Genomic DNA, 349626 nt, shown 5'->3' on the forward strand with positions numbered 1-349626 from the left:
TGGGGCCACTGAGCGGAGCAAACCCTCAGCTCAGGTCACTACCGCGGCGCCTGAACCAGCCGGTCAGCGACAGCCGCTCGCGAGTGGCCGGCAGCACCTCGTGGGGCATCTCGGCGGAGAGGAACAACGCCAGGGTGCCGGCCTGCGGCAGCACGTCATGCTCGCGGCCGTCGGCCAGGTACAGGCGCAACGCGCCGCCCTGCTCGGCCTGCCAATCCTCGTTGAGGTAGAACACCGCCGACACGCTGCGGCGGTCGTCGTCGCGAAAGCGGTCCAGGTGCTTCTGGTAGTAGGCGCCCGGCGCATAGAACGCGAAGTGGCTCTCGTAGTCCTCGAGGCCCAGATACAGCGCCTGATTCAGCGCCCGGCGCAAGCCGTCCATCAGCTGCAGATACTGGTCGCAGGCATGGCTCTGGCCAGGCTCCAGCCATTGGATGCGATCCCCACGAATCCCCTCCTGCACCTGCTGGGCACTGCCGCGGCCGACGCCGGCGGCACTGAGTTCGCCGCTTTGTGCACGTCTGCGGCACTCGGCGGCCAGTTCGCGGGTCAGAAGCTCGGGGGCGAAAAGCGCCCGTTGCGACCAGCCCTGGCTGGCGAGGTCGTCGATAAGGCTGGCGAAGAGGTGGTGCTGGCTGGATTCGGTCATGGCGGCGATTGTATCAGCGCCAGTCAGTCCGCTCGACAAGCCCCGGCCGGCCGCCGAAAATAGCCGCCCGCTGCCCCCAGCGGACGGCCAGGCCCGTTTGCCAAGGAGTTCTCGATGCGCCTTCTGTTTGCCCTGTTGCTGTTCGGCCTGGCCCTGCCGAGCCTGGCCGACGACCACCTGCGCCTGTACCAGGCGGCCGGCTGGCCGCAACAACGCGAGCACTTCAACCAGGCCCTCGACGCCGCCCAGCAGCGCTACCGCAGCACCCTGCCGCCGGCGGTGTATCAGGCGCTGGTGGACAACAGCAACCGCCGCTTCGCCGCCGCCGCCATCGACCGCCGCGCGCAGCACAGCCTGCGCATGCAGCTGGCCGACCCGCAGCCGGCGCTGGCCTTCTTCCAGTCCGAACTGGGGCGCAAGATAGTCGCCGCCGAGCAGCTGGCCACCCGCAGCGACCAGCTGGCGCGCTACGCCGACGGCCTGCCGCGCAGCGAGGCCGATGCCACCCGGCGCCTGCTGATCCGGCACCTGGCCCAGGCCCTGCCGGCCAAGGAGGCCGGCGCCGAGGTCAGCCTGGCGCTGGCCGGCGTCGCCGCCGACAGCCTCAGCCAGATGCTCCCCGGCCTGCTCGGCGGTGCCCAGGCGCAGAGCCTGCTCAACGGCCAGCGCCAGCGCCTGATGGCGCAGATCGAACAGGACCTCGACAACACCCTGTTGCATGTCTACCGCGAGCTGAGCGACCCGGAGCTGGAGCAGTTCGTCGAATTCGCCCAGTCGGCGGACGGCCAGGCCTACTACCAGGCCGCCCTGCAAGCGCTGCGCGCCGGGCTGGCGGTGGGCATGAGCACGGCCGAGCTGGAGCCGGCGCCGCAGGGGATCTGAAGCGGCGAGGCAGACGACAGCCAGGCTGGGTTAGGCGCCTGCCGCGGCGGTCGATGCACCGAAGCCAGTCGTTGCGCCTTAACCCAGCGATGGTGCCCGCCGGTATATCGCTGGGCGGGCGGACGCCGGGCGGAGCGCTGCGCACTCCCCGTTGGGCTTCGCTGCGCTCAGCGGATCGCCGCCCGGCCCAACCTAGGCCAAATGCTCGCGCAGGAAATCGAAATAGCGCTGGCGCAGCGCCTCGCTTTCGTTGGCCAGGTGATGACGCGCTTCGGGCAGGCGCAGGATGCTCGGCCGGCCGAACTTGTCCTGCAGCACCTCGAGGTTGTGCCGCCAGTCCACCGTCATGTCCGCCTCGCCCTGCACGATCAGGGGGCTGTGCGCGCTGCGCGGCGCCGCCTCGATGCGCGGCACCCACTGCGCCAGGGCGCCGACCCAGGCGGTGGGCAGGTTGCGCGGCTGCAGCGGGTCGAGGTTATGGACGAAGTCGATGAACGCGGCGTCGCTGGAATTCTCGCTGAAGCGCCGCGGAATCTCGCGCACGAAGGGGCGCAGCAGGCGGTAGCTGAGCTTCGACCAGACCCAGGCGCGCGGCCGCACCAGCGGCGCCAGCAGGATGCTCTGGCCCAGCTCGGGGCGTTTGCCGTCGGTCAGCAGGTAGTCCAGCAGGATCGCCCCGCCGGTGCTCTGTCCACATAGATGCCAGGGCTGCGGCAGCTGCAGTTCGGCGGCCTGCTCGAACAGCCCGGCGAGCACCAGCTGGTACTCGGCGAAGTCGCCGATGCTGGCGCGCGCGCCGCTGGACAGGCCATGGCCGGGCAGGTCGCAGGCCAGCACGGCCAGATTCAGTGCCAACGCCCAGTCGATCACGTGGCGGTACAGGCCCATATGGTCGTAGTAGCCGTGCAGCAGCAGCAGGGTGCCGCGCGGCTCGGCCGGCGCCCACAGCTGCACGGCGATCTGGTAACCGGCAGCGGCGAAGCTGCCGAGGCGATGATCCAGCCCGGCGTGGCGGCCGCCCAGGTCGAGGCCGTAGAAGCTGCGGTAGGCCTGCACCGCCGGCAGCTCCAGGCGCGCTGCGGCCAAGGGTCGCAGCAGGGGGCGCAGTTGTTCGGGGTGAAACGGCTCTGGCATGGGGCCTTCCCTAGAGTGCGGCGCGAACCGCGGGGCATTCCTCGAAACCTCGATCTTCAGCTGCCGCACGCGGCGTGGCAAGCTACACGCCCTTTTCGCCCGCCGCCGTCCATGCCTCGTCCCTCGCCCAAGACCCTGCTCGCCACCCTGCTCGCCCTCGTCTGGCTGGGCGGCATGCTGCTGGCCTTCTGGTGGTTCGAGGCGCGCTACCTGCGCCCCTTCGACGAGCGCGCCGCGCTGTTTTCCGGCGCCGAGCTGCGCCTGCCGGCCGAACTGGCCGGCCCCGGGGCGATCCGCCTGGTGCACTTCTGGGACCCGGCCTGCCCGTGCAACGTCGGCAACCAGCAGCACCTGGCCGAGCTGGTCGCGCGCTACGCGCCGCGCGGCGTCGAGTTCCATGCCGTGCAGAAGCCCGGCAGCCAGGGCCGCCTGCCGGCCGAACTGGCCGCGCTCAAGCCGATCGCGGCCCTGCCCGGCAGCGCCGCACTGCCCGCCAGCCCGGCGGTGGCGATCTGGGACGCCCAGGGCCAGCTGGCCTACTTCGGCCCCTACAGCGAAGGCCTGACCTGCAACTCGAGCAACAGCTTTATCGAGCCGATTCTCGAAGCCCTGACCGCAGGACGCACAGTCGACGCCAGCAATACCCTGGCGGTAGGCTGCTTCTGCGACTGGGCCGACCAGCGACTGACGAGGCCCGAGCAACCGTAGGGTGGGTTAGCCGCCTGTCGCGCTTACCGGTCGATTAGCCCTGTTTGACGCGGCGTAACCCACCATCGGCGCAATACGATCTACCGCCTGGTGGGTTCCGCGGCGTTTGTCGATCCACCTCCAGCGTCGCTAACCCACCCTACGAGCTACGAGCGCCCTTCACCCGCCAGTTGCTCCGTGGCGCGATACAGGCCGCGCGGCGTGCTGCCCTGCCAGCGGCGAAAGGCCCGGTAGAAGGGCGACAGCTCGGCGAAACCGCAGGCCCGCGCCACCTCGCGCACGCCCAGGCCCTGCTCCAGCAGCCGCAGGGCGCGCAGCCGGCGCACCTCGTCGTGCAACGCGCGGAAGCTGCTGCCCTGCTCGCTCAGCGCGCGCTGCAAGGCGCCGCGACTGCTGTCCAGGGCGCTGGCGCAGGCCGCCAGGCTGCAGGCGGCGCCGCCCAGATTGAGTTCCAGCCAGTAGCGCACGCGGGTCAGCAACTGGTTTTCCACCAGCTCGGCCAGCTGCCTTTCGGCCTCCGCGCCGAGCACCTCGAACAGCCGCGGGCTGGCGCTGCGCGACGGTCGCGCGAGCAGCGCCCGCGGCAGGATCAGCGCGTCGTGGGCCTGGGCGAAGCGCGGCGCGACGCCGAGCAGGCGGCGGTGCTCGTGCAGACGCCTGGGCGCGGCATGGCGGAAGTCGACGCCGAGCAACGGCAACTCGCCGCCGGCCGCTGCCAGCATCTTCGGCAGCAGCACCGCCAGGCACTCCATCTGCTGGCGCAGCGAGCCGACACCGCGGTAGTTGAGGTCGATCACCAGGCGCGCCTCGTCGCCCTCCTCCTCCAGGCGCGCGGCGAAGCCGCCGGAGAGGATGTGCTGGAAACGCACGAAGGCCCGCAGCCCCTGGCGCAGATCGCGCGCCGCCAGCAGCAGGTAGCCGACCACGTCCAGCGGCCGCGGACGCATCACCTCGCCCAGATGCAGACCGATATCGGCGTCGCCGCTGATGCCTTCCAGCGCCTGCCAGAAGCGCGGCGCGTTGTCATGCTCCTCGCGCGCCTCCAGCAGCGGCGCGGTCAATGGCGCACCGGCATAGGCGCGGCGGTAGGTGTCGGTAGGGTCCAGGCCCAGCTCGGCCAGCGCCTCGTAGAGCAGGCGGCGCAGGGTCGAGGAGTGGGTCAGGGCGACCCGGGGTGCTTCGCTCATGACGTCTCCATGCGCTGATTGACCATAGACTTTCAGTGCTGCGGCATTTGGTCAATGCCGCGAAGGCCCCGCCTGCGCAGAATGCGGGCCGACCATAACAACAAGGATCGCCTGCGATGAAACGCTCCCTGACTGCACTCGCCCTGCTGGTCGCCGCCGCGGCCGGCGGCGTGACCTGGTACCTGCACGGCAAGCAGCCGCTGCGCGACGGCGAACTGCGCCTGAGTGCGCTGCAGGCGCCGGTCACGGTGCGCTTTGATGAGCGCGGCGTGCCGCATATCCGCGCCGAGCACGAGGCCGATATGTACCGCGCCCTCGGCTACGTGCACGCCCAGGACCGCCTGTTCCAGATGGAGATGCTGCGCCGCCTGGCTCGCGGCGAGCTGGCCGAAGTGCTCGGCGAACAGCTGGTGGATACCGACCGTCTGTTCCGCACCCTGGGCATCCGCGCCCATGCCGACGACTACGCCAGCCGCTTCGACGGCGACAGCCCGGCCGGCCGCGCCCTGCTGGCCTACCTCGACGGCATCAACCAGTACCAGGCCAGCCGTCCGCGGCCGCTGGAATTCGACCTGCTGGGCATCGAGCCCCGCCCCTTCACGGTCGCCGATACCCTCAGCGTGGCCGGCTACATGGCCTACAGCTTCGCCGCCGCCTTCCGCACCGAGCCGGTGCTGAGTCATGTGCGCGAGCGCCTCGGCGCCGACTACCTGGAGGTTTTCGACCTCGACTGGCACCCGCAGGGCGTGGTCGGCACGCCGCTGGCCGCCGGCGACTGGCAGGACCTGGCCGCCGTCGCCCGGCTCAGCCACGCGGCGCTGGAGGGCAGCGGCCTGCCGCAGTTCGAGGGCAGCAACGCCTGGGCCGTGGCCGGCAGCCACACCGCCAGCGGCAAGCCGCTGCTGGCCGGCGACCCGCATATCCGCTTCGCCGTGCCGGCGGTGTGGTACGAGGCGCACCTGCAGGCGCCCGGCTTCGAGCTGTACGGCTACCACCAGGCGCTCAACCCGGTCGCCTCGTTGGGCCACAACCGCGATTTCGCCTGGAGCCTGACCATGTTCCAGAACGACGACCTCGACCTGATCGCCGAGCGGGTCAACCCGGACAACCCCGAGCAGGTCTGGTACCAGGGGCGCTGGGTGGAACTCGAGCGCCGCACGGAAAGCATCGCGGTCAAGGGCGCCGCGCCGGTCGAACTGAGCCTGCGCCGCTCGCCACACGGGCCGATCGTCAACGATGCCCTCGGCCAGACCGCCGGCAGCACGCCTATCGCCCTGTGGTGGGCCTTCCTCGAGACCGACAACCCGATCCTCGACGCCTTCTACCAGCTCAACCGCGCCGACAGCCTGGACAAGGCCCGCGCCGCCGCCGAGCTGATCGAGGCGCCCGGGCTCAACGTGGTCTGGGCCAATGCCGCCGGCGACATCGGCTGGTGGGCGGCGGCCAAGCTGCCGCTGCGCCCGGCCGGGGTCAACCCGAGCTTTATCCTCGACGGCGCCAGCGGCGAGGCGGACAAGCCCGGCTGGCAACCCTTCGCCGCCAACCCGCAGGAGGAGAACCCGGCGCGCGGCTATATCCTCTCGGCCAACTACCAGCCGCTGCCGGCCAGCGGCATCGAGATCCCCGGTTACTACAACCTGGCCGACCGCGGCCAGCGCCTGGATCAGCGCCTGCGCGACGCCGCGGTGAAATGGGACAGCGCCAACAGTCAGGCGCTGCAGCTCGAGACCGGCACCGGCTACGGCCCGCGCCTGCTGGCGCCGATCCTGGGCGAGCTGCGCGCGGCCGCGGCGAACGACAGGGAGCGGGCGCTGGTCGAGCAGCTGGCGGCCTGGGATGGCGACCACCGCCTCGACTCGCTGGCCGCCACCCTGTTCAACCAGCTGACCTATCAGCTGGCCCGCGAAGCCATGGCCGACGAACTGGGCGAAGCCTTCTTCGATAGCCTGCTGTACACCCGCGTGCTGGACAGCGCCCTGCCGCGCCTGAGCGCCGATGCCGACTCGCCCTGGTGGAACCGCCAGGGCAGCAAGCAGCGCGAGAGCCGTGCGCAGATAGTCGCCGACGCCTGGCGCGCCAGCCTTGAGCACCTGCGCGGCCAGTTCGGCGCCGACTCCGGCGACTGGGCCTGGGGCCATGCCCACACCCTGACCCACGGCCACCCGCTGGGCCAGCAACCGCTGCTGGCCAGGCTGTTCAACGTCGGCCCGTTCGCCGCGCCGGGCGGCCACGAGATGCCGAACAACCTCTCGCACAAGGTCGGTCCGGCGCCCTGGCCGGTGGTCTACGGTCCTTCGACCCGGCGCCTGGTCGATCTGGCCGATGCCGAACGCGCCCTCGGCGGCATTCCGGTGGGGCAGAGCGGCGTGCCCTTCGACGCCCACTACGACGACCAGGCCGCCGCCCACGTGGCCGGCCAGTACCAGCCACAGCACCTGAGCGACGCGGACGTGGCGGCGCACAGTCGCGGCACGCTGCGCCTGCTGCCGCACTGAGAGCGGCCGATAGCGGCTAGCGGAGACAGGGCGGACAGCGCAACGCTGGTCCGCCGCCGCACCTGGCGGACAAGCCTTCGGCATGTCCGTCCTACGCGCTCAACGTCATCTGCACCAAAGGCTGCGCACGGCGCACCTCACTGCTGCGTGGTGGTGCAGCCAGCACCCTGCGCTGGCCGCACCACCATGCCGGTAGCGCGGCGATCCCAGCAAAACCGCGGCCTTCGGCCTTGGTAATAAAATTGGCACACAGCCTGCATAGGCTAAGGCAAGCCCAGTTTCGGGGACCTTGGTACAGGCAGGCCGGGGAATCCCCTCTTTTATTCGCGGCGCAGGGTCAGACGCACCCGCCAGCGCCCATCCACCTCCGCACCGCGCCACTCCCCGCCCAATGGGCGGGTCGCCACCAGCAGCAGGCGCAGATCCCGTCCCTCCCGCTGAATCCGCCAGTTGACCGGGGTGCCGCCCAAGTCGAGGCGACCCTGGCGTTCGCGGCCGTAGGCATCGACGAAGCGGTAGCTCAGCGCCCCCTGGAGGTGCTCTTCGAGCGCCTGCGGCTCACGGTTGAACCAGACCTGCAGCCCCCCGGCCCAGGGCTCGGGGCCCTCGATGCGCAGCGGCGCCGGCTCGAACAGGCGGCCGAGCAGGCTGCCGAGGAGAAAGGCCAGCAGCGCCAGCGAGGCCATGAAGCGCCAGCGAAGTCGCGGCCTGGGGTCCTCGACCGGCGTAGAATGGCCGTCGTCCCTGTGCTCGGAGCCCTGCATGTTCCACGTCATCCTCTTTCAACCGGAAATCCCGCCCAACACCGGCAACATTATCAGGCTGTGCGCCAACAGCGGCTGCCAGCTGCACCTGATCGAGCCGCTGGGCTTCGAGCTGGACGACAAGCGCCTGCGCCGCGCCGGCCTGGACTACCACGAGTACGCCACGCTCAAGCGCCACCCGGATCTGCCGAGCTGCCTGGCCAGCCTCGGCCAGCCGCGCCTGTTCGCCTTCACCACCAAGGGTTCGCACGCCTTTCACGAGGTCGCCTACCGGCCCGGCGACGCCTTCCTGTTCGGCCCGGAGAGCCGCGGCCTGCCGGAGGAGGTGCGCAACGCCCTGCCGCCCGAGCAGCGCCTGCGCCTGCCGATGCGCGCCGGCTGCCGCAGTCTGAACCTGTCCAACACCGTGGCGGTGACCGTTTACGAGGCCTGGCGGCAGAACGGCTTCGCCGGGGCGTAGGGTGGATGACGCTTTTCTCATCCACCATGCCGCGCGGTCATGGTGGATCGGTGAGCGTGATCCACACCAGAAAAACAAAACGCCGCGAACCCGATGACAGGAACGCGGCGTTTGCGAGCGGAGCGTCGCTCAGTGCGCGGTGGCGTCGCCCTGCGCCGCCTGCTGCTGACGCTGCAGCTCCTGGGCGTACAGCGCGTCGAAGTTCACCGGGGCGAGCATCAGCGCCGGGAACGAGCCGCGGGTGACCAGGCTGTCCAGCGCCTCGCGGGCGTAGGGGAAGAGAATGTTCGGGCAGAAGGCGCCGAGGGTGTGGCTCATCGAGGCGGCGTCCAGGCCCTTGATCAGGAAGATGCCGGCCTGCTGCACTTCGGCGATGAAGGCCACTTCTTCGCCGTTCTTCACCGTGACCGAGAGGGTCAGCACCACTTCGTGGAAGTCGCCGTCCAGGGTCTTCTGCCGGGTGTTGAGATCCAGGCCGACGCTCGGCGTCCACTCCTGGCGGAAGATTTCCGGGCTCTTCGGCGCCTCGAAGGACAGGTCCTTGACGTAGATGCGCTGCAGGGAGAATTGCGGGTTCTGCTGTTCGGCGGCGCCGTTGTTTGCTTGTTCGGTCATGGCCTTTGCCTGCTTGTCTTGAGGTTTATGCGGGGCTCTGCAGCAGCGCATCGAGCTTGCCGGCGCGCTCCAGGGCGTAGAGGTCGTCGCAGCCGCCGATGTGGGTGCTGCCGATCCAGATTTGCGGCACCGAGCTGCGCCCGGCCTTGCGGGTCATCTCGGCGCGCAGCGTGGGCTGGCCGTCGACGCGCACTTCGTCGAAATCCACGCCCTTGCGTGCCAGCAGCTGCTTGGCGCGGATGCAGTAGGGGCACCAGTCGCTGGAATAGATGACCACGCCTGTCATGTCACTTCACCAGCGGCAGGTTGTCGCCACGCCAGCTGGCGATGCCGCCGGACAGCTTGGCCGCGGTGTAGCCGGCCTTCTTCAGCTCGCGGGCGATGCTGCCGGCGTGCTGGCCCATGGCGTCGACCACCACTATGGTCTTGGCCTTGTGCTTCTCCAGCTCGGCGATACGCGCCGACACCTTTTCATAGGGGATATGCAGGGAATCGACGATATGCCCGGCGGAGAAGTCCTTCTGCGCGCGCACGTCGAGCACCACGCCCTTGTCGCTGTTGACCAGTGCGGTCAGCTCGCGGCTGGACAGGTTCTGCCCGCCCTTGCGCATCTCGGTGACGATCAGCGCCACCAGCAGGACGACGAACAATCCGCTCAATACATAGTGGTTAACGACGAATTCAATCAGGTTGGCGAACATCTATAGGGCCCAGGACGGTAAAATGCCGGCCAGTATACACAGGCCCACAAGTCGGCCAAACCCCGTCCGGCAGTGACGCGCCAGGCGCTTGACCGTAAAATGCCCGGCCTTGTTTCCCGCCCATCGACCCAGAGCGAGTCTGCTGCATGAGCGCCACGCCCAAACCCTTGGTTCTGATCATCCTCGACGGCTTCGGTCACAGCGACAACCCCGAGCACAACGCCATCCACGCCGCCAACACGCCGGTCTATGACCGCCTGCGCGCCAGCTATCCGCACGGCCTGATCTCCGGCAGCGGCATGGACGTCGGCCTGCCGGACGGACAGATGGGCAACTCCGAGGTCGGCCATATGAACCTCGGCGCCGGCCGCGTGGTGTACCAGGACTTCACCCGGGTGACCAAGGCCATCCGCGACGGCGAGTTCTTCGACAACGCCGCGATCAACCAGGCGGTGGACAAGGCCGTGGGCGCCGGCAAGGCCGTGCATATCCTCGGCCTGCTCTCCGACGGCGGCGTGCACAGCCACCAGGACCACCTGGTGGCCATGGCCGAACTGGCCGTGCGCCGCGGCGCCGAGAAGATCTACCTGCACGCCTTTCTCGACGGCCGCGACACCCCGCCGAAGAGCGCGCAGGGCTCCATCGAGCTGCTCGACGCCGCCTTCGCCCGCCTCGGCAAGGGCCGCATCGCCAGCCTGATCGGCCGCTACTTCGCCATGGACCGCGACAACCGCTGGGACCGCGTCGAGCAGGCCTACCAGCTGATCGTCGAGGGCAATGCCCAGTTCAGTGCCGCCAGCGCCGTGGAGGGGCTGAACGCCGCCTACGCGCGCGGCGAGAGCGACGAGTTCGTCAAGGCCACCGGCATCGGCGCGCCGGTCCGGGTGGAAGACGGCGACGCCGTGGTGTTCATGAACTTCCGCGCGGACAGGGCGAGAGAATTGACCCGCACCTTCGTCGAGCCGGGGTTCAAGGAATTCGAGCGCCAGCGAGTGCCGCAGGTCGGCTTCGTCATGCTCACCCAGTACGCCGCGAGCATCCCGGCGCCGGCCGCCTTCGCCCCCGAGGCGCTGACCAACGTGCTCGGCGAATACCTGGCGAAACACGGCAAGACCCAGCTGCGCATCGCCGAGACCGAGAAGTACGCCCACGTCACCTTCTTCTTCTCCGGCGGCCGCGAGGAGCCGTTCGAGGGCGAAGAACGCATCCTCATCCCCTCGCCGAACGTCGCCACCTACGACCTCAAGCCGGAAATGAGCGCCCCGGAAGTCACCGACAAGATCGTCGACGCCATCGACAACCAGCGCTATGACGTGATCATCGTCAACTACGCCAACGGCGACATGGTCGGTCACACCGGCGTGTTCGAGGCCGCGGTCAAGGCCGTGGAATGCCTGGACGCCTGCGTCGGCCGCATCGTCGATGCATTGGACAAGGTCGGCGGCGAAGCGCTGATCACCGCCGACCACGGCAACGTCGAGCAGATGGAAGACGAGTGCACCGGGCAGGCGCACACCGCGCACACCTGCGAGCCGGTGCCGTTCATCTACGTCGGCAAGCGCCCGGCGCGCATCCGCGAAGGCGGCGTGCTGGCCGACGTGGCGCCGACCCTGCTGAGCCTGATGGGCCTGGAAAAACCGGCGGAAATGACCGGTACCTCCATCGTCCTGCTCGACTGAACGTCGATAATCCGCCAAACGCCCCGCGCCTTGAGGCCCGGGGCGTTTTTTTTGCCCGGCGGCGCGGGCATACTAGAGCCCATTCCACCGCCAGGTGTCGCCCTGCCCATGCTCCGCATCCTCGCCCTGATCCTGCTCAGCAGCCTGATCGCCCCCGTCCTTGCCGACCAGCGCGCCGACACCCAGCGCCAGCTGGAAGCCGCACGCCAGGACGTGGCCGAGCTGAAGAAGCTGCTGGAGAAACTGCAGCAGGAGAAATCCGGCGTGCAGCAACAGCTGAAGAAGACCGAAACCGAGATGGGCGCGCTGGAAGGCCAGGTCAAGGAGCTGCAGCGCGAACTCAAGGGCAGCGAACAGGAAATCCAGCGCCTGGATCAGGAGAAAAAAAAACTCCAGAGCGCACGCACTGAACAGCAGCGGCTGATCGCCATCCAGGCCCGCGCCGCCTACCAGAGCGGCCGCCAGGAGTACGTCAAGCTGCTGCTCAACCAGCAGAACCCGGAAAAGTTCTCGCGCACCCTGACCTACTACGACTATCTCAGCCAGGCGCGCCTGGAACAGCTCGCGGCGTTCAACGAGACCCTGCGCCAGCTGGCCAACGTCGAGCAGGAAATCGCCAACCACCAGGCCCAGCTGCAGGCGCAGAAGGCCGGCCTCGACGAGCGCCACGCCAAGCTCGCCGAGGCGCGCAAGGAGCGCCAGCAGGCGCTGGCCAAGCTCAACAGCGAATTCGCCAGCCGCGACCAGCGGCTCAAGGCGCGCCAGCAGGAACAGGCCGAGCTGGGCCGCGTGCTGAAGACCATCGAAGAGACCCTGGCGCGTCAGGCGCGCGAGGCCGAGGAGGCGCGCAAACGCGCTCTGCTGGCGCAGCAGGCAGAGCAGGCACGGCCGGGCAACCCGCCGCCGAGCGGCCCGCAGGTCAGCTCCGGCGCCACCTATGGCGGGCCTTTCGCCAGTGCCCGCGGCAAGTTGCCCTGGCCGGTCGATGGCCGTTTGGTGGCACGCTACGGAACCCCGCGCGGCGGCGACGCTCGTACTAAATGGGACGGCGTGCTGATCGGCGCGCCGGCCGGCAGCCAGGTGCGCGCCGTACACGGCGGCCGCGTGGTATTCGCCGACTGGTTGCGCGGCGCCGGTCTACTGGTCATTCTCGACCATGGCAACGGCTACCTGAGCCTCTACGGTCACAACCAGAACCTGCTGAAGAACGCCGGCGACCTGGTCAAGGCCGGCGAAGCCATCGCCACCGTGGGTACCAGCGGCGGCCAGGATACGCCGGCACTGTATTTCGCCATTCGCCAGCAGGGTCGCCCCAGCGACCCGGCGCAATGGTGCCGCGCGCAGGGATAGGCGCCGTTTTTCGCTAATTAGGAGTTCGACATGTCGCATCGCTTCCGTCCCACCTGCCTGGCGCTGGCCCTCGGCCTGCTGCTCGGCGCGCCCGCCCTGCAGGCGGCCGAGCCCGCCCCCGCGGCGGCGAGCAGCAAGGCGCCGCTGCCGCTGGACGACCTGCGCACCTTCGCCGAGGTGATGGACCGGATCAAGGCCGCCTATGTCGAACCGGTCAGCGACAAGACGCTGCTGGAGAACGCCATCAAGGGCATGCTCAGCAACCTCGACCCGCACTCGGCCTACCTCGAGCCGGAGGCCTTCCTCGAACTGCAGGAGAGCACCAGCGGCGAGTTCGGCGGCCTGGGCATCGAGGTCGGCATGGAAGACGGCTTCGTCAAGGTGGTCTCGCCCATCGACGACACCCCGGCGTCCCAGGCCGGCATCCAGCCGGGCGATCTGATCGTCAAGATCGACGGCCAGCCGACCAAGGGCCTGTCGATGATGGAAGCGGTGGACAAGATGCGCGGCAAGGCCGGCAGCAAGATCGAGCTGACCCTGGTGCGCGACGGCGGCCGCCCCTTCGACCTGACCCTGACCCGCGCGGTGATCAAGGTGCGCAGCGTCAAGAGCCAGATGCTCGAGGACGGCTACGGCTACCTGCGCATCTCGCAGTTCCAGGTCAACACCGGCGAGGAAGTCGGCAAGGCGCTGACCAGACTGCGCAAGGACAACGGCGACAAGAAGCTGCGCGGCCTGGTCATGGACCTGCGCAACAACCCCGGCGGCGTGTTGCAGGCGGCGGTGGAGGTCACCGACCATTTCCTCAAGAAGGGCCTGATCGTCTACACCGAGGGCCGCCTGGCCAACTCCGAACTGCGTTTCAACGCCGACCCGGCCGACGCCAGCGAAGGCGTGCCGCTGGTGGTGCTGATCAACGGCGGCAGTGCCTCGGCCTCGGAGATCGTCGCCGGCGCCCTGCAGGACCACAAGCGCGCGGTGCTGATGGGCACCGACAGCTTCGGCAAGGGCTCGGTGCAGACCGTGCTGCCGCTGAACAACGACCGCGCGCTGAAACTGACCACGGCGCTGTACTTCACCCCCAACGGTCGCTCGATCCAGGCCCAGGGCATCGTTCCCGACATCGAGGTGGCGCGCGCCAAGCTGACCCGCGAACAGGACAACGAGGGCATCAAGGAAGCCGACCTGCAGGGCCACCTGGGCAACGGCAACGGCGGCGCCGACCGCCCGAGCAAGGCCAAAGCGGCCCAACCGCAGCGCCCGCAGGACGACGACTACCAGCTGAGCCAGGCGCTCAACCTGCTCAAGGGCCTGAGCGTGACCCGCGGCGGCTGAGGCGAAGCGGCGATACGAAAAAGCCCGGACATGCAGGCATGTCCGGGCTTTTTCTTGGCTTCGTCCTAGGGGGCGCCGTGCGCACCGAAAAAACGGCTGGTGCGCGCGGCGCCCCGAGGCTGCGGGCCCGGTTACAGGTAATTGGCGGTGATATCGTCGATATAACCCTCGGCGCGCAGCTCGTCCAGGGCCTTCTGCAGGCGCTCGACCACCTCGTCCGGGGTGTCCTTGTTCAGCGCCAGATAGAGCTCGGCATCGTTGAAGCGCAGCACGGTGGTCAGGCCGCTGACGTCCTCCTGCTTGGCCAGGTAGCGGCCCACCGGGTCGGTGGTGGCCCACAGGTCGATCTGCCCGCGCACCAGCTTCTTCACGTTCTCCTGATCGCGCAGGGCGTTGACCGGCTGCAGGCCCTGGCTCTCCAGATGCTGGCTGACCGCGTCGTTCTTGTAGGCGCCGATGCGGTACTGCGCGGCGTCCTTGAGGCTGGCCACGCTGAGGTTGTTGCCGGGCGCGGCGAGCAGCACCCAGCCGGTCTTGGCGATCGGCCCGACCCACTTGAACAGCGGCTGGCGCTCGGGCGTGAAGGTGGTGGAGAACAGGCCGTAGTTGGGCTTGTCCAGGGTCAGGCGGTAGAGGCGATCCCAGGGGAAGCGCAGGGTCAGGGTGTAGTCGATGCCGGCACGCTTGAACATCTCGCGCACGATATCGGCGCTGATGCCGTCGATGCCGTCGTCGCGGGCGAAGTTCTTGTCGTCCACCGCCATGTTGAAGGGCGGGAAGTTCTCGGTCAGCAGCACCACCTTGTAGTCCGGCGGCAGCTGCGCATGGGCGAAACCGCTGCCAAGCAGCAGGGCGACAAACAGGCTTTTCTTCAGAGTGTTCAGCATAAGACGTACCGCTCGCATGATTTGTGGTTATGGCTAGCGACATCCTTGCGTGGACCCGAGTCCGGTGATTGGCACTCGAAGGTTCTGCCGTCCATGGCAAGCGACCGGCTTTTGGCCGGTCGCAGGGTCTTACAGGTAGCTATTGAGGATATCGTCGACGAAGCCCTCGGCGCGCATCTGGTCCAGCGCGGCCTGCAGCTTGGCGACTAGCTCGTCGGGCATTTCCTTGTTCAGCGCCAGGTACAGCTCGGCGCTGTCGAAGCGCAGCACCGTCTTCAGCCCGGAGATGCCTTCCTGCTTGGCCAGGTAGCGCCCGGCCGGATCGCCGGTGGCCCAGAGGTCGATCTGCCCGGCCATCAGCTTCTTGGCGTTCTCCTGATCACGCAGCGCGGTCAGCGGCTGCAGGCCCTTCTCCACCAGGTGCTCGGCGATGGCGTCGCCCTTGTAGGCGCCGACCTTGTATTGCTTGGCTTCATCCAGGTTGTTCAGGCTGATCGGGCTGTCGCCCTTGGCCAGCATCACCCAGTCGTCCGGACCGATCGGGCCGACCCACTTGAACAGCTGCTCGCGCTCGGGCAGACGAGCAGTGACGAACACGCCGTAGCCGGGTTTTTCCAGCGCCAGCTTGTAGATGCGATCCCAGGGGAAGCGCAGGGTCAGGCTGTACTTGACCCCGGCACGCTTGAACATCTCCCTGACGATATCCACGGCGATGCCGTCGATATTGTCTTCCTGGGCGAAGTTCTTGCCGTTGATGGCCATGTTGTAGGGCGGGAAATTCTCGGTCAGCAGCACCACGCTGTAGTCCGGGTCCACTTCGGCGCGCGCGGCAGCGGTCAGCACCACAAGGGTGCCGCCAAGCGCGAGGAGCAGGCGTTTGAACATAGATCTTCTCGTTCTTCTGAAAAGGCAGACCCCGCCAGAATAACCAGCACTTATGCCGCAGCACAGTGCCGGCGTGACAATCCTGGCAAATTGCCTCAATACCGGGCCTCGATGGCCTGCAGCACACCCTCGGCGCGCAGGGCGTCCAGAGCCGTCTGCAACTTCTGCACCAGCTCGTCGGGGGTCTGCCTGTTCAGTGCCAGGTAGAGCTCGGCGGTATGCAGGCGCTGCACCACCCTGAGGTTGTCGATGCCCTCCTGGCGGGCCATGTAGCGCCCCGCCTGGTCGGAGGTGACCCACAGGTCGATCTGCCCCTTGTCCAGTTTCCGGGCGTTCTCGTTGTCGCGCAGCGTGGTCTGCACGCTCAGGCCGCGGTCGAGGAGGAACTGGGTCTTGGCGTCGCCCTTGTAGCCGCCGATGCGGTAACGCGCGGCGTCCTGCAGGTTGGCCAGTTGGATCGGGCTGTCGCCCCTGGCCAGCAGCACCCAGTGATTGGTGGCGATGGGGCCGACCCACTTGAACAGCGCCTCGCGCTCCTGGGTCCGCGCGGTGGAGAACAGGCCGTAGCCGCCGTCCTCGAGGGTCTGCTGGTAGACCCGCTGCCAGGGGAAGCGCAGGATCTGCTGGCACTCGACCTCGGCGCGCTGGCACACCGCGCGCAGGATATCGGCACTGATGCCGCTGACCCCCTCGCCCTTGGCGAAGTTGCTGCCGTTGACCGACATGTTGAAGGGCGCCAGGTTCTCGGTGAGCAGCACCAGCGCCTCGGCGCGCGCCAGACTGGCGCCGCAGAACAGGAAAACAACGGCAAATAGCCGGAAAGCGGACATAGGGACTCCGTGTCGGGAAAGTTCGGGATGCAGGGCGCGCAGCCGCACCGGGCGGCGGCCGGAGGGCCTGGGCGCAGGGGCGCCATGCTAGCGCCATCGATGGCATTGTGCCGTCGACTCGCCCGCAGCTTTGGCCGGCAGAACGCCGGCCAGCAGAGGGTCAGCGCACGACGATGCCGCGGCTGGCCAGATAGGCCTTGGCTTCCGGCACTGTGTATTCGCCGAAGTGGAAGATGCTCGCCGCCAGCACGGCGTCGGCCTTGCCTTCGAGGATGCCGTCGGCCAGGTGCTGCAGGTTGCCGACGCCGCCGGAGGCGATCACCGGCACGCGCACGGCCTCGCTGATGGCGCGGGTCACGCCGAGGTCGTAACCGCTCTTCACCCCGTCCTGATCCATGCTGGTGAGCAGGATCTCGCCGGCGCCGAGGCCTTCCATCTTGCGCGCCCACTCCACGGCATCCAGACCGGTCGGCTTGCGTCCGCCGTGGGTGAAGATTTCCCAGCGACCCGGCTCGCCAGGTGCAGACACGCGCTTGGCGTCGATGGCGACGACGATGCACTGCGAGCCGAAACGCGCCGCGGCCTCGCCGACGAACTCGGGGTTGAATACCGCGGCGGTGTTGATCGATACCTTGTCGGCGCCGGCATTGAGCAGGTTGCGGATATCCTGCACGGTGCGCACGCCACCACCGACGGTGAGCGGGATGAACACCTGGCTGGCCATGCGCTCGACCGTGTGCAGGGTGGTGTCGCGACCGTCGACGCTGGCGGTGATGTCGAGGAAGGTGATCTCGTCGGCGCCCTGCTCATCGTAGCGACGGGCGATCTCCACCGGGTCACCGGCATCGCGGATGTTCTCGAACTTGACGCCCTTGACCACGCGACCGTTGTCCACGTCGAGGCAGGGGATAATGCGTTTAGCCAGTGCCATACGGAGCTCCCGTAGGGTGGGTGCAACCCACCGATAAAGATTGCGTCAATTGCGGCGGGTTTCACCCGCCCTACGGTTCAACCCTTGAAGCTGTCGCAGAAGGCCTGCGCCTCGGCCACATCCAGGGTGCCTTCGTAGATCGCGCGGCCGGTGATGGCGCCGATGATGCCCGGCGAGCGCGCCAGCAGCAGCTTCTCGATATCGCCGAGGTTGTGGATGCCGCCCGACGCGATCACCGGAATCTTGCTGGCGGCGGCCAGCGCGGCGGTGGCTTCGACGTTGCAGCCCTGCATCATGCCGTCCTTGGCGATGTCGGTATAAACGATGGCGGACACGCCGTCGGCCTCGAAGCGCTTGGCCAAGTCGGTGGCCTGCACGCTGGACACTTCCGCCCAGCCGTCGGTGGCGACGAAACCGTCCTTGGCATCCAGGCCGACTATGACCTTGCCGGGGAAGGCCTTGCACGCCTCGGCGACGAACTCCGGCTCTTTCACCGCCTTGGTGCCGATGATCACGTAGCTGACGCCGGCGCGCACATAGTGCTCGATGGTCTCCAGGGTGCGGATGCCGCCGCCGATCTGGATCGGCAGGTTCGGGTAACGCTTGGCGATGGCGGTGACCACCTCGCCGTTGACCGGCTGGCCTTCGAAGGCGCCGTTGAGGTCGACCAGATGCAGACGACGGCAACCGCCCTCGACCCACTTGGCGGCCATGCTCACCGGGTCATCGGAGAACACCGTGGAGTCTTCCATGCGGCCCTGACGCAGACGCACGCAGGCGCCGTCCTTCAGATCGATAGCGGGGATAATCAGCATCGGTTGAACCTGCTCAAGTTTGAAAACGGTAAGGCGCTCAGCTCTTTTCGAGCGCCCAGAGGTCGCTCTCGATGCTGTCGAACCTGTCCTTCAGGTGCGCCTGCACGTCGAGAATCGCCTTGTTGTAGTAGTGCGGTGCCAGCTCGCGAGTGATCAGGTCGAGCACTTCCTGCACCTCGAAGGTGCCCAGCTGCAGCTCGAAACGCTGGTCGAGAAAGCGCTGCAACAGCAGCAGCGCGGCCTGCTCCTGGGCCGGCTCCAGCGCCAGGCTCGGCACCTTGGCGCGAACCATTACCAGCGGCCGTCCCAGGCGGCGAAGTTCTGCAGCAGCTGCAGGCCGTGGGTATGGCTCTTCTCCGGGTGGAACTGCACGGCGAAGCGCGAACCCTCGGCCAGCGCGGCGGCGAAGTCCTTGCCGTAGTGACCGCGACCGACCACCTGCTGCGGCTTGCCGGCCTCGATGTAGTAGCTGTGCACGAAGTAGAAGCGCGCGTGATCCGGAATGTCGTGCCACAGCGGGTGCTTGACCGTCTGCGCCACCTCGTTCCAGCCCATGTGCGGCACCTTGAGGCGCTCGCCGTCTTCGCTCAGGTCCTTGCCGAAGAAGCGCACCTGGCCGGGGAACAGGCCGATGCAGTCGACGCCGTCGTTCTCCTCGCTGCGCTCGAGCAGCGCCTGCATGCCGACGCAGATGCCGAGGAAGGGCCGGTCGGCGCTGACCTCGCGCACCAGCTCGTCGAAGCCCAGGCGCCTGATCTCGGCCATGCAGTCGCGGATCGCGCCGACCCCGGGGAACACCACGCGGTCGGCCTCGCGGATCACCTTGGCATCGGAGGTCACCAGCACGCGGCCGGCGCCGACGTGCTCCAGCGCCTTGGCCACCGAGTGCAGGTTGCCCATGCCATAGTCGATTACGGCTACCGTCTGCATTTACAGGCAGCCCTTGGTCGACGGCATCTGCCCGGCCATGCGCGGATCCAGCTCGACGGCCATGCGCAGCGCGCGGCCGAAGGCCTTGAACACGGTCTCGATCTGGTGGTGGGTGTTGTGCCCGCGCAGGTTGTCGATGTGCAGGCTGACCAGGGCGTGGTTGACGAAGCCCTGGAAGAATTCCTGGAACAGGTCGACGTCGAAGTTGCCGACCACGGCGCGGGTGAAGGGCACGTGCATCTGCAGGCCGGGACGACCGGAGAAGTCGATCACCACACGCGACAGCGCTTCGTCCAGCGGCACGTAGGAATGGCCGTAGCGGGTCATGCCCTTCTTGTCGCCGACGGCCTTGGCGAAGGCCTGGCCGAGGGTGATACCGACGTCCTCGACGGTGTGGTGGTCGTCGATATGCAGATCGCCCTTGCACTCGATATCGAGGTCGATCAGACCATGGCGGGCGATCTGGTCGAGCATGTGCTCGAGAAAGGGCACGCCGATGTCGAAGCGCGCCTTGCCGCTGCCATCCAGGTTGATCGAGACCTTGACCTGGGTCTCCAGGGTGTTGCGCTCGACGAATGCCGTACGTTCGGCCATCACCAGCTCCACAAATTGCCAACGGAAAAAGGCCAGCATTATAGGCGGGCCAGGGGCCGTGCGGCTACCGGCGGCGGTCGGATCGCCAGGCTATGGGCGCGATAGCCGGCCGTGACGAGCCAGCCCGGCGCCGCCGCGGGCTCACCCGCCGGACACCGGCACTCGCATCGGCCGCGCCAGCAAGCGCCACAGCCAGCCCAGACTGGCCAGGCCAGCGAGCGCGACCGCCAGTGCCCAACCCCACTGTCCCGGCGCCAGCCACTGCGCCCAGGCCAGCGCCAGCGCGGCCATGGCCAGCTGGCGCGCCAGCTCCAGGCGCCAGAAGGTGCGCCCCTCGAACAGCAGGCCGAGGCTGACGCAGCCGGCGAGGATCAGCCCCGCCAGCAGCCAGGGCTCCCAGAACGCGGCACGCTCCAGGCTGAGCAGGAAACCCAGGGCCAGCGCGTTGATCAGCAGGAACTGCACCAGGGCGTAGGCCTTGAGTGCGGCCGGATAGGCGCAGTCGAACTTCTCCGCGCCCATCTTCGGCCAGGGCAGCTGGCGCACGTCGGCCGGGCGCCAGCCGGTGGGCATCCACCACAGACGCAGGCGATCCCACCAGGAGCGGGTGGCCCGCGCATCGGCCCAGAGCAGGCGCCACCAGGAGAACTGCAGACGGATCGGGTCGAAGGTGCGCACCGGCGTGGTCACCCCGTAGCGCACCGGCTCGCGCTCCTCGGCGAAGGTGCCGAACAGCTTGTCCCAGAGGATGAACACGCCGCCGTGGTTCTTGTCGATGTAGCAGTCGTTCTGCCCGTGGTGCACGCGATGCAGCGAGGGCGTGACCAGCACCCGCTCCAGCCAGCCGAGGCGGCCGACGTGCTGGCTGTGAATCCAGAACTGATAGGCCAGCTGCACGCCGAGCAGCAGCAGGAACAGCGGCAGGGGCAGGCCGAGCAGCGCCAGCGGCAGGTAGAAGGGCCAGTCGAAGGCGGTCTGGAAAGCACCCTTGCGCAGCGCGGTGGAGAGGTTGAAGTCCTCGCTGGAATGATGCGGCTGGTGCGCGCCCCACAGCAGGTTGTAGCGATGCAGGCTGCGGTGCGCCCAGTAGAAGCACAGGTCCACCGCGACGAAGCCGAGCAGCCAGGTCCAGGGCGAGGTCGCGTCCAGCGTCCACAGCCGCGCGTGCTCGTAGAGCCAGGCATAGGGCAGGATCAGCAGCAGGCGCAACGGCCCCTCCAGCAACAGGCGCAGCACCGCGGTGTTGACGCTGGTGGCGGCGTCGGCCAGGCGCCAGGTGTGGCGGCCGCTGTGCCGCTCGTAGGCCAGTTCCAGCAGGATCAGCAGGATATACAGGGGCAAGGCGAGTACCGCGACGTTCATGGCCACCTCGTGCTTCTTGTTATGCTGCCAGCCTAATCCGCGAACGCCACCCGCGCGGCAGCCAAACCCGCCAAACAGCAGCACCGAACACGCCATGCACAGCATCGACACCCTGATCATCGGCGCCGGCGCCCTCGGCCTGGCCTGCGCCGCGCGCCTGGCCGAAGCCGGCCGCGACACGCTGATCCTCGAAGCCGAGGGCCTGATCGGCAGCCACGCCTCCAGCCGCAATTCCGAGGTGATCCACGCCGGCCTCTACTATCCGCCCGGCTCGCTCAAGGCCGAGCTGTGCCTGGAGGGCCGCGAGCGCCTGTACGCCTGGTGCGCGCAGCACGGCGTGGCGCAGCGGCGCATCGGCAAGCTGCTGGTGGCGGTGGAAGAAGACGAGATCGCCAAGCTCGAGGCCCTCGCAGCCAACGCCGAGGCCTGCGGCGTGGGCGACCTGCAGGCCGTCGACCAGGCCCGCCTGCGCGAGCTGGAACCGGCGCTGCGCGGCGTGCGCGCGCTGCTCTCGCCGAGCACCGGGATCATCGACAGCCACGCCTATCTGCAGTCGCTGCTGGCGGTGGCCGAGAGTCGCGGCGCGCAGCTGATCCTGCACAGCCGCGTCGAGCGCCTGCGCCGCGACGGCGACGCCTGGCTCGCCAGCGGTCACAGCGCCGGCGAGCCGTTCGAGCTGCGCGCGCAACGGGTGGTCAACGCCGGCGGCCCATTCGCCCAGCGCCTCGCGGCCACGCTCGACGGCCTGCCGGTGCCGCCGCTGCATTTGTGCCAGGGCCGCTACTTCGGCTACAGCGGCCGCGCGCCGTTTTCCCGGCTGATCTACCCCATGCCGGAAGCCAACACCGCCGGCCTGGGCATCCACGCCACCCTCGACCTGGCCGGCCAGCTGCGCTTCGGCCCCGACGTGCACTGGCTGGACGCCCTCGACTACCGGGTCGACGAGCGCCTGCGCGCGCCCTTCGCCGCCGCCATCGGTCGCTACTTCCCGGCGCTCGACGCCGCGCGTCTGCAACCCGGCTACGCCGGCGTGCGCGCCAAGCTCAGCGGCCCGGGGGAACCGCCCGCCGACTTCCTGATCCAAACCCCTGCCGATCACCGCCTGCCCGGCCTGGTCAATCTGTTCGGCATCGAGTCGCCGGGGCTGACCGCCAGCCTGGCCATCGCCGAGCGGGTCGCCGCGGCCCTGTAACGCTATACTCGGCGCCCATATCGACGGCCGCCCGCGCCCGACGCGCAGGCCGCCCGCAATCCGTTATCGAAACAAGGACTCGTCCATGAAAGCGCTCGGCAAGATCCTGGGTCTTTTCCTCCTCGGGCTGCTGCTGCTCATAGTGGCGCTGCTGTTCGCCCTGACCCACCTGTTCGACCCCAACGACTACAAGGACGAGATCCGCCAGCTGGCCCGCGACAAGGCCAACCTGGAGCTGCAGCTCAAGGGCGATATCGGCTGGAGCCTGTTCCCCTGGCTGGGCCTGGAGCTGACCGACGCCACCCTGGCCAGCGCCGACACCCCGGAGCAGCCCTTCGCCGACCTGCGCCTGCTCGGCCTGTCGGTGCGGGTGCTGCCGCTGCTGCGCAAGGAAGTGCAGATGAGCGACATCCGCGTCGACGGCCTCAACCTCAACCTGCAGCGCGACGCCAAGGGCCGCGGCAACTGGGAAGGCATAGGCAAGCCGGCGCAGGCCAGCGCAGCAGCGCAAACGCCGAGCGAACAGCCGCCAGCCAGCGACGCCCCGAGCGAGACGAAGACCGACAAGCCCGCCGGCCAGCCGATCAAGCTGGATATCGACAGCCTGACCCTGAGCAACTCGCGCATCGACTACCACGACGCGCAGCAGGACCAGCAATTCACCCTGGAAAACATCGAGCTGAAGACCGGCGCCATCCGCGAGGGCGCGGCCATCCCGCTCAAGCTCGGCGCCTTCTTCGGCACCAACCAGCCGCTGCTGCGCGCGCGCAGCGAGCTGGAGGGCCAGCTGCGCTTCGATCGCGCGCTCAAGCGCTACCAGTTCGAAGACCTCAAGCTGGCAGGCGAAGCCTCGGGCGAGCCGCTCAAGGGCAAGACGCTGAACTTCGCCGCCCAGGGGCAGCTGCTGGTCGACCTGGCGGCCAACGTCGCCGAGTGGAACGGCCTCAAGCTATCGTCCAACCAATTGCGCGCCCTCGGCGAGATCAAGGCACGTGAGCTGGACAAGGACGCGAAGATTTCCGGCGGCCTGTCCATCGCCTCGCTCAACCTGCGTGAATTCCTCGAAGGTGTCGGCGTCGAACTGCCGGTCATGCAGGCCAGCGATAGCCTCAGCCAGTTCGAACTGGTCAGCCGCCTGAACGGTTCCAGCAAAGGCATGATGCTCGAAGAGCTCAACCTCAAGCTCGACGGCAGCACCTTCAGCGGCAACCTCGGCGTGAGCGACTTTGCCAAGCAGGCCCTGCGCGCTGACCTCAAGGGCGACAAGCTCGACCTGAACCGCTACCTGCCGCCCAAAACCCAGGACAGCGCCGCTGCAGCGCGCAAGGCGGAGGTCAAGGACCGCATCGCCGGCGCCGGCAAGGACGGCTCCACCCCACTGCCCAACAAACCCACCCAGCAGGCATGGAGCGACGAAAAAGTGCTGCCGGTGGATCAGTTGCGCAAACTCGATCTGCAACTGGCGCTCAGCCTCGCCCAGCTCACCTACGACAAGCATCAGCTCAGCGACGTCAATCTCAAGGCCAATGGCCGTGGCGGCCTGATCACCGTGGAAGAGGCCCGCGGCAAGCTGCAGGGCGGCAGCTTCGTCAGTACCGGCCGCATCGACGTGCGCCAGGCCGAGCCGATGCTCAGCCTGGAGCAGCGCCTCAGCCGTATGCCGCTGGAGCCGCTGCTGAAGAAGGACGGCCAGCCCTCGCCGATCAAGGGCCTGCTCGACCTCGACGCCAAGTTCAACAGCCGCGGCAACAGCCAGAAGGCCTGGATCGAAGCGCTCAACGGCAACGCCAGCTTCGTCCTCAACGACGGCGTGCTGGTCGATGCCAACCTCGAACAGCAGCTGTGCCGCGGCATCGCCACCCTCAACCGCAAGGTGCCGAGCAACCCGCCGACCGGCAAGGACACGCCGTTCCGCGAACTCAAGGGCAGTCTCAACGTGCGCGACGGCGTCGCCCACAACCCCGATCTCAAGGCGCTGGTACCGGGCCTGGCGGTCAGCGGCAAGGGCGACCTCGACCTGCGCGTGCTCGGCCTCGACTACCAGGTCGGCATCACCCTCGAGGGCGACCAGCGCGAAATGCCCGACCCGGCCTGCCAGGTCAACGAACGCTACGTCGGCATCGAATGGCCGCTGCGCTGCCGCGGCCCGCTGGAGCTCGGCGCCAAGGCCTGCCGCCTGGACCAGGATGGCCTCGGCAAGATCGCCGCACGCCTGGCCGGCAACAAGCTGACCGAGAAGTTGGAAGAGAAGCTCGGCGACAAGGTCAGCCCGGATCTGAAAGACGCACTCAAGGGCCTGTTCAACCGATGAGCCCCGAGCAGTTCAACGGCGCCGTGCTGGCCTGGTACGACCAGCACGGACGCAAGGATCTGCCCTGGCAGCAGAACATCACGCCCTACCGTGTCTGGGTGTCGGAAATCATGCTGCAGCAGACCCAGGTCAGCACCGTGCTCGGCTACTTCGACCGTTTTATGGCCGCGCTGCCCACGGTGCGCGACCTGGCCGAAGCGCCGGAAGACGAAGTGCTGCACCTGTGGACTGGCCTGGGCTACTACACCCGCGCGCGCAACCTGCAGAAGACCGCGCAGATCGTCATGCGCGAGCACGGCGGCGAGTTTCCCCGCAGCGTCGAGGCGCTGGCCGAGCTGCCCGGCATTGGCCGCTCCACCGCCGGCGCCATCGCCAGCCTGAGCATGGGCCTGCGCGCGCCGATCCTCGACGGCAACGTCAAGCGCGTGCTGGCGCGCTACGTCGCGCAGGAGGGCTATCCCGGCGAGCCGAAGGTGGCCAAACAGCTGTGGGACGTCGCCGAGCGCCTCACCCCGCACGAACGGGTCAACCACTACACCCAGGCGATGATGGACCTCGGCGCCACCCTCTGCACCCGCAGCAAGCCCAGCTGCCTGCTGTGCCCGGTGCGCAGCGGCTGCCAGGCCCATCTGCTCGGCCTGGAAATCCGCTACCCGGTCGCCAAGCCGCGCAAGGCACTGCCGCAGAAACGCACGCTGATGCCGCTGCTGGTCAACGCCGCCGGCGACATCCTGCTCTATCGCCGCCCCTCCACCGGCCTGTGGGGCGGGCTGTGGAGCCTGCCGGAACTGGACGACCTCGAACAGCTCGACCGCCTCGGCCAGCAACAGCAGCTCGAGCTCGGCCGGCGCCGCGAACTGGAAGGCCTGACCCACACCTTCAGCCATTTCCAGCTGGCCATCGAACCCTGGCTGGTGCAGGTGACCGAGCAGCCGAGTCGCGTGGCCGAGGCCGACTGGCTCTGGTATAACCTCGCCACCCCGCCGCGCCTGGGCCTCGCCGCCCCGGTGAAGAAGCTGCTGAAACGCGCGGCGCAAGCCATCAATGCTGGAGAACCGACATGACCCGCACCGTGCTGTGCCGCAAATACAAACAGGAACTGCCCGGCCTGGATCGCGCGCCCTACCCCGGCCCCAAGGGCGAAGACATCTTCGCCAACGTCTCCAAGCAGGCCTGGGACGAGTGGCAGAAACACCAGACCATGCTGATCAACGAACGCCGGCTGAACATGATGAACGCCGAGGACCGCAAGTTCCTGCAGACCGAGATGGACAAGTTCCTCTCCGGCGAGGAATACGCCCAGGCCGAAGGCTACGTGCCGCCGAGCGAATGAGGATCCAGGGTGCGCACGGCGAACCCTACCCGCCACGCACCTAAGCGCCCGTAATAATTAAATATTTTTCAAACCCGCGCTTGACACTGATCCTTCAAATCCGTCTAATAGCGCCCCGTTGGCCCAGGTAGCTCAGTTGGTAGAGCAGGGGATTGAAAATCCCCGTGTCGGCGGTTCGATTCCGTCCCTGGGCACCATGAATAGCAAACGAAGAGCCTCAGCCCTGTGCTGGGGCTTTTTGCTTTCTGCCTCCGTCGATTTCCCCGCGCCATTGTTTCGCCTGCGCGACAAGCAGCTGCAGCCAGGCGACACCCCGCCCCTGGAGCAAGCCATAGGCCAGCAAACGGCTTGGCGGTCACGGAAACGCTATGCTAGCTTGGCCGCCAGCCAGGACGGCCCGCTGCACGCCGGAGCGCTTTCGAAGAAGAAGAGGATCACACCCCATGGCCGAGGCGACGCCCGCGCTGGAAATCCGCAACCTGCACAAACGCTACGGCGACCTCGAAGTGCTCAAGGGCATTTCCCTGACGGCCAAAGACGGCGACGTCATCTCCATTCTCGGCTCCTCCGGCTCCGGCAAGTCCACCTTCCTGCGCTGCATCAACCTGCTGGAAAACCCGCACCAGGGACAGATCTTCGTCGCCGGCGAGGAGCTCAAGCTCAAGACCGCGAAGAACGGCGACCTGGTCGCCGCCGACAACCGGCAGATCAATCGCCTGCGCAGCGAGATCGGTTTCGTCTTCCAGAATTTCAATCTGTGGCCGCACATGAGCGTGCTCGACAACATCATCGAGGCGCCGCGCCGCGTGCTCGGCCAGAGCAAGGCCGAGGCCATCGAGGTGGCCGAGGCGTTGCTGGCCAAGGTCGGCATCGCCGACAAGCGTCACGTCTACCCCAACCAGCTCTCCGGCGGCCAGCAGCAGCGCGCGGCCATCGCCCGCACCCTGGCCATGCAGCCGAAGGTGATCCTGTTCGACGAGCCCACCTCGGCGCTGGACCCGGAGATGGTACAAGAAGTGCTTAACGTGATCCGCGCGCTTGCAGAGGAGGGCCGCACCATGTTGCTGGTCACCCACGAAATGAGCTTCGCCCGCCAGGTGTCCAGCGAGGTGGTGTTCCTCCACCAGGGCCTGGTCGAAGAACAGGGGCCACCGGCCCAGGTATTTGACAACCCGCTATCGGCACGCTGTAAACAATTCATGTCCAGCAATCGCTAACACGGAGCAACATGCATGCAGAACTATAAGAAGATCCTGCTGGCCGCGGCCGCCACCCTGGCCTTCGGCACCAGCGCTGTCGCCGCCGACAAGCTGAAACTCGGCACCGAAGGCGCCTACCCGCCCTTCAACCTGATCGACGCCAGCGGCAAGGTCACCGGCTTCGACGTGGAAATCGGCCAGGCGCTGTGCGCCAAGATGCAGGCCGAGTGCGAGGTGGTCACCTCCGACTGGGACGGCATCATCCCGGCCCTCAACGCCAAGAAGTTCGACTTCCTGATCGCTTCGATGTCGATCACCGAGGAGCGCAAGGCGGCGGTGGACTTCACCGAGCCCTACTACACCAACAAGCTGCAGTTCATCGCGCCCAAGTCGGCCGACTTCAAGACCGACGAAGCCAGCCTCAAGGGCAAGGTGATCGGCGCGCAGCGCGCCACCATCGCCGGCACCTGGCTGGAGGACAACCTGGGCAAGGTGGTCGACATCAAGCTGTACGACACCCAGGAAAACGCCTACCTCGACCTGGCCTCCGGTCGCCTCGACGGCGTGCTGGCCGACACCTTCGTCAACTGGGAATGGCTCAAGAGCGACGCCGGCAAGGACTTCGAGTTCAAGGGCGACCCGGTATTCGACAACGACAAGATCGGCATCGCCGTGCGCAAGGGCGACCCGCTGCGCGAGAAGCTGAACACCGCGCTGCAGGCCATCATCGCAGACGGCACCTACAAGCGGATCAACGACAAGTACTTCCCGTTCAGCATCTACTGACCTGACGGCACCGCGTCGCCACCCGGCGGCGCGGCTACCCGAGCCCTCCGATGATTTTCGATCTCCACGGATTCGGCCCCGCCCTGGCCGCCGGCACCCTGATGACCATCCAACTGGCGCTCTCCGCGCTGGCGGTGGGCCTGGTGCTCGGCCTGCTCGGCGCGCTGGCCAAAACTTCGCCGTACAAGCCGCTGCAGTGGCTCGGCGGCAGCTACTCGACCATAGTCCGCGGCGTGCCCGAGCTGCTCTGGGTGCTGCTGATCTACTTCGGCACGGTCAACCTGATGCGCAGCCTGGCCGACCTGCTCGGCATCGAGAGCCTGGAGCTCTCCGCCTTCGCCGCCGGCACCATCGCCCTCGGCCTGTGCTTCGGCGCCTACGCCACCGAGGTGTTCCGCGGCGCCATCCTGGCCATCCCCAAGGGCCACCGCGAAGCCGGCCTGGCCCTCGGCATGTCCAAGGGACGCATCCTCTGGAAGCTGATCCTGCCGCAGATGTGGCGCATCGCCCTGCCCGGCCTGGGCAACCTGTTCATGATCCTGATGAAGGACACCGCACTGGTGTCGGTGATCGGCCTGGAAGAGATCATGCGCCGCTCGCAGATCGCCGTGACCGCCAGCAAGGAGCCCTTCACCTTCTATATGGTCGCCGCCTTCATCTACCTGGGCCTGACCGTTCTCGCCATGATCGGCCTGCATTTCCTCGAGAAGCGCGCCAGCCGCGGCTTCGTCCGGAGCGCCTCATGAACTGGGAAGTCATCATCAAATGGCTGCCGCGCCTGTCCGAAGGCGCGCTGCTGACCCTGGAGCTGGTGGCCATCGCCGTCATCGCCGGCCTGATCCTCGCCCTGCCCATGGGCATCGCCCGCGCCTCCAAGCACTGGTACGTGCGCGCCCTGCCCTACGGCTACATCTTCTTCTTCCGCGGCACGCCGCTGCTGGTGCAGCTGTTTCTGGTCTACTACGGCCTGGCCCAGTTCGACGCCGTGCGCCAGGGCCCGCTCTGGCCCTACCTGCGCGACCCTTACTGGTGCGCGATCATCACCATGACCCTGCACACCGCCGCCTATATCGCCGAGATCCTGCGCGGCGCCATCCAGGCGGTGCCGCCGGGCGAAGTGGAGGCGGCGCGCGCGCTGGGCATGTCGCGGGCCAAGACCATGCTCTACATCGTCCTGCCGCGCGCCGCGCGCATTGGCCTGCCGGCCTACAGCAACGAGGTGATCCTGATGCTCAAGGCCAGCGCCCTGGCCAGCACCGTGACCCTGCTGGAGCTGACCGGCATGGCGCGCACCATCATCGCCCGCACCTACCTGCCGGTGGAGATCTTCTTCGCCGCCGGCCTGTTCTACCTGGCCATCGCCTTCGTCCTGGTACGCGCCTTCCGCCTGCTGGAACGCTGGCTGCGCGTCGACGCCTGCCAGGGCCGCTGAGCAGCGCCGGGCCGTCGCCCCTCGACGGCCCGCCGCGCAAAACCTAGAATCCGCGGCTCCCGGTTCCGCCCGCCGCGTACCATGACCGAGCCCATCCTCTCCGCCGAGCAGCTGCTCGCCCGCTTCCAGGCGCTGGACGTCTTTCTCGTCCGCCACCAGGCGCTGTGGCGGCCCAAGCCCTTCGTCCAGCTGCAACTGCCCTGGGAGCGCGAACTGCCGCAGCTGGCCGCCTGGCTGCGCGCACGCACGCTGCAGCAGGCCGAGGCCAGCCACGGCAGGCCCTGGGAGCTGGACGCACCGGCGCCCTTCGCCGAACTCGCGACCCAGGCCAAGGCGCTCGCCGCATTGGGCGAACTGCCGCAGACGGCAATCGACGCGCGCCCGGCCCGCCTCGCCGTGGACGTCCCCGGACGCAAGCTGCAGCAGATCCAGGCCTTCGCCAGCCGCCTGCAGTTCGCCACACCGGCCGGCCACTGGCTCGACTGGTGCGCGGGCAAGGGCCACCTGGGCCGCTGGCTGGCGCATGAGGGGCAACGCCTGACCTGCCTGGAATACGATCCCGCACTGGTGGCTTCCGGCGCCGCCCTGAGCCACCGCCAGGGCCTGGACGCCCGCCATCTGCAGCAGGACGTGCTCGCCACCAGCGCCGCGGAGCACCTACTGGCCGAGCATACGCCGGTGGCCCTGCACGCCTGCGGCGACCTGCACGTGCGCCTGCTGCAGCTGGCCAGTGCGCGCGGCTGCCGGCAACTGGCGGTGGCGCCCTGCTGCTATAACCGCATCGCCACGCCGCACTACCAGCCGCTGTCCACGGCTGCCCAGGGCTCGTCCCTGCAGCTGTCGCGCGACGACCTCGGCCTGCCGCTGAACGAAACCGTCACCGCCGGCGCCCGCGTGCGCCGCCAGCGCGACCAGTCGATGGCCTGGCGCCTGGCCTTCGACCTGCTGCAGCGCCAGTTGCGCGGCGTCGATCAATACCTGCCCACCCCGCCGCTGGCCGCCGACTGGCTGGCCAAACCCTTCGCCCGCTTCTGCCACGACCTCGCCGCCCTGCGCGGCGTGCCGACTCCCGGCGCACAGGACTGGGCCGAACTGGAAGCCCGCGGCTGGCAGCGCCTGGCCGAGGTGCGCAACCTGGAACTGTTGCGCCACCTGTTCCGCCGCCCACTGGAACTCTGGCTGCTGCTCGACCGCGCCCTGTATCTGCAGGAGCAGGGCTATGCGGTTCGACTGGGCAGCTTCTGCGACTACCGGCTGAGCCCGCGCAACCTGCTGCTGCTGGCCGAGCGTGCCTGAGTTGCTCACAGAAGCTGTGGATAACTCTGTTGATGCTTTCTGGGCAAATGCCGCAAGCGCCCTGCCGAATGGCCTCGGAAACGACTGATCATTTTTTGATCAGTATTTTTAGCCTAGTAAAAACAATAACTTGCATAAATCCGTGACGCACCGCACAGAGACCGTGCACGAGCGTATCAAGTGCATTGCCATTGTGCATAAGCAAAACCCTGCTGATAGCCGAGCCCGCAACCAAGCGCCCCGCACAAGCTTTACTCGCCCTTGCGAATGGATATAATGGCGGCCCTTCTGCGCCGGTATAGCTCAGCTGGTAGAGCAACTGACTTGTAATCAGTAGGTCCCGGGTTCGACTCCTGGTGCCGGCACCATAGGCTTCAAAGAAAAGGCCCACCGCAAGGTGGGCCTTTTTCGTTGCGGCCGGCCGTTAGGTCTCGGCATCCGGTTTCAGGACCGCCAGCGGCCGGACCGGACGTTCCTCGGCCTGGACGTAATGGCTGCTGCGCAGCAGGAAGCGCTTCTCCACCAGATGCCACATGAGGATGGCCGCCAGCAGGGTCAGGGCGACGCTGAGCAGCAGGCCGAGCAACGGCGAGAAACTGTACAGCCCCAGGCTCACCAGAATCTGGATAATGGGAAAGTGGCAGATATAGGCGCCGTAGGAAAAGTCGCCGTACTTGCCGAAATTGCCCAGATAGCCGAACAGCGCGACGAACACCACCAGCACGCCCAGCGCCAACGGTTCGACCAGGCGCAGCGGCAGCCAGACACTGGCGACGTAGAGCGTCAGCGCCAGCGGTACCAGCCACTTCACCTGCCGCTCGAAATGGGCCAGGTAGTAGTAGAGCAGTCCGCCGGCGAGAAAATAGCGCAGCTGCCCCGGCAGTTGCTTCTCCAGAAAGGCGAACACTTCATTCTGGCTCTGCCCATAGAGATGCCAGAGCAGCAGCGAATACAGGCTGGACAGCGCGAACAGGCCGAGCAGCACGGGCAGCCGGCCGAAGCGCCGGGCGAACCAGACGATCAAGGGCACGCTGCAGTAGAACATCACCTCGATCTTGATGGTCCACAGCGCCCCGTTCACCGCCGGCAGCAGGTTGCCCTCGAACACCCCCGGCAGCGCCGGTGCGAAGAAATTCAGGAACGTCAGGTTGGCCAGCAGGTACTTGACCCAGGCCGCGGAAAAGTAGCGCTCGGCCGGCAGTTCGCTGAGGACGAAAAGACCGAAGGCGCACAGCAGGATGATGCACAGGTAGGCCGGATAGATGCGTTTGGCCCGCTTGCTGGCGTAGCTGCGCAGCGAACTCGAGCGCTCGTAGCTCATGAAGATGAGAAAGCCGCTGATGACGAAGAAGGCATCCACCGCCAGCTTGGAGGACAACACCAGGCCGATCGGCTTGAGCAGGCTCTGCTGCGACAACTCGGCGGCATGCACCAGGCAGACGATCATCGCCAGCAGCAGGCGGATCAGGTCGAAGTTGTTGTGGCGTAGACGCGGATTGCTGGGCATGCGCTCGATCCCGGGGCCGTCAACGGCGCAGTTGGCTGGACGAAGTCACGTAGTTGGCGGCGCGGTCGTAGACCGCCTTGACGTCGCAGACCGCGCCCGACGAAAAGGTCAGGGTGTTCTCCAGGCCATAGGGTTCGAAGCTGAGCAGGGCATCCTCCACATAGGCGTATTCGGCGCAGTGCCGCGTGCGGATATGAATCAGCTCGTCGGTCGTCTGGTAGTGATCCCGGTCGATGCGCTTGATGTTCATGGGAATCAGCTCCGCCGCCGGCAGCGGCAGGGACAGCGGCAACGCCAGAATCGGAACAAACAGGAAACGCGACATGCGTTCAGCCTCGTGAAAGTTGGCGAGTGAATCTTAACTAGTGCGCATCGGGCCATCTAGCAATTAAATCCGCGAGTTGTTTACGCCCTGCATCGCAGGCATGATTCGCAAGTTTGCGACATACCGCATACGGCACTGCGTCAAATAAATAAACATGTTTTTTTGACGCCACTTCCGCGCATATAAACATTGGTTGAGCGATGGCTAGGATCGACTCTCTGCAGGCATACCGCAGCTTGGCAGTGCTGGGGATCATTCTGTTTCACCTGACCTTCGTCGAAGCCAAGAATGCCGGCGGAGACCGTCTGCTACCGGCATTTCTCGACTGGGCGCAACTCTGCGTCGACCTGTTCTTCGTGATCAGCGGCTTCGTCATGGCCCTGGTTACCCGCGGCCGCTTCGGCCAAGTGCAGGAAATAAAACGCTTCGCCTTTAATCGCGCAGCCCGTGTATACCCGGTCTATTGGTTGTATTTCTTTCTGACCCTCTCGGTATTTCTACTGAAACCGCAATGGGTGAATTCTTCGCACGGCGAACCGGACTTGTGGGCCTCCTTCTTTCTTTTGCCAACTTCTCAAGTGTCGCTGGTCATGGTGTCCTGGACGCTGACTTTCGAACTCTGGTTCTACCTGGCCTTCACCCTGTTGATGTTCTTTCGCGAACGCCATCTGCCCTACTGTCTGGCCGCCTGGGGGCTACTGCTGGTGGCGGTCAACCTGTTCTACGACGTGCGTGACTTCCCCCCCTATCTGCACCTGATGCTGCACCCCTATGCCCTGCAGTTCATCCTCGGTGCGGGCGCCGGCCTGCTGTTCAGTTCGGGACGGCTGTCGCGGCTCTCGCTCGGCGCCCTGCTGGTGCTGCTGGCACTGACGTTGCTGATCGCCATGCCGTTCGCCTACTGGCTGCGCCTGTTCGAGACGCCGAGCCTGCTGCGTATGCTGTTGATCGGCGCGACCTTCGCCGCCCTGGTGATCATCAGCGCCCTGCTGGAACAGCGCGGCCATCTGCGCATTCCGACCTTGCTGCGGCACCTGGGCGACAGCTCCTATTCCACCTACCTCTCCCACCTGCTGGTGCTCGGCGTGCTCGGCAAGCTCTGGGCGGCGGTCGGCCCCTGGCCGCACAGCTCGCTGGACAACTGGCTGGTCGTGCTCACGGCCGTGGTCGCCTGCCTGGCTTATGGCTGGCTGGCCTACCTGGTCAGCGAGAAACCGCTGATGCAGGCCACCGCACGCCTGAGCAACAACTACTTTCCCCTGGCCCCGCGCGGCGCCAGCCCGGCCTGAGCTCAGGCGTTACGCCAGGGCTTGAGCCACAGGGCCAGCAGCAGCATGGCCAGGGCACCGGCGACGCCGCTGAGGGCGAGCTGCAGCCACAGCCCGTCGATCGGGTGCAGGGCGAAGGCGCCTATGGTCAACACCGGCAACGCCATCAGCCACTGCCGCCCCCAGGGCAGTTGCTCCAGCAGCGCCTGGCGCCGCATCAGCAACACGCTGGTCAACGTCAGGCCCAGGGTCATGGCCATGGGAATGCCGTTCATGCCGAAGAACAGCGGCAGAATGCCCAGCAGCACCACGTTCAGTGCCGACCCCTTGAGTTCGCAGGCCAGCGGCAGGCGCGTATCGCCGTCGGCGTAGGCGTAGCGCGCCAGCAGCGAGTTCCAGGCACCGAACAGCAGCGGCACGGCGAACCAGGCCAGCAGTTCCGACAGCGGGCCAGCCTCCTGCCCGGGGAACATCAGCTGGACCAGCGCCGGCGTGGCGCCAATCAGCCCCAACGCCGCCGGCAGGGTCAGCAGGGTGGCGATGCCCAGGCCGCGCCGCAGCAGCTGCAGGCGCTGTTCGCCCGCCGCCTGGCTCATCAGGCCGAGCAACACCTGATTGAGGCTGAGCAGCGCGATCAGCGGCAGGTTGATCAGCTTGCGCGCCAGGTTGACCCAGGCCACCGCGCCCTCGCCGAGCAGCGAGGCGACCATCCGCTCCAGCAGCGCCAGGCCCTGGCTGGCCAGGTTGCTGGCCAGCAGCGGGCCGATGTTGTCCAGCAGCTCGCGACCGCAACCGCTGGCGCCCGCCACGCGCCAGGGTCGCCAGCCGCTGCGCCACAACGGTAGACACAGCGCCAGCGGCATCAGCAGGCTGCCCAGCAGGCAGGCCTGGGCCACGCGCAGGGGCTCGGCCGCACTGCCGGCGGCGGCCAGGTAGAGCACCGGCGGCAAGTTGAACAGCAACGAGCCCAGGCCGGCGAGGACGAAACGCGAGCTCGCCTGCAGGGGCACGCTGAGCAGGGCGTGCAGCAGAAAGCCCGGCACGCACCAGGCCAGCACCAGCAGGCTGTCGCCGGCCAGCGCCAGGGCCTGATCGTTCAGCCCGGGGCCGACCACACGCACCCACAGCGGCGCCGCCAGGGCCAGCAGGGCGGCGATCGCCAGCCCGACCAGGAGAAAGCGCGAGCTCATGGCGTTGAGCCAGGCAGTGCGCGCATCGGCGGCGCGCCCCTGGTACAGCGGCAGCGCCGCGGCGGCGACCAGCCCGGCGGCCAGCGCCATGCGCAGCGCCTCGGGCAGGAACAGGGCGATGAGGAAGGCGTCGCTCTGGTTGCTCGCCCCCCAGGCGTGAATCAACAGCCATTCCCTAGCAAAACCTGCGACCAGCCCGGTGAGCGTCGCAAGGGTCAACCACAGGGTGCTTCCCAGCATGGCGGCTTACTCAGTGAAGGAGATTGAACAGGCCCTTGCCGCCGACCTTGTAGGTCAGCCCGCGATTGCGTTCGCCCAGCGCCCTGGCCGGGTTGCCGCCGACTATGGTGTAGGGCGGCACCGGTCGATTGACCACCGAGCCGCCGGCCACCACCGCGCCCTCGCCGACTTCGGCGGTGATCAGGGCGCGGGTGGCGATCCAGGCGTAGTCGCCGACGCGGATCGGCGGGCTGGCCACCGCCCAGAACTCGGGCGCCTGGATGTCGTGACCGCCGGCGATCAGCAGGCTGTACGAGGCAATGGTGACGTGGTCGCCGATGATGATTCCGGCACGCCCATCGAGCAGGCAGTCCCAGCCCACGACGCTGTCCTCGCCGATATGGATGCCGTCGATGCCCAGCACCTCGGTGCCGCGCCAGACGCTGGAGCCCTTGCCGATCTTGGCCCCGCCCAGGCGCAGCCAGGCCAGGCGAATGGTGTGGCTGGGAATCTTGTTGACGAAGATGTTGTACAGCTGCTCCCACAGACGCAGGCAGCGGTCGCGCAGGGTCGCCAGGTTGATGCCGTACATCGGTATCAACGGCCCGGGAATCTCGTCGCGCAGCAGGCAGAAGAAGCGCCGCGCCAGCGGGTGCTCGATGCTCTTCTCCAGGTTCACGTAGCTGATCAGGTACTGGGTGTCCTGGCGGTGCGGGTATTCGAACGCCACCTCGTGCTCGAGCATCCAGGCCCAGGTCTCGGCCAGTTCATCGACGCCGACCTGCAGGCGCGCCGCATAGTCGGCCAGGCGCTCCTTGAGGTCGAAGGAATGATGGATGCGGTGTTTCATGTGCGGGCCCTCCTGATTGGCAAAGCGGGGAGAATTTCGGGGTGCAGACGGACCTGCTGCAGGGTCAGGCCAACGAACAGCCAGAAGAAGGCGATCAGCACGTAGGTCAGGCTGAAGTAGTGGTCGAAGATGCCGGTCAGCAGGGCGCACAGCAGGCCGCTGCTGCAGCCGAGCCACAGCGAGTTTTCCCGGGTCACGCGCTGGGCGCCCAGGTGCGGGCGGGTCTCGCGCCACCAGAACCAGGTCACGGCGATGAACAGCAGCATGCCGGGAAGGCCGAGCTTGTAGACGAAGTTCAGCCACAGGTTGGAAATGCCCATCAGGCCGCTACCGGGCACCGGCGGATCGACCCTGAAGCCGATGCCCAGCGGATAGCGCGCCATCGCCTCGGGGAACATGGCGTACTCCTGCATGCGGATCCCGGTGGAGGCGTTGCTGCTGAGGAACATGGTGGCCAGGCGCTCCTGCAACGGCGGGTAGACCAGCACCAGCAGGCAGCCGAAGAAGATCCCCGCCACCAGGATGCGCGAGGTGTAGGGTACCCGGCGCCCGGCCATCCACATCACCACCAGCCCCAGGCTGAGCAGGGCCCCACGCGAACCGCTGAGCAGCAGCCCGGCCGAGCCCAGCAGGGCCACGCCGAGGCCCAGCGCGCGGCCCCAGCCCGGCCGCGGCAGGGCGAAGAACAGCGCCACCGGGATGATCAGCGCCAGCGCACCGCCGGTGGAGTTGGGGTGCAGCCAGGGCGTCGACAGGCGGGTGGTGCCGGCGGTGAAGGCATCCTCCAGGTAGGCCTGGTGCGGGTACTTGAGGGCCGTGAGGATCGGCGTGAGGGCGTTGGCGTCGCGGGTCTTGGCGAACATGCCGAGCGACAGCAGGAGCATCGCCAGGGTCCCCAGCAGCATGGCCACGGTGATCTTCTCCGCCGCCTTGCTGTCCTGGATCAGGCGCACGGCGAGGAACATCGCCGACAGGTTGAGCATCCAGCGCACCCAGTTCATGGTGCCGCCGCCACCGGCATCGATGGTGAACTGGCCGACGATAAAGGGAATGGCGCTCCACAGCAGCAGCCAGGACAGCGCGCGTTCGGTGCCGCTGCGCGGCTGCAGGCGCTCGCGCTTGTGCAGGAAGCCCTGCCACAGGATGCCGACCCAGGTCAGCGCCAGCAGCGCCTCGCTGGCCGTGGTGCGCACGCCCACCTCGAGGGTCGAATAGGGCAGGAAGGCGCCGACGAAGGCGAACAGCAGCAAGCCGAGCAACGGCTGGCGCATCACGCTCAGGGCGAAGGCGGCGCCGCCGAGCAGGATCACCAGCTTCGACAGCGGCAACACCCAGAGCAGGGCACCGAAGAACAGGCCACAGAAAACGGCGATGCCGATACCCACGGGCATCATGGCGCGAGCTCCTCGAGCAGGGTGGAAAGATTGCGCTGAAAGTGCTGCGGGCTGAAGCGCTGCGCCCAGTCGATCAGGGCCTGGCGCTCGCCAGCCGGTTCGCGCGCCAGGCGCCGCATCAGCGCCAGCAGCTCTTCGCCATCGTGCGGAGCAAAGCGTGGGGCCTGCGGCGGCGCCACTTCGTCCAGCGCCGTTCCCCTGGCCACCGCCACCGGCGTGCCGACCGCCAGCGCCTCGATCACCGGCAGGCCGAACCCCTCGGCATAGGACGGCTGCCACAGACGCTCGGCGCGGCGATAGACCTCGATCAGCATGGCGCCGTCGATATCGCTGAGAAAGTGCAGCCCAGGCAGCCCTCGCAGGTCGCCGGGCAGATGCTCGGGATGACCGACCAGCAGCAGCTCGGGGATCAGCGGGTCCTCCCGCCGCGCGCGCAGCCAGGTACGCACCAGCAGGGCGATGTTCTTGCGCGGCTCGCGGGTTCCCACCGCCAGCCAATAGCGCGCCGGCAGCGCCACGGGCACCGGGGCCGACGTCGCGGGCGCCAGCGGGATCGCCGGCGGCAGCACGCGCAACTTGCCGGCGAAGCGCGGGAACAGACGCCGCACCTCGCCCGCGGTGAACTGCGAGGGCACCCAGACCTGATCTGCGCGCCACAGCGCATAGAGGATCGACAGGCGATCGGTGCAGCGGTAGATCAGGCGCTTGATCCAGGAGTCGTGCAGGTTGCGCTCGGTCAACTGGAACAGGTCGTGCAGCTGCTGGACGAAACGCGTGCCGCGCGCACGGCGACACAGCGGCAGGCCCATGTTGAAGTTGCAGATATGCAGATCGATGCGCTGGCGGCGCAGGTAACCGGGCAGGAAGCCGGCCTCGAAGCGCAGGCGCTGCGGCAGGCGATGCACGCCGAGCAGACCGGCGGTTCCCCAGTCCGGACAGTCCAGGCGCTGACGCAGCGGATGGCCGAGCGGCGCCGTGCTGACCAGGCGCAGCTCGGCGACCTGCGGGCAGTGGCGCAAGCCCTCGGCCAGGGCGATGTTCTGCCGGCCGATGCCGCTATCCGGCAGGCTGGCGGCCGGGCGATAGTCGAGACTGACCCTCATGCCCGAGCCTCCAGGCGGGCGTAGATCGCCTCCAGGCTGCGCGCCGCCGCCGACCAGTCGTGTGCGCCCTGCACGTAGCGCCGGCCGGCCTCGCCGAGGGTAGCGGCCCGCCGCGGATCGTCGAGCAGGGCGAGGATGTTGGCGACGAACGCCTGCGCCGTTTCGGCGCGGGCGTAGTGCACGCCGTCCGCCACCTGCAGGCCGGAAGCGCCCTGGCCGGTGGTCACCACCGGCAGGCCCGCCGCCATGGCCTCGAGTACCTTGAGTTTGGAACCGCCGCCCTGGCGCAGCGGCGCGACGAACAGCGAGGCGCGCCGCTGCTGCTCGCGCAGGTCGGCGACGAAACCGTGCCACTCGATCCGCGGGTCGGGCCAGCGCTGGCGCCAGGCCGGCGGCACGGCATGGCCGCAGATGGCGAAACGCAGCTGCGGTCGGTGGCGCCACAGCTCGGGCAGGAGCTCGTCCAGCGCCCAGCCGACCGCGTCGACGTTGGGCGCGTACTCGAAGTTGCCGACGAACATCAGGCGCTGCGCCTGTGCATCGGCCTGCACCTCGGCGTAGTGGCGACAGTCCACGCCGTTGACCACCACGTCGGTCGGCCGGCCGCAGAGCGGAGCGAGCACGGCGGCGTCGTCCGCGGTCACCGCGATGACCCGCTCGGCCTGACGCAGCACACGCCGCTCCCAGCGCCGATAGCGCCACTGGTCGTAGTAGGCGAAAGGCGCCAGCCAGGTGGGTAGACGGTCGTAGGTGGCCGCGCCGAGGCTGGACTCGACGTTGTGCTCGGTGAGCACGAAAGGCACCCGCCGTCGCCCCAGTTCGGCCTCGTAGGGCTGAAAGCTGTAGCTGTGTTCGATCTGGACGACGTCCCAGGATTCGTCCAGCAGTTCGCGGAACTGGCGCTGCAGGCGCGGGGCCAGGCCATTGACGCTGGCCAGCAACGGATAGGGTGCCAGCAGCGCGGCGCCCAGCGTCGCGGCGCTGCGCAGCGGGCGGCGCGGCAGCACCAGCAGGCGCTCGAGCAGCGGTTCCAGATGAGCCCGCGCCTCGTCGTCCAGCGGCGTCTTCGACTGCGCCAGCAGGGTGATGCGATGACCGGCCTCGGCCAGGCTGCGCAGCAGATGGTACTGGCGCGTCTTGCCGCCGCTGCTGGTCGGCCAGGGCAGGTACGGCAGAATCCACAGGATGCGCATGCTCACCACACCAGCAACTGCAGGCTGCTCTTGAGCGGCACGGTCAGGCGCTTGCCGTCGCCGCGCAGTTCGCGCTGCTCGCCGCTCAGCGGGTCGTGCAAGCTGGCGCTGGCCACCCCGGGCAGGGTCAGCTGGCGACCGCTGGCGCTCCAGAACATCCACAGCTGCTTACCGTCGGCACGGGTCCAGGCGATGCTGTAGAGATCCTTGGGCATCTCCTCGACCTTGGGCGGATCGCGCGGTTCGAGCCTGGGCCCGGTCACGGCGAAGAAGTTCTTCAGCGCCTGGAACACCGGCTTGGGCTGCCCCTCGAGATCGAGCAGTCCGTACTTCTGGTCGCGCGGCCCGGCCATGGCCGGCAGGTCGGCGAGGTTGAACAGGAAGCTGCGATCGAAATCCAGCGCGCTCATCAGTGCCAGCCGGCGCAAGGTGTAGTCGGCCTGGCCGGCGGTGCCGATGATCGCCTGCATTTCCTTCGGCCCGGAATAGCTCGACCAGCCCCACTCGGTGGCCCAGATCTGCTTGATGCTGTGCATGCGCAGGGCCTTGTTGATGAAGCGCACGCGGGCGAGAAAATCGCGCGCGGCGACGTCGTCGCCTTCCGGCTCCTCGGTGTAGGGGTGGTAGGCGACGATCAGATCGCGCTTGGCCAGGCCCTCGTCGAGCAGCAGCTTGAGCATCAGCTCGTTGTTGGTGTAGGGCATCTGGCTGAAATAGGCCATGCCGGCGGTGGCCACCGGCATGTCGGGGTAGCGCGCCTTGATCGCCTCGGCACTGGCGAACAGCAGCTGCGCATAGGCCTTGGCATCTTCCTTCGGGCGCCAGTAGGGGTAGATGTTCGGCTCGTTCCAGATCTGCCAGACGCGAAAGTCGGGGTAGCGCTGGATGAACTTGAGCAGGCTGTCGATATACAGCTGCGGATTCTTGGGCGGGTACTGGTCGACGTGCTCGGCACCGGGCGGCGCGCTGCTGGCGAAGGGCGCCGAGCCGGCGAGGAACCCCACGGGTTTCAGGCCATGGCGACGCATCGACGCGGCGGCGGCGTCGAAGGCGACCAGGTTGAACTGGTCCTTCTGCGGCTCCAGCAGGGCCCAGTGCATGGCGATGCGCACCCACTCCAGGCCCAGGTCCCTGACCGCCTGCATCTGCCGCTCCTGCACCTCGACCGGGTAGAAGTGGAACTGGGCATTGACCCCCAGGTGCTCGCTCCACACCAGCGTATGCGGTCCACGCAATTCGGTGACCTCGGCCTCGGCGTTGCGGCTGAGCAGGACGGCGCCGGCCAGCAGCAGCGCCAACAGCAGCGACGGCAGCCAGACTATGGGTTTACGCCACATCGGAAGTACCTCGCTGCAGGGCGGTGAACAGGTGCAGAAAACGCGCGGCGGTGTGCGGCCACTGGCGTGCCTGGCCGATACGCTGCGCATGATCGGCCCAGCTCTGGGCGAGCTGCGGCCGTTCGCACAGCTCGCGCAGACGCTGCGCCAGGGCGGCGCTATCGCCCTGCGGGAAGATCGCGCCATTGCCGGCGGCCACCTCCTCGGCGAAGGCGCGCGCATCCGAGGTGATCGCGCCACGCCCGCAGGCGGCGGCCCAGGACAGCGCACCGCTGGTGCCGCGCATGGCGCCGAGCAGGGCGAGCTTCTTCGACTCGCGATAGGGCAGCAGCATCACATGATGGGCCTGGATCAGCCCCGGAATCTGCTCGGCCGGCACGTCCAGCGCCCAGTCGACGGCGTCGCCCAGGCCCAGCTCGGCGATCCGCCCGCGCAGTTCGTCGAGGTAGCTGCCGCCGGGGCCGAAGGCCATCTCCGGGGCGCTGCCGCCAGCCAGGGTCAGGCGCCAGGCGCCGGCCAGGGCGGGCGCAGCGCGCAGCATGGCGGCGAGCGCCTCGAGCAGGTCCTCGATGCCCTTGCCGCGATAGATGAAGCCGAAGTACAGCAACTTGAGCGGTTGCAGCGGCGGCAGTGGTGCCGCCGGGATGACCGGGTTGCCGTGGGCGATCACCCGCACCTTGCCCGCGCCCAGGCGCATGCGCCGGCGCAGGTGCGCGCCGCCGGTTTCGGTGAGGGTCACCAGTGCATCCAGTTGCGCCGCCAGTTGCCGCTCTTCGCGCAGGCACAGCGGATCGGCCAGCACGGTCGCGGCCTGCGGCGCCGGTGCCGGCAGCCGCTCGGCCAGCGACAGCGGCCAGGGCAGCCGGGCGCGGCGCCAGACCAGGCGCTCGGGGTCATGCACCGTGGCGCTCAGCGGCAGGCGCGGAAAACGCCGGCGCAGCTCGCGCAGCGCGGCGAACTCGGCCAGGCGGCCGCCGCCGAGCTCGCCGTGGACCAGGTCGATGCCGCTCCAGTCGAAGGCGGCGATACGCGCCAGCGCCTGGGCCGGGTCGTTGCCGACGCCGGCCAGCGGCGTCGCCACCTCGACGCCGAGGTCCTGCAACGCCGTGCGGAAATTCGCCGCATAGTCGGCGATGCCGGTCTGTTCCGGCGGCATCGGCGCCAGCAGGGCAATGCGCATCAGGCCAGGCTCCGCAGGCGCGAGACCAGGTTGAGCACCGAGTAGGGCACCTCGAAACGGCGGCGATTGACGATCACGCCGTCGACCTTCTTGAACGCCGAAGTGAGGATGGTGAGCGCGTTCGACACCACCGGAATGGTGCTCTGCCGCGCCTCGATCACCATCACGATCATGTCGGCATGGCGCAGGGCGACGAAGGCGTCCTGATTGCTCAGCAGCGCGCTGGCTTCCAGCAGCACCACCTCGCCCGGCTTGGCCGGTGCCTCGCCGCCCAGGCGTACCTGATGGCCGCGCTCGCCGATCAGCCGGGCGAGGTGCTGGATGACGAAGCTCACGCCCTCGCCCTTGCGTGCCGAGGTCAGGGCCAGCACCAGGCCCTGCTGCTCGATCTGCGCCAGCGGCAACTGCGCATAGAGCCGATAGATGCTGGCGAGGAAGGCGCTGGAGGGCGCCTCGCCGCTCTCCAGCTCCTGCAGGGTGGTCCACAGCGGCACGCCGAAGCGGCTCTCGACATGGCCGCCGTCGTGGATGCGCTGATCCAGCAGGTAGCAGATGTACAGCACCAGCAGCCCCACCATCAGGCCGGCCGGCAGCGCCAGGGCGATCATCAGCAGGCTCTTGGGGAACACCCGCGACGGGTTGAGCGTGGCTTCCTCGATGATCGCGATGTTGCTGATGCTGCTGTCATCCAGCTCGCGGTCGATGCGCGCCTTTTCCAGGCTCTCGGCGTACAGCACATAGTTGCGCTCCTCGGCGGCCAGGGCGCGCTGCAGCTGGGCCAGCTGCGGCTCGGTGGCCATGGCCTTGCTGCGCTCCTGCTCGAGGGCGGCCAGCTGGTTTTCCTGGCGTTTGAGCTGGGCCTTGAGGCGGGCGACATCCGCCTGCTGGTCGAGGTAGTTGCTCTGCAGGCGCTCGGCCACCGGATTCGGCGCGCGGTTCTCCGAGCTCTGCACGGTCGGCGGTTCGCTGGCGGCCAGCTGCTCCAGGTAGGCGATGCTCTGGTCGATGGTTTTCACCGGCGGTGCCTGCTCGGTGAAGGTGCGCAGCAGATCCTGGCGCTCGGCGCGCTTGTTGTTGAGCAGCTGCAGGACGTGCTGATGCGCCGGATTGAGCGACATCTCGCGCACCGTGCGGATCTCCGCCGGCAGCGCCTTGATCTGCCGATCCAGGGTGGCCAGGCTGTCCTCGGTGGCGGCGATCAGGCGCTGCGAATTGAAACGGTCGGTGCGCAGTTGGTCGATCCGCTCGGACAGGTTGCCCAGACGGTCGGCGATGTTGATCGCATCGATGCTCTCCAGCTTGTCGATGATCTGCTGCTTGAGGCGGTTGATGCTGCTCTCGCTGGTCTTGAGCTGCAGGTCGTAGAACTCGTACAGGCTCTTGCGTCCCAGGGCGCGGGTGCGCTCCTGCAGGTAGATGTCCACCCAGCTCTTGACCACCGCCTGGGCGACCGCGGGATCGTCCCAGACGAAGCTGATCTCCATCACCGCCGAGCCGCCGGCATGGCTGACGCTGAAGCTCTTCTCCAGTTTCTTGGCCAGACGTTCGACCGGGGTCTGCTCCTCGGTCAGGCCGAGCAGTTGCAGGATGCTGCGCAGAAAGTCGATGCAACCGGCCCAGCCCAGGCGCAGCCAGTGCTTGATGGTGGCGAAGAAGCCCTGCGGCGGCGGCGCGTTGGCGATCACCTCGAGGTAATGCTCGGCGACCTGGCGGATGATCGGCCGGCCGGTGAGCAGGCGCTCCTCGTCGACTATGGGGTCGCGTTGGGTCGCCGGCAGCACCAGCGCCTGGCGGTCGGCCACCTCGATCGGCAGGGTATTGCTGTCGCGCCCGGGCTTGACCAGCAGGCGCGCGTTGGACTCGTAGGAGGCCGGCAGGAAGAAGGCGCCGAGCACGATCATCAGCAGGGTGACGCCGACGGCGACCTGGAACTCGCGCTTGAAGATGAAGAACAGGCGCAGCAGGTCGCGGAAGGTGCGAATTTCGATCATGGAACTGTCCCTGTCTGCTCAGTCGTTGTTGTTCAGGTCGTAGTTGAAACCGACGCCCAGCGTTTTCACGAACGGGATCAGCTGGTTCATGTACAGCTCGACGCCCTCCACCCGGTTGCCGATGCCGGACTTGGGCACGAAGACCACGTCGCCGCGCTGCAGCGCCACCGCCATGCGCCCCTCGATGCCGCCGTGCATCAGCTTGGCGTAGTCGATGAAGTAGGTCTTGTACTGCCCCTCCTCGTCCATGCGCAGCAGCGCCACGTTGCTGCTGTCGGCATCGATCATGATGCCGCCGACACCGATGATCGCCTGCTCCAGGGTCGGCGCCGCGGGGAACGGCAGCGGCTGCGGATTGCGCACCGAACCGCCGACGAACACCGTGTTGCCCGGCGACTGGTTGATGTTCACCGTCACCCGCGGCTCCTGGTAGTAGGCGGCCTGGCGCTCGCGGATTTCCTCGGCCAGTTGCGCCGGCGTCTTGCCCACGGCCTTGACGGTGCCGATGAAGGGGTACTGGAAGGTACCGTCGTTCATCACCGTGTACAGCGTCAGCTCGTAGATCGAGTTGGCGGTGAAGGCCGAGATGCTCGGCATCTCGCCGCTGGTGCGGACGATACGCAGGGTGTCGCCGGCGCGAATGCGCTCCTCCGCCGGCGGCAGCTTGGCCAACTGCTCGGCGGCGGACTTGCCGGCGTCGACCCGGTCGTCGTCCGGCAGCGGAATCACCGCGGGCGTGTTGCAGCCGGCGAGCCAAACTAGGCACAAGGCGAGGGTCAGGCGCTTCATGAGTGGCGCTTCCTTTTCACAGACATGAGGGTTACTTCCAGTAAGCGGGGAACATGCTCAGGCGACGCTTGAGCGCGGTCGACAACCAGGATTCGTAGCCACCGAGGCGGTAGCCGGCGTATTTGCACAGGGTACGCAGCAGCACTTCCGGCAACCGGTGCAGGGCACCGGCCTCGCGCAGCGCGGCGATCTCGGCCAGCACGTAACGCCTGCCCTCGCCTCCGGCACTGCCAAATGCGTGCCGAATCCAGCGCTCGCGCCCGTAGAACACGCCGATATCGAAATAGCGGCGAAACTCCTCCAGCAGGCGGTAATCGTGGGAATGCTGCACCTCGGCGTCGGCGGCGTAGCGTACCGCGTAGCCGGCCAGCAGCAGCTTGGCGGCGACGTAGGCGTCCTCGCTGCCGATCACGTCCTCGGGAAAACCGCCGACCGCCTCGAGGGCGTCGCGCCGGTAGACCGAGCAGGAGTCGGAGCTGAAGCAGGTCTTGATGCCCAGTTCGGCGGCATCGCGCAGGCGTTTGCTGCGGCTGTGCGGCGGATAGTTGAAGCGACGCGCCTGGGCGGCGAGCAGGCCGGCGTCCGGGTGCGGCAGCTGGCGGCCGTAGGCCACGCCGATATCCGCCTCGCTGTGCAGGTTGGCGACGAGGCGGGCGAAGGTCTCGGGGTCGGCCGGGATGGCGTCCTGGGTCAGGTAGATCAGCACGTCGGCGGCGACCTGCTGGCTGGCCCAGCGCCGCGTGCCGCCGTGGTTGAACCGTGCCGGGTCGATCGCCTCGACGCGTGCACCGGCCTGGCGCAGGCGCGCCACCGTGTCGTCGTGCGAGGCGCTGTCGACCACCAGGAACTCGTCCGGCTGCAGGCTCTGCGCAGCCAGCGCCGGCAGCAGCCGATCCAGGTGGGCGGCGGCGTTGCGCGTGGGAATGATCAGGGCGACGGCCATCAGCTGAGCGGCTCGGCGAGCGGCACCCGGCCGTAGATGTCGGTGAAGCGCACGATGTCGTCCTCGCCCAGGTACTCGCCGCTCTGCACCTCGATCATCACCAGGTCGATGACCCCGGGGTTGACCAGGCGGTGGCTGTGGCCGGCGGGAATGAAGGTGGACTGGTTGGTGTCGAGGAGGAAATCGCGTTCGCCGTTGACCACCCGCGCCATGCCGCTGACCACTATCCAGTGCTCGCTGCGGTGGTGATGCATCTGCAGCGACAGCGACTCGCCGGGGCGCACCACGATGCGCTTGATCTTGAAGCGGCGCCCCTCCTCCAGCACCGTGTAGGTGCCCCAGGGCCGGCTGACGGTGCGGTGCAGACGATAGGCCTCGTGGCCGCGCTGCTTGAGCTCCTGGGCGATGAACTTGACGTCCTGGGTGCTGCCGGCGTCGGCGATCAGCAGCGCGTCGGGGGTGTCGACCACCACCAGGTCGCGCACGCCGACCGCACCGACCAGGCGGTGCGGCGAGTCGATGTAGCAGTTGCTGACCCGGTGCAGCACCGCCTCGCCGTTGACCTGGTTGCCCGCGGCATCGGCCGGGACCAGCTCGCGCAGCGCCTGCCAGGAACCGATATCGCTCCAGCCGAGGTCGCAGGGCACCACCGCCACCTTGGCCGAGCGCTCCATCAGCGCGTAGTCGATGGAGATGTCCTGCACCTGGGCGAAGCTCTGCCCGTCCAGCTCGCACTGCCAGCCCTGCGCCCCCTGCGCCGGATGGCTGCGCGCCAGGCAGCGCTCGACCGCCTCCAGCAGCTCCGGCGCATGGGCGCGCAGCTCGGCCAGCACGGCATCGGCGCGGAAACAGAACATGCCGGCGTTCCACAGGTGGCGGCCGCCGTCGAGGTAGGCCTGGGCGGTGGCCGCATCGGGCTTCTCGACAAAGCTGGCGACGCGGCTGCCGCCGTCGCTCAGCGCCTCGCCCTGCTGGATGTAGCCGTAGCCGGTCTCGGCATGGCTGGGGCGAATGCCGAAGGTCACCAGCCAGCCCTCGCTGGCCAGCACGCGCGCCTGCTCGATGGCGGCGACGAAGGCGGCCTGGTCGCGGATCAGGTGATCGGCCGGCAGCACCAGCAGCTGCGCCTGCTCGCCGTACTGGCGGGCCACGTGCAGGGCGGCGGCGGCGATGGCTGGTGCGGTGTTGCGCCCCTGCGGCTCGAGCAGGAAATCCAGGGCCAGGCCGCCCGCGTTCAGCGGGCGGTAGTCGTCCAGGGTGCGAAACAGCAGGTCGCGGTTGATCACCGTGAGCAGCTGGCCGACGCCGTCCAGCCCGGCGACCCGCGCGAAGGTCTTCTGCAGCAGGCTGCGCCCATCGGCCAGACGCATGAAGGGTTTCGGCATGGCCTCGCGCGACACCGGCCACAGGCGGGTGCCGGCGCCGCCGGCGACGATGCAGGGGATCAGCGCATTCATCAGTAGGCCTCACGAGTGAAGATGACCGCCGGCAGGGTGCGGAACAGGATGTACAGGTCGAACCATACCGACCAGTTCTCGATGTACTGCAGGTCGTACTCGACGCGTTTCTCGATCTTCTCCAGGGTGTCGGTCTCGCCGCGGTAGCCGTTGATCTGCGCCCAGCCGGTGATGCCGGGCTTGACCCGATGGCGCGCGGTGTATTCCTTGACCGCGTCCTCGAACAGGATGCCGGCCGCCTTGGTCGCCGTGGCGTGCGGGCGCGGACCGACCATCGACATGCTGCCGAGCAGCACGTTGAACAGCTGCGGCAGCTCGTCGAGGCTGGTCTTGCGGATGAAGCGCCCGACCCGGGTGATGCGATCGTCGTCGCGGGTGGTCTGCCGCTCGGCGTTGGCGTCGGCGCGGTCGCAGTACATCGAGCGGAACTTGAACACCTCGATCAGGCGGTTGTTGTAGCCATAGCGCTTCTGCCGGAACAGCACCGGCCCGGACGAGTCGAGCTTGATCGCCAGGGCCACCAGGACCATCAGCGGCAGCGCCGGGATCAGCGCCAGGCTCGCCAGCAGCAGGTCCTCCAGACGCTTGATCAGCGGCGACCAGCCATCCAGCGGGCGCTCGGATACGTTGAACATGGGCAGCCCGCCCACCTCGGTGATGCGATTGCGCGCATGGCGGAAGGCGAGCATGTCCGGCACCAGCAGCACGTTGACCGGCAGCTTGCGCAGCTCGTGGACGATCTGGCCGATGCGGTTTTCCGCCGACCAGGGCAGCGCCACCAGCACCTGGGTCACCCGCTCGCGGCGAATCAGGCGCTCCAGGTCGCGGCTGTTGCCCAGCAGCGGCAGTCCGGCCAGGGTCTCGGGCATGCGGCCGATGCGGTCGTCGATAAAGCCGATCAGGCCGGAACGAATGTCGCAGTGGCGCGCCATGAACTCGGCCAGGCGCACGCCGTTCTCGGTGCCGCCGAGAATCACCGCGCTCTGCAGGAACTGGCCGCTGGCGATCCAGCGACGGAATAATGCCAATAGCAGCAGGCGCTCGACGCCGAACGCCAACAAACTGACGGCAAACCAGAGAATCAGGAAGTGCCACTCCATGAAGCTGAACATGGCCAGTGCCTGGTGCATGAACAGCAGCAGGCAGAACGCCGCCGACCAGGCGAAGAACATCATGCGAAAGCGCAGCAGGTTGCTGAAGATCTCTTCCGAGTAGACCCCCAGTGCCTGGAACATCACCACCGTCAGCCCGCCGAAGAACAGCAGCACCGTGGCATAGCTCTGCGTCAGCCCGGACTCGCTCGACAACCAGAACAGCAGCAATAGACCCGGCAGCGCCGCGGTGAAGCCGTGCACCAGGCGCATCACGGCCAGGAAGTATTCGACAAACCCGGGGCGCGCCAGTAGCGAGTTACCGACCGTGAGCTGCCGCATGGATGATTACCCCCGCCACATTTTCCGTTGATGCCCCGCCCACAGGCGTCAGAAAAAAGGCAGTAGAAAATATTCGCACTCGATGGAACGACGGAATGCCGTCGCCCCTAGTTATGGCGCGACTAAACCATTTTTGTGATGGCATTTCAACATCCAGGCGACGCCTCGTCCCAGTTAAATATTGACGCCATAAAAACAGCAGAAACGAGCGCGCCAATTGAGCGCGTATATCCAGGCTCCACGCGGCCTGCGAGCCGATCCGCCACTCGCAAATGCAGTAGCGACTGGTGTACAAATTGCGCCAACGTAACGGCCGAGCCCCAGTTCCCCGAGAGTGGACACGAGAAGAGCGAAAGGTCGTCGCGCAGCCCCCGCGCCGACGCGGTTGCCTTATCATCTGCCCCCAACAGGCCTGTCCCACCATTCATTCGCCAAGGGCACTTTCCATGCGCATCCTGATCACCGGCGGCGCCGGCTTTATCGGCTCGGCTCTGATCCGTCATCTGCTGCAGCACACCGAGCACCAGGTGCTCAATCTCGACAAGCTGACCTATGCCGGCAACCTGGAGTCGCTCGCCGAAGTGGCCGCCAGCCCGCGCTACCGCTTCGTCCAGGCCGATATCGCCGACAGCGCGCAGGTGGCGCAGACCCTGGCCGAGTTCCAGCCGGACGCCATCATGCACCTGGCCGCCGAATCCCACGTCGACCGCTCCATCGACGGTCCCGCCGCCTTTATCCAGACCAATATCGTCGGCACCTACGCCCTGCTGGAAAGCACCCGCGCCTACTGGCTCGGCCTGAGCGAGGAGCGCAAGGCGGCCTTCCGTTTCCACCATATCTCCACCGACGAGGTCTACGGCGACCTGCACGGCGTCGACGAGCTGTTCGTCGAAACCACCCCCTACGCGCCCAGCTCGCCCTATTCGGCGAGCAAGGCGGCCTCCGATCACCTGGTGCGCGCCTGGCAGCGCACCTACGGCCTGCCGGTGCTGATCACCAACTGCTCGAACAACTACGGCCCCTACCATTTCCCCGAGAAGCTGATCCCGCTGATGATCCTCAATGCCCTGGCGGGCAAGCCGCTGCCGGTGTACGGCAACGGCCAGCAGGTGCGCGACTGGCTCTACGTCGAAGATCACGCCCGCGCCCTGCTCAAGGTGGTGAGCGAGGGCCGGGTCGGCGAGACCTACAACATCGGCGGCCACAACGAACAGAAGAACCTCGACGTGGTGCAGGCCATCTGCGCCCTGCTGGAAGAGCTGGCCCCCAGCAAGCCGGCTGGCGTGGCACGCTACGCCGACCTGATCACCTATGTGCAGGACCGTCCTGGGCACGATCTGCGCTACGCCATCGACGCCGGCAAGATCCAGCGCGAACTGGGCTGGGTGCCGCAGGAAACCTTCGCAAGCGGTCTGCGCAAGACCGTGCAGTGGTACCTGGCCAACCTCGACTGGTGCCGCCGCGTGCAGGATGGCAGCTATCAGGGTCAGCGACTCGGCGCACTCTAAGGAGCAGGAACAATGAAAGGCATCATCCTCGCCGGCGGTTCCGGCACCCGGCTGCACCCCATCACCCTCGGCGTGTCCAAGCAGCTGCTGCCGATCTATGACAAGCCGATGATCTACTACCCGCTGTCGGTGCTGATGCTCGCCGGCATCCGTGAGATCCTGATCATCTCCACCCCGGAAGACCTGCCCAACTTCCAGAAGATGCTCGGCGACGGCAGCCCGTTCGGTGTCCACCTGCAGTATGCCGAGCAGCCCTCGCCGGACGGCCTGGCCCAGGCCTTCCTGATCGGCGAATCCTTTATCGGCGACGATTCGGTGTGCCTGATCCTCGGCGACAATATCTTCCACGGCCAGCACTTCACCGAGATGCTGCTGCGCGCCGCCAGCCATGACAGCGGCGCCACGGTGTTCGGCTACTGGGTCAGCGACCCCGAGCGCTTCGGCGTGGTGGAGTTCGACGCCGCCGGCAACGCCCTGTCGATCGAGGAGAAGCCGAACCAGCCGAAGTCCAGCTACGCGGTCACCGGTCTGTACTTCTACGACAACGACGTGGTGCGCATCGCCAAGGCGGTCAAGCCCTCGCCGCGCGGCGAACTGGAGATCACCGACGTCAACAACGCCTACCTGGCGCGCGGCGACCTGCGCGTGGAGCGCTTCGGCCGCGGCTTCGCCTGGCTCGACACCGGCACCCACGACAGCCTGCTGGACGCCTCGCAGTACGTGCAGACCATCGAGCACCGCCAGGGGCTGAAGGTCGCCTGCCTGGAGGAGATCGCCTACCAGCACCGCTGGATCGACCGCGAGCAGCTGCTACGGCGCGCCAAGGCCTTCGGCAAGACCGGTTACGGCCAGTACCTGTACAAGCTGGCGGAGGAATGAGCATGCACGTGATCCAGACCCGTCTGCCCGAGGTGCTGATCCTCGAGCCCCAGGTGTTCGGCGACGAGCGCGGCTTCTTCTACGAGAGTTTCAATGCCCGCCGTTTCGCCGAGGCCACCGGGGTGAGCCGCGACTTCGTCCAGGACAACCATTCGCGCTCGGCGCGCGGCGTGCTGCGCGGCCTGCACTACCAGCTGCAGCAGGCCCAGGGCAAGCTGGTGCGGGTCAGCGCCGGCGAGGTCTACGACGTGGCGGTTGACCTGCGCCGCAGTTCGCCGACCTTCGGCCAGTGGGTCGGCGCGCACCTGTCGGCCGAGAACAAGCGCCAGCTGTGGGTGCCGGAAGGTTTCGCCCACGGCTTCCTGGTGCTCAGCGAGTATGCCGAGTTCCTCTACAAGACCACCGACTACTACGCCCCGGCCCATGAACGCTGCATCCGCTGGGACGATGCCAGCCTGGCCATCGACTGGCCGCTGGATGGCCTCACCCCGCAACTGTCGGCCAAGGACCAGCAGGGCCTGAGCCTGCAGGACGCCGAGACCTTCCCATGAAGATCCTGATCAGCGGCCACACCGGCCAGGTCGCCCGCGAACTGCAACTGGCCCTGCAGGGGCATGAACTGCTCAGCCTGGGTCGCCAGGCCTTCGACCTGGCCCGCCCGGCCAGCCTGCGCGAGATCATCCTGCGCGAGCGCCCGCAGCTGCTGATCAACGCCGCCGCCCATACCGCGGTGGATCAGGCCGAGCAGGAGCGCGAGCTGGCCTTCGCCATCAACGCCGAGGCCCCCGGCGTCATGGCGCAGGCTTGCGCCGAGCTGGGTATACCGCTGCTGCACTACTCCACCGACTACGTGTTCGACGGCAGCAAAGACGCGCCCTACGTCGAGAACGATGCGCCCAATCCGCTGGGCGTGTACGGCGCCAGCAAGCTGGCCGGCGAACGGGCGGTGGCGGCCAGCGGCTGCGACCACCTGATCCTGCGCACCAGCTGGGTCTACTCGCGGCACGGCAAGAACTTCCTGCTGACCATGCAGCGCCTGCTGCAGGAGCGCGACCAGCTCAGGGTGGTGGCCGACCAGATCGGCGCGCCGACCTGGGCCGGCAGCATCGCCGCCGCTACCGCCGAGCTGATCGCGGCCTGGCAGGCGGGCAACCGCCACTGGGGCACCTACCACCTGAGCTGCCAGGGCGAGACCAGCTGGTTCGGCTTCGCCCAGGCCATCGGCGAACGCCTGCGCGCCGCCGGCAGGCCCTGCGCCGAGCTGCTGGCGATCCCTTCCAGCGACTACCCGACGCCGGCGCGTCGGCCGCTCAACTCGCGCCTGGACGGCAGCAAGCTGGCGCGCGACTGGCAGGTGCGCCTGCCCGCCTGGCAGGCGGCGCTGGACGCCTGCCTGCAACGCGCGGACTGAAGGCGCCCGACGGAATGTGCATAATGCGCCGATCATCCCGGCGCAGTTTTCCATGAGCACGACCCCCGCCTCCCCGCGACGCCCCCGCTGGCGCAGCCTGCTGCTGCTGGCGCTGCTGCTCGCGCCGCTGCTGTGGCCGGTGCACTACCTGGCCGAGCGTTACTACCGCGAGGTGCTGATCGAGCAGAACCGGCAGACCCTCGACCTCTACGTCGCCAACCTGCTCGGCACCCTGCGGCGCTACGAGGTGCTGCCGCAGATCCTCGGCGACCTGCCGGGGCTGCGCGCCGCCCTGCATGCCCCCGACGACCCCGCCGTGCTGGACAGCGCCAATCGCCTGCTGACGCGGGTGCGCGAGCAGACCGGCGCCGACGTGATCTACCTGATGACCCCGCGCGGCGTCACCCTGGCCGCCTCCAACTGGGACAAACCGGACAGCTTCGTCGCCGGCAACTTCGCCTTCCGCCCCTACTTCCGCGAGGCGCTGGCCGGGCGCCTGGGGCGCTTCTTCGGCCTCGGCACCACCTCCGGCAAGCGCGGCTACTACTTCGCCTACGCGGTGCGCGAAAACCAGCAGAACATCGGCGCACTGGTGGTCAAGGTCGACCTCGACCACACCGAAACCCTGTGGGGCAACACCCCGGAACAGCTGCTGGTGACCGACACCAACGGCGTGGTGATCCTCACCTCGCGCCCGGACTGGCGCTTCCACGCCAGCCGCCCGCTGGATCGCGTCGAGCAGGCCGCCATCGCCGCCAACCAGCCCTACCCGACCCAGGCGCCGCCGGCGCTGAACCTCGACCCCGGCGCCTGGCTGACGCAGAGCCGCGTACTGGAGGAAACCGGCTGGACGGTGAGCATCCTCGCCCCGCGCATCCTCCTCGACCGCCCGGTGCGCAGCGCCGTGGCGGTCGGCGCCGCCGCCCTGATGGCACTGCTGCTGCTGCTCGGCCTGCTGATGCAGCGTCGTCGCCACTACCTCGAACGCATCGCCCTCGACAGCCGCGCCAAGGCCGAACTGGAGCAGCGCGTGGCCGAGCGCACGCACGACCTGGAGTTGCTCAACAGCCGCCTCAAGCAGGAGGTGCTGGAACGCGAACAGGCGCAGCAGGAACTGGTGCGCGCCCAGGACGAGCTGGTTCAGGCCGGCAAGCTGTCGGCCCTCGGCACCATGAGTGCAAGCATCAGCCACGAGCTCAACCAGCCGCTGGCGGCGATCCGCAGCTACGCCGAGAACGCCGCCACCCTGCTCGACCACCAGCGCGGCGAGGACGCCCGCGCCAACCTCAAGCTGATCAGCGAACTGACCGAGCGCATGGCCTCGATCATCGCCCACCTGCGCGCCTTCGCCCGCCGCGACCGTCACGCTCCGGAACGGGTGGCCCTGCAGCCGGCGCTGGACGACGCCCTGGCGCTGCTGGCCAAGCGCCGCCGGGCGATGGACGTGGAGCTGATCCGCGACCTGCCAGATGCCACCCTGTGGGTCCAGGCCGGCGAGACGCGCCTGCGCCAGGTGCTCGGCAACCTGCTCGGCAACGCCCTCGACGCCCTGGTCGCCAAAGCGCCGCCGCGACGCATCTGGATCAGTGCCCGGCAGCAGGACGACCAGCTCGAACTGCTGCTGCGCGACAATGGCCCGGGCTTCTCCGCCGAATCCCTGGCCCGCGCCCGCGAACCCTTCTTCACCACCAAGACCAGCGCCCAGGGCCTGGGGCTTGGCCTGGCCATCTGCGACAGCCTGATGCGCGCCCTGGGCGGCGAGCTGCTGCTGGCCAACCACCCGGACGGCGGCGCCCTGATCACCCTGCGCCTGCGCCTCGCCAGCCCCGGCGTCAACCTGCAACCCCCGGAGGACCCCTCGCCATGACCAGCGACAGCGCCATCGACAGCCGCACCCAGGTTCTGCTGATCGACGACGACGCCCACCTGCGCCAGGCACTCAGCCAGACCCTCGACCTGGCCGGACTCAAGGTGCTCAGCCTGGGCGACGCCCAGGGCCTGGCCGCGCGTATTCCGGCCGGCTGGCCGGGGGTGGTGGTCAGCGACATCCGCATGCCCGGCATCGACGGCCTGCAGCTGCTCGCCCAGCTGCACGAGCGCGACGCCGAGCTGCCGGTGCTGCTGATCACCGGCCACGGCGACGTGCCGCTGGCGGTGCAGGCGATGCGCGCCGGCGCCTACGATTTCCTGGAAAAGCCCTTCGCCAACGACGACCTGCTCGACAGCGTGCGCCGCGCCCTCGATCTGCGCCGCCTGGTGCTGGACAACCGCAGCCTGCGCCTGGCGCTGACCGATCGCCAGCAGCTGGCCGGGCGCCTGGTCGGCCAGTCGCCGGCGATGCAGCGACTGCGCGAGCAGATCGGCGCACTGGCCGGAATCGCCACCGACGTGCTGATCCTCGGCGAGACCGGTGCCGGCAAGGAGGTGGTGGCGCGCGCCCTGCACGACCTGTCCAGCCGCCGCGACGGCCCCTTCGTCGCCATCAACGCCGGCGCCCTGGCCGAGTCGGTGGTGGAAAGCGAGCTGTTCGGCCACGAGGCCGGCGCCTTCACCGGCGCGCAGAAGCGAAGGATCGGCAAGTTCGAGTTCGCCAACGGCGGCACCCTGTTCCTCGACGAGATCGAGAGCATGAGCCTGGACGTGCAGGTCAAGCTGCTGCGCCTGCTGCAGGAACGGGTGGTCGAACGCCTCGGCGGCAACCAGCTGATCCCGCTGGACATTCGCGTAATCGCCGCGACCAAGGAAGACCTGCGCCAGGCCGCCGATGCCGGACGCTTCCGCGCCGACCTCTACTACCGGCTGAACGTCGCGCCGCTGTCCATCCCGCCGCTGCGCGAGCGCGGCGAGGACGCCCTGCTGCTGTTCCAGCACTTCGCCGAAGGCGCCACCGCCCGCCACGGCCTGCCGCCCCGCGAACTGCAGCCGGGACAGCGCGCACTGCTGCTGCGCCACCCCTGGCCGGGCAACGTGCGCGAGCTGCAGAACGCCGCCGAGCGCTTCGCCCTCGGCCTGGAGCTGGCCCTGGACAGCAACGCGCCGAACCTGCCGCCGGTCAGCGGCGGCCTCGGCGAACAGGTCGAAGCCTTCGAGCGGGCACTGATCGCCGCCGAACTCAGCCGCCCTCACGGCTCGCTGCGCAGCCTGGCCGAGGCCCTCGGCCTGCCGCGCAAGACCCTGCACGACAAACTGCGCAAGCACGGCCTGCATTTCTCCGGCGCTGGCGGAAGCTCGCCAGAGGACTTCGACTGACTGGCGAGAAACCGCCAACGCCAGCCTCGCCCACCGCCATTTGCAGCCGCCGGCCGCCGTCGCCGGCCGCTGGCGCAACGCCAGACAGGCCCCTGACCACGGGCCCTGGCGCCTTCCCCCCGACTTACCGCGCGATCGCCTACGGCAGCCTGGCACAAGGGTTGCTCTAGGCAATGCCCAAGCGAACCCACAAGTACAAGTCCAGGCCTCGCTGCCCTCAGCCGGCGTTTTCCCCCAAGCCGCCTAGACTTGCTCTTGTCCGTTCGTCAGCAGCGCCCCTGGCGCCAATGCGATAAACACAACAAGAGGAAGCATCCGCATGTTCAAACTGACTGCCAAGGCGCTGGCTTGCGCCCTGTCCCTGTCCATCGCCGGCATGGCCCAGGCCGCCGACCCCATTGTCATCAAGTTCTCCCACGTGGTTGCCGAGCACACCCCGAAAGGTCAGGGTGCGCTGCTGTTCAAGCAACTGGCCGAAGAGCGCCTGGGCGACAAGGTGCGCGTGGAGGTCTACCCGAACTCCTCGCTGTTCGGCGACGGCAAGGAAATGGAAGCGCTGCTGCTCGGCGACGTGCAGATCATCGCCCCGTCGCTGGCCAAGTTCGAGCACTACACCAAGCAGATCCAGATCTTCGACCTGCCGTTCCTGTTCGACGACATGGCCGCGGTCGACCGCTTCCAGAAGGGCCCGGAAGGCCAGAAGCTGCTGACCTCCATGACCGACAAGGGCATCACCGGCCTGGGCTACTGGCACAACGGCCTCAAGCAGCTGTCGGCCAACAAGGCGCTGCTCGAGCCCAAGGATGCCCGCGGCCTGAAGTTCCGCGTACAGGCTTCCGCGGTGCTGGAAGAGCAGTTCAAGGCGGTGCGCGCCAACCCGCGCAAGATGAGCTTCGCCGAGGTCTACCAGGGCCTGCAGACCGGCGTGGTCAACGGTGCCGAGAACCCCTACTCGAACATCTACAGCCAGAAGATGCACGAGGTGCAGAAGTTCATCACCGAGTCCAACCACGGCCTGCTCGACTACATGGTGATCACCAACACCAAGTTCTGGGACGGTCTGCCGGCGGACGTGCGTGACGAGCTGAGCAAGATCATGGCCGAGGTCACCGTCGAGGTGAACAAGCAGGCCGACGCCCTCAACGAAGGCGACAAGCAGCGCATCCTCGAGGCCGGCACCACCGAAATCCTCACCCTGACCCCGGAGCAGCGTGCCCTGTGGCGCGACGCCATGCAGCCGGTGTGGAAGAAGTTCGAAGGCGAGATCGGTGCCGACCTGATCAAAGCCGCTCAGGCCGCCAACCAGCAGTAAGGCCGGAGAGCCGTAGGGTGGGCGACGCCGCGACTAGCGCCAGCCCACCGCGATGCCCACTGGGCATCGCCACGCTGCAACCGGTGGGTCGGCCGCACATGGCCGCCCCGCCCTACGCCCTTTCCATTCGGGAGATCCGACCATGAACGCCTTGCGGCGCGTCTGGGAGCACTTCGAGGAAGGCTTTATCGCCTTTCTCCTCGCGGCCATGACGCTGATCACCTTCGTCTACGTAATCCTCAACAACCTCTACACCGTTTTCTACTGGCTGGGCGACAGCTTCGGCGGCAACGAGTTTCTGCTCGGCATCGGCGACGCCATCCTCGACATGGCCCAGGCGATGACCTGGAGCAACGCCCTGACCAAGGCCCTGTTCGGCTGGCTGATCTTCTTCGGCCTGGCCTACGGCGTGCGCACCGCCGGCCATATCGGCGTCGACGCCCTGGTCAAACTGGCCAGCCGGCCGGTGCAGCGCGCCATCGGCATCGTCGCCTGCCTGTGCTGCCTGGGCTACGCCGGGCTGATCGCGGTCGGCAGCTTCGACTGGGTACGCACCCTGTTCATCGCCGGCATCGGTGCCGAAGACCTCGGCCACTACGGCATCCAGCAATGGCATATCGCGATGATCGTGCCCTTCGGCTACGCCATGGTGTTCGTCCGCTTCCTGGAAATCTTCGTGCGCATCCTGCGCAACGAGCAGACCGGCCTGGGCCTGGCCGACGAAGCCGCCGACGCCCTGAAGATCAATGAGCACGAGGAGCCCAAGCAATGACCGTTCTGTTCCTCTTCCTCCTGCTGTTCCTGCTGATGTTCATCGGCGTGCCGATCGCCGCCTCGCTCGGCCTGGCCGGCTCGGTCACCATCATGCTGTTCAGCCCCGACTCGGTGCGTTCGCTGGCGATCAAGCTGTTCGAGACCAGCGAGCACTACACCCTGTTGGCGATTCCGTTCTTCCTCCTGTCCGGCGCCTTCATGACCACCGGCGGCGTGGCCAAGCGCCTGATCGACTTCGCCAACGCCTGTGTCGGCCATATCCGTGGCGGCCTGGCCATCGGCGCGGTGCTGGCGTGCATGCTGTTCGCCGCACTGTCGGGCTCCTCGCCGGCCACCGTGGCCGCGGTCGGCTCGATTGCCATCGCCGGCATGGTGCGCTCGGGCTACCCGCAGGCGTTCGGCGCCGGCATCGTGTGCAACGCCGGTACCCTGGGCATCCTGATTCCGCCGTCGATCGTGATGGTGGTGTACGCCGCCGCCACCGAGCAGTCGGTGGGCAAGCTGTTTATGGCCGGGGTGATCCCCGGGATCATGCTCGGCGTGGCGCTGATGGTGGCGATCTACATAGTCGCAAGGGTCAAGAAGCTGCCGGCCCTGCCGCGCGCCAGCCTGCGCGAATGGCTGCGTTCGGCGCGCGAGGCGATCTGGGGCCTGTCGCTGATGGTGATCATCCTCGGCGGTATCTACAGCGGCATGTTCACCCCCACCGAGGCGGCTGCGGTGGCCGCGGTGTACGCCGGCTTCGTCGCCCTGTTCATCTACAAGGACCTGACCTGGCGCGAATGCCCGAAGGTGCTGCTGGAGTCCGGCAAGCTGACCATCATGCTGATGTTCATCATCGCCAACGCCATGCTCTTCGCCCACGTGCTGACCACCGAGCAGATCCCGCAGACCATCACCGCCTGGGTGGTCGACCTCGGCCTGCAGCCCTGGCAGTTCCTGCTGGTGGTGAACATCGTGCTGCTGATCGCCGGCGCCTTCATGGAGCCCTCGGCGATCATCCTGATCCTCGCGCCGATCCTGTTCCCCATCGCCATGCAGCTGGGCATCGACCCGATCCACCTGGGCATCATCATGGTGGTGAACATGGAGATCGGTTTGATCACCCCACCGGTGGGGCTCAACCTGTTCGTCACCTCGGCGGTGACCGGCATGCCGCTGACCCACGTGATCCGCGCCGCCCTGCCGTGGCTGATGATGCTGATCGGCTTCCTCATGGTGATCACCTACATCCCGGCCGTGTCCCTGGCCCTGCCGAACTGGCTGGGCATGAGCTAGGCCGCATCCACGCTGCTACTTTGGTACTTTGTGTACCCACTCCGCCCGGCCTTAGCGCCGGGCTTTTTTTGTCTTGGCGCAAGGCGGCCCCGCGACATCCGGCAGCGACGCGCCAGCGGGTGCGCTACACCGCGGCGCAGTCCCTTAGGGTGGGCTTCAGCCCACCGACGGTGGTCAGCGTGGGCTAGGGCGGATCGCCAGGCCCCCGATCCTGCCCTGGGGCGCCTGGCCACAGCTCACTCAGACATAGCCATAAAAAACGGGCCCATCGGGCCCGTTCTTTATCGCGCTAGCGGCCGTTTAGCTGCGGCTAGCGGCCGGCTGCCAGACGGTCTCGTCCATGGCCTGCTGCAGGGCCTTCTTGCGCCGCTCCTCGGCGCGCTGGGCGAAGAACCAGGCGAGGAAGGTGGCGAAGGACACCGCCAGCAGGATCAGACTGGCCACCGCGTTGATCTCAGGTTTCACCCCCAGGCGCACGGCGGAGAAGATCTCCATCGGCAGGGTGGTGGAGCCGGGACCGGAGACGAAGCTGGCCAGCACCAGGTCGTCCAGCGACAGGGCGAAGGACATCATCGCCCCGGCCGCCAGCGACGGCGCGATCATCGGCACGGTGATCAGGAAGAACACCTTCCACGGCTTGGCGCCCAGGTCCATGGCCGCCTCCTCGATGGACAGATCCAGCTCGCGCAGGCGCGCCGACACCACCACCGCCACGTAGGCCGAGCAGAAGGTGGTGTGGGCGATCCAGATGGTGGTCATGCCGCGCTGCGCCGGCCAGCCGATCAGCTGCGCCATCAGCACGAACAGCAGCAGCAGCGACAGACCGGTGATCACCTCGGGCATCACCAGCGGCGCGGTGACCAGGCCGCCGAACAGGGTGCGGCCCTTGAAGTGGGTGACCCGGGTCAGCACGAAGGCCGCCAGGGTGCCCAGCGCCACCGCGGCGATGGCGGTGTAGCAGGCGATCTCCAGCGAGCGCATCACCGAGTTCATCAGCTGGGTGTTGTCGAGCAGGCCGACGTACCACTTCACCGACCAGCCACCCCACACCGTCACCAGCCGCGAGGCGTTGAACGAGTAGATCACCAGGATGACCATGGGCAGGTAGATGAACAGCAGGCCGGCCCAGAGCATGATGTTGGAGAAACTGAAACGCTTCATGGCCGTCCCTCCAGCTCTTTGGCCCCGATTCTGGTTGGAAAGCCGGTTGAACAGAATGCTGGGCTCAATGTGATTGAACGAATCATGGCCGGCCCTCCAGCTCTTTCGCCTGGTTACGGTTGAACAGAATGATGGGCACGATCAGGATCGCCAGCATCACCACCGCCAGGGCCGAGGCCACCGGCCAGTCGCGGTTGTTGAAGAACTCCTGCCACAGCACCTTGCCGATCATCAGGGTCTCCGGGCCGCCGAGCAGTTCGGGGATGACGAACTCGCCGACCACCGGGATGAACACCAGCATGGAGCCGGCGATGATGCCGTTCTTCGACAGCGGCACGGTGATCTTCCAGAAGTTGTTGAAGTTGCTCGAACCCAGGTCGGAGGCGGCCTCCAGCAGGCTGAGGTCGTGCTTCACCAGGTTGGCGTAGAGCGGCAGGATCATGAACGGCAGGTAGGAGTAGACCACGCCGATATAGACCGCCACGTTGGTGTTGAGGATCTGCAGCGGCGTGTCGATCAGGCCGATGCCCATCAGCAGGCTGTTGAGCAGGCCGTTGTTGCCGAGAATGCCCATCCAGGCATAGACGCGGATCAGGATCGCGGTCCAGGTCGGCATCATGATCAGCAGCAGCAGCACCGTCTGGTGCTCCTTCGGCGCGCGGGCGATGGCGTAGGCCATGGGGTAGCCGATCAGCAGGCACAGCAGGGTGCTGAAGAAGGCGACCTGCAGCGAGCCGAGGTAGGCCGACAGGTACAGCGCGTCCTCGGTGAGGAAGATGTAGTTGCCCAGGTTCAGCACGATCTGCAACTGGTTGTTGGCCCAGCTGTAGATCTCGGTGTAGGGCGGAATCGCCACGTCGGCTTCGGCGAAGCTGATCTTCAGCACGATGATGAAGGGCAGCAGGAAGAACAGGAACAACCAGAGGAAGGGGATGCCGATCACGGCATGCCGCCCGCTGGGCAGGTAGCGCGAGAGTTTGGCCAGTTTCATGATTGCAGTACCACGCCGCTGTCGTCTTCCCAGTACACCACCACCGGATCGTCCCAGGTCGGGCGCTTGCCGCGGCGCTCGGCGTTGGCGATGAAGCACTGCACGATCTGCCCGGAGGTGAGTTTGACGTGGTACACCGAGTGGCCGCCGAGGTAGGCGATGTCGTGCACGTGGCCGCGGCTCCAGTTGTACTCGGGGTGCTCGTGATCGGCCGGCAGCTCGCTGGCCATCAGCAGTTTTTCCGGGCGCAGGGCGTAGCTGACCTTCTTGTCCTCGGCGCGGGTGGTGACGCCGTGGCCGATGTAGATCGGCTTGTCCAGCTGCGGGCAGTCGATGATCGCGTGGTCGGCCTCGTCGCTGCTGATCTGCCCGTCGAACAGGTTGACGCTGCCGATGAACTCGCACACCAGGCGGCTGGCCGGGGTCTCGTAGATGTCCACCGGGCTGCCGGTCTGGGCGATCCAGCCCAGGTGCATGATGGCGATGCGCTGGGCCATGGTCATGGCCTCTTCCTGGTCGTGGGTGACCATCACGCAGGTCACGCCGACCCGCTCGATGATCTCCACCAGCTCCAGCTGCATCTGCGAACGCAGCTTCTTGTCCAGCGCGCCCATCGGCTCGTCGAGCAGCAACAGCTTGGGCCGCTTGGCCAGCGAACGGGCCAGGGCCACGCGCTGACGCTGGCCGCCGGACAGCTGGTGCGGCTTGCGCTTGGCGTACTGGCTCATGTGCACCAGCTTGAGCATCTCGGCCACCCGCGCCTCGATCTCGGCCTTGGGCAGGCCGTCCTGCTTGAGGCCGAAGGCGATGTTGTCGGCCACGCTCATGTGCGGAAACAGCGCGTAGGACTGGAACATCATGTTGATCGGCCGCTGGTAGGGCGGCATGTCGGTGATGTCGACGCCATCGAGAATGATGCGCCCGGAGGTGGGCCGCTCGAAGCCGGCGAGCATGCGCAGCAGGGTCGACTTGCCCGAGCCGGAACCACCGAGCAGGGCGAATATCTCGCCCTTGTTGATGGTCAGCGAGACGTCGTCGACCGCCACGGTCTCGTCGAACTTCTTGGTCACCCGATCGATCTTGACCAGCACCTCTTTCGGTGTCTGGTCCCCCTCGAGGGCTTTTTTGTAGGCGCTGGAGGCAACAGCCATTTAGGAAAACTCCCGGAAGTAACGCCCGACCCCTGCGGCCGGGCGGGAAGGGTTACTGACCCGACTTGATCTTGGTCCAGCTACGGGTCATCAGACGCTGCACCTTGACCGGCAATTCGGCCGAGATGAACAGCTTGTCCAGTACCGCCTGCGGCGGGTACACGGACGGGTCGTTGCGCACCTCCTGGTCCATCAGCGCGCCCGCCTGGGTATTGGGGTTGGCATAGCCGACGTAGTCGCTGACTTCGGCTATCACCTGCGGCTGGAGGAGGAAATCGATAAAGGCATGGGCCTGCTCGACGTTCGCCGCGTCGGCCGGAATGGCCAGCATGTCGAACCACAGGTTGCCGCCTTCCTTGGGAATGCTGTAGGCGATCTCGATGCCCTTGCCGGCTTCCTCGGCGCGATCGGCGGCCTGCAGGATGTCGCCGGAGAAGCCGGCGGCGACGCAGATCTCGCCGTTGGCCAGGTCGCCGATGTACTTGGAGCTGTGGAAGTAGGTGACATGGGGACGCACCGCCAGCAGCTTGGCCTCGGCCTTGGCATAGTCATCCGGATTGGTGCTGTTGGGGTCGAGGCCCAGGTAGTTGAGCACCGAGGGGATCATCTCGTCGGCCGAATCGAGGAAGGCCACGCCGCACTGGCTGAGCTTGGCCATGTTCTCCGGCTCGAAGAGCACCGCCCAGGAGTCGATGCTGTCGACGCCGAGCACCGCCTTGACCTTCTCGACGTTGTAGCCGATGCCGTTGGTGCCCCACAGGTAGGGCACGGCGTACTGGTTGCCGGGGTCGTTGGTTTCCAGCTGCTTGAGCAGCGCCGGGTCGAGGTTGCTCCAGTTCGCCAGCTTGGCCTTGTCCAGCTTCTGGAAGGCGCCGGCCTTGATCTGCTTGCCGAGGAAATGGTTGGAAGGCACCACGATGTCGTAGCCGGAGCGGCCGGCGAGCAGCTTGCCTTCGAGGGTCTCGTTGGAGTCGAACACGTCGTACAGCGGCTTGATGGCGGTAGCCGCCTCGAACTGGGCCAGGGTGTCCTCGCCGATGTAGTCGCTCCAGTTGTAGATGTGTACCGTCCCCGCCGCCTGGGCCAGGGTATTCAGGCCCAGCGCCAGGGCACTGGTGATCAGGGTCTTGCCGCAGGAAATTCGCACACGCAGATCCTCTTTCTATCGGGCCGCCCGCAAAAGGGCCGGCACTTTAGCGGAAATATCCGTCCTGTTCAGCGTTTCGCGCAGGGCGCTATCCCGCGCGGGAAACGACTGCCGGGTCGCAGAGGGACATTCCGATCGGCTCGGCCAGACGGCCCGCCGCAAGGGTCGAACAACGCATACAAGCTTCCTTTTATTGTTAGGGTCTGCGGCGGGCATGCCCACCGCAGACGGGGGTTGCTGCTGCCGTTAGCGGCCGGACTTGACCTTGGTCCAGCTGCGGGTGATGGCGCGCTGCACCGAGGGGCTCAGCTCGGAGAAGGTGTAGAGCTTCTTCGAGGCTTCCTCGGTCGGGTAGATGCCCGGGTTGTTGCGGATTTCCTCGGCGACCAGCGGGGTGGCCTTGGCGTTGCCGTTGGGGTAGGCGACGTAGTCGGAGATCGGCGCGATCACTTCCGGGGTCAGGATGTAGTTGAGGAAGGTGTGCGCGGCGTCGACGTTCTTGGCATCGGCGGGGATGGCCATCATGTCGAAGAAGGAGGCGGCGCCTTCCTTGGGAATGGCATAGGCCACCGGCACGCCGTTCTTCGCTTCCTCGGCGCGGGCCTGCGCCTGGAACACGTCGCCGGACCAGCCCAGGGCCACGCAGATCTCGCCGTTGGCCAGGTCGGAGATGTACTTGGAGCTGTGGAAGTAGGTGACGTAGGGGCGCACCTTCATCAGCAGCTCTTCGGCCTTGGCCACGTCGTCGGTGCTGGTCGGGTTGGGGTTCAGGCCCTGGTAGTGCAGCGCCGCGGCATAGACTTCGTCCGGGGCGTCGAGCATGGCCACGCCGCAGGACTTCAGCTTCTCCATGTTCTCCGGCTTGAACAGCACGTCCCAGGAGTCGATGGTGTCGACGCCGAGGGCGGCCTTGACCTTCTCCGGGTTGTAGCCGATGCCGGTGGTGCCCCACAGGTAGGGGAAGGCGTACTGGTTGCCCGGGTCGGCGTTTTCCAGCGCCTTCATCAGGTCGGGGTTGAGGTTCTGCCAGTTGGGCAGCTTGGACTTGTCCAGCTTCTGGAATACGCCGGCCTTGATCTGCTTGGCGAGGAACTGGTTGGACGGCACCACCACGTCGTAGCCCGAGCCGCCGGAGAGCAGCTTGGCTTCCAGCACTTCGTTGCTGTCGAAGACGTCGTAGACCACCTTGATGCCGGTTTCCTTCTGGAAGTTGTCCAGGGTGTCCTCGGCGATGTAGTCGGACCAGTTGTAGACGTGCAGCACCTTGTCCTCGGCCTGAGCGGTGCCGGCCACGGCGGCGGCCAATGACAACGCTAGAAGGGTTTTGCCGAATGTTTTCATGCGTACAGCTCCTGTTGTTGTGTCGGTATTCCGGAAGGTGCGCAGGCCCTTCCGGTGAGGCTGGCCAACGCACTGGCGCAGTCTGGCAAGGTCATGGCACCGCTGACAACTTTACGTGGCCGCCGGCCGTTCAGGCCGACAGGTCGCGCAGGGTCAGGTCCAGGCACTTGCGTGCTTTTTCCACCAGTTCGTCGATCTCCGCACGGCTGATCACCAGCGGCGGCGCAATGATCATGGTGTCGCCCACGGCGCGCATGATCAGACCATTAGTAAAGCAGTGTCCGCGGCAGACCATGCCCGCCGCCACCGCATCCGGGTAGCGCGTGCGCGTCGCCTTGTCCCGCACCAACTCGATGGCGCCGAGCATGCCGACGCCGCGCACCTCGCCCACCAGCGGATGCTCGGCCAGCTCGCGCAGACGTTGCTGCAAATAGGGTGCCGTTTCCGTCCTGACCCGCTCGACTATGCCTTCTTCCTTGAGCAGGCGCAGGTTGGCCAGGCCCACCGCCGCCGCCACCGGGTGGCCGGAGTAGGTGAAGCCGTGGTTGAAGTCGCCGTGCGCCTCGATCGCCGCGAACACCTTGTCGCTGACGATCAGCCCGCCCATGGGCACGTAGCCCGAGGTCAGGCCCTTGGCGATGGTCATCAGATCGGGCTTGAGGCCGTAGTAGTCGCTGCCGAACCACTGGCCGGTACGGCCGAAGCCGCAGATCACCTCGTCGGCGACGAACAAAATGTCGTACTTGGCCAGGATTTCCTTGATCCGCGGCCAGTAGCTTTCGGGCGGGATGATCACGCCGCCGGCGCCCTGGATCGGCTCGGCGATAAAGGCCGCGACATTCTCCACGCCCAGCTCGAGAATCTTCGCCTCCAGCTGGTCGGCGGCCCACAGGCCGAACTCGTCCGGGCTCTTGTCGCCCCCCTCGCCGAACCAGTAGGGCTGCGGGATATGGGCGATGCCGGGGATCGGCAGGTCGCCCTGCTCGTGCATGCCCTTCATCCCGCCGAGGCTGGCGCCGGCCACGGTGGAGCCGTGGTAGCCGTTCTCGCGGGCGATGATGATCTTCTTGGCAGGCTTGCCCTTGCACGCCCAGTAGTGGCGCACCAGGCGCAGCATGGTGTCGTTGCCTTCCGAGCCGGAACCGGTGAAGAACACGTGGTTCATGCCTTCGGGGGCCAGTTCGGCGATGGCCTGGGCCAGCTCCAGCACCGGCGGGTGGGCGGTCTGGAAGAAGGTGTTGTAGAACGGCAGCTGGCGCATTTGCGTCGCCGCGGCCTCGACCAGTTCCTCGCGACCGTAGCCGACGGCCACGCACCAGAGCCCGGCCATGCCGTCGAGGATCTTGTGACCCTCGCTGTCCCACAGGTAGACGCCCTTGGCCTCGGTGATGATGCGCGGGCCCTTCTCGGCCAGCTGTTTGTAGTCGCTGAACGGCGCCAGGTGATGGGCGCGGCTCATGGCCTGCCACTGGGCGGTTTTCGGGTTGGTCATGACAACACCTTTTATTACGCGGGTCGCCGGCGGCGGCCCGATGAAATCGATGGCAACGGGCGCGGCCAGCCGCGCCCGCCCCGGTCACACCGACAGCAGCAGGAACTCGCGTTCCCAGGAACTGATCACGCGCTTGAAGTTCTCGTGCTCGGCGCGTTTCACCGCGACATAGCCGCGCATGAACTTCTCGCCCAGGTACTTCTCGGCGGCCTTGCACGCCTCCATGCGCTCCAGCGCCGCCTCGATGGTCAGCGGTAGACGCAGGTTGCGCCGCTCGTAGCCGCGGCCCTTGACCGGCGCGCTGGGCTTGATGCCCTCGACCATGCCGATGTAGCCGCACAGCAGGGAGGCGGCCAGCACCAGGTAGGGGTTGGCGTCGGCACCGGCCAGGCGGTTCTCCACCCGGCGGTTCTGCGGCCCGGCTTCCGGCACGCGCAGGCCCACGGTGCGGTTCTCCTCGCCCCACTCGACGTTCACCGGCGCCGAGGTGTCGGGCAGGAAGCGGCGGAACGAGTTGACGTTCGGCGCGAACAGCGGCAGCACCTCGGGGATGTACTTCTGCAGGCCGCCGATGTGGTGCATGAACAGCTCGCTCATGGTGCCGTCGTCGTTGGAGAAGATGTTCTTGCCGGTCTTGATGTCCACCACGCTCTGGTGGATGTGCATGGCGCTACCCGGCTGGTCGGTGATCGGCTTGGCCATGAAGGTCGCCGCCACGTCGTGCTTGAGCGCGGCCTCGCGCATGGTGCGCTTGAACACGGTGATCTGGTCGGCCAGGTGCAGGGCCTCGCCGTGACGGAAGTTGATTTCCATCTGCGCCGGGCCGTCTTCGTGGATCAGCGTGTCGAGGTCCAGATCCTGCAGCTCGCACCAGTCGTAGACGTCCTCGAACAGCGGATCGAATTCGTTGGCGGCGTCGATGGAGAACGACTGCCGGCCCACTTCCGGGCGCCCGGAGCGGCCCATCGGCGCCACCAGCGGGAAGTCCGGGTCGCTGTTGCGCTTGGTCAGGTAGAACTCCATCTCCGGCGCGACGATCGGCCGCCAGCCCTTGTCGGCGTAGAGCTTGAGCACGTTCTTGAGGATGTTGCGCGGCGACAGCTCGATCGGGTTGCCCTGCTTGTCGAAGGTGTCGTGGATCACCATCGCGGTCGGCTCGATGGCCCAGGGCACGAGGAACACAGCGTTCTCGTCGGGGCGACAGAACATGTCGATGTCCGCCTCGTCGAGCAGCTCGTAATAGATGTCGTCCTCGACGTAGTCGCCGGTCACGGTCTGCAGCAGCACGCTCTCTGGGAGGCGCATGCCCTTCTCGTCGAGGAACTTGTTGGTCGGCGAGATCTTGCCGCGGGCAATGCCGGTCAGGTCGCTGACCAGGCATTCGACTTCGGTGATTTTGCGTTCTTTCAGCCAGCTCGTGAGCTGGTCTAGCTTGGTACTCATAGAGACCTCAGGGTTGGAGAATCCGACTAGGTATAGTCGGTTCAGCGTTGCCCCGCCCTCTCCCTGCAAGCCTCACCAAAGGCCTGGAAGATGGCGAGATAATTCGGATTGGATGCTACCTGCCACTCGGGGTGCCATTGCACCCCCAGCGCGAAGCTTTTTGCACCTTCGACGGAAAAAGCTTCGACCAACCCGTCGGGCGCCAGAGCTTCTACGCGAAGGCCCGGCGCCAGACGTGCAACGCCCTGGCCATGAATGGAATTGATCTGGAACTCGCGCGGCAAGCCGATGCCGTCGAGCAGCCCGCCGGGCTGCACCTGCAGTGCATGGCGCGGGCCGTACTGCACCTCGACCGGCTGCTCCTTCGGCTCGCGGTGATCCAGCAGCCCTGGGATCTCGTGCACGCGCTGGTGCAAGGTGCCGCCGAAGGCCACGTTGATTTCCTGGAAGCCGCGGCAGATGCCCAGCAGCGGCACGCCGGCGTCGAGCGCCGCGCGGATCAGCGGCAGCGTGGTGGCATCGCGTGCGCTATCGTGCAAGGTACCGGGTGCGCTGGCGGCGCCAGCGTAATGATGAGGTTCGACGTTGGACGGCGAGCCGGTGAACAGCAGGCCGTCGAGCTGTTCGAGCAGCTGCGGCAGCGCCAGCAGCTCGCCGAGCGCCGGCACGATCAGCGGCATGCCACCGGCGCCGACCACCACCGCGCGCAAATACTTGTCGCCGGCGGTGTGATAGAGGTTGTGACCGATCTGCTTGGTGCAGGCACTGACGCCGACTATCGGCAGGCGAGACATGAGACACCCGTTTTATTGCTGTTATGGGTTTGAGCCGAGCTTAGCCTTGTTCATTTTTTTACACAATAGCCCTGTAAAAAATTGAACACACCCGACTGAGCACCCCGCCCGGCCAGGCGTTTCAGCCAGACGCAATGCCCTGAAACGCCCCAAAACTGGCCGTGCAGCCCTCTTTTAGGGCATCATAGGGCTCTCTTGACAGCCATGGGTGTTTCCGATTGACTCACACCCATGCAGTTGCATGATTGATATTTTTAACAATAAAGGTGTTGCATCATGTCGGTACCCCCGCGTGCCGTTCAGCTTAACGAAGCGAACGCGTTCCTTAAGGAACATCCTGAGGTCCTGTTCGTCGACCTTCTTATTGCAGATATGAACGGCGTGGTGCGCGGCAAGCGCATCGACCGTAACGCCCTGCACAAGGTGTACGAGAAAGGCATCAACCTGCCGGCGTCGCTGTTCGCCCTCGACATCAATGGCGCCACCGTGGAAAGCACCGGCCTGGGCCTGGACATCGGCGATGCCGACCGCATCTGCTTCCCCATCCCCAATACCCTGTGCAACGAACCCTGGCAGAAGCGCCCCACCGCGCAGCTGCTGATGACCATGCACGAACTGGATGGCACCCCCTTCTTCGCCGACCCGCGCGAAGTGCTGCGCCAGGTGGTGCAGAAGTTCGACGACATGGGCCTGAAGATCTGCGCCGCCTTCGAGCTGGAGTTCTACCTGATCGACCAGGAGAACGTGAACGGCCGGCCGCAGCCGCCGCGCTCGCCGATCTCCGGCAAGCGCCCGCATTCGACCCAGGTGTACCTGATCGACGACCTCGACGAATACGTCGACTGCCTGCAGGACATGCTCGAAGCCGCCAAGGAGCAGGGCATCCCGGCCGACGCCATCGTCAAGGAAAGCGCCCCGGCGCAGTTCGAGGTCAACCTGCACCACGTCGAGGACGCCATCAAGGCCTGCGACTACGCGCTGCTGCTCAAGCGCCTGATCAAGAACATCGCCTACGACCACGAGATGGACAGCACCTTTATGGCCAAGCCCTACCCGGGCCAGGCCGGCAACGGCCTGCACGTGCACATCTCGCTGCTGGACAGGAAGACCGGCAAGAACATCTTCGCCTCCGACGACCCGCTGCAGAACCAGCCGCTGCGCCACGCCATCGGCGGCATTCTCGACACCATGGCCGCGAGCATGGCCTTCCTCTGCCCCAACGTGAACTCCTACCGCCGCTTCGGCGCGCAGTTCTACGTGCCCAACGCGCCGAGCTGGGCGCTGGACAACCGCACCGTGGCCGTGCGCGTGCCCACCGGCAGCGCCGACGCCGTGCGCATCGAACACCGGGTGGCCGGCGCCGACGCCAACCCCTACCTGATGCTGGCCTCGATCCTCGCCGGCATCCACCACGGCCTGACCAACCAGATCGACCCGGGCGAGCCGATCGAAGGCAACTCCTACGAGCAGCTCGAGCAGAGCCTGCCGAACAACCTGCGCGACGCGCTGCGCGAGCTGGACGACAGCGAGGTGCTGAACAAGTACATCAGCCCGGACTACATCGACATCTTCGTCGCCTGCAAGGAAGCCGAGCTGCAGGAGTTCGAGACCACCATCTCCGACCTCGAGTACAACTGGTACCTGCATACCGTCTGATGCAATGCCCGACGCCGGCCCTAGTGCCGGCGTTGTTTTGTCTGCCACCCACGCTCTGCCGAACCGCCCGCGCCATGCGCAGCGGCGAAGCCATGCCTCGAGGAGGTCGTCATGTTTCGCGTTCTCGCTCCGCTACTGCTGGCCCTGGCTCCCGGACTGACGGCCGCCGCCGACAGCATCCGCGTCTACAACTGGAACGACTACATCGCCCCGCAGGTGCTGGAGAGTTTCACCCGTGACACCGGCATCGCCGTGGAGTACCGCACCTTCAGCAGCGCCGAGGAACTGGCCAACGCCCTGGCCAGCGGCGAGTCCATCGACGTCGCGGTGCCCTCGCACAACGACCTGCCGGCGCTGATTGCCGCCGGCGGCATCCAGCCGCTGGACCTGCGCCTGCTGCCCAACCGCAAGCACCTGGACAAGCAGCTGCTGAGCAAGCTGGCCGCGGTCGACCCGCAGAATCGCCACGCCGTGCCCTACCTGTGGGGCGCGGTGGGCCTGGCGATCAACGTGCCGCAGGCCGAGGCCGCCTACGGCGGGCCGCTGCCGGACAGCTGGAGCCTGCTGTTCGACGCCGCGCAGAGCGCGCGCCTGGCCAGTTGCGGCGTCAGCGTGCTGGACGCCCCGGACGAGACCCTGGCGCTGCTGCTCAACTACCAGGGCCGCAGCCTGGCGCGCAGCGCGCCGAGCCGCATCGAGCGCGCCGGCAACCTGCTCGACGGCCTGCGCCCGCACCTGCGCTACGTCGACAGCGAACGCTATATCGACGACCTCAGCCACGGCCGCCTGTGCCTGGCCATGGCCTGGGTCGGCGACGCCCTGGCCGCCGCCGACGCCGGCCAGCCGGTGCGCTTCCTGGTGCCCGAGGAAGGCTCGGTGCTGTTTATCGACAACCTGGTGATCCCAGCCAGCGCACGGCGCGCCGACCTGGCCCATCGTTTCATCGACTACCTGATGCAGCCGCAGGTGGCCGCGCTGATCACCGCCGAGACCCTCTACCCCAACGGCAATGCCGATTCCGCGCAGTTCCTCGACGCCGCCCTGCTCAACCAGCCCGGGCTCTATCCGGACCAGGACACCAAGCGCCGCCTGCACGCCCTGGAGGTGCTGCCGGAGAAACACGCCGAAGTGCGCGACCGGGTCTGGCAGCGCTTTCGCGCCGGCGGCTGAAGGACTGACGCTGAAGCCAGGCGCGGCCAAGGCGCATTGCGGTGGCGAACGACTTGCCTCGGCAGCGCCGCCTGGCATCCAATAGCGCCTCCTTGCCCCCGGAGTTCACCATGTCGCGCCCCGCCAGCCCCCGCAAACCGCGCGCCAGCAGCCAGGCGCGGATCGCCGTGATCCTCCAGGCCGCACGTGCGCTGCTGGCCGAGCAGGGCGTGGCCAACCTGTCGATCTATGCCGTGGCCGAGCGTGCGGCGATTCCGCCGTCCTCGGTCTACCACTTCTTCGCCAGCGTGCCGGCGCTGCTCGAAGGCCTCACCGCCGACGTCCACGCCGCCTTCCGTGCCTGCCTGCAGCAGCCGGTGGAACACGCCGCGCTGCGCAGCTGGCACGACCTGTCGCGCCTCGTCGAGCAGCGCATGCTGGCGATCTACGCCGCCGACGCCGCCGCGCGCCAGCTGATCCTCGCCCAGCACGGCCTGGCCGAGGTGACCCAGGCCGACCGCCAGCACGACGTGGAACTGGGGCGACTGATGCAGGCGCTGTTCGAGCGCCACTTCCCCCTGCCGCAACTGCCGAGCGATATCGAGGTGTTCGCCCTGGCCATGGAGCTGGGCGACCGCGTCTACGCCCGCTCGGTGCAGCTGCACGGCGCCATCACCCCGCGCCTGGCCGAGGAAGGCATGCGCGTGTTCGACGCCTACCTCGGCCTGTACCTGCCCGCCGCCCTGCCGAAACGCCCCGCGCCGCTTACCTAGGGTGTCGCGGGGCCGCCTGGCCGCGCGCACCGCTGACCATGAGGCCTGCGGCGCACGGCGCGCCACAGCCCTGCAGGGGCACATTTGTTCGCGAACGACCTTGGCCCGGCGCGCGGCCCTGTTCGCGGATTACTCCGCGTCTCCCCAAGCGGGCTCGGCCAGGAACCAGATTGACGGATACTAATCCGATAAAAATCCGAAATATTTTGCCTTTCCTGCCTTATCAATCTTCTAAATTCGATTTTTATCGGATATAAATCGAGCATCTCGCCATGATCGATGTTCTGCCATGGCTTCCCGAGCAGGCCTCCGCGAGCCCGGAGCCGCCTGCCCACAAGTCCAAGAGGTGCTGTATGTCCCGTATCGTCACCGTCGCCGCGACCCAGATGGCCTGTTCCTGGGATGTCGCCGGCAATATCGCCAACGCCGAGAAGCTGGTGCGCCAGGCCGCCGCCCGGGGCGCGCAGATCATCCTGATCCAGGAGCTGTTCGAGACCCCCTACTTCTGCCAGAAGCCCAATGCCGACTACACCCAGCTGGCCACCCCGGTGGAGGAAAATCCGGCGATCCTGCACTTCCAGAAGGTCGCCGCCGAACTGCGAGTGGTGCTGCCGATCAGCTTCTTCGAGCGTGCCGGTCGCGCCCGCTTCAATAGCATCGCGATCATCGACGCCGACGGCAGCAACCTCGGGATTTATCGGAAAAGCCATATCCCGGACGGCCCCGGCTACCACGAGAAGTACTACTTCAACCCGGGCGATAGCGGCTTCAAGGTGTGGGACACCGCCTACGCCAGGATCGGCGTCGGCATCTGCTGGGACCAGTGGTTCCCCGAATGCGCGCGCAGCATGGCGCTGCTGGGCGCGGAAATCCTGTTCTACCCCACCGCCATCGGCAGCGAGCCGCACGACCCCGCCATCAACTCGCGCGAGCACTGGCAGCGCGTGCAGCAGGGCCACGCCGGCGCCAACCTGATGCCGCTGGTGGCCAGCAACCGCATCGGCCGCGAGGAGCAGGACGGCTACGCCATCAGCTTCTACGGCAGCTCCTTTATCGCCAACCAGTTCGGCGAGAAGGTCGAGGAGCTGGATCAGAGCGAGGAAGGCGTGCTGGTGCACAGCTTCGATCTGACCGAGCTGGAGAAGGTGCGCAGCGCCTGGGGCGTATTCCGCGACCGCCGGCCGAACCTATACTGGCCGCTGGCGACCCTCGACGGCGAGAGCCTCTCCGAATAACCCCCCATACCTTCGCCGGTGCGCACGACGCACCCTACGGATCGAACCATGACCACCCTGAACAGCACTCCACGCGCCGACGGTTTCCGCATGCCGGCGGAATGGGAACCCCACAGCCAGACCTGGATGGTCTGGCCCGAACGCCCGGACAACTGGCGCCTCGGCGGCAAGCCGGCGCAGGCCGCCTTCGCCGCGGTGGCCCGCGCCATCGCCGAGTTCGAACCGGTGACCGTCTGCGTGTCCGCCGCGCAGTACGAGAACGCCCGCGCGCGCCTGGATCACGCGCGCATCCGCCTGGTGGAAATCACCACCGACGACGCCTGGGTGCGCGACACCGGGCCGACCTTCGTCACCAACGCCAGCGGCGAAGTGCGCGGCGTGGACTGGACCTTCAACGCCTGGGGCGGCTTCGACGGCGGCCTGTACTGGCCCTGGCAGCGCGACGACCAGGTGGCGCGCAAGATCCTCGAGATCGAAGGCTGCAAGCGCTATCGCACCGAGGGCTTCGTGCTCGAGGGCGGCTCGATCCACGTCGACGGCGAAGGCACCCTGATCACCACCGAAGAGTGCCTGCTCAACCGCAACCGCAACCCGCACCTCTCCCGCGAGCAGATCGAGGCGCAGCTAGCGGAGCAGCTGGCCATCGATACGGTGATCTGGCTGCCGGACGGCCTGTACAACGACGAAACCGACGGTCACGTCGACAACTTCTGCTGCTACGTGCGCCCCGGCGAGGTGCTGCTGGCCTGGACCGACGACGCCAGCGATCCCAACTACCCGCGCTGCCAGGCCGCCATGCGCGTGCTGGAAAGCGCGCGCGACGCCAAGGGTCGCCAGCTGATCGTGCACAAGATGCCGATCCCCGGGCCGATTCACGCCACTGAGGAAGAGTGCGCCGGCGTCGACGCCGCCGAAGGCAGCCAGGCACGCGATCCGTCGATCCGCCTGGCCGGCTCCTACGTCAACTTCCTCATCATCAACGGCGGCATCGTCGCGCCGAGCTTCGACGACGCCAAGGACGCCGAGGCCCGCGCCATCCTCGAGCGGGTCTTCCCCGCGCACCGCGTGGTGATGGTGCCCGGCCGCGAGATCCTCCTCGGCGGCGGCAATATCCACTGCATCACCCAGCAGCAGCCGGCGCCGCAAGGGCGCTGAAGCGTCGGCCGGGCCGCGCTCAGCGGCCCGCCTGCAACGCCCGCCTGGTACTCAGCGGATCCAGCTGGCGCAGCGCCTGGTAGTGGCTGACGAACACCTGGCCGCCGAAACGCTGGAGAAAGTCCGAGCGGTCGAGCTGGTCCATCACCGGCCCCTTGACCTCCGACAGGTGCAGCTGCACCCCGGCGGCGCGCAGGCGCTCGGCGATGGCCTCCAGCGACTCCAGGGCGCTGGCGTCGATCAGGTTGATCCCCGGGCACATCAGCACCAGGTGACGCACCTGCGGCCGCGCGGCGACCAGCGCGGCGACGCGGTCCTCGAGATAACGCGCATTGGGAAAGTACAGGCTCTCGTCGACCCGCAGCGACAGCACGCTGGGGCTCTCGATCACCTGGAAGCGCTCGACGTTGCGAAAGTGCTCGCTGCCCGGCACCTGGCCGACCACCGCGATATGCGGGCGGCTGGTGCGCCAGAGAAACAGCAGCAGCGACAGGCCGACGCCGAGGACGATGCCGGTCTCGACGCCGAGCAGCAGCACCGCGGCCAGGGTCGCCGCCTGCGCCGCGCCGTCCTGCCGCGAATAGCGCCAGGTGCGCGCCAGCCCGCGCAGGTCGATCAGCCCCCACACCGCGACGACGATGATCGCCGCCAGCGCCGCCTGCGGCAGCCGCTGCAGCAGCGGCGCCAGCAGCAACGCGCCGAGGGCAATGCCGACGGCGCTGAACACCCCGGCCATGGGCGTCCGCGCGCCGGCCTCGAAGTTGACCTGGGAACGGGCGATGCCACCGGTCACCGGCAGGCCGCCGCTGAAGGCCGCCGCCAGGTTGGCCGCGCCGAGGCCGAGCAGCTCGCTGTCCGGCTCGATGCGCTGGCGCCGCCTGGCCGCCAGGGTCTGCGCCACCGCCATCGACTCGACGAAGCCCACCAGGCTGATCAGCAGCGCCGCCGGCAGCAGCTGCCGCGCCAGCTCGAGATCCAGCGGCGGCAGGCTCGGTACCGGCAGGCCGGCGGCGATGCTGCCGACCACCCGCACGCCGCGCTCATCCAGTTGCCACAGCCAGACCGCGCCGGTGGCCAGGATCATCGCCAGCACCGGCACCGCCCGGCTCAGGTTTCCGGCCCAGGCCTGATCCAGGCCGCAGCGTCGCAACAGCGGCGGCAAGCCGCGCCGCGCCCAGAACAGCAGCACCAGGCAGCCGACGCCGAGCAGCAGGGTCGGCCCGTGACTGGCCGGCAGGCCCCGCGCCAGCGCCGGCAGCAGTTGGCCCAGGGTCGCGCCGGCGGCGGCGATGCCGAGCAGCGGCGCCAGCTGGCCGAGGACGATCAGCAGGGCGGCGCCGCTGATAAAGCCGGAGATCACCGGATGGCTGAGGAAGTTGGCGACAAACCCCAGGCGCAGCAGCGCCATGCCACAGAGCAGCCCGCCGGACAGCAGCGCCAGCAGCAGGGCGGCGCCGGCGTACTCGGCGCTGCCGGCGGGAAACAGCGGCTGCAGGGCCGCCGCGGTCATCAGCGAGACCACCGCCACCGGGCCCACGGCCAGGGTGCGGCTGCTGCCGAACAGGGCATAGGCCAGCAACGGCAACATGCTGGCATAGAGCCCGGCGGCCGGCGGCAGACCGGCGAGCATGGCATAGGCCAGGCTCTGCGGGATCAGCAGCAGGGTGACGATCAGCGCCGCCAGGGCATCGCCGGCCGCGGTCTGCCGATCATAGTGCCGGCCCCACTCCAGCCAGGGCAACCAGCGGCGCAGCGACGAGGCTTTCATAGGCGGTCCAGGGGAATCTTCAGGTAGCGCACGCCGTTGTCCTCGGCCGGCGGCAGCTGCCCGGCGCGCATATTGACCTGCACCGCCGGCAGCATCAGGGTCGGCACCTCCAGCGTGGCATCGCGCGCCTGGCGCATGGCGACGAAGGCGTCCTCGCCGATGCCCTCGTGCACGTGCAGGTTGTGCGCGCGCTGCTCGGCCACCGTGGTCTCGCAGCAGAAATCGGCGCGCCCCGGCGCCTTGTAGTCGTGGCAGAGAAACAGGCGGGTGGCGTCCGGCAGTTCGAACAGGCGGCGGATCGAACGGTACAGGGTGCGCGCATCGCCGCCGGGAAAATCGCAGCGCGCCGTGCCGTAGTCCGGCATGAACAGGGTGTCGCCGACGAAGACGGCGTCACCGATCACGTAGCTCATGCAGGCCGGCGTGTGCCCCGGGGTGTGCAGGGCGAAGGCCTCGATGGCGCCGATCTGGAAGCGCTCGCCGTCGCGCAGCAGGCGGTCGAACTGGGAACCGTCGGTGGCGAACTCGCGGCCGGCGTTGAACAGCTGGCCGAAGGTGCTCTGCACCTGGGTGATGCGCTCGCCGATGGCCAGCCGGCCGCCCAGCTCGCGCTGCAGGTAGGGCGCGGCCGACAGGTGGTCGGCGTGCACATGGGTTTCCAGCAGCCAGTCCACCGTCAGGCCCTGCTCGCGCACATGGGCGACGATGCGGGCGGCGCCGGCATGCGAGGTACGCCCGGCGGCCGGGTCGTAGTCCAGCACCGAATCGACGATGGCGCAGCGGCGGCTGAGCGGGTCGGCGACCACGTAGCTGTAGGTGAAGGTGGCGGGATCGAAGAAGGGGGTGATGACGGGCGACATGCCGGCTCCCGGGCGGACGACGGCGAGTCGCCCGCCCCCTGCGATTCAGGATTTGGATTTACAAGTATTGACGCCTAACAGCGGATAGGCCGGACAGAAGCGGAAGATTCCGCTGGCCAGCGGCAGCAGGCCGATCCAGCCCCACAGGCCGATCACGCCGGACAGGCTGAGGCCGATCAGGATCAGCCCGGCGGCGATGCGCAGGCTGCGGTCGAGGTTCCCTACGTTGCGTTGCATGACGACCTCCTCGGTCAGTGGCCGCGCCGGCGCTCCAGCGCGGCAAAGATCAGCATCCCGGCGAGCAGCGCGGCGACGAACAGCGGCGCCTGCCAGTGCCCGCTGAGCAGAATGACCACGGCCGGCCCCGGGCAAATGCCGGCGATGCCCCAGCCGAGGCCGAACAGCAGGCTGCCGCCGACCAGCCGGGCATCCAGCTCGCGCCGCCTCGGCAACTGCATGGCGCCGCCCAGCAGCGCGCGGGAACGCCGCCCCGCCAGGTGCAGGGGCAGGGCCGCGACGGCGATGGCGCCGACCATCACCAGCGCCAGCGAGGGGTCCCAGGCGCCGGCCAGGTCGAGGAAGGCCAGCACCTTGGCCGGGTTGGCCATGCCGGCCAGCAGCAACCCCAGGCCGAACAGCAGGCCGCAGGCGAATGCACTGAGTCTGGCCATGTTCAGCCCCCCAACAGATGACGCAGGACAAACACCGTGGCGAAACCCGCGGCCATGAAGCACAGGGTCGCCACCAGCGAGCTCGGCGACAGGCGGGCAATCCCGCATACGCCATGGCCGCTGGTGCAACCGCTTGCGTAGCGAGTGCCAATCCCCACCAGCAGGCCGGCGCCGATCAGCCCGAGGGCGCCGCTGTCGAACTCGATCGCCGGCAGGGCGGCGAACAGGCCCCACAGCACGGGCGCGACCAGCAACCCGAGGAGGAACAGCGCCGCTTCGCCACGGCCCTGCGTGCCCGGCTGCAGCAGGCTGCCGAGCAGGCCGCTGACGCCGGCGATGCGGCCGTTGGCCAGGGCGAAGATGGCCGCCGCCAGGCCGATCAGCGCGCCGCCGGCCAGCGCGCTCCAGGGGGTGAAGGCGTTCCAGTCGATGCTCATTGCTCCTGGCCCGCGCAGAACAGCCGGTACAGCGTCTCGATCACCGCCAGCGCCGCCGGGCTGCTAATGCGGTAATGGATCTGCTTGCCGTCGCGGCGGGTTGCCACCAGGCCTTCGCGGCGCAGCACGGCCAGCTGCTGCGACAGGGTCGGCTGCTGGATGCCGAGCAGCGCCTCCAGCTCGCTGACGTTGCGCTCGCCCTGGGCCAGCTGGCACAGCAGCAGCAGGCGGTCCGGGTTGGCCAGGGCCTTGAGCAGCTGGCCGGCGGCATCGGCATTGGCGCGCAGCTGCTGGATATCGAGGGCGTCGGTCATGGCTACACCTTAGATAAATACAATATGTATTTTTATATATTGTATTTTTGAAAAGTGTTAGCCACTCCGACCAACGGTCAAGGCGTAGCCTGGATGTACCGCCATAAACGCAAAAAACCCGCCGAAGCGGGTTCTCTGGGCGTTGCCGCCGATCAGGAATCGGCGTCGGCAGCGGCCTGGTAGGCGGCGGCGTCGAGCAGCTTGTTCAGCTCGCTGGCATCGCTCGGCTTGAGCTTGAAGAACCAGCTGCCGTAGGGGTCGCTGTTGACGCTCTCGGGGCTGTCGGCCAGCGCCTCGTTGATCGCGATCACCTCGCCGCCGATCGGCGCGTAGATGTCGGAGGCGGCCTTGACCGACTCCACCACCCCGGCTTCCTGGCCGGCGTCCAGCTGCTTGCCGAGTTCCGGCAGCTCGATGAACACCACATCACCGAGGGCTTCCTGGGCGTGGTCGGAAATGCCCACGGTCACGCTGCCGTCGGCCTCCAGGCGCGCCCACTCGTGGCTGGCGGCGTAACGCAGATCGGCGGGAATATTGCTCATGTGTCGTTCCTCGTAAGCGATGACGGCAAGCGGGCCGTCAGGACAATTTAGCAGGCCGCGGCGGGAGCGAAAGCCGGCGCCGTGGCCAAAAAGATTCAGAACCTGTTTACGATCTCGCGAGCTAGAGCCATGCAAGGCAAAAACGGGCGAGGAAGCGGAGTTTACGAGCTGTAAATGAGCATTCCGAGCCTGTTTTTAACGCAGCAGGGCCGGCGCGCAGCAGATCGTAGACAGGTTCTTAGATCAGGGTTTTGCCGTTACGTACAAAGCTCGGCTTGACCACCCGCACCGGGTACCACTTGCCGCGGATCTCCACCTCGGCGCGCTCGCCGGTGGCCGCCGGCACGCGGGCCAGGGCGATGGACTTGTTCAGCGTCGGCGAGAAGCTGCCGCTGGTGATCTCGCCGTCGCCGATGCCCTCGACGCGCACCACCTGATGCGCGCGCAGCACACCGCGCTCCTCCAGCACCAGGCCGACCAGCTTGCTCGGGCAACCGGCGGCGCGCTGCGCCTCCAGTGCGGCGCGGCCAATGAAGTCGCGCGCGGCCGGCTCCCAGGCGATGGTCCAGGCCAGGTTGGCGGCCAGCGGCGAGACGCTCTCGTCCATGTCCTGGCCGTAGAGGTTCATTCCCGCCTCCAGGCGCAGGGTGTCGCGCGCGCCGAGGCCGATGGGGGCGATGCCGGCGCCGACCAGTTCGTTGAGGAAGGCGACGACTTCGCTGGCCGGCAGGATGATCTCCAGGCCGTCCTCGCCGGTGTAGCCGGTGCGGGCGATAAACCAGTCGCCCTCGGGCAGGCCCTGGAACGGCTTGAGTTCGTGGATCAGCGCGGCGCGCGCCTGGGTCACCAGCTCGGCGACGCGGGCGCGGGCGCGCGGGCCCTGGATGGCGAGCATGGCCAGGTCGCGGCGCTCGCGCAGCTCGACGGCGAAATCGCCGGCCTGGGCGTGCATCCAGGCCAGGTCCTTGTCGCGGGTGCCGGCGTTGACCACCAGGCGGTAGCCCTGCTCCTGGGAAGCAGAGTTGGTGAGGTAGACGATCAGGTCGTCGATCACCCCGCCCTGCTCGTTGAGCATGGCGCTGTACAGCGCCTTGCCGACGCCCTCCAGGCGCGCCACGTCGTTGGCCAGCAGGCGCTGCAGATAGGCCTGCGCCTGGCTGCCGGCGACGTCCACCACGCACATGTGCGAGACGTCGAACACGCCGCACTCGCGGCGCACCTGATGATGCTCCTCCACCTGCGAGCCGTAGTGCAGCGGCATGTCCCAGCCGCCGAAATCGACCATCTTGGCGCCCAGCGCCAGATGCAGGTCATAGAGGGGGGTACGCTGTCCCATGGGTTTCTCCTTCCGGGCTTGGCGAAGCGATTCAGACCACCTAGAAGCTACCTGCGTTGCCATTGCTGCGTTGAAAGCGGGTTCGAAATGCTCATGTACAAAAGTACATTCCGCTTTCTCTCCCGCTTTACTCACTGGTGCTCGCCCTTCGGGCCAGCCTTACGGCTGTTACTCCCGCTGGTCGTTGCGCCTTGCACTGGCGGCCTCGGCTACGCTTCTAGACGAATCTTGCCGGGTTACCCGGCTCGCGAATGGCGCGCATTGTAGCCGCAAGGTCGGCAGGGGTCATCCTGACCGAAGGTCGCCCTCGGTTAGCCGATCCGCCGCGCCGAACGGCGGATCAGCAGGATCACCGGCAGCAGGCCGACCAGTATCAGGGTCAGCGCCGGCAACGCTGCGCGCGCCCATTCGCCTTCGCTGGTCATCTCGAATACCCGCACCGACAGGGTGTCCCAGCCGAAGGGGCGCATCAGCAGGGTGGCCGGCATTTCCTTGAGCACGTCGACGAACACCAGCAGCGCAGCGGACAGGGTGCCCGGCAGCAGCAGCGGCAGATAGACCCGCAAGAACAGGCCGACGCCGCCGACGCCGAGACTGCGCGAGGCCTCCGGCAGCGACGGGCGGATGCGCGCCAGGCTGGTTTCCAGCGGGCCGAAGGCCACCGCCATGAAGCGGATCAGGTAGGCCACCAGCAGCGCCGCCAGGCTGCCCAGCAACAGCGGCTTGCCGGCGCCGCCCAGGGCGCCGGACAGCGGAATCACCAGTTCGCGGTCGAGGAAGCTGAACGCCAGCATGATCGCCACCGCCAGCACCGAGCCCGGCAGGGCGTAGCCGATATTGCCCAGGGCCACGCCGACGCGCACCCCGCGGGTCGGCGCCTGGCGCCGGGCGAAGGCCAGCAGCATGGCCACCGCGACCGTGATCAGCGCCGCCATGCCGCCCAGGTAGAGGCTGTGCAGGATCAGCCCGGCGTAGCGCTCGTCGAGGTCGAAGCGGCCGCGCTGCCAGAACCACACCAGCAGCTGCAGCAGCGGAATGACGAAGGCGCAGGCGAACACCAGGCCGCACCAGGCGCTGGCGGCGAACGCCTGCCAGCCGTGCAGCTGGTACAGCGCCTGGCCGCGCGGGCGTTCGTTGGCCGGCCGCGCGGCGCCGCGGGCGCGGCGCTCGCCATAGAGCACCAGGGCCACCGCCAGCAGCAGCAGGCTGGCCAGCTGGGTGGCGCTGGTCAGGCTGTAGAAGCTGTACCAGGTCTTGTAGATGGCGGTGGTGAAGGTGTCGAAGTTGAACACCGACACCGCGCCGAAATCGGCCAGGGTCTCCATGATCGCCAGGGCCAGGCCGGCGCCGATGGCCGGCCGCGCCATGGGCAGGGCGACGCGCCAGAAGGCCTGCCAGGGACTCTGCCCGAGCACTCGCGCGGCCTCCATCAGGCCCTTGCCCTGGGCCAGGAAGGCGCCGCGGGCGAGCAGGTAGACGTAGGGGTAGAACACCAGCACCAGGACGATGATCACCCCGCCGGTGGAGCGCACCCGCGGCAGGCGCAGGCCGCTGCCGAACCACTCGCGCAGCAGGCTCTGCACCGGCCCGGCGAAATCCAGCAGGCCGACGAAAACGAAGGCCAGCACGTAGGCGGGAATGGCGAAGGGTAGCATCAGCGCCCAGTCCAGCCAGCGCCGCCCGGGAAACTCGCAGAGGCTGGTGAGCCAGGCCAGGCTGACGCCGAGCAGGGTCACGCCGATGCCGACGCCGAGTACCAGGGTCAGGGTATTGCCGATCAGCCGCGCCATCTGCGTCTGCCACAGGTGCGCCCAGATCTGCGCGTCCACCTCGTGCCAGCTGAGCAGCAGCACCGACAGCGGCAACAGCACCAGCAGGGCAACGGCGAAGACGATGGGGTACCAGCGACGCTGGACGGGATGCGGCACGCGGATTCCTCGACGGCGGAAAAGACGACGCCCCGGCTGGGCGGGGCGTCGAAGTATAACGGCAGCAGCGCGGATCACCGAGGGTACGCCGTGACGCACCCGCGGCGCTCTCGCCAGCAGCTTACTGCCAGCCAGCGCGATCCATCAGCATGGTCGCTTCGGCCTGGCGCTTGCCGGCCACTTCGGTGGCGATGGAGTCGGCCTTGAAGCTGCCCCAGGCGGCCACTTCCTCGGACGGCGCAACTGCCGGGTTGGCCGGGAATTCCTGGTTGACGCCGGCGAAGATGCTCTGCGCTTCCGGGGTGGTCATCCACTCCAGCAGCTTGCGGGCCTGCTCCGGGTGCGGCGCGTGCTTGGTCACGCCGGCGCCGGCCAGGTTGACGTGCACGCCACGGTCGTTCTGGTTCGGCCAGAACGGCTTGACCTTCAGATCCGGCTGCTGCTTGTGCAGACGGCCGTAGTAGTAGGTGTTGGTGATGCCGACGTCGCACTGGCCGGCGTCGATGGCCTGCAGCAGCGCGGTGTCGTCGGCGAACACGTCGGTGGCCAGGTTGTTCACCCAGCCCTTGACGATCTGCTCGGTCTTCTCGGCGCCGTGGGTCTCGATCAGGGTGGCGGTCAGCGACTGGTTGTACACCTTCTTGCTGGTGCGCAGGCACAGGCGGCCTTCCCAGTTCTTGTCGGCCAGCGCTTCGTAGGTGGACAGCTCTTCCGGCTTGACCCGCTCGGTGGAGTAGAAGATGGTCCGCGCGCGCAGCGACAGGCCGGTCCAGCTGTCGCTGCTGGAACGGTACTGGGCGGGGATATTGGCGGCGATCAGGTCCGACTTGGTCGGCTGCAGCACGCCTTCCTGCTCGGCCTGCCAGAGGTTGCCGGCGTCGACGGTGATCAGCAGGTCGGCCGGGGTGTTGGCGCCTTCGGCCTTGAGGCGGGCGATCAGCGGGGCTTCCTTGTCGGTGATGAACTTCACCTTGACCCCGGTCTTCTCGGTGTAGAGATCGAATACCGGCTTGATCAGCTCGTCGATACGGGCGGAGTAGACCACCACCTCATCGGCGGCCTGGACGGCGCTTGCCAGGGTGCCGAGGGTGAATGCAGCGAGCAGCGCGTTGCGAGCCTTCATGGGACCAGCCTCTTGTGGATGAAAAAAGTGGCTGAATAGTAGTGAATGTTATTTGCCTTCTCAACGTAAATACGTCAACAAAAGTCAACGAGTGTTACAAGGCGCGCGCCAGCTCCGGCAGGTCGCCGCTCAGCCCCAGCGCCTGACGCACGAACAGCGCCTTGGCCTCGGCCTGGCCATCGACCAGATCGAGGCCGACGTTGCGCAGCAGCCGCACCGGCAAGGGGTCGGCCTGGAACAGGCGCTGGAAGCCCTCCATCGCCGCCATCATCGCCAGGTTGTGCGGCATGCGCCGGCGCTCGAAGCGACTCAGCACGCGCTCCTCACTCAGGTTCTCGCCACGCTCGGCGGCATGCAGCAGCACCTCGGCCAGCACCGCGGCGTCGAGAAAACCCAGGTTGACCCCCTGCCCCGCCAGCGGGTGGATGGTATGCGCGGCGTCGCCGATCAGCGCCAGCCCCGGCTCGACGTAACGCTTGGCATGACGCTGACGCAGCGGGATGCACAGGCGACGGTCGGCATGCAGCACCTGGCCGAGGCGGTGCTCGAAGGCCTTGCCCAGCTCGATGCAGAAGGCTGCATCGTCCAGTGCCATGAGCCGCTCGGCCTCGCTCGGCAGGGTCGACCAGACGATCGAGCACCAGTGCTCGCCCGCCGCGCCGGCCAGCGGCAGGAAGGCCAGCGGGCCGTCGTCGGTGAAGCGCTGCCAGGCGGTGGCCTGGTGCGGGCGCTCGACCCGCACGCTGGTGACGATGGCGTGGTGCAGGTAATCCCACTCGCGGCTGGCGCAGCCGGCCAGGCGGCGCACCGCGGAGTTGGCGCCATCGGCCGCCACCAGCAGCGGCGCGCGTAGCTGGCGGCCGCCCTCCAGGGTCAGCAGCCAGTCGTCGCCGCTGCGGCGCAACTGCTCCAGGCGCGCGCCGGGCAGCAGGCCGAGCTGGCTGTCGTGCAAACGCTCGAGCAGGGCGTCCTGCACCACGCGGTTCTCGACTATGTGGCCGAGGGTTTCGGCATGCACGCTGGCCGCGGCGAAATGGATGCTGCCGGTGCCGCTGCCGTCCCACACGCGCATCTCGCCATAGGCGCAGGCGCGCCGCGCGGCGATGCCGTCCCAGGCGCCGAGGCGTGCAAGGATGCGCTGGCTGGCCATGGACAGGGCGCTGACCCGCGGCTCGAAGGCGGCAGCCGGGTCGAACGGCGCCAGGCGCAGCGGGCTGCCGTCCACCACCAGGATTTCCAGGCCGCTGTGCTCCAGGGCCAGCGCCAGGGCGCTGCCGACCATACCGGCACCGACGATGATCAGATCCGCGCGCATATCCATTCCTGCGTCAATCATGAGTAGGGTGTCGCGGGGCCAGTCACAGATTGCGCGTCCCCAGGCCCATGGCCTGGCGAGCGAACCAGCGCTTGGCCGGCGGCAGCAGGTCGAGGCCGAGCAACCCGAGGTTGCGTCCGGCGGTCAGCAGCGGCTGGGCATTGCTGAACAGCCGGGTGACCCGGTCGGAGAAGCCCAGGGTCAGTTGCTGGTCCAGTTGCTGACGCTGCAGGTAGCCCTGCAGGGTGGCGAAGTCGCCGAGCGGCGCGGTGGCGGCCTGCAGCACCTCGGCCAGCGCCAGGGTGTCGCGCAGCGACAGGTTGTAGCCCTGCCCGGCGATGGGGTGCAGGCTGTGCGCCGCGTTGCCCAGCACCACCAGGTGCGGCCGCACCTGCTCCTGCGCCCCGACCAGGCTCAGCGGATAGAGATGGCGTGCGCCGACCTGGCGCAAGGCGCCCAGGCGGTAACCGAAGGCCTGCTGCAGCTCGGCGAGAAAGGCCGCGTCGTTCAGCCTGAGCAGGCGCTCGGCATCGGCGGCGGCGCGGGTCCAGACCAGCGCGCAGCGGTTGTCGGTGAGCGGCAGCAGGGCCATCGGCCCGTCGTCAGTGAAGCGCTCGAAGGCCTGACCGCGGTGGGCCTCCAGCGGAGTGACATTGGCGATCAGCGCGCTCTGCCCGTAGGGCCGCTGACTGACGCCGATGCCCAGTTGCTCGCGCAGGCCGGAACGGCCGCCGTCGGCCAGCACGGCCAGGTCGCAGTCGAGCTGGCGCTCGTCGCTCAGACTCAGGCGGTAGCCGTCGTCCAGACGCTGCAACCCGGTGACCTCGGCCGGGCAGTACCACTGCACCACCTCGGCATCGAGCGCCTGCCACAGGCAATGGCCGATCCAGGCGTTCTCCACCACGTAGCCGAGCGCCGGCACCCCTTCCTCGATGGCTTGCAGGCGCGCGGCGCCGAAACGGCCACGGTCGGAGACGTGAATCTGCAGGATCGCCTCGGCGCGCTGGGCGATGGCCTGCCACAGGCCCAGGCGTTCGTAGATCAGCCGGCTGCCGTAGGACAGCGCGGTGGAACGCGCGTCGTAGCTGGGCTGATAGCTGCTGCCGGGGGCGAAGGGTTCGATCAGGGCAATGTGCCAGCCGCGCTGGCGCGCCGTGTCCTGCAGCGCCAGGGCCAGGCTCGCGCCGACCAGGCCGCCGCCGATAATGGCCAGCTGTACCCGCGCCATCAACGCAGTCCCGCCGTCAGGGCCAGGCTGGCACCGAGCCGTCTCCCAACAGCCCCGCCACCGATAATCGCCAACTGCACGCGATTCATCGGCTCAGGCGGCCTGACTGCGCGCGGCGGCCATCAGCGCCTCGATCTCGGCGACGGTCTTGGGCACGCCGTTGGTGAGAATCTCGCAGCCGCTCTTGGTCACCACCACGTCGTCCTCGATGCGCACGCCGATGCCGCGCCACTTCTTGGCGACCTTTTCATTGTCCACGGCGATATAGATGCCCGGCTCGACCGTCATCGCCATGCCCGGCTCGAGCACGCGCCACTCGCCGCCGACCTTGTAGTCGCCGACGTCGTGCACGTCCATGCCCAGCCAGTGACCGGCGCGGTGCATGTAGAAGGCCTTGTAGGCCTCGCTGGCGATCAGCGCCTCGACCTCGCCCTCGAGCAGGCCGAGTTCGACCAGGCCGGCGGTGATCACCCGCACGGTGGCCTCGTGCGCCTCGTTCCAGTGCTTGCCCGGGGCGATCTCCTTGAAGGCGGCCTCCTGCGCGGCCAGCACCAGCTCGTAGATGGCCTTCTGCTCGGCGGAGAACTTGCCGCCGACCGGGAAGGTGCGGGTGATGTCGCTGGCGTAGCAGTCGATCTCGCAGCCGGCGTCGATCAGCACCAGATCGCCGTCCTTGAGCGGCGCGTCGTTCTCGCGGTAGTGCAGGATGCAGGCGTTCTTGCCGGCGGCGACGATGCTGCCGTAGGCCGGCATCTTCGCCCCACCCTTGCGGAACTCGTAATCCAGCTCGGCTTCCAGGTGGTACTCGAACAGCCCGGCGCGGCTGGCCTGCATGGCACGCACGTGGGCGCGCGCGCTGATCTCGGCGGCCTCCTTCATCACCTTCACCTCGGCGGCCGACTTGTACAGGCGCATGTCGTGCAGCAGGTGGTCGAGGGCGACGAACTCGTTGGGCGGCGTGGCGCCCTGGCGGGCCTTGGCGCGGATATGGTTGATCCACTCCATCAGCCGGTGATCGAACTCCTGGTTGCAGCCGATGGCGTAGTAGACGCGCTCGCGCCCCTCGATCAGGCCGGGCAGGATGTCGTCGATGTCGCCGATGGGGAAGGCATCGTCGGCGCCGTAGTTGGCGATCGCGCCGTCCTGGCCGGCGCGCAGGCCGTCCCACAGCTCGCGCTCGGGGTCGCGCTCGCGGCAGAACAACACGTACTCGCCATGCTCGCGACCGGGGATCAGCGCCATCACCGCTTCCGGCTCGGGGAAGCCGGTGAGGTACTGGAAGTCGCTGTCCTGGCGGTAGATGTGCTCGACGTCGCGGTTGCGGATATACACCGGCGCCGCCGGCAGGATGGCGATGCTGTTGGGCTCCATCTGCGCCATCAGCGCCTTGCGCCGGCGGGCATACTCGGACTTGGGGATGCTGATCAAGACGGGCTCCGGAATAACTCAGTGCAGGGAGGGTTTGGCCGCAGGCGCCGCGGGCTTGGCGCACTCGGCGAACAGCAGCAGCGGCGCCACGCGCAGGTATTCCATGACTTCCATGTAATCGCTCTCGCCGTCCTCGGATTCCTCCAGGGCGCTCTGCACCTGGGCGATGGCGGACAGGTCCTGCAACACTTCCATGGCCTCGCCGCTCAGCGCGCCGTCGCGGGCGGTCAGGCCGAAGCCGCCGAGAAAGCCCTGGCACCACTGGCCGAGGGCGACGGCGCGCTGCGCCAGCGGCGCCTCGTCGTCCGGCAGCAGCAGGACCACGGTGACGTCTTCGCTGCACAGCTCGCCCTTGACCATCTCCTGCAGGCCGATCAGCGCCTGGCGCACGTTGTCCTGCGGCTCGCTGCCTAGCAGCTCGGCGGCGTCGAGCAGCCAGGCCTCGGCCTCGAAGCCGGCGCCGGCGCAACTGCGACCGAGCAGCAGGCCGTGCAGTTCGGCGGGGGAAACGGAATGCCCGGCGCTGCTCAGCAGGGCGGCGAAGGCGGCGTAGGGGGAGCTGGGAGTCGACATAGATAGCTAGGCGCCAGGCGGCGCAATCTCTAGAATGGAGGCCTCGTATCCTAGCACCGGCAGGCGCGCCAAGACCATCCGAGGCCGCCGGGGCGCCCGCGACGTGTTCGTCACGCCGCGGCCGCCAGGGTTTGACCCGCCGCCGCGACACGCCTATATAGTCCAGCCATTCCCTCCCGAAGCGAGAGCCCATGGAAGACGCCGATCTGCACGTATTGACCGCCAAGCTGGAACTGCTGATCCAGCGCGTCGAGCAGCTCAAGGCTCACAACCGACTCCTGCTGGCGAATGAACAGGCCTGGCGCGAGGAACGCGCCCATCTGATCGAAAAGAACGAATTGGCCCGGCACAAGGTCGAATCGATGATTTCGCGCCTCAAAGCCCTGGAGCAGGACACATGACCCAGTCGAACACCGTGACCGTCCATATCCTGGACAAAGAATATTGCATCGCCTGCCCGCAGGACGAACGCGCCAACCTGGAAAGCGCCGCCCGTTACCTCGACGGCAAGATGCGCGAGATCCGCACCAGCGGCAAGGTGATCGGCGCCGACCGCGTGGCGGTGATGGCCGCGCTGAACATCACCCACGACCTGCTGCACAAGCAGCAACGCCTGGATCAGGACGCCAGTTCGACGCGCCAGCAGGTGCGCGACCTGCTCGATCGCGTCGACCAGGCACTGGCCGACGACCAGGCCTCCTGAGCCGCCATGCCTGCCACTTCGTCGCAGACCGCCCCTCGGCTGCGGGGTTCGGGTATACTGGCCGCCACTTCCTGGGGTGTGCGCCAGTTGGGGATGTCCCTGAGCCGATACGCACAACCACGGGGGTTGCATGTTGGGGCCGGTGTGCATGTCCGCCTGACGGAAAGCCTTAACGCCTCCTGCATCCTCCACCTTGAACTTTCGGGTTCAAGGGCTAAACCGACAGCGGCACGCCGGGAAGTCATCCTTTCAGCCAGCGCCCACCCGGGCCGCCGCGCTCCGCTCCGCAGCCTCCATTCATGACCGCCAGCGCCGCCCCCAGTCGCCCGCAATTGCGCCGCCTGCTGCGTCAGCGCCGCCGCAGCCTCAGCCGCAGCCAGCAACGCCGCGCCGCCCGCGACCTGTATCGCCAGCTGGCGCAACACCCGCGCTTTCGCCGCGCCCGCGATATCGCCCTGTACCTGCCCACCGACGGCGAGATCGATCCACGGCCGCTGCTGGCCGCTGCGCAGAAGCGCGGCAAGCGCACCTACCTGCCGGTGCTCAGCGCCTGGCCGCGCACCAAGATGGTGTTCCAGCGCGTCACCCGGCACGAGAAACTGGCCGGCAATCGCTTCCGCATCCTCGAGCCGCGCCCGCAGCCGGCGCGCCAGCGCAAGGTCTGGGCGCTGGACCTGGTGCTGCTGCCGCTGGTGGGCTTCGACGCGCGCGGCGGCCGCCTGGGCATGGGCGGCGGTTTCTACGACCGCAGCCTGGCCTACCTGCACAGGCGCAAAAATTGGCACAAGCCGACGCTATTGGGCCTGGCGCACGAATGTCAGCGGGTGGACGAACTGGCGCTGGCCAGCTGGGACGTGCCCTTGCAGGCGACGGTAACGGACAGGGCTTGGTACTGAAGGCGGGGAAGTGGCACCGCGTTCCCTGCGGCGCTGGAAGCTGGCGACCCGAAACTCAGGGCTGCTGCGTTACATTGACCGGGACGTCCTGCTGACGCTCCCAAAGGCTCTGGGTGTAACCCGTGGTAACCACGCCCAGGCTGAACAGCACTACGAGAACCCACAAAAGATCTGGCTTGCGTTTCATCTATTGCCTCCCCCTTCAAGGCAACTGCGCACGTTGATCGCGGCGTTATTGTTTTATGCAATCCGACGTCGCCAAGCGTTAAGCCGGGCATTTTCCGCCAGTGCCGAGCACTGTGCAATTTCCGGCGCCAACCGGCCGTCGGAGATCTCCACTCAAACGAGCGTCCGCTTACGGACCGGTCTGCAGGAGCAAAGTTCATGCCTTATTGGCTGATGAAGTCCGAACCCGACGAATTATCCATCCACGACCTGCAGCGCCTGGGCCGTGCGCGCTGGGACGGCGTGCGCAATTACCAGGCGCGCAACTTCCTGCGCGCCATGGCGCCGGGCGAGCTGTTCTTCTTCTACCACTCCAGCTGCCCGCAGCCGGGTATCGCCGGTATCGGCCGCATCGCCGGGCCGGCCTACCCCGACCCCACCGCGCTGGAGCCGCATAGCCACTACTTCGACGCCAAGGCCAGCGCCGAGAAGAATCCCTGGAGCGCGCTGGACGTGGAGTTCGTCGAGGCCTTCGCCGATGTGCTGCCGCTGCCGCAGTTGAAGAACAATCCACTGCTGGCCGAACTGGCGCTGGTGCAGCGCGGCAGCCGGCTGTCGGTGATGCCGGTGGGCGCGGCCGAATGGGCGGCGATTCTCGCCATGCGTTGAGTCGCAGCCGGCACTGTGCTATCACCACAAGGAAGCCTTCGGAGTCCGCCCATGCCGGCACTTTCCGCCTGGCCGGCGCGCCTGGCGCTGGCCCTCCTCCTCGTGGTGCTGAGCAGTGCCAGCGTGCTGCTCTGGCGTCAGCTCGAGGGCGAGCGGCAGCAGCGTCTGGAGGAGCGCCTCGGCTACCAGGCGCGCAGCCTGGCCCGCCAGCTGGAAAGCACCCTGCACCTGGAGGTCGCCAGCCTCGAACGCATCGCCCGTCTGTGGAACAGCCTGGGCCGGCTGCCGCGGGCCAGCTGGGAGGAGGAGGTGGCCCACGCGCTGCGCGGTTTCCCCGCCTATCAATCGATCCAGTGGGTCGGCGACGACCTGCGCATGCGCTGGCTGCTGCCGCTGGCCGGCAACGAGGCGGCGCTGAACTTTCGCCTCACCGCCGATCACCCCAACTACCCGCTGGCCATGCAGGCGCGCGACAGCGGCGAGCAGCGTTTCTCCAACAGCTTCGAGCTGGTCCAGGGCGGCCGCGGCTTCGTCCTCTACACCCCGCTGTACCGCGACGAGGGCGGCGCGCGGGTGTTCGACGGTTTCCTCCAGGGGGTGTTTCGCGTCGAGCCGCTGATGCAGCAGCTGCTCGGCCAGATCGACCGCGACGCCTTCAACCTGGAGCTGCTGGAAAACGGCCACAGCCTGTTTCGCCACGGCCAGGTCGACGGCGCCCCGGGGCTGAGCCAGCGAGTCGACCTGCAACTGCTCAACAACCGCGGCTTCAGCTTGCGCCTGAGCCCCACCGCGCAACTGCTGGCGCAGCTGAACACGCCGCTACCCGGCGTGGTGCTGGGCGCCGGCCTGGCGATCAGCCTGCTGCTGGTCGCCGCCCTGGCCCTGGCCCTGGAGAACAGCCGGCGCGCCCACGCCCTGCAGGTGGCCAACCGGCGCTTCAAGGTGGAGGCGACGCGCCGCGAGGAAACCGAGCAGCGCCTGTCGGAGAACCGCGAACGCCTGCAGCTGGTGCTCGACCTGACCGACTCCAGCCATGACGGCCTGTTCATCTTCGACAGCGCCAGCCGCGAGCTGCTGCACATGAATCAGGCCACCTACGCCAGCCTCGGCTATCGCCCCGAGCAGTTCGCCCAGCTGCTGCGCGACGACCCGGAAAAACTGCTGCCCGGCTTTCACCGCTGGCTGGAGCAGGCGCGCCAGGCGCAGCGCGACAACCTCTCGCGAATCTTCCAGCGCGAGCTGATCCGCCGCGACGGCAGCCGCCAGCCGGCCGAGATCAACACCCAGCTGGTGCAGTTGCACGGCCGCGAGTACCTGATCGCGGTGTCGCGCGACAACAGCGAGCGCCTGCAACTGGAGGCCCAGCTGCAGCGCCTGTCGCAGCTCGACGGCCTGACCGGGCTGTACAACCGGCGCTACTTCGACCAGCAGCTGCAGGCCGAATGGCGTCGCCTGCGACGGATCGGCGCGCCGCTGGCGCTGCTGATGCTGGATATCGATCACTTCAAGGCCTACAACGACGCGCTCGGCCACCTGGCCGGCGACGACGCCCTGCGCAAGGTCAGCACGGTGTTGCAGGAGAGCCTGCAGCGCGAAGGCGACGTGGCCTGTCGCTACGGCGGCGAGGAGTTCGCGATCATCCTCGCCAACACCGGCCTGGAGGGTGGCGAACACGTCGCCGCGCGCATCCACGCGGCCATCGCCCACCTCGACATCGCCCATCCGGCCAGCCCGCTGGGGCGCCTGAGCCTGAGCATCGGCCTGACCGTGGTCGACCCGGTCAGCGACGAGGCGCCCGGCGAGCTGCTCGCCCAGGGCGACCAGGCGCTGTACCGGGCCAAGCACGAGGGGCGCAACCGCACCTGCCTGTGGCAGCCCGCGGCGACGCCGGAATGAGCGCTACTGGATGATCAGGTTGTTGAACAGCAGGTCTTCCACCACCGGCTTGCCCTCCTCCGCCTCGAGCGCCTGCTGTACCTGCTTGAGCGCTTCCTGACGCAGCTTCTCGCGGCCGTCGGGGGCGTTGATGGTTTCGCTGGTCTGGGCGGAGAACAGCAGCACCAGTTGATGGCGGATCAGCGGGTCGTGGTGCTTGATCCGCGCCTCGGCCTCGGCGCCACTGACGCGCAGGGCCACGTCGGCCTTGAAGAACTTCAGCCGATTGCCGCCGTCGCCGAGGTTGCCGATCAGTGCCGGCACCAGGTTGTAATAGAGCGTCTGCGGCGCTTCTTCCTTCTGCCCCTCCTCGGCCAGGGCGGGCAGGCACAACGACAGGCTCAGCAACAGGGCGCTCATCACTTTCACGGGCAATCACTCCATCGGGGTTGCGCCTAGCATAGCCATCCGCGCGCGCGCACCCAAGGCTTATGCCGAGCTATCAGGGCCGGGCATGCTCGTTGACCGCCCCGGGCGCCCTCCTACACTGCAAGCCACCTTTGTGGAGGAAGCCATCCGATGAAAGCCCTGCTGTGCAAAGCCTTCGGCCCCGCCGAAACCCTGGTGCTGGAAGACATCGCCAGCCCCGAGCCGAAAAAGAACGAAGTGCTGATCGAGGTTCACGCCGCCGGGGTCAACTTTCCCGACACCCTGATCATCGAGGGCAAGTACCAGTTCAAGCCGCCCTTCCCCTTCGCCCCGGGCGGCGAGGCGGCCGGCGTGGTCAAGGCGGTGGGCGAGAAGGTCAGCCACCTGCGCGCCGGTGATCGGGTGATGGCGCTGACCGGCTGGGGCGGCTTCGCCGAGGAAGTGGCGGTGCCGGCCTACAACGTGCTGCCGGTGCCCAAGAGCATGGACCTGACCACCGCGGCCGCCTTCGGCATGACCTACGGCACCTCGATGCACGCGCTCAAGCAGCGCGCCAATCTGCAGCCGGGCGAGACCCTGCTGGTGCTCGGCGCCTCCGGCGGCGTCGGCCTGGCGGCGGTGGAAATCGGCAAGGCCATGGGCGCCAAGGTGATCGCCGCGGCGAGCACGGCGGAGAAACTGGAGGTGGCGCGCCAGGCCGGCGCCGACGAGCTGATCAACTACAGCGAGCAGAGCCTGAAGGACGAGGTGAAGAAGCTCACCGGCGGCCAGGGCGTCGACGTGATCTACGACCCGGTGGGCGGCGCGCTGTTCGAGGAAGCCTTCCGCAGCATCGCCTGGAACGGCCGCTTCCTGGTGGTCGGCTTCGCCGCCGGCGGCGGCATCCCGGCGCTGCCGGCCAACCTGCCGCTGCTCAAGGGTGCGTCGCTGGTGGGCGTGTTCTGGGGCTCCTTCGCCCAGCGCCAACCGCAGGACAACGCCGAGAATTTCCAGCAGCTGTTCGCCTGGCACGCCGAAGGCAAGCTCAAACCGCTGGTGTCGCAGAGCTTCCCGTTGGCGCGGGGCGGCGAAGCGATCGACGCCCTCGGCCAGCGCAAGGCGGTGGGCAAGGTGGTGGTGCAGGTTCGGTAGGGTGCGCCATGCGCACCGAGCCTGACTCGGTGTGCACGCTGACATGAGCAAAGCCGCCCTGGGGCGGCTTTTTCAATTCAGCCTCTTGGCGCGTAGGCGAATACGTCGGCGCGCATCTGGTGGGCGTCCATGCCGGCTTCGACCAGCGCATCCAGCGTGGCGTAGACCATCGCCGGCGAGCCGCTGGCGTAGACGTGCAGCGCCTTGAGGTCGGCAAAGTCCTCGCGCACCGCCTCGTGCAGCAGGCCGCAACGGCCCGCCCAAGTACCCGAATCGCTGACCACCTGATGCAGGTGCAGGTTGGTCAGGCGCTGCCAGTCGCTCCAGTGCGGCAGGGCGTAGAAGTCCTCGGGCCGCCGCGCGCCCCAGTACAGGTGCACCGGATGGGCGAAACCGGCAGCGCGACAGTGTTCGATCAGGCTGTGCATCTGCGCCATGCCGGTGCCGGCGGCGATCAGCACCAGCGGCCCGTCCGGCAACTCGGCCAGGTGGGTGTCGCCGAACGGCAGCTGCACGCGGGCCAGCCCCTGCTCACGCAGATAGACGAGCAATGCCCGGGTATTGTCGTCGCGCGCCAGGATATGCAGCTCCAGCTCGCGCCCACAGTGCGGTGCCGAGGCCAGGGAGAAGGCCGCCATCTCGCCGTCGTGCCGCTGCAGCAGCAGGTATTGCCCGGCGTGGTAGCGCGGCGCCTTGCCGGCCGGCGCACGCAGGCGTACGCGGAACACGTCGCCACCGACGTCCTGGCATTCGATCAGCTGGCAGCTGAGTTCGCGCACCGGCAGCTCGCCCGGCGCCAGCACGCCGTCCCAGTGCAGCACGCAGTCTTGCAGCGGCTCGGCCAGGCAGGTGAACAGCTCGCCGTGATCCAGCTCGGCGCCGTTCTGCCGCACCCGCCCTTCCACCAGCAAGGCGGCGCAGATATGGCAGTTGCCGTTGCGGCAGCTCTGCGGGCAGTCGTAGCCGAGGCGGCGGGCGCCGTCGAGGATGCGCTCGCCGGGCTGCAGGGCGAGGGTGACGCCGGAGGGTTGCAGGGTGACGTTCATCAATCGATTCCCAGCTCACCCCAGAGTGCGTCGACGCGCGCCACCACGGCCGCATCCTTCTCGATCACCCGCCCCCATTCGCGATTGGTCTCGCCCGGCCACTTGTGGGTGGCGTCGAGGCCCATCTTCGAGCCGAGGCCGGAGATCGGCGAGGCGAAGTCGAGGTAGTCGATCGGCGTGTTGTCGATCATCACGGTGTCGCGCTTGGGGTCCATGCGCGTGGTTATCGCCCAGATCACGTCGTTCCAGTCCCGTGCGTTGATGTCGTCGTCGGTGACGATAACGAACTTGGTGTACATGAACTGTCGCAGGAACGACCACACCCCCAACATTACGCGCTTGGCGTGGCCCGGGTACTGCTTCTTCATGGTCACCACCGCCATGCGGTAGGAGCAGCCCTCCGGCGGCAGGTAGAAGTCGGTGATCTCGGGGAACTGCTTCTGCAGGATCGGCACGAACACCTCGTTCAGCGCCACGCCGAGAATCGCCGGCTCGTCCGGCGGCCGTCCGGTGTAGGTGCTGTGGTAGATCGGCTGCTTTCTGCGGGTGATGCGCTCGACGGTGAACACCGGGAAGGTGTCGACCTCGTTGTAGTAGCCGGTGTGATCGCCGTAGGGGCCTTCCGGCGCGGTCTCGCCCGGATGGATCACGCCCTCGAGCACGATCTCGGCGCTGGCCGGCACCTGCAGGTCCGAGCCGATAGCCTTGATCAGCTCGGTGCGATGGCCGCGCAGCAGGCCGGCGAAGGCGTATTCGGACAGGGTATCCGGCACCGGGGTGACCGCGCCGAGAATGGTGGCCGGGTCGGCGCCGAGGGCCACGCATACCGGGTAAGGCTGGTCCGGATGCTTCTGGCACCACTCGCGGTAATCCAGGGCGCCGCCACGGTGGCTGAGCCAGCGCATGATCACCTTGTTGCGGCCGATCACCTGCTGGCGGTAGATGCCGAGGTTCTGCCGCTCCTTGTTCGGCCCCTTGGTGATGGTCAGGCCCCAGGTGATCAGCGGCGCCACGTCGCCCGGCCAGCAGTGCTGGATCGGCAGCCGGTTCAGATCGACCTCGTCGCCCTCCTCGATCACTTCGTGGCAGGGCGCGTCCTTGACCACCTTGGGCGCCATGGAAATGACCTTCTTGAAGATCGGCAGCTTGCTCCAGGCGTCCTTGAGGCCCTTGGGCGGCTCCGGCTCCTTGAGGAACGCCAGCAGCTTGCCGATCTCGCGCAGCTCGCCCACATCCTCGGCGCCCATGCCGAGGGCCACGCGCTTGGGAGTGCCGAACAGGTTGCCGAGCACCGGCACATCGAAGCCGGTGGGCTGCTCGAACAGCAGCGCCGGGCCGCCCTTGCGCAAGGTGCGATCGCAGATTTCGGTCATTTCCAGGATGGGCGAAACCGGGGTCTGGATGCGCTTGAGTTCGCCGCGCTGTTCAAGTTCGCGGATGAAGTCGCGTAGGTCGCGATACTGCATGCAGGAGCCTCGTGTCGGGCTGGCTGGAGTCGGGCGCAAAGTTTAGCGCCGAAGTCGGGCTTTCAGAAGGCGCGGCGGGAGCGCAGATAGCAAAAGGCCGGGTTTCCCCGGCCTGGTGACAAGACGCGACGCTTACTTGCGCTTCATCGACAGGAAGAACTCGTCGTTGGTCTTGGTCGCTTTCAGCTTGTCGATGAGGAACTCGATGGCGGCGATTTCGTCCATCGGGTGCAGCAGCTTGCGCAGGATCCACATGCGCGACAGCTCTTCCTCGCCGGTCAGCAGCTCTTCGCGACGGGTACCGGACTTGTTGATGTTGATCGCCGGGAACACGCGCTTCTCGGAGACGCGGCGGTCGAGGATCAGCTCCATGTTGCCGGTGCCCTTGAATTCCTCGTAGATCACCTCGTCCATCTTCGAGCCGGTTTCCACCAGCGCGGTGGCGATGATGGTCAGCGAGCCGCCTTCTTCGATGTTGCGCGCGGCGCCGAAGAAGCGCTTGGGCTTCTCCAGGGCATGGGCATCGACACCACCGGTGAGCACCTTGCCGGAGCTGGGGATGACGGTGTTGTAGGCGCGCGCCAGGCGGGTGATGGAGTCGAGCAGGATGACCACGTCCTTCTTGTGCTCGACCAGGCGCTTGGCCTTCTCGATCACCATCTCGGCGACCTGCACGTGGCGGGTCGGCGGTTCGTCGAAGGTGGAGGCGACCACTTCGCCGCGCACGGTGCGCTGCATTTCGGTCACTTCTTCCGGGCGCTCGTCGATCAGCAGAACGATCAGGTGGCACTCGGGGTTGTTGCGGGTGATGTTCGAGGCGATGTTCTGCAGCATGATGGTCTTGCCCGCCTTCGGCGGGGCGACGATCAGACCACGCTGGCCCTTGCCGATCGGCGCGCAGAGGTCGATCACCCGGCCGGTGATGTCCTCGGTGGAGCCGTTGCCGGCCTCCATGGTCAGGCGCTTGGTCGGAAACAGCGGCGTCAGGTTCTCGAACAGGATCTTGTTCTTGGCGTTTTCCGGACGGTCGAAGTTGATGCTGTCGACCTTGAGCAGGGCGAAATAACGCTCGCCTTCCTTCGGCGGACGGATCTTGCCGACGATGGTGTCACCGGTACGCAGGTTGAAACGGCGGATCTGGCTGGGCGAGACGTAGATATCGTCGGGGCCGGCCAGGTAGGAGGAGTCGGCGCTACGGAGGAAGCCGAAACCGTCCTGGAGAATCTCCAGCACGCCGTCACCGGAAATTTCCTCGCCGCTTTTGGCATGCTTTTTCAGCAGGGCGAAGATGATGTCCTGCTTGCGCGAACGGGCCATGTTTTCCAGGCCCATCTGTTCGGCCATGTCCAGCAGTTCGGCAATCGGCTTTTGCTTGAGTTCGGTCAGATTCATAGGAATGACGTGATCATCGAGAGGAGAAGAAAGCTGTTAGCTTGAGAGGCCGCGCCGCAGGGAAGGCGACAGGATCGCGAACGAGTTCGTATAGGAATGAGTCGGCGACGGCATGCAGAGGGCTGCATAGGAAATGCAGCGAGGCCGAATTTAACACCGTGAAAAATCAGCGTCTAGCCCGAAAACGAAAAAACCCCGCACCAGGCGGGGCTTCTTCACAAGCGACGAAACTCAGATATTGCTGTCGAGGAAGGCCGCCAGTTGCGACTTGGACAGCGCGCCGACCTTGGTCGCCTCGACGTTGCCGTTCTTGAACAGCATCAGGGTCGGGATGCCGCGTACGCCGAACTTCGGCGGGGTTTCCTGATTCTCGTCGATGTTCAGCTTGCACACCTTGAGCTTGCCTTGGTAGTCCTTGGCGATCTCGTCGAGCACCGGCGCGATCATCTTGCACGGGCCGCACCACTCAGCCCAGTAGTCGACCAGAACCGGACCCTCGGCCTGGAGGACGTCCTGGTCGAAGCTGGCATCGCTGACGTTGGTGATGAATTCGCTCATGGGGAGTCTCCGTGATCGGAAGCAAAAAGTGGCGCCATCATAGCCCGGCTTGCCTGACACCGAAAGGCACTGGCAATTGAGCCACTCAATAGTTTCAATCACCAAGCGTGATGAAGGCTATTCCAGTGCGCAGCGCGGCAGCGCGAATGTGCTGCTGCATGGCCTTCTGCGCCGGGCCCGCGGCATGCCGGGCCAGGGCCTTGAGGATCTTGCGGTGCTCCTGCCAGGTTTCCATGGCCCGCTCCGGGCGGATGAACGGCAGCTTCTGGCTCTCCAGGAAAATTTCGGCGCTGGAGGCCACCAGGGCGAACATCGCCTGGTTGCCGCTGGCGGCGAGGATGCGCTGGTGGAACTCGAAATCCAGCCGCGCCGCCCGTTCGAAGTCGCCGGCGCGCAGCTCGCGGCGCATCTGCTCGACGTTGTCTTCGAGCAGGTCCAGCTCCTGCGCGGTCAGCACCCCGGCCGCCAGGCCGCAGGCGAAGCCCTCCAGAGCGAAGCGCAACTGGAAGGTATCGGCCGCCGACACCTGCGCGGCGAAAGGCCAGACGAAAGCGCCGGCCGCCTCGCCCTTGGCCGGTTCCTGGACGAACACGCCCTTGCCGGCCTGCACGCTGACCAGGCCCAGCGCGCTGAGCGACGACAACGCCTCGCGCAATGACGCACGGCTGACGCCCAGGCGCTCGGCCAGGTCGCGCTGCGACGGCAGCGCATCGCCCGGGCGATAGCCCTCGCTCTCGATCAGCTGACGGATCGCCTGCAGGGCGTATTCGGGTACGGCGCGGGGAGCGGTGGCGTGCATGACTGTTCGGGCCGGTCAGTCCAGTGAAGCCGCCTTTGTACGGCCAGACGCCCACTCCAGGCAAGCGACGCCCCCTTGTGGAACAGCACTCCGCGCGAACGCACCGAGATGGCACAGGCCCCTCCCTGACCAACTGGTCAGCTACGCCAACTGTTCAGACCAGTAAGACCTTGTTTCCACTCGCATGCAGCGATGCAGGCCCTGATTTCATTGAATTTGGCACAGGCAATGCACTGCACGAGCCAGGCAAAACGCTGCAGTTTTCGTTTATTCATCGGGAGTTCGACATGCGCACATTTCACCGCACCCTGCTGGGTACCCTGTTCGCCGCCCTGGCCTTCGGCGCCAGCACCGTTCACGCCGATGCGCTCGACGACATCAGCAAGGCCGGCGTGCTGAAAGTCGCCGTGCCGCAGGATTTCCCGCCGTTCGGCTCGGTCGGCCCGGACCTGCAGCCGCGCGGCCTGGATATCGACACCGCGCAGCTCTTGGCCGACAAGCTGGCGGTGAAGCTGGAGCTGACCCCGGTCAACAGCACCAACCGCATTCCCTTCCTCACCACCGGCAAGGTCGACCTGGTGATCTCCAGCCTCGGCAAGAACCCCGAGCGTGAAGCGGTGATCGACTTCTCCGCCGCCTATGCGCCCTTCTACCTCGGCGTGTTCGGCCCGGAGGACGCCGCCATCGCCAGCCTTGACGACCTGGCCGGCAAGACCATCAGCGTCACCCGCGGCTCCATCGAGGACATCGAACTGAGCAAGGTCGCGCCGCAAGACGCCACCATCAAGCGCTTCGAGGACAACAACTCGACCATCGCCGCCTACCTGTCCGGCCAGGTCGAGCTGATCGCCAGCGGCAACGTGGTGATGGTGGCCATCGCCGAACGCAATCCCAAGCGCATTCCGAGCATGAAACTCAAGCTCAAGGACTCGCCGGTCTACGTCGGCGTGAACAAGAACCAGACCGCGTTGCTGGACAAGGTCAATGCCGTCATCGCCGCCGCCAAGGCCGACGGCAGCCTCGAGGCGATCAGCCAGAAGTGGCTGAAGCAGCCGCTGCCGGCCGGCCTCTGAGCCGCGCGGAGCGCTGAGCCATGGCCTACCAGTTCGACTTCGCCGCCGTCCTGCAGCAGTCCGACCTGCTGCTGCAGGGCGCGGCCTTCACCCTCGGCCTGACCGCCGTCGGCACAGTGCTCGGAGTCGGCCTGGGCATAGTCGGGGCGATACTGCGCGCCTGGCGCATCCGTCCGTTCGACCGCCTGTTCGGCGTCTACGTGGAGCTGATCCGCAACACGCCCTTCATCGTCCAGCTGTTCTTCATCTTCTTCGGCCTGCCCTCGCTCGGCGTACGCCTGAGCGAATGGGAAGCCGCGGTGCTGGCTATGGTGATCAACCTCGGCGCCTACTCCACGGAGATCATCCGCGCCGGCATCCAGGCGATTCCCCACGGCCAGCTGGAAGCCGCGGCGGCACTGGCCATGAGCCGCTTCGAGAGCTTTCGCCACGTGGTGCTGCGCCCGGCGCTGGGCAAGGTGTGGCCGGCGCTGTCGAGCCAGATCATCATCGTCATGCTGGGTTCGGCGGTGTGCTCGCAGATCTCCACCGAGGAGCTGTCGTTCGCCGCCAACTTCATCCAGTCGCGCAACTTCCGCGCCTTCGAGACCTACCTGCTGACCACCGCGCTGTACCTGCTCATGGCCATCCTGATTCGCCAGCTACTGGCCTGGGTCGGCCGGCGCTTCGTCATGGGAGAGCGCTGATGGACTTCACCCTCTGGGACATCCTGCGTAACCTGCTCACCGGCCTGCAGTGGACGCTTTTGCTGTCGCTGGTGGCCTTCGTCTGCGGCGGCATCGCCGGCCTGCTGGTGTTGCTGGCGCGTATCGCCCCGCTACGGGTGCCGCGCCTGTTGGCCAAGGGCTATATCGAACTGTTCCAGGGCACGCCGCTGCTGATGCAGCTGTTCCTGGTGTTCTTCGGCATCGCCCTGCTCGGCATCGACGTGTCGCCCTGGCTGGCCGCCGCCTGCGCCCTGACCCTGTTCACCAGCGCCTTTCTCGCCGAGATCTGGCGCGGCTGCGTCGAGGCCATCGGCCGCGGCCAGTGGGAGGCCGCCGAGAGCCTGGCCATGAGCCGCCTGGAAACCTTGCGCCATGTGGTGCTGCCGCAGGCGCTGCGCATCGCCGTAGCGCCCACCGTGGGCTTCTCGGTGCAGGTGGTCAAGGGCACCGCGGTGACCTCGATCATCGGCTTCACCGAGCTGACCAAGACCGGCAGCATGCTGGCCAACGCCACCTTCGAGCCCTTCATGGTCTACGGCTTCGTCGCCCTCGGCTACTTCCTGCTCTGCTACCCGCTCTCGCTCGCCGCATACCGCCTGGAAAGGAGGCTGAATGTCACTGCTTAACGTCACCGCCCTGCACAAGTATTACGGCGACAACCACGTGCTCAAGGGCATCGACCTGGCGGTCGAGGAAGGCGAAGTGGTCGCCATCATCGGGCGCAGCGGCTCGGGCAAGAGCACCTTTCTGCGCACCCTCAACGGCCTGGAATCGATCAACGACGGCGTGATCGAAGTCGACGGCGACTACATCGACGCCGCCCGCGCCGACCTGCGCAGCCTGCGGCAGAAGGTCGGCATGGTGTTCCAGCAGTTCAACCTGTTTCCCCACCTGACGGTCGGCGAGAACGTCATGCTGGCGCCGCAGGTGGTGAAGAAGATCCCGCGCGCCGAAGCCGAGCAAGTCGCGCGGCAGATGCTCGAACGGGTCGGCCTGGCGGAGAAGTTCGACGCCTACCCCGAGCGCCTGTCCGGCGGCCAGCAGCAGCGCGTGGCCATCGCCCGCGCCCTGGCGATGTCGCCGAAGGTGCTGCTGTGCGACGAGATCACCTCGGCGCTCGACCCGGAGCTGGTCAACGAAGTGTTGGCGGTGGTCAAGCAGCTGGCCAGCGAGGGCATGACCCTGATCATGGTCACCCACGAGATGCGTTTTGCCCGCGAGGTCGGCGACAAGCTGGTGTTCATGCACCAGGGCAAGGTGCACGAGATCGGCGACCCCAGGGCGCTGTTCGCCGCGCCGCAGACCGAGGAGCTGCGCAACTTTATCGGCTCGGTGAACCTGTGAACGCGCCGGCGCCCCTGGCGCTGCGCATCGAGCCGCTGAGCCGCGAAGCCTTCGCCGCCTTCGGCGAGGTGATCGAAGCGGCCGGCGCCACATCCTTTGCGATCAACGCCGGCACCACCACCCGCTACCACGACCTGGCCCGCATCGAGACGGCCGGGAGCGCATCACGGGTGCTGCTGAGCCTGTTCGAGGGCCAGGCCTGGCACGCGCCCATCGAGATCCGCATGCTCGAACGCCACCCGCTGGGCAGCCAGGCCTTCTACCCGGTGGACGGCGCGCGCATGCTGATCGTCGTCGCCCCGCCCGGCGCGCTGGACGAGTCGAAGATCCGCGCCTTCGTCAGCGCACCGGATCAGGGCGTCAACTATGCCCGCGGCACCTGGCACCACCCGCTGCTGTGCCTGGAGCGCCCCGGGCGCTTCCTGGTGGTGGATCGCGGCGGCGCCGGGTCCAACTGCGACGAGCAGTGCCTGCGGCAGCCCTTGCTGGCGCTGGCGCTCGGGGCGCCAGCGGTCTAGACCAGTTTCATGCGACATCCGTATGCGTTGGCTCATCCGCTCAGTCGTGGCACGATGGCGCGGATATCGACCGAGATGCCGCCACCATGCCCCAAGCCCCCGCCGAGAGTTTTCCCCTGATCGCCGCCATCGACCTGGGCTCGAACAGCTTCCATATGGTGCTGGCCAAGGCCGACCATGGCGAGATCCGCATCCTCGAGCGCCTCGGCGACAAGGTGCAGCTGGCCGCTGGCATCGACGACGAGCGCCAGCTCAGCGAAGAAGCCATGCAACGCGGGCTCGACTGCCTGCGCCGCTTCGCCCAGCTCACCGCCAGCCTGCCGGAAGGCGCGGTGCGCATCGTCGGCACCAACGCCCTGCGCGAGGCGCGCAACCGCGCGGTGTTTATCCGTCGCGCCGAGGAGATTCTCGGCCACCAGGTCGAGGTGATCTCCGGCCGCGAGGAAGCGCGGCTGATCTACCTCGGCGTGTCGCACAGCATCGCCGACACCCCCGGCAGGCGCCTAGTCGCCGATATCGGCGGCGGCAGCACCGAGTTCATCATCGGCCAGCGCTTCGAGCCGCTGCTGCGCGAGAGCCTGCAGATGGGCTGCGTCAGCTACACCCAACGCTATTTCAAGGACGGCAAGATCACCCCGGCGCGCTACGCCCAGGCCTATACCGCGGCGCGCCTGGAACTGATGGGCATCGAGCAGGGCCTGCGCCGGCTCGGCTGGGAGGACGCCGTCGGCGCCTCCGGCACCATCAAGGCCATCGGCCTGACCATCAAGGGCGCCGGCCTGGGCAACGGCGAGGTCAACGCCGAGGGCCTGGCCTGGCTCAAGCGCAAGGTGTTCAAGCTGGGCGAGGTGGACAAGCTCGAACTCGACGGCATCAAGCCGGACCGGCGCAGCATCTTCCCCGCCGGCCTGGCGATCCTCGAGGCGATCTTCGACGCCTGCGAGATCCAGCGCATGAGCCACTCCGAAGGCGCGCTGCGCGAAGGCGTGCTCTACGACCTGCTCGGTCGTCACCAGCACGAGGACGTGCGCGAACGCACCCTGTCGGCCTTTATGGAGCGCTACCACGTCGATGTGGATCAGGCCGCACGGGTCGAGGCCAAGGCGCTCTCGGCGCTGGACAAGGTGGCCGACGACTGGGGGCTGAACGACGACTGGCACCGCGAACTGCTGAGCTGGGGCGCCAAGGTGCACGAGGTGGGCCTGGACATCGCCCACTACCAGTACCACAAGCACGGCGCCTACCTGATCGAGCACTCCGACCTGTCCGGCTTCTCCCGCCAGGATCAGCAGATGCTCGCCCTGCTGGTGCGCGGCCACCGGCGCAACATCCCCAAGGACAAGTTCGCCGAGTTCGGCGAGGAAGGCGTCAAGCTGATGCGCCTGTGCGTGCTGCTGCGCTTTGCCATCCTCTTCCACCATATCCGCGGCAGCCAGGACATGCCGCAGGTGCAGCTCAAGGCCGGCGACAACAGCCTGGAGATTCACTTCCCCGACGGCTGGCTGGCGGCCAACCCGCTGACCCAGGCCGACTTCGAGGCCGAAGCGGCCTGGCTCAAGCGCATCGACCTGGACCTGAGCGTCAGCTGATCACTTGAGCCAGCGGGATTCGTCACCCCTCTCCCGTTTACGGGAGAGGGGCTGGGGGGAGAGGGCCACAAACACCGTGAAACAGGGCCACGAAGCCCTCTCCCGGCCTGCGGCCTTTTTTATCGAGCGCTGATCAGCGGTGCGGTGAGCTTCTCCAACAAGCCGGACTGCGCGCTGCGCGGGTTCTGGTTGCCGGTGGGCTGCAGGCGCAGGTAGCGGCCGTCGGGCTGCAGCACCCAAGCCTGGGTGTTGTCGGTCAGGTAGGCCTCCAGCTCCTTCTTCACCCGCAGGATCAGCTTCTTGCCCTCCACCGGGAAGCAGGTCTCGACGCGCTTGTCGAGGTTGCGCTCCATCCAGTCGGCGCTGGACAGGTAGATCTTCTCGTCGCCACCGTTGAGGAAGTAGAACACCCGGGTGTGCTCGAGGAAGCGGCCGATGATCGAGCGCACCTGGATGTTGTGCGACACCCCGGCGATGCCCGGGCGCAGGCAGCACATGCCGCGCACCACCAGGTCGATCTTCACCCCGGTCTGGCTGGCCTTGTACAGCGCGCGGATCACCTTGGGGTCGGTCAGCGAGTTGAACTTGGCGATGATCTGCGCCGGCTTGCCCTCGGCGGCCGCCGCGGTTTCCTTGGCGATCAGCTCGAGCAGGGTCTTCTTCAGGGTGAAGGGCGCGTGCAGCAGCTTCTTCATGCGCAGGGTCTTGCCCATGCCGATCAGCTGGCTGAACAGCTTGGCCACGTCCTCACCGAGCGCCACGTCGGCGGTCAGCAGGCTGTAGTCGGTGTACAGGCGGGCGTTGCCGGCGTGGTAGTTGCCGGTGCCGAGGTGGGCGTAGCGGACGATCTCGCCGTTCTCGCGGCGCAGGATCAGCATCATCTTGGCGTGGGTCTTGAAACCGACCACGCCGTAGATCACCACCGCGCCAGCCTGCTGCAGGCGGCTGGCCAGCTGCAGGTTGGACTCCTCGTCGAAGCGCGCGCGCAGCTCGATCACCGCGGTGACTTCCTTGCCGTTACGCGCCGCTTCCACCAGGGCATCGACTATCTCCGAGTTGGCCCCGGAGCGGTACAGGGTCTGCTTGATCGCCAGCACGTGCGGGTCCTTGGCGGCCTGGCGCAGCAGGTCGACCACCGGGGTGAAGGACTCGAAGGGGTGCAGCAGGAGGATGTCCTGCTTGCTGACCACGCTGAAGATGTTCTCGGCGTTCTGCAGCAGCTTGGGGATCACCGGGGTGAACGGCGTGTACTGCAGCTCCGGGTGGCTGTCCAGGCCGGTGATGCTGAACAGCCGGGTCAGGTTGACCGGGCCGTTGACCTGGTACAGCTCGTGCTCGGTCAGGCCGAACTGCTTGAGCAGGTGGTCGCGCAGGTGCTTCGGGCAGGTGTCGACCACCTCCAGGCGCACCGCATCGCCGTAGCGGCGGGAAAACAGCTCGCCGCGCAGCGCGCGGGCCAGGTCCTCGACGTCCTCGGTGTCCACCGACAGGTCGGCGTTGCGGGTCAGGCGGAACTGGTAGCAGCCCTTGACCTTCATGCCCTGGAACAGGTCGTCGGCGTGGGCATGGATCATCGAGGAGAGGAACACGTAGTTGTCGCCGGCACCACCGACCTCCTCCGGCACGCGGATGATCCGCGGCAGCAGGCGCGGCGCCGGGATGATCGCCAGACCGGAATCGCGACCGAAGGCATCCACACCTTCCAGCTCGACGATGAAGTTCAGGCTCTTGTTCACCAGCAGCGGAAAGGGGTGGGTCGGGTCGAGGCCGATGGGGGTGATGATCGGCGCGATCTCGTCGCGGAAATAACGCCGCACCCAGGCCTTGAGCTTGGTGGTCCAGAAGCGCCGGCGGATGAAGTTGATATTGTGCTTGGCCAGGGCCGGGAACAGGGTGTCGTTGAGGATGGCGTACTGCCGCTCGACCTGTTCGTGCACCAGCTCGCTGATGCGCGCCAGCGCCTGGTGCGGCTGCAGGCCGTCGGCGCCGGCCTGCTCGCGGGCGAAGTTGATCTGCTTCTTCAGGCCGGCGACGCGAATCTCGAAGAACTCGTCGAGGTTGCTGGAGAAGATCAAGAGGAACTTCAGCCGCTCCAGCAGCGGGTAGGACTCGTCCAGCGCCTGCTCCAGCACGCGGATATTGAATTGCAGCTGCGACAGCTCGCGGTGGATGTACAGGCTGCTGTCGTCCAGGCTGGGCACCGCCACCGGTGCCGGCGGCGGGCTCTCCACCACGGGCGGATCGACCGCCACCTCCGCCGGCACCAGGGGTGCGTCGAGCAATTCGCTACTGAGTCCTTCGGTGTTCATTGCTGGGTTCCTGGGGGCGTCAGCGCCCCTGTTGCAAGAGTTCTGCCGCACGTACGGCGAAGTAGGTGAGGATGCCATCGGCGCCGGCGCGTTTGAAGGCGGTCAGCGATTCCAGTATGACCGCCTCGGACAGCCAGCCGTTCTCGATCGCCGCCATGTGCATGGCGTACTCGCCGCTGACCTGGTAGACGAATGTGGGCACCTTGTAGGCGTCCTTCACCCGCCAGAGGATGTCCAGGTAGGGCATGCCGGGCTTGACCATGACCATGTCGGCGCCTTCGGCCAGGTCGGCGGCCACTTCGTGCAGGGCCTCGTCGCCGTTGGCCGGGTCCATCTGGTAGCCGAGCTTGTTGCCCTTGCCGAGGTTGGCGGCCGAGCCCACCGCGTCGCGGAACGGGCCGTAGTAGGCGCTGGCGTACTTGGCCGAGTAGGCCATGATGCGCACGTTGGGGTGATCGGCCAGCTCCAGCGCCTCGCGGATCGCCTGCACGCGGCCGTCCATCATGTCCGAGGGGGCGACCACCTGGGCGCCGGCCTCGGCGTGCGACAGCGCCTGCTTGACCAGCGCATCGACGGTGATGTCGTTCTGCACGTAGCCGGACTCGTCGAGGATGCCGTCCTGGCCGTGGGTGGTGAAGGGGTCCAGGGCCACGTCGCTGATCACCCCCAGCTCGGGGAATTTCGCCCGCAGGGCGCGAATCGCCCGCTGGGCGATGCCGTCCGGGTTCCAGGCCTCGGCGCCGTCGAGGGATTTCTTCTCCAGCGGCGTGACCGGGAACAGCGCCAGCGCCGGAATGCCCAGCGCCACCCAGTGCTCGGCCTCTTGCAGCAGCAGGTCGATGGACAGCCGCTCGACGCCCGGCATCGACGGCACGACCTCGCGGCGGTTGTCGCCATCAAGGACGAACACCGGCAGGATCAGGTCGTCGACGCTCAGACGATGCTCGCGCACCAGGCGGCGGGAGAATTCGTCGCGGCGGTTGCGGCGCAGGCGGGTGGCGGGGAACAGGCGATTGGCGGGGGTAACGCTCACGGCAGACTCCAGAGCCCGCACGGGCGGGCCAGTGTGACGGTTATAAGCGGCCATTATGACCAAATGATGACAGCTGGATGACCGGATGCGACGGCGGGTCGCACGCTTTGCCGGGCATTGTGGCATGCGCCGGCGCTTTTCGGGCGCACCGCGGCAGGAGTAGGCTGAGCGCCTTTCCCATAGGCGCAGACCGTCCATGCTGCACGACCTGATCCGCCAGTTCGGCTACCCGGCGCTGATCCTCGGCACCTTCCTCGAAGGCGAGGTATCGCTGCTGCTGGCCGCCTACCTGGCGGTGCGCGACCTGCTGCAGATCGAATGGGTGGCGCTGTGCGCCTTCCTCGGCACCTTCGCCAGCGACCAGCTGTGGTTCCACCTCGGCCGCCGTCACGGCCGCGCGCTGCTCGCCCGGCGCCCGCGCTGGCAACCGCTGGGCGAGCGCGCCAGCGCCCTGCTCAGGCGTCATCCGGACCTGTGGGTGCTGGGCTTTCGCTTCCTCTACGGGCTGCGCACGGTGATGCCGCTGGCCATCGGCCTGTCCGGCTACTCCTGGCGCCGCTACCTGCTGCTCGACGCCATCGGCGCCGGGCTCTGGGCCGGCGGTTTGAGCCTGCTGGCCTACAGCCTGGGCCACGCCATGGGGGGCCTGCTCGACGAGCTGCGCCGCTACCAGTTGTACCTGCTCGGCGGCCTGGCCCTGCTGCTGACGCTGACCTGGCTATACCGGCGGCGCCAGGGCCGCAGTGGCTGAGCCGCGCGAGCGCGCCAGCCACATTGCCAGCAGGCTGGCCAGGCTGTAGACGGCCAGCGCGCACCAGGCGGCCAGGTCCATGCTCAGTAGACCGAGCACCTCGGCAAGCCAGAACGCCGGCAGATTCAAGCCCAGCCGCAGGCACTCCAGGCGCACGGCGCCAGCGCGATTCTCCAGCCACAGGCCGATGCTGGACAGACCCAGGCCCAGCCACAGGCACGCCAGCAGCACGCCGCCCACTGCCAACGAATCGCCCCGCGCCAGCAGCCACACCCCGGCCAGCAGGTAGCAGACGAACTGCAGCAAGGCATAGAGCTGCGCACCGCGCCCCAGCGTCACCTCGAACTGGCGAAAGCGGCTCAGGTCCGGCTTCTCCTGCGGGTAGCGCGCCGCCACATCGGCCGGGCGCCAGCCAGTGGGCATAAACCAGATGCGCAAGCGGTCCCACCAGGACGCCGCGCGCCGCGCATCGCGCCACAGCCCGGCATAGACCTGCAGATTGGCCCATAGCGGATTCCAGCTGGCCAGCGGCGTGGTCACACCGAAGATCACCGGTTCGTCGTCCAGCTCCTCCTGGAAGGTGGCGAACATTCGATCCCAGACAATGAACACGCCGCCGTAATTGCGATCCATGTACACAGGGTTCTGCGCATGATGCACGCGGTGGTTGGAGGGCGTGATGAACAGCCACTCGAACCAGCCCAGCTTGGGGATGTGCCGGGTATGCACCCAGAACTGATAGAGCAGGTTGAGCGCCGCCACCGTGAGGAACACCAGCGGCGGCACGCCGGCCACCGCCATCGGCAGGTAGAACAGCCAGCCAAAGACGAAGCCGGTGCTGGTCTGGCGCAGCGCGGTGGAGAGGTTGTAGTCCTCGCTCTGGTGGTGCACCGCATGGGCCGCCCAGAGCACGTTGCGTTCGTGGCCCAGGCGATGGTTCCAGTAGTAGCAGAAGTCGTAGAAGACGAAGGCCAGCAGCCACACCCACAGGCTATCGGCGGAAAGCTCGAACAACGCCAGCTGTTGCCAGGCGAAGGTGTAGGTGAGCAGGCCGACCGCCTTGGTCAGCAGCCCGGTGGCCTGCGACAGCACCCCGGTGCTGAGGCTACTGACGGCATCGGCCAGGCGATAGCTGCGCATGCCGCGCCAGCGATCGGCGAGCAGTTCGAGGCCGATCAGGAGAAAGAAGAAGGGCACCGCATAGAGAACGTAATTCATGGCCGAGCCGTATCGTTGTGCTTGTCTTGGGGCTAGTCTGTTATTCATCCTAGTCCTCGGACCGCCGCGGCTCGCGGCGGCAAATGACAGTCTGAGCGGCATTTGACGACAGCATGCGCACGCCTCGCCGCCACCCCGCATCGGCAACAGCCGCCGCCCGCCGCACCCAGGTGCCGGCGCGGGCGCCCTTTACCCTCACCAGGAGTCGAGCATGAACAAAAAAGTCGCAGTGATTCTGTCCGGCTGCGGCGTCTACGACGGCGCCGAAATCCATGAAAGCGTGATCACCCTGCTGCGCCTCGACCAGCGCGGCGCCACGGTGCAGTGCTTCGCCCCCAACGTGACGCAGCTGCACGTGGTCGATCACTACAGCGGCGACGAGATGGACGAGACGCGCAACGTGCTGGTGGAGTCCGCGCGCATCGCCCGCGGCAAGATCAAGGACGTCAAGGAGCTGCACGTGGCCGACTTCGACGCACTGATCCTGCCCGGCGGCTTCGGCGTGGCGAAGAACCTCTCCGACTTCGCCATCAGCGGCGCCGCCTGCAGCGTGCAGCCCGACGTGCTGGCCGCGTGCAAGGCCTTCGCCAGCGCCGGCAAGCCGCTCGGCCTGATCTGCATCGCCCCGGCCCTGGCGGCGAAGATCTTCGGCGCCGGGGTGATCTGCACCATCGGCACCGACCACGACACCGCCGCCGCGCTGACCCAGATGGGCGCCGAGCACCATGAATGCGAAGTCAGCGAAATCGTCGAGGACCACGCGCACAAGCTGGTCACCACCCCCGCGTACATGCTCGCCCAGTCCATCGCCGAGGCGGCGTCGGGCATCAACAAGCTGGTCGACCGGGTGCTGGAGCTGGCGCACCACTGACGGGTTGGAGCGCGCAGGTGGCGTTGCGCCTTACTTGGCGATAACGCCAAGCCGGGCCCTGTAGGGTGGGCTTTAGCCCACATTGAGCACCATTGGGGGGCTAAAGCGGAACGCCGCCCGACCCACCCTACAGGCTGCCAGCCCAGGCCGATCCGGCCAATGCTCAGGGTACTCCTGCATTGCCTCTGGCCAAGTCTGGCGCGCTGCGGCAGCGTGGCGACAGGATTTCCCGGAGCCCCTGCCATGTCCCAGCCCTTCGTCCTCAGCCCCGACCTGCAACAGGCGGTGGCCGGCTTCTTCCAGCGCATCCCCTTCAACCAGGTGCTCGGCATCGAGCTGGACGAGCTCAGCCTGGAGCGGGTGACCATGCACCTGCCGATGAAGCCCGAGCTGATCGGCAACTTCGTCCACGGCATCCTCCACGGCGGGGTGATCTCCTCGCTGCTCGACGTCTGCGGTGGCGCCATGGCGTTGATCGGCGCCTTCGCCAACCACCAGCACCTGCCGGCCGCCGAGCGCATGGCCAAGCTGTCCAAGCTGGGCACCATCGACCTGCGCATCGACTACCTGCGCCCCGGCCGCGGCCAGCGCTTCACCGCCACCGCGGTGCCGCTGCGCGCCGGCAACAAGGTGGCGGTGGTGCGCATGGAGCTGCACAGCGACGACGGCACCCTGGTGGCGGTGGGCACCGGCACCTATCTGTGTGGGTAGCGATGTCCAGGCATCGTGGGAGGGGCTTTAGCCGCGACTGGCTCCACCTCGATCGCCGCTAAAGCGCCTCCCGCCGGAGCAGTCCGTAGCCCGGATGCAATCCGGGACGAGTTACCGGCTCAAGCGGGTCAGGATCCGGTCCAGCGCATTGGCGAAGGCCTGCCGATCCTTTTCCGCGTAAGGCGCCTGGCCGCCGCCGACCTGGCCCTGCTCGCGCAGGTCGGTGAACAGGTTGCGTACCGCCAGGCGCTCGCCCATGTTGCGCTCGTCGAACTCGCGGCCGCGCGGATCGAGCGCCGCCACGCCCTTCTTCACCAGGCGATCGGCCAGCGGCACGTCGCTGCAGATCACCAGCTCGCCGGGCTGGGCGTGTTCGACCAGATGATCGTCGGCGGCGTCCGGGCCGCTGGGCACCACGACCAGTTTGACGCAGGCGAAATTCGGCCGCGCCACCGCCTGGCCGGCCACCAGCACCACCTCGAACCCCCGCTTGAGGGCGAACTTCACCACCTGGTCCCGCGCCGCCCGAGGGCAGGCGTCGGCATCGATCCACACGCGCATGCTGCACTATCCTGAACAAGCCAGCGGCCAGTATGCCAGCTGCGCCCCCACCAGCAGGAGCATCCCATGACGTTCTGGCAGCGCCTGTCCGCCCCCGCCGAAGTGCTGATCTGCGGCGCCAGCCGCGGCATCGGCCTGGCCCTGACCGAGCGCTTGCTGGCGCGCGACGACGTCGCCCGGGTGTGGGCGCTGGCGCGCCATGCCAGCCAGTCGGCGCCGCTCGACGACCTCGCCGGGCGCCACGGCGAACGCCTGCAATGCCTGGACGTGGACGCCTGCGACGAACGCGAACTGCACAGCCTGAGCCGCCACCTGCAGAACGCCGAGGTGCGCCTGAACCTGCTGCTGTGCAGCGTCGGCACCCTGCAGGAAGGCGCCAGCCGCGCCGAGAAGACCCTCGCCCAGCTCGACCTGGCCGGCCTGCAGGCGACCTTCGAGCGCAACACCTTCGCCCCCATCCTGCTGCTCAAGCACCTGCTGCCGCTGCTGCGCGGCCAGCACCCTTGCACCGTGGCGGCGCTGTCGGCGCGGGTCGGCTCGATCGGCGACAACCGCCTCGGCGGCTGGTACAGCTACCGTGCCAGCAAGGCGGCGCTGAACCAGCTGCTGCGCAGCGCCAGCATCGAACTGCGCCGACTCAACCCGCAAAGCTGCGTGCTGGCGCTGCACCCGGGCACCACCGACACCGAGCTGTCGCGGCCGTTCCAGGCCAACGTGCCGGCGGACCAGCTGTTCACCCCGGCCTTCGCCGCCGAATGCCTGCTCGCCGTGCTGGAAGGCCAGGGCCCGGAACAGAGCGGCAGCTTCTGGGCCTGGGACGGCCAGCCGATTCCCTGGTGACTCAGGCCGGATAGAAGGCCTGGCAACGCTCGCGCACCGCACGCGACAGGTTGTCGTCGGCCAGCTCGATCAGATCCAGCTCGACCTCGTCCGGCAGCAGCTCGGCCACCAGCGCCGCCAGGCGCCGCTGCACCCGCACGTCGGCGCCGGCCACCGCCAGCAGCAGGCGCGGCTGTGGACCGATGGCCGGGTCGCGCAGCGCCGCCAGATAAGCCTGCCGCACCGCCAGCTCGGCACAGGCGGCAGACAGCGCCTGCTCCAGCGGCGGATGACGCAACGCCGCCAGGGCCAGGTCGGGACTGTCGGCGTAATGGGTGGAGTTAATGGTGGAAGACATGCGCGCACTCGCCAGAGGGAAATCGGATCAGCCTAGGCGCACTGAGACCGGCTGTCGTGGCGGCGGTTCACGCTCTGCCGCTGCGATCCGGAGCCGGATGCCGAGAGGCCTGCCAGAGCGATGGCCATACAACATCTTTTTGATATCAAAAGAATGACAAGTGGCCATCACTCATGACGGAATTATGAATATACTCACGCCCCCACCATATATGCCCAAAAGGTATTTTGGCCCTCATATTTATGAGGGATTGGCAGGATAGCCAAAAGCCATGCATGCCAAGCGGACCTCGTCCAGCCGACCGCAAGAGTCGGCGACTTTTACGAACCCCTATGGATATGTGAGTCTCCAATGCAATCTCGTGCCCTAGTCGCGCTCATGCTGTGCGGCTCTTTGCTCCTGAGTGGCTGCGCGGCTTTCCGCAGCTATGAAAGCGAGCTGACGCAAACCAACCTCCACCTGCAGTCCGGCGATATCGACGCGGCCATCGCGCTGCTGGAAAAGAACAACGGCGGGGAAAACAAAGATCTTCTCTACTACTTCGAGAAGGGCGAACTGCTGCGCAGCAAGGGCGACCTGCAGGGCAGCCTGGACGCCTGGGCTCAGGCCGACCGCCAGGTATTCGAGTGGGAAGAGGCGGTGCGCGGCGACCCGGCCAAGTACCTGGGCGAGTTCGGTAGCGTCCTGGTCAACGACCGCGTGCGGCGCTACGAAGGTTACGACTACGAAAAGGTCATGCTGACCACCCAGATGGCCATCAATCACCTGGCTCTGGGCAATTTCGAGGCCGCGCGCATCGAGATCAAGAAAACCCACGAGCGTGAGGCGCTGATTGCCGAACTGCGCGATCGGGAATACCTAAAGCGCGAGGAGGAAGCCGAGAAGCAGGGCATAACCGCCGAACTCAAGGACCTGCAGGGCTACCCCGTAGAGTCGCTCAACGCCCCCGAAGTGATTAGCCTGAAGAACAGTTACCAGAGCGCCTTCAGCCACTACCTCTCCGGCTTCGTCTACGAGGCCCTGGGCGAACGCGGCATGGCCGCGCCGGGCTACCGCAAGGCCGCCGAACTGCGCCCCGACACCCCGCTGCTGGAACAGGCCCTGCTCGACCTGGACAACCCGGGCGCCCGCGGCGACGACGAAAGCGACGTGCTGCTGGTACTGCAGACCGGCCTGGCGCCGGCGCGAGACTCGGTGCGCATTCCCCTGCCGATCCCGACCAGCAATGGCCTGATCATCACACCGCTGTCCTTCCCGGTGATCAAGGACGACACCTCCACGGCCGTGCTCGACAGCCTGGCGCTGAACGGCGAGGCACTGTCCCTCACCGAGCTCAACAGCACCGAGGCCATGTCGCGCCGCGCCCTGCGCGACGATATGCCCGGCATCATCCTGCGCACCAGCGTACGCGCCGCTACCCGCAGCGTGGCACAGAAACAGCTCAACGATGTCAACCCGCTGGCCGGTCTGGCCCTGGGTATCGCCTCGGCCATCACCGAGGGCGCCGACGAGCGTACCTGGCGCACCCTGCCAGACAGCACGCGGATCGTGCGCCTGCGCCTGAAGAAGGGCGAGCACCAGCTGCAGCTGCTCGGCGCCCAGGTGCGCCTGAAGATCGAGCAGGACTATCAGGTCGTGCCGCTGCGCCTGGTCGGCAACCAGGTCTTCACCAGCGGTAACGCCGCCAACCTGATCCCCCTTGCGCCACTGCCCACCGTTGCCCAGGCCAACAGTCTGTAAGGAGTTAGACGATGTCCCGCCCACTTTTCGCCATCCTCACCCTGGTCCTGCTGGCCGGCTGCGCCACCCCGCCGCCGCCGGCCCCCGGCAGTGCCGCGAGCAAGGTGGTGTCGCTCGGCAGCATGAAGCACATCGAAGTCGGCGCCATGCGCGTCGCCCGCGAGAACGGTTTCCTCACCGTCAAGGTGGAACTGAGCAACAGCAGCCACAAGAACAAGTCGATGTACTACCGCTTCGCCTGGCTGAGTAACGATGGCTTCCCGGTCGCCGCCGAGGAGAGCTGGAAGAGCCTGACCCTGTACGGCACCCAGACCACCTACCTGCCAGCCATCGCCCCGGTTCCGCAGGCCACCGACTTCCGCCTGGAAGTGCAAACCCCCGAAAACACCGTCAACCTGTTCCGCTGAGAGAGACCACCATGCTGTTTGCACGCCTTTCCTTCGTCGCCGCCCTCGCCCTGCTGGCCAGCGGCTGCGTCTCCACCTCCTCGCCGGTGCTCGGCGGCGGCAACATCGGCTACGGCGACAGCAAGGCCGTGGAGCTGATCACCAACGAATTCGGCTCCACCGACCTGCAGCTGATCGCCGAGTCGATGACCCGCTCGCTGGCGCAGTCCGGCGTGCTCCAGGGCCGTCCGGTGGTGCAGGTGTACGACGTGAAGAACAAGACCAGCGAGTACATCGACACCCGCGAGATCACCACTTCGATCAAGACCCAGCTGATGAAGAGCGGTGTCGCCCGCTTCGCCAGCGACAACGTCGACATGCAGAGCCAGGTCGATCAGCTCAAGCTGCAGAACCAGAGCGGGCTGTACAAGAACTCCACGGTCGCCAAGACCGGCAACATGATCGCCGCGCAGTACCGCCTGGAGGGCTCGATCAGCTCCATCGTCAAGCGCAACAGCGACTACAAGGACGTGTTCTACAAGTTCAGCCTGCAGCTGGTCGAGGTCGAAGGCGGCCTGGCCGAGTGGATGGACGAGAAAGAAATCCGCAAGACCACGGAGCGTTGAAATGAAACAGCTGATCGCATTGCTGCTGCTCGGCCTCGCCGGCCTGGCCCAGGCTGCGCCCAAGGTCGCCGTCACCGATCTCGCCTACGAGGAACGGGTACGCGAGTACATCCGCATCGTCAGCGCGCACAGCCAGGCCCAGGCCAGCGCCTTTGCCGCCAGCGCCTCGTCCAGCTACAACGAGATCGAGGGCACCTACAGCTACGTCGAGCGCGGCGAACTGCGCAAGTTCACCGGCGATATCAAGGGCGAGATCCTCAAGTCGCGGATGTTCCAGCTGATCCAGGGCAAGCCCTACATCGCCAAGGAGAACGAAGGGCTCTACGACGTGATCACGCGGATCAAGCAGGGCCACTTCCAGGGCGCCGACTACGTGCTGTTCGGCACCCTGGCGGACATCGACTTCCGCCAGGACCTCAACGACATCGCCAACACCGATAGCTACTCCAAGGTGCTCGGCCTGACCCTGGTGGCGGATTTCAGCCTGATCAACACCCGCACGTACGAGATCACCTCGGCGTTCACCGCCATGGGCGAGGCGCAGGACGTCAAGCTGGTCAACGGCCAGGACGTCCGCATCACCCCCAACCGCGGGCGTGTGGTGCGCGAAGTGTCCAAGGCGCTGGGCGAAGACGTCGCCGCCCAACTGCAGGAGCAACTGCTCGGCAATCGTCCGGCAGACTTGGGTAACCCGCCCGCCGGCAGCTCACTGCCTGCGGACGAGACGCCGGTGATTCTGCGCTGAAACGGAGGCGGCCTACGGGCCGCCTCTTGCTTTAGCAGGGTTGTCGATGCCGCTAGGCCAGCCGGCTACGCCTATACAGCAGAGCGATGGCGGCCAGCGCCAGGCCCTGGGCCGACAGGCTCCAGGCGTCGGCGTGGATGCCCAGCCAGTCGAACTCGAAGAAGGCCACCGGCCGCGTGCCGAGCACCCCGGCCTCCTGCAGCGCCGCCACGCCATGGCCGGCGAACACCACCGAGAGCAGGCACAGCAGCACCGCGTTGCCGCCAAAGAAGGTCGCCAGCGGCAGCCTGCGCGAGCCGCGCAGGATCGCCCAGGCCAGGCCGAGCAGCAGCACCAGCGCCGCCGCCGCACCGGCCAGCACCGCGCCGTGGCCCTGCGGCCCGGCCTGCAGCCAGAGGGTCTCGTAGAACAGGATGACCTCGAACAGCTCGCGATAGACCGAGAAGAACGCCAGCACGGCGAAGCCGAAACGGCCGCCGCCGCCGACCAGGCTGCTGTTGATGTAATCCTGCCAGGCCGCGGCGTGGCGACGGTCGTGCATCCACACCCCGACCCACAGCAGCACCGCACTGGCGAACAGCGCCGTGGCGCCTTCCAGCAGTTCGCGCTGGGCGCCGCTGATGTCGATCAGGTAGGCCGCCACTGCCCAGGTGGCGAGGCCGGCCAGCAGTGCCAGGCCCCAGCCGACATGCACGCTGCGCAGCGCCTGCGGCTGGCCGGTGTTGCGCAGGAAGGCGAGGATAGCCGCCAGCACCAGGATCGCCTCCAGGCCTTCGCGCAGCAGGATCAGCAGGCTGGCGAAGAAGCTCAGACTGCCATCCATGGCGCCATCGGCCAGCAGCGCGGCGGACTTGTCCAGCTCCACCCTCGCCTGTTCCAGCGCCTGCGCCGCCTGCGCCACGCTGGCGCCGTCCTGCAGCGCCTGGCGGTAGGCCATCAAGGCACGCTCGGTGGTCTTGCGCTGGACCGCATCGAGGTTGTCGAGGGCGCTTTCCACCAGCTCGAAGCCCTCCAGATAGGCGCCGACGGAGAGGTCGTAGGCCTGCTCCCGGTCGCCCGCGCGATAGGCCGCCAGGCTGCTCTGCAGGGTGCTGCGGCTGTAGTCGATCAGCGCCTGCGGGCCGCGCTGCTGCAGCGGCGGATGGCTGCGCTGGGCGCGGAAGGCGGCCGCATCGCCGCCGTCGGCCGCCACCTCGGCGGGCGTGCGCGCGGCCAGTTGCGCCAGGCTGAAGCCGGCCTGCCCGGCCGCCTGGGGCGGCGCGCTGAAGCCGGCGATATAGCTGGCCAGGTCCCAGCGCTGGCGTTCGTCCAGCTGATCGGCGAAGGCCGGCATATCGGTGCCGTCGATGCCCAGGCCGAGGGTGTAGAACAGGTCGTACAGACTCAGTCGATCCAGCCGCGCGGCGTCGCCCAGGTTGGCCGGCGGCGGCTCGAGGCCGAGCCCGGCCGGGCCGTCGCCGGCGCCGTGGTCGCCGTGGCAGACCGCGCAGTGCTGGGCGTAGAGCGGCGCGCCGCGCGCGGGGTCGGGGGTCAACGCCGGCGTCTGCGCGACCCGGTACAGCTCGGCCAGACGCGCGGCGAGCCGCCGCGCCGCACCGGCCACCTGCTCGCCGGGTTGGCGCCGGGCGATGGCCTGGCGCAGGGCGGCGGCCCCCTGCTCCAGCTCGGCGCGCTCGGCCTGGGCCGGCAGGGCGAGGATCAGCCCCTGCAGCACATCGAGAAACTCCAGCTGTTCCTGGTATTCCGTGGCGTCGACCACCTGGCCGGCGGCCACGCTGGCAGGGTAGTCGGCGCCGATATAGCCGAGCAGGTGCAGGGCCTGGGCGGCGCCGTCGAGGGGTTCGCCGAGGGCGAGAAAACTGAGACTGGCCAGCAGCGGCAGCAGCAGCCAGGCCAACAGGGATCGAGAACGACTCATCAATGCATCCCAAACGAGAATGGGTGGCATTAAATTGTTGCCGCCCTAAGGATCTCGCACAAGGACAATCTGACACATCTGGTAACAATCAGGCGAACGGACTGTTCGAAGATGCGCCGGCACCCCGCACCTCGGCCGCCATTGCGGCGGCCGAAGGGGGGCAGGCGTCACACCGCGGCGCGCTTGACCGTGGCCAGCAGCCCGGCGGCGGCGACGAACAGCGCGGCGAAGCTGCGGTTCATCAGGCGCTGCTGACGCGGCGTGCGCAGCACCCGCAGCACCCGCGAGGCGAGGCCGGTGTAGCCGGCCATGACGATCAGGTCGACCACTATCATGGTCGCGCCCATCAGCAGGTACTGCGGCAGCAGCGGCTGCTGCGGAGCGATGAACTGCGGCAGCACGGCGAGCATGAAGACGATCGCCTTGGGGTTGCTGGCGTTGACCAAAAAGCCACGCAGCACCAGGGTCAGCGGCCGCCCGCTGGGGCGCTCGGCGGCGCCGGTGGCGAGGTCGCTGGGCAGCGCGATCCACTGCCGGTAGGCCAGGTACACCAGGTAGGCGACGCCGAACCACTTGATCAGGCTGAAGGCCAGTGCCGAGGCGGCGAGGATGGCGCCGACACCGGCGGCGACTATGGCGATCTGCAGGGCCAGGCCCAGCTGCAGGCCGAGGGCGTTCCAGTAGCCGCGCCAGAAGCCGTATTGCAGGCCGGCGGACATGGAGGCCACGGCACCGGCGCCGGGCGACAGGCTGATCACCCAGCAGGCGACGAAGAAAGCGAGCCAGGTTTCCAGGGCCATGGCGGATTACCTCGGGAGGGAAGAACGGGAGCAGGCCCCACAGCCTACTCCCAGCCAGTCAATCCGGCGAGCCCTTGCGCAGTTGCACCGGCTCCAGCTCCTCCTTGCGCGCCCGCGCCTGGGCGCTGCGCAGGCGGATGTTGACCGCCTCCACGGCCAGCGAGAAGGCCATGGCGAAGTAGACGTAGCCCTTGGGCACGTGCACGCCGAAGCTCTCGGCAATCAGCACGGTGCCGACCACGATGAGGAACGACAGCGCCAGCATCTTCAGGCTCGGGTGCTTGTCGATGAAGGCGCTGATGGTGCCGGCCGACAGCATCATGACGATCACCGAGATGACGATGGCTGCCACCATCACCGGCACGTGCTGCACCAGGCCGACGGCGGTGATCACCGAGTCGAGGCTGAAGACGATGTCGATGATGGCGATCTGGATGATGATGCCCATGAAGCCGTAGCTCTTCTTCGGCCCGCCCTGCGCGGCCTCCTCGGCGCCTTCCAGGCTGTGGTAGATCTCCGCGGTGCTCTTGAACAGCAGGAACAGGCCGCCGAAGAACAGGATCAGGTCGCGCCCGGAAATCCCCTGCTCGAAGACGTGGAACAGGTCGTCGGTCAGGCGCATCACCCAGGTGATCGACAGCAGCAGCAGGATGCGCGTGCCCATGGCCAGGGCCAGGCCGAAGAAGCGCGCCTTCGGCTGCTGCTCGACCGGCAGGCGGCTGACCAGGATCGAGATGAAGATGATGTTGTCGATGCCGAGGACGATTTCCAGGGCGGTCAGGGTCAGAAACGCGACCCAGATTTCCGGGTTGCTCAGCCATTCCATTCAGGGATGCTCCAATGAGTTCAGGTTGTGTAGGAAAGGTGCCGCATATGGGGCAGCTTTCGTGCAAAACCTAGCGCCAGCGGCGCACGGATTTCTGGAAGAACAGGCTGTTGGGCACCTGCAGCAACGCGCCGGCGGCCTCTTCGCTGACATCCTGCAGCGTGGTGTAGAACAGGTTGATGGCCAGCACCCGCCCCTTCACGCCGGGTTTGTCGGCGCTCTCGATCACCTCCACGGTATCGCCCAGGCGGAACGGCCCCATGGCGAAGATCAGCAGCGCGCAGAACATGTTCGACAGCACGCTCCAGATGGCGAAGAAGGCCACCGCCGCCACGGCGGTGAAGCCGGTGATGGCGGTCCATAGCACCGTGGCCGACACGCCCAGGCGCTCGAGCACCAGCATGAAGGCGCTGCCCAGGATCAACCAGCGCAGCAGGCCGCGCAGCGGCAGCAGCACCTCCTGCGGCAGCAGGCTGTAGCGCGCGCCGAGGCGGCTGATGGCGCGGGTCAGGATGCGCTGGGCGAGCCACGCCAGCAGCAGGATCAGCAGCACCTGGCCGGCGCGGATCAGCGGTTCGCGCCAGGCCGTGAGCAGTTCCAGCGATTCCATCACTCGGTCTCCTCCAGTTGCTGCTGCAGCGCTTCGAGCGTCTCCAGGGCCAGCAGCCAGCTTTCCTCCAGCTCGGCCTCGCGCGCCTTGAGCGTCGCCTGCTCGGCCAGGCGTTCGCGCAGCTCGTCCTTGCGCGCCGCCTCGTACAGGCCGCTATCGGCCAGCTGCGCTTCCACCTTGGCCAGGGTCTGGTGCAGCTTGTTCAGCTCCTGCTCGAGCTTGTCGGCCTGCTTCTTGTGCGGCGCGAGCTGCTGGCGCAGGGCGGCGGCGGCCTGGCGCTGGGCGCGCTTGTCGGTCTTGTCCGCCGCCGGGGTCGCCGCGCTCGGCGGCTGCTGGCGGGCGCGGAAGTCGATCAGCCAGCGCGCGTAGTCGTCGAGATCGCCCTCGAACGGCTGGATGCGGCCGTCGGCCACCAGGAGGAATTCGTCGGTGGTGCTTTTCAGCAGGTGGCGGTCGTGCGACACCACCAGCACGGCGCCGGCGAACTCCTGCAACGCCATGGTCAGGGCCAGGCGCATTTCCAGGTCGAGGTGGTTGGTCGGTTCGTCGAGCAGCAGCAGGTTGGGCTTCTGCCAGGCGATCAGGGCCAGGGCCAGGCGCGCCTTCTCGCCGCCGGAAAAATTCAGCACCGGCTCGTCGCAGCGCTCGCCGCGGAAATCGAAGCCGCCGAGGAAGTCGCGCAGGGTCTGCTCGCGCTCGCTCGGCGCCAGGCGCTGCACGTGCAGCAGCGGGCTGGCCTTGGGGTCCAGCGCATCGAGCTGGTGCTGGGCGAAGTAGCCGATGGCCAGGTTCTCGCCGCGGGCCAGCTCGCCGCCGAGCGCGGCGAGGTCGCCGGCCAGGGTCTTGATCAGGGTCGACTTGCCGGCGCCGTTGGGCCCCAGCAGGCCGATACGCGCGCCGGGCGCCAGGCTCAGCTTGACCTTGTCCAGCACCACCTTGTCGCCGTAGCCGAGGCGCGCCTCGGACAGGTTGAGCAGCGGACTGGAGACCTTGTCCGCTTCACGGAAGACGAAGTCGAAGGGCGAGTCGACGTGCGCCGGGGCCAGCTCCTCCAGGCGTTCCAGGGCCTTGATCCGGCTCTGCGCCTGGCGCGCCTTGGTCGCCTGGGCCTTGAAGCGGGCGATGTACTTTTCCATGTGCGCGCGCTGCGCCTGCTGCTTCTCGTAGGCCTGCTGCTGCTGCGCCAGGCGCTCGGCGCGGGTGCGCTCGAAGGCCGAGTAGCCGCCGCGGTAGAGGGTCAGCTTCTGCTGCTCCAGATGCGCCACATGGTCGACCACGGCGTCGAGGAAGTCGCGGTCGTGGGAGATCAGCAGCAGGGTGCCGGGATAGCCCTTGAGCCACTCTTCCAGCCAGAGGATGGCGTCCAGATCCAGGTGGTTGGTCGGCTCGTCGAGCAGCAGCAGCTCGGACGGGCACATCAGCGCCTGGGCCAGGTTCAGGCGCATGCGCCAGCCGCCGGAGAAGTCGCCGACGCGCCTGTCCATCTGCTCGCCGGTGAAGCCGAGGCCGGCCAGCAGCTTGCGCGCGCGGGCGTCGGCCGTGTAGCCCTGGGCGTTGTCCAGTTCGCTGTGCAGGCGGGCGATGGCGGCGCCGTCGTGGGCCGCCTCGGCCCCGGCCAGCTCGGCCTGGATCGCGCGCAGGTGCAGGTCGCCGTCGAGCACGTAGTCCACCGCCAGGCGCTCGAGGTTGTCCACCTCCTGGCGCATATGGGCGATGCGCCAGTCCGGAGGCAGCCGGCAGTCGCCGGCGTCGGGGCCGAGTTCGCCACGCAGCAGGGCGAACAGGCTGGACTTGCCGGCGCCGTTGGCACCGATCAGGCCGACCTTCTGGCCGGCGTGCAGGGTCAGCTCGGCGCCTTCGAGCAGGCGCTGCGGACCACGCTGTAGAGTGAGGTTCTGGAGTCGGATCATAATGGCGGCGGAGTCTACCAAATCGCCCTGGAGGCCGCGTGCAGGATCTATGGAATTTCGCCGTACGGCTCTATGCCCGACCGGGTGTGGAAGACGCCTGCCTGCAACTGCAGGAGGCCGGCGGCGACGTCTGCCTGTTGCTCGCCGGCGCCTGGCTGCAACGCCGCGGCGTGCCCTGTCGCGAGCCCTACCTCGAGGCGCTGCAGGCGCTGGCCGAACCCTGGCAGCGCGAGGTGGTCGCGCCGCTGCGCCAACTGCGGCGCGACTGGCGCACGGCCGCCGCCGCGGACGCCGAGCTGGCGACGCTGCGTGAACGGATCAAGCAACTGGAACTGGAAGCCGAACGGCTGCTGTTGCAGCGGATCGAGACGCTGGTGGAGAACTGGCCGCGCGAGGGCGGCGAAGACGACTGGCTGAGTCGCCTGGCGGGAGACGACAGCGCCGCGCTGCAGGTGCTGCGCGGCGCCGCCGGTTCTTAAGAGGCGCTCGGCGCAGTCGCACCATTGCTGGCGACGGGCGCCACGGCGGCTGCCGGGACCTCCGGCTTGGCCGGCGCAGCAGCGGGGGCGGCGGCCGGTTTCGCCGCGGGCTTGGCCGGGGCCTTCTTCACAGCGGCCTTGGGCGCCGCCGGCTTCTTCATCGCAACCGGCTTGCTGGCGGCCTTGGCTGCCGGTTTGGCAGGTGCGGCCTTGGTCGCCGGTTTGGCGGCAGCCGGCTTGGCGGCAGCAGGTTTAGCGACAGGCTTGGCCGCCGCTGGCTTGGCCGGCGCTTTGGCGGCGGGCTTACCGGCAGCAGGCTTGGCAGCGGCTTTGGCGGCCACGGGTTTCGCCGCGGCCTTAGCTGCCACGGCTTTGCTCGCGGCCGCCTTGCTGGCCACCGGCTTGGCGGCGGACTTACTTGCTGCGGCGGGCTTGGCCGCGGCAGGTTTGGCGGTGGCCTTCTTCGCCGGCGCCTTCGCGGCAGCGGGTTTCTTCGCCGCCACGGCTTTGCCGGCCGGTTTCGCGGCCGGGGCGGCCGCCTTGGCCTCGCGACCATCGAGCGCCTTGCCGGCGGCTTCCTTGACCTTGCCCACGCCCTGGGCCAGCTTCAGGCTCTCCTGGGCGTCGCGCTTGAGCTGCAGGATATAGGCGCGGGTCTCGCTCTGACGGGCCTTGAGAGCGTCGAGCAGCTCTTCCAGCTCGGCCACCGCGTCCTTGGCCTTGGCCTGCGCCTTGGCCTTGCCGGCGACGGCAGCGTCCTGCAGCTTGCTGCGTGCCTTATGCAGTTTTTCCTGGGCCTTGCCGCGCTGCTTCTCCAGCTTGGCGAGCAGTTTCTCGGCATCGACCAGCGCTTGCGAGCAGGCATTTTCCAGGTGCTCGAGCAGGCTGGTGGAGAGTTGGTGCAGCAGGTGCAAAGGGGTACTGATGGTCTTCTTCTTGGCCGACATGGCGCGCCTCCTGGCGGATGTGGATGCGCCCATACTAGACGCCCGCGCCCGACCCTGCCATAGGCCTTTTGGCGACCCGGGCAGGCAGCCGCGCGGGCTGGCATAATCGCCGCCATCTTGATCGGGAGACATCGCCATGAGCCGCGCCGCCTTCGCCCTCTTCGTTCTCTGCGCGAGCCTCGCGGCACAGGCCGACAGTCACCAGCAGGATCTGGCCTACAGCCTCGGCGCACGCCTGGGCGAACGCCTGCGCGAGGAGGTGCCGCAACTGCCGCTGAGCGACCTGCTGGAAGGTCTGCGCCAGGCCTACGCCGGCCAGCCGCTGCGCCTGGAAGAGGCGCGCATCGAAGAGTTGCTCGACCAGCACGAGGCGCGCATCGCCGCCGACCCGCAGCGCCATGCCCAGGCCATCGCCGCGCAGCGACGCTTTCTCGCCGAGCAGCGAATCCGCCCCAATGTGCGGGTGATCGAGGGCGGCGTGCTGGTCAGCGAGCTGCGCGCCGGCAGCGGCGCCAAGCCCGGTCCCGGCAGCCGGGTGCAGGTACGTTACCGCGGCACCCTGGCCGACGGCAGCCCGTTCGACGAGAGCAGCGAACCGCAGTGGTTTCGCCTAGACAGCCTGATCGCCGGCTGGCGCAGCGCGCTGCTGCAGATGCCCAGCGGGGCACGCTGGCGCCTGGTGGTACCGTCGGATCAGGCTTACGGGGAAGAGGGCGCGGGCGATCTGATTCCGCCCCATGCGCCGCTGGTATTCGATCTGGAACTGCTCGACGTGGCCGACTGAAGGTCGGCCCGGCAGACAGCTTCTGGCCCGGATGCAAGCCAGGGCCGCCGACCTGTTGCCCGGAATGCATCCGGGCTAAGCGGCCGTCGCAGGCTCAGAGCGCCGGCGCGGCCTGCTCCTGGTGGGCGTTGTGCAGCACCTCGATCAGGCAGTCTTCCAGCTCGAAACGTTCGTGCAGCAACTGCCCCAGGCGACCCAGCTCGGCCACCAGCGACACGCTGTCGCGGCAGTCGCCGTTGTCACAGTGATCGTTGAAGGCCAGCGCCACCTCGGTAATGGCTTCGATGCGCGGGTAGATCTGCTTGGCCAGTTCCAGGCCGCGCTGGTCGTTGAACGCCTTGGCCTCGCTGGTGAGCTGCTCGTAGACCTCGAAGTGACCGGCCGAGACGTAATCCACCAGGATTTCGCAGAAGCCCTGCAGGGCCTCGCCGTTGGCCGCCGGCGCCTGTGGCGACTCGACCAGGGCACTGTAGGCCTGCACCAGTTCATGGCGCTCGCCCAGCCAGCGATCGATCAGTTGGTGGACCCCACCCCAGCGTTCCTGTGCGTTCTGGCAACTTTCGAGCATGATGGACCTCGCTTCCCTTATCGCTAATGCCTGTTATGCGTCCGCTCCCGAGACGATTTTTCTGTGGCCTACCGGCGGCCAGCCTGCGCGGGGCGTCGCACTCGACGCCACAAACCGCTCCCGACGCTTTTTTGTCAATCGGTGCTTGGCTTTGGGAAGGCAACCGCGAAACGGCGTTTTTCCGGCGGTGCGTGCGAGCCAGATTATGCCCGTGGGCAGGCGCCATCAAGGCACCGCCGGGAGATAATTTCATACGAGCGTTTAATCGACGACCCGCGACAGCCGTGGCCTGGGCGATGGACCGCGATCAGCTGCGACGCAGCAACTGGAACAGGCAGAAACCGAGCATGGCGACGAAACCGAGCAGGCTCCACTCGGGAATGCTCATGCCGAACAGGCTCCACTTGACCTCGGCGCAGTCGGCGCTGCCCTGGAACACCAGGCGCACGATGTCCTGCATCGGCAGGGCCTGCATCATGAATTCCAGGCTCGGCAGGCAGGCCTCCAACTGGTCGGCCGGCACGCTCTGCAGCCAGATCTGCCGACCGGCCGTGGCGGCGCCGGCGCCGGCGAACAGCAGCGCCAGCAACGCATAGACCCGCCGGCCGAAGCGCGCCGGGCCATGTACGGCGGCCACCAGGCAGACCAGGCCGAAGGCGATCACGCAGATGCGCTGCAGCACGCACATCGGGCAGGGCTCCAGGCCGACCACGTGTTCCAGGTACAGGGCCGCCGCCATCAGCAGCAGACTGCCGACGAATGCCAGGAAGAACAGGGGACGCGGACTGGCCAGGTACATGGAGGCTCCGGGGGAGAGAAATCGAGGGCAGTTACGGTAGAGGAAAGCGCGGGCGCCTTTCAAGGCGCCTCACATGCTGCCGCGCGCTGTTCGTCCACCCAGCGCGCCCCTTCGTCCGCTGCGCGACGATCGGCCGCAGCGGCTCAGGCGCGCACGCCCTGCGGCTGCGGCAGCGCCGGCAGGCCCTGATGGAGCAGGCCGAGGCTCTCCTGCAGCAGCTGGTTGCTGCGCTCCAGCTCGCCCAACTGGGCCAGCAGGCGCGCCAGCTCGGCGCAGGTTTCCGGGTGGCGTTCCAGCTTCAGGCTGGTCTCGAAGTAGTCGCGCGCCTTGCCCCACAGCTGGTTCTGCAGGCACAGCCGACCGAGGGTCAGCAGCAGCGCCGGGTCCTGCGGGTGCTGCTTGAGCCAGAGCTCGGCGGTGTGCAGCTGCTGCGCCGGATCGGCGCCGCGCAGCACGCCGTAGAAGCGCGCCAGGCGGCTGTCGTAGGCGCGCTTGAGGGCGCTGCGCAGCACCTGTTCGGCCTCCTCCTGGGCGCCCAGGCGACGCAGTTGCTCGACGTAGGCGGCGATCAGCTCGGGCTCCTGGCGCAGCGGCGCGGAGAGCTGCTGCCAGGCCTGGGTCAGCGGCTGCAGGGCGGTTTCGCCATGGCCCAGACCGGCCTGCCCGGCATCGCCCAGGCGACCGCGCCAGGTCGCACGCTCCAGCTCGTCCAGCTCGGCGGCCGGCAGGGCCTTCTCCTTGCGCAGCTCCGGCAGCAGGCCGAGCAGCGCCGACCAGTCCTGGCGCTGCAGGTACAGGCGCTGCAGCTGGCGCAACACCAGGTGATGACCGGGATGACGCTCGCGCATCGCTTGCAGGGTCTCCAGCGCCGCGTCGCTCTCGCCGCGGCTCTGCTGCAGTTCGGCATGGGCCAGGGCGATGGCCAGTTCGGCCTGCGGCTGGCGCGCCAGGGCGCGCTCGAGCATGGCGTCGCTCTGCTCGTGCTGGCCCAGCTTGTGCGCCGCGCGGGCGGCGCCGAGGTAGTACATCAGCGGCTGGGGTTCGTCTTCGGCGGCCCGGCTCAGCTGGCGCAGCGCGCGCGCCCAGCGGCCCTCGGCCAGGTCGAGCAGGCCCTGCTGCGAGGCCAGCCGCGCCCGGCGGTGACGATGCAGGCGCGACCAGGGGTTGGCCAGGCGCGTCGAGGCGAGCAGCAGGCGCAGGCTGGCGCGCAGCAGGTAGAGCAGCAGCGCCACCGCCAGCACCAGGGCGAGGAAGGCCCACAGCCCGGACTGATAGCGGAAGCCCTGGTAGGCGAACAGCACGTAGCCGCGGTCGGCCTGGATCGCCAGGCCGAGCAGATACAGCAGGCCGCCGACGGCGAGCAGGAGCAGCAACCAGAGCAGGCGCTTCATGGCGCCTCCCCGGCCGCGGCGGCCCCCTGCCGGCGCTGCGCCTGCTTGCGCTGCAGGTAGGCCTGCAGCGCCTCGAGCGACTCGCTCAGATCCGGCACCTGCACCTCGACCCGCTCGTCGGCCAGCTCGGCGAAGCGCTGACGCAGGGCGCGACTATCGGGGTTGTCCAGATTGAAATGGGCGTCGAGGATCTCCCCGGCCTGCTTCAGCGCCTGCCGATAGACCCCGCTCTGGCCATGCAGCGCGGCCCACTGCGCCTGCTCCAGGGCCAGCGACAGGCTCAGGCGCACCTGGCTCAGGCTCTGCCCGGAGAGCAGCGGACGGATGTTGCGGTCGGCGTCGAACTCGATGCGGAAGTACTGCGCCAGGGTCGCCAGCCATTCGCTCCACCAGGCGCGGCCATCGCCCTCGGCGGCCAGGTCGGCGAGCACGTCGCCCTGCCCCGCGAAACTCGGCGCCAGCGGGTTGAGGCTGGCGGCCTGCTCGCGCAGCGCGGCCAGTTGCAGGAACAGGCCGACGCGATCCGGCCGTTGGGTGGTGCGCAGCGCTTCCAGACTGCGGCTGAGCTGCTCGCGGGCGGCGAAGGCGGCGGGGTCGTCCTGCTCGCGGAGGATCTCGTCGGCGGCCAGCACCAGGGCCTCGGCGCTGGCCACGTCCTGCAGCGCGGACAGGCGCAGGGTGGCCAGGCGCAGCAGGTGCTCGGCCTCGTCCAGGCGCCAGTCCTGGCGGCTGCCGTCGAGCACGCTTTCCAGGCGCTGGCTGAGGCGCTGCTGATCGCCCTGCAGGTTGGCCAGCAGACGCCGGCGCTCGTCCAGCTCATCGGCGCTGGGCAGCTGGTTCAGACGGCCTTCGAGTTGCCCGATCAGCTCGCCGACCTTGCCGCTCTCGGCGCGCGCGCTCTGCAGCTGATCGCGCTGCTGCTGATCCTGCTGCTGCAACTGCTGCAGCTGCCACAGGCTCCAGCCACCGGCACCGACGCCGCCCAGGCCGACCAGCAGGGCGAACGCGGCGAGGCCGCGGCCGGCGTTGCGCGGGGCCTTGGCGGGAGCTGCGGGGGGAGTGGCGGTGGCCTCGCTGGCCGGCGTCTGGTCTTGCGGGGTGGCTGCTTCGCTCACGTATCCATCCTTTCTAGAGGGCAGCGGCCGGGTATCGTTCCAGCGCTGCCAGCAAGGCCGCGGCGCTGGCGCCGCGACAATCCACAACGATCTGTGCACCCGCGCGGCGTGCCTGCTCGGCGACCCGCGGGCTGGGCAGGAACAAGGGTAGCCGAGCCAGCTCGGGCCAGTCGGCAGCGGCCAGTTCGATCAGGTGTTCGAGCCCCTGCCCACTGCTGACCACCAGGGCGTTCAGGCGTTCCGCCCGCACCCGCGCGGCCAGTTCGCCCGGCGCGTAGCTGGGCAGCAGGCGGCGGTACAGTGGCAGATAGTCGACCGTCGCACCTTGGCCGCGCAAGCGTTCGGCGAGGAATTCTCGGCCACCCTCGCCGCGCAGGATCAGCACCCGCGGCGCCGGCGCGGCGGCCAGCGCCTGCTGCAGGCGCGGCAGGACCAGCAGCGCCTCACTGTCGTCGCCGTCGTCCGGGCAGTGGGCGTTGAGGCCATGCTCGGCGAGCACCGCGGCGGTCGCCGCGCCGACCGCGAACCAGGGCTGCTCGGCCGGCGCTGGCACGCGGTGGCGTTCGAGCAGGGCCAGGCCCAGGCGCGCGGCCGGCTTGCTCACCGCGATCACCGCGCTGTAGTGCGCCAGCTCGAGGATGGCGGCGCGCTGCGCGGGCGTTTCCGCCAGCGGCTCGATGGCCAGCAACGGCAGGCTGTGACTGGCGATGCCGCGCTCGGCCAGGGTCTGCGCCAGCGCCGCGCACTCCTCGGCCGGCCGCGTCAGCAGCAGGCGCCAGGCGCTCACGGATGGCCGGCCTCGCCGTAGACCGCCTTGAGGATGGCCTCGGCGCCCTGCGCCAGCAGCGCTTCGGCCACCCGCACGCCGAGCGCTTCGGCATCGCCGGCGGCGGCACGCGCCTCGGCGCGCAGCAGCTGGCCGCCATCGGGCTGGCCGACCAGGCCGCGCAACCACAGCTGCTCGCCTTCGAGCAGGGCGTAGCAGGCGATGGGCACCTGGCAGCCGCCGTTGAGGCGCTTGTTCAGCGCACGCTCGGCGGTGACCCGCAGCGCGGTCTCGCGGTGGTGCAACGGCGCCAGCAGGGCGTGGATCTCGGCGTCGGCGCTGCGGCACTCGATGCCGACGGCGCCCTGGCCGCCGGCCGGCAGGCTGTCCTCGGCGCTGAGCGAGCTGCGGATGCGCTCCTCGAAGCCGAGGCGGATCAGCCCGGCGGCGGCGAGGATGATGGCGTCGTACTCGCCGGCATCCAGCTTGGCCAGGCGGGTGTTGACGTTGCCGCGCAGGAACTGGATCTTCAGGTCCGGCCGGCGCGCCAGCAGCTGGGCCTGGCGGCGCAGGCTGGAGGTGCCGACCACGCTGCCGGCCGGCAGCGCATCGAGGCTGGCATGGCTATTGGAAACGAAGGCGTCGCGCGGGTCTTCGCGCTCGCAGATGCAGTACAGGCCCAGGCCTTCGGGGAAGTCCATCGGCACGTCCTTCATCGAGTGCACGGCGATGTCGGCCTGGTTCTCCAGCAGCGCGGTTTCCAGCTCCTTGACGAACAGGCCCTTGCCGCCGATCTTCGCCAGCGGCGCGTCGAGCAGTTTGTCGCCGCGGCTGACCATGGGCACCAGGCTGACCTTGAGGCCAGGGTGCGCCGCTTCGAGACGGGTTTTGACGTGCTCGGCCTGCCACAGGGCCAGGGCGCTCTTACGGGTGGCGATACGGATTTCGCGGGACATGGGGCAAATTCCAGAAAACGGATTGCCGCGAATCATAACAGGCTCGCCCGGCGCCAGCTGATGGGTGGCGGCTATCGGCCGCAGCCGGCACCCGGCGCTACAGCGACTGCATCAGCTTGCGCACCCCGGCCACATGGCGCCGGCTGACCACCAGCGAATCGCCCTCCAGCCCCTTGAGGAACAGCTGGAAGTGCCCCAGCGGCGTGCGCTGCAGGCGCTCGATGCGCTCGCGGGCGACCAGGGCGTTGCGGTGGATGCGCACGAAGCGCTCGCCGAACTCGTCTTCCAAGGCCTTCAGCGGCTCGTCCAGCAGCACCTCGCCACCCTCGTGGCGCAGGGTCACGTACTTGTGATCGGCGATGAAATAGACCACGTGATCCAGCGGGATCAGCTCGATGCCCTTGCGCGTACGGGCGCTGATATGGCTGCGCGGGCCGCTGCCGCTCTCGGCGGCCGGCCGGGTCAGCGCCGCCAGCTGCACCCGGTTGGGCCGCTCGGCCTTCTTCAGCGCCTCGCTGAGGCTCTCGGCGCGCACCGGCTTGACCAGGTAGCCGACCGCGCTGACCTGGAAGGCTTCCAGGGCGAATTCGTCGTGCGCCGTGCAGAAGATCACCGCCGGCGGCGCCTCGCGCTCGCACAGCTTGGCGGCGACCTGCAGACCGTCCAGCCCGGGCATGCGGATATCCAGCAGGACCACGTCCGGCTTGAGGCTGTCAATCAGGGTCAGGGCCTCCTCGCCATTGCTGGCGGCGGGCTCCAGGACCCGGTAGCCCTCGAGTTCGCCGACCATGCGGCTGAGGCGCTCGCGGGCGAGGGGTTCGTCGTCGACGATCAGGACATTCATATTGCTCTGGCTTCCTGCGTGAGTCTCGCACAAGGATAGCGTAGACAGCTGTAATGGCGGCCGTCACGGCGCTCCACGCTGAGACTGGCGCGCGGCCCGAAAAGTGCCGCCAGGCGCGCGTCGATATTGCTCAGCGCTTGGTGCGTTCCCCGCGACGGGTGCTGCTCGCCCCGCTCTTCATACGGATTGCTGACACACAAGCTGAACACACCATCCTGGTAGTCCGCCTCGATCCGCACCAAGCCGCCCTCGATGCGCGGCTGAATGCCGTAGATCAACGCATTTTCCAACAGCGGTTGCAGGGTCAGCTGGGGAATCGGCAGATCCTCCGGCACACCCTCGACCTCCCACTGCAACTGTAGCCGTTCGCCGAGCCGATAGTGCTCGATCGACAGATATCGTTTCGCCAGTTCCAGTTCCTCCTTCCAGGGCACCAGACTGCCGGGCTTGGCCAGGCTGGCGCGAAACAGGTCGGACAGATCCAGCACCGCCTGTTCGGCCTTGAGCGGGTCGACCGCCACCAGGCTGGCGATGCTGTTCAGGCTGTTGAACAAAAAATGCGGGCGGATGCGCGCCTGCAGCGATTCGATGCGCGCGCGCAGCTCGGCCTGCTCCTGCCGCCGCCATTGGCTCTGCAGGTAGAAATAGCGTAGCAGCAGCGCGGACATGATCAGGCCGATCAATGCATGGCGCAGATAAAGGTTGACCTCGCCGCTGCGTGGCAGCGGCCCGCCCAGCTCGTAGTAGTCGGCCACCGCCGTGCAGCCCAGGGTCAGCACCACTACTAGGGCGCAGCACAGGCCGCCGGCCAGCGCCGGACGCAGGCGCGCCAGCAGCGGCCGCAGGCGGCACAGCAGCGCCGCCGAAAGCAGCACGATCCACTGCACGAACAGCGAGGTCAGCGCCAGGCGCACCCAGTCGAAGCCGGGCAGCATCGGCTCGGACAGCACCAGCACCAGCACCAGCAGCTCGGCCAGCAGCACCATGCTCAGCAGCGCTTCCGGCTGGCACAGTTCGGGAACGAAGAAGTCGTCGGCAGACGCGTTGTGGTTGTTCTTGGCAGGGACTTGTTTTGGCATCGACGCAGTTTCCGTGTCGCCCGGCGGGCCGGCAAGCCAGACGGCTCCGGCCGGGCAAAATAAAGCACCGAAATGCCGCCGCCGCGACAAAATTGTGAAGCAGCCGACAGCGCCGACGCCTGCTGGGCGGCAAACGCGGCGCGGCGAAAGGGCCACCGACCCTGTTATTATCGGCGCACTTTGTCCGCCATGCCGGCCGCCGCACGCGGCCCGCCCGATCCAGAGCCCGAACCATGAGCAGCGAAAAAACCAACCAATCCTGGGGCGGCCGCTTCAGCGAGCCCGTCGACGCCTTCGTCGCCCGCTTCACCGCCTCGGTGGAATTCGACAAGCGCCTATATCGCCACGACATCATGGGCTCCATCGCCCACGCCAGCATGCTGGCCAAGGTCGGCGTGCTCACCGATGCCGAGCGCGATGCGATCATCGACGGCCTGGGGCAGATCCAGGCCGAGATCGAGGCCGGCAGCTTCGACTGGCGCGTCGACCTGGAAGACGTGCACATGAATATCGAGGCGCGCCTGACCGACCGCATCGGCGTCACCGGCAAGAAGCTGCACACCGGGCGCTCGCGCAACGACCAGGTGGCCACCGACATCCGCCTGTGGCTGCGCGACGAGATCGACCTGATCCTCGCCGAGATCACCCGCCTGCAGCAGGGCCTGCTGGGGCTGGCCGAAGCCGAGGCGGACACCATCATGCCCGGCTTCACCCACCTGCAGACCGCCCAGCCGGTGACCTTCGGCCACCACCTGCTGGCCTGGTTCGAGATGCTGTCGCGCGACTACGAGCGCCTGGTGGACTGCCGCAAGCGCACCAACCGCATGCCCCTGGGCAGCGCCGCGCTGGCCGGCACCACCTACCCGATCCAGCGCGAGATCACCGCACAGTTGCTGGGTTTCGACGCCGTTGGCGGCAACTCCCTGGACGGCGTGTCGGATCGCGACTTCGCCATCGAATTCTGCGCCGCCGCCTCCCTGGCGATGATGCACCTGTCGCGCTTCTCCGAAGAGCTGGTGCTGTGGACCAGCGCCCAGTTCCAGTTCATCGACCTGCCGGACCGTTTCTGCACCGGCAGCTCGATCATGCCGCAGAAGAAAAACCCCGACGTACCGGAGCTGGTACGCGGCAAGAGCGGCCGGGTGTTCGGCGCGCTGATGGGCCTGCTGACCCTGATGAAAGGCCAGCCGCTGGCCTACAACAAGGACAACCAGGAAGACAAGGAACCGCTGTTCGACGCCGCCGACACCCTGCGCGATTCGCTGCGGGCCTTCGCCGACATGGTCCCGGCGATCAAACCCAAGCGCGCGATCATGCGCGAGGCGGCGCTGCGCGGCTTCTCCACCGCCACCGACCTGGCCGACTACCTGGTGCGCAAGGGCCTGCCGTTCCGCGACTGCCACGAGATCGTCGGGCATGCGGTGAAATACGGCGTGGACAGCGGCAAGGACCTGGCCGAGATGAGCCTGGACGAGCTGCGCCAGTTCAGCGGCGAGATCGAGCAGGACGTGTTCGCCGTGCTGACTCTGGAAGGCTCGGTCAATGCTCGCGACCATATCGGCGGCACCGCGCCGAACCAGGTGCGCGCCGCCGTGGTGCGTGGCCGCGAGCTGCTGGCGGCACGCTGAACGAGCAGCGCAACGGGCCTGCCTTTTCTCCAGCGGAAGAAGGCAGACGGCACGCAACACCTAGCGGAGAATCCCTCGCATGAGCGATCACGACGACAACGAAGAAGATTTCGCCGAAGCCACCCTGATCCAGGCCATCGAGAACCAGCTGGAAGCCGGCGAGCCGGCCGCCGCGCAGGCGGTGTACAACAAGCTCAGCCTGGTCGGCTATGCGCGCGAGGAAATCCTCCAGCTGATGGCCCTGGTGCTGGCCCACGAGGTCGACGCCATGCTGCGTGACGACCGCCCGTTCGATGCCGCCTGGTACGAGCAGGCCCTGCGCGCCCTGCCGGAGCTGCCCGAGCAGCAGGACTGAATGCGGCGAAGGTCGCACAGGCGAGCGCGCAAATCCCTCACTACACTGCACAGACCCGAACCCGGCAGTCGCGTCGGCCTTATAACAACAAGAGCGGAGTCGCCATGAAATCCTTTACCCCCGAACTGATCGACGAGCTGGAAATCCTCGCCCTGTACAACCTGGACAATCACCAGGAGGGGCTCAAGGTGCACAACAATGCCTCGTTCAAGGCCCAGGGCGCCATCACCCGCCTGCATGAGAAGGGCCTGGTCAGCCAGGCCGACGGTGGCTACCTGACCAGCCTGGGCATCGACGCCGCCGAACACGCGCAGAGCCTGCTGACCATTCTCAGCACCAGCAAGACACCCGCTTAAGCAAGATCCTTCGCCCGCCGCCCTACACTATCGGCCCCGGCGGGCGATATAGCGTCAGGCACTGCAGTGGATGCGCGCCGCTGATAGGCTTGCACCATTCCCCGTAGAGCTCGAGCATGACGCGCACCCTGGAAATTCGCCCGGACATCGACGACGGCATCGACCGCAAGGTGCTGGCGCAGCTGCGCGCGCGCTTTCTGCAGATCAACCAGGGCCGCCTGCAGCGCGCGCGGCAGGGCCTGTCGACGCGCCAGCAGCTGGTGCTCAAGCTGCTGCCGCTGCTGCTGCACGTCAACCATCCGCTGCTGCCGGGCTATGTCTGCGCCAGCACGCCGGCCGGCCTGAGCGGCTTCGAGCCGGACGACGAGGTGCTCGCCGAAGTCCAGCGTCTGACCCGCTCCTTCGTCTACAAGCCGCGCCGCGGCCAGGGCGCCGCGCCGCTGCACGGCCTGTTCCTGATGGGCAGCCTGGGCACCGTGGCGCAGGCCGAGCAGAGCGACATGGACCTGTGGCTGTGCCACGCGCCGACCCTCAGCGCCCGGGAACTGCAGGACCTGCGCAAGAAGTGCGACCAGCTGGAGAGCTGGGCCGCCACCCAGGGCGCCGAAGTGCACCTGTTCCTGGTCGACCCGCAGCGCTTCGCCCAGGGCGCGCGCGAGGCGCAGCTGAGCTCCGACGACTGCGGCACCACCCAGCACTACCTGCTGCTCGACGAGTTCTACCGCACGGCGATCTGGCTCGGCGGGCGCACGCCGATCTGGTGGCTGGTGCCGGTCTACGAAGAGCCGCGCTATCACGACTACTGCCGTACCCTGCTGAGCAAGCGCTTCGTGCGCGCCGAGGACGTGCTCGACCTCGGCCACCTGGCGCACATCCCGCCGGAGGAGTTCATCGGCGCCGGCATGTGGCAGCTGTACAAGGGCATCGAGTCGCCCTACAAGTCGGTGCTCAAGCTGCTGCTCACCGAGGTCTACGCCAGCGAGCACCCCAGGGTCGAGTGCCTGTCGCTGCGCTTCAAGCAGGCGGTGTTCGAGGGCCGCCTCGACCTCGACGAGCTCGACCCCTATATCGTCGTCTACCGGCGCCTGGAGGAGTACCTCGGCGCCCGCGGCGACCGCGAGCGCCTGGAGCTGATTCGCCGCTGCCTGTACCTGAAGGTGAACAAGAAGATCAGCCGGCCGCCGACCCGCGGCCGCACCAAGAGCTGGCAGCGCCTGCTGCTCGAACGCCTGACCGGCGAGTGGGGCTGGGATGCGCGCCAGCTCAGCCTGCTCGACAGCCGCAGCCAGTGGAAGGTGCGCCAGGTCGGCGCCGAGCGGCGCGTGCTGGTCAACGAACTGACCTACAGCTACCGCTTCCTCTCCCAGTTCGCCCGCAGCGCACAGACCGGCAGCTCGCTGAACAACCGCGACCTCAACGTACTGGGCCGACGCCTGTACGCCGCCTTCGAGCGCAAGGCCGGCAAGGTCGAGTTCATCAACCCGGGCATCGCCCCGGACCTGGCCGAGGACACCCTGACCCTGGTGCGCCACCCCAGCCCGGAATCGCCCGAGGAACATCAGTGGGCGCTGTTCAACGGCAGCCTGGGCACCCAGGAATGGCCCGACTTCGCCCCGCTGAAGCGCGCCCGCGAGCTGATCGAACTGCTCGCCTGGTGCCACCGCAACGGCGTGATCGACGCCAGCACGCGGCTGTCGCTGCACCCGGGCAACAGCGATCTCAGCGAGTTCGAGCTGTCCAACCTGATCGCCAGCCTGCAGCAGGCCTTCCCCCTGCCGCTGCCCAGCGTGGCGGAGGCCGCCCTGCTGCGCGCCAGCCGCCCCAGCCAGGTGCTGCTGCTGGTCAACGTCGGCGTCGACCCGCTGCCGCAGCACAGCCAGATGAACGTGCACATGACCAGCGGGCGCACCGACGCCCTGGGTTATTCCGGGGTGCGCGAGAACCTGGTGCTGACCCTCGACCAGATCGTGCTCAACAGCTGGAACGAGTTGCAGGTCAGCCGCTACGACGGCGCCGACGCCCTGCTCGACTGCCTGCGCGACCTGCTCAACAGCCTGCCGTCGGACGGCGCGCAGCCCCAGGTGCAGGTGCGCTGCTTCTGCCGCAACCGCGCGACGGCCATCGCCGAGCGGGTCGAGGAGCTGCTGCGCGACCTGCTCGCCACCTACGCCGAGGGCCGCCAGGCGCGCTACCTGGTGCAGATCCGCCAGCACTACCACGTGCTGCAGCTGACCCCGGGCCAGGTCAGCCATGCCGTGCTGGGCGATTTGCCGGCGCTGCTCGACCACCTCGGCGGCGAGCAGGAGCTGTACAGCCCGCTGCACCTGGACCGCCACGCGCTGGACGGCGATGACCTGGCGCTGATCCTGCCAATGGGCCGGCCGCAGTGCATCCAGCTGTTCTATCGCCTGCACGAGAGCACCGGCGACGCCGAGCTGACCCTGCTCGACGAACACAACGCGCTGTGGCGCCGGCGCCTGCCGTTTCGCGACGAACAGAGCCTGCTCACCCCGCTGCAGCGCTTCCTGCAGTCGCTGCTGTACCGGCGCAACGCCATGCTGCCGCTGGACAGCGGCGATGCCGGGCCGGCGCTGGAAATCCTCTACTACCAGCTGCTGCCCGCCGCGCCGCTGCGCGCCCAGCGCCTGGAACGCCGGCCGCCGCCGCAGGCGCCGGTCAGCCACCCGTTCTACGACGTGCAGGCGATCCTCGAACCGGGCGACGGCCGCCAGCCGCACGTCACCCTGTACTGCAACCACCGCGAGTTTTCCGAGCTGGAGTACGGCCGCGAGCTGTACCGCGCCGTGGCCCGGCATATCCTCGCCCAGCGCGCCGGCGGCGAGCGCTACCCCTGCTACATCACCGACCTCGACCTGTCCGCCCTGCTCGCCAGCCAGCAGGCGCAGACCGTGCACTACCTGCGCTACAAGAGCGAACTGGAGGATGCACTGAACGCGGCGCTGCAGCAGGCCTGAGAGCCCTCAGTCGCGCATCGGCGCCTGGGGATGGAGCAGGGCGTAGAGATAGCAGTCGGCCAGGCTGTGGTTGTCGGCTACACCGCCGTAGCTGGCAGTGAAGCTCACTGCCAGGCCCAGGTGCTGGTACAGCCAGCGGTCGCTGACCGCGGGCGGCACCTCGGGCACCAGGTCGCTGTCGTTGACCAGGCGATAGGTGGGTACGTCCAGACCGTTGTAGTAGGCGGCAAAGGCCGGTGCGGCCAGGCGCGGACTGGCGAAGTTGTAGTGCTGCAGCGGCAGCGAGGGACAGCGCAGGCGCAGATCGGGCACCGCCAGGCTGCTCAATGCGCAGCCGAGGCTATGCCCGCAGAGCCATAGCGCCTGACTCGGCTGCAGGTGGTCGAGTGCCTGCAGGGCCTGGTCGCGCAGCGAAGCATAGAGCGTGAGGAAACCGTCATGCACCTGACCGACGCCGGCCTGCCAGGGGTAGGCCCGCTGGTCCAGGTCGAGGTCGTCGAGCCAGTCCTGCACCGACTCGGTGCCGCGGAACACCAGGTAGCAGTCGCCCCGCGGATCGCAGGCGGCGAAACCGAAAGGCTCCGCCTCGTCGAATATCCAGAACTCGGTGAGGCTGCTCCACACCACCGCGGAAAAACGCCAGCCCGGCAGCGCCGGCGCTTGCCAGTGGAAATCCTGTGCCCGTCGCGGCCGGCCCTGGGCCTGCCACTGCTGGTACTGATCGTAGGCCGCGACCACCAGCTGGGCGCAGCCCAGGGCGCGGGACAACTGGAAACCTTGGGGGAAATAGAGGGGCAGACTGGGCATCGCAGGGCCTCCTTGCCGGACAAGCTCATACTCTAGTCCAGCGCCCCGCGCAGCGGCCACTCAGCGAACGTATTCGCCCGCGGCCTCCGGCTGGTATTCCACCGCCAGCAGGGTCAGCTTGAGCAGCTTGCCGCCAGGCGCCGGCCAGTCGATATGCTGGCCGACGGACAGGCCGAGCAGGGCGCAGCCGATCGGCGCGAGGATGCTGACGGTGCCCTCGCCGCCGGCGTCCTGCGGGTAGACCAGGGTCAGGTGGTAATCCTTGCCGCTGCTCTCCTCGCGGCAGTGCACCCGCGAGTTCATGGTCACCACGCCGGCCGGCACCTCGTCGTGCCCGACCACCTCGGCACGATCCAGCTCGGCCTGCAGCGCGGTGGCGCCGGGGCCGAGATCCTCCAGGCTGTCGAGCAGACGCTCGAGGCGCTGCAGGTCGAGACGGGTAATGGTGATAGCGGGCGTGTTGCTCATGATGGCGGCCTGACTCCTCGTGCTGGGCGCAGAAAAAGCAAAACCCCGCCCGAAGGCGGGGTTTTGCGAAACCTTAGGCCGACCCTAACACAGCCGGGCAAATAAACAAGACCGCCCGGTCAGGGCGCCGCCTTGCGCTGGCGCAGGCGCTGTTCGGCCTCGCGGCAGATCTGCCGGCGCCGGGCGTCGTCGGCCGCGCCCCAGTCGAGGATGTCCTGCAGGGTGCGACCGCAGCCGAGGCAGACGTCGCCATCGTCCAGGCAGCACTGGCGTCGGCAGGGCGAGGCCAGCGGCGCCGTGTCGCGCGAGCCGGGCTCAGAGCTCATCGAACTCCAGCTCGGTGCCGCACTGCTCGAGGGTGATACGCACCAGCATCTCGCCCAGCTGCTCGTCGCTGCTGTCGCAGATCCAGCGCTCGCTGGCTTCGTCGAAGTCGAAGTGGAAGCCGCCGGAACGCGCCGCCAGCCACAGCTGACGGATCGGCTCCTGACGGCTGAAGATCAGTTGGCTGCCGTTGTCGAAACGCACGGTGAGCACGCCGCCGCTGTTCTCCAGGTCGACGTCCAGACCGCTGTCGTCAAAGATGTCTTCCACCGCCTGCTGGGTGGCATCGACCAGGTCGTGGAAGCGGGCTTCGCTCAGGCTCATCGGGGTGTCCTCACAAGGTGCAGCGACTGCAGAAAAATAGGCGAAAACGCCAGACCGGGGTAGCCGGCCTAGCCGAGAAGGTGGCGACGGTACTCGCCAGGACTCCCTCCCGTCCAGCGGCGAAAGGCGCGCGCCAGCGAACCGGGCTCGCTGAAGCCGACCAGAAAGGCGATTTCCGCCAGCCCCAGCGCCGGGTCGCGCAGGTAGTGCAGCGCCAGTTGCTGGCGCGTCTCGTCGACCAGCTGACTGAACGACAGGCCGCCTTCGCGCAGGCGCCGCTGCAGGGTGCGCGGGCTGAGCGCCAGGGCGCTGGCGATGGCCTCCAGATCCGGCCCCTGCTCGGGCAGCTGGCGCGCCAGTTCCAGGCGCGCCCGATCCAGCACGCTGTGACCCTGGCGCAACTCGCCGAGCAGGCGGTCGGCGTAGGCGTCGAGCATCAGCCGCACCTGGGCGTCGGCCTGGCCCAGCGGCACCGCCAGCAGGCGCTTGGGGAACACCAGGGCGTTGTCGGCCTGGCCGAACAGCACCGGGCAACGGAAGATCCGCTCGTGCTCGGAGGTATCGGCCGGCGCCGGGTGCTGGAAGCGCACCTCGCTGGGCGGGATGTCCAGGCCGCTGATCCAGCGACCGAAGCTGACCCAACCGGCCAGGGTCTCCTCGCTGAGCTGGCGTTGCTGCTGCGCCAGCAGCGGCTGCCAGCTGTGCGCCACCAATGGCTCGCCACCGGGGCGCGGCGGCTCGTCGTCGAGGCCGACCAGGCCCAGGTTGCCGACCAAGGCGGCATAACGCGCCTGGCGATGCAGGGCATCGGCCAGGGTCGCGCAACTCATGATCAGGTAGCCGAGCACGCCGTAGTAGCCGGGCCGCACCGCCTCGCCCAGGTGCAGGCCGAGGCAGTCGTCGCCGCTCAGCCGCACGCCTTCGCCGAGCAGGCTCAGGTAGGCGCTGGCGGCAATGCGCTGGTCGCGCTGACCGAGCACTTCGGGGGCCAGCTGGGCATGGGCGAGCAGCGCCGCAGGGGCTATGCCCTGGCGTTGCAGGTGATCGACCAGGCCCTGCAGGTAGGCGACCGAGACCGAACTGGCCAGTGTGGCGGGATTGTCCATCGAGGCTCCTTGGGCTTGCCCCATGCTAACCCAGGCGTCGGCAAACGCCGCGCAAGCTGGCGCCAGGGCCACGCGCAGATTGAGCCAGCCCCCGCCAGGCGGGCGCCTGGCGCATAGGCAAGGGGGCGGGGGGTCGGTATACTCCGGCGCAATTCACGCTTATTTCAAGGACCGCCCCATGAAGCGACTGACCCTCGCGCTCCTCGCCGCCGTCTGCCTGCTGGCCGGCTGCGGACAGAAAGGCCCGCTGTACCTGCCGGGCGACGAAAACGCCGGTAACAGCCGAGACCGTTTCGAACTCTGAAGGAGCACCCCATGGAAGCCTTTACCTACCGCGACGGCGAGCTGTTCGCGGAAGGTGTCGCCCTGTCCGCGCTGGCCCAGCGCTTCGGCACACCGACCTACGTTTACTCGCGCGCCCACATCGAGGCGCAGTACCGCGCCTATGCCGATGCCCTGGCCGGCCTGCCGCACCTGGTCTGCTTCGCCGTCAAGGCCAACTCCAACCTCGGCGTGCTGAACGTGCTGGCGCGCCTCGGCGCCGGTTTCGACATCGTCTCCAGCGGTGAACTGGAGCGCGTCCTGGCCGCCGGCGGCGAACCCAGCCGCATCGTCTTCTCCGGCGTCGGCAAGAGCCGCGACGACATGCGCCGCGCCCTGGAAGTGGGCGTGCACTGCTTCAACGTCGAATCCAGCGTCGAGCTGGAACGCCTGCACAAGGTGGCGTCCGAACTGGGCGTCAAGGCGCCGGTGTCGCTGCGGGTCAACCCGGACGTGGACGCCGGCACTCACCCCTACATCTCCACCGGCCTCAAGGAAAACAAGTTCGGCATCAACATCGAGCAGGCCGAGGCGGTCTACGCCCGCGCCGCCGAACTGGCGAACCTGGAAGTGATCGGCGTCGACTGCCATATCGGCTCGCAGCTGACCACCCTCGAACCCTTCCTCGATGCCCTGGATCGCCTGCTGCTGTTGGTCGACAAGCTGGCCGGCCGCGGCATCCACATCCGTCACCTGGACCTGGGCGGCGGCCTCGGCGTGCAGTACCGCGACGAGCAGCCGCCGCTGGCCGGCGACTACATCAAGGCCGTGCGCGAGCGCATCAAGGGCCGCGACCTGGCCCTGGTGTTCGAGCCGGGCCGTTTCATCGTGGCCAACGCCGGCGTGCTGCTGACCCAGGTGGAATACCTCAAGCACACCGAGCACAAGGACTTCGCCATCGTCGATGCGGCGATGAACGACCTGATCCGCCCGGCGCTGTACCAGGCCTGGATGGACGTCTCGCCGGTGCAGCCGCGCGCCGGTGAGCCGCGCAACTACGACCTGGTCGGGCCGATCTGCGAAACCGGCGACTTCCTCGCCAAGGATCGCCAGCTGGTGCTGGCCGAAGGCGACCTGCTGGCGGTGCGTTCGGCCGGTGCCTACGGCTTCGTCATGAGCTCCAACTACAACACCCGCGGCCGCGCCGCCGAGGTGCTGGTGGATGGCGAGCAGGCCTATGAAGTGCGTCGGCGCGAGACCGTCCAAGAGCTCTATGCCGGCGAAAGCCTGCTGCCGGCCTGAGGGCGACGCCATGCTATTGCGCTTTACCAAGATGCACGGCCTGGGCAACGACTTCATGGTCCTCGACCTGATCAGTCAGCATGCCCACGTGCAGCCCAAGCACGCCAAGCAATGGGGCGACCGCCACACCGGCGTCGGCTTCGATCAGCTGCTGATCGTCGAGCCGCCGAGCCACCCGGACGTCGACTTCCGCTACCGCATCTTCAACTCCGACGGCTCGGAGGTGGAGCAGTGCGGCAACGGCGCGCGCTGCTTCGCCCGCTTCGTGCTGGACAAGCGCCTGACCACCAAGAAGGTGATCCGCGTCGAGACCAAAAGCGGCGTGATCGAGCTGCGCGTACAGAACGACGGCCAGGTCTGCGTCAACATGGGCGCGCCGCGCCTGGAGCCGGCGCAGGTGCCGTTCCAGGCCGAACAGGCGGCGCTGAGCTACAAGGTCGAGGTGGACGGCGAGACGGTCGAGCTGGCCGCATTGTCCATGGGCAACCCGCACGCCGTGCTGCGCGTCGACAGCGTCGACGACGCGCCGGTGCGTGAGCTGGGGCCGAAGCTGGAACATCACCCGCGCTTCCCGCAGCGGGTCAACGTCGGCTTCCTCCAAGTGCAGGACCGCCAGCATGCGCGCCTGCGCGTGTGGGAACGCGGCGCCGGCGAGACCCTGGCCTGCGGCACCGGCGCCTGCGCCGCGGCAGTCGCGGCGATCCGCCAGGGCTGGATGGATTCGCCGCTGCAGCTGGAACTGCCGGGCGGCAAGCTGTCCATCGAGTGGGCAGGCGAAGGGCAGCCGGTTATGATGACCGGGCCCGCTGCGCGCGTATACGAAGGACAGGTTCGCCTATGACAGACCAGCAGGATTGCCCCAAGCCGCTCGACTCGGAAACGGTCGCCGCCTACCTGCGCCTGCATCCGGAGTTCTTCATCGACCATGAAGAACTCATTCCCGAGCTGCGTATTCCGCACCAGCCCGGCAACGCCGTGTCGCTGGTCGAACGCCAGGTCAAGCTGCTGCGCGAACGCAACATCGAGATGCGCCACCGCCTCGGCCAGCTGATGGACGTGGCGCGCGACAACGACCGCCTGTTCGACAAGACCCGCCGCCTGGTGCTCGACCTGCTCGACGCCGGCAGCCTGGAAGAGGTGGTCGGCGCGGTGGAAGACAGCCTGCGCCACGAGTTTCAGGTGCCCTTCGTCGGCCTGATCCTGTTCAGCGACAACAAGCTGCCGGTAGGCCGCTCGGCCACCCTGGCCGAAGCGCATGCGCAAATCGGCGGCCTGCTCAGCGGTGGCAAGACCGTCTGCGGCGTGTTGCGTCCGCACGAGCTGGAGTTCCTGTTCGGCAAGGACGACGCTGCCCGGGTCGGCTCGGCCGCCGTGGTTTCGCTCAGCCATCAGGGGCTGCACGGCGTGCTGGCCATCGGCAGTGTCGATCCGCAACACTACAAGAGCTCGCTCGGCACTCTGTTCCTCGGCTATATCGCCGAAGTGCTGGCGCGCGTGCTGCCCGGCTTCGCCACGCCGCTGCGCTCGGTACGCTAACGACTGTCGTCGGATGGGTTGAGCGGCGCACTATCCATCATGGCTCGATAGATCACCCGATGGTTACGCGCCGCGCGAGTGGCGCCACGCCCTCAACTCTGGTGTCTGGCGCCGCAAACCCATCCTACGAGGCTTGAAGCTTGAAGCTTGCAGCTGACCTTGACGCCTACCTCGAATACCTGCGTCGCGAGCGCCAGGTGTCGCTGCACACCCTCGACGGCTACCGCCGCGACCTCGGCAAGGTACAGGCCTTCTGCGAGGCGGAGGGGTTGGCCGACTGGGCCGCGCTGGATACCCGCGAGCTGCGCCGCCTGGTCGCTCGCCTGCACCAGCAGGGCCTGGCCAGCCGCAGCCTGGCGCGCCTGCTCTCGGCCACCCGCGGCCTGTACCAGTACCTGCTGCGCGAAGGCCTGTGCCGTCACGACCCGGCCGCCGGCCTCAGCCCGCCCAAGCGCGAACGGCGCCTGCCGCGCACCCTCGATGCCGACCGCAGCGCCCAGCTGCTCGACGGCGCGGTGGAGGACGACTTCATCGCCCGCCGCGACCAGGCCATGCTCGAGCTGTTCTATTCCTCCGGCCTGCGCCTGTCCGAGCTGGTCGGCCTGGACCTCGACGGCCTCGACCTGGCCGCCGGCCTGGTGCGGGTGCGCGGCAAGGGCAACAAGGTGCGCGAGCTGCCGGTCGGCCGTATGGCGCGCCAGGCGCTGGAGCAGTGGCTGGCGCTGCGCAAACTGGCGAATCCCGGCGACGGCGCGGTGTTCGTCAGCCAGCAGGGCCGCCGCCTCGGCGCTCGCGCGGTGCAGCTACGGGTGCGCCAGGCCGGCGTGCGCGAGCTGGGCCAGCACCTGCACCCGCACATGCTGCGCCACAGCTTCGCCAGCCATATGCTGGAGTCGTCGCAGGACCTGCGCGCGGTGCAGGAGCTGCTCGGCCACGCCGATATCGCCACCACGCAGATCTACACCCACCTGGACTTCCAGCACCTGGCCAAGGTCTACGACCAGGCCCATCCGCGCGCCAAGCGCAAAGGCGGTTCCGCATGAGCATTGAGCTGATCACCTTCGACCTCGACGACACCCTGTGGGACGTGACCCCGGTGATGCAGGACGCCGAGGCCGCCCTGCGCAACTGGCTGGCGCTGCACGCGCCGCGCCTGGGCGCAGTGCCGGTGGAACACCTGTGGCAGATCCGCAGCGGCCTGCTGAGCGCCGAGCCGATGCTCAAGCACCGCCTCAGCGAACTGCGCCGGCGCATCCTCCTGCATGCCCTGGAAGGCGCCGGCTACAGCCATGACGAAGCCCTGGCGCTGGCCGAGGCGGGGTTCCAGGTGTTTCTCAACGCGCGCCACCAGGTCGAACTGTTCGCCGAGGTGCACCCCACGCTGGAAGCCCTGGCCGAGCGTTACCAGCTCGGTGTGATCACCAACGGCAACGCCGACGTGCGCCGCCTGGGGCTATCGGAATACTTCCGCTTCGCCCTCTGCGCCGAGGAGCTGGGGGTGGGCAAGCCCGACCCCAAACCCTTCCGCGAGGCGCTCAGGCGCGCCGGGGTGGCGGCCGAGCGGGCGGTGCATATCGGCGACCACCCCAGCGACGATATCGCCGGCGCCCAGGCTGCCGGCCTGCGTGCGATCTGGTTCAACCCGCAGGGGCTGAGCTGGCAGGCCGAGACCACGCCGGACGCGCAGATCGCCAGCCTGGCCGAACTGCCGGCGCTGCTCGCTAGCTGGTAAGCCGTAGCCCGGGCCGGGCACAAAAAACCCGCCACAGGGGCGGGTTTCGTGCAGCGTGCCGTCCTCAGATAGGGCGGCTGCCATATTTGCTGTCGGGCTTCTTGGGCGGGTCGGCGACCACGTTGGGCTCCACCTCCTGCACCTTGCCGCCACGGGCGAGGAAATCTTCCATCGCCTTGGCCAACGCGTCGCGCTCTTTCTGCTTGGCTTCGATGCTCGGCAGCTCGTCGACTTCGACGGCCTTGGCCTTGCTCTTCTTGCCGCCGGCTACGACTTCGCCGTCGCCCTCGTCGCCGCTGTCGCCGTCGTCGGCAGCCGCCAGCTCCTCACCGTCGTCCTCGTCGGCCCCTTCCAGGTCGTCTTGTTCCAGGTCTTCGTCGCTCATGTTCAACCTCATGACTTGCGAAAAGCAGGTTAGTTATAGCCCAGTCGCGCAGGCTTCACTGCCCGACCGGAAAAAATTCAAATGACCTCGCCTTGCCAGGTCGCCAGCACCCGCCGGGCGCCGCCATGGTCGCGGTGCTCGCCGAGGTAGATGCCCTGCCAGCTGCCCAGCGCTAGGCGCCCGTTCTGTATCGGCAGCTGCAGCTGACAGCCCAGCAGGCTGGCCTTGAAGTGCGCCGGCAGGTCGTCCGGGCCTTCGTCGTCGTGTTCGTAGCCGCCCTCACCCTGCGGCACCAGGCGGTTGAAGAAACGCTCGAAATCGCGGCGCACCGCGGGGTCGGCGTTCTCGTTGACGCTCAGCGACGCCGAGGTGTGCTGCAGCCACAGATGCAACAGACCGACGCGCAGCTGCGCCAGTTCCGGCAAGGCGGCCAGCAGTTCGTCGGTCACCAGGTGGAAACCGCGACTGCGCGGACGCAGGCTGACGGTGCGTTGCTGCCACATCCGACTCTCGCTCCCGATGGCTTCAGCGCGCGCATTCTAGCGCGCCGTCAGAAAAAACAAAGGGCGCCCGAAGGCGCCCTTTGCGATTACCGGGAAAATCACTTGTTGGTGAATTCCGGGTAGGCCTCCATACCGCACTCGGCGATATCCACGCCCTCGTACTCTTCCTCTTCGCTGACGCGCAGGCCGATCACCGCCTTGATGATGCTCCAGACGATCAGACTGGCGATGAAGACCCAGGCGAAGATGCAGGCGATACCCAGCAGCTGGGCGCCCAGCGAGGCGTCGCCGTTGGTCAGGCACACCGCCAGCAGGCCCCAGATGCCGACCACGCCGTGCACCGAGATAGCGCCGACCGGGTCGTCGATCTTCAGCTTGTCCAGGCCGAGGATGGAGAACACCACCAGCACGCCGCCGACGCCGCCGATCAGGGTCGCCTGCAGACCGCTCGGGGTCAGGGGTTCGGCGGTGATGGCCACCAGGCCGGCCAGGGCGCCGTTCAGCGCCATGGTCAGGTCGGACTTGCCGAACAGGATGCGCGCCACGATCATCGCCGCGATCAGGCCACCGGCGGCGGCCATGTTGGTGTTGACGAACACCTGGGCCACGGCGTTGGCGTCTTCGATGGTGCTCATCTTCAGCTGCGAGCCGCCGTTGAAGCCGAACCAGCCCATCCACAGGATGAAGGTACCGAGGGTGGCCAGCGGCAGGTTGCAGCCGGGGATGGCGTTGACCTGGCCACCCGCGCCGTACTTGCCCTTACGCGCACCGAGCAGCAGCACGCCAGCCAGGGCCGCCGAAGCGCCGGCCATGTGCACCACGCCGGAGCCGGCGAAGTCGAGGAAGCCGGCTTCGTTGAGGAAGCCCGAGCCCCACTTCCAGAAGCCCTGCACCGGGTAGATGAAACCGGTCATGACCACGGCGAAAGCGAGGAAGGCCCACAGCTTCATGCGCTCGGCCACCGCACCGGAGACGATCGACATGCAGGTCGCGGCGAACACCACCTGGAAGAAGAAGTCGGAACGGGCCGAGTAGTAAGGCGCATCGTCGCCACCGGCGAGTACCGAGTCGACGCTGTTCTCGTCGCCGATCAAAAAGCCCAGGCTCGGCAGGATGCCGCCTTCCGGGCTGGAGTACATGATGTGGTAGCCGATCACCAGGTACATCACGCTGGCCACCGCGTACAGGGCGATGTTCTTGGTGAGGATCTCGGTGGTGTTCTTGGCGCGGACCAGGCCGGATTCGAGCATGGCGAAGCCTGCCGCCATCCACATCACCAGGGCACCGCAGATCAGAAAGTAGAAGGTATCGAAGCCGTACTGCAATGCAGTCAATGCTGTGTTGTCCATTTTTCACCTCTTGCCGGCGCTTATTGTGCGCTGTTCGGTTAAGACGCCCGGGTTGGCTCCGGACGCGTTCCGTATGCTTTACAGGTAGTTGCCACGCTCGATCTGGATCGCTGAACCCCCTGCGCCGCAAGGCGACCAGGCGTTCCCATCGCGGAGCGCGAGACCTGCGAGGGTCAGGCACAGCGGGGCGGCGAGGACTTCGCCGACTCCGGCATTCGTCGTCGACAGCGGCGCGAGACCGCCAATCGAGGGCAAAAGGGCTCCTAGCCCTGCGAAAGTTCGCAGAGTCATGGGTTTACTCCTGGGGCGTGGGGTTCGGAGGTTTTAGATCGCGTCGGTATCGGTTTCGCCGGTACGGATGCGGATCGCCTGTTCCAGATTGACCACGAAGATCTTGCCGTCGCCGATCTTGCCGGTGTTGGCCGCCTTGGTGATGGCCTCAATGACGCGATCGAGCTGATCGTCGGCGATGGCCACGTCGATCTTCACCTTGGGCAGGAAGTCGACCACGTACTCGGCGCCGCGATACAGCTCGGTGTGACCCTTCTGGCGGCCGAAGCCCTTGACCTCGGTGACGGTAATGCCCTGCACGCCGATCTCCGACAGCGACTCGCGCACATCGTCCAACTTGAACGGCTTGATGATGGCAGTGACTAGCTTCATGAAACTTTCTCCCGTGTAAGGTGGACTTGCCCCAGGAATTGCGAACCCGGCTCAAGTCTAAGCGCAGTGTCTGGCTTTTGTAATGCACCGACCGCCCAGCCTGGCGTGGCCGATACCCACCAACCGCTCCCGACGAAACACTCCCCCGCTCCGTCCGACGCACCGGTACTGCATCGGTGCATGAGTCGCTAGGCCCTAAGCAGAAATCTTGCCAGCTCCCATAAAAGCGCCGTGATTCAGGGTTTTACCTGCAGCCTGATGCAACCGGGGCGAGGCCGCGGCGGCACTTACGCACAAGATTGGTGCGCCATGCGCGCCGACCGTGCGCAAAAATCGTGCAGCTGACGGGACGACGTCCCGCCGCCGACCACGTGCTACACTGCCCGCCGTCTGTACTCGGAACCCGCCCATGCTGCCGCCCAAAGCCCTGCTCGACACCCTCAGTAGCCACGCCTCGCGCCTGTTCAGCGGCGACAGCCCGCTACCGCGCGCGGAGCTGGAGGCCCAGTTCAAGGCCCTGCTGCAGAGCGGCTTCAGCAAGCTCGAGCTGGTCAGCCGCGAGGAGTTCGACAGCCAGATGGTGGTATTGGCCCGCACCCGCGCGCGCCTGGAGGCGCTGGAAGCCAAGGTTGCCGAGCTGGAAGCCAAGCTCAACCCACCCGCCGACTGATCCAGCGGCGGGACCGATCAAGGAGTGATCATGTCCCTGGCCCTCGTCCACAGCCGCGCCCAGGTCGGCGTCGAAGCGCCCACCGTCACCGTCGAGGCGCACCTGGCCAACGGCCTGCCATCCCTGACCCTGGTCGGCCTGCCGGAGACCGCGGTCAAGGAAAGCAAGGACCGCGTGCGCAGCGCCATTCTCAACGCCGCCTTCGAATTTCCCAGCAAACGCATCACCCTCAATCTGGCCCCCGCCGATTTGCCGAAGGACGGCGGTCGCTTCGACCTGGCCATCGCCCTGGGCATTCTCGCCGCCAGCGGTCAGGTACCGGCCCCATCTCTCGATGCATACGAGTGCCTGGGCGAACTGGCGCTGTCCGGCGCCGTGCGCCCGGTGCAGGGCGTGTTGCCGGCGGCGCTGGCCGCCCGCGAAGCCGGACGCACCTTGCTGGTGCCGGCGGCCAATGCCGAAGAGGCCAGCCTCGCCTCCGGGCTCAGGGTGATCGCCGTCGACCACCTGCTGCAGATCGCCGCGCACCTCAACGGCACGGCCCCCATCGAACCCTATGCCGCCCAGGGCCTGCTCCGGCAGAGCCTGCCCTACCCCGACCTGGCCGAAGTGCAGGGCCAATTGGCGGCCAAGCGCGCCCTGCTGGTGGCGGCCGCCGGCTCGCACAACCTGCTGCTCAGCGGCCCGCCCGGCACCGGCAAGACCCTGCTCGCCAGCCGCCTGCCAGGCCTGCTGCCGCCGCTGGACGAAAGCGAGGCGCTGCAGGTGGCGGCGATCCACTCGGTGGCCAGTCATACGCCGTTGCAGCACTGGCCGCAGCGCCCCTTTCGCACCCCGCACCATAGTGCCTCGGGGCCGGCGCTGGTCGGCGGTGGCAGTCGTCCGCAGCCCGGCGAGATCACCCTGGCGCATCAGGGCGTGCTGTTCCTCGACGAGCTGCCGGAGTTCGACAGGAAGGTCCTGGAGGTGCTGCGCGAACCGCTGGAGAGCGGCCATATCGTCATCGCCCGGGCGCGCGACAAGGTGCGTTTCCCGGCGCGTTTCCAGCTGGTGGCGGCGATGAATCCCTGCCCCTGCGGCTACCTCGGCGATGCGAGCAACCGCTGCCGCTGCACCCCGGAGCAGATCCAGCGCTACCGCGCCAAGTTGTCCGGGCCGCTGCTCGACCGCATCGACCTGCACCTGACCGTGGCGCGCGAAAGCACGGCGCTGGAGGTCCCGGCACAGGATGGCGAAAGCACCGCTGAGGCCGCGGCCAAGGTCGCCGCCGCGCGTCAGCGCCAGCTGCGGCGCCAGGGCGTGGCCAACGCCCTTCTCGACCTGCCCGGGCTGCGTCGGCACTGCGCCCTGAGCGAAACGGATCGCCACTGGCTGGAGAATGCCTGCGAGCGCCTCGGCCTGTCGCTGCGCGCCGCGCACCGGGTACTCAAGGTGGCACGCACCCTGGCCGACCTGGCGGACGAAGAGCGGATCGCCCGCGGCCACCTGGCCGAGGCGCTGCAGTATCGACCGGGGATGGGCTGAGACACCGTCGCTACAACCGCTCCACCTCGGGCAGGCGCATCGCCGCCACCTCCGCCAGCAGGTAGTCGCGCAGTCGTTGCAGGCGCGCCTGGGCGCGGTGCGCCTTGGGCCACACCAGGTAGTAGCTGGAGCCGCTGTAGACCGCCTGGCGCCAGGGCAGGCCGAGGCGGCCGGCATTCACGTCCTCGGCCATCAGCAGCAGATCGCCGATGGACACCCCATAGCCGCGCGCCGCCGCGACTATGCCCAGTTCGAGCATGTCGAACAGCTGGCCGCTCTTCAGCGGAATCCGCTCGGCCAGCCCGGTGACCTGCAGCCATTGCCGCCAGTCGCGCCGGTCCGGGGTCGGGTGCAATTGTTCGGCAGCCTGCAGCCGCGCCAGCGGCCAGGGGCCGCCGGCGACATCGGCGGCGGCACAGACCGGGATCAGCCATTCCTCGAACAGCAGCACGCTGTCCCACTCCTCCGGGAACTGGCCGTCGGCCAGCAGCACCGCGCAGTCGAAGGGCTCGTGGCGAAAATCCACCTTGTCCACGTCCATCCAGGCGCTGGTCAGCTGCACCTCGCTGTCCGGGTAGGCCAGGCGAAAGTGCGACAGGCGCGCCAGCAGCCAGCGCATGGTCAGGGTCGAGGGCGCCTTCAGGCGCAGCACGCTGTCGTCGGCACGCAGCGCGGAGCAGGCCCGCTCCAGCGCATCGAAGCCGTCGCGCAGGCCGGGCAGCAGGGCGCGCGCCGGGTCGGTCAGCTGCAGGCTGCGACCACGGCGCTCGAACAGGCGGCAGGCGAAATGTTCCTCGAGGGTACGGATATGCCGGCTCACCGCACTCTGGGTAATGGCCAGTTCCTCGGCGGCGCGGGTAAAGGAGGCATGCCGCGCCGCCGCCTCGAAGGCGCGCAGGGCGTAGAGCGGCGGCAGACGCCGGTTCATCGCGTCAAACCATGATTTTTAATCATGCCTGGCATGGCTATTTTCCTTTTGTGGGCAACTCGCTCAACCCAGAGAATAACTGTCATTGCTTATCCTCAGACAGTCTGGGGAGGCCTATCCTGCCGAAGTTTTACTCATCATGAAGAATGCCCTTGGCCACGAGCTGGGCGCGCTGCTGCGCCTGGCCGGCCCACTGATCTCCGCCCAGCTGGCCCACGCGCTGATGATCTTCACCGACACGCTGATGATGGCGATGCTCGGCCCGCAGCAACTGGCCGGCGGCGCGCTGGGCGCTACCTGCTATTTCATCTTCTCGATCTTCTGCACCGGGGTGATCGCCGCGGTGGGCAGCCTGGTCGCCATCCGCCACGGCGCCGGCGACCCGAGCGGCGTCGCCCGCCTGCTGCACAACGGCCTGTGGCTGGCCCTGCTGCTGGGCATGGTCAGCGCGCTGTGCCTCAACGGCCTGGGCCCGCTGCTGCCGCACCTGGGCCAGGCGCCTGACGCCGCGGGCCTGGCCATGGAGTTTCTGCGCCCGTTGTCGCTGGCCCTGCCCGGCTACCTGTGCTTCATGGCCTTGCGCGGTTTCACCAGTGCCATCGGCCATCCCGGCCCGGTGATGGCCATCAGCATCGTCGGCACGGCGGCCAACTTCGTCATCAACTATGCGCTGATCCAGGGCTGGTTCGGCCTGCCCAGCCTGGGCCTGGGCGGTATCGGCATGACCACCGCGCTGGTCAGCAGCGGCATGGCCCTGGCGTTGGCGCTGTATATCCTGCTCGCGCCCCACTACCGCCTGTACAAGCTGCGCAGCGGCCTGGGCCGTCCGCAGCGCGCGGAGATGCGCGCCCTGTTGCGCCTGGGCCTGCCCATCGGCGGCACCTACGCCGCCGAGCAGGGGCTGTTCACCTTCGCCACCCTGTGCATGGGCGCTTTGGGCAGCGTGCAGCTGGCGGCGCACCAGATCGCCATGCAGACGGTGGCCCTGGCCTTTATCGTGCCGCAGGGGCTGTCCTACGCGGTGACCTTCCGCGTCGGCCTGCATTACGGTGCCGGGCGCCTGCCGCTGTCGCGCCTCAGCGGCCATCTGGGCATGGCCCTGGGGGCGGCGTTGATGCTGCTGTTCGCCCTGCTGTTCTGGCTGCTGCCGGAATGGATCATCGGCCTGTTCCTCGACCGCCACGATCCGGCCTTCGCCGAGATCGTCACCCTGGCGGTGAGCCTGCTGGCGATTGCCGCCTGGTTCGAACTGTTCGATGGCCTGCAGAGCATCGCCATGGGCGCGATCCGCGGGTTGAACGACGGCCGCACCACCTTGCTGATCGGCCTGAGTGGCTACTGGTGCGTCGGTGCGCCGCTGGCCTGGCTGCTGGCCTTCGTGCTCGGCTGGGGCGCCGTCGGCGTCTGGTGGGGGCTGGCGGCCGGCCTGGCGGTGACGGCGAGCGGCCTGGTGCTGGGCTTTCAGTGGAAGACGGCACGCTTGCAGCAGGCGGACCGGGTAACAGGCGAAGCCTGCCTGTCGTAATGGCGCAGCCTGCGCGTTAGGAAGGCGTTACCGACAACAGCGGCTGGCGCTGGCCGAACACCAGAAAGCGCGCCAGCTCGGCCAGCGGCACGGCCTTGCTGATCAGGTAGCCCTGCACCTGGTCGCAGCCGAACTGGCGCAGCATGTCCAGCTGTTCGATGTTCTCCACCCCTTCGGCGACCACCTCGAGGTTGAGGTTGTGCGCCAGGTTGATCATCGCCCGCACCAGCTGGCGATTCTCGGCGCGCTCGCCCATGCCGCCGACGAAGCTCTTGTCGATCTTCAGCAGGGTGATCGGCAGGTTGTTGAGGTGAACGAAGGAGGAGAAGCCGGTACCGAAATCGTCCAGCGAGAAGCGCACGCCGAGCCGCCCCAGGGCCAGCATGGTCTGCTGCACCTGGTCGCTGCGGCGCATCACCGCGGTCTCGGTCAGCTCGAACTCCAGCCACTGCGCGTCCACCCCGCGCTCCTCGATCAGCCGGCTGAGGGTCGGCAGCAGCTGACTGTCCTGGAACTGGCGGAACGACAGGTTGATCGCCATGTGCAGCGCCGGCAGGCCGCGCCCGCGCAGCCACTGCATGTCGCGCAGGGCGCGGGAGATCACCCAGTAGCCGAGCGGCACGATCAGCCCGGTTTCCTCGGCCAGCGGCACGAACTCGTTGGGCGCCAGCAGGCCGCGCTCGCCGTGCTGCCAGCGCACCAGCGCCTCCAGGCCGACGATGCGCCCGCTCTGCAGGCACAGCCGCGGCTGGTAGTGCAGCTCCAGCTCGTCGCGGCGCAGGGCGCGGCGCAGCTCGCCTTCCAGATCGGCCTGGCTGCGCGCGCTGCGGTTGATGCGCTCGTCGTAGACGTGGAACACGCAGCCCTGCTGACTCTTGGCCTGCTGCATGGCGATGTGCGCGTGCCACAGCAGCGGGTCGGCGCCCTCTCCGGCGCGGGCATGGGCCAGGCCCAGGCTGCAGCCGATCAGCAGGCTCTCGCCGTCGACCCAGTAGGGTTCGGCCAGCACCTCGGTGATGCGTTCGGCCAGGCGCTCGGCGCGCTGCGGGTCGCGGCGGGTGTCGAGGAGCAGGGCGAACTCGTCGCTGCCCAGGCGCGCGAGCTGGTCGCAGGGCTGCAGCAGGCTCTTCAGGCGCGCCACCACCTGCAGGATCAGGCGGTCGCCGGCCTGGTAGCCGAGGGCGTCGTTGGCGTGGCGGAAGTTGTCCAGGTCGAGATGACCGAGCACCAGGCCGCGTCCGCCACACTCGGCCAGGCGCGCGGCGAGCAGGGTCTGGAAGCCCTGGCGGTTGGCGATGCCGGTCAGCGGGTCCTGCTCGGCCAGGCGCTGCAGGGTCTGCTTGAGGTTGCCCTGTTCGCGCACGTAGCGCAGGCAGCGGCGCAGCACGTCGACACTGAAGGCGCCGGCCACCAGCCAGTCGCAGACCCCGACGGGCTCCTCGGCCGGCTCGGCCTCCAGCAGCAGCACGAGCGGCACGCTGCAACTGTCGGCGGGCGGCCGGCAGTCGGGGGTGCAGAACACCAGGCCCTGGCCGCCGTCCTCGAACAGGTTGCTGGCCGCCGCCCAGGACGGCGCGGTGATCAGCCCCGGGACGGTGCCCAGGGCGTCGATGGCCCGGCGCAGACGCGCCGACCACTCACCTGAGGCGGTCAGCAGCAACAGTCGCATGGGCTCGACGGAATCGGACACTGGGCTTCCCCGGACAGTGGCGTGCCGCCGGCGGCGGTCACTGCCGCGCCAGATCCCGGCGCTGATTGTCTCGACGCATCCCGCGCCGATGTGCGGTCAAGACACCGACACTGTGCCGACAAGCTAACCAAGTACGCGCCCGCTCACCAGCGTCTCACGCGGAACTGTGAGTGAGTTCAGATTCTGGCGCTGGAGTGCGCGCTAGAGCCCGTGCTGGGGCTCAGGCGGAAATCGACTGAGGACGGCTGGCGCGGGCGATGCGAGCGAGCAGGAACTGCCGCAGCTCGGCCAGCGGCAGCGCCTTGCTGATCAGGTAGCCCTGGCCCTGGTCGCAGCCGAACTGGCGCAACAGCTCCAGTTCGGCCTCGGTCTCCACGCCCTCGGCGACCACTTCCAGGCCCAGGTTGCGTGCCAGGTTGATCATGGCGTTGACCAGCCGGCACTGCTCGCCGCGTACGGCCATGCCGGAAACGAAGCTCTTGTCCAGCTTGAGCAGGGTGATCGGCAGGCTGGCCAGGTGGACGAAGGAGGAGAAGCCGGTGCCGAAGTCGTCGAGGGAGAAACGCACGCCAAGCTCGCCCAGCGTGCGCATGGTGTCCAGCACGTAGTCGCTGCGGCGCATCACCGCGGTCTCGGTCAGCTCGAACTCGAGCCAGCCGCCATCCACCCCGCAGCGCTCGATCAGTCGCTGCACCGTGGGCAGCAGCTGGCTGTCCTGGAACTGGCTGAACGACAGGTTGACCGCCATGTGCACCGGCAGGCGCTCCTGCATCAGCCACTCCAGATCGCGCAGGGCCCGCGCCACCACCCAGTAGCCGAGCGGAATGATCAGGCCGCTCTGCTCCGCCAGGGGAATGAAGTGCTGCGGGTAGAGCAGGCCGCGACTCGGGTGGCGCCAGCGCACCAGCGCCTCGAGGCCGACGATGGCGCCACTGGCCAGGTTCATCCGCGGCTGATAATGCAGCTCCAGCTCGTCGCGGCGCAGCGCCTGGCGCAACTCCGCCTCGAGGTCGGCGATATTGCGCGCGTCGCTCGAGGTGCGTTCGTCGTACAGGTGGTAGGTGCAGCCCTCGCGCCCCTTGGCCTGCTGCATGGCCATGTGCGCGTGCCACAGCAGCGGGTCGGCGTCCTCGCCTGCACGGCAGTAGGCCAGGCCCAGGCTGCAGCCCAGGGTCAGGCTCTCGCCGTTGATCCAGTAGGGCTCGGCCAGCGACTCCATCAGCGCCTGGGCCATGGGTTCGACGCGCTTGGCCGAGCGGCTAACGTCCAGCAGCAGAGCGAATTCGTCGCTGCCCACCCGCGCCAGGCCGTCACCGGGCTCGAGCAGCAACTTGATGCGCTCGGTGACCTGCTGGATCAGCTGGTCGCCGGCCTGGTGACCGAGGCTATCGTTGGCATGGCTGAAGTTGTCCAGATCCAGATAGCCGAGCAACAGGCCGCGGCCACGGTTGTACTGCAGACGTTTGCGCAGCAGGCTCTGGAAACCCTGGCGATTGGCGATGCCGGTGAGCGGATCGCGCTCGGCCAGGGTTTGCAGAGCCTGACGCTGTCGGCTGTACTCCAGACAGCGGCGCAACACCTCGCCGGTCAGGCTGTCGCGGGCCAGCCAGTCCTGGGCGTCACGCGGCGCCTCGAGCGGCGGGCGGTCGAGCAGCAGGATGGGGGGGAGCGGGCAATGCTCGGCGGCGGGCTGGCACTGCGGCGTGCAGAACAGCAGATCCGGCAGGTGCTGGCGGTACAGGCGCTCGGCGTCGTGCCAACTGCTGGCGGCGAACAACCAGACCGGCTCGGGCAACTCGCCCAGCAAGGCATCGAGCAGAGCGACCCAATGGTCGTCCGTCGTCAGCACCAGCAGCCGCCTGAACTCGCTTTGGCAGGACACGATACCTCCGCAGCACGCTTTTAATAAACCACTTTAACTTATAGCCGCATTTCGCTAATTAGGCGCAAGAATCTACTCACCTATTTGCAACGCTGCAAGGCCGCTCGGCGGCGCCGCGGTCAAGCCGGGTGCATCCTGCTAGAATCGCCGGCCATTCATCCGCTGCCCCGTACCCCCATGTCCCGACTGAACCCCCGGCAACAAGAGGCCGTGAACTACGTCGGCGGCCCGCTTCTGGTGCTCGCCGGTGCCGGTTCCGGCAAGACCAGCGTGATCACGCGCAAGATCGCCCACCTGGTGCAGAACTGCGGCATCCAGGCCCGTCATATCGTCGCCATGACCTTCACCAACAAGGCCGCGCGCGAGATGAAGGAGCGCGTCGGCAGCCTGCTCAAGGGCGCCGAGGCGCGCGGCCTGACCGTGTCCACCTTCCACAACCTGGGCATGAACATCATCCGCAAGGAATATGCGCGCCTGGGCTACAAGCCCGGCTTCTCGATCTTCGACGACGGCGACATCAAGGCGCTGCTGTCGGACATCATGCAGAAGGAGTACGCCGGCGACGACGGCGCCGACGAGGTGAAGAACCTCATCGACAGCTGGAAGAACGACCTGATCCTGCCCGACGAAGCGCTGGCCAAGGCGCGCGGGCCCAAGGAGCAGACCGCCGCCATCGTCTACCTGCACTACCAGCGCACGCTCAAGGCGTACAACGCGGTGGACTTCAACGACCTGATCCTGCTGCCGGTCAAGCTCTTTCAGGAGCACGCCGACATCCTGGAAAAATGGCAGAACCGCATCCGCTACCTGCTGGTCGACGAATACCAGGACACCAACGCCAGCCAGTACCTGCTGGTCAAGCTGCTGGTGGGCATGCGCAACCAGTTCACCGTGGTCGGCGACGACGACCAGTCGATCTACGCCTGGCGCGGCGCGCGCCCGGAAAACCTGATGCTGCTGAAAGAGGACTACCCCTCGCTGAAGGTGGTGATGCTGGAGCAGAACTACCGCTCCACCAGCCGCATCCTCAAGTGCGCCAACATCCTCATCGCCAACAACCCGCACGTGTTCGAGAAGCAGCTGTGGTCGGAGATGGGCGTGGGCGACGAGATCCGCGTGATCCGCACACGCAACGAGGACGCCGAGTGCGAGCGGGTGGCGCTGGAGATCCTCACCGAACACCTGCGCACCCAGCGCCCCTACAGCGACTTCGCCATCCTCTACCGCGGCAACTACCAGGCCAAGCTGATGGAGCTGAAGCTGCAGCACCACCAGATTCCCTATCGCCTGTCCGGCGGCACCAGCTTCTTCGCCCGCCAGGAGGTGAAGGACCTGATGAGCTACTTCCGCCTGCTGGTCAACCCGGACGACGACAACGCCTTCCTGCGGGTGATCAACGTGCCGCGCCGCGAGATCGGCTCGACCACCCTGGAAAAGCTCGGCAACTACGCCAGCCAGCGCGGCATCAGCATGTACGCCGCCGCCGACGAGATCGGCCTGGGCGAACAGCTCGACAGCCGCTACACCGAGCGCCTGGCACGCTTCAAGCGCTGGATGGACGGCGTGCGCCAGCAGTGCGCGCAGAACGACCCGATCGCCGCGATCCGCAGCATGGTGATGGACATCGACTACGAGAACTGGCTGCGGCAGAACGCCTCCAGCGACAAGGTGGCCGACGCGCGCATGGGCAACGTCTGGTTTCTCGTCGATGCGCTGAAGAACACCCTGGAGCGCGACGAAGACGGCGACATGACCATCGAGGACGCCATCGGCAAGCTGGTGCTGCGCGACATGCTCGAGCGCCAGCAGGAAGAGGAGGAAGGCGCCGAGGGCGTGCAGATGATGACCATGCACGCCTCCAAGGGCCTGGAATTCCCCTCGGTGTACATCATCGGCTTCGAGGAGGAGATCCTCCCGCACCGCTCCAGCATCGAGGCCGACACCATCGAGGAGGAGCGGCGCCTGGCCTACGTCGGCATCACCCGCGCCAAGCGCAACCTGGCGCTGACCTTCGCCGCCAAGCGCAAGCAGTACGGCGAGGTGATCGACTGCTCGCCGAGTCGTTTCCTCGACGAACTGCCGCCCGAGGATCTGGTCTGGGAAGGCCAGGAGGAGGCGCCGGTGGAGGTCAAGACCGCGCGCGGCAACGACGCGCTAGCCAATATGCGCGCGCTGCTTAGAAAATGACCGGCGCGCGGCGACGGCCCGCAAGGTCATCAAATAGAGTTACTTCGTAGCCCGGATGCAATCCGGGGAAACCGTCCCGGATTGCATCCGGGCTACGTTCAGCATGAGGACAACCGCGTGGAAGCGCTAAAACAGAAGATTCGCGAAGAAGGCATCGTACTGTCCGAGCAGGTGCTCAAGGTCGACGCCTTTCTCAACCACCAGATCGACCCGGCACTGATGCAGCAGATCGGCCACGAGTTCGCCCAGCGCTTCGCCGGCCAGGGCATCAGCAAGATCGTCACCATCGAGGCCTCCGGCATCGCCCCGGCGATCATGGCCGGCCTGGAGCTGGGCATTCCGGTGATCTTCGCGCGCAAGTTCCAGTCGCTGACGCTCAAGGACGACCTGCTGATCTCCAAGGTGTTCTCCTTCACCAAGCAGACCGAGAGCACCATCGCCATCTCCTCGCGCCACCTGACCGCCGCCGACACCGTGCTGGTGATCGACGACTTCCTCGCCAACGGCCACGCCGCCAAGGCGCTGATCGACCTGATCCAGCAGGCTGGCGCGCGGATCGCCGGCATCGGCATCGTCATCGAGAAGTCGTTCCAGGAAGGCCGCACGCTGCTGGAGAGCGAGGGCTACCGGGTCGAGTCGCTGGCGCGCGTCGCCGCCCTGGAAAACGGCCAGGTACGCTTTCTCGACTAAACCATTGGGGTGCGCACCCGGCAACCGAGCGCCAGCGGTGCGCACGGCGTAGCCTGCGGACATAAAAAAACCGCCTGCAAGAGGCGGTTTTTTATCGAGCGCCGGGTCTTACAGACCGGACATCTTCTTGATCGCGTCGCGCAGCTCGTCGTCGGAGCAGTCGGCGCAGGTGCCTTTCGGCGGCATGGCGTTGATGCCGGAGATGGCCTTGGCCAGGATGCCGTCGAGGCCGCCCTGGTGGTCGGCGCGCTCTTTCCAGGCGGCGGTGTCGCCGATCTTCGGCGCGCCCAGCACGCCGGCGCCATGGCAGGCGTTGCAATGCTTGGCGATGATGTCGTCGGTGCTGCGCGCGCCGCCGGCGGCCACGGCAACGGCGCTGACGCCCTTGCATTCTTCGCCCATGATGCACACTTCGCCGACCGGCTTGAGGCGTTCGGCGATGGCTTCATCGGTCGTGGCCTGAGCAGTCACTGCCCACAGGGCCAATACGGCAGCCGGTGCCACCAGCATTTTCTTCATCAGATTCACGGTACACCCTCTTCGTGGCTAGTCACGCCCGCGGCCACGGTTTCGCGAGCGGGCGACAGTATAACGGCAAGCCGCCCGGGCCGAAACAACCCAGATTGTCGCAGGGTTATTGATCAGAAATTCGCCGGTGTGGTGGCGCTGATCAGCCGCGCCGGCGCGTCGAAGGGGTTGCGGAAGCGGTGCGGCTTGCTGCTCTCGAAGTAGTAGCTGTCGCCGGGCTCGAGGATGAACACCTCGCTGCCCACGGTCAGTTCCAGCCTGCCTTCCACCAGCATGCCGGCCTCCTCGCCCTCGTGGGCGTACATCTCGTCGCCGGTGTCGGCGCCGACCGGGTAGGTCTCGTCGAGGAAGGCGATGGCACGGCTCGGATGGGCCTTGCCGATCAGCTTCATGGTGATGGCGCCGCTGCAGATATCGGTCAGTTCGGAGGCCCGGTAGACCACCTGGGCCTGGTTCTCCTGCTCCAGGTCGAGGGAGAAGAACTCCACCAGCGACATGGGGATGCCGCCGAGCACTTTCTTCAGCGAGCTGATCGAAGGGCTCACGCTGTTCTTCTCGATCATCGAGATGGTGCTGTTGGTGACCCCCGCACGCTTGGCGAGTTCACGTTGGGAAAGGCCTTTGAGCTTACGAATCGATTGCAGTCGAACGCCGACGTCCAATGCTGGTGTCCCCCCTGGGGCAGATGCGGAAAAAGTGTCCGTATCATGGCACAGCGTTCGGAATTTACAACACTGGCGTTCGCGCTCGCCTACACCGCCCCCGTTAGAGCCTATGCAAAGGCTCGCGAGCTAGAGCCATGCAAGGCAAAAACAGGCGAGGAAGCGGAGTTTACGAGTTGTAAATGAGCATTCCGAGCCTGTTTTTAACGCAGCAGGGCCGACGCGCAGCAGCCTTTGAACAGGCTCTCAGCCGCCGAGATAAAGCAGCGGCGCCCGACGCAGGTTGCAGAACAGCTGGTAGGGAATGCTGCCGGCGGCCAGGGCCACGTCGCTGGCCAGCACCTGCTTGCCCCACAGCTCCACGCGGCTGCCGAGGCCGGCTTGCGGCAGGTCGGTGAGATCGACGGTGAGCATGTCCATCGACACCCGGCCGATCAGCCGGGTCAGCTGGCCGTCCACCGCCACCGGCGTGCCGGTCGGCGCGTGGCGCGGATAGCCGTCGGCATAGCCCATGGCGACCACGCCGACGCGGGTCGGTCGCTCGCTGACGAAGCGCGCGCCGTAGCCCACCGGCTCGCCGGCCGGCAGTTCGCGCAGGCTGATGATCTTCGACTCCAGGGTCATCACCGGCTTGAGCCGCGCCGCCTGCTCCTGGGCCTGCTCGAAGGGGGTGGCGCCATACAGCATGATGCCGGGACGCACCCAGTCGCTTGGCACCTGTGGCCAACCGAGCACGGCCGGCGAGTTGCGCAGGCTGACCTCGGCGGCCAGGCCCTCGCGGGCCTGCTGGAACAGCGCCAGCTGTTCGGCGGTGCGCGGGCTGTCGGGCTCGTCGGCACGGGCGAAGTGGCTCATCAGCACGATCTTGCTCACCTTGCCGCTGGCCAGCAGCCGGCGGTAGGCCGCCTGGTAGTCGGCCGGGTGCAGGCCGACGCGGTGCATGCCCGAGTCCAGCTTGAGCCAGACATTCAATGGTGTGCCCAGACTCGCCTGCTCGATGGCCTCGACCTGCCACAGCGCGTGGACCACGCACCACAGCTGGTGCTGCTCGATCAGCGCCAGCTCGGCCGCCTCGAAGAAGCCTTCCAGCAGCAGGATCGGCGCGCGGATGCCGGCCTCGCGCAGGGCCAGCGCCTCCTCGATGCAGGCCACGGCGAAGCCGTCGGCCTCGCGCTCCAGGGCCTGGGCGCAGCGCACCGCGCCGTGCCCGTAGGCATCGGCCTTGACCACGGCGAGGGCGCGGGCGCCGCTCAGTTCGCGGGCCAGTTGGTAATTGTGACGCAGGGCGTCGAGGTCGATCAGGGCACGGGCGGGACGCATGGTTCGCAGTCTCTCGATGCTTCGCCGAGGCGAGGTGTTTGGCGCAGCCCGGATGCCATCCGGGCTACGCGCTACCAGTCAAAAAAAGCCCGGCGGGACAGCCGGGCGAAAAGCCAACACAAAAAATTCCGGGAGAAATTTTTGACGTCGCTCCACGACGGTCCGGAGGGTGGCCGCCTTAGAGGGCCGCCACCACCATCATCTCCACCAGCACCTCGGGCTTGTACATCTTCGCCTCGACGCAGGCGCGCGCCGGCGCGGCACCCTCGGCGACCCAGGCGTCGTACTCGGCGTTGAGGCCGTCGTAGTGGGCGTCCATGTCCTTGAGGTAGATGGTCACGGAGAGAATCTTGCTCTTGTCGCTGCCGGCCTCGGCCAGCATGCGATCGATATTGGCCAGGGTCTCGCGGGTCTGCTGGCGGATGTCGCCGCTGTAATCGTCGGCCAGCTGGCCGGCGAGGTAGACGGTGCCGTTGTGGATCACCACTTCGCTGTAGCGTTTTTCCACATGCAGGCGCTGGATCGACATAGGGGTAAAGCTCCTTGGATTACGGGACGCGCAGGCTATCAGGTGCGCAGCGGCTGCGGCGCGGCCTCGAGCTCGCGGGCCTTGCCCGAGTAACGCGAGATATCCAGGCCTTCGGCGCTGATCTGCGGGCGCTTGTTGCCGATCAGATCCGCCAGCAGGCGACCGGAGCCGCAGGCCATGGTCCAGCCCAGGGTGCCGTGGCCGGTATTGAGGAACAGGTTGCGGTAGGCGCTGGCGCCGACGATCGGCGTGCCGTCCGGGGTGGCCGGGCGCAGGCCGGTCCAGAACTCGGCCTGCTTGAGGTCGCCGCCCTCGGGATAGAGGTCGGCGGTGATCATTTCCAGGGTGGCGCGACGCTTGGGGTTGAGGCTCAGGTCGAACCCGGCGATCTCGGCCATGCCGCCGACGCGGATGCGGCCGTCGAAACGGGTGATCGCCACCTTGTAGGTCTCGTCGAGGATGGTCGAGGTCGGCGCCATCTCGGCGTTGGTGATCGGCACGGTCAGCGAGTAGCCCTTGAGCGGGTAGACCGGCGCGCGCACGCCCAGCGGCTTGAGCAGCTGCGGGCTGTAGCTGCCCAGCGCCAGGACATAACGGTCGGCGGTTTCCAGCTTGCCGTCGATCCACACGCCGTTGATGCGGTCGCCGACGGCGTCCAGGCGCTGGATGTTCTGCCCGAAGCGGAATTCCACCCCCAGCTTGATGCACATTTCGGCCAGCTTGGTGGTGAACATCTGGCAGTCGCCGGTCTGGTCGTTGGGCAGGCGCAGGGCGCCGGCCAGCTTGTGCTTGACCCCGGCCAGGGCCGGTTCGACGCGGGCGATGGCGTCGCGGTCGAGCAGCTCGAAGGGCACGCCGGAGGCTTCCAGCACGGCGATGTCCTTGGCCGCGGCATCGACCTGGGCCTGGGTGCGGAACAGCTGGGTGGTGCCGAGCTGGCGACCTTCGTAGGCGATGCCGGTCTCGGCGCGCAGCTCGTCGAGGCAGTCGCGGCTGTACTCGGACAGGCGCACCATGCGCTCCTTGTTCACCGCATAGCGGCTGGCGGTGCAGTTGCGCAGCATCTGCGCCATCCACAGGTACTGGTCGATATCGCCGGTGGCCTTGATCGCCAGCGGGGCGTGCTTCTGCAGCAGCCACTTGATGGCCTTGAGCGGGATGCCCGGGGCGGCCCAGGGCGAGGCGTAGCCGGGGGAGACCTGGCCGGCGTTGGCGAAGCTGGTTTCCAGGGCCGGGCCGTTCTGGCGGTCGACCACCACCACCTCGAAGCCCTGACGGGCCAGGTAGTACGCACTGGCGGTACCGATCACACCACTGCCGAGAACCAGAACACGCATGCTTTTCTCCCCGCCGCGCCAGGGCACGGACGTCCAAGACCAGAGTTGTCGTTGGGGCGCAGTATAGGGAGAGCCGTGCAGTGCTTTTCACCATATACACAGCTATATTTGGCGAGAATTCTTGGCAAAAATCGCTTTTACAGAGGCGGATTCCCCATGAGAACCCAGCATCAGAGTCGTCGCGAACTGGACAAGATCGACCGCAACATCCTCCGCATCCTGCAGGAGGACGGGCGCATCAGCTTCACCGAACTGGGCGAGCGGGTGGGCCTGTCCACCACCCCCTGCACCGAGCGGGTACGCCGCCTGGAGCGCGAGGGGATCATCATGGGCTACCACGCCCGGCTCAATCCGCAGCACCTCAAGGCCAACCTGCTGGTGTTCGTCGAGATCAGCCTGGACTACAAGTCCGGCGACACCTTCGAGGAATTCCGCCGCGCCGTGCTCAAGCTGCCGCACGTGCTCGAATGCCACCTGGTGTCCGGCGACTTCGATTACCTGGTCAAGGCGCGGATCAACGAGATGGCCAGCTACCGCAAGCTGCTCGGCGACATCCTCCTCAAGCTGCCGCACGTGCGCGAGTCGAAGAGCTATATCGTCATGGAAGAGGTGAAGGAGTCGCTGGCGCTGCCGGTGCCGGAATAAGGCGGTTAACAAGCTGCAAGCGACAAGCCCCAAGTTGAAAAGCGAGTTGGATGGAAAACCGCGAAGCGTTTTCCACCATGGCCGTGCAACACCTTAGAGCCCCTATTGGTGGATAAGCTTCGCGTTATCCACCCTACTAGCTGGTACAAAGGCCCCGTAGGGTGGGCTTTAGCCCACCAACGGCGGTCAGCGTGGGCTAAAGCCCACCCTACAAGAGCCTCTGGCGGGTCGTGGCGATCAGGTGGTGCACCTGGCTCTACACCAGCCGCTGGCGAGTGCTGGCGATCAGCCGGTGCACCTGGCGCTCCACCGCCGGCTCGATCGGCTGCTCGGGGCCGCGACCGTGCGGGCAGGGCAGGTTCGGCGTGGTGCCGAACAGCCGGCAGATCAGCGGGCGTTGCTCGTAGACCTGGCAGCCCTGCGGCCCCAGATGCACGCAGTTGTAGGCGGCCAGCGCCGCGTCGTGTTCGGCCTCGCTCTTCACCGGCAGCCGCGCCAGTTCCTCCGAGGAGGCGGTGACCGGCCCGCAGCAGTCGTGGCAGCCGGGCACGCAGGCGAAGCGCGGGATCTGCCGGCGCAGGTGGTCGATCTTGCGGTCGGTGCAGCTCATGCTCGGGCATCCGGAAAACGATGCCGGCAGTGTACTGCGCCGCGCGGGCCGGTGCTGCAGGAGCGGCTGCAGCCGCGAATCGGCGCGTCATGGTCGCGGCTAAGGCCGCTCCTGCATTGATTTTTCCGGCGGCCCCCTTGGCGTCATGCAGATTCCGCGCTTATGCTGCGTTGAATTTTCCACACACAAAAATCAGGATTTCACACATGAACGCCCGCGTTCACCAGCCGGTTCACGGCCCCCAGCACGCCGCCTCCTACTACGCCGCCAGCGTCAATCGCCAGCTCGCCTACCCGCCTTTGGGCGGCGAGCTGCAGGTGGACGTGTGCATAGTCGGCGGCGGCTATTCCGGCCTGAACACCGCCATCGAGCTGGCGCGCAAGGGCCTGACGGTGGCGCTGCTGGAGGCGCGCAAGATCGGCTGGGGCGCCAGCGGGCGCAACGGCGGCCAGCTGATCCGCGGCGTCGGCCACGGCGTCGAGCAGTTCGCGAACGTGATCGGCCAGGATGGGGTGCGTGAGCTCAAGCTGATGGGCCTGGAGGCGGTGGAGCTGGTGCGCCGGCGCGTCGAAGAGTTCCAGATCGACTGCGACCTGACCTGGGGCTACTGCGACCTGGCCAACAAGCCCGAGCACCTGGCCGGTTTCGCCGAGGACAAGGCCGAGCTGGAGAGCCTCGGCTACCGCCACCAGCTGCGCCTGCTGCAGCCGGAGCAGATGCACGAGGTGGTCGGCTCCGACAACTATGTCGGCGGCATGATCGACATGGGCTCGGGTCACCTGCACCCGCTCAACCTGGCCCTGGGCGAAGCGGCGGCGGCCGCGAGCCTGGGCGTGCAGCTGTTCGAGGACTCGCCGGTGACGCGCATCGACTACGGCCGCGAGCTGCGCGTGCACACCGCCCGCGGCCAGGTGCGCGCCAAGTACCTGGTGCTGGCCTGCAACGCCTATATCAACGGCCTGGAGCCGACCCTGAGCGGCAAGGTCCTGCCGGCCGGCAGCTACGTGATCGCCACCGAGCCGCTGTCCGAGGCCCAGGCGCGTTCGATCATCCCGCAGAACATGGCGCTGTGCGACCAGCGCGTGGCGCTGGACTACTACCGCCTCTCGGCCGACCGGCGCCTGCTGTTCGGCGGTGCCTGCCACTATTCCGGGCGCGATCCGGCGGACATCGCCGCCTATATGCGGCCGAAGATGCTCAAGGTGTTCCCACAGCTGGCCGGCGTGCGCATCGACTACCAGTGGGGCGGCATGATCGGCATCGGCGCCAACCGCCTGCCGCAGATCGGCCGGCTCAAGGATCAGGCCAACGTGTTCCACGCCCAGGCCTATGCCGGCCACGGGGTCAACGCCACCCACCTGGCCGGCAAGCTGCTCGCCGAGGCCATCGCCGGCCAGGAGAGCCGCGGCTTCGAGCTGTTCGCCAAGGTGCCGCACATGACCTTCCCCGGCGGCAAGTACCTGCGCTCGCCGCTGCTGGCCCTCGGCATGGCCTGGCATCGGTTGAAGGAATTGCTGTAGGTCGGCGCCTGGCCCGGATGCCATCCGGGACGGCCGAGGATGTCCCCGGATTGCAGCCGGGCTACAGGGGCGCGCTGGAAGCGCCGGCTGGCCGGCGTAGGATGCGCCGGACGGCGATCCGCTTTAGCCCAGGCCAACCACCGCTGGTGGGCTAAAGCCCACCCTACGGCCTCTGCCCAGCAACACTTAACGCAGATATAGCCTCAGGGAGGGGCCAACGAGTTTTGTGCTCATTGCCCACCCTCTGCCCCATCCCCTCTCCCGTCAATGGGAGAGGGGGTGACGAGGCCGATTCTTCTGTGCACGACATTAGGCCCGGCTCGCCCCAGCTAGGCCGCCAGCTCGGCGGCGCGCTGGCTGTAGCGCCGGGCCACGCCGTTGTGCGGCTTGGCCTGCAGGCGTTCGGCCGCCAGCGCCCGGCCCAGGGCCAGCTGGCCGCCGCGCAGGGCCGCTTCCAGCAGGGTCAGGTCGAGCAGGTCACGCTGCGCGTGGCTGCCGCCGAAACGCTGGGCGATGGAGCGGATCGGCCGCAGCAGCTCGACGCACCGGTGGTACTCGCCCTGGCCGAACGCCTGCAGCGCCAGGCACAGCGGCTGACCGACCTCGGCGGTGAAACGCCGGTTGTCGGCGTCGCCCTGCAGGGCCCGGTGCTGTGCGGCGAGCAGCGCCGCGGCGGCCTCGTCGCGGCCGGCACCGACGAAGGCCATCATCGCGTGGGCATCGTTGAAGGCGTACTGGCCGGCCGTGGCCAGCGGCGCCCAGCCGTCGGCCACCGCCTGCCATCGCGAGCCCAGCTCGACGCCCTGCAGGTGCAGGCGCCAGAGCAGCGCGGCGGCGTCCACCAGATCCAGCACCAGGCTCGAACGGGCGCCGAAGATCGGCCCGTCGAACAGCGCCAGCGCCTCGTCGACCTCGCCCAGATCCAGGTAGTAGAGCGCCAGGTGCCACCAGTTGTGGCCCTGGAAGAAACTGTCGCCGGTCCAGTGCTGCTGGTTGCCGCGCATCCAGGCGATGCCCTCGCGCTGGCGGTTCTGCATCTCCAGCACATGGGCCACGGCGTGCTGCGCCCAGCCGTCGCGCGGCTGCAGCTCCACCGCGCTGCGCCCGGTGGCCTCGGCCGCGGCGTAGTCGCCGTTTTCCTCCAGGCCGAAGGCGTACATGCCGAGCAGCGCGTGGTAGCCGGGCATGCCCATCCGCCAGTGCGGCAGGGCGCGGGCAATGCGGTCGCGCAGCATGCGCGAGTGGCCGCTGAAGAAGTCCACCTGGTGCCCGGCCTGCAGGGCCAGGATGTCCTGCGCCGCCTCGATGGCGACGTCTTCGAGGATCAGCCCGGCGCGGCTCCAGTGGCCGTCGAGCAGCGCCGCGATGGCGGCCAGGTGGCCGCGCTCGCGGGCATCGGCCGGCAGGCCCTGGGCCTGCTGCAGGCACTGCCGCGCCACCGCCAGGCCCTCGGGCTCGGTGCCCAGCAGGTGCAGGTAGGCACGCAGGACATGGGCCATGACGAAGTCCGGACGCAGCGCCAGGGCCGCCTCGACCGCGGCGAGCGGATCGCCGGCATAGCACTGGAACTGGGCCAGCCCCCTTTCGTAGTGTTCCAGGCTGTGCGGGTCGGCGCCGCTCAGGCTCAGGCCCAGGTTGTCGCGCAGGCTGTTCATGGCTGTCCTCTGCTGGTTGTGTACCGGTCATCGCGGACGCCGCCGACTGCCGGGCTGCGGCTTCACACCGGTGCTACGGTAAGAGGGACCGGGAGGGACGGATATAGCCCGGCCGCCGTCATTCTTGATCCAGCCGCCGCCCGGAGGATCAATGGACGCACTCTCTCACGTGCTCGCCGCCGTCCACCTGTCGGCCGGGGCCTTTCTGCACGCCGAATTCAGCGCGCCCTGGTGCATCCGCGCCCAGGTCAACGCCGAGGACTGCCGCCTGGCCGGCACCCAGCCGGCGCACCTGATGGCCTATCACTACGTGCTCGACGGACGGTTGCTGCTGGGGATAGACGACGCCCCGCTGCTGCCGCTGGAAGCCGGCGAGATCGTCCTGCTGCCGCGCAACGACCCGCACCTGCTAGCCAGTGCCAGCGGGCTGCCGGCGCGGGTGATCGACCACCTGATCCAGTCGCCTGCTCAGGGCAGCGGTCTGGCCAGCCTGCGTCACGGCGGCGGCGGCGCCAGAACCCACCTGATCTGCGGCTTTCTCGGCTGCGCGGTGCCGGACAACCCGCTGGTGCAGACCCTGCCCAGCGTGCTCAAGCTGCAGGTCGGCAACAGCCCCGGCGGCGCCTGGATCGAGCAGGCCTTCCGCCTCGCCGCGGTGGAAAGCGCCGGTCAGCGCCAGGGCGCCGGCACGGCACTGAACAAGCTGGCCGAGCTGCTGTTTATCGAGGCGGTGCGGCGTTACCTGGAAGCGCTACCGAGCGACCGCCACGGCTGGCTCGCCGGCCTGTGCGACCCGCAGGTGGGCAAGGCCCTGGCGCTGCTGCACCGGCAACCGGCCGAACACTGGACCACCGAGGCCCTGGCCCGCGCCGTGGGCCTGTCGCGCTCGGCCTTCGCCGAACGCTTCAGCCGCCTGATCGGCCAGCCGCCGATCCGCTACCTGGCGCACTGGCGCCTGCAACTGGCCGCCGCCCAGCTGCGCGAAGGGCGCAGCCTGGCGCAGATCGCCTACGACATCGGCTACGGTTCGGAGGCCGCGCTCAACCGCGCCTTCCGCCAGCACTATGGGCAGCCGCCCGGCAGCTGGCGCAAGGAGCACGCCGCGGCCTGAGGCGCTACAGCCGCCAGAACGGCAGGCGCGCCTCGCGCTCGGCCTCGGCGCGGCTCAGGCCGATATCGGCGAGCTGGCGCTCGTTCAGCCGCAGCAGGGCGCGGCGGGTGTGCAGGCGGCGCCAGAACGCCGGCCAGTCGCGGCCGAAATGACGCAGCGCGCCCGTCGCCTGTGGCGGCGCAGCCCGCCGCGCCCTGTCGAAACCTATCTCGCTGAAGCCGTTCATCGCCTTCTCCTGCAGCCAGTGCTCATGGGAACTCAGGATGACCCGGGGAGAAAAGCCATGACAGATTCAATAAAACCTTATTTACTCCATACAGTTTTCGCCGAATCCCGGCTGAATCGGAATTTTCGCCGGCATCTGTACCGGTCGCTGCATTCCTGAACGAGGCAACTGTCATGACCCTCTACCTCAATCTGGCCGAACTGCTCGGCGCGCGCATCGAGCAGGGCCTGTACCGTCCCGGCGACCGCCTGCCCTCGGTACGCAGCCTCAGCCAGGAGCACGGCGTCAGCCTGAGCACTGTGCAGCAGGCCTACCGCCATCTGGAGGATCAGGGCCTGGCCACGCCGCGGCCGAAGTCCGGCTACTTCGTCCCGGCCGAGCGCCAGGTGCCGGCGCTGCCGCAGGTCAGCCGGGCGGCGCAGCGGCCGGTGGAGGTGTCGCAGTGGGATCACGTGCTGGCGCTGATCAGCAGCTCGCCGCAACGCGAGCTGCTGCAGCTCGGCCGCGGCCGCCCGGATATCGGCAGCCCGACGCTCAAGCCGCTGCTGCGTATGCTGGCGCGCCAGGCACGGCGCCAGGACCCGGAGGTGCTGACCTACGGCTGCATCCGCGGCGAGCTGCGCCTGCGCGAGCAGATCGCGCGGCTGCTGCTCGATTCCGGCTGCCGCATCCCCGCCGAGGACCTGGTGATAACCACCGGCTGCCACGAGGCGCTGTCGGCGGCGATCCGTGCCATCTGCCAGCCCGGCGACATAGTCGCGGTGGACTCGCCGAGCTTCCACGGGGTGATGCAGGCGCTCAAGGGCTTCGGCATGAAGGCCCTGGAGCTGCCCACCGACCCGCTCACCGGGATCAACCTCGAGGCCCTGGAGATGGCCCTGGAGCAGTGGCCGATCAAGGCCATCCAGCTGACCCCGAACTGCAACAACCCGCTCGGCTACATCATGCCCGAGGCGAACAAGCGCGCCCTGCTGCAGTTGGCGCAGCGCCACGACGTGGCGATCATCGAGGACGACGTGTACGGCGAGCTGGCCTATGCCTACCCGCGCCCGCGCACCATCAAGTCCTACGACGAGGACGGCCGCGTGCTGCTCTGCAGTTCCTTCTCCAAGACCCTGGCGCCGGGCCTGCGGGTCGGCTGGATCGCCCCCGGGCGCTACCTGGAGCAGGTGCTGCACATGAAGTACCTGGGCACCGGCAGCACCGCCCAGCTGCCGCAGCTGGCGCTGGCCGAGTTCCTCGAGGCTGGCCACTACGAGCCGCACCTGCGGCGCATGCGCGCCCAGTACCTGCGCAGCCGCGACCTGATGGTGGACTGGGTGTGCCGCTACTTTCCGGCAGGCACCCGCGCCAGCCGGCCGCAGGGCAGCTTCATGCTGTGGGTGGAGATGCCCAGCGGCTTCGACAGCCAGCGGCTCAACCGCGCGCTGCTGCCGCACAAGATCCAGGTGGCGCCGGGCAGCATCTTTTCCGCCGCCGGCAAGTACCGCAACTGCATCCGCCTGAACTACGCCGAGCCGCCCAGCGCGGCCATCGAGGCGGCCGTGCGCCAGGTCGGCGCGACCATCGCCGAGCTGCTCGCCGAAGCCCCCTGACTCAGCGCGGGGCGGCCCCCGGCATGGCCTCGTTGCCCGTTTCGACCTCGCTGAAGGCACCGCGGCGCCAGGCCAGGACGATGAACACCAGCGCGCCGAGGGCCATCAGCAGCGGCAGCGCGTGGCCGCTCAGCCACTGGCTGGCGGCGCCGGTGGACAGCGGCCCGAGCAGGCAGCCGACGCCCCACAGCAGGGCGATATGGGCATTGGCGCGCACCAGCGCATCGTCGCGGTAGCGCTGGCCGACCAGGATCAGCGACAGGGTGTAGAGGCCGCCGGCGCTGGCGCCGAAGCTGAGCAGCAGCGGCCAGATCAGCGGCGTGTGCAGCGCCGCCGGGATGCACAGGCTGGAGCCGAGCAGTATCACCCCGCAGGCGCGCATCAGCGCCTGCCGCGGCACGCGGTCGGCCAGCCAGCCGATCGGCAGCTGCAGCGCGGCGTCGCCCACCACCACGGTGCTGACCATGATCAGCGCCATCTGCTGGGCGAAGCCCTCGCGCAGCAGGTAGACCGGCAGCAGGGTCAGCACCATGGCCTCGAACGCGGCGAACAGCACCACCGCCCAGGCAATCGCCGGCAACTTGCGGCAGAACAGCCCCAGGCCCTTGCCCGAGGCGCTGTGCGCATCCACCGCCGGCGCCCCCGTGCGGCCGATCAGCAGCAGGCTGCCGGCCACCAGCAGGCTGGCGGAGACCCAGAAGCCGCGGTCGCTGGCGGTGCCCAGGGCGGTCAGCAGCAGCGGCCCGCACAGCTGGCTCAGGGCGAAGCCGGTGCCGTACAGCGCCACCAGGCGGCCGCGCAGGCGATCTTCCACCAGTTGGTTGATCCAGCTCTCGCCGAGCACGAAGACCACGGTCAGCGACACGCCGATCAGCAGGCGTAGCAGCAGCCACAGCGGGTAGCTCGGCCACACCGCCAGCAGGCTGACCGACACCGCGCTGGCCAGCAGGCACAGGCGCAGCGTCTGCGGCGAGCCGAACCAGCCGGCCAGGCGGCCGGTCAGGCGCGCGCCGAGCAGCACGCCGATGGCCGGCATCGCCGCCATCACGCCGATGGCGAAGGGCCCGTAGCCCCAGGCCTCGAGACGCAGGGACACCAGCGGCAGGGTCACCCCCAGCGCCAGGCCGACTATCACCACCGCCGCACTGACGGCGAAATAGGTCATCCAGTTCATCGTTCCACTCCAGTCCATGGCGCGCGCGGCGCCGGTCGCAGTGCCCGGCGCGCAAATGCAAGGCGGCCGGGTTCCAGGGGAACCCGGCCGCAGGTGTGGCTCGCAGGGAGCCGGCCCCGAAGGGCGGACCTTCAGGCGGCCAGCGGCCGCCCGTGACGCGGTGTCAGAGTTTGATCCAGGTGGCCTTCAGCTCGGTGTACTTGTCGAAGGCGTGCAGCGACTTGTCGCGGCCATTGCCGGACTGCTTGAAGCCGCCGAACGGCGCGGTCATGTCGCCGCCGTCGTACTGGTTGATCCACACGCTGCCGGCGCGCAGGGCCTTGCCCACCAGGTGGGCGCGCGACAGGTTGCTGGTCCACACCGCCGCGGCCAGGCCGTAGACGGTGTCGTTGGCGATGGCCACCGCTTCCTCCTCGCTGTCGAAGCCGATCACCGACAGCACCGGGCCGAAGATTTCCTCCTTGGCGATGCGCATGGCGTTGCTCACGCCGTCGAAGATGGTCGGCTCGACGTAGGTGCCGCCGGTTTCTTCCATCACCCGCTTGCCGCCGGCCACCAGCTTGGCGCCGTCGTCGTGGCCGGCCTGGATGTAGCCCAGCACGTTGTTCAGCTGGGTGGTGTCGACCAGGGCGCCGACGTTGGTCGCCGGGTCCAGCGGGTTGCCCGGCTTCCAGGCCTTGATCGCCTCGACCACCATGGGCACGAACCTGTCCTTGATCGAGTTCTCCACCAGCAGGCGCGAGCCGGCGGTGCACACCTCGCCCTGGTTGAAGGCGATGGCGCTGGCGGCGGCTTCGGCGGCGGCCTGCAGATCCGGGGCGTCGGCGAAGACGATGTTCGGGCTCTTGCCGCCGGCCTCCAGCCAGACGCGCTTCATGTTCGACTCGCCGGCGTAGATCATCAGCTGCTTGGCGATCTTGGTCGAGCCGGTGAACACCAGGGTGTCGACGTCCATATGCAGGGCCAGGGCCTTGCCCACGGTGTGGCCGAAGCCCGGCAGCACGTTGAACACCCCGGCCGGGATGCCGGCCTCGATGGCCAGCTGGGCGATGCGGATGGCGGTCAGCGGCGATTTCTCCGACGGCTTGAGCACCACCGAGTTGCCGGTGGACAGCGCCGGGCCGAGCTTCCAGCAGGTCATCAGCAGGGGGAAGTTCCACGGCACGATGGCGGCGACCACGCCGACCGGCTCGCGGGTCACCAGGCCCAGCTGGTCGTGGCTGGTGGCGGCCACTTCGTCGTAGATCTTGTCGATCGCCTCGCCGCTCCAGCGCAGGGCGTTGGCGGCGCTGGCAACGTCGATGCTCAGCGAGTCGCTGATCGGCTTGCCCATGTCCAGGGTTTCCAGCAGGGCCAGCTCCTCGCCGTGCTGCTCGATCAGCTCGGCGAAGCGAATCATCACCTGCTTGCGCTTGGCCGGTGCCAGGCGCGACCAGGCGCCGGAGTCGAAGGCGGCACGGGCGTCACGCACGGCGATCTCGGCGTCGGCGGCGTCGCAGCTGGCGACCAGGCCGAGCAGACGGCCGTCCACCGGGCTGATGCACTCGAAGGTGGCGCCGGACTCCGCCGGGCGGTATTGGCCGTGGACGAAGGCGCGGGTTTCGATGGTCAGGGTCTTGGCGCGCTGTTCCCAGTCGGCACGAGTCAGGCTAGTCATTCCGGCATCCTCTAGGGGTGGAGGTGGCGCCTCGCCGAGGCGCGCACTGTAAATAATTCTGCAAGGCCAGCGAAGTGGCCAAATCCTGTGCGCCACACTAAACCAGAGGGCTGCACCTTTTCAATATTTTTGACAAAGGCCAGGAAAACCCCCTTGTCATGTTCGTTTTATTAAACATAGACTGCCGCCACGCGCACCCTCCTCACCTCGCGCTTCGGTAGCTGACATGACAATAGACAACACCCGGCTCGACGATTTCTGGATGCCCTTTACCGCCAATCGCCAGTTCAAGGCCAAGCCGCGCCTGCTGGAAAGCGCCGAGGGCATGTACTTCACCGCCAGCGACGGGCGCCAGGTTCTGGACGGCACCGCCGGGCTGTGGTGCTGCAACGCCGGCCATGGCCGGCGCGAGATCACCGAGGCGGTGAGCCGGCAGATCGCCAAGCTGGATTTCGCCCCGACCTTCCAGATGGGCCACCCGCTGCCGTTCGAGCTGGCCAGCCGCCTGGCGGCGATCGCCCCGGCCGGGCTGAACAAGGTGTTCTTCACCAACTCCGGCTCCGAGTCGGCCGACACCGCGCTGAAAATCGCCCTGGCCTACCAGCGCGCCATCGGCCAGAGCAGCCGCACCCGCCTGATCGGCCGCGAGCTGGGCTATCACGGGGTCGGCTTCGGCGGCATCTCGGTCGGCGGCATGGTCAACAACCGCCGCGCCTTCCCCCTGCAGCTGCCGGGCGTCGACCATCTGCCGCACACCCTGGACCTCGCCCGCAACGCCTTCAGCCGCGGCCTGCCCGAGTTCGGCGTGGACAAGGCCGACGAGCTGGAGCGCCTGGTGACCCTGCACGGCGCGGAGAACATCGCCGCGGTGATAGTCGAGCCGATGTCCGGCTCGGCCGGCGTGGTGCTGCCGCCGGTGGGCTACCTGCAGCGCCTGCGCGAGATCACCCGCAAGCACGGCATCCTGCTGATCTTCGACGAGGTGATCACCGGTTTCGGCCGCGTCGGCCAGGCCTTCGCCGCGCAGCGCTGGGGCGTCACCCCGGACATCATCACCTGCGCCAAGGGCCTGACCAACGGCGCCATCCCCATGGGCGCGGTGCTGGTCGATGAAAAAATCCATGACGCCTTCATGCAGGGCCCGGACGGCATCGAGCTGTTCCACGGCTACACCTACTCCGGCCATCCGGTGGCCTGCGCCGCCGCCCTGGCGACCCTGGAGATCTACCAGAACGAGCGTCTGTTCGAACAAGCCATCGAGCTGGAAGGCTACTGGCAGGACGGCTTGCACAGCCTGCGCGAGCTGCCCAACGTCATCGACATCCGCGCCGTCGGCCTGGTCGGCGGCGTGCAGCTGGCGCCGAGCGAGGCCGGTGCCGGCAAACGCGGCTACCAGGTGTTCGAGCGCTGCTACCAGGACGACCTGCTGGTGCGGGTGACCGGCGATACCATCGCCCTGTCGCCGCCGCTGATCGTCGAGAAGGCGCATATCGACAGCCTGGTGGAGAAGCTCGCCGACGCCATCCGCCAGGCCGCCCACTGACCCCAACCCACGGAAAGCAGAAGATGAAAATCGAGCAGATCCTCGACTTCGCCCAGGCCGCCAGCGCCGCCGAGCATTACCGTCCGGCGCCGGAGAAAGTGCTCAAGGGCGACCCCGAGCAGAGCGTGCGCAACCACTACGCCAGCCCCTGCGGCCAGTTCAACGCCGGCATCTGGGAGGGCGCGGTGGGCCAGTGGACGGTGAACTACACCGAGCACGAATACTGCGAGATTCTCCAGGGCGTGTCGGTACTGCGCGACGCCGAGGGCAACGCCAAGACCGTGCGCGCCGGCGACCGCTTCGTCATCCCCGCCGGCTTCTCCGGCACCTGGGAAGTGCTGGAAGCCTGCCGCAAGGTCTACGTGATCTTCGAGCAGGCCAAGTAAGGATTCCTGTTGCTTGTCACCCTTTGGCCCGCCTCGTGCGGGCTTTTTTATCCGTGGAGAAAATGCCCCGGATCGTGCGAGGGGCTTTAGCCGCGATGCTTGCAGCGCCGAGGGACCTGCAGCCGGATGCAATCCGGGAACACCCCCGCGCCAGGCACCGGGCCTAGGGAAGCTCTGCAATAGCCGTCATTCCCGCGCAGGCGGGACAGCAGCTTTATCGCTGAACAGCGCTTGCGCTGGCCCGAAGGCGAATAACCCAGAACCCGCAGTCCCTGGGCTCCCGCCTGCGCGGGAGTGACGATAAATGGCTTTTTCAGAACATCCCCAGGGGTTGCGGGAGCCCCAAACAAGAAGACCCGCTTGCGCGGGTCTTGGGTACAGCATCCGGACGGCGTGGAAACGTCAGGCCAGCTCGTCGAAGCACTCGGCGATGATCGCCAGGCCCTTGTCCAGCTGGGCGTCCGGCGCGGTCACCGGCACCAGCACGCGCAGCACGTTGCCGTAGGTGCCGCAGGACAGCAGGATCAGGCCCTTCTCGCGGGCCTTGGCGACCACCTGCCCGGTCAGTGCGGCGTTCGGCTTGTGCAGGTCGCCGTTCTCGAACAGCTCGACGGCGATCATCGAACCCAGCGCGCGCACGTCGCCGATGGCCTTGTGCTTGGCGGCGATGGCCTTGAGGCCGGTGACCAGGCGCTCGCCGACCGCCTTGGAGCGATCCAGCAGCTTCTCCTCCTCGAACACCTCCATCACCGCCAGGGCCGCGGCGCAGGCGATCGGGCTGCCGGCATAGGTGCCGCCCAGGCCGCCCGGGGCGATGGCGTCCATGTACTCGGCCTTGCCGCACACCCCGGCCAACGGGAAGCCGCCGGCGATGGACTTGGCGAAGGTGGTCAGGTCGGCGGCCACGCCCATCTGCTCCATGGCGAAGAAGGTGCCGGTACGCCCGGCGCCGGTCTGCACCTCGTCGGCGATCAAGAGGATGCCGTGCTGGTCACACAGCGCGCGCAGGCGCTGCATAAATTCCTTCGGCGCGACGTAGAAACCGCCCTCGCCCTGCACCGGCTCGATGATGATCGCGGCGATGTCGCGCGGCTCGGCATCGTTCTTGAAGACGCGCTCGATGCTGGCCATGGCGTCGTCGACGCTGACGCCGTGCAGCGCGCAGGGATACTGGGCGCGGAACACGCCGCCGGGCATCAGGCCCATGCCGGCCGAGTAGGGGTTGACCTTGCCGGTCAGGCTCAGGGTCATCATGGTGCGGCCGTGGTAGCCACCGGTGAAGGCGATCACCCCGGCGCGGCCGGTGGCGGCGCGGGCGATCTTCACCGCGTTTTCCACCGCCTCGGAGCCGGTGGTGACCAGCAGGGTCTTCTTGGCGAAGTCGCCCGGCACCCGCGCGGCGACCTTCTCGGCCACTTCCACGTAGGGCTCGTAGGCCAGCACCTGGAAGCAGGTGTGGGTCAGCTTGGTCAGCTGCTCCTGCACCGCGGCGATGATCTTCGGGTGCAGGTGACCGGTGTTGAGCACGGCGATGCCGCCGGCGAAGTCGATGAATTCACGACCTTCGACGTCGGTCACGGTGGCGTTTTCCGCCTTGGCGGCGAAGATCGGGTGGATCTGCCCCACGCCACGCGGAACGGCGGCGGTGCGGCGTTGCATCAGGGATTCGTTGGTCTTGCTCATGGTGTCCTCATGGCCGTCATCGCGGCGCAGGTGAAGGATGAAACGCCCCCGGGTTGGCCAGGGCAGCATGCGATGATCGACTGCCGCGGCCGCGGGGGCTCGGTGAATTCGGGCCCGTTACAGCCTAGAGCAAAGCGCTAGGCGCGTAGCGAGCGATGGCCGGGCCAGACGGCGGGATCGGGAAAGTGCAGTTGGCCGTGGCCAACGAGCATTCTCCCGGTTCCGCCAGCAACGCCCGGCCGAGCGCAGCGGCGATTAGATGCCGCCCAGGCACATATATTTGATCTCGAGGTAATCCTCGATCCCGTACTTGGAGCCTTCGCGGCCCAGGCCCGAGGCCTTGACCCCGCCGAACGGCGCCACTTCGTTGGAGATCAGCCCGGTGTTGATGCCGACCATGCCGTACTCCAGCGCCTCGGCCACGCGGAACACGCGGCCCAGGTCGCGGGCATAGAAGTAGGAGGCCAGGCCGAACTCGGTATCGTTGGCCATGGCGATCACCTCGGCCTCGTCCTTGAAGCGGAACAGCGGCGCCAGCGGGCCGAAGGTCTCTTCCTTGGCCACCGCGGCGGTCTTCGGCACGTCGAGCAGGATGGTCGGCTCGAAGAAGGTGCCACCGAGTGCGTGCGGCTTGCCGCCCAGGGCCAGCTTGGCGCCTTTGCCTACGGCGTCCTCGATGTGTTCCTGCACCTTGGCCACGGCCTTGCCGTCGATCAGCGGGCCGGTGGTGGTGCCGTCTTCCAGACCGTTGCCGATCTTCAGTTTGCCCACGGCGGCGATCAGCTTCTCGGCGAAGGCATCGTAGACGCCGTCCTGCACGTAGATGCGGTTGGCGCAGACGCAGGTCTGGCCGTTGTTGCGGTACTTGGAGATCAGCGCGCCTTCCACCGCGGCGTCCAGGTCCGCGTCGTCGAAGACGATGAACGGCGCGTTGCCGCCCAGCTCCAGCGACACCTTCTTGATGTCCTGGGCGCATTCGGCCATCAGCTGGCGACCGATCTCGGTCGAGCCGGTGAAGGAGAGCTTGCGCACGATGGGGTTGCTGGTCAGCTCGCCACCGACTTCGCCGGCGCTGCCGGTGACCACGCTGAGCACGCCTTTCGGGATGCCGGCGCGCTCGGCCAGCTCGACCAGGGCCAGGGCGGAGAACGGCGTCTGCGAGGCCGGCTTGATCACCATGGTGCAGCCGGCGGCCAGGGCCGGGCCGGCCTTGCGGGTGATCATCGCGGCGGGGAAGTTCCACGGGGTGATGGCCGCGGTGACGCCGATCGGCTGCTTGATCACGATCAGGCGCTTGTCCGGCTGGTGGCCGGGAATCACGTCGCCGTAGACGCGCTTGGCTTCCTCGGCGAACCACTCGATAAAGGAGGCGGCATAGGCGATCTCGCCCTTGGCCTCGGCCAGCGGCTTGCCCTGCTCCAGGGTCATCAGGCGACCGAGGTCATCCTGGTTCTCCATCAGCAACTCGAACCAGCGGCGCAGCTTGTTCGCCCGCTCCTTGGCGGTCAGCGCGCGCCAGGCCGGCAGGGCGCGCTCGGCAGCCTCGACGGCGCGACGGGTCTCGGCGCGGCCCATCTTCGGCACGTGGCCGATGATCTCGCCGGTGGCCGGGTTGTTCACCGCGATGGTCTGGCCGCTGTCGGCGTCCAGCCACTGGCCGTCGATATAGGCCTGCTGGCGGAACAGCTGGGTGTCTTTCAGTTGCATGGCAGTCTCCTTCAGTCCCGACACCCAGGCGTCGGCGTGTGCTCGTTGGAGTCGTGGGCAAGGCCCGGAAAGCGCCGCAGGCGCCTGTCGCAAGGATTCAGAGCCGCCGCCAGGCCGGTTGTTCCGGATAAGCCAGCAGCCCGTTTGAAATCTCAAACGAATCCTAGGGTCGAAGGGGGTAAAGGGCAAGAGCCTGTTCGAAAAAATTAACGAAATATTCAACGCCATGATGCGCCGGCACAGGCACCGACGGCTTCTGCACCTGCGTTCGATATCGCGAACGGGGCGGGCATGGACGCCCAAGGCCGAGATGCGTATGATTGCGCCCCGCAACGCATCCGTAGCTCAGCTGGATAGAGTACTGCCCTCCGAAGGCAGGGGTCGTGGGTTCGAATCCCGCCGGATGCGCCAGATAAATCAAGGGCTTAGGTGAAAACCTAGGCCCTTTGTTTTTTCCGGTGGGTGCATGGTGGGTGCAACGAGATCAGCTGACGGACTCCGCCAGGCTATCGCGGATGCGTAGAACGGTCGTCGTGCTGCAGTCGGCGTGCCTGGCCGTTGCCCTGATGCCCAAGCCGGCCCGCAGCAACTCGGCGACGCGCTTATGCAGGTCGGCGTCAATCGGGCGTCCCTTGTACTTGCCCTCGGCTTTTGCCTTGGTGATCCCCTGGGCCTGGCGCTCGCGGCGCTGCTCGTAGTCCTTGCGGGCGATCGCGGCCATCATCTCCACCAACATCGAGTTGATGGCGCCGAGCATACGGCCGGTGAACTCGTCTCCCTTGGTGTCAGCCATACCTTGATGGCTGGTTGGCAGGTCAAGCGCGACGATCCGCAGGCCCTTGGAATCGATGGCCGTCTTCAGCTTCTGCCAATCCTCGGCCGGCAAACGAGACAGGCGGTCGATGGACTCAACCAGCAGCACGTCACCTTTGCTGGCGTCCTTCAGCAGGCGCAGCAGCTCCGGCCGGTCGGCCTTGGCCCCGCTAGCGTTTTCCATGTACTCGGCGGCGATCTGCTTGTCATGGCCGGCGGCGAACTGCTCAAGGGCCTCACGGGCACGGCTGGCGTCCTGCTCCGCGGTGGACGCCCGAAGGTATGCGCGAATGAACATAACCGCTCTCCTGTATCACTTTGGGTGCGTTTTATTTATCGTTGCACTTTGGGTGTTACTTATCAAGCGATAATGTCAAAAAAAGCCTAATAAGGTCGTTTTTGCTTAGGTATGCCTTTCTGCAACGGGTCGCGCTTGGATTGCTCCGCACATAAAAAAGGCCGGCAATGCCGGCCAGCTCAAGGAAGGCGAACGCTAGCCCCCGAGCAACCCCTCATGGCGAGAGCGAATCTTGCCGGCCTGGTCGTGCCAGTCGGGCAATGGGAAGTCAGGGTGCGCAGGTAGCTCCAGGGGCTTGTTAAAGGTGCGCGCTGTCGTGGCCATGCCGGCGACAAGCCCACTCGCGACGGCGCTGTCATGGGCGGCCAGATTCACATAGGCAGCCCGGAGCGCGGCCACGGCATCGAGCCAGGCCGCACCGGCGGCGGCGCGCTCCTCTTTCAGTTGCTGCAAGGTCTTCATTGGTGGTCCTCCTTGGGCCTAGCGAAAGCTCAGGTCCTGGTCGGTGACGTACTGCAGGTCGGTGACCCACAGATGGATATGCTGCCCGAGCAGGCGATAGCCGCCGGGGAGGCGCGTGATGGCGAGCCCGAGGCGCTCGGCCTGCCACCTCACCTCGTCGCGTCGAATGTCGGCGAACAGTTCGCGCTTGCTCAGCTTCTGGTCGGTCATCAGTTCACCTCCCCAGGCCGCGGCGGGAACTCAAACGCCTGCTCGATCGAGATACTGTGCTGCTTAACCGAGGCGATGAGGTAGCGCCCGCCGGAAGCGAATCCAGGCTCTCGTTCACGGGCCAGACGGTTCTGGATTCGGGCGAGCATTTCGATGCCTGATCGACTCTCAGGGAGCCCCTTGGGCACGTCCTCCGGCCCCCAATAAGGCGACATGAACCGGCTTTCAATTCGGTCAGCACGGATCTCATAGTTGCCCGCCGCTCGCCGGAACAGATGACCTACTACCCGGCCTTCAGCTTGCGAATAGCCAACAAGGGCCAGGTCTAGACCGAGGGCCTCTTCAGGCACCTGGAAATTCTTTCTTGCTAAGTCGATTGCATCGTTGATTAGGGCCGGCATGCCTTCCGCCATACGCTCGATCTCCCCACCAAAGCAAAAGATCGAGGGGCTAGCCATCTGCAGAACACGGCTGTTGCCGCGGAAGGCAACGACTGCATTGGCGGCAGGGGCGGCGATCATCTTGCCGAACTCGAGGGCCGTGCCGTCAGGAAAGACGCCTTCGGTATCGACGCCAATCAGACTTTCTTCGGGCGTGATGAAAACGTTGAGGATGCTCATACCTCACCCCCTTTGCCCAATTGCTTAGGGATGGCTCCCTGATCCTGCTGCTCGTGTACAGGATCCAATGCGCCCGACACCTCGGCACCAATCTGATATCCCATGAATGCGCCAGCCGGGCCACCAGTGAACGCGCCAATGGTGGCGCCAATGATCCCGCCAATTCTCTGGCCAGTGGTCTGGCCTGGCGCAGCAATTGCTCCGAATGGAGTACTCATCCTCACGCTCCTAAGTTGAAATGGCCCAGATGCTTTTGCACCAGCAGCCTGAGAATTACGCCAAAGGCGTTCATGAAAGGCACGGTCATCTGAGCCCGGAGGTCCTCAACCACCCGATTGAACTCATTCAAGATCGCGTCGTGTTGCTCCCGCGTGAAGCCATCCGGGACGCTGAACGAGGTGTTCATCTCCGAGGCGCAATCGATCAAGTACCCCGCCATTTCCTCGAGAATCGGCTTTATCTGCTTTTCACTGATGCCGCAACGCTTGGGCATCTTTCGATATTCCGGCTCCAGCATTCGCCAACTGCGGCGGTGATCAGTAGGAAGCTCGACAACCTGGCCCATTAGGAATACCTCGCGAAATAGGAAAGGGTGGCGTTGACCTGGCGGGCAAGTGTGGCGGTAGACTCGCGCGCCTCGCCTGCTGTGCGCATGCCGGAGAAGTCGTCGCTGGTGTCGATCGAGAAGCCCAAAGAGGCAATGTCTACCATCGCGCGGCCTCCTTAGCGCTGCGGCTCGGTTGCCATGCGCAGGCACATTTTCGACACCTGCTCAGGCGAGAAGCCGAAGATGTCGAAGCCATGCGCGGCCGGCTCAAATGGCGACTTGATCAGTGAGCGGAGAATGGTCTCGCCCTTCCAGCCGGACACTCGGCCGGCGATCCCAGCGACATGGGCCAGGCCGCGGCGGGCGATCTCGACGTGCTGTCGATCAAGCTCGATGCGCGCCGCGGTTTCCGGGTCGCCCGCCCGCTTGGCGTCCTTCCACACTTCGCGGACGTACTTGGTCTGGTGATCCAGCAGACTCAGCGGCGCCGGCGCCCGCAGCAGAGCAATCATCAGGCGCTCATGCTGCGTCGGGTCGCCCTTCACCTGGTCGAGCATCTTGATGTGCTCCTTGCTGCTCAGGGAGCGCCACCAATCGCGAATCTCGCGATCCTCGATGGCCGCCACCGCGTTTCCCGGCTCGATGCTCGGCAGCGCGTACAGCTGATTTTCCATGTTTGTGATGCCGTTCTCGAACAGGCGAACCTGGCCGGCGGCCGCGGCAACGCGCCCGACCATTTCAGCCTTCACCGGGTCGGACTTCTGCTCAATTCCGAGCACGGACAAGGTGCGGTCATCGCCGATAGCCTTCAGCTTGGCGAAGGCCTCGGCGGCGAGAGGGAGAGCGTTATGGAAGATCTGGATGGGGTAGCTGGTCAGATCCCCGTCGGTGATGACGGGCAGCTCGAAGCGGTGTCCACCAAGCAGGGTGACCTCTGTTCCGCTGTCGTTTCGAACAATCTCAAAGCTCATGAAGCCCCCTTACGCTACGCCGTAGCGCTCAGCCATTGCGTTCATGACCTTGTCCGAGCCTTCCTTGACGTAGGGCTGCCAGGCATCTTTGCCAAGGGCTTGCATGCGCTCCTGAATGGTCAGGGCAGACGCGCCGACAATGCGGTCATACACGCGACGCATGATGAATTGAGCCAGGTTCGCCCCTTCGCTCAGTTCGCGGAACTCGTCCACAGCACCGGGGTTTTTGCGCTGCAACGCAGAGTTGCCGACCGCAATACGGGTTTCTTCGTTCAGGCCGAACAGGGAGGCCGGGAGACGCAGCGCGGCGTCAATCTCACGCTCGTACTCCCCGGAAATCATGCGGCTGATGAACTTGCCGCGATCATCGCCGGTAAGGGTGCGGAAATGGCGGGCGATTTCGCAGTCGATCACCGCATCAGCCGCCGCAGTCGCGCCGCCGTAGGGAGTAACTGACGCCAGTTTCATGAACTCAGCATTGAAGCGGTTTACAGCGCTCAGCAAAGCGCGTTGGCTCTGGCCCAGGTCTTCCAGGGCGGCCACTGCGGCGGCCTTGCTGTCCTCGCTTTGGGCGACCTCGGAAAGGCGGGCATCTGCCTTGATCGCGTCCAGCTTCTTGAGCAGCAGCGACAGAGTGCCGCGCGAGCTATTCGCCGCATTCCACAGCGGGGCAAAGTTGCCGTCACGCGGGAAACGCCAGCTAGCCAGCAAGATTCGGTGATTGCCCTGCAGAACCTCCAGGGCGTTGGGGTCGAAGTTGGTCGATTCAGTCACTGGCGAGCCTCCAGGGCCGGTAGAAGGGGTTTGTTTTCAGAGAGAGCGACAAGCAAGGCGGCGGCTTGGATGTCGCCCTGATCGGCAGCGGTGCGCAGCCGTACCCAGGCGCTGTTGACCTCGGCCTTGGTCGGGCGGATCTGATGGCCTCTGGTTTTGGTTTGCATGCTCATAACCTCAAGTTGCGTGCCTCGCCCCGTTCGCTAGGTGCTACCACCCGCGCAAGGAGCCTCACAAACCCTAATTAGGCCTTTTATGGTGATATGTACAGTGGTTTTTGTGTGTACCCCAGGTGATACACGAAACGGGACTGAACAGGACAAATAACCCCAGGAAAGCCGGGCCCTGGCCGGGTCGTTGTGTTGCACAAAACGACGACCACCCGTAGTGATACGCAGCGCGGTAACGATGCCGGCGTTAGCCAGGTGGCAGTCAGGAGATGCAGTCGCGTGAGGCGATTTGGTCTCACTCGGCGCTGAGTGGCGGGGCATCACGCAATGTCACCTGGCGGGGATTGCATGGGGTGTTTCGCGAACAGGGGGGATCGCCTTCCCAGCCCCCCATGATTGATCAAAGCAGACGGGGCTAGCCTGCAGGCGGATTGATCAGAACCTCGACCTTCGATGCCGCAGCCACGGGCTGGCTACCGCGGCACTCGTATAGCTCGCCTACCTCCTTGGCTGCCTGAGCGAGCAGCTTTACGACCAGAGGGATATTGCCGGTCAACTCAGCCCGCTCGAGCATCCTCTGCATTGCACGGAGGCGATAGGCGCGATTGGCTACAGGGATGCGCGCCATCTCATCCCGGAATTGGGCCCGAGTGTCGTGGAACAGGGTCACCCAGCGCTTGGCCAATCCTTTGCCGGAAACCTTCGTTGGGTCGTGCGACTCGACCTGCTGCCGAGTGACCTCGACGCCGTACGCACTTTTTACGGACAGGCACACCTGAGAAGGCGTATCGAAGCAGGCCAACGCCTGAACGATGAAGGTTTTGATGTCGTTGGTCAGCGTGGCCATGTCGTGCGTTCGTCCAGAGCCTGTCCAGAATTACGGCCATAGTTGCTCGAATGATGATCAACGGCAACCGTCCGGTCTAGGCGGCGCCAATGTCAGCTTTTCCCAACCTCTCATGGGGTTCGCGTTCGCCGCGGTCCAGTCGACATCCCGCCGTGGAGTTTGCAGCGGCCGGAGGCGTACAGATCGCGACGCTTGCAAGGTGTCCCGGCCCGGGTCTTGGCGCCGCAGGTAAGGCCTCTCAGCTCTTCAGGGAAGGGTGGCCGGGGCGGTGGGTCTCCCACATACCCCTGAGCCGCCCATGCCTCGCTCCAGGCCTCGCAGACTTTGCAGTATCGCTTCCACAGCTTGCGCAGCTCGGCGTGGGGGTCGGTCATGGCTGGTGTCCTCTTGGTTCCTGGTGGCATCCCCCTGCAGCAGGCACACCCCCCGCACGTCGTTCACCCCCCGCAGCAGGCGCGAGCCGCACCAGGTGGCCAGTATCGACCTGGATCGGATCTATATCCGACCTCGGAAATTTTTCCGCGGCGCCGCCCGGGTGTTCTGACCCCTTTTCGAGCTGTTTCAGAGCCTGAAGAGCAGAGCGGTTGTTCAGGCTGCGCCTGGTATATCTAAGAAGGAGTCCAGAAAGTGGACCAAGTGAAGCACTCTCATGCGTCCATTTTCTGGACCGATGGAGGCTTTCTACTTGGATCAATGACAGGCCATGAGTCCATTTTCTGGACGCAGTGCGTCCACTTTCTGGACTGGGTTTTTTGCTCTTTCGAGGCTGAACTTGCGTGGCGGCGTGGTGGTTGGACTGACCTCAAGCTTGCCGCCGCATTCGTCGATTGGCTTCCAGGTGAGGGCATACAGCGCACAGCAGCCGCCCGGCTTGATGAATCGCCCCTCACGGGTACAGCGGATCAGGTCGCACTCCTGAAGCTCTCGCAGGGCCTTGGCGAGCGTCGTGCGGCTGTTCATGCCCCAGTCCTTGGCTTGGGTGAACGAGGCCGACAGGTCGCCGTTGTTGGTGCCCTTGTACTGCCTGAGCAGGCCCAGGAGAACCTTCAGGGCGCCGCCAGAGAGCGCCCGGAAGTCTTCGCTGTCCATCACCACATGAGGGATGGCAGCAAAGCCTCCGGACGAACTCCGGCCCTTGGCCTTTCGGCGATTTAGGGCCATGCCTACGCCGCCGGCTGGCCATTCAGGCCGGCATTGGCCCGCTTGAGTAGCTGCTTGATGTCCAGGCCGTCCATGGAATCGCAGCCATGGTGCGCTGCGCCGACAATGCAGGGGGCGATCTGGCGCATGAAGCCCATGGCCTGAGCTGACAGCGAGCGAAACTCCTCATCGTTCGCGCCGCGGGCCTTGTCCAACATCGACAGGAACACGCCTTCTACCAGCTCGGCGGATTCCTTGGACTGCTCTGGCTGCTGCCGCAGGTGGATGAGCAGCATCTGCGAGAGCGCCAGGCCTGCTTCAAACCCGCCATCATGGCCGCCCGTCAGTGGGACATCCCAGCAGCTCCAATTGCCGCGGCTGTAGCCTACGAACGGCAGGCGGTGACTGGCGGTCTTCTGGCTCTGCTTGTACCGGAGGGCAGCTCGGCTCATTGCTGATCCTCCTCGCTGCTGATATCCCAGAGACAGCCTCCGGTTTGATTCAGCAGTTCCCCGATCGCCACCACGGCATGTGCAAGCCCGTGCTCCATGTCCCGATCAACGAAATGCTCCGAGGCATCAGCGCCGAGCAGGTCGCCGATAGCGCGCAATCCGAAACCGGCGGAGATGATGGCCCTGGCGTGGCGGTTGACATCCGAGCGCATACGGCTCAGCTCTTGCTTGGCGGCCTGAGCTGCTTGGGTAGCTTCGCTATTCGCGAACTGGTGAACACGAGCATTCATTTCACACCTCCGGCGCGACGGCCTTTTCCTTTCAGCACGGCCAGCAGCTGGCCGGCGCGTTGCTGTTCGTTTTCGTTGAGTCGGTAACGGATCACGGGGGTATCTGTCCCGAACCGATTCGGCACCTTCTCGCGCTGCCGGATGAAGTTCAGGGCGTACTGCCCGGACAGCACTGCGATGGTGCTGTTCAGGCAGTGGTCGCCGAGGCGCTCGGCCTCGAAGCGGTTCAGGCTCCCGCCGCTGGCGAAGTACTCGAGCACGCGAGTGAGCTTGGTGTCGCCACGTCCGCGCCGGTCGACAGCCGCGGCACCGTCTGCCAGACTTCCGGTGGTCATCCCCATGACATCTTGGCCCGGGCGGTGTTGGCGCACCGCTTTGGGCTCTCTATCGTCTGCTCTCATTTCATCAACTCCACTCGGGCAGCGCCCAGGGTGCGAAGGTTTGCGAGATCGGCGAGCCTGGTGCTGGCCGGCAGATTGAGCTGGCCCAGAATGGCACCGGCCCGGTCGATCAGTCGGATGGTCATCACTGCTGATCCTCCGCCTTCTCCATCAGCAGAAACGCGAGCTCCGCCTTCAGGCGCTCCCAGCGCGCGAGAGCCTTCTCGCACGCGGGGGTGTCGATGTCGGCCACCATCCATGCCTTGTGAGCATCGCGGGCCTTCCTGATCTGCTCCATTTCGGCCGGAGCAAGCTCGATGGTCAGGCTCATTTGCGACCCTCCTTGGCCGACGTCTTCAACCACCGCTCGATTTCCTTGATCAGGATCAGGCGGCGCTTGCCCATCTTGAAGCTATCCAGACGCCCTTCGGCGATGGCCTTGTAAACCGCGGAACGGGTGGTGCTCGCCAGGCGCGCGGCCTCTTCGGGGCCGACTGCGAGCGGGGAAAGGGGGGCTGCTTGGGTCATCTTCTGTCTCCTGCCGGCCGGTTATTGAGGTCTTGCAGAGCCAGCAGATAAAAGACTACAACGCATTTTTATCGCATTGCAAGCAATTGCTAAACAAAACCGAACAGAACGGAATTGACCAGCCTTTGCTTGGCGGGCAAGATTCGATTTAGCAATGCATGAGGGGCAGCCATGGCCACGAAGACCACGAAAAAGAAGGGCGAGACGACAACGACGGTAAGCGTCGGGATCAGGATCGACCCAAAGATCAAGTTCGCGCTCGACCTGATGGGCCGGCTTCAGAAGCGATCGCTTACCGCAGTGATCGAGTGGGCGATCTCGAACGCCATCGCTCAGCAAATCGGCGGACCTTATGACAGGCCCGTTTCTCAGATTGTGGATAGCGTCTGGTCCACAGATGAGGCCGTGAGGTTCGTAAACCTCTGTTTCCATCTGCCTGAAGCGCTTACGTACGATGAGCTGAGAACCTGGGAGACGATCAAGGCAAGCTCCATCTTCTGGAAGGATCAGGCGCGTCAGCAGACCTATGACAATCTGCAGATTTGGTTGGTGAAAACCAACTGGAATGAAATCCTGGGGTTCGCAGAGGCTCACAAATCGAGCAGCACCGTGGTCGAGATGACATCAGGTGACATAGCGATCCCCTAAATGAGCTCCACCGCCGCGGCCTTGCTGTCCGGCGCCAGGTGGGCATAGCGCAGTGTCATGGCGATATCCGAATGCCCCAGCAGCTCGCGCACGGTGTTGAGCGGGACGCCGGCCATGACCAGCTTCGACGCGAACGTGTGCCGCAGATCGTGCCAACGGAAGCCAGAGACCTTGGCCAGCTCCAGCAGCCCGGTCCATGATTTCTTCACGTTATCGAGCCGCTGGCCGTCCTTCCCCGGGAAAACATGACCAGTGGCATCCTTGGGCTTCCAATCGGTCAGAATGGCCAGGGCCTCGCGGTTCAGCGGAATGTGCCGGGTCTGCCCAGACTTCGCGCCATCGCCGACCACCGTCAGAAGCTTGTTCTGCAGGTCGACATCTGCCCAGGTCAGATTGAAGACCTCGCCGCGGCGCATACCGGTATTCAGGGACAGCAGCACCAGGGGCTTGAGGTGATCGGCGAACGCTACGGCGCGCAGGTCGGCCAGCGGCGGCTGACGACGTTCTTCGCGCCACCGGTTGGCGCTGTCGCGCTCGGCGCGGATCTGCTCTTGGCGATCATCCAGGGCGGCACGCAGCCGGCTTTCCTCATCGGGCGCCAGGAAGCGCACGCGGCCACGCTTGTCGACCTTGAGCCTGCGCACCTTGGTCAGCGGATGCTGGTCCAGCATGCCCCATTCAACGGCGCGCGATAGCAGCCCCTTCAGGCGCACCAGGTTGCGGTTCGCCGTGGCAGGCGAAAGGCCTGATTCGATCCACCCCGATCGCAGCCGCTCCACCCGCCTGGCGTCGATCTCGTCGAGCCGGTCGAACATCATGCTGGCGAAGCTCTTGCGGATCGCCCGGATGCTGTTGGCGCCGTCCTTCTGGTGGGTCAGTGCCCATGGCTCGAAGTGGTCATCAAGGAACTGCTCGAGGGACGGCATGGCGGCCCCCTTGCGTCCCTGGGTGATGGCGAGGGGCTCGCCGTGCTTGCGCGCCTCGTTGAGGTACAGCAGGGCTTCCTCCCGGGCCTGGTCCAGCGTCATGACGCCAACCCGTCCGAGTGTCTTCTTACGCCCCCTGGCCCAGGTCACCAGGTACGACTTGGACCCGGCCGGCGTAACCCGCACAAACAGGCCTGGAACTGTGCTGTCATGGATCTCGTATTCCTTGCCGGTGACCTGGAGGGAGGCCAGGCGCCTGATCGTCAGCTTCTCTTTCACTGGTCACCATGGGTGCAATGTGGGTGCAAAATCGTCTGTACGGTTATACGCAACGATACACCAGAAGCCTTAAAAACGGGACTTTGCAGGCACAAGCCAGGCAGCATGCGGGGCTAAAATCGCCCTCCGAAGGCAGGGGTCGTGGGTTCGAATCCCGCCGGATGCGCCAGATACCAAAGGCCCCAGGTGCAAACCTGGGGCCTTTTCTTTTGTTCGGGCGGCGGCTCCGCAGGGGGCTCAGATCACTCCCAGGGTCAGCGCCTTCAGCGTCGCGGCCGCGCGGGTCGAGCACTGCAGCTTGCGGAACAGGCTCTCGACGTGGGTGCGCACCGTGCTCGGGCTGATGCCCAGGTCGCGCGCCACTTCCTTGTTGCTCGCCCCGCTGCTGATGCGCCGCAGAATTTGCGTCTCGCGCTCGCTCAAGAGGCCGTTGCCCGCCCTGGCAGTCATTGGCCGTTGCTCGCCGCGCGCCGCGGCGATCACCGCCTGGCAGGCAAGCGGGTCGAAGCGGCCCCGCTGCGCCTCGTCCTGCAACAACCGCGCGGCCTGTTCCTCGCTGAACGCCGGGCGCCAGGGGCGTGCGCCACGCAGCGCCTGCCAGGCCAGGCTGGCGGCCAGCAGGCGGTGTTCGGCCTGCAGCGCATCGCCGGCGAGGGCGCGGAAGTAGCCGCTGCCATCGAGCCGCTCGTAGGCATGCGCGGCCAGTTGGCCCGCTTCGACCAGACCGCCCGTCTGGGCGCAGGCGCGCTGGGTCCAGTAGGGCACCAGGCGTACCTGCTCCAGGTCACCGGCGAGCAGCGGCCCCGGCAGGTTCCAGATGCGGTTGGCCACCGAGGCGCGGCCGATGCCGTGGAGCAGCGCCGCCCGGCCCAGGCGCTCGACGCCCGCCTCCGCCAGCCCCCAGAGCCGCGCCGCCGCGCGCGCCAGTTCGGCGGCCTGGCGCGAATAGCCGGCCAGCCAGGGCAGCTTGAGGTCGATCACGTCGCCCACCAGGGTCAGCGAGACCTGCGGCCCGCTGTCGGGCGCAACGGCCTCGGGCTCGCGCAGCGCCTCGAGCCAGTCCCGCGCATGACGCATGAGTTCGCCGGCCAGCGCGGCCGGGTAGAGGCGATCGCCCTGGCCGTCGATCCACTCAAGCGCGGCGTCCAGTCCGTGCACGCGGGAGAGGATCTCCAGGTCGCCGGCCAGCACCACCTGATAGACCACCTCCGGCACCTCGGGATGGCGCAAGCCGGCGGGGCGGCCCTGGCCGTCGAACTGCTCGAACACGTGGCGCAGGCCCTGCTCCACGGCCGTGTCGAGGCCAAGGGTGCGGGCGATATCGCCGGCGACCTCGCAGTGCACCTGGGCCAGCGGCGTGGTGCGCAGCATGGCGCGTTGCCCCGCCGCATCCAGGGTTTGCGCAAGCATGGCGCGGCGCCCGCCGACGTCGTCGCCGAGCAAATGCATGAAGCCCTCGGCGTTGGCCGTGCAGCCGGACCAGCGCAGCAATGCCACCTGGCGGGCGGCATCCGCCTGCGCCCGATCACCACCGCAGGCCTGCACCAGCCATTGCGCCAGGCGTGCGGTGCGGCGCGACTGGTCGATGGGCTGGCCCATGCTCAGATCGCCGACCATGGCCAGCGCCAGCATGGCGTCCTGCAGCGCGACGCCCTCAGTCTCCTGCATCTTGGTTCCCCACCCCTGTTCTGCACATTTTCGCGCCGCCCTCGGATAAACGACCGATACCGGGGCCGGCGAGCCCGCCCGACACTGGCGTCTCCCACTACTCAGGAGAATCCGCCATGCACCTACCCAAGCCCCTCGCCCTGGCCCTGGCCCTATCCGCCACGCTGCTGAGCGCCGCCAGCCAGGCCGCCACCGCTCAGCCCGCGGTGGTCATCGTCCACGGCGCCTTCGCCGACGGCTCCGACTGGGCCAAGGTCGTGCCGCTGCTGCAGAACCGGGGGATCGCCGTCACCGTGGTGCAGAACCCGCTGACCTCGCTGGCCGACGACGTCGCCGCCACCCAACGCGTGCTGAACAATCAGGACGGCGACGTGGTGCTGGTCGGCCACTCCTGGGGCGGCACGGTGATCAGCCAGGCCGGCACCGACGACAAGGTGCGCGGGCTGGTCTACGTCGCCGCCTTCGCACCCAATCCCGGTCAGTCCAGCGGAGAGCTCTATGGTGGCTATCCCACCGCGCCGGGTTCCAGCCAGATCGCCGCCGACAAGAACGGCTATCTGTACCTGACCGCGCAGGGCATGGCCAACGATTTCGCCCAGGATCTGCCACGCGAACAGACCGCGGTGATGAGCGCCACCCAGGGCCCGATCCGCGCCGCCGCCTTCGAGGAGCGCACCAGCGTCGCCGCCTGGCAGCAGAAGCCGTCCTGGTACATCGTCGCCAGCGACGACCGCATGATCGTGCCGCAGATGCAGCGCGACTTCGCCAAAAAGATCGGCGCTCAGACCACCGAGCTCGCCGCCAGCCACGTACCGCAGCAATCGCGCCCCGAGGAGGTGGCCAAGGTGATACTCCAGGCGGTGCAGGAGAGCCAGGCGCGAGCCGGCAAGTAACACCTGCCGCAACGGGCAAGACGCGCGCCAGCGATGGCGCGCGCCTTGCTCATGCCTGGGGGCGACTAGCCTCCGCGCAGCGGCGTATCTCGATCAGGCCGGCGCGCTGGCCAGCATCGAGGGACGTTGGGCAAAGGCCTGCTGGAACCGGCTCAGCGCCGGATGCGCGGCGCGCCAGTCGAGATCGGCGAAACGGAAATCCAGATAGCCCAGGGCGCAGGCCACGCCGATCTGCGCCAGATCGACGGGTCCCTGCAGCCGGTCGGCCTGGCGCTCCAGCTCGGCCAGGGCGCGCTGCACCTTGCCCAGTTGCCCCTCCAGCCAGGCCTGCGACTGCTGCTCGGCTTGGCGCACGGCCTTTTCGTAACGCGCCAGCAGCGCGGCGTCCATCAGCCCGTCGGCCAGCGCCGCCAGGCGCAGCACTGGCCAGCGCGCATGGTCCTGCGGCAGCAGCCGGGCGCCGCCGTGCAGGGTGTCGAGGTACTCGCAGATCACCCGGCTGTCGTACAGCGCCTCGCCGTCGTCGCTCAGCAGCACCGGGATCTTGCCCAGCGGGTTGAGCGCGTTGACCCGCTCGTTGAGGGTGGTCGGCAGCACGGCGGTGTCGAGCAGCTCGATGCGCGCCAGCAGCCCGGTCTCGAAGGCCAGCACGCGAACCTTGCGGGCGAAGGGGGAGGCGGCGGCATAGATCAGTTGCATGTTTCTACTCTCCTCATGGGGCTCGGCGCATCTGCCGACGAGTTCTAGCCCGAACCAGGCACCTGCTCGGGCAGCGATTGGCCCTGCACCGGCGCCATTTCCAGGCGATCGCGGCCGCGCTGCTTGGCGCGGTAGAGCAGCTTGTCCACCGCGTTGAGGAAGTCCACCGCGCGGTCCTGGGCCTCGGGCACCGTGGTGCCGACGCCGAGGCTGATGGTCAGCAGCGGCGCCACCGTGGATTTCTCGTGGGGGATGCGCCGCTGGCGCACCAGCTGGCGGCAGCGTTCGGCGATATGGCGGGCGGCGGCGGCGTCGGTTTCCGGCAGCACCAGGACGAATTCCTCGCCGCCGAAACGCCCGACGAAATCCCGCGGCCGGCTGGCGGCGCCGCTCAGCGCCTGGCCGACGCTCTTCAGGCAGTCGTCGCCCTGGATATGCCCGTAGTGGTCGTTGTACTGCTTGAAGTGGTCGATATCCAGCAGGATCAGCGACAGCGGCTGGCGGGTACGCTGGGCATTGGCCCATTCGCTGGCCAGCACCGAGTCGAACATGCGCCGGTTGGCCACGCCGGTCAGGCCGTCCTTGTAGGAGAGCTCTTCGAGCTGCTGCTGCAGGCTGAGCAGCTGCTGCTCGGTCTGCTTGCGCTCGCTGATGTCGAACATGAAGCCGATCAGCGAATCCACCTCGCCCTTGTCGTCGCGCACCACGTGCACCACGTCGCGGATCCACACGTAGTCGCCGGCGGCGGTCAGCGCGCGGTAGTCGGCCTCGTGGTCGACGCCGTTCTGCGACTGCGACACGCAGAAGGCCACCACCTGCTCGCGGTCCTCCGGGTGCATGCGCGCCGCCCAGTCCTCGGCGCTGACCCAGCTGGACTGCGCCCAGCCCAGCAGGCTTTCGATCTGCGGGCCGATGTAGGCGAAGGTCATGGTCTTCCAGTCGATCTTCCAGGGGATCGCCTTGGTCGATTCGAGCAGGGTCTTGTAGACCGCACTGTCGGTCTCGATGGGTTGGTTCACGGGCAATCCTCCGGCGGCGGATACGGCTGCCCGTTCCTTATACACCAGGCCCGGCCACCGTCGGCAAGCGCCGCGAGGCGGCCGTCCTGCCTATCGGGATAACCGGCGGTTATGCCGCCGGGCCCCTGCCAGGGGGCTCGCCGGCCGGCGCGCGGCGCCACCCTCACCTTTGGCTATGGGCATAAGGATTATTCAGAGGCCAGCCGGCCGACCCCGCCCTTAGCATGGCCGCGCACCTGTTACCAGGCTGCACGCCCTGCGGCGCCAGAACCGCAGGCGGACACCGAGCAGATATCAGGGGAGTACGGCATGACCACAACAACCCGCCTCGGCGCCCTGCGCCCGACGGCCTTGAGCCTGGCCCTCGGCCTCGCCGCCACGCAGCCGGCGCAGGCCGCCAGCTTCACCATCGGCGAGATCGAGGCGCGCTTCGATTCCTCGCTGTCAATCGGCGCCAGCTGGGCAATGGATGCGCCGGACAAGCGCTTCATCGGCCGCGCCAACGGCGGCACGGCCTCGACCCGCACCAGCGACGACGGCCGCCTCAACTTCAAGCGCGGCGAGACCTTCTCGAAGATCTTCAAGGGCATCCACGACCTGCAGCTCAGCCATGGCGACAGCGGCCTGTTCCTGCGCGGCAAGTACTGGTACGACTTCGAGCTCAAGGACGAGAGCCGCCTGCTCTACGACATCGACGACAGCGGCCGCGACCGCGCCGCCAAGGCCTCGGGCAGCGAGCTGCTGGACGCCTTCGTCTACCACAACTACCAGCTCGGCGAGCTGCCCGGCAGCGTGCGCGCCGGTCGCCAGGTGGTCAGCTGGGGCGAGAGCACCTTTATCGGCAACGGCATCAACGCCATCAACCCGGCCGACGTCGCCGCCTTCCGCCGCCCCGGCTCGGAGATCAAGGAAGGCCTGATCCCGGTGAGCATGCTCTACCTGACCCAGGGTCTGAGCGAGAACCTGTCGATCGAAGCCTTCTACCAGCTGCAGTGGGAGAAGACCGTGCTGGACAACTGCGGCACCTTCTTCGGCGGCGACGTCGCGCCCCAGGGCTGCGACCTGGGCATGACCACCTTCGGCAGCGACTTCGACCGCGACCCAGCGGTGTACGGCTGGGTGCCGCGCCTGGCGGATAAAGAGGCACGCGACGGCGGCCAGTTCGGCGTGGCGCTGCGCTGGCTGGTGCCGGCGCTGAACGACACCGAGTTCGGCGTCTACGCGCTGAACTACCACAGCCGCACCCCGGAAAGCTCGTGGCGCGCCGGCCAGCCGAGCTTCGCCGCGATCAGCGGCGCCCCCGGCCCGGCCAGTGCCCGCTACGGTCTGGAATACCCCGAGGACATCCGCCTCTACGGCCTCAGCTTCGCCACCAGCCTGGCCAACGGCACGGCGCTGTCGGGGGAGATCAGCCATCGGCCGAACATGCCGCTGGCGCTCAACGGCACCGAGGTGTCCACCGCCGCCAGCGTCGGCCAGCTGAACGACCTGCTCGGCCTCGACGGCCTGGCCATCTTCGACACTGGCTGGGCCGCCACCGCCCCGGGCAGCCGGGTGCAGGGCTACAAGCGCATGCCCTTTACCCAGGCCCAGCTCAGCGCGGTGCAGGTGTTCGATCAGGTGCTGCGCGCCGACCGTCTGACCCTGGTCGGCGAAGTCGGCTTCAGTCATATCGGCGACCTCGGCCCCAGCGACGGCTCCGACCTGCGCTTCGGCCGCAGCAGCGTCTACGGCTACGGCGTGCTGCCGGACTCGGCCAGCGGCCTGGGCATGAGCGGCAACCAGCTGTGCACCGAGCTGCTCAACAGTGCCAACCCGGACCAGTGCAACGACAAGGGTTTCTACACCCAGCACTCCTGGGGCTACCGCCTGCGCGCCATGCTCGAGTTCAACAGCGCCATTGCCGGGGTCAACCTCAAGCCCAACCTGGCCTTCGCCCACGACGTCGAGGGTTACGGGCCGACCTTCACCGAGGGCAACCAGTCCCTCAGCCTCGGCATCGACGCCGACTACCTGTCCAGGTACAGCGCCAGCCTGAGTTACACCGACTACTTCGGCGGCGACTTCAACACCAACACCGACCGCGACTTCGTCGCCCTGAGCTTTGGCGTCAGTTTCTGACGCCCGATAAGGAGCACGCCATGATTCACAAGCAGTTGATCCAGGCCGGTTGCCTGGGCCTGAGCCTGCTCGCCGCCCAGGTACTGGCGGCGGTGCCGGCCGACCAGCTCGCCCGCCTCGACGGCGACCTCACCCCGGTCGGCGCCGAGCGCGCCGGCAACGCCGACGGCAGCATCCCGGCCTGGACCGGCGGTATCGGCCAGGACGCCGGCCAGCGCGACGCCGACGGTTTCCTCAGCGATCCCTTCGCCGCCGACCAGCCGCTGTTCGTCATCACCGCGGCCAATGTCGAGCAGTACCGGGACAAGCTCACCCCCGGCCAGCTGGCGCTGTTCCAGCGCTATCCGGCCACCTACCGCATCCCGGTCTACCCGACCCGGCGCTCGGTCGCCCTGCCGCAGAGCTATCTCGATGCCACCCGCGCCAACGCCGCCGCCACCCGTCTGGCCGAAGGCGGCAACGGCCTGCTCGACTACCGCAGCGGCGGCCTGCCGTTCGCCATTCCGCAGAACGGCCTGGAGGTGATCTGGAACCATATCGGCCGCTACCGCAGCCTGAGCTTCCAGCGCCAGGTGGTGCAGGCCTCGCCGCAGGCCAACGGCGCCTACACCCCCAGCGTGATCCGTCAGCAGCTGGCCTACCCGGCCGGGCTGTCCGACTACGCGCCGCAGGAAATGGCCAACGTCCTCTACTACTACCGCGAGGAGTTCCTCTCCCCGGCGCGCCTGGCCGGCGGCGTGCTGCTGGTGCACGAGACCATCAACCAGGTCAAGGAACCGCGCATGGCCTGGCAGTACAACGCCGGCCAGCGCCGCGTGCGCCGCGCGCCGCAGATCGCCTACGACAGCCCTGGCGCCGAAGGCATGCGCACCATGGACGACCTCGATCTGTTCAACGGCTCGCCGGATCGCTTCGACTGGCAGCTGCTGGGCAAGAAGGAGATCTACATCCCCTACAACAGCTACCAGCTCGGCTCGCCCAAGCTCAAGTACGCCGACATCATCCAGCCCGGGCATATCAACCCCGAGCACACTCGCTACGAGCTGCACCGGGTCTGGCACGTCAGCGCCACGCTGAAGCCGGGACAGCGCCACGTCTACTCGCGGCGCGACCTGTTTATCGACGAGGACAGCTGGCAGGCCGCCCAGGCCGATGCCTACGACGGCCGCGGCCAGCTGTGGCGGGTGTCCGAGGGCCACGCCAGCTTCTTCTACGACCAGCAGAGCCCGCAGTACAACGCCGAGACCCACTACGACGTGCTGTCCGGGCGCTATGCGGTCAACGCCCTGTACAACGAGGAGAAGCAGGCCTACCGCTTCGACCAGACCTTCAACCGCAAGCAGTTCACCCCCAGCGCCCTACGCGCCAGCGGTATCCGCTGATTCACCGACCTTGCATCACGCTAACCTCACGGCGGCTTCGGCCGCCGCTTTTTTGCCAGCGCGACAAAGGGCCAGCGGCACCCGGGCAGGTGCGGCTTCAGCCGCGAACCTGGCCGCGGGGGCGGCCCACAAGTTTTCTCCATGGGGCGTATTTTTTGCTTTAAATTCCGCCCGTTACCCTCACGTTAGCGCGGATATCCGATGAAACTGCACCAGCTGCGCGCCCTGCTCGCGATCTGCGAAAGTGGCAGCATCCAGGAGGCCTCGCGCCTGCTGCATATCTCCCAGCCGGCCCTGTCCAAAGGCATCAAGGAACTCGAGGCGGAACTCGGCGTGCCGCTGCTGGTGCGCTCCAACCGCGGCATCACCGTCACCGAGTACGGCGAGCGCCTGGTGCGCCGCGCGCGCCTGATCCTCGAGGAGGTGCGCCGCGCCCGCGAGGAGATCGAGAGCCTCAAGGGCACCATGGACGGCAAGCTGGCCATCGGCGTGTCGCCGGTCACCCCCGGCGCGCAGTTCATCACCAGCCTCAACCGCTACCGCAAGCGCTACCCCAGGGTGCAGGTGCAGATCCACGAGCTGCGGCCGTCCAAGCTGATCGAGGGCCTACGCGAGGGCCAGCTCGACCTGGTGCTGACCTCGCTGCCGGCCAGCCGCTGCGGCGACGGCTTTCACTGGACCGAGCTGTTCTCCCAGCCGGCGGTGCTGGCCGTGCGCAAGGGCCACCCGCTGGGTGGCGCGCGGTCGCTGCGCGAGCTGCTCGACGAGGAGTGGCTGCTGCAGGATACGCTGGAGCTGTCCAAGGTCGGCATGATGTTCGAGCAGCACCGCATCGAGCCGCCGCAGCGGGTCATAGAGTGCGCCTCGGTGGTGCTGTTCTCCGAGCTGGCGCTGAACACCGACGCGGTCAGCTACTGGTCGCGGCGCCTGCTCGACCACGTGCAGAAGCTCGGCCAGGAGCTGCAGGTGCTCGACCTGCAGGAGCAGGTGCCGCCAATGAACATTTCCCTGGTCTGCCGCGACCAGGAGCTGATGACCCGCGAAGCCAAGATCCTGGCCGACGAGCTGGTCTACGCCTATACCAGTCCGCACGCGGCCAGGCCGGTGGGCAGCGACGCCCCATAACCAGGGGCGATAAGCATGCGCAGAGGTGATTATTCAGCCTCGGCGCCCTGCGGCATGCTGCGCAGCACTGGCCGCCACCTCGCCCGCTGCGCAGGTGGCTCGCCCCCAGCCTGCCACGGAGCCCCGCATGACCCAGCCCACCCCCTCGCGCCGGATTCTGGTGGTCGCCCTGCTGATGGCGGTGATGATCATCAGCGTGCTGGACAAGACCATCTTCGCCTTCGCCGGCCCGCAGATCATCGACGAGCTGCAGCTGTCGCCGGAGCAGTTCGGCTTCATCGGCAGCGCCTTCTTCTTCCTCTACTCGATTTCCGGGGTGCTGGTGGGCTTTCTCGCCAACCGCCTGCCGAGCCGCTGGATTCTCTCCGGCATGTCGCTGGTGTGGATGGCCGCGCAGCTGCTCACCGCGCTGGCGACCAGCTTCTTCGCCCTGGTCGCCAGTCGCCTGCTGCTCGGCGCCGGCTGCGGCCCGGGCACCGCGGTGACCCAGCACGCCTGCTTCAAGTGGTACGCACCGCGCGAGCGGGTGCTGCCGGCGGCATTGATCCAGGTGGCGATCATGCTCGGCGCCATCGCCGGTGCCCTGGCCCTGCCGCTGCTGATCGAGCGCCTGGGCTGGCGCGCCGGCTACCTGCTGCTGGCCGGCGTCGGCCTCCTCTGGCTGCTGCTGTGGCAGCTGTTCGGCCGCGAGGGCCAGTACGACGACGCCAATGACGGCAGCGGCGGCGCCGCCCTGCCGTACCGCCGCCTGCTGCTCAACCGCACCTTCGTCGGCATCACCCTGATCGCCTTCTGCAGCTACCTGCCCAACGCCCTGCTCTACAGCTGGCTGCCCACCTACCTGCAGAAGGGCCTGGGACTGACGCCGATGCAGTCCGGCTACCTGGTGCTGGCCACCACCCTCGGCGTGATCGTCCTCAACCTGCTGGTTTCCAGCCTGTCGCAACGGGCCCTGCAGCGCGGCGCCAGCGTGCGCGCGGCGATGGTCATGCCGCCACTGCTGGCCTGCCTGGTCGCCGCCCTGGCCTTCACCCTGATGGGCCTGAGCGCCACCGGCCTGGCCGCCACCCTGGGTCTATTCCTCGCCGGCGGCATCCTGGTCAACCTGCTTTCGGCCTTCGGCTACAGCATCGTCGCCTACATAGTCCCGGCGCGGCAGCGCGGCAGCATGCTGGCCATCCATATCGGCCTGCTGACCAGCGCCGGCATGCTCGCCCCGCACCTGGTCGGCCAGGCCATCGGCTGGCAGGGCGGCGACCTGGTCGCCGGCTTCGAGCTGGCCATCGGCCTGTTCGGCCTCGCCCTGCTGGCCAGCACCCTGCTCGGCCTGCTGCTGGTCGACCCGGAGCGCAGCCGCCGCGACCTGGCTGCCCATGCCGACACCCCCGAAACCACCCCCGCGCCGGCCCCGAGCCAGGCCTGAGTCAGGAAGCCTCTGCCATGCAGCACCGCGTCCCCACCCCGCAGCAACGCCCCGAGTCCCTCGAACTGCAGCCGAACTGGCGCCAGGCTGAGGTCGAGGACGGCTTCTGCGTGGTCGCCGTCGGCGACATCATCATCACCCACGCCATCGCCGCGAAGCTGGCGCGCAAGTCGCCCGAACTGCTGCAGATTCTGCGCCGCGGCGACGTGCTGGTGGGCAACTACGAAGGCACCGCCATCGACCTGAACAGCTTCGCCGGCTACCCCGAGGCGCTATCCGGCTTCTCCTGGCTGATCAGCGACCCGGACGCCCCGGCGGACCTGGCCGAACTCGGCTTCAACCTGCTGGCGCGGGCCAACAACCACGCGCTGGACTGGGGCGTGGCCGGCATGCGCATGACCGACGCGCTGCTCGATGCCGCCGGCATCGCCCACGCCGGTACCGGCGACAGCCTGGCCGCCGCGCGCGCGCCGGCCTTCGTCAATACCGCCAAGGCGCGGGTGTCGCTGACCTCCTACGCCACCACCTTCGAGGCCAACGCCCCGGCTGCCGACGGCCTCGGCCAGGTGGCACCGCGGCCCGGCCTCAATCCGCTGCGCACCACGCCGCACCGCCTGGTCAGCGCCGAGGACTTCGCCGTGCTCAAGCGCCTCAACGCCCAGGAGGCCTACCAGGACCATTACCTGCTCAAGGCCCTGCACGGTGAACACAGCCTGCACCTGGGCATGGCCCTGCACTATCGCGTCGACCCCGAAGCCGCGCCGGGCAGCCTGCGCATCCACTACCAATGCGACCCGCGCGACCAGGCCGAGATCCTCCGCCACCAGCGCCAGGCCAAGCAGACCAGCGACTTCAGCATCGTCGCCCAGCACACCCATGAGCCGGACAACTTCACCGCCGCGGTGCCCGATTACCTGCCGGCGCTGGCCCGCCAGCTGGTCGACAACGGCGCCGACATGCTCTGCGGCCACGGCCCGCATCAGCTGCGCGGCATCGAGATCTACGCCGGCAAGCCGCTGCTCTACTCGCTGGGCAACTTCTGCTTCATGGACAACAGCATGCAGATCGTCCCGGCGGACAAGTGGGAGAGCCGCGAGTGGCAGGCCGCCGAGGCGCTGATCGGGCCCAAGGGCATCACCAACCCACGCCAGAGCACCCCGGCCGAGTTCCTCGAATGGAAGCGCGTGGCCGGCCTTTTCGGCGCGCCGATCTGGTTCGAGAGCGTGGTCGCCGAGTGCCGCTTCCGCGCCGACGGCCAGCTGCGCGAACTGCTGCTGCACCCCATCGAGCTGGGCCATGGCGGACGCGACGCCGAACGCGGCATTCCGCGCTTGGCCTTCGACACGGCGGACAACCAGCACCAGGCGCGGCGCATCCTCGAGCGCCTGGCCGGGCTGTCCGCCGAGTTCGGCACGCGCATCGAGATCGAGACGGTGGAGTACGCCGGCCGGGCCAGCAGCCTGGGCCGCATCGTGCTCGGCGCCTGACCCCGACCGGCCGCCCAAAAGGCCGCCGGCGCGCACCACCACCCACTCGCCGTCGCCCGGCGCAGGCCAACCGCCTGCGCCACGGGCCCGGCCATGCCCGCCCACCCGCGCGGGCGCCCGACCACCGACACGGAACGCGCCATGAACCTGTCCTGTTTCGCCCAGAGCTACGCCGAAGCCCGGCAGAAATTTCTCGCCAGCTGCGCCCGTCGCGGCCTCGCCGTGGAGAGCCACGTCCACCCGCTGCCCGGCCGCGACGGCGAACAACTGGCCATCGACGTGGCCCGCCTCGGTGCCGCCGACGCCGCCAACCTGCTGGTGCTGAGCAGCGGCTGCCACGGCATCGAGGGTTTCTGCGGCTCGGCCATCCAGATCGACCGGCTCGACGACGACGCCTGGTTCGCCGCCTGCCAGCGCGGCGACCTGGCCCTGCTGTACATCCATGCGCTGAATCCCTACGGCTTTTCCTGGCAGCGCCGGGTGACCCAGGAGAACGTCGACCTCAACCGCAACTTCCAGGACTTCGCCGCGCCGCTGGCGGACAACCCCGACTACCGCGCGGTGGCCAAGCTGCTGCTGCCCGAGCGCTGCCCGCCGACCCTGGCCAGCACCCTGGGGCTGTACGGCTACGCCCTGCGTCATGGGCGCAAGGCGCTGCAGGCGGCGATCTCGCGCGGCCAGCACGGCGACCCGCGCGGCCTGTTCTTCGCCGGCACCGAGCCGACCTGGAGCAACCGCCAGCTGCGCCAGATTCTTCGTCAGCACGGCCGCCAGTGCCGGCGCATCGGCTGGATCGACGTGCACACCGGGCTCGGCCCCAGCGGCTACGGCGAGCGCATCTACAAGGGCCGCCAGGAGCCCGCGGACATCGCCCGCGCACGTCAGTGGTGGGGGCCGCAGGTAACCAACAGCGCCGAGGGCAACTCCGCCTCCAGCGAGCTCAACGGCACCCTCGACCTGGCGGTGCTGGCCGAATGCGCCCAGGCCCAGTACAACGGCCTGACCCTGGAGTACGGCACCCAGCCGGGGCTCAAGGTGCTCACCGCGCTGCGCGCCGAGCAGTGGCTGGAAAACCGCCCGGACACCGACGCCGCCACCCGCGCACGGATCAAGGCGCAGCTGCGCGCCGCCTTCTACGTCGAGACCGATGCCTGGAAACGCCAGGTGCTGGAACAGGCCCGCGAGGTCCTGGAACTGACCCGCCAGGGCCTGGCCACGCCGCTGCATGCCCCGCGCCAGAACGCGAGCCAGCCAATTGCCGAGCAATATTCGGGAGTGCGCGCCGGTTCATAAACCCGGCAGCGCACGGGCCCACAGGGTCCGGCCATAAGGTCCCTAACCCCAGCCCTCCAGGCGCATGGTGGCGCGCACCAGGCGCTGCTCTTCCTGCTCGATCTCCTGCAGGTTGTCGCGGATGCTGTGGATATGGTCGCGCGCGGCGCGCTGCGCCTGTTCCGGCAGGCGCTCGATCACCGCGTGATACAGCCGCGAGTGCTGGCGGTCGATCTGCCGTTTCTGCGCCGGGCGGTGGTAGAGGTTGTTCACCGAGGCGAACACCGTGCTGAGCATCAGGTCGGTCAGCGACTGCAGGGTGTGCACCAGCACCGGGTTGTGCGAGGCCTCGCAGATGGCCAGGTGGAAGGCGTGGTCGAGACGCGCGTGCTCACGCGGGTCGACCGGGCTGTCCTGGGTATGGGCGGCGAGCATTTCCTCGTAACGCCGGGTCAGCAACACGAAATCCGCCTCGGTGCCGCGCAGCGCCGCCAGGCGCGCCGACTCGCCCTCGAGCAGGCCGCGCACCTCCAGCAGGTCGTAGAGGGTGCGCGGCTGCGAGTTGAACAGGTGCATCAGCGGGCTGGCGTCGCGCTCGCCGCTGAGCTTGGCCACCCGCGAATCGCGGCCCTGGGCGGTATCGATGATGCCGCGCCCGCGCAGCACCTTGAGCCCCTCGCGCAGCGCCGAACGGGAGATGCCCAGCTTCTCGCACAGGCGCCGCTCCGACGGCAGCGGCTGGCCCACCTTGAGCACGCCGTCGACGATCAGCCGCTCGATGCGCTCGGCCACCACGTCGCTGACCTGGCGCCGCGCCGCGCCCTGTTGCCCGTCCATTCGCCACCTCCACCGCACTGGTCGTACCAATTTCTAAGGACCACCTTAGATCGCGCGCACGCCCAGAGGCAAGCCGCAGCGGATAAGACCTTAGGCTAATCCAGGGCGAAGGCCTGGCGCAAGAAACTGGTCCTACCAGTGCCCAAGAAGATGGACGCAGGGACAAGGCCGACCTAAACATGCGGCCCATGGTCGCAGCCTGACCCTTGATAACAATTACGTTCCCGAATCGAGCCTGCCATGAGCATTCTGTACGACGAGCGCATCGACGGCGCGCTGCCCAAGGTCGACAAGGCCGCCCTGCTGGCGGAATTGCGCCAGCGCCTGCCCGACCTCGACATCCTGCACACCACCGAAGACCTCACGCCCTACGAGTGCGACGGCCTGTCCGCCTACCGCACCACGCCCATGCTGGTGGTGCTGCCCGAACGCATCGAGCAGGTGCAGCAGCTGCTGCAGCTCTGCCACGCCCGCGGCGTGCCGGTGGTGGCACGCGGCGCCGGCACCGGCCTGTCCGGCGGCGCGCTGCCGCTGGAGCAGGGCATCCTGCTGGTGATGGCGCGCTTCAACCAGATTCTCGAGATCAACCGCGAAGGCCGCTTCGCCCGCGTCCAGCCCGGCGTGCGCAACCTGGCGATCTCCCAGGCCGCCGCGCCCTTCGACCTGTACTACGCGCCGGACCCCTCGTCGCAGATCGCCTGCTCCATCGGCGGCAACGTCGCCGAGAACGCCGGCGGCGTGCACTGCCTGAAGTACGGCCTGACCGTGCACAACCTGCTCAAGGTCGAGATTCTCACCGTCGAGGGCGAGTTCATGACCCTCGGCAGCGACGCCCTGGACGCCCCTGGTTTCGACCTGCTGGCGCTGTTCACCGGCTCCGAGGGCATGCTCGGCATCGTCACCGAAGTCACCGTCAAGCTGCTGCCCAAGCCGCAGGTGGCCAAGGTGCTGCTGGCGGCCTTCGACTCGGTGGAAAAGGCCGGCCGCGCAGTGGGCGACATCATCGCCGCCGGCATCATTCCCGGCGGCCTGGAGATGATGGACAACCTGGCGATCCGCGCCGCGGAAGACTTTATCCACGCCGGCTACCCGGTGGAGGCCGAGGCCATCCTGCTCTGCGAGCTGGACGGCGTCGAAGCCGACGTGGCTGACGACTGCGAGCGGGTGCGCACGGTGCTGACGAAGGCCGGCGCCACCGAAGTGCGCCAGGCCCGCGATGAGGCCGAGCGGGTGAAGTTCTGGGCCGGGCGCAAGAACGCCTTCCCCGCGGTCGGGCGCATCTCGCCGGACTACTACTGCATGGACGGCACCATCCCGCGCCGCGAGCTGCCCGGGGTGCTGCGCGGCATCGCCGAACTGTCCGAAGAGTACGGCCTGCGCGTGGCCAACGTGTTCCACGCCGGCGACGGCAACATGCACCCCTTGATCCTCTTCGATGCCAACGTGCCCGGCGAGCTGGAGCGGGCCGAGGCCATCGGCGGCAAGATCCTCGAACTCTGCGTCAAGGTCGGCGGCAGCATCACCGGCGAGCACGGTGTCGGCCGCGAGAAGATCAACCAGATGTGCGCGCAGTTCAACAGCGACGAAATCACCCTGTTCCATGCGGTGAAGGCGGCGTTCGATCCGGCCGGCCTGCTCAACCCGGGCAAGAACATTCCCACCCTGCACCGCTGCGCCGAGTTCGGCGCCATGCACGTGCACCACGGCCAACTGCCCTTCCCGGAATTGGAGCGTTTCTGATGTCGCATGATTTCGACGCCAGCGCCGCGCTGCTGGAACAGGTCAACCACGCGCTGAACAGCGCCACCGTGCTGCGCATCCAGGGCAGCGCCAGCAAGGCCCATCTCGGCCGCGCCACCGCCGGCGAGGTGCTGGATACCCGCAGCCATCGCGGCATCGTCAGCTACGACCCGACCGAGCTGGTGCTCACCGCCCGCGCCGGCACCCCGCTCGCCGAGATCGAGGCGGCGCTGGAAGCCAACAACCAGATGCTGCCGTGCGAACCGCCGCACCTGGGCGATGGCGCCACCCTCGGCGGCATGGTCGCCGCCGGGCTGTCCGGCCCGCGCCGGCCCTGGGCCGGTTCGGTGCGCGACCAGGTGCTCGGCACCCGCGTGATCACCGGTCAGGGCAAGCTGCTGCGCTTCGGTGGCGAGGTGATGAAGAACGTCGCCGGCTACGACCTGTCGCGCCTGCTGGCTGGCAGCTTCGGCTGCCTCGGCCTGCTCACCGAGGTGTCGCTCAAGGTGCTGCCCAAGCCGCGCCAGGCGCTCAGCCTGCGCCTGGAAGTGGACGCCCTGCACGCGCTGAACAAGCTCGCCGAATGGGGCCAGCAGCCGCTGCCGATCAGCGCCGCCAGCCACGACGGTGCGGCGCTGCACCTGCGCCTGGAAGGCGGCGAGGGTTCGGTGCAGGCTGCGCGCCAGCGCCTGGGTGGCGAGGAAATCGACAACGGCTACTGGCTGCAGCTGCGCGAGCAGCGCCTGCCGTTCTTCGCCGGCGAAGGCACCCTGTGGCGCCTGTCGCTGCCGGCCAACAGCGGCCTGCTCGACCTGCCCGGGCGCCAGCTGATCGACTGGGGCGGCGCGCAGCGCTGGCTCAAGTCCGACGCCGATGGCGCGCTGATCCAGCGCGTGCTGGCCAAGCTCGGCGGCCACGCCACCTGCTTCGCCGCAGGTACCGAACAACCCTTCCAGCCGCTGGCCGCGCCGCTGCTGCGCTACCAGCGCCAGCTCAAGCAACAGCTCGATCCCCAGGGCATCTTCAACCCTGGCCGCATGTACGCCGAGGTATAAGCCGTGCAGACCAACCTGAGTGAACAAGCCAAGCGTCTGCCGCGCGCCGAGGAAGCCGAGCGGGTGCTGCGCTCCTGCGTGCATTGCGGTTTCTGCAACGCCACCTGCCCGACCTACCAGCTGCTCGGCGACGAGCTGGACGGCCCGCGCGGGCGCATCTACCTGATCAAGCAGATGCTCGAAGGCGGCGAGGTCAGCGCCAAGACCCAGCAGCATCTGGACCGCTGCCTGACCTGCCGCAACTGCGAAACCACCTGCCCGTCCGGCGTGCAGTACCACAACCTGCTGGACATCGGCCGTGAACTGGTCGAACAGGCGGTGCCGCGGCCGCTGAGCGAGCGCCTGCTGCGCCAGGGCCTGCGCGCCGTGGTGCCGCGCCCGGCGCTGTTCAAGGCGCTGACCCAGACCGGCCTGGCCCTGCGCCCGCTGCTGCCGGCCACGCTCAAGGCCAAGCTGCCGCGCCAGGTGCGCCCGGCCAAGCCACGGCCGACCACGCAACACGCCCGCCGCGTGCTGATGCTCGAAGGCTGCGTGCAGCCGGGGCTGTCGCCCAACACCAACGCCGCCACCGCGCGCGTGCTCGATCGCCTCGGCATCGGCGTCACGCCGATCCGCGAGGCCGGCTGCTGCGGCGCCGTGGACTACCACCTCAACGCCCAGGAGGCGGGGCTGCAGCGCGCGCGGCAGAACATCGACGCCTGGTGGCCGGCCATCGAAGCCGGCGCCGAAGCCATAGTACAGACCGCCAGCGGCTGCGGCGCCTTCGTCAAGGACTACGGCCATCTGCTCGCCGGCGATCCGGCCTATGCGACCAAGGCGGCGCGGGTCAGCGCCCTGGCCAAGGACCTGGTCGAGGTGCTGCAGGGCGAAGCACTGGAAAAGCTGCAGGTACGCGCGCAGCAGCGCCTGGCCTTCCACTGCCCCTGCACCCTGCAGCACGCGCAGAAACTCGGCGGCGCCGTGGAAGGCGTGCTGAGCCGCCTCGGCTTCGGCCTCACCGCCGTGCCGGATGGCCACCTGTGCTGCGGCTCGGCCGGCACCTATTCGCTGACCCAGCCGGAGCTGTCGCGGCAGCTGCGCGACAACAAGCTCAATGCCCTGGAGAGCGGTCAGCCCGACGCCATCGTCACCGCCAATATCGGCTGCCAGACCCACCTGGACAGTGCCGGGCGCACGCCAGTGCGGCACTGGATCGAGCTGGTCGAAGAGGCCATGCACTGATCGCCGTAGCCCGGATGCAATCCGGGACAACGAACGCCGCAAATCCCGGATTGCCTCCGGGCTACGAAACCACGAATACGAGGTATGCCATGCAACACAAAGCCGTACTCAGCCAGAACGAAGTCGCCCTGATCATCCAGGCGGCCCGCAGCGAAGCGCAGCAACAGGGCTGGGCCGTGGCCATCGCCGTGGTCGACGACGGCGGCCACCCGCTGGCGCTGGAACGCCTCGACGGCTGCGCGCCGATCGGCGCCTACATCGCCACCGAAAAGGCGCGCAGCGCCGCCCTCGGCCGCCGCGAAACCAAGGGCTACGAGGACATGGTCAACGGCGGCCGCAGCGCCTTCCTCAGCGCACCGCTGATCACCTCGCTGGAAGGCGGCGTGCCGGTGCTGGTGGACGACCAGGTAGTCGGCGCCGTCGGCGTGTCGGGGGTCAAGGCCGAACAGGACGCGCAGGTGGCCAAGGCGGGTATCGCGGCGCTGTAAGCCGCGCGCCGTTTCTTCCCGCCAGACGAATTTCACAGGCATCCCAGACAACCCGGATGCAGACAGGAGAACAGCAAAATGACCGAACGCGTGCAATGTCAGCGCCTGCAGGTGGCCGCCGAACTCAAGCAGTTCATCGAAAGCGAAGTGCTGCCCGGCAGCGGTATTGAGGCGGCGGCCTTCTGGAGCGGCTTCGACGCCCTGGTGCACGACCTGGCGCCGCGTAACCGCGCGCTGCTGGCCGAACGCGACCGCCTGCAGACCGAGCTGGATACCTGGCATCGCGCCAACCCCGGCCCGATCCGCGACATGGCCGCCTACCGCGCCTTCCTCGAGTCCATCGGCTACCTGCTGCCGCAGCCGGAGAAGGTCAAGGTCAGTACCGCCAATGTCGACAGCGAGATCGCCAGCCAGGCCGGCCCGCAGCTGGTGGTGCCGGTGATGAACGCGCGCTACGCGCTGAATGCCGCCAACGCCCGCTGGGGCTCGCTGTACGACGCGCTGTACGGCACCGATGCGATCAGTGAAGCGGGTGGCGCCAGCAAGGGGCCGGGCTACAACGAGGTGCGCGGCGCCAAGGTGATCGCCTTCGCCCGCGCCTTCCTCGACCAGGCGGCGCCGCTGGCCAAGGGTTCGCACGCCGACGCCCGCGCCTATGCCGTGGTCGCCGGCCAGTTGCAGGTGACCCTCAGCGGCGGCGCGCAGAGCGCCCTGGCCCAGCCGGAAAAATTCGTCGGCTACCAGGGCGAGGCGGCCACGCCGAGCGCCGTGCTGCTGAAGAACCACGGCCTACATTTCGAGATCCAGATCGACGCCAGCAGCCCCATCGGCCGCAGCGACGCCGCCGGGGTCAAGGACGTGCTGATGGAAGCGGCGCTGTCGACCATCATGGACTGCGAGGACTCGGTGGCCGCCGTCGACGCCGCCGACAAGGTGCTGGTCTACCGCAACTGGCTGGGCCTGATGAAGGGCGACCTGGCCGAGGAGCTGGACAAAGGCGGCAAGCGCATCGTCCGCCGCCTCAACCCGGATCGCGTGTATACCGCCGCCGACGGCAGCGAGCTGTGCCTGCACGGCCGCTCGCTGCTGTTCGTGCGCAACGTCGGCCACCTGATGAGCAACCCGGCGATCCTCGATGGCGAAGGCCAGGAGATCCCCGAGGGCATTCTCGATGCGGTGGTCACCAGCCTGATCGCCCTGCACGACCTGCAGCGCCGCGGCAATTCGCGCAGCGGCAGCGTCTATATCGTCAAGCCGAAGATGCACGGCCCGTTCGAGGTGGCCTTCGCCAACGAGCTGTTCGGCCGCGTCGAGCAGTTGCTGGGCATGCCGGTCGATACCCTGAAGATGGGCATCATGGACGAGGAGCGGCGTACCAGCGTCAACCTCAAGGCCTGCATCGAAGCCGCCAGCGCACGGGTGGCCTTTATCAACACCGGCTTCCTCGACCGCACCGGCGACGAGATGCATACGGCGATGGAGGCCGGCGCCATGCTGCGCAAGGGCGACATGAAGTCCAGCGCCTGGATCGCCGCCTACGAGCGCAACAACGTGCTGGTCGGCCTGGCCTGCGGGCTGCGCGGCAAGGCGCAGATCGGCAAGGGCATGTGGGCCATGCCGGACCTGATGGCGGCCATGCTCGAGCAGAAGATCGGCCACCCCAAGGCCGGCGCCAACACCGCCTGGGTGCCGTCGCCGACCGCCGCCGTGCTGCACGCCCTGCACTACCACCAGGTGGACGTGCAGGCGGTGCAACGCGAGCTGGAACTGATCGACCTGGCCGAGCAGCGCGACGGCCTGCTGAACGACCTGCTCAGCGTGCCGGTCAGCGCCGAGCGGCCGTGGAGCGCCAGCGATATCCAGCAGGAACTGGACAACAACTGCCAGGGCATCCTCGGTTACGTGGTGCGCTGGGTCGAACAAGGCGTCGGCTGCTCCAAGGTGCCGGATATCCACAACGTCGGCCTGATGGAAGACCGCGCCACCCTGCGCATCTCGGCTCAGCACATCACCAACTGGCTGCACCACGGCGTGGTCGGCGAAGCCCAGGTGCGCGAGGCGCTGCAGCGCATGGCCCAGGTGGTCGACGGGCAGAACGCCGGCGACGCCGCCTACCGGCCGATGGCGCCGAACTTCGACCGCTCCCACGCCTTCCGCGCTGCCTGCGACCTAGTGTTCAAGGGCCGCGAGCAGCCGTCCGGCTACACCGAGCCGCTGCTGCATGCCTGGCGCCTGCGCTTTAAAGAGGAGGTTTGAGCATCTCACCGATCATGTAGGAGCGGCGCCCCGCCGCGAAGCTGGAGAAAAGCTTCGCCCCCGGGGCGGGGCTCCTACACAAGCGGGTTAACAACCGTGGATGGCTCTTGACGCCTCCACGGAGCAGTAGCAAGCCCTGACGGTTCCTGGCCGTCGGGGCTTTCGAGCATGAGCGCGGCGGCGGGCGATCCCCCTCGCCGCAGCTCCCGGAAGGGTCGGTGCCGTGGCGCCCGGCCGTTCCAGATGCGTGGCGCCGGGTCATCCCCGGAAAACTGTGGTTCACAAGAAAAAGAAGGAACCAACCCATGAGTCAAACGCTGCTGTCCATCCTGGCCTTCGTGCCGCTGGTGCTGGCGGGGGTACTGCTGATCGGCTTTCGCTGGCCGGCCAAGTACGCGATGCCGCTGGTGTTCGTCCTCACCGCCCTGATCGGCCTGACGGCCTGGGACATGTCCCTCAACCGGGTCGTCGCCTCCAGCCTGCAGGGGCTGATCCTCACCGCCTCGATCCTGTGGATCATCTTCGGCGCCATCCTGCTGCTCAACACCCTCAAGCATTCGGGGGGCATCAGCGCGATCCGCCGCGGCTTCTCCAACATCACCCCGGATCGCCGGGTGCAGGCACTGATCGTCGCCTGGCTGTTCGGCTGCTTCATCGAGGGCGCCTCCGGCTTTGGCACCCCGGCCGCGGTGGCCGCGCCTCTGCTGGTGGCGCTGGGCTTCCCGGCGCTGGCCGCGGTGGTGCTGGGGATGATGGTGCAGTCCACCCCGGTGTCCTTCGGCGCGGTGGGCACGCCGATCCTGGTGGGCGTCGGCGCCGGCCTGGACAAAACCGGCATCAGCGCCCAGCTGGTGGCCAACGGCAGCGACTGGGAGACCTTCTTCCACCTGATCTACTCGCGGGTGGCGATCACCCACGGCCTGATCGGCCTGCTGATGCCGCTGGTCATGGTGATGATCATGACCCGCTTCTTCGGCAAGAATCAGAGCTGGAAGGAAGGCCTGGCGGTGGCGCCGTTCGCCATCTTCACCGCCTTCGCCTTCTCCCTGCCGTACATGGCCGCCGGGGTGTTCCTCGGCCCCGAGTTCCCGTCGATGATCGGCGCCCTGGTCGGCCTGGCCATCGTGGTGCCGGCGGCCAAGGCCGGCTTCCTGCTGCCCAAGGAGCAGTGGGACTTCGCCGACCCCAAGGACTGGCCGAGCGAGTGGATGGGCAAGATCGAGATGAAGCTGGACGACATCGCCGGCAAGACGCCGATCTCGGTGCCCATGGCCTGGGCGCCCTACCTGCTGCTGGCGGTGTTCCTGGTGATCTCGCGTACTTTCCCTGAAGTGAAGGCGGCCATGATGAGCCTGAGCTTCGGCTGGAAGGACATCCTCGGCGAGACCGGCGTGTCCGGCACCATCGAGCCGCTGTACCTGCCCGGCGGCATCCTGTGCATGGTGGTGCTGGCCACCTTCTTGCTCCATCGCATGCGTTTCGCCGAGCTCAAGGCGGCGGTGGGCGAATCGAGCAAGACCCTGCTCGGCGCCGGCTTCGTGCTGATCTTCACCATCCCCATGGTGCGCATCCTGATCAACTCGGGGGTCAATGGCAGCGACCTGATGTCGATGCCGGTGGCCATGGCGCAGCTGGTGGCCGATAGCGTCGGCGGCGTCTATCCCTTCTTCGCCCCGGCCGTGGGCGCGCTGGGCGCCTTCATCGCCGGCTCCAACACGGTGTCGAACCTGATGCTGGCGCAGTTCCAGTTCAACACCGCCGGGCTGATCGGGGTCTCCGGGGCGATGATGGTGGCACTGCAGTCGGTGGGCGCGGCGGCCGGCAACATGATCGCCATCCACAACGTGGTGGCGGCCTCGGCCACCGTCGGCCTGCTCGGGCGCGAGGGCATCACCCTGCGCAAGACCATCCTGCCGACCCTCTACTACCTGCTGGCCGCCGGCTCCATCGCGCTGATCGCCATGTACCTGATGCTGATCAGCGACCCGCTGCATCTGGCCGGCTGAGACCCGACTTTGGTTGGCCCGCGCGGGGCGGCATTCGTCGCCCCGCCGCTTGGCGCCCGTCGGCAATTGCGGTAGCGTGCCTCGCGCAACTGAGATTCGCCTGAGGTTTATATGAAGAAGTGGCAATGCGTGGTCTGTGGACTGGTATACGACGAGAGCCAGGGCTGGCCTGACGAAGGCATCGCCGCCGGCACCCGCTGGGAAGACGTGCCGGAAGACTGGCTGTGCCCCGACTGCGGCGTCGGCAAGATGGATTTCGAGATGATCGAGATCGGCTGAGCGCGCTTCGTTTTCACCGCAACGGCGACCCTCGGGTCGCCGTTTTTATTGGCTCGGCGCTATTCGCCGCCGACGGCGAAGTTGGGCAGGCTGTCCACCGGCTGGCGGAAGCTGAAGGGAATCGACTCCACCGCCAGGCCGACGTTGCGCTGCACCACGAAGTGCAGGTGCGGGCCGGTGCTGTTGCCGGTGTTGCCGGAGCGCGCCAGCAGGCTGCCGGTCTCCACTCGCTGGCCCTCGCGCACGGCCACCGAGCCCTTCATCAGGTGCAGGTAGACGCCCATGGTGCCGTCGTCGTGGAGGATGCGCACGAAGTTGCCGGCCGGGTTGTTGCCGCGCCCGCTCTGCTGGTTCTCGGTCTTGACCACCACGCCGCCGCGCGCGGCGACGATCGGCGTGCCTTCGGGCATGGCGATGTCCATGGCGTAGCGGCCCTTGGGGGTGAAATGGCTGTACTTGCCGCCGGCGCCCTGGGTCAGGCGGAACGGGCCGCCACGCCAGGGCAGCGGGTAACGGTGGATGCTCGGTTGCAGGCGCGGGTCGCCGAGGGCATAGCGCAGCCTGGGCTTGTAGCGCAGCGGCTGGCCGGCCTCGCGCGGCGCCAGGGTGGCCAGGCGGATCTTGCTGCGCGGCGGCAGCACCCAGCGGATCGGCTTGTCCGGCGCGCCGATGGCGTTCTCCACCTGTTCCAGGCGCAGCTCGATCTCTACCGGGGCGTACAGGTCGTTGCGCACCAGCAGGGTCTCGCCGGCCTCGTGCCGCTTGGTCTCCAGCTTCACCTGGTTGTCCAGGCGCTCGACCATGCGGTCGCGGAACACGAACACCTGGGCGCCGGGCGCCGCCTGGTCGCTATAGGTCACCACGCCGTTCTGATCGACGTACTTGTAGATGGTCAGGGCAGCGGCCTGGCCGCTGAGGACCAGCAGGCTGCAGAGGAAAATCAGACGCCCTAGCATAACGACTCGGATCTTATGGCTTTTCGATATCCGGGCTAGCAAGGCTAGCAGCGCCTGCGCGGCCGTGCCAGGCGCCGAGCCTCGGGCTGTGAACCGGCTCACCGCCGTCGGTCGGCCGGGGGCGGGACGTTTCGGGGCAAGCGCTGCATCTTTCCCCGGATTGCATCCGGGCTAGGGCGGCGGGTTCAGGCGCCGGGGACGAAATGCTTCTGCGCGGTGCCGCGGGCGATCAGGCGCGACAGGTAGTCGAGTTTCTGCGGGTCGCGGTCGACGAAGCGGAAGCTCAGTTGCAGCCACTCGCTGGCAGGCGAAGGCTCCAGCGCCGCCACGGCGTGCAGGTAGCCGTTGAGCCGCGCGGTCTCGGCCGCCTCGCCCTGCTCCAGGTCGAGCACCGCGCTCTCCAGCACCTGCGGCAGCTGTTCGGTGCGCTTGACCACCAGCAGCGCCTCCTTGAGGCTCAGCGCCTTGATCACGCAGGCCATACTGCCGCCCGGTAGACGCAGCTGGCCCTGGCCGCGGCCGGCCGGCGCCTTGCTCGCGGCCACAGGCGTGGCGGCCGGGGCAGCCGCCGCAAGCGGTGCGGCAGCCGGCGCGCTGGGCTTGACCACCTCGGCCTTGCCGCCGGTCAGGGCGGCCAGCGAGTCGTTGGCGAAGGCGCCGCTGCTGAGCATCTTCGGCGGGGCGCTGGCGGCGAGGGCCTGCAGCTTGCCGGCGCGGCTCAGCGCCTTCTTCACCTTGGTCACCAGCTGCTCGTTGGAGAAGGGCTTGCCGATGTAGTCGGAGACGCCGGCCTGGATCGCCTGCACCACGTTTTCCTTGTCGCCGCGGCTGGTGACCATGATGAAGGGGGTGGTCTTCAGGCTGTCCTGCTCGCGGCACCAGGTCAGCAACTCGAGGCCGGACATCTCCGGCATTTCCCAGTCGCAGAGGATCAGGTCGACCGGCTGGCGGCCCAGCAGCTGCTGGGCCTTGCGCCCGTTGACCGCCTCTTCGATCTGTACGCCGGGGAAGTGATCGCGCAGCCCTTTCTTGACCAGATCACGGATAAAGGTCGCGTCGTCCACCACCAGCACACTGACTTTGCTCATCGGCCTCTCCTGTACGAATGGCGTTAAGCATAGTCATGGCCAGTGGCCAAAGGCCAACGGAAAAGCGCATGCCCCACCTCAGCGGTAGGGCGCACCGCGACGCCCTGCCGTGCGACAACCAGCGCCGGCTCAGGCGCCGGGCTTGCCCTCGACCTCTTCGCGCATGCGCGTCAGGCCGATATGCCGTACGTCGGTGCCGCGCACCAGGTAGATCACCAGTTCGGCGATGTTGCGCGCGTGGTCGCCGATGCGCTCCAGCGAACGCAGCGCCCAGATCACGTTGAGCACGCGGGAGATCGAGCGCGGGTCTTCCATCATGTAGGTGACCAGTTCGCGCAGCGCGGTCTTGTACTCGCGGTCGACGGTCTTGTCGTACTGCGCCACCGACAGCGCCAGGTCGGCATCGAAGCGGGCGAAGGCGTCGAGGGCCTCCTGCACCATGCGTCGCACCTGGTCGCCGATATGCCGCACCTCGACGTAGCCCTTGGGCGACTCGCCTTCCTCGCACAGCTGGATGGCGCGCTTGGCGATCTTGGTCGACTCGTCGCCGATGCGCTCGAGGTCGATCACCGACTTGGAGATGCTGATGATCAGGCGCAGGTCGGAGGCCGCCGGCTGGCGCCGGGCGAGGATGCGCACGCACTCCTCGTCGATGTTGCGCTCCATCTGGTTGATCTGGTCGTCGATGTCGCGCACCTGCTGGGCCAGGCCGGAGTCGGCCTCGATCAGCGCGGTGACGGCGTCGTTGACCTGCTTCTCCACCAGGCCGCCCATGGCCAGCAGGTGGCTGCGCACTTCTTCCAGTTCGGCGTTGAACTGCTGGGAGATGTGCTGGGTGAGGTTGTCTTTGTTGATCATGTTTCGCTCCGCGAAAGCTGCATGTAGGGTGCGCCGTGCGCACCGGCCCGTTGGTGCGCATCGGCCTGAACGGCCACGCGCACCCTACGCAATCCGCTCAACCGTAACGACCGGTGATGTAGTCCTCGGTCTGCTTCTTGGCCGGGTTGGTGAACAGGGTATCGGTGTCGCCGAACTCGATCAGCTTGCCCATGTACATGAACGCCGTGTAATCGGACACCCGCGCCGCCTGCTGCATGTTGTGGGTGACGATGACGATGGTGTACTTGCTCTTGAGTTCGTAGATCAGCTCTTCGACCTTGAGCGTGGAAATCGGGTCGAGCGCCGAGCAGGGTTCGTCGAGCAGCAGCACTTCCGGCTGCACCGCCACGGTACGGGCGATCACCAGGCGCTGCTGCTGACCGCCGGACAGGCCGAGGGCCGATTCGTGCAGGCGATCCTTGACCTCGTCCCACAGCGCCGCGCTCTTCAGCGCCCACTCCACCGCCTCGTCGAGCACGCGCTTCTGGTTGATGCCCTGGATGCGCAGGCCGTACACCACGTTCTCGTAGATGCTCTTGGGGAAGGGGTTGGGCTTCTGGAACACCATGCCGACGCGGCGACGCAGCTCGGCGACGTCCTCGCCCTTGCGGTAGATGTTGCGCCCGTCGAGGTTGATCTCGCCTTCCACGCGGCAGCCGTCGACCAGGTCGTTCATCCGGTTGAAGGTGCGCAGCAGGGTCGACTTGCCGCAACCCGACGGGCCGATGAAGGCGGTGACGCGCTGGCGCGGGATCTCCATCTTGACGTCGAACAGTGCCTGCTTCTCGCCGTAGTAGAGGTTCAGCCCCGGCACGGCGATGGCCGTGGTCTCGCTGGCCAGGTTGAGGCTCTGCTTGTCGCGGCCGAGGGCGGCCAGGTCGATACCGTGGGTATGGGCTTCGTGTTGCATAACAGTCTCCTTCGGAGGCTATAGGCTTCAAGCTGCAGGCCGCAGGCCGGCTCTCGCCCGGGGCCTGCAGCTTGCCGCCTGCCGCAGAATTAGTGATCCAGCGCCTTGTACTTCTCGCGCAGGTGGTTGCGGATATACACCGCACTGAAGTTCAGCAGGATGATGACCAGCACCAGCAGCAACGCGGTGGCGTACACCAGCGGCCGCGCGGCCTCGACGTTGGGGCTCTGGAAGCCGACGTCGTAGATGTGGAAGCCCAGGTGCATGATCTTCTGGTCCAGGTGCAGGTAGGGGTAGTTGCCATCTACCGGCAGCGACGGCGCCAGCTTGACCACGCCCACCAGCATCAGCGGCGCCACCTCGCCGGCGGCGCGGGCCACGGCGAGAATCAGGCCGGTCATCATCGCCGGGCTGGCCATCGGCAGCACCACGCGCCAGAGGGTTTCCACCTTGGTCGCGCCGAGGGCCAGGGAGCCTTCGCGCACCGCCCGCGGAATCCGTGCCAGGCCTTCCTCGGTGGCGACGATGACCACCGGCAGGGTGAGGATCGCCAAGGTCAGCGAGGCCCACAGCAGGCCCGGGGTGCCGAAGGTCGGCGCCGGGGCGGCTTCCGGGAAGAACAGGCGGTCCAGCGAGCCGCCCAGCACGTAGACGAAGAAGCCCAGGCCGAACACGCCGTAGACGATCGCCGGTACGCCGGCCAGGTTGTTCACCGCGATGCGGATCACCCGAGTCAGCGGGCCCTGCTTGGCGTACTCGCGCAGGTAGATGGCCGCCACCACGCCGAACGGGGTGACGATCACGGCCATGATCAGGGTCATCATGATGGTGCCGAAGATCGCCGGGAAGATGCCGCCCTCGGTGTTGGCCTCGCGCGGGTCGTCGCTGACGAATTCCCACAGCTTGGCCAAGTAGAAGGCGATTTTCTCGCCCAGGCCCATGGCATTGGGCTGGAAGGCCCGCACCACCTTGCCCAGGCTGATGGTGACTTCGCGGCCCTCGACGGTCTTGAGCGTGACGCTGTCGCGGTTGAACGCCTGGTTGAGGGCGATCAGCTCGGTTTCCAGCACCTTGTACTCGGCATCCCACTGCGCCCGCTCGGCGTCCAGCTCGGCGCGGGCGACGTCATCCAGCCGGCCTTGCAACTCCAGCTTGCGGGTTTGCAGCCGCACGCGTTCGAGCCCGGCGTTGATCCGTCCGATGTCCTTCTTCTCCAGGCGCACCAGCTGCTTGTGCAGCTTCTCGACGCGGGCGATGCGTTCCTGCAGCGCGGGCCAGCTGGCATCGCCTTCGGCCACCAGCTCGCCGGCTTCCTTGACGTTGACCAGGTAGCCGTAGAAGTTGCCCCACTCGCGGCGCTCCAGCGCCGTGAGGTTTTCCGGGGTGCGCGGATTGCTCAGCCATTCGCCGACCACCCAGGTGAAGTCCGCGCCATACACGTCGCGGTTACCCACCTTGAACAGCTCGCGGGTCATGAACTCGCCGCCCTCGACATCCACCGGCAAGCCGGAGGCGGCCAGACGCGCGCGCGGCACTTCCTCGATCTGGGTGATTTCGCCGGCCATCACCCGGGCTTCCTGACCCGGCACCTGGTAGTCGGCTTCGACGATATTCGCCGGCCAGAAGTGGCCGAGGCCGCGTACGGCGATCACCAGCAGCAGGCCGAGGGTCATGATCACCGCGATCGATACGGCGCCGGCATTCATCCAGATCCACGGCGTACCGCTCTTGAACCAGGTTTTCAGGTTGTTCTGTTTCACGGCCATATACCTTCCCAAACCTTAGAGCGAGGCGTACTTGACGCGCAGACGCTGGCGCACCAGCTCCGCCAGGGTGTTCATGACAAAGGTGAAGCCGAGCAGCACCAACGCCGAGAGGAACAGCACGCGGTAGTGGGTACCGCCAACTTCCGACTCGGGCATTTCCACCGCCACGTTGGCGGCCAGGGTGCGCAGGCCTTCGAAGATGTTCATGTCCATGATCGCGGTGTTGCCGGTGGCCATCAGCACGATCATGGTCTCGCCGACGGCGCGACCCATGCCGATCATCACCGCCGAGAAGATGCCCGGGCTGGCGGTGAGGATCACCACCCGAGTCAGGGTCTGCCAGGGCGTGGCGCCCAGGGCCAGGGAGCCGAAGGTCAGGCTCTTGGGTACGCTGAACACGGCGTCTTCGGCGATCGAGTAGATGTTCGGGATCACCGCGAAGCCCATGGCCAGGCCGACCACCAGGGCGTTGCGCTGGTCGAACGGGATGCCCAGGTCGTTGCTCAGCCACATGCGCATGTCGCCGTCGAACAGCCAGTTCTCCAGGTGCCCGCTCATGGCCAGCGAGACGTAGCCCACCAGCAGGATCACCGGGATCAGCAGCGCCGATTCCCAGCCATCCGGCACGCTCAGGCGAATCGACTCCGGCAGGCGGCTCCACAGGTAGCCGGCCAGCAGAATGCCGATCGGGGTAAAGATCAGCAGGCTGAAGATGCCCGGCAGATGGCCTTCCACGTAGGGCGCGAGGAACAGGCCGGCGAAGAAGCCGAGAATCACCGTCGGCAGCGCCTCCATCAGCTCGATCACCGGCTTGACCTTGCGGCGCATGGCCGGGGCCATGAAGTAGGCGGTGTAGATCGCGGCGGCAATCGCCAGCGGCGCGGCCAGGAGCATGGCGTAGAACGCCGCCTTGAGCGTACCGAAGGCCAGCGGTGCGAGGCTCAGCTTGGGTTCGGCGTCGGTGCTGGCGGAGGTCGATTGCCAGACGTAGCCGGGCGCGTCGTAGTTCTCGTACCACACCTTGCCCCACAGCGAACTCCAGGAAATCTCCGGGTGCGGGTTGTCGATGATCCAACGTTGCAGCTGGCCCTCGCGCTCCACCAGCACGCGGTTGGCGCGCGGCGACAGGGCGGCCAGCACCTGACCTTCGGCGACCTGGTCGACCAGCAGGGTACGGTGCGCGGTGCTGTGGAAGATGCCCAGGTTGCCCTGCTCGTCCAGCGCCAGGAAGCCCTTGCGGCGCTCTTCCGGGAGAATCTGCACGATCGGGCTGTCGCCCAGCTGGAAGCTGCGGATCGACTTCAACACGGCCTTGCCGTCTGCTTCGCGCACCATGAACCACTGGGCGATAGCGCCGCTGCTGTCGCCGATCAGCAGCGAGATGCCGCCGAGCAGCGAGGTGGCCTGACTGACCTCCAGCTTGCCGTTCTCCAGCAGCTTGTAGCGGCCGTTGAGGCTGTTGCTGCGCAGGTCGAAGACATCGGCGGTGGCGCGCCCGTTGACCACGTACAGCCACAGGTGACGCGGGTCGATGATCAGCGCCTTGATCGGCTCGGCGATCTGCGGCAGGGCGACGCGCTCTTCACTGAGGGTGACCTCGCCGGTCATCAGGTTCTCTTCGCGGCCCAGGTTCAGCACGTGCAGTTCGGTACCGGTGGAACCGGCCAGCATCAGGGTGCCGCCGTTCAGGCTCAGGCCGACGTGATCCAGCTCGCGGCCCTGGGCATCGAGCTCGATCGGCGCGGCGCCGAAGGGGTATTCGATGCTCGGCGTGATGGTCTGCACATCGTTGGGGTAGCTGAGCTTGTAGACATGCCGGAACACCAGCACCTGGCCGTTGGACAGGCCCAGGGCCACGCGGTTGCTGCCCGGCTGGTCCTGGCCGACCGACACGATGCGCGCATCCGCCGGAATCGGCAGCTGCACGCTGCTCAGCGGCTGCATCTGCTTGGCATCGAAGAACTGCACCTGACCGCTCTGGTCCAGGCGCATGGCCATCTGGTTCTGCTCTTCCAGGGTCAGCAGCAGCGGCGCGCCGGCTTCGCCCAGCCAGGCGGCCTGCACCGGCTTGCGGCTGTCCAGGTCGGCGCCCTGGAACATCGGCAGCACCACATAGGCCAGGTAGAAGAAGATCAGGGTGATGGCACCGAGCACCGCCATGCCGCCGACGGAAACCGCCCAGCGGGCGAAGCGATCCTTCAGCGCGCGCAGGCGGCGCTTGCGCTGCAGGGAGGGGGTATTGAAGTCGATCCCCAGGGGATTCTCGACCCCCTGATTCGGTGAGCGGTTCACGGTGTCGTTTGCCAAGTCATTCATGCGAGAAATCTCTGCGCGAGCTTGTTTGCAGCGCATGCGGCTGCCCAGGCTTGCCAATCTAGCGGGCTTGTATGACAGAAAGGTTACAGCCAGCTGACATGACGAAGCCCGCCACTCCGAAGAGTGGCGGGCCGCGCCGCTTACAGCGCCTAGCGCGAGGCCAGGATTACAGACCCAGTTCCTTCATGGTCTTCTCGACCACCTTGGCCGGCAGCGGGATGTAGCCGTCCTTGACCACGACTTCCTGGCCTTGCTTGGACAGCACCAGCTTGACGAACTCGGCATCCAGCGGGCTCAGCGGCTTGTTCGGGGCCTTGTTGACGTAGACGTAGAAGAAGCGGGCCAGCGGGAACTTGCCAGCCAGGGCGTTTTCTTCGTTGGCGTCAAAGGCTTCGCCGCCTTTCTTCGACAGCGGTACGGTCTTCACGCTGGAAGTCTTGTAGCCGATGCCCGAGTAACCGATGGCGTTGAGGGTGCTGGAGATCGACTGCACCACCGAGGCCGAACCCGGCTGCTCGTTGACGTTGGCCTTGAAGTCGCCTTTGCACAGGGCTTCTTCCTTGAAGTAGCCGTAGGTGCCGGAGACCGAGTTACGGCCGAACAGCTGGATCGGCTTGGTCGCCCACTCGCCGGTCAGGCCGACGTCGCCCCAGGTTTTGATATCGGTCGCACCACCGCACAGGCGGGTGCTGGAGAAGATCGCGTCGACCTGAGCGATGTCCAGGCTCTTGATCGGGTTGTCCTTGTGCACGAACACGGCCAGGGCGTCGATGGCCACCGGCACGGCGGTCGGCTTGTAGCCGTACTTCTCTTCGAACGCCTGGATCTCGGCATCCTTCATCGCACGGCTCATCGGGCCCATGCTGGCGGTGCCTTCGGTCAGAGCGGGCGGCGCGGTGGAGGAACCGGCGGCCTGGATCTGGATGTTGACGTTGGGGTACTGCTTCTTGAACTCTTCGGCCCACAGGGTCATCAGGTTGGCCAGCGAGTCGGAACCGACGCTGGACAGGTTGCCCGATACGCCGGAAGTCTTTTCGTAGGTCGGCAGAGCCGGGTCGACGGCGGCTACAGCAGATACGGCGCTTACGCCAGCGGCGGCGAAAGTCAGGGCCGCCATCAAACGCTTCAGTTTCATGCCTTGCTCCTAGCAGGATTAGTGTTGGATGGAACGGGCCCAAGTATCTGCAGGCCACGTGAACACTCTATGAAGCGAATATGACAGTTGCGTGAACGTCGCCGAATTTGTGCGCGCCACCGCCCAGGCCCCCGCACGCAGCGCGCACGGGGGCCTGGCAGGACGCAGCGACGCGCCTACTGCAGGCTGTGCTTGAGTGCGCGCATGCGCTCGTGACAGGCGCGCACCTTGGGCATCTCCATCGCCAGCAGTACGCGCAGATCCTGGTCCGCGCCCTCCAGGGCGTCCTCGAAGGCTTGCAGGATGCGGTCCTCGCTCTCCTCCAGCTGCGCCACGTAGGTGGCGTCCTCATCCTTGGCCAGGGTGGCGCGGGTATCGGCGTAGAGTTGGCGCAGCTTGCCCAGCAGGGTGCCGCCGCTGGCCGGCTGGCTGTGGTTGGCCGCCACGCTGCGCGCCAGGGCGTCGATCACCTCGGTCTTGGCGCGCGCCATGTCGCGAAACAGCGCCTGCAGACGGATGTCCTTGACCTCGTCGTGGGCGTGCTCGTAGAAGCGCTGGCCGTCGCGGGTGATCTCGATCAGTTCGTTGAGTTGTGCGGTCTTGCTGCTCATGGCGGTTCTCCTCGGCTATGGGACTGGCGAATGCGGCGTCCGGCGTTCAGCCGTCGATGCGCAGGGCATCGGCGTCGACGCCGCGCACGCCGCGGATATTGCGGGCGATGTCCACCGCCAGGCGCTTCTCGGCGCTGCTCAGCACGCTGCCGCGCAGGCTGACGAAACCATCCTCGGTGCTCACCGCGATGTTCAGCGCATCCAGGTTGCGGCTGTAGACGAAGCTGGCCTTGACCTTGCTGGTGATCCAGCCGTCGCTGATCGCCTCGCGCGCCTCCTCGGCGGCCACTTCGATCTCGCTGGCGCTGCTGTCGGCGGTGCTGATGCTGAGGTGGTTGAACACCTCACGCACGCCGTCGGTATTGCCCGCCAGCTGGCCGGCCAGCTCCTTGGCCGCCGGGGTCTGCGCGTGGCCGCTGAGGGTGATCGCGCCGTTCTGGCTCTTGACCTGGATGTCCAGGCCGCGGGTATTGCTGTTCCACAACAGCTTGGACTTCACCGTGGCCGCCAGGCTGGCGTCCTCCAGGCGCTGCACCAGGCCCGGCGGCTCGCCCTCGGCGGTAGCGGCGTCGACCTCGATGCGGTTGTCCACCGCCTCGATCCCCTCGACGCTCAGCGCCACCTGCTCGGCCAGCTCCTTCTGCACCGCGCTCTCCACCCGACCCTCGAGGCGGGCCCGACCGTCTTCCACGGCGATGTCGAGGCGGAACGGGTTGAGGTGACGATTGAGGGCGAAGGCGGTCCAGATCGAGCCTTCCTGGCGCGCCGCCGCGAGCTGCTGGCTCAGCTCGGTCTCGGCGGCATGGCTGGCCAGCGGCGTCAGGCTCAGCAGCAGGGCGGTACTGCCGGCCAGCATCAGAGTCTTGAACGGGGGCATGGCGGGGGTCCTCGGCAAGTCGATCGTTACCTGGACTTTCGCAAGCCCTATGCCAGCGTTCTCACCCCAAACAAAATCAATAAAAACAAATACTTATGCAATATCGAGAAATCTCCTCGGCATGCAGGCTGCAGGGTCGCGGCGAAATCGCCGTGCAACTTGCATGATTTTTACCTGACTAATGCCACACACCCAGTCAGATGGAGCACGACGATGGCAGATTCAGGACACAGCGGGCGCATCCTCCTGGTCGACGACGAGGCGGCGATCCTGCGCACCTTCCGCTACTGCCTGGAGGACCAGGGCTACGAGGTCGCTGGCGCCAGCAGCGCGGCGCAGGCCGAGGCGCTGCTGCAGCGCCAGGTGTTCGACCTGTGCTTCCTCGACCTGCGCCTGGGCGACGACAACGGCCTCGACCTGCTGGCGCAGATGCGCGTGCAGGCGCCCTGGATGCGCGTGGTGATAGTCACCGCGCACTCGGCGGTGGACACCGCGGTGGATGCCATGCAGGCCGGCGCCGCCGATTATCTGGTCAAGCCGTGCAGCCCGGAACAGCTGCGCCTGGCTGCCGCCAAGCAGCTGGAGGTGCGCCAGCTGGCGGCGCGCCTGGAAGCCCTGGAAGACCAGGTGCGCCAACCCGGCGCCCACTTGGACAGCCGCAGCCCGGCGCTGATGGCGGTGCTGGAAACCGCGCGGCAGGTGGCCGGCACCGACGCCAATATCCTCATCCTCGGCGAATCCGGCACCGGCAAGGGCGAGCTGGCGCGCGCCATCCACGGCTGGAGCAAGCGGGCGAAGAAGGCCTGCGTGACCATCAACTGCCCCTCGCTGACCGCCGAGCTGATGGAAAGCGAGCTGTTCGGCCACAGCCGCGGCGCCTTCACCGGCGCCAGCGAGAGCACCCTGGGCCGGGTCAACCAGGCCGACGGTGGCAGCCTGTTTCTCGACGAGATCGGCGACTTCCCGCTGCCCCTGCAACCCAAGCTGCTGCGCTTCATCCAGGACAAGGAGTACGAGCGGGTCGGCGACCCGGTGACGCGCCGCGCCGACGTGCGCATCCTCGCCGCGACCAACCTCGACCTTGAACAGATGGTGGGCGAGGGGCGCTTTCGCGAAGACCTGCTGTATCGCCTCAACGTCATCACCCTGACCCTGCCGCCGCTGCGCGAGCGCAGCGAGGACGTGCTGCAGCTGGCCGAAGGCTTCCTCGCCCGCTTCGTCAGGGAATACGCCCGCCCCGTGCACGGCTTCAGCGACGCCGCGCGCGAGGCGCTGCAGGGCTACGCCTGGCCCGGCAACATCCGCGAGCTGCGCAACGTCATCGAACGCGCCAGCATCATCTGCAACGCCGAGCTGATCGAACCCGAGCACCTCGGCCTGGGCGAGCCGGTCGAGAACGGCGCGCCGCGCATCGGCGCCGCGCTGAGCCTGGAACAGCTGGAGAAGGCCCATATCACCGCGGTGCTGGCGACCAGCGAGACCCTCGACCAGGCCGCGCGCACCCTCGGCATCGACGCCTCGACGCTGTACCGCAAGCGCAAGCAGTTCGGCCTGTGAAGCTGCGCACCCGGCTGTTCCTCAGTGGCAGCGCGCTGCTCACCGTGGCCCTGCTCGGCCTGCTGCTGGGCATGTTCAGCGTGCTGCAGCTGACCCAGCAGCAGAGCCAGGCGATGACCCGCAACCTGCAGATCATCGACGCCAGCCTGGGCATGCGCCAGGAGCTGGGCAAGCAGGTCGGCCTGCTGCTCGCCGAGCAGCTCGACCGCGAAGCGCTTCAGGCCGCCGACGCGCGTTTGCGCCAATGGCTGCAGCAGGCCAACGCCAACGCCCGCGCCGCCGGCGACCACCAGGCCCTGGCCGAAGTGGAGCGCGCCTACGCGCGCTTCGACGCGCTGCTGGCCAAGCCGCTGACGGTGCGCCGCGAGCTGCTCAAGAGCGACGCCCTCGGCCAGGCCGAGGAGGCCCTGCGCGAACGCATCAACGCCCTGCAGAACCGCTACGTCGCCGCCGTCGACGAGACCGAGGCGAGCACCCGCCAGCGCGCCTGGCTGATCGCCGGCCTGCTCGGTCTGATCGGCCTGGCCGTGCTGCTGATCGGCTTCGTCACTGCGCACAGCCTGGCGCAGCGCTTCGGCCGGCCGATCGAGGCGCTGGCGCGCGCCGCCGACCAGATCGGCCAGGGCGACTTCCAGGTCACCCTGCCGCTCTCGCCGCTGCCGGAAATGGCCGCCCTGAGCCGCCGCTTCGGCCTGATGGCCGAGGCCCTGCGCCAGTTCCAGGCGACCAACGTCGAGGCCCTGGTGGGCCAGCAGCGGCGCCTGCAGGCGGTACTCGACAGCATCGACGACGGCCTGCTGATCCTCGACCGCCAGGGCCGCCTGGAGCACGGCAACCCGGTGGCGCAGCGTCAGCTGGGCTGGGACGCGGTGCCCAGGGGCCAGTCGCTCGGCCAGGCGCTGCAGCGGGCGGACCTGGACGAGCAGCTGCAGCTGGTGCTGGCCGGGGTCAGCCCGCAGCGGGCGCCGGACGACCTGGCCATCGAGGCCGCCGGCGAGACCCGCCTGCTGGCCTACAGCCTGACGCCAGTGTGCGACGAGCAGGGGCCGCTGCTCGGCGCGGTGATGGTGCTGCGCGACGTCACCGAGCAGCGCGCCTTCGAGCGCGTGCGCCGCGAGTTCGTCCTGCGCGCCTCGCACGAGCTGCGCACCCCGGTCACCGGCATGCACATGGCCTTCGCCCTGCTGCAGGAGCGCCTGCACTTCGCCGCAGGCAGCCGCGAGGCCGACCTGCTGCGCACCGTCGACGAGGAGATGCAGCGCCTGCTGCGCCTGATCAACGACCTGCTGAATTTCTCGCGCTACCGGAACGGCCTGCAGCAGCTGGAACTGGCGCCCTGCGACGCCGCCGAACTGCTGCGCCAGGCGCAGCAGCGCTTCGCCGCCCAGGCCGCCGAACGCGAGATCGACCTGGGCCTGGAGCTGCACGAGCCGCTGCCGCGCCTGCGCGCCGACCGCCTGCAGCTGGAGCGGGTGCTGGACAACCTGCTCGGCAACGCCCTGCGCCACAGCCACCCGGGCGGGCAGATCCGCCTGCAGGCGCGGCGCCAGGACGAACGCCTGATCCTCGGCGTCGAGGACGACGGCGAAGGCATCGCCTACGGCCAGCAGACGCGCATCTTCGAGCCCTTCGTTCAGGTCGGCCGGCGCAAGGGCGGCGCCGGCCTAGGCCTGGCGCTGTGCAAGGAGATCGTCCAGCTGCACGGCGGGCAGATCGCCGTGCAGTCGCAACCGGGGCGCGGCAGCCGCTTCTACCTGGCCCTGCCGCTGTAGCCGCCCTCGCCGCAGGGGGCGCCGCGCACACCGGCAGCGCCGTGCATGGCGCCCGCTACCCGGCCGTCTGCTGGTTGAGCACCAGCAGGCGCGCGGCGGTTTCCGCATCCGGCTGGCCGGCGTAGTCGGCGGGGCGGTACTTCATCTGGAAGGCGGCGATGACGTTGCGCGTGGCCTGATCCAGCTCGCCGTGCTGCGGCACCGCGTAGCCCTGGCGCGCCAGCTGCTCCTGGAACCACTGCACGCTGGGCGGGCTGGCGGCGAACAGCGCCTGCTGGCGCGCCACCGCCGCCTCGTCCGGCCAGGGCAGCAGGCCCTCGTCGGCCAGGCGCTTCCAGGGGAACAGCGGGCCCGGGTCGACCTTGCGCTGCGGCGCCACGTCGCTGTGGGCGATGATCGCGCCCGGCGGCAGCTGGTGACGCTGCACGATGTCCTTGAGCAGCACGATCAGCCTGTCGATCTGCTGCGGGGCGAAGGGCTGCCAATAGCGACCGGCCGGGGTCTCGTAGTAGCCCTGGTTGACCAGCTCGATGCCGATGGTCGAGGCGTTGAGCCAGGTGCGCCCCTGCCACTCGCTGACGCCGACGTGCCAGGCCCGGCGATTCTCATCCACCAGACGGTAGACGGTCGGCGGCGCGTCGCCGATCAGGTAATGGCTGCTCACCTCCGTCTCGGTGAGCAGCTTGAGCGAACGCGCCAGGTCGGTGGAGGTGTAGTGCAGCACCACGTACTGCACGCGGCTGTTCTGCCCCGTTGCAGTGTGGCTGTCGTCGATGCGCAGCCCAGCGCTGCAACCGGCGAGCAAGGCAAGAACGAGGCTAAGGCAGAGAGACTTCATGCGTGACCGAATACGCTTTGCAGGTTGTCCAGCAACATGTCGACGCTGAGCATGATCAGCAGCATGCCCATCAGTCGTTCCACCGCCGTCAACCCGCGGGTTCCGAGAAACCGCTGCAGGAACGAGGCCTGCAGCAGAATGAATGCCGTCGCCGCCCAGGCCAGCAGCAGCGCCAGGTAGAGCTCCCAGAGCGGCCCGGTATGGGTGTTGCGCAGGGTCATCAGCACCGCCAGGGCCGAGGGCCCGGCCACCGCCGGGGTGGCCAGCGGCACCAGCATCGGCTCGCCATCCGGCACGTCGCCGAGCAGGCCCTGCGGACTGGGGAAGATCAGGCGCATGGCGATGACGAACAGGATGATACCGCCGGCGATGGCGGTTGCCTCGCGCGACAGGCCCAGGCTGCTGAGGACTTTGTCACCAAAGGTGAGAAACAGCAGCAGCAGGGCCAGGGCGAACAGCAGCTCGCGCGCGGCGATCCAGATCCGGCGGCGCGGCTCGACGTTCTTCAGCGCGGCGATGTAGATGGCGATATTGCCGAAGGGGTCGGTGACCAGAAAGATCAGCACGGCGATGCTGAAGATATCCATGGGCGTCTCCAGTGAGTCAGGCAGATAGTCTAGGGCCTGGCTGGGCTTCGCCGCGAGCCGGCGCGGCAGTCAGATTGCAGCGAAGAGGCCGCAGGCGATGCCATTGTGACCGGAATTATCGAAATCGTATCGAGAAACACCACTCGTAAGAATGTATACAAAGTAGTAGCCAAAATAATAGAAATTTGTCTACATTGACCGGACAAGAACAACAGCGAGTAGCCTCACCATGACGTCCACCCCCACCAGCGCTCCTGCCCCGCGTCCCGAGGACGAGAATCTCGGCATCGGCGCCAATCTCCTCTATGGCTTGCAACACGTGCTGACCATGTATGGCGGCATAGTCGCGGTGCCGCTGATCGTCGGCCAGGCGGCCGGGCTGTCGCCCGCCGACATCGGCCTGCTGATCGCCGCCTCACTGTTCGTCGGCGGCGCCGCCACCCTGCTGCAGACCCTCGGCCTGCCGTTCTTCGGCTGTCAGCTGCCGCTGGTGCAGGGCGTGTCCTTCGCCAGCGTCGCCACCATAGTCGCCATAGTCGGCGCCAATGGCGGCGAAGGCGGCCTGCCGGTGGTGTTCGGCGCGGTGATAGGCGCGGCGCTGATCGGCCTGCTGATCACGCCGATCTTCTCCAAGATCACCAAGTTCTTCCCGCCACTGGTGACCGGCATCGTCATCACCACCATCGGCCTGACCCTGATGCCGGTGGCCGCGCGCTGGGCCATGGGCGGCAACAGCCAGGCCGCGGACTTCGGCAGCATGGCCAATATCGGCCTGGCTGCCTTCACCCTGGCCACCGTGCTGCTGCTGAGCAAGGTCGGCAGCGCCACCATCTCGCGCCTGTCGATCCTGCTGGCCATGGTGATCGGCACCCTGGTGGCCCTGGCCTTCGGCATGGCCGACTTCTCCAAGGTCGGCGCCGGCCCGGTACTGGCCTTCCCCACGCCGCTGCATTTCGGCATGCCGGTGTTCGAGCTGGCGGCGATTATTTCGATGTTGATCGTGGTGATGGTGATCCTGGTGGAAACCTCGGCCGACATCCTCGCCGTCGGCGACATCATCGACACCAAGGTCGACTCCAAGCGCCTCGGCAACGGCCTGCGTGCGGACATGATCGCCAGCGCGGTGGCGCCGCTGTTCGGCTCCTTCACCCAGAGCGCCTTCGCCCAGAACGTCGGCCTGGTCGCCGTCACCGGGGTCAAGAGCCGCTACGTGGTGGCCACCGGCGGGCTGATCCTGGTCACCCTCGGCCTGCTGCCGATCATGGGCCGGATCATCGCCGCAGTGCCCACCTCGGTGCTCGGCGGCGCCGGCGTGGTGCTGTTCGGCACCGTGGCAGCCAGCGGCATCCGCACCCTGGCCAAGGTCGACTACCGCAACAACATGAACCTGGTGATAGTCGCCACCTCGATCGGCTTCGGCATGATCCCGATCGCCATGCCGAGCTTCTACCACCACTTCCCGGCCTGGTTCGAGACCATCTTCCACTCCGGCATCAGCTCGGCGGCGATCATGGCGATCCTGCTCAACCTGCTGTTCAACCACTTCACCGCCGGCAATTCCGACCAGCAGTCGGTGTTCGTCGCCGGCACCGAGCGCAGCCTGCGCTACCGCGACATCGCCGCCCTGCACGACGGCGACCATTTCGTCGGCGGCAAGCTGTACGACGCGCAGGGCCAGGAAGTGCCGCTGCTGGAAGAAGAGGACGCGCACGGCCAGCCGCAGCCCCGGCGCCAGGCGGCGTTGGCGGAGCACTGAGGGGCAACGCGGCTCAGCCCAGTTCGATGCGGTTGCGCCCGCCGGCCTTGGCTCGATACAGGGCCTGGTCGGCGCGCTCGAACGCCGCCTCGGCGGCTTCCTCGCCACGGAATTCGGCGAGCCCGGCGGAGAGGGTGATGGTCACCGGCTCGCCCTTGAAGTGGAAGGGGCAGGCCTCGATGGCCGTGCGCAGGGTCTCCAGCAGCTGCACGCCGCCGTCCAGCGGCGTCGCCGGGATCAGCAGGACGAACTCCTCGCCGCCGTAACGGGCGATGAAGTCGGTCTTGCGCAGGCGCTTGTGCAGTTCGCCGGCGATGATCTTCAGCACCCGGTCGCCGGCCAGGTGACCGTAGCTGTCGTTGATCCGCTTGAAATGGTCGACGTCGAGCACCGCCAGCAGCAGCTCGCCGCCGTAGCGCAGGCGGCGCGCCGTCTCCAGCTCCAGGCGCTCGCTCCAGGCGGCACGGTTGGGCAGGCCGGTCAGCGGGTCTAGCAGGGACTTCTGCCGCTGCTCCTCGATGTGCTCGCGAAACTGCTGGGCCTCGCGTTCCATCTCGGCGACCCGCTGCACCAGGCTCTGCAGGCGCTGGGCCACCTCGGCCTCGCGGCCGTCACGCTGGCGCTGGTGGCTGCTGACGGTCTGCAGCAGACCGTCCAGACGCTGCTCCAGGGCCTGCTTGAGCGCATCCAGATCCGCCGCGCTCTGCACGCTGTGCTGCAGGCCGCTGACCTGCTCGCGCAATTGCCGGTCGAAGTCGCGCGCGCTCTCGACCGATTCGCTGTAGCCCTCGTGCGCCTCGCTCAGGGTGCCGATAAAGGCCGCCAGGCGCTCGTTGAGCTGCTTGAGGTAACCGGCGAATTCGCGCTGGCCGCTGTCGCTCACCGCCAACACCAGCACCGCCAGGTCGTCCAGCACCGGCACCAGCTCGTACCAGTTGAGCCCGCCCTGCACCCGTTGGCGCAGCGCCTCGCCCTGCGGTTGGTGACGCGCCGGCAGCTCCAGCTCGGCGAGCAGGCCCAGCAGGCTCTCGGCGATATGCGGCGCCACCGCGCTGTAGCCGGGCTCGCTGCCGGGCAGGGCGAAACGCTGCGTCTCGTCCTCGCCCTGCGCCAGCAACCCCGGCGGCAGCGGCAGGCTGTCCAGCGCCGGCAGCGGCGCCGCGGTCGGCGGCGCAGAAGGCGCGCTGGCGCCAGGCACCTGCGCCACCTCGACCAGCGGCGACGTCGCATGCGCCGGCTCGCTCGCCTCACCGGCGCCACCAGCCTCGCCGCGGCGGCCGAACAGCCGCTGCAGCAGGCCGGGCTGCTCGGCCGCCGGCGTGCGCAGCACCTCCAGCGCCTGCCCCTGCAGGCTGCTCAGCTGGCTGAGCAGCGCCGGCAGCTGATGCGTCTGGCCGCTGGCCTCGTGCAACTGCTTGGCCAGCGTCTTCAGTGCCTTGCGTACCTCGCGCGGCGGTTGCAGCTGCTGCAACTGTTCGACCAGTCGGGTCAGCGCCGCGGTGGCCTCGCCGGCGCGCTGCTGGCGACGCAGCTCGGAATCCAGCACGGCCTTCTCCAGGCGCGGGATCAGGCCGCCGAGCGCCGCGTCCATGTCGTCGCGGCGGAGGATGTCGCGCATCTCCTGCATGCACTGGTCGACCGCCTTGTCCGCCCCCTCGGCGGCCAGGCTGCTGCGCACCAGGCCGCGGCGCAGCAGGTCGAGGCGCAACTCCCAGCGCCGTTCGAGCCTTTCCTGTTGCTCCAGGCTGCTCAGGTACTTGTCTTTCCAGCGTTGCGCGTCATCGCTCATACGGCCTGCTTATCCACGGGAGGGCGCCTTCAGCATAGGCGTTTGGCCACTACTCTGAGCGCGCGGCAAACGGATTTCCACGGCCACCGGCAGGTGGTCGGAGATCGGCTGGCTGAGCACGTCGACCCGCCCCAGTTCGAGCCCCGGGCTGAGCAGGATATGGTCGAGGCAGCGCTGCGGCCGCCAGCTGGGGAAGGTCGCCTGAACCTGCGGCGCGATCAGGCCAAGGTCGCGCAGCGGCGAGTTCTCCAGCAGGTCGCTGGCGTGGGTGTTCATGTCACCCATCAGCACCAGGTGGCGGAACTCGCCGACCCGCTCGCGGATGTAGGCCAGTTGCCGGGTACGGGTGCGCGGGCCGAGGGCCAGGTGCATCATCACCACCCCCAGCGCCTGCTCGCCCTCGCCCAGGCGCAGGAAGATCGCCCCGCGCCCCGGCGGGCCGGGCAGCGGATGATCCTCCAGCAGGGTCGGACGCAGACGGCTGAGCACGCCGTTGCTGTGCTGGGCGAGACGCCCGAGGTTGCGGTTGAGCTGCTGGTACCAGTAGGGAAAGGCGCCCTGCTGGGCCAGGTACTCGACCTGATTGACGTAGCCGGAGCGCAGGCTGCCGCCGTCGACCTCCTGCAGCGCCACCAGGTCGAAATCGGCGAGCAGGTCGCCGATGCGCTGCAGGTTGCCGCTGCGCCCGGCATGCGGCAGCAGGTGCTGCCAGCTGCGGGTCAGGTAGTGATGGTAACGCTGGGTGTTGATACCGACCTGGACATTGAAGCTGAGCAGGCGCAGCAGACCGTCGGCGGGCCACTGGGCGTCAGCGGCACAATGCGGGTTGACCTGTGGGTCGCACAGGCCAACCGCGCGGGTCTGTCGCCAGCGGCGCAGCATGGTCGGCGCCAGCGGCCGCTCAGAGCGCGGCGCGCTCCTTGGCGATCAGGTGGTCGGCGACCTCCAGGGTCTGCTGCGGACCGCCGGCGGAGGTGATGTCGAAGCGGTACTTGCCGTTGACCACCAGCACCGGTACGCCGGTGATCTGGTAGGCCATGGCCAGTTTCTTGGCCTTTTCCATCTGGCCTTTGACGGCGAAGGACTTGTAGGTCTTGAGGAAGGCATCCTGATCCACGCCCTGGGTGGCGAGGAACTCGGCCATTTCCTCGGGGCTGGCCAGCTTCTTCTTGTCCTGGTGGATGGCGGCGAACACGGCGTCGTGCACCTTCTGCTCGACCTTCATGCTTTCCAGGGTGATGAACATCTGCCCGTGCTTGTCCCACACGCCGCCGAACAGGGCCGGGATGCGCACGAAGTTGACGTCGTCGGGCAGCTGCTCGACCCAGGGATTGAGGGTCGGCTCGAACTGGTAGCAGTGCGGGCAGCCGTACCAGAACAGCTCCACCACCTCGATCTGGCCGGGCTTGGACACCGGTACCGGGCTCTTCAGCTCGACATAGTGCTGGCCGGCGACGGGCTCGGCATGGGCGGCGACGCCGAACAGGCTGCTGATGGCCAGAGCGGCGCCGAAAATCAGGTTACGCATGGAGTACTCCTTGGCTGGTAAGCGTCGCCCAATGGCGAATCGATACTAGGACTCGTCGCCCGGGGGCAGGTTCCGGCCATTGTAGCCGCGGCGCAGACGAAAAAGGGTGGCCGCAGCCACCCTTTGTCTTATCAACTACGACGGTAGTCGGCTTAGTGCAGACCCTGGATAAAGCTGGAAACCGCCTCGATATCCTTGTTGCTCAGCTTGGCCGCGATGGCGCGCATGATCATCGCGTCGCCGTCGTTGGTGCGGTTGCCTTCGCGGAAGTCAGTCAGCTGCTTGGCCACGTAGGTGGCGTGCTGGCCGCCCAGCTGCGGGAAACCCGCGGCATCCAGGCCGGCGCCATTCGGCGAGTGGCAACCGGTGCAGGCCGGCATGCCTTCTTCCAGCTTGCCGCCGCGGAACAGCGCTTCGCCGCGCTCGACCAGCTTGGGATCGGCGGCGCCGACGCTCATCTGCTGGCTGGCGAAGTAGGCGGCGATGTCGGCCATGTCCTGGTCGCTGAGGTTATCCAGCATGCCGGTCATCTCGACCACCTGGCGGTTGCCGGACTTGATGTCGTGCAGCTGCTTGAGCAAGTAGCGCTCGCCCTGACCGGCCAGCTTGGGGAAGTTTGGCGCGGGGCTGTTGCCATCGGCGCCATGGCAGGCGCCACAGACGGCGACTTTGCCCTGACCGGCTGCGGCATCGCCGGCAGCCTGTGCCAGGCCGGTGAGGCCCAGGGTCAACAGCAGACTCACGAGTACTTTGTTCATCAGCTAATCCAACTACGGCTAAGAGAGATAAGGGTTATCGGCCGGGTCCACTCATTCGGTCATCAGCTTGATGACCGCCTGGTAGTCCTCCGCCGTGCAGTCCATGCACAACCCGCGGGGCGGCATGGCATTCAAACCATTGGTGACGCTCTGTACCAGTGCGTCCATGCCCTTGGCCAGACGCGGCTCCCAGGCGGCCTTGTCGCCTTTCTGCGGGGCCGTGGGAATCTGGCCGTTATGGCAAACGCCACAGGCACGGTCGTATACAGCTTGCGGATCTTGGGCAGCGTAGCCGTTGAAGGACAGCAGAGTTACGGCAGCCGCGAGCAGCATTTTCTTCATCAGATCTACCTCATCAGGGAGGGGAACGTTCTGCTTTCTAGCGAGCAGCCTGGTTAATCGTTCCCGGCAATCGGGTTCCTGCGGGTGGGACAAAGCGCACACAAAATCTGCGGCATTATATACTGGCAACGCTGAAACGGAAACGACGCCGCTTGCCGCGCCACCTGGCGTGCCGCAGGTGCGCGGAAATGTCGCAAGTCCCCGAACGCCAGCTGGCGAGTGCGGGGCGCCCACCGGATACCCCCATGCTCCCGAAGAACCCCATCATCGGTCTGTGCCAGCAGGCCAGCTTCCTCATCAGTGCCGCCAAGGTCGACCAGTGCCCCGAGGACAGCGGCCTGGAAGTGGCCTTCGCCGGCCGCTCCAACGCCGGCAAGTCGAGCGCGCTGAACACCCTGACCCACGCCAGCCTGGCGCGCACCTCGAAGACCCCGGGGCGCACCCAGCTGCTCAACTTCTTCCGCCTGGACGACGAGCGCCGCCTGGTCGACCTGCCCGGCTACGGCTACGCCAAGGTGCCGATCCCGCTCAAGCAGCACTGGCAGAAGCACCTGGAGGCCTACCTGGGCAGCCGCGAGAGCCTCTGCGGCCTGGTGCTGATGATGGACATCCGCCACCCGCTGACCGAATTCGACCGCATGATGCTGGACTGGTCGGTGGCAAGCGGCATGCCCCTGCACATCCTGCTGACCAAGGCCGACAAGCTGGCCTTCGGCGCGGCGAAGAACGCCCTGCTCAAGGTGCAGCAGGAAATCCGCAAGCAGTGGGGCGATGGCATCGGCATCCAGCTGTTCTCGGCGCCCAAGCGCATGGGCGTGGAAGAGGCGCAGCTGGTGTTGGCCGGCTGGCTGGATCTGCTGCCGGAAGAGGATGAAGAAGGCGCCCAGGAGGCCTGACGCTTAGGCTGCGCCAGGCGCACCGAGAGACGAGTCGTCATGAGCGCGCAAGCTCCCTCTCCCGCCCTTCGGGCACCCTCGGCTTGGGCATCCTGCGTCGCTCCAACTCCTGCCTCCCTGCAGTCGTCTCCCGGAGAGCAGGCCGCAAGCGGGCACTTTTCTACAGGCAAAAAAAACCCCGAGCTTCGTATGGGGAGGGAGAAGTTCGGGGTTTAAGGTCTGAACCGCTAGGGCGGGGTTCAGATGTCTGCCAACACTTAACACAACATAGGAGCATTGAAAGGCTTAACGGCCATTCAAGAACTCTGACCGGGCGCCTTCGCGGAAAGTTCATCCTTTTTTTAAAAACCATTCGCAATAACCAGCGACCTGCTGATTCCCTGGAGCCTTGTTCGTGGGAGCGCCGACCGCCCCTCGCCGGTGCGCAGCGCACCCCACGCCAGGTCGGAGGCGCCCCTCAGTGCGCCTCGTCCCAGTTGGCGCCGACGCCCACTTCCACCAGCAGCGGCACGTCCAGTTCCGCCGCGCCGCCCATCAGCGCCTTGATCTGCGCGCCGACCTCCTCGACCAGCTCCTCGCGCACTTCCAGCACCAGCTCGTCGTGCACCTGGAGGATGATCCGCGCGTCGATGCCGCTGTCCTGCAGCCAGGCGTCCACGGCGATCATCGCGCGCTTGATGATGTCCGCCGCGGTGCCCTGCATCGGCGCGTTGATCGCCGCGCGCTCGGCACCCTTGCGCATGGCCTGGTTCTGCGCGTGGATTTCCGGCAGGTACAGGCGGCGGCCGAAGACGGTTTCCACATAACCCTGCTCGGCGGCCTGCGCGCGGGTGCGTTCCATATAGCTCAGCACGCCGGGATAGCGGGCGAAGTAACGGTCGATATAGGCCTGCGCCTGCTTGCGGTCGACGTCGATCTGCTTGGCCAGACCGAAGGCGCTCATGCCGTAGATCAGGCCGAAGTTGATCGCCTTGGCCTTGCGCCGCTGATCGCTGCTCACCTCCTCCAGCGCCACGCCGAACACTTCGGCGGCAGTGGCCTTGTGCACGTCGCGGTCGTGGCGGAAGGCATCCAGCAGGCCTTCGTCCTTGGCCAGGTGGGCCATGATGCGCAGCTCGATCTGCGAGTAGTCGGCCGCCAGCAGCCGGTAGCCCTTGGGCGCGACGAAGGCCTGGCGGATGCGCCGCCCTTCGGCGGTGCGGATCGGGATGTTCTGCAGGTTCGGGTCGCTCGACGACAGCCGGCCGGTGGCCGCCACCGCCTGGTGGTAGCTGGTGTGGATGCGCCCAGTGCGCGGGTTGATCTGGTCCGGCAGCTTGTCGGTGTAGGTGCTCTTGAGCTTGCTTAAGCTACGGTACTGCATCAGCACCTTGGGCAGCTCGAAGTCCTGTTCGGCCAGTTCCGCGAGCACCGCCTCGGCGGTGGACGGCTGGCCCTTGGCGGTCTTGCTGATCACCGGGTAGCCGAGCTTTTCGTAGAGGATCACGCCGAGCTGCTTGGGCGAGGCCAGGTTGAATTCCTCGCCGGCGATGGCGAACGCCTCGCGCTCCAGTTCCACCAGCTTGTCGCCCAGCTCGACGCTCTGCTCGCCGAGCAGCTTGGCGTCGACCAGTGCGCCGTTGCGCTCGATGCGCGCCAGCACCGGCACCAGCGGCATCTCGATTTCGCGCAGCACCTTGGCCAAGGACGGCACGGCTTCGAGCCGGCGCCACAGCTCCTGGTGCAGGCGCAGGGTGACGTCGGCGTCCTCGGCGGCGTAGGGGCCGGCCTGTTCCAGGGCGATCTGGTCGAAGGTCAGCTGCTTGGCGCCCTTGCCGGCGATGTCCTCGAAACGGATGGTGCTGTGATTGAGGTACTTCAGCGCCAGGCTGTCCATGTCGTGGCGGGTGGCGGTGGAATCCAGCACGTAGGATTCGAGCATGGTGTCGAAGGCCACGCCCTGCACGGCAATCGGCGGCGTCGCGTTGGCCAGGACATTGATGTCGTACTTGGCGTGCTGGCCGACCTTGGCCTTGGCCGGGTCTTCGAGGATCGGCTTGAGCGCGTTCAAGACCTGGTCGCGGTCGAGCTGCTGCGGCACGCCCATATAGCTGTGCGCCAGCGGGATATAGGCGGCCTCGCCGGCCTTGACCGCGAAGGACAGGCCGACCAGTTGCGCCTGCTGGGCGTCGACGCTGGTGGTCTCGCTGTCGAAGGCGATCAGCTCGGCCTGCTCGAGCTTCTGCAGCCAGGCGTCGAACTGCGCCTGTTCCAGCACCAGCTGGTAGTCGCCGGCACTCGGCGGCAGCGCTTCGGCGACGTCCTCGGCGCCGTCGCTGGCCGGCTCGGCGAACAGGTCGCCGGCCGGGGCCGCGGCCTTGGCCGCCAGGGGCTTGTTCTGCCGCAGCAGCTCGTCCAGCCAGTTCTTGAATTCCAGCTCGCCGTACAGCTCGACCAGCGCCGCCTGGTCCGGTTCGCCCGGGTGCAGGTCGTCGATGGCGATGTTCAGTTCGACGTCGGTCTTGATGGTGGCCAGCTGGTAGGACAGATAGGCCATATCGCGGTGTTCCTCGAGCTTGGCCGGCAGGCTCTTGGCACCGCGAATCGGCAGCTCGGGCACCTTGTCGAGGTTGGCGTAAAGCACATCGAGGCCGCCACCGACGCCGACCAGCAGGCCGAGAGCAGTCTTCTCGCCGACCCCGGGCACGCCGGGGATGTTGTCGACCTTGTCGCCCATCAACGCCAGGTAGTCGATGATCAGCTCGGGACCGACACCGAATTTCTCTTTCACGCCATCGGCATCGTAGACGCTTCCGGTCATGGTATTGACCAGCGTAACGTGCGGGCAGACCAGCTGGGCCATGTCCTTGTCGCCGGTGGAGATCACCACGTCGCGTTTCTCGCCGGCGGCCTGACGGGCCAGGGTGCCGATCACGTCGTCGGCCTCCACCCCTTCCACGCACAGCAGCGGCAGGCCGAGGGCGCGCACGCTGGCGTGCAGCGGCTCGACCTGCACACGCAGCTCGTCCGGCATGGACGGGCGATTGGCCTTGTACTCGGCGAACAGCTCGTCGCGGAAGGTGCCTCCCTTGGCGTCGAATACCACGGCGAAGGGGCTGTTCGGGTACTGCTTGCGCAGGCTCTTGAGCATGTTCAGCACGCCCTTGACCGCCCCGGTGGGCAGGCCCTTGGAGGTGGTCAGCGGCGGCAGGGCGTGGAAGGCGCGGTACAGGTAGGAGGAACCGTCGACCAGGATCAGCGGGGCTTGGCTCATGAGCGGGATCAACCTTTTCGGCGGGTGCGGCGCTAGAATGACCGCATCATTGAAATCAAGGAGCAAGGTTACCATGGGTACAGTCAAACGCCTTTTGCTGGTCGGCCTGCTGGCTTGCGCCCCCCTCGCCGCGCATGCCGAAGATCCGGTTTCCGGCGACCCGGATGTGACCATCCGCCAGGACGGCGACCGCACCATCCAGGAATACCGGGTCAACGGTTTTCTCTACGCGATCAAGGTCATTCCGAAAAACGGCAAACCCTACTTCCTGGTTCGCGCCGACGGCAGCGACGGCAACTTCATACGTTCGGACGATCCGGACATGCTGATCCCTTCCTGGGAAATCTTTAGCTGGTAAGGCAATTAAGGTCTGATATGTCGGTATTCACCCCCCTGGAACGTCACGAGCTCGAAGTCTTCCTGGCGCCCTACGGGCTCGGCCGGTTGCGCGACTTCCAGGGCATCGCCGCGGGTAGCGAAAACAGCAACTTCTTCGTCAGCCTGGAGCAGGGCGAGTACGTCCTGACCCTGGTCGAGCGCGGCCCGGTGGCCGACCTGCCGTTCTTCATCGAACTGCTCGATGTGCTCCACGACGCCGGTCTGCCGGTGCCCTACGCCCTGCGCACGGAAGATGGCCAGGCGCTGCGCAGCCTGGCGGAGAAGCCGGCGCTGCTGCAGCCGCGCCTGGCCGGCAAGCACGTGCACGCGGCCAACGCCCACCATTGCCAGGAGGTCGGCAGCCTGCTGGCGCATATCCACCTGGCCACCCGCGAGCGGCCGCTGGAGCGGCGCAGCGACCGCGGCCTGGACTGGATGCTGGCCGAGGGCCCGAGCCTGGCGCTCAGGTTGCCGGAAGCCGAGCTGCCGCTGCTGCGCGACGCGCTGGCCGAGATCGCCGCGCTGAAAGCCCGCATCCTCGCCCTGCCCCGGGCCAACCTGCATGCCGACCTGTTCCGCGACAACGTGCTGTTCGACGGCAACCACCTGGCCGGGGTGATCGACTTCTACAACGCCTGCTCGGGGCCGATGCTCTACGACCTGGCGATCTGCCTGAACGACTGGTGCTCGCACGAGGACGGCAGCCTGGACGGCCCTCGCGCCCGCGCCCTGCTCGGCGCCTATGCCGCGCTGCGGCCTTTCACGGCTGCCGAGGCCGAGCTGTGGCCGGCCATGCTGCGCATCGCCTGCGTGCGCTTCTGGCTATCGAGGCTGATCGCCGCCGAGTCCTTCGCCGGGCAGGAGGTGTTGATCCACGATCCGGGCGAGTTCCAGCGCCGCCTGGCGCAGCGCCAGCGGGTCGAGCTGGCGCTGCCGTTCGCCTTGTAGGGTGGATCACGCTTCACCGATCCACCAGAACGTTATCGGCTATAGCCCCCTCTGGCGCCGAAGTGGTGGATGCAAAAGCCTCATCCCCCCTACGCAGACACGGGCGTACCGTTAGCTGCCGGACACCAGCCCCGGCAGCTGCTCGGCCAGCTTGGCGTTGTTGATCGGCGCGCGGATAAAGCCGCGCTGGGTGCCGTCCGGGCCGATGATCACCAGGTTGCCGCTGTGATCGACGGTGTAGTTGTCCTTGCTGGTGTCGGCGGGGATATAGGGGATGCTCACCGCGTTGGCGAACTTCTGCAGCGTCGCTTCCTCGCCGGTCAGGCCGACGAAGCCGGCATCGAAATAGGACAGGTACTTCTTCAGCTGCTCCGGGGTGTCGCGCTTGGGGTCGACGCTGACCAGCACCAGGCGCAGCCGCGCGCGGGTTTCCTCGGGCAACTGGCCCTGCAGCTGGCGCAGCTGGGCGAGGGTGGCCGGGCAGATGTCCGGGCAGAAGGTGTAGCCGAAGAACAGCAGGCTCCACTGCTCCTTGAGCTGATCCACCGCCACCTCGGCGCCGTCCTGGTCGGTCAGGGTCAGCGTCGGCAGGCTGCGGCTCTGCGGCAGCAGCACGATGCCGGCGTCGAGCAGCGCGGTGGGGTCGCCCTGACCCTTGGCGGTCAGCACCTTGTTGACGGTGAGCCCCAGCACCAGGGCGACGATGGCGACGAGGACGAAGACGGTGATCTGGGTGCGGGTCATGACAGCCTTTAGATGTTCAGCAGCAGGTAGTGGTCCGCCAGCAGGGCGATGAACAGCAGGAACAGGTACCAGATACTGTACTTGAAGGTGTTGATCGCCGCGTGCGGTTTGCTGTCACGGTACAGCACCCAGGCCCAGTGCAGGAAGCGCCCGCCCAGCAGCAGCGCGCAGACCAGGTAGAGCGGCCCGCTCATGTGGATGGCGTAGGGCAGCAGGGTCACCGCGAACATCACCAGGGTGTAGAGCAGGATATGCACCTTGGTGTAGTGCTCGCCGTGGGTCACCGGCAGCATGGGGATATCCGCCTTGGCATACTCGGCCTTGCGGTGGATGGCCAGGGCCCAGAAGTGCGGCGGGGTCCAGGCGAAGATGATCAGCACCAGCAGCAGCGGCTCGGCGGACATATGCCCAGTCACCGCCACCCAGCCCAGCAGCGGCGGCGCGGCGCCGGCCAGGCCGCCGATGACGATGTTCTGCGGCGTGGCGCGCTTGAGAAAGCCGGTGTAGATCACCGCGTAGCCGAGCAGGGAGGCCAGGGTCAGCCAGGCCGCCAGGGCGTTGGTGAACAGCAGCAGCAGGGCCATGCCGGCCACGGCCAGGAGCAGGGCGAAGCTCAGCGCCGCCGCCGGCGAGACCCGCCCGGCGGTGACCGGGCGCTTGTGCGTGCGCGCCATGATCGAGTCGATGCGTCGGTCCACCACATGGTTGACCGCCGCCGCGGCCCCGGCGCACAGGCCAATGCCCAGGTTGCCGAACACCAGCACGGTCCAGGGCACGCCGGCGCGGGTGGCGAGGAACATGCCGACCAGCGAGGTGATCAGCATCAGCAGCACCACCTTGGGCTTGGTCAGCTCCAGGTAGTCGCGCCAGCTGGCGTGTTCGGAGTGAGCTCGCAGCACTGTAGCCATGGAGTGTCTCCTTGTAGTTGTCAGACGCCTTGCCCGTGCGGAACACGGCTGGACGTTGCGGGAGGTTGTAGATGGGCGGCCAATGCCGACAGCGGCGCTCGCAAACGGTAGTTGACCAGCACCAGGCTCAGCAGCAGGGCAGCACCGCCGGCGTTGTGCGCTACGGCCACCAGCAGCGGCAGGTGGAAGATCACGTTGCTGATGCCCAGGCCGACCTGCAGCGCCAGCGCTAGCAGCAGCAGGCCGGCCAGGCGCGGCAGGCCGGCGGCCTTGAGCCGCCAGGCCAGCAGCAGCAGGGCCAGGCTGACGATCAGTGCGCCGATGCGGTGGCTCATATGGATGGCGGTGCGGGCGTCGCTGTCGAGCTGCCCGCCCAGGTAGTTGGGGCCGATATGCTGGGTCAGGTGAAAACCGTTGGCGAAATCCATCGCCGGCCACCACTCGCCGTGGCAGGTGGGCAGGTCGACGCAGGCCACCGCCGCATAGTTGGAGCTGACCCAGCCGCCCAGGGCGATCTGCCCGATCACCAACAGCAGGCAGGCCGCCGCCAGGGCCCGCAGACGCGCCGGCAGCTGCAGCGGGGCGAAGCGCCCGGACAGGCGCAGGCACAGCAGCGCCAGCAGACTGAGGGTGGCGAAACCGCCGAGCAGGTGCGCGGTGACCACCTGCGGCCAGAGCTTGAGGGTCACCGTCCACATGCCGAAGGCGCCCTGCAGTATCACCAGCGCCAGCAGCGCCAGCGGCAGCTTCAGCGGCTGGCCCGGCTCGCCGCGGCGGCGCAGGGCCTGTACCGCCAGGCCGAGGATGACCAGGCCGAGGGCGCCGGCGAAGTAGCGGTGGATCATCTCGTACCAGCCCTTGGCCACCTCCACCGGCGCCTCGGGGAACCGCGCCTCGGCCAGGGCCAGCTTGTGCTCGCTCATCGGCACGCCGAGGAAGCCGTAGCAGCCGGGCCAGTCCGGGCAGCCCAGGCCGGCGTGGGTCAGCCGGGTATAGGCGCCGAGCAGCACCACCACGGCGGCCAGCAGGGTGGCGCACAGGGCGAGGCGGTAACCGGGTTTGCGCATCGTCGATCCTTAGCAGGCAGCCGCCTGCGGGTCAGCCTCAACCGATTTGGGAAATCTTCAGCAGGTAGCGCAGGTCGTCGAGAATCGCCTTGCCGTCGCTGCCGGCCGGGTAACGCAGCACCAGGTTGCCGTGCGGGTCGACCAGCCACAGCCAGGCGCCGGGCAGGGCCTCGGTGGCCAGCTGGTAGGCCTGGCGATCCAGTCCGTAGCGGCCCAGTTGCGGGTACTCGCGCTCGAGCAGCGCGGCGTAGTCGGCCGTCAGCGCGGCGCCCGCCGCCAGGCCATGGCTGGCGCGGAGGATTTCGCGGTTGAGGCCGATCTGGATCTGCCGCGCCAGGTAGACCAGTTGCTGGCAGTCGGCGGCGCAGGCATCGGGGGCGGTGACCAGGATCTGCCAGCGCGGCGCCAGCTCGCCCTGCACGCCGAGGTCGGCGAGGGTCTGTCCGGTGCCGACCAGCACGCCGTGGTAGCTGCGCGTCTCCGGTACCCAGAACCGCCACTGGTACATGGCACTGGCCAGCAGCATGGGGCCGATGGCGATGGCCAGCAGCAACAGCAGTTGCCAGCGGCCGCGCCCCTTGCGCGGCGTCTCAGGCAGGGCGATGGCTGGGTTCATGACGACTCTCCCGTGCGTTGTGTATTCCAAGATAGATGAACAGGCCGAGCAACGCCGCGGCCAGGGCGAACCATTGCACGGCATAGCCGGTGTGTTTGTCCGGGCTCATGGCCACCACCGGCCAGTCCACCCGGTAGCTGGCCGGGCCCGGCTCCAGGCGTGCCTCGAAGGGCAGGCCGCCGCGACCGAGCTGGCGCCACAGTGCGTCGACCTCGACCGCGCCGATCAGCCGCGGCCAGCCTTGCGCCGGCGCCGCGCCCGCCAGCTGCAGGCCGCCGCTCGGTGGCAGGTAGACCCAGGCGGTCAGGGCCAAGGCATCCTCGGGGGTGGCGAACTGCGGCGGCGTGCGCCGATCCGGCCAGGGCAGCCAGCCGCGGTTGAGCAGCACCCACAGGCCGCTGGCTTGGTCGTAGAAGGGTTGCAGCAGCTCCACACCGACGCGGCCGTCGCGCATGCGGTTGTCCAGCAACAGACTGTGCGCGGCGTCGAACTGGCCGTACAGGCGCACGCGCCGGTAGGCCGGGTCGCGGCTGCGCTCCAGCCGATCGAGGCCGAGCGGCGCGGCCTGGCGGCGGGCCTCGAAGCTGGCCAGCAGGGCGCGCTTGTCCTCGGCGCGCTGCAACTGCCAGGTGCCCAGGCCGAGCAGCCCGGGCAGCAGGAGGGCCACCAGCAGGCTGGGCAGCCAGCCGGGACGGAAGGCGCTCATGCGGCCTCCCCACGGACAAGGTGCTGGCTGGCTATACTGCAATACATCGCCCACTCCCCCGGAGTCTCGCATGCTCAAGGCCGCGATCGTCCTCATGCTGCTGGCCACCCTGGTCAGCCTGTTCAGCGGCCTGGTCTTCCTGGTCAAGGACGAGGGCCGTGGTTCCCGCGTGGTCAACGCCCTGACCGTCCGTGTCGGGCTGACCGCCATCACCGTCGCCCTGGTCGCCTGGGGCTTCTACTCGGGGCAACTGGTGTCTCATGTCAGCTGGTAGCGGCAGCCTCTAGCTGCCGCTTGAAGCCTGTGGCGTGCCGCTGCCTCAAAGTACATAGACGAAGACGAACAGCCCCAGCCAGACCACATCGACGAAGTGCCAGTACCAGGCGGCGGCCTCGAAGCCGAAGTGCTGGTCGGCGTCGAAGTGCCCGCGCAGGATGCGCACCAGCATCACCGTGAGGATGATCGCGCCGAGGGTCACATGGGCGCCGTGGAAGCCGGTGAGCATGAAGAAGGTGGCGCCGTAGATGCCCGAGCCGAGGGTCAGGCCCAACTCGGTGTAGGCCTCGATGTATTCCTCGATCTGGAAGAACAGGAACACCGCGCCGAGCAGTATGGTGGCCGCCAGCCAGGCCTTGAGCGGGCCGCGCCGGTTCTTCTTCAGCGCGTGGTGGGCGAAGGTCACGGTGAAGCTGGAGCTCACCAGCAAGATGGTGTTGATCAGCGGCAGGTGCCAGGGGTCGATCACCGCCGTCGGCGGCGGGAACAGCTTGGAGTCGGGGTTCTGCAGCAGCGGCCAGCTGTACTCGAAGCCTTCCCAGAGCATGTTGGTCACGCCCTTGTCGCCCTCGCCGCCGAGCCAGGGCCCGGCGAAGGTGCGGATATAGAACAGGGCGCCGAAGAAGGCGGCGAAGAACATCACCTCGGAGAAGATGAACCAGCTCATGCCCCAGCGGAACGAGCGATCCATCTGCGCGCTGTACAGGCCGCCGCGGCTCTCCTTGATCACGTTGCCGAACCAGCCGAACAGCATCCAGGCCAGGATCAGGCCGCCGACGAAGAAGATCAGCGGGCCATTGGAGCCGTCGCGGCCGGCGCTCATGTCGTTGAACCAGGTGCCCACGCCGTAGACGCTGACCAGCATGCCGAGGGTGGCGATGATCGGCCACTTGCTCTGCGCGGGGACGTAGTAGTTTTCGTGATTCTCGTGACTCGACATTGTTGTTCTCCTTATGGAGCCTGCGCCACGGGCGGCTTGCGCGCGGTGATATCGAACAGGGTGTAGCCCAGAGTCAGGTGCTTGACGTCCTGCGGCAAATCTCTATCGACGATAAAGCGCACCGGCATCTCGATGCGCTCGCCCGGCTGCAGCACCTGCTGGGTGAAGCAGAAGCATTCGGTCTTGTGGAAGAAGGCCGCCGCCTTGGACGGCGACACGCTGGGAATGGCCTGCGCGGTCATCGGCTCGCTGCTCGGGTTGTAGGCGACGAACAGCATGTCGCGCGGCTCGCCGGGGTGCACCAGGATCTCATCGGCCTGCGGGCCGAACTCCCAGACCATGCCGGCGGCGTTGGTGGCGAGGAACTGCACGCGCACCTGGCGCGCCGCGTCCACCCGCTGCTCGCCCTGGTAGGCGCCGGCGGTCTTGCCGTTGATGCCGAACACCTTGCACATGGCGTCGTAGAACGGCGGCAGGACGAACACGCCGAAGCAGAACATCGCCACCACCACCAGCAGCAGGCGTACGACCAGACGACGGGTGCCGATCACTTCGCTCACGGCCGGCCTCCTACTTCACGTCGGGCGGCGTGCTGAAGGTGTGATAGGGCGCCGGCGAGGGCACCGTCCACTCCAGCCCCTCGGCGCCGTCCCAGGGCTTGGCCGGGGCCGGTTTGCCGCCGCGGATGCACTTGATGACGATGAACAGGAACAGCAGCTGGGTGGCGCCGAACATGAAGGCGCCGATGGACGAGACCATGTTGAAGTTGGCGAACATCATGTTGTAGTCGGGAATGCGCCGCGGCATGCCGGCCAGGCCGACGAAGTGCATAGGGAAGAACGCCAGGTTCATGCCGACGAAGCTCATCCAGAAATGCAGCTTGGCCAGGGTCTCGTCGTACATGTGCCCGGTCCACTTCGGCAGCCAGTAGTAGGCCGAGGCGAAGATGCCGAAGATCGCCCCGGGCACCAGCACGTAATGGAAGTGCGCCACCACGAAGTAGGTGTCGTGGTACTGGAAGTCCGCCGGGGCGATGGCCAGCATCAGCCCGGAGAAGCCGCCGATGGTGAACAGGATGACGAAGGCCACCGAGAACAGCATCGGCGCTTCGAAGGTCATCGAGCCCTGCCACATGGTGCTGGCCCAGTTGAACACCTTCACCCCGGTGGGCACGGCGATCAGCATGGTGGCGTACATGAAGAACAGCTCGCCGGTCAGCGGGATGCCGACGGTGAACATATGGTGCGCCCAGACGATGAACGACAGGAAGGCGATGGAGGCGGTGGCGTAGACCATCGAGGTGTAGCCGAACAGCGGCTTGCGGGCGAAGGCCGGGATGATCGAGCTGACCGCGCCGAACGCCGGCAGGATCATGATGTACACCTCGGGGTGGCCGAAGAACCAGAACACGTGCTGGAACAGCACCGGGTCGCCGCCGCCGGCGGCGTTGAAGAAGCTGGTGCCGAAGTGCACGTCCATCAGCATCATGGTCACGCAGCCGGCCAGTACCGGCATCACCGCGATCAGCAGGAAGGCGGTGATCAGCCAGGTCCAGACGAACAGCGGCATCTTCATCAGGGTCATGCCGGGGGCGCGCAGGTTGAGGATGGTGGCGATCACGTTGATCGCGCCCATGATCGAGCTGATGCCCATCAGGTGCACGGCGAAGATGAAGAAAGTCACCGACTCCGGCGCGTAGGTGGTCGACAGCGGCGCGTAGAAGGTCCAGCCGAAGTTGGGCCCGCCGCCCTCCATGAACAGCGTGCTGATCAGCAGGCCGAAGGCCGCCGGCAGCAGCCAGAAGCTGAAGTTGTTCATCCGTGGCAGGGCCATGTCCGGCGCGCCGACCATCAGCGGGATCATCCAGTTGGCCAGGCCGACGAAGGCCGGCATCACCGCGCCGAACACCATGATCAGGCCGTGCATGGTGGTCATCTGGTTGAAGAATTCCGGCTGCACGATCTGCAGGCCGGGCTGGAACAGCTCGGCGCGGATCACCATGGCCATGGTCCCGCCGAGCAGGAACATGGCGAAGCTGAACCACAGGTACATGGTGCCGATGTCCTTGTGGTTGGTGGTCAGCACCCAGCGCATCAGGCCCTTGGCCGGACCGTGGTGATGGTCATGCGCGGCATGGCCATGGGAATCGATCACTGCACTCATGTCCTTACTCCTGAGCCTTCTTGAAGTCGAGGATGTCCTTGGGCGTGACCATGTCGCCGACCTTGTTGCCCCAGGCGTTGCGCTCGTAAGTGATGATGGCGGCCAGATCGACCTCCGACAGTTGCTTGCCGAAGGCGGCCATGGAGGTGCCCGGCTTGCCGTTGACCACTATGTCGATATGGCCTGCGGCCGGCCCGGTGGCGATGGCCGAGCCCTTGAGCGCCGGGAACATCGGCGGCAGGCCCTCGCCACCGGCCTGGTGGCAGGCGGCGCAGGCGGTGCCGTAGGCCTTCTCGCCGCGCGCCATCAGCTCGTCCAGGGTCCATTCCTTGCTGGTCAGCTCGCGTTCGGCGGCAGCCGCCGCCTTGCGCTCGGCCAGCCAGGCAGCGAAGTCCTCCTTGGATTTGGCCTCGACCACCACCGGCATGAAGCCGTGATCCTTGCCGCACAGCTCGGTGCACTGGCCGCGGTAGATGCCGGGCTCGTCGATGCGCGTCCAGGATTCGTTGATGAAGCCGGGGATGGCGTCCTTCTTCACCGCCAGCGCCGGCACCCACCAGGAGTGGATGACGTCGGCGGCGGTGATCAGGAAGCGCACCTTGGTGCCCACCGGCACTACCAGCGGCTCGTCCACCTCCAGCAGGTAGTGCTCGCCCTTGGCCGCGCGGTTGTCGATCTGCGCCTTGGGCGTGGCCAGGTTGCTGAAGAACTCGACGTCCTGGCCCAAATACTTGTAGTGCCACTTCCACTGGTAGCCGGTGACCTGGATATCCAGTTCCGACTCGGAGGTGTCGTAGATCTCGATCAGGGTCTTGGTCGCCGGAATCGCCATCAGCACCAGGATCGCCAGCGGCACCACGGTCCAGAGGATCTCGACCGTGGTGCTTTCGTGGAAGTGCGCGGGCTCCTGGCCGGTGGCGCGGCGGTGGACGATCATCGACCAGAACATGGCGCCGAACACCACCACGCCGATCACGACGCAGATCCAGAAGATGGTCATGTGCAGGTCGAAGACCGAGCGGCTGACCTCGGTGACACCGGGCGCCATGTTGACCGCCCACTCGGCGTGCGCCGAGCCCAATGCCAGCCACAGCAGGAGGCCCATCCAGACTCGTGGATGTCGCATCATTGCGGGTTCCCCTTATGATTCTTGTTATCCCGCCGGCGGAGCCTGCGGCTAAGGGATCGACTGCCGTACGGGGCGACCATGCCGGCGCTCACTGCCCGCGCTGGTGCCCCTGACTGCTGGCGACTGCTGTCGAAACCTCTCCGTGCCTAAGCCCGTCCGGTTCCATCAGGTACTGCCTTTCGAACTCGAGTATAGACGGCGACTTTCAGCTCGCAACGTCACCGCGAAAATGGCCGAAGCCACGCAAGCCTTGTCCTAAACGCCCCGGCCGGAGCGGGCTGGAGAAAGATCGGCGAGCCCCATATAGCGCGCTCGCATAAGTATTAAAAAATTATGACAATCGCGTCTTAGCCAGCCACACGCGCCGGCTAAGGTTCACGTCCATGTCCTCAAATCGTAGGAGCAGTCATGAACACCGCCGCAATCCGCCAACTGATCGACCAGGCCCGCCAGCACGAGGCCGGCAGCCAGGCCCTCGCGCAGTTCCTGCAGGCCCAGCTGGAGCGCCTGCACCCGGCCATCCGCCTGCCCGCCGAGAACGCCGGCGCCACCCTGAATGCCTTTGTCGTCGCCTATATCGAGCAGGTGCCGGACGTGCTCGACGCCGCCGCCACGGTGGCCAGCGAAGCCGGTATCGAGCGCGTGATCCAGCCGGTGCTGCAGGTGGCCGAGCAGTTCTTCCTGCAGCCGCCGGCGCTGATGGCCGGGCACAACGGCCTCGAAGGCCTGCTCGACGAGGCCTACCTGGCCCACCGCCTGGTCGAGGAGGTCAACGACCGCTACATCGGCCACCTCGGCCAGCCGCTGATCCCGCTGGACACCACCCGCGCCAACCTGATCGCCCATCAGTTGATCGGCGAGCCCTTCGCCAACCAGCTGGACGAGGCGGTGCACCACGCCCTGGCCGGCCTGCTCGACGACGCGAGCTTCGCCCAGCCCTCGGTGCAGGCCTACCGCGAGCGCCTCGCCGCGCCGGGTACGGTCGCCGCCTGGCAACGCTGGCCCTGCCTGTCGCAGCGACTGGGCGTCGAGTTGCAGCTGCCGCAGGAGCGCTGAGCGCCTGTGATTCCCGGTCGCCGGCGGGCGTCTAGCTGCGGTACGCCGGGCCTCGCCCGGCCCTGCCGCGAGCCCGAGCATGCAAGCGCTGTTGAACGAGATACTCGATGAAGTCCGCCCGCTGATCGGCCAGGGCAAAGTGGCCGACTACATTCCCGCCCTGGCCGGGGTGCCGGCCAACCAGCTGGGCATCGCCGTGTACGGCAACGACGGTCAGCTGCACGTGGCCGGCGAGGCGCGCACGCCGTTCTCGATCCAGAGCATCTCCAAGGTGTTCAGTCTGGTGCAGGCCATCGGCCACAGCGGCGAGGCCATCTGGCAGCGCCTCGGCCACGAACCGTCCGGGCAGCCGTTCAACTCGCTGGTGCAGCTCGAGTTCGAGCGTGGCAAGCCGCGCAACCCCTTTATCAACGCCGGCGCGCTGGTGATCTGCGACATCAACCAGTCGCGCTTCGCCGCGCCGGCGCTGTCGATGCGCGACTTCGTCCGGCGCCTGTCGGGCAACCCCGAGGTGACGGTGGACAACCAGGTCGCCGAGTCGGAATACCAGCACCGCGCGCGCAACGCCGCGGCGGCCTACCTGATGCAGTCGTTCGGCAATTTCCACAACGAGGTGGAGGCGGTGCTGCGCAGCTATTTCAGCTGCTGCGCGCTGCGCATGAGCTGCGTCGACCTGGCCCGCGCCTTCGGCTTCCTGGCCAACCAGGGCTTTTGCCGGCACAGCGGCGAGCAGGTGCTGTCGCCGCGGCAGAGCAAGCAGATCAACGCCATCATGGCCACCAGCGGGCTGTACGACGAGGCCGGCAACTTCGCCTACCGGGTCGGCCTGCCGGGCAAGAGCGGCGTCGGCGGCGGCATAGTCGCGGTGGTGCCGGGGCGTTTCAGCGTCTGCGTGTGGTCGCCGGAACTCAACGCCGCCGGCAACTCGCTGGCCGGGATGAAAGCCCTGGAGCTGCTCAGCCAGCGCATCGGCTGGTCGGTGTTCTAAGCCTTACTGCACCAAGGCGCCCTGGTGCGCGCGGCGCACCCTGCGGCCGCGCGTCGCCACGGCGCGCTACAGCAGCTTGCGGTACTGGACGAAACCGGAGCGCTCGCCGATGCGTTCGTAGAGCAGCATGGCCTGGCTGTTGCTCTCGTGGGTCAGCCAGTGCACCCGCGAGCAGCCGGCTTCGCGCGCCTGCTGGTAGACGTGCTGGATCAGCTGGCGGCCGATCCCGCCGCTGCGCTGGCCCTTGGCGACGAACAGGTCCTGCAGGTAGCAGTAGTCGCCGACCGTCCAGGTCGAGCGGTGGATCACCCAGTGCACCAGGCCGACCGCCTCATCGCCCTGCCAGGCCAGCGCCGCGCCCATCGGCTCGGCCGGATCGAGAAAGCGCTGCCAGGTCACGGCGCTGGTCTCGGCGGCGATCTCGGTCATGTAGAAACGCTGGTAGCCCTGCCACAGCGGCAGCCAGGCGGCGTGGTCGGCGGCGCTGACGGGACGGATCTCGAGGCTCATGGCTTCCCTCCTGGTTGGCGTGAGGCGTCAGTCGCTCATCTCACCACAGAGATCGCGCGCCAGCCAGTGCTCCACCTCGGCCGGCGCCAGCCCGGCGCCGAGCAGGGCGAACAGCTTGCCCAGCGCCGCCTCGCGGGTCATGCCGCCGCAGGACACCAGGCCGGCCTCGGCCAGGCGGCTGCCGGCGGCGTACACGCCGAACTCGACATGCCCCTGCGGGCACTGGCTGATCGCCGCCAGCACCACGCCGCGGGCGTGCGCCTCGTCCAGGACCGCCAGCAGCTCGGCGTCGCCGGCCGGGCCGGTGCCGCTGCCGTAGCATTCCAGCAGCAGCCCCTGCACGCCGCTGCCCAGCAGGGCGCGCAGATGGGCGGCCTGCAGCGCCGGGTGCAGCGGCAGCACGGCCAGATTGGTCGCCCGCCGCGGCTGGCGATAGTCGATGCGTGCGTCGATGGCGGCGCGCTCGGCCTGGCGCCGACGCGGCAGCACCTGGAAGGCGTCGAAGGCGTCGCTGCGCAGCTTGGAGCAGCGCGCGCCGTGCAGCAGCTGGCCGTTGAAGTACAGGTGCACGCCCGGCGCCACACCGCGCCGCAACGCGCGCATGGCACCGAACAGGTTGGGCCAGGCGTCGCCACCGGCCACGCCGGCCGGCTGCATGGCGCCGGTCAGCAGCACCGGCACGCCCAGGCCGAGCAGCAAGAAGCTCAGCGCCGCGGCGCTGTAGGCCAGGGTGTCGGTGCCGTGCAGCACCAGCACGGCATCATGGCCGTCGACCTCGACGGCGGCGACTATGGCGTCGCGCAGGGCCAGCCAGTGGCCCGGGTTCATGTTGGCGCTGTCGATCAGCGGCAGCAGCTCGCGAAACTGCCACTGCGGCAGCTCGCCCTGCGCCTCCTCGGCCTGCTGCGCACGCATCCGCGCCTCGAAGCCGGAGGCCGGCGCCAGGCCCGCTTCGCTCATCTGCATGCCAATGGTGCCGCCGGTGTACAGCACCAGCAGTTTCTCAGGGGTCGCCATGGACTCTCCTCGCAAATCACGGGCAAAAGAAAGGGGGCCTTGGCCCCCTCCTTCCTTGCTTGGGTCAACTCAACGCTGGTGCACCCGGTCGCCGATCTCGGCCGGGTCCGCGGCGACGACGGGCTTGGCCGCCTGGCCGGTCCACACCGCCGGGTCGAGGTCCAGGTCGGCGAACTGCTTGGCGTCGAATACCGGCGACTCTACACCAGCCTTGATCTGGCTGTCGTAGTCGCGCATCAGGCGCAGGCCGACCTTGAACAGCAGCGCCAGGGCCACCAGGTTGCAGATGGCCAGCAGGCCCATGGTGACGTCGGCGAAGGCGAACACGGTGCCCAGGTCCTGCACCGAACCCCACAGCACCAGGCACACCACCAGCACGCGGTAGACGATGACCGGCATGCGCTTCTGGCTGAAGAAGCCGAGGGCGTTCTCGCCGAGGTAGTAGTTGTAGATCAGGGTGGTGAAGACGAACAGCAGCAGCGCCAGGCTGACGAACACCCGGCCCCACTCGCCGACCACGGCCGCCAGGGCGGTCTGGGTCAGGACCACGCCGGCCATTTCGCTGCCCGGCTGATAGACGCCGGAGAGCAGGATGATCAGCGCAGTGCTGGTGCACACCAGCAGGGTGTCGATGAACACGCTGAGCGACTGCACGATGCCCTGCGCGGCCGGGTGCTTGACCTCGGCCACCGCGGCCACGTTCGGCGCGCTGCCGAGGCCCGCTTCGTTGGAGAACAGGCCGCGCTTGACGCCCATCATGATCGCCGCACCGATGCCGCCGGCGAAGGCCGGCTCCAGGCCGAAGGCGCTCTTGACGATCAGGGCGAATACCGCCGGCACCTCGGGCAGGTTCAGGCCGATCACCACCAGCGCCATGCCGATGTAGGAGAAGGCCATCACCGGCACCAGCACGTCGGCCATGCTGGCGATGCGCTTGATGCCGCCGAAGATGATCAGGCCGATCACCGCGGTCAGGATCAGGCCGCTGACGATGGTGGGCAGGCCGAAGGTGTCGTGCAGCGAGCTGGCCACGGTGAAGGACTGCACGGCGTTGAAGCCGAAGCCGAAGGTCACCAGCAACAGGATCGACACCACGATGCCCAGCCAGCGCTGGCCGAGGCCGTGCTGGATGTAGAAGGCCGGGCCGCCGCGGTAGCTGCCGTCGGCTTCGCGGCGCTTGTACAGCTGCGCCAGGGAGCACTCGAAGTAGCTGGTGGCCATGCCGACCAGGGCCACGACCCACATCCAGAAGATCGCGCCGGGGCCGCCGAGCATGATCGCCACCGACACGCCGGCGATGTTGCCGGCGCCGACGCGGCCGGCCACCGAGAGCATCAGTGCCTGGAACGAGCTGAGCTGGCCGGGCTGACGCTGGAAGGCCTCGGCGAAGATGCGGAACATGCTGCTGAAGTAGCGGAACTGGACGAAACGCGAGGCGACGGTGAAGTACAGGCCGAGACCGATCAGCATCACGATCAGCAGCTTGCTCCAGATAAGGTCGTTGAGAAGATCGAGCATGGGAGGCTTTCTCTCTTGTTGTTCTGAATGGGAATGCAGCCCCGCCGGGCGGCTGGCGAATGGTTGGCGATAGGGGCCTTGCCAGACAATTTCGCGGGTCGCGGCAACCTGACGCGAGTTGATGCTAGAATCGCGCCACTTGCATCAGCCGGTACGCCCCCATGTCCGATGCCCTCGGCGCCAACCTGAAACTGCTGTGCAGCCACTACCGCTCGATCGCCGAGGTGTGCCGCAAACTGTCGCTCAACCGCGCCCAGTTCAACCGCTACCTGGCCGGGCAGAGCCGGCCGACCGCGCACAACCTCAAGCGCATCTGCGACTTCTTCGGCGTCGAACCCTTCGAGCTGGCCATGCCGAGCGAGCAGTTCGCCCGCCTGGTCGGTGCACGCAGCCCCGACGCCCAGGCGCAGGCCGGCAGCGACCCGCTGCTGGAGCTGTTCGAGCCGCTGCGCCAGCAGGCCAGCCCGATGGGCCGCTACTGCGGCTACTACTTCGAGTACTCCAACTGCATGTCGGTGCCGGGCCAGGTGCTGCTGTCGCTGGTGCACCTGCGCGAGGAGCGCGGCAACTACCTGTTCGAGCGCCAGGAACGCCAGGAGCGTCAGGAACGCACCCGCGGCGGCGCCGAGGACTGGGTGCGCTGCCGCTACCTGGGCGCGGCCTTCTACCTGCAGGACCGGCTGTTCCTCATCGACTACGAGTCGCTGACCGGCAACGAGATCAGCCAGACCATCCTTATCCCCAGCTTCAAGAGCCGCATCACCCGCCTCAACGGCATCAAGACCGGGGTGTCCAGCGGCGACCGGCGCACCCCGGCCTGCACCCGCGTGGTCTGGCAATACCTGGGCAACGAGATCAACCGGGTCAACGCCTACCGCCAGCTGATGCTCTACGCCCCGGACGACGCGCGGATCGACGATGACATCCGCCAGCGCCTGAGCGGCACCCAGCTGCACGACGGCCTGTTCGTGCTGGAATAGCGCGGCGCCATGCGGTGATGGCCAGGATCGGCCAGAGCAGTGCTCGGCTGGCGTGGATAAGCGGTGCGCACGCCGCACCCTGCAATGCGCCGGCAAAAAAAAGGGATGGCCGAGGCCATCCCTGAGGAGCGAGGCTGGTGAGGCCTCCTATGAAAATCGTCGTTCAGGCCGCGTTGTCGCTGTTGTAGACGTCGCGATCCAGCTCCTGCTCGCTACTACCCACCAGGGTGGTGGTCATCAGGTCGCCGGCGACGTTGACCGTGGTGCGCGCCATGTCGAGGATGCGGTCGATACCGGCGATCAGCGCCACGCCTTCCAGCGGCAGGCCGACCGAGGTCAGCACCAGGCCGAGCATGATCAGGCCGGCGCCGGGCACGCCGGCCGTGCCGATCGAGGCCAGGGTGGCGGTGAGGATGATCATCAGGTACTGACCGGCATTCAGGTCGACGCCGAAGGCCTGGGCGATGAACAGCGCCAGCACGCCCTGGTAGATGGCGGTGCCGTCCATGTTGATGGTGGCGCCCACCGGCAGCACGAAACCGGCCACCCCCTGCGACACGCCGAGGTTCTTGCGCGCGCATTCGATGGACACCGGCAGGGTGCCGGCGCTGCTCGAGGTGCTGAAGGCCACCGCCAGCGCCGGGGCGATGCCCTGGAAGAAGCGCAGCGGGCTGAGGCGCGCCAGGCCGCCGATCAGGCCGCCGTAGACCAGCAGCATATGGGCGATGCTGGCCAGGTAGATCACCCCGATCACGCTCGCCAGCGGCAGCAGCACCTCGATGCCGTGGGCGGCGACCACGCCGGCGATCAGCGCGAACACGCCGATGGGCGCCAGGCGCATCACCAGGTCGGTGAGCTTGTAGAACACCTCGGCCAGGCTGTCGAACAGCTTGACCGCCGGCGCGGCCTTGTCGCCGATCAGGTTCATGCTCACGCCCAGGGCGATGGCGAACACGATGATCTGCAGGATGTTGCCCTCGGCGAAGGCGGTGACCGGGTTGGTCGGCACCAGGCCCACCAGGATCTGCACCAGCGAGGGCGCCTGCTTGGCCTCTTCGCTGCCGCTGGCGACCATGTGCATGCCCTCGCCGGGGCTGAACAGGGCGCCGAACGCCAGGCCGATGCTCACCGCGAAGGCGGTGGTGATCAGGTAGATGGCGATGGTCTTGACGCTGATGCGGCCGAGCTTGGCGCTGTCGCTCATGGCGGTGATGCCCGCCACCAGGGAGACGAATACCAGCGGCACGATCAGCATCTTGATCGCGTTGAGGAACAGCGCGCCGATTGGCGCCAGCGCCTGGGCGCCGCTCTTGGACAGCATGCCGACGGCGACGCCGAGGGCCAGACCGACGAGGATCTGCTGCCACAGCGGCACGCGCGCAAGGAGGGAGAGGGAAGCGGTATTGCTCTGACTCATGGTTATCACCCGGATTGTCGTTGTTGTGGGGCCGTCTGTGCGGCCTTCAGCGGTGCCGCCCGGCAGGCTAGGGCGGAAAGCAACGCGCCGCACTCGAACGAGGGCGGCGCGGGTGTTGCCAGGAAGATCAGCCCTGCAGCGGAACCAGGCGCGGGGCGATCATGTTCTCGGGGCGCAGGATGTCGGCCAGGGTGGCCTCGTCCAGCAGCTGCTCCTCGCGCACCAGCTCCAGCACGCCGCGCCCGCTGTCCAGGGCGACCTTGGCAATGCGGGTGGCGTTCTCGTAGCCGATGTAGGGGTTGAGCGCGGTGATCAGGCCGATGGAGTTCTCCATCAGCGCACGGCAATGCGCCTCGTTGGCGGTGATGCCGTCGATGCACAGCTCGCGCAGCATGTCCATGGCGCGGGTCAGCAGGCGGATCGAGTCGAAGATCTTGTAGGCGATCAAGGGCTCCATCACGTTGAGCTGCAGCTGGCCGCCCTCGGCCGCCATGGTCAGCGCCAGGTCGTTGCCGATCACCTCGAAGGCCACCTGGTTGACCGCCTCGGGGATCACCGGGTTGACCTTGCCCGGCATGATCGAGCTGCCCGGCTGACGCGGCGGCAGGTTGATCTCGTTGATCCCGGTGCGCGGGCCGCTGGACAGCAGGCGCAAGTCGTTGCAGATCTTCGACAGCTTGACCGCGGTGCGCTTGAGCATGCCGGAGAACAGCACGAAGGCGCCCATGTCGCTGGTGGCCTCGATCAGGTCGGCCGCCGGCACCACCGGGTGGCCGCTGATGATGGCCAGGCGCTTGACCGCCAGGGCCTGGTATTTCGGGTCGGCGTTGATGCCGGTGCCGATGGCGGTGCCGCCCAGGTTGACCTCGGTGAGCAGGGTCGGGGCTAGCAGCTTGAGGTGCTGCAGGTCTTCGCCGAGGGTGGTGGCGAAGGCGCGGAATTCCTGGCCGAGGGTCATGGGTACGGCGTCCTGCAGCTGGGTGCGGCCCATCTTCAGCACGTGGCCGAACTCCAGGCCCTTGGCGGCGAAGGACTGGATCAGCTTGTCCAGCGCGCTGAGCAGGCTGTCGTGGCCGAGCAGCAGGCCGAGGCGGATGGCGGTCGGGTAGGCGTCGTTGGTCGACTGCGCCATGTTCACGTCGTTGTTCGGGTGCAGGTGCTGGTACTGGCCCTTCTCAAAGCCCATGGCCTCCAACGCGATGTTCGCGATGACTTCGTTCGCGTTCATATTGGTCGAGGTGCCGGCACCGCCCTGGATCATGTCGACCACGAACTGCTCGTGGAACTCGCCCTGGATGATGCGTGCACAGGCAGTGCTGATCGCCGTGTGCTTGGCCGCGGACAGGTGGCCCAGCTCGCGGTTGGCGTCGGCCGAGGCCTGCTTGACCATGGCCAGGCCGATCACCAGTTTCGGGTAATGCGACAGCGGCACGCCGGACAGGCGGAAGTTCTGCACGGCGCGCAGGGTCTGGATGCCGTAATAGGCATCGGCGGGGACTTCGAGGGTGCCGAGCAGGTCTTTTTCGACGCGAACAGATGCAGCAGAGGACATGATGAGGATGGCTCTTGGGAAATGCGGCGAGTGCCGCGATGCCCATAGACTATGGGCTCAGCCACTAGCTCGGCCAATGCCGTTGCTTGCTGCCCTATGCACAATCGGCATAATGTCGGTGTGACTGCGGGATGGCGACAAACGTAGGGTGGGTTAGCCGCATGCTGCCATTGGCGAACATCACCTCGTTCGAAACGCGGCGTAACCCACCATCGGCGCAACGTGATCCATCGCCTGGTGGGTTACGCGACGCACCACGGCAGCTGCGTCTGTCGAACCGCGTTCAGCGTCGCTAACCCACCCTACGCCTCGTGCAAGCCTCGGAAGCCTACGATGAACCTGGAAACCAAATGGCTGGAGGACTTTATCGTCCTGGCCGCCACCCGCAGCTTCTCCCAGGCCGCGGAAAAGCGCTTCGTCACCCAGCCGGCCTTCAGCCGACGTATCCGCAGCCTGGAAGGCATGCTCGGCCTGACCCTGGTCGACCGCTCCTGCACGCCCGTCGAACTCACCGAAGCCGGCCGGCTGTTTCTGGTCACCGCGCGCAGCCTGGTCGAACAGCTCGGCGAAGTGGTGCGCCACCTGCACAACCTGGAAGGTCAGCAGGGCGAGATGCTGTCGATTGCCGCCGCCCACTCGCTGACCCTGGGCTTCTTCCCCGAATGGATCGCCCGCCTGCGCCGCGAAGGCCTGCCACTGACCACCCGACTGGTGGCGACCAACGTCGGCGAGGCGGTGCATTCGCTGCGCGAGGGTGCCTGCGACCTGATCCTCGCCTACTACGACCCGGACGCCGCGCTGCAGATGGATCCGCAGATCTTCCCCTCGCTGCACCTGGGCACCACCTCGATGCTGCCGGTATGCGCGGTGAACGAGGCCGGCGCGCCGCTGTTCGACCTCGACGGCGGGCAGAGCGTGCCGCTGCTGGCTTACAGCGCCGGCGCCTTCCTCGGCCGCTCGGTGAATCTGCTGCTGCGCCAGCGCGCGCTGCGCTCGACCACGGTGTACGAGACCGCCATGGCCGACAGCCTCAAGAGCATGGCCCTGCAGGGCATGGGCGTGGCCTGGGTGCCGCGCCTGTCGGTGACCGCCGAACTGGCACGCGGCGAGCTGGCCATCTGCGGCGGCGAGCATTGGCAGGCACCGCTGGAGATCCGCCTGTACCGCTGCGCCCTGGTGCGCAAGGCGGCGGTGCGTTTGCTGTGGCGCAAGCTGGAGAGTGGTCTGGCCATGTAGGGTGCATGGCCCCTTGGTAGCTGGTGCGCGGCGCCCCCTACGCCGCCGTGCAGTTGGAACTTGCCGCAACGCCCAACTGAGCATCCAGAAACTCCAGCACCCGCCGCGCATAGGTCTCCGGCTGGGCGACATAGGCCAGGGTATGGTCGGCGCCCGGCACCTGCCAGAACTCGCAATCAGTGGCGGCGGTCAGCGCCGCATGCAGTTGCCGGCCGTCCTCGAGCGGGGTGTGGCGATCCTCCTCGCCGTAGATCAGCAGCAGCGGCGGGCGGCCGACCAGGCGCTGCGCGGCATGCAGCGGGCGCAGACGGCGCTCGGCAGCCGGATAGACCAGGCGGCTGAGCGGGATGCCCAGGCGCGGCAACGGGTAGGGCCGCCAGAAGTGCAGCAGGGTGGGGAAGGCCGACTCCAGCACCGCCGCCTTGAACGGATGCTGCGCCAGGGCCAGGGCGCACAGGCCCATGGCCGCGCCCATCGAGGCGCCGAGCAGCGCCACCGGCAACTGCGGGTAGCGCGCCTGCAGCGCCTGCCCGGCGGCGAGCACGTCGAGCGGGTAGTCCATGGTGGTGGAACTGCTCTCGCCGAAGCCGTTGAGGTCGAACAGCATCACGTGATAGCCGGCCGCACGCAGCAGCTCGGCATGCCCGTGCTTGAGCCAGAAGCCCTTGGCCGCCGTGCCCATCGGGTGACACAGCAGCACCGCGCCCCTGGCCTGCCCCGTGTGCGCCTCGCCCAGCAGCGCGGCCAGGCTCGCCCCCGACTCGCTGCTCAGCGACAGCCGCTGCCAGCGCGCCGCATCGACCTGCTCGGGCCAGCGCCAGGGCTTCATGAAGCGCCCGAAAAAGGGTTTTTTGAAGAGCCGGTAGGCTGTATGTTTCATCGCCGCTGTTCTCCTGCCTGGCGTGTCACGGGCAATCGGTGGCGCCCGGGTGAGGCCATGCTAGGCAGCGCGGCGCCGACCCACCATGGGCAAAAACGACCAATAACAGGCGGATAATTCCGCCAGCGGGGCAGGTGAATGAAGGTCACGGTGGTGATGGCCGAGCGCTGTTCGGCCACCAGCGTCTCGGCGGCGCTGGAATTTCTCGAATGCGCCAACGTGCTGCAGCGCTTTCTCACCGGCGACCCGGCGGCGACACCGTTCGAGGTGCACAGCGCCTCACTCGATGGCGCGCCGGTCGACTGCACCGGCGGCCTGCGCCTGACCCCGCAGCTGGCGCTGGGCGAGGTGCAGCACAGCGATCTGGTGATAGTGCCCGGCTTCATGTTCAACATCCTCGGCGTGCTGCCGGCGCTGGAGCCGCTGAGCGCCTGGCTGCGCGAGCGCCATGCGCAAGGCAGCTACATCGCCAGCATGTGCACCGGCACTTTCGTCACCGCCCAGGCCGGCCTGCTCGACGGCCGCCGCGCCACCACTCACTGGATCTTCAGCGAACAGTTCGCCCGGCGTTTTCCGCGGGTGCAGCTGCAGGCCGAACGCAGCGTCACCGACGACGGCCAACTGCTGTGCTCGGCCGGCTCGACCACCGGCAGCGACCTGCTGCTGCACATCATCCGCCGCTTCGCCTCGCCGCAGCTGGCCATCGAGTGTTCGAAGAAGCTCCTGGTCGACAGCGCCGAGCGCCTGCAGACGCCCTATATGAGCGCCTCGTTCAACAAGGCGCACCAGGACGCCGAGGTGCTCAGGGTGCAGATCTGGCTGGAGAAGCACAGCGCCGAGCGTATCGCCATCGACGAGGTCGCCGCGCGCTTCGCCCTGAGCCCGCGCCATCTGATCCGCCGTTTCAAGGACGCCACCGGGCAGACGCCGGTGCAGTACCTGCAGAACCTGCGCCTGGAACGGGCCAAGCACCTGCTGGAGGCCAGCCAGGAGAACTTCGAACGGATCACCCAGCAGGTCGGCTACGAGGACGGCAGCTCCTTCCGCCGCCTGTTCAAGGAACGCGTCGGCCTGTCGCCGGGCGCTTACCGGCGACGCTTCAACCGCCCGGCCTGAACGCCTCACCGGCGGGGCGCCCGGCCGCCGCTCACTTGCCCGACTTGATCGAAGTCCAGGCGCGCGTGCGCACCCGCTCGATCTTCTGCGGCAGCGGTTGCACCACGTACAGCGACTTCTGCAGCTCCGCCGTCGGCGTCAGGTCGGCGTCGGCGGCGATCTCCTTGCCCACCAGCTGCATGCCCGGCAGGTTGGGGTTGGGGTAGCCGAGAAAATCGCTGATCGGCGCGATCACCTGGGGTTCGAGCAGGTGGTTGATGAAGGCATGCGCCTCGTCGACGTTCTGCGCGCTCTTGGGGATGGCCCAGGTGTCGAACCAGATCGGCGCGCCTTCCTTGGGCAGGCGCCAGTTGATCACCACGCCGTTGCCGGCTTCCTTGGCGCGGTTGGCGAACTGGTAGAAGCTGCCGGAGTAGCCGATGGCCACGCAGATGTCGCCGTTGGCGATGTCGGTCATGTACTTGGCCGAATGAAAGTAGGTCACGTACGGGCGCACCTTGAGCAGCAGCTCGGTGACCTTGTCGTAGTCGGCCGGGTTGCTGCTGTTGGGATCGAGACCCAGGTAGTGCAGGGCGATGGGGATGATCTCGGTGGGCGAGTCGAGCATGGCCACGCCGCAGGATTTCAGCTTCTCCATGTACTCGGGCTTGAACACCAGGTCCCAGCTGTTCACCGGGGCATCCTCGCCGAGCGCGGCCTTGACCTTGTCCGGGTTGTAGCCAAGCAGCACGGTGCCGTACATGTAGGGGACGCCGTACTGGTTGCCCGGGTCGTTCTTCTCCAGCAGGCCGAGCAGCACCGGGTCGAGGTTCTTCCAGTTGGGCAGCTTGGACTTGTCCAGCGGGGCGAATACGCCGGCCTTGATCTGGGTTTCGAGGAACTGGTTGGAGGGGATCACCAGGTCGTAGCCGGAGTTACCGGTGAGCAGCTTGGCCTCCAGCGCCTCGTTGGTCTCGAAGGTGTCCCAGGTGATCTGCACGCCGGACTGTTTCTGGAAGTCCTTGGGCACCTCCGGGAGGATGTAGTCGGCCCAGTTGTACACGCGCAGCTCCTTGGCCTGCACCGCGCCGCTGAGCAGGGTGGCGCCGCACAGGGCGACGCCGAGCATCTGTTTGATGGCTTTCATCGTTTCTCACCCCTGAAATGTTGCTCTTGTTTGGCAGGTTCTTGATCGCTGACGAGGCGCCATTCAGGCGCCCTCGAAGCCTTCCAGCACGTTGACCGCATTGACGCCGATGGCCTCCACCGCGTAGCCGCCTTCCATGATGAACAGTGTGGGCAGGCCCAGTGCGGCGATACGCCGGCCCATGGCCAGGTAGTCCGGGCTGTCGAGCTTGAACTGCGAGATCGGGTCTTCCATGTAGGTGTCCACGCCCAGCGACACCACCAACACCTCGGCGCCGTAGTCGGCGATGCGCTGGCAGGCCTGTTCCAGCGCGGCGTTCCAGGTGTCCCAGGAACTGCCCATGGGCAACGGATAGTTGTGGTTGCAGCCCTCGCCGGCGCCCTCGCCCAGTTCGTCGGCATAACCGAGGAAGAACGGGAACTCCTCGGCCGGGTCGCCGTGGATCGAGGCGAACAGCACGTCGCCGCGGCGGTAGAAGATGTCCTGGGTGCCGTTGCCGTGGTGGTAGTCGACGTCGAGGATGGCCACCTTCTTGCGGCCCTGGTCGAGGAAGGCCTGGGCGGCGATGGCGGCGTTGTTCAGGTAGCAGTAACCGCCCATCAGGTCGCCAGCGGCATGGTGGCCTGGCGGCCGGCACAGGGCGAAGGCGCTGTGGGCACCGTTGGCGATTTCCTGCTGGGCGCTGAGCGCGACTTGCGCGGCGCTGTAGGCGGCCTGCCAGGTGCCGGCGGTGATCGGCGCACCGCCGTCGAAGCTGTAGTAGCCGAGCTGGCCGTGCAGGTCGTTGGGGATGATCCGGCGCAGGGTGCGCGCCGGCCAGGTGAAGGGCAGCAGATCGCCCTGGCCGCCCTGCTCCTGCCAGCGCGCCCAGGCGCCCTGGAAGAAGTCCAGGTAGGCCTTGCTGTGAATGCGCTCGATGGGCGCCAGGCCGAAATCCTTGGGCGCGCGGACGTCGCCGAGCTGGCGATTCTTCACGCGGGCCAGAATGTGGTCGGCGCGCTGCGGCTTCTCGAAACAGGGCATCAGCTGGCCGTCGATCAGCTCGCACTTGCCGTGGTGCAGGTGGTGGTCGTCGCTGTAGTAGGTGAGCATGCGAGGCGGCTCCGGGCTTGTTGTTGTGCCGCAATTGTTCGCCCGCCGCGCCCCGGCGGAAAACGCTGGCAACGGCCAAAAGGGGATCGAAATGGCCAAACTGCGATGGCCCTGCCGTCGTAGCCCGGATGCAATCCGGGAATGCCTGACACCCTGTCCCGGATTGCGGCCAGGGTGCGCCATGCGCGCCGATTGGTTCCAGGTGAATGACGCTCTTCTCATCCACCTTCCTTCACATGGCCCTGGTGGATGGATAAAGCGCCATCCACCCTACGCGCGAAAGCGACTCGGCGGCACGCCGCTCCAGCGCTGGAAGGCATGACGAAAGCTGGCGGTCTCGCTGAAGCCGAGCGCCTCGGCGATGCGGTACACCGGCCAGTCCTGCTGGCCGAGCAGGGCCTTGGCGCGCTCGAAGCGCAGCTCGTCGAGCAGGCCCTGGTAGCTGGTGCCCAGCTCCTGCAGGTGGCGGCGCAGGGTGCGCGGCGAGCAGTGCAGCTGCTGCGCCAGCGCCTCCAACCCCGGCGGCGTGGCCAACTGCGCGGCGAGCGCCTGGCGCACCCGCTCCAGCCAGGCCTGACGGCTGGTGAATTCGGCGTTCTGCCGGCGGCAGCGCTCGACCACCTCGCAGTGGGTCACCGGGTCGGCCAGCGGCAGGCGCCGGGTCAGCAGTTCGGCGGGAAAGGCGAAGGCATTGCGCGCAGCGTCGAAGCCCAGCGGGCAGTCGAAGCTCAGCTCGTAGCGCGCCACATAGGCCGGGCGGGCATGGCGGAACTCGGCGCGGGCCAGCGGCAGCGGCCGGCCGAGCAGCTCGTCGCCGATCAGCTTGAGCGAGGCCAGGCACATTTCCACGTTGAACACCTCCAGTTCGGCGGCGTCGCGGTAGTCGCCGGCGCTGACCCAGGCCAGGCCGTCCTCCACCTGCAGTTGCAGGTCGAAGTAGGTGCCGAGCAGCGCCGGGTACTGCAGCAGCAGGCGCCAGGCGTCACCAAAGGTGGCAGCCGAGAGCGCGGCGTAACCGAGCAGGCCGTAGGACGACACATGCAGGCTGCGCCCCAGCTCCAGGCCGAGGTCGGCGCGCAGGGCCAGGGCATTGGCGCACACCTGCAGCTCCTGCACCCGGGTGATGCGCGCCTCGCCATTGCCCGGCTCGTCCGCGGCGATGCCGCTGCCTGCGAGCAGCCGGGGGATCAGCTCGGGCTGCGCGGCGAAGCGTTGCAGGATCAGGGCGACCACGTGCAGGGTGGTCAGGTGGGCGTGCAGCATGGGGGCTTCCGTCTTCGCAGGTCAGCGAAAGAACGCAAGAAGCATGCCGCGGTACGGCGGGCCCTGCCCGCCAGTGGCGATCAACGGTTGCGCAGAATCGCGTTGATGAAGTCGCCCTGGTTCGGCTCGTCCTTGCGCGTGGTGAACAGCAGCTGGCCGTTTTCCTCGCGCAGCTTCATCGCCTCGCCGAAGCGGCATTCGACGCCCTTGATACTGCGCGCCTCGGCCTTGTACGGCGCGGCACGCTCGCACAGGTAGGCGATCTGCCTGACCACCTCGCCGCAGAAGTGCGGCACGCTCAGGCTCATCAGCCGCTCGTCGTCGATAGCGTTCCAGTCCACCCGGGTCGCCAGCGGCGTGTCGCAGGCCTGCGAGGCCTCGCGGTCCATCTGCTGCAGGCGCTGGCTGTAGTCCTGCAGGCGCTTCTTGCGGTCGAAGGCGGCGAAGCGCGCCTGCAGTCCGGCCCTTTCCTGGCGCTGGTAGAGCGCCAGCAGCTCGTCGAGGTTCAGCGCCTGGGTCTGCGCCTGGTCGTAGCCCAGCTCGAAACCCGGGGTGTCCGGCAGGTTGAGCTGGTAGCTCTCGCCGCCCCAGGCACGGCGGCGGTTGAGCAGGTTGTAGTCGCGGCCGTCGAGGCGGATGGCGTAGTCGCGCTGCTCGTGGCCCAGCTCGCGCACCTGGGTGAGGAACACCACCTCGTCGAGCGGATGGTTGATGCCCTTGACCTGCACCAGAGCCTGCTTGCCGTCAGCGGTCGGGGCAAGGATCAGGCTGACGCCCTGGCCGGCGTCGAACGCCTGCGGGTGCTTGGCCAGCTCCAGGGCGGCGACCTGCAGCGAGCACAGCGCCAGGGCGACGAACGAAACAGGCTGCTTCATGGCGATACGTCCTTGTACGGGTGAAGAGTGCGCAGTATAGACCGCGGCGCCGCCGCGGTCGGCGCAGGCTAGAACTGCAGCACCACCCGCCCCTCGATCTGGCCGCCGCGCTTGCGCGCGAAGATGGCGTTGATATCGTCCAGCCTGTCAGCCTGCACCGTGGCCTTGACCAGGCCCTCGCCGGCGAAGTCCAGCGCCTCCTGCAGATCGGCCCGGGTGCCGACGATGGAGGCGGTGATGCCGATGGCCTTGAGCACCACGAGAAAGATCGGCGCGGGGAAGTCGCCCGGCGGGGCACGCCGGCATTGCTGCAGAGCAAGGTTCGGGTGGCTTTCCCCCGCTGCCACAGCTTGCATGACAAACGGTCATGGCCAGTGCCCGCCAGCCGCGGCTTTGCGTTATACTGCGCGGCCTTCGGCCGGCTGCACCCGGCCACCTGTCGCTCACAAGCCACGCCGGTTCTCCCGCGTGGCTTGTTGGTTTTTGACGCGCCGACCGGCGCCGATAGTTAACGCGCCGCAAGGCGCCGATATTTGCCGCGCCGCAAGGCGCCCGATAGAGAGGCACGACGATGAGCGCACTGGTTGGCGTGATCATGGGCTCCAAGTCCGATTGGTCCACCCTTAGCCACACCGCCGAGATGCTGGACAAGCTGGGCATCCCCTACGAGGTCAAGGTGGTCTCCGCCCACCGCACCCCGGACCTGCTGTTCCAGTACGCCGAACAGGCCGAGGAACGCGGCATCCAGGTGATCATCGCCGGTGCCGGTGGCGCCGCCCACCTGCCGGGCATGTGCGCGGCCAAGACCCACCTGCCGGTGCTCGGCGTGCCGGTGCAGTCGTCGATGCTCTCGGGCGTCGACTCGCTGCTGTCGATCGTGCAGATGCCGTCCGGCATCCCGGTCGCCACCCTGGCCATCGGCAAGGCCGGCGCGGTCAACGCCGCCCTGCTCGCCGCCAGCATCCTCGGCCACCAGCACCCGCAGTTCCACGCGGCGCTCAAGCAGTTCCGCGACGAGCAGACCGAGACCGTGCTGAGCAACCCGGACCCGCGCGAGGCCTGATGCGATGAAGATCGGAGTAATAGGCGGCGGCCAGCTGGGCCGCATGCTGGCCCTGGCCGGCACCCCGCTGGGGATGAACTTCGCCTTCCTCGACCCGGCGCCGGACGCCTGCGCCCAGGCCCTCGGCGAACATATCCGCGCCGACTACGGCGACCAGGATCACCTGCGCCAGCTGGCCGACGAGGTCGACCTGGTCACCTTCGAGTTCGAGAGCGTGCCGGCCGAGACCGTGGCCTTCCTCTCCCAGTTCGTGCCGGTCTACCCCTCGGCCGAGGCGCTGCGCATCGCCCGCGACCGCTGGTTCGAAAAATCCATGTTCAAGGACCTGGGCATCCCCACGCCGGACTTCGCCGATATCCAGTCGCAGGCCGACCTCGATGCCGCGGTGGCCGCCATCGGTCTGCCGGCGGTGCTGAAGACCCGCACCCTGGGCTACGACGGCAAGGGCCAGAAGGTCCTGCGCAAGCCGGAGGACGTGGTCGGCGCCTTCGCCGAACTGGGCAGCGTGCCGTGCATCCTCGAGGGCTTCGTGCCCTTCACCGGCGAGGTGTCGCTGATCGCCGTGCGCGCCCGCGACGGCGAGATACGCTTCTACCCGCTGGTGCACAACCGCCACGACAGCGGCATCCTCGCCCTCTCCGTGGCCAGCAGCGCGCATCCGCTGCAGGCGCTGGCCGAGGACTACGTCGGCCGCGTGCTGGAGAAACTCGACTACGTCGGCGTGCTGGCCTTCGAGTTCTTCGAGGTGGACGGCGGCCTCAAGGCCAACGAGATCGCCCCGCGCGTGCACAACTCCGGGCACTGGACCATCGAAGGCGCCGAGTGCAGCCAGTTCGAGAACCACCTGCGTGCCGTCGCCGGCCTGCCGCTGGGCTCCACCGCCAAGCTGGGCGAGAGCGCCATGCTCAACTTCATCGGCACGGTACCGGCGGTAAGCGACGTGGTGGCGATCAAGGATTGCCATCTGCACCACTACGGCAAGGCGTTCAAGGTCGGCCGCAAGGTTGGCCACGCCACCCTGCGCAGCGCCGACCGCGCCAGTCTCGACGCCGGCATCGCGGCCGTCGAAGCGCTGATCGCCAAGGGCTGAAACGGCGATTGGCGACTAAGCTCTTGGACGACGGCCGTCGTCCAAGAGCCCCCTCCATGAAGCGCCTGCTCGCCCTGCTGCCCCTGCTGTTCGCCATGACCGGCGTCGCTGCACAGGAGGTGCTGCGCGTCGATTTCCGCGAACGCCCGCCGGAGATGCGCGCCGTCGACGGCCTGCCCAGCGGCCCGCTGATCAGCGTGCTGGAAACCGCCGCACAACGCCTCGGCGTGCGCCTACACTGGCGCCAGGTGCCCTTCCTGCGCAGCCTCGACGACCTGCGCTCGGGGCGCGTCGACCTGGTGCCGCGGGTGCTGCTCACCGAGCAGCGCCGCGCCTATATCCACTACCTGCCGAGCATTGGCAGCCAGCGCCTGAACGTGCGCTTTATCGTCCGCCCGGGACGCGAAGCCGAACTGGCGCGCTACCCGACCTGTACCAGCAGAACCTGGGGGTCAAACGCGGCACCGCCTATTTCGAGCCGTTCGACAGCGACGACCGACTCGGTCGCGTCTACGCCAGCGACGACGCGCAGCTCGCGGCGATGTTCCGCGCCGGCCGCCTGGACGCCCTGGCCATTCTCGACCCGGCGGCCATCGAGGCGCAGTTCGCCGCGATGAAGTTCCGCGACTACAGCTACGCGCAGTACGCCCACGAACAGCTGCTCGGCAACCACTTCGGTGCCTCGCTCAAGCGCTACCACAGCGACCACCGCGCCCTCTACGAACGCCTGGGCGAGGAACTCCAGCGCATGCGCGAGCAGGGCGAAGTCAGCCTGATCTACCACCGTTACGGCGTACCGGCGCCGGACATGGCGAACTGACAGCGCCTCGCGCCTGTCTCATGCAACGTCTGCCGCACGCGCGGCGCCCCTCAAGGAGAAACGCCACATGGGTATCATCGGCACCATCTTCATCGGCCTGATCGTCGGCCTGATCGCTCGCTTCCTCAAGCCGGGCGACGACAGCATGGGCTGGATCATGACCATCCTGCTCGGCATCGGCGGTTCCATCGCCGCCACCTACGGCGGCCAGGCGCTGGGCATTTACCAGGCCGGCCAGGCGGCCGGTTTCGTCGGCGCGGTGATCGGCGCCGTCGTTCTGCTGATAATCTACGGCGCCATCAAGAAGGGCTAAGCGCTCCTCTGCAGGAGCCGGTTGGCCGGCGATGTTGCCGTCAACAATCGCCCGCTTGGCCGGCTCTGGCTTTTCCGCCGTCACGAGACTCCACCCACCATGCGCCACCTGCTGCTCGCCCTACTGCTGTTCACCGGCCTGGCCCACGCCGAACTGCCGGAAACCGACTGGCTCGACCTGATGCCTCCCGAGGACCGCCAGGCTCTCGAAGAAATGCCCGAACTCCAGCACCAGGGCCCGGAGGGCGACAGCACCTTCTACGCCCCGGGCGGCCTGCGCCAGCAGGAGCAGAACCTGCCGGCGGTGATGTACTCGAGCAAAACCGTGGCCGAGCTGGACGGCAAGGCCCTGCGCCTGGGCGGCTACCCGGTGCCGCTGGAAAACGACGAGCAGGGCAACAGCACCCTGTTCTTCCTCGTGCCCTACCCCGGCGCCTGCATCCACGTGCCGCCACCGCCGCCCAACCAGCTGGTGCTGGTGCGCTACCCCAAGGGCATCCCGCTCGAGGACATCTATGCCCCGCTGTGGGTCAGCGGCACGCTGAAGGTGGAACAGGTCAGCAACGACCTGGCCGACGCGGCCTACGCCATGGACGCGGGCGAAGTACGCCTGGTGACCGACGAAGACCTCTACTGATCGCCCCGGAGCCCGCGCATGCGAGCCGTCGCAAACCGCGCAGTGGGCTCGCCTGACTGTCACGGACAGGGTGTCGGCCTCCCATGCGGCTCGGCCTCCGTTGCGCGTCGTCGATTCGCCATGCAACCGCCATCACTCGGTCATCCTGCCGACATACGCCTGTCCCATCCTGCTCCCTCCAACCAGACAGGGAGCCTTCCATGCACAAGTCAGTTCTCGCCGCCGGCCTGCTCGCCTGCGGCCTGGCCCAAGCCGCCGCCTCGCCCAAAGCCATCCAGCTGACGCCGCTCGGCAGTTACACCAGCGGCCTGTTCGGCCAGTCGGCAGCGGAGATCGTCGCCCACGACCCGGCCAGCCAGCGGCTGTTCGTGGTCAACGCCGCCAGCGGCCTGATCGACGTGCTGGACATACGCGAGCCGAGCCGGCCCACATTACTGTTCAACCTCGACCTGTCTGCCCATGGCGGGGCGGTGAACAGCGTCGCGGTGCGCGACGGGCTGATCGCCGCAGCGGTGGAGAACCGGGTGAAGACCGAGCCCGGTCGCGCCGTGTTCCTCGATCGCGACGGCCAAGTACTGGCCTCGGTGCAGGTCGGTGCCCTGCCGGACATGCTCGTCTTCACTCCGGACGGCAAACACCTGCTGGTAGCCAACGAGGGCGAACCGAGCGACGACTACCTGACCGATCCGGAAGGCTCGGTGAGCATCGTCGAGCTGCCGAAGGACATCGCCAAACTGACCCAGGCCCAGGTCCGCACTGCCGACTTCCGCGCCTTCTCCCGCGCCGACCTGGACCCGTCGGTGCGCATCTTCGGCCCCAATGCCAGCGTCGCCCAGGACCTGGAACCGGAGTACATCAGCGTCGCCCACGACTCCAGGACCGCCTGGGTGACCCTGCAGGAAAACAACGCGGTGGCCGTGCTGGATATCAAGCGCGGCCAGTTCAGGGCCATCCACGGGCTCGGCTTCAAGGACCACAGCCTGCCCGGCAACGAACTGGACGCCAGCGACCGCGACAACCAGATCAATATCCGTAACTGGCCGGTGCTGGGCATGTACCAGCCCGACGCCATCGCCAGCTACCAGTACCGCGGGCGCACCTACCTGGTCACCGCCAACGAGGGCGACGCGCGCGACTACCCCGGATTCAGCGAAGAGGTACGCCTGGGCAGCGCCAACTACCCGCTCAGTCCGCTGCACTTCCCGGATGCCGCCAGCCTCAAGCAGAACGCCAACCTTGGCCGCCTGACCGTCTCCAGCGCCAGCGGCTACAACCCGGACAGCGGCCACTACGAAGCCATCCACGCCTTTGGTGGGCGCTCCTTCTCGATCTGGAGCGAAGACCTCACCCAGGTCTACGACAGCGGCGCCGACTTCGAGCGCATCACCGCCGCGGCCAATCCGCAGTTCTTCAACTCCGACCACGCCAGCAACAGCTTCGACAACCGCAGCGACAACAAGGGCCCGGAGCCGGAGGGGGTGACCCTCGCCAAGCTGTGGGGCAAGACCTACGCCTTCATCGGCCTGGAGCGCATCGGCGGGGTGATGGTCTATGACATCAGCCAGCCGCAGGCGCCGCAGTTCGTGCAGTACTTCAACAATCGCGACTTCGCCACCACCCCGGGCAGCGCCACCGCGGGCGACCTGGGTCCCGAGGGGCTGATGGTGATCGAAGCCGAGCACAGCCCGATCGGCGTGCCCCTGCTGGTGGTGGGCAACGAAGTCAGCGGCACCACCAGTTTGTTCCGTATCGATCGCCAGCATCGCTGAACGGGGCCGGCGGCAGAGAAAAGGCCGGGGGACGTGTCTGGCCTTTTCGATTCACGGAGGACCATTTGCCCTCTACTGACGCCAGACCGGCTAATGGGCGTCCCCTTTTTCTCCAGGCAGTCTTCCTCGCCGACATCAGCCGCATGCCCGGCGTGATCGCCACCCTCTTCGCTCTGCCCAAGATGCGCGATTACCACTACCGCATCCTCTTCGACCGCGACATGCGCATCGCCCCGCGCTACCCGGCTGGCGAGGACGAAGTGCTGTGGTTGCAGTTGCAACATGGGCGCTTGGTGGCGCAGCGGGCGTTCAAGGAGGCGGGTGCGCTGGAGCGGCCCTGACCGCTGCGCGCTATTTTCTCTCCAGCACGCGCGGCGGGATCCTCGCCTGCTTCTGGGCGGCGAGCATTTTCTCGTAGTACTGGTTGTAGGCTTCCCGAGCCTGCTCCCGCTCGTCCAGCGCCCAATACGCATCCGCCAGGTTGAGGTAGGCAACGCCCCTGTCCGGGTGTTTCCGGGTGATGTGTTTCAGCAGTTCGACCGCCTCCGGGTAATGACCGGCCTGCTCGAACAAGAAGCCGAGGTCGTTCGACCAGCCGACCCTTTGCGGGAAATAGTATTTCTCGACGATATAGATTCTGGGGTCGCAGGCGCCGTCCTCCTCACCGGCGAGAAAATAGCCGACGAGAGTCTTCAGTTCTTGCTCGTTACCGGCCTTGTAGGCCTTCAGAGCCGTGTCGAAGTTGCTGGCGACCGTCTCCGGCATCAGCTTCTCCGCCGTGACAGCCGATGATGTCTGATGCGCCAGGCGCAACGCCCTCAATGCGCCGAAGACGCGGGCGCCATCGAAGTCGGCGACCGACGTGACGCCAACGGCCTTGCTGTCGATCGCATAGCTGCTCAACAGCGACTGGTCACACTGGGTGTCGTTCTCGTTGAGCAGTATCTGGGTCAGGTCGAAGGATTTCGCGGTGCCGTCATATCTGAACTTCAGGTTGAAGTTGTAGGCGCCATTACCCTCTTCCCGGGTGGTCAGCAGCAGGTAATCCCCGGCCTTGTTCACGGGTGAGAGCAGGGTATGGCGTTCACCTTGCAGATCGATCACCGTCGACTTGCCCTGGCGCTCAGCGAGCAACTCCACCATGTAGCCGTCGTAGCTGTGGGGCGAATACTCGTTCTCGATGCGTGGCAGAGCGCTTTCCGTGTCGAGCACCACTGCGCCTGAGTGATCGATGATCAGCAGGCGCTGCGCACCGGCGTCGTTACCGTCTGCAATGCGCAGCTCCTGCAGCACGGACAGGCCTTCGGGGCGTATCGCTTCGGCGTGGGCGATGACACTGGCCAGCATCAGGAGGGAGGTGAGCGCCAAATATCGCCTGTCACGTTTATTTCCGTGCAATCTTGGCATCTGTTCCCTTGGAATTTTATTCACAGCTCATGTGTCGAGTAATAAAAGGTGTAACTACCCTATCCATGAATGCTAGGGAAGTTCTGAAAAAGCCATTTATCGTCACTCCCGCGAAGGCGGGAGCCCAGGGACTACGCAGGTTCTGGATTCCCGCCTACGCGGGAATGACGGTTATTTCAGAGTTCCCTAGTGGCGCTCATATGTCAGGCGCGATGTGCTTCAAATAATCCGCCCTATCATTACTCATCCTTGATAGGCAGTTGTTAATCGTTACCTGATACGCTTCTGCAGTTTCTTCTATTTCAAAAGCCTCAAGTTTGCAATCGGCATCTCGTAATTTGATCCACTCTCGCTGCGCGCCCCTCAGTAGAGAAATATATTGATCCGCCAGCAAGGGCGCTTGCTTGTACTGGTGCCTGATTCGATCAAGAGCTGCCTTGTAGGCTGAATTCAGAAGTTTATCCGATATGTCTTTTCTATATTCTGCACACTGTGCGATCTGCTGAGAGGCTTCAACTCTTTCACATGGATCTTCAACGGTGTTACTGAGTGCTGGAAATGTACAAAAAAGCAAGAGAAATGGATATATTCTTCTCATACTAAGAGCTCTAGTTATTCCTGAGATAGCGGGCTCTATTTCTTCCCGGTTCGTATTGGCTAATAGCAGGTGTGTTTTCTATATAGCGAATCAATTCTTCCTTGTTATTTTTCATCCCTGCCTTCATCGGATTTGGCCCCTTAGTGAAGCCTTGATAAACAAAATCTACCAACACATCCCTGATGACTTGGTCAAGAGCGCTCCATTCGACTCTATTCGACTCGTTCGAAGTCCAGTAATTGTAGTTTTTAATAGCGCACTCTACATAGTCTGGATAAATTGTATTGAAGAGAATAATTTCCTGCTCTACAGTTATTTCCCCAATGCTTGCCTTATTCTCTCTTACAAATTGCTGAGCAGCCGCGCCTTTCTTCCCGAAAGCCTGAGAAATCTTCGTTGCCTGATCATGCTCGATGCCGGCATTTTTCATATGGTTGTAGATTTCTGACTCGGTTCTGGAACCCATATCATAACCACGCCCCAGAGTTACCCCTGACAGATCGTTTCCTGGCCAGTGAATGACACGACTGAAGTACGGAGAAGTGGGGATATTATTCCCTTCAGCGTCAAATGTTATTTGCCCTTCTTTAATCGTGGGGACAGCCTTATCGGCTGTACTGAACGCACCGATAAGAGCGAGCGGTTGCAAGTGCCACGCTTTTCCGTCCGTGCTAATACCATATTTCCCAGCCACATCGCTCCACCAGCTCAGGGCCTGGATGCGCTTCTTCTCTTCGACCCAGTCCTGGTTGGGGTCATCGGCTGCGTGGCCCATCAGGTCGTCGAGTTCGTCCCAGCGCGCAGCATCCCAGAACCACTCGCTGTCATGGCGCGTGACGAGCTGCGAGATGGATTGGGCATGCCAGGGCTTTTCCAGTGCTGCCTTGACTTCTTCGGCGGTCATCTTGCCGTCGCGGTTGGTGTCGATGATGTCGTAAAGACGGTTGCGCACCGGGCCTTTGTCGGACTGGTCGATGGCGCCCTGATAGCTTGCCTGTTCATCCTCGGAGAGGCGGCGAGCCGCATTGAGGTAGTAGGCCAGCCCCGAGCTGGGGGGATCGGCATCTTCAAGAAAATCGAAGCCTTCCCATTCCCATGGGCTATGGCGGGTGGTGATCAGTTCCTGCTCCGCCAGCCAGCCGTTGATCGGCTTGCCGTCCTTGTCGGCCAGCAGATCGTCGAGTCGCCACCAGTGGACTTCGGGCGTGCAGCCGGTTGCTGTGTTGCTGGCCGGAACCTTGAACCTGGCCTCGGCCGGGATAGCATTCAGCACGCTCTGCGGCAGGATCAGGTCGACGCCGATCTCAGTACCTTCATCGCTCAGTTTCGGCGGATTATCGCTTTTGATGTCATCGCGGTGCGCAATGAGTTTGCTGGCTCCGGCGTGGATCTTGAGCAGGGTCTTTTCCTCGTCCGGCAGGCTCTGCGCCCAGCTGCGGCTTTGGCTGACGAACGCAGGCACGTCCTCGCAACTGAAGACTTCCAGATGCAGCAGTTCCTGAAGCGAACCGTCGCTCTGATTCTGGTACTTACCGACATGGCCGATCAGGTCGCCGGCCTTGATCGGCACGGGCGGATCGAGGAGTACCACCGAGCCCGTGGCCTTGGGCTGCGATTGAGCCGTCAGGAAGGAGGAGGCGACATAGCCCGGCAGGCTGCCGTCCTCTCTTGGCGTGAGGGCGGCCTGGTCATTGCCGCTGATCACCTGTTCGAGCTTGAGGAAGGCGCCCTCGCCCGAGGCGCGAACCTGGGCACCCTTGCTGAGTTTGCCGATGATCGGCGCATTACTGCGGGCTTCGGCCCTGACGTTGAGTTCGCCACTGCGGGTGTTGACGGTATAGATGCCGGAACCCCAGAAGGCTGGCTGCTCCAGCTTCTCGTCCTGTCGGTAGTCTTTCCAACATTTGAGGTGCATGTAGAGGCTGTAGAGGGCCAGCGCAGGCGGCTTGGGCTTCGACTCGTCAGCGGTTGCGGGTACCTTGGGCTGCAGCGTGTGCCTGACAAGAACGAAGCCGGTGGAGAACGGCGCCCTGACCTGCAGCGGTGGCCGACCGGCGTAGGTGCTGACAGGGTATTCATTGTCGATGCGATAAGCGACCACTTCACCATGGGTCATGCAGTTGACACGGCTCTGATCGAAGACTTCAGAGGTGCCCTTGTCCAGGTGGATGCCGCCGTGCCAGAGGCCGTTTCCACCGATGGGGTAGAACCCGGCCCTGGCCTTGCTCAAGGCGGTCAGGTGTTGCAGTGCATGGCCGGCGGACGCCGAGCATGGGTAGCACCAGTCCCCCCTGGCTGCGCTTTCGCCGCCACCGACAACGTCCGGTTTTTCCTCGTCCGGGTTGAGGGTGCCGCTGACCATGTCGGCGATGTAGCGCTTGAAATCGCCTTCCTCCAGCTCGGCATGGACGTGGATGGCGTAACTCTGTGCCCCCGTCCTGCCCGTTCCGGCCTGGAGGCCAATGTGCTGGCCGTAGGTGATAGCGTCTCCGTCGTTGACCTTGAACGTGGGGTGAAGGTGCAGAATCTGCCCGATCAGTTGGCCGTTGCTGGGGGCGTCATAAATCTTCAGCGTGCCGTAAGCGCGGCTGGTCTTGGCATAGCCGGTCAGGGGGCTGGGAACCGGGATGGATTGGTTGCTGCCATCAACGAGCAGCACGAAATCCTTTTTGATAAGCGTGCGGCCACCGACATGACGCACCTCTTCGAGCTGGCCGTTGATGGTCTCGTAGTCCCGGTTGGGTTCACGGCCAGCCGAAGGGTGATGCTTGGCAAGATCTTCGTAGCGGTTTACATCCTCGATGCGGCTTCCAACACTTTCAACGATTTTGTAGCGACGTCCTGTCATGACTTGTCCTATGAAAAGCTTGTAATCGTATTCAACGGTCAGAGGCCACAGGCCGCTCCGAAGGTCTTGTAGGTCTCTGTCTCGCCGGCCGATTTGAAGGTGAGGTCAACGTGCCGGTCATCTGACTCGCCGTACTCCGAATGATTGAACTGCCTGACCGTAGTGAGCGTGGCACTCATGTCCTCGTAGACGTAGGACGTGCGGGTCTCGCTGATATCGGTCTGTTGCAGCTCTTGGACGGTGCCGGCGATCTTGACGAACAGCACCTCATCTATTTCGACGGCTATCGGCTGAGCGTCACGCAGGGCCTGATACTGCTCATCAGCCGGAACCAGCGCGCAGCGGTAATTCTCGATACCGCCGCCCTCCTGGTACTGGGTGACGGCTTCCTGGTAGGTGATGGGTTCGAGTTCGATGGCAGCACAACCCGCCAGATACCCGCAGGACAGGATGAACAGCAGCACCTGACCTGCGGAGCGTTGAAAGGGTCGTTTCTTGATCCTGGTATTCATCGTTTGGTTCAGCCCGAAAAATTCATGGTTCTTTTCACTTTCTTTTTAGGGTTGAGCAGACCGGCAAATGCCTGCTCCAACAAACTCCCCGCCTTGTCGCTATCGGCCATACCCGGCAGCACCGGTGGCTTGATCTTGAGTCCCGAGCCCTTGCCCGGCGAGCCACCGGCGTTGATCCTGGCCAGCGGGCCGGAGATGGTGATGCCGCCGGGGTCGAGTTTGATGAAGCTGCCGCCGGCCTTGATGGTCAGTTCGATGCCGGCTTCGATGACCATTTTCTGCCCGGCCTTGAGGTGGATCTCGCGGCCGGCCTTGGTCAGTTGCGCGGTGCCCAGCTTGATGTGCTGGTCGGTCGCTACCGTCAGGTGATCCTGGGGTTTGACCTCCACCTTGCGGTCGGCGGTGACGGTGAGGTGCTCCTCGGCCAGCAGTTCGGTGTAGCTGTTCTTCTCCACGGTGTCGTGGCGTTCGTTGCCGACGCGGATCTTCTGGTCGTGCTCGATGTTCTCGTCCCAGTCGCGCTGGGCGTGGATGTAGATCTGCTCGGCGCCCTTGCGATCCTCGATGCGCAGTTCGTTGTAGCCGCCACCGCCGGGGCTGCTCAGGGTCTTGAACACGCTGCGGGTCTTGTTCGCCGGCAGGTCGTAGGGGACGACATGTTCGGCGTGATACAGGCAGCCGGTGACCAAGGGCTGATCGGGGTCGCCTTCGAGGAAGGTGACCAGCACTTCCATGCCGATGCGCGGGATGGTGATGGCGCCGTAGCGATCACCGGCCCAACTGGAGCTGACGCGCAGCCAGCAGCTGGTCTTCTCGTCGGCCTGGCCTTCCCGGTCCCAGAAGAACTGCACCTTCACTCGACCATATTCGTCGCAGTGGATTTCTTCGCCGGCCGGTCCCGTGACCACGGCGCTCTGGCTGCCCAAAACGCGGGGTTTGGGGTGTTCCAACGGCGGGCGGAAGGGCACATTCCAGGGGGTGGCGAGGAAGCGGTTGCGGTAGCCTTGGTGGAAATCCGAGTCGCCCCTTTCCCCCTCACCCCAGCCCTCTCCCCGGAGGGGAGAGGGGGTCGATCTGCGTAGATCACTGGTGATCGACTCTTCCAGCACCTGCGGCTGTTTACCTTCGTGCAGCACTTCGGTGAGCAGCCAGAGGTCGTTCCATTCGCGGCGCGGGTGTTCGGAGATTTCCAGCAGGTGCCCCGTAACCAGCCGCGGCTGGTCGCTCTGGCCTTCGAGTTGCTGGTAGTCGGCGCGGTGGCGTTCCAGGGCGCGCTTGGCCAGGTGCTTGCCACGCGTGCGGTCGGTGTAGCGGCCGGGGTAGTCGTAGTCTTCCAGATCGGGCAGACCGTCGTTTTCGCCGGCCTGCTCGCCCTGGTAGGCCGCCTCCAGCAGCAGGCGCGGCTGCTCGAAGTCGTAGTCGCGGCGGGCGGTGCGGCGGGTGCGGGTTTCCAGGCGCAGGGCCAGGCGCTTGATCACCGGATCGTCGGCGGTCATGCCGCTGTCCTGGATATAGGGCGTGGGCTGGCCGAGCTTGGCGAAGGCGGTCTGGTCGTCGCCGAAGCACAGCACGTGGCCGCTTGCGCTGTGCTGGAAGTGGTAGTGGATGCCTTCCTCCTCGCACAGGCGCTGGACGAAGTGCAGGTCGCTCTCGTCGTACTGCACGCAGTACTCGCGCTGCGGGTAGACGGTGGGGCCGAGCTGGAACTGGTAGCCACTCTGGACGATGCCGTGCTCTTCCAGCACCTGGGCGACGATCTGCGGTACCGTCAGGTGCTGAAAGATGCGCTGGTTGGTGCGGTGCGCCAGATAGGCGAGCTGCGGCACGATGGCCAGGCGATAGCGGGTCAGGCGTTTGCCGGACTCGCCCTGCTCGACCCGGTGGATCAGGCCGTGGATGCCGTCGCCATTGGGGCTGAAGGCAAGGAAGGCGCGCTGATACAGCAGACTGGTCAGATCGAGATCCGGCCGTTCACTGATCAGCTCGACGTCGAAGCGATAGGGCTGGCTGATGGCCTCGCGGCCGCTGAATTCGAGCACCTGCAGATCGTGCTCGACGCCTTCGATGGTCAGGCTGAAATGGGTTTCATTGGCCGGGTTGAACATGTGCGTATCCTTTCGATTGAGTCCTTATGCCTTGCCCAGCCAGCGGCGCAAACGCGAGGCCGGTGGTCGGCGAAACGCCTCGAGCAGCTCGCTGCAGCCGATCTGCCGCTGGCTTTCGTCGAAGGCCAGCGCGGTGCGCAGAGCCTGCCAGCAGTGCAGCGGCACCTGCGCCGGGCGTTGCAACTGCCTGTCCAGCTCCATGCTCTTGGCCTGCTTGGCGCTGAGGCGGCGGAACGGGTGTTGTCCGCTGGCCAGCTCGACCAGCACGCAGGCCAGCGCATAGACATCGGCAGCCGCCGACAGCGGCGCGCCTTCGAGCAATTCCAGCGCGGCGTAGCGCGGTGTCCAGGCGGCGATGCGGCTGCGGCACAGGCGCGGCAGGCCGGGCAGCAGGCCCTCCACCGGCTGGCCGAGACCATAGTCGAACAGGCGCAGGCCGTCTTCGGCCAGCATCACATTGCTCGGCTTGAGATCGCCATGCAGCACGCCCAGCTGGTGCGAATAGCACAGGGCTTCGAGCAGCGGGACGGCGATACCGCGCAGCTCGTCCCAGGGTAGGCCCTCGGGGCGTTCGCAGAGCAGCTGATCGAGGGTCAGGCCGCGCAGCAGTTCCAGGGTGATGAAGGCGCGCTGGCTGGGAATGTCCACCTCGAAACCGAACAGGCGCACCACGTTGGGGTGGCTGAGCCGCGCGGTGAGGGCGAACTCGCTGTAGAGCAGGGCGTTGGCGTCCGGGTATTCGGCGAAGTCGTCGCTCAGGGTCTTCAGCGCGACATAGGGCTCGGGGTCGCCGAACTGTTCGCGCAGCAGATCGCGCGCGCGGTATACCGCGCCCATGCCGCCGACACCGAGCAGACGCTCGATCCGGTAGCGGCCGCCGAGCACCTCCGGCAGCTCGCCCGGCTCCTGGCGCGGCGTTTCGCGCACAGGTTCCCTGGCCGCGGTGGCGGCCAGGGCGAAGTAGGTGAGGTCGCTGGCTTCGGCGGCTTCGATCATTGGCGGATCACCACGGCACTGAGGTTGTCACGGGCCGGGCCGTCGAGCACGCGCTGGAACAGGCGCTCCACGGCCAGGTGCGGCGAAGGCAGGTTGAGGCAGGCGCCCAGCTCGTCGGCGGAAACGCCCTGGTAGAGGCCGTCGCTGCACAGCAGGAAGACATCGCCGGGCAGCACGTCGAGTTCGAGGATGTCCAGTTGCAGGGTTTCGGCGGCGCCGATGGCGCGGGTCAGGGCATGCGCCGCCGGGTGGCGCGCGGCTTCCTGCGGCGCCAGGCCCTGTTCGTCGATCAGTTGCTGCACCAGTGAATGGTCGCGACTGAGCTGATACAGCCGCGCGCCGCGCCACAGGTAGCAGCGGCTATCACCGGCCCAGACGCAGGCGGCGCGGTCCTCCTCGAGCAACAGGGCTACTACGGTGCTGCCGATCACCGTGTCAGGGCGATCGGCAGTGACCGTCAGCTCCTGACCGAGACGATGATTGAGCCGGTGCAGCGCCTGGCGCAACTCCACCAGACGCTGGGCGAGGCTGCCTTCCGGCAGCTCGGCCAGATGCTCGACGATCAGACGGCTGGCCAGGGCACCGTTCTGATGCCCGCCCATACCGTCGGCCACCACCCACAGGCCCTGCTCGGGCAGGGCCAGGAAGGCATCCTCGTTGCGCGCGCGCACCTTGCCGGTGTCGGTGCGCGCTGCGCTGCGCCAGGCGTTGGCAACTGCCGTCATCAGAGCGTCGCCGGCAGCTTGAAGCTGCGCAGCAGGCCGATGTCGAACGGGTTCGGCGAGCGCTGGCTGTGCAGCAGGTAGTTGGCGTGCAGGCCGCCCAGGTTGGCCTTGAGGATCAGCACGTCACGACCGCTGTGGTAGTCCACGTCCATCAGGTCGAGCAGGCGGAACAGCGACCAGGGGCCGGTGTTCTTCTCGATGCCGACGCGGCGACCGCCAAGCTCTTCAACTACCAGGCTGGTGCGGTCTTCCTCGCTCGCCGCCGGCCAGCGGAAGGCGGTGGCAACGATCGGGCCGTGGCGGTATTCCAGCTGCTGCTTGCCGAAGCGGAAGTCGGCGCGACTCAGGCTGGAGTCCAGCGAGTAGGGCTCGAGCTTGAACAGTACCTGCGGCTCGGCCGGGTTCTCGGCGAAGAAGCTGCGGCGGATCACCTGGGCGCGACTCATCTGCAGGAGGAACTCGCGCGACAGCGGCAGGCCGCGGCCATCGACGCGTCGCAGGCGGTATTCGTCGGCGCTGCCGCTGACGAAGGGGCGCAGGTACTGGTCGAAGAAGCGCTCGGCGATGCCCTGGGCCTTGAAGAACTCGCGGAAATCCGCCACTGCCACGTCGCTCTCGCTGTGCGCGCTGAACGGGTAACGCTGCTTCAGCGAGTTGTCGTAGGCGGCGTACAGCTCGCTCTGATAGCGCTGATTGAGGAAGTGGTAGGCATCATTGAGCACCAGGGTCCAGCTGTCCTCGGCCAGCAGCGCCAGCCAGTTGCCCACCGGTTGCGGCAGTCGCGCGGCGGCGCTGCGCACCTGGTTGATCGCGTCACGCTTGCCGGCCATGCGCGCCTTGGCCATCTCGAACGCAGCCTGGTCGCTGGCACCGGCATTGGCCAGGCTGGCCAGCTGGCGCTGCAGTTCGTCCAGCGCCTGCAGGCTGGCGGCCAGTTCGACACCGGCGCCGCCGTTGTCGTCGAGCAGCTTGTGCAGCACTTCGAAGCGGCGCTCCAGAGTCTTGCGCGCGGTGTCCGGGGTATTCTTGGCCAGGGCCTGCTGCGCCTGTTCGGCGGCGGCACTGGCCAGCTTGGCGGCCTTGCCCAGCTTGCCCTTGGCGCCCTCCAGCGCTTCGGCGGCGGCACCAGCGTCGTCGGCGGCCTCGGCCAGGCCCTTGAAGCGGGTGTTGTCGCGCACTTCCACCAGCAGTTGCAGCAGCGGCGAATTGGCCGCGGTCAGGCCGCCGAGCAGGGCGGCGCCTCGGCCGGCACTGCCGATCGGCTCCAGGCTGAGCTGGGCGATGGCCTCGCCCCAGTAGTTGCCGTAATCACGGAAGTACAGCTGCTCCAGCTCTACCATCAGGCGGCCGAGGTCGCCGGCGCTGAGGCTCTCGCCCTCGCCCAGTACCCAGTTGTCACGCAGGATCTCGCGCACCAGGTTGCCGCCCTGGGCGGTGAAGGTCTTGCTGTAGCCGGCCTGGGTGTAGAAGCCGGGGATGGCGTAGTCGCTGCCATTGATCAGCCCGGCCTGCGGCCCGAGCTTCTGGCTCAGACGGTAGTCCGGCAGGCTGCGCGCCTGTTCACGCAGCATGCGATAGACCACATTGGCCAGCGACTCGCTGCGCAGCACCTGGCGCGCCTGGGCGACCAGCTGGGCGTTGAGCGCATAGGGCGCGAAGGACTCGTCGAGCAGACGGGCGAAATGGGTGTTGAGGCCATGCTGCGCCGGGCTGTTGCCGGCATAGCGCAACGACCAGTCGGCGGCTACCCACTCCTTGAGGAAGGCGGCGTCGCGGCGCTCTTCCAGGTTGAGCATCAGGTAGGCGCGCAGGCTGCCGAGCAGGCGCTCGCGGTCGCCGAGGTTGGCGCGGATCTGCGCCTCCAGCTGACGCGCCACACGTGGCAGCAGCAGGGTTTCCAGCTCGGCGCGGTAGGTCGAATAAACGGCCGGATTGACCGCCTCGCCCTGGAACAGGCCGGTACGCTGCAGGTAGGACACCTCGCCCTTGGGCGGGAACACCAGGGTCGCGGCGTAGCTGCTGTCTAGCGCCTTGAGGGTTTGCAGGGCATCGTCCTGCGCATTGATCGAACCATGCTCGCGGGTAAGCTTCTGGGCGATCTCGCGCAGCTGTTCCAGGCGCCCGTGGTTGGCCGAGAAGCCGCTGGCCCAGAGCACACCGAACAGCGCCAGCACGGCGAACGCGGTGGCATACATGGCGCGCTGGCCCCAGTCGATGCGGCGCACTTCCTGCTGGTCGAGCCCGGCCAGGTCGGCCTCGGGGAAGATCACCCGGCTGAGCAGGTGGTTGATGAAGCGTGCACGGCCCGAGCGGAAGGTCGGCAGCGCGCTGCCGGCCAGGCCGAGGTTGCGGCCGATGCCGGCGGTCAGCGGGTCGAGCTGCTCGTTGAGCTGCGGCGCGCTGGTCAGGTAGAAGCCGCGCAGCTTGCTGGCGCGCTGGTAGCGGTTGCCGGCGAAGGCCAGTTCGATGAACAGGCACAGGCGCTCGCCGATCTGGCCGAGCTGGTGCGGGAAGTCGAGGATGCGACCACGGCGCTGGGTGTCGCGCTCCTGGTGCATGCGCAGGATCACCTGGCTGTTGAGACGGCGCAGCAGTTCCTCGAACTCCTGGCGCACCACGGTCACGTCGCTGGCGTTCTGCTCCTTGCGGAAGCTGGCGCCGAGCACCTGCTCGCTCTCCTCGCGCGACAGCTGGTCGAAGAACTCGTCGAAGCCCAGCACCTTGTCGGCCTTGCTCAGCACCAGGTAGACCGGCACGTCGGCGCCCAGGCGCTGATGGATCTCGTGCAGGCGCTGGCGGGTCTGGCGGGCCAGGGTTTCCAGCTCCACCTCGCTGCCGCCCTGCAGCTGCTCGACCGGAATGCTCACCAGCACGCCATTGAGCGGGCGCGCGCGACGCTGGCGCAGCAGGCCGAGCAGGGTGCCCCAGGCGCGGCCGTCGACCTGCGCGTCGGGCTGGGTCAGGTAGCGCCCGGCGGTGTCGATCAGCACGGCGTGGTCGGCGAAGTACCAGTCCGCGTAGCGGGTGCCGGAAACGTCCTTGGTCAGGCGCTGGCTGTCGCCGCGGTTGAGCGGGAAGTCCAGGCCGGAGAAGTCCAGCAGGCTGGTCTTGCCGCTGCCCTGCGGGCCGAGCAGCAGGTACCAGGGCAGGTCGTTGCGCCACTTCTCGCTGCGCCCGCGGTACAGGCTGGAGCGCTTGAGGGTGCGCAGGGCGTCCTTGAAGCGGTGGCGCAGCTCATTCTGCTCCTCGCCGATCTGCTCCTCGCGGCGCAGGCGCTCCTGCGCCTCGGCGTCGTTCTCCTCGGCCTTCTTGCGTGCGCTGGCGCGCCAGCTGGCGAACACCATGGCCAGGCCCCAGAGCAGGAACAGCAGGCTGATGGTCAGCAGGCGGCTGGTGGCCGACTCCCAGAACTTGTAGTCGTCGACCGCCAGCAGCGGGCCGACGAACCACACCAGCAGGGCGAGGACCAGCACCAGCAGCAGGCTCCAGACCCAGGTCTTGCGGAAAAAGGCGCCAAGTTTGGCGAAGAAGCTCTTCATTTCACGTCATCCATGCTGACACCCGAGGCCGGGTCGAGTTGCTGATACGGCTTGAGGACGGTGTCGCGCTGCTCGCCGAGCACCCAGGCGAAACCGGCATACATCATCACCAGGCACATCAGGGTGAACAGCGCCACCAGCCACCAGGGCACGATGCGCACCAGGCGCCGGCGGGTGTCCTTGAGGCCCTGCCAGTGCGGCGAGACTTCGCGCGGCACGTCGCCGCGCAGCTGACGGATCTGCCGATAGAGGCTGTCGCGCACCGCTTCCAGCTCGAGCATGCCGCGCGGCAGCACGCGGTACTTGCCCTCGAAACCGAGCGACAGGCATAGGTACATCAGCTCCAGCATCGGCAGGTGCTTGACCGGGTTGCGCGACAGGCGTTCGAGCAGCTGGAAGAACTTCTCGCCGCCGAAGGTCTCGTTGTGGAAGGACGACAGCAGGCTCATCTGCGACCACTGGCTCTCGTTGCCCCAGGGCGTGGTCACCACGGCCTCGTCGACCACGGTGCACAGCACGTAGCGCGCGGCCATCACCTGGCTGCTTTCCGCGCCGTCGTGCAGGGCGCGGTGTTCGAACAGCTTGATCTCGCGAGTCAGGCGCTGGTTGAGGGCGTCCAGGTCCTCGCTTTCGAAGCTGTGCTTGAGCCGCACCACCTCCGAGAGCAGCGCGGAGGCCGCCGCCACCAGCGGGTTGAGGCTGATATTGAAGCTCTCCGCCGGGCGCAGGCGCGCGGCGAAGATCATGCGTTCTTCCAGCTGCTCGAATTTCGGCGGCGCGCTGAAGTCGGTCAGCGGGCTTTCGGCGCGGGCTTCGCCCTTGCGGTTGAGGATGACCGTCTTGTCATCCTGGCCGTATTCCATTTCCTTGATGGTCATCGTCAGTTCCTGATCGCCCAGAATTTCAGCTCAAGCCCGGAGAACTCGCCGGACACGTGGAAGGCGAAGCCGCCGGAGCGTTCCAGCTGCGCCAGTTCCTCGGAGCTGAGCTCCAAGGCGAAGTAGGTCTTGCCCGAATGGAAGGGGATCTGCCGCGGTGCCACCGGCAGCGGTTTGACCTTGATCCCCGGCAGGTGCAGGTTGACCAGCTGGCGGATGCGCTCCACCGGGCCGACCTTGAGGTGTGCCGGCAGGCGCTGGCGCAGCTCCTCGGAGTCGCACTGGGCGCTGGCGGCGAGCACGAAGCTGGAGGTGCCGAGCAGCTTGTGGTCGTGCAGCGGCGACACCTGGATGCCGTACTGGCGCTGCTGCAGGAGCATTTCGATGGCGTGCTGTTCGAGCACCATCGACAGCACCTGGCGAATGGCGTCCATCAGCTTGCGGAAGCTCATGCCCTGGTCGCTGTGCAGGTAGCGGCCTTCCAGGCGCGGGCGCTTGGTCTCGCTGGAGAAGGTGGCCAGCTCGCCGAGCAGGCCCACCAGTTCGCGGTAGATCTGCTCCGGATGCACCTGCTCGACGCCCAGGTGGTGACGCAGGATCGGCTCGTAGCGGTTGATCAGCTGCAGCATCATGAAGTCGCCAACCTCGGCGCCGCCCACCTTGCCGGTGGCGCGGATGCGCTCGGCGAGGATGTCGCCGCGGTGGGCGAGCATGCTGATCACTTCCTTGAGGCAGCTCAGCAGATAGCCGGAGGCCTGGAAGTTGACGTAGGTCGGGCTGAACTCGGGGTCGAGGCTGATCACCCCGTCCGGCGTGGTGTCGAGCACCTCGCACAGCTTGAGCTTCACATAGGCCTGGTCGCTCTGCTGCTCGCCGAGCAGCAAGCGGAAATCCGGGCGGCCGGTGCTGACCTGACTGTGGCTGCTGTCGCCGGCGTTGCAGTCGGCGACTTCCTCGTCGAAGGCGACGTAGCGCGCCAGCACGTCCTTCTGCTCCGGGCGGCGGCTCTCGATATGGTTGCCGGTGACCAGCGGCAACGCCAGGTACACCGGGGTGTTGCCGGTGTTCGGCGGCACGTCCAAGCCCAGCGGCTCGCGCTCGGCGCCGAGGTCGAAGAGGCTGCCGTCGGGCAGCAAGCCGCTGGCCTTGCTCACCACCAGCTTGCCCATGTTGAGGAACTGGCGGTCGATCTCCAGCTCGAAGAAGCCCCAGGCGTAGCTGGCCAGCTTCTGCGTGCGCACCTTGAGCTGGTACTCGAAGTAACGATCGTTCTGCTGGAAGTGCTGCGGGCGCAGCAGCATGCCCTCCTGCCAGATGACTTTATGCTGGCTCATCGGCTTTGCTCCTGCTCGGCATCGAGATTGCGAATGCCGCGCTCGTCGAGCCGCAGGTTGGCCGCGTTGCGTTGCTGCGCGTCGATGGCGATGACGTAGCGCCAGTTGGCTTCCGGCAGGTCGCGGTAGGCGGCGAGCACGCCGACGTAGCGGCTGCCTTCCTGCACCGACACCTTGAGTTCACGGGTCTCGCCCGGGCGCAGCTCCAGTTCTTCCAGCGTTACCAGGTCGGGAGCCAGGGCCTCCTTGGGCCGCTGGTAGAGGGAGAAGAAATCGGCGTTCTCGAAGGCCACCGGGTGCTTGAGCTCCATCAGGCGCAGCACGATGGGCGAGGGGCGGCCGTTGAGATCGGGGTTGAGCTGGTCGCTGCCGGCCAGGCTCAGGTCCAGCTTGGTCATGCTCGAATAGGGCGACAGCGCGGCGCAGCCGGCCAGGCTCAGCAGCGCGGCGATGCAGGCGAGGGAAAGCAGGCGAGGCATGGGCATCATCCTTGAAGGTCGGTATTGAGGGTGGCGATCAGGCGAACCTGCTCTTCGTAGGCGCTGGCGAAATCGCGGGTGAACAGGCGGTCGCTCCAATCGTCGTTCTGCTGCAGGTCCGCATGCAGGCGACGGTAGGCGCGCCAGCGGCTGCCGGCAGTGGCGAGCAGCGGCTTGCGGCCGTTGCGTTCGAAGCGCATGGCCAGCTGCTCCGGGGCGAACTGCTCGAACATGCCCTTGACCGCCGCGCGGCTGGCGGCGAGCAGCGCCACCTGGTGCGCCTGCAGGTCGCGAAAGCCACGGCTGATGGCCTGTTCGGCGGGCAGTTGACCGGGTTTGCCGCCACGCAGCAGGGCGCTCAGCGTCTCACCGGCGTCCAGACCCTGTTTGAGCGGGTTGTTGCCGGCGCCCTGCACGGTGGTCAGGGCCAGACGCAGCTCGTTCTTCAGCTCGCCGCGCGTGCGCAGGGCCTGCTGCAGGCTGCCGACGCTCTGCTTGAGCAGCTTGGCGGCATTCAGCGCCAGCGCCTCGCGGGCATCCTCGTCGAGATCGTCGAGGCGCACGCCGAGGGCATCGGCGAACTTCTCCCAGAAGCTCGGCGGCAGGCGCTCGGGCTCCGGCGCGGGTTTCGGCTGGGCTGGCGGCGTCGGCATCACCAGCTCGGGCACCAGCAGGTTTTCCTCATCGATCTGCGCGTAGTCGCGCTGCTGCGCCTGGGCGGTGCTGGGGCGCAGCACGGCGGTCAGATCGTCCACCTCGGCGTAGACGCGCTCCTGCTGCTCCAGCGCGGTGAGCGGATCGAGGTCGAGGAAGGCGTCGTCGGGAATGATGCTGCCGGCCGCCTGCGGCAGGCCGATATCGCCTTCGAACATGGCCGGGTCGCGCACCAGCCGCGCGCGAATCTCGAAGTCGCCCAGGCAGTACACGCTGCCGTGCTCGATGCGCTGCGGGCGGCCCTTGGCCAGGCTGGCGCCACTGTCCTTGAGGGCGATGCCGTTGCTGCTGGTGTCGGTGAGAAAGAACGCGCCATCGCGATAGCTGACCTCGGCGTGGCGGCTGGAGAGGATGCGCTTGCGATCGGGGATCACCCAGTCGCAATCCTCGGCACGGCCGATCACGCCGCCGGCCTGTTTGAAGGTCTTGGTGGTCAGCAGCCCCGGCACGAACTGCTGTGCGCTGACCATCTCGAATACCAGTTCCATGGTGACTGTGCTCCTCGCGGTCAGTGGCCGCGCTTCTCGGCTTGCGGATCGCCCAGCGGGCGGTATTGGTCGTCGCTGAACTTGTAGTTGCCGGTGCAGCCGGCCAGGACGATGGCCAGGGCCAGCAGGGCGGCGGTCCGGTAGCGATGCAGCATGGAATGCGCTCCTTGGATGAAAGTGAGTGGAAGAGGGGCGGGCATGTTCAGACCTCGCTCGGGCTGATCTTCAGCCGTTGCATGCGGTACAGCAGGGTGCGCCGGGGCAGGCCCAGCTCGTTGGCGGCATTGGTCTGGTTACCGCGGTTCTTGCGCAGGCAGTCGAGCAGCAGGTTGCGTTCGAGCCGGTCCATGCGCTCGCGCAGGCTTAGCGGCGCGCTATCGGGGTTCTGCGTGTGTTCCAGGTTGAAGTGCTCGGGCAGCAGCTCGCCGCCCTCGCACAGCAGCACCGCGCGCTCGACCAGGCCTTTGAGCTCGCGCACGTTGCCGGGGAAGGCGTAGCCGGCCAGGTGCTCCAGGACGGCGTCGCTCCAGCGGCAGGCGTCGCGCTGCAGCAGGCCACTGGCGGTGCTGGCGAAGTGGCGGGCGAGCAGCAGGATGTCCTCGTCGCGCTCGCGCAGCGGCGGCAGCTCGATGGGGAAATGCGACAGGCGATAGAACAGGTCTTCGCGGAAGCGGCCTTCCTCGACACGTTTGCGCAGTTCCTGGTGGGTGGCGGCGACGATGCGCACGTCCACCTTGTGCGTCTCGCTGCCGCCCAGGGGACGCACTTCGCCCTCCTGCAGCACGCGCAGCAGCTTGGCTTGCAGGGTCAGCGGCATGTCGCCGATCTCGTCGAGGAACAGCGTGCCGCCATCGGCGGCATCGAACAGGCCCGGCTTGTCACGGTCGGCACCGGTGAAGGCGCCGCGGCGGTAGCCGAACAGCTCGCTCTCCAGCAGGTTCTCCGGCAATGCTGCGCAGTTCTGCACGATGAACGCCTTGCTGCGCCGCGCGCCGCAATCGTGGATGGCGCGGGCGACCAGCTCTTTGCCGGTACCGGTCTCGCCGGTGAGCAGCACGCTGACCGGGCTGTGCAGCACCTTGCCGATCAGCTGGTAGACGCGGCGCATGGCCTGGCTCTGGCCGAGCAGGCCATAGCCACTGGCGCAGGGCGTGCCCGGGGCCGGCGAGGCCGGCTCTGGGGTCTCTGGAGCACGTAGGCGCTGCAGCAGCTGCAGCTGGGCCAGGGCGAAGCCGCCGAGCTGGGCGAAGGAGCCGGCGAAGCCCTGCAGATTGCGCCGCTCGTGGCTGGCCACCAGCAGCAGGCCGCGACAGTGGCCGGCGGCGTCCTGCAACGGCAGGCACAGCAGGCTGCGCCAGGCACGCGTCGCTTCCGGCAGGCAGGCGATGCTGTGCAGGGCGCTGTCGAGCTCGTCGATGCACAGCACCTGGTTCTGGCACAGGCAGTACTGCAGCAGCTGCTCGCCGTCGTAGTCGCTGGGCAGGCTGGCCGCCTGGCGCGGTTGCAGCAGGCCGTCGAGCCACTCCGCGCTCATCATCAGGCGGGTATTGGTGTGATCCAGCAGGTACAGCTGGCCCAGCGCGCAGTCGGCCAGCTCGGCGGCGGCGCGCACCAGCTCAGCGAGCAGGCGCTCGCCGCTGGCGGCGCCAGCCAGCGTGGCGTAGCGGCCGAGCAGGGCTTCGGCGTAACGCAGCGGTTGCGGGACTTCGGCGAACATCGGCAGCACCTCAGGCGAACTCGCAGGTCACCGCCGAATCGGCGTCCAGGGTGGCGTGCACGCGCTGCAGGCTTTCGCCGGCGGCCATGGCGTCGAGCAGGCGGTCGACCACCAGCGGCTGCAAGTGCTGGTCGATCAGGTGGTCGATCAGACGGGCGCCGCTGTCGCCATGGGTGCAGCGCTCGGCCAGGTGCTCGACCAGGCCGTCGCAGTGGCTGAAGGCGAGCTGGCGACGGGCCAGGCGCTCGCCGAAACGGGCCAGCTTGAGGCCGACCAGCTGGCGCAGCAGGTCGCCGTCCATGGGGTAGTAGGGCACCACGCGCATGCGCCCGAGCAGGGCCGGCTTGAAGTGCTGGGTCAGTTGCGGGCGGATGGCCAGTTCCAGATCCTCGGCGGCCGGGCGCTGGCCGCCGGCGCAGAGGCTGGCGATGCGTTCGCTGGCGAGGTTGCTGGTCATCAGGATCAGGCAGTTGCGGAAGTTGATCTCGCGCCCTTCGCCGTCGTTGGCCACGCCCTTGTCGAAGATCTGGTAGAAGACGTTCATCACGTCCGGGTCGGCCTTCTCCACCTCGTCGAGGAGAATCACCGAATAAGGCTTCTGCCGCACCGCCTCGGTGAGCATGCCGCCTTCGCCATAACCGACGTAGCCGGGCGGCGCGCCGATCAGCCGCGAGACGGTGTGTTTTTCCTGGAACTCGGACATGTTGATCACGGTGAGGAAGCGCTCACCGCCATACAGCAGGTCGGCCAGGGCCAGGGCTGTCTCGGTCTTGCCGACGCCGCTGGGGCCGACCAGGAGGAACACGCCCACCGGGGCATCGGCCCGGTTGAGGCCGGCGGCGGTGGCGCGCATGGCCTTGTCCAGCGCCTGGATCGCCTGCTCCTGACCGCGCACGCGCTGGCGCAGGTCGTCGGCGAAAGTGATGACCTTGGTGTTGTGCTCACGGGCCAGTTGGCTCAGCGGCACGCCGGTCCAGTGGCTGATCACTTCGGCCACCAGGCGCGGGCAGACCTCGAAGCTGACCAGACGCTCGCTGGCCTGGGCGGCAGCCAGCTCGGCCTGGATCGCGCGCAGTTCGGCTTCCAGTTCTTCCAGGCTCGGGCGTGGTTCGTCGCTGGCCTCTTCATCGTTACCCAGACGCGCGGCGGCGCATTGCTTGCGCTGCTCCAGCAGCCGTTCGGCCAGTTCACGCTGCACGGCCCAGCGGGTTTCCACCTGCTCCAGCTCGGCGCGGGCGGCGACCAGGCGGGTTTCCAGGGCATCCAGGGCTTCGCCGTCGATGCTCAGGCCGGCGTCCAGGTCGCGGCGCATGGCCTCGCCCTGGCGCTCGCCCTCGGCGATCTCGCCGCGCAGGCGCTCCAGCGCCTCGGGCGCAGCAGCCAGGCTGATGCGCACACGGGCGCAGGCGGTGTCGAGCACGTCCACCGCCTTGTCCGGCAGCTGACGGCCGGCCAGGTAGCGCGCCGACAGCTCGGCGGCGGCGACCACGGCGTCGTCGCGCAGGTAGATGCCGTGGCTCTTCTCGTACACCGGCGCCAGGCCGCGAAGAATGGTCACCGCCTCCTCGACGGTCGGCTCGTGCAGTTGCACCGGCTGGAAGCGACGGGCCAGGGCCGGGTCCTTCTCGAAATACTTCTTGTATTCGCTCCAGGTGGTGGCGGCGATGGTACGCAGCTCGCCACGGGCCAGCGCCGGCTTGAGCAGGTTGGCGGCATCGCCGCTGCCGGCCTGGCCACCGGCGCCGATCAGCGTATGGGCCTCGTCGATAAACAGGATGATCGGCTTGGGCGAGGCCTTGACCTCGTCGATCACGCCCTGCAGGCGGCGCTCGAACTCGCCCTTGACGCTGGCGCCGGCCTGCAGCAGGCCGAGGTCCAGGCACAGCAGCTCGACGCCCTTGAGCACCTGCGGCACCTCGCCGGTGGCGATGCGCAGGGCCAGGCCCTCGACGATGGCGGTCTTGCCCACGCCGGCCTCGCCGACCACGATGGGGTTGTTCTTGCGCCGGCGGGCGAGGATATCGACCATCTGGCGGATCGCGCCGTCGCGGCACAGCACCGGGTCGAGCTTGCCGTCGCGGGCCTGCTGGGTGAAGTTGTGGGTAAAGCGCGCCAGGTTCGACTCGCCCGGCGCCGCCGCTTTGCCGCCCGCGGCTTGCGGCTGCTGGCTAAGGGCGAAGTCGCGCAGACGCTCGGCATTGAGCTTGCTCAGCAGCGTCTGATAACGGCTGCCGGCGTAGCGCATGGGATTGCGCAGCAGGGCGAGGATCAGCGCGGCCTGGTCGATCTGGCTGGCGCCCAGTTCGAGGTTGGCCACCAGCAGGGCGTCCTGCAGCCACTGCACCAGTTCGGCAGAAAACACCGGGTTGCGCGACTCGCTGTGCTCGCCGCGCGGCTGCAGCGCCTGGGCCAGCTCGCCGGCATCGATCTCGGCATCCTGCAGGGCGCGCGCCAGCAGGCTTTCCGGGCGCTCGAGCAGGCCCAGCAGCAGATCCTCGACGAGGATCTTGTTGCCGCCGCGTACCACGCAGCGTTCGGCGGCCATCTCCAGGTCGCGCTTGCTCGCGGCGTCCAGGGCTTGAACCAGTTGTTGCAGGTCGACGTTGATCATTTCATCTGTCCTTAATGAATCTTGCTGCCGAGGGTGACCAGACCGTCGGCGTTGTCGCGACCGAGCCAGGTGGTCCAGCCCAGCAGGCAGGGGTTGCCTTCACCGATGCGCAGGTCGCGGATTTCGTCCTGACGCAGCTCCAGGCGGATGTCGTAGTCCAGCGGATCGCGCAGGGTGAAGCGCACTAGCGCGCAGAGCGGCTGGTAACCCGTGCCGATCGGCAGGAACTCGTGAAAGCGCGTCCAGCCCAGCTGGCGCACGTGGATGCGGAACTTGCCACCGCGGTCGCGTACGCGCTCGCCGAGCACGGTGTCTTCGCCGAGCAGGCTGTTGGCGCGGCCGAGGCGGTTGCGCTGCTCCTCCAGCACCACCACCTGGCGCTCCAGGCATTGCTCGATGAACAGTTCGGCGTGCTTGAAGTAGTAACGCAGCACCGACTCGATCAGCGCCGCCGAGTGGGCGCGCAAACTGAGCAGGCCTAGGTAGGGCAGCAGGCGCTTCCAGTTCAGCTCCTGGGCCTGGCGGATCTGCTCGCTACCCAGGCCGATCAGGGCGAACAGCTGCGCGGAGAAGGCGTCCATCGCCCCGCTCTGGAAGCTGGCGCGGTAGCGGTACTTCTGCCAGATCGGCAGCAGCAGGCGCTGCAGACGGTTGTTGAACAGGTCGAGGAAATCGCGGGTCGGGTTGCCGTCCTCGCTGTCGCCCAGGGCCTGCTCGCTGTAGAAGGCCGGCAACGGCGAGCCGCCGCCGAACAGGCCGACCAGGTTGACGCGCATGCGCGCGCGCAGCTCGCCGTGCTCCTCGAAGAACTGCACGCGATCGATATCGCTGCTGGGAAAACCCAGGCTCGGGTTGGCCTGGAATTCCAGGTACTCGTAGAGGCGCTCCTCATCCAGTTGCGGATGGGCGACCTTGAGGCGCTCCAGCACCAGCTGTACGGCCTGGAACAGGCTGTACTCGCGGATGCCTTTGCTCAATCGAGTTAGAGCAGGGGCTGTTGCCCCATACGTGGCGTCCATTTGTACAACTCTCCCTGTGTGCTCTGAACGTGCAGCTCGTGGTAGCTGTTGAGGCTGGCGTAGAGGGCGAAAAACTCATTGAGTACCGAAGCGAAGAGGAACAGGTCGCCCTCGCCCAGGTAGCCGTCCGGGTTCATGCTCAGTTCGGTGCGCACGCCGCGCACCGGCAGGCCGCGGTGCAGGCGGTCGACATGGCGGTGGCCGATGCTCTTGAGGCCGCCGAGCAGACGCTTGCTGACGCGCTCGGCATGCTGGTCGTAGTAGCGCGGCAGGTCGTAGGTCTCGAGGATCACCTTGAGCGCCTCGACGTTGGCCAGCGACAGGTAGTTCAGCGACATGTTGGAAATCAGCTTCCACAGGAAGTCGCGGTGCAGCGGCGGCGCGTAGCAGGGCGTGACCGCGCTGATGTTGCGGAAGCTGAGAAAATCCGGGGTGTCCTCGCTGGGCAGGCAGATATCGCCCAGGCTCAGCTGACGCGGCAGGTTCTGGTTGGTGCAGGTCAGCTCGATGGACAGCGTCTCGTGCTGATCGAGGTTGCGCAGGCCGAAGCTGAGCCAGGTCTCCAGGCCGTCGCCGAGCATCGACGGCTGCTGGCGCACGCTGTAGTGCGGACGCGCCACCGGCACGTCGAAGCTGGGGTCGTGCTCGAACGACTCGAACGGCACGTACTCCTCGTAGCCCATGCCGCCCGGCTTCCAGCCGGTGACGCGGTCCACCGAGAACACGCCGCAGTGCTGCGCGTCGAATTCGGCCGGCAGCAGCAGGTACTGGTCCTGCTTGCCGTCGAGGCGGATCGGGATGGCGTCGTGCTGGAACAGGTTGACCACCGGCGTGCAGTACAGGCGCACGTTTTCCAGGGTCGGGCGGATGCGCTGCACGCCGGCCTTGTGGATATCGAAGCGCAGCTCCAGACCGCGCGCCTGCTTGAGCAGATCCTCGGGCAAGCTGTGAATGGCATCCAGGCCGAGCAGGTCGACGAAGAGGAACTTGTCCTGGAAGGCGAAGTATTCCTGCAGATAGCGGTAGCCGCGGAAAGTATTGAGCGGGTAGGGGATCAGCGCCTCGTCCTCGGCGAACCCCACCGGCTGCACCTGCTCGGGCCTGAGCTGCAGCGTACCCAGAGCCTGGCCATGGGCATCCTGTAGCGGCTTGCCGGCCTCGTCGAGCAGCACTAGCTGGATGCCGCCGAGGTTGCGCAGCAGCGCCAGGTAGAGCATCTGGCCGATATAGCGCTCGCCGGCCAGGTGCAGACGCAGCTTGTTCAGGCCGATCTCGCCGAGATGGCCGTCGGCGCTCATGCCCAGACGCAGGCTGAGCAGTGCGCCGTCGCCCTTGACCGAGTAGTCCAGGCCGTTCAGCGCCAGCGGCAGCACCTCGGTGGGGTAGCAGGTGCGAAAGCGGCAGGTGACCCCTTCGATGGCCTTGGCCTCCACCGGCGTGCCGCGCTTGACCGGCAAGGCCGGACCGGGACGGGTCAGCGGGTCGAACTGCAGCATGCTGAAGGCCGGCAGCGGACGCATATAGTTCGGCCACAGCAGGTGCATCAGCGAATGGGTCAGCTCCGGCAGCTCGTCGTCGAGCTTCTGCCGCAGACGCCCGGTAAGGAAGGCGAAACCTTCGAGCAGGCGCTCGACATCCGGATCACGCCCGGCCTGGCCGAGGAACGGCGCCAGCGCCGGGCTGCGCTCGGCGAAGCGCTTGCCCAGTTGGCGCAGGGCGGTGAGTTCGCTTTGGTAGTAGTGGTTGAAAGACATCAGGCAGGGGACTCCGTGTCGTCGCCGGCAAAGGCTTCCTGCAATTGCACGTATTCACGCCAGGCTTCTGGGTGGGCGGGGTCTTGCAGCCACTCTTGGCGCTGCTCTCGAGTCAGCGATTGCCAGTAGGGCCACCAACAGTGCTGCCACCAGTGCTCGAGGTTGCCTTGCAGGCTACCCAAACCACTTGCGTCGACACCGGGAAATGCCTCCCATGGCGCAGGCGGTACGAGCAAAGAGGGCGAGAACTGTTTCATCACCGTCATCTCAACCGCCAATCAACACGGTGCCGGAGCCAGCCACCACGGTATTGCCATGGCTGCCGACTGAACCCACCACCGCCGCCGGCTTGCCGTTGATCAGCACGGTGGGAATCACCGCGCCGGCCATGGCGCCGCCGCAGGCGGAGGCGTCGCCCATGCGCGCGGCGGGCAGGCTGTCGAACAGCACGTCGGGCGAGCCGGCGGCGATCGGGTTGGTGCCGTGGCCGGGAATCGGGCAGGCGGTGGGATCGCCGAGGCGGGCTGCGGGTTTACCGGACATGTGAGGCTCCTGGGTTGACCTTGACCTGACCGCTGCCGTCCAGGCTCGCGGAGAAACTGACCTGACGTTTGATACCATCCATCTCCAGCAGCGCGTCGATGGCGAAGGCCTGACGCAAAGGGTCATGGGTGCGCGGCAGGGAGATCACGCGCACCTGGGTCAGTCGTGGTTCGTACGCTTCGATGAAACGTTCGATGGCGATACGCGCCTGCTGCAACGAGTCGTGCAGCGACAGGCGCATATCGTTCAAATCGGGCAACCCGTAGTCGGGCAGCGTCTGCACGCTGCCCGCACGGGTGCTGAGCATCTTGGCCAGATGGGCAGCCACCGAGGCCATGGCGGCGACCTCGCGGCTCCAGCCGACACGTTGGCCGGCCTCGCCACCGAGGCGCTCGAACAGGCTGCCGTAGGCCATGGCTGCTTACTCCTTGTCCAGCTTGCCGACCAGCGACAGGGTGAAATCGGCACCCATGTACTTGAAGTGCGGGCGCACGTTCAGGCTGACGCGGTACCAGCCCGGCTCGCCTTCGACATCGCTGACGATGACCTGGGCGGCGCGCAGCGGACGACGGCTACGCACTTCGGAGCTGGGGTTCTCCTGGTCGGCCACGTACTGGCGGATCCACTTGTTCAGTTCCAGCTCGAGGTCGGTACGCTCCTTCCAGGCGCCGATCTGCTCGCGCTGCAGCACTTTCAGGTAGTGGGCCAGGCGGTTGACGATGAACATGTACGGCAGCTGGGTGCCCAGCTTGTAGTTCAGCTCGGCGGTCTTGCCTTCTTCGCTGATGCCGAAGAACTTCGGCTTCTGCGCGGAGTTGGCGGAGAAGAACGCGGCATTGTCGCTGCCCTTGCGCATGGTCAGGGCGATAAAGCCTTCTTCGGCCAGCTCGTACTCGCGGCGGTCGGACACCAGCACCTCGGTGGGGATCTTGGTCTCGATCTCGCCCATGCTCTCGAAGTGGTGCAGCGGCAGATCTTCCACCGCGCCACCGCTCTGCGGGCCGATGATGTTCGGGCACCAGCGGAACTTGGCGAAGCTGTCGGTCAGACGACTGGCGAAAGCGTAGGCGGTGTTGCCCCACAGGTAGTGCTCGTGGCTGTTGGCCACGTTTTCCTTGTAGACGAAGGTCTTCACCGGGTTGTCTTCCGGATCGTACGGGTTGCGCAGCAGGAAGCGCGGTACGGTGAGGCCGACGTAGCGGGCATCTTCCTGCTCGCGGAAGCTCTGCCACTTGGTGAATTGCGGGCCTTCGAAGTGGTCCTTGAGGTCCTTCAGATCCGGCAGGCCGGTGAAGGTCTCCAGGCCGAAGAATTTCGGGCCGGCGGCGGCGATGAACGGGGCGTGGGACATGCAGGCCACCGAGGCGACGTACTGCAGGGTCTTGACGTCCGGGGCGCTCGGATCGAAGAAGTAGTTGGCGATCAGGGCGCCGACCGGCTGGCCACCGAACTGGCCGTACTCGGCGGTGTAGATGTGCTTGTACAGGCCGGACTGCACGATTTCCGGGCTGTCCTCGAAGTCATCGAGCAGGTCCTGCTTGGAGGCGTTGAGGATCTCCAGCTTGATGTTCTCGCGGAAGTTGGTGCGATCCACCAGCAGCTTGAGGCCGCGCCAGGAGGATTCCAGGGCCTGGAAGTCCGGGTGATGGAGGATCTCGTCCATCTGCCGGCTGAGCTTGGCGTCGATCTCCGCGATCATGCGGTCGACCATGGCCTTCTTCACCGGCTCGTTTTCGTTCTGCGGCTTGAGCAGCTCTTCGATGAAGGCCGAGACGCCGCGCTTGGCGATGTCGTAGGCCTCGTCATCGGGGGTCAGTTTGGTCTCGGCGATGATGCGGTCGAGAATGCCGAGTTCGGCGGCGCTGTGGCTGCTTTCTACGGCTGCGCTAGTCGTGCTCATGAATATGCGTCCTTGTCAGTGAGAATCAGGAATCCAGCTTGTCTTTGGCGGCCAGGCCCAACTCGCCGAGCACGCGGTCGCGCGAGTCGTCGTCGGCGAGCACGCTCTCGATCGCCTTGCGGAAGGCCGGGGCGTTGCCCAGCGGGCCTTTGAGGGCGACCAGGGCGTCGCGCAGTTCCATCAGCTTCTTCAGCTCGGGGACCTGCTCGACCAGGTTGGCGGGGTTGAAGTCCTTCATCGAGTTGATGCGCAGCTGCACGGCCAGCTCGTCGCCTTCCTGCTCGTCCTGCAGGCGGTTCGGCACGGCGAAGGTCAGGTTCAGTTCCTGCTTGGCCAGCACCTCGTCGAAGCTGTTCTTGTCGATGCTGATGGGCTTGCGGTCTTCGATCTTGCGATCGTCGGCGCGCTGGGTGAAATCGCCGAGCACCATGAGCTTCAGGGGCAGTTCGATTTCTTCCTGGGCGCCGCCGGTGGCGGGTTTGAAGGTGACGTTGATGCGTTCCTTGGGGGCTACCGAGCCTTCTTTGGCCATGGGTTTTCTCCTTTGCGTTGATGGCCCGGAGGCCTTGATTGGCGTGTTGGCGCCTTACTCCAGCACCACCTCGAGGTCGAGGTGGCACAACCTGCGATAGATCTCGTCCTTGCTGTCGCGCACCGCATGGTTCTGCGGCAGCAGCTCGCAGCAGTTGTGCAGCAGGCGCAGCACTTCCAGGGCGAGATCGGGTTCCCACTCGCCGAGGCCGGAAGCCTGCAGCGTCTGGTCGAGCGATTCGAGTTGGGTCTTGGCCAGTTCGTACTTCTTCGCGGCGAAGCACAGGCGGGCCAGGGTCAGTTGCCAGAAGAAGCGCTCGCGGCCGCCGCGCGCCCGATTGAGGCCCTGCTTGAGCTGCTGCACCGCGGCCTTCAGGCCGTCCTTGCGCAGCTGCGGCAGCACCTGCTGCAGCGCCTCTTCCCAGGGCGGGGTGGCGCCCGGTTCGCTGGTCGCGGGCTTCTTCTCGGTTTCCGGGGCCTGCAGGTGGGGCAGCACGTAGGCGCCGATCCAGGCGCGGGTCTCGCCGTCGGCGAAGGGCACGCCGTCGTGGAAACGCAGTTCGTCGAGGCCGGGCACGCGCTGCAGGAACAGGGCGAGCTGGATTTCCACTTCGCGCATGGCCTGCTCAGCCTTGAGCTCCTGCAGGCATTCCCAGACCAGGCGCTGGCCATCGAGCCAGAACGGCGCGCGGGCGATGCTGGCTTCCAGATCCGCCAGCAGGTCGGCGTAGGCGCCCTGGGCGAAGCGCTCCTGGTACGAGGCCAGCTTGTCGGCCGGCAGGCCGCGCAGGGCGGTGATCTGTTCGGCGTTGCGCTCGGGCAGCGACTCGATGGGCAGCCACAGCAGGGTGCGCGCCAGGCGCAGCGGCTTGAGGTCGGTGGCCTTGTTCTTCAGCCACCAGGCACACAGCGGGCGGGCCGCGTCCTGCTGGCTGCGCAGGGCCTTGTGCGCGTCCTTCTCGTTCTCGATGGGGCCGCTGCCGGTGATGATCTGGGTGGCGACCTGCTTGACCTGGGCGATGGCGGCGCCCACCGCGCCCGGCTCGGCCTGGCCCTGGCTGGCGCGGTTGATCTGCTCGTCGAGGCGCCTGCACAGCGGCAGCAGCAGCGGCGCGTCCTCGCCCAGCTGAGCCGCGAGGCTGGTCTCCAGGCCGCGCAGATGCTCGGCCACCTTGCGAAACAGCGGCAGTTGCTCGCCGATCGGCACGTGCTCGGCCAGTGCCTGCTCCAGGCGCGGCAGCAGCCAGTTGAGGGCGGCGGCGCGGGTGCGCGGTTTGCGCGGGTGCAGTTCGCTCCAGTGCTGTTCGCAGAGGTAGTGCAACAGGCTCAGACCGGCTTGCAGGCCGGCGAAGGATTCGCGCTGATAGAGGCCCCAGGTGAGCCAGGTGGCGGCGCGCAGATCCTTGGATTGGGTGGTCAGCAGGTTCTCGCTGCCCTCGCGCACCTTTTGCCAGTCGATGGCGCCGGTTTCGTGCAGGGAAGCGGCCTTGCCCAGCTCGGTTTCCAGCATTTCATATTCGCTGGAATAACGCACATCTTCGCCGGCGAAGTTCCCTTCATTAATAGGGGTTTTGGCCAGATTGAGATAATGCGCAGTGAGCTTGCTGGAGTAGGTCATTCCATGACTCAAATAATTAAGTGGGCAACTTCCACGGCCGTGCAAATGGCCATCCGGCCTTTTCCAAAACACCGCAGTGCGCAACTTTTTGCACAGTTGTTTGTGCAACAACTTGCGCAAGATCCTTATGGGACGGGCATCCTAGCCCTATGCCAGCAGGTGGGCAACCGCCCGAAGTGTGAAATGCCTAACATTCGGCGACATCTTACAAATTATTACTGGAACGTCAGCTCGGCTAATTTGTCGCGCCTTCTGAGCAAGTTGTTATCGGTGTTTCGACTGTAGGAGAAGTTGTTTCAGACTTGTAAGAAATGTCTTACTGGCAAATTAGTGGCGCATCACAGTTAATGGCACTTTAATACTGCTTTTTGTGACGTTGGCCACTGTTCGCCAGATGCCGTTGTGCCAGGCCGGGCGTAACCACTCGCCCGACCTGGCAATAGCTCAGCCGGCCAGGGCCTCGCTGGACAGGCGCAGCCGCAGAGCGTGCCGTTCGTCGGCGGCCAGGCGCACCACGTCCTCCATGACGTTGGCCGTCTCGATGCACAGCATGCCCTGCCAGGCCTCGGCGGCGAACTGCGACAGGCGCTTGGCCTTGTCGATCCAGGGGTTCCACAGCACCGCCGAGCGCGAGCCGCTGCTGTCCAGGTGGATGCGCCGGTCCCAGCCCGGATCGACGATGCTCAGCCGCGCCGGGGTGCCGAGGTAGATGCGGTCGGTTTCGCCGGCGAACTGCAGGGCGCCGTCCTGGCGGCGCTCGCGCCAGTCGTCGAGTGTGTCGAGGTAGCGGCAGCCGTCCAGCCCTTCGACGCCGACCTGGCGCACGTCACTGACGGCGAAGTAGCTGTGCAGCGCCTGGCTGATGACCAGCGGCTCGTCGCCCTGGTTATGCGTCTCGAGATTCAGCGCGAGGTCCTCGCCGAGGCGGATGTCCAGCTGCAGGCGGGCGGCATGCGGCCAGCCGGGCAGCAGGTGCTGGCGGCTGTCGAAGACGAAGCGCAGGGTCACCGCATCGCCGTCCTCGTCGATCCCCAGCAGCTGCCAGTCGAGGCCGCGCACCAGGCCGTGACTGGGCGCCAGCCCGGGCTGATAGGCGGCCTGCACGGCGGGCGGGTTGCAGCGCAGGTCGCCGAACCAGGGCCAGCACACCGGTACCCCGCCGCGCACGCTCTGGCCGCGCTCATAGGCGGCCTGCTCGCTGAGCCAGATCAGCGGCGGCTGGCCGTCGGGCTGGTAACTGAGGATCTGCGCACCCTGCTGGGCCACCAGCAACTCGGCGTGCACCGTGCGCACGCGCCAGCAGGTCAGTTGGTCCAGTTCCACGCGTTCGACTTGGGCAGTGTTCATGACGACATTCTCGCGACAGAGGGCTTGCCTCTATTGGAACCCCGGATGGCGCACAAAGCAAAACGCCCGTCGCGAGGACGGGCGTTTTGCTTGCCGCGGATCAGCCTTACTTGCCGTAGACCTGTTCCGGCAGCCAGGTGATCAGCCCCGGGAAGATGTAGGCGATCACCAAGAGCAGCAGCTGAAGCAGGATGAACGGCACCACCCCCTTGTAGATGGTGCTGGTGGCCACCGATTTCGGCGTCACCCCGCGCAGGTAGAACAGGGCGAAACCGAACGGCGGGGTGAGGAAGGAGGTCTGCAGGTTCAGTGCGATCATCACCCCCAGCCAGATCGGGTCGAGGCCCATGGCCAGCAGCACCGGCCCGACGATCGGCACCACCACGAAGGTGATCTCGATGAAGTCGAGGATGAAGCCGAGCAGGAAGATCACCAGCATCACCAGGAAGAAGGCGCCGAGCACGCCGCCGGGCAGCTGGGCGAACACGTCCTCGATCAGCGCCTCGCCGCCGAAGCCGCGGAACACCAGGGAGAACAGCGAGGCGCCGATCAGGATCATGAAGACCATGGCGCTGATCTCGGTGGTGCCATAGGCCACCTCGCGCAACTGGCCGAAGTTCAGCTTGTTCTTGCTCAGCGCCAGCAGCATGGCGCCGACGGCGCCGAGGGCGGCTGCCTCGGTAGGCGTGGCGTAGCCGGCGAGGATCGAGCCGAGCACCGCGCCGATCAGGATCAGCGGCGGCACCAGCGCCTTGATCAGCTTGCCCCACTCGATCGGGCCCAGCTCCTCCTGCGGCAGCGCCGGCAGCTTCTTCGGCTGAATAATGGCGACGGCGATGATGTAGAGGATGTACAGGCCGACCAGCAGCAGCCCGGGAATCAGCGCGCCGACAAACAGGTCGCCGACCGACACCGTCTTCGGCGAGAAGATGCCCATCTTCAGCTGTGCCTGCTGATAGGCGCTGGACATCACGTCGCCGAGCAGCACCAGGACGATCGACGGCGGGATGATCTGCCCCAGGGTGCCAGTGGCGGCCAGGGTGCCGGTGGCGATGGCCGGGTCGTAGCCGCGGCGCAGCATGGTCGGCAGCGCCAGCAGGCCCATGGTCACCACGGTGGCGCCGACGATGCCGGTGCTGGCGGCCAGCAGCGCGCCGACCACGCACACCGAGATCGCCAGGCCGCCGCGCAGGGTGCCGAACAGGCGCGACATCGACTCGAGCAGGTCTTCGGCCACCCGCGAGCGTTCCAGCATCACCCCCATGAACACGAACAGCGGCACCGCCAGCATGGTCTGGTTGTTCATGATGCCGAACAGGCGGTTGGGCAGGGCGCTGAGATAGCCGGCGTCGAAGGTGCCGGTGAGCACGCCGATGCCGGCGAACAGCAAGGACACGCCGCCCAGGGTGAAGGCCACCGGGTAGCCGGCCATCAAGGCCAGGCAGATGCTGACGAACAGCAGAATCGCCATCAACTCAGCCATGCTTCACCTCCGGAGCCGGCAGGCGACCGCTGATGACGTAGAGCGCCTTGATCAGGTTGGCGATGCCTTGCAGCACCAGGCTGACCACCAGCACCAGGATGATGCTCTTCTGCAGGTAGACGAACTTGAGGCCGCCGGACTCGCTGGACGCCTCCAGGGTCGCCCAGGAATTGCTCACGTAGTCCCAACTGGCCCAGCCGAGGAACAGGCACACCGGCAGCAGGAACAGCAGGTTGCCGAGGATTTCCACCAGGGCCTGGCGGCGGCCGCTGAAGTTCTGGAAGAAGATGTCCACGCGTACGTGGCCGTTGCGCTGCAGCACCCAGGCAGTGGCGCCCATGAACACCAGGGCATGGGCGTAGAGCACGGCTTCCTGCAGGGCGGTGGCGCCAATGCCGAAGCCGTAGCGCAGCACCACAACCACGGCGGTGCCGAGCACCAGGAACAGGGTCAGCCAGGCGCAGGCCTTGCCGAACAAGGCGTTGAGAGCATCGATCAGGTGCGCAAGCGCGAGGGGAAGCGATGGCTTGTCGGACATAGTGAGTCCTTTATCGTTATTGGGTAGGGGACAGGACGCCGGCCCGGTCGGCCGTACGTCACGCCTCCCGCAACCTTGTGGGTCGAGGGCCGGCGATTCTAGGCAGGCTGCTGGCAATGCAGCAATGCTCATACAACTTTAGTCGTAGCAGCTAGGCTTGAGGGTCACGACCCCCTATGTTATTCACGCCCGGTCTACCTTCGGCGATCCCGTGGTCAGACCAATACAACAAGAAGGAGCATTGCATGAAACGTCGCGACATACTCGCCGCAGCAGGCGTCGGCCTCGCAGCCACCGCACTGGCGGGCTGCAAAGAAGAAGCCGGCACCACCGCCGCACCCCAAGAGGGCTCGAGTTCCCAGACCTTCAACTGGAAGATGGTCACCTCCTGGCCGAAGAACTTCCCCGGCGTCGGCGTGGGGGCCGAGCGCTTCGCCAAGCTGGTCGAGGAGATGAGCAACGGCCGCCTGAAGGTCAAAGTCTACGCCGCCGGCGAACTGGTGCCGGCCCTGGAAGTGTTCGATGCAGTCTCCCGCGGCACCGCCGAGATGGGGCACGGTGCGCCCTACTACTGGAAAGGCAAGGTGCCGGCCGCGCAGTTCTTCTGCGCCTCGCCGTTCGGCCCCAACGCCCAGGAAATGAACGCCTGGCTGCACCGCGGCGGCGGTCAGCAGCTGTGGGAAGAGGTGTACAAGCCGTTCGGCGTGCTGCCGATGGCCTGCGGCAACACCGGCGTACAGACCGCCGGCTGGTTCAACAAGGAAATCAACTCGGTCGAGGACTTCAAGGGCCTGAAGATGCGCACCCCGGGCCTGGGCGGCGAAGTGCTGACCAAGATGGGCGGCACCGTGGTCAACATGCCGGCCGGCGAGATCTTCACCGCCATGCAGACCGGCGCCATCGACGCTACCGAGTGGATCGGCCCGTACAACGACCTGGCCCTGGGCCTGCACAAGGCGGCCAAGTACTACTACACCCCGGGCTGGCAGGAGCCGAGCGTACTGTTCGAGCTGGACGTCAACCTCAAGGCCTGGGACACCCTGCCGGCCGACCTCAAGGCCATCGTGCGCGCCGCCGCCCGCGACGTGAACGGCGACATGCTCGACGACTACAACGCCAAGAACATGGAAGCCCTGGAGCAGCTCAAGGCCGACGGTGTGGACGTACGCCGCCTGCCGGACGAGGTGCTGGCCCGCCTGAAGGAGGTCGCCGCCGAGGTGGTCGACGCCAGCGCCGCCGCCGACCCGGCCGCGACCAAGGTCTGGGAACACCAGAAGGCCTACCTCAAGCGCCTGTACGACTACGCGGAGCTCAACGAGAAGGACATCTACAACATCCGCGGCTAAGCGTTCAGCGCACAGCAAAACGCCGGCTGCTAGCCGGCGTTTTCATTGGTTCGGCCGTTGCGCTCAACCGCGGCGCGGCGGCACCGGGCGGGTACGGCCGCTGCCGTCGATGGCGACGAAGACGAACACCGCCTCGGTGACCTTGCGCCACTCGTTGGACAAGGGGTCGTCGCTCCACACCTCGACCATCATCTGGATCGAACTGCGCCCCACTTCCAGGGCCTGGGTATAGAACGACAGCTGCGCGCCCACCGCCACCGGCACCAGGAAGGCCATGCGGTCGATGGCCACGGTGGCCACGCGGCCGCCGGCGACCTTGCTGGCCATGGCGGTGCCGGCCAGGTCCATCTGCGACACCAGCCAGCCGCCGTAGATATCGCCGAAACCATTGGTCTCGCGCGGCAGCGCGGTGATCTGCAAGGCCAGGTCGCCTTGGGGGATCGGGTCTTCCTGTTCGTAGTCGTTCATCGGCTCGAGGCTCGCGGCGCGGTTGTTGTTCTGGGCGCGGAACCCGCGTGGTACGCGGGCGCTGCGAGTATACCGACTGAGCGGTCGGCGGGCGACCACTCTGGCGGCCGTGCAGGCGGCGTGGCGCCTGGGCTGTCGGGCAAATTGCACGGCCGCCGCCGGCCGCATCGGGCAGGATGCCCGCCGCCGTCATTTCCCGGATATCGCAAGCCGCTGATTTTCAAGATTTTTACCCTGGACCAGGAACTGGCACGGGCGGTGCAACGACCCTGGCGGGTGACCGGACTCGTTCCGCTCGCAACGCCAAGAAAAGGGCCGGAGGTGCGCGACCGCGCCATCCGCCTCCATCGCAACGGGAGAAACGCCATGTTGAGCTGGGCACTGACCTTTCTGATCATCGCCATCGTCGCCGCCGTGCTGGGTTTCGGCGGCATCGCCGGCACCGCTGCGGGCATCGCCAAGATTCTGTTCGTGGTGTTCCTGGTACTGTTCATCATCTCGTTCGTCATGGGCCGTCGCCCCCGTCTGTAAGGAGGTCTGCATGCGCATTCACGCCATCGCCGCCGCCCTGTTGCTGGGCGGCGCCCTGGCGGCCCAGGCCGCCGACCGCGACGCACACCTGCATCCGGGCGAGTTGCTGAGCAGCGACGCCGGGTACCGCGCCGCCTGGCAGGAGTTGGTGCAGGAGGAGCGGCGCCTGCCCGACTGGCTGATGAACCTCAGCGGCCTGTCGACGCCGATGCAGGCGGTGGAAAGCGCCAGCGACCGCTTCCTGGTCGGCCAGCTGTGCGAGACGCACAACTGCTTCAACCAGCGCCTGTACCTCGCCTTCGACTGGGACAAGGACAACGCCTACGCGCTCTACGTGCAGGTGCCCGAGAACCTGCCGGAAGACCGCGCGCCGAGCGAGCACGCCAGCCTGCGCTGGCTGGGCGAGCCGGACGAGGAAGTGCGCCGGCTGCTCGAGGAACAGCTGCGCAAAGACCCCAACTGGTTCTGAGGCACACGACGACGGCCCCTGGCCGGCCGTCGCCGCGTTATCATCCCCCGCCATAACGGCATGCCCTCCCTCATCCGGCGCCTCGCGCCACCTTCTCCCGTAAGGAGAAGGCCATCGAGGAAGGCGTCGCGCCGCGACTTTCGAGCTAAGGGGGATCGACATGCTCAACGGCCTGTGGCTGAGCTTTTTCCTGGTGGCGGCGGTGGCGGGCTTCTCGCGCTGGCTGCTCGGCGGCGACCCGGCGGTGTTCGGCGCCATGGTCGAGAGCCTGTTCGCCATGGCCAAGCTGTCGGTGGAGGTGATGGTGCTGCTGTTCGGCACCATGACCCTGTGGCTCGGCCTGTTGCGCATCGCCGAACAGGCCGGTCTGGTCGACGCCCTGGCGCGGCTGCTCGGCCCGCTGTTCGCCCGCCTGATGCCGGAGGTGCCGCGCGGCCACCCGGCGCTCGGCCTGATCACCATGAACTTCGCCGCCAACGGCCTGGGCCTGGACAACGCCGCCACGCCGATCGGCCTCAAGGCCATGCGCAGCCTGCAGGAGCTCAACCCCAGCAGCACCACGGCGAGCAACGCGCAGATCCTCTTTCTGGTGCTCAACGCCTCGTCGCTGACCCTGCTGCCGGTGTCGATCTTCATGTACCGGGTGCAGCAGGGCGCGGCCGACCCGACCCTGGTGTTCCTGCCGATCCTGCTGGCCACCAGCGCCTCGACCCTGGTCGGCCTGCTGTCGGTGGCGCTGATGCAGCGCCTGCGCCTGTGGGATCCGGTGGTGCTGGCCTACCTGATTCCCGGGGCGCTGCTGCTGGGCGGCTTCATGGCGCTGCTCGCCAGCCTCAGCGCCACCGCGCTGGCGGCGCTGTCCTCGCTGCTCGGCAACCTGACCCTGTTCGGCGTGATCCTGACCTTCCTGCTGGTCGGCGCGCTGAAGAAGGTGGCGGTCTACGAACAGTTCGTCGAGGGCGCCCGCGAGGGCTTCGACGTGGCCAAGAGCCTGTTGCCCTACCTGGTCGCCATGCTCTGCGCAATCGGCGTGCTGCGCGCCTCCGGCGCCCTGGAATTCGGTCTCGACGGCATTCGCTGGCTGGTCGAGTGGGGCGGCTGGGACACCCGCTTCGTCGACGCCCTGCCCACCGCGCTGGTCAAGCCGTTCTCCGGCAGTGCGGCGCGCGCCATGCTCATCGAAACCATGCAGACCCACGGCGTCGACAGCTTCGCGGCGCTGGCCGCGGCGACCGTCCAGGGCAGCACCGAGACCACCTTCTACGTGCTGGCGGTGTACTTCGGCGCGGTCGGCATCCAGCGCGTGCGTCACGCCGTGAGCTGCGCCCTGCTGGCCGAACTGGCCGGGGTGGTGGCGGCTATCGGCGTGACCTACTGGTTCTTCGGCTGAGGCCGCTCATTCGGCGAAACCGAGCTTGCTGCCGGCCCAGCTCAGCAGCGGATCAGCGTGCCGGTGGGCGCGCAATGCGGTGAGCTTGGGCGCGATAAAGGCGGCGAAGTCTTCGCCCCGCTCGAAGTAGACGCCGGTGAAGATGGCGAACAGCGACTTGTTGCCGACCGTGGCATAGAACAGGTTGCCCACCGGCTCGCCGTCCTCGGTCAGCAGCTTGAGGCTGGCGCGGCTGGCGAGCTCCAGCTCGAATTCCAGGTCCTGCTCGACCAGGCCGCTGTCGCGCAGGCCGAACGAGGCGCCGAAGGTCTCGGCGTAGCTGGTCATCAGCGCATCGCTGGCGCGCGGGTAGAGCGAGACGCCGCTGTAGAGGTAGAACCAGTCGCTGCCGGCGCTCTCGAAGCTGAGGTCGATGCTGCGCGCGGCGTAGCTCACCAGCTTCTCGTAACGCCCCGCGGCGGGCGCCTGGTAGGCGGCGAAATCCGCGGCGCTGAGCAGCAGGCGACGCTCCTCGGCGAGCGGCGGCTCACTGTCGAAACACCCGCCGAGCGACAGCGCGGCGAACAAGAGCAGCAGCATCCTGAACATGGCTTTCCTCCCTGAATAAGCCGCACCAGCTTGCCCCATCCACCCGCGCCTCGCCAGCCACGGCCGGCCTGGCTGTGCGCGGCGCCACACCATTCGTCCCGCTGGCGTGAATCGCCACGGCCGCTGGCGAGTTCCGCCACTGCCAGAGGGCGAGCCTGTGCCTAGCCTGACGGCGGGCTGCAAACAATAACCACAAGGCCCGTTTATCAAGGGGCCACGCCCGTCGCGGCGGGGCCCTTTCGGCAGTTGAACGGGCCAGGGCGGATGCCGCGATCCGCCGGGAGACTGCTATGCGCGTTCTGATCACCGGCGCGGCCGGCTTTATCGGCCATCAGCTGCTCAACGAGCTGGCGATCCAGCATCCTGACTGGACGCTGATCGCCGCCGACATCCGCCCGCTCGACAGTCGCGGCCTGAAGGCCAACGTCGAGCCGGTGCTGCTGGACATGGGCCGCCCGGCCCAGGTGCGCGCCTGCATAAGCGGCTGGAAGCCGGACGCCATCGTCCACCTGGCCACGGTGATCCGTCCGCCGCGCGACATGAGCGAGGCGCACCTGCACGCCATCGAGGTCGGCGGCACCCAATGCCTGGTGGACAGCGCCGTCGCCAACGGCGTGCGCCAACTGGTGGTGACCAGCTCCGGCGCCGCCTACGGCTACGCCGCGGACAACGCCGAGTGGATCGATGAAGACCAGCCGCTGCGCGGCCACCCGCATTTCGCCTACGCCAAGCACAAGCTGGAGATCGAGCAACTGCTGGCGCGCTGCCGCGAGGAACATCCGCAGCTGCGCCAACTGGTGCTGCGCCCCGGCACCATCCTCGGCAAGCGCCTGAACAACCCGATCAGCGACCTGTTCAAGAAACGCGCGGTGCTCGGCGTGCGCGGTCACGCCAGCCGCTTCGTGTTCATCTGGGAGCAGGACGTGGTCGGCATCATCCGCCAGGGCCTGGAGGAGGCTCGCGAGGGCATCTACAACCTGGCCGGCGATGGCGCGCTGAGCCTCAAGGAAATCGCCGAGATCCTCGGCAAGCCCTACCGGCCGCTGCCGGCGGCGCTGCTCGGCGGCGCGCTGCGCCTGCTCAAGCCGCTGGGCTTGAGCCAGTACGGCCCGGAGCAACTGGACTTCCTGCGCTACCGGCCGGTGCTGGCCAACCAGCGGCTGAAGCAGGAGTTCGGCTACCAGCCGCGCTATTCCAGCCGCGAAGCCTTCCTCGCCTTCCTCGCCGCCCAGGGCATCAGCTACCGCTCAGACGAAAGCCGACCTTGAGCTCGACCTGGTAGTGCGCCACCTTGCCGTCGAGGATATGCCCGCGGGTGTCGATGACTTCGAACCAGTCCATATTGCGCACGGTCTTGGCGCATTCGGCCAGGGCGTTCTGGATGGCGTCCTCGATGCTGATCTTGGAGGTGCCGACGATTTCGATCTTCTTGTAGGTGCGATGGTCGGACATGCTGTGCGCTCCGCAGTGGGCCTGCAGCAAGCCTAGACCACGCCGCAGGGGTTGCGCGCGCGCCGTGCTAGGCCTGCAGCTCGCGCGTCAACCAGGCGGCCAGGCGCTCGGCGCGTGGATCGCGGACGCGCCCCGGCACCCACAGCGCCAGGCGCGCCTCGGTGGCGACGAAGCCCCAGGGCGCGACCAGGCGACCGGCGGCCAGATCGTCGGCCACCAGCGGCTGCGGCGCGATGGCCACGCCGAGACCGGCGGCAGCCGCCTCCAGCAGGTAGTAGAGGTGCTCGAAACCCTGGCCCTGCTGCAGCCGCGCCGGCTCCAGGCCCTGCGCCGCGGCCCACTGCGGCCAGGCCTGGGGACGCGAGGCGGTGTGCAGCAGCGGCTCGTCGAGCAGCGCCGCGGCAGGCGCCCCCTGCAGGCGCGCATAGCCGGCAAAGCGCGGGCTCAGCACCGGGCCGATCCGTTCGATATCGAGCTCGTGTACCTGCATGTCCGCCGGCCAGGGCGGCGCGGCGAAGCACAGGGTGGCGTCCACTCCGGGGCGGCGCGGGTCCAGCTCGCCCTCGCTGGCCGATAGCTGCAGGCGCAGCTCCGGCAGCTCGCGGTTGAGGCGATCCAGGCGCGGGATAAACCAGCGCGCCAGCAGGCTGCCGGGGCAACCGAGCACGAAGGGCGCGCCGTCCTGACGCTGGCGCAGCTCGGCACAGACGCCGCGCAGGCGCTCGAAGGCGTCACTGGCCGCATCGCGCAGGCGCATGCCGGCATCGGTGAGTTTCACGCCGCGGCCGTCCTTGTCGAACAGGCTGACGCCGAGCTGTTCTTCCAGCGCACGAATCTGCCGGCTCACCGCGCCATGGGTGACATGCAGTTCCTCGCCGGCGCGACTGACGCTCTGCAGGCGGGCGGCGGCCTCGAAGGCGCGCAGGGCATTCAGCGGGGGCAGTTCGCGATTCATTGATTAGTGACTTTTCCTGACATGTCAGGGCAATCTAATCGCTTTTCAGCCTGCTCGCCAGGGGTAGAATGGCGCCATTGCCAAACCTCCTGCCCGCTCGTGGGCAGAAGCCCCAGACAGGAGCTCGACCATGACCTCATTTCGCACCGGCCCCGACGCGCGCGGCCTGTTCGGCCGCTTCGGCGGTCAGTTCGTCGCCGAAACCCTGATGCCGCTGATCAACTCGCTGGCCGCCGAATACGAGAAGGCCAAGAGCGATCCGGCCTTCCTCGAAGAACTCGCCTACTTCCAGCGCGACTACATCGGCCGCGCCAGCCCGCTGTACCATGCCGAGCGCCTCTCCGAGCACTTCGGCGGGGCGAAGATCTACCTCAAGCGCGAAGACCTCAACCACACCGGCGCGCACAAGATCAACAACTGCATCGGCCAGATCCTCCTGGCCAAGCGCATGGGCAAGCAGCGCATCATCGCCGAGACCGGCGCCGGCATGCACGGCGTGGCCACCGCCACCGTGGCCGCACGCTTCGGTATGCAGTGCGTGGTCTACATGGGCACCACCGACATCGATCGCCAGCAGGCCAACGTGTTCCGCATGAAGCTGCTCGGCGCCGAGGTGATCCCGGTCACCGCCGGCACCGGCACGCTCAAGGATGCGATGAACGAGGCCCTGCGTGACTGGGTGACCAACGTCCACAACACCTTCTACCTGATCGGTACCGCCGCCGGCCCGCATCCGTATCCGGCCATGGTGCGCGATTTCCAGTCGGTGATCGGCAACGAGGTGCGCGAGCAGATCCTGGCGAAGGAAGGGCGTCTGCCCGACTCGCTGGTGGCCTGCATCGGCGGCGGTTCCAACGCCATCGGCCTGTTCCACCCCTTCCTCGACGATGCCGGCGTGCGGATCGTCGGCGTCGAGGCGGCCGGCCACGGTGTCGATACCGGCAAGCATGCGGCGAGCATGGCCGGTGGCGCGCCGGGCGTGCTGCACGGCAACCGCACCTTCCTGCTGCAGGACGACGACGGCCAGATCACCGATGCCCACTCGATTTCCGCCGGCCTCGACTACCCCGGCGTCGGCCCGGAACACGCCTGGTTGCACGAGATCAAGCGCGTCGAGTACGTACCGATCAGCGATGACGAAGCGCTCGCAGCCTTCCACCAGTGCTGCCGCCTGGAAGGCATCATCCCGGCCCTGGAAAGCGCCCACGCGCTGGCCGAAGCCTTCAAACGCGCACCGAAGCTGCCCAAGGATCACCTGATGGTGATCAACCTGTCCGGTCGTGGCGACAAGGACATGCAGACCGTGATGCACCACATGCAGGACAACCAGGAGAAGCACGCATGAGCCGCCTGCACAACCGTTTCGCCGAACTCAAGCAGGAAAACCGCGCCGCGCTGGTCACCTTCGTCACCGCCGGCGACCCCGACTACGAGACTTCCTTGCAGATCCTCAAGGGCCTGCCGGACGCTGGCGCCGACGTGATCGAGCTGGGCATGCCCTTCACCGACCCGATGGCCGACGGCCCGGCCATCCAGCTCGCCAATATCCGCGCTTTGGGGGCCAAGCAGACGCTGGCCAAGACCCTGCAGATGGTTCGCGAATTCCGCGCCGGCAACCAGAGCACGCCGCTGGTGCTGATGGGCTACTACAACCCGATCTTCGTCTACGGCGTCGAGCGCTTCATCGCCGATGCCAAGGCCGCCGGCGTCGACGGCCTGATCGTGGTCGACCTGCCGCCGGAGCACAACGACGAGCTGTGCGAGCCGGCGCAGAGCGCAGGCATCGACTTTATCCGCCTGACCACCCCCACCACCGACGACGACCGTCTGCCCACCGTGCTGGCCGGCAGCTCCGGCTTCGTCTACTACGTGTCGGTGGCCGGTGTCACCGGCGCCGGCGCGGCGACCCTGGATCACGTCGAGCAAGCCGTGGCGCGCCTGCGTCGCCACACCGACTTGCCCCTGTGCATCGGCTTCGGCATCCGCACCCCGGAGCATGCCGCCGAAGTGGCCAAGCGCGCCGAGGGCGCGGTGGTCGGCTCGGCGCTGATCGACAAGATCGCCGAGGCGAACAGCCCGCAGCAGGCCATCGACGGCGTGCTCGGTCTGTGTCGCGAACTGGCCGAAGGGGTACGCGGCGCGCGCCGCTAACGCCACGGGCAAACAAAAGCCGCTGCCGGATCGCTCCGCCAGCGGCTTTTTTGTGCGCCCTCAGTGGCCGCCGGCGGCGGCCGGGGCGAACTTGGCGAGAATATGCTCCTGCATGCCGCGCGCCAGCTCTTCCTCGTCGAAGAACACCGCGCCGAGGCCTTCGCGGCGAAAAATCTCCACCGCGTCGGCGCTGTGGGTGCGGATCGCCACCTCGATCTGTGGGTTCAGCGTGCGGGCGATCTCCACCATACGCTGCACGTGCAGCGGGTCGGGCGTGGCGATCACCAGCATTGCCGCCTTGGCGATATGCGCCTGGATCAGGCTGCCCGGCTCGGCCGAGTCGCCGCTGACCGCGACCAGGCCCTGGGCGCGGATCTGCTCGACCCGCTCGCGGTTCTGCTCCACCACCACGAAGGGGATGCCGCGCGCCAACAGGGCCGCCGCGATGCGCCGACCGACCCGGCCGTAACCGACCACCACCACCTGGCCTTCCAGGTACTTGAGCTCGGTGCTGGCCGGCAGCACCGCCAGCGGGTCCTCGCGGAACTCCAGGCGCCGCGCCAAAGCCGAGCGCCGCAGCGCCAGGGCCTTGAACGGCTTGATGCAGGCGAACAGCAGCGGGTTGAGGGCGATGGAGATCAGCGCGCCGGCCAGCACCAGGCTCATGCCCTCCTGCGGCAGCAGACCCAGGGCCAAGCCCAGGCCGGCGAGGATGAAGGAGAACTCGCCGATCTGCGCCAGGCTGGCCGCCACGGTCAGCGCGGTGTTCAGCGGGTAACGCAGAACCAGCACCAGCACGGCGGCCGCCAGGCCCTTGCCGAGCACGATGATCGCCACCACCGCCAGCACCCGCAGCGGCTCGTCGAGCAGCACGGCGGGGTCGAACAGCATGCCGACCGAGACGAAGAACAGCACGGCGAAGGCGTCGCGCAGCGGCAGCGACTCTTCCGCCGCGCGGTGCGACAGGTCCGACTCGCGCATCACCGTGCCGGCGAAGAAGGCGCCGAGGGCGAAGGACACGTGGAACAGCACCGAGGCGCCGTAGGCGATGCCGATGGCAGCGGCCACCACCGACAGGGTGAACAGCTCGCGCGAGCCGGTCCTGGCGATCTGCAGCAGCAGCCAGGGCAATACCCGGCGCCCGACCAGCAGCATCAGGGCGATGAAACCGGCCACCTGCAACAGGGTCACGCCGAGCACCTGCCACAGCGGCGCAGCGCCGCTGCCGACGGCCGGATTGCCGCCCAGCACCCCGGCCAGCGGCGGCAGCAGCACCAGCACCAAGACCGTGGCCAGGTCCTCGACCACCAGCCAGCCGACCGCGATACGGCCGTTCATCGAATCGAGGATGCCGCGCGTTTCCAAGGCCTTGAGCAGCACCACGGTGCTGGCGCAAGAAAGCGACAGGCCGAGCAGCAGGCTCTCGCCGAAGGTCCAGCCCCACCAGCTGGCGACGCCGATGCCCAGTGCCGTGGCCAGGCCCATCTGCACCACCGCGCCGGGCAGGGCGATCTTCTTCACCGCCAGCAGGTCCTTGAGCGAGAAGTGCAGGCCGACGCCGAACATCAGCAGCATCACGCCGATTTCCAGCAGCTGCGGCGCCAGCTCCATGTCGGCGACGAAGCCCGGGGTCGCCGGGCCGATGACGATACCGGCCAGCAGGTAGCCGACCAGCGCCGGCAGCTTCAGTTTCTCGGCGAGAAAACCGCAGATCAACGCCATGCCGAAGCCGCCGGCGAGCATGCTGATAAGGGAGATGTTGTGCTCCATGGCACCTCCTTGATTCAGGAGCCGACCGGGCGCGCCGATGCGGCTGAGACGAAAGACAATCGACTCACACTATCAAAGCATCAAGATCAATTCCATAAATCAATAATTGCAACATCTGTCCAGCGCAGTGCCGATTCTCGGCCCGGCCGCACCGCGCGCCCGGGGTTGACGGGCTTGGCCCGGGCGCACGCGCCGTGCTATCACCGCGGCATCCGTAACCCCGGAGTCCCACCCCATGAGCAAGAACCTGCTGATCACCGGTGCCAGCCGCGGCATCGGTCGCGCCACCGCCCTGCTGGCCGCCGCCCGCGGCTGGCGCGTCGGGGTCAACTACCACAGCGACCGCGCCGCCGCCGACGCGCTGGTGGCGCAGATCACCGCCAGCGGCGGCGAGGCCGTCGCGCTGCAGGCCGACGTGGCCGAAGAAAGCCAGGTGCTGCGCCTGTTCGAGGCGATGGACGCCTTCGGCCCGCTGCACGGCCTGGTGGTCAACGCCGGCATAGTCGCGCCGCCCCTGCCGCTGCTGGAGATGAGCGGCGAACGCCTGCGCCGCATGTTCGCGGTCAACGTGCTGGGCAGCTACCTCACCGCCCGCGAGGGCGCCCGGCGCATGGCCCGCAGCCGTGGCGGCGAAGGCGGGTCGATGGTGCTGGTGTCGTCGGTGGCGGCCAGCCTCGGCGCGCCCTTCGAGTACGTCGACTACGCCGGCGCCAAGGGCGCGCTGGACGTGCTGACCCGTGGCCTGGCCAAGGAGCTGGGCGGCGAGGGCGTGCGGGTCAATGCCGTGCGCCCCGGGTTGATCGACACCGAGATCCACGCCAGCGGCGGCCAGCCGGACCGCGCCGAGCGCCTCGGCAAGAGCACCCCGCTGGGCCGCGCCGGGCGGGCCGAGGAAGTGGCCGAGGCGATCCTCTGGCTGCTCGACGACAAGGCCAGCTACACCACCGGCGCGCTGGTCGATATCGCCGGCGGGCGGTAGGGCCCAAGGTCGCGGCTGAAGCCCATCCCACAGCCTACTGCGGGTGCCGGGCTCAGTCCCAGCGCGGCGCGAACCCCGGGTTGGCCACCCGCTCGCCGCGCTCCAGGCCGGCGATGGCGGCCATGTCCTCGGCGCTCAGACGCAGCTTGGCCGCAGCCAGGTTGGCGGCCAGATTCTCGCGCCTGGTCGAGGAGGGGATCACCGCATGGCCCTGCTGCAGCGACCAGGCCAGCGCCACCTGCGCCGGGCTGGCGCCATGGGCGGCGGCGATGCGCTGGATCACCGGCTCGGCCAGCACCTTGCCGTAGGCCAGCGGCATATAGGCGGTCAGGTGAATGCCTTGCTGGCGGGTGAAGTCGACCAGCCTGCGATTCTGCAGCAGTGGGTGAATCTCCACCTGGTGGGTGGCGATCTCGTCCGCCCCCACCGCATCGATGGCCTGGCGCAGATGGGCGATGGTGAAGTTGGACACGCCGATGGCCGCGGTCAGTCCCAGGCGCTTGGCCTGCAGCAGTTCGCCCAGGTACTGCGTCACGGGGATCTCGTCGCCCGGCGACGGCCAGTGGATCAGCGCCAGGTCGACCCGCTCCAGCCCCAGGCGCTGCAGGCTCTCCCGCAGGCTGGCGATCACCCGGCCGCTGCCGAGGTTCTCGGTCCAGATCTTGGTGGTGACGAACAGCTCGTCGCGCGCCACGCCGCTGGCGGCGATGGCCTGGCCGACCTCGGCTTCGTTGCCATAAATCTGCGCCGTGTCGATATGCCGATAGCCCAGTTCCAGCCCCGTGCGTACCGAATCGATGGCGACCCGGTCCTTGAGACGGAAGGTGCCGAGGCCGAAGGCAGGGATGAATTTCATGCGCAATCTCCTTGATTGACGGAATCAGTGGCCGACCACCAGGCCGGAGCGGGCAGTGCCCGCCTCACGCAGCGCCGGGTTGCGGCTGTCCAGACGACCGCTCCAGGCGGTCAGCGCCAGCGCGCCGAGCACCACCAGCGCGCCGATCCAGGCGGTGTGGATCAGGCCGAGCTGGGCGACGATATGCCCGCCGAGCCAGGCGCCGCCGGCGATGCCCAGGTTGAAGGCGGCGATATTCAGGCCCGAGGCCACATCCACCGCCTGCGGGCTGAAATGTTCGGCCTGCCGCACCACGTAAAGTTGCAGTCCCGGCACGTTGCCGAAGGCCACGGCGCCCCACAGCAACACGGTGCCCAGGGCCAGCCAGGAATTGCCGGCGGTGAGGCCGAGCAGCAGCAGCACACCGGCGAGCAGGGCGAAGATCAGCTTCAGCGCCGCAATCGGCCCGCGCTGGTCGGCCAGCTTGCCACCCCAGACGTTGCCCACGGCAACCGACACGCCATAGACCAGCAGCACCAGGCTCACCGCACCGGCGCTGAAGCCGCTGAGCTCCTGCAGGATCGGCGCGAGAAAGGTAAAGGCGGTGAAGGTGCCGCCGTAGCCGAGGGCGGTCATGGCATACACCAGCAGCAGGCGCGGCTGCTTGAGCACGGCCAGTTGGGTCAGCAGCGAGGCAGGCGGGGTATGAGCGATACCGCGAGGGATATACAGCAGGCTGCCGACGAAGGCGATCACGCCGAGGGCGGACACCGCCAGGAAGGTCTCGCGCCAGCCGAAGTGCTGGCCGATAAAGGTACCCAGCGGCACGCCGGTGACCAGCGCCACGGTCAGCCCGGTGAACATGGTGGCGATGGCACTGGCGGCCTTTTCCTTGGACACCAGGCTGGTGGCGATGGTCGAGCCGATGGAAAAGAACACGCCGTGGGCCAGGCCGGTGACGATGCGCGCGACGATCAGCGACTCGTAGCCCGGCGCCTGCCAGGCCAGCAGGTTGCCGGCGCTGAACAGCAGCATCAGGCCGAGCAGCAGTGCCTTGCGCGGCAGCTTGCCGGTCAGCGCGGTAAGCAGCGGCGCGCCGACCGCCACGCCGAGGGCGTAGAGGCTGACCAGCAGGCCGGCCGAGGGCAGATCGACCCCCAGATCGGCGGCGATGGTAGGTAACAGGCCGACGATGACGAACTCGGTCGTGCCGATGGCGAAGGCGCTGAGGGCCAGCGCGAGCAGGGCAATGGGCATGGAATGGCTCCGCAATGAGGTTGATGGCGCGCAGTATCCGAGCCAGACTCATGCGGAAAAAGCCGATAACCCAGCAAAGACTTTTGCCTGAAGATCAACAATGAAAACCAGCCTGGAAGAAATGCTCGCCTTCGTCCGCGTGGTCGACAGCGGCTCAATCAGCGCCGCCGCCGCGCAGCTGGAACAGACCGCCTCCGGGGTGAGCCGCGCGCTGAGCCGGCTGGAGGAAAAGCTCGCCGTCACCCTGCTGCGCCGTACCACCCGCCGCCTGGAGCTGACCGAGGAGGGCGAGCTGTTCCTCGCCCAGGCGCGGCGCATCCTCGCCAGCGTCGAAGACGCCGAGGAGCAGATGGCGCTGCGCCGCCAGGCGCCGGCCGGACGGCTGCGGGTCAATACCGCCTCGCCCTTTATGCTGCACGTGATAGTCCCGCTGATCGGCGAGTTTCGCGCGCGTTACCCGCAGATCGAGCTGGAACTGCACAGCGACGACCGCATCATCGACCTGCTGGAGCGGCGCACCGACCTGGCCATCCGCATCGGTGCGCTACCCGATTCCAGCCTGCACGCCCGGCCGCTGTGCCACAGCTGGCGACGGGTGCTGGCCAGCCCCGGGTATCTCGCGCGCCACGGCACACCGGACAGCGTCGAGGCGCTGAGCGGACACAGCCTGATCGGCTTCACCGAGCCGGACGGGCTCAACGACTGGCCACTGCGTCACGCCCAGGGCGAGCGCTGGCGCATCACTCCGAGCATCCGCGCCTCCAGCGGCGACACGCTGCGCGAACTGGCGCTGGCCGGCGAGGGCCTGGTGTGCCTGTCGGACTTTATGACCGACGCCGATCGGGCCAGGGGCGATCTGGTCGAGGTGCTGGCCGAGCAGCGGGTCGAGGTGCGCCAGCCGATCAATGCGGTGTACTACCGCAACACCGCGCTGGCCTCGCGCATCACCTGCTTCCTGGATTTCCTCAGCGAGCGGCTGGGCAGCCACGGCTAGCTGCCGCCGGTGATAAATGGCCAGGGTGCGCGGCGCAACCTACCCGGCGCGCGGCGTCAGCTGCAGGTAAGGGACGCCGGATCGACCTATCTAGAGGTCAACGAAAAAGGGCGACTCATCGAGTCGCCCTTCCTTCACTGCCCGGCCTGCAGGTTCCACTCCGCCAGCTTCTGCCGCTTGTAGCTCAGCGCCGCGGCCGGCACCGGGGTGACCTTGCCGGTTTCCATCCAGCGCTTGAGGCGGTTAGCGTCGGCCATATGGGTGTACTTGCCGAAGGCGCCGAGCACGACGAAGGCCACCGGGCGATGGTTGATCGAGGTGAGCATCACCAGGCAGCGGCCGGCGGCGTTGGTGAAGCCGGTCTTGCTCAGGTCGATGTCCCAGTCGGCCTTGCGCACCAGCGCGTTGGTGTTGCGAAAGCCCAGGCTGTAGGCGGGCTTGCGGAAGCTCACGGTGGCCTCGGAGTCGGTGCTGAACTGGCCGATCAGCGGGTACTGCTGCGCCGCCTTGAGCATCAGCGCCAGGTCGCGGGCGGTGGCGACGTTGTGCTCGGACATGCCAGTGGGCTCGACGAAGCGGCTGCTGTGCATGCCCAGCGCCTTGGCCTTGGCGTTCATCGCCGCGACGAAGGCCGCGTGGCCGCCCGGATAGTGGTGGGCGAGGCTGGCGGCGGCACGGTTTTCCGAGGACATCAGGGCCAGGTGCAACATGTCGCGGCGGCTGACCTCGCTGCCGATGCGCACCCGCGAGTAGACGCCCTGCATTTCCTTGGTGTCGCGGATGGTGATGGGCAGCACCTGATCCAGCGGCAGCTTGGCATCGAGCACCACCATGGCGGTCATCAGCTTGGTCACCGAAGCCACCGGCAGGCGCAGGTCGGGGTTGCTGGCATAGAGTTCCTGGCCGGTCTTCAGGTCGACCAGCAGCGCGCTGCCGGCGGCCAGTTCCTGCTGGGGCTTGGCCGGGGCGGCCTCAAGGTTCGAAACTGCAAGGCCGCCGCACAGCAGCAGGGCCAAAATCGAATGACGGAGTTTCACGGTTCACTTCACCGGTTGAGTAGAGGGGCCTGAGAGCCTGTTCAAAGTCTCGCGAGCTAGAGCAATGCAAGGCAAAAACAGGCGAGGAAGCGGAGTGTACTTTTGTACATGAGCATTCCGAGCCTGTTTTTAACGCAGCAGTGCCGACGCGCAGCAGACTTTCAACAGGTTCTGAGGGCGAACCCTCGGGCGGCGCCCAGTATAGGGACTCGCCGCACGCTCTTGCAGTATGGCTCGCTCAGAGGCTTTGTGCCGGCAACTCCAGCTCGGCCTGCAGCCAGTCGACGAAACGCGCGGTCAGGCGCTGACGGCGTTTGCGCTCGGGCAGCACCAGGTAATAGCCCAGCGCCGACTGCGCCTCGGCCTCGCCCAGGCGACAGAGCAGGCCCTGGGTCAGCAGCTCGTCGACCAGGTGGCGCCAGCCGATGGCCACGCCCTGGCCGGCGATGGCCGCCTGGATCAGCAATGTGTAGTTGTCGAAGCGCAGCGCCCCGGGGGTCGGCACGGCGGCTATGCCCAGGGCGCGGAACAGGCCGTCCCAGTCGAACCAGCGCGAGCGGTGCTCGGGGCGCAGGTGCAGCAGCGGCAGTTCGGCCAGCACCGACGCCGGCAGCGGCGGCTGGCGCGCGCCGAGCAGGCGCGGGCTGCACACCGGGAACACCTCCTCGCGAAACAGCAGGTGCGCCTCGCCGTGCTTGAAGCGGCCGTCGCCGAAACGAATGGCCACGTCGATATCGCTGGGCACGCTGGCCGGGTCGCGCTCACTGGTGATCAGGCTGACGTCCACTTCCGGGTACAGGCGGTTGAAGCGCTGCAGCCGCGGCATCAGCCAGTAGGCGGCGAAGGCGAAGTCGGTGGCCACCTGCAGCACCTCGTGCTGCTGCCGCGCGGTGACCGCGGCGAGGCCCGCGTCGAGGCTGGCCAGCCCCTCCTGGACGTGGCCGAGCAGCAGCTCGCCGGCCTCGGTGAGGACGATGCCGCGGTAGACCCGGTCGAACAGGCGCGTGGCCAGCTGCTGCTCGAGGCGCTTGATCTGCTGGCTGATGGCCGGCTGGCTGCTGCCCAGCTCGCTGGCGGCGGCGGTGAAGCTGAGCTGGCGCGCCGCCGACTCGAACACCCGCAGCGCCTCCAGGGCCACGCCGTCGAGTGTTTTATGCATAAGCTGAGGTTATCCGAGTCATGTCTTTGAGGCGGGTTTACCCCGTCGCCGTTCTAGCGGAATCATGAAGCCCGCACTGTCGCATAAACCCACAGTATGGAATAGCCGCCGCCATGAGCCGCCCCAATATCCTCTTCATCATGGCCGACCAGATGGCCGCGCCGATCCTGCCGCTGCACGATGCCGCCTCGCCGGTGCAGATGCCCTATCTGATGAAGCTGGCCGAACGCGCCGTGGTGTTCGACTCGGCCTACTGCAACAGCCCGCTGTGCGCGCCGTCGCGCTTCAGCCTGGTCAGCGGCCGGCTGCCGTCGCGGATCGGCGCCTATGACAACGCCGCCGACTTTCCCGCCGACGTGCCGACCTACGCCCACTACCTGCGCCGCCTCGGCTACCGCACCGCGCTGTCGGGCAAGATGCACTTCTGCGGCCCCGACCAGCTGCACGGCTACGAGGAACGCCTGACCAGCGATATCTACCCGGCCGACTACGGCTGGGCGGTGAACTGGGACGAGCCGGAGGTGCGCGCCAGCTGGTACCACAACATGTCCTCGGTGCTGCAGGCCGGCCCCTGCGTGCGCAGCAACCAGCTGGATTTCGACGAGGAGGTGGTGTTCAAGGCCCGCCAGTACCTCTACGACCACGTGCGCCTGACGCCGCAGCAGCCGTTCTGCCTGACCGTGTCGATGACCCACCCGCACGACCCCTATACCATCCCGCGTGAATACTGGGAGCGCTACGAAGGCGTGGAGATTCCCCTGCCGCGCCAGCACCTCGAGCAGGCCGAGCAGGACCCGCACTCGCAGCGCCTGCTCAAGGTCATCGACCTGTGGGACCAGCCGCTGCCCGAAACCAAGATTCGCGATGCCCGCCGCGCCTACTTCGGCGCCTGCAGCTATATCGACGACAACATCGGCAAGCTGCTGAAGACCCTGGAAGAATGCGGCCTGGCCGAGGACACCATCGTGGTGTTCTCCGGCGACCACGGCGACATGCTCGGCGAGCGCGGCCTCTGGTACAAGATGCACTGGTTCGAGATGGCCGCCCGCGTGCCGCTGCTGGTGCATGCGCCGCAACGCTTCGCCGCGCGCCGGGTCGGCCAGTCGGTCTCCACCCTCGACCTGCTACCGACCCTGGTGGAACTGGCCGGCGGCCGGGTCGAAGAGGGCCTGGCGCTGGAGGGCCGCTCGCTGCTGGCGCATCTGGAAGGTCGCCAGGGCCATGATGAAGTCATCGGCGAATACATGGCCGAAGGCACTATCAGCCCGCTGATGATGATCCGTCGCGGGCCGTGGAAATTCGTCTACTCGGAGCAGGATCCGCTGCTGCTGTTCGACCTGGCCCGCGATCCGCAGGAACGCGAAAACCTGGCCGGCTCGGCGGATCACCAGGGCGTGCTGGCCGAGTTCCTCGCCGAGGCGCGGGCGCGCTGGGATATCCCGGCGATCCACGCCGCCACCCTGGCCAGCCAGCGCCGTCGGCGCCTGGTGGCCGAGGCGCTGAGCCAGGGCAAGCTGACCAGCTGGGACCACCAGCCCTGGGTCGACGCCAGCCAGCAGTACATGCGCAACCATATCGATCTCGACGACCTCGAGCGCCGCGCCCGTTATCCCCAGGTTTGAAGCACTGCCGCCCCTAACCAGAAGAAGGAGAAACGTGATGAACCGAATCAGCGTGCTGCTACTGACCGGACTGCTGAGCAGCGCCGGCAATGCCTGGGCCGAGGACGCCAGCTGCGCCAAGGTCAAGCTGGGCGATCCGGGCTGGAGCGATATCGCCGTGACCAACGGCATCGCCAGCTTCCTCCTCGAGGGCCTCGGCTATCAGACGCAGAGCCAGACCCTGGCGGTGCCGATCATCTACGCCGGGCTGCAGAAGGGCCAGATCGATGTGTTTCTCGGCAACTGGATGCCGGCGCAGCAGAGCAACTACGACAAGTTCGTCGCCAGCGGCGAGGTGGACCAGCTGGCGCAGAACCTCGACGGCACCGAGTACACCCTGGCCGTGCCGACCTACGCCTATGAGGCCGGGGTGAAGACCTTCGCCGACCTCGACAAGCATGCCGACAAGTTCGACAGGAAGCTCTACGGCATCGCCTCCGGCTCGCCGGCCAACGAGTCGATCAGGCAGATGATCGCCGCCGACGAGTTCGGCCTGGGCGACTGGACGCTGGTGGAGTCCAGCGAACAGGCGATGCTGGTGCAGGTCGGCCGCGCGGTGAAACGCGAGCAGTTCGTGGTGTTCCTCGGCTGGACGCCGCACCCGATGAACGTGCAGTACGACATGAAATACCTGCGCGGCGGCGAGAAGTATTTCGGCGCCAGCGGCCAGGTCAACACCCTGGCGCGCAAGGGCTATGCCCAGCAATGCCCCAATGCCGGCAAGCTGCTGAGCAACCTCAAATTCACCCAGGAGATGGAGAACAGCATCATGGATCGGGTGCTCAGCAAGCAGGCCAGCAACGACGCCGCGATCAAGGACTGGCTGCAGGCCAACCCGCAGGTGCTCGATGCCTGGCTGGACGGCGTCACCACCCGCGACGGCGGCGACGGCCTGGCCGCGGTCAAGGCGCGGCTTTGAAATAGCCGGGGCAATTGCGTAGGGTGGGGCCAGCCTGCCCACCCTGCCGAGCCTGATCTCGATGCCGCTACCCGACCTCCAGACCCTGCTGCCCTTCCTGCGCTGGCTGCCCGGCATCAGCCGCAAGACCCTCGGCAACGATCTGCTGGTGGGCCTGAGCGGCGCCGTGCTGGCCCTGCCGCAGTCGCTGGCCTATGCGCTGATCGCCGGGCTGCCGGCCGAATATGGCCTGTACGCGGCCATAGTGCCGGTGATCATCGCCTGCCTGTGGGGCTCGTCCTGGCACCTGATCTGCGGGCCGACCGCGGCCATCTCCATCGTCCTGTTCACCAGCGTCAGCCCCATGGCCGCGGTGGGCAGCGAGCGGTTCATCGCCCTGGTGCTGCTGCTGACCTTTCTCGCCGGGCTGTTCCAGTGGCTGCTCGGCCTGCTGCGCTTCGGCGCCTTGGTCAACTTCGTCTCGCAGTCGGTGGTGCTCGGCTTCACCCTCGGCGCGGCGCTGGTGATCGCCATCGGCCAGTTGCCCAACCTGCTCGGCGTGGAAGTGGCCAGCCAGGCCACCGCCCTGGCCAGCCTGCTGCAGATCGGCCAGCACCTGGGCGACGCGCACTGGCCGAGCCTGGCCGTGGCGGCCGGCACGTTGCTGTTCAGCCTGGGCATACGCCGGCTGTGGCCGAAGGCGCCGGCGCTGCTGCTCGGCCTGGTCGCCGGCAGCGTGCTGGTGTGGCTGCTGCCGCCGCGGCTGGTCGGCGAGATCGCCCTGGTCAGCGCCTTCGAGGGCGGCCTGCCGCCCTTCACGCCGCTGCAGTTCGACCTCAACAGCCTGCTACAGCTGCTGCCGGCGGCGGTGGCCTGCGGCATGCTCGGCCTGGTCACCAGCCTGTCCATCGCCCGCGCCCTGGCGGTGAAATCCCAGCAGTTCCTCGACGCCAACCAGGAGGTGCGCGCCCAGGGCCTGTCGAACATGCTCGGGCCCTGGTTCGCCGGCTCGCTGTCGGCCGGCTCCTTCACCCGCTCGGCGCTGAACCTGCAGGCCGGCGCGCGCACGCCACTGGCCGGGGTGTTCTCGGCGCTGCTGGTGGCGCTGTTCGCCCTGTTCGGCGCCGCGCTGCTGGCGCATATCCCGCTGCCGGTGATGGCCGCCGGCATCCTGCTGATCTGCTGGGGCCTGGTCGACCTGGCGGCGATTCGCGCGCTGCGCCGGGTCAGCCGCGCCGAGTTCGCGGTGATGCTGCTGACCCTGGCGGCGACCCTGCTGCTGGAGCTGCAGACGGCGATCTACGCCGGGGTGCTGGTCTCGCTGTTCTTCTACCTCAAGCGCACCTCGCAGCCGCGCGTGCGCCTGTGGCACGACGGCGACGACGAGGTGCTGCGCATCGACGGCTCGATCTTCTTCGGCGCCTGCCACTACCTCCAGCAGCTGCTGCAACGCAGCCGCGGCCAACGCCTGGTGATCGACGCCCGGCATATCAACTTCATCGACTACGCCGGGGTGGAGATGCTGCACCAGGAGGCGCGCCGCCTGCAGGCCCTGCAACGCAGCCTGGTGCTGCGCCAGGCGCGACCGCAGGTGGTGGAGGAGATCCTCAAGCTGGAAGGCGCCGAACGCTGCCCGGTGCAGTTCGAAGAGTGACCGCGCTCCGTAGCTTGGGTTGAGGAGCCTGCGACGAAGCCCAACAGGGGTGTATGAGCGGCGGATTGGCGGGGTGGCGGGAGGTCAGATCGTCGGGCGGAGCTCGGCGTGCTCCCTGTTGGGCTTCGCTGCGCTCAGCGCCAACCTACGCGCCAACCAACACCCCAATCAGTGCGCTACCGATGCGCCAACCGGCGGCGCAAGCCGCGGGGCAAGGGTTCAGTCTTGCTCGGCGTCGAGCACGCTCAGATCCAGCGGGCGTGACTGGCCCAGCCACAGCGCCCAGTCGCGGTGGTCGCGCAGCTCATCGCCGGTGATCGGATGCACCAGCACGTTGAGCCCGCCGCGATGCTGCAGCAGCCAGGGCAGCAGTTCGCCGAACAGCTCGGGACAAAAGGCCAGCTGGCAGCTCCAGTCCGGGTGCGGGCCGACCGGGCGCTCATGCAGCCGGCCCATCTTCAGCGGGAAACGCCGCGCGGCCTCCTCGCATAGCGCGCGGGCCTGCTCCAGGCTGGCGGCGTCGAAGTAGACATGGGCGTGGTAGCCCTTGATCCGCGGCAGCGCGTCGTCGTTCATCACGGCCTCCAAGGGCTTCAGCCCGCCAGCTGGCGGCGCAGTTCGGCCAGCACCGGCGCGGTGTCCGGGCGCACGCCGCGCCACAGTTCGAAGGCTTCGGCGGCCTGCTCCACCAGCATGCCGAGGCCGTCCAGGCAGCGCGCCGCGCCCTGATCAAAGGCCCAGCGGTTGAAGGCGGTGGGCTCGCGGCCGTACATCATGTCGTAGCAGACCGTGTGCCCCGGCTGGATCAGGCTCGGCGCGATCGGCGGCAGCTCGCCGCCGAGGCTGGCCGAGGTGCCGTTGACGATCAGGTCCACCGGCGCGTCGAGCCAGTCGAAGCCGGCGGCGACCAGCGGGCCGAGGTCGGCGAACTCGCGCACCAGCTGCTCGGCCTTGCTCACCGTGCGGTTGGCGATCACCAGCACCGCCGGGCGCTGCGCCAGGAAGGGCTCGAGCACGCCGCGCACGGCGCCGCCGGCCCCGAGCACGAGGATGCGCTTGCCGGTCAGGCTGAAACCGGCGTTGTCCTGCAGGTCGCGGGTCAGCCCGGCGCCGTCGGTGTTGTCACCGAGCAGGCGGCCGTCTTCCAGCTTCTTCAGAGTGTTCACCGCACCGGCGCGGCGGGCGCGCTCGCTCAGTTGGTCGGCGAGGCGGAAGGCCTCTTCCTTGAACGGCACGGTGACGTTGCCGCCCAGGCCCTCGGCGAAGAAGGCGCGAGCGCAGCCGGCGAAGTCGTCCAGCGGCGCCAGCAGCGCCTCGTAGCTGAGCTGCTGGCCGGTCTGCTCGGCGAACAGGCGGTGGATCAGCGGCGACTTGCTGTGGCCGATGGGGTTGCCGAAGACGCAGTAGCGGTCCATGAGAAATCCTGTTTGTGTAGGCGCCAGTCCGTAGCCCGGATGAAATCCGGGGGCGGTCGGTACATTGCCCCGGATTACATCCGGGCTACGCGTTCACGACAGCTTCGAAAGCCAATCGCGATCGGTCAGAAAATACTCGGTCAGGCGCGCTTCCTCGCTACCCGGCTCGGGCTTCCAGTCGTAGCCCCAACGTACCATCGGCGGCAGCGACATGAGGATCGACTCGGTGCGCCCGCCGGACTGCAGGCCGAACAGGGTGCCGCGGTCGAACACCAGGTTGAACTCGACGTAACGGCCACGGCGGAAGGCTTGGAACTCGCGCTCGCGCTCGCCGAAGGGGGTCAGCTTGCGGCGTTGGACGATGGGCAGGTAAGCCGCCAGGTAGGCATCGCCGATGGCGCGCATGAAGGCGAAGCTGGTGTCGAAGTCCCACTGGTTGAGGTCGTCGAAGAACAGCCCGCCGATGCCGCGCGGCTCGCCGCGGTGCTTGAGGTGGAAGTAGCGGTCGCACCAGGCCTTGAACCTGGGGTAGACCTCGGCGCCGAACGGTGCGCAGGCGTCATGGGCCACCTGGTGCCAGTGCACGCAGTCGTCTTCGTTGGCGTAGTAGGGGGTCAGGTCGAAGCCGCCGCCGAACCACCAGACCGGCTCCTCGCCCTCCTTCTCCGCACTGAAGAAGCGCACGTTGGCGTGGGAGGTGGGCACATGGGGGTTTTCCGGGTGGATCACCAGCGACACGCCGAGGGCCTGGAAACCGCGCCCGGCCAGCTCCGGACGATGGGCACTGGCCGAGGGCGGCAGGCTGTCGCCGAACACGTGGGAGAAGTTGACCCCGCCCTTCTCGATCAGCGCGCCGTTCTCGATCACCCGCGTGCGCCCGCCGCCGCCGGCCGGCCGCTGCCAGGCGTCCTCGGCGAACCGGGCCTGGCCGTCTTCGGCCTCGAGGGTGGCACAGATGCGGTCTTGCAGGTCGAGCAGGTAGGCCTTCACGGCCTCGGTACGGTCAGTCACGGCGGCACCTTGAGCGGGAGCGAATCGAAATCGGCGGGCAGCATAGCACTCACGGGCGCGCCTTCGCAGTTGACGGCGGTCGATCGGGGCGTTTGGATAGACCCTTTCGCCGCCCCTCGGCGGCTCGATCAGAGAAGGAATCCGAAATGGCCAAGCGTATCCAGTTCAGCCAGCACGGCGGCAGCGAGATGCTGGAGTACCGCGACTACCAGCCGGCCGCCCCCGGCCCGCACGAAGTGCGGGTGGCCAACCGCGCCATCGGCCTGAATTTCATCGACACCTATTTCCGCAGCGGCCTCTATGCGCCGTCGACGCTGCCCTCCGGCCTGGGCACCGAGGGCGCCGGGGTGGTCGAGGCGGTGGGCAGCGAGGTCAGCGGCTTCGCCGTCGGCGACCGCGTGGCCTACGCCACCGGCCCGCTCGGCGCCTACAGCGAGCTGCACGTGCTGCCGGCGGACAAGCTGGTCAAGCTGCCGGACGGCATCGGCTTCGAGCAGGCCGCCGCGGTGATGCTCAAGGGCCTGACCGTGCAGTACCTGCTGCGTCAGACCTACCCGCTCAAGGGCGGCGAGACCATCCTGTTCCACGCCGCGGCCGGCGGCGTCGGCTCCTTCGCCTGTCAGTGGGCGCGGGCGTTGGGGGTCAAGCTGATCGGCACTGTGAGTTCGGCCGAGAAGGCGGCGCGGGCGAAAGAGCAGGGCGCCTGGGCGACCATCGACTACAGCCACGAGAACGTGGTGCAGCGCGTGCTGGAACTGACCGACGGCGCCAAGTGCCCGGTGGTCTACGACGGCGTCGGCAAGGACACCTGGGAAACCTCGCTGGACTGCGTGGCGCCGCGCGGCCTGCTGGTCAGCTTCGGCAACGCCTCCGGCGCGGTCAGCGGGGTCAACCTCAGCATCCTGGCGCAGAAGGGCTCGCTGTACGTCACCCGGCCGACCCTGGCCGGCTACGCCGATACGCCGCAGCGCCTGCAGGCCATGGCCGACGAACTGTTCGCCATGATCGAAAGCGGCCAGCTGCAGGTGGAGATCAGCAACCGCTATGCGCTGAAGGACGCCGCCGCCGCCCAGGACGCGCTAAGCGCCCGGCAGACCACCGGCTCGACCATTTTGCTGCCGTGAACCCTGAGCCCGGATGCAACCCGGGCTACGCAATCAGGACGGGCGAATCACGTCGCCCGTGCGCAGGTCGCGGATCAGGCTGGGATTCTTGCGCCCGCCCAGGGCGCCGCCGAGCACCTTGTCCAGCTGACGCGGGAAATACTGCTCGACGCGCAGACGCGAGCGCGCCGCCGGGCGCCCGGCCGGGTTGGCCGAGGTCGACACCAGCGGCCCGGTATGGCGGCACAGCGCGCGCACCAGCGGATGGTCGCTGACGCGCAGGGCGACGGTGTCGTGCCGGCCGCTGATCCATTCGGGCAGGCGCTCCTGGTGCGGCACCAGCCAGGTGTTGGGCCCCGGCCAGCTGCCGGCCAGGCGCTCCTGCCAGATCGCCGGCAGGTCCTGCAGGAGGAAGTCGAACTGCTCGATATCCTCGGCCACCAGGATCAGGCCCTTGTGCATCGGCCGCTCCTTGAGCGCCAGCAGGCGATCCACCGCCTCTTCGTTCCACGGATCGCAGCCCAGGCCCCAGACCGCCTCGGTGGGATAGGCGATCACACCACCCTCGCGCACCACGCGCGCCGCTTGCTGCACCTGCCAGTTGCCGGCCATCGACTGTCTCCCGCTGAATCAATGGCCGGCAGTCTATCCAAGTCGGCCATGCGACTGTAGCCCGGATGCATCCGGGCTACGGCTTGCGCGCCAGCCAGCGTCCCGCCTCGCTGCACACCCGTCCATCCAGCTCCAGTTCGGTCAACGCCGCCAGCACCTCGCTCAGCGCCCAGCCACTGGCCTGCACCAGCGCCTCGCTGCTCTGCGGCGCGGCATGCAGCAACTCCAGCAGGGGATGCACGGCCCCTTCTGGGGCAGGGCTCGGCCCGGGCGCCTGCCAACCGCGCAGGGCCTCGAGAATATGCTCGATGCTTTCCACCAGCGTCGCGCCGTCGCGGATCAGCTGATGACAGCCGCGCGCCCCGGGATGGTGAATCGAACCGGGAATGGCATAGACCTCGCGCCCCTGTTCGGCGGCCAGGCGCGCGGTGATCAGCGAACCGCTGGACGGGCTGGCCTCGACCACCAGCACGCCCAGCGACAGACCGCTGATGATGCGGTTGCGCCGCGGGAAGTTGCTCGCCTGCGGCGGGCAGTCCAGCGGCAGCTCGGAGACCAGCGCGCCGCCCTGCTCTGCGATCTGCGCCGCCAGGCGCTGGTGCCGCGCCGGGTACAGGCACTGCAGGCCGGTGCCGAGTACCGCCACCGTCGCGCCGCCCGCATCCAGCGCGCCCTGGTGGGCGGCGCCGTCGATACCCAGGGCCAGGCCGCTGGTGATGACGAAACCGCCGCCGGCCAGGCTGCGGGCGAAGGCATGGGCGGTATCCAGGCCTGGCTTCGACGCGCGCCGGCTGCCGACCATGGCCAGTTGCGGTCGTTCGAGAATGCCCGGATCGCCGGCGACGAACAGCAGCGGCGGGGCGTCCGCCAGTTCGGCCAGCAGCGCCGGGTAGCGCGCATCGTCCCACATCAGCAGGTGCTGTCCGGGCTGCTCCAGCCAGGCCAGCGCCGCCGCGGCGCGCTCGCGGATCTCGGCGCTGCGCCGCGGCTCGGCGCACGTGGCCGGCAGCCCCAGGGCACGCCAGGCACTGGCCGGCGCACTGAGGGCGGCCGAGGCGCTGGCGAAGGCGCCGAGCAATTTGCGAAAACGCCGCGGCCCCAGCTCCGGCAGGAGGTGCAGACGCAGACGGGCTTCGAGCTCGGCGGGAGATGGAGCGGAAGGTTGCGACATGGGGATCATCCTTGATCGGTCGCGCCGCCGCAGCGGCGGGTACAGAAAGCACAAGCCCCGCATTCGCGGGGCTTGTCGGTGTTACGGGTTACGCACCTTGTCCATGATCGCCAGCGAGCGGGACGCCCCCAGCACCAGGCCATAGCTGAGCTTGTCGTAGGTGCGGAACACCATCAGCAGACCGGAGCGCTCGTCCGGAATCTTCACGCTCTCGCCGGTGATACGGTCGCGCACGGTTTCGCCGGTCTTGTACACCGCCAGCACGTTGCCGATCTCCAGGCCGTCGCGCGCGCCCTTGTTCAGGGTGACCACGTCGAACTGGCCGATCTGGGTCACACCGCGCGGCACGTCGAGGATCAGGCCGTCGATCTCGCCGGCCGGTTCGCTGGGCATGAAGGTGGAGTTGATCGCGCGCTCTTCGGTGGGGAACAGGCGGTCGCCGAGGCGCACTTCCTGGGTCGAGCGGCTCAGCAGCATGGTGCCGATATCGCCTTCCTCGGCGACGATCTCGCCGGTGCCGATATCGTCGGCATTGATGCCGAGGAATTCCTGGGTTTCCGGATCGGTGTAGGTCTTGCCCTGGCGGAAGATGCCGTACACCGGCGCGCTTTCGTCGAAGCTGCCGCGGGCGTAGACGCGGTCACCGGCGCCGCTGACCACGCGCTCGGCGTTACCGGCCACCACGTAGGGGGCGCCGGCGAACTGCTCGGGGGTGTCGACGATGCGGTTGGACAGCAGGAAGCTGTTGATCGCTTCCAGCGGGATGGTCGGGATCGCCTCGGCCATCGGCGTGCTGCGCACCTGCGGCGACAGCTTGATGGTGCCGCGCGACTCGCCGCGGTTGAGCATCAGGCGCGGCTGGCCGTCGATATAGACGAGGTTGAGGGTATCACCGGGGTAGATCAGGTGCGGGTTGGCGACTTGCGGGTTGGCATGCCAGATTTCCGGCCACTTCCACGGTTGACTCAGGAACTTGCCGGAAATATCCCAGAGGGTATCGCCCTTGACCACGGTGTAGCGGTCCGGGTGACCGTCCTTGAGTTGCACTTCGGCCTGGACCAGGCCGGTCTGGGCCAAACCGCCGGCTGCCAGCAGCAGCAGGGCGAGTAGTGATTTCCTCATACGGTGAATCCCTTTATTATGTGTCTTCACGTGAAGCGCCCTAGCGCCGCGTCCAAACCCGCTGAATCCGCGGCGTGAAGCCGTTTTTCAATGCTGTTCATCATCTTAGCAGCGGACTTTGACTTTATTCCACAAGTGCATCACAAACGCATATGGCGATCCTGAATATCCTCGAATTTCCTGATCCACGCCTGCGTACCATCGCCAAACCGGTGGACGTCGTGGACGACTCCATCCGTCAATTGGTCGACGACATGTTCGAGACCATGTACGACGCGCCCGGTATCGGCCTGGCGGCGACCCAGGTCAACGTGCACAAACGCGTGGTGGTGATGGACCTGTCCGAGGACAAGTCCGAGCCGCGGGTATTCATCAATCCCGAGTTCGAGTCGCTGACCGAAGAAATGGATCAGTACCAGGAAGGCTGCCTGTCGGTGCCCGGCTTCTACGAGAACGTCGACCGCCCGCAGAAGGTCAGGATCAAGGCGCTGGACCGCGACGGCCAGCCCTACGAGCTGATCGCCGAAGGCCTGCTCGCCGTATGCATCCAGCACGAATGCGATCACCTCAACGGCAAGCTGTTCGTCGACTACCTGTCCAGCCTGAAACGCGACCGGATCAAGAAAAAGCTGGAAAAACAGCACCGCCAGCGGGCTTGATCCACCAGATTCCTAAAGGCTTGCCGCGGCAAGCCTTTTTCTTTTAGCGAGCCCCCATGTCTGACTCCCTGCGCATCGTCTTCGCCGGCACCCCGGAATTCGCCGCCGAGCACCTCAAGGCCCTGCTGGCCAGCCAGCATGAAATCGTCGCCGTCTACACCCAGCCGGATCGCCCGGCCGGCCGCGGCCAGAAGCTTGCGCCCAGCCCGGTCAAGCAGCTCGCCGTGGAGCACGGCATCCCCGTCTACCAACCGGCCAGCCTGCGCAACGAAGAGGCCCAGGCCGAGCTGGCCGCGCTCAAGCCGGACCTGATGGTGGTGGTGGCCTACGGCCTGATCCTGCCGCAGGCGGTGCTCGACACCCCGCGTCTGGGCTGCATCAACAGCCACGCCTCGCTGCTGCCGCGCTGGCGCGGCGCTGCGCCGATCCAGCGCGCGGTGCAGGCCGGCGACGGCGAGAGCGGCGTCACCGTGATGCAGATGGAAGCCGGCCTGGACACCGGGCCGATGCTGCTCAAGGTCAGCACGCCGATCAGTGCTGAGGATACTGGCGGCAGCCTGCACGACCGCCTTGCCCAGCTCGGTCCGCAGGCCGTGCTCACCGCCATCGCCGGCCTGGCCGCCGGCACCCTGGTCGGCGAAGTGCAGGACGATGCCCAGGCCAACTACGCGCACAAGCTGAACAAGGACGAGGCGCGCCTCGACTTCAGTCGTCCGGCCGTGGAACTGGAGCACCTGGTACGTGCCTTCCATCCCTGGCCGATCTGCCATACCACGCTGGCGGGCGATACCCTGAAAGTCCACGCAGCGGAGATAGGCGAGGGTAGCGGCGCGCCCGGCAGCATCCTCGCCGCCGACAAGCGCGGCCTGACCGTGGCCTGCGGCGAGGGCGCGCTGCGCCTGACTCGTGTGCAGCTGCCCGGCGGCAAACCGCTGGCTTTCGCCGACCTCTATAACAGCCGCCGCGAGCAGTTCGCCGCCGGCCTGGTGCTCGGTCAATGAACCCACGCCTGGCCGCCGCCCGCGCCCTGACCGCCGTATTGTCCGGCAAGGCCTCGCTGGGCAGCAGCCTGCCGCCGCAATTGGACAAGGTCGAACACCACGACCGCGCCCTGGCCCAGGACCTGGCCTTCGGTGCCGCGCGCTGGCAGCCGCGCCTGCAGCTGCTGGCCGACAGGCTGCTGGACAAGCCCTTCAAGGCCGCCGACAAGGACGTGGAAGCCCTGCTGCTGATCGGCCTCTACCAGCTGCTGCACAGCCGCATCCCCGAGCACGCCGCCATCGGCGAAACGGTCGGCTGCGCCGGCGCGCTGAAAAAACCCTGGGCCAAGGGCCTGCTCAACGCCGTGCTGCGCCGCGCCCAGCGCGAGCACGAGGCGCTGTTCGCCGAACTGGAGCGCGACCCGGTGCTGCACACCGCCCACCCGCGCTGGCTGCAGAAGGCGCTCAAGGCGCACTGGCCCGAGCACTGGCAAGCCATCTGCGCCGCCAATAACGCCCACCCGCCGCTGATCCTGCGGGTCAATCGCCGCCACGGCAGCCGCGACGCCTATCTCGAAGAGCTGCGCAGTGCAGGCCTTGCAGCCGAACCCTGCACCTTCAGCCGCGACGGCGTGCGCCTGCTGCAGCCCTGCGACGTGACCACACTGCCCGGCTTCAAGCAAGGCCGCGTCAGCGTGCAGGACGAGGCTGCGCAGCTGGCCGCCGAGCTGCTCGAGCTGGCCCCCGGCCAGCGGGTGCTGGACGCCTGCGCGGCGCCCGGCGGCAAGACCTGCCACCTGCTGGAGGTCGAGCCGGCCTTGCGCGAAGTGGTGGCCGTGGACCTGGAGGCCAAGCGCCTGGCGCGCGTGCGCGAGAACCTCGAACGCCTGCAGCTCGATGCCACCCTGATCGCCGCCGACGCCCGCGACACCGCCACCTGGTGGGACGGCACGCCGTTCCAGCGCATCCTGCTCGATGCGCCCTGTTCGGCCACCGGGGTGATCCGCCGCCATCCGGATATCAAGCTGACCCGCCAGCCCGAGGACATCCCCGCCCTGGCCCAGCTGCAGGGCGAGCTGCTCGACGCCCTGTGGCCGACACTGGCGCCAGGCGGCGTGCTGCTCTACGCCACCTGCTCGGTGCTGCCGACCGAGAACAGCGAAACCGTCGCCGCCTTCCTCGCCCGCACCCCGGATGCGCAAGAAGTGACCATCGCCGGCGACTTCGGCCTGCAATCGCCACAGGGTCGCCAGTTGCTGCCGCAGCTGGACGGCCACGACGGCTTCTACTATGCCAAGCTGATCAAGACTGCCGCGCTCGCGCGCGGCTAACGGAGCCCATCAGTGAAGATCATCATTCTCGGCGCCGGCCAGGTCGGCGGCACCCTGGCGGAACACCTGGCCAGCGAGGCCAACGACATCACCGTGGTCGACACCGACGGCGACCGCCTGCGCGACCTGGGCGACCGCCTGGATATCCGCACCGTGCAGGGCAAGGGTTCCTTCCCCACCGTGCTGCGCCAGGCCGGCGCCGACGATGCCGACATGCTGGTGGCGGTGACCAACAGCGACGAAGTCAACATGATCGCCTGCCAGGTGGCCTACACCCTGTTCCACACCCCGACCAAGATCGCCCGGGTGCGCGAGGCGGCCTACCTGACCCGCAGCGGCCTGTTCGACAACGAGGCGATCCCGGTCGACGTGCTGATCAGCCCCGAGCAGGTGGTGACCAACTACATCAAGCGCCTGATCGAACACCCCGGCGCCCTGCAGGTGATCGACTTCGCCGAGGGCAAGGCGCAGCTGGTGGCGGTCAAGGCCTACTACGGCGGCCCGCTGGTCGGCCAGCAGTTGCGCCAGCTGCGTCAGCACATGCCCAACGTCGACACCCGGGTGGCGGCGATCTTCCGCCGCAACCGGCCGATCATGCCGCAGGGCGACACGGTGATCGAGGCCGACGACGAGGTGTTCTTTATCGCCGCCAAGGCCCACATCCGCGCGGTGATGAGCGAGATGCGCCGCCTCGAGGACAGCTACAAGAAGGTGGTGATCGCCGGCGGCGGGCATATCGGCGAACGCCTGGCCGAGGCCATCGAAAGCCGCTACCAGGTGAAGATCATCGAGATGAACCCGGCGCGCTGCCGCTACCTGTCCGAAGCCCTCGACAGCACCATAGTGCTGCAGGGCAGCGCCTCGGACCGCGACCTGCTGGTGGAAGAGAACATCAACGACGCCGACATCTTCCTCGCCCTGACCAACGACGACGAGGCCAACATCATGTCGTCCTTGCTGGCCAAGCGCCTCGGCGCGCGCAAGGTGATGACCATCATCAACAACCCGGCCTACGTCGACCTGGTGCAGGGCGGCGAGATCGACATCGCCATCAGCCCGCAGCTGGCCACCATCGGCACATTGCTGACCCACGTGCGCCGCGGCGATATCGAAAGCGTGCACAGCCTGCGCCGCGGCGCGGCCGAGGCGCTGGAAGTGATCGCCCACGGCGACGCCAAGTCGAGCAAGGTGATCGGCCGCATGATCGAGGACATCGCCCTGCCGCCGAGCACCACCATCGGCGCCATCATCCGCGACGAGGAAGTGCTGATCGCCCACGACGACACGGTGATCGAGTCCGGCGACCACGTGATCCTGTTCCTGGTCGACAAGAAATACATCCGCGACGTCGAGCGCCTGTTCCAGGCCGGCCTGACGTTCTTTTGAGCCCGGCCAGTCCGGGCGACAACGCAGGATCCGAGATGAGCACCGAGACGCTGGAAAAACTGCTGGCCAAAGGCACCGACAACGCCCTGCTGCGCTTCGGCCTGGGCAAGGGCCATCTGGATGCCGGCAACGCCGCCCTGGCTGCCGAGCACCTGCGCCGCTGCGTCGAGTTCGATCCGGCTTATTCGGCGGCCTGGAAGCTGCTGGGCAAGGCCCTGCAGGCCGGCGCCGACACCGACGGCGCGCGCCAGGCCTGGCAACAGGGCATCGCCGCCGCGCAAGCCAAGGGCGACAAGCAGGCGGAAAAGGAAATGACGGTGTTTCTGCGCAAGCTGGACAAGGCCCACCCCTGACAGCCCGCCGCTCCTAAGCTAGCCTGAGGCGAAGCCCTGCTTCGCCCTTCGCCCTCGCATGGGAGTCGACCGATGAAACCCAGCTTCTCCGGCCTTGTCGCCGCCAAGAATGGCCAACTGGCCGTTACCCTGCGCGCACCGAATACCGGCGGCACGGGCGCTATCTCCTGTCGTAGTCAGGCAAGCCTGGGCACCGACGGCAACGGCATCCTCACCTTGTCAGCCGGCATCGGCAACCCGCCCGGCATGTGGGTGCATTACGTCGAGACCCGCGCCGCCTACGGCATCGCCGAGGCCGGCGAGACTTGGTCGGCGAGCGGCCCGTTCAGCGGCTGTCAGATCGTGGTCGGCAGCACCGATGGGCGGGTATTCGTCGCCCACCTGGCGCAGCAGTCTGGCTCGACTGCCGACACCGACTGGTCCGGGCGGGGCTGGAAAGGGGACGTATGGGGACGCTGGAAGGTGCCGGTGCCGTCCTACGACTTCTACTCCAACAGCGTCGTCTTCGTCGACTGGTCCAAGGGCGCTTCGCCCAAGGACATCAGCGTCGTTCGCGTGGATCTGCGCACCCGCAGCATGGGCGGTTTCGACAACGGCCCGATGGATATCTTCAACGTGGTTCAGGTGGCTTGATCAGGCCACCGCCCGCTCCCGCGGCAGCAGGCGGCCGATGGCGCCGAGCAGCATGCCGTACAGCGGCACGAACAGAATCAGGCTGATCGCCAGCTTGATCGCATAGTCCACCGTGGCGATCTCCACCCAGTTGGCGGCCATGAAGGCGTCGCCGCTGCGCCAGAAGGCGATGGAGAAGAAGGCGTAGGTGTCCAGCAGGTTGCCCAGCAGGGTCGAGGCGGCCGGCGCCACCCACCACTGGCGCAGCTGGCGCAGGCGGTCGAACACCTGAATATCCAGCAGCTGCCCCAGCACATAGGCGAGGAAGCTGGCCAGGGCGATGCGGAAGACGAAGGAGTTGAACTCGCCGAGGGCGGCGAAACCGGCGAAGCGCGCCTCGTGGAACAGCACCGAGACCACGTAGGACGCCAGCAGCGCCGGCAGCATCACCCGGGCGATCACCTGGCGCGCCGGGCCCTTGCCGAGCAGGCGCACGGTCAGGTCGGTGGCGAGGAAGATAAAGGGAAAGCTGAACGCGCCCCAGGTGGTCTGCCAGCCGAACAGGCTCATGGGCAGCTGCACCAGGTAGTTGCTGGCGATGATGATCAGGATATGGAAGGCGATCAGAACGGCCAGCGCCGCACGGCGGGCCGAAGGGGTGAGGCTGTGCATGTCGATCCTTTTTGAGTGCGATGGGGTGAGGGAACCCATGGTCGGGCCGCGACCTGGCGCGGCGGCCGGCATTCTAGCGATTTCCTGACTCGCAGGGTAACTTTTTAACCCGCGGCGGACGGGCGGTCATTTCTTGTACAGCGTTCAGGCCTGCATAAAGCGCAGCCCGGCCCCTTCGGCATCCACCCGCACCACCTCCATCTGCAGCACCGGCGCCTCGATCGGCAGGTCCTGCACCTGGCCGCTGACCCGGTCGCCGACGCTCAGCGCGGCCATCTGCGGATGCCGCACGTAGACACCGCTGTCGGACAGGTCGCGGGTCTGCGCCACCAGTTCGCCGAAGCTGGGGTGGCAGATCTTGATCCGGCACTTGATCGGGGTGCGTACCTGGTGACGCTGATTCGACATGGCGGGGCTTCCATTCGGCGCGGAGGATGCCGCCTTTAATAACGCAAAACGTCGGCAAATCCCAAGGATTGGCGGAAAAAAGGCGCCATCGCGGCGCCTTGCTTCAGTACCACTTGGCCTCGCCGTCCGGACGTTTCTTGAAGCGTTTCATGCTCCACATGTACTGACTCGGGTAGTTGCGCACGTAGCGCGACACCACTTCGCTCATGGCCGCCACGCCTTCTTCCACGTTCTCGCTGTACATGCCTTCGGGTGCCGCTTCGAGGATCACTTTGTAGCCGCTGCCGTCCGGCAGGCGCAGCGCATGCAGGAACACGCCGACCGCCTTGCCGCCGGCGAGCATGCCGGGGACAAACTTGCTGGTCAGCGCGGTGGTGCCGAGAAAGGGCACGAAAACGCCGGCGGAACGGCTCGGCTCGGGATCGGCCGGAATGCCTACGGCGCCGCCTTTGCGCACTTCCTTGATGACGCTGAGGATGCCCTCCTTGGTCGAGGGCGCCACGCGGTTGCCCATCTGCACGCGCTGCTGCTGCAGCAGCTCATCGACGGCCTTGAGCTTGGGTGGGCGGTAGAAAATGATCGGTTTGCACTGGTTGCAGTAGAAGTGGTTGAGCACTTCCCAGTTGCCCAGGTGGCTGGTGATGCCGACCACGCCCTTGCCCGAGGCCAGCGCCTGCTGCAGCACTTCCAAGCCTTCCACTTGGCGGATCAGCTTGAGCGATTTCTGCGCCGGCCAGATCCAGGCACAGGCGCTTTCGGTGAGGGTCTTGCCGATGTCCTTGAGGCTCTGCCCGACCAGACGATCCAGTTCGGCCTGATTCAGCTCGGGAAAGCACTTGCTCAGGTTGATGCGCACCACGTCGCGCGAGCCGTTGGGCAATTTCCACATCAGCCAGCCGATAGCATTGCCCACCGCTTGCACGGCGCGCCAGGGCAGCAGGGCGAACAGACGGAGAAAGCCGACCACCAGCCGGCCTTTGAATGCTTCCACGAAGGACTCCAGGGGTTGCATGAAAAGCCGGCATTGTACCCGCCATGCTCAGATCACGTAGCCCGGATGCGATCTGTGGCCCCTGCGGCCTTCAGGCCGTCGCCGCCGAACCGCTCAACGCGGGGTAACGGTCACAGTCGGTGGTGTGGTCCATCACCATGCCCGTGGCCTGCATGAAGGCATAGCAGATGGTCGGCCCGACGAAGTTGAAGCCCGCCTTGCGCAGCGCCTTGCTCATCGCCTCGGCCTCGGGCGTCACCGCCAGCATCTGGCTGCGGTCGCTGAAATGGTTGATCTTCGGCGCGCCGCCGACGAAGGACCAGAGCCAGGTCACCGGATCCTCCAGCGTCAGCCAGGCCTGGGCATTCTGCCGCACGGCCTTAAGCTTGAGGCGGTTGCGGATGATGCCGGGCTCCTGCATCAGCGCCTCGATTTCCTCGTCACTCAGCCGCGCCAGGCGTTCGGGCTCGAAACCATGCAGCACCTGACGGTAGCGCTCGCGCTTTTTCAGCACGGTGATCCACGACAGCCCGGCCTGGGCCCCTTCGAGCAGCAGCATCTCGAACAGCACGCGCGGCTCGCGCTGCGGCACGCCCCATTCCTCGTCGTGGTAGGCCTGGTACAGCGGATCATCGGTACACCAGAAGCAGCGGGGCATGGTCTCGGCCTCGGTCGCGGGAGATGGCTCGGACTATAGCGGTAAAACAGCTGGATATAAATACAGTCTCGCGAAGCCGGGCGCGCCTGATCCTGCGGGCTGCGCCCAGTTTCGATATACTCCCCGGCTTTCCGTCGCAGCCTCAACAGGTGAATTTTTCGTGAGCCAGACCAAGCCTGCCGTGCGCACCTTCCAGGACCTGATCCTGGCCCTGCAGAACTACTGGGCCGAGCAGGGCTGCGTGGTGCTGCAGCCCTACGACATGGAAGTGGGCGCCGGGACCTTCCACACCGCCACCTTTCTGCGCGCCGTCGGTCCCGAGACCTGGAACGCCGCCTACGTGCAGCCCTCGCGCCGTCCGGCCGACGGCCGCTACGGCGAGAACCCCAACCGCCTGCAGCATTACTACCAGTTCCAGGTGGTCTTGAAACCCAACCCGGAGAACTTCCAGGAGCTGTACCTCGGCTCGCTGCAGGCCATCGGCATCGACCCGCTGGTGCACGACATCCGCTTCGTCGAGGACAACTGGGAATCGCCGACCCTCGGCGCCTGGGGCCTGGGCTGGGAAATCTGGCTCAACGGCATGGAAGTCACCCAGTTCACCTACTTCCAGCAGGTCGGCGGTATCGAATGCTACCCGGTGACCGGCGAGATCACCTACGGCCTGGAGCGCCTGGCCATGTACCTGCAGGGCGTCGACTCGGTCTACGACCTGATCTGGACCGACGGCCCGTTCGGCACCGTGACCTACGGCGACGTGTTCCACCAGAACGAGGTGGAGCAGTCCACCTACAACTTCGAGCACGCCAACGTCGACAAGCTGTTCGAGCTGTTCGATTTCTACGAGAGCGAAGCCAATCGCCTGATCGAGCTGCAGCTGCCGCTGCCGACCTACGAGATGGTGCTCAAGGCCTCGCACACCTTCAACCTGCTCGACGCCCGCCGCGCCATCTCGGTGACCGCGCGTCAGCAGTACATCCTGCGCGTGCGCACCCTGGCCCGCGCCGTGGCGCAAAGCTACCTGCAGGCGCGTGCCCGCCTCGGCTTCCCCATGGCCAGCGCCGAACTGCGTGACGAAGTACTGGCCAAGCTCAAGGATGCAGGTCTCCTGCAAGACGAAGACCTGGGCAACACCCTGGAGGCGCAAGCATGAGTGCACAAGATTTTCTGGTCGAACTGGGCACCGAAGAGCTGCCGCCGAAAGCCCTGAAGAGCCTCGGCGAGGCCTTCCTCGCCGGCATCGAGAAAGGCCTCAAGGCCTCCGGTCTGGGCTATGCCGCCAGCCGCGTGTACGTCGCGCCGCGTCGCCTGGCAGTGCTGATCGAGCAGCTCGAAGAACAGCAGGCCGACCGCAGCATGAACCTCGATGGCCCGCCGATCCGGGCCGCCTTCGACGCCGAAGGCAAGCCGACCCAGGCCGCCCTCGGCTTCGCCCGCAAGTGCGGGGTGGATATCGCCGAGATCGACCGCAGCGGCGCGAAACTGCGCTTCGCCCAGCACATCCCCGGCCAGCCGGCGGTGCAGCTGCTGCCGACCATAGTGCAGGATTCGCTGAACGACCTGCCGATCCCCAAACGCATGCGCTGGGCCGATCGCCGCGACGAGTTCGTCCGTCCCACCCAGTGGCTGGTGATGCTGTTCGGCGATGCGGTCGTCGACTGCGAGATCCTCGCGCAGAAGGCCGGCCGCGTGTCCCGCGGCCACCGCTTCCACGCCAACCGCGAGGTGCGCATCGGCAGCCCGGCCAGCTACGCCGAAGACCTGCGCAGCGCCTATGTGCTGGCCGACTTCGCCGAACGCCGCGAGCTTATCTCCCGCCGCGTCGACGAGCTGGCCGCCGCCGAGCAGGGCACGGCCATCGTGCCGCCGGCGCTGCTGGACGAAGTGACCGCGCTGGTCGAGTGGCCGGTGCCGCTGGTCTGCTCCTTCGAGGAACGCTTCCTCGAGGTGCCGCAGGAGGCGCTGATCAGCACCATGCAGGACAACCAGAAGTACTTCTGCCTGCTCGATGCCAAGGGCAAGCTGCTGCCGCGTTTCATCACCGTGGCCAACGTCGAGTCCAAGGACCCGGCGCAGATCGTCGCCGGCAACGAGAAGGTGGTGCGCCCGCGCCTGACCGACGCCGAGTTCTTCTTCAAGCAGGACAAGAAGCACAAGCTCGAAGGCTTCAACCAGCGCCTGGTCAACGTGGTGTTCCAGGCCCAGCTCGGCTCGGTCTACGACAAGGCCCAGCGCGTCTCCGCCCTGGCCGGGTTCATCGCCGGGCAGATCGGTGGCGACGCCCAGCGCGCCGCCCGCGCCGGCCTGCTGTGCAAGTGCGACCTGGCCACCGAGATGGTCGGTGAATTCCCCGAGATGCAGGGCATCGCCGGCTACTACTACGCGCTCAACGACGGCGAGCCGCAGGACGTCGCCCTGGCCCTCAACGAGCAGTACATGCCGCGTGGGGCAGGGGCGGAGCTGCCGAGCACCCTGGCCGGCGCTGCCGTGGCGGTGGCCGACAAGCTCGACACCCTGGTCGGCATCTTCGGCATCGGCATGCTGCCCACCGGCTCCAAGGACCCCTACGCCCTGCGTCGCGCGGCGCTGGGGATTCTGCGGATCCTGATCGAGAAGAACCTGGACCTCGACCTGGCCGCCGCCGTGGCCTTCGCCATCGAGCAGTTCGGGGACAAGATCAAGACCGACGGGCTGGGCAATCAGGTGCTGGACTTTATCTTCGACCGCCTGCGCGCCCGCTACGAGGACGAAGGCGTCGAGGTCGCGGTGTACCAAGCAGTGCGCGCGGTCGGCCCGACCTCGCCGCTGGACTTCGACCAGCGCGTGCAGGCCGTGCAGGCGTTCCGCGCCCTGCCGCAGGCCGCCGCCCTGGCCGCGGCGAACAAGCGCGTGTCCAACCTGCTGAGCAAGGCCGAAGGCGGCATCGCCGCCCAGGTCGAGGCGCACTACTTCGACAGCCCCAGCGAGTTCGCCCTCAACGCCGCGATCCAGCAGGCCGACCAGGCCGTGCAACCGCTGGCCGCGTCGCGTCAGTACAGCCAGGCGCTGAGCCAGCTGGCCAGCCTGCGCGAGCCGGTGGACGCCTTCTTCGAGGCGGTGCTGGTCAACGCCGAAGACGCCAAGGTACGCGCCAACCGCTACGCCCTGCTGGCCCGCCTGCGCGGGCTGTTCCTCGGCGTGGCGGATATCTCGGTGCTGGGCTGACGCCAGCCGCGGCGAGCTCCAAGCTTCGAGCGGCAAGCTGTCCGCCCTGACTTGGAGCTTGCGCCTTGGAGCTTGTAGCTATGAAGTTGCTGATTCTCGACCGCGACGGCGTCATCAACCAGGACTCCGACGCCTATATCAAGAGCCTGGACGAGTGGATTCCGATCCCTTCGTCCATCGCCGCCATCGCCCGCCTGTCGCGCGCCGGCTGGACCGTGGCGGTGGCCACCAACCAATCCGGCATCGCCCGTGGCTACTACGACCTGGCCACCCTCGAAGCCATGCACGCGCGCCTGCGCGAACTGGTGGCGGAGCAGGGCGGCGACCTCGGCCTGATCCTCCACTGCCCGCACGGGCCGGACGACGGCTGCGCCTGCCGCAAGCCGAAACCGGGCCTGCTGCACGGCATTGCCGCGCACTACGGCACGCCATTGGCAGGCGTGTGGTTCGTCGGCGACAGCAGCGGTGACCTGCAGGCCGCGCAAGCCGTCGACTGTCAGCCCGTGCTGGTGAAAACCGGCAAGGGCGAACGTACCCTGGCCAAACCGTTGCCGCCGGGAACCCTGGTATTCGATGATCTGGCGGCCGTCGCCGATCAACTGCTCTCATAAGGTGCAAGGCTCCATGACGATATCGCAGGCCCTCAGAACCACGCTCTTCTACCTGCTCCTGTCGTCCAGCGCCTTTCTCTGGTGCATCGTCAGCGTACTGGCGGCGCCCTTCCTGCCGTTCCGTCGGCGCTACCGCTTCGTCATCCAGAACTGGTGCCGCTGCGCGGTGTGGCTGGCCAGGATGGTGGTCGGCATCCGCTACCAGGTGCGCGGCCTGGAGCACATCCCCGCGCAGCCCTGCGTGATCCTGGCCAACCACCAGAGCACCTGGGAGACCTTCTTCCTTTCCGCGCTGTTCGAGCCGCTGTCCCAGGTGGTCAAACGCGAACTGCTGCGCGTGCCGTTCTTCGGCTGGGCCATGGCGCTGCTCAAGCCCATCGCCATCGACCGCAGCAACCCCAAGGCGGCGCTCAAGCAGCTGGCCAAGCAGGGCGACGAACGCCTCAAGCAGGGCGCCTGGGTGCTGATCTTCCCCGAGGGCACGCGCATTCCGCCGGGCCAGATCGGCAAGTTCTCCCGCGGCGGCGCGTCGCTGGCGGTGAACGCCGGTCTGCCGCTGCTGCCCATCGCCCACAATGCCGGCGAGTTCTGGCCCAAGCAGGGCTGGGGCAAGCGCCCCGGCACCGTGCAGGTGATCATCGGCGCACCGATGCATGCCGAAGGCGAGGGCCCGCGCGCCATCGCCGAACTCAACGAACGCGCCTTCACCTGGGTCTGCGAACGGCAGACCGAACTGCGCGGCGCCGCGCCGCAACTGGCCAGCCTCGCCGAGCAGGCCTGACTAGTGCGCTGTGGATAAGCTGTGGGCGAACGGTAGGAAAGGCGCTAGTTTTTCCTATAGCGCATTGATTTTTATGGGTATTTTTCTCTGAAGCGGTATCACCGCCGCCGGGCATAAGTTTTCCGGAACAGGGCACACCAGAGGCCGGCACGCCTGGTCGCTCAGCTCGATCCTTAGTTAATGGCAGCACTTAAAACCAGAAAGCCCCGGCTGTTTTCAGCCGGGGCTTTCTGTTTACGACGCGGCCAATCATCTGCTTGGCCTGATTTGCTGCCGATCAGAAGTCCAGGTTGGACACCGCCAGGGCGTTGGACTCGATGAAGTCGCGGCGCGGCTCCACGGCATCGCCCATCAGGGTGTTGAAGATCTGGTCGGCGGCGATGGCGTCCTCGATGGTCACCTTGAGCATGCGGCGCACTTCCGGGTCCATGGTGGTTTCCCACAGCTGCTCCGGGTTCATCTCGCCGAGCCCCTTGTAGCGCTGGATGCTGTGGCGCTTGGTGCTCTCGCTCATCAGCCATTCCAGGCCTTCCTTGAAGCTGGTCACCGGCTTCTTGCGCTCGCCGCGCTGCACGTAGGCGCCGTCTTCTAGCAGGTTGTTGAGCTGCTCGCCGAGGGCGGTCACCGTGCGGTAGTCGTTGCTGGCGAAGAAGTCGCGGTTGAAGGTGATGTAGCTGGAGACGCCGTGGGAGATCAGCTCCACCTCGGGCAGCCACAGGTGGCGCTCGCGGTCTTCGCGCAGGCTGGTCTTGTACACCAGACCGGACTTCTCCATGACCTTCAGGCGTGCATCGAGCAGGCCCAGCCAGGCCTGCATGGCGCCCTGGTCGGCCAGTTGCTCGACGCTGACGCGGGGCAGGTAGACGAAGTGCTCGGTGAGCTCGATCGGATACAGACGCGACAGGCGATTGAGGGTCTTCATCACCCCACGGTACTCGCCCACCAGCTTCTCCAGCGCCTCGCCGGCCAGGCCTGGGGCGCCTTCGTTGACGTGCAGGCTGGCGTCTTCCAGGGCCGACTGGGTCATGTATTCGTCCATGGCCTCGTCGTCCTTGATGTACTGCTCCTGCTTGCCCTTCTTCACCTTGTACAGCGGCGGCTGGGCGATGTAGATGTAGCCGCGCTCGATCAGCTCCGGCAGCTGGCGGAAGAAGAAGGTCAGCAGCAGGGTACGGATGTGCGAGCCGTCGACGTCGGCGTCGGTCATGATGATGATGTTGTGGTAACGCAGCTTGTCGATGTTGTACTCCTCGCGCCCGATACCGCAGCCGAGGGCGGTGATCAGGGTGCCGACTTCCTGGGAGGAGAGCATCTTGTCGAAGCGGGCTTTTTCCACGTTAAGGATCTTGCCCTTGAGCGGCAGGATCGCCTGGGTCCTGCGGTTGCGGCCCTGCTTGGCAGAACCGCCCGCGGAGTCACCCTCCACTATGTAGAGTTCGGACAGCGCCGGGTCCTTTTCCTGGCAGTCGGCCAGTTTGCCTGGCAGCCCGGCAATATCCAGCGCGCCCTTGCGGCGGGTCATCTCGCGGGCCTTGCGCGCGGCTTCGCGGGCGCGGGCAGCGTCGATCATCTTGCCGACCACGGCCTTGGCTTCGTTGGGATTTTCCAGCAGGAAGTCGGCGAAGTACTTGCCCATTTCCTGTTCGACCGCGGTCTTCACTTCGCTGGAGACCAGCTTGTCCTTGGTCTGCGAGCTGAATTTCGGGTCCGGCACCTTGACCGAGATGATCGCGGTCAGGCCTTCGCGGGCATCGTCGCCGGTGGTGCTGACCTTGAACTTCTTGGCCAGGCCTTCCTGCTCGATATAGGTGTTGAGGTTACGCGTCAGCGCCGAGCGGAAGCCGGCGAGGTGGGTGCCGCCGTCGCGTTGGGGAATGTTGTTGGTGAAGCACAACAGGTTCTCGTTGAAGCTGTCGTTCCACTGCAGGGCCACTTCCACGCCGACGCCATCGTCGCGCTGCACGTTGAAGTGGAACACCTGGTTGACCGTGGTCTTGTTGTGGTTGAGGTACTCGACGAAGGCGCGCAGACCGCCCTCGTACTTGAACAGTTCTTCCTTGCCGCTGCGTTCGTCCTTGAGCAGGATACCGACGCCGGAGTTGAGGAAGGACAGTTCGCGCAGGCGCTTGGCCAGGATGTCCCAGCTAAAGTGGATATTGTGGAAGGTTTCTTCCGAGGGCTTGAAATGAATCTGCGTGCCGGTGCCTTCGGTGTCACCAACGGCGGCCAGCGGCGCCTGGGGCACGCCATGCACGTAGGTCTGTTCCCAGATCTTGCCGCCGCGGCGGATGGTCAGCACCAGTTCCTTGGACAGCGCGTTGACCACCGAAACACCCACGCCATGCAGGCCGCCGGAGACCTTGTAGCTGTTGTCGTCGAACTTACCGCCGGCGTGCAGCACGGTCATGATCACTTCGGCGGCGGAAACACCTTCTTCCTTGTGGATATCCACCGGAATGCCGCGGCCGTTGTCGCGCACGCTGATCGACTCATCCGGATGGATGGTGATGACGATCTCGCTGCAATGCCCGGCCAGGGCCTCGTCGATGGAGTTGTCGACCACCTCGAACACCATGTGGTGCAGACCGCTGCCATCGTCGGTATCGCCGATGTACATGCCAGGCCGCTTGCGTACGGCATCCAGGCCCTTGAGGACCTTAATGTTATTGGAGTCGTACGTTTGGTTGTCGCTCATGCCTTCACTCCCGATGGTCGTGGGTCTGGGTGATACGGCCATGTTCCACGTGGAACATGGCAACCGGCGTATCCGTTTGCCAGCCGTCCCTCAACAATTCATGGTCTACACAGGTGATGAACACCTGGCAGTGCAAATCTTCCAGCAACCGGCACAATGCCAACCGGTGCTGCTCATCCAGTTCCGACGGCAGGTCGTCGACCAGATAGATACATTGGCCGCGCTTGGCCTCGTTGACCAAGTGGCCCTGGGCGATGCGCAACGCGCACACCACCAATTTCTGTTGCCCTCGCGAAAGGATCTCCGCCGCGTTATGCCCGGCCAGCCGCAAGCGCAGATCGGCGCGCTGGGGGCCTGCCTGGGTATGCCCGAGTTGCTGGTCGCGGAGGAGGGAGGCGGCGAGCACGTCGCTCAGCTCACGATCCTTGTCCCAGCCGCGGTAGTAGCTCAGGGTCAGCCCTTCGAGTTGCAGCAGCTCTGCCAGGGTACGCTCGAATACCGGTTTCAGTGCCTGGATATAGGCCCGTCTATAGGTGTCGATCTCCGCGCTGGCTGTGCACAGTTCGCGGTCCCACGCGGCCTGCGAAGCGCCGTCAAGTGTACCATGGCGCAGCCACGAGTTCCGCTGCCGCAGGGCCTTCTGCAGGCGCTGCCAAGCGCCGAGGAACCGATGTTCCACGTGGAACACGCCCCAATCGAGGAACTGCCGGCGAATCTTCGGCGCCCCCTCGAGCAGACGAAAACTGTCCGGGTTGATCAGCTGCAACGGCAGCAGATCGGCCAGCTGCGCTGCGCTGCGCGCATTCTGTCCATCCACGCGAATCTGCAGCTCGCCCTGGCGGTCGCGGGAAATACCCAGGTTGCTGCTGCCGCCTTCGGCCAGCTGTACCCGACCGAACACGGTACAGGCCGGTTGTTCGTAATGGATCACCGGCTGCAGACGGGAGCTGCGAAAGGAGCGGGCCAGGCCGAGCAGATGGATGGCTTCCAGCAGACTGGTCTTGCCGCTGCCGTTGGCGCCGTGAAGGATGTTGATGCGGGGGGAGGGGGAGAGGGTCACCGGGTGCAGGTTGCGCACCGCGGTGACCGTTACGCGGGTCAGCGACATCTAGCGGCTTCGGTCACAGGCGCATCGGCATGACGACGTAGGCGGAATCGTCGTTGTCGGCTTCCTGCAGCAGGGCGCTGCTGTTGGAATCGGAGAGGATCAGGCGCACCTGCTCGGTGCCCATCACGCCCAGCACGTCGAGCAGGTAGCTGACGTTGAAGCCGATCTCCAGGCTGGCGCCGTTGTAGTCGACGACGATCTCTTCCTCGGCTTCTTCCTGCTCCGGGTTGTTGGCCTGGATTTTCAGCAGGCCGGCGGCCAGGGTCAGGCGGATGCCGCGGTACTTCTCGTTGGACAGGATCGCGGTACGGCTGAAGGCTTCGCGCAGGCCCTGACGATCGGCCAGCACCAGCTTGTCGCCGCCACGCGGCAGCACGCGCTCGTAATCGGGGAACTTGCCGTCGACCAGCTTGGAGGTGAAGGTGAACTCGCCTGTGTTGGCGCGAATGTGGTGCTGACCGAGGACGATGCTGACTTCGGCGTCCTGCTCGGTGAGCAGGCGGGCCAGCTCGAGAATACCTTTGCGCGGCACTATCACCTGGTGCTTGCCGTCCTGCTGGATGGCCGCCTCCATAGAGCACATGGCCAGGCGGTGACCGTCGGTGGCCACCGCGCGCAGCAGGCCGCTCTGCACTTCCAGCAGCATGCCGTTGAGGTAGTAACGCACGTCCTGTTGGGCCATGGCGAAGCTGGTGCGCTCGATCAGGCGACGCAGCTTGGCTTGCGGCAGGTTGAAGGTCAGCGAGCCCGGACCTTCCTCGACGGTGGGAAAGTCGTTGGCCGGCAGGGTGGACAGGCTGAAGCGGCTGCGCCCGGCCTTGACCAGCAGCTTCTGCTCGTCGACGCGGATGTCGATCAGCGCGTCGGACGGCAGGCTCTTGCAGATGTCCATCAGCTTGCGCGCCGGCACGGTGATCTCGCCTGGTTCGGCGGCCTCTTCCAGGGTGACGCGGCCGACCAGTTCGACTTCCAGATCGGTACCGGTGAGCGACAGCTGCTGGCCTTCAACCACCAGCAGGACGTTGGACAACACCGGCAGGGTCTGGCGGCGTTCCACGACGCCGGCGACCAGTTGCAGGGGTTTCAACAGGGCTTCGCGTTGAATGGTGAAATGCATGGTCTAGTCCCTTGCCTCGTGGAGCTGCGGTATCAGGTAGTCAGGGTGCGCAGCAGGTTCTTGTAGTCCTCGCGGATGTCCGCGTCGGATCCCCTAAGTTCAGCAATCTTACGGCATGCGTGCAACACCGTGGTGTGATCGCGGCCGCCGAAGGCCACACCGATTTCCGGCAGACTGTGGTTGGTCAGCTCCTTCGACAACGCCATGGCCACCTGGCGCGGCCGGGCGATGGAGCGCGAGCGGCGCTTGGAGAGCAGATCGGTGATCTTGATCTTGTAGTACTCGGCGGTGGTGCGCTGGATATTGTCGATGCTCACCAGCTTGTCCTGCAGGGCCAGCAGGTCCTTGAGCGATTCGCGAATCAGCTCGATGGTGATGTCGCGGCCCATGAAGTGCGAGTGAGCGATCACCCGTTTCAGCGCACCTTCCAGCTCGCGCACGTTGGAGCGGATGCGCTGGGCGATGAAGAACGCCGCGTCGTGCGGCAGTTCGACCTTGGCCTGGTCGGCCTTCTTCATCAGGATCGCCACGCGGGTTTCCAGCTCCGGCGGCTCCACCGCCACGGTCAGGCCCCAGCCGAAGCGCGACTTCAGGCGTTCTTCCAGGCCCTCGATCTCCTTCGGGTAGCGGTCGCTGGTAAGGATCACCTGCTGGCCGCCTTCGAGCAGGGCGTTGAAGGTGTGGAAGAACTCTTCCTGGGAGCGCTCCTTCTTGGCGAAGAACTGGATATCGTCGATCAGCAGCGCATCCACCGAACGGTAGAAGCGCTTGAACTCGTTGATCGCATTGAGCTGCAGCGCCTTGACCATGTCGGCGACGAAGCGCTCGGAATGCAGGTAGACCACCTTGGCGTTGGGGTTCTTCGCCAGCAGGTGGTTGCCCACCGCGTGCATCAGGTGGGTCTTGCCCAGGCCGACGCCGCCATAGAGGAACAGCGGGTTATAGCCGTGCTTGGGGTTGTCCGCCACCTGCCAGGCCGCGGCGCGAGCCAACTGGTTGGACTTGCCCTCGACGAAGTTGTCGAAGGTGAAGGTGCGATTGAGGTAACTGGTGTGCTTGAGACCGCCTTCGACCTGCACGGTGCGCTCTGTGCGCGGCGCCACCGCCGGAGTCGGCGCCTGCGGGGCAGCCCCGGCCATGGAGTCGAAGCTGGCGCGCGAAGGTTCCTCCTGCGCGGGCGGCGCCGGCGGTTTGCTCGCCGCCGCGGCCGCCTGCACCTGGGCCGCGCGGGCGGCGGCTGGCAGTGGTGCGTTCGGCGCCACCCGCGCCGCGGCAGTGCGTTTGCTGCCTATTAATAGAGAGAGCGCCGGCACCAGGCCGTTGGCACGCTCGCCGAGCAGCTCGAGCAGACGACTCAGGTACTTCTCGTTGACCCAGTCGAGCACGAAGCGGTTGGGCGCATAGACGCGCAACTCGTCGCCTTCGGCTTCGACCTGCAGAGGACGGATCCAGGTGTTGAATTGCTGGGCCGGCAACTCGTCGCGCAGAAGCTCGACGCACTGCTGCCATAGTTCCACTGACACTGACTATCCCCT

The 349626-nt window shown here is 67.3% G+C and carries 342 protein-coding genes, 3 tRNA genes, 1 other RNA gene and 3 pseudogenes (1 of these 349 cut by a window edge); 137 read left to right on the forward strand and 212 right to left on the reverse strand.

The genetic code is table 11. The features are described from left to right. A protein-coding gene (locus ACW9UL_RS21435; protein ID WP_457788217.1) for a DUF6160 family protein crosses the window boundary here: on the forward strand, positions 1 to 12 show its 3' end. 525 nt of this gene lie to the left of the window's left edge; 12 of the gene's 537 nt are visible here — the last part of the coding sequence; the start codon falls outside the window, past its left edge; its stop codon occupies positions 10 to 12. A 13-nt stretch (positions 13 to 25) separates the two neighbouring features. Here the strand turns inward: ACW9UL_RS21435 and ACW9UL_RS21440 are convergent, their stop codons facing one another. After that, positions 26 to 649, reverse strand: coding sequence for a 2OG-Fe(II) oxygenase (locus ACW9UL_RS21440; RefSeq protein ID WP_122109683.1), 624 nt, complete (start codon positions 647 to 649; stop codon positions 26 to 28). A 114-nt stretch (positions 650 to 763) separates the two neighbouring features. Between ACW9UL_RS21440 and ACW9UL_RS21445 the strand changes: the two genes are divergently transcribed. Continuing rightward, on the forward strand, positions 764 to 1531 hold the full coding sequence (locus ACW9UL_RS21445; protein ID WP_457788218.1) for a hypothetical protein: 768 nt from the start codon (positions 764 to 766) through the stop codon (positions 1529 to 1531). A gap of 192 nt (positions 1532 to 1723) precedes the next feature. Here ACW9UL_RS21445 and bipL read toward each other — a convergent pair whose 3' ends face one another. After that, positions 1724 to 2665 carry a phospholipase BipL gene (gene bipL / locus ACW9UL_RS21450; RefSeq protein WP_457788219.1) on the reverse strand — a complete coding sequence of 314 codons (942 nt, stop codon included), beginning with the start codon at positions 2663 to 2665 and terminating at the stop codon, positions 1724 to 1726. Between the two features lie 111 nt (positions 2666 to 2776). On the opposite strand from bipL, the gene ACW9UL_RS21455 reads away from it, so the two are divergent. Then, a complete protein-coding gene (locus tag ACW9UL_RS21455) occupies positions 2777 to 3373 on the forward strand; it encodes a DUF6436 domain-containing protein (RefSeq protein WP_457788220.1) in 597 nt (198 codons plus the stop codon). A gap of 146 nt (positions 3374 to 3519) precedes the next feature. Here the strand turns inward: ACW9UL_RS21455 and ACW9UL_RS21460 are convergent, their stop codons facing one another. Further along, positions 3520 to 4560, reverse strand: a complete 1041-nt coding sequence (locus ACW9UL_RS21460) for an AraC family transcriptional regulator ligand-binding domain-containing protein (RefSeq protein ID WP_457788221.1) — start codon at positions 4558 to 4560, stop codon at positions 3520 to 3522. Positions 4561 to 4676: 116 nt separating this feature from the next. Between ACW9UL_RS21460 and ACW9UL_RS21465 the strand changes: the two genes are divergently transcribed. Then, positions 4677 to 7055, forward strand: coding sequence for a penicillin acylase family protein (locus ACW9UL_RS21465; protein ID WP_457788222.1), 2379 nt, complete (start codon positions 4677 to 4679; stop codon positions 7053 to 7055). Between the two features lie 320 nt (positions 7056 to 7375). Here the strand turns inward: ACW9UL_RS21465 and ACW9UL_RS21470 are convergent, their stop codons facing one another. Continuing rightward, entirely contained in the window at positions 7376 to 7819 is a 444-nt protein-coding gene (locus ACW9UL_RS21470) for a hypothetical protein (protein ID WP_457788223.1), read from the reverse strand. Here ACW9UL_RS21470 and trmL point away from each other — a divergent pair. Further along, positions 7818 to 8279 carry a tRNA (uridine(34)/cytosine(34)/5-carboxymethylaminomethyluridine(34)-2'-O)-methyltransferase TrmL gene (trmL, locus tag ACW9UL_RS21475; protein ID WP_457788224.1) on the forward strand — a complete coding sequence of 154 codons (462 nt, stop codon included), beginning with the start codon at positions 7818 to 7820 and terminating at the stop codon, positions 8277 to 8279. The genes ACW9UL_RS21470 and trmL overlap by 2 nt on opposite strands. Positions 8280 to 8408: 129 nt before the next feature. On the opposite strand, the gene secB is transcribed toward trmL, so the two are convergent. Genes secB through ACW9UL_RS21490 form a run of 3 tightly spaced genes read right to left on the reverse strand, consistent with a single transcriptional unit; the run spans position 8409 to position 9595 of the window. Continuing rightward, positions 8409 to 8894 carry a protein-export chaperone SecB gene (gene secB, locus ACW9UL_RS21480; protein WP_457788225.1) on the reverse strand — a complete coding sequence of 162 codons (486 nt, stop codon included), beginning with the start codon at positions 8892 to 8894 and terminating at the stop codon, positions 8409 to 8411. 25 nt (positions 8895 to 8919) lie between these two features. Then, entirely contained in the window at positions 8920 to 9180 is a 261-nt protein-coding gene (gene grxC / locus ACW9UL_RS21485) for a glutaredoxin 3 (RefSeq protein WP_457788226.1), read from the reverse strand. A gap of 1 nt (position 9181) precedes the next feature. Then, the gene (locus tag ACW9UL_RS21490; protein WP_457788227.1) at positions 9182 to 9595 is read right to left on the reverse strand and encodes a rhodanese-like domain-containing protein; all 414 of its coding nucleotides are present in this window, start codon (positions 9593 to 9595) and stop codon (positions 9182 to 9184) included. A gap of 146 nt (positions 9596 to 9741) precedes the next feature. Here ACW9UL_RS21490 and gpmI point away from each other — a divergent pair, with 146 nt between their 5' ends. From gpmI to ACW9UL_RS21505, 3 genes are all read left to right on the forward strand, one after another. Continuing rightward, complete coding sequence (gene gpmI, locus ACW9UL_RS21495; RefSeq protein ID WP_457788228.1) at positions 9742 to 11274, forward strand: 2,3-bisphosphoglycerate-independent phosphoglycerate mutase; 1533 nt, start codon at positions 9742 to 9744, stop codon at positions 11272 to 11274. Positions 11275 to 11382: 108 nt separating this feature from the next. Beyond that, a complete protein-coding gene (locus ACW9UL_RS21500; RefSeq protein WP_457788229.1) occupies positions 11383 to 12624 on the forward strand; it encodes a murein hydrolase activator EnvC family protein in 1242 nt (413 codons plus the stop codon). 30 nt (positions 12625 to 12654) lie between these two features. Next, positions 12655 to 13959 carry a S41 family peptidase gene (locus tag ACW9UL_RS21505; RefSeq protein ID WP_122109692.1) on the forward strand — a complete coding sequence of 435 codons (1305 nt, stop codon included), beginning with the start codon at positions 12655 to 12657 and terminating at the stop codon, positions 13957 to 13959. A 131-nt stretch (positions 13960 to 14090) separates the two neighbouring features. Here ACW9UL_RS21505 and ACW9UL_RS21510 read toward each other — a convergent pair whose 3' ends face one another. The 9 genes from ACW9UL_RS21510 to ACW9UL_RS21550 form a co-directional block, all read right to left on the reverse strand. After that, positions 14091 to 14846, reverse strand: coding sequence for a substrate-binding periplasmic protein (locus ACW9UL_RS21510; RefSeq protein WP_021443395.1), 756 nt, complete (start codon positions 14844 to 14846; stop codon positions 14091 to 14093). A gap of 129 nt (positions 14847 to 14975) precedes the next feature. Then, a complete protein-coding gene (locus ACW9UL_RS21515; RefSeq protein ID WP_457788230.1) occupies positions 14976 to 15731 on the reverse strand; it encodes a substrate-binding periplasmic protein in 756 nt (251 codons plus the stop codon). 95 nt (positions 15732 to 15826) lie between these two features. Continuing rightward, a complete protein-coding gene (locus tag ACW9UL_RS21520; protein ID WP_021443393.1) occupies positions 15827 to 16561 on the reverse strand; it encodes a substrate-binding periplasmic protein in 735 nt (244 codons plus the stop codon). 160 nt (positions 16562 to 16721) lie between these two features. After that, on the reverse strand, positions 16722 to 17492 hold the full coding sequence (gene hisF, locus ACW9UL_RS21525) for an imidazole glycerol phosphate synthase subunit HisF (RefSeq protein ID WP_004374000.1): 771 nt from the start codon (positions 17490 to 17492) through the stop codon (positions 16722 to 16724). 77 nt (positions 17493 to 17569) lie between these two features. Continuing rightward, positions 17570 to 18307, reverse strand: a complete 738-nt coding sequence (hisA, locus tag ACW9UL_RS21530) for a 1-(5-phosphoribosyl)-5-[(5-phosphoribosylamino)methylideneamino]imidazole-4-carboxamide isomerase (RefSeq protein WP_122109694.1) — start codon at positions 18305 to 18307, stop codon at positions 17570 to 17572. A gap of 37 nt (positions 18308 to 18344) precedes the next feature. Beyond that, positions 18345 to 18599, reverse strand: coding sequence for a DUF2164 domain-containing protein (locus tag ACW9UL_RS21535; RefSeq protein WP_397497608.1), 255 nt, complete (start codon positions 18597 to 18599; stop codon positions 18345 to 18347). Then, positions 18599 to 19237, reverse strand: a complete 639-nt coding sequence (gene hisH / locus ACW9UL_RS21540; RefSeq protein WP_397497607.1) for an imidazole glycerol phosphate synthase subunit HisH — start codon at positions 19235 to 19237, stop codon at positions 18599 to 18601. Before hisH ends, ACW9UL_RS21535 begins: the two co-directional genes overlap by 1 nt. After that, positions 19238 to 19831, reverse strand: a complete 594-nt coding sequence (gene hisB / locus ACW9UL_RS21545; protein ID WP_021443389.1) for an imidazoleglycerol-phosphate dehydratase HisB — start codon at positions 19829 to 19831, stop codon at positions 19238 to 19240. It lies immediately after the preceding gene. A gap of 141 nt (positions 19832 to 19972) precedes the next feature. Continuing rightward, positions 19973 to 21193 carry a sterol desaturase family protein gene (locus tag ACW9UL_RS21550; protein ID WP_457788232.1) on the reverse strand — a complete coding sequence of 407 codons (1221 nt, stop codon included), beginning with the start codon at positions 21191 to 21193 and terminating at the stop codon, positions 19973 to 19975. A 94-nt stretch (positions 21194 to 21287) separates the two neighbouring features. Between ACW9UL_RS21550 and ACW9UL_RS21555 the strand changes: the two genes are divergently transcribed. The 11 genes from ACW9UL_RS21555 (at position 21288) to ACW9UL_RS21605 (ending at position 31110) form a co-directional block, all read left to right on the forward strand. Beyond that, a complete protein-coding gene (locus tag ACW9UL_RS21555; RefSeq protein WP_457788233.1) occupies positions 21288 to 22385 on the forward strand; it encodes an NAD(P)/FAD-dependent oxidoreductase in 1098 nt (365 codons plus the stop codon). 85 nt (positions 22386 to 22470) lie between these two features. Further along, positions 22471 to 24696, forward strand: a complete 2226-nt coding sequence (locus ACW9UL_RS21560) for an AsmA family protein (RefSeq protein WP_457788234.1) — start codon at positions 22471 to 22473, stop codon at positions 24694 to 24696. Continuing rightward, positions 24693 to 25760: an A/G-specific adenine glycosylase gene (gene mutY / locus ACW9UL_RS21565; protein WP_457788235.1), complete on the forward strand. Its 1068-nt coding sequence runs from the start codon at positions 24693 to 24695 to the stop codon at positions 25758 to 25760. The genes ACW9UL_RS21560 and mutY overlap by 4 nt, the downstream gene beginning before the upstream one ends. After that, positions 25757 to 26029, forward strand: coding sequence for an oxidative damage protection protein (locus ACW9UL_RS21570; RefSeq protein WP_004374015.1), 273 nt, complete (start codon positions 25757 to 25759; stop codon positions 26027 to 26029). The genes mutY and ACW9UL_RS21570 overlap by 4 nt, the downstream gene beginning before the upstream one ends. A 121-nt stretch (positions 26030 to 26150) precedes the next feature. Then, positions 26151 to 26226: transfer RNA gene (locus ACW9UL_RS21575), tRNA-Phe, on the forward strand. Positions 26227 to 26472: 246 nt separating this feature from the next. Then, positions 26473 to 27246, forward strand: a complete 774-nt coding sequence (locus tag ACW9UL_RS21580) for an ABC transporter ATP-binding protein (RefSeq protein WP_021444198.1) — start codon at positions 26473 to 26475, stop codon at positions 27244 to 27246. 15 nt (positions 27247 to 27261) lie between these two features. Further along, entirely contained in the window at positions 27262 to 28014 is a 753-nt protein-coding gene (locus tag ACW9UL_RS21585; RefSeq protein WP_021444199.1) for an ABC transporter substrate-binding protein, read from the forward strand. 50 nt (positions 28015 to 28064) lie between these two features. After that, positions 28065 to 28760, forward strand: coding sequence for an ABC transporter permease (locus ACW9UL_RS21590; protein ID WP_021444200.1), 696 nt, complete (start codon positions 28065 to 28067; stop codon positions 28758 to 28760). Next, the gene (locus ACW9UL_RS21595; RefSeq protein ID WP_021444201.1) at positions 28757 to 29446 is read left to right on the forward strand and encodes an ABC transporter permease; all 690 of its coding nucleotides are present in this window, start codon (positions 28757 to 28759) and stop codon (positions 29444 to 29446) included. Before ACW9UL_RS21590 ends, ACW9UL_RS21595 begins: the two co-directional genes overlap by 4 nt. An 81-nt stretch (positions 29447 to 29527) precedes the next feature. Next, entirely contained in the window at positions 29528 to 30742 is a 1215-nt protein-coding gene (locus ACW9UL_RS21600; protein WP_457788236.1) for a methyltransferase, read from the forward strand. A 292-nt stretch (positions 30743 to 31034) separates the two neighbouring features. Beyond that, positions 31035 to 31110 (forward strand) — tRNA-Thr (locus ACW9UL_RS21605). A gap of 56 nt (positions 31111 to 31166) precedes the next feature. On the opposite strand, the gene ACW9UL_RS21610 is transcribed toward ACW9UL_RS21605, so the two are convergent. Together ACW9UL_RS21610 and ACW9UL_RS21615 are read right to left on the reverse strand one after the other, a co-directional pair. Continuing rightward, positions 31167 to 32249: an acyltransferase family protein gene (locus tag ACW9UL_RS21610; RefSeq protein ID WP_457788237.1), complete on the reverse strand. Its 1083-nt coding sequence runs from the start codon at positions 32247 to 32249 to the stop codon at positions 31167 to 31169. A gap of 19 nt (positions 32250 to 32268) precedes the next feature. Beyond that, entirely contained in the window at positions 32269 to 32574 is a 306-nt protein-coding gene (locus tag ACW9UL_RS21615) for a hypothetical protein (RefSeq protein ID WP_457788238.1), read from the reverse strand. Between the two features lie 200 nt (positions 32575 to 32774). On the opposite strand from ACW9UL_RS21615, the gene ACW9UL_RS21620 reads away from it, so the two are divergent. After that, positions 32775 to 33863 carry an acyltransferase family protein gene (locus ACW9UL_RS21620; protein WP_457788239.1) on the forward strand — a complete coding sequence of 363 codons (1089 nt, stop codon included), beginning with the start codon at positions 32775 to 32777 and terminating at the stop codon, positions 33861 to 33863. A gap of 2 nt (positions 33864 to 33865) precedes the next feature. Here the strand turns inward: ACW9UL_RS21620 and ACW9UL_RS21625 are convergent, their stop codons facing one another. Genes ACW9UL_RS21625 through ACW9UL_RS21680 form a run of 12 tightly spaced genes read right to left on the reverse strand, consistent with a single transcriptional unit; the run spans position 33866 to position 48921 of the window. After that, complete coding sequence (locus ACW9UL_RS21625) at positions 33866 to 35272, reverse strand: lipid II flippase MurJ (RefSeq protein WP_457788240.1); 1407 nt, start codon at positions 35270 to 35272, stop codon at positions 33866 to 33868. 10 nt (positions 35273 to 35282) lie between these two features. Next, entirely contained in the window at positions 35283 to 36101 is an 819-nt protein-coding gene (locus tag ACW9UL_RS21630; protein WP_457788241.1) for an acyltransferase, read from the reverse strand. Continuing rightward, positions 36098 to 37495: an O-antigen ligase family protein gene (locus ACW9UL_RS21635; protein WP_457788242.1), complete on the reverse strand. Its 1398-nt coding sequence runs from the start codon at positions 37493 to 37495 to the stop codon at positions 36098 to 36100. Before ACW9UL_RS21635 ends, ACW9UL_RS21630 begins: the two co-directional genes overlap by 4 nt. Then, positions 37492 to 38598: a glycosyltransferase family 4 protein gene (locus ACW9UL_RS21640; protein WP_457788243.1), complete on the reverse strand. Its 1107-nt coding sequence runs from the start codon at positions 38596 to 38598 to the stop codon at positions 37492 to 37494. Before ACW9UL_RS21640 ends, ACW9UL_RS21635 begins: the two co-directional genes overlap by 4 nt. Further along, complete coding sequence (locus ACW9UL_RS21645; RefSeq protein ID WP_457788244.1) at positions 38595 to 39791, reverse strand: glycosyltransferase family 4 protein; 1197 nt, start codon at positions 39789 to 39791, stop codon at positions 38595 to 38597. The genes ACW9UL_RS21640 and ACW9UL_RS21645 overlap by 4 nt, the downstream gene beginning before the upstream one ends. Before the next feature lie 2 nt (positions 39792 to 39793). Continuing rightward, positions 39794 to 41128 carry a beta-xylosidase gene (locus ACW9UL_RS21650; RefSeq protein WP_457788245.1) on the reverse strand — a complete coding sequence of 445 codons (1335 nt, stop codon included), beginning with the start codon at positions 41126 to 41128 and terminating at the stop codon, positions 39794 to 39796. Further along, positions 41118 to 42308 (reverse strand): glycosyltransferase, encoded by a 1191-nt coding sequence (locus tag ACW9UL_RS21655; RefSeq protein WP_457788246.1) that lies wholly within the window; start codon positions 42306 to 42308, stop codon positions 41118 to 41120. The genes ACW9UL_RS21650 and ACW9UL_RS21655 overlap by 11 nt, the downstream gene beginning before the upstream one ends. Then, complete coding sequence (locus ACW9UL_RS21660; protein ID WP_457788247.1) at positions 42308 to 44299, reverse strand: exopolysaccharide transport family protein; 1992 nt, start codon at positions 44297 to 44299, stop codon at positions 42308 to 42310. Before ACW9UL_RS21660 ends, ACW9UL_RS21655 begins: the two co-directional genes overlap by 1 nt. Before the next feature lie 18 nt (positions 44300 to 44317). Continuing rightward, entirely contained in the window at positions 44318 to 45088 is a 771-nt protein-coding gene (locus tag ACW9UL_RS21665; protein ID WP_457788248.1) for a polysaccharide biosynthesis/export family protein, read from the reverse strand. A 31-nt stretch (positions 45089 to 45119) separates the two neighbouring features. Next, a complete protein-coding gene (locus ACW9UL_RS21670; RefSeq protein WP_457788249.1) occupies positions 45120 to 46031 on the reverse strand; it encodes a glycosyltransferase family 2 protein in 912 nt (303 codons plus the stop codon). Beyond that, complete coding sequence (locus ACW9UL_RS21675; protein ID WP_457788250.1) at positions 46031 to 47488, reverse strand: mannose-1-phosphate guanylyltransferase/mannose-6-phosphate isomerase; 1458 nt, start codon at positions 47486 to 47488, stop codon at positions 46031 to 46033. The genes ACW9UL_RS21670 and ACW9UL_RS21675 overlap by 1 nt, the downstream gene beginning before the upstream one ends. Next, on the reverse strand, positions 47488 to 48921 hold the full coding sequence (locus ACW9UL_RS21680) for an undecaprenyl-phosphate glucose phosphotransferase (protein WP_457788251.1): 1434 nt from the start codon (positions 48919 to 48921) through the stop codon (positions 47488 to 47490). The genes ACW9UL_RS21675 and ACW9UL_RS21680 overlap by 1 nt, the downstream gene beginning before the upstream one ends. Before the next feature lie 446 nt (positions 48922 to 49367). Between ACW9UL_RS21680 and rfbB the strand changes: the two genes are divergently transcribed. The 9 genes from rfbB to dctM all read left to right on the forward strand — a co-directional run bounded on the left by rfbB (position 49368) and on the right by dctM (position 59332). Further along, the gene (gene rfbB / locus ACW9UL_RS21685) at positions 49368 to 50429 is read left to right on the forward strand and encodes a dTDP-glucose 4,6-dehydratase (protein WP_457788252.1); all 1062 of its coding nucleotides are present in this window, start codon (positions 49368 to 49370) and stop codon (positions 50427 to 50429) included. A gap of 12 nt (positions 50430 to 50441) precedes the next feature. Then, the gene (gene rfbA / locus ACW9UL_RS21690; RefSeq protein ID WP_457788253.1) at positions 50442 to 51308 is read left to right on the forward strand and encodes a glucose-1-phosphate thymidylyltransferase RfbA; all 867 of its coding nucleotides are present in this window, start codon (positions 50442 to 50444) and stop codon (positions 51306 to 51308) included. A 2-nt stretch (positions 51309 to 51310) separates the two neighbouring features. Then, a complete protein-coding gene (rfbC, locus tag ACW9UL_RS21695) occupies positions 51311 to 51859 on the forward strand; it encodes a dTDP-4-dehydrorhamnose 3,5-epimerase (protein ID WP_457788254.1) in 549 nt (182 codons plus the stop codon). Further along, the gene (rfbD, locus tag ACW9UL_RS21700) at positions 51856 to 52719 is read left to right on the forward strand and encodes a dTDP-4-dehydrorhamnose reductase (protein WP_457788255.1); all 864 of its coding nucleotides are present in this window, start codon (positions 51856 to 51858) and stop codon (positions 52717 to 52719) included. Before rfbC ends, rfbD begins: the two co-directional genes overlap by 4 nt. 52 nt (positions 52720 to 52771) lie before the next feature. Continuing rightward, positions 52772 to 54586, forward strand: coding sequence for a sensor histidine kinase (locus tag ACW9UL_RS21705; protein WP_457788256.1), 1815 nt, complete (start codon positions 52772 to 52774; stop codon positions 54584 to 54586). Next, entirely contained in the window at positions 54583 to 55968 is a 1386-nt protein-coding gene (locus ACW9UL_RS21710; protein ID WP_457788257.1) for a sigma-54-dependent transcriptional regulator, read from the forward strand. Before ACW9UL_RS21705 ends, ACW9UL_RS21710 begins: the two co-directional genes overlap by 4 nt. A gap of 319 nt (positions 55969 to 56287) precedes the next feature. Next, a complete protein-coding gene (dctP, locus tag ACW9UL_RS21715; RefSeq protein ID WP_021442155.1) occupies positions 56288 to 57280 on the forward strand; it encodes a C4-dicarboxylate TRAP substrate-binding protein DctP in 993 nt (330 codons plus the stop codon). A 142-nt stretch (positions 57281 to 57422) separates the two neighbouring features. Next, the gene (locus tag ACW9UL_RS21720; protein WP_122109705.1) at positions 57423 to 58052 is read left to right on the forward strand and encodes a TRAP transporter small permease; all 630 of its coding nucleotides are present in this window, start codon (positions 57423 to 57425) and stop codon (positions 58050 to 58052) included. Beyond that, a complete protein-coding gene (gene dctM, locus ACW9UL_RS21725) occupies positions 58049 to 59332 on the forward strand; it encodes a C4-dicarboxylate TRAP transporter large permease protein DctM (protein WP_397497585.1) in 1284 nt (427 codons plus the stop codon). Before ACW9UL_RS21720 ends, dctM begins: the two co-directional genes overlap by 4 nt. A gap of 300 nt (positions 59333 to 59632) precedes the next feature. Here dctM and ACW9UL_RS21730 read toward each other — a convergent pair whose 3' ends face one another. From ACW9UL_RS21730 to ACW9UL_RS21765, 8 genes are all read right to left on the reverse strand, one after another. Continuing rightward, a complete protein-coding gene (locus ACW9UL_RS21730; protein ID WP_122109706.1) occupies positions 59633 to 60493 on the reverse strand; it encodes an ABC transporter permease subunit in 861 nt (286 codons plus the stop codon). 82 nt (positions 60494 to 60575) lie between these two features. Beyond that, positions 60576 to 61457: an ABC transporter permease subunit gene (locus ACW9UL_RS21735; protein WP_457791007.1), complete on the reverse strand. Its 882-nt coding sequence runs from the start codon at positions 61455 to 61457 to the stop codon at positions 60576 to 60578. Positions 61458 to 61480: 23 nt separating this feature from the next. Beyond that, a complete protein-coding gene (gene potA / locus ACW9UL_RS21740) occupies positions 61481 to 62635 on the reverse strand; it encodes a polyamine ABC transporter ATP-binding protein (RefSeq protein ID WP_397497584.1) in 1155 nt (384 codons plus the stop codon). A gap of 52 nt (positions 62636 to 62687) precedes the next feature. Next, positions 62688 to 63782 carry a polyamine ABC transporter substrate-binding protein gene (locus ACW9UL_RS21745; protein ID WP_457788258.1) on the reverse strand — a complete coding sequence of 365 codons (1095 nt, stop codon included), beginning with the start codon at positions 63780 to 63782 and terminating at the stop codon, positions 62688 to 62690. 246 nt (positions 63783 to 64028) lie between these two features. Then, positions 64029 to 65123 (reverse strand): polyamine ABC transporter substrate-binding protein, encoded by a 1095-nt coding sequence (locus ACW9UL_RS21750; RefSeq protein ID WP_021442148.1) that lies wholly within the window; start codon positions 65121 to 65123, stop codon positions 64029 to 64031. Between the two features lie 130 nt (positions 65124 to 65253). Next, complete coding sequence (locus ACW9UL_RS21755; protein WP_457788259.1) at positions 65254 to 66615, reverse strand: aspartate aminotransferase family protein; 1362 nt, start codon at positions 66613 to 66615, stop codon at positions 65254 to 65256. Between the two features lie 84 nt (positions 66616 to 66699). Then, complete coding sequence (locus ACW9UL_RS21760) at positions 66700 to 68058, reverse strand: glutamine synthetase family protein (RefSeq protein ID WP_021444035.1); 1359 nt, start codon at positions 68056 to 68058, stop codon at positions 66700 to 66702. A gap of 41 nt (positions 68059 to 68099) precedes the next feature. Beyond that, positions 68100 to 68852 (reverse strand): gamma-glutamyl-gamma-aminobutyrate hydrolase family protein, encoded by a 753-nt coding sequence (locus ACW9UL_RS21765; RefSeq protein ID WP_122109392.1) that lies wholly within the window; start codon positions 68850 to 68852, stop codon positions 68100 to 68102. 276 nt (positions 68853 to 69128) lie between these two features. Here ACW9UL_RS21765 and ACW9UL_RS21770 point away from each other — a divergent pair, with 276 nt between their 5' ends. From ACW9UL_RS21770 to aguA, 5 genes are all read left to right on the forward strand, one after another. Beyond that, positions 69129 to 70508 carry a glutamine synthetase family protein gene (locus ACW9UL_RS21770; RefSeq protein WP_457788260.1) on the forward strand — a complete coding sequence of 460 codons (1380 nt, stop codon included), beginning with the start codon at positions 69129 to 69131 and terminating at the stop codon, positions 70506 to 70508. Between the two features lie 111 nt (positions 70509 to 70619). After that, a complete protein-coding gene (locus ACW9UL_RS21775) occupies positions 70620 to 71678 on the forward strand; it encodes an extracellular solute-binding protein (RefSeq protein ID WP_397497579.1) in 1059 nt (352 codons plus the stop codon). Positions 71679 to 71788: 110 nt separating this feature from the next. Further along, a complete protein-coding gene (locus tag ACW9UL_RS21780) occupies positions 71789 to 72430 on the forward strand; it encodes a TetR/AcrR family transcriptional regulator (protein ID WP_122109394.1) in 642 nt (213 codons plus the stop codon). A 353-nt stretch (positions 72431 to 72783) separates the two neighbouring features. Further along, positions 72784 to 73665, forward strand: coding sequence for an N-carbamoylputrescine amidase (gene aguB, locus ACW9UL_RS21785; RefSeq protein ID WP_457788261.1), 882 nt, complete (start codon positions 72784 to 72786; stop codon positions 73663 to 73665). Between the two features lie 48 nt (positions 73666 to 73713). Beyond that, positions 73714 to 74820 carry an agmatine deiminase gene (aguA, locus tag ACW9UL_RS21790; RefSeq protein ID WP_457788262.1) on the forward strand — a complete coding sequence of 369 codons (1107 nt, stop codon included), beginning with the start codon at positions 73714 to 73716 and terminating at the stop codon, positions 74818 to 74820. A gap of 19 nt (positions 74821 to 74839) precedes the next feature. On the opposite strand, the gene ACW9UL_RS21795 is transcribed toward aguA, so the two are convergent. From ACW9UL_RS21795 to ACW9UL_RS21860, 14 genes are all read right to left on the reverse strand, one after another. Further along, a complete protein-coding gene (locus ACW9UL_RS21795) occupies positions 74840 to 76588 on the reverse strand; it encodes a SulP family inorganic anion transporter (RefSeq protein ID WP_457788263.1) in 1749 nt (582 codons plus the stop codon). Continuing rightward, positions 76585 to 77448, reverse strand: a complete 864-nt coding sequence (locus ACW9UL_RS21800) for an MBL fold metallo-hydrolase (RefSeq protein WP_457788264.1) — start codon at positions 77446 to 77448, stop codon at positions 76585 to 76587. The genes ACW9UL_RS21795 and ACW9UL_RS21800 overlap by 4 nt, the downstream gene beginning before the upstream one ends. Before the next feature lie 45 nt (positions 77449 to 77493). Next, complete coding sequence (locus ACW9UL_RS21805; protein WP_021445179.1) at positions 77494 to 77685, reverse strand: YgaP family membrane protein; 192 nt, start codon at positions 77683 to 77685, stop codon at positions 77494 to 77496. 14 nt (positions 77686 to 77699) lie between these two features. Next, on the reverse strand, positions 77700 to 78119 hold the full coding sequence (locus ACW9UL_RS21810; protein ID WP_457788265.1) for a DUF6691 family protein: 420 nt from the start codon (positions 78117 to 78119) through the stop codon (positions 77700 to 77702). Positions 78120 to 78121: 2 nt separating this feature from the next. Continuing rightward, positions 78122 to 78556, reverse strand: a complete 435-nt coding sequence (locus ACW9UL_RS21815; RefSeq protein WP_457788266.1) for a YeeE/YedE family protein — start codon at positions 78554 to 78556, stop codon at positions 78122 to 78124. Beyond that, on the reverse strand, positions 78553 to 78870 hold the full coding sequence (locus ACW9UL_RS21820) for an ArsR/SmtB family transcription factor (RefSeq protein WP_457788267.1): 318 nt from the start codon (positions 78868 to 78870) through the stop codon (positions 78553 to 78555). The genes ACW9UL_RS21815 and ACW9UL_RS21820 overlap by 4 nt, the downstream gene beginning before the upstream one ends. 152 nt (positions 78871 to 79022) lie before the next feature. Then, positions 79023 to 79412, reverse strand: a complete 390-nt coding sequence (gene gcvH / locus ACW9UL_RS21825) for a glycine cleavage system protein GcvH (RefSeq protein WP_021445357.1) — start codon at positions 79410 to 79412, stop codon at positions 79023 to 79025. 238 nt (positions 79413 to 79650) lie between these two features. Then, positions 79651 to 80748 carry a glycine cleavage system aminomethyltransferase GcvT gene (gene gcvT / locus ACW9UL_RS21830; protein WP_457788268.1) on the reverse strand — a complete coding sequence of 366 codons (1098 nt, stop codon included), beginning with the start codon at positions 80746 to 80748 and terminating at the stop codon, positions 79651 to 79653. Between the two features lie 311 nt (positions 80749 to 81059). Next, complete coding sequence (locus ACW9UL_RS21835) at positions 81060 to 82676, reverse strand: ABC transporter permease (protein WP_457788269.1); 1617 nt, start codon at positions 82674 to 82676, stop codon at positions 81060 to 81062. Between the two features lie 121 nt (positions 82677 to 82797). Beyond that, positions 82798 to 83799 carry an extracellular solute-binding protein gene (locus ACW9UL_RS21840; protein WP_021444808.1) on the reverse strand — a complete coding sequence of 334 codons (1002 nt, stop codon included), beginning with the start codon at positions 83797 to 83799 and terminating at the stop codon, positions 82798 to 82800. 94 nt (positions 83800 to 83893) lie between these two features. Further along, positions 83894 to 85114 carry a 2-octaprenyl-3-methyl-6-methoxy-1,4-benzoquinol hydroxylase gene (locus tag ACW9UL_RS21845; protein WP_457788270.1) on the reverse strand — a complete coding sequence of 407 codons (1221 nt, stop codon included), beginning with the start codon at positions 85112 to 85114 and terminating at the stop codon, positions 83894 to 83896. Positions 85115 to 85157: 43 nt separating this feature from the next. Then, entirely contained in the window at positions 85158 to 86342 is a 1185-nt protein-coding gene (gene ubiH / locus ACW9UL_RS21850; protein ID WP_457788271.1) for a 2-octaprenyl-6-methoxyphenyl hydroxylase, read from the reverse strand. A gap of 93 nt (positions 86343 to 86435) precedes the next feature. Continuing rightward, positions 86436 to 87770 carry a Xaa-Pro aminopeptidase gene (gene pepP / locus ACW9UL_RS21855; RefSeq protein ID WP_457788272.1) on the reverse strand — a complete coding sequence of 445 codons (1335 nt, stop codon included), beginning with the start codon at positions 87768 to 87770 and terminating at the stop codon, positions 86436 to 86438. Between the two features lie 18 nt (positions 87771 to 87788). Then, entirely contained in the window at positions 87789 to 88343 is a 555-nt protein-coding gene (locus tag ACW9UL_RS21860; protein WP_021443352.1) for a YecA/YgfB family protein, read from the reverse strand. A 191-nt stretch (positions 88344 to 88534) separates the two neighbouring features. Here ACW9UL_RS21860 and ACW9UL_RS21865 point away from each other — a divergent pair, with 191 nt between their 5' ends. The 4 genes from ACW9UL_RS21865 to ACW9UL_RS21880 all read left to right on the forward strand — a co-directional run bounded on the left by ACW9UL_RS21865 (position 88535) and on the right by ACW9UL_RS21880 (position 89942). Next, positions 88535 to 88744, forward strand: coding sequence for a TIGR02449 family protein (locus ACW9UL_RS21865; RefSeq protein ID WP_004373292.1), 210 nt, complete (start codon positions 88535 to 88537; stop codon positions 88742 to 88744). Continuing rightward, the gene (locus tag ACW9UL_RS21870) at positions 88741 to 89046 is read left to right on the forward strand and encodes a cell division protein ZapA (RefSeq protein ID WP_004373294.1); all 306 of its coding nucleotides are present in this window, start codon (positions 88741 to 88743) and stop codon (positions 89044 to 89046) included. Before ACW9UL_RS21865 ends, ACW9UL_RS21870 begins: the two co-directional genes overlap by 4 nt. Before the next feature lie 65 nt (positions 89047 to 89111). Beyond that, positions 89112 to 89290: non-coding RNA, 6S RNA (gene ssrS / locus ACW9UL_RS21875), on the forward strand. Positions 89291 to 89345: 55 nt separating this feature from the next. Beyond that, a complete protein-coding gene (locus ACW9UL_RS21880) occupies positions 89346 to 89942 on the forward strand; it encodes a 5-formyltetrahydrofolate cyclo-ligase (RefSeq protein WP_457788273.1) in 597 nt (198 codons plus the stop codon). A 55-nt stretch (positions 89943 to 89997) separates the two neighbouring features. Here ACW9UL_RS21880 and ACW9UL_RS21885 read toward each other — a convergent pair whose 3' ends face one another. After that, complete coding sequence (locus ACW9UL_RS21885; protein ID WP_021443354.1) at positions 89998 to 90129, reverse strand: hypothetical protein; 132 nt, start codon at positions 90127 to 90129, stop codon at positions 89998 to 90000. Positions 90130 to 90326: 197 nt separating this feature from the next. Here ACW9UL_RS21885 and ACW9UL_RS21890 point away from each other — a divergent pair, with 197 nt between their 5' ends. Continuing rightward, complete coding sequence (locus ACW9UL_RS21890; protein WP_457788274.1) at positions 90327 to 90776, forward strand: EVE domain-containing protein; 450 nt, start codon at positions 90327 to 90329, stop codon at positions 90774 to 90776. A 51-nt stretch (positions 90777 to 90827) separates the two neighbouring features. Further along, positions 90828 to 92672: a sensor domain-containing diguanylate cyclase gene (locus tag ACW9UL_RS21895; protein ID WP_457788275.1), complete on the forward strand. Its 1845-nt coding sequence runs from the start codon at positions 90828 to 90830 to the stop codon at positions 92670 to 92672. A gap of 3 nt (positions 92673 to 92675) precedes the next feature. Here ACW9UL_RS21895 and ACW9UL_RS21900 read toward each other — a convergent pair whose 3' ends face one another. Beyond that, a complete protein-coding gene (locus ACW9UL_RS21900; protein ID WP_457788276.1) occupies positions 92676 to 93080 on the reverse strand; it encodes a flagellar basal body-associated protein FliL in 405 nt (134 codons plus the stop codon). Between the two features lie 150 nt (positions 93081 to 93230). Between ACW9UL_RS21900 and ACW9UL_RS21905 the strand changes: the two genes are divergently transcribed. Beyond that, positions 93231 to 94211: an NADPH:quinone oxidoreductase family protein gene (locus ACW9UL_RS21905; RefSeq protein WP_021443358.1), complete on the forward strand. Its 981-nt coding sequence runs from the start codon at positions 93231 to 93233 to the stop codon at positions 94209 to 94211. Between the two features lie 77 nt (positions 94212 to 94288). Here the strand turns inward: ACW9UL_RS21905 and ACW9UL_RS21910 are convergent, their stop codons facing one another. The 5 genes from ACW9UL_RS21910 to ACW9UL_RS21930 all read right to left on the reverse strand — a co-directional run bounded on the left by ACW9UL_RS21910 (position 94289) and on the right by ACW9UL_RS21930 (position 99472). After that, positions 94289 to 95257, reverse strand: coding sequence for a CDP-6-deoxy-delta-3,4-glucoseen reductase (locus ACW9UL_RS21910; RefSeq protein WP_397497565.1), 969 nt, complete (start codon positions 95255 to 95257; stop codon positions 94289 to 94291). Beyond that, positions 95257 to 96723 (reverse strand): 4-hydroxy-3-polyprenylbenzoate decarboxylase, encoded by a 1467-nt coding sequence (gene ubiD / locus ACW9UL_RS21915; RefSeq protein WP_457788277.1) that lies wholly within the window; start codon positions 96721 to 96723, stop codon positions 95257 to 95259. The genes ACW9UL_RS21910 and ubiD overlap by 1 nt, the downstream gene beginning before the upstream one ends. Positions 96724 to 96855: 132 nt before the next feature. Next, positions 96856 to 98115, reverse strand: coding sequence for a transcription termination factor Rho (gene rho / locus ACW9UL_RS21920; RefSeq protein WP_021443361.1), 1260 nt, complete (start codon positions 98113 to 98115; stop codon positions 96856 to 96858). Between the two features lie 231 nt (positions 98116 to 98346). After that, on the reverse strand, positions 98347 to 98673 hold the full coding sequence (gene trxA, locus ACW9UL_RS21925) for a thioredoxin TrxA (RefSeq protein ID WP_021443362.1): 327 nt from the start codon (positions 98671 to 98673) through the stop codon (positions 98347 to 98349). 94 nt (positions 98674 to 98767) lie between these two features. Further along, entirely contained in the window at positions 98768 to 99472 is a 705-nt protein-coding gene (locus ACW9UL_RS21930) for a FadR/GntR family transcriptional regulator (RefSeq protein ID WP_021443363.1), read from the reverse strand. A 287-nt stretch (positions 99473 to 99759) separates the two neighbouring features. Between ACW9UL_RS21930 and ACW9UL_RS21935 the strand changes: the two genes are divergently transcribed. From ACW9UL_RS21935 to ppx, 6 genes are all read left to right on the forward strand, one after another. Next, positions 99760 to 100545 carry a transporter substrate-binding domain-containing protein gene (locus tag ACW9UL_RS21935; protein WP_457788278.1) on the forward strand — a complete coding sequence of 262 codons (786 nt, stop codon included), beginning with the start codon at positions 99760 to 99762 and terminating at the stop codon, positions 100543 to 100545. A gap of 20 nt (positions 100546 to 100565) precedes the next feature. Beyond that, complete coding sequence (locus tag ACW9UL_RS21940) at positions 100566 to 101231, forward strand: amino acid ABC transporter permease (RefSeq protein ID WP_457788279.1); 666 nt, start codon at positions 100566 to 100568, stop codon at positions 101229 to 101231. Continuing rightward, on the forward strand, positions 101228 to 101878 hold the full coding sequence (locus ACW9UL_RS21945) for an amino acid ABC transporter permease (protein ID WP_177342887.1): 651 nt from the start codon (positions 101228 to 101230) through the stop codon (positions 101876 to 101878). Before ACW9UL_RS21940 ends, ACW9UL_RS21945 begins: the two co-directional genes overlap by 4 nt. Further along, positions 101865 to 102596 (forward strand): amino acid ABC transporter ATP-binding protein, encoded by a 732-nt coding sequence (locus tag ACW9UL_RS21950; RefSeq protein WP_457788280.1) that lies wholly within the window; start codon positions 101865 to 101867, stop codon positions 102594 to 102596. The genes ACW9UL_RS21945 and ACW9UL_RS21950 overlap by 14 nt, the downstream gene beginning before the upstream one ends. Next, positions 102593 to 103114, forward strand: coding sequence for an ureidoglycolate lyase (locus tag ACW9UL_RS21955; protein WP_457788281.1), 522 nt, complete (start codon positions 102593 to 102595; stop codon positions 103112 to 103114). Before ACW9UL_RS21950 ends, ACW9UL_RS21955 begins: the two co-directional genes overlap by 4 nt. Before the next feature lie 86 nt (positions 103115 to 103200). After that, the gene (gene ppx / locus ACW9UL_RS21960) at positions 103201 to 104703 is read left to right on the forward strand and encodes an exopolyphosphatase (protein WP_397497560.1); all 1503 of its coding nucleotides are present in this window, start codon (positions 103201 to 103203) and stop codon (positions 104701 to 104703) included. Positions 104704 to 104822: 119 nt separating this feature from the next. Here ppx and ppk1 read toward each other — a convergent pair whose 3' ends face one another. Both ppk1 and hemB read right to left on the reverse strand, forming a co-directional pair. Continuing rightward, positions 104823 to 107012, reverse strand: coding sequence for a polyphosphate kinase 1 (ppk1, locus tag ACW9UL_RS21965; protein ID WP_122109420.1), 2190 nt, complete (start codon positions 107010 to 107012; stop codon positions 104823 to 104825). Between the two features lie 19 nt (positions 107013 to 107031). After that, a complete protein-coding gene (gene hemB / locus ACW9UL_RS21970) occupies positions 107032 to 108045 on the reverse strand; it encodes a porphobilinogen synthase (protein ID WP_021443371.1) in 1014 nt (337 codons plus the stop codon). Positions 108046 to 108241: 196 nt separating this feature from the next. On the opposite strand from hemB, the gene ACW9UL_RS21975 reads away from it, so the two are divergent. Continuing rightward, entirely contained in the window at positions 108242 to 108796 is a 555-nt protein-coding gene (locus ACW9UL_RS21975; RefSeq protein WP_457788283.1) for a DedA family protein, read from the forward strand. Here the strand turns inward: ACW9UL_RS21975 and ACW9UL_RS21980 are convergent. Further along, complete coding sequence (locus tag ACW9UL_RS21980; protein ID WP_457788284.1) at positions 108764 to 110014, reverse strand: sterol desaturase family protein; 1251 nt, start codon at positions 110012 to 110014, stop codon at positions 108764 to 108766. The two genes, ACW9UL_RS21975 and ACW9UL_RS21980, sit on opposite strands and share 33 nt — an antisense overlap. A gap of 211 nt (positions 110015 to 110225) precedes the next feature. On the opposite strand from ACW9UL_RS21980, the gene elbB reads away from it, so the two are divergent. Continuing rightward, positions 110226 to 110885, forward strand: coding sequence for an isoprenoid biosynthesis glyoxalase ElbB (elbB, locus tag ACW9UL_RS21985; protein ID WP_021443374.1), 660 nt, complete (start codon positions 110226 to 110228; stop codon positions 110883 to 110885). A gap of 243 nt (positions 110886 to 111128) precedes the next feature. Then, entirely contained in the window at positions 111129 to 111596 is a 468-nt protein-coding gene (locus ACW9UL_RS21990; protein ID WP_397497556.1) for a thioesterase family protein, read from the forward strand. Between the two features lie 111 nt (positions 111597 to 111707). Here ACW9UL_RS21990 and ACW9UL_RS21995 read toward each other — a convergent pair whose 3' ends face one another. Beyond that, positions 111708 to 112157, reverse strand: coding sequence for a YaiI/YqxD family protein (locus ACW9UL_RS21995; protein WP_021443376.1), 450 nt, complete (start codon positions 112155 to 112157; stop codon positions 111708 to 111710). Between the two features lie 66 nt (positions 112158 to 112223). On the opposite strand from ACW9UL_RS21995, the gene ACW9UL_RS22000 reads away from it, so the two are divergent. Next, complete coding sequence (locus ACW9UL_RS22000) at positions 112224 to 112997, forward strand: SDR family NAD(P)-dependent oxidoreductase (RefSeq protein ID WP_457788286.1); 774 nt, start codon at positions 112224 to 112226, stop codon at positions 112995 to 112997. A 1-nt stretch (position 112998) separates the two neighbouring features. Here the strand turns inward: ACW9UL_RS22000 and ACW9UL_RS22005 are convergent, their stop codons facing one another. Continuing rightward, positions 112999 to 113334 (reverse strand): enhanced serine sensitivity protein SseB C-terminal domain-containing protein, encoded by a 336-nt coding sequence (locus ACW9UL_RS22005; protein WP_122109427.1) that lies wholly within the window; start codon positions 113332 to 113334, stop codon positions 112999 to 113001. A 351-nt stretch (positions 113335 to 113685) separates the two neighbouring features. On the opposite strand from ACW9UL_RS22005, the gene ACW9UL_RS22010 reads away from it, so the two are divergent. The 4 genes from ACW9UL_RS22010 to ACW9UL_RS22025 are packed head-to-tail and all read left to right on the forward strand — an operon-like array spanning position 113686 to position 116831. Further along, positions 113686 to 115074, forward strand: coding sequence for a COG3014 family protein (locus tag ACW9UL_RS22010; protein WP_457788287.1), 1389 nt, complete (start codon positions 113686 to 113688; stop codon positions 115072 to 115074). Between the two features lie 11 nt (positions 115075 to 115085). Further along, positions 115086 to 115481, forward strand: coding sequence for a YcfL family putative periplasmic lipoprotein (locus ACW9UL_RS22015; RefSeq protein WP_457788288.1), 396 nt, complete (start codon positions 115086 to 115088; stop codon positions 115479 to 115481). Positions 115482 to 115495: 14 nt separating this feature from the next. Further along, on the forward strand, positions 115496 to 116086 hold the full coding sequence (gene lpoB, locus ACW9UL_RS22020) for a penicillin-binding protein activator LpoB (RefSeq protein ID WP_457791009.1): 591 nt from the start codon (positions 115496 to 115498) through the stop codon (positions 116084 to 116086). A 1-nt stretch (position 116087) separates the two neighbouring features. Continuing rightward, the gene (locus ACW9UL_RS22025) at positions 116088 to 116831 is read left to right on the forward strand and encodes a penicillin-binding protein activator LpoB (RefSeq protein ID WP_457788289.1); all 744 of its coding nucleotides are present in this window, start codon (positions 116088 to 116090) and stop codon (positions 116829 to 116831) included. Between the two features lie 52 nt (positions 116832 to 116883). Here the strand turns inward: ACW9UL_RS22025 and ACW9UL_RS22030 are convergent, their stop codons facing one another. From ACW9UL_RS22030 to ACW9UL_RS22050, 5 genes are all read right to left on the reverse strand, one after another. Next, positions 116884 to 118749: an FTR1 family protein gene (locus ACW9UL_RS22030; protein ID WP_457788290.1), complete on the reverse strand. Its 1866-nt coding sequence runs from the start codon at positions 118747 to 118749 to the stop codon at positions 116884 to 116886. 167 nt (positions 118750 to 118916) lie between these two features. Next, complete coding sequence (locus ACW9UL_RS22035; RefSeq protein WP_122109429.1) at positions 118917 to 119549, reverse strand: LysE family transporter; 633 nt, start codon at positions 119547 to 119549, stop codon at positions 118917 to 118919. A 58-nt stretch (positions 119550 to 119607) separates the two neighbouring features. Beyond that, complete coding sequence (locus ACW9UL_RS22040; protein WP_457788291.1) at positions 119608 to 120375, reverse strand: TerC family protein; 768 nt, start codon at positions 120373 to 120375, stop codon at positions 119608 to 119610. Positions 120376 to 120445: 70 nt separating this feature from the next. Then, complete coding sequence (locus ACW9UL_RS22045) at positions 120446 to 120985, reverse strand: mechanosensitive ion channel family protein (RefSeq protein ID WP_021444987.1); 540 nt, start codon at positions 120983 to 120985, stop codon at positions 120446 to 120448. Next, a complete protein-coding gene (locus ACW9UL_RS22050; protein WP_457788292.1) occupies positions 120985 to 122895 on the reverse strand; it encodes an ATP-binding cassette domain-containing protein in 1911 nt (636 codons plus the stop codon). The genes ACW9UL_RS22045 and ACW9UL_RS22050 overlap by 1 nt, the downstream gene beginning before the upstream one ends. 38 nt (positions 122896 to 122933) lie before the next feature. Here ACW9UL_RS22050 and ACW9UL_RS22055 point away from each other — a divergent pair, with 38 nt between their 5' ends. Further along, positions 122934 to 123374 carry a TIGR02444 family protein gene (locus tag ACW9UL_RS22055; protein ID WP_457788293.1) on the forward strand — a complete coding sequence of 147 codons (441 nt, stop codon included), beginning with the start codon at positions 122934 to 122936 and terminating at the stop codon, positions 123372 to 123374. Here ACW9UL_RS22055 and ACW9UL_RS22060 read toward each other — a convergent pair. Further along, positions 123371 to 124321 (reverse strand): AlgP family protein, encoded by a 951-nt coding sequence (locus ACW9UL_RS22060; RefSeq protein WP_457791011.1) that lies wholly within the window; start codon positions 124319 to 124321, stop codon positions 123371 to 123373. The two genes, ACW9UL_RS22055 and ACW9UL_RS22060, sit on opposite strands and share 4 nt — an antisense overlap. Before the next feature lie 136 nt (positions 124322 to 124457). On the opposite strand from ACW9UL_RS22060, the gene ACW9UL_RS22065 reads away from it, so the two are divergent. Further along, positions 124458 to 125105: an FKBP-type peptidyl-prolyl cis-trans isomerase gene (locus ACW9UL_RS22065; protein ID WP_021444669.1), complete on the forward strand. Its 648-nt coding sequence runs from the start codon at positions 124458 to 124460 to the stop codon at positions 125103 to 125105. 94 nt (positions 125106 to 125199) lie between these two features. Here the strand turns inward: ACW9UL_RS22065 and ACW9UL_RS22070 are convergent, their stop codons facing one another. From ACW9UL_RS22070 to ACW9UL_RS22105, 8 genes are all read right to left on the reverse strand, one after another. Next, entirely contained in the window at positions 125200 to 125673 is a 474-nt protein-coding gene (locus ACW9UL_RS22070; RefSeq protein ID WP_021444668.1) for an Rsd/AlgQ family anti-sigma factor, read from the reverse strand. Positions 125674 to 125980: 307 nt separating this feature from the next. Continuing rightward, positions 125981 to 126472, reverse strand: a complete 492-nt coding sequence (locus ACW9UL_RS22075) for a disulfide bond formation protein B (RefSeq protein WP_021444667.1) — start codon at positions 126470 to 126472, stop codon at positions 125981 to 125983. Between the two features lie 143 nt (positions 126473 to 126615). Next, positions 126616 to 127863, reverse strand: coding sequence for a heme biosynthesis HemY N-terminal domain-containing protein (locus ACW9UL_RS22080; protein WP_457788294.1), 1248 nt, complete (start codon positions 127861 to 127863; stop codon positions 126616 to 126618). After that, positions 127860 to 128978, reverse strand: coding sequence for a uroporphyrinogen-III C-methyltransferase (locus ACW9UL_RS22085; protein ID WP_457788295.1), 1119 nt, complete (start codon positions 128976 to 128978; stop codon positions 127860 to 127862). Before ACW9UL_RS22085 ends, ACW9UL_RS22080 begins: the two co-directional genes overlap by 4 nt. Before the next feature lie 13 nt (positions 128979 to 128991). Further along, on the reverse strand, positions 128992 to 129765 hold the full coding sequence (locus ACW9UL_RS22090) for a uroporphyrinogen-III synthase (protein WP_457788296.1): 774 nt from the start codon (positions 129763 to 129765) through the stop codon (positions 128992 to 128994). After that, the gene (hemC, locus tag ACW9UL_RS22095; RefSeq protein ID WP_457788297.1) at positions 129762 to 130700 is read right to left on the reverse strand and encodes a hydroxymethylbilane synthase; all 939 of its coding nucleotides are present in this window, start codon (positions 130698 to 130700) and stop codon (positions 129762 to 129764) included. The genes ACW9UL_RS22090 and hemC overlap by 4 nt, the downstream gene beginning before the upstream one ends. A 97-nt stretch (positions 130701 to 130797) precedes the next feature. Beyond that, positions 130798 to 131544, reverse strand: a complete 747-nt coding sequence (locus ACW9UL_RS22100; protein ID WP_021443294.1) for a LytR/AlgR family response regulator transcription factor — start codon at positions 131542 to 131544, stop codon at positions 130798 to 130800. After that, positions 131541 to 132623, reverse strand: a complete 1083-nt coding sequence (locus tag ACW9UL_RS22105; RefSeq protein WP_457788298.1) for a sensor histidine kinase — start codon at positions 132621 to 132623, stop codon at positions 131541 to 131543. The genes ACW9UL_RS22100 and ACW9UL_RS22105 overlap by 4 nt, the downstream gene beginning before the upstream one ends. A 233-nt stretch (positions 132624 to 132856) precedes the next feature. Here ACW9UL_RS22105 and argH point away from each other — a divergent pair, with 233 nt between their 5' ends. The 4 genes from argH (at position 132857) to ACW9UL_RS22125 (ending at position 137937) form a co-directional block, all read left to right on the forward strand. After that, positions 132857 to 134251: an argininosuccinate lyase gene (gene argH, locus ACW9UL_RS22110; protein WP_457788299.1), complete on the forward strand. Its 1395-nt coding sequence runs from the start codon at positions 132857 to 132859 to the stop codon at positions 134249 to 134251. A gap of 79 nt (positions 134252 to 134330) precedes the next feature. Beyond that, on the forward strand, positions 134331 to 134606 hold the full coding sequence (locus ACW9UL_RS22115; RefSeq protein WP_457788300.1) for a hypothetical protein: 276 nt from the start codon (positions 134331 to 134333) through the stop codon (positions 134604 to 134606). A 104-nt stretch (positions 134607 to 134710) separates the two neighbouring features. Further along, on the forward strand, positions 134711 to 134962 hold the full coding sequence (locus ACW9UL_RS22120) for a TIGR02647 family protein (protein WP_122109441.1): 252 nt from the start codon (positions 134711 to 134713) through the stop codon (positions 134960 to 134962). A 116-nt stretch (positions 134963 to 135078) separates the two neighbouring features. Continuing rightward, a complete protein-coding gene (locus ACW9UL_RS22125) occupies positions 135079 to 137937 on the forward strand; it encodes a class I adenylate cyclase (RefSeq protein WP_457788301.1) in 2859 nt (952 codons plus the stop codon). Between the two features lie 6 nt (positions 137938 to 137943). Here ACW9UL_RS22125 and ACW9UL_RS22130 read toward each other — a convergent pair whose 3' ends face one another. The 5 genes from ACW9UL_RS22130 to ACW9UL_RS22150 form a co-directional block, all read right to left on the reverse strand. Then, complete coding sequence (locus ACW9UL_RS22130) at positions 137944 to 138744, reverse strand: lipase family protein (RefSeq protein WP_457788302.1); 801 nt, start codon at positions 138742 to 138744, stop codon at positions 137944 to 137946. Between the two features lie 60 nt (positions 138745 to 138804). Beyond that, positions 138805 to 139212, reverse strand: coding sequence for a nucleoside diphosphate kinase regulator (gene rnk / locus ACW9UL_RS22135; RefSeq protein ID WP_457788303.1), 408 nt, complete (start codon positions 139210 to 139212; stop codon positions 138805 to 138807). 119 nt (positions 139213 to 139331) lie between these two features. Continuing rightward, positions 139332 to 139538 (reverse strand): DUF1289 domain-containing protein, encoded by a 207-nt coding sequence (locus tag ACW9UL_RS22140; RefSeq protein ID WP_021443481.1) that lies wholly within the window; start codon positions 139536 to 139538, stop codon positions 139332 to 139334. After that, positions 139528 to 139860, reverse strand: coding sequence for an iron donor protein CyaY (cyaY, locus tag ACW9UL_RS22145; protein WP_021443482.1), 333 nt, complete (start codon positions 139858 to 139860; stop codon positions 139528 to 139530). Before cyaY ends, ACW9UL_RS22140 begins: the two co-directional genes overlap by 11 nt. 68 nt (positions 139861 to 139928) lie before the next feature. Further along, positions 139929 to 140966, reverse strand: a complete 1038-nt coding sequence (locus tag ACW9UL_RS22150) for an AraC family transcriptional regulator (RefSeq protein ID WP_457788304.1) — start codon at positions 140964 to 140966, stop codon at positions 139929 to 139931. 178 nt (positions 140967 to 141144) lie between these two features. Between ACW9UL_RS22150 and lptM the strand changes: the two genes are divergently transcribed. The 6 genes from lptM to ACW9UL_RS22180 all read left to right on the forward strand — a co-directional run bounded on the left by lptM (position 141145) and on the right by ACW9UL_RS22180 (position 145797). Beyond that, entirely contained in the window at positions 141145 to 141270 is a 126-nt protein-coding gene (gene lptM / locus ACW9UL_RS22155) for an LPS translocon maturation chaperone LptM (RefSeq protein ID WP_003242379.1), read from the forward strand. An 11-nt stretch (positions 141271 to 141281) separates the two neighbouring features. After that, the gene (lysA, locus tag ACW9UL_RS22160) at positions 141282 to 142529 is read left to right on the forward strand and encodes a diaminopimelate decarboxylase (protein WP_457788305.1); all 1248 of its coding nucleotides are present in this window, start codon (positions 141282 to 141284) and stop codon (positions 142527 to 142529) included. A 10-nt stretch (positions 142530 to 142539) separates the two neighbouring features. Beyond that, positions 142540 to 143370 (forward strand): diaminopimelate epimerase, encoded by an 831-nt coding sequence (gene dapF, locus ACW9UL_RS22165; RefSeq protein ID WP_031302963.1) that lies wholly within the window; start codon positions 142540 to 142542, stop codon positions 143368 to 143370. Then, a complete protein-coding gene (locus tag ACW9UL_RS22170) occupies positions 143367 to 144065 on the forward strand; it encodes a DUF484 family protein (RefSeq protein WP_021443486.1) in 699 nt (232 codons plus the stop codon). The genes dapF and ACW9UL_RS22170 overlap by 4 nt, the downstream gene beginning before the upstream one ends. Positions 144066 to 144205: 140 nt before the next feature. Then, positions 144206 to 145108 carry a tyrosine recombinase XerC gene (gene xerC / locus ACW9UL_RS22175; protein ID WP_122109447.1) on the forward strand — a complete coding sequence of 301 codons (903 nt, stop codon included), beginning with the start codon at positions 144206 to 144208 and terminating at the stop codon, positions 145106 to 145108. Then, a complete protein-coding gene (locus tag ACW9UL_RS22180) occupies positions 145105 to 145797 on the forward strand; it encodes an HAD family hydrolase (protein WP_021444674.1) in 693 nt (230 codons plus the stop codon). Before xerC ends, ACW9UL_RS22180 begins: the two co-directional genes overlap by 4 nt. A gap of 64 nt (positions 145798 to 145861) precedes the next feature. Here the strand turns inward: ACW9UL_RS22180 and sutA are convergent, their stop codons facing one another. From sutA to glnK, 4 genes are all read right to left on the reverse strand, one after another. Beyond that, positions 145862 to 146182, reverse strand: a complete 321-nt coding sequence (gene sutA, locus ACW9UL_RS22185) for a dormancy-specific transcriptional regulator SutA (protein ID WP_021444673.1) — start codon at positions 146180 to 146182, stop codon at positions 145862 to 145864. Between the two features lie 77 nt (positions 146183 to 146259). Beyond that, on the reverse strand, positions 146260 to 146685 hold the full coding sequence (locus ACW9UL_RS22190; RefSeq protein ID WP_122109449.1) for a secondary thiamine-phosphate synthase enzyme YjbQ: 426 nt from the start codon (positions 146683 to 146685) through the stop codon (positions 146260 to 146262). A gap of 98 nt (positions 146686 to 146783) precedes the next feature. Further along, positions 146784 to 148034 (reverse strand): ammonium transporter AmtB, encoded by a 1251-nt coding sequence (gene amtB / locus ACW9UL_RS22195; protein WP_397497539.1) that lies wholly within the window; start codon positions 148032 to 148034, stop codon positions 146784 to 146786. A 324-nt stretch (positions 148035 to 148358) separates the two neighbouring features. Continuing rightward, positions 148359 to 148697 (reverse strand): P-II family nitrogen regulator, encoded by a 339-nt coding sequence (gene glnK, locus ACW9UL_RS22200; protein WP_003096476.1) that lies wholly within the window; start codon positions 148695 to 148697, stop codon positions 148359 to 148361. A 409-nt stretch (positions 148698 to 149106) separates the two neighbouring features. Between glnK and ACW9UL_RS22205 the strand changes: the two genes are divergently transcribed. Together ACW9UL_RS22205 and ACW9UL_RS22210 are read left to right on the forward strand one after the other, a co-directional pair. Then, the gene (locus ACW9UL_RS22205; RefSeq protein ID WP_037052746.1) at positions 149107 to 149367 is read left to right on the forward strand and encodes an accessory factor UbiK family protein; all 261 of its coding nucleotides are present in this window, start codon (positions 149107 to 149109) and stop codon (positions 149365 to 149367) included. A 30-nt stretch (positions 149368 to 149397) separates the two neighbouring features. Then, on the forward strand, positions 149398 to 150891 hold the full coding sequence (locus ACW9UL_RS22210; protein WP_457788306.1) for a YifB family Mg chelatase-like AAA ATPase: 1494 nt from the start codon (positions 149398 to 149400) through the stop codon (positions 150889 to 150891). A 10-nt stretch (positions 150892 to 150901) separates the two neighbouring features. On the opposite strand, the gene ACW9UL_RS22215 is transcribed toward ACW9UL_RS22210, so the two are convergent. Continuing rightward, on the reverse strand, positions 150902 to 151819 hold the full coding sequence (locus ACW9UL_RS22215) for a LysR substrate-binding domain-containing protein (protein ID WP_457788307.1): 918 nt from the start codon (positions 151817 to 151819) through the stop codon (positions 150902 to 150904). Between the two features lie 139 nt (positions 151820 to 151958). On the opposite strand from ACW9UL_RS22215, the gene ACW9UL_RS22220 reads away from it, so the two are divergent. Further along, the gene (locus ACW9UL_RS22220) at positions 151959 to 153344 is read left to right on the forward strand and encodes a NorM family multidrug efflux MATE transporter (RefSeq protein ID WP_457788308.1); all 1386 of its coding nucleotides are present in this window, start codon (positions 151959 to 151961) and stop codon (positions 153342 to 153344) included. A 16-nt stretch (positions 153345 to 153360) separates the two neighbouring features. On the opposite strand, the gene ACW9UL_RS22225 is transcribed toward ACW9UL_RS22220, so the two are convergent. Further along, positions 153361 to 155034, reverse strand: coding sequence for a putative bifunctional diguanylate cyclase/phosphodiesterase (locus ACW9UL_RS22225; RefSeq protein ID WP_457788309.1), 1674 nt, complete (start codon positions 155032 to 155034; stop codon positions 153361 to 153363). 220 nt (positions 155035 to 155254) lie between these two features. Further along, complete coding sequence (locus ACW9UL_RS22230) at positions 155255 to 156916, reverse strand: putative bifunctional diguanylate cyclase/phosphodiesterase (protein ID WP_457788310.1); 1662 nt, start codon at positions 156914 to 156916, stop codon at positions 155255 to 155257. Between the two features lie 177 nt (positions 156917 to 157093). On the opposite strand from ACW9UL_RS22230, the gene rep reads away from it, so the two are divergent. Together rep and ACW9UL_RS22240 are read left to right on the forward strand one after the other, a co-directional pair. Then, a complete protein-coding gene (gene rep / locus ACW9UL_RS22235; RefSeq protein WP_457788311.1) occupies positions 157094 to 159103 on the forward strand; it encodes a DNA helicase Rep in 2010 nt (669 codons plus the stop codon). Positions 159104 to 159220: 117 nt separating this feature from the next. After that, positions 159221 to 159793 (forward strand): xanthine phosphoribosyltransferase, encoded by a 573-nt coding sequence (locus ACW9UL_RS22240; protein WP_021445826.1) that lies wholly within the window; start codon positions 159221 to 159223, stop codon positions 159791 to 159793. A gap of 108 nt (positions 159794 to 159901) precedes the next feature. Here ACW9UL_RS22240 and ACW9UL_RS22245 read toward each other — a convergent pair whose 3' ends face one another. The 5 genes from ACW9UL_RS22245 to dadA all read right to left on the reverse strand — a co-directional run bounded on the left by ACW9UL_RS22245 (position 159902) and on the right by dadA (position 164169). Then, entirely contained in the window at positions 159902 to 160321 is a 420-nt protein-coding gene (locus ACW9UL_RS22245) for a c-type cytochrome (RefSeq protein ID WP_457788312.1), read from the reverse strand. Positions 160322 to 160434: 113 nt separating this feature from the next. Beyond that, on the reverse strand, positions 160435 to 160983 hold the full coding sequence (gene relB / locus ACW9UL_RS22250) for a type II toxin-antitoxin system RelB family anti-toxin (RefSeq protein ID WP_457788313.1): 549 nt from the start codon (positions 160981 to 160983) through the stop codon (positions 160435 to 160437). Between the two features lie 246 nt (positions 160984 to 161229). Continuing rightward, positions 161230 to 162303, reverse strand: coding sequence for an alanine racemase (gene alr / locus ACW9UL_RS22255; RefSeq protein WP_457788314.1), 1074 nt, complete (start codon positions 162301 to 162303; stop codon positions 161230 to 161232). 178 nt (positions 162304 to 162481) lie between these two features. Beyond that, positions 162482 to 162832 carry a RidA family protein gene (locus ACW9UL_RS22260; RefSeq protein ID WP_011920546.1) on the reverse strand — a complete coding sequence of 117 codons (351 nt, stop codon included), beginning with the start codon at positions 162830 to 162832 and terminating at the stop codon, positions 162482 to 162484. 38 nt (positions 162833 to 162870) lie between these two features. Beyond that, entirely contained in the window at positions 162871 to 164169 is a 1299-nt protein-coding gene (gene dadA, locus ACW9UL_RS22265) for a D-amino acid dehydrogenase (protein ID WP_122109459.1), read from the reverse strand. 156 nt (positions 164170 to 164325) lie between these two features. On the opposite strand from dadA, the gene dadR reads away from it, so the two are divergent. Further along, positions 164326 to 164814 (forward strand): transcriptional regulator DadR, encoded by a 489-nt coding sequence (gene dadR / locus ACW9UL_RS22270; protein ID WP_013713454.1) that lies wholly within the window; start codon positions 164326 to 164328, stop codon positions 164812 to 164814. 256 nt (positions 164815 to 165070) lie between these two features. On the opposite strand, the gene ACW9UL_RS22275 is transcribed toward dadR, so the two are convergent. Next, the gene (locus ACW9UL_RS22275) at positions 165071 to 165424 is read right to left on the reverse strand and encodes a YkgJ family cysteine cluster protein (protein ID WP_122109460.1); all 354 of its coding nucleotides are present in this window, start codon (positions 165422 to 165424) and stop codon (positions 165071 to 165073) included. 206 nt (positions 165425 to 165630) lie between these two features. Here ACW9UL_RS22275 and ACW9UL_RS22280 point away from each other — a divergent pair, with 206 nt between their 5' ends. Beyond that, complete coding sequence (locus ACW9UL_RS22280; RefSeq protein ID WP_457788315.1) at positions 165631 to 166944, forward strand: NAD(P)/FAD-dependent oxidoreductase; 1314 nt, start codon at positions 165631 to 165633, stop codon at positions 166942 to 166944. A gap of 329 nt (positions 166945 to 167273) precedes the next feature. On the opposite strand, the gene ACW9UL_RS22285 is transcribed toward ACW9UL_RS22280, so the two are convergent. Beyond that, entirely contained in the window at positions 167274 to 168599 is a 1326-nt protein-coding gene (locus ACW9UL_RS22285) for a tetratricopeptide repeat protein (RefSeq protein WP_457788316.1), read from the reverse strand. A gap of 151 nt (positions 168600 to 168750) precedes the next feature. On the opposite strand from ACW9UL_RS22285, the gene ACW9UL_RS22290 reads away from it, so the two are divergent. Further along, a complete protein-coding gene (locus tag ACW9UL_RS22290; protein WP_021445351.1) occupies positions 168751 to 169710 on the forward strand; it encodes an AraC family transcriptional regulator in 960 nt (319 codons plus the stop codon). A 4-nt stretch (positions 169711 to 169714) separates the two neighbouring features. Here the strand turns inward: ACW9UL_RS22290 and ACW9UL_RS22295 are convergent, their stop codons facing one another. Next, a complete protein-coding gene (locus ACW9UL_RS22295; RefSeq protein WP_457788317.1) occupies positions 169715 to 169936 on the reverse strand; it encodes a DUF1127 domain-containing protein in 222 nt (73 codons plus the stop codon). A gap of 173 nt (positions 169937 to 170109) precedes the next feature. On the opposite strand from ACW9UL_RS22295, the gene ACW9UL_RS22300 reads away from it, so the two are divergent. After that, positions 170110 to 171531, forward strand: coding sequence for an aminotransferase-like domain-containing protein (locus tag ACW9UL_RS22300; RefSeq protein ID WP_397497526.1), 1422 nt, complete (start codon positions 170110 to 170112; stop codon positions 171529 to 171531). Between the two features lies 1 nt (position 171532). Here the strand turns inward: ACW9UL_RS22300 and ACW9UL_RS22305 are convergent, their stop codons facing one another. Both ACW9UL_RS22305 and ACW9UL_RS22310 read right to left on the reverse strand, forming a co-directional pair. Further along, the gene (locus ACW9UL_RS22305; RefSeq protein ID WP_122109466.1) at positions 171533 to 172705 is read right to left on the reverse strand and encodes an MFS transporter; all 1173 of its coding nucleotides are present in this window, start codon (positions 172703 to 172705) and stop codon (positions 171533 to 171535) included. 163 nt (positions 172706 to 172868) lie between these two features. Further along, positions 172869 to 174362, reverse strand: coding sequence for an aldehyde dehydrogenase (locus ACW9UL_RS22310; RefSeq protein WP_457788318.1), 1494 nt, complete (start codon positions 174360 to 174362; stop codon positions 172869 to 172871). Positions 174363 to 174588: 226 nt separating this feature from the next. Here ACW9UL_RS22310 and aptA point away from each other — a divergent pair, with 226 nt between their 5' ends. Together aptA and ACW9UL_RS22320 are read left to right on the forward strand one after the other, a co-directional pair. Further along, positions 174589 to 175905, forward strand: coding sequence for an omega-aminotransferase AptA (gene aptA / locus ACW9UL_RS22315; RefSeq protein ID WP_457788319.1), 1317 nt, complete (start codon positions 174589 to 174591; stop codon positions 175903 to 175905). A gap of 23 nt (positions 175906 to 175928) precedes the next feature. Then, positions 175929 to 176291 (forward strand): cupin domain-containing protein, encoded by a 363-nt coding sequence (locus tag ACW9UL_RS22320; protein ID WP_397487147.1) that lies wholly within the window; start codon positions 175929 to 175931, stop codon positions 176289 to 176291. Between the two features lie 402 nt (positions 176292 to 176693). Here ACW9UL_RS22320 and gabT read toward each other — a convergent pair whose 3' ends face one another. Both gabT and gabD read right to left on the reverse strand, forming a co-directional pair. Beyond that, positions 176694 to 177974, reverse strand: coding sequence for a 4-aminobutyrate--2-oxoglutarate transaminase (gene gabT, locus ACW9UL_RS22325; protein WP_457788320.1), 1281 nt, complete (start codon positions 177972 to 177974; stop codon positions 176694 to 176696). Between the two features lie 255 nt (positions 177975 to 178229). Next, the gene (gabD, locus tag ACW9UL_RS22330; protein WP_397497523.1) at positions 178230 to 179681 is read right to left on the reverse strand and encodes an NADP-dependent succinate-semialdehyde dehydrogenase; all 1452 of its coding nucleotides are present in this window, start codon (positions 179679 to 179681) and stop codon (positions 178230 to 178232) included. 334 nt (positions 179682 to 180015) lie between these two features. Here gabD and ACW9UL_RS22335 point away from each other — a divergent pair. Further along, a tRNA-Arg gene (locus ACW9UL_RS22335) sits at positions 180016 to 180092 on the forward strand. Between the two features lie 73 nt (positions 180093 to 180165). Here the strand turns inward: ACW9UL_RS22335 and ACW9UL_RS22340 are convergent. The 19 genes from ACW9UL_RS22340 to ACW9UL_RS22430 all read right to left on the reverse strand — a co-directional run bounded on the left by ACW9UL_RS22340 (position 180166) and on the right by ACW9UL_RS22430 (position 188183). Further along, positions 180166 to 180792, reverse strand: a complete 627-nt coding sequence (locus ACW9UL_RS22340) for a recombinase family protein (RefSeq protein ID WP_457788322.1) — start codon at positions 180790 to 180792, stop codon at positions 180166 to 180168. Positions 180793 to 180987: 195 nt separating this feature from the next. Then, entirely contained in the window at positions 180988 to 181254 is a 267-nt protein-coding gene (locus tag ACW9UL_RS22345) for a hypothetical protein (protein ID WP_457788323.1), read from the reverse strand. 18 nt (positions 181255 to 181272) lie between these two features. After that, positions 181273 to 181464: a hypothetical protein gene (locus tag ACW9UL_RS22350; protein WP_457788324.1), complete on the reverse strand. Its 192-nt coding sequence runs from the start codon at positions 181462 to 181464 to the stop codon at positions 181273 to 181275. Continuing rightward, positions 181464 to 182084 (reverse strand): hypothetical protein, encoded by a 621-nt coding sequence (locus tag ACW9UL_RS22355; protein WP_457788325.1) that lies wholly within the window; start codon positions 182082 to 182084, stop codon positions 181464 to 181466. Before ACW9UL_RS22355 ends, ACW9UL_RS22350 begins: the two co-directional genes overlap by 1 nt. After that, positions 182081 to 182302, reverse strand: a complete 222-nt coding sequence (locus tag ACW9UL_RS22360) for a hypothetical protein (protein ID WP_457788326.1) — start codon at positions 182300 to 182302, stop codon at positions 182081 to 182083. Before ACW9UL_RS22360 ends, ACW9UL_RS22355 begins: the two co-directional genes overlap by 4 nt. Positions 182303 to 182304: 2 nt before the next feature. After that, positions 182305 to 182649 carry a hypothetical protein gene (locus ACW9UL_RS22365; protein ID WP_457788327.1) on the reverse strand — a complete coding sequence of 115 codons (345 nt, stop codon included), beginning with the start codon at positions 182647 to 182649 and terminating at the stop codon, positions 182305 to 182307. Then, on the reverse strand, positions 182649 to 182795 hold the full coding sequence (locus tag ACW9UL_RS22370) for a hypothetical protein (protein WP_457788328.1): 147 nt from the start codon (positions 182793 to 182795) through the stop codon (positions 182649 to 182651). The genes ACW9UL_RS22365 and ACW9UL_RS22370 overlap by 1 nt, the downstream gene beginning before the upstream one ends. A 12-nt stretch (positions 182796 to 182807) precedes the next feature. Then, positions 182808 to 183602 (reverse strand): hypothetical protein, encoded by a 795-nt coding sequence (locus ACW9UL_RS22375; protein WP_457788329.1) that lies wholly within the window; start codon positions 183600 to 183602, stop codon positions 182808 to 182810. 9 nt (positions 183603 to 183611) lie between these two features. Then, positions 183612 to 184376 carry a hypothetical protein gene (locus ACW9UL_RS22380; protein ID WP_457788330.1) on the reverse strand — a complete coding sequence of 255 codons (765 nt, stop codon included), beginning with the start codon at positions 184374 to 184376 and terminating at the stop codon, positions 183612 to 183614. Beyond that, the gene (locus tag ACW9UL_RS22385; protein ID WP_457788331.1) at positions 184373 to 184543 is read right to left on the reverse strand and encodes a hypothetical protein; all 171 of its coding nucleotides are present in this window, start codon (positions 184541 to 184543) and stop codon (positions 184373 to 184375) included. The genes ACW9UL_RS22380 and ACW9UL_RS22385 overlap by 4 nt, the downstream gene beginning before the upstream one ends. Positions 184544 to 184961: 418 nt before the next feature. After that, on the reverse strand, positions 184962 to 185393 hold the full coding sequence (locus tag ACW9UL_RS22390; RefSeq protein ID WP_457788332.1) for a DUF2280 domain-containing protein: 432 nt from the start codon (positions 185391 to 185393) through the stop codon (positions 184962 to 184964). 110 nt (positions 185394 to 185503) lie between these two features. Then, on the reverse strand, positions 185504 to 185797 hold the full coding sequence (locus tag ACW9UL_RS22395) for an HGGxSTG domain-containing protein (RefSeq protein WP_457788333.1): 294 nt from the start codon (positions 185795 to 185797) through the stop codon (positions 185504 to 185506). A gap of 286 nt (positions 185798 to 186083) precedes the next feature. Further along, positions 186084 to 186482, reverse strand: a complete 399-nt coding sequence (locus ACW9UL_RS22400) for a hypothetical protein (protein WP_457788334.1) — start codon at positions 186480 to 186482, stop codon at positions 186084 to 186086. A gap of 74 nt (positions 186483 to 186556) precedes the next feature. Then, positions 186557 to 186985 (reverse strand): hypothetical protein, encoded by a 429-nt coding sequence (locus ACW9UL_RS22405; RefSeq protein ID WP_457788335.1) that lies wholly within the window; start codon positions 186983 to 186985, stop codon positions 186557 to 186559. Continuing rightward, positions 186982 to 187275 (reverse strand): hypothetical protein, encoded by a 294-nt coding sequence (locus tag ACW9UL_RS22410; RefSeq protein ID WP_457788336.1) that lies wholly within the window; start codon positions 187273 to 187275, stop codon positions 186982 to 186984. The genes ACW9UL_RS22405 and ACW9UL_RS22410 overlap by 4 nt, the downstream gene beginning before the upstream one ends. After that, positions 187272 to 187610: a hypothetical protein gene (locus ACW9UL_RS22415; protein ID WP_457788337.1), complete on the reverse strand. Its 339-nt coding sequence runs from the start codon at positions 187608 to 187610 to the stop codon at positions 187272 to 187274. Before ACW9UL_RS22415 ends, ACW9UL_RS22410 begins: the two co-directional genes overlap by 4 nt. A 62-nt stretch (positions 187611 to 187672) precedes the next feature. After that, entirely contained in the window at positions 187673 to 187801 is a 129-nt protein-coding gene (locus ACW9UL_RS22420; protein ID WP_457788338.1) for a hypothetical protein, read from the reverse strand. Further along, a complete protein-coding gene (locus ACW9UL_RS22425; RefSeq protein ID WP_457788339.1) occupies positions 187801 to 187986 on the reverse strand; it encodes a hypothetical protein in 186 nt (61 codons plus the stop codon). Before ACW9UL_RS22425 ends, ACW9UL_RS22420 begins: the two co-directional genes overlap by 1 nt. Continuing rightward, positions 187983 to 188183: a helix-turn-helix domain-containing protein gene (locus tag ACW9UL_RS22430; protein ID WP_457788340.1), complete on the reverse strand. Its 201-nt coding sequence runs from the start codon at positions 188181 to 188183 to the stop codon at positions 187983 to 187985. The genes ACW9UL_RS22425 and ACW9UL_RS22430 overlap by 4 nt, the downstream gene beginning before the upstream one ends. Positions 188184 to 188354: 171 nt before the next feature. Between ACW9UL_RS22430 and ACW9UL_RS22435 the strand changes: the two genes are divergently transcribed. Beyond that, entirely contained in the window at positions 188355 to 188831 is a 477-nt protein-coding gene (locus ACW9UL_RS22435; protein WP_457788341.1) for a hypothetical protein, read from the forward strand. Here the strand turns inward: ACW9UL_RS22435 and ACW9UL_RS22440 are convergent. Beyond that, positions 188828 to 190036, reverse strand: a complete 1209-nt coding sequence (locus tag ACW9UL_RS22440; RefSeq protein WP_457788342.1) for a site-specific integrase — start codon at positions 190034 to 190036, stop codon at positions 188828 to 188830. The genes ACW9UL_RS22435 and ACW9UL_RS22440 overlap by 4 nt on opposite strands. Positions 190037 to 190273: 237 nt before the next feature. Continuing rightward, entirely contained in the window at positions 190274 to 191704 is a 1431-nt protein-coding gene (locus ACW9UL_RS22445; RefSeq protein ID WP_457788343.1) for an HD domain-containing phosphohydrolase, read from the reverse strand. A gap of 116 nt (positions 191705 to 191820) precedes the next feature. Here ACW9UL_RS22445 and ACW9UL_RS22450 point away from each other — a divergent pair, with 116 nt between their 5' ends. Next, positions 191821 to 192597, forward strand: a complete 777-nt coding sequence (locus tag ACW9UL_RS22450) for an alpha/beta fold hydrolase (RefSeq protein WP_457788344.1) — start codon at positions 191821 to 191823, stop codon at positions 192595 to 192597. Positions 192598 to 192690: 93 nt separating this feature from the next. Here the strand turns inward: ACW9UL_RS22450 and ACW9UL_RS22455 are convergent, their stop codons facing one another. Next, positions 192691 to 193296, reverse strand: coding sequence for a glutathione S-transferase N-terminal domain-containing protein (locus ACW9UL_RS22455; protein ID WP_457788345.1), 606 nt, complete (start codon positions 193294 to 193296; stop codon positions 192691 to 192693). A 44-nt stretch (positions 193297 to 193340) separates the two neighbouring features. Beyond that, on the reverse strand, positions 193341 to 194315 hold the full coding sequence (locus tag ACW9UL_RS22460; RefSeq protein ID WP_457788346.1) for a sensor domain-containing diguanylate cyclase: 975 nt from the start codon (positions 194313 to 194315) through the stop codon (positions 193341 to 193343). 309 nt (positions 194316 to 194624) lie between these two features. On the opposite strand from ACW9UL_RS22460, the gene ACW9UL_RS22465 reads away from it, so the two are divergent. The 6 genes from ACW9UL_RS22465 (at position 194625) to ACW9UL_RS22490 (ending at position 203146) form a co-directional block, all read left to right on the forward strand. Then, positions 194625 to 196436 (forward strand): DUF1302 domain-containing protein, encoded by a 1812-nt coding sequence (locus ACW9UL_RS22465; protein ID WP_457788347.1) that lies wholly within the window; start codon positions 194625 to 194627, stop codon positions 196434 to 196436. 20 nt (positions 196437 to 196456) lie between these two features. After that, positions 196457 to 197818, forward strand: coding sequence for a DUF1329 domain-containing protein (locus ACW9UL_RS22470; protein WP_457788348.1), 1362 nt, complete (start codon positions 196457 to 196459; stop codon positions 197816 to 197818). 201 nt (positions 197819 to 198019) lie between these two features. Further along, positions 198020 to 198943, forward strand: coding sequence for a LysR family transcriptional regulator (locus ACW9UL_RS22475; protein ID WP_457788349.1), 924 nt, complete (start codon positions 198020 to 198022; stop codon positions 198941 to 198943). 127 nt (positions 198944 to 199070) lie between these two features. After that, positions 199071 to 200366, forward strand: coding sequence for an MFS transporter (locus ACW9UL_RS22480; RefSeq protein ID WP_457788350.1), 1296 nt, complete (start codon positions 199071 to 199073; stop codon positions 200364 to 200366). A gap of 17 nt (positions 200367 to 200383) precedes the next feature. Then, positions 200384 to 201853 (forward strand): CapA family protein, encoded by a 1470-nt coding sequence (locus ACW9UL_RS22485; protein WP_457788351.1) that lies wholly within the window; start codon positions 200384 to 200386, stop codon positions 201851 to 201853. A 141-nt stretch (positions 201854 to 201994) separates the two neighbouring features. Further along, complete coding sequence (locus tag ACW9UL_RS22490) at positions 201995 to 203146, forward strand: M14 family metallopeptidase (RefSeq protein WP_457788352.1); 1152 nt, start codon at positions 201995 to 201997, stop codon at positions 203144 to 203146. 42 nt (positions 203147 to 203188) lie between these two features. Here ACW9UL_RS22490 and glcC read toward each other — a convergent pair whose 3' ends face one another. Then, complete coding sequence (gene glcC / locus ACW9UL_RS22495) at positions 203189 to 203962, reverse strand: transcriptional regulator GlcC (RefSeq protein WP_021443330.1); 774 nt, start codon at positions 203960 to 203962, stop codon at positions 203189 to 203191. Between the two features lie 240 nt (positions 203963 to 204202). Here glcC and glcD point away from each other — a divergent pair, with 240 nt between their 5' ends. From glcD to ACW9UL_RS22530, 7 genes are all read left to right on the forward strand, one after another. Beyond that, on the forward strand, positions 204203 to 205702 hold the full coding sequence (gene glcD / locus ACW9UL_RS22500) for a glycolate oxidase subunit GlcD (RefSeq protein ID WP_457788353.1): 1500 nt from the start codon (positions 204203 to 204205) through the stop codon (positions 205700 to 205702). Next, positions 205702 to 206757 (forward strand): glycolate oxidase subunit GlcE, encoded by a 1056-nt coding sequence (gene glcE / locus ACW9UL_RS22505; protein WP_457788354.1) that lies wholly within the window; start codon positions 205702 to 205704, stop codon positions 206755 to 206757. Before glcD ends, glcE begins: the two co-directional genes overlap by 1 nt. Positions 206758 to 206760: 3 nt before the next feature. Beyond that, positions 206761 to 207978, forward strand: coding sequence for a glycolate oxidase subunit GlcF (glcF, locus tag ACW9UL_RS22510; protein ID WP_457788355.1), 1218 nt, complete (start codon positions 206761 to 206763; stop codon positions 207976 to 207978). A gap of 89 nt (positions 207979 to 208067) precedes the next feature. Further along, positions 208068 to 208466 carry a heme-binding protein gene (locus ACW9UL_RS22515; protein ID WP_457788356.1) on the forward strand — a complete coding sequence of 133 codons (399 nt, stop codon included), beginning with the start codon at positions 208068 to 208070 and terminating at the stop codon, positions 208464 to 208466. A gap of 78 nt (positions 208467 to 208544) precedes the next feature. After that, positions 208545 to 210722: a malate synthase G gene (locus tag ACW9UL_RS22520; protein ID WP_457788357.1), complete on the forward strand. Its 2178-nt coding sequence runs from the start codon at positions 208545 to 208547 to the stop codon at positions 210720 to 210722. 305 nt (positions 210723 to 211027) lie between these two features. Continuing rightward, positions 211028 to 212728 carry an L-lactate permease gene (locus tag ACW9UL_RS22525; protein ID WP_021442322.1) on the forward strand — a complete coding sequence of 567 codons (1701 nt, stop codon included), beginning with the start codon at positions 211028 to 211030 and terminating at the stop codon, positions 212726 to 212728. A 111-nt stretch (positions 212729 to 212839) separates the two neighbouring features. Beyond that, on the forward strand, positions 212840 to 213007 hold the full coding sequence (locus ACW9UL_RS22530; RefSeq protein ID WP_021442321.1) for a rubredoxin: 168 nt from the start codon (positions 212840 to 212842) through the stop codon (positions 213005 to 213007). 59 nt (positions 213008 to 213066) lie between these two features. On the opposite strand, the gene ACW9UL_RS22535 is transcribed toward ACW9UL_RS22530, so the two are convergent. The 9 genes from ACW9UL_RS22535 to ACW9UL_RS22575 form a co-directional block, all read right to left on the reverse strand. Further along, complete coding sequence (locus ACW9UL_RS22535) at positions 213067 to 213963, reverse strand: M23 family metallopeptidase (RefSeq protein ID WP_457788358.1); 897 nt, start codon at positions 213961 to 213963, stop codon at positions 213067 to 213069. Between the two features lie 185 nt (positions 213964 to 214148). Further along, complete coding sequence (locus ACW9UL_RS22540; RefSeq protein ID WP_457788359.1) at positions 214149 to 215051, reverse strand: response regulator; 903 nt, start codon at positions 215049 to 215051, stop codon at positions 214149 to 214151. A gap of 129 nt (positions 215052 to 215180) precedes the next feature. Then, complete coding sequence (gene phoU, locus ACW9UL_RS22545) at positions 215181 to 215909, reverse strand: phosphate signaling complex protein PhoU (RefSeq protein WP_021443569.1); 729 nt, start codon at positions 215907 to 215909, stop codon at positions 215181 to 215183. Positions 215910 to 216006: 97 nt separating this feature from the next. After that, positions 216007 to 216840: a phosphate ABC transporter ATP-binding protein PstB gene (gene pstB, locus ACW9UL_RS22550; protein ID WP_021443568.1), complete on the reverse strand. Its 834-nt coding sequence runs from the start codon at positions 216838 to 216840 to the stop codon at positions 216007 to 216009. A gap of 89 nt (positions 216841 to 216929) precedes the next feature. Beyond that, a complete protein-coding gene (gene pstA / locus ACW9UL_RS22555; RefSeq protein ID WP_457788360.1) occupies positions 216930 to 218606 on the reverse strand; it encodes a phosphate ABC transporter permease PstA in 1677 nt (558 codons plus the stop codon). Positions 218607 to 218621: 15 nt separating this feature from the next. After that, positions 218622 to 220922 carry an ABC transporter permease family protein gene (locus ACW9UL_RS22560; protein ID WP_397498042.1) on the reverse strand — a complete coding sequence of 767 codons (2301 nt, stop codon included), beginning with the start codon at positions 220920 to 220922 and terminating at the stop codon, positions 218622 to 218624. Positions 220923 to 221088: 166 nt separating this feature from the next. Further along, the gene (locus ACW9UL_RS22565; RefSeq protein ID WP_021444184.1) at positions 221089 to 222057 is read right to left on the reverse strand and encodes a PstS family phosphate ABC transporter substrate-binding protein; all 969 of its coding nucleotides are present in this window, start codon (positions 222055 to 222057) and stop codon (positions 221089 to 221091) included. A 176-nt stretch (positions 222058 to 222233) separates the two neighbouring features. Beyond that, a complete protein-coding gene (locus ACW9UL_RS22570; RefSeq protein ID WP_021444183.1) occupies positions 222234 to 222668 on the reverse strand; it encodes a ferritin-like domain-containing protein in 435 nt (144 codons plus the stop codon). Between the two features lie 46 nt (positions 222669 to 222714). Further along, the gene (locus ACW9UL_RS22575) at positions 222715 to 223545 is read right to left on the reverse strand and encodes a BON domain-containing protein (protein ID WP_397498043.1); all 831 of its coding nucleotides are present in this window, start codon (positions 223543 to 223545) and stop codon (positions 222715 to 222717) included. Between the two features lie 213 nt (positions 223546 to 223758). Here ACW9UL_RS22575 and algB point away from each other — a divergent pair, with 213 nt between their 5' ends. Both algB and ACW9UL_RS22585 read left to right on the forward strand, forming a co-directional pair. After that, positions 223759 to 225102, forward strand: coding sequence for a sigma-54-dependent response regulator transcription factor AlgB (algB, locus tag ACW9UL_RS22580; RefSeq protein ID WP_457788361.1), 1344 nt, complete (start codon positions 223759 to 223761; stop codon positions 225100 to 225102). After that, the gene (locus tag ACW9UL_RS22585; RefSeq protein WP_457788362.1) at positions 225099 to 226874 is read left to right on the forward strand and encodes an ATP-binding protein; all 1776 of its coding nucleotides are present in this window, start codon (positions 225099 to 225101) and stop codon (positions 226872 to 226874) included. Before algB ends, ACW9UL_RS22585 begins: the two co-directional genes overlap by 4 nt. Positions 226875 to 226929: 55 nt before the next feature. Here ACW9UL_RS22585 and ACW9UL_RS22590 read toward each other — a convergent pair whose 3' ends face one another. Together ACW9UL_RS22590 and ACW9UL_RS22595 are read right to left on the reverse strand one after the other, a co-directional pair. After that, positions 226930 to 227712 carry an N-acetylmuramoyl-L-alanine amidase gene (locus ACW9UL_RS22590; protein ID WP_457788363.1) on the reverse strand — a complete coding sequence of 261 codons (783 nt, stop codon included), beginning with the start codon at positions 227710 to 227712 and terminating at the stop codon, positions 226930 to 226932. Next, entirely contained in the window at positions 227709 to 228299 is a 591-nt protein-coding gene (locus tag ACW9UL_RS22595; protein WP_122109489.1) for a MarC family protein, read from the reverse strand. The genes ACW9UL_RS22590 and ACW9UL_RS22595 overlap by 4 nt, the downstream gene beginning before the upstream one ends. A gap of 229 nt (positions 228300 to 228528) precedes the next feature. On the opposite strand from ACW9UL_RS22595, the gene ACW9UL_RS22600 reads away from it, so the two are divergent. Continuing rightward, a complete protein-coding gene (locus ACW9UL_RS22600; RefSeq protein WP_457788364.1) occupies positions 228529 to 230055 on the forward strand; it encodes a nucleobase:cation symporter-2 family protein in 1527 nt (508 codons plus the stop codon). Positions 230056 to 230068: 13 nt separating this feature from the next. Here the strand turns inward: ACW9UL_RS22600 and ACW9UL_RS22605 are convergent, their stop codons facing one another. The 5 genes from ACW9UL_RS22605 to ACW9UL_RS22625 form a co-directional block, all read right to left on the reverse strand. Further along, complete coding sequence (locus tag ACW9UL_RS22605; RefSeq protein ID WP_457788365.1) at positions 230069 to 231844, reverse strand: GGDEF domain-containing protein; 1776 nt, start codon at positions 231842 to 231844, stop codon at positions 230069 to 230071. A gap of 9 nt (positions 231845 to 231853) precedes the next feature. Then, positions 231854 to 232726, reverse strand: a complete 873-nt coding sequence (locus tag ACW9UL_RS22610; protein WP_021443643.1) for an endonuclease/exonuclease/phosphatase family protein — start codon at positions 232724 to 232726, stop codon at positions 231854 to 231856. Between the two features lie 19 nt (positions 232727 to 232745). Then, positions 232746 to 233372, reverse strand: coding sequence for a thiol:disulfide interchange protein DsbA/DsbL (locus tag ACW9UL_RS22615; protein ID WP_457788366.1), 627 nt, complete (start codon positions 233370 to 233372; stop codon positions 232746 to 232748). A 152-nt stretch (positions 233373 to 233524) separates the two neighbouring features. Further along, positions 233525 to 234130, reverse strand: a complete 606-nt coding sequence (locus tag ACW9UL_RS22620; protein WP_021443641.1) for a c-type cytochrome — start codon at positions 234128 to 234130, stop codon at positions 233525 to 233527. 51 nt (positions 234131 to 234181) lie between these two features. Continuing rightward, positions 234182 to 234472 carry a c-type cytochrome gene (locus tag ACW9UL_RS22625; RefSeq protein WP_021443640.1) on the reverse strand — a complete coding sequence of 97 codons (291 nt, stop codon included), beginning with the start codon at positions 234470 to 234472 and terminating at the stop codon, positions 234182 to 234184. 245 nt (positions 234473 to 234717) lie between these two features. Between ACW9UL_RS22625 and yihA the strand changes: the two genes are divergently transcribed. Next, a complete protein-coding gene (gene yihA, locus ACW9UL_RS22630) occupies positions 234718 to 235368 on the forward strand; it encodes a ribosome biogenesis GTP-binding protein YihA/YsxC (RefSeq protein WP_397498191.1) in 651 nt (216 codons plus the stop codon). Between the two features lie 457 nt (positions 235369 to 235825). On the opposite strand, the gene polA is transcribed toward yihA, so the two are convergent. Beyond that, positions 235826 to 238621, reverse strand: coding sequence for a DNA polymerase I (polA, locus tag ACW9UL_RS22635; RefSeq protein ID WP_457788367.1), 2796 nt, complete (start codon positions 238619 to 238621; stop codon positions 235826 to 235828). A gap of 73 nt (positions 238622 to 238694) precedes the next feature. On the opposite strand from polA, the gene ACW9UL_RS22640 reads away from it, so the two are divergent. Together ACW9UL_RS22640 and ACW9UL_RS22645 are read left to right on the forward strand one after the other, a co-directional pair. Then, positions 238695 to 238979, forward strand: coding sequence for a DUF2782 domain-containing protein (locus ACW9UL_RS22640; RefSeq protein ID WP_122109494.1), 285 nt, complete (start codon positions 238695 to 238697; stop codon positions 238977 to 238979). A 17-nt stretch (positions 238980 to 238996) separates the two neighbouring features. Beyond that, complete coding sequence (locus ACW9UL_RS22645) at positions 238997 to 239947, forward strand: homoserine kinase (protein WP_457788368.1); 951 nt, start codon at positions 238997 to 238999, stop codon at positions 239945 to 239947. A 111-nt stretch (positions 239948 to 240058) separates the two neighbouring features. Here the strand turns inward: ACW9UL_RS22645 and ACW9UL_RS22650 are convergent, their stop codons facing one another. From ACW9UL_RS22650 to ACW9UL_RS22670, 5 genes are read right to left on the reverse strand one after another with little or no spacing between them, the layout of a single operon-like run. Then, positions 240059 to 240691, reverse strand: coding sequence for an SCO family protein (locus ACW9UL_RS22650; RefSeq protein WP_457788369.1), 633 nt, complete (start codon positions 240689 to 240691; stop codon positions 240059 to 240061). A gap of 8 nt (positions 240692 to 240699) precedes the next feature. Beyond that, positions 240700 to 241599, reverse strand: a complete 900-nt coding sequence (cyoE, locus tag ACW9UL_RS22655; RefSeq protein WP_457788370.1) for a heme o synthase — start codon at positions 241597 to 241599, stop codon at positions 240700 to 240702. Positions 241600 to 241619: 20 nt separating this feature from the next. Beyond that, positions 241620 to 242666, reverse strand: coding sequence for a COX15/CtaA family protein (locus tag ACW9UL_RS22660; protein ID WP_457788371.1), 1047 nt, complete (start codon positions 242664 to 242666; stop codon positions 241620 to 241622). 37 nt (positions 242667 to 242703) lie between these two features. Next, positions 242704 to 243282 (reverse strand): PA_0111/PP_0108 family redox-active disulfide protein, encoded by a 579-nt coding sequence (locus ACW9UL_RS22665; RefSeq protein ID WP_457788372.1) that lies wholly within the window; start codon positions 243280 to 243282, stop codon positions 242704 to 242706. Then, positions 243257 to 243988, reverse strand: a complete 732-nt coding sequence (locus ACW9UL_RS22670) for an SURF1 family protein (protein WP_457788373.1) — start codon at positions 243986 to 243988, stop codon at positions 243257 to 243259. The genes ACW9UL_RS22665 and ACW9UL_RS22670 overlap by 26 nt, the downstream gene beginning before the upstream one ends. A gap of 70 nt (positions 243989 to 244058) precedes the next feature. Between ACW9UL_RS22670 and ACW9UL_RS22675 the strand changes: the two genes are divergently transcribed. After that, positions 244059 to 244262 (forward strand): twin transmembrane helix small protein, encoded by a 204-nt coding sequence (locus ACW9UL_RS22675; RefSeq protein ID WP_021443181.1) that lies wholly within the window; start codon positions 244059 to 244061, stop codon positions 244260 to 244262. Between the two features lie 45 nt (positions 244263 to 244307). Here the strand turns inward: ACW9UL_RS22675 and ACW9UL_RS22680 are convergent, their stop codons facing one another. From ACW9UL_RS22680 to coxB, 4 genes are read right to left on the reverse strand one after another with little or no spacing between them, the layout of a single operon-like run. Continuing rightward, entirely contained in the window at positions 244308 to 245204 is an 897-nt protein-coding gene (locus ACW9UL_RS22680) for a cytochrome c oxidase subunit 3 (RefSeq protein WP_021443182.1), read from the reverse strand. An 11-nt stretch (positions 245205 to 245215) separates the two neighbouring features. Beyond that, positions 245216 to 245764: a cytochrome c oxidase assembly protein gene (locus tag ACW9UL_RS22685; RefSeq protein WP_122109501.1), complete on the reverse strand. Its 549-nt coding sequence runs from the start codon at positions 245762 to 245764 to the stop codon at positions 245216 to 245218. Between the two features lie 10 nt (positions 245765 to 245774). Further along, positions 245775 to 247367 (reverse strand): cytochrome c oxidase subunit I, encoded by a 1593-nt coding sequence (gene ctaD, locus ACW9UL_RS22690; RefSeq protein WP_021443184.1) that lies wholly within the window; start codon positions 247365 to 247367, stop codon positions 245775 to 245777. Positions 247368 to 247371: 4 nt separating this feature from the next. After that, a complete protein-coding gene (coxB, locus tag ACW9UL_RS22695) occupies positions 247372 to 248496 on the reverse strand; it encodes a cytochrome c oxidase subunit II (protein WP_031302908.1) in 1125 nt (374 codons plus the stop codon). A gap of 408 nt (positions 248497 to 248904) precedes the next feature. Between coxB and ACW9UL_RS22700 the strand changes: the two genes are divergently transcribed. Beyond that, positions 248905 to 249552, forward strand: a complete 648-nt coding sequence (locus ACW9UL_RS22700) for a hypothetical protein (protein ID WP_457788374.1) — start codon at positions 248905 to 248907, stop codon at positions 249550 to 249552. A 79-nt stretch (positions 249553 to 249631) separates the two neighbouring features. Then, complete coding sequence (gene glsB / locus ACW9UL_RS22705; protein WP_021443187.1) at positions 249632 to 250540, forward strand: glutaminase B; 909 nt, start codon at positions 249632 to 249634, stop codon at positions 250538 to 250540. 66 nt (positions 250541 to 250606) lie between these two features. Here glsB and ACW9UL_RS22710 read toward each other — a convergent pair whose 3' ends face one another. From ACW9UL_RS22710 to ACW9UL_RS22720, 3 genes are all read right to left on the reverse strand, one after another. After that, entirely contained in the window at positions 250607 to 251050 is a 444-nt protein-coding gene (locus ACW9UL_RS22710) for a GNAT family N-acetyltransferase (RefSeq protein ID WP_021443188.1), read from the reverse strand. Between the two features lie 27 nt (positions 251051 to 251077). Next, the gene (locus ACW9UL_RS22715; RefSeq protein ID WP_397498058.1) at positions 251078 to 252067 is read right to left on the reverse strand and encodes an asparaginase; all 990 of its coding nucleotides are present in this window, start codon (positions 252065 to 252067) and stop codon (positions 251078 to 251080) included. Between the two features lie 69 nt (positions 252068 to 252136). Beyond that, the gene (locus tag ACW9UL_RS22720) at positions 252137 to 253585 is read right to left on the reverse strand and encodes an alanine/glycine:cation symporter family protein (protein WP_021442069.1); all 1449 of its coding nucleotides are present in this window, start codon (positions 253583 to 253585) and stop codon (positions 252137 to 252139) included. 161 nt (positions 253586 to 253746) lie between these two features. On the opposite strand from ACW9UL_RS22720, the gene ACW9UL_RS22725 reads away from it, so the two are divergent. Beyond that, positions 253747 to 254565, forward strand: coding sequence for a helix-turn-helix domain-containing protein (locus ACW9UL_RS22725; protein ID WP_021442070.1), 819 nt, complete (start codon positions 253747 to 253749; stop codon positions 254563 to 254565). Positions 254566 to 254728: 163 nt separating this feature from the next. Here the strand turns inward: ACW9UL_RS22725 and ACW9UL_RS22730 are convergent, their stop codons facing one another. Both ACW9UL_RS22730 and ACW9UL_RS22735 read right to left on the reverse strand, forming a co-directional pair. Continuing rightward, entirely contained in the window at positions 254729 to 255982 is a 1254-nt protein-coding gene (locus tag ACW9UL_RS22730; protein ID WP_031302621.1) for a dicarboxylate/amino acid:cation symporter, read from the reverse strand. Positions 255983 to 256109: 127 nt separating this feature from the next. Then, positions 256110 to 257534 (reverse strand): aspartate ammonia-lyase, encoded by a 1425-nt coding sequence (locus ACW9UL_RS22735; protein ID WP_021442072.1) that lies wholly within the window; start codon positions 257532 to 257534, stop codon positions 256110 to 256112. Between the two features lie 333 nt (positions 257535 to 257867). Between ACW9UL_RS22735 and ACW9UL_RS22740 the strand changes: the two genes are divergently transcribed. Continuing rightward, the gene (locus tag ACW9UL_RS22740) at positions 257868 to 258770 is read left to right on the forward strand and encodes a LysR substrate-binding domain-containing protein (protein WP_457788375.1); all 903 of its coding nucleotides are present in this window, start codon (positions 257868 to 257870) and stop codon (positions 258768 to 258770) included. Positions 258771 to 258807: 37 nt separating this feature from the next. Here ACW9UL_RS22740 and ACW9UL_RS22745 read toward each other — a convergent pair whose 3' ends face one another. Continuing rightward, complete coding sequence (locus tag ACW9UL_RS22745) at positions 258808 to 259650, reverse strand: alpha/beta hydrolase family protein (RefSeq protein WP_457788376.1); 843 nt, start codon at positions 259648 to 259650, stop codon at positions 258808 to 258810. A 138-nt stretch (positions 259651 to 259788) separates the two neighbouring features. Here ACW9UL_RS22745 and ACW9UL_RS22750 point away from each other — a divergent pair, with 138 nt between their 5' ends. Next, positions 259789 to 260766: a GlxA family transcriptional regulator gene (locus ACW9UL_RS22750; RefSeq protein ID WP_457788377.1), complete on the forward strand. Its 978-nt coding sequence runs from the start codon at positions 259789 to 259791 to the stop codon at positions 260764 to 260766. Positions 260767 to 260797: 31 nt separating this feature from the next. Here the strand turns inward: ACW9UL_RS22750 and ACW9UL_RS22755 are convergent, their stop codons facing one another. The 5 genes and pseudogenes from ACW9UL_RS22755 to ACW9UL_RS22775 all read right to left on the reverse strand — a co-directional run. Further along, positions 260798 to 261892, reverse strand: coding sequence for a polyamine ABC transporter substrate-binding protein (locus ACW9UL_RS22755; RefSeq protein WP_457788378.1), 1095 nt, complete (start codon positions 261890 to 261892; stop codon positions 260798 to 260800). Positions 261893 to 261955: 63 nt separating this feature from the next. Beyond that, positions 261956 to 262984 (reverse strand): histone deacetylase family protein, encoded by a 1029-nt coding sequence (locus ACW9UL_RS22760; RefSeq protein ID WP_457788379.1) that lies wholly within the window; start codon positions 262982 to 262984, stop codon positions 261956 to 261958. Between the two features lie 270 nt (positions 262985 to 263254). Next, on the reverse strand, positions 263255 to 264247 hold the full coding sequence (locus ACW9UL_RS22765; RefSeq protein ID WP_457788380.1) for an AraC family transcriptional regulator: 993 nt from the start codon (positions 264245 to 264247) through the stop codon (positions 263255 to 263257). 80 nt (positions 264248 to 264327) lie between these two features. Further along, positions 264328 to 265122, reverse strand: a complete 795-nt coding sequence (locus tag ACW9UL_RS22770) for a hypothetical protein (RefSeq protein WP_457788381.1) — start codon at positions 265120 to 265122, stop codon at positions 264328 to 264330. A gap of 68 nt (positions 265123 to 265190) precedes the next feature. Then, positions 265191 to 265415, reverse strand: a pseudogene (locus ACW9UL_RS22775) (zinc-dependent alcohol dehydrogenase); the annotation flags it as partial. Between the two features lie 278 nt (positions 265416 to 265693). Between ACW9UL_RS22775 and purE the strand changes: the two are divergent. The 8 genes and pseudogenes from purE to ACW9UL_RS22815 form a co-directional block, all read left to right on the forward strand. Continuing rightward, positions 265694 to 266185 (forward strand): 5-(carboxyamino)imidazole ribonucleotide mutase, encoded by a 492-nt coding sequence (gene purE / locus ACW9UL_RS22780; RefSeq protein ID WP_457788382.1) that lies wholly within the window; start codon positions 265694 to 265696, stop codon positions 266183 to 266185. 4 nt (positions 266186 to 266189) lie between these two features. Further along, positions 266190 to 267275, forward strand: coding sequence for a 5-(carboxyamino)imidazole ribonucleotide synthase (locus ACW9UL_RS22785; protein ID WP_457788383.1), 1086 nt, complete (start codon positions 266190 to 266192; stop codon positions 267273 to 267275). 56 nt (positions 267276 to 267331) lie between these two features. Then, complete coding sequence (locus tag ACW9UL_RS22790; RefSeq protein WP_457788384.1) at positions 267332 to 267892, forward strand: transporter substrate-binding domain-containing protein; 561 nt, start codon at positions 267332 to 267334, stop codon at positions 267890 to 267892. Continuing rightward, positions 267817 to 268095, forward strand: coding sequence for a transporter substrate-binding domain-containing protein (locus ACW9UL_RS22795; protein WP_457788385.1), 279 nt, complete (start codon positions 267817 to 267819; stop codon positions 268093 to 268095). Before ACW9UL_RS22790 ends, ACW9UL_RS22795 begins: the two co-directional genes overlap by 76 nt. Positions 268096 to 268162: 67 nt before the next feature. After that, positions 268163 to 268408: a GlsB/YeaQ/YmgE family stress response membrane protein gene (locus tag ACW9UL_RS22800; RefSeq protein ID WP_021444076.1), complete on the forward strand. Its 246-nt coding sequence runs from the start codon at positions 268163 to 268165 to the stop codon at positions 268406 to 268408. Positions 268409 to 268507: 99 nt separating this feature from the next. Next, on the forward strand, positions 268508 to 269044 hold the full coding sequence (locus ACW9UL_RS22805; protein WP_122109515.1) for a DUF3299 domain-containing protein: 537 nt from the start codon (positions 268508 to 268510) through the stop codon (positions 269042 to 269044). 200 nt (positions 269045 to 269244) lie between these two features. Continuing rightward, complete coding sequence (locus ACW9UL_RS22810; protein WP_457788386.1) at positions 269245 to 270813, forward strand: choice-of-anchor I family protein; 1569 nt, start codon at positions 269245 to 269247, stop codon at positions 270811 to 270813. Between the two features lie 116 nt (positions 270814 to 270929). Next, positions 270930 to 271154 (forward strand): annotated as a pseudogene (locus ACW9UL_RS22815) (FAD/FMN-containing dehydrogenase); the annotation flags it as partial. A gap of 10 nt (positions 271155 to 271164) precedes the next feature. Here the strand turns inward: ACW9UL_RS22815 and ACW9UL_RS22820 are convergent. The 26 genes and pseudogenes from ACW9UL_RS22820 to ACW9UL_RS22945 all read right to left on the reverse strand — a co-directional run bounded on the left by ACW9UL_RS22820 (position 271165) and on the right by ACW9UL_RS22945 (position 302497). Beyond that, positions 271165 to 272181 carry a tetratricopeptide repeat protein gene (locus ACW9UL_RS22820; protein WP_457788387.1) on the reverse strand — a complete coding sequence of 339 codons (1017 nt, stop codon included), beginning with the start codon at positions 272179 to 272181 and terminating at the stop codon, positions 271165 to 271167. A gap of 235 nt (positions 272182 to 272416) precedes the next feature. Next, positions 272417 to 272818, reverse strand: a complete 402-nt coding sequence (locus ACW9UL_RS22825) for a lysozyme inhibitor LprI family protein (protein ID WP_457788388.1) — start codon at positions 272816 to 272818, stop codon at positions 272417 to 272419. A gap of 10 nt (positions 272819 to 272828) precedes the next feature. Beyond that, positions 272829 to 275666 carry a DUF8812 domain-containing protein gene (locus ACW9UL_RS22830; protein WP_457788389.1) on the reverse strand — a complete coding sequence of 946 codons (2838 nt, stop codon included), beginning with the start codon at positions 275664 to 275666 and terminating at the stop codon, positions 272829 to 272831. A gap of 38 nt (positions 275667 to 275704) precedes the next feature. After that, positions 275705 to 276178 (reverse strand): hypothetical protein, encoded by a 474-nt coding sequence (locus ACW9UL_RS22835; protein WP_457788390.1) that lies wholly within the window; start codon positions 276176 to 276178, stop codon positions 275705 to 275707. An 8-nt stretch (positions 276179 to 276186) separates the two neighbouring features. After that, complete coding sequence (locus ACW9UL_RS22840) at positions 276187 to 278283, reverse strand: type VI secretion system Vgr family protein (RefSeq protein ID WP_457788391.1); 2097 nt, start codon at positions 278281 to 278283, stop codon at positions 276187 to 276189. Between the two features lie 24 nt (positions 278284 to 278307). Then, positions 278308 to 279279, reverse strand: coding sequence for a serine/threonine-protein kinase (locus ACW9UL_RS22845; protein WP_457788392.1), 972 nt, complete (start codon positions 279277 to 279279; stop codon positions 278308 to 278310). Beyond that, the gene (locus ACW9UL_RS22850; RefSeq protein ID WP_457788393.1) at positions 279276 to 280004 is read right to left on the reverse strand and encodes a PP2C family protein-serine/threonine phosphatase; all 729 of its coding nucleotides are present in this window, start codon (positions 280002 to 280004) and stop codon (positions 279276 to 279278) included. Before ACW9UL_RS22850 ends, ACW9UL_RS22845 begins: the two co-directional genes overlap by 4 nt. Continuing rightward, positions 280004 to 283543, reverse strand: coding sequence for a type VI secretion system membrane subunit TssM (gene tssM, locus ACW9UL_RS22855; protein ID WP_457788394.1), 3540 nt, complete (start codon positions 283541 to 283543; stop codon positions 280004 to 280006). Before tssM ends, ACW9UL_RS22850 begins: the two co-directional genes overlap by 1 nt. Continuing rightward, entirely contained in the window at positions 283540 to 284421 is an 882-nt protein-coding gene (icmH, locus tag ACW9UL_RS22860) for a type IVB secretion system protein IcmH/DotU (RefSeq protein ID WP_003242082.1), read from the reverse strand. The genes tssM and icmH overlap by 4 nt, the downstream gene beginning before the upstream one ends. Positions 284422 to 284423: 2 nt before the next feature. Further along, positions 284424 to 285755, reverse strand: a complete 1332-nt coding sequence (gene tssK / locus ACW9UL_RS22865; RefSeq protein WP_457788395.1) for a type VI secretion system baseplate subunit TssK — start codon at positions 285753 to 285755, stop codon at positions 284424 to 284426. Then, complete coding sequence (gene tssJ / locus ACW9UL_RS22870; RefSeq protein WP_457788396.1) at positions 285752 to 286234, reverse strand: type VI secretion system lipoprotein TssJ; 483 nt, start codon at positions 286232 to 286234, stop codon at positions 285752 to 285754. The genes tssK and tssJ overlap by 4 nt, the downstream gene beginning before the upstream one ends. A 5-nt stretch (positions 286235 to 286239) precedes the next feature. After that, on the reverse strand, positions 286240 to 287436 hold the full coding sequence (tagH, locus tag ACW9UL_RS22875) for a type VI secretion system-associated FHA domain protein TagH (RefSeq protein ID WP_457788397.1): 1197 nt from the start codon (positions 287434 to 287436) through the stop codon (positions 286240 to 286242). Positions 287437 to 287456: 20 nt separating this feature from the next. Continuing rightward, positions 287457 to 287591, reverse strand: a complete 135-nt coding sequence (locus ACW9UL_RS22880; RefSeq protein WP_021444061.1) for a hypothetical protein — start codon at positions 287589 to 287591, stop codon at positions 287457 to 287459. Positions 287592 to 287638: 47 nt separating this feature from the next. Beyond that, complete coding sequence (locus tag ACW9UL_RS22885) at positions 287639 to 289153, reverse strand: sigma-54 interaction domain-containing protein (protein ID WP_457788398.1); 1515 nt, start codon at positions 289151 to 289153, stop codon at positions 287639 to 287641. Between the two features lie 10 nt (positions 289154 to 289163). Then, complete coding sequence (tssH, locus tag ACW9UL_RS22890; RefSeq protein WP_457788399.1) at positions 289164 to 291764, reverse strand: type VI secretion system ATPase TssH; 2601 nt, start codon at positions 291762 to 291764, stop codon at positions 289164 to 289166. A gap of 11 nt (positions 291765 to 291775) precedes the next feature. Beyond that, positions 291776 to 292783, reverse strand: coding sequence for a type VI secretion system baseplate subunit TssG (tssG, locus tag ACW9UL_RS22895; protein ID WP_457788400.1), 1008 nt, complete (start codon positions 292781 to 292783; stop codon positions 291776 to 291778). Beyond that, a complete protein-coding gene (gene tssF / locus ACW9UL_RS22900; RefSeq protein WP_457788401.1) occupies positions 292747 to 294537 on the reverse strand; it encodes a type VI secretion system baseplate subunit TssF in 1791 nt (596 codons plus the stop codon). Before tssF ends, tssG begins: the two co-directional genes overlap by 37 nt. Next, entirely contained in the window at positions 294537 to 294794 is a 258-nt protein-coding gene (locus ACW9UL_RS22905; RefSeq protein ID WP_457788402.1) for a hypothetical protein, read from the reverse strand. Before ACW9UL_RS22905 ends, tssF begins: the two co-directional genes overlap by 1 nt. A 16-nt stretch (positions 294795 to 294810) precedes the next feature. Further along, a pseudogene (locus ACW9UL_RS22910) lies at positions 294811 to 295080 on the reverse strand (PAAR domain-containing protein); the annotation flags it as partial. Further along, positions 295070 to 295495, reverse strand: a complete 426-nt coding sequence (gene tssE / locus ACW9UL_RS22915; RefSeq protein ID WP_457788403.1) for a type VI secretion system baseplate subunit TssE — start codon at positions 295493 to 295495, stop codon at positions 295070 to 295072. The pseudogene ACW9UL_RS22910 and the gene tssE, both read right to left, overlap by 11 nt. Positions 295496 to 295501: 6 nt before the next feature. Further along, the gene (gene tssC, locus ACW9UL_RS22920) at positions 295502 to 296980 is read right to left on the reverse strand and encodes a type VI secretion system contractile sheath large subunit (RefSeq protein WP_021442356.1); all 1479 of its coding nucleotides are present in this window, start codon (positions 296978 to 296980) and stop codon (positions 295502 to 295504) included. 25 nt (positions 296981 to 297005) lie between these two features. Continuing rightward, positions 297006 to 297512 (reverse strand): type VI secretion system contractile sheath small subunit, encoded by a 507-nt coding sequence (tssB, locus tag ACW9UL_RS22925; protein ID WP_021442355.1) that lies wholly within the window; start codon positions 297510 to 297512, stop codon positions 297006 to 297008. A 54-nt stretch (positions 297513 to 297566) separates the two neighbouring features. Further along, positions 297567 to 299129, reverse strand: coding sequence for a type VI secretion system protein TssA (tssA, locus tag ACW9UL_RS22930; RefSeq protein WP_457788404.1), 1563 nt, complete (start codon positions 299127 to 299129; stop codon positions 297567 to 297569). 444 nt (positions 299130 to 299573) lie between these two features. Continuing rightward, the gene (locus ACW9UL_RS22935) at positions 299574 to 300476 is read right to left on the reverse strand and encodes a D-hexose-6-phosphate mutarotase (protein WP_457788405.1); all 903 of its coding nucleotides are present in this window, start codon (positions 300474 to 300476) and stop codon (positions 299574 to 299576) included. Between the two features lie 106 nt (positions 300477 to 300582). Further along, positions 300583 to 301959, reverse strand: coding sequence for a TRAP transporter large permease (locus tag ACW9UL_RS22940; RefSeq protein WP_457788406.1), 1377 nt, complete (start codon positions 301957 to 301959; stop codon positions 300583 to 300585). After that, entirely contained in the window at positions 301952 to 302497 is a 546-nt protein-coding gene (locus tag ACW9UL_RS22945; protein ID WP_457788408.1) for a TRAP transporter small permease subunit, read from the reverse strand. Before ACW9UL_RS22945 ends, ACW9UL_RS22940 begins: the two co-directional genes overlap by 8 nt. 245 nt (positions 302498 to 302742) lie before the next feature. On the opposite strand from ACW9UL_RS22945, the gene ACW9UL_RS22950 reads away from it, so the two are divergent. Then, positions 302743 to 303843, forward strand: coding sequence for a TRAP transporter substrate-binding protein (locus ACW9UL_RS22950; protein ID WP_457788409.1), 1101 nt, complete (start codon positions 302743 to 302745; stop codon positions 303841 to 303843). Between the two features lie 63 nt (positions 303844 to 303906). Here ACW9UL_RS22950 and ACW9UL_RS22955 read toward each other — a convergent pair whose 3' ends face one another. After that, a complete protein-coding gene (locus ACW9UL_RS22955; protein WP_021442733.1) occupies positions 303907 to 304311 on the reverse strand; it encodes an acyl-CoA thioesterase in 405 nt (134 codons plus the stop codon). A gap of 366 nt (positions 304312 to 304677) precedes the next feature. On the opposite strand from ACW9UL_RS22955, the gene ACW9UL_RS22960 reads away from it, so the two are divergent. The 3 genes from ACW9UL_RS22960 to ACW9UL_RS22970 all read left to right on the forward strand — a co-directional run bounded on the left by ACW9UL_RS22960 (position 304678) and on the right by ACW9UL_RS22970 (position 306701). Beyond that, on the forward strand, positions 304678 to 304842 hold the full coding sequence (locus ACW9UL_RS22960) for a DUF1328 domain-containing protein (protein ID WP_021442734.1): 165 nt from the start codon (positions 304678 to 304680) through the stop codon (positions 304840 to 304842). A 10-nt stretch (positions 304843 to 304852) separates the two neighbouring features. After that, positions 304853 to 305311, forward strand: a complete 459-nt coding sequence (locus ACW9UL_RS22965; RefSeq protein ID WP_457788410.1) for an inhibitor of vertebrate lysozyme family protein — start codon at positions 304853 to 304855, stop codon at positions 305309 to 305311. 160 nt (positions 305312 to 305471) lie between these two features. Continuing rightward, a complete protein-coding gene (locus ACW9UL_RS22970) occupies positions 305472 to 306701 on the forward strand; it encodes a spore maturation protein (protein WP_457788411.1) in 1230 nt (409 codons plus the stop codon). Positions 306702 to 306707: 6 nt separating this feature from the next. On the opposite strand, the gene ACW9UL_RS22975 is transcribed toward ACW9UL_RS22970, so the two are convergent. After that, the gene (locus tag ACW9UL_RS22975; protein WP_457788412.1) at positions 306708 to 307289 is read right to left on the reverse strand and encodes a hypothetical protein; all 582 of its coding nucleotides are present in this window, start codon (positions 307287 to 307289) and stop codon (positions 306708 to 306710) included. A gap of 290 nt (positions 307290 to 307579) precedes the next feature. Here ACW9UL_RS22975 and ACW9UL_RS22980 point away from each other — a divergent pair, with 290 nt between their 5' ends. After that, on the forward strand, positions 307580 to 308557 hold the full coding sequence (locus ACW9UL_RS22980; protein WP_457788413.1) for an NAD-dependent epimerase/dehydratase family protein: 978 nt from the start codon (positions 307580 to 307582) through the stop codon (positions 308555 to 308557). Here ACW9UL_RS22980 and ACW9UL_RS22985 read toward each other — a convergent pair. After that, positions 308526 to 308741, reverse strand: coding sequence for a dodecin (locus tag ACW9UL_RS22985; protein ID WP_021442739.1), 216 nt, complete (start codon positions 308739 to 308741; stop codon positions 308526 to 308528). The genes ACW9UL_RS22980 and ACW9UL_RS22985 overlap by 32 nt on opposite strands. Positions 308742 to 308808: 67 nt before the next feature. Further along, a complete protein-coding gene (locus tag ACW9UL_RS22990) occupies positions 308809 to 309696 on the reverse strand; it encodes a LysR family transcriptional regulator (protein ID WP_457788414.1) in 888 nt (295 codons plus the stop codon). A gap of 130 nt (positions 309697 to 309826) precedes the next feature. Here ACW9UL_RS22990 and trpB point away from each other — a divergent pair, with 130 nt between their 5' ends. Both trpB and trpA read left to right on the forward strand, forming a co-directional pair. Further along, positions 309827 to 311041 carry a tryptophan synthase subunit beta gene (gene trpB / locus ACW9UL_RS22995; protein ID WP_457788415.1) on the forward strand — a complete coding sequence of 405 codons (1215 nt, stop codon included), beginning with the start codon at positions 309827 to 309829 and terminating at the stop codon, positions 311039 to 311041. Further along, positions 311038 to 311847, forward strand: coding sequence for a tryptophan synthase subunit alpha (trpA, locus tag ACW9UL_RS23000; protein ID WP_457788416.1), 810 nt, complete (start codon positions 311038 to 311040; stop codon positions 311845 to 311847). The genes trpB and trpA overlap by 4 nt, the downstream gene beginning before the upstream one ends. Positions 311848 to 311907: 60 nt before the next feature. Here the strand turns inward: trpA and ACW9UL_RS23005 are convergent, their stop codons facing one another. Then, a complete protein-coding gene (locus ACW9UL_RS23005) occupies positions 311908 to 313617 on the reverse strand; it encodes a cation:proton antiporter domain-containing protein (RefSeq protein WP_457788417.1) in 1710 nt (569 codons plus the stop codon). 235 nt (positions 313618 to 313852) lie between these two features. On the opposite strand from ACW9UL_RS23005, the gene ACW9UL_RS23010 reads away from it, so the two are divergent. Continuing rightward, a complete protein-coding gene (locus ACW9UL_RS23010) occupies positions 313853 to 314596 on the forward strand; it encodes an SDR family oxidoreductase (RefSeq protein ID WP_457788418.1) in 744 nt (247 codons plus the stop codon). A gap of 52 nt (positions 314597 to 314648) precedes the next feature. Here ACW9UL_RS23010 and dkgB read toward each other — a convergent pair whose 3' ends face one another. Together dkgB and ACW9UL_RS23020 are read right to left on the reverse strand one after the other, a co-directional pair. Further along, positions 314649 to 315452, reverse strand: coding sequence for a 2,5-didehydrogluconate reductase DkgB (gene dkgB, locus ACW9UL_RS23015; RefSeq protein WP_457788419.1), 804 nt, complete (start codon positions 315450 to 315452; stop codon positions 314649 to 314651). Positions 315453 to 315476: 24 nt separating this feature from the next. Further along, positions 315477 to 316688, reverse strand: a complete 1212-nt coding sequence (locus ACW9UL_RS23020) for an MFS transporter (protein WP_457788420.1) — start codon at positions 316686 to 316688, stop codon at positions 315477 to 315479. 100 nt (positions 316689 to 316788) lie between these two features. Here ACW9UL_RS23020 and ACW9UL_RS23025 point away from each other — a divergent pair, with 100 nt between their 5' ends. Next, the gene (locus ACW9UL_RS23025) at positions 316789 to 317682 is read left to right on the forward strand and encodes a LysR substrate-binding domain-containing protein (protein WP_021446180.1); all 894 of its coding nucleotides are present in this window, start codon (positions 316789 to 316791) and stop codon (positions 317680 to 317682) included. Positions 317683 to 317816: 134 nt separating this feature from the next. On the opposite strand, the gene pbpG is transcribed toward ACW9UL_RS23025, so the two are convergent. Then, positions 317817 to 318719 carry a D-alanyl-D-alanine endopeptidase gene (gene pbpG / locus ACW9UL_RS23030; protein ID WP_031304122.1) on the reverse strand — a complete coding sequence of 301 codons (903 nt, stop codon included), beginning with the start codon at positions 318717 to 318719 and terminating at the stop codon, positions 317817 to 317819. Between the two features lie 238 nt (positions 318720 to 318957). Then, a complete protein-coding gene (locus ACW9UL_RS23035) occupies positions 318958 to 319878 on the reverse strand; it encodes a choline sulfate utilization transcriptional regulator (protein WP_457788421.1) in 921 nt (306 codons plus the stop codon). Positions 319879 to 319991: 113 nt separating this feature from the next. Here ACW9UL_RS23035 and betC point away from each other — a divergent pair, with 113 nt between their 5' ends. From betC to ACW9UL_RS23050, 3 genes are all read left to right on the forward strand, one after another. After that, positions 319992 to 321500, forward strand: a complete 1509-nt coding sequence (gene betC, locus ACW9UL_RS23040) for a choline-sulfatase (protein ID WP_457788422.1) — start codon at positions 319992 to 319994, stop codon at positions 321498 to 321500. 37 nt (positions 321501 to 321537) lie between these two features. Then, positions 321538 to 322458, forward strand: a complete 921-nt coding sequence (locus tag ACW9UL_RS23045) for a choline ABC transporter substrate-binding protein (protein ID WP_457788423.1) — start codon at positions 321538 to 321540, stop codon at positions 322456 to 322458. Between the two features lie 61 nt (positions 322459 to 322519). Continuing rightward, positions 322520 to 324091 carry a SulP family inorganic anion transporter gene (locus ACW9UL_RS23050; RefSeq protein ID WP_457788424.1) on the forward strand — a complete coding sequence of 524 codons (1572 nt, stop codon included), beginning with the start codon at positions 322520 to 322522 and terminating at the stop codon, positions 324089 to 324091. 219 nt (positions 324092 to 324310) lie between these two features. On the opposite strand, the gene ACW9UL_RS23055 is transcribed toward ACW9UL_RS23050, so the two are convergent. The 3 genes from ACW9UL_RS23055 to hemF all read right to left on the reverse strand — a co-directional run bounded on the left by ACW9UL_RS23055 (position 324311) and on the right by hemF (position 326517). After that, entirely contained in the window at positions 324311 to 324667 is a 357-nt protein-coding gene (locus ACW9UL_RS23055; protein WP_457788425.1) for a DOPA 4,5-dioxygenase family protein, read from the reverse strand. Between the two features lie 17 nt (positions 324668 to 324684). Continuing rightward, on the reverse strand, positions 324685 to 325506 hold the full coding sequence (gene aroE / locus ACW9UL_RS23060) for a shikimate dehydrogenase (RefSeq protein WP_457788426.1): 822 nt from the start codon (positions 325504 to 325506) through the stop codon (positions 324685 to 324687). 93 nt (positions 325507 to 325599) lie between these two features. Continuing rightward, on the reverse strand, positions 325600 to 326517 hold the full coding sequence (gene hemF / locus ACW9UL_RS23065) for an oxygen-dependent coproporphyrinogen oxidase (protein WP_021446188.1): 918 nt from the start codon (positions 326515 to 326517) through the stop codon (positions 325600 to 325602). A 146-nt stretch (positions 326518 to 326663) separates the two neighbouring features. Between hemF and ACW9UL_RS23070 the strand changes: the two genes are divergently transcribed. Continuing rightward, a complete protein-coding gene (locus ACW9UL_RS23070; RefSeq protein WP_457788427.1) occupies positions 326664 to 327641 on the forward strand; it encodes an NADPH:quinone reductase in 978 nt (325 codons plus the stop codon). 33 nt (positions 327642 to 327674) lie between these two features. Here the strand turns inward: ACW9UL_RS23070 and tsaC are convergent, their stop codons facing one another. The 3 genes from tsaC to ACW9UL_RS23085 form a co-directional block, all read right to left on the reverse strand. Further along, a complete protein-coding gene (gene tsaC / locus ACW9UL_RS23075) occupies positions 327675 to 328232 on the reverse strand; it encodes an L-threonylcarbamoyladenylate synthase type 1 TsaC (protein ID WP_122109570.1) in 558 nt (185 codons plus the stop codon). Between the two features lie 76 nt (positions 328233 to 328308). Further along, complete coding sequence (dprA, locus tag ACW9UL_RS23080; protein WP_457788428.1) at positions 328309 to 329403, reverse strand: DNA-processing protein DprA; 1095 nt, start codon at positions 329401 to 329403, stop codon at positions 328309 to 328311. 81 nt (positions 329404 to 329484) lie between these two features. Next, positions 329485 to 330525, reverse strand: coding sequence for a LysM peptidoglycan-binding domain-containing protein (locus ACW9UL_RS23085; protein ID WP_397498108.1), 1041 nt, complete (start codon positions 330523 to 330525; stop codon positions 329485 to 329487). Between the two features lie 152 nt (positions 330526 to 330677). Here ACW9UL_RS23085 and def point away from each other — a divergent pair, with 152 nt between their 5' ends. From def to ACW9UL_RS23115, 6 genes are all read left to right on the forward strand, one after another. Then, positions 330678 to 331184 carry a peptide deformylase gene (def, locus tag ACW9UL_RS23090; RefSeq protein WP_021444936.1) on the forward strand — a complete coding sequence of 169 codons (507 nt, stop codon included), beginning with the start codon at positions 330678 to 330680 and terminating at the stop codon, positions 331182 to 331184. A 56-nt stretch (positions 331185 to 331240) separates the two neighbouring features. Then, on the forward strand, positions 331241 to 332185 hold the full coding sequence (gene fmt, locus ACW9UL_RS23095) for a methionyl-tRNA formyltransferase (RefSeq protein WP_457788429.1): 945 nt from the start codon (positions 331241 to 331243) through the stop codon (positions 332183 to 332185). Beyond that, positions 332182 to 333495, forward strand: coding sequence for a 16S rRNA (cytosine(967)-C(5))-methyltransferase RsmB (gene rsmB / locus ACW9UL_RS23100; RefSeq protein WP_457788430.1), 1314 nt, complete (start codon positions 332182 to 332184; stop codon positions 333493 to 333495). The genes fmt and rsmB overlap by 4 nt, the downstream gene beginning before the upstream one ends. Before the next feature lie 12 nt (positions 333496 to 333507). Beyond that, positions 333508 to 334881, forward strand: a complete 1374-nt coding sequence (gene trkA / locus ACW9UL_RS23105) for a Trk system potassium transporter TrkA (RefSeq protein WP_021445362.1) — start codon at positions 333508 to 333510, stop codon at positions 334879 to 334881. A 35-nt stretch (positions 334882 to 334916) separates the two neighbouring features. Then, positions 334917 to 335234 carry a hypothetical protein gene (locus tag ACW9UL_RS23110; protein WP_021445363.1) on the forward strand — a complete coding sequence of 106 codons (318 nt, stop codon included), beginning with the start codon at positions 334917 to 334919 and terminating at the stop codon, positions 335232 to 335234. 72 nt (positions 335235 to 335306) lie between these two features. Next, positions 335307 to 335867, forward strand: coding sequence for a hypothetical protein (locus ACW9UL_RS23115; RefSeq protein WP_457788431.1), 561 nt, complete (start codon positions 335307 to 335309; stop codon positions 335865 to 335867). Here ACW9UL_RS23115 and ACW9UL_RS23120 read toward each other — a convergent pair whose 3' ends face one another. From ACW9UL_RS23120 to ACW9UL_RS23135, 4 genes are all read right to left on the reverse strand, one after another. Beyond that, positions 335868 to 336518, reverse strand: coding sequence for a 7-cyano-7-deazaguanine/7-aminomethyl-7-deazaguanine transporter (locus ACW9UL_RS23120; protein WP_021445365.1), 651 nt, complete (start codon positions 336516 to 336518; stop codon positions 335868 to 335870). It abuts the gene before it with no gap. Positions 336519 to 336662: 144 nt separating this feature from the next. Next, positions 336663 to 336926 (reverse strand): PilZ domain-containing protein, encoded by a 264-nt coding sequence (locus tag ACW9UL_RS23125; protein WP_122109576.1) that lies wholly within the window; start codon positions 336924 to 336926, stop codon positions 336663 to 336665. A 103-nt stretch (positions 336927 to 337029) separates the two neighbouring features. Continuing rightward, positions 337030 to 337917, reverse strand: a complete 888-nt coding sequence (locus ACW9UL_RS23130) for a lysophospholipid acyltransferase (protein WP_021445367.1) — start codon at positions 337915 to 337917, stop codon at positions 337030 to 337032. Positions 337918 to 338008: 91 nt separating this feature from the next. Beyond that, positions 338009 to 338575, reverse strand: a complete 567-nt coding sequence (locus tag ACW9UL_RS23135; RefSeq protein ID WP_457788432.1) for a DNA-3-methyladenine glycosylase I — start codon at positions 338573 to 338575, stop codon at positions 338009 to 338011. 160 nt (positions 338576 to 338735) lie between these two features. On the opposite strand from ACW9UL_RS23135, the gene glyQ reads away from it, so the two are divergent. From glyQ to ACW9UL_RS23155, 4 genes are all read left to right on the forward strand, one after another. Further along, positions 338736 to 339728 carry a glycine--tRNA ligase subunit alpha gene (gene glyQ, locus ACW9UL_RS23140; RefSeq protein WP_122109578.1) on the forward strand — a complete coding sequence of 331 codons (993 nt, stop codon included), beginning with the start codon at positions 338736 to 338738 and terminating at the stop codon, positions 339726 to 339728. Further along, complete coding sequence (gene glyS, locus ACW9UL_RS23145) at positions 339725 to 341779, forward strand: glycine--tRNA ligase subunit beta (RefSeq protein WP_457788433.1); 2055 nt, start codon at positions 339725 to 339727, stop codon at positions 341777 to 341779. The genes glyQ and glyS overlap by 4 nt, the downstream gene beginning before the upstream one ends. Positions 341780 to 341859: 80 nt before the next feature. Continuing rightward, the gene (gene gmhB / locus ACW9UL_RS23150; protein ID WP_021445371.1) at positions 341860 to 342390 is read left to right on the forward strand and encodes a D-glycero-beta-D-manno-heptose 1,7-bisphosphate 7-phosphatase; all 531 of its coding nucleotides are present in this window, start codon (positions 341860 to 341862) and stop codon (positions 342388 to 342390) included. 13 nt (positions 342391 to 342403) lie between these two features. Continuing rightward, positions 342404 to 343171, forward strand: a complete 768-nt coding sequence (locus tag ACW9UL_RS23155; RefSeq protein ID WP_457788434.1) for a lysophospholipid acyltransferase family protein — start codon at positions 342404 to 342406, stop codon at positions 343169 to 343171. Between the two features lie 277 nt (positions 343172 to 343448). Here the strand turns inward: ACW9UL_RS23155 and gyrB are convergent, their stop codons facing one another. From gyrB to dnaA, 4 genes are read right to left on the reverse strand one after another with little or no spacing between them, the layout of a single operon-like run. Continuing rightward, positions 343449 to 345866 (reverse strand): DNA topoisomerase (ATP-hydrolyzing) subunit B, encoded by a 2418-nt coding sequence (gyrB, locus tag ACW9UL_RS23160; RefSeq protein WP_122109581.1) that lies wholly within the window; start codon positions 345864 to 345866, stop codon positions 343449 to 343451. Positions 345867 to 345870: 4 nt separating this feature from the next. Further along, the gene (recF, locus tag ACW9UL_RS23165) at positions 345871 to 346974 is read right to left on the reverse strand and encodes a DNA replication/repair protein RecF (protein ID WP_457788435.1); all 1104 of its coding nucleotides are present in this window, start codon (positions 346972 to 346974) and stop codon (positions 345871 to 345873) included. Positions 346975 to 346987: 13 nt separating this feature from the next. Then, positions 346988 to 348091, reverse strand: a complete 1104-nt coding sequence (gene dnaN / locus ACW9UL_RS23170; RefSeq protein ID WP_021445375.1) for a DNA polymerase III subunit beta — start codon at positions 348089 to 348091, stop codon at positions 346988 to 346990. A gap of 32 nt (positions 348092 to 348123) precedes the next feature. Then, positions 348124 to 349614 (reverse strand): chromosomal replication initiator protein DnaA, encoded by a 1491-nt coding sequence (gene dnaA, locus ACW9UL_RS23175; protein ID WP_122109583.1) that lies wholly within the window; start codon positions 349612 to 349614, stop codon positions 348124 to 348126. Between the last annotated feature and the right edge of the window lie 12 nt (positions 349615 to 349626).

It is taken from the genome of Pseudomonas sp. PL-6, from assembly GCF_054110165.1.

Excerpts from the sequence above, each read along its gene's own strand:
- ACW9UL_RS21440 (WP_122109683.1), bottom strand. The coding sequence starts at position 649 with ATGACCGAATCCAGCCAGCACCACCTCTTCGCCAGCCTTATCGACGAC.
- ACW9UL_RS21445 (WP_457788218.1), top strand. The coding sequence starts at position 764 with ATGCGCCTTCTGTTTGCCCTGTTGCTGTTCGGCCTGGCCCTGCCGAGC.
- bipL (WP_457788219.1), bottom strand. The coding sequence starts at position 2,665 with ATGCCAGAGCCGTTTCACCCCGAACAACTGCGCCCCCTGCTGCGACCC.
- ACW9UL_RS21455 (WP_457788220.1), top strand. The coding sequence starts at position 2,777 with ATGCCTCGTCCCTCGCCCAAGACCCTGCTCGCCACCCTGCTCGCCCTC.
- ACW9UL_RS21460 (WP_457788221.1), bottom strand. The coding sequence starts at position 4,560 with ATGAGCGAAGCACCCCGGGTCGCCCTGACCCACTCCTCGACCCTGCGC.
- ACW9UL_RS21465 (WP_457788222.1), top strand. The coding sequence starts at position 4,677 with ATGAAACGCTCCCTGACTGCACTCGCCCTGCTGGTCGCCGCCGCGGCC.
- trmL (WP_457788224.1), top strand. The coding sequence starts at position 7,818 with ATGTTCCACGTCATCCTCTTTCAACCGGAAATCCCGCCCAACACCGGC.
- ACW9UL_RS21470 (WP_457788223.1), bottom strand. The coding sequence starts at position 7,819 with ATGCAGGGCTCCGAGCACAGGGACGACGGCCATTCTACGCCGGTCGAG.
- secB (WP_457788225.1), bottom strand. The coding sequence starts at position 8,894 with ATGACCGAACAAGCAAACAACGGCGCCGCCGAACAGCAGAACCCGCAA.
- grxC (WP_457788226.1), bottom strand. The coding sequence starts at position 9,180 with ATGACAGGCGTGGTCATCTATTCCAGCGACTGGTGCCCCTACTGCATC.
- ACW9UL_RS21490 (WP_457788227.1), bottom strand. The coding sequence starts at position 9,595 with ATGTTCGCCAACCTGATTGAATTCGTCGTTAACCACTATGTATTGAGC.
- gpmI (WP_457788228.1), top strand. The coding sequence starts at position 9,742 with ATGAGCGCCACGCCCAAACCCTTGGTTCTGATCATCCTCGACGGCTTC.
- ACW9UL_RS21500 (WP_457788229.1), top strand. The coding sequence starts at position 11,383 with ATGCTCCGCATCCTCGCCCTGATCCTGCTCAGCAGCCTGATCGCCCCC.
- ACW9UL_RS21505 (WP_122109692.1), top strand. The coding sequence starts at position 12,655 with ATGTCGCATCGCTTCCGTCCCACCTGCCTGGCGCTGGCCCTCGGCCTG.
- ACW9UL_RS21510 (WP_021443395.1), bottom strand. The coding sequence starts at position 14,846 with ATGCTGAACACTCTGAAGAAAAGCCTGTTTGTCGCCCTGCTGCTTGGC.
- ACW9UL_RS21515 (WP_457788230.1), bottom strand. The coding sequence starts at position 15,731 with ATGTTCAAACGCCTGCTCCTCGCGCTTGGCGGCACCCTTGTGGTGCTG.
- ACW9UL_RS21520 (WP_021443393.1), bottom strand. The coding sequence starts at position 16,561 with ATGTCCGCTTTCCGGCTATTTGCCGTTGTTTTCCTGTTCTGCGGCGCC.
- hisF (WP_004374000.1), bottom strand. The coding sequence starts at position 17,492 with ATGGCACTGGCTAAACGCATTATCCCCTGCCTCGACGTGGACAACGGT.
- hisA (WP_122109694.1), bottom strand. The coding sequence starts at position 18,307 with ATGCTGATTATCCCCGCTATCGATCTGAAGGACGGCGCCTGCGTGCGT.
- ACW9UL_RS21535 (WP_397497608.1), bottom strand. The coding sequence starts at position 18,599 with ATGGTTCGCGCCAAGGTGCCGAGCCTGGCGCTGGAGCCGGCCCAGGAG.
- hisH (WP_397497607.1), bottom strand. The coding sequence starts at position 19,237 with ATGCAGACGGTAGCCGTAATCGACTATGGCATGGGCAACCTGCACTCG.
- hisB (WP_021443389.1), bottom strand. The coding sequence starts at position 19,831 with ATGGCCGAACGTACGGCATTCGTCGAGCGCAACACCCTGGAGACCCAG.
- ACW9UL_RS21550 (WP_457788232.1), bottom strand. The coding sequence starts at position 21,193 with ATGAACGTCGCGGTACTCGCCTTGCCCCTGTATATCCTGCTGATCCTG.
- ACW9UL_RS21555 (WP_457788233.1), top strand. The coding sequence starts at position 21,288 with ATGCACAGCATCGACACCCTGATCATCGGCGCCGGCGCCCTCGGCCTG.
- ACW9UL_RS21560 (WP_457788234.1), top strand. The coding sequence starts at position 22,471 with ATGAAAGCGCTCGGCAAGATCCTGGGTCTTTTCCTCCTCGGGCTGCTG.
- mutY (WP_457788235.1), top strand. The coding sequence starts at position 24,693 with ATGAGCCCCGAGCAGTTCAACGGCGCCGTGCTGGCCTGGTACGACCAG.
- ACW9UL_RS21570 (WP_004374015.1), top strand. The coding sequence starts at position 25,757 with ATGACCCGCACCGTGCTGTGCCGCAAATACAAACAGGAACTGCCCGGC.
- ACW9UL_RS21580 (WP_021444198.1), top strand. The coding sequence starts at position 26,473 with ATGGCCGAGGCGACGCCCGCGCTGGAAATCCGCAACCTGCACAAACGC.
- ACW9UL_RS21585 (WP_021444199.1), top strand. The coding sequence starts at position 27,262 with ATGCAGAACTATAAGAAGATCCTGCTGGCCGCGGCCGCCACCCTGGCC.
- ACW9UL_RS21590 (WP_021444200.1), top strand. The coding sequence starts at position 28,065 with ATGATTTTCGATCTCCACGGATTCGGCCCCGCCCTGGCCGCCGGCACC.
- ACW9UL_RS21595 (WP_021444201.1), top strand. The coding sequence starts at position 28,757 with ATGAACTGGGAAGTCATCATCAAATGGCTGCCGCGCCTGTCCGAAGGC.
- ACW9UL_RS21600 (WP_457788236.1), top strand. The coding sequence starts at position 29,528 with ATGACCGAGCCCATCCTCTCCGCCGAGCAGCTGCTCGCCCGCTTCCAG.
- ACW9UL_RS21610 (WP_457788237.1), bottom strand. The coding sequence starts at position 32,249 with ATGCCCAGCAATCCGCGTCTACGCCACAACAACTTCGACCTGATCCGC.
- ACW9UL_RS21615 (WP_457788238.1), bottom strand. The coding sequence starts at position 32,574 with ATGTCGCGTTTCCTGTTTGTTCCGATTCTGGCGTTGCCGCTGTCCCTG.
- ACW9UL_RS21620 (WP_457788239.1), top strand. The coding sequence starts at position 32,775 with ATGGCTAGGATCGACTCTCTGCAGGCATACCGCAGCTTGGCAGTGCTG.
- ACW9UL_RS21625 (WP_457788240.1), bottom strand. The coding sequence starts at position 35,272 with ATGCTGGGAAGCACCCTGTGGTTGACCCTTGCGACGCTCACCGGGCTG.
- ACW9UL_RS21630 (WP_457788241.1), bottom strand. The coding sequence starts at position 36,101 with ATGAAACACCGCATCCATCATTCCTTCGACCTCAAGGAGCGCCTGGCC.
- ACW9UL_RS21635 (WP_457788242.1), bottom strand. The coding sequence starts at position 37,495 with ATGATGCCCGTGGGTATCGGCATCGCCGTTTTCTGTGGCCTGTTCTTC.
- ACW9UL_RS21640 (WP_457788243.1), bottom strand. The coding sequence starts at position 38,598 with ATGAGGGTCAGTCTCGACTATCGCCCGGCCGCCAGCCTGCCGGATAGC.
- ACW9UL_RS21645 (WP_457788244.1), bottom strand. The coding sequence starts at position 39,791 with ATGCGCATCCTGTGGATTCTGCCGTACCTGCCCTGGCCGACCAGCAGC.
- ACW9UL_RS21650 (WP_457788245.1), bottom strand. The coding sequence starts at position 41,128 with ATGTGGCGTAAACCCATAGTCTGGCTGCCGTCGCTGCTGTTGGCGCTG.
- ACW9UL_RS21655 (WP_457788246.1), bottom strand. The coding sequence starts at position 42,308 with ATGCGCATTGCCCTGCTGGCGCCGATGCCGCCGGAACAGACCGGCATC.
- ACW9UL_RS21660 (WP_457788247.1), bottom strand. The coding sequence starts at position 44,299 with ATGATCGAAATTCGCACCTTCCGCGACCTGCTGCGCCTGTTCTTCATC.
- ACW9UL_RS21665 (WP_457788248.1), bottom strand. The coding sequence starts at position 45,088 with ATGAAGCGCCTGACCCTCGCCTTGTGCCTAGTTTGGCTCGCCGGCTGC.
- ACW9UL_RS21670 (WP_457788249.1), bottom strand. The coding sequence starts at position 46,031 with ATGGCCGTCGCCCTGATCATTCCCACGCGCAACGCCGCCGCCCACCTG.
- ACW9UL_RS21675 (WP_457788250.1), bottom strand. The coding sequence starts at position 47,488 with ATGAATGCGCTGATCCCCTGCATCGTCGCCGGCGGCGCCGGCACCCGC.
- ACW9UL_RS21680 (WP_457788251.1), bottom strand. The coding sequence starts at position 48,921 with ATGCGGCAGCTCACGGTCGGTAACTCGCTACTGGCGCGCCCCGGGTTT.
- rfbB (WP_457788252.1), top strand. The coding sequence starts at position 49,368 with ATGCGCATCCTGATCACCGGCGGCGCCGGCTTTATCGGCTCGGCTCTG.
- rfbA (WP_457788253.1), top strand. The coding sequence starts at position 50,442 with ATGAAAGGCATCATCCTCGCCGGCGGTTCCGGCACCCGGCTGCACCCC.
- rfbC (WP_457788254.1), top strand. The coding sequence starts at position 51,311 with ATGCACGTGATCCAGACCCGTCTGCCCGAGGTGCTGATCCTCGAGCCC.
- rfbD (WP_457788255.1), top strand. The coding sequence starts at position 51,856 with ATGAAGATCCTGATCAGCGGCCACACCGGCCAGGTCGCCCGCGAACTG.
- ACW9UL_RS21705 (WP_457788256.1), top strand. The coding sequence starts at position 52,772 with ATGAGCACGACCCCCGCCTCCCCGCGACGCCCCCGCTGGCGCAGCCTG.
- ACW9UL_RS21710 (WP_457788257.1), top strand. The coding sequence starts at position 54,583 with ATGACCAGCGACAGCGCCATCGACAGCCGCACCCAGGTTCTGCTGATC.
- dctP (WP_021442155.1), top strand. The coding sequence starts at position 56,288 with ATGTTCAAACTGACTGCCAAGGCGCTGGCTTGCGCCCTGTCCCTGTCC.
- ACW9UL_RS21720 (WP_122109705.1), top strand. The coding sequence starts at position 57,423 with ATGAACGCCTTGCGGCGCGTCTGGGAGCACTTCGAGGAAGGCTTTATC.
- dctM (WP_397497585.1), top strand. The coding sequence starts at position 58,049 with ATGACCGTTCTGTTCCTCTTCCTCCTGCTGTTCCTGCTGATGTTCATC.
- ACW9UL_RS21730 (WP_122109706.1), bottom strand. The coding sequence starts at position 60,493 with ATGAAGCGTTTCAGTTTCTCCAACATCATGCTCTGGGCCGGCCTGCTG.
- potA (WP_397497584.1), bottom strand. The coding sequence starts at position 62,635 with ATGGCTGTTGCCTCCAGCGCCTACAAAAAAGCCCTCGAGGGGGACCAG.
- ACW9UL_RS21750 (WP_021442148.1), bottom strand. The coding sequence starts at position 65,123 with ATGAAAACATTCGGCAAAACCCTTCTAGCGTTGTCATTGGCCGCCGCC.
- ACW9UL_RS21755 (WP_457788259.1), bottom strand. The coding sequence starts at position 66,615 with ATGACCAACCCGAAAACCGCCCAGTGGCAGGCCATGAGCCGCGCCCAT.
- ACW9UL_RS21760 (WP_021444035.1), bottom strand. The coding sequence starts at position 68,058 with ATGAGTACCAAGCTAGACCAGCTCACGAGCTGGCTGAAAGAACGCAAA.
- ACW9UL_RS21765 (WP_122109392.1), bottom strand. The coding sequence starts at position 68,852 with ATGTCTCGCCTGCCGATAGTCGGCGTCAGTGCCTGCACCAAGCAGATC.
- ACW9UL_RS21770 (WP_457788260.1), top strand. The coding sequence starts at position 69,129 with ATGTCGGTACCCCCGCGTGCCGTTCAGCTTAACGAAGCGAACGCGTTC.
- ACW9UL_RS21775 (WP_397497579.1), top strand. The coding sequence starts at position 70,620 with ATGTTTCGCGTTCTCGCTCCGCTACTGCTGGCCCTGGCTCCCGGACTG.
- ACW9UL_RS21780 (WP_122109394.1), top strand. The coding sequence starts at position 71,789 with ATGTCGCGCCCCGCCAGCCCCCGCAAACCGCGCGCCAGCAGCCAGGCG.
- aguB (WP_457788261.1), top strand. The coding sequence starts at position 72,784 with ATGTCCCGTATCGTCACCGTCGCCGCGACCCAGATGGCCTGTTCCTGG.
- aguA (WP_457788262.1), top strand. The coding sequence starts at position 73,714 with ATGACCACCCTGAACAGCACTCCACGCGCCGACGGTTTCCGCATGCCG.
- ACW9UL_RS21795 (WP_457788263.1), bottom strand. The coding sequence starts at position 76,588 with ATGAAAGCCTCGTCGCTGCGCCGCTGGTTGCCCTGGCTGGAGTGGGGC.
- ACW9UL_RS21800 (WP_457788264.1), bottom strand. The coding sequence starts at position 77,448 with ATGTCGCCCGTCATCACCCCCTTCTTCGATCCCGCCACCTTCACCTAC.
- ACW9UL_RS21805 (WP_021445179.1), bottom strand. The coding sequence starts at position 77,685 with ATGCAACGCAACGTAGGGAACCTCGACCGCAGCCTGCGCATCGCCGCC.
- ACW9UL_RS21810 (WP_457788265.1), bottom strand. The coding sequence starts at position 78,119 with ATGGCCAGACTCAGTGCATTCGCCTGCGGCCTGCTGTTCGGCCTGGGG.
- ACW9UL_RS21815 (WP_457788266.1), bottom strand. The coding sequence starts at position 78,556 with ATGAGCATCGACTGGAACGCCTTCACCCCCTGGAGCGCGCTGGCCGGC.
- ACW9UL_RS21820 (WP_457788267.1), bottom strand. The coding sequence starts at position 78,870 with ATGACCGACGCCCTCGATATCCAGCAGCTGCGCGCCAATGCCGATGCC.
- gcvH (WP_021445357.1), bottom strand. The coding sequence starts at position 79,412 with ATGAGCAATATTCCCGCCGATCTGCGTTACGCCGCCAGCCACGAGTGG.
- gcvT (WP_457788268.1), bottom strand. The coding sequence starts at position 80,748 with ATGGGACAGCGTACCCCCCTCTATGACCTGCATCTGGCGCTGGGCGCC.
- ACW9UL_RS21840 (WP_021444808.1), bottom strand. The coding sequence starts at position 83,799 with ATGAAGGCTCGCAACGCGCTGCTCGCTGCATTCACCCTCGGCACCCTG.
- ACW9UL_RS21845 (WP_457788270.1), bottom strand. The coding sequence starts at position 85,114 with ATGCGCGCGGATCTGATCATCGTCGGTGCCGGTATGGTCGGCAGCGCC.
- ubiH (WP_457788271.1), bottom strand. The coding sequence starts at position 86,342 with ATGGCGCGGGTACAGCTGGCCATTATCGGCGGCGGCCTGGTCGGCGCG.
- ACW9UL_RS21860 (WP_021443352.1), bottom strand. The coding sequence starts at position 88,343 with ATGTCGACTCCCAGCTCCCCCTACGCCGCCTTCGCCGCCCTGCTGAGC.
- ACW9UL_RS21865 (WP_004373292.1), top strand. The coding sequence starts at position 88,535 with ATGGAAGACGCCGATCTGCACGTATTGACCGCCAAGCTGGAACTGCTG.
- ACW9UL_RS21870 (WP_004373294.1), top strand. The coding sequence starts at position 88,741 with ATGACCCAGTCGAACACCGTGACCGTCCATATCCTGGACAAAGAATAT.
- ACW9UL_RS21880 (WP_457788273.1), top strand. The coding sequence starts at position 89,346 with ATGACCGCCAGCGCCGCCCCCAGTCGCCCGCAATTGCGCCGCCTGCTG.
- ACW9UL_RS21885 (WP_021443354.1), bottom strand. The coding sequence starts at position 90,129 with ATGAAACGCAAGCCAGATCTTTTGTGGGTTCTCGTAGTGCTGTTCAGC.
- ACW9UL_RS21890 (WP_457788274.1), top strand. The coding sequence starts at position 90,327 with ATGCCTTATTGGCTGATGAAGTCCGAACCCGACGAATTATCCATCCAC.
- ACW9UL_RS21895 (WP_457788275.1), top strand. The coding sequence starts at position 90,828 with ATGCCGGCACTTTCCGCCTGGCCGGCGCGCCTGGCGCTGGCCCTCCTC.
- ACW9UL_RS21905 (WP_021443358.1), top strand. The coding sequence starts at position 93,231 with ATGAAAGCCCTGCTGTGCAAAGCCTTCGGCCCCGCCGAAACCCTGGTG.
- ACW9UL_RS21910 (WP_397497565.1), bottom strand. The coding sequence starts at position 95,257 with ATGAACGTCACCCTGCAACCCTCCGGCGTCACCCTCGCCCTGCAGCCC.
- ubiD (WP_457788277.1), bottom strand. The coding sequence starts at position 96,723 with ATGCAGTATCGCGACCTACGCGACTTCATCCGCGAACTTGAACAGCGC.
- rho (WP_021443361.1), bottom strand. The coding sequence starts at position 98,115 with ATGAATCTGACCGAACTCAAGCAAAAGCCGATTGCCGAACTGCTGGAC.
- trxA (WP_021443362.1), bottom strand. The coding sequence starts at position 98,673 with ATGAGCGAATTCATCACCAACGTCAGCGATGCCAGCTTCGACCAGGAC.
- ACW9UL_RS21930 (WP_021443363.1), bottom strand. The coding sequence starts at position 99,472 with ATGCACGCCACCGCTCCCCGCGCCGTACCCGAATACGCCCTGCAGGCG.
- ACW9UL_RS21935 (WP_457788278.1), top strand. The coding sequence starts at position 99,760 with ATGCGCACATTTCACCGCACCCTGCTGGGTACCCTGTTCGCCGCCCTG.
- ACW9UL_RS21940 (WP_457788279.1), top strand. The coding sequence starts at position 100,566 with ATGGCCTACCAGTTCGACTTCGCCGCCGTCCTGCAGCAGTCCGACCTG.
- ACW9UL_RS21950 (WP_457788280.1), top strand. The coding sequence starts at position 101,865 with ATGTCACTGCTTAACGTCACCGCCCTGCACAAGTATTACGGCGACAAC.
- ppx (WP_397497560.1), top strand. The coding sequence starts at position 103,201 with ATGCCCCAAGCCCCCGCCGAGAGTTTTCCCCTGATCGCCGCCATCGAC.
- ppk1 (WP_122109420.1), bottom strand. The coding sequence starts at position 107,012 with ATGAACACCGAAGGACTCAGTAGCGAATTGCTCGACGCACCCCTGGTG.
- ACW9UL_RS21975 (WP_457788283.1), top strand. The coding sequence starts at position 108,242 with ATGCTGCACGACCTGATCCGCCAGTTCGGCTACCCGGCGCTGATCCTC.
- ACW9UL_RS21980 (WP_457788284.1), bottom strand. The coding sequence starts at position 110,014 with ATGAATTACGTTCTCTATGCGGTGCCCTTCTTCTTTCTCCTGATCGGC.
- elbB (WP_021443374.1), top strand. The coding sequence starts at position 110,226 with ATGAACAAAAAAGTCGCAGTGATTCTGTCCGGCTGCGGCGTCTACGAC.
- ACW9UL_RS21990 (WP_397497556.1), top strand. The coding sequence starts at position 111,129 with ATGTCCCAGCCCTTCGTCCTCAGCCCCGACCTGCAACAGGCGGTGGCC.
- ACW9UL_RS21995 (WP_021443376.1), bottom strand. The coding sequence starts at position 112,157 with ATGCGCGTGTGGATCGATGCCGACGCCTGCCCTCGGGCGGCGCGGGAC.
- ACW9UL_RS22000 (WP_457788286.1), top strand. The coding sequence starts at position 112,224 with ATGACGTTCTGGCAGCGCCTGTCCGCCCCCGCCGAAGTGCTGATCTGC.
- ACW9UL_RS22005 (WP_122109427.1), bottom strand. The coding sequence starts at position 113,334 with ATGTCTTCCACCATTAACTCCACCCATTACGCCGACAGTCCCGACCTG.
- ACW9UL_RS22010 (WP_457788287.1), top strand. The coding sequence starts at position 113,686 with ATGCAATCTCGTGCCCTAGTCGCGCTCATGCTGTGCGGCTCTTTGCTC.
- ACW9UL_RS22015 (WP_457788288.1), top strand. The coding sequence starts at position 115,086 with ATGTCCCGCCCACTTTTCGCCATCCTCACCCTGGTCCTGCTGGCCGGC.
- ACW9UL_RS22025 (WP_457788289.1), top strand. The coding sequence starts at position 116,088 with ATGAAACAGCTGATCGCATTGCTGCTGCTCGGCCTCGCCGGCCTGGCC.
- ACW9UL_RS22030 (WP_457788290.1), bottom strand. The coding sequence starts at position 118,749 with ATGAGTCGTTCTCGATCCCTGTTGGCCTGGCTGCTGCTGCCGCTGCTG.
- ACW9UL_RS22035 (WP_122109429.1), bottom strand. The coding sequence starts at position 119,549 with ATGGCCCTGGAAACCTGGCTCGCTTTCTTCGTCGCCTGCTGGGTGATC.
- ACW9UL_RS22040 (WP_457788291.1), bottom strand. The coding sequence starts at position 120,375 with ATGGAATGGCTGAGCAACCCGGAAATCTGGGTCGCGTTTCTGACCCTG.
- ACW9UL_RS22045 (WP_021444987.1), bottom strand. The coding sequence starts at position 120,985 with ATGGAATCGCTGGAACTGCTCACGGCCTGGCGCGAACCGCTGATCCGC.
- ACW9UL_RS22050 (WP_457788292.1), bottom strand. The coding sequence starts at position 122,895 with ATGATCCGACTCCAGAACCTCACTCTACAGCGTGGTCCGCAGCGCCTG.
- ACW9UL_RS22060 (WP_457791011.1), bottom strand. The coding sequence starts at position 124,321 with ATGTCGGCCAAGAAGAAGACCATCAGTACCCCTTTGCACCTGCTGCAC.
- ACW9UL_RS22065 (WP_021444669.1), top strand. The coding sequence starts at position 124,458 with ATGAGCCGCGCCGCCTTCGCCCTCTTCGTTCTCTGCGCGAGCCTCGCG.
- ACW9UL_RS22070 (WP_021444668.1), bottom strand. The coding sequence starts at position 125,673 with ATGCTCGAAAGTTGCCAGAACGCACAGGAACGCTGGGGTGGGGTCCAC.
- ACW9UL_RS22075 (WP_021444667.1), bottom strand. The coding sequence starts at position 126,472 with ATGTACCTGGCCAGTCCGCGTCCCCTGTTCTTCCTGGCATTCGTCGGC.
- ACW9UL_RS22080 (WP_457788294.1), bottom strand. The coding sequence starts at position 127,863 with ATGAAGCGCCTGCTCTGGTTGCTGCTCCTGCTCGCCGTCGGCGGCCTG.
- hemC (WP_457788297.1), bottom strand. The coding sequence starts at position 130,700 with ATGTCCCGCGAAATCCGTATCGCCACCCGTAAGAGCGCCCTGGCCCTG.
- ACW9UL_RS22100 (WP_021443294.1), bottom strand. The coding sequence starts at position 131,544 with ATGAATGTCCTGATCGTCGACGACGAACCCCTCGCCCGCGAGCGCCTC.
- ACW9UL_RS22105 (WP_457788298.1), bottom strand. The coding sequence starts at position 132,623 with ATGCCAAAACAAGTCCCTGCCAAGAACAACCACAACGCGTCTGCCGAC.
- argH (WP_457788299.1), top strand. The coding sequence starts at position 132,857 with ATGAGCAGCGAAAAAACCAACCAATCCTGGGGCGGCCGCTTCAGCGAG.
- ACW9UL_RS22115 (WP_457788300.1), top strand. The coding sequence starts at position 134,331 with ATGAGCGATCACGACGACAACGAAGAAGATTTCGCCGAAGCCACCCTG.
- ACW9UL_RS22120 (WP_122109441.1), top strand. The coding sequence starts at position 134,711 with ATGAAATCCTTTACCCCCGAACTGATCGACGAGCTGGAAATCCTCGCC.
- ACW9UL_RS22125 (WP_457788301.1), top strand. The coding sequence starts at position 135,079 with ATGACGCGCACCCTGGAAATTCGCCCGGACATCGACGACGGCATCGAC.
- ACW9UL_RS22130 (WP_457788302.1), bottom strand. The coding sequence starts at position 138,744 with ATGCCCAGTCTGCCCCTCTATTTCCCCCAAGGTTTCCAGTTGTCCCGC.
- rnk (WP_457788303.1), bottom strand. The coding sequence starts at position 139,212 with ATGAGCAACACGCCCGCTATCACCATTACCCGTCTCGACCTGCAGCGC.
- ACW9UL_RS22140 (WP_021443481.1), bottom strand. The coding sequence starts at position 139,538 with ATGAGCTCTGAGCCCGGCTCGCGCGACACGGCGCCGCTGGCCTCGCCC.
- cyaY (WP_021443482.1), bottom strand. The coding sequence starts at position 139,860 with ATGAGCCTGAGCGAAGCCCGCTTCCACGACCTGGTCGATGCCACCCAG.
- ACW9UL_RS22150 (WP_457788304.1), bottom strand. The coding sequence starts at position 140,966 with ATGGACAATCCCGCCACACTGGCCAGTTCGGTCTCGGTCGCCTACCTG.
- lptM (WP_003242379.1), top strand. The coding sequence starts at position 141,145 with ATGAAGCGACTGACCCTCGCGCTCCTCGCCGCCGTCTGCCTGCTGGCC.
- lysA (WP_457788305.1), top strand. The coding sequence starts at position 141,282 with ATGGAAGCCTTTACCTACCGCGACGGCGAGCTGTTCGCGGAAGGTGTC.
- dapF (WP_031302963.1), top strand. The coding sequence starts at position 142,540 with ATGCTATTGCGCTTTACCAAGATGCACGGCCTGGGCAACGACTTCATG.
- ACW9UL_RS22170 (WP_021443486.1), top strand. The coding sequence starts at position 143,367 with ATGACAGACCAGCAGGATTGCCCCAAGCCGCTCGACTCGGAAACGGTC.
- ACW9UL_RS22180 (WP_021444674.1), top strand. The coding sequence starts at position 145,105 with ATGAGCATTGAGCTGATCACCTTCGACCTCGACGACACCCTGTGGGAC.
- sutA (WP_021444673.1), bottom strand. The coding sequence starts at position 146,182 with ATGAGCGACGAAGACCTGGAACAAGACGACCTGGAAGGGGCCGACGAG.
- ACW9UL_RS22190 (WP_122109449.1), bottom strand. The coding sequence starts at position 146,685 with ATGTGGCAGCAACGCACCGTCAGCCTGCGTCCGCGCAGTCGCGGTTTC.
- amtB (WP_397497539.1), bottom strand. The coding sequence starts at position 148,034 with ATGGACAACACAGCATTGACTGCATTGCAGTACGGCTTCGATACCTTC.
- glnK (WP_003096476.1), bottom strand. The coding sequence starts at position 148,697 with ATGAAGCTAGTCACTGCCATCATCAAGCCGTTCAAGTTGGACGATGTG.
- ACW9UL_RS22205 (WP_037052746.1), top strand. The coding sequence starts at position 149,107 with ATGCTGCCGCCCAAAGCCCTGCTCGACACCCTCAGTAGCCACGCCTCG.
- ACW9UL_RS22210 (WP_457788306.1), top strand. The coding sequence starts at position 149,398 with ATGTCCCTGGCCCTCGTCCACAGCCGCGCCCAGGTCGGCGTCGAAGCG.
- ACW9UL_RS22215 (WP_457788307.1), bottom strand. The coding sequence starts at position 151,819 with ATGAACCGGCGTCTGCCGCCGCTCTACGCCCTGCGCGCCTTCGAGGCG.
- ACW9UL_RS22220 (WP_457788308.1), top strand. The coding sequence starts at position 151,959 with ATGAAGAATGCCCTTGGCCACGAGCTGGGCGCGCTGCTGCGCCTGGCC.
- rep (WP_457788311.1), top strand. The coding sequence starts at position 157,094 with ATGTCCCGACTGAACCCCCGGCAACAAGAGGCCGTGAACTACGTCGGC.
- alr (WP_457788314.1), bottom strand. The coding sequence starts at position 162,303 with ATGCGTCCCGCCCGTGCCCTGATCGACCTCGACGCCCTGCGTCACAAT.
- ACW9UL_RS22260 (WP_011920546.1), bottom strand. The coding sequence starts at position 162,832 with ATGTCGATCCAGCGCCTGCATGTGGAAAAACGCTACAGCGAAGTGGTG.
- dadA (WP_122109459.1), bottom strand. The coding sequence starts at position 164,169 with ATGCGTGTTCTGGTTCTCGGCAGTGGTGTGATCGGTACCGCCAGTGCG.
- dadR (WP_013713454.1), top strand. The coding sequence starts at position 164,326 with ATGAGAACCCAGCATCAGAGTCGTCGCGAACTGGACAAGATCGACCGC.
- ACW9UL_RS22275 (WP_122109460.1), bottom strand. The coding sequence starts at position 165,424 with ATGAGCTGCACCGACCGCAAGATCGACCACCTGCGCCGGCAGATCCCG.
- ACW9UL_RS22280 (WP_457788315.1), top strand. The coding sequence starts at position 165,631 with ATGAACGCCCGCGTTCACCAGCCGGTTCACGGCCCCCAGCACGCCGCC.
- ACW9UL_RS22285 (WP_457788316.1), bottom strand. The coding sequence starts at position 168,599 with ATGAACAGCCTGCGCGACAACCTGGGCCTGAGCCTGAGCGGCGCCGAC.
- ACW9UL_RS22290 (WP_021445351.1), top strand. The coding sequence starts at position 168,751 with ATGGACGCACTCTCTCACGTGCTCGCCGCCGTCCACCTGTCGGCCGGG.
- ACW9UL_RS22295 (WP_457788317.1), bottom strand. The coding sequence starts at position 169,936 with ATGAACGGCTTCAGCGAGATAGGTTTCGACAGGGCGCGGCGGGCTGCG.
- ACW9UL_RS22300 (WP_397497526.1), top strand. The coding sequence starts at position 170,110 with ATGACCCTCTACCTCAATCTGGCCGAACTGCTCGGCGCGCGCATCGAG.
- ACW9UL_RS22305 (WP_122109466.1), bottom strand. The coding sequence starts at position 172,705 with ATGAACTGGATGACCTATTTCGCCGTCAGTGCGGCGGTGGTGATAGTC.
- ACW9UL_RS22310 (WP_457788318.1), bottom strand. The coding sequence starts at position 174,362 with ATGACTAGCCTGACTCGTGCCGACTGGGAACAGCGCGCCAAGACCCTG.
- aptA (WP_457788319.1), top strand. The coding sequence starts at position 174,589 with ATGACAATAGACAACACCCGGCTCGACGATTTCTGGATGCCCTTTACC.
- ACW9UL_RS22320 (WP_397487147.1), top strand. The coding sequence starts at position 175,929 with ATGAAAATCGAGCAGATCCTCGACTTCGCCCAGGCCGCCAGCGCCGCC.
- gabT (WP_457788320.1), bottom strand. The coding sequence starts at position 177,974 with ATGAGCAAGACCAACGAATCCCTGATGCAACGCCGCACCGCCGCCGTT.
- gabD (WP_397497523.1), bottom strand. The coding sequence starts at position 179,681 with ATGCAACTGAAAGACACCCAGCTGTTCCGCCAGCAGGCCTATATCGAC.
- ACW9UL_RS22340 (WP_457788322.1), bottom strand. The coding sequence starts at position 180,792 with ATGTTCATTCGCGCATACCTTCGGGCGTCCACCGCGGAGCAGGACGCC.
- ACW9UL_RS22345 (WP_457788323.1), bottom strand. The coding sequence starts at position 181,254 with ATGAAGACCTTGCAGCAACTGAAAGAGGAGCGCGCCGCCGCCGGTGCG.
- ACW9UL_RS22350 (WP_457788324.1), bottom strand. The coding sequence starts at position 181,464 with ATGACCGACCAGAAGCTGAGCAAGCGCGAACTGTTCGCCGACATTCGA.
- ACW9UL_RS22355 (WP_457788325.1), bottom strand. The coding sequence starts at position 182,084 with ATGAGCATCCTCAACGTTTTCATCACGCCCGAAGAAAGTCTGATTGGC.
- ACW9UL_RS22360 (WP_457788326.1), bottom strand. The coding sequence starts at position 182,302 with ATGAGTACTCCATTCGGAGCAATTGCTGCGCCAGGCCAGACCACTGGC.
- ACW9UL_RS22365 (WP_457788327.1), bottom strand. The coding sequence starts at position 182,649 with ATGGGCCAGGTTGTCGAGCTTCCTACTGATCACCGCCGCAGTTGGCGA.
- ACW9UL_RS22370 (WP_457788328.1), bottom strand. The coding sequence starts at position 182,795 with ATGGTAGACATTGCCTCTTTGGGCTTCTCGATCGACACCAGCGACGAC.
- ACW9UL_RS22375 (WP_457788329.1), bottom strand. The coding sequence starts at position 183,602 with ATGAGCTTTGAGATTGTTCGAAACGACAGCGGAACAGAGGTCACCCTG.
- ACW9UL_RS22385 (WP_457788331.1), bottom strand. The coding sequence starts at position 184,543 with ATGCAAACCAAAACCAGAGGCCATCAGATCCGCCCGACCAAGGCCGAG.
- ACW9UL_RS22390 (WP_457788332.1), bottom strand. The coding sequence starts at position 185,393 with ATGGCCACGCTGACCAACGACATCAAAACCTTCATCGTTCAGGCGTTG.
- ACW9UL_RS22395 (WP_457788333.1), bottom strand. The coding sequence starts at position 185,797 with ATGCCACCAGGAACCAAGAGGACACCAGCCATGACCGACCCCCACGCC.
- ACW9UL_RS22400 (WP_457788334.1), bottom strand. The coding sequence starts at position 186,482 with ATGGACAGCGAAGACTTCCGGGCGCTCTCTGGCGGCGCCCTGAAGGTT.
- ACW9UL_RS22405 (WP_457788335.1), bottom strand. The coding sequence starts at position 186,985 with ATGAGCCGAGCTGCCCTCCGGTACAAGCAGAGCCAGAAGACCGCCAGT.
- ACW9UL_RS22410 (WP_457788336.1), bottom strand. The coding sequence starts at position 187,275 with ATGAATGCTCGTGTTCACCAGTTCGCGAATAGCGAAGCTACCCAAGCA.
- ACW9UL_RS22415 (WP_457788337.1), bottom strand. The coding sequence starts at position 187,610 with ATGACCACCGGAAGTCTGGCAGACGGTGCCGCGGCTGTCGACCGGCGC.
- ACW9UL_RS22420 (WP_457788338.1), bottom strand. The coding sequence starts at position 187,801 with ATGACCATCCGACTGATCGACCGGGCCGGTGCCATTCTGGGCCAGCTC.
- ACW9UL_RS22425 (WP_457788339.1), bottom strand. The coding sequence starts at position 187,986 with ATGAGCCTGACCATCGAGCTTGCTCCGGCCGAAATGGAGCAGATCAGG.
- ACW9UL_RS22430 (WP_457788340.1), bottom strand. The coding sequence starts at position 188,183 with ATGACCCAAGCAGCCCCCCTTTCCCCGCTCGCAGTCGGCCCCGAAGAG.
- ACW9UL_RS22435 (WP_457788341.1), top strand. The coding sequence starts at position 188,355 with ATGGCCACGAAGACCACGAAAAAGAAGGGCGAGACGACAACGACGGTA.
- ACW9UL_RS22445 (WP_457788343.1), bottom strand. The coding sequence starts at position 191,704 with ATGCAGGAGACTGAGGGCGTCGCGCTGCAGGACGCCATGCTGGCGCTG.
- ACW9UL_RS22450 (WP_457788344.1), top strand. The coding sequence starts at position 191,821 with ATGCACCTACCCAAGCCCCTCGCCCTGGCCCTGGCCCTATCCGCCACG.
- ACW9UL_RS22455 (WP_457788345.1), bottom strand. The coding sequence starts at position 193,296 with ATGCAACTGATCTATGCCGCCGCCTCCCCCTTCGCCCGCAAGGTTCGC.
- ACW9UL_RS22465 (WP_457788347.1), top strand. The coding sequence starts at position 194,625 with ATGACCACAACAACCCGCCTCGGCGCCCTGCGCCCGACGGCCTTGAGC.
- ACW9UL_RS22470 (WP_457788348.1), top strand. The coding sequence starts at position 196,457 with ATGATTCACAAGCAGTTGATCCAGGCCGGTTGCCTGGGCCTGAGCCTG.
- ACW9UL_RS22475 (WP_457788349.1), top strand. The coding sequence starts at position 198,020 with ATGAAACTGCACCAGCTGCGCGCCCTGCTCGCGATCTGCGAAAGTGGC.
- ACW9UL_RS22480 (WP_457788350.1), top strand. The coding sequence starts at position 199,071 with ATGACCCAGCCCACCCCCTCGCGCCGGATTCTGGTGGTCGCCCTGCTG.
- ACW9UL_RS22485 (WP_457788351.1), top strand. The coding sequence starts at position 200,384 with ATGCAGCACCGCGTCCCCACCCCGCAGCAACGCCCCGAGTCCCTCGAA.
- ACW9UL_RS22490 (WP_457788352.1), top strand. The coding sequence starts at position 201,995 with ATGAACCTGTCCTGTTTCGCCCAGAGCTACGCCGAAGCCCGGCAGAAA.
- glcC (WP_021443330.1), bottom strand. The coding sequence starts at position 203,962 with ATGGACGGGCAACAGGGCGCGGCGCGGCGCCAGGTCAGCGACGTGGTG.
- glcD (WP_457788353.1), top strand. The coding sequence starts at position 204,203 with ATGAGCATTCTGTACGACGAGCGCATCGACGGCGCGCTGCCCAAGGTC.
- glcE (WP_457788354.1), top strand. The coding sequence starts at position 205,702 with ATGTCGCATGATTTCGACGCCAGCGCCGCGCTGCTGGAACAGGTCAAC.
- ACW9UL_RS22515 (WP_457788356.1), top strand. The coding sequence starts at position 208,068 with ATGCAACACAAAGCCGTACTCAGCCAGAACGAAGTCGCCCTGATCATC.
- ACW9UL_RS22520 (WP_457788357.1), top strand. The coding sequence starts at position 208,545 with ATGACCGAACGCGTGCAATGTCAGCGCCTGCAGGTGGCCGCCGAACTC.
- ACW9UL_RS22525 (WP_021442322.1), top strand. The coding sequence starts at position 211,028 with ATGAGTCAAACGCTGCTGTCCATCCTGGCCTTCGTGCCGCTGGTGCTG.
- ACW9UL_RS22530 (WP_021442321.1), top strand. The coding sequence starts at position 212,840 with ATGAAGAAGTGGCAATGCGTGGTCTGTGGACTGGTATACGACGAGAGC.
- ACW9UL_RS22535 (WP_457788358.1), bottom strand. The coding sequence starts at position 213,963 with ATGCTAGGGCGTCTGATTTTCCTCTGCAGCCTGCTGGTCCTCAGCGGC.
- ACW9UL_RS22540 (WP_457788359.1), bottom strand. The coding sequence starts at position 215,051 with ATGAGCAAAGTCAGTGTGCTGGTGGTGGACGACGCGACCTTTATCCGT.
- phoU (WP_021443569.1), bottom strand. The coding sequence starts at position 215,909 with ATGATCAACAAAGACAACCTCACCCAGCACATCTCCCAGCAGTTCAAC.
- pstB (WP_021443568.1), bottom strand. The coding sequence starts at position 216,840 with ATGCAACACGAAGCCCATACCCACGGTATCGACCTGGCCGCCCTCGGC.
- pstA (WP_457788360.1), bottom strand. The coding sequence starts at position 218,606 with ATGGCCGTGAAACAGAACAACCTGAAAACCTGGTTCAAGAGCGGTACG.
- ACW9UL_RS22560 (WP_397498042.1), bottom strand. The coding sequence starts at position 220,922 with ATGAATGACTTGGCAAACGACACCGTGAACCGCTCACCGAATCAGGGG.
- ACW9UL_RS22565 (WP_021444184.1), bottom strand. The coding sequence starts at position 222,057 with ATGAAACTGAAGCGTTTGATGGCGGCCCTGACTTTCGCCGCCGCTGGC.
- ACW9UL_RS22570 (WP_021444183.1), bottom strand. The coding sequence starts at position 222,668 with ATGAGCAGCAAGACCGCACAACTCAACGAACTGATCGAGATCACCCGC.
- ACW9UL_RS22575 (WP_397498043.1), bottom strand. The coding sequence starts at position 223,545 with ATGCCCCCGTTCAAGACTCTGATGCTGGCCGGCAGTACCGCCCTGCTG.
- algB (WP_457788361.1), top strand. The coding sequence starts at position 223,759 with ATGGCAGATTCAGGACACAGCGGGCGCATCCTCCTGGTCGACGACGAG.
- ACW9UL_RS22590 (WP_457788363.1), bottom strand. The coding sequence starts at position 227,712 with ATGAAGTCTCTCTGCCTTAGCCTCGTTCTTGCCTTGCTCGCCGGTTGC.
- ACW9UL_RS22595 (WP_122109489.1), bottom strand. The coding sequence starts at position 228,299 with ATGGATATCTTCAGCATCGCCGTGCTGATCTTTCTGGTCACCGACCCC.
- ACW9UL_RS22600 (WP_457788364.1), top strand. The coding sequence starts at position 228,529 with ATGACGTCCACCCCCACCAGCGCTCCTGCCCCGCGTCCCGAGGACGAG.
- ACW9UL_RS22605 (WP_457788365.1), bottom strand. The coding sequence starts at position 231,844 with ATGAGCGATGACGCGCAACGCTGGAAAGACAAGTACCTGAGCAGCCTG.
- ACW9UL_RS22610 (WP_021443643.1), bottom strand. The coding sequence starts at position 232,726 with ATGCTGCGCCGCTGGCGACAGACCCGCGCGGTTGGCCTGTGCGACCCA.
- ACW9UL_RS22615 (WP_457788366.1), bottom strand. The coding sequence starts at position 233,372 with ATGCGTAACCTGATTTTCGGCGCCGCTCTGGCCATCAGCAGCCTGTTC.
- ACW9UL_RS22620 (WP_021443641.1), bottom strand. The coding sequence starts at position 234,130 with ATGAACAAAGTACTCGTGAGTCTGCTGTTGACCCTGGGCCTCACCGGC.
- ACW9UL_RS22625 (WP_021443640.1), bottom strand. The coding sequence starts at position 234,472 with ATGAAGAAAATGCTGCTCGCGGCTGCCGTAACTCTGCTGTCCTTCAAC.
- yihA (WP_397498191.1), top strand. The coding sequence starts at position 234,718 with ATGCTCCCGAAGAACCCCATCATCGGTCTGTGCCAGCAGGCCAGCTTC.
- polA (WP_457788367.1), bottom strand. The coding sequence starts at position 238,621 with ATGAGCCAAGCCCCGCTGATCCTGGTCGACGGTTCCTCCTACCTGTAC.
- ACW9UL_RS22640 (WP_122109494.1), top strand. The coding sequence starts at position 238,695 with ATGGGTACAGTCAAACGCCTTTTGCTGGTCGGCCTGCTGGCTTGCGCC.
- ACW9UL_RS22645 (WP_457788368.1), top strand. The coding sequence starts at position 238,997 with ATGTCGGTATTCACCCCCCTGGAACGTCACGAGCTCGAAGTCTTCCTG.
- ACW9UL_RS22650 (WP_457788369.1), bottom strand. The coding sequence starts at position 240,691 with ATGACCCGCACCCAGATCACCGTCTTCGTCCTCGTCGCCATCGTCGCC.
- cyoE (WP_457788370.1), bottom strand. The coding sequence starts at position 241,599 with ATGGCTACAGTGCTGCGAGCTCACTCCGAACACGCCAGCTGGCGCGAC.
- ACW9UL_RS22660 (WP_457788371.1), bottom strand. The coding sequence starts at position 242,666 with ATGCGCAAACCCGGTTACCGCCTCGCCCTGTGCGCCACCCTGCTGGCC.
- ACW9UL_RS22665 (WP_457788372.1), bottom strand. The coding sequence starts at position 243,282 with ATGAACCCAGCCATCGCCCTGCCTGAGACGCCGCGCAAGGGGCGCGGC.
- ACW9UL_RS22670 (WP_457788373.1), bottom strand. The coding sequence starts at position 243,988 with ATGAGCGCCTTCCGTCCCGGCTGGCTGCCCAGCCTGCTGGTGGCCCTC.
- ACW9UL_RS22675 (WP_021443181.1), top strand. The coding sequence starts at position 244,059 with ATGCTCAAGGCCGCGATCGTCCTCATGCTGCTGGCCACCCTGGTCAGC.
- ACW9UL_RS22680 (WP_021443182.1), bottom strand. The coding sequence starts at position 245,204 with ATGTCGAGTCACGAGAATCACGAAAACTACTACGTCCCCGCGCAGAGC.
- ctaD (WP_021443184.1), bottom strand. The coding sequence starts at position 247,367 with ATGAGTGCAGTGATCGATTCCCATGGCCATGCCGCGCATGACCATCAC.
- coxB (WP_031302908.1), bottom strand. The coding sequence starts at position 248,496 with ATGATGCGACATCCACGAGTCTGGATGGGCCTCCTGCTGTGGCTGGCA.
- ACW9UL_RS22700 (WP_457788374.1), top strand. The coding sequence starts at position 248,905 with ATGAACACCGCCGCAATCCGCCAACTGATCGACCAGGCCCGCCAGCAC.
- glsB (WP_021443187.1), top strand. The coding sequence starts at position 249,632 with ATGCAAGCGCTGTTGAACGAGATACTCGATGAAGTCCGCCCGCTGATC.
- ACW9UL_RS22710 (WP_021443188.1), bottom strand. The coding sequence starts at position 251,050 with ATGAGCCTCGAGATCCGTCCCGTCAGCGCCGCCGACCACGCCGCCTGG.
- ACW9UL_RS22715 (WP_397498058.1), bottom strand. The coding sequence starts at position 252,067 with ATGGCGACCCCTGAGAAACTGCTGGTGCTGTACACCGGCGGCACCATT.
- ACW9UL_RS22720 (WP_021442069.1), bottom strand. The coding sequence starts at position 253,585 with ATGCTCGATCTTCTCAACGACCTTATCTGGAGCAAGCTGCTGATCGTG.
- ACW9UL_RS22725 (WP_021442070.1), top strand. The coding sequence starts at position 253,747 with ATGTCCGATGCCCTCGGCGCCAACCTGAAACTGCTGTGCAGCCACTAC.
- ACW9UL_RS22730 (WP_031302621.1), bottom strand. The coding sequence starts at position 255,982 with ATGAGTCAGAGCAATACCGCTTCCCTCTCCCTCCTTGCGCGCGTGCCG.
- ACW9UL_RS22735 (WP_021442072.1), bottom strand. The coding sequence starts at position 257,534 with ATGTCCTCTGCTGCATCTGTTCGCGTCGAAAAAGACCTGCTCGGCACC.
- ACW9UL_RS22740 (WP_457788375.1), top strand. The coding sequence starts at position 257,868 with ATGAACCTGGAAACCAAATGGCTGGAGGACTTTATCGTCCTGGCCGCC.
- ACW9UL_RS22745 (WP_457788376.1), bottom strand. The coding sequence starts at position 259,650 with ATGAAACATACAGCCTACCGGCTCTTCAAAAAACCCTTTTTCGGGCGC.
- ACW9UL_RS22750 (WP_457788377.1), top strand. The coding sequence starts at position 259,789 with ATGAAGGTCACGGTGGTGATGGCCGAGCGCTGTTCGGCCACCAGCGTC.
- ACW9UL_RS22755 (WP_457788378.1), bottom strand. The coding sequence starts at position 261,892 with ATGAAAGCCATCAAACAGATGCTCGGCGTCGCCCTGTGCGGCGCCACC.
- ACW9UL_RS22760 (WP_457788379.1), bottom strand. The coding sequence starts at position 262,984 with ATGCTCACCTACTACAGCGACGACCACCACCTGCACCACGGCAAGTGC.
- ACW9UL_RS22765 (WP_457788380.1), bottom strand. The coding sequence starts at position 264,247 with ATGCTGCACGCCCACCTGACCACCCTGCACGTGGTCGCCCTGATCCTG.
- ACW9UL_RS22770 (WP_457788381.1), bottom strand. The coding sequence starts at position 265,122 with ATGAAGCAGCCTGTTTCGTTCGTCGCCCTGGCGCTGTGCTCGCTGCAG.
- purE (WP_457788382.1), top strand. The coding sequence starts at position 265,694 with ATGAGCGCACTGGTTGGCGTGATCATGGGCTCCAAGTCCGATTGGTCC.
- ACW9UL_RS22785 (WP_457788383.1), top strand. The coding sequence starts at position 266,190 with ATGAAGATCGGAGTAATAGGCGGCGGCCAGCTGGGCCGCATGCTGGCC.
- ACW9UL_RS22790 (WP_457788384.1), top strand. The coding sequence starts at position 267,332 with ATGAAGCGCCTGCTCGCCCTGCTGCCCCTGCTGTTCGCCATGACCGGC.
- ACW9UL_RS22795 (WP_457788385.1), top strand. The coding sequence starts at position 267,817 with ATGTTCCGCGCCGGCCGCCTGGACGCCCTGGCCATTCTCGACCCGGCG.
- ACW9UL_RS22800 (WP_021444076.1), top strand. The coding sequence starts at position 268,163 with ATGGGTATCATCGGCACCATCTTCATCGGCCTGATCGTCGGCCTGATC.
- ACW9UL_RS22805 (WP_122109515.1), top strand. The coding sequence starts at position 268,508 with ATGCGCCACCTGCTGCTCGCCCTACTGCTGTTCACCGGCCTGGCCCAC.
- ACW9UL_RS22810 (WP_457788386.1), top strand. The coding sequence starts at position 269,245 with ATGCACAAGTCAGTTCTCGCCGCCGGCCTGCTCGCCTGCGGCCTGGCC.
- ACW9UL_RS22825 (WP_457788388.1), bottom strand. The coding sequence starts at position 272,818 with ATGAGAAGAATATATCCATTTCTCTTGCTTTTTTGTACATTTCCAGCA.
- ACW9UL_RS22830 (WP_457788389.1), bottom strand. The coding sequence starts at position 275,666 with ATGACAGGACGTCGCTACAAAATCGTTGAAAGTGTTGGAAGCCGCATC.
- ACW9UL_RS22835 (WP_457788390.1), bottom strand. The coding sequence starts at position 276,178 with ATGAATACCAGGATCAAGAAACGACCCTTTCAACGCTCCGCAGGTCAG.
- ACW9UL_RS22840 (WP_457788391.1), bottom strand. The coding sequence starts at position 278,283 with ATGTTCAACCCGGCCAATGAAACCCATTTCAGCCTGACCATCGAAGGC.
- ACW9UL_RS22845 (WP_457788392.1), bottom strand. The coding sequence starts at position 279,279 with ATGATCGAAGCCGCCGAAGCCAGCGACCTCACCTACTTCGCCCTGGCC.
- ACW9UL_RS22850 (WP_457788393.1), bottom strand. The coding sequence starts at position 280,004 with ATGACGGCAGTTGCCAACGCCTGGCGCAGCGCAGCGCGCACCGACACC.
- tssM (WP_457788394.1), bottom strand. The coding sequence starts at position 283,543 with ATGAAGAGCTTCTTCGCCAAACTTGGCGCCTTTTTCCGCAAGACCTGG.
- icmH (WP_003242082.1), bottom strand. The coding sequence starts at position 284,421 with ATGACCATCAAGGAAATGGAATACGGCCAGGATGACAAGACGGTCATC.
- tssK (WP_457788395.1), bottom strand. The coding sequence starts at position 285,755 with ATGAGCCAGCATAAAGTCATCTGGCAGGAGGGCATGCTGCTGCGCCCG.
- tssJ (WP_457788396.1), bottom strand. The coding sequence starts at position 286,234 with ATGCCTCGCCTGCTTTCCCTCGCCTGCATCGCCGCGCTGCTGAGCCTG.
- tagH (WP_457788397.1), bottom strand. The coding sequence starts at position 287,436 with ATGGAACTGGTATTCGAGATGGTCAGCGCACAGCAGTTCGTGCCGGGG.
- ACW9UL_RS22880 (WP_021444061.1), bottom strand. The coding sequence starts at position 287,591 with ATGCTGCATCGCTACCGGACCGCCGCCCTGCTGGCCCTGGCCATCGTC.
- ACW9UL_RS22885 (WP_457788398.1), bottom strand. The coding sequence starts at position 289,153 with ATGTTCGCCGAAGTCCCGCAACCGCTGCGTTACGCCGAAGCCCTGCTC.
- tssH (WP_457788399.1), bottom strand. The coding sequence starts at position 291,764 with ATGATCAACGTCGACCTGCAACAACTGGTTCAAGCCCTGGACGCCGCG.
- tssG (WP_457788400.1), bottom strand. The coding sequence starts at position 292,783 with ATGGACGCCACGTATGGGGCAACAGCCCCTGCTCTAACTCGATTGAGC.
- tssF (WP_457788401.1), bottom strand. The coding sequence starts at position 294,537 with ATGTCTTTCAACCACTACTACCAAAGCGAACTCACCGCCCTGCGCCAA.
- ACW9UL_RS22905 (WP_457788402.1), bottom strand. The coding sequence starts at position 294,794 with ATGAAACAGTTCTCGCCCTCTTTGCTCGTACCGCCTGCGCCATGGGAG.
- tssE (WP_457788403.1), bottom strand. The coding sequence starts at position 295,495 with ATGGCCTACGGCAGCCTGTTCGAGCGCCTCGGTGGCGAGGCCGGCCAA.
- tssC (WP_021442356.1), bottom strand. The coding sequence starts at position 296,980 with ATGAGCACGACTAGCGCAGCCGTAGAAAGCAGCCACAGCGCCGCCGAA.
- tssB (WP_021442355.1), bottom strand. The coding sequence starts at position 297,512 with ATGGCCAAAGAAGGCTCGGTAGCCCCCAAGGAACGCATCAACGTCACC.
- tssA (WP_457788404.1), bottom strand. The coding sequence starts at position 299,129 with ATGACCTACTCCAGCAAGCTCACTGCGCATTATCTCAATCTGGCCAAA.
- ACW9UL_RS22935 (WP_457788405.1), bottom strand. The coding sequence starts at position 300,476 with ATGAACACTGCCCAAGTCGAACGCGTGGAACTGGACCAACTGACCTGC.
- ACW9UL_RS22940 (WP_457788406.1), bottom strand. The coding sequence starts at position 301,959 with ATGGCTGAGTTGATGGCGATTCTGCTGTTCGTCAGCATCTGCCTGGCC.
- ACW9UL_RS22945 (WP_457788408.1), bottom strand. The coding sequence starts at position 302,497 with ATGTCCGACAAGCCATCGCTTCCCCTCGCGCTTGCGCACCTGATCGAT.
- ACW9UL_RS22950 (WP_457788409.1), top strand. The coding sequence starts at position 302,743 with ATGAAACGTCGCGACATACTCGCCGCAGCAGGCGTCGGCCTCGCAGCC.
- ACW9UL_RS22955 (WP_021442733.1), bottom strand. The coding sequence starts at position 304,311 with ATGAACGACTACGAACAGGAAGACCCGATCCCCCAAGGCGACCTGGCC.
- ACW9UL_RS22960 (WP_021442734.1), top strand. The coding sequence starts at position 304,678 with ATGTTGAGCTGGGCACTGACCTTTCTGATCATCGCCATCGTCGCCGCC.
- ACW9UL_RS22965 (WP_457788410.1), top strand. The coding sequence starts at position 304,853 with ATGCGCATTCACGCCATCGCCGCCGCCCTGTTGCTGGGCGGCGCCCTG.
- ACW9UL_RS22970 (WP_457788411.1), top strand. The coding sequence starts at position 305,472 with ATGCTCAACGGCCTGTGGCTGAGCTTTTTCCTGGTGGCGGCGGTGGCG.
- ACW9UL_RS22975 (WP_457788412.1), bottom strand. The coding sequence starts at position 307,289 with ATGTTCAGGATGCTGCTGCTCTTGTTCGCCGCGCTGTCGCTCGGCGGG.
- ACW9UL_RS22980 (WP_457788413.1), top strand. The coding sequence starts at position 307,580 with ATGCGCGTTCTGATCACCGGCGCGGCCGGCTTTATCGGCCATCAGCTG.
- ACW9UL_RS22985 (WP_021442739.1), bottom strand. The coding sequence starts at position 308,741 with ATGTCCGACCATCGCACCTACAAGAAGATCGAAATCGTCGGCACCTCC.
- ACW9UL_RS22990 (WP_457788414.1), bottom strand. The coding sequence starts at position 309,696 with ATGAATCGCGAACTGCCCCCGCTGAATGCCCTGCGCGCCTTCGAGGCC.
- trpB (WP_457788415.1), top strand. The coding sequence starts at position 309,827 with ATGACCTCATTTCGCACCGGCCCCGACGCGCGCGGCCTGTTCGGCCGC.
- trpA (WP_457788416.1), top strand. The coding sequence starts at position 311,038 with ATGAGCCGCCTGCACAACCGTTTCGCCGAACTCAAGCAGGAAAACCGC.
- ACW9UL_RS23005 (WP_457788417.1), bottom strand. The coding sequence starts at position 313,617 with ATGGAGCACAACATCTCCCTTATCAGCATGCTCGCCGGCGGCTTCGGC.
- ACW9UL_RS23010 (WP_457788418.1), top strand. The coding sequence starts at position 313,853 with ATGAGCAAGAACCTGCTGATCACCGGTGCCAGCCGCGGCATCGGTCGC.
- dkgB (WP_457788419.1), bottom strand. The coding sequence starts at position 315,452 with ATGAAATTCATCCCTGCCTTCGGCCTCGGCACCTTCCGTCTCAAGGAC.
- ACW9UL_RS23020 (WP_457788420.1), bottom strand. The coding sequence starts at position 316,688 with ATGCCCATTGCCCTGCTCGCGCTGGCCCTCAGCGCCTTCGCCATCGGC.
- ACW9UL_RS23025 (WP_021446180.1), top strand. The coding sequence starts at position 316,789 with ATGAAAACCAGCCTGGAAGAAATGCTCGCCTTCGTCCGCGTGGTCGAC.
- ACW9UL_RS23035 (WP_457788421.1), bottom strand. The coding sequence starts at position 319,878 with ATGCATAAAACACTCGACGGCGTGGCCCTGGAGGCGCTGCGGGTGTTC.
- betC (WP_457788422.1), top strand. The coding sequence starts at position 319,992 with ATGAGCCGCCCCAATATCCTCTTCATCATGGCCGACCAGATGGCCGCG.
- ACW9UL_RS23045 (WP_457788423.1), top strand. The coding sequence starts at position 321,538 with ATGAACCGAATCAGCGTGCTGCTACTGACCGGACTGCTGAGCAGCGCC.
- ACW9UL_RS23050 (WP_457788424.1), top strand. The coding sequence starts at position 322,520 with ATGCCGCTACCCGACCTCCAGACCCTGCTGCCCTTCCTGCGCTGGCTG.
- ACW9UL_RS23055 (WP_457788425.1), bottom strand. The coding sequence starts at position 324,667 with ATGAACGACGACGCGCTGCCGCGGATCAAGGGCTACCACGCCCATGTC.
- aroE (WP_457788426.1), bottom strand. The coding sequence starts at position 325,506 with ATGGACCGCTACTGCGTCTTCGGCAACCCCATCGGCCACAGCAAGTCG.
- ACW9UL_RS23070 (WP_457788427.1), top strand. The coding sequence starts at position 326,664 with ATGGCCAAGCGTATCCAGTTCAGCCAGCACGGCGGCAGCGAGATGCTG.
- tsaC (WP_122109570.1), bottom strand. The coding sequence starts at position 328,232 with ATGGCCGGCAACTGGCAGGTGCAGCAAGCGGCGCGCGTGGTGCGCGAG.
- dprA (WP_457788428.1), bottom strand. The coding sequence starts at position 329,403 with ATGTCGCAACCTTCCGCTCCATCTCCCGCCGAGCTCGAAGCCCGTCTG.
- ACW9UL_RS23085 (WP_397498108.1), bottom strand. The coding sequence starts at position 330,525 with ATGAGGAAATCACTACTCGCCCTGCTGCTGCTGGCAGCCGGCGGTTTG.
- def (WP_021444936.1), top strand. The coding sequence starts at position 330,678 with ATGGCGATCCTGAATATCCTCGAATTTCCTGATCCACGCCTGCGTACC.
- fmt (WP_457788429.1), top strand. The coding sequence starts at position 331,241 with ATGTCTGACTCCCTGCGCATCGTCTTCGCCGGCACCCCGGAATTCGCC.
- rsmB (WP_457788430.1), top strand. The coding sequence starts at position 332,182 with ATGAACCCACGCCTGGCCGCCGCCCGCGCCCTGACCGCCGTATTGTCC.
- ACW9UL_RS23110 (WP_021445363.1), top strand. The coding sequence starts at position 334,917 with ATGAGCACCGAGACGCTGGAAAAACTGCTGGCCAAAGGCACCGACAAC.
- ACW9UL_RS23115 (WP_457788431.1), top strand. The coding sequence starts at position 335,307 with ATGAAACCCAGCTTCTCCGGCCTTGTCGCCGCCAAGAATGGCCAACTG.
- ACW9UL_RS23120 (WP_021445365.1), bottom strand. The coding sequence starts at position 336,518 with ATGCACAGCCTCACCCCTTCGGCCCGCCGTGCGGCGCTGGCCGTTCTG.
- ACW9UL_RS23125 (WP_122109576.1), bottom strand. The coding sequence starts at position 336,926 with ATGTCGAATCAGCGTCACCAGGTACGCACCCCGATCAAGTGCCGGATC.
- ACW9UL_RS23135 (WP_457788432.1), bottom strand. The coding sequence starts at position 338,575 with ATGCCCCGCTGCTTCTGGTGTACCGATGATCCGCTGTACCAGGCCTAC.
- glyS (WP_457788433.1), top strand. The coding sequence starts at position 339,725 with ATGAGTGCACAAGATTTTCTGGTCGAACTGGGCACCGAAGAGCTGCCG.
- gmhB (WP_021445371.1), top strand. The coding sequence starts at position 341,860 with ATGAAGTTGCTGATTCTCGACCGCGACGGCGTCATCAACCAGGACTCC.
- ACW9UL_RS23155 (WP_457788434.1), top strand. The coding sequence starts at position 342,404 with ATGACGATATCGCAGGCCCTCAGAACCACGCTCTTCTACCTGCTCCTG.
- gyrB (WP_122109581.1), bottom strand. The coding sequence starts at position 345,866 with ATGAGCGACAACCAAACGTACGACTCCAATAACATTAAGGTCCTCAAG.
- recF (WP_457788435.1), bottom strand. The coding sequence starts at position 346,974 with ATGTCGCTGACCCGCGTAACGGTCACCGCGGTGCGCAACCTGCACCCG.
- dnaN (WP_021445375.1), bottom strand. The coding sequence starts at position 348,091 with ATGCATTTCACCATTCAACGCGAAGCCCTGTTGAAACCCCTGCAACTG.